This window comes from Methylocystis rosea SV97 (genome assembly GCF_000372845.1).
In the GTDB taxonomy this organism is placed as follows: Bacteria; Pseudomonadota; Alphaproteobacteria; order Rhizobiales; family Beijerinckiaceae; genus Methylocystis; species Methylocystis rosea.
Genome location: NZ_KB889963.1, coordinates 2,766,141 through 3,219,330, shown reverse-complemented (window position 1 = coordinate 3,219,330; position 453,190 = coordinate 2,766,141). Strand labels below are relative to the sequence as shown.

Genomic DNA, 453,190 nt, shown 5'->3' with positions numbered 1-453,190 from the left:
GCGCGTTACTACAAGAAGCCGATGGTGATCGCAGGGTTCGAGCCTCTCGACATTTTACAGTCGATCTGGATGTTGCTGAGGCAAATCGACGAGGGACGCTGCGAGATCGAAAATCAATATGCGCGCGTCGCGCCGGCAGGGGGCAACGCCGTCGCGTTGCAGGCGGTTGCGAAGGTGTATGAACTGCGCGAATTTTTCGAATGGCGCGGGCTCGGCTCCATCGATCACTCTGGCGTCAAAGTGCGCGACGCCTATGCGGGCTTTGACGCCGAGCGCAAATTCGCGGTGCCCAATGCAAAAATCGCCGATCCCAAGTCATGCCAGTGCGGCGAAGTCCTCAAGGGCGTCATCAAGCCCTGGCAGTGCAAAGTGTTCGGCCGCGCCTGCTCGCCTGAGACGCCGCTCGGCGCGTTGATGGTGTCGTCGGAAGGCGCTTGCGCGGCATACTACCAATATGGCGGCATAAAGCGGGGCCGCGACGACGAGGCGAGCGCCGCATGAACATGATTTCCATCCCACCCCGACGTTCGCGCGGCAAGGTGCATGTGCCGACCGTCACGCTAGCGCATGGCGGCGGCGGCAAGGCGATGAAGGATTTGATCGACGACGTCTTTGTCGCGGCCTTCGAAAATCCGATGCTGGCGCCGCTCGACGATCAGGCGCGGATCGATCTTCTGGATCTTGCGCAATATGGCGACCGGTTGGCGTTTACGACCGACTCATTCGTTGTCGACCCATTGGTCTTTCCCGGCGGCGACATCGGCAAGCTTGCGGTCTGCGGCACGGTGAACGACCTCGCGGTAGGCGGCGCGCTTCCCCTCTATCTCTCTTGCGCCGTCATCATCGAGGAGGGCGTCTCGATTGATTTTCTGCGGCAGATCGCAAGGTCTATGGCGGCGACGGCGCAGGAGGCCGGGGTGAAGATCGTCACCGGCGACACCAAGGTCGTAAACAAGGGCGCCTGCGACCAGATGTTCATCACCACGACCGGCGTTGGCGTCGTCGCCGCAGGCGTCGAGCTTGGCGCGCATCGCGCGAGACTGGGTGACGCCGTGCTCGTCAACGGGCTGCTCGGCGATCACGGCGCGGCAATTCTTGGGGCGCGCGGCGATATGGCGTTGCAGTCGCCGATCGAGAGCGACTGCGCGCCGCTGCAGGGCCTTATCGCAAGCCTGCTCGATGCGGCGCCGAACACGCGGTTCATGCGCGATCCGACGCGCGGCGGAGTGGCGACCGTGCTCAATGAAATCGCCGAAGCCGCACAGGTCGCCATCGACATTGACGAGGCCGTCACGCCGCTGCGCGATGAGGTTCGTGGCTTTTGTGAAATTCTCGGCCTCGATCCGCTCTATCTCGCCAATGAAGGCAAGATTGTCGCAATTGTCCCGCCCGACGAGGCCGAACAGGCGGTTGAGGCCATGCGGGCGCATCCGCTGGGGAGGCAGGCGGCCGTCATCGGCAGCGTCGTCGCGGGCGAGCCGGGTCGCGTCACCATGCGCACGATTTTCGGCGGCCGGCGCATCGTCGACATGCTGGTCGGCGAGCAATTGCCGCGCATCTGCTAAAGGAGCCGACGTGCACGAACTCTCGATTGTTTGCAGCATTGTCGAACTGGCGTCGCAGGCCGCGCAAGGGCGTAGCGTGCGCCGCGTGACGCTCGAGATCGGCAAATTGTCGGGCGTCGAGCCGCAGGCCGTCGCGTTCTGTTTTCCGGAAGTCGCCCGCGGCACGCCGGTTGAAGACGCGACGCTGGACATCCGCGAAGTCGACGCCGAGGCGCGTTGCGACGTTTGCGGCGCGGAGTTTCCCACGCCCGACATGCTTTCGGCGTGTCCCTGCGGCTCTCGTCAGTTCCAGCGTCTGCGCGGCGAAGAGCTGAACATCAAGAGCATCGAAGTCGAAGAGGCTGCATAATGTGCACGAGCTGCGGCTGCCAAGGGCAGGGGACTACATTGACCAATCTGCAGACCGGCGCGCGCGCGGAGATCGTGGCGGGGTCGGAGCAAGACGGGGCGGCCCATTCGCATGGGGACCATGGCCACGGTCATCTTCATGGCGAACATCAACATGCTCATGATCACCATCACGGGCACGAGCAGGGTCACGCGCACGGGCATGATCACAGCCACGCGCATTCGCACGATCACGGCGATCACGATCACGCTCACGAGGATTCCCACCGACGCGTCGAATTGGAGACGCGCATTCTCGCGAAGAACGACGCGATCGCCGCCAAATGCCGGGCATGGCTCGCGGGCCGCGAAATTGTGGCGCTCAATCTCGTCAGTTCGCCCGGCGCGGGAAAGACGACGCTGCTCGAGCGCGCCATCGCCGACCTCTCAGGCGAGCTGCCGCTGTTCGTCATCGAGGGCGATCAGGCGACGTCGAACGACGGCGAACGCATTCGCGCCGCGGGCGCGCCGGTGGTTCAGGTCAACACCGGGACCGGATGCCATCTCGACGCGGAAATGATCGCGCGCGCGCTTTCCGAACTCAAGCCGAGCGTCGGCGCGCTCGTCTTCATCGAAAATGTCGGCAATCTCGTCTGCCCGGCGCTGTTCGATCTCGGCGAGCACGCCAAGGCGGTGATCTTTTCGACGACGGAAGGCGAAGACAAGCCGCTCAAATATCCGCATATGTTCAGCGCCGCGAAGCTCGTCATCTTCAACAAGATCGATCTTCTGCCGCATCTCGATTTCTCGATGGAGCGGGCGCGAGAGAATATTCTCCGCGTCAATCCGGATGCTGAAATCGTTGAAGTCTCGGCCAAGACCGGCGCGGGCATGCAGATGCTTTACGACTGGATTCGCGCGCAGATGAGCGCGGCGAAGGAACCGGCGCTTGTGTAAAGACACCGGTAAAGGAGTTCTTCCTAAATCGCTGCTTCTTTCACGTCGACGCTGACATCCAAATCTTGATCGCCGGCGCCGATAATCACGCCGTCGATCGGCGAAACATCCGCATAGTCGCGTCCGATGGCGATGGCGATATGGTCGTTGCCAACGACGATCGCGTTCGTCGGATCAAGGTCGAAGAAGCCAAATTCCGGCCCGCACCACACGGACACCCATGCATGGGTCGAATCGGCGCCTTCCAGCCGGGCCTGGCCTGGAGCGGCGTAGGTTCGAAGATAGCCGCTGACATAGGACGCCGCCAATCCAATGCCGCGTAAAGCCGCGATCATGATATGCGCGAAATCCTGGCAGACGCCGCGACGGCGTTCGAACGCCTGGGCGATCGGCGTCGCAATATGCGTCGCATCCGGATCGTAGGCGAAGTCGGCGTGGATGCGCTGCGTTAGTTCGATTGCGCCTTCGAGAATGGGTCGACCCGGCGTAAAGCTTTTGCGCGCATAATGCGTCGCCGCGTCGAACAACGGCGCAAAGCGGCTTGCATAAATGTAATGGGCGGGAGAGGAGGCTGCGAGCGAGTCGGACGCGTAGGCGGCGTTCCTCACGATTTCCCATGCCGGCGTCAGCGCCGGCGCAGGAGGCGGCGCCCGTTCGACCGCGACGCGCGCGGCAAGGGCGATTTGCAGTCTCGTATGAGGCTTGAGAATGCGCGCTTCGCAGATCCGGTTTCCGTGAAAGTCGATTCTTTCATTGAGGATTTCCGCCGATGGCGACAGCTCAATACGATGAGACAGCACTGTTTGGCCGCGATCATTGCGCGGGATCAGGCGCATGGCGCAGCGCGCCGAAGCGACGGGCGCGTCATATTTGTAGATCGTGCGATGAGCGATATCGTAAATCACGCGATCCGTGACGGCTGAGAATTTGCGGCGCCATCGGCGCCATGCGTGAAATAACGCTCGGCGATTTTGTCGGCGAGAGACATCAGGCGTTGCTCAAACCCAAGAATGATCGCGGCGTCCAAGTGGCGCGCATCTTCCGACTCGAGCTCGGCGCGCAGCTTGACGGAGAGTCGCCGCGGCGGCTCCATGACTCCATCGTCTCGCAGATTCGGCAGCGCCGCGAGATGTTCGTCGATACGCATCGACTGGAAGAGGACGGATCGCGGATTGAACGGATCGAGCATGGCCATGTCGAGAACAGGCGCCAGTGCGGCGCCGGCGATGTAGCGGGAGCGATAGGTGATCTGCGAATCGAGTAGATCGAGCAGGGCGTCCAGCGTCTCGACGGTCGCGTCGTCGCCGGCAAATTGCCGGGCGAAGCGGCACGTCCCGATGGCGCGTTCGATTCTGCGCCCGAGATCAATAAAGCTCCAGCCGGCGACGCGATTGAAATTTTCGTCGATCAGTCCGGACAAAGCCGCCAGCGTATGGAGCGAACGCTCCACGATCTCGAGCGCCTCGGGCTCCGTTATCGCTCCGGCGCCCGCGCGCGTCAGGCGTGTCTCGATACGTCCGATGAGTTGCCAGACATCTTGGGACAAGCGCTCGCGCACGATCGAGGCTGCGCGTCTTGCATAGCGCACGACAGAAAGCGCTGAACCGTAATTGTCGGCGCCTGCGGCCGCCGCCCATGCGATCTGCGTCGGGTCCATGTCCGGCATGTCTTCGGGGGCGGCGCCCCAGGCGATCAGCAGTCGCGCAAGCCGTTCGATCGACTGGCGCCCTTGCAGATCGATGTGCTGGAGTTCGCCCAGCCGCGCCCCGAGCGACCGCACGACGCGCAATGTCGCCTCGGCGCGCTCGAGATAGCGTCCCATCCAGAAAAGATTATCGGCGGCGCGGCTCGGCAGATTGCCGAGCGCGCGCACAATCGGCGGATCCTCGTCGGACGGCAGCAGCGTCGACCATTCGATCGGATGGCTCGTCAACACCCAGACGTCGCTCGATTGCGCGCCGGCGTCCATCGACACGGCGCGCGCACTAAGCCGGTTGGAGACTCGGCAGAATCCGCCGGGCATCACCGTCCAACCGTCAGCCGTCGCGGCGGCGAACACACGCAAGGCGAAAGGTCTCGGCGTCAGCCTGCCCTCGGCCCAGGCTGGCGTCGTGGAGAGATTGACAGGTTCCTGAGCGACATAGTCGACGCCGCGCTGATTTATGGCGTCGATCAGACGCGCGCGCTCCTCGCTGGTGAGCGCATGACCGAACGCCTCACGACGTTCGCCAAATCCCGGGAGCCTGTCGCTGAACGCCCCGCTGATCGCGTAGTCGCTCAAGGCCTCGACAATTTGATCGCGTTCGCTTTCGCGTCCGCACCACCACGTCGCGACATTGGGCAGTTTGAGGCTCTCGCCGAGCAGGCGTTGCGACAGCTCCGGCAGGAAACTCATCAGCGCGCGCGATTCGATGAGACCGGCGCCGGGCATGTTCGCGACGACAACGGCGCCGCGACGGATGGCTTCGAACATCCCGGCGACCCCAAGACGCGACGCGGCGTTCTGCTCCAGCGGGTCGCACCAGTCAGCGTCGACGCGACGCCAAATCGCATCGGCGCGCTTCAAGCCGGCGATGGTGCGCACATGCAGCTTGCCATCGCTCATAACGAGATCTTCGCCTTCGACCAGCGTAAGGCCGAGATAGCGGGCGAGATTCACCTGTTCGGAATAGGTCTCGCTCCAAGGGCCGGGCGTCAGCAGGCAGATGCGCGGATCAACGCGTTGCGCCGCGCCGGAAATGCTCGCACGGAATTCTCGGAAAAACGGCGCGAGGCGTTCGACGTTCATGTCTCGATAGAGACTCGGCAGCGCGCGCGACAGGATCATCCGATTTTCTAAGGCGTAACCAGCTCCCGAAGGAGCCTGCGCGCGATCGCCGAGCACCCGCCAGGCGCCATCGGGCCCGCGCCCGATATCGGCGGCGTAAAAGCGAAGCCAGCGTCCGCCAGGCGGCGCGACTCCGCACATCGGTCGAATGAAGTCAGGCGATCCCGTGATGGCTGCGGCCGGCAGGGCGCCCTCCGCGACAAGCCGCGCCTCGCCGTAAACGTCATGCAGGATCTGATCGAGAAGTTCGGCGCGCTGTGCGACGCCAGTCGCAATATCGCGCCATTCTGATTCCGGGATCAGAAGCGGCAAACGCCCTAACGGCCAACTGCGCTCCTTGGTTTCTCCGTGGACCCGGTAGGAAATTCCCATGTCGTCGATGCGGCGGCCGGCCGCGGCGAAGCGTTGCTCAAGGCCGATATCGCCGAATGCGGCGAGCGATTCGAGGAACTGGAGCCAGTGCGCACGCGGACATCCATCACGATCGAGAAGCTCATCCGGCGCGTCGTGCATCGGCGCATATTGAGCGATCCAGGCGGCAACGCGTTGCGACGCCTTGTCCGTTTCAATCGGGCGCTCAGCGGACAATGCTCCTCCGAAGATCCAGCGTCAGCGGAAACTCTTGGCCTGGCTCCTCGCGCGGCGGATCGACAGGTCCGGGCGTGTGCCCGTGATCCTCAAATCGCGCCAAGCGCCGCGCTTCGGCTTCGTTACTGTTGACGGGGAAGGCGTCGTAATTACGGCCTCCAGGGTGCGTCGCGTGATACACGCAGCCGCCCAGCGAACGCCTGCTCCAGCAGTCGATCACGTCGAAGGTCAATGGCGCGTGGACCGGCAGCGTCGGATGCAGGCCGGAGGGCGGCTGCCAGGCCTTGAAGCGAACGCCCGCCACCGCCTCGCCGGGGACTCCGGTGCTGGTCATCGGGACCCGGCGTCCGTTGCAGGCGATCATGTGCCGGCCCGGAACGAGGCCCTTCGCTTTGACCTGCAGGCGCTCAAGCGACGAATCGACGTAGCGCACCGTGGCGCCGTTCGCGCCTTCTTCACCCATCACATGCCAGGGTTCGAGCGCGCCGCGGATCTCCAGATGAACGCCACCGTGCTCGACGCTTCCAGCGAGCGGAAAGCGGAATTCCCGCTGCGCCTCAAACCATTCCTCTTCGAAGGCGTAGCCGGCGCGGCGCAGATCATCGATAACGCCAAGAAAGTCCTGCCATACGAAATGCGGCAGCATGAATTTGTCGTGCAGCGCCGTTCCCCAGCGCACCAGATCGCCGTGCTGCGGCTCCCGCCAGAACCAGGCGACGAGCGCGCGAAGCAACAGCTGCTGCGCCAGACTCATTCGGGCGTCGGGAGGCATTTCGAAGGCGCGGAATTCGACGAGCCCGAGACGTCCGGTCGGTCCGTCGGGCGAATAGAGCTTGTCGATGCAGATTTCGGCGCGATGGGTGTTGCCGCCGACATCGACCAGCAGATTGCGGAACAAACGATCGACGAGCCACGGCGGCACATAGCCTTCGCCGGGAGACGGCACCTGCGCCAGTGCGATCTCCAGCTCATACAGCGAGTCGTGCCGCGCCTCGTCAACGCGGGGCGATTGGCTGGTGGGGCCGATGAAGAGTCCGGAGAACAGATAGGATAACGAGGGATGCCGCTGCCAATAAAGCACAAGGCTCTTCAAAAGGTCGGGGCGGCGCAGGAAGGGCGAGTCGGCTGGCGTTTTGCCCCCAAGCACGACATGATTGCCGCCGCCCGAGCCGATCTGCCGTCCGTCGATCATGAATTTGGCGGTTGTCAATCGCGCCCGCCGCGCGTCCTCATAGAGCGCGGTCGTCGTTTCGACCGCCTCCCGCCATGTGGCGGCCGGGTGAATATTGACCTCGATGACGCCAGGATCAGGCGTCACCTTGATCACTTCGAGGCGCGGGTCGTCGGGCGGCGGATAGCCTTCGATATAGAGCGGCAGCCCGGTCGCTTTGGCGCTCTCTTCGACCGCCTCGAGCAGTTCGAGATAATCCTCGAGCGTTTCGACGGGCGGCATGAACACGCAGAGATTGCCGTCTCGTGGTTCGATGGTGAAGGCGGTGCGCACGGCGCCCTCGACAAGGGACTGTTCGTGCACGTCTTGGCGCGCGTGACCCCCGGACGTCGCCCCGCCGCCTTGAATGCGGCGAAAATGTCCGGGCTCCGGCAGCGGCTCGCGGGGCGCGAAGGGATCCTGCGGATAGATGAACGGATATTCGCCTTCGGGAAGCTTGGGCAAGGATGCAACCGGGAGCCGCAGTCCGATAGGCGAATCGCCCGGCGCCAAGAACAGCTTTCCTCGACGCAGCGTCCACTTCTCCGAGGTCCAGCGCGACTGGGAGTCGGCGCGCGCATTCCAGCGCTGAATCGGCAGGACGAAACCCGTTGGCTTGCTCAGGCCGCGCTCGAACACCCGCATCATGCGAGAGCGCTCCTCCGCGTCGTCGATCTTGGGATCGGAGGGATCGACATTGATCGGGAGGACGCTCTCCTTGACCATCCAATGTGCGGGATCTTCGTAGGCCGGCAAAGCATGTTCGGCGCCCACCCCGAGACGCTCCGCAAGATCCTGCACAAAGACTTCCGCTGCTGCCGTGGTCGCGCCTTTCGGCTCGGCGATATCGGCGATCAGTTGCGGCTGCGACCAAATCGGCTTGCCGTCCCGGCGCCAGTAGAGCCCGAAGGCCCAGCGCGGCAGGCTTTCGCCCGGATACCATTTGCCCTGGCCGTAATGCAGAAACCCGTTTGGCGCAAAGCGCTCGCGCAGCCTGTGAATAAGATCGTCGGCCCGGGCGCGCTTGGTGGGGCCGGTCGCCGCCGTGTTCCACTCGGGAGACTCGAAGTCGTCGATCGAAACGAATGTCGGCTCGCCCCCCATGGTGAGGCGAACGTCGAGCGCTTTAAGGTCCGCGTCGACCCTTTCGCCCAAGGCGTCAAGTCGGCCCCATGCGTCATGGGAAAAGGGCGCGGTGATGCGCGGCGCCTCATTGATGCGATCGACGCGCATCTCGAAACCGAATTCGACTTGGGCGGGCTCTACGAGGCCCGACAGAGGCGCGGCGGAGCGATAGTGCGGCGCGCTGCATAGCGGCAGATGACCTTCGCCGCAAAACAGTCCCGAAGTCGCGTCGAGACCGATCCAACCAGCGCCGGGCAGAAAAACTTCCGCCCAAGCGTGCAGATCTGTGAAGTCGTGATCGGTTCCCTTCGGGCCTTCAATCGGATCGACATCGGCCTTTAACTGGATGAGGTAGCCGGAGACGAAACGCGCCGCGAGACCGAGCTTGCGCAAGACCTGCACGAGAAGCCAAGCGGAATCGCGGCACGAACCCGATCCCAGCGCGAGAGTCTCTTCCGGGGCCTGCACGCCGGGCTCCATCCGGATGACGTAGCGAATGTCGCGGTGCAGCCGCGCGTTGAGTTCGACGAGAAAATCAATTGTCCGCGTTTTTTGCCGCGGAAGGCTTCGGACGAAGTCTTCCGTCAGGGCGCCCACGTCCTCGGGGTCAAGATAGGCGGCAAGCTCAATTTTCTGTTCCTCGGGATAAGCGAACGAAAATTCTTCGGCATAAGGCTCGATGAAGAAATCGAATGGATTATAGACGGCGAGATCCGCCAGCAGATCGACCTCTATCTTGAATTCTCTCGCGCTATCGGGGAACACCAGTCGCGCCAGCCAATTTCCGTGCGGGTCCTGCTGCCAGTTGATGAAATTTTCCGAAGGCGCGATCTTGAGCGAGTAGCTCAAGATTTTCGTGCGGCAATGCGGAGCCGGGCGCAGACGGACGATTTGCGGACCGAGCACGACCGGGCGGTCATATTTGTAGTGGGTGATGTGGTGAAGGGCGATCTGGATCGACACGTTAATCAGCGTCTCGTTTCAGCGTCATTCTCTCAAGAACTGACGCAGGGCCACTGCCTGGAGTTTAGCGGGCCCGCGCCGCGCAGTGTCAATCTGAATAGCCGCCAAAATGACGGCTTTGTCCGAAATTACGGCAATAAGCCTAGCAGGTGAATACGGGCTGCGCATTCAATTGGCGCCGGTATAGGATGCTCCGGAAAAGACCAAGGCTCCCGAGCGACCACCGCTCTGTCTTGACCAGGAACATTCCGCCAGCGGCGCAGTTAAGGCCGCAAGCGCGGTTCGGAAAGATCCTCCATGAAAGCCTTTCGATGCCAGGTTTGCCGCCAGAGCATTCTTTTTGAGAACACCAAATGCGAAAGTTGCGGGCACACGCTCGGCTATTTGCCGACGCATGGCGAGATGACCGCTGTCGAACCCGTCGGTAACGGATGGCGCGCGCTCGCTGACGGAACCCGCGAATATCGTTTCTGCAAAAACTGGGAGCTGCACGGATGTAATTGGATGGTCGAGAAGGGCGGTCCCTCTGAGTATTGCCTCGCCTGCCAGCATAATCGAATCGTGCCTGACTTGTCGGACGACAAGCGCCACGCGGCGTGGCAGAAAATCGAAGCCGCCAAACGACGGCTATTTTACAGCCTGATCAGACTGAATCTTCCTGCGCCGACGGCGTCCGAGAACGACGGCGAGCCGCTCGTCTTTGATTTTTTGGCTGAGGAGCCATCGCAACGGCCGGTGCTGACCGGCCACGACTCCGGCTTGATTACGATCGCCTTGAAGGAAGCAGATGATCCGGCGCGAGAGAAGGCGCGCGACGAGATGGGGGAACCCTATCGTACATTGCTCGGGCATTTCAGGCATGAGATCGGCCATTATTATTGGGATCGCATCGTGCCGCACTCCGATCATCTTTGGCGGTTTCGAGAGCTCTTTGGAGACGAGCGGGAAGATTATTCCGCCGCCCTGCAGAGACATTATGAAGAAGGGCCACCAGCCGACTGGCGACAAAAGCACATAAGCGCATACGCCTCCTGTCACGCGTGGGAAGATTTTGCGGAAACCTTCGCGCATTATCTGCATATCGTCGACACGCTCGAAACGGGTCGCAGCGCAGGGCTCGTGGTGCGGCGGGATGACGGTTCTCCGGCGCGGGTCGATTTTGATCCCTACGGCTATCCCGACATTAATGAGATGGTCGATAGTTGGCTGGATATTTCGTTCGCGTTGAACAACATCAACCGATCGATGGGGCAGCCAGATATCTATCCCTTCGTGATTTCCCCGGTCGTGAAAGAAAAGCTGAGCTTTGTCCAAAGCCTTCTCATGGATCACGCCCATCGCCACGCCGTTGTCGCCGCGCCGCGCGCCGCGCGCCGCGTGTTGCTAATCCATCCATTTGCGATACAGGCAAGCTCGCAGGCGAAGCGCTCTTGAGCTGTGATGAAGCGGCAAGCGTCACGGCGATAGATCGGTTTGACGATGCGCCGCGCTCCTGCGATCAAAGCGGAAGGCGTGAAACCTCGACGCGCGCCTGTGCGTTCAGGCGTAGGCTCACGCTCATGCTCCAGCGCCCGACCAATCTTTGGAGAATCGAATGATTGTTTCGTCAGCTTCGGATTATCGAAAGGTCGCACAGCGCAAGCTGCCGCGCTTCCTCTTTGATTATATCGATGGCGGGGCGAACGCCGAAGACACGCTGCAGGCCAATGTCGCTGATTTGAGAGCCGTGAACCTCAGACAGCGCGTGTTGAAGAACGTTACCGGCCTCAGTCTCGCGACGGCGTGGTTCGGTCAGCCGTCCGAGCTTCCCGTGATCCTTGCCCCTGTCGGGCTGAGCGGGATGTTTGCTCGTCGGGGTGAGGTCCAGGCGGCCAATGCTGCGGCGAAGAAGGGCGTTCCTTACGTATTGTCGACGCTCTCGGTCTGTTCGCTCGAAGAAGTTACGTCGCAATGCAGCGAAGGAACCATCTGGTTCCAGCTCTACGTGCTCAAAGACCGCGGATTCATGCAATCGATGTTGGAGCGCGCCCAACGCGCAGGCATAAAAAAACTTGTCTTCACGGTAGACCTTCCCGTGCATGGATCGCGTTACCGCGACGCCCATTCCGGTCTGTCAGGGCCTATCGCCAAACCGCGGCGCTTGCTTCAGGCGATCGCGAAACCGGGCTGGTCCTTTGATGTGGGGATCAGGGGCCGACCGCACGATCTCGGCAACATCTCAAAATATCTCGGCAAAGCGACCGGACTGCAGGACTACATCGGCTGGCTTGGCAAAAACATTGATCCATCGATCAGCTGGTCGGACCTCGAATGGATCCGCGAATTCTGGAAGGGGCCTTTGATCCTCAAGGGCATATTGGATCCTGAGGACGCACGGGACGCCGTGCGGTTTGGAGCGAATGGGATCATCGTTTCCAATCACGGCGGACGGCAGCTCGATGGGGCGCTGTCGACAGCCAAAGCCTTGCCCCCGATTGCGGACGCCGTCGGAAGCGACCTTGAAGTATTTGTCGATTCAGGCGTGCGGTCCGGACTGGACGTGGTACGCATGCTGGCGCTCGGCGCCAAGGGCGTCCTGCTCGGGCGGGCCGCAGCCTATGCGCTGGCTGCGGCCGGACAGGGTGGCGTCGAGAATATGCTCGAGATCTTCGCCAAAGAAATGCGCGTGGCGATGACCCTCACGGGCGTCAATTCAATTGCGCAGATCGACAGGCGCATTCTTGCGTGATCAGCCTCACGCAAACAGGTCGACCCGACCGTCTGCAAGGCGATAAATTCCGCTCACGACTTTGACGCGCTTCTCATTGACAGCGGCGCTTAGCAACGGCGTTGCGGTCTCGAGCGTCCTCGCGCACATCCGGGCGTTCTCCACGGTCGCATTCTCCTGAAAATCGCCCTGCCGGCCCCTTACTGCTTCAACCGCGGGAGTTAGAGCGGCGACGAGCGACGGAAGGTGGCCAGGCAAAGTCGTATGATCCTGGATCGACGAAATTGCGGATTTAACAGCGCCGCAGGCTTCGTGACAGAGCACTAAGATGAGAGGTGTCTTCAACACCTCAACAGCATATTCCAAGCTTGCGATATTGTATGGATTGGCGACATTGCCCGCGACACGAACAACGAACAGATCGCCGCGCGAACTGTCAAATGCGTATTCCGGGGCGATACGCGAATCCGCGCAGCTGAGAATCGCTGCATAAGGATTTTGTCCGCCGACGAGGGCCTCGCGCTCGGCGAAGAAGTCGTGCCGTCTTGCGATGCCCTTCTGATATCGCCTATTGCCCTCCATCAGGCGCGCCAACGCGTCGTCCGGACTCATCACATTCTCAGGCTTGGGCGGCGCACTACTCGGCTTGGCTTTTTTCGGCTGGGATTTTCGGCCCTGGGCGGTCGCGCTTCCAACGACCGTCAGCGCTCCCGCCGTGGCGGCGCCGAACACAAAGGCTCTGCGGCGCATTTTGCTTCCATGAATGATATCGGTAAAGCCACACGCCTGACACATACGCGATCCTCCGAGAGAGAAAACAACGCTCTGCACTGGTGGCGCACACATAGCGCCATATCGATTGCTATTGAAAGCGCCTACTCGTGCTCAGCCTTTTTACCGCGGTCAGAAATCGCTTTGCCTTCAACGCTGACAAGGGCGCCATGCGCACAGCTACCGCTGCCGAAGACGGTAATGGCGGGCTGATTGATCAGGATGCGTTGTGTCTAATTTACCATGAATTTTACAAATCGCCTGTTGCGGGCCCGCCGGGGAGCGTCGCTCACATTATGGCCGCAACCTAAGTCGACGCTCTCACGTCCGCTGTGGACGAGTGGAGGCGTAACATGCGTCGGTCCCCTATGCATGACCGAAAGGTCGGCGATGACATCGGCGAATTGCTACGGCAAACCTACGACGATGTTCTTCATGAGCCGCTTCCCGATCGATTACGCGATCTGTTGGAGGGGCTGGAAACGGACAGGCCGCTCTTTTCAGCGGAAGCGCGAGCGTGTGAAGATAGCGACGCCGATCATGCGCTCATAGAGCGCTGACGTTGGTGGCGCCTGGGCGCCTGTCATGGGCTCAGGTCATGTCAGGAGACAGCGTCGCCATCGTGCGAACTTGCTTCGGTCTCTTCACGGACGCAGCACGAAATTTTAGGAGGACAACATGTCGGGAAGAATTTTGACCGCCAGTATATGCGTCGTTGGCGCTTTGATTTCGGTTGCCGCGTTCGCACAAACAACGCCAGCGGGCCCGGACTGCGCCGCCCAGGCGACGGAAAAGAAGCTGCATGGCGCAGCGCTGAAAAGTTTTATGAGAAGGTGCGACAGAGACGCCGCTGCGAGCGCCTGCGATGTGGCTGCGACTGAAAAGAAACTATCAGGCGCAGCTCGGACGAGCTTTACGAAAAAGTGTGTCAGGGACGCTGCGGCGAAGCCGAGCGTCCACTGATTGGTATAAAATCAGGAGCTTGCTTCGCGTTGCTCAGTCATCAGCAAGGGCAAAGCGATGAATGAGTCCCCCGATGACGGCGCCGGCGAGCGGCGCGACCCAGAACAGCCAAAGTTGTTCGAGGGCCCAGCCGCCGACGAAGAGCGCTTGGCTCGTCGAGCGCGCAGGGTTCACGGAAGCGTTGGTGATGGGGATGTCGACCAGATGGATCAGCGTCAGCGCCAATCCGATCGCGATTGGCGCGAAGGCGACCGGCGCGCGACCTTCCGTCGTGCCCAGAATGACAAGCAGGAAAAACGCCGTCAGCACGATTTCCGCAAGAAGGCCAGACTGCCATGTGTATCCAGCGGGGGAATGTTCGTCATAGCCGTTGGCGGCAAAGCCATTGGCGAGTGAAAAATCAATGTTGCCCTGAGCGATCTTGAGCAGCACGAAAGCCGCAAATGTCGCGCCGAGAAGCTGCACCACCCAGAAGGGTCCGACGTCCTTCCAGGAGAAGCGGCCGGCCGTCGCGACGCCGAGCGTCACCGCTGGATTGAAATGGCCGCCAGATACGGGGCCGAAGGCGTAAGCGCCCGTCAGCACCGTGAGTCCGAAGGCTAGCGCCACGCCGAGGAAGCCAATGCCGAGCTGTGGAAAGCCGGCGGAAATCACCGCGCTGCCGCAGCCGCCGAACACGAGCCAAAAAGTGCCAAGAAATTCAGCGAGAAGCCTGCGTGGAAGAGAATGCCGCATTGAAGATCTCCATCGGTCGGTGGACGAATGAATTCGTGAATCGAAGGAAAGCTTAGCGCAAAGCCATGGTTTGATCGAGTGCCGACATGCCGCGGCAAGGTCGGGCGAGGACCGGCTCGGGCTCCTAGATCCGAGTGTGAAAGAACAGAAAAGTCGCACGCGGATCGGTAGAACACCTTATCCGCGAATGGGACGCGGGACGCCGACATGTCCTAATGGACATTCGAGAGCTGCGCGGTCCCATCCGCCGGCGTCTGCGGCAGCGTCATATGTGCTCTGCAAAAAGCGAAGTAGCGTCGCATCCGGATGTTCGGCTTTTCGCACGATGTCATAGGGCAGGATGAATTCCTTGAGATCCTGGCTAAAAAATGCGCCCTCGGGTCCAGCCGGCGCGCGATCGAATCCCGGCGGCGCGGGATAGGCATAGGAATAGAAAGCAGGAAAATCGATCGAGCCGCCGCCAGGCCAAAAGCCCGCGCTGCTCACCTCATGCGAGTAAGCTTCGCGCACAACAACGTCCGCAAGATTTGGAACGCCCCCGGGATGGCGCGGCGCACGGCGACCAGAAAACCTGGTCACCGCCAAATCAAAACTGCCCCAAAAAAAATGCACAGGGCTGACCTTGCCGACGAAGCCCGTGCGAAAGGTTTTGAATACGCGATCGGCTTGCACAAGCAATCTCCAAAAGCAGTTTGCATAGACAGGATCGTAGTCGGCATGAATCCGGTCCGCGGTGAAGGGAAGCGCATCAGGTATCTCGTTGGGATGTTCGTTGATGCGCACAAAAATGCTCAACTCCTCGAGCCTGCTGAAAAGATGCGCGTAAAAGTCGGCGACAGTCTGAGATCGGAGCTGCATTTGGCGTTCGTCGCCATCGCTCGTCGTTATACGAAGCACGTGGTCTATAAAATCGAAATCAATCTGAAAGACGCTTGCGCCATATGCGATGGGCGACGTGGTGAGGCCACGCGTCGTCACATAAAGCGCGACGTGCCAGGAGTGGTTTTGCCAGGGAGTCAGCGACAACCGGATCTTGCCGAGGATCTGAGTCCAGAGATGCAGAGTCGTATAGGTCTCTCGCCAAGCCAAGTAAGGCAATGCTGGCCAAGCGTTTCGCTCTGCTTCGCTAACCTTGGTCGCAGTCATTTAACGCGTCCCGGCTGCGTCGCCCTCCGCTCAAGGCGCGACCAATTCATGTACGCTGAACAAGCTTAGGTCATCTTTCCATACGCGCAGAGGGGTCCACCCCGCCGCCTGCGCGATCAGATGGAACTCCTCGATCGTGTATTTGTAGGCGCTTTCGGTGTGAATCGTCTCCGCTTCGCGGAAGCGAATTTTTCTTCCCGCCACCCAGACGTCCTGATCCTTCAAACTGACGAGATGCATCTCAATGCGTCCTTCGAAGGGCTCGTAGGTCGCCGCATGGCGAAAGGCTTGAAGATCGAATGTCGCATCGAGTTCACGATTAATGCGCACAAGGAGATTGAGATTGAATGCGGCGGTGACGCCATTTGCATCATCGTAAGCTGCAACAAGCTGGCGGACGTCCTTTTTCAGATCGACGCCAATGATCAGCTTTCCGCGCGGCGAAAGCGTCTCTCGCATCGCGCGTAGCAACTGCGTCGCCTCCGCAGGGACGAAATTGCCGATCGTCGATCCAGGGAAAAATCCCAGCTTAGGCCGTTCCGCCAGCTCGGGAGGAAGCTCGATCGGGCGCGAAAAATCAGCCAATAGCAGCTGAATGTTGAGCCCGGAAAATCGCGCCGTCAGCCGGTCTCGAGCATCTGTGAGAGCGCTCTCAGAAATATCGACTGGAACATAGGCGTGTAGACGCCGCATATGTCCGAGCAGGATTTCCGTCTTGATGCTCGAACCCGAGCCGAACTCGACGAGAACCGTCTCTGCGACCGCTCCCTCGAGCATCTGCATCGCATTGGCTGTGAGAATCGCAACCTCGACTCTTGTTGGATAGTACTCGGGCTGGCGGGTAATGTCTTCGAAAAGCGCGCTACCTTTCGCGTCATAAAAGAAGCGACAGGGGAGACTCTTCTTCGGACGGGACAAGCCCTCCAGCACGCTAACGGCGAAGTCGTCCGCTTGCCGCACGAGCGGCGCTGAGCGTTCCGTCGCCTTTGACATCAGGCAACCTCCGAAGCGAGGCGTAGGCCCAGAAATTGCCAACGCTGATGCGGATAAAAGAAGTTGCGATAGCTCGTGCGGATGTGATCTTGCGGCGTTACGCAGGAGCCGCCGCGCAACACGTGCTGACCAACCATGAACTTGCCGTTGTATTCTCCGAGCGCTCCCTCAGGGGCGCGATAGCCCGGATAGGGCAGATAGGCGCTCTGGGTCCATTCCCAGACATCGCCGAACATCTGACGCGGCGATCCCTCGGGCTGGGCTTTGGCCGGCATCGGACGCAATGCCGCCGTTCCAAGGAAATTTCCCTGCTTGGGCGCTGTGGCCGCCGCGACCTCCCATTCAAATTCGGTCGGCAGCCGCTTGCCCGACCAGCGCGCAAAAGCGTCGGCTTCGTAGTAGCTCACATGCGCAACCGGCGCATCGAGGTTCAGCGGCTGTAGTCCTTCGAGCGACATCTCAAACCACTCTCCGTCGCGAGACTCCCAATAGAGTGGCGCATGCCAGTTTTCGCGACCGACCACGGCCCAGCCGTCGGACAGCCATAGGGTCGCCGTTTCGTAGCCGCCGTCGGCGACGAACGCCAACCACTCGCGATTTGTGATCAGGCGGTCAGCAAGCCGGAACGGGCGCAGTAGCACTTCGTGGCGGGGACCCTCATTATCCCAGGCAAAACCCTTTCCCCCGTGACCGATCGGAAAGACGCCGCCGGCAAAATCGATCCAGCGTAGCGGCTCACATGGCGCCGGAATGGAGCGGGGCTGGGTCGGGCGGTAGGCTGGCTTTAGGGGATTTGCAGCGAAAAGGGAGAGGATGTCTGTAAGCATCAGCTCCTGATGTTGCTGCTCGTGATTAATCCCGACCTCCAGCGTATGGATCAATGCTGACGGCGCATCGGTTTGCTCAGCAAGAAGCTGCGCCAATGCTATGTCAACATGCTGCCGATAGGCGAGAACGCGATCGAGCGACGGCCTGGTGAGAAGTCCGCGCTTCGGTCTTGGCTGCCGAGCGCCAAGGTGCTCATAATACGAATTGAAGCAATAATTGAACGCCTCATCGAAAAGCTGATAGCCGTTCAGATAGGGCGTCAAGACGAAGGTTTCGAAAAACCAAGTTGTGTGAGCGAGATGCCATTTTGTGGGGCTGGCGTCTTGCATCGCTTGGACGACCATGTCTTCGGCGCTGAGTGGAGCTGCAAGTTCATGGGAAAGTCTGCGGGTTTCGAAAAGACGGTCGCTCATGGCGCCGTGGTCGCTCGCCGAAAGCTGCGTATCGAGGATCAAGGCTAATCCACCCATCAACATCTCTCCAAGAAGCAAGCCGAACCCGAGCTGCGACGCCCGACAAGGTGAGCATATAGGGCGATCCGCCAATCTCAGGTCCGTGCAGGGATTGATCCCGCTGATCAGTCATCGAGTTCAGGATAGTGACGAAATATACCTTGCTCGTTGAATTTCACCCTGCGATCGCTCTTGAGGTATGCGCGAATGCGCGGGCGTTGCGCGACCATCACGCGAAGAGCGGCTACGCGCGGCGACGCGGCGAGAACTGCTTTTGTTGTGTTGGGGAACGCATAGAGCAAGCCTTCGACGGTTTGGAACAGGGAGAGGTCGGCGTAGCTTAAGGTATCGCCGACGAGGTGCGCGTCACCGTCGGGATTGCGGGCGAGGATCGTTTCGAACCAATCGAGATATTTTTGTATCCGTTCCTTGCGGAACCACTTCGCTCTGCGTGAGGCCGCAAGTTTCTGCTCCTCGTAGTACAAATCCCCGCCCAAAGGATGATGGGTGTCGTGAGCCTCGCCGACCAAGTCAGCGATCGTCAATTGAATTTGATGAACCCAAAGTCTGTGCGCCGCGTCGCTCGGCGCGAGATTGTGACGATCGCCGAGATAAAGCAGTATCGCGGCAGTCTGTCCGACGATCACCTGTCCGTCTTTCAAGAACGGCGGTGCGAATGACGGATGGGCGAGGTCGGCTCGTTCGAGAAAAGCCACAAGCGTCGCCTCGGCGTTTGGCTCGCGCGCCATGTCAATGTAGCTGGCGCCGGCTTCTTCCAGCACCAGCCTCACGAACTCTCCACGTCCTTGAATGCCGGGCCAATAATAGAGCTCATAGGGCATGATGGAACCTCCTGCGCCGGAGCCCGCCTCGAACATTGATCGCTTGATCGCGCTTATGCTGCAACATATTGCTTGAGCCGCACAGATCAAGGTCGCGCGGGTCTTGAGGCGAGAAGGCCGGACGTCGTCGCGCGGCTGCTCTATCTATCGCCTCGCGCGCGCTTAATTTGCGCCGCGTAAAAGCTCTTAAAGATTCGCAATGGTCAATCGCGAACGCGCAGCTTCCAAATCACTGGGCGCGTCGATGTCGGCATAGGCGCTTTCATCAAACAGGTGCGCCTGCTTTTGAGAATCCTCGCAGTTCTGCAGCAAATGCTTGGCGCCCGACGATCCAGAAAGCACCGCCAGCGAGGGGAAGAATCGTCGGGGCCACAAAACCGGGTTGCGCTGCTCGCCCTTGGACGTCGTTGGATAGGTGATCAAAGCTGCCCGGCTCTCCATAAAGAGGGCTGTCAGGTCTTTGATCAGATCTGATGTCAAAAAGGGCAGATCGCCCGGGACGACAAACGCCCCTTGTGTTTGCTGGCCGAGCGCCATTATGCCGACGGCGATCGACGATCCCATGCCGCTTTCCCAGTTTAAATTGTGTGCAATTCGCAGCGGCAAGCCTTCGAGAGCTTTTTCGATCTGCGGGCGATCGCAGCCGGTAACAACGACGATTTCAACGCCGCTGCAGACGACTGCTTCGGCCACCCTGCGTATGAGCGGCTTCCCGCCAAGGTCGGAAAGAAGTTTGTTGTCCTGCCCGAACCGCTTTGAGGCGCCAGCAGCCAAAAGCACAGCTGCGATATTCACATCTGCCTCGTTTCGCGCGCGACCTGCACAATCTCCGCGAGAATCGAGACGGCAATCTCGGCCGGTCCCTTCGCGCCAATCGGCAGTCCGACCGGGGCGCTGATGCGCGCCAGCTCCGTATCGTTGAAGCCTGCGGCGGTGAGACGCTGCAGGCGCTTGGCGTGTGTCCGTGCCGAGCCCAGGGCTCCAATATACAGGCAGTGCCAGCGCAGCGCCTCGGTGAGCGCTTCATCGTCAATCGCGGCGGCGTGGGTCAGAGTGACGACCGCCGTCCTTGGGTCGAGCCCCAGGGACTTCATCGAGTTTTCAGGCCAGTCGGTGAGACTTTTGAAATCGCCGAGGCGGTCGGCGCTTGCAAATGCGGCGCGCGGGTCGACGACGACGACGTCGTAACCAATACGGTTCGCCAAATCAGCAAGCACCTGGCCGACATGCGTCGCGCCGACAATGACCACGCGAACTGGCGGGGTGAGCGCGTGCAAGAAGACCGGCGCATCGCCGAGCGAGAGAAGCCGACTCTCACTCGAAAGGAGGCATTGGGCGATATCACTTGGCGTCGGCTCCCCAGCGTCAAACAGGCGTCGCGCGCCGGTCGCAAGCGTCGTGAGCACGGCAAGCGACAACCGCGCGCGGCGCGCTGAAAACACCCTCTCCAGAAAAGCTGAATCTCGCTCACGACGCAGCGGCTCGACATAGATGCTGATCGCGCCGCCGCAGGGAAGGCCAGCCCTCCACGCCAGTTCCTCTCCGACTCCGAACTCTAGCAACTTCGGTCTGTCGCGAGCCAGAACGTCCGCCGCTTCGGTAATCACTTCCGCTTCGACGCAACCGCCGGAGACAGAGCCCTCGAATTGTCCGTCTGGACCGATGGCCATTTGGCCGCCGACCGGTACGGGCGACGAGCCCCAGGTGGAGACGACGGTCGCCAACGCCGCCTGTCCGAATTCCTCCAGCCACCTGCGGGCGCTCGTCAGCGCGTCTCTCGGCCGGCCGGGGTCTGGGATATAATTCATTTACGCCGCGTGGTTGCTCGTGGGCTGCCTCAGCTCGAGCCGCTTATCGATGGTGATCGGAAGATCGCGGACGCGCACGCCGGTGGCGTGAAAGACTGCATTGGCGATCGCGGCGGCCGTGCCGACGATACCGATCTCGCCGACGCCCTTCACGCCGAGCGGGTTCAGCCGATGCTCCTGCTCGTCGACAAAAATAACGTCGATGGCGTGGACGTCGGCATGCACCGGCACGTGGTATTCGGCGAGATTGTGGTTCATGAACCGGCCGTATCGATGATCGATCACCGTCTCCTCGTGAAGCGCCATGCCGATGCCGCCGACCACGGCGCCAAGGATCTGACTCCTTGCCGTTTTGGGATTCAAAATGCGGCCCGCGGCGACCGCGCTGACCACGCGCGCGACGCGCAACATGCCAAGCTCCTCATCGAGCCGCACCTCGGCGAACACCGCCGAATGCGCGTAATGCGAGTACTCCTGCAAGACCTGCTCGTCTGGCGCCGACGACACTTCCGACGTAATGGGTCCGTTGAGGCCGAGTAGCGCTTCCGACAGCAGCATGGCGCGCGAGGGGTCGCTCGTCATCCGGATTTCGCCGTCGACCCACGTGAGATCGGCCAGATTGACGCCTCTGAGCGGCGCGTTGCTGACCGCGCCAGCGCGTTTGAGCAGTTCCTTGCGCAGGCCGTCACATGCCTCCATCACAGCGGAGCCCGCGGAGGCGGCTGTCCAGGATCCGCCTTCGACAGGCGCGCTCGGCAAATCTGAGTCGCCAATCTTCACGATCACCTTGTCGAGTGGAAGGCCGAGCATTTCAGCGGCAATCTGGGCTAGAATCGTGTAGGTCCCGGTGCCAATGTCAGCCGTCGCGCAGGCGATTTCCAATGTCCCGTCAGGCGCGAGAATCGCCCTCGCGCTCGTCGGCACGCGAAACGCCTCCCAGATCCCCGTCGCCATGCCGTAGCCGATCAGTTCGCGCCCCTCGCGCATCGAACGCGGCTCGGGCCGACGCTTGGACCAGCCGAAACGCTCGGCGCCCTGGAGATAACAGTCCCTCAACGCCTTGCTGGAGATTGGCTTGCCATAGTTCTGATCCCTCTCGGAATAGTTTTTGAGGCGAAGTTCCAAGGGATCGACGCCAACCGCATAGCTGAGCTCGTCCATAGCGCTTTCAAGCGCATACATGCCGACCGCGCCGCCGGGCGCCCGCATGTCGCAAGGCGTGAAGAGATCGAAACGCGCAAGCCTCGACGTGACCGTCGAATGATCGCATGGATAAAGCGCGCCAGACCAAACGACGGTGGGTTCCTGGTAGTCTTCAAACCGAGACGTATTGGCGATCGCATCGTGCTTCAAAGCGACCAACCGCCCATCGTTCTCGGCTCCCAGCGTTAGCGTCTGGAGTGTTTGCGGACGATAGCCAAGCGTGAACATCTGCTGGCGCGTCAGCGTGACTCGAACAGAGCGCTTGAGGCCGATGGCGGCGAGCGCCGCCATGAACAGCTGATAGTTGGGCCTGAGGCCTGCTCCGAAGGCGCCGCCGACATAGGGAGACAAGACCCGCACTTTGTCCTTGGCCAAGCCGAACACGCTACATAAATATTCGTGGCAATTGGGCGCGCCCTGCGTTTTATCGTAGACCGTGAGGCGGCCGTCGTTCTCCCAAACCGCCGTGCTCGCAAAGGTTTCCATCGGGTTGTGATGTTCGACGGGCGTGCGATATTCTGTTCGAATATTCGTGGGCGCTCGCGACAAGGCGCTGTCGACATCTCCGCGCGCGGGCGGATCCCACTCCGGCGCTCGTTTCTTCTCAGGCTCGAAAGCTTGGTCGATCCGCATATCGAGATCGGTGACCGTCGCTTCGGTTTCATATCTTATATCGACAAGACTCGCGGCAAAGCGCGCAATTTCGAGCTCCTCCGCAACGACGAGCGCCACGGGCTGTCCCGAAAACAGAATTTCGCCGTCGTAAAGCGGGCGGAAGGGTGATCCCGGCGCGGCGACTTGATCCGTATATTTTTCATGCGAAGAGGGGAGGGAAGGCCTGTTGTCGTGGGCAAACACTTCGATCACACCGGGCACAGCAAGCGCCGCGCTTCGATCTATGCTTTTAATTCGGCCTTTGGCGACCGCGCTTGAGACCACAAAGCCGTATGCGAGGTCGGGCGCGCTGAATTCGGCGGCGTATTTCGCCCGCCCCGTGACCTTTGCCGGGCCGTCAATTCGCGAGACCGGCTTTCCGATGCCGTTCGTTCCAACAGACATAGCGCGGACCTAAACGATCACTTTCACGGACTGGGACTGCGGCGTTCCGGCGGCCGCCTGCTCAAGGGCGCGGACGATCGCCCGCCGCGCAAGTTCGATTTTGAAGCGATTATGGGCAAAGCCTACAGCCCCCTGCAAGATGATATCGGCTGCTTGGACGAACGCCTTTCGATCAGGCTGCTTGCCCTCGAGACTCTGCTCGGCGTCAGGCGCGCGCCAGGGCTTGTGGGCGACCCCGCCCAATGCGAGGCGCGCGGACTTAATCGCGCCTGCTTCAATCTTCAGAGCAGCAGCGACGGAAACAAGTGCGAAAGCGTAGGACAACCGATCGCGGATCTTCAGATAGCTGTAATGTCGACGAAATTCCTCGGATGGCAGCTCGATCGCCGTTATGATTTCGTCACGAGCAAGATTTGTGTCGATTTCGGGCGTGTCGCCCGGCAGACGGTGAAAATCGGTGGATTTGATGGCGCGATCGCCTTTCGGGCCGGCGACATTGACAACGGCGTCAAGCGCAGAAAGCGCGACGCACATATCCGAGGGGTGAACGGCGATACAGGATTTGCTCCAACCCAATATCGCATTCATGCGGTTAAAGCCTTCTGCTGCCCCGCAGCCCGACCCTGGACGTCGCTTATTGCAGGGAGTCGCGGTGTCGTAAAAATAAAGACAACGCGTTCGCTGTAATAAATTGCCGCCGGTCGAGGCCATGTTGCGCAGTTGAGGCGAGGCTCCCGCAAGATTGGCGCTCGAGAGAAGGGGATAGCGCTTTGTGATGCGTTCGTCGTAAGCAAGATCGCTGTTGGGTACAAGGGCGCCGATCTTCAGCCCCCCTGTTTGCGTCTCATGAATTTCGTTAAGCGGCAGCCCTGTGATGTCGATCAATCGCGTCGGTTGTTCGACGTCCTCCTTCATCAGATCGATGAGATTGGTGCCGCCTGCAATGAACTTCGCAGCCTGGTGTTTCGTGATCTGGCTAAGAGCGTCGCCGACGTCGTTCGCCCGGACATAATCAAAATCGATCATGTCTGCGCTCCTTGCATGACCGCCTCGATCGCCGCCAGAATGTTGGGATAGCAGCCGCAGCGACAAATATTGCCGCTCATCAATTCTCTGATTTCATCGCTCGTCTTGGCGCGACCCTCGGCGATCAGTCCCACCGCCGAGCAAATTTGTCCGGGCGTGCAGTAGCCGCATTGAAAGCCGTCATGCGAAATGAAAGCGGTCTGAAGCGGATGCAGCTCGCCATTTTGCGCCAATCCCTCAATGGTGGTGATCTTGGCGCCGTCCTTCATGACGGCGAGCGTGAGACATGAAAGCACGCGCCGTCCGTTGATCAGCACCGTGCACGCGCCGCATTGGCCGTGGTCGCAACCCTTCTTGGTTCCGGTGAGGTCTAGATGTTCACGAAGGGCGTCGAGGAGGGTGGTCCACGGCCGCAGGACTACGCGGCGTTCCACGCCATTGACGTGCAAGCCCACCTCGAGCTTCGGCGGCAAGCTTCGCTCAGGAGGGCGCGATGTCGCCTGTGGTTTTCCCTGCATGGCTGATCCAAGAACGCGGAGCTAGAACCGCCAGCATTAGGATTGGTTCCCTTGCAGCTTCAGGAGAGCATCGCAAATCGAATCGAGCGGAGAGGAGCACGGTGGCTCGAAATGCTAGGTCATTTCTGTTCGACACACGCGCCGTTGATGGAGACCGTCATCTCATGGGAAGCGGCGTTCACGGCATATAATTCCACAGCGCCGTTGGAACGGTTGATGTTGCCTCCCTGATTTTTCTTATTTTTAAAGACGTAATAGGCGTCATTCTTCCGAATGAGGGAAAAATTGCCATCAAGGGCGCTGACGTTACTCAGCTTCACCGCAGCGCCTCTGATCTCAATGGAAAATGGCGCGGACTGGCTTGAATCGCTCTGTTGAGCCGAGACCTCGCATTGATATGTCACCGGCGCATCTTCAGCGAAGGCCCAACCCGAGCAGAACAATATGGTCGTCGCAATGGATAGTCGTGATTTCATTTCGCATGTCCTTTTCTATGGAAGTGTCGCCCTGCGCGCTGGGCGTCACCCGACCTCACTGGCAGGCAGCGCCGCTGTCGCGAGATCGGCGCCATCCCATGTCGGAGATCGCATTTGGTTCCAGTCCGTGCTGAGCGTCTTTGAACGGGTCCCTCGCGCCAGGGTTTCGTCGCCGGATCGCCCGTTTCGGGGCCAAAACAATTTTCGCACGCCGAGACAAACCGCGAGGTTCAGAGGCTGCGCGGCGCTCTTGCGATTCGGCTAGGGCCAAATCGGGGATTTGTCGAGAACCATTTCGTTGGTTTCTTCGAAAAATCACTTTAAAACAGCGAATTAGGATAGTGGTGGAGCCAGACGGAATCGAACCGACGACCTCTTCAATGCCATTGAAGCGCTCTCCCAACTGAGCTATGGCCCCGATCTATTCGGACGCCTCTTGGGGGAGGCCGGACGGCTTGACGTCGTCGCGCGCTGTATAGTTCAGCCGTGCGTCGCCTGCAAGCCCGCTCAAGAGGGCAGCCGCTCCGGCGGGCCGGACCATCGACGGGCTGGCGATGGAAGTCGTCTGCGCCCGACTCCAGACCGGACGCCGCGGCCGGGCCGATCAAGAGCCGACACGGTAACGGCAGCACGATGCGCGGCCCTTCGCGGGCAGATCGTTAACGAGGCGAACGCGCGCGCTCATGTGAAGACAGAGCTCTCAGCGCTTCTCTGCGAGAAAGGAATTCACCGTTTCCAAGAATTTCGCCACGGAAATGGGTTTCGACAAATAGGCTTCGCAGCCGCCCTGTAGGATCTTTTCCTCGTCGCCCTTCATCGCGAAGGCGGTGATCGCGATGACGGGAATGGCGCGCAGATCATCGTCCTCCTTGAGCATGCGGGTGACTTCCAGACCGCTGATCTCGGGCAGCTGGATGTCCATCAGGATCAGATCCGGCCGGTGGTTGCGCGCGAGGGATATCGCCTCGAAGCCGCTCTTTGTTTGCAGCGTCGCATGGCCGTTGGCTTCCAAGAGATCATTAAAGAGCTTCATATTGAGCTCGTTGTCCTCGACGATGAGGATGGTCTTGGTCATTTCCCTTCGGCCCGTGTTTCCGCGTGCGATCGATCTCACCTAGCATAGGCGGATTAATGAAAAGCGCCAGAAATCCGCGCATTTCTAATGGTTGCGCGATCGGGCCATGCTTGCGGGCAATTCGAGGCTCCTCTAAACGTTCGGACCATAGGGCGTAGCCCGGAGCAGGGTCCATGCTCCGCTTAGGCGAATAGCTGCAGGTTCAGCAGCGCTCTCGCTCGCGTTGGAGGCGCGAGTCCATGACGCTTCTCATGCCGAAGCCCGAGCCGGCGATTATGTCGCGGCGCAATGAACTCATTGCGCGCCTCGCGGCCATACTGCCGCGCGAAAGCCTGATCGTCGACGAGGTAGCGCGTCGCGCCTACGAATGCGACGCCTTCACCATGTATCGGGCGCTCCCGCTGGTCGTCACGCTGCCGGAGAGCGTTGAACAGGTGCGCGCGATCATGGCGCTCGCCGCCGAGATGAACGTCAAGGTCGTGCCCCGCGGCGCCGGCACGTCGCTGTCTGGCGGTTCGATGCCGCTCGAGGACGGCATTCTTCTCGGCATGTCCAAGTTCAATCGCATTCTCGAAATCGATTACGAAAACCGCTGCGCGCGCGTCCAGCCAGGCGTTCAAAATCTCGCGATCTCCAAAGCCGTTGAAGCGCAGGGCTTCTATTATGCGCCGGATCCGTCGTCGCAGATCGCCTGTTCGATCGGCGGCAATGTCGCCGAGAACGCCGGCGGCGTTCACTGTCTGAAATACGGACTGACGACCAATAACATTCTCGGACTCGACGTCGTGCTGATGGGCGGCGAGTTCATCCGGCTCGGCGGCAAGCATCTCGACACCGAGGGATATGATCTCATCGGCCTGATGACCGGCTCCGAAGGCTTGCTCGGCGTCGTCACCGAGGTGACGGTGCGGCTGCTGCAAAAGCCGCCCATGGCGCGGGGATTGCTGCTCGGCTTTGCGAGCGTGGCGGCGGGGGCGCGCTGCGTCGGCGCGATCATCGCGCGCGGCGTCATCCCCGCTGGCCTCGAAATGATGGACAAGGCGACGATCCATGCGGTCGAGCGCTTCCAACCCTGCGGCTATCCGCTCGACGCCGCAGCGCTGGTCATCGTCGAACTCGACGGGCCGCAGGCCGAAGTCGATCATCTCGTCGGCGTCGTGCAGGATATCGCGCGTGAAGAAGGGGCGACGACGATCCGGGCGTCGACGAGCGAGGCCGAGCGTCTGCAGTTCTGGGCAGGACGCAAGAACGCCTTTCCGGCGGTGAGCTGCATCGCGCCCGACTATCTTTGTATGGACGGCACGATCCCGCGGGCGCGGCTGCCGGAAGCGCTCGCCGGCATGGATCGGCTCGCCAAGGAGCAGGGGCTTAGCGTCGCCAATGTGTTTCACGCCGGCGACGGCAATCTCCACCCGCTCATTCTCTATGACGCGTCGAAAGAGGGCGACATTGAGCGCGCGGAAAAGCTCGGTTTCGACATCTTGCGCCTCTGCGTCTCGCTGGGCGGCGTTCTCACTGGCGAACATGGCGTCGGCGTCGAGAAGCGTGACCTCATGGGCGAGATGTTCACCGAAGTGGATCTCGCGCAGCAGATGCGGCTCAAATGCGCCTTTGACCCGGAGGGCCGGCTCAATCCGGGCAAGGTGTTTCCGACGCTGCATCGTTGCGCTGAACTCGGGATGATGCATGTCTCGGGCGGCAAAATGCCCTTTCCCAACCTGCCGAGATTTTAGCGATGCAATCCGCTTGCGCGACGCTCGAAATCCGCGACGAGGCGGACGCCGTTGACGCGATTTGCGCGGCAAAGGCGAAAGGCGACTGCTGCGCGATCGTCGGCGGCGGCTCCAAGTCGGGGCTCGGCCGCTACGCGCCGCAAACGCGGGCGCTCTCCACGGCCGCGCTGACAGGCGTGACGCTCTACGAGCCCGATGAACTCGTGCTCTCGGCGCGCGCCGGCGCCCGCCTGAGCGAGATTGAAGCGCTGCTGGACCAGCATGGGCAACAGCTCGCCTTCGAGCCAATGGATTACGGACTGCTGTTTGGCGCAGAAACGGGCGACGCCACGGTCGGGGGCGCCATCGCCGTGAACGCGTCCGGTCCGCGGCGGATCAAGGCGGGCGCAGCGCGCGATCATCTGCTGGGTTTCCGCTGCGTCACCGGCCGCGGCGAGCTGGTGAAATCCGGCGGCCGGGTGATGAAAAACGTCACCGGCTACGATCTCTCCAAGCTTGTCTGCGGCTCGTACGGCACGCTGGCGCTCCTCACCGAGCTGACGCTCAAGGTGCTTCCAAAGCCGCAGACCGAATGCACGCTGCTGGCGATAGGCGAGGAAGAGGCGGAGAGCCTCGCGCTGCTACGCCGCGCCTCCGCGACGCCCTGTGAGCCTTCGGCGCTCGCAATGCTGCCGGCTGGCGCCGCGCCCTTGGCGCTGAACGCCAATGCTGCCGCGACTCGCCTCGAGGGCCCCGCCATTTCCGTGACGGCGCGCCGCGACGATCTCGTCGCGCGATTGGCGCGCGGCGGACTCCGATTTGAGACGCTCGATGAATACGACTCGAAGGCGCTGTGGCGAGGCTTGCGCGACGCTGCGCCCGTCGCCGCCAAGGTCGGCCAAATCTGGCGCATTTCCGTTGCGCCGAGCGAAGGTTTCGCGGTCGTCGAGCGCATCCGCCGCGCGGGCGCGCCGGTCCTCGCGCATTTCTACGACTGGGCGGGCGGACTGATCTGGCTGCGCCTCGAGACCGCGCCTGACGCCTATGCCGGCGTTGTGCGCAGCGTGGTGGACGCCAGCGGCGGCCATGCGACGCTCATCCGGGCGAGCGCGGAGACTCGCGCGACAGTCGACGTTTTCCATCCGCAACCAGCGGCGCTTGCGGCGCTGACGCACCGCGTCAAGGCAAGCTTCGATCCCGCGCATATTTTGGAGCGCGGCCGCATGCGCGCGGAGTTCTAAAGCGATGCAGACGTTTTTCTCGCTGCAGGCGCTCGCCGATCCCGAAATGGCGGAAACGGAGAAGATTCTGCGCGCCTGCGTGCACTGCGGATTCTGCTCGGCGACATGTCCGACCTATCTTCTCACCGGCGACGAGCTCGACGGGCCGCGGGGCCGCATCTATCTCATAAAGGAGATGTTCGAGAAGGCTCGGCCAGCTGACGCGCGCACGGCGCTTCATATCGATCGTTGCCTGTCATGCCTCTCCTGCATGACGACATGTCCTTCGGGCGTGCATTTCATGCATCTCGTCGATCACGCCCGGGCGCATATCGAAAGGACATATGCGCGACCATTAACGGAGCGCGTCATGCGCGGAGCGCTCGCTTTCGTCTTGCCGCGTCCTTCTCTCGCGCGACCACTGTTTCGCGTCGCAGCCGCGATCCGCCCCTTGGCGCGCTGGCTGCCGCGCCGCTTCGCGGCGGCGCTTGCGCTCGCGCCATCGGAACTTCAACCTCGTTCAGCAGTCGACTCTCCGCAGGTCTTTGCCGCGCAAGGCGCGCGCAAGATGCGCGTCGCTCTACTCAATGGCTGCGTTCAGACGGTCGTCGACACATCAATCAACGAAGCGACGATACGGCTCCTGACGCGCCACGGCGCCGAGGTCGTCGTCGCGAAAGGCGCCGGCTGCTGTGGAGCGCTGCCGCATCATCTCGGCAAGGTTGACGATTCGCTGCGCTATGCGCGCGCGAACATCGACGCCTGGACGCGCGAAATCGACTCTGGCGGGCTCGACCGTATTGTCATCAACGCCTCAGGCTGCGGAACGAGCGTGAAGGACTATGGCCATATGTTCCGCAACGATCCGACTCTCGCGGAAAAAGCCGCGCACATCTCGGCGATGACGAAAGATGTGACGGAGCTGATGACTGAGCTTGGCTTTGCGCCGTCGGGAGACGCGCCGAAACTTCGGGTCGCCTACCATTCCGCCTGCTCTCTGCAACACGGGCAAAAGATATCGCAAGAGCCGATCGCGCTGCTGGCCGCAGCCGGCTTTGAAGTCGTCGCGGTTCCGGAGGGTCACATCTGCTGCGGTTCGGCGGGAACCTATAATGTGCTGCAACCGAAGCTGGCCGATGAGCTGCGGTCACGAAAAGTCGCAAATATCGAGAGCGTTGCGCCGGACATTGTGGCCGCGGGCAACATCGGCTGCATCGTGCAGATCAGGTCGGGAACGCCCGTCCCAGTCGTCCACACAGTGGAATTGCTCGACTGGGCGAGCGGGGGGCCGAAGCCTACGATGCTCGGCTAGCGCAAGAACCCCACGATGTCCTTCACCGCATTCATATTCTCGCGGGCGATGGCGCGGGCGCGTTCGGCGCCGTCGCGCAGCACGCCGTCGACATAGCTCTCATCCTCGCGAATGCGGCGCATTTTGTCGGTGATTGGCGCGAGCTTGGCGACGGCGAGATCGACAAGCGCGCTTTTGAAGCTCGAGAAATTGGCGCCCCCGAATTCAACGAGCACATCCGCCTTGCTGCGCCCCGAAAGCGCCGCGAAGATGCCGACGAGATTGTAGGCCTCCGGGCGCCCTTCGAGGCCCTTTTCCTCGGAAGGCAGCGCATCGGGGTCGGTCTTGGCCTTCCTCACCTTCTGCGCGATCTGATCTGCGTCGTCCGAGAGATTGATACGCGAATAGTCGGAAGCGTCTGACTTCGACATTTTCTTCGTGCCGTCGCGCAGGCTCATCACCCGCGTCGCCGGGCCGGAGATCAGCGGTTCGGGCAGGGGAAAGAAGGCCTCCCCAAAGCCATTGCGTGCGATCGACTCCGAGAAATCATTGTTGAACTTCTGCGCGATATCGCGCGCGAGCTCGAGATGCTGCTTCTGGTCGTCGCCGACCGGCACATGGGTCGCGCGGTAAATCAAAATATCTGCGGCCATCAGCACTGGATAATCGAGCAGGCCCATGGAGGCGTTCTCGCGATCCTTGCCCGCCTTGTCCTTGAACTGGGTCATGCGGTTGAGCCAGCCGATGCGCGCGACGCAATTCAACACCCAGGCGAGCTCGGCGTGTTCCGGCACCTGGCTCTGGTTGAAGACGATGTTGTTCTTCGGGTCGATGCCGCAGGCGATGAAGGCGGCGGCGATTTCCCGCGTGTTCGCTTTCAGCGCGATCGGGTCCTGCGGCACCGTGATCGCATGCAGGTCGACGACGCAATACATGCAGTCGAAGTTCTTCTGCAGCTCGACGAATTTAACGATCGCGCCGAGATAGTTGCCGAGATGCAGATTGCCGGTGGACTGCACGCCCGAGAAGACGCGCTGAGGAAATGTGGACATGTGATCGGCCAAGGGTTTTGGGTTTGGCCGGTCTTATGGCGAGAAGCGGGGGCTGAGGCAAGCGTGCTGTTTGGGAATAGAATTTGTCAAATGCCCCAGCCCCTCATCTCACTTCTCCCCGCAAGCGGGGAGAAGAGGCGTTAGGCGTTGCGCAGAAGACCCCTCTCCCCGCTTGCGGGGAGAGGTACGGTGAGGGGCTTGGGCGATGAGCGCTGGCTAGATTGCGTCACAGAATAAACCGGCTCAAATCCCTGTTTCTGGCCAGATCGCCGATGTGCTCCTCGACATAGGCGCCATCGATCACGATACTGTCGCCCGCGCGATCGGACGCCGAGAAGCTGATGTCGTCGAGCACGCGCTCCATCACCGTCTGCAGGCGCCGCGCGCCGATATTCTCAACGGAAGTGTTCACCTGCACGGCGACTTTGGCGATCGCGTCAACGGCGGACGGCGCAAATTCGAGCGTCATGCCTTCGGTGCCCAGCAGCGCTGAATATTGTTTCGTCAGGCAGGCTTCGGTTTCGGTTAGAATGCGGCGGAAGTCGTCTTCGTTGAGCGAAGCGAGTTCGACGCGAATCGGCAGGCGTCCCTGAAGTTCCGGCAGCAGATCGGAGGGCTTCGCCACATGAAACGCGCCGGAGGCGATGAACAGCACATGGTCGGTCTTCACCGTTCCATGTTTCGTCGCGACGGTGGTGCCTTCGATCAGCGGCAGTAGGTCACGCTGCACGCCTTCGCGCGAGACGTCGGCGCCGCCGCGTCCTTCGCGCGCGCAGATTTTGTCCATCTCGTCGATGAAAACGATGCCGTTGTTCTCGACCTCGTGGATCGCCTCGCGGACGCTCGCCTCCTGATCGATCAGCTTGTCGCTCTCTTCGGCGATCAGAGGTCCCTGCGCCTCTTTGACCGCGAGTTTGCGCGGCTTGCCGCGCTGCATCGCCTTGCCAAAAATATCGCCGAGCGAAAAGGCGGAGACGCTGGCCCCGGGCATATTCGGCAGTTCGAACATCGGCATCGATGAACCCGACTGCGTCAGTTCGACTTCGATTTCCTTGTCGTCGAGTTCGCCCGCGCGCAGGCGGCGGCGAAACGTTTCACGCGTGCCGGGTGACGCGGCGGGCCCCACCAGCGCATCGAGCGTGCGCTCTTCGGCCGCTTGCTGCGCGCGCGCCTGCACATCCTTACGGCGGCGCTCCTTGACCATCAGGATGGCGACCTCGACCAGATCGCGCACGATCTGTTCGACGTCGCGGCCGACATAGCCGACCTCGGTGAATTTCGTCGCTTCGACTTTGATGAAGGGCGCATTCGCGAGACGCGCCAGACGCCGCGCGATTTCGGTCTTGCCGCAGCCGGTCGGGCCGATCATCAGGATGTTCTTGGGCAGCACCTCTTCGCGCATCTGGCCTTCGAGCTGCAGCCGCCGCCAGCGGTTGCGCAGCGCGATCGCCACCGCGCGCTTGGCGTCGCTTTGTCCAACGATATAGCGATCAAGTTCGGAAACGATCTCGCGCGGCGAGAAGTCGGCCATGGTGAGTTCCTTCGGAACGGCAGTAGGCAGGGCGGTAGGCAGTAGACAGTCGGCTGCGGAATCTTCGTCATTGCCGACCAACGACTGCCGACCGCCTTAGATCTTTTCCACCACCACATTCTGGTTGGTATAGACGCAAATCTCGGAGGCGATCACCATTGCGCGGCGGGCGATGGTTTCGGCGTCGAGGGATGAATCGAGCAGGGCGCGCCCGGCGGCGAGCGCGAAGTTTCCGCCCGAGCCGATCGCAGCCACCGCGCCCTCGCCGGTGCCTTCCGGCTCAAGCACGTCGCCGGAGCCGGTCAGCACGAGGCCGACGCTCTTGTCAGCGACGAGCATCATCGCCTCCAGGCGCCGCAGATAGCGGTCCATGCGCCAGTCTTTGGCGAGTTCGACGCAGGCCCTCATCAATTGTCCGGGATATTGTTCGAGCTTCGATTCAAGCCGTTCGAAGAGCGTGAAGGCGTCGGCGGTGGCGCCGGCGAAACCGGCGATCACGTCGCCCTTGCCAAGACGGCGCACTTTCTTGGCGTTGCCCTTCATGATCGTCTGGCCGAGGCTGACCTGGCCGTCGCCGGCGATCACCGTTTCTCCGGCTTTCTTGACGAGGATGATCGTCGTCGCGTGCATGGCCGCAAAGCGGTGTTGTTCGCTATCCATTCGCCGTATCCAGCCTGAGATGTCCAGCCGATGTAAGGTTTGGCGGCGATTTGAGCAAGGGCGGAGCGGCGACGGGGCAGCCGCGCTATTCGCCGCTTGGGCTAGAGTTCACTGCAAGACTCACTCGCGCGGCGCGCCGGCGAGCGGCGCGGGAAAATCAAGAATCTCGCGCGTATAGGTCTCATGCACCTCGGAGAGAGGACGTTGATCGCGCGCATAGACTACGGCCGTGTGCTCGAAAAGGTCGTGCGGAATGGAGAGCGCGCCGCTTACCTTTTCAGACGAGGCCGTCGGGATGGCCGAGAGCTCCCAGCCCTCGGGCAAGGGCGACCAGCGCATCTTCATGTCCATGGTGCGACGGAACGGCTGCAGCGGCGCGATGGCCTTGCCGAAAGGCGTTTCCGTCGTCTCCAGCGTGCGGTTCATTTCGTCGGAAAGCCGCCCAGGCACGTACCAATTGTCGGCCTCAGAGAGCACGTGATCGCCGCAGGCGAGCTGCACGCGCCGGTATTTTACCGGCTCCGCGTCGCTGACGTCGAGCCGCCGGCGCGTCTCCGCGCTCGGCTGCTGTTCGATTCCGGCAACGCGGTGGGCGACGATCTTGGGCTCCGCGGACATCTTGTGATCGGCGCACCATTTTTCGAGCGTCGCCGTGGCGCTGCGGCTTGCGAGCAGGGAGGCGTTGAGCGTTTGCATGAGCGCCAGCGCTTCGATGCGCGGCACGAAGCCGTCCCGCCAAGGCTCGCTGGCGGCCGGCACAGACATTAAAGACGCCGCGAGCGGCGCCAAACCGAGCCAAAGTCGCATGTTTTAAGTCTCCTTGCGCCCCCGCGGCGCGGCAGATTTTCGCCAGGACTTCGCGATCTATCCGCCGCGAACGGCCGAAGTCGCCGCCGGTGCGGCATTTAGCGTCTTCTTGATACGTTGTCGCGAAGCTACAAGCGCCTGTCGGCGTCGGACATATTGCTGTGGTTGCGCTTGGGTGAGGAATCAGCGCGAACACATAGACCATTCTCTTGTTTGTTTAGACCGATTTGCCGACAAAGAAGAGTGAGTTGGCGCGCATCTCGCTTCTCCTTGACGCCCAAGCAGTTCGGGTGGCGAATCCAAGGCGGAGTTGCTACAAGCTGGCCGCTTGCGGCCAAAGTCGCCGGAAACGCCGGCAGGGCCCAAGAAAAGGCAGGAAATGCGCAGCGCGACGATCGAGCGCAACACCAAGGAAACCAAAATCTCGGTCACCGTCGACCTCGACGGGGACGGCCGCTCGGACATTTCGACCGGCGTGGGGTTTTTCGATCATATGCTCGACCAGATCGCCCGTCATGCGCCGCTGGATCTTACCGTGCGCGCTGAGGGCGATCTGCACATCGACGGTCATCACACGGTCGAGGACGTCGGCATCGCCGTGGGCCAGGCGGTGGATCGCGCGCTTGGAGATCGCAAGGGCATTTCCCGCTATGGCGACGCGCATGTGCCGCTCGACGAGGCCCTGACCCGCGTCGTCGTGGACGTCTCGGGCCGGCCCTTTCTCGTTTACGAAGTCGCATTTCCGGCGCAGCGGATCGGCGGCTTTGATACCGAGCTGATGCGCGAATTTTTTCAGGCCTTTGCGGTTCATGCCCGCGTCGGGCTGCACATCGAATGCCTGCGCGGCGTCAACAGCCACCATATCGCCGAGAGCGCCTTCAAGGGCTTCGCGCGCGCCTTCGGCAAGGCGGTGGCGATTGATCCGCGCCGCACGCAGGGGGAAGCGCCTTCCACCAAGGGAACGCTCACCGCCTGAAAACAGGCGTGTGACGCCGACGAGGGGACGGCCGATGGCGATATTCACTGTTCATTTTCCGCGCATGGCGCCGGGCCAGCTTCCCGCGCCGGACAAGATCGTCTTTTTGCGCGACGGCTTTTCCTGGCCGGCCTTTATTTTTGGTCCGTTCTGGCTGGCCTGGCGGCGCGCTTGGCTGGTCGCCGTCCTCTGGACGCTGCTTCTCGTCGCCTTGGCGCTTATCGCCTGGCAGCTGCGGGTGTCGCGCGACGCGATGTCCTGGCTGACGTTCGGGCTCGCTGTCTGGCTCGGTTTCGAGGGGGAGCGGCTCGTCGGCTGGAATTTGGCGCGTCGCGGCTATGTCGAGCAGGATCTCGTCATTGGCGATGACCTCGACGAGGCGGAGGCGGCCTACTTCCACCGCCATCGCCCTTCTGGGGAGCCCGCTCCTTGACGACCGCGATCATCGACTATGGGTCAGGCAATCTGCATTCCGCCTTGAAAGCCTTTGAGCGCGCCGCCCGCGAGTCGCGGGCGCGAGGCGACATTTGCGTCACCAGCGACCCCGACGTCGTGCGCGCCGCCGAGCGCGTCGTGCTGCCGGGCGTCGGCGCTTTCGCCGATTGTCGCCGCGGCCTGATGGCGATCGAGGGTCTTTACGCCGCCCTGCAGGAGGCGGTCATCGACCGCGGCCGGCCGTTCTTAGGGATTTGCGTCGGCATGCAGCTGATGGGCGCGCGCGGCCTTGAACATGGCGAAACGCCGGGCCTCGGCTGGATTCCGGGAGACGTCGCGGCGATCGAGCCTGCGGATCCTTCGCTGAAAATCCCGCATATGGGCTGGAATACGCTGACGCTGAGCCGGGAACATCCGCTCTTTGCCGGCGTGCCGACGGGAGAGCGTGGATTGCATGCCTATTTCGTCCATTCGTTTCAGCTGGCGCCGACGTCGCCGGCGCACATCCTGGCGAGGACCGATTATGGCGCGCCGCTCACTGCGGCCGTGGCGCGCGACAATATCGTCGGCGTGCAGTTTCATCCCGAAAAAAGCCAGAGGCTGGGCCTAGCGTTGATCGGCAATTTCCTGAGGTGGCGTCCGTGATTCTGTTTCCCGCAATCGATTTGAAGGAAGGTCAGTGCGTGCGCCTCGCGCAGGGCGATATGGACCGCGCGACCGTGTTCAACGACGATCCCGCCGAGCAGGCGCGCGCTTTTCAGCGAGTCGGATTTGAATATCTGCATGTCGTCGATCTCGACGGCGCGTTCGCCGGCGCGCCGCGCAACGCGCAGGCGGTCGAATCCATTCTCGCCGCGCTGACGATTCCCGTGCAGCTTGGCGGCGGCATTCGCGACATGCGCACGCTGTCCCGCTGGCTGGAAAAAGGCGTCGCGCGCGTCATCATCGGCACGGCGGCCGTAAAAGATCCGTCTTTCGTGCGCGAGGCGGCGCGCCTTCACCCGGGCCGCGTCGCCGTAGGGGTCGACGCCAAGAATGGTTTTGTCGCCGTCGACGGCTGGGCCCGCGCCACGCGCATGTCGGCGCTCGATCTTGGCAAGAGCTTCGAAGACGCGGGGGTGAGCGCCATCATCTACACCGACATCTCGCGCGACGGCGTTTTGACCGGGCTTAACATCGAGGCGACCCTGGCGCTCGCCGACGCCTTGACGATACCCGTCATCGCCTCCGGCGGCCTCGCGTCGCTCGCCGACGTGGAGCGGCTGCTGCAGCCCGACTGCCGCAAGCTCGCCGGCGCCATCACCGGACGGGCGCTCTATGACGGGCGGCTCGATCCGGCGCAGGCGTTGGCGATGATCCGCGCGCGCGCGGCGACCGAGAACGCGTGATGCTGAAAGCGCGCGTCATTCCCTGCCTGGACGTGAAAGGAGGACGCGTCGTCAAAGGCGTCAATTTCGTCGATCTGCGCGACGCCGGCGATCCGGTCGAATGCGCCATCGCCTATGACGCCGCCGGCGCCGACGAACTCTGCTTTCTCGACATCACCGCAAGCCATGAAGACCGCGGCATTCTGCTCGACGTCGTGCAGCGCACGGCCGAAGCCTGCTTCATGCCGCTGACCGTCGGCGGCGGCGTGCGCACGCTGGACGACATCCGCAATCTGCTGCTCGCCGGCGCTGACAAGGTCTCGATCAATTCTGCGGCCGTCGCCAGTCCCGCCTTCGTTCGCGAAGCATCGGAAAAATTTGGCGCGCAATGCATCGTCGTGGCCATTGACGCCAAGCGCGCAGCCGAGGGACGCTGGGAAATCTTCACCCATGGCGGGCGCCGTGCAACGGGGATCGACGCAGTGCAATTTGCGCGCGACGTCAGCGAACTCGGCGCAGGCGAAATTCTGCTGACCTCGATGGATCGCGACGGCACAAAGAGCGGCTTCGATATCGCGCTGACGCGGGCCGTCGCCGACGCGGTGCAGGTGCCGGTCATCGCTTCGGGCGGCGTTGGGACGCTCGACCATCTCGTCGCGGGCGTCAAGGAAGGCCATGCGAGCGCCGTGCTCGCCGCTTCGATTTTCCATTTCGGCGAATATTCGATCCCACAGGCGAAGCTTCACATGGCGGCTGCGGGGCTGCCGATGCGCCTCGATGGCCTGGAGGCGATGGGATGATGGCAAAATCCAGTTGCAGCGCGGGGGCGATGACCCCCTCCCTGTCCCTCCCCCGCATCGCTTCGCTCGCGGGAGAGGGGACGCTAACGATCGGCGTTAGCGAAATCCCGATGAAGCTCGGAATCTGCTCCCTCTCCCGCACAGCGGGGGAGGGTTGGGGAGGGGGGCTGTCATGAGTTTCACGCTCGACGATCTCGCCGCGCTCATCAAAGCACGGCGCAACGACAGCGCCTCGACCTCCTATACGAAAACCCTGCTCGACGCCGGAATGCCGCGCATCGCCAAGAAATTCGGCGAAGAGGCGGTCGAAACGGTGATCGCGGCGATAGAAGGCGACCGAAGCGCGCTCGTCAATGAAGCCGCGGACACTTTCTATCATCTGCTGGTCATGCTTGAAGCGCGGGATATTTCGCTGGACGACGTGTTGCACGAACTGGAGCGGCGCACGAAACAGTCCGGGCTCGCAGAGAAAGCCGCGCGCGGAGCAAAGGAATGACTGTGGCGGAGCTCGTCCCCAACAACGAGGCTCTTTCCCCCTACCGGCATTTTACGCGCGCCGAATGGGCGTCGCTGCGCGCCGATACGCCGCTGACGCTGACGCTCGATGATCTCGTCCGGCTGAAGTCCCTCAACGATCCGATCTCGCTCGAAGAGGTCATCGAGATCTATCTGCCGCTTTCGCGCCTGCTCGCGCTCTACGTTGCGGCGACGCAGGGCCTCTTCAAGGCGACGCAGCGCTTTCTCGGCGCCGAAGACGGCAAGGTTCCCTATATCATTGGGGTCGCGGGCTCCGTCGCTGTGGGGAAATCCACGACGGCGCGCGTGCTGCGCGCTCTGTTGTCGCGCTGGCCGAATACGCCGAAAGTGGAGCTCATCACCACCGACGGATTTCTTTTGCCCAACAGAATCCTTGAAGCCGAAAAGCTGATGGACAAGAAGGGCTTTCCGGAAAGCTACGACAACAAATCGCTGCTGCGATTCCTCTCCGATGTGAAGGCGGGACGGCGCAACGTCTGCGCGCCGGTCTATTCGCATATGACCTATGACGTCGTCGAGGGCGAAGCGAGCTGCGTCGACCGGCCAGACATTCTCATTGTCGAAGGCGTCAACGTCTTGCTTGCGCCGCGCATGCGCGACGGCCGCGAAATTCCCTTCGTCTCCGACTTCTTCGATTTCTCGGTCTATCTCGATGCGCCCGAAGGTGTGCTGGAGCGATGGTATGTGGAGCGCTTTCGGCGCCTTCAGCAGACGGCGTTCCGCGATCCGAAATCCTACTTCCGCGTCTATGCCGATCTGGATGCGGAGGAGACGACGCGCGTCGCGAAAGACATATGGACGCGCATCAACCTCGAGAATCTGCGCCAGAACATCGCCCCGACCCGCCCGCGCGCGAGTTTGATCCTCACCAAGGACGCCGATCACAGGATCGAGGAAGTGTCGCTGCGCAAATTATAAGCTTCGCTTCGAGCACGATGCGGAGTTCGCTTGCGCGAGGCGCGGCTTATAGGGTGGGCGCATGATCGCGGGTCTGCAAACGCTTGTCTTTCTTCTCGCGGCGGTGGCGTTCGTCGCCTTCATCGCGTCGCGCTCCGGCGCCGCCGCGCCAATCCTGCTCGTCGCGGCCGGCGTGCTGATCGCCGTCGCCCCGGGCGTGCCCGCCCTTGTGTTGGAGCCGCAATTCGTGCTGCTCCTCGTGCTGCCGCCGGTGATCTACATCTCCGCGGTCAATATGAGCTGGCGGGAGTTCAAATTTAATCTGCGGCCGATCCTTCTGCTCGCCGTCGGCTGCGTCGTCTTCACCACCATTTCCGTTTCACTCGCGACGAAATGGCTGCTCGGCTGGCCTTTGGCGGTCGGCTTCGTGCTCGGCGCGATCGTATCGCCGCCCGACGCCGTCGCGCCGCTCGCCATTGCAAGGCGTATGCAATTGCCGCGGCGCATCTCGGTCATCTTGGAGGGAGAGGGTCTCGCCAATGACGCCACCGCGCTTGTCCTTTATCGCTTCGCGGTGGCGGCGGTCAGCGTCGGTTCCTTTTCGCTGGCGCAAGGAGGCGAGACCTTCACGGCGATTATCGCCGGCGAAATCGTGTGGGGGATTGGCGTCGGCTGGACGATGCTGCGGTTGCGTCGCTTCATGCGCGATCCGCGCATTGAAATCACACTCTCGCTGATCACCCCGTTCTTGGCCTATTGGCCGCCTGAACATCTCGGCGGCTCGGGCGTCATCGCGACGGTCGCCACCGGCCTCTACATCAGCTGGAACGGCCCCAGGCTGATCAGCGCCGCGACGCGTCTGCAAGGCGTGTTCTTCTGGGATTTCTTCCTTTTTCTGATCGAAGGTCTGGTTTTTCTCTTCACCGGTCTACAGGCGCAGGCGCTATTTGCGCGAATCCAAGATCATTCCCTGTACGAACTGACGACGTCCGCCGCGATCGTTTCGCTTGTCGTCATCGCGGCGCGATTCGTGTGGACGTTTCCGATTACCTATCTGCCGCGATGGCTCATTCCGCCGTTGGCGCGACGCGATCCTTCGCCGCCCTGGCAATGGCCCTTCATCATTTCCTTCACCGGGGTGCGCGGGATTGTCTCGCTCGCCGCGGCGCTGGCGATCCCGCTCGCCACCGCGGACGGCGAGCCGTTTCCCTATCGTGACTCGATCTTTTTTCTCACCTTCTGCGTCGTGATGGTGACGCTCGTCTTCCAAGGGTCGGCATTGCCCTGGATCATTCGCAAACTCGGCCTCGTTAAAACCGGCATGAGGGAACGCGTCCTCGATCGCGCTGAAGAGCTGCGCGCCCGCCACGCCGCGATCGAGGCGTCGAGCGCAAAACTCGCGCGTTTTGGCGCGGAGAATGACGTCCCGGAAGAAGCGATGAACTCGCTTCTCGCGCAACAGGACTACTTTCTGTCGCGCGTCCGCATGAAATGCGAGTCAAGTGACGAGCGCCGCGCGCTGACGGCGCTGCACGACGAGATCGACCTGCAGCTCATCGCCGAGGAGCGCAATCTGATCAACGCCATGCTGCGGGAAGATAAACTCACCGACGAAGCGCGCCGCCGCATCGAACGCGAACTCGATCTGCGCGAAGCGGACACGCTAAACCGGAGGAAAGAGCGGCTGGGGTAGGCGGCGCGCCCGCATCAAGAACGCGGCGCTCGGGAAACGTCAAGAGCCCCCTCCCTGTCCCTCCCCCGCTTCGCGGGAGAGGGGACGCTCACGATCGCCGTTAGCGAAATCCCGACGAAGCGCGGAATCTGCTCCCTCTCCCGCGCAGCGGGGGAGGGTTGGGGAGGGGGTTACGCGTTCCCCACCGTGCGCAGCAGCGGCGGCGCGACATTTCGATGCGCCGCCTTGCCGTCGATGACGAGGCCCGAGGCGTCGGCCGACACTTCGACGCTCGCGCCGTCGATGATCTCGCCGGCCAGGATACGCTCGGCGAGCGTGTCCTGCAGCTCCTTCTGCATGACGCGCTTCAAGGGCCGCGCGCCATAGGTCGGGTCGTAGCCCCTGGCCGCCAGCCAATCGCGCGCCTTGGCGTCGAGGCGCAGCGTGATCTTGCGATCCTCGAGCAGCTTCTGCAGCCGCTTGACCTGGATGTCGACGATGGCGCCCATGTCCTCGCGCCGCAGGCGGTTGAACAGGATGATCTCGTCGACGCGGTTCAGGAACTCCGGCCTGAAATGCGCGCGCACGACCTGCATGACTTCGCTGTGCACGGCGGAGGAATCCTCGCCTTCCTTTTGCATGACGAGGAATTCCGAGCCGAGATTCGACGTCATGATGATCAGCGTGTTTTTGAAATCGACCGTGCGGCCCTGGCCGTCCGTCAGGCGCCCATCGTCGAGCACCTGCAGAAGCACGTTGAAGACATCCGGATGCGCCTTCTCGATCTCGTCGAAGAGCACGACCTGATACGGCCTGCGGCGGACGGCTTCGGTCAACGCGCCGCCTTCCTCATAGCCGACATAGCCGGGCGGCGCGCCGATGAGCCGCGCGACCGAGTGCTTTTCCATGTATTCGGACATGTCGAGCCGCACCATCGCCGTCTCGTCGTCGAAGAGAAACGCCGCGAGCGCCTTCGTCAGCTCGGTCTTGCCGACGCCCGTCGGGCCAAGGAAGATGAAGCTGCCGATCGGACGGTTCGGGTCCTGCAGTCCGGCGCGCGCGCGGCGCACCGCGGTCGACACGGCGACCACCGCGTCATGCTGGCCGACGACCCGCTTTGCGAGCTCGTCCTCCATGTGCAGCAATTTCTCGCGTTCGCCCTCGAGCATTTTGTCGACCGGCACGCCGGTCCAGCGCGAGACGACCTGCGCCACGTCATTGGCGGTGACTTCTTCGTCCACGAGCGTGTCGGCTTCGCCTTCCGTCTCGCCCAGCTTCTTTTCGAGATCGGGAATGACGCCATAGGTGAGTTCGCCGGCGCGCTGATATTCGCCGCGCCGCTGCGCCTGCGCGAGTTCGTTACGCGCCGCTTCAAGCTGCTCCTTGAGCTTCTGCGCCGCGCCGAGCTTGTCCTTCTCGGCGCGCCAGCGCGCGGTGAGCGCCCCTGATTTCTCTTCGAGGTCGGCAAGCTCGCCTTCGAGCTTCGCCAGGCGATCCTTTGACGCGGTGTCCGTTTCCTTCTTGAGCGCTTCCTGTTCGATCTTCAGCTGGATGATGCGCCGATCGAGTTCGTCGAGCTCCTCGGGCTTCGAGTCGATCTGCATGCGCAGGCGCGACGACGCCTCGTCGATGAGGTCGATCGCCTTGTCCGGCAGGAAGCGGTCGGAGATGTAGCGGTTCGACAGAGTCGCCGCGGCGACGATCGCGCTATCGGTGATGCGCACGCCGTGATGGAGTTCGTATTTCTCCTTCAGGCCGCGCAGGATCGAGATCGTATCCTCGACGGTCGGCTCGTCGACGAAGACCGGCTGGAAGCGCCGGGCGAGCGCCGCGTCCTTTTCGACATGTTTGCGGTATTCATTGAGCGTCGTCGCGCCGACGCAATGCAATTCGCCGCGCGCCAGCGCCGGTTTCAACAGATTGGAGGCGTCCATCGCCCCATCCGCCTTGCCGGCGCCGACGAGCGTGTGCATCTCGTCGATGAACAGGATGATATTGCCTTCGGCGGCGGTGACTTCGTTCAGCACCGCCTTCAGCCGCTCCTCGAATTCGCCGCGATATTTCGCGCCGGCGATCAACGCGCCCATGTCGAGCGCGAGCAGCTTCTTGTTCTCAAGCGACTCCGGCACGTCGCCATTGACGATGCGCAGCGCGAGACCCTCGACGATCGCGGTCTTGCCGACGCCCGGTTCGCCAATCAGCACCGGATTGTTCTTGGTGCGGCGCGACAGCACCTGAATCGTGCGGCGGATCTCCTCGTCGCGGCCGATCACCGGATCGAGCTTGCCCTCGCGCGCCGCCTCGGTGAGATCGCGGGCGTATTTCTTCAGCGCGTCATAGGCGTTTTCGGCGGAGGCCGAATCCGCCGTGCGGCCCTTGCGCAGATCCTCGATCGCGGCGTTGAGCGTCTGCGGCGTCACGCCGGCGGCGGCAAGAATTTTGGCGGCCTCGGAGTCCTTCTCCATCGCCAGCGCCAAGAGCAGCCGCTCGACGGTGACGTAGGAGTCGCCCGCCTTCTGCGCGATCTTCTCGGCGTTGTCGAAGAGGCGCGCGGTCGCGGGCGCGAGATAGAGCTGGCCGGCGCCGGAGCCCATCACTTTGGGCACTTTGGCGAGCGCGGCCTCGGTTTTCGCCAGCGCCTCGCGCGAGCGGCCGCCGGCGCGGTCGATTAGCCCGGCGGACAGGCCCTGGTCGTCATCGAGCAGGACTTTCAGGATGTGCTCGGGCGTAAACTGCTGGTGGCCCTCGCGCGTCGCCATCGACTGCGCCGACTGCACGAATCCGCGCGCGCGTTCGGTGTATTTCTCAAAGTTCATTTTTAGCCCCTCTGACCATGAGGCGGCCCTTTGTTTTAAGCGGCGCGCCTCGCGTCCAAAATTTCTCGTTCAAGGCCCCTTGCGGCTGCCCTCGTGGTCGATATGGGAAGGGCTGCACGAGGTTAAAGGGGGTGCGGCGCGAAAGCGCGGACTCGACCGCAAGCGAAGATGTATCGATCAACCGCGCCTGCCCGCCCGGACCGCGCGCCATCCCCCATAGAGCGCGAGGGCCACGAGCGACAGCGTCATCGCATAGACCAGTCCCGAGGCGATGAACCCAGCGATCGGGCTGCCGTACATCGCAGAAATGTCAGGAGGCCGCTGCTCGGCGGCGGGGCTCAGATGCGCGAACCAGAGCGCCACGGCGCCGAGAACGCCGATGACCCCCCAGAACCCCGCGCCGATCTTGCCGCGAAATAGAAAAACAGCGCGGCGCCCGTGAGCGCGTATTTCACCGAAAGAAAAGAGGCGACGATCGCCCATGCCCCTGGTTGCGAGAAATCGTCGCGCAACAGGTGGTCGAGATCATGCGCGGCGGAAAACGCCACTGCGGTCAGAACGAGGACTGTGAGCGTCTTGTCCGACATGGATGGCCCTCCTTGCGAAACGGCGGCGCTGTTTTCGTGATGGCTGGGGAGGTGTAGGCAATTCGCCTCGACTTGTCACCGAACAGGGACGTCCATGCGACTCGCCTCTCTCTACCGCTATCCCGTCAAGGGCCTCTCGCCGGAGCCGCTGGACGCCGCCGATCTGAAGACTGGCGATTATTTTCCGGGAGATCGGCTGTTCGCGCTGGAAAACGGTCCTTCAGGCTTCGATCCAGCGGCGCCCGAACATCAGCCCAAGATCAAATTTCTGATGCTGATGAGGAACGGCGGGCTCGCGGGTCTTGCGACGCGCTACAATGACTCGACAGGCGTATTGACGATCGCCAGGGCAGGGCGCGAGGTCGCGCGAGGAGAGTTGCGGTCCGCCGAAGGGCGCCAACCCATCGAGGCCTTCCTGACCGGCTTTCTTGGGCCCGAAATCCGTGGCCCCGTGCGGCTTCTGGCCGCGCCCGACGGCTTTCGCTTCACGGATTCAAAGTCGGGATTTGTCTCACTCGTCAATTTGGCGAGCGTTGCGGCGATTGCGCAGGCGCAAGGCGCCGCGATGGATCCGCTGCGGTTTCGCGCCAATCTCTATGTCGAAGACATGGGCGCATGGGCCGAGGCGGCGCTCTTGGGGCGAACGCTGTCGATCGGCGGCGCACGGCTCGAGGTGCTCAAAATGACCGATCGCTGCGCGGCAACAGGCGTCGAGCCGGGCACAGGGCGACGCGACATGGATCTCGTTCAAACGCTCCGCCAGAACTTCGGCCACATTGACTGCGGCGTTTACGCGCGGGTGATCGAGGGTGGCCGGATCAAGGCCGGCGACGCGATCAGCATCCTCGCCTGAAGCCCTAGAACCGATCGGGCTCCAGCGGAAGTTCGCCCACCTGCGGCGATTCCTCGTCCCGTGCGCCGCCGGCGACGTCATCCATCGGCGGGCGCGGGCGCCGGCGCCGGCGTGAACTCAAATGATAATTGACTCCGCCCTCGGTTTCACGCGGCGCATTCTCGCGCTCGAGAACGGGTTCCGCGCCCGCGCCCTCGCTGGGGACAGCGGCGCGCGCCACTGGCGCGGTGATGAATGAGGGAAGCGCCGTCCCTGGTTCGCTCTCGGCCGCGCTGGCCTCGGGGCGCGGCTGGAAGCGGCGGTCGCGGCCGCGCTCATATCCCTGGTGACGAGGACGTTCGCCGCCTTCGGCGTTGCGATCTCGGTTAAACGGCGGTCGCTCGGGCCGCTGCTGCCGTTCCGGACGCTCCACGCGCTCGCCGGCGCGCATCTCGCCGATCGGGCGCTCCTCAAAAGGCTGGGGCTGCGGCTGCGGCTGCGAGAAATGCGGCTGCGGCTGTGGTTGCGACGCGAAGGGCGGCGGCGGCGGCTGAAAGGCCGGCGGCGGCAGCCGTTCGGCAAGTGGCGCGAAACGATCCGGAAGCGGGGCGAAATCGTCGTCGTCCTCGGAGGTGTCGACTTCCGCTTCCAGCTGCGGGCGCCCATAGCCGTTGACTTGCTGTTGCTGCTGCGCGGCGGCGATCAGCCGGAAATAGTGCTCCGCATGCTGCAGCAGGCTCTCGGCCATGATCGTGTCGCCGGAGGACTGCGCGTCGCGCGCGAGCTGAAGATATTTTTCGGCGACATGCTGAGCCGTGCCGCGGATCTTCACGTCGGGGCCATTCGACTCATAGGACCGTGTTAGCGGATTGGGCCCTTTGCGGTTGTTGGGCCGTCCGCGCATTCTCTTGTTTTGCCCTGGTCTCATCAAACTCCCCGAAATCTTTGCTGCGCTCGGCCCCGCCTGCGCGGCGTTCCCAATAACGTCGCCGCTAAATTCCTTCGCCCGGCGCATGCGCGAACGGACAGGCGACAGCAATCCGTTTTCGGACCTCAAGCTTCGATAACGCTGTGCGCGAGTCGATTTTCCTCAAGTCGGCGCCAATCGGCGGCCCCACGTAGCTTTGCGCCAATTCCCCTCAGCGCAACGGCTTGACGTCCAACGCGATTGCATGCCTGCCTGCCGGATCGCAACGCCCCCGACAATCGAAGTGGTCTTCACTCCGGCGCTTTCATGTCGATTTCGACGTTGCTCCTGGCCGGTCGTTTCGGGCTTCCGTTCGCGAAGCGGGGCCAAAGCGTTCGAGTTGTTCTCGAAGTCGGCGATCGGCTGGACCTGGGATGACTATAGTGGAGGGGGTGGCCGGCAACAAGGCCGAGCGCGGCGAGACGGGCCAAAAAAGCGGGTACTGTCGCCAATATGTCACGGCCTTGGCGGGCCAAGCCGCGCCGCCACGACCCTCTCGTGGCCCCCAACATCGCGCGCCACACGCTCGATGTTGAAGCCGTGGGCCTCCAACAGCGCGGCGACGCCGCCAGCTTGATCGAAGCCGACCTCGAACAGGACGATCGTGTCCTCGTCAAGAAGCCGCCGCACGTCCCCGATGATCTCCCGATATCGCTCGAGCCCGTCGGAGCCGCCGTCGAGCGCCAGCGCCGGATCATGGAGCCGCACCTCGGGATCGAGCCCTGCGATGTCCTGCGTGCGCACATAGGGAGGATTGGACACGATAAGGTCGAAACGCGCCTGGAGCGCCTCCGCCCAGCGGCCGCGCACAATCGCCGCGCGGTCTGACAGGCCGCAACGGGCGAGATTTGCGGCGGTCGCCGCGCAGGCGTCCTCCGAGAGGTCGACGGCGACGGCGCGCGCCGCCGGAAGCTCGCTGAGAAGCGCGCAGGCGATGGCGCCCGAGCCGGCGCCGAGATCGAGAATCGAGAGCGGCGCGTCGCGCCTGTCCGCAACGAAGCGCAGCGCCGTCTCGACCAGCGTTTCTGTGTCGGGCCGCGGATCGAGCACTGACGGCGCGACGGCGAGGTCGAGCGTCCAGAATCCGCGCTCTCCAAGAATGCGCGACACCGGCTCACGGGCGGCGCGTCGCGCCGCGTAGCGGGAGAGGGCGCGCGCCTCCTCGTCCGAAAGCGGCGCGCGCGGCGTCATGGCGAGTTCGAGCCGCGTCAGCCCGGTGGCGGCGCGCAGCAGAGCGCGTGCGTCCTCCTGCGCGTCCTCAACTCCCCGGGCGCCGAGATAGTCCGCAACTGTCGCGATCGCCTGGGCGCGCGTCAGCGGATCGCTCGTTGCGGCTTTGCTCGCGCCCAGATTCATCTCTACCCCCGGCTGGCGAGAAGCGCCGTCAGCCTTTTTGCGAAAGCCGCTGCGTCGATGGGATGCTCGCCGTCGGCGACGCGGGCGAGATCGAGCAGGAGGAACTGGTCGTCACGCGCCGCTTCACGCCCTTTGGCGCGCAAGGCCGTCGCCAGCGCGACGATCGCTTCATGCCTCGGGTTGATCTCCAAAACCGGCTTTCCGAAGGCCGCCTGTTGTCCATGTTCGGCCAAAAGGCGGGACAATTGGCGATCCAACCCGCTGTCCGGAGCGACAAGGCAGACGGCGCTGTCCGTCAGCCGCGTCGAGGCGCGCACATCGTCGACATGATCCGTGAGCGTCTCCTTGAGGGCCGCCAGCAGGTCGGCCACGTCCGCCGGCGGCGTCGCCTCCGTCTTGGCTTCGTCGACGAGCGCGATCGAATCGATGTCGGCCTGACCCTGCGTGACGGATTTGAACGGCTTGCCCTCGTAGCCGAGCGCGCTCGTCACCCAGAAGGCGTCGACGGCGTCGTCGAGAAGCAGCACTTCGACGCCCCTCGCGCGGAATCCTTCAAGTTGCGGGCTGGCGCGCAGCCGCTTCATGTCGTCGCCGACAAGATAATAGATCGCGGTCTGATTTTCCCTCAGATCGGCGACGTAATTCTTGAGCGCGCGGGTGTGTTCCTCGGACTTCGTCGAGGCGAACCGCGCAATTTCGAACAAATCGTCGCGGCGGCTCGGGTCTTCATGCAGCCCTTCCTTGAGCACGGAGCCGAAGTTCTTCCACACTTCGGCGAATTTTTCGGGCTCGGCGTCGGCGAGCTTCTTGAGTTCCTGCAAAATGCGCGTTGCGATGGCCTTGCCGATCGCGCCGGCGATCGGGCTTTTCTGCACCATCTCGCGCGAAACATTGAGCGGAATGTCGGCGCTGTCGACGACGATGCGCATGAACCGCAGCCACGCGGGCAGCAGCTCCATGTCGCGCGAGATCAGCACGCGCCGCACATAAAGCTTGGATTTGCTCTTTCGCGCCGGATCGAAGAGATCGAACGGCCGCGCGCCCGGGACAAAGGCGAGCACCGTATATTCCGTGCGCCCTTCGGCGCGCCAATGGGCGATCAGCGCGGGCTCATCCAGCTGCCCTGACATTTGCCGGTAGAAGTCGACATATTGCTCATGTGTGATGTCCGACTTCGGCTTCGTCCACAGAGCGACGCCTTCGGCGATCCGCCGGGGCTCTTCGCCCGGCGCCGCGATGAGATCAATCGGCGCGGCGATCGCGCCCGAGTGCTCGCGCACGACGCTTTCAACCCGCCAGCCGTCGAGAAATTCATCGCTGTCGGCGTTGAGATGCAGCGTGACGCGGGCGCCGACGGCGGGCGCCGCCTCGAGCGGCAGAGCCGCAATCTGATAGGAGCCCTTGCCGTCTGAACTCCACAGCCATGCCTGATCCTGGCCGGCCCGCCGCGTCGCGACCTCGACGCGGTCGGCGACCATGAAGGCGGAGTAGAAGCCGACGCCGAACTGGCCGATGAAGCCGGCGTCCTTTTCCTTCCCGAGTTTGTCGAGAAAGGCGCGCGTGCCCGAATTGGCGATGGTGCCAAGGGCGCTGATCAGCTCCTCGCGGGACATGCCGACCCCATTGTCGGCGACGGTCAGCGTGCGCTTCTCCTGATCGAGTGAGATCGTGACGAGCGGCGCGGCGGCTTGCGCGGCGAGTTTTTCGTCGGAAAGCGCCTCGTAGCGCAACTTTTCGCAGGCGTCGGCGGCGTTCGAGACGAGTTCGCGCAGAAAGACGTCGCGCTCTGAATAGACGGAGTGCGTCATCAGCTCGAGCAGCCGTGCGACGTCGGCCTCAAAACCGAAATCGGCGGCGGTTTGCGGATCGGCGGCGGGAGCCGCGGCGGCGACGGATGCGGCGTCGTCGGTCATGTTCTCTCCGATGAAAAGAAAAAGAGAATGCACGTCGCGGTCGACGCGACGGCGGCTCTTGAGTTCGTCATTGTTGCGGAATTTGCAAGAGCCTCGGCGGCGGGGCGCCGCCGCGGGGCCGCTCAAGGCGGGTAGGCAGCCCGCTAAAGCTAGACGAGCCGGCGCGGGAGCGAAACTCCCGGCCGGCTCGACCATCGCCACGACCTCTAAATCTCTGAACCGCACGCTTCGGGGGGCTGGGGGGCTGACGAAACCGAAAACGCGTGGCCCCGAGCTGTCGAGGCAATGAACTTCATTTTGGGCGGCGCGTTTGGCTGGCAAGGGGCGCCAAGTCGGCGAAAGTATGATTCTTCCCAGCCAAATCTTATCGGAGCGCAGGGACGCGAAGATTCTGGTCACAAACCAGTCATTAAGTCTTGCCCGGCGCATCCTTGCGGGCCAACATGGTTAAGAGAGATCGAGGAGAGCGGACGCATGGCGGAGTCGGAGACGACGGAGCCCAGCCGGGCCCGACCCGCGCTCGTCGTTGTCGCGAGCGGGGCTTCGCCGGACGCGGCGTCGGGAGTTCCGGGAGACAAGCGCGGCGCGCCGGTTTCATTCAGCCGCCTAGAACTCAACGTCATCTTCAATCTTTATGGAGCGAAAGTCGCGCAGGGAGAATGGCGCGACTATGCGATCGACTTCACGCCGGCGAAGGCCGTGTTCTCGATTTTTCGGCGCGCGAGCGAAGCGCCGCTGTATCGAATCGAGAAGAACCCGGCGCTAGCGCGTCGGCAAGGCGCCTATTCCGTCATCGCGGCGACGGGGCTCGTGCTTCGGCGCGGACATGATCTCGCGCGCGTCGTGCGCGTCTTGGACCGCGCGCTCAAACTCGTCGGCGCCGAATAGAACAAAGGATCGTCGCAAGATCAGAATCGATCGGCCCGATAGGGCGCGGGATCGATGAAGGGCTGTTCGCCCGTCATCATATCCGCGAGGAGCCGGCCGGAAACCGGCCCAAGCGTCAGCCCATGATGCGCATGGCCGAAATCGAACCATAGGCCGCGATGACGCGGCGCAGGACCGATGATCGGCAGCATGTCCGGCAGGCAGGGCCGCGCGCCGCGCCAGGGTTCAGGGTCCAGCCGTTCGGCGAGCGGAAACAATCGGCGCGCCGTCGGTTCGCAAACCTCGATCTGCACCGGCGTCGGCGGCGCGTCGCGGCGGGCGAATTCGGCCCCGCTCGTCAGCCTGACGCCGCGGCGCATTGGCGCCAAGAGATAGCCGACGTCGGCGTCGAGGATAGGATGATTGAGCTTTGCGCCGTCCTTTGCGGCGTAATGCATATGGTAGCCGCGCTTCCAGCCGAGCGGAATGCGATAACCGAGCGGCCCGTAGATGGCGTCCGACCAGGGGCCGAGGGCTACAACCGCGGCGCCGGCGACGAGCGGCCCTTGCCCGGCCTCGACGCGCCAGCGCCCGTCCGGCTCTTGTGAAAGGCTGCGCGCGTCACCTGAGAGCAGATGGCCGCCACGCGAGACGAACAGATCGGCATAGGCTTTCGACAGAGCCGCGGGATCGATGATCGCGGCGGTGTCACGGTAATGGATACCGCCCATGATCGGGGCGAGATCTGGCTCCAGCGCCGCGACCCCGGCCGAGTCGAGCGTATCGATATGCAGATCATAGGCGCGCAGCCGCTCGGCGTCGGCAAGGCCGGCGGCGAGAGTCCGCTCGCTGCGATGCAGCTTGATCCACCCGGTCCTGCGCAACAGCTCGCCGGCGCCTGCCTGCTGGATCAGCGCCTCATGCTCGCTCAGGCTGTGTTCGATCAGCGGGCGTCGCGCCTCAATATTTCGCTGCACCCTCTCTGGCGCGCTCTCGCGCCAATAGCGCAAGAGCCAGGGCCCCACCGCCGGCATGGCCGAGACGTGATAACGCGCCTCCGGCAGAAGGTTCAGCGCATATTTGATAAGTTTCGCCGGATCGCGCGGGAACAGATAGGGGATGAGGGAAGAACGTTCGATCAGGCCGGCGTTGCCAAAGCTCGTCTCCTGTCCCACGGCGCCGACGCGATCGATGAGCGCGACGTCGCGGCCGCGCGCCTGCAGATGCAGCGCGGCGCTGACGCCGACGATTCCGGCGCCAAGAACGACGACATCCGTCGACTGCATGAATCCTCCAAGCTGGTCGCCCCATATATGGACTTTGATGCAACGCGCATGCTAGCGCCTCTCTTCTTCCACAAATTTTCAGGGCGCGCCGGATGATCCCCCGCTATTCCAGACCCGAGATGACCGTGATTTGGGAGCCGCAGACGCGGTTTCGCATCTGGTTCGAGATCGAGGCCTACGCCTGCGACGCGCTCGCCGAGATCGGCGTCATCCCGCGGGAGAGCGCCAAGGCGATCTGGGACAAAGCGGATTTCGTCACCTTCGACGTCGCGCGAATCGACGAGATCGAGCGTGTGACGAAACATGACGTAATCGCCTTTTTGACCCATCTCGCCGAATTCATCGGCGCCGAGTCGCGCTTTGTGCATCAGGGCATGACGTCTTCCGACGTGCTCGACACCTGTCTTGCCGTGCAATTGTCGCGCGCCGCGGATCTCTTGATCGCCGACGTCGACGGGCTGCTGTCCGCGCTCAAGACGCGCGCCTATGAGCATAAATACACGCCGACGATCGGCCGCTCGCACGGCATTCACGCCGAGCCGACGACGTTCGGGCTGAAACTGGCGCAGGCCTACGCCGAATTCACCCGCGCGCGCGAAAGGCTCGTCGAGGCGCGAAGGGAAATTTCGACCTGCGCGATTTCGGGCGCCGTCGGCACTTTCGCCAATATTGATCCGCGCGTCGAAGACTATGTGGCGCATAAGATGGGACTGACCGTCGAGCCGATCTCGACGCAGGTCATTCCGCGCGATCGCCACGCGGCGTTTTTTGCGACGCTCGCTGTCGTTGCGTCTTCCGTCGAACGGCTCTCCATCGAAATCCGTCATCTTCAGCGCACCGAGGTGCTCGAGGCGGAGGAATATTTCTCGGCAGGGCAGAAGGGCTCTTCCGCCATGCCGCACAAGCGCAATCCGGTGCTGACCGAGAATCTGACCGGACTTGCGCGGCTCGTGCGCGGCATGGCGATCCCCGCGATGGAAAACGTCGCGCTCTGGCACGAGCGTGATATTTCGCATTCGTCCGTCGAGCGCATGATCGGGCCTGACGCGACGGTCACTCTGGACTTCGCGCTGGCGCGCTTGACGAGCGTCATCGACAATCTCGTCGTCTACCCCGAAAATATGCGCAAGAATCTAGAGAAGCTCGGGGGACTCATTCATTCGCAGCGCGTGCTTCTGGCGCTGACGCAAAAAGGCGTCTCGCGCGAAGACGCCTACGCCATGGTGCAGCGTAACGCCATGCCGGTTTGGCATAGGGCGTTCGAGGGACGCCCGTCGCAAGAAAATAATTTGGAAGGGGATTTCCGCACGCTGCTCGGGCACGACAAGGATGTGAGCGCAAAGCTGTCGCCGGCGGAATTGGACGCGCTGTTCGACCTCTCGTACCACTTCAAACATGTGGATACGATTTTCGCGCGCGTCTTTGGAGAGGCTTAGCGCCGCCGCTAATCTCAATATATCCGAGCTGCAATTCTCTCGCGAAGGCGACCAGCGCGGCGGTGAACAGCGCCATCGCCAGGGCGAACAGCAATCCCGCGCCATACTCGTGGCGTACATGAAGGTAAGCCGCCCCGAAGCTGACGATGACGAGAACGCTCGTCACGATGCAGCTCGCGACGCCCCAGTAGATCGCGTAATGCATCAGCAAGCCGCGCTTTCTGAGGATTGGCAGTTCAGCTTTCAGATCGACTTGCGCCGCGCTGTCGCCGTCAGTCAGGACGATGGTTCTTGCACGATCGATGATGCGGTCCAATCGTGAGACGAGGACGGCCAAGAGCTGCGCCTCGGCTGCGAGCAGAAAGGCTGGGCCGGTGACCTGTGAGATCACACTGGAAAGTTGTTCGATCGAGGGCGTGTTGATGAGCATTTAGGGTCTCGGAGCATGAGGGTTCGCACGAGGATCCGGCGCAATTCCGATTAGGCGCGCCCGCCAGTCAAGCGTTACCGTGACGGCCAGCGCCACTTTGGCGACTCATGTTCGGGCGCGAGCGTCTCGCCCAAACGCTTCTCTAGCGCGATTTCGACGCAACCATCATCTTTTCTCAGTTCCGAGACCAGTTGGGCCGAGTGCGACACGACGAACAGCTGAGTCTCGTTGGAGACCTTGTGCATCAGGCGCGCCAGCGCGCCGATGAGATTGGGATGGAGGCTCGCTTCAGGTTCGTTGAACACCATCAGCAGCGGCGGGCGCGGCGTCAGCAGCGCAGCGACGAGCAGCAGATAGCGCAGCGTGCCTTCCGAGAGTTCCGCGGCGCGTAGCGGCCGAAGCAAACCGTGCTGGCGCATCAGCGTCTCCACGTAACCGTCCGATGCCGAAATATCGATCGTGCTGGACGGAAAGGCGTCCTCGATCGTCTCGTGCAGGCCGTCCGCGTCGCCAACTTCCAAAATGGTTGCGAGCGCCGCCGCGAGGTCTGCGCCGTCATCCGCGAGCGCGGGGGTGAAGGTGCCGATCTGCGGGCGTCGCGCCGGCGCCTCGCGGTCGGCGCGCAAATTGTCATAGAAGCGCCAGCTCCGCACCGTCTCACGCAAGATCGAGAGGTCATAGGCTTCGCGCAGGTCGGCGCAGTGCGTCATCATGCTGTCGACGCCGGCGAGTGAAGCCGCGGCCTGCCGCCATTCGCCTTTTTCCCCGCGAATGCGTGCGCTCGGTCCCCGTCGCTCGGCGAAAAGATTGGCATGGCCGAGATGTTCTCCGGTCCATTGCGCCTCGAGCTTGATCTGCGGATCGAGCGGGAAGGCCTCCGTCGCATTGGAAGTTGGGCCGAGGTCGATCGCATAACCATAGGTCTTCGAAGCGAAGCCGAGCTTCAGCGCCTTTCGCGACTGGCGCGCCAAGGGCTCTACCGGAGTCTCGCCCGCTTTCATGGCCCGGGAGAATTTCTCTGGCCCAGCCCATAGCGTCGAATTCAGTCCGCCCTCCCGGGCAAGGGACTGGACGATGCGTCCCTGCGCAACATCGGCGAGAAGACGCAGCGCGCGATAAAGGCTGGACTTGCCGGCGCCGTTGGCGCCAGTCACGATGGTGAGACGCCCCGGCGCAAGGACCAGATCGCGGATGGATCGATAGCCGGAAATTGCGAGCCGCGTAATCACGGAGCCTCCCTTGGCGCGAATATCCGATGGACGGGCGTGCAGGAGCAACGGCCGCCCTTCCAATAGGGAGCGCAAAGCCTTAAAGAGCGGGCATGATCTGGCTTATCTTCGCCTTGCTGACCGGCGCCGCGGTGATGGCGGTGCTGGCGCCGCTCGCCATGCGGAATGGGGCGCGGGATGAAAGCGCCGCAGACGTCGCCTTTTTCGAGGAGCAGATCGCCGAAATCGAGAGGGAACGCGCCGAAGGGCGTCTCGACGCGCCGGACGCTGACGCCGCGAAGACCGAGGCGGCGCGCCGACTGTTGCGCGCGGAAGCCGCGCCAAAGGCGAGGGTCGTCTCCTCGCGCAAACTCGCGCTCGGCGCGGCGCTCGCCGCCATCGTGGTCATCCCCGCCGTCGCGCTGACGCTTTATGCGCGGCTCGGCCATTCTGACATGCCGGATATGCCGCTGACGGCGCGGCTCGACTCCGCGCCGGACCGCAATGATCTCTCCGGCGCCGTCGCGCGCATCGAACAGCATTTGCGCGAGCATCCCGAAGACGGCCGCGGCTTCGAAGTCATCGCGCCATATCTGCTGCGCACGGGGCGCGGCGAAGACGCCGTCCACGCCTATTCGGAAGCGCTGCGACTTTTGGGCGCAACTGCGCCCCGACTTGCGGCGCTCGGAGAAGCGCGCGTCGTCGTCGCTCAAGGCGTGGTGACGCCGCAAGCAAGGAAGGATTTCGAGGCGGCGCTCGCGCTCGACGCGGCGGCGCCAGAGGCGCAGTATTACCTCGGCGTGGCGGCCGCGCAGGCCGGCGAGAAGGACAAGGCGATCGCAATCTTTGCCAAGATGGCTGCTGACGCGCCGGCCGACGCCGCTTATCTGAAGGCGGTCAACGCCCAGCTCGCCATTCTGCGCGGCGAAGCAAGCGCGCCGGTCGTCGCGCGCGGGCCGTCGAGCGAACAAGGCAAAGCGATTGCGGCGATGCCCGCCGATCAGCGTCAGGAGATGATCCGCGGCATGGTGGATCGTCTTGCCTCGCGCCTCGAATCCAAGGGCGACGACGTCGAAGGATGGCTGAAGCTCATTCGCGCCTATAGCGTCCTCGCGGAGACGGAAAAGGCGAAGAAGGCCGTGACCGAGGCGCGCAAGGCGCTCGCCAGCAAGCAAGATGATGTCGCCCGCATCGAGGCGCTGGCGAAGGAGCTGAATATCGGAGGCTAGACGTTTCGCCTTTTTGCGAGAGCGGCCATAGGTGGCCGCAAGGGAGCGTTTTGAACAATGACGCGTAAGGGAAAGCGGCTGACGTTGATCGCCGGCGCGATGGCCGTTCTCGGCGTCGCCGCCGGGCTTATGCTGTTCGCGCTGCGCGACAATATCGTATTCTTCTACACGCCCTCGGAGCTTGCGAAGAAGCAAACGGCCTCCGGCGCGCGGCTGCGCATCGGCGGTCTCGTGAAGGAAGGCACGGTGGTCAAGAATGGCCAAGATGTGCGCTTCACCGTCACCGATAAGACGAGCGATCTCACGGTGTCCTACACGGGCCTGCTGCCGGATCTCTTCCGCGAAGGGCAGGGCGTCGTCGTCGACGGCGTGCTGCAGCCCTCCGGCGGCTTTCGAGCCGACAGCGTGCTGGCCAAGCACGACGAACGCTACATGCCGCGCGACGTCGCCGACGCTTTGAAGAAGCAGGGCGTCTGGCAGGGAGAGACGAAGTGATGGGCGGCCATCGGGTTCATACCTCCCCCTTGTGGGGAGGTCGGTCGCCATCGCAGGCAAGTTTATGCAGGATGCGTAAACTTGGCTGCGAAGCGACCGGGTGGGGGGCGATCTCACAGTCCCTCTACGAGATCACCCCACCCCGAACCGCGTCGCGGTTCGACCCTCCCCGTCAAGGGGAGGGATATGCGCCCTTTCTTGCGATCCTCGGAAGGTCTGCATGATCGTTGAAACCGGACATTATGCGCTTGTTCTGGCGCTCGCCCTTGCGCTGGCGCAATTCGCCATTCCCTTCATCGGCGCTCGGCTGAACGACACGGCGCTGATGCGCGTCGCGCGCCCGGCGGCGATCACGCAATTCCTGTTCGTCGCGCTATCTTACGGGGCGCTGACCTACGCGCATGTCGTTTCCGACTTCTCGCTCGTGAACGTGATCGAGAATTCCCATTCGCTGAAGCCCTTCATCTATAAAATCTCGGGCGTGTGGGGGAATCACGAAGGCTCGATGCTCTTGTGGGTGCTCGTTCTCTCGCTGTGCGGCGCGCTGATCGCGATTTTCTCGAACGCGATGACCGACCGGCTGCGCGCCGACGCGCTCGCCGTGCAGGGGCTGCTCGGTCGCCGCGGCCTTTCTTCTTTTCATTCTGCTCACCTCAAATCCGTTCGCCCGCGTCGCGCCGGCGCCGTGGGAAGGCCGCGATCTCAATCCGATCCTGCAGGACCCGGGCCTCGCGATCCATCCGCCGCTGCTCTATCTCGGCTATGTCGGCTTTTCGATCGTGTTCTCTTTCGCCGCCGCCGCGCTCATTGGCGGACGCATCGACGCCGGCTGGGCGCGCGTCATTCGCCCCTGGACTCTCTTCGCCTGGATCGCGCTGACGCTCGGCATCGCCATGGGGTCGTACTGGGCCTATTACACGCTCGGCTGGGGCGGCTTCTGGTTCTGGGACCCGGTCGAGAACGCGTCGCTGATGCCCTGGATCGCCGGCACGGCGCTCGTGCACAGCGCCGCCGTGATGGAAAAGCGCGAGGCGCTGAAGGTCTGGACGATCTTTCTCGCGATCCTGGCCTTCTCGCTGTCGCTGCTCGGCACCTTCCTTGTGCGCTCCGGCGTGCTGACGTCCGTGCATGCCTTCGCCAGCGATCCCGACCGCGGCGTGTTCATTCTCGCCATTCTCGTCTTCTTCATCGGCGGCGCGCTCGCGCTCTTTGCGCTGCGGGCCGGCGCGCTGCCCGTCGGCGGACTGTTTTCGCCGATCTCGCGCGAAGGCGCGCTCGTCCTCAACAATCTGCTGCTTTCGGCGTGCTGCGCCACCGTCGTCGTCGGGACGCTCTATCCGCTGGCGCTCGAAGCGATCACCGGCGAGAAGATTTCCGTCGGCGCGCCTTTCTTCAACACCGTGCTGATCCCGATCGCGCTGCCGCTCGCCTTGTTGATGCCGATCGGCCAGATGCTTTCCTGGAAGCGCGGCGATCTGGCCGCCGCTTTGCAGCGGCTGCGCGTCGCCTTCTTTGTCGGGGTCGTCGCGACGGCGGCGTTCGGCGCCTGGTACGGAACGCCCTTCCTCTCCGTCGCTGCCGCCGGCATCGCGATCTATCTCGTCGTCGGCGCTTTGAGCGATCTCGCGCTGCGCGTGCGAGGGAGCTCGGGGCGCGCGAGCCTGAAGCGGCTCGCCGGCCTGCCGCTTTCGGCCTTCGGCACGTCGATCGCTCACGCCGGCATGGGGCTGACGCTTCTCGGCCTGGCCGCGACGGGTTGGGGCGTCGAAACCATCGTCGCGATGAAGCCTTCGAGCTTCTATGACGTCGGTCCCTATCAGATCGGCATCGAATCTGTTTCGCCGCGCCAGGGGCCGAATTATTCCGAAGTCTACGCCGTCATGGCGGTGCGCAAGGACGGCGCGACGCTCGCGACGATCGAACCGGCCAAGCGCTTCTATCAGGCGCGGCGCATGGCGCGCTCGGAGGCGGGCATCGTCACGCTGGCGCTCGGACAGGTTTACGCGGCGATCGGCGAGTCGCATGAGGATGGAACGATCGATGCGCGGCTGTACTGGAAGCCGCTCGTGACGCTGATCTGGATCGGCGCGCTGATTATGGCGTTCGGCGGCGCGCTGTCGCTGGCCGACCGGCGTTTGCGCATCGGCGTCGCCCGCCGCGCCGCCGCTCCAGCGCTGGAGCCGGCGGAATGAGCGTCGGAGCCCCCTCCCTGTCCCTCCCCCGCAGTCGCGGGAGAGGGGACCCTAACGATCGGCATTTGCCGGATGGCGAGAAATCGCCGGATCTTGCTCCCTCTCCCGTGAAGCGGGGGAGGGTTGGGGTGGGGGTCTTCATCGCGCTCCTTCTCCTCCCGCTCGCCGCTCACGCCGTCACACCCGGCGAAAGGCTTGCCGATCCGGCGCTCGAAGCGCGGGCGCGGGCGATCACCACCGAGCTGCGCTGCCTCGTCTGCCAGAACCAGTCGATCGACGATTCCGACGCCTCGCTCGCCAAGGATTTGCGCGTGCTCGTGCGCGAGAAGCTGAAGGAGGGGATGAGCGACGCGCAGGTGCGCGAATTCGTCCATGCCCGCTATGGCGATTTCGTGCTGCTGCGCCCGCCGGTGAAGCCAGGCACGCTGCTGCTCTGGGCCGCGCCGTTGATCGCGCTGCTCGCGGGCGCCGCCGCCATCTGGATGGCGGCGCGGCGACGGCGCGGCGTCGTGACGGCGCGGCCGGCGGAACTGACGGCCGAGGAGCAGGCGCGGCTCGAAGCGCTCGGCGTCGGGCGGCGGTCGGACGAGAGCTGACGAGCGTCTCGTTCGGGGTCCAAGTCGCCTGCATAGGTTGATCCGTGCGGTCTTCTATCCGGCCCGCTCGTGTTGTGTTATCTTATCAAACTAATTGAAGAATTTGTCCTCTTAAGGCGTAGCTCAAGCAATGAATCTGCGCCCACCGGCTAGCGGCCGCAGGTATAAAGCTTTTTTACAAGTCATTTGGGGAGAAGCATTTGTCCCAGAGATTGAACGAAGACTTGTTGCAGCCTGCTAGGGGTCCGACTGACATTTTTGGCGTCGCCTATCTGCAGCTGTGCCAAATTTCCTATGCCTTGCCGTCGGCCATTCCCGGGCTCGTCAACACCAAAATGCCTCCTCTTAGCGCCGGGGGCCGATGGGCGTGCGTCTGGGGACCGGTCGAAAGCGACGATCTTGCTAATCTCGTCTTCGTGGCCGCCTATTATGACGGCCCCAATCTTCCGCCGACTTTCGCCGCCGTCGTCACGCGTGGCGCCGACGCGGACGTCGATGACGTCTGGGGCGTCCTGCAGCAGGCTTTTGAGGATTTTTACGTTATTTTCCAGAGATCGCCGCCATGGTTGCCCTTTGGAAGCCCGGCGCTTGTGGCTGACGGAACGCTTTTCGCGTTGGAGACCATCCAGGGCTTTTCATCCGGCGGCGTCTCGCTTCTAGATTTCGTCGCGAACTTCCTTCAGGCGCCGGAAAACCAAAACCCGCTTCTCGTGTGCACGGGCCACAGCCTCGGCGGATGCGTGACCTCGGTGCTGGCGCCCTGGCTACAGTCCTCGCTTGCCCTCGTCGGCGTTTCGAACCCTATCGTGCCGGCGACATTCGCGGCTCCGGCGGCCGGCAACGCCGCCTTCGCGGACTATTACACGTCCACATTCAGTTATTGCCCGCGCTACTACAACACGCTGGATATCGCTCCCCTGACCTGGGGAAATCTCGACGCGTTCTCCACGCTCTATGATGGCTGCAACATCCCGATTCCGGACGCCGCCTGTCTGCTCCTCGTCGCCTGGGCGGACGCCATGTGGGTGGAGGGGGCGAACTATTCCCAGCAACAATCCAACGATGCGCCGCTGCCAGGAGCCTGCTTCGAACTCTATCCGGCGGACTGGTACACGCAGGCCTTCATGCAGCACCACACCGGCACGTATATGCGCCTTCTCGGCGGCGCCTCGATCGACATCGGACCAAGCATGTTGGCTCGGGGGCGCCGGCAGCGGCGGATCTCGCGCTTCCGGCTGCAGTCGCAAATCAGAAGTTCCGAAAATTTGCTGCTGAAGCTGACCAAGCGCTGAGGCTTGGTCGCAGGCGGGGGCGCCGGCGCGCGCCCTTGGCCCTATCCAATTCCTTCGCGCTCCAATATAGGGGGCCGGAGCAATCCCGAGCCGCAAACGCGGCGTCACCTGAAGAGCGGATCATGGCCCAGCATTACACGCCCCATTTCCACAATCAGCCCGGCGTCGCGCAGATCAGGATTGGCGCGAAGGAATTCATGTGCATCGGGGCGCTCCCGCCCTTCGACCATCCTCATGTCTATCTCGACATGGGCGCGTCGAACGAGGCCGTCTGCCCCTATTGCTCGACGCATTACGTCTACGACGCGACGCTGCGCGGCGGCGCCGACCCGGCCGAATGCGTCTATCGCATCTCTGAAGACACCGCCGCCTGACAATACGCGGGTGAACGCGCCGATCGTCATCGCCGGCGCAGGCATTGGCGGCCTCGCCGCAGCCCTGTCGCTGGCGCGCGCCGGCAAGCGCACGCTGGTCCTGGAGCGCGCTGCTCGGATCGACGAGGTCGGCGCGGGACTACAGATCGCCCCGAACGCCGGGCGCATCCTCGCCAAACTTGGGCTCGAGCCGGCGCTCGCCGCCGTCGCTCTGGAGCCCGAGGCCATCAACATCCGTCGCGGGCGGGACGGCGCCGTTCTGGCGCGCCTTGATCTTTACGCCGCAAGGACCCGCTGGGGCGCGCCGTTCCGGCTTTTCCACCGCGCCGATTTGCAGGGCGCGTTGCTGCAGGCGGCGCTGGACAATCCGCAGACGCATGTCCGCGCCGGCGCCCGCGTCGGCGATTTTGAGGCGACCGCCCGAGGCGTTCGCATGCGCGTGCACACCCAGGACGGCGTCGAGGAAATCGAGGCGGCGGGCCTGATCGGCGCCGACGGCGTGCGTTCGAGCGTGCGTGGCCATCTCGTCCCGTCCGAGCGCGACGCGCCCGCCTATTCCGGCTGCGTCGCCTGGCGCGCGACGCTGCCCGCCGAGAGCGTTCCGGCGGCGTTGCGCGTGCGCGAATCCAATCTCTGGCTGCTGCCGGGCGCTCATGTCGTGCACTATCCGCTGCGCGACGCGTCAATGATCAACGTCGTCGTCATCATTGAAGAGCCGCCGGAGGACGAGGACGCCGCGTCAAGCCTGTCGCTTAAAGGCGCGGCGCTCGCGCGCCGACTCGCGCCGCGTAAAATCGCGGCGGAACTGCGCGACTTGATCGAAGCGGGCGACTCCTGGCGGCATTGGCCGCTTTTCACGCGGCCGGCCCTGGAACACTGGACGCAGGGACCGGTGACGCTCCTCGGCGACGCCGCGCATCCGATGGTCCCCTTTCTGGCGCAGGGCGCGGCGCAGGCGATCGAGGACGCCGACGCCTTGGGGGACGCCTTCATGCGATTGGGCGCGACGGTCGAGGCCGCCTTCGCCGCCTATGAGGCCGCAAGGCTTCCCCGCGCCGATCGGGTCGTGGGCGCGTCTCGTCGCCAGGGCGGCTATTTCCATATGCGCGGACTGCCGGCCGCGGCGCGCAATCTTGCGATCCGCGCGCTCGGCGGAGGCGGCATGCTGGCGCGCAACGCCTGGCTTTACCGATAGACGCCCTCCTGGAGCTCGGCGTAAAGCTCTGTGACGAATTTGCGCTTCCACGAAGGCGCGCCGTCACACTCGCTAAAAGAATTTTCGCGCCGAGCGGGCGCGTTAACCGCCAGAACGGTCGCATATTAACCGGCGTTCCTCGAAGCTTAAGTGTGGGTGGCCGGAAGGGCCGAAAACGAGACGCCGGGCAGGAAGAAACTTGATGCAGTTCAGTGTGATAGGAGATCGCATCAAATTTTATGCATTCCCATAAGACGAAATTATACTTACCGACGACGCAGCAAAATCTAAACGCGTTCGCGTAAAATGCGGATGAAATACTTTCATCGACAGCAAAACAACAAAACTAACCTCGCCTCATGTCACGGAGGCGGGTTATGTTGGGCATCGTTAGCAAGGCGGTTGTGGCTCTCGGGATGGCGGGCGCGGCGCTTATCGCCGTCAATGCGAAAAGTTTCGCCGGACCCGAAACCGCGAGTTTCGCCTCGCTTGGCCCGGAAACGAGCGTGCCTTACGGCTGGGTGGACTTCTGCCAGCGCTACCGGGGCGAATGCCAGAACGAGGAAACCGCGCCGCAGGAGGTCGAACTCACCGCCGCCGTTTACCGCAAGATCGCGCGCATCAACGCCTGGGTGAATGAGAACATTGACCCGATCGCGGACGCCGATCATTGGGGCGCGGTCGACCAGTGGGATTATCCCAGCGACGGGAAGGGCGACTGCGAGGATTTCGCGCTTCTAAAGCGCCGCATGCTGATCGAGGAAGGCTTTCCGCGGCAGGCGCTGCTGCTCACGGTGGTGAAGGAGAAGAACGGCGACGGCCATTCTGTCCTGACGGTCAAGACCAACCGCGGCGAATTCGTGCTCGACAATCTGTCCAACGAGATGCGGCCCTGGACGCGCGCTCCCTATCGCTTCGTCAAGCGCCAGTCGCAGCAAAATCAGAACGCCTGGGTGGCGATTAGCCCGGCGACGAGCGCCCCGCTGTATGTGTCGCGGTAAGGGAGCTCAGCCGATCAGCGTCAGCCCGCTCGCGTAGCGTTGACCGTTCTCCACATAATGTTTCGCCGAGTCGAGATGGCGCTCGCGCGCCGCTTCGTCGAGCGTGCGGATCGCCTTGGCGGGCGAGCCGACGATCAGCGAATAGTCGGGAAATTCCTTGCCTTCGGTCACCAGCGCATTGGCGCCGACGAGGCAGTTCGCGCCGATCTTCGCCCCATTGAGGATTGTCGCCCCCATGCCGATCAACGTCGCTTCGCCGATGATGCAGCTATGCAGAATGACGCCATGGCCGATCGTGCAGTCCGGCCCGATGACGAGCGGGAAGCCCATGTCGGTGTGGAGAATGCTGTTTTCCTGAATATTGGTGCGGGCGCCGACCGTGATCCACTCATTGTCGCCCCGCAGCACGCAGCCGAACCACACATTGGCGTCCTCCTCCAGCGCGACGCGGCCGATGATGTGCGCGCCCGGAGCCACGAAGAACCGGCCGGGAGCCGGAAGGCGCGGCGCGATTCCGTCGATCGTGTAAACCGGCATGGGCGAAGCCTCCTAAAAAAGAGGCGCGACATTGGCATTTTCCCCCTTTCGCATGCAATGGCGTAGCGCCGAAGCCGCCGCGATCTCATTCGGAAGTCACGGAAATTTGGACTATAAGCGGACAGCGGGGTTTGATATTGCCCGCTGGCGCGACGCCGGTGGGGATCTATCGCGCGAGAGCCGCTATCGGAGGACGCCCACTGAGCGCCATCATGTTGCGGGATAGGGTTCGGCTGGCGAGCGTTTCCGCGGCGCGGGCGGCGGGCGCCTTCGCGCGAGGCGCCGCCGCGCCCTATCACCTCATGAAGTCAATGGCGATCGCGCCGCCGGAGCGGCTGCGTATCGCGCCTCCCGACATCAGAACCACCGATTCGACGGTCGCCGACCAGATCTACGCCGGCTATTTCTCCTTCGAGGGGAAAACCGTGCAGGCGCGGGGCGTATCGCCTTTTCTGGTCGCCGCGCCTTCCGATTGCTGGCGGCGCTCCCTTGCAGGCTTCTCCTGGCTGCGGCATTTGCAGGCCTCGGACAAGAGGGTGGCGCTGGCCACGGCGCAGGAGCTTGTCGCGGATTTTCTTTCGCTTCCGAAAATTCCGGCCGACGATCCGGCGATGGAGCCTGCCGTCGTCGCGCGGCGCCTCCTCTCGTTTCTGTCGCAATCGCCGACCCTGCTCGATGGCGCCGACGCCGATTTTTATGACGCCTTCATGCTGGCGCTCGCGCGCAACGCGCGGCTGCTCTGGCGGGCGCTGGCCGGCGACGGCGCACGCGGCGCCGATCGCGCCTTCTGCGCCATTGCGCTTGCCGAATTCGCCGTTTGCGCGGACACCGGCCGCAAAATCGCCCCGCATGTGTCGCGCGCGCTCAGCGCGGAGCTCGACCGCCAAATCCTCATCGACGGCGGCCATGTCAGCCGCAATCCGCAGGTCGCGGTCGACCTGCTGCTCGATTTGTTGCCGCTGCGGCAGGTGATTGCGGCGCGCGGCCTGCAAACGCCGTCCGCCGTCCTGCGCGCCATCGACCGGATGATGCCGATGCTGCGGATGCTGCAGCATGGCGACGGCTCGCTGGCGCTGTTCAACGGCATGGGCGCGACGGCGCTGGACCGGCTGGCGAGCGCGCTCGCCCATGAGGACACGCGCGGCGCGCCGCCCGTCAACGCGCCATACGCCGGCTATCAGCGCATGGAGGCTGGCGACGCGCTCGTCCTCGTCGACGCCGGCGGGCCGCCGCCTTTCGAATTTTCTCTATCGGCCCACGCCGGCTGCCTGTCTTTCGAATATTCGCTGGGAATCGAGCGGGTCGTCGTCAATTGCGGCGCTCCCTCGGCGCCGCATCTCGACGCTCGTGAACTGGCGCGCGCCACCGCCGCGCATTCGACGCTCGTCGTCGGCGATCGCTCCAGCGCCCGCATCGCGCCACAGAGCGCGCCGCGCCGGCGCGCCGGGCGCGTTCTCGGCGGCCCGCGCAACACGGCGGTCGAGCGCCGCCGTCTCGACGGCGAGACGACGCTCATTTTGTCGCATGACGGCTATGTGCGCGATTTCAGCCTTGTCCATCAGCGCGAACTGACTCTTCCGGCCGATGGCGCCGCGCTCCTGGGCATCGATCGGCTCATCGGCGCGGAGCGCGGCGGAAGACATGCCCAAGCGAGCGATTTCGCCCTGCGCTTTCACATTCATCCACGCGTGCGCATCGCGCCGAACGCCGACGGCGCAATCGAACTCACGCTCGCCGATGGCGAAATCCTCATCTTTGAAGCGCAAGACCTGACGCCCGAAATCGAAGATAGTATTTTCTTCGCCGCGCCCGGCGGCGCGCGCAAATGCGCGCAAATCATTGTGCGAGGGGCGGCAGCTGCAGGGGCCGAGATTGCTTGGAGCTTCCGGCGGCGCGCAGGCGCGCAGGTTCCTCCCGGTGGCAAGGTGTGATAAGCGCGGCGCGAGTTAGGAGTATGCGATGCCCGTCGATTTGCGCCACGTGTCGCGCGCGCTGATTTCCGTTTCCGACAAAACAGGCCTTGTCGAGTTCGCGCGCGTTCTGGCGACGCATGGCGTGGAGCTTGTCTCCACCGGCGGCACGCGCAAGGCGCTCGCCGAGGCGGGTCTTGCGGTTCGCGATGTGGCCGATCTCACGCAGTTTCCGGAGATGATGGACGGAAGGCTGAAGACTCTGCACCCCAAGGTGCATGGCGGCCTTCTGGCGATCCGCGAGAATCCCGAACATGAAGCGGCGATGCTCGCGCATGACATCCGGCCGATCGACCTGCTCGTCGTCAATCTCTACCCTTTCGAGGCGGCGCTTGCGAAAGGCGCGCCGTTCGAAGAATGCGTCGAAAACATTGATATCGGCGGGCCGGCGATGATCCGCGCCGCGTCGAAAAATCACGACGACGTCGCGGTCGTCGTCGATCCCGATGATTACGCCGCGCTCATCGAGGAACTCGCGGCGACGAATGGCGCAACGCGGCTCGCGACGCGTCGACGGCTCGCGCAGAAGGCGTTTGCGCGCACCGCCGCCTATGACGCTGCGATCTCCAACTGGCTCGCGCAGCAGATCGGCGAAGCCTCGCCGCCGCTGCGCGCCTTCGGCGGACGACTCGCCGAGCCGATGCGCTATGGCGAAAACCCGCATCAATCCGCAGGCTTCTATCTCACCGGCGAGAAGCGGCCGGGCGTCGCAACAGCGCGCCAGATTCAGGGCAAACAGCTCTCGTACAACAACGTCAATGATACCGATGCGGCCTTCGAATGCGTCGCGGAATTCGATCCGGCGCGGACCGCGGCCGTCGTCATCGTCAAACACGCTAATCCTTGCGGCGTCGCCGAAGGCGCGACTCTTGTCGAAGCCTACGCCAAGGCGTTGCGTTGCGATCCGGTGTCCGCCTTCGGAGGCATCGTCGCGCTCAATCGCAAGCTCGACGCCGACGCGGCGCGTGAGATCGTCAAGATTTTCACCGAGGTGATCATCGCGCCCGACGCCGACGAAGAATCGATCGCCATCATCGGCTCCAAGAAGAACCTGCGTCTGCTGTTGACCGGTGGCGTTCCAGATGCGCGCGCGGCCGGCATGACCTATCGCTCGGTTTCGGGCGGCTTTCTTGCGCAATCGCGCGATCGCGCCGTCGTCGACGAGATGAATCTGCAGGTCGTGACGAAGCGCCAGCCGACGGCCGAGGAGCTCGCGGATCTCAAATTCGCTTTCCGCGTCGTGAAGCACGTCAAGTCGAACGCTATCGTCTACGCGAAGGGCGCCGCCACGGTGGGAATCGGCGCCGGGCAAATGTCGCGCGTCGACTCATCGCGCACCGCCGCGCATAAGGCGCAGGAGGCCGCGCGCGCGGCGGGGTTAACGACAAGTCTCGCGAAAGGCGCCGTCGTCGCTTCCGACGCTTTCTTTCCCTTTGCGGACGGACTGTTGGCGGCGGCGGAGGCGGGCGTGACGGCCGTCATCCAGCCCGGCGGCTCCATGAATGATAAGGACGTGATCGCCGCGGCGGACGCACAGGGTCTCGCCATGGTATTCACTGGCGTGCGCCACTTCCGACACTAGCAATGCGTCGGGCGATCCGGCTAGAGTGGCCGCTTGACGCGAAACGGAGTTCAAAAAATGCGTAAGTCTTTGAAACTGGCGTTGGGCCTCGCGTTGGTTGGCGCGCTTGCTTCGAGCGACGCTCTCGCGAAATCGAAACAACGCGCGCCTGTCGCGACAGGACAGGTCACCGCGACGCAGGGCGATGATTTTTCGATTCCGCTGCCGCATAATCTGACGACGGGCAAGGACTGGCTCGACGACGGCGCGGCGCCGGACGCGGCGAAGGGAAATCTGCAGCCCAATCGTTACGCCAACGACAATTACTTCCTGGAGCAGCAGGATTTCTCGCTGCAAGATCCCCAGCGCTACAATGAAATCGGTCAGTATTTCGATTACGGCTGGTGAGCGGCGCCTCACAATGAAAAGGCCGGCGTGGGCCGGCCCCTTCCTGACGATGGGATCTTGGCCGCATTAGCACGTCGGCACGGCGCGGTAGCCGATGACATAACCATAGCGGCTATAAATCGGCTCGCGAACGTAACCGCAATCCGGCTCGCTCGCGGCGGCCGCCGCCACTGCGCCTAACGCGAGCGCGCCGCCCACGGCGAAAGGCGCCCAGCCATAGCCGTGATGGTGCCATTTGGACCACGCCAATGCCGGCGTGGCGCTCGCGACCGTCCCCAACATGACGCTGGCGGCGAGACTCGTAGAGACGATCTTTTTCAACGTAGACATGGGGTTCTCCTCGGCGTTCTCACTCGTCATTTGGCGAGTAGCCGCACTCTAGCGAGAGCCTGCCCCGACGTTCGTGCGTCGGCGCACAGGACGCATGCGCACGTCATTTCGGCGGGCGCGTCTACGCCTCGCTTTGCGAGAGGAGTTTTTGCTGATGATCGGTCGTCAGCGCGTCGAAGATCTCGTCGAACTCGCCTTCCATCACGCGGTCGAGCTTGTAGAGCGTGAGATTGATGCGGTGATCGGTGACGCGTCCCTGCGGAAAATTATAGGTGCGGATTCGCTCGGAGCGATCGCCTGAGCCGACCTGCTGCTTGCGATCCTCCGAACGTTCATTGTCGAGGCGCTGTCGTTCGGCGTCATAGAGACGCGAGCGAAGAACGTTCATCGCCTTGGCTCTGTTGCGATGTTGAGAGCGCTCCTCCTGCATCATCACCACGATGCCCGATGGAATATGGGTGATGCGGATGGCCGACTCGGTCTTGTTGACGTGCTGGCCCCCGGCGCCTTGCGCGCGCATCGTATCGATCTGCAAATCCTTCTCGTCGATGTCGACGTCGACGTCCTCGGCCTGCGGCAGCACGGCGACTGTCGCGGCCGACGTGTGGATGCGACCCTGCGTCTCGGTTGCCGGCACGCGCTGGACGCGATGCACGCCGGACTCGAATTTCAGCCGGCCATAGACGCTGCGACCGATGATCTCGGCGACGATTTCCTTGAATCCGCCAAGCGGGCCGGGGCTTTCGGACACGATCTCCATGCGCCAGCCCTTGAGCGCCGCATATCTCTGATAGGCGTGGAAGAGATCGCCGGCGAACAGCGCCGCTTCGTCGCCGCCCGTGCCGGCCCGCACTTCGAGAATGACGCCTTTCTCGTCTGCTTCATCCTTCGGCAGAAGCGCCAGTTTCAGCGCGCTTTCCGCCGCAGCAAGTCGTTCGTGCGCGGCCTCCGTCTCGCTTTCGGCCAGCCCGCGCATTTCGGCGTCGAGCGAGGCGTCAGCGAGCATGGCGGAAAGATCGTCGGATTCCTTTTGCGCCGCGCGATAGGCGCGAATCCTGTCGACGACCGCGTCGAGCGTCGCGCGTTCGCGCGAGAGCGCGACGAACGCCTGCCCGTCGGCGCCGGCCGCGAGCTTGTCGCCGATCTCGTCGTAGCGCCGCAGAATGAGGTCGAGCTTGTCTTGAGCGAACATGGGGAGGTGGCTTCCCGAGCAAAGGTGAGGGCGACGGCGTGAAGAAAGGGCGCTCGCTACAAGGGCACGCCGCGCGCGATCGCGTAATCGCGCAATTGCTCGCGCACCGAAGCGCTGCCGTCGTCGGACGCGAGCAGCGAGGCGAGATACATCTGCGTCTCTTCGAGATTGAGACTGAGGATCATCGACTTGACCGGACCGATGGCGGAGGCCGCCATCGACAGCGAGCGGTAACCGATGCCGAGCAGCGCCAGCGCCTCGAGCGGGCGGCCGCCCATCTCGCCGCAGAGCGTCACCGGCGCGTTGTGCCGCGCGCCGGCCGTGACGATGCGCTCGAGTGCGCGCAGGACCGGCCGCGAGAGATTGTCGTAGCGCTTCGAGACGCGCGTGTTGTCGCGGTCTGCCGCATACATGTATTGCACCAGATCGTTCGATCCGACCGACAGAAAATCCGCGCGCTCGGCGATAAGATCGATTTCCCACAAGAGCGACGGCACTTCCACCATCGCGCCGAGCTCCAGGCGCGTCGGCGGCGGATAGCGATGATGCGTGATGTGCTCGAGTTCCCGCAGCGCAATCGCCTTCGCCGCGTCAAATTCGGCGACATTGGCGATCATCGGAAACATGATGCGCAGATCGCGATGGGCGCCCGCCTTCAGCATCGCGCGCAGCTGCATGCGCAAAAGCCCCGGCCTGTCGAGGCCGATGCGGATGGCGCGCCAACCGAGCGCCGGGTTCTCCTCTTCGATCTTCGCCATATAGGGAAGGATCTTGTCGGAGCCGATGTCGAGCGTGCGAAACGTGATCGGCTTATCCGGCGCGGCGTCGAGCACCGCTTTGTAGAAGCGATATTGCTCGTCCATGCGCGGAAAGCGCGGCGCGAGCATGAATTGCAACTCTGTGCGGAATAGTCCGATCGAATTCGCGCCGGTCTCATGCAGATGCGGCATGTCGATCGCCAGGCCGGCGTTCATCTGCAGCCCGATTTCGACGCCGTCCTTGGTGACCGCCGGCACATCGCGCAGCTTGGCGTATTGCTCCTGACGCCGCGCCCGCAGCCGCGCTTTTTCGGCATAAGCGCTCTGCACGTCGGGCTGCGGCCGAACATGCACTTCGCCGGTCGTGCCGTCGACGATGATCGGATCGCCGGTTTCGACGATGTCGATCAGGCCGGCGACGAGCCCTACGGTGGCGATGCCAAGCGCGCGCGCGACAATGGCGACGTGGCTCGTCGGCCCGCCTTCCTCCAGCACCAAACCGCGCAGCCGCTTGCGGTCATAGTCGAGAAGCGCCGCCGGCCCCATGGTGCGCGCTACGATGATGGCGTTTTCCGGCACGCTGTCGCGATCGGCGACGTAGCTCTGACCCGTCAGCTGATGCAGCAGGCGGTTGGCGATATCGTCGAGATCGTGCAGGCGGTCGCGCAGATAGGGATCGGTCTGACGCTGCATGCGCGCGCGCGCGTCGTTCTGGACGCGCTCGACCGCGGCCTCCGCCGTCAGCCCGGTCATCACCGCTTCGCGCAGGCGGCGCACCCAGCCGCGGTCGTAAGCGACCATCCGCACGGTTTCGAGCACCTCGCGCGGCTCGCCGGCGGCGATACGGTCGCTATGTGCGACGAGCTCGTCGATCGACTGGCGCATCGCGTCGATCGCATGTTCGAGCCTCGCGAGTTCAGAGGGCATGTCCTCGGCGACGAGCTGCTTGATGACGACGCGCGGTTCGTGCAGCAGCACATGGCCGAGGCCGACGCCTTCCGCCATCGGCGCGCCTCTCAGCGACGCCGGGCGATAAAGCGCGAGATCGCGCGGATCTTCGATCGCCTGCAATTCGCCCGAGGCGATGAGCTCGGCGAGCAGCATCGCCGTCGTCTGCAGCGCCTCGATCTCTTCTTCCGAATAAACGCGGCGCACCTTGTTCTGCACGACGAGCACGCCGAGCGTGTTGCCGCCGCGCAGGATCGGCACGCCGAGGAAGGAGTGATAGGCGTCTTCGCCCGTCTCCGGCTTGTAGGAGAAGGAGGGATGCTCCTGCGCCTCCGAAAGGGCGAGAGGCTCGGCGCTTTTGGCGATCAGGCCGACAAGTCCTTCGCCCGCGTGCATCGTGGTGAGATGCACGGCCTCGCGGTTAAGGCCCTCCGTGGCGTAAAGCTCCAAGCGCTGGTCGGCGCGCAGCACATAAACGGAACAAACCTCGGCGACCATATTCGCGGCGATCTGCACGACGATCTTGTCGAGCCGCGCCTGTGCGCTCACCGGTTCCGCGCTGATTTCGCGGAGTCGGCGCAGCAGAAGGCGAGGGCCGCCGAGAGCGCTTCGCATCCAATCCGTTCCCGTTTTCCCAGAATTTCGCGGGTGGGCACACCGCAAAAAAACCGCCATGCGCCTGCAGATTGCGACGGTGGCCTTCAAGCAGCGTATATTGGCGCCGTCCGCGCTCCGCAAGCGCGGCCAAGAAGCGCAGCGACGCAAGGAACATACCGTTATTGCAAAGCTTGGCGAATCGGCTTGCCGGCAAGGCTCGAAGCCTCTACCACTTTCCGATCAGAGTCTGGCGAAGACAGCCCGCCCACGCGCTTCGCGCCCGGCATCGGCCGCGCCAGACGCGTTCTCCGAGCCTGCGGCATCGAGAAGAGAATTCGTGCGTCTGAAAAAATACCTAATTGCGCTCTTTCTGTTCATCCTCTCGGCTCAGGCCGTCGCCATGGAGTCGGTGCGGGTGCCGCAGGGCGCGCGGGCGATCGATCTCACCAATGTCATCGAGAAACATTCCTCGCAGGGCGACCGGCTGCAGGTCTCGACCGCGCCTGGCTCGGACGGCATCGTCCGCCGTATCGAAGTCGGCGCCAAGGAGGCCGGCAGCCAGCCCAACTGGATCGTTTTCGCGCTCACCAACGACACGGATGAGCAGATCGAGCGCCTGATCGTCGCTCCGCATTACCGCCTACAGGGCTCGGGCGTCATCTGGCCCGATCTCGGCTCGACGCGCATTTCGGCGATCACGGCCAGCCAGGGCTTTCCGCCCGAGGCCGAAGACGCCTCGGACGCCGACGTTTTCCGGCTGACGCTCGACCCCGGAACGACGGTCACCTATGTCGCGGAGCTGCGCACGCCGAATCTGCCGCAGCTCTATTTGTGGGAGCCAGCCGCCTATAAGGACAAGGTGACGAGCCTGACGCTCTACAAGGGCATCGTCATCGGCATCGCCGGCCTGCTCGCGCTGTTTCTGACCATCGTCTTCGTGGTGAAAGGCGCGGTCATCTTCCCGGCGGCGGCGGCGCTCGCCTGGGCGGTGCTGGCCTATGTGTGCATCGATTTCGGTTTTTGGGACAAGATTTTCGGCTTTGACGCCAACGCCAACCGCATCTGGCGCGCCGGCGCCGAAACGGTTCTCTCGGCGACGCTCGTCGTCTTCCTTTTCGCCTATCTGAACCTCAACCGCTGGCATGTGCGCGCCTGGCACGTCGCCGCCCTGTGGCTGCTGATTCTGTTGGACCTCGTCGGCCTCGCGGTGTTCGACGCGCCTGTCGCCGCTGGCGTTGCGCGCATCTCGCTGGCGACGGCCGCCGTCGTCGGCTTCGTGCTGATTCTCTATCTCGCGTCGCACGGCTTCGATCGGGCCATCATGCTGATCCCGACCTGGTTCCTGCTGGCCGTGTGGGTGGCGACGGCGGGATTTGCGGTCGCCGGCTGGATCACCAACGATCTCGTCTCTCCGGCGCTCGTCGGGGGCCTGGTGCTCATCGTGATGCTGATCGGATTCACGGTGATGCAAAACGCCTTCGCCGCCGGCGGGCTGTCGCACGGGGCCATCAGCGACGTCGAGCGCAAGGCCCTCGCGCTCACCGGCGCGAATGAGATCGTGTTCGACTGGGACGTTCCGTCGGACCACATCTATGTCAGCCCGGAGGCGGAAGCGGCGCTCGGACTCGACCGCGGCGGGCTCGAGGGCGCCGCCTCCTCCTGGCTCGATCTGCTGCATCCCTTCGAGCAGGACCGCTATCGCGCCTGTCTCGACGCCATTCTCGAGCAGCGGCGCGGCCGCATCAATCAGGACTTCCGCCTGCGCGCGGCGGACGGCCATTACCTCTGCTACCGGCTGCGGGCGCGGCCGGTGGTCGGCCCGGACGGCGAGGTGATCCGCGTCGTCGGCACGCTCAATGACGTGACCGACGAGCGCAACGCCCAGGAACGGCTGCTGCACGACGCCGTGCATGACAATCTGACGGGCCTGCCGAACCGCGAATTGTTCTTCGATCGGCTGGAGGCCGCGCTGATTCTCGCGCGCATGGAAAAGGACGTGCGCCCGACGATCCTCGTCATCGACATCGACCGCTTCAAGCAGATCAACGAGCAGGTCGGCATGGCCATGGGCGACAGCATTCTGCTCACCGTGGCGCATCGCCTGACGCGGCTGTTGCAGCCGCAAGACACGCTGGCGCGACTTTCCGGCGATACATTCGCGATCATCCTCGTTTCAGAGTCGCACGCCGACCACGTCATCTCCATCGCCGATTCGGTGCGCCGCGCGCTGTCTATTCCGGTGCGCTTCACCGATCAGGAGATCGCGCTGTTCGCCTCGATCGGCATCGCGCTCTACGATCAGCAGACGCATCCCGGCGCCGGCGACATGCTGGAAGACGCCCAGATCGCGATGCGCCACGCCAAGCGCTCAGGCGGCAACCGCATTGAAGTGTTCCGCCCGGCCATGCGCGCGCAGCGATCCGACCGGCTGACGCTCGAGGCCGATCTGCGGCGGGCGTTGGAGCGCAGCGAGATCAAGGTTTTCTTCCAGCCGATCGTCAGGCTCGAGGATCGCACCATTGCCGGTTTCGAGGCCTTGCTGCGGTGGGACCATCTGCGCCTGGGTCGGCTCGAGCCTTCCGAATTCCTTCCCATCGCCGAGCAGACGGGGCTGATCGTCGATCTCGGACTTCTGGCGCTGGAGCGCACGGCGCGCGAACTCGCGGCCTGGCAACGCGCGCTTGCGGTCGATCCGCCGATTTTCGCCTCCGTCAACGTCTCGTCGCGCCAGCTCTTGCGCCACGACCTCCTGCGCGACGTCAAAAGCGTGTTGATGCGCAATGACATCGCCAAAGGCAGCCTCAAACTCGAACTGACCGAGAGTCTGGTGATGGAGAATCCCGAATATGCCGCGCAGATGCTGGCGCGCATCAAGGAACTCGGCGCGGGGCTGTCGCTCGACGATTTCGGCGCCGGCTATTCTTCGCTCGCCTATTTGCAGCGCTTCCCCTTCGACACGATCAAGATCGATCGTTCCTTCATCAAGCAGTCCGGCAAGGGCGCGCGCCCTATCATTCTGCGCTCGATCATCGCGCTGGCGCAGGATCTCGGCATGGACGTCGTCGCCGAGGGCGCGGAGACCGAGCAGGACGCGATCGAGCTATATCAGCTCGGCTGCGGCTTCGCGCAGGGCTACGCCTTTGGGCGCCCGATCAGCGCGCGGGACGCGCGCCGCCTCGTCGGAGCCGCGCCGGAAGCGGCGTAGTTCCCACTCCCCATGGCCCGGCGAAACCGCTAGCTTCGGCAAGTTCGAACGTTTTGGGATGTTCCTTCGAGTGTACGAATTTCGGTCAATCTGTTCGGAGGGCCTGTCATTCCCGGCAGGCCGAAGGCCTGACCGGGAATCCAGAACCGACCCACGAACGCGGGGTTTGCTCTGGATTCCCGATCACGCGAGACGCGCGTCGGGAATGACAAGCGAGCGGTTCAGCCGGAAGTTGTATGTCGCGTCGAACCATTTCTCCGCATGACCAAGAAACCTTCTCGCGCCTACCCTGCTTCTGTCGAGGAACTGACGCCCATCGAAGCGCGCGCCGAACATGCACGGCTGCAGGAAGAGATCGCCGCGCATGATCGCCGCTATTACCAGGAAGACGCGCCGACGATTTCGGACGCCGACTATGACGCGCTGCGCCGTCGCTACGAGGAACTGGAAAGAGTTTTCCCGGAACTCGCGACGGCGGAGTCGCTGACGAAGAAAGTCGGCGCCAAGCCGTCGGAAAAATTCGCCAAAGTGAATCACGCCGTGCCGATGCTCTCGCTCGGCAACGTCTTCTCGGACGAAGAGGTCCTGGAATTCGTCGCGCGCGTGCGCCGCTTTCTCGGCCTGGGTGAAAGCCCGCTGCGCTTCACCTTCGAGCCGAAGATCGACGGGCTGTCCTGTTCGCTGCGCTACGAGAAGGGCCATCTCGTGCAGGCGGCGACGCGCGGCGACGGCTATGAGGGCGAAGACGTCACCGCCAATGTCCGAACGATCGACGAGATTCCGCAACGGCTGCGGGGCAATCATTCGGACGTTTTTGAAGTGCGCGGCGAAGTCTATATGACGCACAAGGACTTCGCTGCGCTCAATGCACGGCAGAAGGAACTAGGTAAGACTCTCTTCGCCAATCCTCGCAACGCCGCCGCAGGCTCTCTGCGGCAGCTCGATCCGAAGATCACTGCATCCCGTCCGCTGCATTTCTTCGCCTATGGGTGGGGCGAGACGAGCGCACTGCCTGCGAATACGCAACTGGGCGTGCTTGAGGCGCTGCGCCGTTACGGGTTGCCGGTCAATCCGCTGACGACGCTCTGCGAGAACGCGGAAGACATGCTGGCGCATTACCGGGCGATCGAAACGCAACGCGCGACGCTCGGCTATGACATCGACGGCGTTGTCTACAAGGTCGATGACATCGCGCTGGAGGAGCGGCTTGGATTTGTCTCGCGCGCGCCGCGCTGGGCCGTCGCGCGCAAGTTCCCCGCCGAACGCGCGACGACAATTTTGCGCGACATCGAAATTCAGGTCGGTCGCACGGGCGCCTTAACGCCGGTCGCGAGGCTCGAGCCGGTGACGGTCGGCGGCGTCGTCGTGCAGAACGCGACACTGCACAACGAAGACGAGATCGCGCGCAAAGATATTCGCATCGGCGATACGGTCGTCGTGCAGCGCGCCGGCGACGTCATTCCGCAGATCGTCGAGGTGGTGGCGGAGAAGCGCCCGAACGGCGCGAAGCCTTATCAATTTCCCCATGTCTGCCCGCGCTGCGGCTCGGCGGCGCTGCGCGAGATCGACGAGAAGACCGGCGAAGCGGATGTCGTGCGTCGTTGCACCGGATCGCTTGTCTGTCCGGCGCAGGCGATCGAGCGCCTAAAGCATTTCGCCTCGCGCAACGCCATGGACATTGAAGGTCTCGGCGACAAGCAGATCGAATTTTTCTACGATGAAGGGCTCATCAAAACCGCTTCCGACATTTTTGCGCTTGCCGAGCGCGAAGCGCAGATGTCGCCGCGACTCGCGGAACGCGAGGGCTATGGCGAGACCTCGGTGCGCAACCTCTTTGCGGCGATCGAGGCGCGCCGAAGCGTTCCAATCAATCGCTTCATCTTCGCGCTTGGCGTGCGCCACGTGGGCGAGACCAATGCGCGCCGGCTCGCCCGCCATTTCGGCGACTTCGAGTCGTTGCGCGAGACCGCGCGCGATGCTGCGACTGGCAGCGAGGCGCGCGCGCGGATCGATTCGATCGACGGCGTCGGGCCTGCTGTCGCCGAAGCGCTGCACGATTTTTTCGCCGAGCCGCATAATGAGCGCGAACTCGACGCGCTTCTCAAACAAATCACGCTGGAGCCGATGCCGGCGGTGGCGTCCACGTCGCCCGTCTCCGGCAAGACGGTGGTGTTCACCGGCGCGCTGGAGCGGCTCACGCGTGATGAAGCGAAGGCGCAGGCCGAGCGTTTCGGCGCGCATGTCGCGGCGTCGGTGTCGAAGAAAACCGATCTCGTGGTCGCTGGTCCCGGCGCTGGCTCGAAGCTCAAAAAGGCGGCGGAGCTCGGTATCGAGGTGATTACCGAAGACGAGTGGTTCAAGCGGACCGGGCAGGGGTAAAATTCAGCACTCGTCGCAGATAGGGCGTTTCCCTCCCCTCGACGGGGAGGGTGGCTTGCGAAGCAAGCCGGGTGGGGTGAATTCTATTACCCCCACCCGATCGCCTTCGGCGATCGACCTCCCCGCAAGGGGGAGGTAGTGCGCGCCCTCACACCGCGCGCGTGCCGGGCGTCTCGTCCTTGCGATAGGCCGTGCCGAACACATAGTCCCACCAGATCGCGTGAACGCCGAAGCCTTTCTCGGCGTCGCGGAAATGATGCAGCATGTGCAGGCGCTTCACCATGCGGGCGAATTCGGACTTCGGCTGCCCGTGATGCGTCCAGTAGTGCACGCAATCATAGATCACATAACCCGTGATGAAGCCGGCGAGCGCTGGCCACGCGAATGTCGCGCCAAAAATCAGGCGGGCGCAGACGAGCGCGATCAGCATGATCGGCGCCGAGAGCAGCGGCGGCATGACGAGCCGCAGCGGGTCGTTGGGATAGATGTGATGCACGCCGTGGATGAGGAATTGGAAGCGCGGTCCAAGCCCGAACGGCAGCGCGAACACGGTGTGAAAGAGATAGCGGTGGCCGAAATATTCGGTCAGCGTCCAGCCCAGATAGCCGACGACAAGACCCAATAAGACGAGCGTCAGACTGTTGAAGGTGAGCGAATAGAACACCAGGCCGAGAATGATCGGGCAATAGACGATCACCGGCGTCAAATGATGCACGCGCGACAGCTTGTCGAGAAGATCGCTCTCGAAGAGGCGGGGCGAAGCGTCGAGCGCTTCCGTTCTTACGTCCTGCGTCATGACTTACTCCGCCGGCGCGACGACAGGCGCTACGCGCTCCGCCGCCTGCGTGACATTTTCCGACCGCGTGCCGAGCGAATAGGTCGGATCGAAGATGAAGGTGACGAGCAGTGCGGTCCAGGAGCGATGGCATCGCAGATCATCATAGAACTCCGGCGCCATCGCCTTCAGCTGAGGCAAACGGTTCCACGGGATCTCGTGAAAGTCGTGGTGTTCGTTGTGATAGCCGATGTTGAGCGCGAGCGTGTTGAGCGGCCCGTAATAGTCGAACGTCCCCTGGTCGGGGCCGAAGGCGAAATGCTCCTGCAGCCAGCGCGCGCTCAGCGGATGCATGCCTCCAACCGAAAACCAGAAGGAAAAGAAAAGATAGAGCAGCGCGTTCGGCCCAAAGGCCCAGAGCACGAAAAGATCGAAGACGGCGATGACGGCGATATTGACGTAGGTCCAGGTTCCCCAGATCGGCACCGTGCCTTTCAGGCGCGACAGGCGCGCAAGCTGAATGACCGGGAAGAAGAAGATCCAAGCGGCCTTGCGCCAGCCGCTGTTGCCGACCCATTCGACCTCCCAGCGACTCGGAATGTCGGCGTCATAGTCATAGGCCGACAGATGCGAATGATGTTTGATGTGGTAGCAGCGAAAGCCCATCGCCGTCGGAAAGGCGTTGGGAAGATCGGCGAGGATCGCCGTCCACTTGTTGGCGAGCGGGCTCTCGAAGACGCAATTGTGAATCGCGTCGTGGATGATTACGAAATTGGCGTGATTGGCGAAGGCTCCGACGCAGATCGCCATCAAGAGCGACAGCCACCAGTAGGAAAGGCCGAGCGAACCCAAGATCGCGGCGATGACGAACTGCCCGACGAAAATCGCCGCCGTGATCTTGAAGGTCACCGGGTCCTTGCCGAAGAGTTCGCGCACTTGCGGATATTTTTCGAGGATCAGCTTGCGCCGCTCGACATGCGAGCGGTCGGCGCCATTGGCGGTGACGGATATGCCATTCATGACGTTGCATCCTGTAGCTGAGTTGCCGTGACGCCGTCACGCATACGCATGGCCTCGTCGCCGCCGCCGACCGTGAGGCGCTTTTCATAGATGCGATGAATCTTGTCGACCTTGCCGCCGAACATTTCGATCGGCCGGCGCATGTCGGCGTTGCTTTCCAACACCCATCCCGCTTCGAGATGCGGAACGCGGATTTTTGCGTGGCGCCGCCGCATCTCTTCGACCAGCGACAGGAAGATCGCGCCGCCGGTCGCGCTTCTTTGCAGCGTCTTTCGCGTGCCAAGCAGCAACAGCCGCGCCGATTTGAACTGATGCGAGCGGAATCGCTTAAACGCGCGCGCCCAGCCGAAGGGGAACAGGCGTCCGTTGAGATCGGCGAGAATCTCATTGAGATTGGGAAGCGCGATCGCAAAGGACTGCGGAACGCCGTCAAGCTCGACGACGATGCCGAAATCCTCCGGCACGAGATATTGCAGCGCGTCGGCGTCGGAGTCGAATTCTTCCTTGGTGAAGGGCACGAAACCCCAATTTCCGCTCCAGCCGTCGTTGAACAGCTCGGTCATCAGCGCGGTTTCGCCCTGCTTCAACGCCTTCATGTTCAACGGCCTGAGTTTCAAGCGATCGCGCCATTCGCGCCGCGTTGAAATGCGCGCGGGCTTGTCGCTCTCGTCGCTCGAAATGTCGAAGCGGTAGGACAGGAGGTCTTGCGCCTTCTCATAGCCCAGCGCCTCGAGATGGCGCGAGAGATAGGGCGGATGCCAGGGCATGAAGAACATCGGCGTCGCGTCGAAGCCATCGACAAGAAGTCCGCACTCCTTGTTGACCGACGGCGAGAACGGTCCGTTGATCCGCTCCGCGCCCTTGGCGCGCAGCCAGTCCTCGGCGGCCTGGGTCAGCGCGCGCACGACCTCGACGTCGTCGATTGCGTCGAGCGCGCCGAATTGCGCATTGGAGGCGCCGACCGGCGTGACGCCGGGCTTATAGATCTGCGCCATGACGCGACCGACCCATTGGCCATCACGGCGGGCGAGAAATTTCTGCTCCTCGACGAGCTTGTAATGCGGGTTGAGCTTATGCGCGAAGACGCTCCAGCGCTCGATGTCGAGCGGCGGCGCGAAGCCTTCGGCGCCGGCATAGAGCAGCCGTGGCAGCCTGCAGAAGGTCGCAAAGCGCAAAGGGCCGTCGACCGGAAGAATCTCGATCCGCGCCATATGCAAGTCCTAGCGGCCGCTGGCCTTAATCGAAAGCGTCAAAGTGACGCGGGAGTCAGCGCTAGCCGCCCGCCATCGCCGCGGCGACGATCTGATGCGCTTCTTCCGTCACCGGCGGCATGTCGCGCAGCATCTGGATGACGCCGCGGATTTCCGCTTCGCTGTGGTTCGCCGAGAAAAAGAAGCGCAGCCGCGGCCCGTCCTTTGGCACGCCGATGCGCACGACCGGCGGCACGTAATAGCCGTTCTCCAGCAGATGCTGGGACGCCCACATCGTCTCGACGTCGCTCGAGAAGAGGATCGGCACGACCCCGCGACCGATCGCCGGCCCGGTCGAGAATCCTGCCTCATGCGCGACCGTCCGGAAGAGCTCGGCGTTGTCCGCGAGTTTGGCGATGCGCCAGGTCTCTTCCTGCATCAGCCGCAGCGCAGTGCGCGCGGCGGCGAGAATGACGGGCGACAGGCCGACGCTGTAGACGAAGCCCGGCAGCGTATAGCGAAACCAGTCGATGACCTGCTTCTTGCCGCAGACATAGCCGCCGCAGGACGCGAGCGTCTTCGACATGGTGCCGACGATGAGGTCGATGCGCGCCGGATCGACGCCCTGATGTTCGGCGAGGCCGCGGCCCGTCGCGCCGAGCACGCCGAGCGAATGCGCCTCGTCGACAAGAAGCCAGACCTTGTATTTGTCCTTGATGGCGAGGAGCCGCGGCAGGTCGGCGGTGTCGCCGTCCATGCTGTAGACGCCCTCGACCACGATCAGGACGTTGCGGTATTCCTCGCGGTGGCGCGCGAGCAGATGGTCGAGATGATCCAAATCGTTGTGGCGGAATTTGACGACCTGCGCCGGCGCGCCGTCGGCGCCCGCGACGATGCTGTTATGCGCGAGTTCGTCGATGAAGATCGCGTCGCGCTTGCCGCTCATCAGCCAGGCGATCGTCGTGACATTGGAGAGATAGCCGGAGACGAGCGTCAGCGCGCTTTCCATGCCAAGGAATTCGGCGATCTCCGCCTCGAACGGCTTGTGCGTGGTGCGTTCGCCGCCGACAAGTCGCGAGGCCAGCGCGCCGATGCCGAGGCCGTCGATCTCGCGCTTTGCTTCCTCGCGGATCCGCGGGTGATTCGCGAGCCCGAGATAATCGTAATTGGCGAAGCTGACGAAGTGCTTGCCCTGCGCCTCGAATTCGGCTCGCAGCCTGTCGATCTGGGCGAAGAACGGATCGCTGAACTCCAGCAAGGCGTTGCCAGCAAAACGGAATCGTCTTGCCGCGTAATCCTCTAAGCTCTTATGCTTCGTCACTTACTGGGCAATCCCTGGATACGGGCGCGCCGCGCGCGATTAGCGAGAACTTGGGCCGCTGAGCGCCCAAGAAAGGGTCTGCGCTGCTTAGCATTCCCGTCCCGTCTGCGCCAGCGGGGCGGCCGGGGGCAGGGCGGGGCGCTTGAGGTGCGCGCGGACCGGGCCGTCAAGAACGGCTTGTCCGCTGTCTGGCGGAGTCGATCGCAAAGCTCTATGCGGAGCGCATGTCGATCGATGTCCCAGGGCCCGTTGAGCCGCCCGTTCCGCCGCCCGTCGATGGCGCTTTACGTCTTTGCGTCGATAATCTCGGCGTTTTGCGCGGGGGCCGGCGCGTGCTCGATCACCTGAGCTTTTCGCTTTCCGCCGGGCAGGCGCTCATCGTGACGGGTCCCAACGGCGCCGGGAAATCGACGCTGCTGCGGGCCTTGGCGGGACTGCTGCCGCGCGCGGGAGGCTCGATCGCTCTCGAAGGCGGGCCGCCCGACGTCGAACTGCCGCAGCAGGCGCATTACCTTGCCCATAGCGATGGGATGAAGGCGGCGCTAAGCGTCGAGGAGAACCTCGAATTCTGGTCGCGTTATTTGGCTCAGGAGCCTGACCGGCGCAGCCGCACGGTCGGCGCGGCGCTCGGGGTCGTCGGTCTCTCCCATGTCGCCGGCGCGTCGTTCGGCGTGCTGTCCGCCGGACAGAAACGGCGCGCCGCATTGGCGCGTCTTCTCGTCGCCTTTCGGCCGCTTTGGCTCCTCGACGAGCCGCTGACGGCGCTCGACCGCGCCTCGCGCGAAAAATTCGCGCTCGCCATGCGCGATCATTGCGCGCTCGGCGGATTGATCGTCGCCGCGACGCATGAGCCGCTGGGATTGAACGAAGCAAAGGAATTGGCGCTAGGGAGCGCGGGATAATGCTGCGTTTCTCTCTGCGGCTCCTTGCCCTCGCCCCTCACCTCACCTCTCCCCGCCAGCGGGGAGAGGGGTCATCAGCGCCGCGCTTGCCGCCCCCTCTCCCCGCGGGAGCGGGGAGAGGTGAGGTGAGGGGCCGGGGGATTGGCTCGAACGCCATAAAAGCCTGGAGTCTAGATTGAGTTCTCCGCTCGCCGCGCTTTTCCTGCGCGAATGGCGCGTCGCGCGCCGCATCGGCGGCTCCGGCGCGATGGGCGTCGTGTTCTTCCTGACGCTCGTCGCGATCGTGCCCTTCGCCGTCGGGCCCGACCCCAATCTTCTCGCCCGCATCGGACCGGCGATCCTGTGGATCGCGGCGCTGCTGGCGACGCTGCTTTGTCTCGACCGTCTGTTTCAGGCCGACGCCGAGGATGGCTCGCTGGATCTCTTCCATCTTTCCGAGACCCCGCTCGAATTGGCGGTGCTCGTCAAATGCGCGGCGCATTGGGCGGCGACCGGCCTGCCGCTCGTGATCGCCGCGCCGTTTCTGGCGTTGATGCTGCAGCAGGAGGCCATGGCGCTTCTCGGCGTCGTCGCGACGCTGCTTGTCGGCACGCCGGCGCTCACGCTGATCGGCGCCATTGGCGCGGCGGCGACCGTGACCGTGAGGCGGGGCGGCCTGCTCATGGCGCTGCTCGTCCTGCCGCTGACGATCCCGGTGCTGATCTTCGGCGTCTCCGCCGCGGAGGCGGCGAGCGGCGGCGCCGTGCCCTTCTACGCGCCCTTCGCGATTCTCTGCGCGATCACGCTCGCCGCTCTCGCGCTTTGCCCCTTCGCGGCCGCCGCGGCGCTGCGCTATCTCGGCGAATAGAAGAGCTTCAATCGATGCACACGCGTCCGCTGCTCGAGCGGCCGGTGAGGCTGTGCGTATGGTTGCCGCTGCCGCTCGTCACATGAACGAAGTTCTTCATCTGGCCACGGCGTCCAAACACGCAGCGCTTGGCGTTGCCGATCTTGAATGCGCCCGGGGTCGTGCAAAAAGCCGAGTCGCCGCGCCATTCCCTGCCGGCGCCATGGGCGTAAAAGAAGTAATTATGCGGATCGGACGTCTCGCTGCGCAAAACGACTCTTTCGCAGCCGCCGCAGGCGCGAAGCTTCCACCATCCCTCCGACGTGAATCCGCCGCTCGGACTCACCCAGGCGGACGCCACGGTGACTTGATCGGGCGTTCTGTTGCAGACGGTCAAATCCGCCTTCGCGGGCGGCGCAAAAGCGCAGGATGCGACGGCGAGCGCGATCGAAAGACGAAAAGCATTCATTTCACTCTCCAAAAAATTAGTTCTAAAAAACTCGCGATAAGTCATCGACGCCCGCCAAAGCAGCTGACGAGTATTTCGCGGCGGCGCTCGACGGTCAGCCTGCGCGCGCCGGGAAGGCGGCGAGCGTGAAGGCGATCGCGAGCGCAAGGAGCAGCGCCAGATGCAGGGCGCGATTGCGCAATCTGGACATTTTAGTCTTCCTTCAAAAATGACGCGCGCTGCGAAACAGGCTACGTGCGGCAAACATCATTTAAGATCGAAATAGCGTGCGGCGCCTCGTCCGGTTAGCTGAGAGAGGCGCAAGAAAGATCAGCGTCGCGGCGCAGCCGAGAGCTGCGCGCATGGCAAGTCGCCGCTCCCAACTCTACGAGCCTGCGGCTTTGCAAACTCGGTCGCTGGGTCAATCGCCATGAGCCGCGCGTTATCGGGAGTCGTTCAACTTTCGACCCATGTGGGCGCACGCTTCTCCAGAAAGGCCGCCACGCCCTCCTTGGCGTCTTCCGCCAGCATGTTCTCGACCATCACGGCGCTCGCCAGCTCATAGGCCTCACTGAGTGGCTTTTCACGCTGGGCGTAGAATGCCCTCTTGCCGAAGCGGATCGCCTGCGGGGATTTTTGCGCGATGAGACGCGCCAGCGCCAGCGCGCCGGTCCTTGCGCCATCGGTTGACATGCGGTTGACGAGGCCGATGCGCAGCGCCTCCTCGGCGCTGATGGGAACGCCCGTGAGCAGCATCTCCATCGCCTGCTTTGGCGCCACATTGCGCGAGAGCGCCACGGCCGGCGTCGAGCAGAAAAGACCGATGTTGACGCCCGGCGTGCAGAAGCGCGCGCGCGGGCCCGCAACGGCGAGATCGCAACTCGCGACGAGCTGGCAGCCGGCGGCCGTGGCCATCTCATCGACAGCCGCGACGACCGGCTGAGGCAGCGTCACGATTTTCTGCATCAACGCCGCGCAGGCGCGCATGGTCTTATCGAAGAAGGCGCGGCCTCGGTCGGGATCGTTGCGATGCGCCGTCAGCTCCTTGAGGTCGTGGCCGGCGCAGAAGGCGGGACCTTCCGCCTGCAGCACGACGACGCGAACGTCGTCGCTGCCGGCAAGCGCGTCGAGACTGCGCGCGAGGGCGTCGATCATCGCGAGCGAGAGAGCGTTGCGCGAGGCGGGGCTGTTCAGCGTCAGGGTCGCGACGCCAGCCGCGGTCTCCTGCGTCACGCGCGCGGTTGTTTCGGCGTCCAGGGTCATCGCTTCGAGCATATATGCCCCGGCGGCGGGAAACCAAAGGTCTCCGGCCGCCGTGCGCGATCTAGTAGAGGCCGCCGGTGCCGCTGCCGACCTGCTGATCCACGTCATGCGGCGTATCGAGCTGGCGCGGGCCGCCGCCGCCGGAGTACGAGTCGGGCGGCGCCGTCCCCGGCTTGAACGCTTCGAGAATCGTGCCGGCTCCCGACGAGCGCAGCCCGGAGTGCACATCGATGGAAATGAGCTTGATCCCCGGCGGCACGCGGAACGGCGTATCGGGCTTGTCCTTCAGAGCCACGGTCATGAAGTCGCGGAAGATCGGCGCGGCGAACTGCGCGGCCTGGGCGTGGCTGCCGAGCGAACGCGGCCGATCGTAGCCGATGAAGACGCCGACCGCGAGGTCAGGCGAGAAGCCGACGAACCAAAGATCTTTTGCGTCGTTTGTCGTGCCGGTCTTGCCGGCAAGGTGCTTGCCGACCGATCTGATCGAGACGCCGGTGCCGCGCTGGATCACGCCTTCCATGATCGAGGTGATCTGGTAGGCGGTGAGCGGATCGAGCACCTGTTCGCGCTTGTCGATGAGCTTCGGTTCGAGCTGATTCTCCCATTTGGCGGAGTCGCAGCCGATGCATTGACGCTCGTCATGTCGGTAGACCGTCTTGCCCCAGCGATCCTGAATGCGGTCGATCAGCGTGGGCTTAATGCGCTTGCCGCCATTCGCCAGCATCGAATAGCCGGTGACCATGCGGAGCAGCGTCGTTTCGCCGGCGCCGAGCGCCATGGAAAGATAGGGCGTCATCTCGTCATAGACGCCAAAGCGTTTGGCGTATTCGGCGATGAGCGGCATGCCGACGTCTTTCGCCAGACGCACCGTCATCATGTTTTTGGAATGCTCGATTCCGTAGCGCAGCGGATGCGCGCCGGTGCCGTGGCCGCCTTCGAAATTCTCTGGCGTCCAATAGGTGCCGTCCGCCTGCTGGATGGAAATCGGCTCGTCGAGGATGGACGACGACGGCGTATAGCCATTGTCGAGCGCCGTCGCATAGACAAAGGGCTTGAACGAGGACCCGGGCTGGCGCAACGCCTGAGTCGCGCGATTGAATGACGACTGGTCGAAGGAAAAGCCGCCGACCATGGAGAAGACGCGGCCCGTATGCGGGTCCATGGCCACCATCGCGCCGGAGATGTCGGGGATCTGGCGCAGACGATATTGGCCGGCGCGTCCCGCGAGCGGCTCGACGTAGATCACGTCGCCCGTCGTCAAGGCCGTTCGCGGCGTGCGGCCGCTCCAGCGCATGCCTTCGGCCGTGAGAAGGCCGGTCTCGCGTTCGCGCGCCACTTCGCCGAATTTCTCGCGTCCCGGCTGAAGGCCGATGCGCGCGGCGTCGCCGGTCACATCGAGCACGACGGCGAGGCGCCAGGGCTTGACGTCGCCAAGCGCCGGAATAGCGGCGAGCGTCACGCCCCAGTCGGAGGAGATGTCGATGTGGTTCATCGCGCCGCGGAAGCCATGCGCCTCGTCGTAGCGAACGAGACCGTCGGCCAGGGCCTTTCGCGTGAGGGCCTGCATCTTGGGGTCGAGCGTCGTGCGAACCGACAGCCCGCCCTCGTAGAGCTTCTTCTCGCTTTGTTGCTCCAGCAATTGACGGCGCACTTCTTCGGCGAAATAGCCGGCGACATAAGTGTTAGGCGAGAGAACGCGCGGATTGACGCCAAGCGGTTCGGCTTTCGCCTTCGCGCCTTCGTCGGCGGTCACATAGCCGTCGGCGATCAGTCGATCGATGACGTAGTTGCGACGCTCGAGGGCGCGCTCGCGATTCTGAAACGGATGATAATTGCTCGGCGCCTTGGGAAGCGCCGCGAGATAGGCCGCCTCGGCGAGCGTGAGCTCATTGACCGATTTGTTGAAATAATTGAGCGCCGCGGCTGCGACGCCGTAGTTTCCAAGGCCGAGATAGATCTCGTTGAGATAAAGCTCGAGAATCTTGTCCTTGGGATAGGCCGCTTCGATGCGGAAGGCGACGAGCGCTTCGCGAATCTTGCGTTCGATCGAGCGCTCGTTGCCGACGAGGAAGTTCTTGGCGACCTGCTGCGTGATGGTCGAGGCGCCTTGCACATGGCGACCGCCCTGGGCGAGCACCGTCACGGCGCGCATCACGCCTTCCGGATCGATGCCGACATGGTTGTAGAAATTCTTGTCTTCGGCGGAGATGAACGCCTGCTTCACCAGCTGCGGAATGGCGGAACTCGGCAGGAACAGGCGGCGTTCATGCGAATATTCGGCGAGGATCGAGCCGTCGCCGGCGTGCAGCCTTGTCGTCACTGGCGGCTCGTAGTCGCGCAACTGGGCTGTGTCGGGCAGATCCTTGGAAAAATAATAGATCAGCCCGGACCCGGCGATCGCTCCGATGAGGAAAACGATCGTCGCGGTCGCGAAGACGAAGCCCAAAAACCTTGCGAGCATTCGCATGAAAAATCACCCTTAGAGCGGCCGGCGGCTGGCGTCGGCTATTGTTTCAATGCCAAAGTCCGTGTCGCAACCGCGGGCGCCTGAGCCTGGTCGGCGCGCGACTCGTTCAGCTCAGATATAGTGAGCGATCGCACTTTTTGGGTCGCTTTCTTTCACAACGCCCGTTTGGATCATTCCACCGTTCGGCGAATTCCCGGCGCCGGCTCGCGGCGCCTTTGACTGCGAACGCCGCCGGTCACGAAATTGCCGCGACGCGAGAAGCGTTTATCCGCAAGTGTGTGACGCCGCGTCTGCGTTTCTCGTTCTTCGGCGGCTGCGACGCGCGGGCGATCGTGCGTCGCGACTGTCTCCATGTGCCGTGATTTTGTGTTTTATTGTGGGCGCGCCGCGCCCGAGGGCGCTTCGGCGGGGGCCCGCGCTTCACGGCTACGCGCGCTGATAAAGGCGTCAACAGCTTCGGCGGTTTTCTGCGCCGCGCGCTCGCGCCAGTCCTGGGACGTCAGCCGGGACAGATCCCTTTCGCTTGAAAGATATCCAAGTTCGAGCAGCACGGAGGGGACGTCAAAGGCTTTGAGCACAACGAAGCCCGCCGAACGGCTTGGATTTTTGTTGAGCGCCCCGACTTCCTTCCAGAATGAGATCAGCGAATGCGAAAACTGGCGACTGTAGCCGCGGGTCTCGCGCCGCGTGAGTTCGAACAATATGTCGCCAACCTCTTCGGCGTCCGCCTTGCTTTCAAGTCCGGCGGCCTGATCCGCGAGATTCTCCTTCTCGGCCATCCGCGCCGCTTCGGCGTCCGAGGCGCGCTCAGAGACCGTGTATACGGTCGCGCCCTCGACGCGAGATGCGGACAGCGTGTCCGCATGAACCGAGATAAACAGCGACGCGTTGTTTTCGCGACCGATTCGCACCCGCTCGCCGAGCGGGAGAAACATGTCGTGGTCGCGGGTTAAAAGCACGCGCGCGCGCCCGGTTTCCTGAATTTTGTCCTGCAGCGCGCGCGCGAACTCGAGCACGACGTCCTTTTCCATTTCGCCATGCTTGGAGGTTGCGCCCATATCGACCCCGCCATGGCCCGGGTCGATGACCACCATGGGCTTGTCCGTTGGCGCTTTGGCGGCCGTCGCTGGCAGTTTGGGCGGTTCTGCGGGCTGGAGGCGCGCCTGTTCGGCGACGGTCGAAGCGAAATGCCCGGCGCTGGTCGGGGCGAGTTCGATGACGAGCCGCGGTCCGCCGACGGCGACCTCGCTGTCCGCCTTGAGAATCTTGGCGGGCCCCGTGAGATCGATCACGACGCGCGAGCGTCCCGGCGCGAAGGTGCCATAACGATATGATTTTATGAGCTTGTCGCCGGGCGACAGGCCGGCGTTCGCCTCCATGCGGAAGAGCACTTCCGGCAAGTCGACGATGATGCGCGGCGGGTTCGACACGGGATGCGCGGTCACCGGCGGCAGGCCGGTGAGATCGAAGAGGAGGCGGGAACGATCGGGGAGCGCCTCGATACGCGCGGTCAGCGCAGAGATCTCCTTCCGTTGATCGTCGGCGGCGGCAGACCGCGTTAGCGGGCCCAGAGCCATGAGGAACGCGGCCGCCATTGCGATCAACGGTCGTGACGCCCCTGCGCGCAAAGCTGTCCTCCTCACCTGCGTCCCCAAATTCGCGCGGCGTTTCGATCCGGCGATTGGCATTGTGGCAAGAGCGCCGTTAACGCATCGTTAGCTTATCTGAAAGCCGTCCGTTGCGGGACCTTTCCCCATGAATTTTTCGGTGAATAGCCGAGCCGGCGCTTGCGCCGGCCTACTTCGACCGATATGTAAGGAGATAGCTGCGGAATTCTGCGGCGCGATATTTGCCGCAAAATGCGGCCGTCAAGTCGAGCCAACAGAATTTCGGACAGTTGCTTTCCGATACGCCGCCCCGTGCAGGTCGTGACGTTTGGTCGCCGCCACTTGGCGGTGCGAAAGGTTTTTTGACGATCTCATGGCCAGGACCGTGATAGGCGCGAGAGCAGTCGTTTCCTCCGTGTGGCTTGTCCGCGCGGGAGGGCGCAGCCTCGCAAAAAACATGTCCTCTTGGCTCGTTCGTCATTTCACGGGGACGAGGCGCGATGCGCTTTGTCCCGCCGGCTCGCAAGCCGGCAAGCGTATCGCAGGTCTCAGGCCTGTCTCCCTTATCCTCACAAGAAGCGTTCGCGCCGTCAGGATGCGCCAAAGAGCGGTCGCCGAGTCCCCTCGAGGACTCAGGCTTGCCCCGTCGGCGTTATTGCGCGCGACGCCGCAGAAGAGTCCCCCATGGCTAACAAGATGCTCATCGACGCCTCCCACCCGGAGGAGACCCGCGTAGTCGTTCTACGTGGAAGCCGCGTTCAGGAATTCGATTTCGAGGCTGCTGACAAAAAACCCCTGCGCGGCAACATTTATCTCGCGAAGGTCACGCGGGTTGAGCCGTCCCTTCAGGCCGCCTTCGTCGACTATGGGGGAAATCGTCACGGCTTTCTGGCCTTCGCCGAAATTCACCCTGACTACTATCAAATCCCCGTCGCCGACCGTCAGGCGCTGCTCGAGGAAGAGAGCCGCGCCCATCAGCAGGCCGACGAGGAAGAGCGCGTTCCGCATGGTCGCGGGCGTCGTTCGCGCCGCCGCCAACATGAGGGCGCCGAGAAGCGCGCGAGCGCCGACGAGGCTGTGACGAGCGAGCCCCTCGACGACGCGGGCGCTTCGCCGGTCGTCATTGAGGATCAGGCCGAAACAGCCTTCGCCGAATCGGGTGAGGAACGGTCTGAAGCCGCGCCGGATTTCGCGCGCCAAGCTGAGGCGCAAGAATATCTCGAAGCCCGGCCAGTGGCCGCGGAGACCGAATCGAGGGGTCAAGACGTCGAGGCGGAGGAGCCCGAGGCCGGGGACGCCGAATCCGCGGAGTTTCGGTCGGAGAGCACGGACGTTGAGGCCGAAGCGGGCGATCAGCCGATCGCTGCGGCGCAGCATGAGCAGATTTCCATCGATCCGGCCGGTTTCGGTTCGGTCGAGACCGGCGAAGCCGAGGAGTTTGCCCTCGAGGCGCCGGAGCCTGACCACGAACTGAAAGCGCGCCGCCAGGACGAGCGCGACGAGGCGCGTGAGCGCGCGCGCGAAGATGCTGAAGGCGAAACGGCTGAGGTCAGCGCCCGCGTCAACGCCCCGGCTGAGGAGCATGACGAGGAAGAGCACGACGACGAGGACGATCACGTCGAGCACATCGGCGGGGATGCGATGGACGAAGCGCCCTATCGCGCGCCGCGCTCCCGTCGCCAGTACAAGATTCAAGAGGTCATCAAGCGGCGGCAGGTGCTGCTCGTTCAGGTCGTCAAGGAAGAGCGCGGCAACAAGGGCGCCGCGCTCACGACCTATCTCTCGCTCGCCGGCCGTTATTCCGTGCTCATGCCCAACACCGCGCGCGGCGGGGGCATTTCGCGCAAGATCACGGACGGCGCGGATCGCAAGCGGTTGAAGGAGATCGTGCATGATCTCGAAGTGCCGGAGGGGATGGGCGTTATCCTGCGAACGGCGGGCGCGACGCGGACCAAGCAGGAGGTCAAGCGCGATTTCGAATATCTGCTGCGGCTGTGGGAGAGCGTGCGCGAATTGACCCTGCGCTCCGCGGCGCCGACCCTCGTCTATGAGGAAGGCTCGCTCATCAAGCGGGCGATTCGCGATCTTTATGGGCGCGACGTCGAGGAAGTGGTCGTTTCCGGCGAAGACGCTTATCGCGAGGCCAAAGACTTCATGCGCATGCTGATGCCGAGCCACGCCAAAAACGTGCGCCTGCATCGCGAGGCCTTTCCGATCTTCGCCGAAAGCGGCGTCGAGGCCCAACTCGACGCGATGTTCTCCAACCATGTCACGCTGAAATCCGGCGGCTATCTGGTCATCAACCAGACCGAGGCGCTGGTCGCGATTGACGTGAACTCGGGACGTTCGACGCGCGAGCACAATATCGAGGACACGGCGCTTCGCACCAATCTCGAAGCCGCGGACGAAGTGGCGCGGCAGTTGCGACTGCGCGATCTCGCCGGGCTGATCGTCGTCGACTTCATCGACATGGAGGAGAGTCGCAACAATCGCGCTGTTGAGCGACGCCTCAAGGACGCGCTGAAAAACGACCGCGCCCGCATTCAGGTCGGCCGCATCTCGCATTTCGGCTTGCTCGAAATGTCGCGCCAGCGCATCCGCGCGGGCGTCGTTGAAGGGTCGACAGTGCCATGTCCGCACTGCCTCGGCGCCGGTCATGTGCGCTCCACCGCTTCCGTCGCGCTGCACGTGCTGCGCGTGCTCGAAGAGGCGCTGGTCAAGAGCGCCGCGCATGACGTCACGCTGCGCACCCGCGCGGTGGTGGCGCTCTACATTCTCAACCAGAAGCGCACCCATTTGCAGGAGCTGGAGCGCCGCTTCGGCGTCCACATCACGGTGGCCGCCGACGATACGCTGACGGGCGCGACCTATCATGCGCTCGAGCGCGGAGAACTCGCGACCGGTCCGCGCGTTTCCCAGCGCGACGCGCCTCTGCGGGTCGATTCGCTGCGCGCCGAATCTCTTGAGGAGGAGGCGCCGGAAGACGTGATCGCTGGTGAAATCGTCGAGGTGGAAGAGGAAGCCGTCGAGTCGAACGGCGACCAGCGTGACGAGAACGGCGAACGATCGCGCTTCGGCGCGGAAGAAGACGCATCGCGCGGCCGTCGCCGTCGCCGTCGTCGAGGCCGTGGCGGCGGCGCACAGGGTGGCGAACCCTTGCCGCCCGGCGCCGAGCAGCCGTCCGACGAAGGTCTTGCGCTCATGGCGGCGATTGAGGGCGCGCCGGCGCCTGCCGAGGAGCGGCCTGACCGCCGCGGCGGCCGACGTGGCGGCAATCGCGGCCCGGATCGCGGTTCAGATCGCGGTCCTGGCCGTTGGCGGCGATCCGCGCCCTTGCCCGAGGAATTCAAAGACCCTTCCGCAGCCTTCGCGCTCGACGAGGGTGGTGGGGACGATCAGGCGCTGATTTCCCCGCCTGGGGCGCAGACGCCGGACTATCCGGAGACTTTGCCGGCGCCGCACCCGGTAAACGGCGCCGAGGTTGCGCCGCCCTCCCAGCCGCCCTTCCAAGAGCGCGCAAGCGAGCCGGTCGCCCCGATCGCTCCGCCTCAGGCGGCGGCGCCGACGCCCGAGCCCGCCCCACAGCCGGTCGCCTCGCGCGAGCCAACGGAAGTGGTCATTACCCAAGCGGACCCCGACCGCCCGAAGAAGGGCGGCTGGTGGCAGCGCGTGCGTACGCCTTTCGGAAGCTAGGACCGCAGCCAGGCTTCTAGGCGGGCGAGGCCTTCGCGCACGTCCGCCTCAGGCCCGGCGTAAGAGAGCCGCAGCTTTTTTGCGCCGCGGCTCGGATCAAAATCGAGGCCGGGGGTCGTCGCGACGCCGGCTTCGTGCAACATCCGCCGACAGAACCCGATCGAATCGTCGGTGAAGCGCGAAATGTCGGCGTAGATGTAGAAGGCGCCGTCGGGCGGCGCGAAATTGTCCAGTCCCACTTTGGGTAAGCGGTCTAGCAGAAGCGCCCGGTTTCGCGCATAGGCGGCGCGGTTCGCCTCGAGTTCGTCGCCCGCGTCGAAAGCGGCGAGCGCCGCCCGCTGCGACAGGGTCGGGGCGCAGATCGCCAGCGACTGCTGTAACCGCTCGAGCGGACGCATCAATTCGGGCGGCGCGACGAGCCACCCGAGCCGCCATCCGGTCATCGCGTAATATTTCGAGAAGGAATTGATGACGAGGGCGCGTTGCGAGAAGCGCAGCGCGGTCTCCGCGCGCATCTCATATTCGAGTCCGTGATAGATCTCGTCCGAGACGAAAACGATTTCGGCTTCGTCGCAGAAGGCGCAGATCCGCGCCAATTCATCGCGCGCGATCATCGCGCCGGTCGGATTGGCGGGACTCATAAAGAGCGCGCCGTGAAGCTTCCTGTCGCGATGGGCCGCTTCGAGCATCGCCGCCGTGGGCGCAAAGCGCGTCTCTTCACCGATGTCGACCAGGACCGGCTCCAGGCCAAGCGCGGAAAGTATGTTCGCGTAGGCCGGATAGCCAGGCGCGGTGACGGCGATCCTTGCTCCCGGATCGAACGCGGCGAGAAAGGCGAGCAGAAAGCCGCCGGATGAGCCTGTCGTGGCGATGACGCGGTCGGGCGTGACCTCGACGCCATAGCGTTCGCGATAGTGGCGCGCGATGCGGGCGCGCAGCGGCGCGTCGCCGAGCGCTTCGCCATAGCCGATCGAGCCGTGGGCAAGCGACTCGGCGGCGGCCTCGCGCACGCGGCGCGGCGCGGCGACTCCGGGTTCGCCAAGCTCCAAATGGATGATGCTGCGGCCGGCGCGCTCCAAGGCCTTCGCGTCACGCAGCACGTCCATCGCCATGAAGGGCGCGATATTGGAGCGGCGGGACGGGGGTAGGGGTACGTTCATGCAAGCCTTCTATTGCCAATCTCGACAGGGCGCACGCTTTTGGCGCCGCGCGCCATATTATCGGGGCGGGCATCGCCGCCGTTCACGGAGCAGAGATGGCCAGCAGCCATGATTTCCGGCGCATCGCACTGTCTCTCGAGGGAACGCGCGAAGCGCCGCATTTCGACAGAACCGCATTTAAAGTCGCGTGCATCTACGCCACTCTGGCGGCCGACGGACTGACGGCGAATGTGAAATTCACGCCCGAAGAACAGGCGTTCAAATCCATGATGGCGCCGCAAGCCTTTGCGCCGGTTCCCAACGCCTGGGGTCGGCAGGGATGGACGACGATTCTGCTCGAGGCGATTGATGTCTCGGAGCTGCGCGATGCGCTTGAAACGGCTTGGCGCCACGCCACAAAGACAACGACCACAAAGAAAAACAAATGTACGAATTAAGCGCCGCCGAGCTGATTCAGAGACTGTCGATCGCCCTGGCGATCGGCCTTCTCATCGGTCTCGAACGAGGCTGGACGTCACGCGACGAGTCGGAAGGCGAGCGCGCCGCCGGTCTTCGCACGCATGGTCTTGCCGGACTGCTCGGCGGCGTATGGGGCGCCATCGTTCAGCCTTATGGCGGCGTCGGCGTCGTCGCTTTGGCGATCGCGCTTGTCTTCATCGGCGCGTTGATCGGCGTCTATCGCTATCGCGAAAATGTCCATGATGAGACCTTTGGCGCGACGACCGTCGTCGCGGCGTCGCTTGCCTTTTCGCTCGGCGCCTTCGCCGTGATTGGCGACATACAGGCCGCGGCCGCGGCGGCGGTCGCGACGACGGCGATCCTGGCGCTCAAAGCTTTTCTCCACGGCCTCGTCAAGCGCATCACCTGGGACGAGCTGCGCTCCGGGCTGGCGTTGCTCGCGATGAGCTTCATCCTGCTGCCCGTTCTGCCCAATCGCGCCATTGACCCGTGGCAAGCGGTGAACCCTTTCGAATTGTGGCTGATGACCGTGCTGATTGGCGTGATTTCCTTCGCGGGCTACGTCGCCGTTCGAATCATCGGCTACCGCCGCGGCGTCGCCGTCGCCGGCATGGCGGGAGGATTGGCGTCATCGACGGCCGCGACGGCGGCGATGTCGCGGCTGGCGCGGGAACATCCCTCGCAGATTGGCGCTTCGGCGGCGGGCGCCATCTTCGCCAATGCGGTGATGGCGCCGCGAATCATCGCCGTCATCGCGGTCATCAATCCGACGCTCGCGTGGCGCTTGGCGCCGCCGGTCGTTGCGGGCGGCGTGCTCTTCGCGCTTGCCGGTGTCTTTCTCCTGCGACGAAGCGAGCGGCCTGCAGAATCGAGCGGCTTTTCTGTTGGCAATCCGCTGGATCTGATGGCGGTGCTGAAATTCGGCGCGCTCCTCGCGACCGTGATGATCCTCTCGCGGCTCGCGACTCATTTCGCCGGAAGCGCCGGCGCCTATGCGCTCGCGGCCATCTCCGGCATCGTCGACGTTGACGCGATCGGGCTGACCATGGCGCGGCTCGGCGCAACCGAGATCGGCGTAAAGGCCGCGGCGGGAGCGGTGCTGCTGGCGCTGCTGTCGAATACGGCGTCGAAAGTCGTGATGGGCTGGGTTATCGGCGGCGCCGTGATGGGCCAAAGACTCGCCGCGGCTTCCGCTCTCGCCGTCGCAGGGGCGATCGCGGCGTCGTGGCTGGCGGACGTCGCTGGCCTATAGACCGCGCTCGTCGAGAGCGACCGATTTCACCAGGGCGAATACGTCTGCGCCGACGGTCAGCCGCAACTCGTCGAGCGCGAGCCGCGTGATCGCGGAGACAAGACGGTCGCCGCCGATGAGCGTCAGCGTGACGAAGGCGAGGGCGCTCTCGGTCGCATCGATCTTCTCGATGCGTCCGCGCAAGATCGTGCGCACGCTGGTGTCGCGGGGTTCGGACATCGCAAGCGCAACGTCTGTCGCGCGCATGACGACGCGCGCCTCGCGCTGCGTCGCCAGACGCGCAGCGATCAAGATCTCGCCCGCCGGATGGGCGAGCCGCGTGACGCCGTAAGCGTCGTCGACGGCGACGACGCGCGCTTTGAGCGCGTTGACCACGCCGAATCGGCCGCCTTCGACAAGACGGCTCGCGCTCGGCAGCACGTCGAGCGGCGCGCCGCGCGCGACGACGCGACCGCGATCGAGCACGACGGCCTCGTCGGCGATGCGCGTGACTTCTTCCGGCGCATGGCTGACGTAGATGATCGGGATGTCGAGTTCGTCGCGCAGCCGTTCGAGATAGGGCAACACGTCGAGACGGCGCGCCACGTCGAGCGACGCCAGCGGCTCATCCATCAGCAGCAGTTGCGGACGCGTCAGCAGGGCGCGGGCGATCGCGACTCTCTGTCGCTCGCCGCCGGAAAGCGTATCCGGCCAGCGCTCCGCCAGAGCGGCGATGTCGAGCATTTCGCAGAGCGCCTCGCGGCCTGCGTCGGCCGCCGTGACGCGCGCGCGAGTCATTCCATAGTCGAGATTTCCTTTGACGGTGAGATGGGAAAACAGACTCGCATCTTGAAACACCATGCCGAGCGCGCGGCGATGCGTCGGCACGAAGACGCCATGCGCCTCGTCTTGCCAGACGTCGCCGCCGATCTTGAGAAGCCCGTCGGGGGCGCGCGCCAGCCCCGCCATGCAGCGCAGGGCGGTCGACTTGCCTGAGCCGGAAGGGCCAAAAAGCGCCGTGACGCCGCGTCCCGGCAGCTCGAGGTCAACGTCGAGCGCGAAGCCGGGATAGGCGAGGCGGAAACGCGCGGCGATGGCGCCGTCAGCCATTGCGGCCGTTCCGTCGGCGCCCATAGAGCGCGAGGAGAACGCAGAAACTGAACAGCAGCATACCCCCCGCGAGCCAATGTGCGCGCTCGTAGTTCATCGACTCGACCTGGTCATAGATCAGAACCGACACCACGCGCGTCTTGTCCGGAATGGCGCCGCCGATCATCAGAACGACGCCAAATTCACCGACCGTATGCGCAAAACCGAGGATCGCCGCGGTGACGAGACCGGGCCGCGCGAGCGGCAGCGCCACCGTGAAGAAAGCGTCCAGCGGGCTCGCGCGCAAGGTGGCGGCGGCCTCCAGCGGACGATCGCCCATCGCCTCGAAGGCGTTCTGAATCGGCTGCACCACGAAAGGCAGCGAATAAAAAAGCGACGCCACGACGAGGCCGGCGAAGGTGAAAGGCAAGGGCGCGACGCCGAGGAACGCCGTGAGCCTGCCCAGGGGTCCATGCGGGCCCATGGTCAGCAGCAGGTAGAAGCCCAGCACCGTCGGCGGCAGAACCAGCGGCAGCGCCACGACCGCGCCCAATGGACCCTTGATCCAGGAGTGCGTGCGCGCCAGCCACCACGCCAGTGGCGCGCCAATGAGGAGCAGCAGAAAGGTGACGATCGTCGCGAGCTTGAGCGTCAGCCAGATCGCCGCGAAATCTTCAGATGTCGGCATACAAGACCTGCCGCCGAGCGGCGGCGGTGAGGTTAAGACAGGCGGAGGACTGTCAACGTCCGCCTGTTCCACATTTTAGCGGATACGTGCACGGGCGAAACGGGCCTACCGCGCGGCCTGGCCGGGGGGCGCGAAGCCAAACTTTATCATGATCGCCTGCGACTGTCCGGTTTTGAGATAATCGAGAAAGGTTTTCGCCAAAGGTTTGTCGGCGCCCTGGCGCGTCACGACATAGGCCTGTTCGAGTCGTGAATGCAGCGTCTCTGGAATCAGAGAATAGCCGCCTCTGTCGGCGACCTCTTTGCTCAAAGCGATCGAAAGAGCGGTCATCGCGACATCGGCGGCGCCGGTCTCGGCGTATTGCGTCGCCTGCGAGATGTTCTCGCCGAACACAAGCTTGTCCTTCACCTTGTCCCAAAGGCCGGCGGCGCGCAGCACTTGTTCCGCGCATCTGCCGTAAGGCGCATGCGCCGGATTGGCGATCGCGATCTTGCCGATCTTGGGATCGGCGAGATCCTCCAGGCGCAATTTTGTCGCGTCCCGCGTCGCGCTCCACAAAACGATCCTGCCGACCGCGTAGGGCGTGGGCTCGGTCGCCGCGAAGCCGTCCTTGCGCAGCGCGCGCGCATAGGCGATGTCGGCCGAAAAGAAAATGTCGAAGGGCGCGCCCTCGCGGATCTGCGTCTGCAGCTTGCCGGAAGAGCCGTAAACAACGTCGACCTTGTCGCCCTTATGGGCGGATTGAAAGTTGGAGACGATTTCCTGCAACACGAATTTGAGATCGGATGCCGCCGCGATGGTGATTTCGCTGGCTGCCGCCGCGCGGAGCGGCGCGAGCGTCAAAACAATCAGGCAACAGACGGCGATAAAATCGTGTAGTCGGCGCATCTATGCAACTCCCGAGGTTTGATGGCTCGAGAGCATGCCTGTTGCGATGCGCCGGCCGCTGGACCCAACTGCAAGAATCGTTCACACGGCTGCAGCGATCCACCGCGACAATTCGCCCTTGGGCGCGGCGCCGACCTTTTGTGCGGCGGCCTTGCCGTCCTTGAACAGAATAAGCGTCGGAATCGATCGGATGCCGAGCTTGCTCGCCACGGCGGGGTTTTCGTCGATGTTGAGCTTGACGACTTTGATCTTGCCCTTCATCTCCGCGGCGATCTCCTCCAGCGCCGGGGCGATCATGCGGCAGGGACCGCACCATTCCGCCCAAAAATCGACAACAACCGGCTCGGCGGATTTGAGCACTTCCTGTTCGAAAGTGGCGTCAGTGATTTTCTGCGTGGTCATGGCCGGCCTTCCATTGGGCTTTTCGTTAGACGTGCGCGGAACGTAGGAAGCGCGTCATCGCCCGTCAAGGCGACGTCCCAAGCAGATCCAGTTCAGACCGATCGGAATCATTCTTCGACGATAGCGATTCATCAGGCGAATGTGTCGCGCGTCGATAAAAACACAAAGAGCGGGAATGGCGTCCCGCCGCTCCCCGCTCTTTGGTACCCCGTCCTTTACCAAACTGAAACGCCAAGCTCCGAAGTCTTAAGTCGCTCCGATAGCCCGTTCGCGCCGGCTCATCTTGCGAGCCCCGGCGAACTGCGTTCTGTTCGGCGTCCTCCCCGACTTGGACCGTAGCTGGGCCTAATTCCTGCGACGCATTCGACGCTTAGGCTTTTACCCCAACCAACCTGGCGAGCGAACACTAGGACAAAACGGGCGGACTGTCACTTGAAAAATGTGCAGTCTGACGAATTTTGTGATCGGGCGCCGCTGAATTAGGCGGATTACGCGGACCCAGCCTCAACGGCGCAACGCCATCACGTTTGCGACGGCGCCGCGCTCGCTATTGCGCCGCGTTACAAGGGAATGTTGTCGTGCTTCTTCCAAGGATTCTCCAATTCCTTGTGGCGAAGCAGCGCAAGCGCACGAGCGATTCGTTTGCGGGTCGAACGCGGCGTAATCACTTCGTCGATATAACCGCGCTCCGCCGCGACAAATGGCGACAAGAAGCGATCTTCATACTCCTTGGTGCGCTGAGCGATCTTCTCCGGATCGCCGAGATCGGCGCGGAAGATGATTTCGACGGCGCCCTTTGCGCCCATGACGGCGATCTGCGCCGACGGCCAGGCGTAGTTGACGTCGCCGCGAAGATGTTTTGACGCCATAACGTCATAGGCGCCGCCAAACGCCTTTCGCGTGATGACCGTCACTTTCGGCACCGTCGCTTCGGCATATGCGAACAGCAGTTTCGCGCCATGCTTGATCAGGCCGCCATATTCCTGCGCCGTGCCGGGTAGAAATCCCGGCACGTCGACAAAGGTGACGATCGGAATGTTGAAGCAGTCGCAAAAACGCACGAAACGCGCCGCCTTCTTGGAGGCGTCGATGTCGAGCACGCCGGCGAGCACGAGAGGCTGATTGGCGACGAAACCGACCGTGCGCCCTTCGATGCGGCCGAAGCCGATCACGATATTGCGCGCATGGGCATCTTGTATCTCGAAGAAGTCAGCCTCGTCGACAATCTTATGGATGAGCTCCTTGATGTCGTACGGCTTGTTCGGATTATCCGGAACAATTGTGTCGAGCGATTCGTCGAGCCGGTCCACCTCGTCGAAAGCGGGCCATTCCGGCGGCTCCTCCTGGTTGGAGGAGGGCAGGAAATCGATCAGCCTGCGCATCTGCAGGAGCGTTTCGACGTCGTTGTCGTATGCGCGATCGGCGATCGAGCTTTTGGTCGTATGCACCGAAGCGCCGCCGAGCTCTTCCGCCGTGACGGTCTCATTTGTCACCGTCTTCACGACATCGGGCCCGGTCACGAACATATAGCTCGTGTCGCGCACCATGAAGATGAAGTCGGTCATCGCCGGCGAGTACACGTCGCCGCCGGCGCAAGGGCCCATGATCACCGAGATTTGCGGAATGACGCCCGAGGCCATGACATTGCGCTGGAAGACTTCGCCATAGCCGCCGAGCGCCGCGACGCCTTCCTGAATGCGCGCGCCGCCTGCGTCGAACAGGCCGATGATCGGGGCGCGATTTTTCAGCGCCATATCCTGCAGCTTGGTGATCTTTTGCGCGTGAGTCTCCGACAGAGAGCCGCCGAAGACGGTGAAGTCCTTGGCGAAGACGAAGACGGCGCGGCCGTTGACCGTTCCCCAGCCGGTGACGACGCCGTCGCCGGAGATTTTCTCGCCCTGATCCATGCCGAAATCGGTGCAGCGATGCTGCACGAACATGTCGAATTCTTCGAACGAGCCGTGATCGAGCAGCAGTTCGATTCTCTCTCGCGCCGTGAGCTTGCCGCGGGCGTGCTGCGCTTCGATGCGCTTTTGGCCGCCGCCAAGCCTCGCGGACGCGCGCCGCCGTTCAAGCCCGTCGAAAATATGTTTCATGTGCTGCCCTGGTTGCTGATTATGGCTGTAATCCGGCGCGTCTAGAGCTTGCGCGACCCAAGCCGCCAACGAGCGATGTCGGCGCCGGTCAGCACGTAAAGCTTATCGGGCGACGTCCGCTCGGCGAGCTTCACGAGTTCGGTGCTCACGCCCATCATCGCCGCGTAGCGGGAAAGCGTCTGGAGCATGCCGCCATCGTCATAATTTCGCTCGCGCACGAGTCCGCCCTCGGCGATGTCGAAACTCGTCGAATAATTGAACATGCGGTGAATGCCGACGCTGCTCTGCGGCGGGATCACGCGCCTCCTGCCGCCCATCAGCGCATAGACGCAGGCCGAATAGCAGCGGCCCGATACGAGCGCCATCGTGCGAGATTGATCCGCCGCGGGACGGGCGACGATCACCGCCATCTCGAGCTTGCGGATGGCTTGGCCGAGCTCCATCGAGGCGACGACCTTTCCGCCAGGCGAGTCGAGCAGCACAATTCCGTGCAGATTGCCGCCGCGAGCATTTTCGCGCACGAAGGCGACGAAGGCGTCGGGCGTCTCTGGGCCGATTTCGCCTTGCGCCGCGATCACCTGTGGGCAGTTTGCGCCGCAGCCGCCGGAACTCACGCTGACGACGCGAAAGCTCATATCTTCGGCATGCGCGAAGGCGGGGACGAGGGCGGCGACGCAGAGCGCGATGAAAACGGTTTTGATCAATCTCATCCGGGCGGCCTTCTTTGTCCCAGCAAGCTAAAGCGAAATCCTGGGCTTTGGAACACCAATTCCCGTGGCGAGCCCTGTGCCGTCTCGAGGGCGCCAGTGGTGGGCGGTGACGGTCTCGAACCGCCGACCCTCTCGGTGTAAACGAGATGCTCTACCAACTGAGCTAACCGCCCTGACATGACTCGCGCCCGCCGGGTTTTAAGGGCGGGTGCGGCGGGAGGCAAGCCGGTTCAAAAACTACGGCCGCCGGAGCTCCGACGGCCGTCGTGCGAAGTTTCAAAAAGCGCCTGCGACGCCAGCGCCTCCGCGCCCTGAGCTACTTGGCTTTGTTGAGCGCGGTCTTCAGCGTCGCGCCGGGCTTGAAGCGGGCGCTCTTCGACGCGGGAATCTTGATTTCTTCGCCGGTCGCCGGATTGCGGCCTTTGCCGGCGGCGCGTTTCTTGACCGAAAAAGTGCCGAAGCCGACGAGGCGAACTTCGTCGCCCTTCTTGAGGGCCTTCGTGATGCCGTCGATGACGGCGTCGATGGCGGCGGCCGCCGCCGCTTTCGAGCTCTCCGTCTCGCTCGCGACGTGCTCAACGAGTTCCAATTTGTTCATGGCTTTTTCCTTCTCCTTCACTGCGAGCCGCCCGGCGTAAGAATGCGCGACCTCGAATCGGCATTGCGCAGCGATGGCGAGTGTTGGTCGCGAATCGCAGGAAAAGCAAGGCTTACCGGCCGCCAAAGGCCCGGAATCGCTGGTTTTCCGGGGGAAATGGCGGCTCCATCCAAAAATGCTCATACAATCTATGGGCTGCAGCGCGCACCAGCCGCCCAAAAGCAAAGAGCCCCGCTCTGGAGGAGCGGGGCTCTTGAGTGTGTTGTATGATCTGCGATCAGTGGGCGCGGACGCCGGTGCCGTCATCGTCGCCGACCGCGTGTTTAGCGATGGCGGCGGCGTCTTCCTGCCATTTGATCGGCGTCGGTTGGGAGATCAGCGCGTGCCGCAGCACATCTTCCATGCGCGCGACGGGCACGATTTCCAGGCGGTTCTTCACCGCGTCCGGGATTTCCGCCAAATCCTTGGCGTTCTCCTCTGGGATCAGCACTTTCTTCAAGCCGCCACGCAGCGCCGCGAGCAGCTTCTCCTTCAAGCCGCCGATCGGCAAGACGCGGCCGCGCAGCGTGATCTCGCCGGTCATGGCGATGTCGCGCCGGACGGGAATGCCGGTGATGATCGAGACGATGGCGGTCGCCATCGCCACGCCGGCCGACGGTCCGTCCTTGGGCGTCGCGCCTTCCGGCACGTGCACATGGAAGTCGCGTCGGTCGAAGACCGGCGGTTCGACGCCGAAGTCCACGGCGCGCGAGCGCACATAGGACGCCGCCGCGGAGATCGACTCCTTCATCACGTCGCGCAGATTGCCCGTCACGGTCATCTTGCCCTTGCCGGGCATCATGACGCCTTCGATCGTCAGCAGTTCGCCGCCGACCTCGGTCCAGGCCAGACCGGTCACGACGCCGACCTGATCTTCGAGTTCGGCCTCGCCATAGCGGAACTTCGGCACGCCAAGATAGTCGGCGAGATTCTCGCTCGTGACGACAATCTTCTCCTTCTTCTTGAGAAGGATTTCCTTTACCGCCTTGCGCGCGAGATTGGAGAGTTCGCGCTCCAGATTGCGCACGCCGGCTTCGCGCGTATAGCGGCGAATAAGGGTGAGCAGCCCGTCGTCGGCGATCATCCATTCGTCGGGCGAAAGGCCGTGCTTATGCACCGCACTGGGAATGAGATGCCTGCGCGCGATCTCGAGCTTCTCATCTTCCGTATAGCCGGCGATGCGAATGATCTCCATGCGGTCCATCAGCGGCGCCGGAATATTGAGCGTATTCGCCGTCGTCACGAACATGACATTCGAAAGGTCGTAGTCGACTTCGAGGTAATGGTCGTTGAACGACGCGTTCTGCTCCGGGTCCAGCACTTCGAGCAAGGCCGAGGACGGATCGCCGCGGAAGTCCATGCCCATCTTGTCAATCTCGTCCAAGAGAAAGAGCGGATTGGACGTCTTCGCCTTGCGCATCGACTGGATGATCTTGCCGGGCATCGAGCCGATGTAAGTGCGCCGATGACCGCGGATTTCCGCTTCGTCCCGCACGCCGCCCAGCGACATGCGCACGAAGTCGCGGCCCGTGGCCTTGGCGATGGACTTGCCGAGCGAGGTCTTGCCGACGCCGGGCGGGCCGACGAGGCACAGGATCGGTCCCGTCAGCTTGTTGGCGCGGCTCTGCACAGCGAGATATTCAAGGATGCGCTCCTTGACCTTCTCGAGGCCGAAGTGCTCGGCGTCGAGCACTTCCTCGGCCTGTCCGAGATCCCGCTTCACCTTGGAGCGCTTGCCCCACGGGATCGACAGGATCCAGTCAAGGTAGTTCCTCACGACGGTGGCTTCGGCGGACATCGGCGACATCTGCCGCAGCTTCTTGAACTCGGCCAAGGCCTTGTCGCGCGCTTCCTTTGAGAGCTTGGTGTTCTTGATGCGCTCCTCGAGCTCGGCGAGATCGTCCTTGCCGTCCTCGTCGCCCAGCTCCTTCTGGATCGCCTTCATCTGCTCGTTGAGATAATATTCGCGCTGCGTCTTCTCCATCTGGCGCTTGACGCGCGTGCGAATGCGCTTCTCGACCTGCAGGACCGAGATCTCGCTCTCCATCAGCGACAGACATTTTTCGAGGCGGCGCGCGACGCTGACCGTCTCAAGCACGTCCTGCTTCTCGGCGATCTTCACCGACAGGTGAGACGCGACCGTGTCGGCGAGCTTTGAATAGTCGTCGATCTGCGTCACCGCGCCGACGACCTCGGAAGAGACCCGCTTGTTGAGCTTTACATAGCTTTCGAATTCGGCGATCACCGACCGGCCGAGCGCTTCGACCTCGACCGGAGAGGCGAGATCGTCGGCGACGACTTCAGCGTCCGCTTCGTAATAATCGTCCGCGCGCGTGTATGTGCGAACGCTGGCGCGCGCCACGCCTTCGACCAGCACCTTCACCGTGCCGTCGGGCAGCTTCAGAAGCTGCAACACCGAGGCGAGCGTGCCGATCGGATAGATCGCGTCGGCCGAGGGATCGTCGTCGCCCGCATTCTTCTGCGTCGCGAGCAGAATGAGCCTGTCGGATTTCGTCACCTCTTCGAGCGCGCGAATGGATTTCTCCCGCGCGACGAAAAGAGGAACGATCATGTGCGGAAAGACGACAATGTCGCGCAGCGGCAGCACCGGATAGCTTTCGATGGTTCCGGGGGTGACGGCGTCTCGCTTTTCGTTCGACATTCTTTTTGTCCTGTCCTTGACGCGTCCCGCTAAAGCGGCGGCGCGAGACCGCAGGGCGATTTTTGGTTTCAGGCCGCGAATACGGTCGCCCGCCGATTTCGCGCCCATTAAAGACCGCCGGCGGATGCGCCCGACGGCCCCGTTAACGCAAATGGTTACGCGAATAATCGATTCAAGGCGCTGCGGCGCCCAAGCATAAACCTGCGCCCGGCGTCGCCGCCGCCTAGCCGCTTCGTCTTCGCGCGTCAGGCGCTCGTGCCGCTCTTTTCGCTGCGTTCGGCGTAAATATAGAGCGGCCGGGCTTTGCCCTCGACGACTTCTGGTCCGATCACAACCTGTTCGACTCCCTCCAGACCTGGCAGATCGAACATCGTGTCTAGCAAGATTCCTTCCATGATCGAGCGCAGGCCACGCGCGCCGGTATGGCGTTCGATCGCCTTGCGCGCGACGGACGAAAGAGCGTCGTCCTGGAAGGTGAGCTCGACGTTTTCCATCTCGAAGAGTCGCTGATACTGCTTGACCAGCGCGTTCTTGGGCTCGGTGAGGATCCGCTTGAGCGCGTCCTCGTCGAGATCCTCGAGCGTCGCAATGACCGGCAGACGGCCGACGAATTCGGGGATGAGCCCAAATTTCAGCAGGTCTTCCGGCTGCACTTGCCTAAAAATGTCGCCGGTGCGCCGTTCGTCGGGCGACTGCACGGTGGCGGCGAAGCCGATCGAGGTGTTGCGTCCGCGGGAGGAGATGATCTTTTCAAGCCCGGCGAAAGCGCCGCCACAGATGAACAGGATGTTCGTCGTGTCGACCTGCAGGAACTCCTGCTGCGGATGCTTGCGGCCGCCTTGGGGCGGCACGGAGGCGACGGTGCCCTCCATGATCTTCAACAGCGCCTGCTGCACGCCTTCGCCCGAAACGTCGCGGGTGATCGAAGGATTGTCGGACTTGCGCGAAATCTTGTCGATTTCGTCGACATAGACGATGCCGCGCTGGGCGCGCTCGACGTTGTAGTCCGACGCCTGGAGAAGCTTGAGAATGATGTTTTCGACGTCCTCGCCGACGTAGCCCGCTTCGGTCAGGGTCGTGGCGTCGGCCATGGTGAACGGAACATCCAGGATGCGCGCCAGAGTCTGCGCCAGCATGGTCTTGCCGACGCCGGTCGGTCCGATCAGCAGAATGTTGGACTTCGCCAGTTCCACGTCGCCATGCTTGGTCGCATGGTTGAGGCGCTTGTAATGGTTGTGGACCGCCACCGAGAGCACGCGCTTGGCTTGCGACTGGCCGATGACATAGTCGTCTAGAACCTTACAAATCTCGCGCGGGGTCGGAATGCCGTCGCGCTGCTTGACCAGCGAGGACTTGTTCTCCTCGCGGATGATGTCCATGCACAGTTCGACGCATTCATCGCAGATGAACACCGTCGGTCCGGCGATGAGCTTACGGACCTCGTGCTGGCTCTTGCCGCAAAAGGAGCAGTAAAGCGTGTTCTTGGAATCGCCGCCGCCGACTTTGCTCATATTGCTCTCCTATCGGGCCGGCCTGCCGGGCGAATCGGCCCGAACACCTGTGTAACCGGCGCCAAACTAACAAAAAGTGGAAGCGGCTGGCGTGCCCGTTCCCATCCAGTTTCGGTCGTCAGCGACGAGCGCCCGAGAACCATGACTAGTTAGTGTATTTTACACGACGGCCAAATTGCAACCTTCGCCGGAAACTCTGTCGAAGCAAGAAAGGCGCCCTCGCCGGCAGGCTCAGGCGGTAAGGATCTTGGGAACCCGATTCAGCCGCAGCCGATAGGCGTCCGGCATGCCGCTTCCTAGCAAGGGGCGCAGATACATCCGGAAGGCGTCGGTGACGTCCGTGCCGCAGGGGCTAATGTATTCGTCAGGCATGACTTTTGTCTTCGCGGCGATCTCTTCAAGTGGCGTCAACTGATAATCGACCGAATAAAAGCCGGTCCGGTGGATCGTCACCGAGCCGTCGCGATCGCCCCAAATGGCGTATTGCACGGCCTTTTCGCCGACCTCGCGGGCCTCGCGCTGGTCGACGTCGGAAACGCAGCCGACGAAGCTCCTTTGCACATAGCCGAACGTATCGGCCCGCACCCGCTTGAATCCGAGCCGGTCCTTCACGAGGCGGGTAAGTTCGTCGGCCAGCGCGCCGCCGCCAAGATGGACATTGCCGTGATCGTCGCGCTCCACCGCCTTGGCGAGCTTTTCGGCGATGGGGGTATGGTTTTCGTCGCAGACGCCTTCTGACACCGCGACGACGCAGCGGCCGTATTTCGTCATCGTCGCCTTAACGTCGGCGAGGAACTTGTCGATGATGAAGGCGCGCTCAGGGATGTAGATGAGATGCGGGCCGTCGTCGGGGAATTTCTTGCCGAGCGCCGAGGCGGCGGTCAAAAAGCCCGCGTGCCGGCCCATGACGATGGCGATATACACCCCGGGGAGAGCCCAATTGTCGAGATTGGCGCCGGCGAACGCCTGCGCCACCCAGCGCGCCGCCGAGGGAAAGCCCGGCGTGTGGTCATTGACCATCAGATCGTTGTCGATGGTTTTTGGAATGTGCACCGTCCGCAGCGGATAGCCGGCGCTTTGGGCCTCCTGCGAGACGATGCGCACCGTGTCCGAGGAATCATTGCCGCCGATATAGAAAAAGCAGCCGACCCCATGCGCGCGCAGGACGCGGAAGATTTCCTGACAATATTTGAGATCCGGCTTGTCGCGCGTCGAGCCGAGCGCCGAAGACGGCGTGCAGGCGACGAGCTCGAGATTATGAGTCGTCTCCTGCGTAAGGTCGACGAAATCCTCGTTGACGATGCCGCGAACGCCGTGGAAGGCGCCATAAACCCGCTCGACCTCGCGAAATTTGCGGGACTCCAGCACGGCGCCGACGAGCGACTGATTGATGACGGCGGTGGGGCCGCCGCCCTGAGCGACGAGCACTTTAGAAAAATCAATGGCGGTCACGACAAGCTCCTGGAAATCCGCGGCGCTTCAACCGCGCTGCGCTTATATTCTCAGGCGTGAGGCGGTTCAAATCGATCCGGCCGCTCATCCGAGGTCGTGCGCGCGCAGACTTTGGCGAAGAGTCCATCGTAATAGGGCGGCACCGGCGACCATTCGTCTTTCGGCGGATAGGGCTTGGTGATCTTTCCTTCGCCCATCTGACCCTGCCGCCAGCCGCCGCCCTCGGACCTGTATTTCCGATTGGCGCAATCGAGCGACACTTTCTCGATTTCCGACAGCCCCTTTTCGGCAAGGCCGAACGCCGCGGCTTTTGGCGAGGCGGCGTTGTAATCGGTGAGCGCGTCGACCGTGACGAACCCATCGGGCGACGTCCGTCGCGAGCCGGCGTCCATATAGACGGTCGAGAAATCGTCCTTGGAGACCTGCACCCACTCGGCGCGGGCCGATGCGGAAGACGCCAGCGTCGACAGGAGAGCCGAGACGCTGATCTTCCACATCGCTGTCCGCATCCTCGGCTTAGACAAGAGCGCCGTGGCAATGCTTGTATTTCTTACCCGAGCCGCAAGGGCAGGGCTCATTGCGGCCCACCTTGCCCCAAGTGGCGGGATTGTTCGCGTCGCGTGCAGCGGGCGCCTCGCTGACCGCGAGCCCGCGCGCCGAGAAATCGGCCCCCGCGAGACGCGTATTGAGATCATCGAGCGCAAGCTGCGCGCCGCCGCCGATCAGCGCCTCGGGATTTGGATGCGACATTTCCATCGGCGGCAGCTCCGGCGGCGCGGAAGGAGGCGCCTCGAAGGACACTTCGACGCGCATCAGTTGCGTGGTCACCGCTTCGTCCCAGCGCGTCATCAGGCCTTTGAAGAGCTCGAGCGCTTCGGACTTGTACTCGTTAAGCGGGTCGCGCTGCGCCAGGCCGCGCCAGCCGATCACCTGACGAAGGTGGTCGAGCGCGACGAGATGTTCGCGCCACAGCGTATCGAGAGACTGCAGGACGACCTGCTTCTCGATCATGCGCATCAGCGGCTCGGTGTTCTTTTCAACGCGCTCGGCGTAAGCGGCGTCGGCCGCCTCGAGCAGGCGCTCCTTGAGCTCCTCGTCGGCGATGCCTTCTTCCTTCGCCCAGTCGGCGACCGGCAGATCGAGATTGAGCTTCGTTTTGACGTCTTCCGCCAGCCCGTTAACGTCCCAGGCCTCGGCGTAGGCGTCATGCGGAATGTGCTGCGACACCATCGCGTCGACCACGTCGGCGCGCATGTCTGCGGTCTGCTCCTCGACGCTCTCCTCATCCATGATTTCGCGCCGGCGCTCGAAGATCACCTTGCGCTGGTCGTTCATGACGTTGTCGAACTTGAGGATGTTCTTGCGGATGTCGAAGTTGCGCGCCTCGACCTTATGCTGCGCCTTCTCGATCGCCTTGTTGATCCACGGATGGACGATGGCTTCGCCCTCCTGCAGGCCGAGCTTCACCAGCATCGAGTCCATGCGCTCGGAGCCGAAGATGCGCATGAGATCGTCCTGCAGCGACAGGAAGAATTTCGAGCGGCCGGGGTCGCCCTGACGTCCGGAACGGCCGCGCAGCTGATTGTCGATGCGCCGGCTCTCGTGGCGCTCGGTGCCGATGATGTAAAGGCCGCCGGCGGCGATCGCCTTCTCTTTAAAGTCCGCGACTTCCTCGCGAATCTCCGCTTCCTTCTTGGCGCGCTCGTCGCCCTCGAGGCCGGCGCATTCCTGCGTCACGCGCATCTCGACGTTGCCGCCCAGCTGAATGTCGGTGCCGCGGCCGGCCATATTGGTGGCGATGGTGATCGCGCCGGGCACGCCGGCTTCCGCGACGATATAAGCTTCCTGCTCGTGGAAGCGCGCATTGAGCACCGCGAAAAGCTTCGACGGCTTGCCGGAGCGCGCCGCCGCATAGAGTCCCGTCAGCCCCTTGGGATCGGCGAAGTCGATCATCTTGTAGCCCTGCGTCAGCAGGAATTCCGCAAGCTGCTCCGACTTCTCGATCGACGTGGTGCCGACCAGAAGCGGCTGCATCCGCCCGTTGGCGTCCTGGATCTCGGCGGCGATCGCGCCGAGCTTTTCCTTGGCGGTGCGATAGACCTCATCATCCTCGTCGAGACGGCAGACCGGGCGGTTGGTCGGAATTTCGACGACGTCCAGCTTGTAGATTTCGGCGAATTCATTCGCCTCGGTGGCCGCCGTGCCGGTCATGCCGGCGAGCTTGCCGTAGAGACGAAAGTAATTTTGGAAGGTGATCGACGCGAGTGTGACGTTTTCAGGCTGAACCTGAACGTGCTCCTTCGCCTCGAGGGCCTGATGCAGGCCTTCCGAATAGCGGCGGCCCGGCATCATGCGGCCGGTGAATTCGTCGATGATGACCACCTCGCCCTTGCGGACGATGTAATCCTTGTCCTTTTGGAAGAGCTTATGCGCGCGCAGCGCCTGATTGACGTGATGCACGAGCGTCACGTTGTGCGCTTCGTAAAGCGCGCCTTCGGTCAGCGCGCCGGCCTCGGTCAGCAACTCTTCCATATGCTCATTGCCGGCGTCGGTCAGATGAACCGTGCGCTGCTTCTCGTCGAGTTCGAAGTCGTCGGCGTTGAGCTTGGGGACCAGCTTGTCGATCGTGTTGTAAAGATCGGATTTGTCGTCGATGGCGCCCGAGATGATGAGCGGCGTGCGCGCCTCGTCGATCAGGATCGAGTCGACTTCGTCGACGATCGCGTAATTATGTCCGCGCTGAACCATCTGCGAGAACTCATATTTCATATTGTCGCGCAGATAGTCGAAGCCGAATTCGTTGTTGGTGCCGTAGGTGATGTCGCAAGCGTAGGCGGCGGCGCGATCCTCGTCCATGAGGTCATGCACCACGACCCCGACGCTCATGCCGAGGAATCTGTAGATCTGCCCCATCCATTCGGAGTCGCGCTTGGCGAGATAGTCGTTCACCGTGACGACATGGACGCCTTTGCCGGCGAGCGCGTTGAGATAGACGGCGAGCGTGGCGACGAGAGTCTTGCCTTCGCCCGTGCGCATCTCCGAAATCGCGCCTTCGTGCAGCACCATGCCGCCGATGAGCTGGACGTCGAAATGGCGTTGCCCGAGGGTGCGCTTGGCCGCCTCGCGCACCGTGGCGAAAGCGGGAACGAGCAGATCGTCGAGCGACTTGCCGGCGGCGTGCTCTTCGCGGAACTGGCGGGTGCGATCCCGTAGCTCATCATCGGTCAGCGCTTCGACGTCCGCCTCCAGGGCGTTGATCGCGTTGACCTTCGGCGCGTAGGTCTTAAGCCGGCGATCATTCGCCGTGCCGAAAATCTTCTTGGCGAGTGCGCCGATCATTCTTGCGAACCTTTCTCCCGCGCAGCGTCTGCCGCCTTCTCGGCGCGCCGGGGAATGGCGGCCGGCGGAACGTCACATAATGCATGAATAACATCCGCCTGCGCCATCGCGCCAACGGCGGGGCGCCAGGATCGACGCGGCATTTTCCGCCGGAGAGATAAGAGCCGCCGGAAACCTTGTCAATGTAAGGGATTTTCTCGCGACGCCATGTGGATCAGGGCTGACCCCCATCGCCTGAGGGTAAGCCAAACGGACGTTGACGGCGGTCAGCGCTGCGCCTAGCGTCGCTTGATCAATCGTTTTTATGGTCGCGCGTTCATATTCGGAACAGAATTAAGGAGGTCCCATTGGCACGTCCTCATTATACGTTTTTCGCCGCTCTTGGCGCCGCAATTTTTCTTGGCGGCGCGACGGCGGAGGCTCAGCGCCGAACCCCTCCTGAAGCCGGTGTGAGCCCGACGGAGCACTTCGGCGACAAGGCGCCTCCCAAGGAAGAAGCCGCGCCGCAGAGCAAGAAGCCCGTCTCCGGCGAGGAGGACGCCCGGCCGGGCGTCGGCGACGTTTCCAAAGAGCCGCAAGTTCCCACCAAGGCGCGGTCCATTCGCCGCGACCCTGCGGCCCAGCCCACGCCCAAGCCTTAACTCTTTTCAGTCGCGCCCGCGCATTTTCGCAGGGGAGGGGACCATGCGCAGATTTTTGATCTTATTGGCCACGCTCAGCATCGTCTGTGCACCCAGCGCCGCTCAGGCCTGGTTCAAGTTCCGCAACACCACCAAAGCCACGGTGTGGGTTTCATTTCTTTGGTATTCGCCGGGCTGTTCGGACGGCGGCGACTGGACGAAAAAGGGGTGGTGGAAATTGGAGCCGGGCCAGACGAAAACCGTCTTTGGCAAAGATCTGCAGAGCGTCAACACCTACTATTATTGGTACGCCGAGTCGAACGACGGCGCTGTGTGGAGCGGCCCTTTCAATACATGCGTGCCGCAGAGCGCCTACGAGTGGTGCATCAACACCTGTTGCTCGCCGACATGCCGGACGGTCGGCTTCCGCGAGAAATATATCGGCAGCTACAATAATTACACGATCAACCTCGTCAAATAGGGGCTCATGGAGCCTCATTGATGGGGCGTAGGGGCAACGGCATAACGCCCGTCTGCATCAGCCGCAAAAACAGCCTTAAGCCCACCGGCTCATTTCCGTTCGGGTGCACGAGCACGATCGAGCCGGGGCGGGGCCTTAGGCCGAGCGCCAGCCAGGAATCGGCGCCGAGCGCGACGAGATGCCGGCTGCGGACGTTCTCCAGCAGCGCGGCGTCGGCGACAAGACCCGGAAAGCGGAAAAAAACCGACGGCGTTTCGCCTTGGGCGATGATGAGCTTTTCGGTCTCGAAAATCTCGCTATCGACGTCCACGCCCGGCCGCAGGAAGTAATTCCGACCGTCAGGAAGGCGGCGAACATAGGGATGGCTGTAGGAGTGGTTGGCCCAGGCGATGTCGAGCGCGCCGCTGCGCGTCTTCTCGCGCAGCCAGGCGAAGTCGGCGCCGTGGCGGGCGATCCAGCCGCCGGAGACGGCGAGCATCACGGGCGTGCGCGGCCCCTGCGCGGCGAGTTCTTCGAAAAAGGCGCGGTCCAGCGGCTTGCGGCTCGGGCAGAGGTCGCCGGTTACAAAGGCGCCGTCGCCGGCGCCGTGAATGAGGCCGGCGTTGACGAGGGCCGGCGGACGCGTTGGATCATCTGGCGGATGCAGCGCCTTGAGATAGCGAGTCCCGGCTTGCGCCGCATCGGTCGTCTCCTCGCAGCGCCAGCATGCCGCCCGCTCCAGCGACGTCTGCAGCGATTGCGGGTCGACCGTCAGGATCAAGGGCGTCCCGTCGACGTTCATCTGTCGGATGGCCAGCCGCGACGCCCCCTCTTTGGCGCAGAGGTCGAAAATCGGCGCATAGGCGCGCACTCGCTCGCGAGTCGGCGGACCTCCGGGCGTGATCTCGACCGGAGCGCAGGCGCTGTCTTCGCCGCGCGCCGTTGCGGCGCCGGCGACGCACGCCCACAATAGCAAACCGAATACCCGTCTCACGGCGCGATCATGATCAAAAAGGAAGACATTGAGAAGATCGCCCTTTCGGTCGAGTCGGCGGAGTCGGGCGAGCTTGCGGCAATGCTCGGCGAGGAGATTGCGCGCCAGTTCGGCCCGCGCGACGAAACGCCCCTCTGCATCACGGCGCGTGACGCGCAGGAGACCCTCATCGCCGGGCTGAACGGCGTCTGCCACTGGCGCTGGCTTTACGTTCGTCATCTTTGGGTTGATGCGCCGCAACGTGGGCGCGGCTGGGGGCGCCGGCTGATGGCGGAGGCCGAGCGGCTGGCCAAAGACCGCGGCTGCGTCGGCATCTATGTCGACACATTCGATCCGCAGGCCGCCGCGTTCTATGAAGATATCGGATTTGCGCGCGCGGGCGAGATCGTCGGTTTTCCGCCTGGACATCAGCGGCTGTTTTTCAGGAAATCGCTGGAATGACAAATATGAGGGCGATGATCCTGGGGCGGCCGAACACGCCGCTGATCATGGAGGAGCGATCCCTCCCGCGCCCGGGAGCCGGAGACGTGCGGCTCAAGGTCGAGGCCTGCGGCGTTTGCCGCACTGATCTCCATGTCGTCGACGGCGAACTGACCCAGCCGAAGCTTCCGATCGTTCCGGGCCACGAAATTGTCGGGCGCGTTGACGCGATCGGTCCTGGCGTGACCGGTTTCTCGCTTGGACAGCGGGTCGGCGTTCCCTGGCTTGGCCACACCTGCGGGCATTGCCCCTACTGTCTGAGCGCCCGCGAAAATCTGTGCGACGATCCGCTCTTCACCGGCTACACGCGCGATGGCGGCTATGCGTCTCACGCCGTAGCCGATGCATCTTACTGCTTCCCGCTGCCGGAGACTGGCGATCCGGCGACGCTCGCGCCGCTGCTCTGCGCGGGCCTCATCGGCTGGCGCACGTTGAAGATGGCGGGTCCGGCGGAAGCGATCGGCATCTACGGCTTCGGCGCCGCCGCCCATATCATCGCCCAGGTCGCGATCGCCCAAGGCAAGCGCGTGCATGCATTCGTTCGGCCCGGCGATCAGGCGGCGGCCGATTTCGCACTGTCGCTTGGCGCCGCGACGGCGCAGGATTCCAACGCGCCCTCGCCGGAGCCGCTCGACGCCGCGCTGATCTTTGCGCCGGTCGGCGCGCTCGTCCCGCGCGCGCTCGCCGCCACGAAAAAAGGCGGCGCGGTCGTTTGCGGCGGCATTCACATGAGCGACATTCCGAGCTTTCCCTACGCACTGCTCTGGGAGGAGCGTCGACTGCTTTCGGTCGCCAATCTCACGCGCGAAGACGCGCGCGAGTTCCTTGCGCTGGCGCCGACGATTCCGCTGAACATGCATGCGACGCGCTATCCTCTGGCGCGGGCGAATGAAGCGCTCGCCGATCTGCGCGAAGGTCGACTGCAAGGAGCGGCGGTGCTCATTCCGTAAGCCGTGATCGCTTGCGCGCTCCACAATGATAGGCGTTTGCCGATTGTCATTCCCGGCAGGCCGAAGGCCTGACCGGGAATCCAGAGCAATGGCATGAGTGATGGGTTTCGTTCTGGATTCCCGATCGCGCGCTTGGCGCGCGTCGGGAATGACATCACAGTTTGGCGGCTTGCGACGACGACTTCAAAGCATTCTCGATCTCAGCGGCGAGGGTCGCCGCATTTTTCGACGCGTCGATCTTGAACCATTCGATTTCGCCGGTCGGCTTCTCCATCTGCGCTTCGAGCACGTCGCGGGTGGCGTCCGACACGTCGTTGACGCGCGCATCGACGCGCGCCGCGCGTTGGTCGAGATCGAGGTCGAGCCAGACGCCAAGAAACGGCGCGCGCGCAATCTCGGCCGCGGCTCTTATCGCTTCGCGATCTTGCGAGCGATCGAAGACGGCGTCGACGATGACGGGCCAGCCGCGCGCGGCCATTCGCGCCGCGACATCTAACATCTCGCCATAGACCTGCGCCGACACGGCGCTCGCGTAGGCCTCCTGCGGAAGACGCGCGGTCGGCGCGACGCCGAAGAGCCGTTTGCGAATGCGATCGCTGTTGATGACGCGCGCGCCGGGCGGACATCCGATGACGGGCGCAAGCGCCGCGGCGACGCTCGATTTTCCTGACCCGCTGAGACCTCCGATTGCAATGACGGCGGCTTTGGCCGGCGCGAGCAGCGTCATCGCGAGATCGAAGTAGAGGCGCGCGCGTTCGGCGTTGTGTTGCGACGCCTCGACATGCGCGCGGATGGCGGCGCGCAGCGACATGAAGAAGGGAAGCAGCGGCAGTCCGTCGGTTTCGTCGCGCGCGTCGAGATAGCGGTTCAACGCCAGATTGGCGCAGCCAAATGCGCCGACGCGCCAGAGATCCATCAGCAGGAAGCTGACGTCGTACAGCACGTCGATCGTTGCGATCTCGTCGTCGAACTCTAGGCAGTCGAAGAGCGTCGGCGCGCCTTCGAACAGACAGATATTGCGGAGCGTCAGATCGCCATGGCAGCGGCGCACCTTGCCCCGCGCCTTTCGAGCGTCGAGAAGCGCGCTTTGCGCGTCGAGCGCTCCGTTGAGGCGCGCGACAAGCACATCGATTTGCTCTGCGCTTGCTGGCGCCGCGTTGCGCAAGCTCAAAGCCGTATCGTCCAGAGTCCGGCGCATCGCCGCCGCGCCGCCCTTTTCATCGTTCGGCCTGGTTTCGTCGTGGGTCTTGGCGACTAGACGCGCAAGTGCCTCCACCATCGCTTGCGTCAGGCGGCGGTCTTTCGCAATCTGTTCGAAGAGGTCTTGGTCGGCGAAGCGCCGCATGACGACCACGGCGTCGATCATCTCGCCCGCGCCGTCGAGCGCCAGCCGCCCATCCGCCTCGCGGGTCACGCGATGTGCGCCGAGATAAAGTTCGGGCGCGAAGCTTGTATTGAGCGCCGCTTCACGCGCGCACATCTCCCATCGGCGGCTCGGCGTCGAGAAGTCGAGATAGGGGAAGCGCACCGCTTTCTTCAGCTTATAGGCGTGCGTTCCGCAGAGCGCGACGACCGAAATGTGAGTCGTGACGATTCTCTCCGCGCCGCCCTCGAGCGAGGCGAGAAAGCGCACGACTTCATCCTGCGCGCCAAAATCCATGTGGGGGTCTCGAACTTGCGTCCGCTGATGCCGCGCATGAGGCGAGCCCCAGCGGCCAGTCCTTTTTGCGAGTGACTGAGCCTATTCCATCCCGAGCGCGGAAAGATAGAGGTCGAGGATTTCTTCCTCTTCCTCCCGCTTGTGTTTATCCAGACGGCGCAGCGATACGATCTTGCGCATCACCTTGGGGTCGAACCCGGTCCCTTTCGCTTCCGCGTAGACGTCCTTGATGTCGTCGCTGATCGCACGCTTTTCCTCCTCGAGCTTCTCGATCCGCTCGATGAAGGCGCGCAAATGTCCGCCGTCGACGGCGTTGCTGGTCATGTGCAATTCCCGAGGCTGCTCCGGGCGGGCGGGGCGCGCGCCGGCTGGGCGAGCCTTGCGACAAACCGGCGGCGCTCGTCAAGGCGGCAGGGCCACTAATCCCCGAATTCCGCAGGCAGGGGTTCAATCTTGATCTGCGCTTTGCCGACATTATTGCCATAGGTGTGGCGTAGATTGCCGTCGGAGTTCTTCTGCCCGAACATCGCCGCAACCGGAATGAAGCCCGTGTAGGCGTCGTTGACATAGAGGAAGAGTTCGCCGTCCGCTGGCGACTTGAAGCGCACGGTCATGTTATTCCTCGGCGAGCCGTTGACGAAGGGAAAATACGGTTCTCCGGGAATAAGATCGAAGCCGCTTGGACCTACTTGCAGAATCGGCTTCATCCATGGCTCGCTCATCACGCGTTTGATCCCGAGCCCCATCAGAAAAAAACCAATTTTCTGGTCGAGTGAGAGGTCGTCGCGCTTGAGGCCGCCCAGATTGGCGGGAAGCGTCGCATCTTTCCAGTCTTGCTCGATCGTGAAAGTCGCGGCGTAATAGCGGCCCTTTTCCAGCATGCGGCCCGTGGCGGTGCAGGGTCGATCAACAAAAAAGTCCAAAGTCGCTTCTCTTGACAGGCCTTCGGTCGTCGGGGAGCCTTGACACACCTCGCCTTGAGAGGCGCGGTAATGGAAATAGAGGCGATCGAGGAGAAAGAGAGCGGCGAGAGCGACGACTGCGAATAAAGCGCTGGGCGCCGCGACATTGGAGGCGAAACGCCAAGCGCTGTTGGCGAGCCTCGAATTCAAAAGGACAGTGGCGATTGGATCCCAAAACCGACGGGCCAGCACGCCCTGCGACGCACGCGTTGTCATATGCCACGCAAAGCGGGAACGATCGGCGATCGTGCGTCTCAAACGCCCGCCCCACCAGAACGAAAGGCTAAACAGCAGAAGCAACAGGCCCGCGCCCAGCGGGTATTGTCGAAAAGCGTCGAGCCATGGCGACAGGAAACCGGGAAGGTAGCCGGCCACAAAGCCAACGATCCAGTCGAAAAACCTTGTAAAGGGATTGTTCAGGTCGGGCTCTCGTCGATCAAGCAAGGGCATCAATAAGAGTAGGATGAGCGACAAGATCGTGACCTGATAGGAAACGCGTCGCCAGAAGACCGCGCATTTGACGAGGTCGAGCGCCTCCTGTGTAGGCGGCTTCAATCTGTCCACAAGTTCCGCCAGCCCAGCCATTCTCGCATGTGTTCCGGCGTGTTCGCCATTCGCGAATCTGCCTTGGCGCGACCCCGCGTCCGCCGTGAAATCAATAAACGCCTTAGGGCGTCCCGTATTGTCGACGACATCGAACTGCTGCGGGAGCGCGATTGGCGCATAGCCTTCAAACCGCAGCGCCATTCTGTAGATCACACTCTCATGGATCAAAGGCCGCGGCGGGGGAACGGCAGCTATTGCCGCGGAGCCCTTCTGGCGTTTTCTTAGCGTAAGCTGACGGGCTTGCTTTAAAATCTCTGGTATATCCCGCGGCTTATACCTGTAGAGCGCATTTAGCCCGCTGCGCGAATCGTAACTCTGTCCAAAGGCGGTCGCTTTAGCGACCACGTCTTTCCTGAAGGCGTCGAGAAAAACCACGCCCTGCTTTTCCGCTTCGATCATGATCCAGCGCAGAGGGAGAATGGCTTGGCTATCGTCGGGGTATCCGCCTCCGACGTTTGCGTGAACGCCGGCGAACCAGATTTGCTGGCTGCGTTCGCAGACGTCCTGATGAGCCTTGTCTTCCGCTTGCTCTCGGCTCACTCCGCTTTCGACGAGCTTGTCGATGAGCTCACTGCGCTGACGCGCGGCTTCGTGACGCACGTCCGCATCGTCGAAAGGGATCGGAGTGAATGCGTCTCGCTCATCGTCGATTGAAAGGGCATGACGCGTGAAACGGACAATCGGCAGCAGATCATAACTGCTGAAGGTCAGAGGAAAGATGAATTTGTCGATGAAGACCCTCAGCTCTTCGACCGGCATGCCATAGGCGCCGACCGTATCCCATAAGCCTAGGAAGTCGATCGCGTCGACCTGACGGTTCTTGCCACGATCGTAGCGGTCCTCATTGCGGTCGAGAAAGGAGATCACGACTTTATCGCGAAACCAGCGCCAGATATTTTCGATTCTGAGAATGGTGTGAAAATGTTGTGCTCGGAACTGCTGATAGGCGCGCTCGGCCAGCCTATTGAGTTCCGCTTCCGAATCCGCGTTGACCGGGAGGCCTTCAGAAGCCACGAGGCCGATGAGCACGCGGATGGTGAAGGCGCCGCGGCTGAAGCCAAAACAGGCTATCTTAGGGGGATAGAGTTTTCCGCCAGACGTTTCGCTGGGCGGCAGATCCAGCGTCTGCATCGCGTCACGGTAATGACGCGTAAGAAATTTGTAGAGATCTAGCACATTGCGCTTCAGCCCGAAGCCGAAAGCGCCGGCGAGGGCGGCGAGCCAGCGATGCTGTGACGAGCCCACACCGTCGTCGTAATAGGCAATTTGACCTTTGTCGGGCGTCATGTCGAGCGCGGCATAGAGGCGAAAGACATTCGTCTTAAATGGCGACGCCGAGCTGTTACCCGTTCCGTCCGAAAAGAGGACGATCGTCTTAAACATATTCCACTCCAAAAGTTTTGCGAATTCAAGGAAGAAGCTACGCTCACGGCGCGAGGAGAGGCAAGCTCGTTTCGCGTGTTTCGCACGATATCCACCCCGAGCGGCGCACTTGAAACCGGCCTTAAGGTCGCCGATCTTTGGCGGGCCACCAGAAAGGCCGTAAATTGATGACCGAGCGGGATCCCTTTTCCAGTCGCGAGCGCCCGATGGCCCCAATCGGGGCGCGCGCCGCGCCTTACATTCCGCCACAGGCGCTCGAGGGCGTCCGCACGCGCCGCATCATCGCGGTCACGCTCGATTTGATTCTCGTCGCCAGCATGTCGGCGGCGCTGTTCGTCGCCCTCTTCATCCTCAGCGCCGGATTGTCTGCATTCATCCTGCCGCCTCTGTTCCCGATCGTCGCCTTTTTTTACAACGGTCTGACAGTGTCGGGACGGAGAATGGCGACGCCCGGCATGGCCTTCATGGACCTGGAGATGCGCACCATGGAAGGAGAGCCGGTGCCGTTTCTGCAGGCGGCCGTCCATGCCGTGCTGTTTTATGTCACCTGGCTATTCCCGCCGCTGCTGCTCGTTTCGCTTTTTGCAGGCGACAAGCGCTGCCTTCACGACATGCTCGCGGACGTTATCGTTTTACGGCGCTCGTCTTAAAATCCGCAACTTCGACGCCGCAAATCTCCGTTGGCGCACGCCACATGGGCGCTCTAGATTAGTTTTGAATCTGGGATCTTAGAGCGTGACGAAAGAGCCGCGCGACGCGCCGCAATTCTATCTGACCTCTCCGGCGCCGTGCCCCTATTTGCCGGGCCGCGAGGAGCGGAAGGTCTTTACGCATCTGATCGGGCTGCGCGCGCCCGCGCTCAACGACACGCTGACGCAATCCGGCTTCCGTCGCTCGCAGACCATCGCCTACCGCCCCGCTTGCGAGCAGTGCCGAGCCTGCGTCTCGGTGCGAGTCAAGATCGACGAATTCACGCCGTCGCGGGGCATGCGCCGCGTCCGCCGGCGTAACGCCGAGCTTGTCGCCGAAACACGGCCGGCGCGGGCGACGCATGAGCAATACGCCTTGTTTCGCCGCTACGTCAGCGCCCGCCATTCCGACGGCGGCATGGCCGACATGAGCATGATCGACTATCAGATGATGATCGAAGACAGCCACGTCGACACGCGGCTCGTCGAATATCGTCTCGCCCAAGGCAATGGCGAGATTGGCGCGCTGGTCGCCTGCTGCTTGACCGACCGGCTCTCGGACGGGCTGTCGATGGTCTATTCCTTCTATGAGCCTGAACTCGAGCACAGATCACTAGGGGCCTTCATGATTCTGGATCATGCGGAGCGCGCCCGCGCCTTTGGTCTGCCGCATGTGTACCTTGGCTATTGGGTCGAAGGTTCGCGCAAAATGGAATATAAGTCGCGCTTCCTGCCTCAAGAGCGCCTGGGCATGAGCGGCTGGGTCCGCGTGGGCTAGCCGGTAGGAGTGGGAGCCAAGGCTGGGCGGCGGCCGTTCGCCGCTCGCCGGCAGGCCACAAAATCGCCGGACTATTCGCGCCTTGTTAACGCCGAAGATGCACAACTCGATCGAAAGAGCCGGCGCGGTCCTCTAGGCGGCGTCGTCTTTCGGCTTGACCGCCGGAGCATGCTCCGGCGATGCGATTGGAGCGATCTGTGCGAGAATCCGCAATTATCCAGTTTGCCCGCGGCGCGGCGCTCGTCCTTGCCGCAGTGGCCCTCACGCCTGCCTCAGCCGCCTGGGACCAGGACGGACAGGCAGAGTGGGCGCAGCGCTATGACGCCGACGCCCGTCTGACCGTATCGCGCTCGACGACCCCTATCCTGTCCACTCATACGGTGGCCGCCACGGAAGCGGCGATCGAGCGTTTGCGCGAAATCGCGGCCAATGGCGGCTGGCCACAGGTGCCGGGCGGCCAACAGCTGCGGCTGGGGTCGAACAGTCCGGCGGTCTCGGCGTTACGCCGCAGGCTGATCGTCTCCGGCGACATTGGGGCCGAAACCGGCGCGAGCCCGGTGTTCGACTCCTATGTCGAAGCGGCGGTGCGCCGGTTCCAGGCGCGCCACGGCATCATATCGACCGGCGTCGTCAATCAGCAGACCGTTCAGGCGATGAATGTGCCGGCTGAGACCCGGCTGAAGCAGCTCGAGACCAATTTGGTGCGTCTGCGCAGTTTTTCGCACGACCTCGGCAACCGCTACGTCACCGCCAACATCCCCGCCGCTTCGGTGGAGACAGTCGAGAACGGCGAGGTCGTCACCCATCACATGGCCGGCGTCGGCAAGATCGACCGCCAGTCGCCGGTGATGCAGACCAAGGCGATCCAGGTCAATTTCAATCCGTTCTGGACCGTGCCGGCGTCGGTGATCCGCAAGGATTTGATCCCCAAGATGCAGGCGGATCCAAACTATCTCAACGCCAATCACATCCGCGTCTACAGTAAAGACAATCAGGAGCTGCAGCCCGAGCAGATCAATTGGCGCTCACTCGACGCGCTCAATTTCCGCTTCCGCCAGGACATTGGCGGCGACTTCAACTCGCTTGGAGTCGTGCGCATCGATATCGCTAATCCCTACGGCGTTTACATGCACGACACGCCCGCTAAAGGCGTTTTTGGCGATGACTTCCGCTTCGTCTCATCGGGCTGCATCCGGCTTCAGAACGTTCGCGACTATGTCGCCTGGCTCCTGAAGGAGACGCCCGGCTGGGACCGCGACCATATTGACCAGGTCATCGCCTCCGGCGAACGCGTGGACGTCAAGATCACGCCCGCCGTGCCGGTCTACTGGGTCTATATTACGGCATGGGCGGCGCCGGACGGCGTCACCCAGTTCCGCGATGACATCTACCAGCGCGACGGGCTCGGCGTGCGGTCCGCCGGGGCCGATTCGCCGGCGCCGACGGTGGTGCAGGCGGCGCGTCCGGTGCGCGGCGAAGGGTTGTTCCCGAGCGACGACGACAGCTACTTCGAGGAGCGTACCCGGTAAACTGCGGCCCTATTGCGCCGCCGCGGCGCTGCGCGAGGCGCGCCAGGTTCCGCCGCAAAGGTCGGTGGACGATGACCAAGGGCCGGCGCCCCTGCCGCCCCGCAGCGTTCCGTGGAAGCGCACGACCCGCTCGCCGTCGCCGGTGAATCGCGCGACGATTGTGCCTTCCTCGTCGACATAGCCCCAAAAAGAGGCGGCCGGCCCCGGCGCTGCGGCGATTTTATTGCCGACGATGTCGAAAGACGGCGGAATGAGACTGCGACACTCTCCGACGGTCGTCGTCGCTTCGATGTTCCATCTGCCGTTTGGATCGCCGACCGGGCCGGACAGGGCTCGTTCGTTGTCCGGCTGCGCCTTTTGGCCCCGCGGCTGCTTGGCGGACGCTCCCTGGGCCGCCACGCAGAGCGCAAGCGCTAACGCTAAAATTCTCATTTGGCCTCCGAAAGCGCGCGCCGCAGCGCGCCGTGCATGTCGCAACCCGCGTAGATAAACCCCGTCACGCCCGCATGGCGCAGACGCTCCTCGAGTTCGCCCGGCCGGCCGGCGAGATAAAGCCCAGCGCCTGCGCCCTTTAGCGCCAGCGCCGCCGTTTCCGCCGAGTCTCCGTAGATCCTGTCGGATGAACAGAGGCAAGCGAGTTTGGCGCCAGACTCCCGGTAGGCGTCGACCAATTCGGTCGTGGACTCGGTTTCGGGTCCAAAAACCGCTTCGACGCCGCCGGCCTCGAAAAAATTCTTGGCGAAATTCGCCCGCGCGGTGAATGCGGCGACGGGCCCGAGATTTGCGAGGAAAATCTTCGGGCGATCGCCCAACTGCGCGAGGCTGACGTCCGACTCTTCACGCAGCCGCTCGAAAGGCTCGGCGAGACGGCGCGGCGCGAGCGGAGCGCTCATTCGCGCGCCCGTTGGCGGCTCAACCGTTTCAGCCGCAGCGTCATAAGGCGCGAGCACGTCGAGCGCGCCCTCGTGAATGTCGGGAAACTGGTTCGCGCCGATGAGCTTATCCTTGGCGCGCCCGACGTTCTTCGCCCGCAACGCGGCGGCTTCGGCGACGCCCGCCTGAAAGACTCCCGTCTCCAATGCTGTGGGTAGGCCGCCGTCGGCCTCGATCTGCTGAAAAAGTCCCCACGCCCGCGCGCACAGCGCGTCGGTCAGCGCCTCGAAGCCGCCCGCGCCGCTCGTCGGATCGTCGACGGCGTCGATATGCGATTCGTCCTGCAGCACGAGCTGGGTGTCTCGCGCCAGCCGCCGCGCAAATTCGTCGGGGGCGCCGAGCGCCTGAGTGAAGGGGAGGACGGAGACGGCGTCGGCGCCGCCGATCGCCGCTGAGAACGCGGCGAGCGTCCCGCGCAGAATATTGTTCCACGGGTCACGCCGCGACATCATCCGCCACGCCGTCTCGGCGAAGACCAGCGCTGGCTTGGGAGAGAGGCCGCAGGCCTCTTCAACGCGCGCCCAAAGGCGCCGCGCGGCGCGGAATTTCGCGACTCCCAGCAGTTCGTCGGCGTCCGCGCAGAATCGGAACGCGATCAGGCCGCGCGCTGCGTCGAGGTCGACTCCGGCGTCCGCCAGCGCCCGCAAATAGGCGAGCGCTGACGAGAGCGCGAAAGCCAGCTCCTGCGACTCGGTCCCGCCCGCCGAATGCACGACGCGGGCGTCGGCGATCGCGGTCGCGTAGACGAAGCCGGCGCCGGCGGCCGCCTTCACGTCCCGCGCGAAGCCCTTGGAGACTTGCGCCCAGGGCTCCGCAGCGAATCCGTGCCGCGCCTGCGCGCCCAGCGGATCGAAGCCCATCGAGACGCGGGTGAGCGACGGTTCAATATGTTGGCGGTCGACGAAACGCATGAGCGCCTGCGCGGCGCCTGGCGCGCGCGGCGACGAGTCGAGCGTCAGCGGAATGCCATAGTCGAGGCGAACATTGGCGAGCGCGTGAGCGATCGCATCATCATCATCGCCGACGAGCCCCCCGCCATAGGCGCCGATCGAGCCGGCGAAGACGAGATGCAGTCCGTCGGCGCCGCCGTCGAGGTCCTGCAGCGCCAAGCGGTTGGCGGCGTCAGCGTTCGGCACGTCGACGCGCGCGAGAATCGCCCAGCGGCCGGGGTTTTTGCGCAGGACCGGGAATGGCGAACACGCGGCGCGGGCGTAGATGGGCTCGAGGGAAAGCCCGTCATAGCTCTTAGAGACGAGCGTTTCGAAGGACGCGCCTTTGAGCGCCCGCTCAACAAGGGCGCGCCACTGCGCGTCAGTGGCCTGCGGAAAGACCCCCGCCAGCGCCGTCTCCTGTCCCGTCATGTTCGCTGTCGCCCTCCGTTGTTTCGGGCGGCGTTTTCGCATGAAGCGCTCCGCCGGGCCACTGCAAATCCGCCGAGAGCGCGGCGGGCTTTATTTTCGAGGCCAAACGCCTTAACCAGTGCCGACTGCGCCCGAGGGCGGGAACGGGGCGCTGGAGCGGAAGAGCCAGAGGCGGGCGGTTCTGGCCACGCGCCCGAATAAGGCGTCGGATCGGCGCTGCCGCGTCAATGCGTCGCGAGCGCTGGTTGTCGTCGGCGGCGCAGAGCCTGAAACGGAGGGATTCGTGACTGATAATCCGCAGGACAAGAATCAGCTCGTCGACGAGATCATCGAAGTGATCGCGTCGGAAGGCATGGTCGACAAAAGCAAGATCACCCCCGACGCGTCAATCGAGAGCCTCGACCTCAAATCCGTCGACATCGTTATGATCCTCACGGCGCTCGAGGAGAAGTTCAACGTTTACATCCCCATGGACGGGTCGCTGCAGGAAGCCAAGGACGTCAAAAGTCTGATCGAGGCGATCGCGGACCACATCCAGAAAGAGCGCGAGAAGCAGTAAATGGCATTCTCGCGAGCGCGGGCCGAAGGGCGCCGCGTCGTTATTTCTGGAATGGGCGCGGTGTGCGCCTCTGGGGTCGGCGCGCAAAAGCTATGGGAAGCGGCGCGCGACGGCGTCGCCCAGATTCGTCCGCTCAAGACGGAGCGCCCTTATGATGGGCGCATCAAGATCGCGGCGCAGGTCCCCGACTTCAATCCCGCCGATTATATCGAACCCAATGTTCTTCCGTTCTGCGATCCCTTTACGCAGTTCTGCATCGTCGCCGCCGACGAAGCGGTGGCGCAGGCGGGTTTCGGACGCAAGGACGTCGCCGGGCCGAGAACGGCCGTCATCATCGGCTCCGGCATCGGCGGCATGACGACGATCGAGGACGGCATCTACCGCTATTATGTCGAAGGAACGCGGCCCGAGATGTTGAGCGTTCCCAAGCTCATCCCGAGCGCGGCGCCTGCGACCCTGGGGATGCGCTATTCCTGCCACGGCCCGACATTCTCGATCGGCAGCGCCTGCTCCTCGGCGTCGCAGTCGATCGGACTTGGCATGCAGATGATCCGACAGGGCCTCGTGGACAAAGCCATCGTCGGCGGCGCCGAGGCCTGCGTCATCAACGCGACGATCCGCGCGTGGGAAGGCCTTCGCGTGCTGAGCCCGAATTTGTGCCGTCCCTTCTCCAAGGGCCGCAACGGCATGTCGCTTGGCGAAGGCGCGGCGGTTTTCGTGCTGGAGACGGAGGAGGCGGCGCGGATGCGCGGCCACGCGCCCCTGTGCGAACTCGCCGGCTACGGCACGACGAGCGACGCCAAGGACCCCGTACGGCCGGATCTTGAAGGCGCGTCGAGCGCGATCGCCCTGGCGCTCGAAGACGCGGGAATGGCTCCGCAGGAGATTCATTACGTCAACGCGCATGGCACCGCGACCCACGCCAACGACATCACCGAAGCCGAAGCGATTCTGCGCGTGTTCGGCGACTATGGACGGGTCGTCCCGGTGTCGTCGACGAAGCCTATTCACGGCCACGCGCTGGGCGCCAGCGGCGGCTTGGAGCTCGCCATCACCATACATGCGCTTCGCGAACAGATTGCGCCGCCGACGATCAATTTCCTGGAGCCGGACCCAAAGTGCCCGCTCGATGTCGTGCCGAACGCGGCGCGCAAGCACAAGATCGACGCCGCCATGTCGAACTCCTTCGCCTTCGGAGGGATCAACGCCGTGTTGATCGTGCGTCATGCCGTCTGACCCGCCGCTTGCGCTGGGACCTTTTCGGTTGCGCGTCGATCCGGCGCGCGCCGCAGCCTATGCGCGCGAGACCGGCGGCGATGGCGCGAGCGTTCCGCTCGCCTATCCGGCGATCTGGCTCGCCGAGCCTTCGCTTTTTTCAGTTGTGCGCGACCTCTGCGCCCAGCGGGACGTCGTGCCGGTGCATGAGTCGCAGAGCTTCTCCTATGACGCGCCCCTCGTCGCCGGCGAAAGCTACGACTTGAGCGTCACCATGAGCAGCGAGGAAACGCCGCCGCGTCTGACGATGGTCGGGACAGTCGCAACGCCCCAAGGCGAGCCCTGCGCTCGGATCGAAACCATATTGCGGCTCGTGCCGCGCGCGGGATTTGGGAGCGCGTCATGAGCGATCCCATCAAAGTCGGCGACAAACTGCCGGAGAGCGTCATTGGCCCGTTCGACGCGCCTTCGCTTGAGCGCTACGCCGAGGTCTCGGGGGACGCAAATCCATTGCATCTCGACGACGCCGTGGCGGCGGCGATCGGGCTGGCCGCGCCGCCGGTACATGGCATGAAGCTTCTGGCCGCGTTTGAACCAATGCTGAGGGCGTGGCGCGGCGACCTCGTCATCGCTTCAATTGCCGGGAAGTTCGTGCAGCCAATCTTGCGCGGCGAGACCGTCAGGTTGTCGGGCCGCGTGCTGCGCGCGACCGAAAACGAGATTTTCGTCCGTCTGGTGGCCTATGGCGCGGCGCGGGCGCCCGGCATCGTCGGCGAAGCGACCTTGCGGCCGGGGCCGGCCACATGAATGATCGGCGGCGCCGTAGGGCAGGGCGCGTGTATGGCTAAGAGCGCTGTTCGGGTTCTTATCACCGGCGCCTCGAGCGGCATTGGGCGCGCATTGGCGCTCGCCTATGCGCACGAAGGCGCGAGCCTTGTCTTGCTTGGCCGCGACGCCGAGCGCCTCGAGGGCGCCGCGCGCGCCTGTCTCGCTGCCGGCGCAGAGGAGGCGGAGACTCACATTGCCGATGTGCGGGATCGCGAAGCCATGGCGCGCATCGTTCAATCTGCGTATGAAAAGCGCCCGATCGACATTCTTGTCGCCAACGCCGGCGTCGCGACGGGCCTTTCGCCCGGCCAGCTTCTCGAAACGCCCGAGGCGGTCCGAGCAATGCTCAAGATCAATGTCGAGGGCGTCTTCAACACGGTCGAACCCGCAATTCTGCCGATGTGCGCTCGAAAGAGCGGCAGGATCGCCATTGTCGGCTCGATGGCCGGCGTGCGCGCGCTCCCGCATTCGCCGGCCTATTGTGCGGCGAAGGCGTGCGTGCACATGTGGGCGGACAGCCTGCGCGCCCAGCTCGCAGCCCATGGCGTGCATGTCGCGCTGATCGTGCCGGGTTATGTGAAGACGCCCATGTCGGCGCGCACCATCGTGAAGACGCCCTTTTCAGCGCGCGCTCTCCTAAAGACGCCAGAGTCGGCGGGCGTCGAATCCTGGCAGCCCGGCGCCCTTTCCGACAAAGAAGCCGCGCGCATCATCAAGAACGGGCTGGACCGCCGCCGCAACGTCATCGCCTTTCCTCGTTACATGTATTGGGCGATGCGCCTCTTCTCCCTCTTGCCGGCGGCGCTCGTCGACGGCGTCATGCGCCAGTTTCCCGCCGAAGTCCCAGAGACGCCGGAACGGGAAATATCGTGACGGCCTACATCATCCTCGCGTGGGCCGCAGGCGCCTATTGGATGATCGCCGTCGTGTTGCTTGTCGTCTCTGTCGCGGCGACCATCGCGCAGCCCTGGCTCGCCGCGCGCCGCGCCACGCGACGAGACCGGCCGCCGGTCTCGGTCGTGCTTCCCGTCAAGATGCTCGAGGACCAGTTCGATCGCACGCAAGAGTCCGCGCTGACGCAGCACTACGGCGATTTCGACGTGACCGTCGCCGCAACCGACGTCGAGGGGCCGGCAGTCGAGCGCATGCGCGCCATTCTCGCGAGTCACCCGAATGTGCCTTCGCGCATTCTCCGCTCGACAGCGAAGTTCGCCGTAAGTCCGAAGGTCGACAATCTTTATGCGCCGTTCATGCAGGCGACGCACGACGTCATACTGATGAAGGACGCCAATGTGCTGCTCGAGCCGGACGCGCTGGAGCAGCACGTCAGGCAGCTGACGGACGAGGTCGGGCTCGTCTGCGCCATTCCCTATTGCGCGCGCCTTGAAAATTTCGCCGCGCAAGTCGAGGCAGCGATCATTAACGGTCCGCACGCCCGCATGCTGTTTCTCGCCTCGGCGCTGGGGCAGGGGCATGGCGTCGGCAAGATCATGTTGTTTCGACGTTCGGACTTCCTGCGCGCGGGAGGCTTTGACGCGATTTCCCATACGGTCGGCGAAGACAACGCCTTGGCCAAGGCGATGCGGCGGATCGGCAAACGGGCGGTCTTTTCCCACAGGCTTGTGCGCCAGGAACTCGGCGCGCGCGCGTTCGAAGATGTTTATCAGCGGCAATTGCGCTGGAGCGTCGTTCGCCGCAGCGATGAGCTCATCTCCTTCCTTGCCGAGCCAATATGCCAAGCGGTTCCAGCAGTTATCGCTTCAGCGCTCGCGGCGCCGCTCGTCGGGATCGCGCCACTTGCCGCCGCGTCGGCGACGCTTCTGCTGTGGTTTGCGCTTGAGACATTGCTTTCCGTGGCCAAAGGATGGCAGTTATCGTGGGCCGCGCCCGCGGTGTTTGTGGTTCGCGAGGCGACGATGCTGGCGGTCTGGTTGAACGCCTGGGTCACTGACCAGGTGGTTTGGGCGAAGGACAGCGTGAATGCGCGCGCCGGGGCGAAGCCCTCGCCGGTTCCGCACGAAGAAGGATAGGCCGTTTGCTGGGGCTTTTTCAATTCCTCGTCGACTCGGTCGCGATGGTCTGCGCTTCGATCCTGATGGCGATCGGAATCGGCTATCTGATCGTCATCGGCCGCTTCGGTTACGACCAGCTGCGCGGCGTGCGCGATCCGGAGGCGCCCGCAACGCCTGACTCGGATCTGCCGCGAGTCCTGTTGCAAATCCCCGTCTTCAACGAGCCGCTCGTCACCGAGCAGTCGTTGCGCTGCGTCGCGCTCCTCGATTGGCCTAAGGACAGGCTGCGCATACAGCTTCTCGACGATTCGACGGACGAGACAAGCGCTCGGGCCGACGCAGTGGCGGCGGAGCTTCGCATCGGCGGCGCCGTGATCGACCATGTGCGTCGCGCCGACCGCTCGGGTTTCAAGGCGGGCGCCTGCGCGCATGGCCTCACGCTGACCGACGAACCCTTCGTCGCAATGCTCGACGCCGACTTTCGTCCGCCGCCCAATTGGCTGAAGCGAACGGTGCCGCTTTTTCTGACCGACGATCGCATCGGCTTCGTGCAGTCGCGCTGCGAGTTCCAGAATTTCGAGAAAAACTGGCTGACGCGCGCCCAGGGCCTCGTGCAGGACGGCCATTATCTCGTCGAACAGCGCTCACGCGCGCATGCCGGCTGGCTCTTTCAATTCAACGGCACCGGCGGAATTTGGCGACGCGCGACGGTCGAGGACGCCGGCGGCTGGTCCGACTATTCGCTCTGCGAGGACCTCGACCTCACCGTGCGCGCGGCGCTCCAGGGATGGCATGGGCTATTTGTCTCGGAGCCGCCGATTCCCGGCCAGGTGCCGGAGGGAATCCGCGATTTCCGTCGCCAGCAAAGGCGATGGTCGAACGGGTTCGTGCAGGTCGCGCAAAAGACCGTCCTGCCGATTTGGCGTTCGCCATGGAGCCTGACGCGTCGGGTGATGGCGATCTCGCTGATCGCCCATCAGATTTTCTTCCCCACCGCCGCTATTGGACTCATCGCCTTCTTCCTTGGCGTGATTCTGCACGGATCGCTCGCGCCCTTCGCCGGGATGTTGGAGATCATCGGAATCATGACGGTCCTGGTGGCGCTCGGCATCACGCTGCCGCCCTATCTGGCGCTCAAGCGCGGAACCGTCGCCGACTATGTCAAAACGGTCGCGTCAATTCCGCCGCTGATGATCTATCTCGCCTTCGCTAACGGCGCGAAGATTCTCCAGACCTTGCGAGGGCGCAAATCGACGTTCAAGCGCACGCCCAAGCTCGACCATGAAGCTGCGACGCCCATCGACGCTGAGGTGGAGTAGGAGAAGGCGGTCGCGCTTACTCCAGCCGCGCCGGGGCCTCGAAAGCGCCGGCGTCGGTGACGATCGTTAACGTCGCGTCGGCGGCCTTGGCGGTTTCGCTTCCGGAAAAAAGCTTAAGCTCGAATCCCTCTCCCGCGCGCGTGCTTTCAATGAAGAACGGCTCAGGCGCTTCGGCGAAGACGTCCTCGGCTTTGCCGGGTCCAAGGTAGCGCAGCCGCCACGTCCCGTCCGCGTTATTCCGCGAAACCGCAAAGCGCTTTTTGGCCTCGGCCACGGTGAGCTTGCTTGGCACCAGCCGTTCGGCTTCGGCGATCGCCGCCGCATGAGGCGAAGCGCCGTTGCGCGGCAACTCCAAAGACAAATCGGCGCGCGCCGGCAGGCAGATCTTGCCGCAGGAGGCGTAGTCGAGCACGAGATTGAGCGTCACCGGCGCATTGGGATCGCGCGGCGTCACCTTCAAGGGCAGGACGACGCGCGCATCATAGCCAGCCACCATGGTTCCGGCCTCGTCGATATGTTTCGGCGCGGGAAAGGAGGGTTCGACTTTGGCCACATTGACCGATCTTGAAAAATCGAACGCGGGCGCCGAGCCCGCCTCGCCGGGCTGGCGCCAATAGGTGATGGTTTCCGGCGCGAGCGAGATCTCGACGGCGGCGCGGTAAGACCCGCCCTGCGGAGGGCCGGCGGACAAGAGCCGAGCGCTCGAGGCCGCGCCCTTTACGACGGCAGACGCGAAGGCCGTGTTCTCGGCGAGCGACGACGCCGGAAAGACCTGCGCCAGCGTGACGGCTAGCGGCGCGAATAGAAAGAATTTTGAGCGCATCGTGACCCTTCGGCGCCCCCGGTCCCCCAGTCAAGGCAGTCAGTTACGTGATTTGCGCCGCTTGTCCTGAGGACGCGGCGGGCGTAGCATGACCCTATGAGGCCGAGCGACAAGAAGCAAGAATTCGCGGAGAGGGTGAGCGAGCGCCGCAGCGGGCGTCCCGACGAGCGCCGCTTTCTTGATGGCCAATTGCTGATCGCGATGCCGAGCATGTTGGATCAGCGTTTCGCGCGCTCGGTGATCTATCTATGCGCCCATTCCGAAGAAGGCGCGATGGGCATCGTCGTCAACCAGGCGGCCCGGGTGCGCAATTTTCCCGATTTGCTCGTGCAGCTGCAAGTGATCGCCCCCCAGGAGCGCATCAGCCTGCCGAGCCGCGCCGAAGACATCCAGGTGCTGTCCGGGGGGCCGGTGCAGACCGACCGCGGTTTCGTGCTGCATACGCCGGACTTCTTCCTCGACAATTCCACCTTGCCGATCGACGACGGCGTCTCGCTCACGGCGACGATCGACATTCTGCGCGCCATCGCCGCAGGGCGCGGCCCGGACCGCGCGCTGCTCGCGCTCGGCTATGCGGGTTGGGATCCGGGTCAGCTCGAAGAAGAGATTCAGCGCAACGGTTGGCTGAACTGTCCGACCGATCCCGCCTTGCTGTTCGATCATGACCTCGAGACGAAATATGCGCGCGCGCTGCGCTCGATCGGCGTCGATCCACAACGGCTGTCGACACATGCGGGACACGCCTGAGCGTTAGAGCAGGTTCCGAAAAAGTTGACAGACTTTTCCGATGAGAACCTGCTCCAACATTTTGAGCGATTCCTTATCGATCAAATGAGTCCATGCGATCCGGAAGCTCTCTCGGCGCCAAGCTGAGAGGCGTCTCCGCGCGAAGACTCGCGCCTCCGGTCATGGCGCGGGGTTGCTGTGGAGATGGTGGATGGCGTCAATACGCCGCTCCATGTCAGGCGTGATCCTGAACGCCACCGACGCGAGATCGGCTTTGAGCTGCGCCATCGTCGTCGCGCCAATAATATTCGACGTCACGAAGGGCCGGGACGTCACGAAGGCGATGGCGAACTGCGCCGGATCGACTCCAAGATCTTGCGCGAGCGCCAGATAGGCGGCGATCGCTTTTTCGACTTCCGGCTTCTCATAACGCTGCGCGCGCTCGAACAGCGTCGTGCGGGCGCCGGGCGGCCGCGCGCCGCCCTGATATTTCCCGGTGAGATATCCTTGCGCGAGCGGCGAATAGGCGAGCAATCCGACGCGCTCGCGCTCAGCGAACTCAGCGAGCCCGATCTCGAAGGTACGGTTGACGAGGTTGTAGGCGTTTTGAATCGAGACGACGCGAGGCCCAAGGCCGAGTTCCGCAGCGCGCAGAAAGCGCGCCACGCCCCACGGCGTTTCATTGGACAGCCCGATGTGCCGAACCTTGCCGGCTTTGACGAGCCGCGTTAGCGCTTCCAGCGTCTCTTCGATGGGAGTTTCGTCGCGCTTCGTCGGGCGTCGATAGACCGTGCCGCCTGCGCCCCAAAGCGGTAGCGAACGATCCGGCCAATGCAATTGATAGAGATCGATGTAATCGGTCTGCAGCCGCTTGAGCGATCCCTCGATCGCAGCGTCGATATTCTTGGCGTCGAGAACCGTTCCCACGCGCCCCGGACGCAACCAATTGGCGTCGCCGCGGCCGGCGACCTTAGTGGCGATGATCGCCTTGTCACGGTTCTTACGTGCGGCGAGCCAACTTCCGATGATGCGCTCGGAGGAGCCTTGCGTTTCTCGCCTCGGCGGAATGGAATAGATTTCCGCCGTGTCGATGAAATTGACGCCGCAATCGAAGGCGTAATCTAGTTGCACATGGCCTTCGGCTTCGCTGTTCTGCTGTCCCCACGTCATTGAGCCGAGACAGATGGCGGAGACGGAGAGATCGCTGTTTCCGAGTCTGCGGTATTCCATGGCGCCCGTCCTTTAACGAAGCCATTCGCTCGACTGCAGCGCGAGCCGCAATTCGAAGCTTTGAAATTGGGTGAAGATTGGCGACAGCCATGCTTTGAGCGCCGCGCGAACCACGATGGACATTTCCGGCGGCGGCTCTCTCGTGAAGCGGGATAGCGACAGATCGACGTCGTCGAGCGCGCGCGCGATCGGCGCCTCAAGGCGCGGGATCACGAATTTGCCGCTCGCTGGATAGCGCGCAAGAATCGCCAAGGAGTCGCGGCCGAGTGGCGAGGCGCCGCGATTGTGGATGACGTTCATCATGAGATCCGGCCATGTGGTCTTGAGGACGAGCGCGCTGTTCGCCGCGCTCTCCGTGACGTCCGTTTGAAAGAGCACGATCGGCTCAACGCCGCGCCGCCGCGCTTCTTCGAGAAAGCCAATTTCGGCGATGGTCGCGAACAGACGCTCATAGGAGCGATGCCAGACGTCGACGATCTTTGGCGTCTCGTCGGCGACGAGGAGGCGGTCGAAGAGCGAAATCTGTCCCTTGATCTCGCTGAGGTCGACGATGCGCGTCGCTTCCGGAAAGAACACTGCATAAAGCGGCTCCCGGAAATCCGTGTCAAAGCCTTCCACGTCGACATTGCGCGACAAATAATATTCGGTCAGCAAACGCGCCGCTGTCGTCACGCCTGTTCGCGAGTGCGGCGAGCAAACGAAGAACGCAAGAGTGCGAGGCGCCATGTGGTCTTCGCGGAGACGATGCGCGCCGCCGCGACCCTCTATCGCCTCTTATCGCCAACAAGATCGAGAAGGCCGACCCGTTCGAACTCATCGGCGACGCGCGCCAGCCATGTGCGGACGTAGCCGCGCAACACGAACGAATGCTCCGCCGGGCGACCCTGCGCGTCCTGATTGCCGATGAATGTCGAAAACGGCGTCCCGGATAGCTCGACCTGCTCGTAGGCAAGTTCGCTGAGCTTGGGAATCGTGATCTCGCCCGATGTGACGACGTGCTCGAAATATTTAGCGTGCGTTTGTGGATCCCATTCGAAGAAGGTCGTGTCGTTGACGTGATTCTTCACCATGAAATAATTGGCGTCCGCGACATAAGGCGCAATTTCGGCGATCTCCTCCAGCGAAGCGATGGAGGGTCCGATCACATGCAGCAGCACGAAGCGGAATTCGCCGCCTTTCACCGCATCGAAGAAGCCGATTTCGTCGAGCGCCCCGAGCGCCGGGCTCAACCCGCCGGCGCGCACGTCGATGACGCTGACCTTGGCCTGCGACGTATTCAGCGTGTCGATGATCTTCATCTGGTCCGAGGGTTCGGTCAGATCGACGATCATCGTCTCGTCAGGGTGGAAGCGATGAAGCGTTCCGCGCGGCGTCTCGGTGTCGAACGCGCGCGTATGGATGTCATTGAGCGAAAGAAAGTCGAGGATGGCTCTGGCGATCGTGGTTTTGCCGACGCCGCCCTTGTCCGCGCCAACGACGATGACCGCCGGGCGAGCGGCGGCGTTCGCGGCGGCGGCCGGAGCCTCGACCTTACGCGGCCGGCTTTCCGGCTCCCGTTTCGCGGGCGCTTCCCTGGTGATTTTGACCGGCTTCTTAACCATGGGTGCTCCTATCGCATGTCGCGCTGGCGCCGCTGTTTATGAATGACAAGCGCTCAACAAACATGGTTTTTAGCGCTTGTCATGCTCTGTTTCAGCTAACTGCGGATGGCGCTCCAATTGTGACGCGCTTAAAACAACAGATAAAATATGTAATTAAACACAAGCACCGCAATATGATCGTGAATTGACATTCGTGCGGTTTGGAGGTTTATGCGTTCGAAATACAGAACGTCCGTGGCTGCTGGCTGGCGCGGACCAGGTCGGCGCGTCAAGGCATGAGCAATATCGAGAATATCGTCGCGCGGCGGCCCGCCGAATCGTCGCAGCAGAGTCTGCCGACCCTGCACGTCGAGGATCGCAACGGCGTTGTCCATGAACTCGAAGCCGTCGAAGGCTGGCGGCTGATGGAGATCTTGCGCGACCATGGCGTCGGCATGGACAACACCTGTGGCGGCGCTCTTGCATGTGCGGAATGCCATGTCGTCCTCGACGCGGAATCGGCCCGCCGCGTGCCGCCGCCGCGCGAAGAGGAAGTCGAAAAGCTCGATGAATTGCCAATGCTTTACGAAAATTCGCGTCTCTCCTGCCAGATCATCTGGTCCGATGAGATGAGCGGCCTTCGGCTAAAGCTGGCGCAGGAAACGTGATGCCCGTCTTCAAACATCCCCAGATCCTGATCGCCTCGAATTTGACGGACGGCGAAGTGGTGTTTCTCGGCTCCTCGGGCTGGGAGCGCGACCACCGCCGCGCGCGCGTCGCCCGGAAGGCCGAAGAGGCGACCGCACTGGAAGCCTTGGGCAAGCGCGACATTTCAGCCAATCACGTGGTCGACGTTTATCTCGCCGATGTCGAGATCGGGAGCGATGGCGCGCCGACGCCGTTACATTATCGAGAAAAGATGCGCGTGAAGGGACCGAGCGTTCGCCTTGATCTCGGCAAGCAGGCGGGCGAGGGCGCGTTATGACGGCGGTCGATCTGCGTGTGGCGCAGCGGCCCAATGCGCCGATGACCACCTATCGTTACGATGAATATGACGCGGCCTTTGTCAGCGAACGCGTGGCGGAGTTTCGTGAGCAGGTCAATCGGCGGCTTTCCGGCGCGCTGACCGAAGAGGAGTTCCGCCCCTTCCGGCTGATGAACGGGCTCTATCTGCAGCTTCACGCCTATATGCTGCGCGTCGCCATTCCCTATGGCACGCTGACGGCGCGGCAGATGCGCCGGCTCGCCGATATCGCCGATAAGTGGGACAAGGGCTACGGCCATTTCACGACGCGACAGAACCTCCAATACAATTGGCCCAAGCTCGTCGATACGCCGGACATTCTGGAATCGCTGGCGGACGTCGAGATGCACGCCATCCAGACGTCGGGCAACTGCATTCGCAATGTGACGGCCGATCATTTCGCCGGCGTCGCGCCGGACGAGATCGAAGATCCCCGACCGACGGCGGAGTTTCTCCGCCAATGGTCGAGCCTGCATTCGGAGTTCTCATTCCTGCCGCGCAAGTTCAAGATTGCGGTGACGGGCGCAGAGCATGATCGCGCCGCGATTCTGGTGCATGACATCGGCCTGCGCATCGTGAAGAATGATGAGGGCGAGATCGGCTATCAGGTCGTGGTAGGCGGCGGACTCGGCCGTTCGCCCTTTATCGGCAAGGTCGTCGGCGACTTCGTGCCGCGCGAGGATCTGCTCGCCTTTCTCGAGGCGATCCTGCGCGTCTATAACCGCTTCGGCAGGCGCGACAACAAATACAAGGCGCGAGTCAAAATTCTCGTCCACGAGAAGGGAATTGACGAAATCCGCGCGGCGGTCGAAGCCGAGTTCGCGGCGATGGACCGCTCGGTTTTCGCCCACGACCCAGAGGAATTCGAGCGCATCGCCGCCTTCTTCGCGCCGCCGCCTTACGAGTCGCTGCCGGCGACGTCCGCCTTGCTGCGCGCCGCGAAACTGGAGACGCCGGCTTTCGCCAATTTCGTCGACGTCAACGTCGGCGCGCACAAGATCCCCGGCTACGCCATCGTCACCGTTTCATTGAAGCCCATCGGCGGCGTCCCCGGCGACGCCACCTCCGATCAGATGCGCGTGCTGGCCGACGCCAGCGAGCGCTTCGGCTTCGGCGAACTGCGTGTCAGCCATGAGCAGAACATCATCCTGCCGCATGTGAGGCAGGACGATCTTTTCGCCCTGTGGAGCATGCTCGACGCAGCTAGTCTTGCGACGGCGAACGCGGGTCTCGTCTCCGACATCATCTCGTGCCCCGGCCTCGACTATTGCTCGCTCGCCACTGCGCGCTCGATCCCCATCGCGCAGGCGATCTCGAAGCGCTTCTCCGACATGTCGAGGCAGCGGCGCATCGGCAAGCTCGGCGTCAAGATCTCAGGCTGCATCAACGCCTGCGGACACCATCACGTGGGAGCGATCGGCATTCTCGGCTTGGAGAAGAAGGGCCAGGAATCCTATCAGATTACGCTTGGCGGCGATCCGACCTTCTCGGCGTCGATCGGCGAAATTCTGGGACCTGGCGTCACCGCCGAGCAGGTGCCCGACGTAGTCGAACATCTCGTCGACTACTATCTCGCTGAACGCGAGGAGGGCGAAGCTTTCATCGACACCTGGCGCCGTATCGGCCATGCGCGGTTCAAAGACGTTCTGCGTCGGGAGGGCGAAGATGGCGCTGATATCTGACGGCCGCTTCATCGAGGACGCATGGCGCCGACTTGCCGACGAGGAAGCGCTGCCGAAAAGCGGCAAGTTCATCGTGTCATTGCCGCGACTCGAACATGCCGTGGAGGTCCTCGGGCCGACGGCCACGTTCGGCGTGATCGTTCCGAACACGACGGAACCGTCGGCGCTCATCGCCGCCTTGCCGCGGCTCGACCTCATCTCGATCGCTTTCCCGGCTTTCGCTGACGGTCGCGGCTTCTCTTTGGCGCGCCTGTTGCGGCGGGCGCAGTTTAAAGGCGAGTTGCGCGCCAGCGGGCGTCTCGTCGCCGACCAATATCCTCACGCGATCGGTTGCGGCTTTGATACGATCGAAATTCCCGACGATCTCGCCGATCGTCAGGACGAAGAACAGTGGCGCGCCGCGCTCAACGCCTATTCGATGAGCTATCAGCGTGGCTACGCCGGGCGCGGCTCGATCCTGGAAGCGCGCCGAAAGGCGGTGCGTTCATGAAGCCTTCGATCCCCGAAACGCTGGCGCCGCGACTGGCGCCGCTCGATCTCGATCATCGTTTGCTGCTCGTGCGCGAGTTCATTCCCGGCCGGATCGTCTTCACCACGAGTTTTGGCGTCGAGGATCAGTTCATCGCGCATTCGATCTTCACGCAGGGTCTCGATATCGACGTCGCGACGATCGACACCGGCCGGCTCTTTCCCGAAACCTACGAGCTGTGGGAGCGCACCGAAGCGCGCTATGCGCGGCGCATACGCGCGGTTTACCCCCAGGCGGCGCCGCTCGAAGCGCTCATCGAGGAGCAGGGGATCAACGGCTTTTATAAGTCCGTGGACGCGCGCAAGGCCTGCTGTCATGTTCGCAAGGTTGAGCCGCTGTCGCGGTTGCTCGAGGGCGTTTCGGGCTGGGTGACGGGGCTTCGCGCGGACCAGTCTCAGGCGCGCGCCGAGGCGCCGCTCATCGCCTTCGATGAGACCCACAGGGTGCTCAAGCTCAATCCGCTCGCAGATTACACGCGCGACGCGGTCGTCGCCGCGGTCGAGGAGTTTTCAGTGCCGGTCAACGATCTCCACGCCAAGGGGTTTCTATCGATCGGCTGCGCGCCGTGCACGCGCGCGGTGCTGCCCGGCGAAGACGAACGCGCCGGACGCTGGTGGTGGGAAGAAGACAACAAGAAGGAATGCGGCCTTCATGTCGGCGACGACGGCGTGTTGCGGCGCGGCGCGCCGCAAGAGGCGAGCCTATGACGGCGCTTGCGACGCGGCCGCTCGGCCATCTCGATCGACTCGAGGCCGAGAGCATCCACATCATGCGCGAGACCGTCGCTGAGTGCGAACGGCCGGTGATGCTCTATTCGATCGGCAAGGATTCGGCGGCGATGCTGCACGTCGCCATGAAGGCGTTTTATCCCTCCAAGCCGCCGTTTCCGCTGCTCCATGTCAATACGACCTGGAAATTTCGCGAGATGATCGAGTTTCGCGACCGTCGCATGAAAGAGCTTGGCCTCGAACTTATCGAATATATCAATCCCAGAGGGATTGAGATGAACATCAGCCCCTTCGTTCATGGTTCGAAGCTTCACACCGAGATCATGAAGACCGAGGCGCTGAAGCAGGCGTTGGACAAGTATAAGTTCGACGCCGCTTTTGGCGGGGCGCGTCGCGACGAGGAAAAATCCCGCGCCAAGGAGCGCGTGCTGTCATTTCGCACGGCGCAGCACCGTTGGGACCCGAAGAATCAGCGCCCGGAATTCTGGCGTCTCTACAATACGCGAAAGGCGCCGGGCGAGAGTCTGCGCGTCTTCCCGATGTCGAATTGGACCGAGGCGGACATCTGGGATTACGTCGCGCGCGAGAACATCCCCGTCGTTCCCCTCTATTTCGCCAAAGAGCGGCCGGTCGTGCGCCGCGGCGGCACGCTCATCATGGTCGACGATGCGCGCATGGAGCTCGCGCCTGGAGAATCCATCGAACATAAGATGGTGCGCTTTCGTACGCTCGGCTGCTATCCGTTGACGGGGGGCATCGAAAGCGATGCGGCCAGTCTCGAAGAGATCATTGCGGAGATGCGCGAAAGCCGCTCCTCGGAGCGCCAAGGGCGGCTCATCGACCACGACGGCTCCAGCTCCATGGAGCAAAAGAAGCAGGAAGGATATTTCTAACATGCACGGCGCCGTCGCTGCCGCATCGCCGTCGCGCGCGCCAGCGCGCCTGGTCGGCGAAAAGCCGCTCTTGCGGTTCATCACCTGCGGCTCGGTCGACGACGGCAAGTCGACGCTGATCGGTCGTCTGCTGTACGACGCCGATCTTGCGCCGGACGACATCATCGCGGCGCTGGAAAGCGACTCGAAAAAGCACGGCACTCAGGGCGAAGAGCTGGATTTCGCCTTGCTCGTCGACGGGCTCGCGGCCGAGCGCGAACAAGGCATCACCATCGACGTCGCCTATCGCTATTTCGCGACCGACAAGCGCAAGTTCATCGTCGCTGACACGCCTGGCCACGAGCAATACACCCGCAACATGGCCGTCGGCGCCTCAACCGCGGAACTCGCCATTCTGCTTGTCGACGCGCGCAAGGGCATCCTGCCGCAAACGCGGCGTCACAGCGTCATCACCTCGATGTTCGGCGTCCGCCATGTCGTCGTCGCCGTCAACAAGATGGATCTTGTCGGCTACAGCGAAGAGGTGTTCCGCAAGATCGAAGCGGATTTTCACGCCTTCGCCGACCATCTTCGCTTTGCATCCATTTACGTCGCGCCGCTTGTCGCCAAGGACGGCGATAATCTTGTCCACCACAGCGCCAATATGCCTTGGCACGATGGGCCGCCGCTGCTCTCCTATCTTGAGGGCGTCGCGGTGGAGGACGCCACGCGGATCGCGCCCTTCCGCATGCCCGTGCAATGGGTGAATCGGCCCAATCTTGACTTCCGCGGGTTCTCTGGCTTCATCAGCGGCGGCAATATTCAGCCGGGCGACATCGTGCGCGTTCTGCCTTCGGGGCGCGACACGCGCGTCGCCAGGATCGTGACCTTCGACGGCGATCTCGATAGCGCCGTTTCGGGTCAGTCGGCGACCCTCACGCTCACCGAAGAGATAGACATTTCGCGCGGCGATCTCTTGTGTTCGCCGGTCTCGCCGGCGAAGACCGGGGATCGTCTCGAAGCGAAGCTGTTGTGGCTGGTGCGTGAGCCTCTTGTCGTCGGCAAGAGCTATCTCTTGAAGCTCGGGACGAAGACTGCGCCGGCCGCCGTGACCGCGGTCGATGCGCGCATCGACATCGAAACCGGCCTGCCGCAGCCGCTGCCCGATGGGTCGACGCTCGCCTTCAACGAGATCGGCGGCGCGCGCCTGTCGCTCCAGACCGTGATCGCCTGCGATCCCTATGGCGACAACCGCGAAACCGGCGGATTCATTCTCATCGACCGCATCACCAATGAAACGGTCGCGGTCGGCATGGTCAAAGCCGTCGCCGCATCGAATGGCCGCGTCGCGCCGCCGCTGACGGAGCTCAGCTACGCCTCGATGGAAGGACTGCCGCTGGCGCGGGAGTCGTTTCGACCGACCCCGACGCGCAGCCTGATGAAGGCGCTCACCTGGCTCCTGCCGGCGAGCATTTCGACCTTCCTGATCGTTTACGCTTTCGTTCAGAGCGCCGCACTCGCCGCCGAAATCACCGGCGTTGAAATGATCGCGATCTTCGCGCTCTATTATCTTCACGAGCGGTTCTGGTTGCGATTAAGCTTCGGGCTGGGGACCGAAGACGCGCCTGACCGAGATGACCCCGGCCTGTAATAAGAAATCCGTTCGAACTGCTCGGGTGTCATTCCCGACGCGCGCAACGCGCGCGATCGGGAAACCAGAGCGACGCCCAATATCCTTGTTGTGGCTCTAGATGCCCGGTCAGGCCTTCGGCCTGCCGGGAATGACACGGCCCGAGCGAACGGATCAGCCGGACACGCCGTCAGTGGGCTTCGTCCCAATTGACGGCGGCGCGCGCGTCGACTTTCAGCGGCACGGCGAGATGGACGGCGGGCGCGGGCGCCTGTTCCATGACGCGGCGGGCGAGTTCGATCGTCGCCTCGGCTTCATCGTTCGGCGCTTCGAACACAAGCTCGTCATGCACCTGCAGAAGCATCTGCGCCGAGAGACCGGCGCGAAAGAGCGCGTCATCCATCCGTATCATGGCGCGTCTGATGATGTCCGCGGCGGCGCCCTGGATCGGCGCGTTGATCGCCGCGCGCTCATAGAAGGCGCGGTCTGACGCATTGGCCGATGAGATGCCGGGGAAGTGGTAGATTCGGCCGAAAATCGTTGAGACTTCGCCCTTCTCGCGCACCGTCTTGCGCGTTGAATCCATGTAGTCGCGAATGCCGGGAAAGCGCTCGAAATAGCGCTTGATGTAGGCGCTCGCCTCTTCGCGCGGAATGCTCAGCTGATTGGCGAGGCCGAAGGCGGAAATGCCGTAGATGATGCCGAAGTTGATCGCCTTGGCGCGGCGGCGCGTTTCGGGCGGCATGTCCTTGATGGGCACATTGAACATTTCGCTCGCCGTCATCGCGTGAATGTCGAGATTTTCGGCGAAGGCGCGTCTGAGCTGAGGAATGTCTGCGATGTGGGCAAGCAGCCGCAACTCGATCTGCGAATAATCCGCAGAGATCAGCACATGGCCGGGCGCCGAGACAAAGGCCTTGCGGATTTTGCGGCCGGCCTCATTGCGTACGGGAATGTTCTGCAGATTGGGCTCGGATGAAGAGAGCCGCCCCGTCGTCGTGGCGGCGAGCGCATAGCTCGTGTGCACGCGACCGGTCTCGGCGTTGATATAGCCGGGCAGGGCGTCGGCGTAGGTGCTCTTGAGCTTGGAGAGCTGTCGCCAATCGAGAATGCGGCGCGAAAAATCATTGCCGGCGACGGCGAGGTCTTCGAGAACGCTTGCGGAAGTTGACCAGGCGCCGGTCGCCGTTTTCTTCGCGCCGGGCAACCCCATCTTGCCGAAAAGTATGTCGCCCAACTGCTTGGGTGAGCCAAGGTTGAAACTCTCGCCGGCAAGTTCGAAGATCTCGGCCTCGAGACGCGCCATGTCCTGCGCAAATTCGCCGGAGAGTCGCGACAAGGTCGCGCGCTCGACCATGACGCCCCTTCGCTCCATGCGCGCGAGCGTCGCGACCATCGGCCGCTCCAAGGTCTCGTAGACCGCAGTCATGCGCTCGGCCAAGAGCCGCGGCTTCAGCACGCGCCAAAGGCGCAGGGAAATGTCCGCCTGTTCCGCGGCGTATTCCGTCGCCGCCGTGAGTGCCGCCCGGGCAAAGCCGAGAAAATTGCGGCCCGCGCCGGCGACGGAGGCGAAGGTGAGAGCGTCATGGCCGCAATAATTGCGCGCCAGCTCTTCGAGACGATGATCGCCACGCCCCGAGTCCAGCGTGTAGGACATGAGCATGGCGTCGTCGATCGGCGCGACGTCGATTCCGTAGCGCGAAAGAACCAGCAGATCGTGCTTCATATTATGCGCGATCTTGAGGATCGCGGCGTCCTCAAACAACGGCTTTAATCGTGCGAGGGCCACGTCGAGCGGGATCTGCCCCTCGACCAAATCGGCGCCGGAAAAAAGGTCAGCCGCGTCGCCGGATCGATGCTGTAGCGGGATATAGCAGGCGCGTCCCGGCGCCGTCGCCAGCGAGACGCCGATGAGTTCGCAACGCATCGGATCCGGCAAGGTCGTTTCGACATTGATTGCGACCAGTCCTGCGCCAGCGGCTTCGGTGATCCAATCATCCAGACGCTCCGCCGAGAGCACCGTCTCATAGCTGGAGCGATCGATCTTGACCGACTTCGCTTCGGCGAGACGTGCGGCGACGAGGTTCGCGGGCGTGAGCGCGTCGCTCGTCGGCTTCTCGGCGCGGTTCGGCGCTTCAGAAGCGGGCGGCGCGACCTCGGACAATTCGCCGTTGCGCCCGCGCCAGCCGGCGGCGCCGAAAAAACCGGGATCGGGCTCGATATCCTGCGCATGGACCCCATACATCTCGGCGACGCGGCGGGTGATCGTCGTGAACTCCATCGCCTGCAGAAAAGCGATGAGCTTCGTCGCATCAGGTTGATGAAGGCCAAGGTCTTCGAGCGGAGTGTCCAGAGGGACGTCGCGCACGAGTTCGCAGAGCTTCTGCGAAAGAAGGATGCGCGCAACCGCATCCGGCTCGGTCAGCGCCTCGCGGCGCTTCGGCTGCTTGATGCCCGATGCTTGTGCGAGCAGCGTTTCGAGATCGCCATATTCGTTGATGAGCTGAGCGGCGGTCTTGACGCCGATGCCTTTGGCGCCCGGCACATTGTCAGTCGAATCGCCCGCGAGCGCCTGCACGTCGACGACCTTGTCCGGCGGAACGCCGAAATAGTCGACGACTTCGGCTTCGCCGATGAGGCGTTCTTCGCGCGCGCCTTTCGTTCCAGCCGTCCCCGAGGCGGGGTCGTACATTCTGACGCCGGGACCGACGAGCTGCATCAGATCCTTGTCGGCCGAGACGATCAGCACGTCCGCGCCCTTGGCCTGCGCCTGCGTCGCATAGGTGGCGATGAGATCGTCGGCCTCGTAGACGTCCTGTTCGATCGGGGTGAGGCCGAAAGCGCGCACGACGGCGCGCATCAGCGGGAATTGCGGAATCAGATCGTCCGGCGGCTCGGTGCGGTGCGCCTTGTAGTCGGGATAAAGGTCTTTTCGGAAGGAGTGCTCGCTCTTGTCGAAGATGATGGCGAGATGCGTCGGCATCACGCCGGCCGCGCCTTCGCGCACGAACTGCAACAGCTTCGTGCAGAACAGCCGCACGGCGCCGGTCGGCAGCCGGTCGGAGCGATAGTTATATTTCGCATCCTGTCGGATCGACTGGAAATAGGCGCGAAAGACGAAGGAGGAGCCGTCAACGAGGAAGATGTGGCTCCCGGGGCCGACGGGCTTATGTGTGAGGGTCATGCGCCTATCTTAGCGGCGCGCGCGCGCCGCGTCATGACGCGGACGCCTCAAACCGCCCGTTTGACCCTCGCCGGCGCCAAGCATAGAAGATCGCATGTCCCACAACAGTTTCGGCCATCTTTTCCGCGTCACCACCTTCGGCGAGAGCCACGGGCCGGCGCTCGGCGCGATCGTTGACGGCTGTCCGCCGAAAATTCCGCTCGAAGCGCAGGAGATCCAGGGCTTTCTGGACAAGCGCAAGCCGGGACAGTCGCGCTTCACCACGCAGCGGCGCGAAGCGGATGAGGTGAAAATTCTTTCCGGCGTTTTTGCCGACTGTGACGGCCGACAGGTGACGACCGGCGCGCCGGTCGCGCTCGTGATCGAAAATACCGACCAGCGCTCCAAGGACTATGGAGAGATCGCCGACAAATACCGGCCCGGCCATGCCGATTACGTCTACGATGCGAAATATGGCGTGCGGGACCATCGCGGCGGCGGGCGCTCCTCGGCGCGGGAAACCGCCGCGCGAGTCGCCGCCGGCGCTGTCGCGCGCAAGGTCATCGCCGGCGTGACGATTCGCGGCGCGCTGGTGCAGATTGGCCCGCATAAAATCGATCGCGCGAATTTCGATTGGGCGGAGGTGGAGCGCAATCCGCTGTTTTGTCCCGACGCGCGCGCGGCGGAACTATGGGCGGACTATCTCGACGACGTGCGCAAGGACGGCTCCTCCATCGGCGCGGTGATCGAGATTGTCGCGGAAGGCGTTCCGGTTGGTTGGGGCGCGCCGGTTTACGGCAAGCTCGACGCCGATCTCGCCGCTGCGATGATGTCGATCAATGCGGTGAAGGGCGTCGAGATCGGCGCCGGATTCGCCGCGGCCGAACTCACCGGCGAAGACAACGCCGACGAGATGCGCGCCGGACCAAACGGACCGGAGTTTTTGTCCAATAACGCTGGCGGCGTGCTCGGCGGCATTTCGACCGGTCAGCCAGTCGTCGTGCGCTTCGCGGTGAAGCCGACGTCGTCAATCCTGACGCCGCGCCGCACGATCGATCGCTTTGGCAAGGATACCGACATCGTCACCAAGGGCCGTCACGATCCCTGCGTCGGCATTCGCGCGGTTCCTGTCGGTGAAGCGATGATGGCCTGCGTGCTCGCCGATCATTTCCTGCGCCATCGCGGGCAGGTGGGGTGACGCGTGTTCGCGCGTCCGACTTGGCGAGTCGGCTTGGCGGAACATCTCAATCGCCCCTGGATGGCCGATCGAAGTTTGCGCCTCAGACGCAGCCGCTCACGCACAGTTACGGCAAAGCTGGACGTTGGAGACGGCCGCGCATGTGTTTGTCTGGCTTCAAGAATAGACGCGTCGCTTCGTCGCACAGCAGTTCTTCGTCACTTCGCTTGACCACGTTCAGGATTGAAACCTAAGTTCGATGCTTGGAACCCGAGAGGCGGCGGTGGATCCAATTTTCCAGCGGACACGTCAGCGCGCGCGCATTTTTGCGGGGCTCGTCGCCTTCCTTATGCTCGTGCAGACCACGAGCGCGGGCGCGGGCGCCGTTGCGCTGGGAGAAGGCGTCGCTTTCGGAACGATCTGTGCGCCGCAGGATGCGGTGAACGGCGAGCCGCCGCTTGTCCCGAATGAACGCCACCGCCATGGATTCTGTTGCGTTCTTCACAGTGGCGCGTTGGACGTTCCTCCTTCCAAGCCAGTTGTTTCGATCGCTCTGATTTTTCCCACCGAGGCTCATTCGCCTCGGCCGGACACTTCCAGTCAGGCGCCGCGCATCGAGCCACGGCGCGCGCCACAATCGCCACGAGCTCCTCCCCGACAGGGCTGACGTTTTTCTTGCGCTGAAATTCAACGCAGCCGCCATCCTTGCGATGGCGATGCCCGCGAGAGCGCGTTCGCGAAATCTTTCAAACGGATCCTGCCGCCACGGCTGCGAGAGCAGACGCGGCGACCGCCGAGCGCGCGCGCATCAAAACCATTCGAAGGGGCTTCATGCCCCGCATAACCAGTCTTTCGGAGATGACTTATGAGCATGACAAAAACAGAGGCCCGTTCCGCCGCCCGAAGCGCTGAACGAATTATCGACACCAGGCCCGTTCTTATCGGCGTTCCGGCCTTGATGTTGTTCGTGGCTATCCTGCGCCTCTACGAACAACTTTTCGCCTGGAGATTTGGTCTCGATTCCTTCTCCCCCGAGTTTCAGCTCTATTGGATGGGCCTGTTGCAGTTTGCGATTATGGCCTCGAGCTTTGCCGCGATCGGCCTTGTCGGCTTTCTGTGGCGCACGCGCGATCGCGATCTGGCGAAGTTAGGAGCCGCAGCCGAAATGCGACGGCTTGTTTATCTCGTCCAGTGGCTGCTCGTTTTCTCGCTCGCCCTGTTTTGGGGCTTAAGCTTCTTTTCGGAGCAGACGGCTGTCTGGCATATGACCGCCGTGCGCGACACGGATTTCACGCCGAGCAATATCATCACCTTCTATATTGCGTATCCGCTCTTTGCGATCATCGGCCTCGGCGCGTTCTTCTATGCGAAAACGCGTCTGCCGACTTTCGCGAAGGGATATTCTCTCGCCTTCGTGGTTCTTGTCGTTGGCGTCTTCATGACGATCCCGAATGTGGGATTCAATGAATGGGGTCACACATTCTGGGCGATGGACGAAGGCTTTGCAGGTCCGCTGCACTGGGGCTTCGTCTTTTTCGGCTGGATGTCGCTGGCGACTTTCGGCGTCGTGCTGCTGATCCTTGGCCGTCTTCGCGAACTCCTCGGCGCGGATGCGCTAGAGCAGCTCTATCGACGTTAAGTTCGCCCGGCGCTTCAGCCGCATAATTACGACGCCGGCGCCGCTCGTTGAAGCGGCGCCGGCTGCATTTTCAGGTTCGGCGTATGTGCGGAGGCCGACGCGTCCGTGCGGCGGACATCTTGCTCACGGCAATGCGTGCTGCATCAGAACGGCCGGGAATGAGACCTCCGAGTCGAGAGGGATATCCGCCCCCGCTACAGTTCTGAAGCCTAACGCCTTGTAAAAATTTTCGGCGGCGAACGTTGAGCAACAATGAAGTTCGCTTACGTCTCGAGCCTTGGCGTCCATGCGGCACCGATTCATAATCGAACGCCCGACGCCCAAGCGAGTCCAGTCGGGATGGGTGGCGAAATGGCGGATATGCGCTTCCCCTCGGACGATCTTTGCAGTGCCAGGATGCTCGAGCGACCAGCCGCCGCACGCGATGAGTTCGTCGTGGCTGCTCTGCGCGACGTAAAAGGCGCCAGAGGCGAGGAGTGTCGGATTGGCCTTTGTCATGAAAGGCAAGGCTCGCTCGAGCAGCGCCTTTTCGTAATGCGACGCCAACAGAGTTGAGTAGCTCGCCGCCAGAAGGGCGCTCACCGCTTCCGCGTCAGAGGGAGCGGAGAGCCTTACGATGTAGGTCACTGTCGCGGCCATTGCGCCAAGAGCGGCGGAGCGCCGCTACGCCGCGAGGTCGGCGACGACAGCATCGAGCACCGGGAATCCTTCCGAGCTGACGCGCAGCCTGTTGTCGCGGGTGAATTCGACCAGCCCGTCGCCGATAAGTTCGCTGATGCGCGACTGCGACAGGCGTTTGCCGGTCAGCAGAAAATAGCGCTGCGGATCGACGCCTTCGCGCAGCCGCAGCCCCATCAGCAGGAATTCGTCGCCTTCCTGCTCGGACGAGAGCAATTCGTCCTCGATGATGCCGTGGCCTTCGGTCTCGACGCAGGTCAGCCACATCTCGGGATGCCGCTCGGTAGACTGGGCGCGGCGTCCGCGCGGCGTGACCACCCGCCCATGCGCGCCGGGACCGACGCCGACATATTCGCCGTAGCGCCAATACACCAGATTGTGCCGACACTCGGCGCCGGGCCGCGCATGATTGGAGACTTCGTAAGCCGGCAGGCCGGCGCGAGCGGTGACTTCCTGCGTGACGTCCCAGAGCGCGCGCTGCGTTTCGACGTCGGGCAACGCCATCTTGCCGGTGTTGACCATGCGCTCGAACATCGTGTCCGGCTCGATCGTCAGCTGATAGAGCGAAACATGCTCGGGCGAACGGGTGAGCGCCAGCTCCAACTCTTTTCGCCAGGCGGCGGGGGTCTGGCCGGAACGGCCGTAGATCAGATCGAAGGACGTGCGCTCGAAGACCGAATTGGCGACGTCCAGCGCCATCAGGGCTTCCGCGACCGAGTGCTGCCGCCCGAGGGCGCGCAGGTCGATGTCGTTCAGAGCCTGCACGCCGAGCGAGACGCGGTTGACGCCTGCGGCTTTGAAGCCCTTGAAGCGCGAGGCCTCGACGCTCGTCGGATTGGCTTCGAGCGTGATTTCGCAGTCCTTGGCGAGGGGCCAGTGGCTCGAAATCTGGGAGAGAATGGCTTGAGCGGTCGAAGGCGCCATCAATGACGGCGTGCCGCCGCCAAAGAAGACCGACCGGACTTCGCGCCCGGGCGTCAGGGCGGCGCGATGCACAAGCTCCGCGCTGAAGGCCTCGACGAAGCGGTCCTCGTCGACGTCGCCGCGCCTCACGTGGCTGTTGAAGTCGCAATAGGGGCATTTCGACAGGCAAAACGGCCAATGGACATAAACGCCAAAGCCTGGGTCGAAAGCGTTGCGAATCGGTGTCGCCATGGTCCTTTATCGCACGGAATGGCGGGAAGGGCACGGCGATCTGGCCCCCGCTTTTAGGAGGCTACATGGCGTTTTGGGAGGTCTTGCGGTTCTGGCGGAGGACGTCGGCGGCTCAACAGCCGGACCCAGCGATGCTGGTGATCGGCGAGGCGATCTCCCGCAATCTCGCGGCCCTCGGCCTCTTCGTCGATTCGCGGCCATACGGCCGTAGCTTCTTTGAAATCAAAGCTTCGACCTCCTCGAAATTGATCACGACGCCGGACGGGACGGAGGCGTCCGGGATCGCGCTCCTGCTCGCCGGCGCGTATGAGCCGCCGTCACTGGTTTTCGAACAGATCAACTCTTTGCAGCGTGGCTTGGGGCGGGCGATGGTGGAGGCGGTCATCGCCGGGGTAAAGGAGCGTCCCGGCGCGTTCCGGCGGCTCAGGGTCAACGATCTCTCGCCGCGCTTGCAGGACGGCCGACGATGGTGGGAGCATGTCGCCGCGGCGCATCCCGAATTCGATTGGGTGATCACGCATGAGGAGCCGTTCGGAAGTGCGCCGGGGACGTGAGCGGCGGGGTTTTGACGCGCTGTCTTTTCTCCGCTCAAGGCTTGCCGCACGGCGCATGCCGCTCGCCGACCCGGCGCCCGCGCAGACCGTGAGCGAGATCGAAAACGCGCCCGATTTCTTAAGGAAGCGGCAAACGCTCGCGGCGCTCGTGGCGGAGTTCGGCTACGACGTCAGCAAAGTGACCCTCAATCCACAGCAAAAGACGTTCAACTATCTCGGCCAAAGCTTCACTTCGGAGGGACAGTCCTTTCCCGACGGCCGCATCGAAATCTTTTACGATCCGCAGATGAGCGACGCCCGGCTCGGATGCTGTCTCGCGCATGAGCTGCAGCATGTGCGTTATTTCGTTGTGCGCGACGCCTATCGCGCGGAGGCGGCGGGCGGCCCTCTCCATCGACGCTTCGCCAAATATGCGCCGGAACTGCTCGCCGCGCAGCGCGGCGTCTCCAACTATTCAAACGAACATTGGGACGCCTGGAAAGGCGATGCGTCGCCGAAGCTTTTCTCCTTTGAGCTGGAGGAGGGGGAAAGCGAGCCAATTAATGAGACGATCGCGGAGGTCGCCAAGGCGCTCTACAATTGGGGGCCGGACGTGCGCATCAATGCGTTGTGGAAAGAGCTGCACGACGCGATCAATGAAGAACATGCGGCGCTTCGATGCGCATAGAGCGCCCGTTCACGGCTTGCGTTCACGTTCGAGCAGCTCGCGTTTGCGCTCCACGCCCCAATAGTAGCCGGAAAGTGCGCCGTCGCTGCGCACGACGCGATGGCAGGGAACCGCGAGCGACACCGGATTGGCCGCGCAGGCGCCCGCGACGGCGCGCGTCGCCTTTGGCGCGCCGATGCGTTTCGCGATCTCGGCGTAGCTTGCCGTCTCTCCCGCGGGAATGTTGCGCAACGCGGCCCAGACGCGCTGCTGAAAGGCCGTGCCGCGCATGTCTAGCGGCAGATCGAAATTTGATTGCGGCCGCTCCACCATGCCCACCGCCGCGGCGACATAGCGTTCGAATGACTCATCGCCGCCGAGGAGGCTCGCGCGCGGAAATCGACGCTGCAGATCGCGCAGCAGCTCTTCAGCGTCGTCGCCCAGCGAAATGGCGCAGACGCCCTTCACGCTCGCCGCGACGAGGACCGCGCCCAGAGACGACTGGCCGATCGCGAAGCGGATCGTTTCGCGCGGCGCCCCGGCGCGATAGGCGCTTGGCGTCATGCCCAACGATTCATCGGCCGTCGCATAGAGGCGCGCGCTCGAGTTATAGCCCGCGCCATAGATTGCATCGGTCACGGTGCGGCTTTCCTTCAGTTCCTTGTGCAGACGCGTGCGCCGGTGCGCCTGAGCATAGGCTTTGGGCGTAACGCCGGCTATGCGCGAAAACAGTCGGTGGAAATGATAGGGGCTAAGCCCGACTGTGCGCGCCAGCTGCGCAAGCGTCGGCGAAACTTCGTCTGTTTCGATCATCCGGCAGGCGCGGGCGATCTTCTCCGCGTCCCGCTCTTGCTGAGATGGCCCCTCCGGGCGGCAGCGACGGCACGGACGAAACCCCGCCGCCTCCGCTTCGGCGGCTGTGGCGCAAAAGCGCACATTGGCGCGCTTCGCCGGCCGCGACGGGCAGGAGGGGCGGCAATAGACGCCAGTCGTTTCGACGCAATAGTAGAAATCGCCGTCGCGGCGCGCATCGCGCGCGACAACCGCCGCCCAGCGCGTCTCGTCGAGGTCGAGCGAATTTGCCTGCGTCGTGTCGTTCATCTGCATGTCGCGCATCATCCATCTTTTACGACGACCGCCGCAATGCGTTTCTTGCTGTCAAATTCAAATCCGGCTGACACGTCCGTTGGGCGATTCTATGGTGTGTGTTTGAAGCCACGGACCGGGGAAATGGCCGGAGAACGTCACGCCGCCAATCTTACGCGCCGAGCGGCGATCGCCGGCGCTGGCGCATGCCTCGCATTCGGCGCGCGAGCCGCGACAGCCTCGACCCTGCTCGTCACGCACCCTGCGGGGTTGGCGCACGACATGGGGCGGGCGCATGTTGAGCGGCCGGAACGCCTTCGCGCCATTCTGCGCGCTCTTGACGACGCGCGCTTCGCAGGCCTCATGCGCACCGAGGCGCCTTTAGCGGCGCAGGAGGCGTTGTTACGCGCGCATAGTCCCGAACATCTGTCGCATCTTGCGAAGTTGGCGCCCGCAGACGGCTATGCGCGGATTGGTCCGGACGTCGCCATGAACGGCGCCACGCATGAAGCGGCATTGCGCGCGGCGGGCGGCGCGCTGGCGGCTGTCGATGCGGTGATGCGCGGCGACGCTAAGAACGCCTTCGTCGCCATGCGGCCGCCGGGCCATCATGCGACGCGCGACTTGCCGATGGGCTTTTGCTTTTTCAACAACGCCGCCGTAGCGGCCTTGCATGCACGCGCAGCGCATGGCGCCTCGCGTGTCGCCATCGTCGATTTTGACGTGCACCACGGCAATGGCGTGCAGGAGATTTTTTGGAGCGATCGAAACGCGCTTTACGCGTCGACGCATCAGATGCCGCTCTATCCCGGCACGGGCGCAGTCAGCGAAATCGGCGCGCATGACACGATCGTCAACGCGCCACTCGCAAGGGGCGACGGCGGCGCGCAATTCCGCGAGGCGCTGGCGTCTCGCATTCTGCCGCGTGTCGACGCCTTCTCGCCCGATCTGATTATTCTTTGCGCCGGCTTCGACGCCCATCTCCACGATCCGCTCGGTGGACTAAGATTCGTCGCAGAAGATTTCAGGGACGTCACGCTGCGCGTGATGGAGATCGCCGCGCGCCGCTGCAAGGGACGCATCGTCTCGCTGCTCGAAGGCGGCTATCAACCAGAAGATCTCGCGCGCAGCGCTGCGGCGCATGTCGGCGCATTGATGGAAGCGTGAGTTAATCTGGGGCTTGTCATTCTCGGCGGACCGTAGGTCCGACCGGGAATCCAGAACGACTTCCAAAATGCTTATTGCGACTCTGGATTCCCGATCGCTTCGCTTTAAGCGAAGCGTCGGGAATGACATTCGGATTACCCAAGCCGCGCCGCCAGCCTGCTCCACAAGGCGTTCTCCGCCTGAAAGATATAATCGAGCCGCGCGCTGGTGACGCTTTTGGCGCCTCGGGCGATCAGCCAATCGGCGAGCGCCGCGACCATTTTCGCCGGGCAGGAAAACGTCGCTGACTCGTCGTCCATGTTGCGCAATCCGGCGCCGAAGTTCGCTTCCGCTTCTCGCAGGATATGTTCGCTCGGCGTTGGCAGACTTGCGCGCACGTCGCGCGTCGTGCGCGCCTCTTCTTCCGCAGCGATGCGGGAGAGAATGACGCGCGCCGCTTCGCGCGCCGCACTGTTCCACGGCGCCGTTAGCGAGGCGACGAGATTGGCCTGCGAGCGTAGAATGACGCCGTCCTCGACGATCTTCAGCGCATTCGCCGCGAGTGTCGCGCCTGTCGTCGTGATGTCGACGATGAGATCGGCGGAGCCTGCGGCGGGCGCGCCTTCGGTGGCGCCGGAGCTTTCCACAATGCGGTAGTCCGATACGTCATGAGTGGCAAAGAAGCGCCGCGTCGTATTGATGTATTTCGTCGCGACGCGCAGTCCGCGGCCGTGGCGCGCGCGAAATCCATCGGCGACGTCGGCGAGATCGCTCATATAGCGCACGTCGATCCAGGCTTGCGGAACCGCGACGACGACATTGGCGGCGCCGAAGCCCAGCGGGGCGAGAAGCTCCACTTTTTTGTCGGCGTCGGCGATCTCCTCGCGCACCAAATCTTCGCCGGTGACGCCGAGATGGGCTTCGCCCAAGGCCAGCCGGCGCGTAATCTCGGAAGCGGAGAGATAGGCGACTTCCGCGCCTTCGACTCCGGCGACGGCCCCGCGATAGTCCCGCGCGCCGCGGCCTTGCGTCAGCTCCAGGCCGGCGCGCGCGAAGAAGGCGGCGGCGTTCTCCTGCAGCCGGCCTTTTGACGGGGAGGCGATGATGAGTTTTTGCGCGGGGGCCATCATGCTTCTCTCGCGCTCGGGGAAAGACGGTCGATCCAGATCGCGGCGCCGACAGCCGGTATGTCCGACGCCGCGCCGAGCGTTTTGAGCAGTCGGTCGTAGCGTCCGCCGCCGATCACCGGCGCGCCGTCGCTGGAGTGGCGGGCCTCGAAAACGAAGCCCGTGTAATAGTCGAGATGCCGCGCAAAGCTTGCCGAAAAGCGGATCTCGTGAACGGTGAGGCCGCGCGCGCTAATGGCCTCGGCGCGCGCGTCAAACGCATCCAGCGTGGCGGAGAGGTCAAGCTGCGCGTCGGCGGCTAGCCGGCGCATGGCTGCGGAAGCTGACTCGGGCGCGCCTTCGATGCTGAAAAAAGTCTCCGCCAGCGCGCGCGTCTCGTTGGTAACGCCTGCGCCTTCGGCGAGCGTCGCCTGATCGAGAAAGCGTTCGGCGATTTCAGCCGCGCTGCGGCCGCCGACGGCGGTGATGCCGGCGATGGACAGCAAGTCCTCGACGAGACGGCGCGCATCCGACGGGTCGACTTTGGTCAGCGCCGCCAACACGCCCGACTGTTCCGATCCGCCATTGCGTTCGGGCGACGCAAAAATATCCGATAGCCTTTGGCCGCGCGCGTGGCCGGCCGCGAGACGCCGGCGCCAGACCGGCGGCATCTCGAGCCGTTCGAGGAAGGCGGCGACGAGCCCGGCGTCGCCGATCAGAACCTTGAGCGCCGTCGCGCCGGCCGCCGCCGCGGCGTCGAGGGAAGCGGCGAGAATTTCGGCGTCCGCGGCTTCGCGGTCCTGGCGGCCGAAGCTCTCCAGCCCCGCCTGAAGAAATTCGCCGTCGCCGGTCGCGCCATGTTCAGGCGCGCGAAAGATCGAGCCGCCATAAGCATATGCCGCCGGATCGCCCGCCCGGGCGGAGGCGAGATAATCGAGGCAGACCGGAATCGTATATTCCGGCCGCAGGCAAAATTCCGCGCCGGAGCCATCGCTCGTCAGATAGAGTCTTCCGCGGAAATCCTCTCCTGAACGATCCAGAAAAACATGCGCCGGCTGCAGGAGACGCGGCTCGCAGCGCGCGAAACCCTCGCGCGCGAAATGCGCAAGGATGGCCGCAAGGCTCGTAGCTTCTCGTTCAGCTGAAGTGGCGGTGACGGCGTTCAAGCGCAAATCCCTCAAAATTTGCGCTCTCTTTAGCAAGTGCGCCGCGCCGGCGCACCCCTACTCCGGGCGAAAGGTGAACGCCCCAAAGCAAAGGCCGCGGTCCGGAGCCTTGCATCCCGCGCGCTCGTCTGCCAAATAAGGGGCCGGGAGGTTGGCGGTGGACGCTTCACTCGCCAACCGGGTCAGGTCCGGAAGGAAGCAGCCCTAACGAGCTTGGGCGGGTCTTCGTTCAGCCTCCCACCTTCTTCGGCGAGCAGCGAATGGCGTGGCGCAATATTGCGCTGTTCGTCGCTCGTCTGCCGCCGGATGGATGCAGATGGACCACGAGCACGATCCGCCGAGGCCATCGCTGGCGCCCGATGACGGACCTTCGCTGTTTGGCGCCGATCAGGCGCCGCCGTCGGCCTATCGCGTGCTGGCGCGCAAATATCGACCGACCACCTTCGTAGACCTGATCGGCCAAGAGCCGATGGTGCGCACGCTCGAAAACGCATTCGATCTCAACCGAATTCACCAGGCCTATTTGCTGACGGGCGTGCGCGGCGTCGGCAAGACGACGACCGCGCGCATTCTCGCGCGCGCGTTCAACTATGAACTGCCGGCGGGAGACGGGCGGCCCGCGATCAATCAGCCGACGATTCATATGGAGGCGCTCGGCGTCCACTGTCAGGCGATTATCGACTCGCGCCATGTCGACGTGCTCGAAATGGACGCCGCTTCGCACACGGGCATCGACGACATCCGAGAGATCATCGACAACGCCCGTTACCGCCCGGTCATGGCGCGGACCAAAGTCTACATCATCGACGAAGTGCACATGCTCTCGAAGGCCGCGTTTAACGGTCTCTTAAAGACCCTCGAAGAGCCGCCTGAACATGTGAAGTTCATCTTCGCGACGACCGAGATCGACAAGGTGCCGGTGACGGTGCGTTCGCGCTGCCAGCGCTTTGATCTGCGCCGCATCGACGCGGGGTTACTCGCCAATCATCTGTTTGGCGTCTGCAAGGCCGAGGGCGTCGCCATCGAGCCGGATGCGCTCGCCATGATCGCGCGCGCCGCGGAAGGCTCGGCCCGCGATGCGCTGTCCTTGCTCGATCAGGCGATCGCCTATGGCGCGGCGCATTCTGCGGGCGGCGCGATCGCCGCCGAGGATCTGCGGCTGATGCTCGGCGTCGCCGACAAGGCGCGAATCATCGATCTTTTCGAAGCGGCGATGTCGGGCGATATCGCCAAGGCGATCGCCATTCTCGAAGATCAGTATAATGGCGGCGCCGATCCGGCGCAGGTGCTGCTCGAACTCGCCGAATTCACGCATCTCGCGACGCGCCTGAAGCTTGCGCCGGAGACCGCCCATTCGGCGGCGCTGACGCCCGAAGAGAAACGCCGTGGCGAAGACGCGGCGGCGCGCCTTTCCGTTCCCACGCTCACGCGCGCCTGGCAGATCTTGATGAAAGGCGTCGATGAATTGCGCGGCTCGCAGCGACCGTTGGCGGCCGCCGACATGGTGCTGGTCAGGCTCGCTTACGCCGCCGACATGCCGTCGCCGGCGGAGGCGCTGCGGCGCCTTGGTTTTGGCGAGAGCGCGCCGAGCGCCGACTCCGGGGCGCCCTCGGCGCGAAGCGCAGGGCCCGCCGGAGCTGGCGCTGCGCCGCAAGCTTTCGGCGGCGGCCAAAGATTCGCGCTGGCGCCGCGCTCCGCCGCGCCTCAGCCCTCTGCGGCGCCGGCGCCAAGATCTGCGGCGCCGGAGCCAGGAATCACCATTGAGAGCTTCGATGCGCTTGTCGCGCTTGCCGCGCAGAAACGTGACATGCGCCTCAAGATCGGGCTCGAATCCGAAGTGCGGTTGGTGCGGTTTGAACAGGGGCGGATCGAGTTTGAACTCGCGCCGGGCGGCGCGCGTGAACTGGCGTCGACTCTGATGCAGAGGCTTCAAGCTTGGACCGGCGAGCGCTGGATGGTGTCGGTCGTGGCCTCGGGCGGCGCGCCGACGCTCAAGGAACAGCGCGATGCCGAAGAGCGCCAACGCCGCTCCTCGCTTGAGTCGGATCCGCTGGTTGCGAGCGTGCTTGCGCGTTTTCCCGGCGCGCAGATCGTCGCCGTGCGGGGCAGGGACGAGGGCGCAGCGTCCGCCGAAACGCTCTATGATGAGGCGTCGCCAATCGAGGAAGACGACGGAGAAGCGCAATGATGGACTTCATGGGCCTGATGAAACAGGCGCAGCAGATGCAGGCCAAGATGGCCGAAGCGCAGCTGGAGCTCGAACAGACCGTCGTCGAAGGCGAGGCGGGCGGCGGCATGGTGAGGGTCGCGCTCACCGCGAAAGGTGGGATGAAAAGCATCTCCATCGACCCGAGTCTGCTGACGCCCGACGAGAAGGAAATTCTTCAAGACCTGATTCTCACGGCCCACATGCAGGCGCGCGCCAAAGCCGAGGAGGCCATGTCTGAAAAAATGAAAGCGCTCACCGGCGGGCTGCCGTTGCCGCCGGGCTTCAAACTGCCGTTTTGATGCGTATTGCTGCAATTCCCGCGTCATGGCCGGCCTTGAGCCGGCCATCCACCTGATGACGCCGCCCAAAGCTTCCAATGATACGTAGCATTCTGACGTGGATGCCCGCGACAAGCGCGGGCATGACGCGAAACCACATGAGGCGTTGATCCGGCTATGGCGGAAAAGGTGGCCGGTCCCGAGATCGAAAAACTCGTGCAGCTCCTGGCCAAATTGCCGGGGCTCGGCCCGCGGTCGGCGCGGCGCGCGGCGCTGCATCTCATCCGCAAACGCGAAGAACTGCTGGCGCCGCTCGCCGAAGCGATGCGCGTCGCGCAGGAGCGCATCGTCGTTTGCTCGGTCTGCGGAAATATCGATACGAGCGATCCGTGTACGATCTGCCGCGACGCGCGCCGCGACGGGTCGATCCTGGTTGTCGTCGAGACGGTCGCCGACCTATGGGCGCTGGAGCGGGCAGGGCTGCTCAACGCGCGCTATCACGTGCTCGGCGGCGTGCTGTCGCCGCTTGACGGCGTTGGCCCGGACGATCTCGCCATCGCCAGCCTCGTCGCGCGTGTGCGCGGAGAGGAGACTCGCGAAGTCGTGCTTGCGGTCAACGCAACGGTCGACGGACAGACGACTGCGCATTACATCGCTGATGTGCTGTCGCCGTCCGGCGTGAAGGTGACGCGGCTCGCCCACGGCGTGCCGGTCGGGGGCGAACTCGACTATCTCGATGAGGGAACGCTAGCGGCGGCGCTGGAGCGGCGCACCGCGTTCTAGAGGACGTTTTTGAGAGCCGTCATGGCTGGCTTGACGCCGCCATCCAGCGCGGGAAGCGATTATTTCGCTGCGGTTTTCGATGTGATGATCTTTTCCCAGTCCTCAACGCCGATCTCGCCGGTGTATTTGTCGCCATTGACGAAGAAGGTCGGCGTCGAGTTGACGCCAAATTTCTCGGCGGCGCGATTACGCACCTTATTGACGTTCTCGTAAAGCGTCTGATCCTTTAGGACGGCCTCGAACTTCTCCTGGCCGATCCCAGCCTGTTTCAAGACATTGGCCAAGCCGTCGAGCGGCTTGTCGGAAAAGGCCCAATTCTTCTGCTGCGAGAACAGAAGATCGACCGTCGCGTCACGCTTGTCGCCGAGTTCGCGCGCCAGCATGAAAGCGGCCGTCGCGAGCGGATCGAGCGGGAACTCACGCAAAATGAATTTCGCCTTGCCCGTGTCGATATAGTTCTTCTTCAGCTCCGGATACACGTCGTGATGGAACGCCGCGCAGTGGCTACACGTCATCGAAGCATATTCGACGATCGTCACGGGAGCGTCCGCCGCGCCTTCCACCACGTCCGGCAGAGCGTTCGGCGCCATCAGCTCGTCAATTGCGACCTTGCCCGAAGCAGACTTTTCGGCGAGGGCGGGCATTGCGGCGAGGAGCGCGCCGGCGGCGCCGATAAGAAAACCACGGCGGGGCATAATAAAAGCGAAGGGCATGTTCGGTCCGTAACTGTTGCGACGCCAAAGACCATATCGTCTTCGACAATTGTGGCAAATCAAATCTGGCGAGGAGAATGGGGAGCCGCTAACCGGGCGCTACAGCCCGTGTTTCGGCCGAATGAACCAGTAAAGCACGCCGATAAAAGCGAGCACGACGCCGAACCAGAAAACGACGTCGCCGAGCATCAGGTCCCTCATGGTGTAGCTTAGAACGCTGACCAGCAAGCCGCCGATCGCTATCCAGAGGGGACGCTGACCGCGTTCCTTCTCCGCCGGCCGCTTCTTCGATAGCCCGGACACGTGCCTCTCCTTCTGCGTTCCCTTAGCGCGGCCGCCTTTCAGCTTGCTTGCAAGTGATGACGGCGCTTTGGTGCGAGAGCAGGTTCCGAAAAAGTTGACAGACTTTTTCGATGAGAACCTGCTCCAACATTTTGATTTTGAGCGATTCCTTATCGACCCCGTGGATCCATGTGATCGGGAAGCGCTCCAGACTTTCCGATTGCGGTCCCACAGTCAAGAATGGGCATAAAAAAACAGCCGCTCGACGCGGCTGTCTTCTTCACATTGCTGCGCGTCGAGGTTAGCGCGAATAGAACTCGATGACGAGGTTCGGCTCCATCTGCACTGGATAGGGCACCTCCGTCGCATGCGGCACCCGGACGAGCTTCGCGGTCATCTTGGAGTGGTCGACGTCGTAATATTCCGGCGCGTCACGCTCGGCGAGCTGAACCGCCTCGAGCACGGTCACGGCCTGTTTCGAGGCTTCCTTCACCTCGATCACGTCGCCGACCTTCACCTGATAAGATGGAATGTTGACGCGCTTGCCGTTGACGCGGATGTGGCCGTGATTGACGAACTGGCGCGCGGCGAAAACCGTCGGAACGAATTTCGCGCGATAGACGATGGCGTCAAGGCGCCGCTCCAAAAGGCCGATCAGATTATCGCCCGAGTCGCCCTTCAAGCGGATCGCTTCCGCATAATATTTGCGAAACTGCTTCTCGGAAATATTGCCGTAATAGCCCTTGAGCTTCTGCTTGGCTTTGAGCTGCGTGCCATAGTCGGAGAGCTTGCCCTTGCGCCGCTGTCCGTGCTGTCCGGGGCCATATTCGCGGCGGTTAACGGGGCTCTTCGGGCGGCCCCAGATGTTCTGGCCCAGGCGGCGGTCGAGCTTATATTTTGCTTCTGCGCGCTTCGTCACTTTGACTCTCGTCCTCTCATGGTCGCGTTGTGGCGTGCGAGAGGCGAAAGACGAAATGCGTCCGGAGCGTTGCGCTCGGACGTCGTCCAGATTCGCGTCTCTCGCCGCCCCCGGCCAGCGCCGGGGCTTCAAGAACGCGCCCTCCTCTGCCGTCAACCGGCCGACAGGCGTTTGCAGCAAACGCCACGGGTGCTCGCCTGGCGCGAACGGGCCGCGTCAGGCTCGTGGGGAGCTAAAGGAAAGCGCTCCCTAAGTCAAGATTTCTGGAGAAAAGCCGACTTACGGCCACCAGAACGGAAAACCCTCATCATAAGGCACGATCATGCTCGCGTTGTAGGGCGGCCGCTGCGGAAGCGTCTCCTGCATATACCAGCTGCGCTGGTTGCGCTCGATGGGATCATGATTGAGGTAGGTCTGCTGGACCATGTAGCGGTTGGTGCTGCCGACCGGCACCTGGGTGCCGGGATCGAGCCAGCTGCGGCGCTGGATGTCGATCGGACCGCGGCCGCAACAAACATCGCTCGAGGCTACGCGATAGCGGGACTTGGCGAGCGCATCGCCCGCCGCGAACAACACCAGACAGGCGAGCCCCGCCGACAGCACTTTATTCCTGCGCATCACGATCCCCTTTCGGACTGAACGCTGTATCTCATAATAGCGGATCGTTTCGCAAAAGCGAATTAAAGCGAGATTTCCCGCCAGCAATCCGCCGTCAGGGTGAATGCGGAACGCCTAGCGCGTGATCTGTGCGCCTTGGCGCGATGTCCGCGCATGCGCGCGGCGTGCGCCCTGCGCCGGACGCGCGGCGTTCTTTTGCGCTGGGATGGTCGCGGTCAGGTCATCGCGCGAGATATTGCCGCAGCCAATGGCGCGCGTCGACGCCGCTTGCGCGAAGAAATCGTTCAGCGCCGGATTATCCGGACTCGCCGTGTAGTTGATGCGGTCCAACATGCAGCCGAGCGCGACCCGGTCGATCGGTTTCGCCGATTCGCCGCATGCCAGTCCGGCGATTTCGAGAGCGAGCTTGCCATCGATGAAACGCGCCGCGAGGCAGCTGCGCTCGCTCGCGGCGACGCCCTCGGATGCGGTTTGCGAGAGCCGTATTTCGGCCGTCTCAAACGCCCCGAATTTGGTGATGAGCGCGCTCGGCTGGCCGATCTTCGCGACGTTAAGGCCGGCCTGGGCGGCGTGTCGGGTCATGTCGAGGAAGAAATCGGACGTCTTTTCCTTGTCGACGATATCCTGATGAATATCGACGCGCATGAAGGGCGCGCCCATTGCGAATTGCCCGACGGCGATCGTGTCGATACGGCCGGAGCCGTTCTCGCTGTCGCGCACGGCGATCGTTTTTTTCTCCCGGTCGAATTCCGGCGCGGCGATGTCGAATGCGCTGAAGGGCTTCGCCATCAGCGCCGAGGCCTCGATGGCTTCGACGGAAACCTTGGTGGAAATCTTGCGCGAGGGCGCGACGGTGACGCGCGGTTGCTCGACGTTCGCCGCGACTTTCGGTTCTGGGATCTGAGCTCCGCGCGGAAGAAGGACGAGTGCGGCGAAGAGAATGATCGTTGGCCCGACGCCCATTCCGATGGCTGCCCGAACGCCCGCGGGGCGGGCGCGCAGCGGCTGCGCATAACGCCTGTAGTTGGGGTCGACTTCGGCAACGCTCATGGGACGCGACTCCGGCGGCCCGCGGCGGCCGCGGGCGGAAAACACGCCGACTTTGCCCAGTCGTTTCAGAAGTTAGCGTTAACGGCTCTGCGCGAATTGGAGTTTGGTGAATGAAAGGTTTACGCGAGGCGCAAAGAAAAGCCCGCGCCTTGCGGCGCGGGCCTGAAACGAGCGGTCGAGGAGATCTTACTCCTCTTCGTCCTTCTTGGCTTTCTTGGGCGTCTCTTCGCGGGCTTTGAGAGCCGCGCCAAGAATGTCGCCGAGCGAAGCGCCGGAGTCGGCCGAGCCATATTGCGCGATGGCCTCCTTCTCTTCAGCGACTTCAAGCGCCTTGATCGAGACGGAGACCTTGCGGGCCTTGCGGTCGAACAGCGTCACGCGGGCGTCGACCTTCTCGCCGACGGCGAACCGTTCAGGACGCTGATCGGCGCGGTCGCGAGCGAGTTCGCTGCGCTTGATGAAGGTGGAGAGATCGGTGCCGGCGATCTTTACGTCGATGCCGGAATCCTTCACCTCGGTCACCTCGCAGGTGATGACGAGGCCCTTTCTGAGCTCGCCGCCTTCTTCGGCGCTGACGGAAGCGAACGGATCACCTGCGAGCTGCTTGACGCCAAGCGAAATGCGCTCCTTCTCCACGTCGACATCGAGGACCTGGGCGTTGATCATGTCGCCCTTCTTATACTCCTCGATGACCTGCTCGCCGGGACGGTTCCAGTCGAGATCCGACAGATGGACCATGCCGTCCACGTCGCCATCGAGCCCGATGAAGAGCCCGAACTCGGTCTTGTTCTTCACTTCGCCCGAGACGGTCGAGCCGACCGGATGCTTCTCGGCGAAGGCCTCCCACGGATTCTGCAGGCACTGCTTGAGGCCCAGCGAGATTCGGCGTTTGACCGGATCGACCTCGAGCACCTGAACGTCGACTTCCTGGCTCGTCGAGACGATCTTGCCGGGATGGACGTTCTTTTTCGTCCAGCTCATTTCCGAGACGTGGACGAGGCCTTCGATGCCGGGCTCCAGTTCGACGAAAGCGCCGTAGTCGGTGATGTTGGTCACGCGGCCGTGGAACCTGGCGCTGATCGGATATTTCGCCTCGATGCCCTGCCAGGGATCTTCGAGGAGCTGCTTCATGCCGAGCGAGATGCGGTGCGTCTCGTGATTGATCTTGATGATCTTCACCTTGACGGTCTGACCGATGGTCAGCACCTCGGACGGATGATTGACGCGCCGCCAGGCGATGTCGGTGACATGCAGCAGGCCGTCGATGCCGCCGAGATCCACGAAGGCGCCGTAGTCGGTGATGTTCTTCACCACGCCGTCGATCACCTGTCCCTCTTCGAGGTTGGCGACGATCTCGTGGCGCTGCTCGGCGCGGCTCTCTTCGAGCACGGTGCGGCGCGAGACGACGATATTGCCGCGCCGGCGGTCCATCTTCAGGATGTGGAACGGCTGCGGCACGTTCATCAGCGGGCCGACGTCGCGGATCGGACGAATGTCGACCTGGCTGCGCGGCAGAAAGGCCACGGCGCCGTCGAGGTCGACGGTGAAGCCGCCCTTAACCTGATTGAAGATGACGCCCTCGACCTTTTCATTGGTCTCGAAGGCCTTTTCGAGCTTGACCCAGCTCTCTTCGCGGCGCGCCTTGTCGCGCGAAATGACCGCTTCGCCGAGCGCGTTCTCGACGCGCTCCAGGTAGACTTCGACCTCTTCGCCCACTTGGGGGGCGGGGTCCCGGCCATAGCCGGTGAATTCCTTGATGGCGACGCGGCCCTCGGTCTTGAGGCCAATGTCGATGACGGCGACATCCTTTTCGATGGCGACGACGCGGCCCTTGATGACGGAACCTTCGAAGGCCTCGTTCTGGCCATAGCTCTCATCAAGCAGAGCGGCGAAATCTTCGCGCGTAGGCGCGCGATCGGTCGTGGCGGACATTTGTTCTCCTGAGAGCCCAGAGAGGGCGGCGCCGGCAAGGGTTAGCGTTGCAGATCGGCTTTCGGCGATCGGACGTCCCCCGCGGCTAAAACGCGAGGCTGGACGAAAAGTTCGCTAAGCGAACTGCCGGCGCGGCCCGATGTCGAAAACCAAAGCGAATGCCCCGGCTTGGTTACCGAGGCGGGGCCTATCTACCAGCGGCGCGACGCCGTCGCAAGCGCGCCGAAAAGAAAAAGTTTAGCACGGCTTAGCCAAAGCCATGATATTGCGCTGCAAAAAGTTAACAATATACTGTTTTAATATAATAATCATAACACAATAAGGCTCGTTTGTTGGCGAATTTCTCGCTAGCGGAATCACAGCTGCGCGCATAGTCTGCGTCCTACTGCCAGGCCTCAGCGCGCCGCCAAGCATCAGCGGCGGCGCAGTAGCCGCCCCGAGCAGGCGGGCTGGGTCGCTTGGCCAAAGCCCAGTAGAACTTCGCATTCGCCGTTACACAGCGAGAGCGTCGACTTCCCGTCGTTGCGATAGGGATATAAAGAGGAGAAAGAGATGAAGACGAATATTATTTCAGGTTCGGCTCTCGCCGCCGCCGCCGTCGCCCTTGCTCTGAGCGGCGCGTCGGTTGCGCCCGCCTACGCGCATTCCGCGAAGTCGACCCACGCGAAGACGCATTGCGGCGCCAAGGGAACATGCCGCGGCATGGCCAAATGCCACCACAAGGCGCAGTGTCACCACCACAAGGGCCGCTGCAACATGAAGAGCCGCTGCCACAGCAAGTAATCGCCTTGCGCGGGGGCGGCTCCTACGTCGTCCCCGCCACGCTGATGCGGCTCCGGCATGAGCGGCGATGCCTGAGAGGGGAACACGTCATGGAAAAACCCGCGCCGCTTGGCTACGGCTTGGGTCTGCGGCCGATCTACTATGAAGAGATCCTGTCGTCGCGCCCGCCGATCGACTGGTTCGAAATCATTTCTGAAAACTATATGCTCGCCGGCGGCCGGCCTCTGGCGATGTTGGAGCGCATACGCGCCGATTACCCCATCGTCATGCATGGCGTCTCGATGTCGCTTGCGTCAACCGACCCGCTCAATTTCGACTATTTGCGACAGTTGAAGGCGCTCGCCGAACGCGTCGAGCCGGCATGGGTTTCAGATCACGTCGCCTGGACAGGCGTTCATGGCGTGACGCTCCACGATCTGCTGCCCATTCCCTACACGCGCGAATCGCTTGCGCATATCGTCGAGCGCATCCAGCGGGTGCAGGATTTTCTCAAGCGTCGGCTGGTCGTTGAAAACGCCTCAACCTACGTGTCCTTCGTCGATTCGGAGATGAGCGAACACGAGTTCGTCCGCGAAATGGCCGAGCGCGCCGATTGCCTGTTGCTGCTCGACGTCAACAATGTTTTCGTTTCGAGCTTCAACCACGGCTTCGATCCGGTCGCCTTCATCGATGGCGTTCCGGCCGAGCGCGTCGTGCAATTTCACATGGCGGGTCACACCGATCACGAGACGCATCGCGTCGACACTCACGACCAGCCGGTCTGCGATGAGGTCTGGGCGCTCTATGAGCACGCGCGTCGTCGCTGCGGCGACGTCTCCGCCATGATTGAGCGCGACGACAATTATCCGCCGCTCGCGGAGCTTCTCGACGAACTCCAGAATATGCGCGATATCGACGCCCGCATCTCAAAAGAGCGAGCGCTCAGCGCGGCATGAAGCTCGCCGATTTTCAGTCTCTGTTTCAGCAGCGTGTGCTGGCCGGCTCTGGAGAGGCGGACAAGCCGCTCCTGAAGAAACTAAGGCCGTCGCCGCGCGGCGCCGCGCCAGAGACGCTGCTGGACGTCTATCAGACGGGGTACCGCGTACGGCTGGCGGACTTTGTTGCGCAGGATCACCCGGGGCTGCGCGCGATTCTCGGAGACGAGGCGTTTGACGCGCTGGTCGACGACTACATCGACCAATGTCCGTCGCACGATCCGAACGCCCGCTGGTTCACCACCGGACTGCCGGACTTCATGCGCGAAAATGCGCGCTGGCGCGACGATGCTGCTGCCGTCTCCATGGCGCTGTTTGAGCGCGCCATGGTCGACGCCTTCGACACAGCTGACGAAACGCCGTTGACGGTGCAGGCGTTGGCGGGCTTTGCGCCCGACGATTGGGCGCGGCTCGCTTTCGAATTCGACCCGAGCCTCACGCTGCTCGAACTCGTCGCCGGCACGATCGAGGCTTACGGCGCGGCGATCAGCGAGGAGGCGCCGGCGAACGTCGATAAGCCCGCGGCGGGCGAACACATCGAATATGCCGCCGTATGGCGCGTCGACCATGAATCGGCCTACCGCCAGCTCGAGCCCGACGAATATGTCGCGCTTTCCGAAGCGCGCGCCGGGCACGCCTTCGGGGACATTTGTCAGATGACCGCCTTTCAGCAGGCGGGCGAGATTGCGCCAGAGCGGCTGGCGCAATCTCTGTCGAGCTGGTTCGAGGACGGCATGATTATCGGCGTGCGCGTCCGCGAGGACGATCAGGCTTCGAACACGCCCTCAAGCGCGTAGTGCTGGACGCTCTTGCGGTTGGCGATAAGCTCGTCGGCCGTCGGCTCGCCCTTCATGGCGCGAGAGATCGCGAGCTTCGTCGCTTCGTAATTGGTGCGATAGAGATCTTTCTTGTCGAGCTCTGCATGGGTGGCGCAACGCGGATCGAGCCAGACCATGATGATCATGCAGAGTTCGTTGAGCTGATCCTTGGGAAGAATCCCTTCGGCGATGCAGTCGACGATGGCGTCGCCGGTCGCCGCCTGCACGACTCCGCCGAGAAGCTCCACGTAATCTTCCGATTTAACCGTCATTTTCGTGGTCATCATGGTCGACGGCCGCACCTGCTGGTTGAGGTCGCGGATGACGAACATGCGTGGATGGCCGGCGACCTGACCCGCCATGCTGGCGAAGGCGTGCCCGACCGGACCCTTGACGTTGCCGATCATCACTTCCGGCATGGCGTCCGTGTATTGTCCGTCCGCGGCCAGAACCGTCGCTTCACCCGTCGCCAGCCAGATATGCTCGGTCATTTTCGTTCCTCTTGCGTTGATCGAGGGCTCGATAGCATCGCGCGCCGTTGCATGGAAGCCGCGATCCTCCGGCTGAGCGGCGTTGCCGGCGCATCGGCCGCACGTCATGATAGGTGGCGCGCGCCCTCAACGTGCACGCATCCGTGAAGGGGAACCTTGTGACAGACAATCCAACTCGGTCGTCTTTGCGGCTATGCGTCGCGATTGTTGCGGCTGCCTCCCTAGGAGCCGCAACCTTGGCGTATGCTGGTTGTCCGCGCGCGCGTTCGCAAAACAGCGACGTCGCGACGACGATCACCTTCGTCAATCATTCGGGTGAATATCGCGGCATCTATTGGAAGGACTTCTCCGGAAGCGACAAGAGTTATGGCGGTCTTAATCCTGGAGAGCGCAAAACGATCAGCACCTATCTGACCCATCCGTGGGAAATCACCAACGGACCGGGAGATTGTTTGCAGCTCGTATTTCCGCGTCCGGGCGGTTCAATCGTCCGCCTGACGGCGCGCAGTCGGCGTGCGCAGCATCCCCCACAGGGCGAGTAGCGATGGAGAATCGAGGGGAAACCCCGTCGAGCGTTTCATCCGGCGCTAAAATGATTTCGCCCTTTTGCCGATCCTTGCGGCCAGCGCCTCTCCGTCTCGCGCGAGCGTTTCCGCCAACCCGCGCTTGATGCGCGTGACCAGCCCTGGCCCTTCATAAACCAGCGCGGAATAAAGCTGCACCAGCGTCGCGCCGGCGTCGATTTTAGCGAGCGCCGCATCCGCGCTGTCGACGCCGCCGACGCCGATCAGCGGAAACTGCCCTTCCACGCGCAAAAATGTTTGCGCGAGCATGCGCGTCGAGAGGTCGAAGAGCGGCGCGCCGGAGAGGCCGCCGCTCTCCTTCGCCAATGGCGAGCGCAGCGTTAGGGGCCGCGAAATCGTCGTGTTCGAGACGATCATGCCGTCGATGCGCTGATCGCGCGCGACGCGCACGATCGCGTCGAGCTGCGTGAGCGTGAGGTCCGGCGCGATTTTGAGGAGCAGGGGCCGCCGAACCGGCGCCGCGTCACGCGCCTCGATGACGCGCGCGAGCAGCTCGGAAAGCGCTTCCGGCTCCTGAAGATCGCGCAGGCCCGGCGTATTCGGCGAACTCACATTGATCGTGAAATAGCTCGCGACGTCGGCGAAGGCGCTGACGCCCGCGACATAGTCGGCGACGCGATCGCCAGCGTCCTTGTTGGCGCCGATATTGACGCCGACGATTCCTCGCCGCGCGCGCTTCGACAGGCGCGTTAGCGCCGGCGCATGGCCCTCATTGTTGAAGCCGTAGCGATTGATGACGGCGCGATCATCCAGAAGGCGAAAGGCGCGCGGACGCGGATTGCCGAGCTGCGCGCGCGGCGTCAGCGTGCCGACTTCGACAAAGCCAAATCCGAAACCGAGCATCGCGTCAGCGACTTCGGCATTTTTGTCGAAGCCTGCCGCGAGGCCGATCGGATTGGGAAAGTCGAGCCCGAAGGCGCGGACCGCGAGACGCGGATCATTCGCCGGCGGCGCACGACGGGGCAGCACTTTCAGCGCCGCGATCGTCGCATGATGCGCCGTTTCAGCGTCGAGCAGACGCAAAAGCGGCGATGCGATCGCGAAGGCGTCCGTCATTTCAGGACGGCCGAAAAATCGTGCCGGCCGTCCGGGCCCAAGGGCAGCGGATCGACGCGCGCCACCGTCTCGAGCGAAAGCGGCGCATAAAGATGCGGGAAAGGCGCGCCGCCGCGCGAAACCTCCCATCTGAGCGCCTCGCCCAGCTTCGTGAAGTCCACGGCGACGAGCAACAGATCGGTTTGGCCGGCGAAATATCTCGCCGCCGTTTCCTCGACCTGCTCCGCGGTCGAGAAATGAATGTAGCCGTCAGCGAGATCGACGGCCGCGCCGTTAAAGAGGCCCGCCGCTTCCGCCGCACGCCACTCGGACTGCGAAATGATTTTGTAGATATGAGTCACGAACCCATCAGCCTTGTCTCAAGCCCGCCGAGTCACTCCGCAGCGCGCGGGGTTCTCTGCGCAGCGGCCGCCTGAGCGGCGCGGCGCGGCAGACGCGCGATCATGCCGATGAGCGCACGGTCGGAGAGCGCCACAAGCCGCTCGCCGCGGTTCAGCCAATTGACTGCGTCCTCAATTGTCTCGGCGTCGGCGATCTTGGTTTCCGCCAAGGCGCGGTCTGCGCTGATCTGCCCGCGCTGCCTCGGGCGTCGTGTCGGCAGCCAGCTTTCGTGCAGCGCGCGCAATTCCGGATCGGCGTGGAGCGCCAGCAGACCATTGACGTCATCTTCGGCGGCGCGCGCCAGCGCTTTTGAGAGCGCCTTTCCCCGCTTGGCGATGGGCGGCGTCGTGGTTTCTTCGGGAGTCGTCAGCACGCCGGCGCGACGAAAAACGAGGCCGAGCCAACGTTGACTCGTCGCCCAGGAAATCAGGATCGCGAGCACGAGGCCGGCGATCGTCGGCGACATCCAGGCGACGAGCGATGGCGAAATCATGAAGCCTGCGACGAGGCTTAAGACGCCCAGCGCCACGTGCCAGATGTGGCGGCGGACGATATCGGCAAACGGCACCGAGCCGTCGTCGCGTCGCTGCGGATCCCAACCGGTATCGAAGCCGAAAACGATGTGCAGCACATGGCCGGTCTGAATCAGCATCATGATCGGCGCGAGCAGGGCGGACAGCACGACTTCGAAAAGGGTCGAAATCAGCAGCATGATCACGCCGCCGGAGCCTTTGCGCGTTTCCGGCTCATTGATGGCGACGATCAGGCCCAACATCTTCGGAGCGAGCAGAATGCCCATCGTCAGTCCAAAGAGTTCGAGCGACCGTTCGGCGTCGAACCGCGGGAACGTCGGAAACAGCGCAAATTCGCCGGTAAAATATTCCGGTCGGAAATAGCTCGCCTGGAAGACGATGACGATACCGATGAGAAGCTGCAGCAGCCAGAGCGGCGACGTCAGATAGCCGAAGATGCCGGTGAGAAAATGCTGCCGCGACGCCCAGTGAAAGCCTTTGCCGAGCAGTACGCGCGCATGCTGCAGATTGCCCTGACACCAGCGGCGGTCGCGAATCGACAAATCGATCAGCGAAGGCGGGCTTTCTTCATAGGAGCCGCCGAGCGTCGGCGTCATGTAGACCGCATATCCGGCGCGGCGGATAAGCGCGGCTTCGACGAAGTCATGGCTCAGGATATGGCCGCCCCAGGGCGGGCGGCCGCGCAGGTCGGGCAGGCCGCAGTAGCGGGCGAAGGCCTCCGTGCGGATGATCGCGTTATGCCCCCAGTAATTGCCGTCGCGGCCCATCCAGGCCGTGAGCCCCATCGCGATGACGGGCCCATAGATGCGCGCGGCGAATTGCTGTACCCGGGCGAAGAGCGTGTTGCGGTTGATGATCAGCGGCAGGGTCTGAATGATGCCGCTGTCGGGGTCAGCCTCCATGGCGGCGGCGAGCTGCACGATGGTCGGGCCGCTCATCAGGCTGTCGGCATCGAGCACCACCATGTGCTTATAGGCGCCGCCCCAGCGCGAGACGAAATCTTCAATATTGCCCGCCTTGCGTCCTGTGTTCTTTTCACGCCGGCGGTAGAAGATTCGCGCCTGTGGGCCCAGCCGGCGGCGAATGCCGATGAAGGCGCGTTCTTCGGCGACCCAGATGTCGGGGTTGGTGGTGTCGGAGAGGAAGAACCAGTCGAAATGCGCGCCAAGGCCGGTCGCTTGCACGTCTTCGTAGATCGTCTGCAAGGCGGCGAAGACCCGGCTCGGCGCCTCATTGTAGATCGGCATAACGACGGCGGTGGTCTCGGCGAGCGCCGTCGGCAGAGCCGGGCGCCGGCGCTGGCGCATCAGCAGAGCGAAGCCGACGACGCAGCTCGTGAAGGACAGCGCGATCCAGGAGAAGTTCAGCACGAACAACCCCAGCAGCGCCCACTTCAATGTCGTCACGCCGCCGACGTCGACGACCTTATACATCTCGTGAGCGCCATAGGCCGTCAGCGCCAGACCGCCGCCAAAGGTGACAATCCTCGCAAGCCATGGCGTGCGCCACAGCCAAGGCGCTTCGGCTTTGCGCTGCTGCCGCTTGTCGAATTTAAAAAGGTTTTGCGCCGGCATCGACAGCCGATTCTCGATCGGGGTCGGCGGGGCGGCGGCGGGATCGGAGCTGGCGCCCCCCCATTCCATTGCCCGCGGCGGATCGTCTGAAGGAGCGAGGGTCACGACGTCCATCGATAAAGCCAGGTCTCGCTGATCGGTCGCTCGTCGGACTGCAAAACGAGCCGAAGCTCGCAGTAGTTCTCGCCGGCAGGGTCTACGTCGAAGGCGACGCGGCAGGACTTTGCCGACGGATTCAAATAGGTCCGAATATTCGTCGCCAATCCCGGAGAGGTCGTCAACGCCGCTTTCAGCTGCGTTGTGCGTTGAGGGTCCGCCAACACGTCGCCGGAAAACACGACAATAAAACGGCGGAGCTTGGCGCCCGGCGCACGGCCCGAGCGTGCGCGCGTGGCGATCGCCAGCGGCGGCCGCGTCGGTGGCTCCCAGCACCAGAACTGCCGATAGGCGAAGGACGTCTCCTTGCCGGCGACGAGAGCGGTCTTGGGCCGCCAATAGGCGACGATATTGGCGTTGATTTCGGATTCGGAGGGGATTTCGACGAGCTGCAGGGCGCCTTCGCCCCATTCGCCGAGCGGTTCGACCCACAGCGAGGGACGGCGTTCCCAGTGCTGCTGGTCGTCCTGATAGTCGTCAATGTCGCGCTGCCGGATCAGCGAGCCAAAGCCCTGCGGATTGTCGTCGACAAAGGAGGAGAACTGCAGACTTTCGCGGTTCGACACGGGTCGCCAGAGCCATTCGCCCTGGCCGCTGAGCATCTGAATGCCGTTGATGTCGGCGACCATCGGCCGCCAATCGTCGAGCCTGGGACGGTCGAGCGGCGTAAAGAGCGAAGCCCCGGCAAAACCGGCGATTCCCAAATGATCGACCGCCGTGCGCGGATAGAGCGTCAATTCGGTGTCGATGAGCGTCGCTTCGCCCGGCCGCAGCGTGAAGCGATAGACGCCGGCGACGCTTGGCGAATCGAGCAGAGCATGGATGACGAGCGCGTTGTCGCTGAGCGCGGGCTTTTCGATCCAGAAACTGCGGAACGCGGGGAATTCCTCGCCGCGCGGATCGGCTGTTCGAATGGAGAGGCCCCGCGCCGTGACGCCGAGATTTTGCCCGCGCGCGACGGCCCGATAAAAGCTCGCCCCCTGAAATATGGCCAGCTCCGCTTCCGCGCCTCCATTTTGAGCGTGAAGCACCCGAAAGCCCGAAAAGCTGAGGTTGGGAAGCGTCTCCGGGACATTGAGCGCCCCATAGTCGAAGCGGCTCGCCTCATAAGGCAGTCGCGCGGCGGCGCCGTTCTCCACGACGTAGATATCCACAGCAGCCGCAAAAATATGGCCGCGGTGAAGCGGCTCGATGCTGAAACCCGTATTGTCGTGACGCCAAATCGCCGCATCTGGCTTCGTCTTGATCCCGACGAATTGCTCATAGGAGAGATTGGCGAAGGGTTCGGGCAGGTCGGTTCGCGGTGGCGTATAAGGCTTCGCGGCCAGCGCGCGGGCAAGTTCGACGACCATGTCGCGCGAGAATGGCGTAGGCTTTTGAACAGTCGGGGGGGCTGCCTGACTGGCGGTCCCCGCGCTTGATGGCGGCGGAACGATTCCCGCCGCGATTGCGCCCAAGCCCGCTTTCAAAACATCTCGACGTTCAAACATGAGCTACCGAAGGAGGCCGATCCGCGCGGTCCATGAACGTGTGATTGAGCCATTTTGCGGCGCTGGGCTGGCGACAGCCCCTCTATACAAGAAAGCTAAGGAGACAAAATGGTTTTCTTGGCGGTTTTTGAGGGCTGCGCGCGAAAGCCGCGGCGGCTTGCGCTCCGCCGCTCGAATCTGCCAGAACCGCGGCCTGAGCGGCGTCGCGACGCCGGCTCCTTCGCCAACGTCTAGCCTGGGCGCCAGATGCCGACAGAAAGAAGCGCGCTCGCGATCATCCTTGCCGCCGGCGAAGGCACGCGGATGAAATCCGACCGGCCGAAGGCGCTGCACGAGGTCGCCGGGCGCTCGATGCTTGGCAATGTGCTCTCGAGCGCCATGTCGGCGGGCGTCGGCAGCGTCGCCGTGATCGTCGGGCCGGGTCGCGATGACGTCGGCGCGGAGGCGCGCCGCTTTATCCCTGAGGCGGAAATCTTCGTGCAGAGCGAAAGACGCGGCACGGCGCACGCCGTTCTCGCCGCGCGCCACGCCATCGCTAAAGGAGCTGACGACCTCCTTGTGCTCTTCGCCGACACGCCGCTCCTGACAGCGCCGACGATCGGCGCGTTGCGCGCCGCCCTTGCCGAGGGCGCCGCCGTCGCCGTTCTGGGCTTTCAGGCGTCCAACCCCTTCGGTTACGGACGGCTGCTGCGCGACGCCGCGGGGCGCCTGGTCGCCATCCGCGAGGAGAAAGACGCAAGCGACGAAGAACGCGCGGTCACGCTCTGCAACGGCGGTCTGATGGCGATCGACGGGGTAGAGGCGCTGCGCCTGCTCGAAAAGATCGACAACAAGAACGCCAAGGGCGAGTTCTATCTCACCGACGCCGTGGAGCTCGCGCGCGCAGAAGGACTCGAAACGAGAGTCGTCATCGCCGACGAAGCCGAAGTTCTCGGCGTCAACGACCGTATGCAGCTCGCGCAGGCTGAGGCCCTGGCGCAGACGCGTCTTCGCCGCGCCGCAATGGCGGGGGGCGCGACGATGATCGCGCCGGAAACCGTTTTTCTTGCGGCCGACGCCGTGATCGGCCGCGACGTGACGATTGAGCCGCATGTCGTCATCGGACCGGGCGTTGAAATCGCCGACGGCGCCGTGATCCACGCCTTCTCGCATCTTGAAGGCGCGCGCGTCGGCGCAGGCGCAAGCGTCGGACCCTTCGCGCGCTTGCGGCCCGGCGCGGCTCTTGCCGAAAAAGCCAAGGTGGGGAATTTCGTCGAGATCAAGAACGCCAATGTCGCGCGAGGCGCCAAGGTCAATCACCTGTCCTACATCGGCGACGCCGACATCGGCGCGAACGCCAATATCGGCGCCGGAACCATCACCTGCAATTACGACGGCTTCCTCAAATATCGCACGACGATCGGCGAAAACGCCTTCATTGGCTCAAACTCGTCGCTTGTCGCGCCGGTGACGATCGGGCAGGGCGCCTATGTCGGCTCCGGCTCCGTCATCACCAGGGACGTTGCGCCCGACGCGCTCGCCGTGGCGCGCGGTCGGCAGATGGAAAAGGCGGGGTGGGCGGTCTCGTTTCGTATGGCGCAGGCGGCGAAAAAGGCCGAGAAACGATAATGTGACGCCGTTGAGCATGTGCATGATCGTTTGACGTCGTTCTTTGCCCTCATCCGCTTTTGGCGGCTCTCTTGCTATTATGCTCTCGGAGGTCGTCATGTGCGGCATTGTGGGAATCATCGGAACAGGTCCGGTCGCCGGCAAGATCATCGAATCGCTGAAACGTCTCGAATATCGGGGCTATGATTCGGCCGGGATCGCCACTCTGGAGAACGGTCGGCTCACCCGTGTGCGGGCGAGCGGCAAACTCAAAAACCTCGAAGAGAAGCTCGCAGCCGCGCCTCTCTCCGGCGCCATCGGCATCGGCCACACGCGCTGGGCGACCCATGGCCGCCCCACCGAGAACAACGCCCACCCGCACGCCAACGACCGCGTCGCGGTGGTTCATAATGGCATCATCGAAAACTTCCGCGAGCTGCGCGCCGAGCTGACGGCGAAGGGCCATGTCTTTTCGAGCGAGACCGACTCGGAGGCCGTCGTCCATCTCGTCGCCGACCAGCTGCGCAACGGCGCGTCGCCTGAAGAAGCTGTCGCGGCGGCGCTGAAGCGGCTCAAGGGCGCCTTTGCGCTGGCCTTCCTATTCGAGGGCGAAAACGATCTTCTGATCGGCGCGCGGCGCGGTTCGCCGCTCGCCGTGGGTTGGAGCGACGAAGGCGCCTATCTCGGCTCCGACGCCTTGGCGCTCGCGCCATTCGCGACCTCCATCGCCTATCTGGACGAGGGCGACTGGGTGACGCTGACGCGCGAAAGCGCGCGTTTCCATGACGCCAATGACAATCTCGTAGAGAGGCGCTTCCAGCCGCTGCTGGCCGGTTCCTTCCAGGTCGACAAGGGCAACTATCGCCATTTCATGGCCAAGGAGATCCACGAGCAGCCGGAGGTCGTCGGCCGCACGCTCGCGCATTATCTCGATCTCGCCGAGGGCGTCGTGCGCCTGCCGTTCGAATTTAAATTCGACCCGCAGACGCTCTCGCGCGTGACCATTTCGGCCTGCGGCACGGCCTATTACGCTGGCCTCGTGGCGCGTTATTGGCTGGAGCGCTTCGCCCGTCTTTCGGTCGAAATCGATATCGCGTCGGAATTTCGCTACCGCGAGGCACCGCTGCCCGAGAATGGATTGACGATTCTGGTCTCGCAGTCGGGCGAAACGGCGGATACGCTCGCGGCGCTGCGCTACGCCCGCGAGCAGGGCCAGCACATTCTCTCGATCGTCAACGTCGAGACCTCCACGATCGCCCGCGAGAGCGACACGGTGGCGCAGACATTGGCGGGCCCCGAGATCGGGGTCGCCTCGACCAAGGCCTTCACCTGTCAGCTCGCGGTTTTCGCTTGTCTGGCGCTGGCGTTGGGCCGCGCGCGCGGCGTTCTGAGCAAGGAGCGCGAACGCGAACTGGTCGCCGAGCTCGTCGCCGCGCCGGGGCAGATGGCGCAGGCGCTCGCTCACGAGGCGCAGATCGAACCCGTGGCGCGTGACGTGGCGCGGGCTTCGAGCGTGCTCTATCTCGGGCGTGGAACCGCTTTTCCTTTGGCGCTCGAAGGCGCGCTGAAGCTCAAGGAGCTTTCCTATATCCACGCGGAGGGCTATGCCGCCGGCGAACTGAAGCACGGGCCGATCGCGCTGATCGACTACGCCATGCCGGTGATCGTGTTGGCGCCCCCCGATGCGAGCCTCGAGAAGACCGTGTCGAACCTGCAGGAGGTCGCCGCGCGCGGCGGTCACTTAATCTTGATTGGCTCGCCGCACGCTCGGGACGCCGCGGCCGCCGAGCTCGCCGGTTTCATCGAAATGCCCGAAAGCGTCGCGGGCCCGTTTGCGGTCATCGTCTACGCCGTTCCGGCGCAGCTCCTCGCCTATCACGTCGCGACTTTCATGGGCAAAGACGTGGATCAGCCGCGCAATCTCGCCAAGAGCGTGACGGTGGAATAGGGCGCCTCAGCCCTTTTTGATGACTTCGACGGCGCTCAGGGCCTCGACGATGGCGCTCTCGACCGCCGGCATGCCCTGTCCATCCGAATGGGCGAGCAGCACATTGCCGAAGCGCTTTGGCAAGGCGCGCATCGTGGCGACGATCCCCGGCGCGGCGATGAGGTGATGGTGGCCCCAGCGCGTCAGCCGCACCTCCGCGAGCCGCGCCCCGCCGAACGCCTCAGGCATGAAACGCCGCAATTCTTCGACGATCGGCGCGGCGAAGGCGGCGCGGTCGCCGGTGAGGAGGCGCGCCCGCCCCGCGCCAGGGTCACGGAACGGCGCGTAGACGGTCAGGACGCTGTGATCCTTGGGCCGCTCGGCGGCGGGCAGGATTGCCGTCGCGCTGATCGCGTCACTGAAGCTCTGGGCGCCCAGGGCCCAGCTGTCGTAGGGCAGCTCCTGCGGCGTCCCCTCGAAACAGCAATTGGCGACGAGGTAGCTACCCTGCCGCAACCGGGTCATTTGCGCCGTCGCGGCGGGATCGACCCCGCGCAGAATACGGCCGGCGAAAAAATAAGGCGCGGCGACGACCGCCCAGCGCGCCTCAAGACAGCGGGGCTCCCCAGGGTGTTGCGCGTCGAACCAGCCCACGCGGGCGTAGCCGCCTTCCGCCGGCTCGATTGCGTAAACCGCGGCGCCGGTGACGATGCGTCCTTCGCCGGCGCGCGACAGGCGCGCGGCCATAGCGCGGGCGATCGCGCCGTTGCCTCCGGGGAAGGCGTAGATCGGCGCGTTGATCTCCGAAAGAAAATTGACGCCCGCATAGGCGGAGATTTCGGCCGTAGGCGCGCCGAGCGCTGAGAGGCAGTAGGCGTCGAGCAGGCCGAAGAGTTCGGCGTCGATATGTTCGCGCCGGAGGAAGTCGAGGAGCGACAGCCTGTCGAGGGCAAGCGCCGGCGCCGACGCCTCGGCGATTGGGATCTTGGGAAAGTCCGGACTCTCGCCGAGGCGGCGCAGAAGTCCCTTTAGACGGTCATAGGCGCCGCGCCATTCCCCGTCCCTTGGATCCTCCGCGCCGGCCGCCCCCGACAGCGCTCTGTCGACCGGTTCGCTGACGGGGTGCGGCGCGAGGCCCAACGTCTCGTAGAGCGCCCTGAAAGGATCAGATAAGTCAACGATATAGGCTGATCCGAGCGCATAGTCGACATTGCGCCAGCGGCCCGATTTGGCGACGCCGCCGGGCTCCGACTCGCGCTCCAGGACCAGCACGTTGCGATCCCGTAGCAGCGCCGCGACGGCGAGGCCGGCGATTCCGCCGCCGATGACGACGACGTCGACGCGCTGCTCGGGGGCCGAAAGCGGCGCGCGCCAAAGCCCGTCGCGGATCGCGTGCATCGGCGCGAAACTGTCGCCCGTCCATTCGCCCAGCTGATAGGGCGGCGCTTGCGCCGCTTCGGCGCTCGGCAGGACCAACTGCGTCGCCAGCGCGCCCAGACCTGCGATGGTCGCACGACGCGTCACCATGGCCGCTTCCAAAGACGATAAGCTCGATAATGCATGCTGTTCCAGTGAGGGTGAGCGTCGCCATTGACAGGGGGCGGGCTGAACTGGTCTATGCGGGCGACGCCGCGCCCGGCGCGAGAAGGCTCGATCGGCGCATGATCCTGTCCCAGTGACGACTCGCGCTTTTCGAAATCATGGTCTGAACCTAAGGACGCGCCGACACTTGCTCGCCTCGATCCCTCCCGTCTATGTCGCGCCCTTCGAACGGGCTTGGCGCAACCGGGAGCTTATCCGCGCCGTTGTGCGGCGCGAGTTCATTTCCCGATTTCGAGGCTCGGCGCTCGGACCGCTCTGGGCGGTGCTCTCGCCGCTCTTCATGCTGCTCACATACACGGCGCTGTTCTCGATCACGGTTCCGCAGCTTTCCGCCGGCGTGAGCGTCACCGATTACGCAAGCTCGATTTTCATTGGGCTTATTGTCTTCAATCTGTTTAGCGAACTCGCTTATCGGGCGCCAATGCTTCTGCACGAGCATGTCAACTTCGTGAAGAAGTCGATTTTCCCCAGCGAGACCATCGCCTGGACGGCGACGATCCGGGCGTTCACATACGGCGGCGTGGGCTTCGCCGTTTATATCGTCTTCAGGTTGCTGACAGCCGGAACTATTCCCTTAACGATCGTGCTGACGCCGTTCCTGATCGCGCCCTTTTTCCTCTTCATCATCGGCGTAGTGTGGTTTTTGATGGCGCTCGGGGCGTTCACGCGCGACGTCGCCCATATCATGGCCTCGATCGTGCCGGTGCTCATGTTCGCGACGCCGATCTTCTATCGCCTGGACCAGATCGCCGCGATGTCGAAATCGGCCGCCTTCTGGCTGCGTTTCAACATCGTCGGGGATTACATCGAGATGCTGCGCTCCCTTGCTCTTGATGGAACAATTCCAAACGTCTTCGGCTATCTCGCGCTTGTCGCGGTCTCCTACGCCGTGTTCCTTGGCGGCTATCAGTTCTTCATGCGCTACAAATCGGTCATCGTCGATGTCATCTGAGCCCTCTATCCGCTGCGCGGGCGTCGGCAAGGCTTTCCAGCTCTATGCGCATCAGAACGACCAGCTCAAGCAGATCCTGTTTGGCCTATGGAAGAAATTCTATAAGGACAAATGGGTCCTGCATGACGTCAATTTCACGGTCGAGAGAGGCGAGCGCGTCGGCATCGTGGGACGCAATGGCGCCGGCAAGACAACGCTTCTGCAGATTCTGTGCGGCATCACTCAGCCGACAAAAGGCGATTTCAGGGTCAGCGGCCGTATCGCGCCGATCTTGGCGCTCGGTTCGGGCTTCGACGGGCTGCTGACGGGGCGCGAAAACGCCCGCATCGGCGCGGCGATCCTGGGACTGTCGCGCAAGGAGGTCGACGCCTGCATCGACGACATCGCCGCCTTCGCCGACATCGGGTCGTTTTTCGAGCAACCGATGCGCACCTATTCCATGGGCATGATCGCGCGCGTGGCTTTCGCGATCTGCGCCCACGCCAAAGCCGACGTGCTCATCGTCGATGAAGCGCTATCGGTCGGCGACGAAATCTTTCAGCGTAAGTGCGAGAAATACATCGCCGAATTTGCCAAAACCGGCACCATTTTGATGGTGTCGCACGATCTCAACTTTCTCGCCTCTCTGTGCAATCGCGTGCTCTGGCTCGAGGGCGGCGTCGTGCGCGAGATGGGCGATCCAGAGAAGGTGGTCGCGGAATACCGTAAGGCGATGCGCGCCGAAGAGGGTCAGGCGAGCGGCGTCGCGTAGACGTCCCGCGCGGATGAAGCGCGTGCGTCGAACAGGCGCTTGGGCTTGGGGCTGCGGTTAAGCCGGGCAAGGAGCCAAAGGGAAACGCCGACTTCGGCGAGCGCGAGCGCGGCAAGCAGCAAGACGAACAACCCACTGATGCGCAGAAGCGACTCAAGCGCGACGAGAAAGCCGATGTGCACGGCTGGAACCGCAATCGTGGCGAGGCCGCCCGCCGCTCCGCGCCGGCCAGTGATATTTCCGAATGTCAGGACGAGGGCCATAGCAAGGAGCGTATGGGCGATCGCGAGCGCCGGCACGCCGAAACGCTTCGCCGCCTCCGCCGTCCACTCTCCAAGCTGGCGCGGATCGCCCCGCGCGGCAGCGTAATTGGCGAGAAAGGCCCCGGCCGACAATTCATAGACGCCGCGCCAGCCCCGGTCGGGCAGCGATGCGCTGCCCTGCATCGGCAACGCCATGGCGTATTCATCGAAATTGGCGATGCGCACGTCGCCTGTCGTCAATGAGCGCGTCTGGATGCTACCATTGGAGAGCGCGACGATGACCCCGGATTCATTGCGCCGAAATTCGGCGCGCGCCGCCGTCACCGTCTCTTCCTGCAGCTTTTCGATCGAAAGCTGACGCACGAACAGATTGACCGCAAGGTCTGGCGTCTCCCAACGCTCGATGTAGAGCGTCTTCACGCCATTGTCGAAGGTGTAGAAACGCGCCGCGTCGAGCATGCGATGGTTGAGCGAATTGCGCACGACATTGAGCACGTCCTGCATGCCGCTCGAATAGTAGGGCGCCGCGAAATTGGCGAGCAGATAGCCGAGGACCACGACGCCGGCCGCCAAGACCAACGCCGGGCGGCAGATGGCCCAGACGGAAAGGCGCAGCGCGTAGAGAACGGCGATCATGCCTTCGCTCGCCATGCGGCCGAACTCGAGCGCGGTGGCGACGCCCACCGCCATCGGCAAAGTCACATAAGCCACCGTCGGCGTCACCCCGATCAAAGCGGGAATGACAAGGCCGCCGCGCACCGCAGCGGGCGGCAGTTGGTAAAGCAGATATGACAAGACGACGGGAATGGAGAGCGCGAACTGCACGATGAGCACGCCGAACCCGATGCGCTTGAACAGATAGCGGAACAACAGGCGCGGCATGGCGGGGCTCCGCTATCGCTCGGCGTCGCGCCGAGCGTCAAAAAAAAATCCGCATCGCGACGCCTAAGCGGCGGAGCGGCGCGCTGGCGCAAAGGCGCGCACGATGCGAAACGCCGCCGCGCGTCATTGCTTGAACCTCGCCCAGGCGGCTTGCGAATAGTGCGTCCACGCCTCATCGAACACGCCATTCTTCGGCAGCGCTGTCGCGCCGGCCCAATGCGCGAAATAGATCTCCTTGCCTTCGTAGTCGACGGGCTTGCCGTTCTTAAATTCGACGCCTGGCGCTTTGTAGAAGCTTTCGTGGGAGGCGCCCGCGATGACGTTCGGCAAAAGCTCGATTTTCAGGCCGCGGCGGTGCGTGACGAAATTGACGAGCGGCTGGGCGAAGAGCTGACCGCGCTTGCGCACGTCATGGAAAATTACGGCGTCGTCGCGGATTGTATCCATGAAATCGGACAGCTTCAGATATTGGTTCGAGGTGACCCAGAAGCCGTCATTGAAAAGGAGCGCGTCCTTCAAAAACGGATAGTGCTCGCGCCTGTCGTTGTAGACATATTCGAAGCTCGGAGAGGCGACGATGAACTCCGTCTTGCCTTTGTCCAAACGGCCGAACAGCGGTGTGAAGTCGCGAAACAGAATGACGTCCACGTCGACATAGACGACTTCATCGAGCGGCAGCGCGAGCGCTTGCAGCTTTCGCAGCCGACGGCGGTTGGTGTTGAAGATGCCGGGATAAAGTTCGTGCGAGAGCTTGTCGATCTCCGTCGGCTCTTCGTCGACGTAATGCGCCCCGTAAATCTCCGCCGCGCGGCGCGTCATGACGACATTGTCGTCGTAGGGAATGAGATAAAGCGGCAGGCCGGAATTGGTGTCTCGGTAGCTCTCGAGAAAAGGGAGCAGCCAATCGATGATCTTGTCATTGCCGACGATGGCGACGCCGTAGCGCTTGGCAGGGGCGGGGGTGGGCGCGGGGCTGCCGGCCGCGGCGCCCTCGGGCGATAAGACTGGATTTGGAACGCGAAGCCTCATATACGGGATGTATTTGAAAATGGCGGGCAAAAGCAAGGGGCGGCTCGGCATTGAGGGAAGATGTGGGTCGGGACGCGTCAGTATGAAACAGCAGCGAGTCGGCGCGCCTGAGATGCCGAGCGTGCGATTTTCCTAAGCTATTTGTGAATGATCGACCATGTTGCAGCACGATGTCTGATACGATGAGCCATATTTCGTCATCCGCGGCGCGCGGGGCGCAGACCGCAGGCCCGCAGGCGCGGCCTTTTGCCGGCAAAACCGTGGCCGTTGTTCATGCCGCCTGGCACAGTTGCGGCAGTTATCAGGTGAACGTCAGTCAGATCGCCGCCTATAAGGCGCTGGGCGCGCGCGTCGTGTCTGTCGCGATGATGGATGATCTCACGCGCCGCCCGCCGCACGGCGGGCGCTGGCCAGCCTATGTTGAATCATCGCGCGACATCGGCGCCGACCGCCGTTTTTATTCGGGCGCGCCGTTCTCCGCCTTGGCGTCCCGACTGCTCGTCGATGGCTGGTGGCGACTGATCCACGGCGATCAGGCGTCATGGCTCATCGAGCTCGCAAAACGCGCGCCCATGCCCGAAGGATTCGAGAGCGAGTCGATCGACTTCATTCACGCCAATCATTACTTCACGCTGCCCTTCGCGGAAAGGCTGATGCGCGGCCGTAAAGTTCCGGTCGTTCTGGAGACGCAGGACATTCAGGCGCGCCAATATGTGTTGCGTAACAAGGGCGGATTCTTCATTCCGCCTTATGCGACCTACGACGGCATGCTCGAGGTCGAACTCGCGTGGATGCGCCGCGCCGATCTTTGCGCGCATCTCAATGAGGAGGAGCATCGCGATTTTCAAAAGCTCCTTCCGGAGTTGCGACATGCGCTCATTTACCCGGCGGTGGCGTCGGCGCCCTTGGCGCGGGGCCGCGACATCATCATCGTGGCGAGCGACAATTACGCCAATTACATGAGCCTCCGCTGGTTGCTGCAGGAGGTCATGCCCTTTGCGGGCGGCGCCCGCGTCGCGATCTACGGCAATATCGACGGCGGCGTGAAAAGACGGGACGCAGCGCTCTATGAGTCGCATCGCGCCCTGTTCAAGGGCCGCGTCGACGATATCGGCGCGGTCTACGCCAACGCCGGCTGCGTGCTGCTCCCGACCGTTGAAGGCCACGGCCTGTCGATCAAGGCGGTCGAGGCGCTATCCTGCGGCGCGCCGCTCGTCGCGACCCCGCTGGCGTTTCGCGGCATGCAGGTCGATCCCGCCAGATTGCGAAATGTCGCTCTCGCCGAAAATGCCAGGCAATTTGCGGCCCTATGGGGCGAAGGCCAGGCGCGCGCCGTAAGCGGAGAACCCGCAGATCCGGAGCGAAGCGACACGCGCCGCCTGTACGAAGATGCGTTCAGCCCAGAGGCTTATGCGCGCGCTCTGGCGATGGCCGCCGCAGCGCTTTAAATCCGGCCCTAACAAGCTACACGGACGGACGCGCCACGAAGCGCCAATTCGCCACTTGCGCGATCGAGCATAGACCGTATTTCTTTGGTCGGCGCCCTGCCGCGCAAAGCCGTCATGTTGCAACAGTTGCGGGCTAAAGCGATTGTCGGGGCGGTCGAACTCTGCTTAGGCTGCAGCTCGCGCCAGCTGGAGGAACGGGTTGAGCGTTGCATCGAGTGATTGCTTGGCCTGCGCCCAGCGTCCGCTTCTTGGCCGCCGCGTCGCGCTGATCCACCCGGCTTGGCACTCCTGCGGCACGTATCGCGTCGTCCTTGGCCAGATCGCCGCCTATCACGCTTTGGGAGCCGAAGTTTTTCCGATCGCGATCAGTTCCGATCCAGGCTTCGTTCCGGGTCGGAACTGGATTTGGAAATCCTTCAACCAGGCGACCCCGGAACTTGATGACGGCGCGCGCTATTACGGCGGCGCGCCGTTCCACGCGATGCTCTCGCCGCAATTTTTACGTGACGTTCTGTGGCCTTATCTCCATGGCGATCAGGCGGTGGTTCGTCTTGGCATGGCGGAGCGCGCGCGGCTATCGCCGGCCATCGAGGGTGCGACTTTCGATCTCGTTCATTGCAACCACTTTTTTCTGATGCCGATCGCGCGCCGTCTTGCGGCCGGCGCGCCGATCCTGCTCGACACGCATGATTTGCAGGCGCGGCAGTTTGCGCTGATCAACGAGACAAAGCTCTGGCTTGCGCCGCGCTCTTCCTACGAATCGATGCTCGCGCAAGAACTTGACGCGATGCGCGGCGCCGATCTGCTGCTGCATCTTAATGCGCAGGAGGCCGAAGACTTTCGCGCTCTAATTCCTGAGAAGGCGCATGCGCTGCTCTATCCCGCAACGCCTGAGGCGCCGACCGGTCCTGGCGGTCCGGACATCATTCTTGTCGCGAGCAACAACGCCGCCAATGTCGAAAGCGTCGTCTGGTTTCTGCGCGAAGTTGCGCCGAAAGCGCCAGGCGTCACAGTGAAGATCGTCGGCAACGTCGACGCCGGGGTGCGTTCAAAAGCGCCGGAGCAATACGCCGCCTATAAGGACTGGTTCTTGGGCCGGGTCGAAGATCCCGGCGTCGTCTACGGGAACGCCCGCCTCGCGCTGCTTCCGACGATCAGCGGCACTGGACTTTCGATCAAGACAGTCGAAGCGCTGTCGAGCGGCCTGCCGCTGATCGCCACCACCCAGGCGATGCGTGGGATGGATGAGGAAGCGTTGCGCCTTCCTGGCGTCGTCATTGTCAGTTCGGCTGAAGAATTCGCCGATGCGCTGAACCGGGCGGCGGTCAGCGCGCCTTTGGACGAAGCGGGGCGGCGCGGCAGCCCGGCGCGCCGCTATTACGAGTCGCGGCTTTCGCTCGCGGCGTACAAGGCGAGCCTCGGCGTTCTCGCGGCCGCGCTGATCAGCGCCGGATCTGGGGAGTAGATTCCAGGAAATCAGCACGTTGTGGGGAGGTGTGTCTCATCGGCAACGGCGCCCGAAAAACGTCGTTACGACCCTTGGCGCTAATTACGTCTTAGGTTTGATGGTGATACTTTACCATTCGAAACTGCCGTTCGTCCCAGGAGGACGAGCTTATTGGAGGCGCCTCGAATGACTTTCAGAACTTTTATTTTCGGCGCCTTTGCGTCAGTCCTGGCGGTCAGCGCCGCTTCGGCGGCTGACCTTCCGAGCTACAAGGCTCCGCCGCCGCCTCCGCTTCCGCCGCCCTTCAGCTGGGAAGGCTTCCACATCGGCGTCAGCGGTTCCTATGCCGGCGGCGTCTCCAGCCAGTATTCGAACCTTTACGCGCTGCAGCCCGGGGCCTTCCTGGTGTTCCCGACGTCGAATTCGATCGGCACCAGCGGATACATGGTCGGCTATCAGAATGGTTATAACTGGGTGTTCGCCAACCGTATCGTGGTCGGCTACGAAAGCGAATACAACTACGCCAACGTTCGAGCGACGAATACGAGCGGCTATTTTACCGGCGTCGGCGCCAGCAGCCGTCTGCAGTGGTTCGGCGCGGAGCGTTTACGCTTCGGTTACGCCTTCGGCCGGATCCTCCCATACATCACCGGCGGCTTGGCGTATGGCAAGGTGAGTCCCTACGGCCAGCAATGGGCGAATGGATCGGTGTTCCCGTCCAGCCGGGCCGTATGGCAGGCGGGTTTCACGGTCGGCGCCGGCGTCGAATACGCCGTTCTCGACAACTGGACCGTCAAGGCGGAGTATCTCTTCACCCGCATGAAGGGTGCATCCGGCGCGAGCATCGGCTTCCCCTTCGCTTACCGCGTCACGACCGGCAACAACCTCGACACCCACATCGCGCGCATCGGCGTGAATTATCAGGTCAAGAGCTTCGGCGCGCTGATCGGCATGCCTGAACTCGGCCTCTAATCGACCGTCCTCCCCGACGTCGACAAAAGCCCGGCTTCGCAGCCGGGCTTTTTTTGTTGGCGCGCCGGTGCGATATTCTAGTCGAATGATCCGCAACGCCCCGCTTGCCCACCCTTCGGCTCTGAGCCTCGCGCAGCTCAGCGAGCGCTCCCGCGAAATCTTCAGGCACATCGTCGACAGCTATCTCGCCTCAGGCGATCCGGTGGGCTCTCGTAATCTTGCCCGGCTCCTGCCGATGACGCTGTCGCCCGCCTCGGTGCGCAATGTCATGCAGGATCTGGAGGAGCTCGGCCTTATCTATGCGCCGCATACCAGCGCCGGACGTCTTCCAACCGAGCTTGGCCTGCGCTTTTTCGTCGATTCCATGCTGCAGATCGGCGACGTTGAGGAGAATGAGCGCGCGCGCATCGCCGCCGAAGTTGAAGCGGCTTCCAAAGATCATGATTTTCCCGGCGTCCTTGCGGAAGCGACGAGTCTGCTGTCGGGACTGACGCGAGTCGCCGGCGTCGTCGTCGCGTCCAAGGGCAATGTGCGGTTGAAGCAGATCGATTTCGTGCGGCTCGAGCCCGAGCGGGCTCTGGTCATTCTCGTCGCGGACGACGGATCGGTCGAAAACCGCGTGATTCCCGTCGCGCGCGATCTTCCGGCGTCCGCGCTCACGGAAGCCGCCAATTATCTGAACGCGCGCGTCTCCGGACGCACGATCGCCGAAGCCCGCGAAAACATTGAAGGCTCGCGCCGGGCCGCGCAAATGGAGCTCGACGAACTCGCCGCGCGGATCGTCGAAGCTGGGCTGGCGACCTGGGCGGGCGCGATGGGCGAATCGCGCCAGCTGATCGTGCGCGGGCAGGCGCATCTTCTTGAGGACTTGACCGCCGCCGTCGACCTCGAACGCGTTCGGCTCCTGTTTGCCGATCTCGAAACAAAGACCGAGGTCATCGACCTTTTGGAGCGCGCCGAGCAGGGCGAAGGGGTGCGCATCTTCATCGGCTCGGAGAACAAGCTGTTCTCGCTCTCAGGCTCATCGATGATTGCTGCGCCGCTGCGCGACAGCGAACGCCGGATCATCGGCGCGCTCGGCGTCATCGGCCCGACCCGAATCAACTACGCTCGGATTGTTCCGATGGTCGACTATACGGCGAGGGTCGTGGCGCGCGTCATCGGCGGATAAAGCGTCGCGCCGGGTCCGTCCCTAATCGGCGAACAGCGATAGCTTTACGAGAAATTTTGCGGGTCGACGTCGACCTGCACGCGCACGCCGCCGCGCTCCTTCGGTCCGGCAGCGAGCATGTCGCGTAGAAAGGCCTGCATGTCGGCGCTGCGCGGTCCTTTGGCGAGCAAGCGGAATCGGTATCGCCCGCGGATGAGCGCGATGGGCGCTTCGGCGGGACCAAGCAGCGCGATTTCATTCTGCTCTGGCCAGGCGCCGGGCGCAGCGACTCTGTAACGGGGCGATGGCGGCAGTTCATGCGCCGCGCGCGCGAGTGCGCGCGCATGCGCTTCCGCCATGGCGGCGTCCTTGGCGGAAACGATCAGCGCGGCGAGACGGCCGAAGGGCGGCAGTCCCGCGCGCTCGCGTATGGCGATCTCCTGTTCGTAGAATTTTTCCGCGTCTCCCGAGAGAAGCGCCGCGATCACCGGATGCGAGGGGTGAAACGTCTGGATCAAAGCTTGGCCAGGCTTGTCGCCGCGCCCGGCGCGCCCTGTGACCTGATTGAGCAGCTGAAATGTGCGCTCGGCGGCGCGTGGATCGCCGCTGCCCAAGCCCAGATCCGCGTCGATGACGCCGACAAGCGTGAGAAAAGGAAAATTGTGGCCTTTGGCGACGAGTTGCGTGCCGATGACGATATCGAACGCGCCTTTGGCGATCTCCTCCAATTCGCGCCGCAGCCGGTCGGCGCCGCCAGGAAAATCCGATGAGAGAACGAGTATGCGCGCATCTGGAAAGAGCGTCGCCGCTTCTTCGGCGAGCCGCTCGACGCCCGGTCCGCAGGCCGCGAGCGAGTCCTCGGCGCCGCATTCAGGGCAAGCCTGCGGACGACGCTCGATATGGCCGCAATGATGGCACATCAGCGCACGCCGAAAGCGATGCTCGACGAGCCACGCGTCGCAATTTTCGCAGCGGAAGCGATGGCCGCATGTGCGGCAAACCGTTAGCGGCGCATAGCCCCGCCGATTGAGAAAGAGCAGCGCCTGCTCGCCGCGCGCGATCGTTTCGCCGACCGCCAACGCCAGCCGTGGCGCGATCCATCGGCCGCGCGGCGGGCCTTCCTTGCGCATGTCGATCGCTTCCAGCGTCGGCATCAGCCGCGCGCGCGCCCGCGAATCGAGTCGCAGATAACCGTAACGCCCGCGCATCGCGTTGACGCGGGTTTCGATGGAGGGCGTCGCCGAGGCGAGAACGATCGTCGCCTCCTCCATCCGCGCGCGCACGACCGCCATGTCGCGCGCGTGATAGCTCACGCCGTCGTCTTGTTTGTAGGCGCCTTCATGCTCCTCATCGACGACGATCAGCCGCAGATCCGAAAAGGGCAGGAACAGCGCCGAGCGCGCGCCGACGACCACGTGAACGTCGCCCGTCGCGCAGCCGCGCCAGATGCGCGCGCGTTTGCGCGCCCCGACGCCGGAATGCCACTCGGCGGGCCTTTCGCCGAAACGGTCCGCGAAACGCTCAAGAAATTGAGTCGTGAGCGCGATTTCCGGCATCATGACGAGCGCCTGTCCGCCTGCCTCAAGCGCCTGCGCGATCGCCTCGAAATAGACTTCGGTTTTGCCCGAGCCGGTGACGCCTTCCAGCAGAAAGGGCTTGAACGCCCGCGGTGAAAGCGACGCCTTCAGCGCGTCGGCGGCGTCCTGCTGCGCGGGCTCCAGCGCCGGCGCAGCGAACAGAGGGTCGAGCGGCGGCGAAATCAGCTCCGGCGGCGCGGCGATGGCCTCCAGGGCACCTTCGTCGACGAGCGCGTCGATGACGCCCGTCGAGCAGGCGGCGGCCTCGGCAAGCGCTTTCTTGGTGAAGGCGACGCCGCCTTCCGCGGCTTTGAGAACGCGGGCGCGCGTCGGCGTCAGTCGTTCCGGGAAATCGCCCGTCGCGCGATAGAGCATGCGCGGCGCCTCGGGCCCGGCGTCTTCAGCCGCGCGCGTTGCGAGCCGCAGCGCCATGCCGCGCGGCGTCAGCGTGTAGCGCGCCAGCCAGTCTATGAAGCTGCGCAGGTTTTGCGCGAGCGGCGGCCGGTCGAGACGGGCGCTGACCGTTTTGAGATTCCCGCCCGGGCCGGAGTCGCCGTCGATCGACCAGACGACGCCATAAGCCTCCCGGCGTCCAAGCGGCGCCGTGACGCTGTCGCCGGGGGAAAGCCGCATCGCCGCCGGGGCGAGGTAGGAATAGGTCGAATCGACCGCGACGGGCGCCAGGATCTCGACGACTCGCGCTCTTTCTTCCTCGTCTTGCGCCGCGCTCATGCCGACGGCTTAATCCAATTTCCGGTCCTCAGCGAAAAAATTTCTGGAACGAAGCGGCGTGCGACGGGGTTCGAGTATCTCAACGCCTCCACGGAGCCTTCGATGGATAAGTTGTCGCGCATCGGTCTGTCAGCCCTTGTGACGGGAAGCGTCGCAAGCGTCATCTCCACCGCAGCCCTCGCGGCGCTCGCGACGCTCGAAGGCAGGGGCGCGCTCGAGCCCACCAACGCCACCAGCCACTGGCTTTGGGGGCGCAAATCGCGTGGCCGGCGCGACGTCGACGCCGCCCACACCGGCGTGGGCTACGCGACGCATCACGCGTCGGCCGTCTTCTGGGCCTTACCCTTCGAGGCCTGGCTCGCGATGCAGCCGCCGCGCTCAACGTTCGAACTGATCGGCGATGCGGCGATGATGTCGGGAATCGCCGCCACCGTCGATTATGGCGTCGCGCCCAAGCGAATCACGCCCGGCTGGGAGTTCGCCTTATCAGACCGCTCGATGATCGCGGCCTTTGCCGCGTTGGCGGTCGGTCTGGCTTGCGGCGCGGCGGCGTCTCGCGCGCTTCTGGGTGGAGAAGAGCTAGAACTAAGGTAAGGACCCGGCCAACAGCGGGCGCTGGCTTAGCGCGTAATCAGTCGCGAGCCTCGATTGCCTGTCAGATAAGTCGCGATCCAGCTGATCGCGACCAAGATGCGGCTTCGCAAATTCACCAGAAAATAAATGTGCACCACGCTCCAGAAGAGCCAACCCGGAAAGCCGGTCAATTCCAGTCGGCCGAGTTTGACGATCGCCGAGTTGCGGCCGATGGTCGCTAGATTGCCGTAGTCCCGATAGCGGAAGGGTTTGCGCGGAGAGCGCCCTTTCAGACGGAGTCGGATCGCGCGTCCAGCGTATTTGCCCATTTGCTTGGCGGAAGCGGCGAGCGCCGGAACGGGCGCGCCATCTGGTCCGGTCAGGAGAGCGAGATCTCCAATGACGTAGACATCGGGAAGGCCGGGAACCGTCAGATCTTCGCCCACCGGAATGCGTCCCGTGCGATCGCCTTCGACGCCCAGCCAGTTCGCCGCGGGCGACGCCCGCACGCCAGCCGCCCAGAGAATCACGCCGGCGGGAATCTCCTTTTCTCCAGCGACAATTCTGTCCTCGAAGATCTGGTCGACGGGCGTATCCGTCAGCACTTTCACGCCCTTTGCTTCGAGCGAATTGCGCGCGTAGTGCGAAAGCCGTTCAGGAAAGCTTGCAAGAATGCGGGGCCCGGCCTCGAGCAAAATGATGCGCGCCTTCCGTGGATCGACGCGGCGAAACTCCGGCGGAAGCGTTCGCCGGGCGAGTTCGGAAATCGCGCCGGCGAGTTCGACTCCCGTCGGGCCGCCCCCGACAATGATGATGGTGATCAGTCTCTCGCGCTCGACGGGATCGACGCTGACCTCTGCGCGTTCGAATGCGAGAAGCAGCCGGCGGCGGATGAGCGTCGCGTCTGAGATGGATTTCAGCCCCGGAGCCAAGCTCGCCCAGTTGTGACCGAAGTAGGAGTGGGTGGCCCCTGTCGCGACGACGAGGAAGTCATAGCCGATCTCGCATTTGTCGGTCTTGACGACTTTGCGGGCGACGTCGACGCTCTCAACCGTGAGCATCAGGACGGTCACATCCTTCTGGCGCCGCACGATGTGGCGTATCGGCCAGGCGACATCGGGCGAAGCAAGCGCCGCCGTCGCGACCTGATAGAGCAGGGGCTGAAAGCAATGATGATTGTTGCTGTCGAGGATGAAGATGCGCGCTCCGGCGCCATCAAGCGCCTGCGCAGCCGCAATACCGGCGAAGCCGCCGCCGATAATGACGACGCGAGGTTGGCGTTCGGCGGCGCTGCTGTGCTGCATGAAGAACCATCCCTTGCAGGCGAAGGCGTCAATTGGGCAGCCCGCCCATCGCGACTCAAGATTTAAGCCGTCAAAGGCGCCAAGGTTCCAGCCTCGCCGACGACGCCGTCTCGCCGACATCCGAGGCAATCAGCAAACTCAGACAGTGCAGGGCAGAAGCGTACGCTTCAGCTTGGGAGAGCCGCGACGCGCAGCATGCGCATCGCGGCCCATCGCATTATTGATTTGCCGCCTTCAAATGAATGAGCGCGGTTTCGGCATGACGGACGCCCTTGTCAATCCGGCTGGCGTGGTGGGTGCGCTTGGCCGTCTTGAGCGCCTGACTGAGATGCTTCATCGCCGTCTTGATGTGGCCCTTGGGATCTTCCCCGCTGGCCGCCTTGGCGTGATCCCAGGCGTTATGCGCATGCTCGGCGAAGGAAGAGGCATTATGCTGCTTGCCTTCCTTGATCGCCTCATTGGTTTCCTCGATCGCCTGAGTCAGATGCTCGCTATCGCTTCGCGCCAACGCCATATGCGGCGTCACGAGAAAAGCGGTCGCGACGGCTAAAGCGGCGAAAATCGAACGACGTGACAGCATTAATATTCTCCCTTATCGAATTTCTCTTTGGTCTCGGCTCGCCGCCCATCAGCCTTAGCCAAGGCGAAGAACCAATTAAGAGATGGCGACTATTGCTTAGCTATCCAAGGCGACGTTTTGACGCCGTTGTTGCATTCCGTCGCGAGGGCGCCTATGCCTCAAGAGGCCAGTCGGCTGGACGGCCGCTGCCGAAAGGCAGAGGAAAGTCCGGGCTCCACGGAGACACGGCGCCGGATAAGGTCCGGCGGGGGCGACCCCAGGGATAGCGCCACAGAAAGCAAACCGCCGCGCAAGCGGTAAGGGTGAAAGGGTGCGGTAAGAGCGCACCGCCCGGACGGCGACGTTCGGGGCACGGCAAGCCCCGCCGGGAGCAAGACCGAATAGGGGCGACCGAAGGCCTTAAGCGCGAGCTTTTTGCCTTCAACCCGTCTCCGGGACTGTCGCCCGGGTTGGTTGCTAGAGGCGGGCGGCAACGTCCGTCCCAGAGGAATGGTCGTCACGTTCTGCAAAGAACGTACAGAACCCGGCTTACAGGCCGACTGGCGTTTAAATCAGAGGTATCTCGTAGAGGAGATAGCGGTCGAGATAGCTTTCGCGAAAAAGCGGCGTCGGCCGGATCAGGCGCTTTGCGTCATTCTTTTTGCGCGGCCTTGAGGCCGCCAAATTCGCACCACCGTAAACGCTCCCTTAACGATAAAAAAGCCTAATAAGGCCGGTTGCCGATCGGCGCGTGGCGACCAGCCTGCTTCCGACGCCTCGCGGTACCATGTCGATCAAAACCGCCCAGCCGCAATTGAGTCGTCTCGACGAGCCAGCGCTCATCGGGCGCAGAGGATCGCGCCGCCGACCCTCTCGCGTCGCGCGCCGCCTGGTGAGGAGCATGATAATGACGTCCGCTGGGACGCATATTCCGGTGCTGCGCGATGAGGCGATCGCCGGCCTCGGCATCCATCGCGGGGGCCGCTATATCGACGCCACCTTCGGCGCCGGCGGCTATACGCGCGCCATAATGGCGCAGCCGGAAACGCGCGTGCTCGCCTTCGACCGAGATCAGACGGCGGTGAAGGCCGGTCAGACGCTTGTCGACGAGATGAGCGGACGGTTGACGCTTATTGAAGCGCGCTTTTCTCAGCTCGAGGACATCGCGCAAGCGCAAGGCTTCGCCCCGCTCGACGGCGTCGTCTTCGATATTGGCGTCTCGTCGATGCAGTTCGACCAATCCGCGCGCGGGTTTTCCTTTCGCGCCGAAGGTCCGCTCGACATGCGCATGGAGGAGCGTGGGCGCAGCGCCGCCGACATCGTCAATGAAGCGGATGCGGAGACGCTCGCCGACATCCTGTATTTCTACGGCGAGGAGCGCGCCGCGCGGCGTATCGCGCGCGCCATCGTCCACGACCGTGAGATTGCGCCTTTCACAACGACAAGAGCGCTGGCCGAAATGATCGCGCGCGTCGCTCCCAACCGCGCCAGCGACATTCACCCGGCGACCAAAAGCTTTCAGGCGCTGCGCATCGCCGTCAACGACGAGCTTCAGGAATTGCTGAAGGGACTGCTTAGCGCGGAACGGCTTCTCGCCGAAGGCGGTCGTCTTGTCGTCGTGACGTTCCACTCGCTTGAGGATCGCATCGTCAAGCAGTTTCTCTCCGAGCGCTGTGGTCGCGGCGAAACCGGTTCCCGCCGTCTGCCGGGCGAACCCGCGCCGCCGCCGCCAAGCTTCGTTTGCGAAGGCCGCCAACCGGTGACGCCTGCGCCCGCCGAGACGGCGGCCAATCCGCGCGCGCGTTCGGCCAAACTGCGCTACGCGACGCGCACGGCGGCGGCGTCGTATCCGCTCGACGAAAGGCTCGCGCGTCTCGCTCGCCTGCCCGATCGCGACAAGGGAAAAGCCTAATGCTGCGGCTCCTCAATATCGTTGCGGTTCTCGTGCTCGTCGGTTCGGCGGTTTACGCCTATTCGATCAAATATCAGACGAGCTATCGCGCCGAGCAGATCGCAAAGACCAAGATCGAGATCAGGCAGGAGCGCGACGCGATTGCGGTGCTGCGCGCGGAATGGGCTTATATGACGCGGCCTGAGCGCATTCAGCAGCTCGCCGACGCTTATCTGCCCGGCATGAAACAGCTTGAAGCGACGCAGATCGTCGCCGCGCAATCGCTTCCCGAGAGATCGCCGCGCGTCGACTCCATCGGCAATAAGCTTGACGCGCTCGGCTTGAGCATGCCCGCGACGCCGCCCGTCCCCGGCAGCGCGCCGACGACCACGCCCAAAGCGCAGGGACAAAGCCAACAGCGACGCAAGCCATGACGCAGACAATGCTCGACACGCAACATTCGCCGCCGCCGAAAGGCAAGATACGCGCGATGCTGCGCGCGCTGTTTTCGACGAGTCTCGCGCTGAGCGCGTCGCGCATGCGGCTCGCGGCGCTGGCCTTTCTCGCGCTCTACGCGGTGATTTCGATCAAGCTCGTCTATCTCGCATTTAAGCCGGAGGCGGCGACGTCGCGGCGCGCCGCGGCGGAGGCGGTCGCGGCGTCCCGTCCGGACATTATCGATCGCAACGGCGAGGCGCTCGCAAGCGACGTCAAGGTGATGTCGGTGTTCGCCGAGCCGCGCCGCATCATCGACAAGGACGAAGCGACCGAGCTCTTGACCGCGGTTTTGCCTGGCCTCGACGCCCGCGATTTGCGCGAGCGGCTCGGCTCCAAGAAAGGCTTCGTTTGGGTGAAGCGCGAGGTGACGACGCATCAGCGCGACGAAGTCTTCCATCTCGGACTGCCGGGCGTCGGACTGATCGCCGAAAATAAGCGCGTTTATCCCAACGGACCGATCGGCGCGCATGTGCTCGGCTTCGCCAATGTGGACAATCAGGGCATCGCCGGCATCGAGAAATACATCGACGGGCAGGGCCTCGCCGATTTGCACGGCGCCGGCTTCGGCGTGACGCCAGAGGAACTCAAGCCCGTGTCGCTTTCGCTCGACATTCGGGTCACGCATGCGTTGCGCGACGAACTCGAAAAGGGCGTAACCCACTTTAAGGCGAAGGCAGGCGCCGCGGCGATCTTGGACGTCAACACCGGAGAGGTCATCGCGCTCGCATCGCTTCCCGACTACGATCCGAACAAGCCGACGGAAGCGCTCGATCCTGTCCAAATCAACCGCATGAGCGTCGGCGTTTATGAGATGGGCTCGACCTTCAAGGCGCTGACCATCGCGATGGCGCTCGACTCCGGCAAGGTCAATCTGAATTCACGGCTCGACGCGCGCGGCGTGCTTTCTTTCGGGCGCTTCAAGATCCATGACTATCACGCGCAAAATCGCGCGCTCACTCTGCCGGAGGTCTTCACCTATTCCTCCAATGTCGGCACCGCGCGCATGGCGATGGGGCAGGGCGTGGAGCGGCACAAGGCGTTTTTGCGCAAGATGGGGCAGCTTACGCGCATGCGCACTGAACTGCCGGAAAGCGCCGAACCCATCGTGCCGAAAAATTGGGGCGAGTTGAACACCATGACCATCGCTTTCGGTCATGGCCTTGCGGTGGCGCCGCTCCAGGCGATGATGGCCGTCGGCGCGCTGATGAATGGCGGCTACCTGATTACGCCGACCTTCATCAAGCGCAGTGAGGAGGAAGCGAAGGCGGGCGCCGAACGCGTCGTGAAGCCGGAAACGAGCGAGGCGATGCGCTATCTCATGCGTCTCAACGCCGAAATCGGCACGGCGCGGAAGGTGAACGTCCCTGGCTATTTCGTCGGCGGCAAAACCGGCACCGCGGAAAAGGTCGTTAACGGCCATTATTCGAAGAACCGGCTGTTTAACACTTTCATGGCCGTCGCGCCGTCCGACAAGCCAAAATATCTGTTCTTGACCATCATGGACGAACCGCAGGGCTTGCCGGAAACCGGCGGCTATGCGACGGCGGCCTATAACGCGGGACATGTCACGGGCGAGATCATCGAGCGCGTCGGTCCGATTCTCGGCCTTGCGCCGCGTTTCGAGCCGCCGCACCAGCCTTTCCCGCTCCTCGCCAAATTGGGTTATGGCTATGCCAATGTTCCGGCCCGCGGCGGCGGAGGACATTGATGCTGCTTTCGGAACTGCTTGCGACGCCAGACCTTGAGCCCGCCTTGCGCGGGCTCAGGATCGCCGGCCTGACGGCTGACAGTCGAATGACGCGCGACGGCTTCGTTTTTTTTGCCATCCCGGGCCACGCCGGGGACGGCATGTCCTATGTCGCCGACGCGACGTCGCGCGGCGCCTGCGTCGTCGTCGCGCAGCGGAGAGCTGACAGCCCGCTGCCGCTTGTCGTCGTCGATGACGTTCGGCGCGCCCTGGCCCTTGCCGCGGCGCGCTTCTTTTCTCGGCAGCCGTCGATGATCGCGGCGGTTACGGGAACGAGCGGCAAGACGTCGGTGGTGGCCTTCTTGCGCCAGATCTGGGCTGCCCTTGGACATGAGGCGGCGTCGCTCGGCACCGTTGGAATCGTCGATTCTCGCGGCGCGCATTATGGAGCGCTGACGACGCCCGGACCCGTCGAATTGCACAGAACGCTGGACGAACTGGCTGGACGCGGCGTGACGCATCTCGCCATGGAGGCGTCGTCGCTGGGGATCGATCAGCGGCGGCTCGACGGCATGCGCGTCGACGTCGCGGGCTTCACCAATTTCTCACGCGACCATCTCGACCATCACGCCGACATGGAGGAGTATTTCGCGGCGAAGATGCGGCTCTTCGACACGCTGCTGCACCCCGGCCAGACGGCGGTGATCGACGCCGACAGCGACGTTGCGTCCCGCGTCATCGAAATCTGCCGCGCGAGGAGCCTCACGATTTTGAGCGTCGGTTCGAAGGGAGAGACGATAAAGCTCCTTTCGGCGACGCCGTCCGCCTTAGCGACGTCGCTGCGGCTCCGCCATAAGGGCGCCGAATATGAAGTCAATCTGCCGCTTGCCGGCGCCTTCCAGGTCTCGAACGCGCTCGTCGCCGCGGGGTTGGCCATCGCAAGCGGCGATGACCCGGGGCAGGTCTTTGCGGCGCTCGACGCGCTCAAGGGCGCGCCGGGGCGGCTCGAACTCGTCGGTCAGCGTAACGGCGCGCCGATTTTCGTAGATTACGCGCATAAGCCCGACGCGCTGGAGAAAGTGCTCGCCACTTTACGGCCGCTGACAAAAAAACGCCTGATTGTCGTCTTCGGGTGCGGCGGCGATCGTGATCGTGGCAAGCGCCCGCTGATGGGGGACATCGTCGCCCGCTCGGCGGATGTCGCCATCGTCACGGACGACAATCCGCGCAGCGAGGACGCCGCCGCCATTCGCGCAGAAATTCTCGAAGGAACCCGTAGCGGCGCGGCGCACATCATCGAGATCGGAGACCGGCGCGCGGCGATCGCCAACGCCGTCGCGGGGCTTGAAGCGGGCGATGCGCTCGTCGTGGCTGGAAAGGGCCATGAAACCGGGCAGATCGTCGGCGACCGCGTTTTGCCTTTCTCCGATCATGAGGCGATTGCGCAGGCGCTCAAGGAGAATCATCCATGACCAAGAGGCCGTTATGGTCGGGATTGGCGCTGGTCGGCGCGCTGCGCGCGCGTGCGAGCGGCGGCCTTGCGCGCGAAGCCGCCGGCGTTTCCATCGATACCCGCACCCTTCAGCCCGGCGATCTGTTTATCGCCATTAAGGGCGAGACGCGCGATGGTCACGACTTCGTGCGGATGGCGTTTGAGAAAGGCGCGGCGGCCGCGGTCATCGACGAAGCGCATGCGACTGAGCTTTCCGGCGCCGGGCCGCTTTTCGTCGTCAGAGACGTGCAACAATCGCTCGAGTCGCTGGGTGCGCGGGCGCGCGAGCGAAGCGCCGCCTTTATCGCCGCCGTCACCGGCTCCGTCGGCAAGACCTCGACGAAAGACATGATCCGGCTGATGCTGTCGCGTTTCGGCGAAACGCATGCCTCGGCGGCGTCTTACAACAATCATTGGGGCGTGCCGTTGACGCTTGCGCGCATGCCGGTGGAGTCGCGCTTTGGCGTGTTCGAACTCGGCATGAATCACGCGGGCGAGATCGCCGCGCTCGTCGCTCAGGTGCGCCCCCACGTCGCCGTCGTGACTCGCATCGCGCCGGTTCATCTCGAATATTTCGGATCAATCGAGAAGATTGCGGACGCAAAGGCCGAAATCTTTTCCGCGCTCGATGGCGGCGTCGCGATCATCAACCGCGACGATGGATTTTACGAGCGCCTCGCCGCGGCGGCCGCCCCGACCGCCAGCCATGTCTTTGGTTTCGGCGAGACGGAAGGCGCGCATGCGCGGCTCCTGTCTTACGAGCCGGCCGGCGAAGGCGCGCTGGTCGAGGCGGAAATTCTCGAGCGGCGACTGCGCTTTCGCATCGGCGCCCCCGGCAAGCATATCGCCATGAACGCGCTCGCGGCGCTGCTCGTGGGCGTCGTTTTCGACGTGGATCTGGAGGAAGCTGCGGCGGCCTTCAGCGAATTCACGCCGCCCTCCGGACGTGGTCAGCGCGAGAAAATCGTGACGCCAGACGGCGCGTTTACGCTTATCGACGAAAGCTACAACGCCAACCCGACCTCCATGCGGGCGGCGTTGCAGCTGCTCGGCGGCGCGGCCACAGGACCTGGAGGCCGACGCATCGCCGTGTTCGGCGACATGCTGGAGCTCGGGCCGCAGGCGGCCGAACTGCACGCGGAGCTCGCTCAGGACCTCATTGGCGCGAACGTCGATCTGCTATTCACCTCGGGGCCATTGATGTCACGCTTGAGTTACGCTGTGCCTGATTCGATGCGCGCCGCGCATCGGGCGACGCCGCTGGAGCTGGAAGAGGCCGTTCTCGCAGCGGTTCGTCCCGGCGATGTGGTGATGGTGAAAGGCTCCAACGGTTCGCGGATGGCGCGGATTGTCTCGGCCTTGAAAAGCGCATTCGCCGCCGAGATGGCGAGCTGAGGAGAGACGATGCTGACGCTGCTTGCGGACTTATCTTATCTTTACAGTCCGCTAAACGTCTTCCGTTACATCACTTTTCGCGCCGCTATGGGGGCGGCGACGGCGCTGTTCTTCGTCTTCTTCTTCGGACCGGGCGTGATCGCCGCGTTGCGCATCAAGCAGGGCAAGGGCCAGCCGATCCGCGAGGACGGACCGGCGTCGCATCTCGTGACCAAAAAAGGCACGCCGACGATGGGCGGCCTGATGATCCTCTCGGGACTCGTCGCGGCGACGCTGCTCTGGGCGAATTTGCGCAACGCCTATGTGTGGATCGTGCTCTTCGTCACCGTCAGCTTTGGCCTCATCGGCTTTTATGACGACTATCTCAAGGTGACCAAGCAGTCGCACGCCGGCTTCTCGGGCAAGATGCGATTGGCGCTTGAGTTTATGATTGCCGGCCTGGCCTGCTACGCGCTGATGGAGACCGGCGGCGATAACATGACGAAGCTCGCCATCCCCATGGTGCGGGGCTATGTCGCGACGCTGGGTCCGCTCTTCATCCTTTTTGGCGCCTTCGTCATGGTCGCCGCAGGCAATTGCGTCAATCTCACCGATGGTCTCGACGGCCTCGCCATCGTGCCGTCGATGATCGCCGCCGGGGCCTTCGCGATTTTCGCCTATCTCGTCGGCAATTCGATCTTTTCGAATTATCTCGGCGTCAATTACGTGGCCGGCGTTGGCGAATTGACGATCGTCTGCTCGGCCTTCATCGGCGCCGGGCTCGGCTTTCTGTGGTTCAACGCGCCGCCGGCGCAAATTTTTATGGGCGACACCGGGTCTCTGGCGCTGGGCGGGCTCGTCGGCTCCGTGGCGGTGGCGGTGAAGCAGGAGTTCGTGCTCGTCATCGTCGGCGGCCTTTTTGTTATCGAAGGCGCGTCAGTCATCATCCAGGTGGTCTATTACAAGCTGACCGGCAAGCGCATCTTCCTGATGGCGCCGATCCATCACCATTTTGAACAGAAGGGGTGGAAGGAGCCGCAGATCGTCATCCGCTTCTGGATCATCGCCTTCGTCCTGGCCCTGATGGGCCTCTCGACCTTGAAGCTGAGGTGACGATGACGCCGGTCGAGACGTTCAAAGGCAAGCGCGTCGCGCTTTTCGGCCTCGGCGGTTCGGGCCTGTCAACGGCCCGCGCCCTGATCGCCGGCGGCGCGCAGGTCGCTGCCTGGGATGACGGCGAGGCTGGCCGCCTCAAGGCGGTCGCGCAAGGCATTGCGCTCGAGGATCTCGCGGCGGCGGATTGGAGCGGCTTCGATGCGCTCGTTCTCTCTCCCGGCGTGCCGCTGACCCATCCCGAGCCGCATTGGACGGTGCAGGCGGCGACGGCCGCCGGAGTCGAGATCATCGGCGACGTCGAACTGTTCTGCCGCGAACGCGAAGCGCGCGCCGGGGGATCGCCCTTCATCGCCATCACCGGCACGAACGGCAAATCGACGACCACGGCGCTGATCGCGCATATCTTGCGCGAGGCCGGCCGCGACGTTCAGCTCGGCGGCAACATCGGCGTGCCGATTCTCGACCTCGAGCCGCCGTCCGACGAGCGCATTCACGTTATCGAATGCTCGTCGTTCCAGATTGATCTCGCGCCCTCGCTGGCGCCGACGATCGGCGTGCTGATCAACATCACGCCGGACCATATCGATCGTCACGGGACAATCGAAAATTACGCAGCGATCAAGGAGCGGCTCGTCGCTGCGGCGGAAGTGGCTCTGGTCGGCGTCGACGACGCCTATTGCCATGCGATCGGCGCGCGCCTCGTCGAAGCCGAGTCCCCCGAGCGGCGCGTCGTGCCGGTCTCCGGGAAGCGCGCGCTCGACTGGGGGTTCTATGTCGAGGATCGAAGCGTCTATTTCCGCGAGCAGGGACATCCGCCCGAGGAGGCCGAGCTGATCGGTTCGCTCGAAGGCGCGCGCGCGCTTCGCGGCGCCCATAATGCGCAGAACGCCGCCTTCGCCGCCGCCGCCGCGTGGGAGTGCGGATTGGACGACGATGAGATCCTGCGCGGCCTGTTGAGCTTCCCCGGCCTGCCGCATCGGATGGAGGAAGTTCGGCGCATCGAGCGCACGATCTTTGTCAATGATTCCAAGGCGACCAACGCCGACGCGGCCGAAAAGGCTTTGGTGAGCTTTACCGATATCTACTGGATTCTCGGCGGCCGATCGAAAGAGGGCGGCGTCGAAGCGCTGCGTCCGCATTTCTCGCGCATCCGCAAAGCCTATCTGATCGGCGAGGCCGCCGACGATTTTGCGCGCACGCTGGAAGGCGCGCTGCCGTTCGAACATTGCGGAACGCTTGACGTCGCGACGACGCGCGCGGCGCTCGACGCGCTTGCCGAAGGCGCGCCGGAGCCGGTCGTGCTGCTGTCGCCGGCCTGCGCCTCCTATGACCAGTTCGCCAATTTCGAGGCGCGGGGCAATGCGTTTCGCGGCGTCGTTGAAGGGCTTCCCGCCGTGATCGCGGCGCGAAAAGGAGATGCGACATGATCTCGCGCGCGGAACGAACGCTATTCTCCGACTGGGCGTGGACAGTGGATCGCTGGCTGCTCGCGAGCCTCGCGCTGCTGATCGTCGCCGGCCTCGTCTTCGCCATGGCCGGCAGCCCGCCCGTCGCGGAGCGGCTGCATCTGCCGACCTTCCACTTCGTCAACCGGCAAGTGCTGTATCTTCTGCCGGCGCTCGTCTTGATGATTGCGACGTCCTTTCTTTCGCCGCGTCACGTGCGCCGACTGGCGCTCGTGATCTTCATCGTCTCTCTTGCGCTCGTCTTCGCCACCATCTTCTACGGTCAGGAAGTGAAGGGCGCGAAGCGATGGATCTTCGGCGTTCAGCCCTCTGAATTTTTGAAGCCCGCCTTCGTCGTGCTCGTCGCCTGGGCCTTCTCCGAAGGGGCGCGTCGCAAGGACGTTCCAGGCAATCTGATCGCGCTTCTGCTCCTGCCGGTCGCGATCGTGCCGCTGATGATGCAGCCGGACTACGGCCAGACGATGCTGATTTCGATTGTCTGGGCGGCGCTGTTTTTCATGGCTGGCTTGCACTGGATCTGGGTTGTCGGATTGGGCGGGCTTGGCGGCGTCTCGGCGCTGCTCGCCTATAAGTTCGTGCCGCATGTTCATGCGCGCGTCGATTCTTTCTTGGAGCCGCCGCCGCCGGTCGCGGGCGTGCCCGCGAATTTCCAGTCGGAGACGGCGCTGGAGAGCTTCATCGCCGGATCCTGGTTCGGCAAGGGGCCAGGCGAAGGGGTTATCAAGCGCATCCTGCCCGACTCCCACACGGATTTCATCTTCGCGGTCATCGGCGAGGAATTCGGCGTTCTTGTCTGCATCGCGCTTGCTGCGCTCTTCGCCTTCGTCGTGGTGCGGGGGTTGTTCTCGGCAGCCCACAACAGCGATCCCTTCTGTCGTTTTGCGACTGCGGGACTCGTGATGCTGTTTGGCCTGCAGAGCTGCATCAATATGGCGGTGAACGTGCATCTCATGCCCGCCAAGGGCATGACGCTGCCCTTCGTCTCCTATGGCGGCTCTTCGCTGATCTCACTGTCGCTCGGCATGGGTTTCCTGCTCGCCGTCACGCGTAAGCGGCCGCGGTCCCGTGTGCTGAGTGAGCTCGCCGCGACGGGCGCGCCCGCCGCCGCGTGATAAAAGCCTAGGATGATCGATTCGCCAATTCTCCTCGCCGCCGGCGGCACCGGCGGCCATCTTTTTCCGGCCGAGGCGCTTGCGCATGCGCTCGCCGCCCGCGGGCTGGCGGTGGAGCTCATCACCGAGGAGCGCGCCCTGCGCTACGGCGGCGCCTTTCCGGCGCGAGCCATGCATGTGATCCCTGCCGGCACGCCGCGGGGCGGCTCGCTGCTGGCCAAGGCTCAGGCGGTTGCGCGTCTCGCCCTCGGCACGGCGCAGGCGGCCGCGCTGCTGCGCCATGTCAAACCGGCCGCGGTGATCGGTTTCGGCGGCTACCCGACCGTCCCGCCCTTGCTTGCGGCGTCCTATCTCGGCGTGCCGAGCGCTTTGCACGAAGCGAATGGCGTCATGGGCAAGGCCAATCGCTTCCTCGCCGGCCGCGTCGACAGGATCGCCGCCGGTCTGCCGACTCTGGCCGTGCCCGCAGCCCTGCAAAGCAAGGTCATCGTCACCGGCAATCCGGTACGTCCCAATGTGCTCGAAGCCGCCAAGTCGCCCTATCCTTCGTTCGACGATGGAATGTTCCGGCTGCTCGTCGCCGGCGGCTCTCAGGGCGCCCGCGTCATGGCGGACATCGTGCCGGCCGCCGTCGCGGCGCTGCCCGACGCGCTGCGCGCGAAAATCTCCGTCATTCAACAGGCGCGTCCTGAAGATATCGCGCGGGTCGAGGCGATCTACGCCGGCGCTGGGGTCGGCGCCGAGATTGCGCCCTTTTTCGCTGATTTCCCCGCGCGGCTCGCGGCGGCGCATTTCGTCATCACCCGCGCCGGCGCGTCGACGGTCTCGGAGCTTGCGGTGATCGGGCGTCCGGCGATGCTGGTGCCGCTGCCGCATGCGCTCGACCAGGACCAGGCGGCGAACGCCGCTTTTCTCGAAGCGGCGGGCGGCGCCGAAACCGTGCGCCAGAGCGACTTCACGCCGAAATTTTTGACGCGGCGGCTTTGTGACCTCATCAATGCGCCGGCGCAGCTTTCCGCGCGCGCCGAAGCCGCAAAGAGCGTCGGCGTCGCCGACGCCGCCGATCGTCTCGCCGATCTGATCATCGACGTGGCGCGGATAGGCGCTACGAAACGGAGCTAGGAATGAAACTGCCGAAAGAGTTGGGCCCGATTCACTTCGTCGGCATCGGCGGCATCGGCATGTCTGGAATCGCCGAAGTGCTGCTCAATCTCGGCTACAAGGTGCAGGGATCTGACGCGGCCGAGAACGCCAACGTCAAGCGTCTCGTCGAAAAGGGCGCGACGATCAGCATCGGACATGACGCGAAAAACCTCGGCGAAGCTGCAGTGGTCGTCGTCTCGACCGCAATCAAGCGCGACAATCCCGAACTTGTCTTGGCGCGTGAAAAACGTCTGCCGGTCGTGCGTCGCGCCGAAATGCTGGCCGAGCTGATGCGCCTCAAGCAATGCGTCGCCATCGCCGGCACGCATGGCAAGACGACGACGACCTCGCTCGTTGCGACGCTGCTCGACGCCGGCGGCCTCGATCCGACCGTTATCAACGGCGGCATCATCAACGCCTATGGCACGAATGCGCGTCTTGGCGCCGGCGACTGGATGGTGGTGGAGGCCGACGAAAGCGACGGCACGTTTCTCAAACTGCCGGCGGACGTCGCCATCGTCACCAATATCGATCCCGAACATCTCGACCATTTCCATACATTCGACGCCATCAAGGAAGCCTTCCGCAACTTCGTCGAGAATATTCCCTTCTACGGCTTCGCGGTGATGTGCCTCGATCATCCGACCGTGCAGGAGCTCGTCGGCCGCATCGAGGACCGCCGCGTCATCACCTATGGCGAAAATCCGCAGGCCGACGTGCGTCTGCTCGACGTCGATCTCGAGGGCGGCGTGTCGAAGTTCAACGTGCTGCTGCGCGACCGCAAGACGTCGCAGGCGATCTATCTCGAAAATCTCGTCCTGCCGATGCCGGGCCATCACAATGCGTTGAACGCGACGGCGGCGATCGCCGTCGCCAATCAGCTCGGCCTTTCACCCGAACAAATCCGCAAGGCTCTTGCCGGCTTTGGCGGCGTGAAGCGGCGCTTCACCAAGACCGGCGAATGGAACGGCGTGCAGATTTTCGACGACTATGGCCATCACCCGGTCGAAATCGCCGCCGTGCTGCGCGCGGCGCGCGCCTCCACCAAGGGCAAGGTCGTCGCGCTGATGCAGCCGCATCGCTATTCGCGGCTGCAGTCGCTTTTTGATGCTTTCGCCACCTGTTTCAACGACGCCGATGTGGTCATCATCGCCGACGTCTATCCGGCGGGCGAACAGCCGATCGCGGGCGCGGATCGCGACGCGCTCGTGTCCGCCATCAAGGCGCACGGCCATCGCCGCGCGATGGGGCTGCCCTCTCCCGAAGTGCTGGCGGCGATGGTTCGCGAGATCGTCGCGCCTGGCGATTATGTCGTGTGTCTTGGCGCCGGCAATATCACGCAATGGGCCTATGCGCTGCCGGAGCAGCTCGCGGCGGGGCAGGGGTGATGGCGTTGGTTTCGCCCCCTCACTGTCCTTCCCCAGCTAACGCGGGAGAGGGGACCCTAACGAGCGGCGTTCGCGTGGCTTGGACGAAACGCATGGCTCGCTCCCTCTCCCGCGAAGCGGGGTAGGGTTGGGGTGGGGGCCTCTCGTGACCTTCCCTGACATTTCAAAACTGGATTTTCCTGGTACGACGTAGAGAGCACGAAAACCCATTACCGTTTATGAGTGTCGATCCATTTCTTGATTGACATCAGCCAATTCACGCAACATTCGCGCGTCAAATCCGTCACAGGGCGCGATCAAAACTTCGCTTCGCCATCGCCGTCGCGCCGCCGGAGCGGCTTTCGGCAGGGGCTTTCGAAGTCCCCTCATGCCGCTTATACTTATGAACTGCGCAAAGCAGGGAGACACCTCATGACGCGCTTGCTTGACGAGGCCGTGGCGAAGGCGCGACGCCTGCCGGACGCGGCGCAGGACGAGATCGCCCAAGTGCTCCTGCTGCTTGCGGGAGACGAGGCAGCCCCCATCCAACTGACCCCCGAGGAGGAGCGCGATCTTGCCGAGGCCTTGGCCGAGGCCGAGCGCGGCGAGTTCGCTTCGGATGAGTCCATACGCGCGCTTTGGGCGAAATATGCGTGATGCGGCTCCGCTATGCCAAGCGGGCCGCGGCGCAAATCGACGCGGCGCTTGCTTACGTCGCGGCGCGTTCGCCGCAGGGAGCGCGGCGCCTTCGCGCCCGCATCGAAACGATAACAGAGCTTTTGCAGGGACATCCGCTTGCGGGGCGCGATACAAGTAATCCGCTTGTGCGGCGCATCGTCGTGACCCCTTACCCCTATCTCATAGATTATCGCCTGACTGCCAGCGAAGTTATCATCCTGCGCTTTCGTCATGCGGCCCGGGCGCCCGTAAGCTGACGATATTGAACGCGAAGTCCCCTCGCCCCTTTCGGCCCGCTTATGCGTGAGATTTTCCGCTCGCATTCAACGGACTTGGCATGATTTTTAAGGTTTTCACATCTAGGAACGCGCAGGCGACGATTCTGTCCTTCCTCAAAGGACGCGCGCGAGAGGGCGCCAAATGGCCGCGGCGCGATCTCAACCAAGCTGCTGGGCGCACATGACCTTCCCCGATATCTCCGCTGATATAACGGCCGCGATGCCGCAATTGCGCGGGCGCATCACGGCGCATGAGCCGCTCGCGCCTTACACCTGGTTTCGCGTCGGCGGGCCGGCGCAGATCCTGTTCATGCCGGCCGACGAAGCCGATCTCGCCTATTTCCTCGCGCGATTGCCGCGAGAGATTCCCGTAACCGTCGTCGGCCTTGGCTCCAATCTGATCGTGCGCGACGGCGGCGTCGAAGGCGTGGTCATACGGCTTTCGGCCAAGGGCTTTGGCGAGATCGTCGTCGAGGACGGCTGCAGGCTGCGCGTCGGCGCCGCGGTTCCCGACGTGAAGGCCGCGCGCGCGGCGGCGGAAGCGGGCGTTGACGGACTCGCCTTCTATCGCGGCATTCCCGGCGCGATCGGCGGCGCGTTGCGCATGAACGCCGGCGCGCATGGCGGTGAGACCAAGGACGCGCTGATTGAAGCGCGCGGCGTCGACCGCGCCGGCGACGTCCGCGTCTTTGGCGTCGCCGACATGGGCTACGCCTATCGCCATTGTTCCGCTCCCGACGATGTGATCTTCACGCAGGCGCTTTACCAGGGACGGCCCGGCGATCCGGCGACGATCATCGCCGAGATGGATCGCATTACCGCGGCGCGGGAGGCCTCGCAGCCGATCAAGGAAAAGACCGGCGGCTCGACTTTCAAGAATCCTGATGGCGAAAAGGCGTGGCGGTTGATTGACGCCGCCGGCTGTCGCGGACTCGTCGTCGGCGATGCGCAGGTCAGCGAGATGCACTGCAATTTTCTCATCAATCGCGGCCGCGCGAGCGCCGCCGACATCGAGGCGCTTGGCGAAGAGGTGCGCCGGCGCGTGCGCGAGACGAGCGGCGTCGAACTCCATTGGGAAATCAAGCGTATAGGCGTCGCTTGAGATGAATGGCGCGAGAAGATTGCGTCGTCGCTGCTGAGATCTTAGCGTGGACGCTTGAGGAGATTCCCGCCGTGCCGCCTCGAATAAAATCGCACCGTTTCTCGGACGCCGCTGAAACGGCGGCGACGTCGAAAAGCGGCGACGAGCAGGGACCGAAGAAGAGTCCTTCGGTCGAAGATCGAGTTTCGCGAGCGTCAGGCGCGTTAAGCGACCCGCTCTGTCCTTTCGCCACATTCACCGAATGGGCTTCGGAAGCCGACGAAGCCGCCTATTCGGATCTTTAGTTGGCATTTTTCAAGTCGAGAGCACATGACCAAGCACGTCGCCGTTCTGATGGGCGGACTCTCCGCCGAACGCGAAATTTCCTTGCGCTCGGGCGAAGCCTGCGCGAAAGCCCTCGAAGAGCAGGGATTTCAAGTGTCCCGCGTCGATGCGGGGCATGACGTCGCAAACATTCTTGCAGCGCTCAAACCCGATGTCGCCTTCAACGCGCTCCATGGCAAGTTTGGCGAGGACGGCTGCATTCAGGGCGCGCTGGAGCTTCTGCGCATCCCCTATACGCACTCGGGCGTGCTCGCCTCTTCGGTGGCGATGAAAAAGGATATCGCGAAGACGGTGATGGCGGCCGCCGGCGTTCCGACGCCAAAAGGGCGCGTTCTGCACAGGCTGGACGCCGCCAAAGCGCACGCGCTGCCCCTTCCCTATGTCCTGAAGCCCGTCTCCGAAGGCTCCTCCTTCGGCGTCTTCATCGTCAGCGAGGGCCAAGAGCATCCCCCGCAGGAATTATGGCGCGAGGATTGGACTCATGGCGACATGATGCTCGCGGAGCAGTTCATCGCCGGGCGCGAACTCACATGCGCTGTCATGAACGACAAGGCGCTCGATGTGATCGAAATCCTCGCTGCTGACGGCGGCTGGTACGATTATCACGCGAAATACGCCAAGGGCGGCTCGAAACACGTCCTTCCGGCAAATCTTAAACAGAATATTTACCAAGAGGTCCAACATTTGGCCCTTGAGGCTCACCGAGCTCTCGGCTGTCGCGGCGTAAGCCGCGCGGACTTCCGATACGACGACCGCCCCGGAGGTACGGGCGAGCTCGTCGTATTGGAAGTGAACACGCAGCCGGGAATGACGGAGACCTCGCTCGTGCCAGAAATGGCGGCATACGCAGGTTTTTCATTCGGCGAGTTGGTCAGATGGATGGTGGAAGACGCATCCTGCGATCGTTGAGAGAGTCGTTTTCGGCTCGGCACTCGCTCGTCCCCATCGTTCCCGGAGAAGTCCCATACGCCTTGGCGGCGGCCGCCGTTGCGACCGCCCCGCCGCCGGCAGCCGTTCCCGCCGCCGCGGCGGTCGCTCCGCGCGCGACGGCGCGAAGAACCCGTGGCGAACGTCTCCTTTCGCGCCTCGCCTTGCTGGGCCGTCCCGGCGTCGGCGCTCTGGCGACGCTAGCGCTCTTCGCCGCCGTCGGCGCGGCGGGCTTCGTCGAGAACGGCGGCTACGCCGCGCTCGTCGCAAGTGAGGGCGAACTATATGATATAGCGGCGCGCGCCGCCGGGTTTCCGATTTCCGCCGTCACCATCACCGGGCAGTCGCGGTTGACCGAACGCGAACTTCTCGAGGCCGCAGGCGTCGGGCCGCGAAACTCCTTGCCCTTTCTCGATGCGACGGCGGTGCGCGACCGGCTGATGCAGGTCCCCCTCGTCAAATCCGCGCGGGTGATGAAGCTGTACCCCGATCGCCTGGTCGTCGCGATCGAAGAGCGGCAGCCAAGCGCCTTGTGGCAGCGCGACGGACGCGTCGCCGTCATTTCCGAAGACGGCGTGCCGATCGATGAGTTGCGCGACCAGCGCTATCTCGGTCTTCCGTTCGTCGTCGGCGAGGGCGCGCAGAAGCGGCTGCTCGAATTTCTCATGCTGATGACGAAGGCCGGCGACCTTGCGCATCGCATCAAGGCGGGCGTGCTCGTCGCGGGACGCCGCTGGAACTTCGAGGTGACGAATGGCGTCACGGTGAAACTGCCGGAGATCGATCCATCCGGCGCGCTGGAGACGCTCGCGCGGCTGCAGCGAGAGGCGCGGATCCTCGACAAGGACGTCATGTTCATCGACTTGCGCATTCCCGACCGCATCAGCGTCAGGCTGACGGAAGAGGCCGCTGAGGCGCGCGAAGCGCAGCTTGCGCCGCGCAAGTCGACCAAGAGTGGTGGTTAGCTGCATGATTTCCCCTGGTGTCCCACCGCGCATGAAGCCGCTCTCACCGCGTCGCTCCGCGACGTTCGCGGCGCTTGACGTCGGCACGTCGAAGATCGCCTGCCTGATCGCGCGGCTGACCCCGCTTGGCGCGGTCGCGCCCGGCGATTGGCGCACGCATCGCGTTCGCGTCGTTGGCATTGGCCATCAGCGCTCTCTGGGCGTGAAGAACGGCCTCGTGGTCGACATGGACGCCGCCGACGCCGCGATCCGGCAAACCGTGGACGCCGCCGAGCGCATGGCGGGCATGCAGGTCGAGCGCGTCATCGTCACGGCGTCGGGCGGCCGACTGTCCTCGCAGCATTTTCAGGCGAAACGCGTCATTGGCGGCCGTGAAGTCGCCGAACACGATATTCATCGGGTGCTCGAGGCTTCGGCCGCGCATCATCTCGCTCGCGGCCGCGTCGCCGTGCACTCGCTGCCTACAGGCTTTTCGCTCGACGGCGTGTCCGGCATCCGAGAGCCTAAAGACATGATCGGCGAAGAGCTCGCGGTCGATCTCCACGTCGCGACCTGCGATCAGGCCGCCGCCCGCAATCTTCTCGTCGCCGTCGAGCGCAGCCATCTCAGCGTCGAAGCCATGGCCGCCGCGCCTTACGTCGCCGGACTCTCCACGCTCGAGCCGGACGAGGCCGAGATGGGCGTCGTGGTCATCGACATGGGCGCCGGATCAACATCCGTAGCCGTCTTCGCCAGAGGCGAGATGATTCACCTTGACGCCGTCACGCTTGGCGGCGCCCACGTCACGATGGACATCGCGCGCGGACTCGATGCGCGGCTCTCCGACGCGGAGCGGCTGAAGACCTTTCACGGCTCGGCGATCGCTTCGACATCAGACGAGCGCGAAACCATTTCCTTCGATCACGTCGGTGAGAGCGATCACAAGGCGCATGCGCCTAAATCGCATCTCGTGCGCATCATCCGCCCGCGAATAGAGGAAACGCTGGAATTCCTGCGCGATCGCTTGGCGAAGGCTGGCCATCCGAGCGGTCCTGGCCGTCGTATCGTGCTGACGGGTGGCGCCAGCCAGCTCACAGGCGTCGCCGAGGCGGCGCGCCGCATTCTCGGCGGACAGGTTCGGGTCGGACGTCCGATCGGCGTCGAGGGCTTGCCGGATTCCTCCAAGAGCCCCGCCTTCGCGGCCGCGGCCGGGCTGCTCGTTTATCCGCAAGTCGCCGCGCACGAATATTTCGAGCCGCGCCGGATCGAGCGCGCGGCGACGGGAACTGACGGATACATCTCGCGCGTAGGGAGATGGTTAAGAGAAAGCTTCTAGTATCGCGTGAAAGTGATTCTTTCGACCCGGCGCGCGCTTCGACGCGCCGGGGATGATTGCCAAGGACGACGCGTTCGGCGACCGGGCGTCCAAGGGCGAAGGACAACGGGCGCCGAGTTGTGAACGCATTGGTGAGAGGCCTGGCAGATGACGATCAACCTTAAAGCTCCCGAACTCAGGGAATTGAAGCCCCGCATCATGGTTTGCGGCGTCGGCGGCGGCGGCTGCAACGCCGTCAATAATATGATCACCTCTGGTCTGTCGGGCGTCGATTTCCTTGTCGCCAATACTGACGCCCAGGCGCTTGCCTCGTCGCAGGCCGAGCGGATCATCCAAATGGGCCTGCAGGTGACGGAAGGACTGGGCGCCGGCGCTCAGCCAGAAGTCGGCCGCGCCGCCGCGGAAGAAGCGCGCGAAGAAATTCGCGAGCATCTCTCCGGCGCGCATATGTGCTTCGTCACCGCCGGCATGGGCGGCGGCACCGGCACGGGCGCCGCGCCGGTAATCGCGCAGATCGCGCGCGAAATGGGCATTCTCACCGTCGGCGTCGTCACCAAGCCGTTCCATTTTGAAGGTCAGCGTCGTCTGCGCATCGCCGAATCGGGCATCTCCGAACTGCAAAAATGCGTCGATACGCTGATCGTCATCCCGAATCAGAATCTCTTCCGCATCGCCACGGAGAAGACGACCTTCGCCGACGCCTTCGCCATGGCTGACCAGGTTCTCTATTCGGGAGTCGCGTCGGTTACGGATTTGATGGTCAAGGAAGGCCTCATCAATCTCGATTTTGCTGACGTCCGCTCGATCATGCGCGGCATGGGCAAGGCGATGATGGGCACCGGCGAAGCCACGGGCGAAAATCGCGCCAATCTTGCCGCGGAAGCCGCGATCGCCAATCCGCTGCTTGATGAAGTGTCGATGAAGGGCGCGCGCGGCCTGCTGATCTCGATCACCGGCGGCCACGATCTGACCCTCTACGAAGTCGACGAAGCGGCGAGCCGCATTCGTCAGGAGGTCGACGAAGACGCCAACATCATTCTGGGCGCGACATTCGACTCGTCGCTTGAGGGCGTGGTGCGCGTCTCCGTCGTCGCGACGGGCATCGACCTGACCGCCATCACGGCCGATGATCCGACGAGCGAATCGCGTCTCGCCGAGGCCGCCGAGCGCCTGCGCGCCCAATTGCAGCAGGCGCGCGCCCAACAGGCGCCGGCCGTCGAGGCCGCGCCGGTTCTGCGTCATCGCGAAGAGCCGCAGGCCCATGCCGGCTATTATTCTGAGCAGGCGCCGGCGCATGGCGTCTACCTCGAGCCGGCGGCGCCTCGTCTCGCCTACGGCGAGCCGAGGTACGAAGCCGAGCGCCATGAAGCGCCGGCCGTCGCCTATGTCCCCCCGGCGCCCGAGCAGCCGCGTGCGCCGCGCATGCCTCAGATCGAGGATTTTCCCCAGCCTATCCAGGAACAGCTGCGTCAGCAGATGGGCGCTGGCGATCCTCGACGCAAATCGATCTTCGAGCGCCTCGCCTCCTTCGGGGCGAGCCGTCAGGAAGATTCGATGCATGGCGGACCCGCGGCGCCGGCCCCGCGCCCGCAAATGGCTCCCACAGGCCAGCCTTCGGCGACGCACGCCGAATATGGCAAGCGACCGGCCGCGCCGGCGCCGGTCGGCGCCGGCGGACATGCTGCGCTCGATTCGCACGGTCGTCGCGCCCTGCAGCCGCGCCCGTCCGAGGAGGATCATCTGGAGATCCCGGCCTTCCTGCGTCGCCAGGCCAACCACTGAAACATTCTCGACAATCGGCAAAAGGCCCGCCTCGCGCGGGCCTTTTCATTTTGGCCGCCGCTTTTGTAACAAACTGTAAGAAAGCGTGACTGGAGCGTCGGCGCCCGGATTTGCTATCGTTCGTCCGGGCTTTAGGGGAGGGTTGCGCCATTCGTTCGGATTCACGCCGACCTGCGTTGCGCGCGCGCCGCGCTGCGCGTCCCGGGAGCGCGGCCGCGCCAGCGGTTCAGCAGACGCTCGCACGAAGCTTCACGTTAACCGGCCAGGGCGTGCATGGCGGTCGTCGCGCCAGCATGACGCTCGCGCCGGCCGGCGCTGACGTTGGGATCGTTTTCAGCGTCGCCGGAGCCGATATCGAAGCGCATTGGTCGCGCGTCGATGCATCGACATTGCGCACACAACTCGCCGGCGACGGCGCGAGCGTGTCCACGGTCGAGCATGTGATGGCCGCGCTTGCGGCGCTTCGCATCGACAATGCGCTGGTTTTGCTGGAAGGCGACGAGGTTCCAGCGATGGACGGCTCGGCCCGCGACTTCGTCTCGGCGATCGACGAGGCCGGCGTCGTGGCGCTTACTGCGCCTCGGCGCGTGTTGCGCGTCGTCACTCCGGCGCGCGTATCCGACGGGGCCGGCTGGGCGGAGCTGCGGCCGGCGGAATTCGGCCTTCATCTGGATGTGGAAATCGCCTTTCCCCGTCCAGTCGGCCGCCAACGCCTGGCGCTTGATCTGACGCCTGAGACGTTCCGGCGCGAACTGGCCGGCGCTCGCAGCTTCGGATTCCTGCGCGATGCCGAAAGGCTTTGGCGTGAAGGTCTGGCGCTTGGCGCCAATCTCGACAATACGCTCGTCTTTGACGCGGGCGCCGCGATCAATTCGCAGAGGGAGCGATTCGCCGACGAATGCGTGCGCCACAAGATGCTCGACGTCGTCGGCGATCTGGCGCTGGCCGGGGCGCCGATCATAGGCGCCTTCCGCTCCTATCGCGGCGGCCATAGCCTCAATCTCGCGCTTCTTGAAGCTGCGGCGCGCGCGGGCGCCCTGGCGCTCGAACTCGACAGCGGGCATAACGAAGGCGTGAGTGCGACAGGCCGAAGCCTATCGCCATAATCTCGCCAGATGAACGTTCTTCTTTCAGCCGACCGCAAAGTCGGGATGGGTGCGCCGCCGCGCGCCGTAAGGCAGGGCAGGGGGCGTCCTGCGACGCCATTTTGGCTGATTGAGCTTAGAGGGCGCCGGGACCGCGCGAGCGTCGCGCAGCGCCGCAATGGGGCAACATATGTCGGTTTTCGCTCGTTCAATCAAAGTGTTAGCTTTGGCGTCGGCCTTGTTGATCGGCGCCGCGCCGGCGCGCGCCGACCTCATGGACTCGATCACCAGCGGTTTCGGTCTCTTCGGCAGCGGCGGGACGAAATATCAGACGGAAGTCACGCCCGACATCCCGGCCGAGGATCTCTATAACGCCGGTCTGGCGCGGCTCAAGGCCAAGGACTACGAGGGCGCAGCCAAGAAATTTGGCGAATTGGAAAAGCAATATCCGTCATCGGACTGGTCCCGAAAAGGCTTGCTGATGACCACCTTCGCTCAATACGAGCACCCCAAATATGACGACGCCGTGCAATCGGCGATGCGCTATATCGGGCTTTATCCGAACTCCGCCGATACGCCCTATGTCTACTATCTCGCGGGCATGTCCTTCTATAATCAGGTGCCGGACGTCATGCGCGATCAGCAGTCGGCGGAGAAGGCGCTCGAGGTTTTCACCCAGCTCGTACAGAAATTTCCGAAGTCGGAATATGTGAACGACGCCAAATACAAAATGCAGGTGACGCGAGACCAGCTCGCCGCCAAGGAGATGAACGTCGGGCGCTTCTATCTGCTTCGCAAGAACTATCCCGCCGCGATCAACCGTTTCCATGACGTCCTCGGCAAATATCAGATGACGCGTCATACCGAAGAGGCGCTCTATCGTCTCACCGAAGCCTATCTCGCGATGGGCGTCACCAATGAAGCGCAGACCGCCGCCGCCATCCTGGGACATAATTACCCGGATTCGCAGTGGTATAAGGACGCCCACGCGCTGCTGAAAAGCGACGGTCTCGAGCCGCACGAATACACAGATTCATGGCTCTCGAAGATCGGAAAGTCGCTCCACGCGAATCTGGCCGTCCTCCAATAATCGCGCCTGGATGAATGCGCCGGCATGCGCGAGCGCGCGCCGGCCGTCCTCAAGCCTTGCATTCCATAAGTGCCACGCGTGGATCATGCGCGGCCAGATCTCCAGCGTGACCGAGACGTTGGCGGCGCCGGCCGCCGCGGCGAGTCGCGTCGAATCGGCGAGCAGCGTTTCGTTTGAGCCCACCTGAATCATGAGGGGCGGCAAGCCGCTCAGATCGCCAAACAGCGGCGAGACTCGGGGGTCACGGCGATCGACTCCCGCTGGGACATAGGCCTGCGCGAGTTCCTCGAGATAGGCCATATGCAGCAGCGGGTCGGCGTCGTCCTTCGTGATCAGCGTTTCGCCGGAGAGGGTGAGATCGGTCCAAGGCGAAACGAGCCAGGCGCAGGCAGGGAGCGCCTCCTTGAGGTCGCGCAGCCGCATCAGCAAGGCAAGCGTCAGGCCGCCGCCGGCGCTGTCGCCGCCGACCGCGATCTGGCGTGCGGCAAACCCCTGTTGCCGAAGAAATCGCCAGGCCGCGAGCGCATCCTCATAGGCGGCGGGAAACGGATGCTCGGGCGCGAGTCTGAATTCGACGGCGAGCGCGCGGGCGCCCGCGGCGCGTCCGGCTTCAGTGGCCATGCGGCGGTGGCTGACGATCGAGCCGGAGCAATAGCCGCCGCCATGGAAGAACAGCAGCGCGCGCGCCGGGTCGCTCGTTGGCGCGCAAGACCATTCGGCGGCCATGCCCTCGATTGACGCCGGCTCCAATGCGATATCCGGCGCGCTCGGCCAAGCGGCGCCGACTTCCTCGATGCGGGCGCGCCGCGCCGGCCAGCCGACGGGTCGCGGTTTTGCGCTCAGCAGCGCGCGAATGTCGTCGATGCCAAGATCAGCCATAAAATCTCCGTTTGGAAAAGGGCGCTGGCGACTATAATCGAGGGCCGTCCGCGCGTCGCCGATGCGCGGCTTCCGGCGCATGTGCGCGCCCAGGGCATTTGAGCAACGCCTCATGCTGGTCCGTCTTTCCATTCGCGACATCGTGCTGATCGACGCGCTCGACCTGGAATTCGCGCCGGGCCTGACGACGCTCACGGGAGAGACCGGGGCGGGAAAATCGATCTTGCTCGACGCCTTCGTGCTGGCGCTCGGGGGTCGGGGGGACGCGTCGCTCGTGCGCGCCGGTTGCGAACAGGGCCAGGTGACGGCGGCGTTCGATACGCCCGCGAATCATCCCGCGCATCTTGCGGCGCGCGAATTCGGACTGGCGAGCGAGGACGAGCTGGTGTTGCGCCGCGTGCAGGCGGCGGACGGGCGCACCCGCGCCTTTGTGAATGACCAGCCGGCGACGGCGCAGGCGCTGCGCGCGATTGGGCGCGAACTCGTCGAGATTCATTGTCAGCACGATGAACGCGCGCTCGTGGATCCGAATGCGCATCGCGCGCTTGTCGACGCGCATGGCGGCCTCGTCGCGCAAGCGAATGAAGTGCGCGCGCGCTACGGCGCCTGGCAGGCGGCGCGCCGCGCGCTTGTTGAAGAAGAGGCGCGCATCGCCAAGGCGCGCGCCGACGCCGACTACCTGCGCCATGCTCACGCCGAGCTTTCGGAGCTCGCGCCGCAGGAGGGCGAGGAAGAGACGCTCGCCGAACGGCGGCTCTTCATGCAGCGCGCCGAAAAGGTCGCTTCGGATATCTCCGACGCGCTCTCGGCGTTTTCAAATGACGGATCGCCGGCGCGGGAAATCGCTCAGGCGGCGCGGCGATTGGAGCGGCGTCTGACGCAGGCGCCGCAACTGCTGGACGCGCCTGCGCGCGCCTTGACGCAGGCTGTCGATGCCTTGGGCCTTGCCGAGGAGGCGCTGGAGCGGGCGCTCACTGAGACGAAATTCGATCCGGCGGAATTGGAGCGGGTCGAGGGGCGGCTGTTCGCGCTGCGCGGCGCCGCGCGCAAGCATCAGGTCGCGGTCGCCGACCTTGCGAAGCTTGAAGAAAAATTCGCCAATGACATCGCCGCGCTCGACGCGTCCGAAGCGCGACTGGTCGCGCTGGGGCGCGCGCTTGCGGACGCCAAGCAATCCTATGACGAAGCGGCCTTGGCCCTGTCCGCGGCGCGCCGCGCAGCGGCGAAGAAACTCGATGCGCTGGTCGACGCCGAGTTGAAGCCGCTGCGGTTGGAGGGCGCGCATTTTTCGACGCAGGTGACGAGCGACGCCGAGTCCGCAGGGCCGGAAGGAATCGACCGCGTCGAATTCTGGGTGCAGACCAATCCGGGCTCGCGCCCGGGTCCGCTGACCAAGGTCGCGTCGGGCGGCGAACTCGCGCGCTTCATGCTGGCCTTAAAGGTCGTGCTCGCCGATCGCGGCTCGGCGCCGACGCTGGTTTTCGACGAAATCGACACGGGCGTCGGCGGCGCCGTGGCCGACGCCATGGGTCAGCGGCTGGCGCGTCTCGCCGCGCGCGCGCAGGTGCTCGCCGTCACCCATGCGCCGCAGGTCGCCGCGCGCGCCGGCCAGCATCTGCGCATCAGCAAGGGCGCGCCGGCGAAGACCGGTAAGGACAAGCGCGTCGCGACCAGCGTCGCGGTGCTTGCCGAGGGCGAGCGGCGCGAGGAGATCGCCCGCATGCTGTCGGGGGCCGCCATCACCGAAGAAGCGCGCGCCGCCGCGGCGCGGTTGCTGGAAGGGGCGGGCTGAAAAGGAAGCGGCGCCGTCACAGATTTTGACGTGACAAAGATAATGGCCTGGAGTAACATGTTACGATAACCTGGATCGTTGGCATGTCCCGCCGGCCCAAGAACGACAAACCCGTGCCTCCGCGCACTCGGATGGCCAGCTACCGCCAAAGGATGCGCGCCGCCGGATTGCGGCCGGTGCAAATCTGGGCGCCGGATAGCCGCGCACCGGATTTTATTGAAAAGTGCCATCGGCAGGCCCGCGCTGTCGCCATTCATGATCCCGCTGGCGACGAGATCATGCAATTTGTGGCAAGCATGTATGAGTGGCCCGAGGACTAATGCGGCGTGGCGCATTCGTGGTTGTGGCGACCTCGGGAGACTATGGCAAGCCGCGCCCCGCTCTGGTCGTGCAAAGTGATCTCTTCGCGGAACTGCCGTCAGTCGTGATTTGCCCGTTGACCACTACTCTGCGTGGCGATGCAGACTTATTCCGCCTCGATGTCGAGCCTTCTGCTCGCAACGGGCTGCGACAAGCGTCTCAGATTGCCGTCGACAAGCTCACGGTCGTCCCGTCGTCAAAAATCGGAGAGGTGATTGGGGAGGCTGACGATGCGCTGCTGTTGCGGGTAAACAGGGCGCTCGCGCTTTTTCTTGGCATCGTTTGAACCCCGTCCCTTCGTTGCCTCCTGTCGCGCGCTGGCCTAAGAGAGTGCGCCATGCAGAATGCGCCTTTGCTCATGCCCGCCGCGGACACGCTTGCCGAATTGCGCGACGAGATCGACCGGATCGATCGCGACATGCATCGGCTGTTGATGGAGCGCGGCGAGATCATCGACCGGCTGATCGCCGTGAAGCGCGCGCAGGGCGTCGGCTGCGCCTTTCGACCCGATCGCGAGGCGCAAATGATGCGTGCGCTGGTCGAGCGTCATCAGGGGCTCCTGCCGCTCGACGCCGTCGAAGGCGTTTGGCGCGTCATCGTCTCGACCTTCACCTATGTTCAGGCGAATTATTCGGTGCATGCCGATGATTCCGGCGGCGACGCGCAGATGCGCGATTCGGCGCGCTTCCACTTCGGGTTCACCGTTCCCTATGTCGCGCATCACGGCGCCGGCGCGGTGATCGAAGCGGTCGCCGCGTCGACCGGCGATCTGGGGATCTTGCGCGCGACGGGCGGCCTGTCGGATGGCGCCTGGTGGATGCGCCTCGTTGGCGATGGCGCTCCCAAGATCATCGCGCGCCTGCCTTTCGTTGAGCGGCCGAATCATCCTGCGGGTCTGCCGATGTTCGTCGTCGCGCGGCTTCCGGCCGACGCAATGGCGCAAGGCGTGACGCTTTATGCGGTCGGCCTGGCGCGCTGGACGCACGCGCTGCCCGCCGCTTTTCAGACGCTCAAAGGCGAAATCCTCGCGAGCGCCCCCCATCCGGAAGGGCTCGCGCTGCTTGTCGCGGCCGCCGGCGACGCCGACGCCCAATCCTTCGCCAAAGCGTTGGCCGAAGCGGGGGTGGAGGGCGCGCGCGTCGACGTGATCGGCAGCCATGCGATGCGCTTCCAGCTTAACGACGCGCGCAGCGGCGTCTTCGCGCCAGGCGATTGATCATGACCAAGCCCACCCCCCGTTCAACCGTTCTCGCGATCGACGCTTACGTGCCCGGCAGGAGCGCCGCGCCGGGCGTCGCGCGCGTGTTCAAACTGTCGGCCAATGAGACCCCGCTCGGGCCATCTCCCCGCGCCATAGAGGCCCTGCGCGGAATGGCGGACCATATGGCGCTTTATCCCGAAGGCTCCTCGCGCGCCCTGCGCGAGGCGATCGGCGAGCGTTACGCGCTGAACCCAGACCGAATCATCGCCGGCGCCGGCTCGGACAATCTTCTGGAGCTGCTTGCGCTCGCCTACATCGGGCCCGGCGACGAGGGGGTCTACAGCCAGCATGGGTTCCTTGAGTACAAGATCGTCACTCTCGCCGCGGGGGGAACGCCGGTTGTCGCTCCGGAGAGGAACTACACAGCGGAAGTTGACGCGCTCCTTGCCTGTGTGGGCGAGAGAACAAAGATCGTTTTTCTCGCCAATCCGAACAATCCGACGGGAACGTTTTTGCCGGCGAATGAAGTCTCGCGGCTGGCGCGTTCGCTGCCCGCGCATGTGTTGCTCGTGCTCGACTCCGCCTATGCCGAATATGTCCTGCGCGAGGATTACGAAGCGGGCGTCGCGTTGGTCGATGCGTATGAAAATGTCGTGATGACCCGCACCTTCTCGAAAATCTACGGCCTCGCAGGCCTGCGCGTTGGATGGGCCTATGGACCCGCGCATGTGATCGACGCGCTGAACCGAATCCGCTCGCCCTTCAATGTTTCGAGCGCGGGTTCAGCAGCGGCGATCGCCGCTCTGTCGGATCGCGCGCATCTCGACGCGGCGATCGCGCATAATGACCGCTGGCTGCCGTGGCTCTCGCGAGAAATTTCCGCGCTCGGCCTCGACGTTCTGCCGAGCGTCGCCAATTTCGTCGCCATACGTTTCCTAGAAGCGCCGGGATTGACGGCGCTCGACGCCGACCGCTTCCTCATGTCGCGCGGCCTGGTGCTGCGCGCCATCGGCGCCTATGGCATGGGGGAATTCCTGCGGCTCACCGTCGGCGCGCAGGAGGCGAATGAACGCGTCGTCGAAGCGCTTGCTGAATTCATGCAGAGCGCCCGCGTGCGGCAAGACGCGCAAGCAGGCGTTCATGGCTGATCCTGCTTGTGAACGCCTGGCGCTGATCGGCGTCGGGCTCATCGGCTCGTCGATCGCGCGCGCGGCGCGCCAATTCGGCGCGGCGCGGCATGTCGCGGTGATGGATTCATCGCCTCAGGTCGTCAGCCGCGCCAGCGAACTCGGTCTCGCCGACGTTGCGACACAAGATTATGCGCAGGCGGTTGGTGGAGCCGATCTCGTCATCGTGTGCACGCCTGTCGGCGCTTGCGGCGACGTCGCGCAAAGCCTCGCGCCGCATCTGCAAAAGGGCGCCGTTCTTTCCGACGTCGGCTCGGTGAAAGGCGCCGTCGTCGCGCAGATGACGCCGCATCTTACCGAACCCGCGCGCTTCATTCCCGCCCATCCGATCGCCGGCACGGAGTTCTCCGGGCCGGACGCAGGATTCGCCATGCTGTTTCAAAATCGTTGGTGCATCCTCACGCCGCCCGAGAACGCCGACGCCGCAGCCGTGGAAAAGCTGACGAAATTCTGGATGCGTTTGGGGGCCAACGTCGAGACGATGAGCGTCGCGCATCATGACGCCGTGCTCGCGCTCACGAGCCATCTACCGCATCTCATCGCTTATAACATCGTCGGCACGGCGGATGATTTCGGCGACGAGACGCGTTCCGAGGTCATCAAATTCTCAGCGTCCGGCTTTCGCGATTTCACGCGCATCGCCGCCTCCGATCCCATCATGTGGCGAGACATCTTCCTCGCCAATAAGGACGCCGTCCTGCAGATGCTCGGACGCTTCAACGAGGATCTCAGCGTGCTGCAGCGGATGATCCGACGGGGCGACGGGGAAGGATTGCTGGAGTTCTTCTCGCGCACGCGCGACATCCGCCGCTCGATCATCGAGCAGGGCCAGGACACGGCTGCGCCCGACTTCGGACGGCGAGCGGAAGGGCGGTGAAAACCGTCTCTCCACGGCCGCGGTCTTTACGGGAATCAGATATGACCGAAGCGAATTTCGACGTGCTGCGCGCCGCTTTCGAAAATGCCGTTCCCGGCTATGACGCGCTGCGGCGCAAACTCATTCCGCATTTCGACGCCTTCTACGGGACCACGCTCGATCTTCTCGAAGAGGCCGTCGGTCAAAGGGAATTTCGATGCGTCGATCTTGGCGTCGGCACCGGTCTCTTGTCGGAAATGATTCTCAACCGGTTTCCCGGCGCGCAGGTCGAAGGTGTCGATCTCGCGCCGAAGATGCTCGATGCGGCGCGCGAACGGCTTGCGATTTACGGCGCCCGCCTGCGCCTGTCGCTCGCCGACTATGCAACCGCGCCGCTCCCTGGACCGGTCGACGCCGTCGTCTCAGCGCTCTCCATCCACCATCTCGAAGATGAGGCGAAGCGCCGCCTCTTCCGGCGGATTCATGATGCGCTGAGACCCGGCGGCGTGTTCCTCAACGCCGACCAGTCGCTCGGCGCGACGCACGAGATCGAGGACGCCTATCAGCGCCGCTGGGAAGCGGATGTCCAAGGCTCAGGAATCGCCGCCGATGATTTCGCGGCGGCGAGAAAGCGCGCGGAACTCGATCGTAGCGCGACCTTTGCAGATCAGATCGCCTGGCTCGAAGACGCGGGATTCCGTTACGCGGATATTGGCTGGAAACGCCATCGCTTTACGGTGTTTTACGCGCGGCGCTAGCGTCGTTTTTCGTCGCTTGGCCGATGCGCAAGGCATCGCCGGCGTTGCTCGAGATGAATTGCTGCAGCTTGCCGGAAATAGCCGCCAACACCCAGGGCAGCTGAACGTCAATGCGCAGCAAATCCTTCAGCACGGTGATCTGCGCCGTCGCCGTCTGACCGAGCGCCGTCACGCGAACCGTCCCGACGTCGCCGGCCCAGGTGACTTCGGAATGCGCGACCTTGTCCACATATTCGCGCTGCATTTTCGCCAGCTGTTCGGAGACGCGGGCTTTCGCCGCTTCGACGCCGAGATCGTGCGGCACTGTGACGGTGATGGCGTTCGACATTGGGTTCCTCCACTCGCCCCAATGTAGGCGCCCCTCTGCGGGATTAGAAGAATGGCGCGGCTAGAGGCGATGATGAGGACGACGATCTCTCGCGAGCTTGTACGCTGGACGGTCGAGGTTGCGCTCGCTCTGGCGTTGAGCGGTGTCGCAACTTCCGCTGGGGCGATCGACGCGCCGACGCCTCCACGGCGACCGGCATTTCAGACCGTCCCCTTACCCGAGGCGAAGCCTGAGGCAGGCGATAAGCCGCCGCGTGTGGAGACCGATTCCGCCGAGGATTGCATGGCGAATCTGCGCGCGGCTGGCGTCGCTTTCGAACCCGCCCAAGCGCCTGCCGGCGCGCTTGACGGGTGTGCGATCGAGGCGCCGGTCCGTCTTCTTTCAGTCACGGTCGGCAAACAGGGCGTCGCGCTCAAGGCAAAGCCGCTCCTGGGCTGCGCCTTCGCGCTGCAATTTTCCGATTACGTGAAAAATCTGCTGTCGCCGCTCGGCGCCGGGACGATGGGCGCGTCGCTCGTCGCGATTGACACAGGCTCGGGCTACGAATGCCGCGGCCGCAATCACGATAACGGGGCCAAGCTCAGCGCACACGCCAAAGGGCTCGCTCTCGACATCGCCGCATTCGACTTCTCGGACGGTCGAAAAGTCGGCATCGACGCTCAGCCGGATGCTCAATCGATCGCTTACGTCAAGGCGTTAAGAACGGCGGCGTGCGGCTGGTTCACCACTGTCCTTGGCCCTGGATCAGATCCCTATCACGCAAGCCATCTTCACTTCGACATCGAGCGCCACGGATCGAATGGCAGCTACCGCATTTGTCAGTGACCGGGCGCTCCTGGCCTTCGCCTGTGTCAGTTCGCCGATGCGAGTAGGCCGAGGCGCGTCAGCTCATGCTCGCGAATGTTGCGGGTGATCGGATAGTAGCCGCCTTTTTTCGCCTGGGTCTGGCCATCTCTCGAAAGCACATATGAGACGAATTCGCCGCTGAGCGCGTCGATCGGCTTCTTTGGGTCCTTCAGCAGGTAGATAAAGAGACCCCGCGCCAGCGGATATTTGCGCGAGTAGGTGTTGTCGAAGGAGGCGTCATAGCAGCTCTTGCCGGACGACAGCGGAACCGCGCGAACTCCGGTCGTCTTGTAGCCGATGCCGGAGTAGCCCATCGCGTATTTGTCCTTCGTCACTTCGCTGACGACGGCTTCAGAGCCAACCTGCATTTGTACGGTGTCTTTGAAGTCGGCGCCGGCCAGGGCGTGCTGTTTGAAATATTTATAGGTGCCGGACAAAGCATTTCGACTCTGCAGAGCAATGGGCTTAGCCGCCCATTCGCCAGTGAGGCCAAGTTCGCCCCAGGTAAGGATGCTCTTGCCGCCGCCGCTTTTCGGGTCGGCGGCGAAAACCCGCTCAAGTTGCTCCATGCTGATGCATTGGAGCGGGTTGTCCTTGTGGACATATATCGCCAAGGCGTCGATCGCGACCAGAACCGCCGTCGGCTTGTAGCCATATTTCGCCTGGAAGGCCCCGATTTCATCGGGGTTCATCTGCCGCGACATCGGCCCAAGCTGAGCTTCTCCCGAGAGCAGCGCCGGCGGCGCCGTGTTCGAACCCTTGCCGACAAGTTCGATCGACACATTCGGGTAGATCGATTGAAACCCTTCGGCCCAGAGCTCCATTTCGTGATGCATCGTGTCCGAGCCGACCGACTTCAATTTTCCCGACAGTCCGTTGACGACCTTGTAGGGGGAGAGCTCCAGATCGAGCGCAACAGCGCCGGCGGCCAAAACCACGAAAGCCGCGACGGCGGCGGAGAGGGCTCGCAGTTTCATGGCATTTCTCCGTTGCATCAAATCATTGCGGCCGAAACCACTTCGCCGCGGCAAGCGCGCGATCGACGTGGAGACGGCGTGGGATGGCCCGCGCGAATGTTGTGTGAGACGCTCTTGCTTTCGCCGCAATTTCGCTCGGCGAAATGACAGGCTCATGACGCCTATGCGACAGGACGGCCGCGCAACGTGCAGCTCGAAAAAAAGCGAAAAAAAACCGGAAGGCGAGTCGTCGCCTTCCGGTTTGACGTGATGTGGCCGCTGCGCGAAGGCGCGGCGGCCGCGTCTTTTCGTCAGTAGCTGTAATACATGTCGAATTCGACCGGATGCGGCGTCATCTCGAAGCGCATCACGTCCTGCATCTTGAGGTCGATGTAGGAGTTGATGAAGTCCTCGTTGAAGACGCCGCCGACCGTCAGATAGGCGTGGTCGGCTTTGAGATTATCGAGCGCTTCGCGCAAGCTGCCGCACACCGTCGGGATGGCCTTCAATTCTTCCGGCGGCAGATCGTAGAGATCCTTGTCGGCCGGTCCGCCCGGATCGATCTTGTTGGCGATGCCGTCGAGGCCCGCCATCAGCATGGCGGCGAAGGCCAGATAGGGATTCGCCGTCGGATCGGGGAAACGAACTTCGACGCGCTTCGCCTTCGGGTTGGAGCTGAAGGGGATGCGGCACGACGCCGAACGATTGCGCGACGAATAGGCGAGCAGCACCGGCGCCTCATAGCCCGGAACCAGACGCTTATACGAATTGGTCGACGGGTTGGTGAAGGCGTTCAGCGACTTCGCATGCTTGATGATGCCGCCGATGTACCACAGGCACTCCTGAGAGAGGCCGGCGTATTTGTCGCCCGCGAAGACCGGCTTGCCGTCCTTCCAGATCGACTGATGGACATGCATGCCCGAACCGTTGTCGCCAAAAACCGGCTTCGGCATGAAGGTCGCCGACTTGCCGTAGGAATGCGCCACCTGATGGATCGCATACTTGTAGATCTGCAGGTGGTCGGCGACCGTGACGAGCGTCTCGAACTTCAGACCGAGTTCGTGCTGGGCGGAGGCGACTTCGTGATGGTGCTTCTCGACTTTGACGCCCATGGCCGCCATGGCGGCGAGCATCTCGCCGCGCATGTCCTGTCCGGCGTCGACCGGCGGCACCGGGAAGTAGCCGCCTTTGGTGCGCACGCGGTGGCCGAGATTGCCGCCTTCATAGGCCGTGCCGCTATTGGAGGGCAGCTCGGTCGAATCCAGCGTGAAGCCCGTATCGTAGGGCTCGGCTGAAAAGCGCACGTCGTCAAAGACGAAGAATTCGGCCTCGGGACCAAAAAAGGCCGTGTCGCCGACGCCAGTCGATTTCAGATGCTCCATCGCCTTCTTGGCCATGCCGCGCGGGTCGCGGTTGTAGGGCTGGCCTGTCGCGGGCTCTACGACGTCGCAGACGACGGAGAGCGTCGACGCCGCGAAGAAGGGATCCACGGAGATGGAATCCAGATCCGGAAGGAGCGTCATGTCCGATTCATTGATCGCTTTCCAGCCGGCGATCGACGAGCCGTCGAACATGATGCCTTCGGTCAAAGCTTCTTCATCGACAATCGAAACGTCGAACGTCACATGCTGCCACTTGCCGCGCGGGTCGGTAAAACGGAAATCGACGTATTTAACGTCGTTATCCTTGATCTGCTTAAGAACGTCCTTGGCCGTTGTCATGTGGTTCGATGCCTCTCTTTGCTGATCTTGCTGTTGAGCTGTTTTCGAATTGGGCGCGGCGGAGCGTCGAAAGATGTTGGCGAGAAAGCTCATGGGGCGGGGGCTCGGTGCTAGATGGCGTCCGCGCCGGTCTCGCCGGTGCGAATTCGGATCGCGCCTTCGACGTTTGAAACAAAAATCTTGCCATCGCCGATTCGGCCCGTTTGCGCAGCCGTGCGAATGGCCTCGACGGCGCGTTCCACGGCGTCGTCCGCGAGAACGATTTCTATTTTAACTTTCGGAAGGAAATCAACGACATATTCAGCGCCGCGATAGAGCTCAGTGTGCCCTTTTTGACGGCCAAAACCCTTCGCCTCGGTGACCGTGATGCCCTGGAGGCCCGCCGCCTGCAGCGCTTCCTTCACTTCATCGAGCTTGAACGGCTTAATGATCGCCTCGACCTTTTTCATCAAATCCCCCGCGCGCTTAGCTTAAGCCCCGGCCCGCTAGCGACTTTGGCTCTGCTGAAGAGCCGCCGAGCTTCTAACATTGCCGCCTTGGCCGCGCCATGGCCAAAGTTCCGGCGCCCAACTTAGGCTAGGCGCCCACAAGTTATACTGTATGCTCTTAAGTTAATCGATAAGCCTATTTTCTAGGCGCAGCTGCGCTCGTCGATGACCGCGGGCAGGTCTTCCCGGGCGCCCCATTCCGACCAGGAGCCATCATACACCGTAGCCGGCGGTCGGCCCGCTGCAGCGAGCGCGAGGCTGACGATGCAAGCGGTGAGCCCGGAGCCGCAGGTGGCGATGACCGGCGCGTCGGGATTGACGCCCGCGGAGGAAAAGGCCGCTTCGAGCCCGAGCTTGTCTTTCAGACTTCCGCCTTCGAGGACATTGCCGAATGGAAGGTTCAGCGCGCCGGGCATGTGGCCGGAGCGCAGACCAGGGCGCGGCTCAGGGGCCCATCCGTGGAAACGCTCCGCGCCCCGCGCGTCGACCACTTGCGGCCCGCCGAGATCAAGCGCGCGCCGCACGGCCTGCGCGTCGGCGACCAGACTCGCGTCGAAGTGGGGCGTAAACGCCGCCGGCGCTCGCTTGCGCGCCTCGCCCTGTTGGAGCGGACGGCCTTCGGCCTCCCACGCGGGAAGGCCGCCCGCAAGGATCGAGACCCTTTCCACGCCGAAGACAGTAAAAGTCCACCAGAGACGCGGCGCGGAAAATATGCCGACGCTGTCGTAGACGACCGCCTGCATGCCGTCGCCGAATCCGAGCCGGCCCATCTCCGCCGCGAAGACTTCGGGCTTGGGCAACATGTGCGGCAGGTCGGTGGACGGATCGGCGACGGCGTCTATATCAAAGAATTGCGCGCCGGGAATATGCCCCGCAAGGAACTCGGCGTGCGCGTCGCGGCCGGTCGCCGGCATGTGCCACGACGCGTCGAAGACAACGAGATCGGGCGCGTCGAGACGTTCGGCGAGCCACGCGGCGGACACGAAAAGAGAGGCGGGGTCGATTATACGCGTCATGGCTCGGCTCGCTGATCCTGACGCTGCTTGCATCCGGCGGTACGGCGTTCACAATACGCCGATTCGATTCTCACGCCATCAGGCGCTTGACCGACATGCTCGACATTCCAGGCAAGGCCTGCGGCTCCTGCTACTTCTGCTGCAAGGTTCTTGAAATCGAAGAGTTCAAGAAGCCCGCAGGCAAGCTCTGCGAGCACTGCGCGCTGACGGGCGGCTGCGGCGTTTATGACACGCGTCCGGACGTGTGTCGCGACTACTACTGCCGATGGAAAGATGAGCGCAGCTTTACTTCCCAACTGCGGCCCGACAAGGTCGGCACGCTGCTGATGGACGACCCGGACAGCGACGAATACCACGCGGTCTGCGACCCGGAAAAGCCGTTTTCCTGGCGCAATCCTCTCATATTCAAGCATCTTGTCGCCGAGGCGAAGGCGGGACGGCTCGTGGTCGCAAAGGCGGGGTTGCGGGCATGGCGCATTTTCGAAGACGGACATTGGCAAGAATGGGCCTGAGCCTCACAGCCGCGCGCGCCATCAATTCGACCGAGAGGTCGAGTGCGGTAGAAGAATGGGCTGCAACAAGCGATACGCTCAGGCCATGAGAGCGACCACCCGACTTTCACGCCTTGCGGCGCGCGGCGGCTGCGCCGCCGCAGCGATGTCGTTTGCGCTCTGCACGCCCGCCGCCGCGGAGATGCTCAAGGCGCATTACGCCCTGAGCCTCATGGGGCTCTCCATCGGCAGCGCATCCGCTTCCGGCATCGTCGACGCGCAAAACTACCGCGTCGAGATCTCGATGCGGACGACGGGTCTCGCCAATCTCATCAACAACGCCAAGGGCGCCGCCAGCGCTAGCGGCGGCCTGACCGCCGGCGGTCCGTCGCCGGCAAATTACGCCAACACCACCTCGAATAGCGACGAGACGCGCACGGTGCGCATGTCGCTCGTCGGCAACGCGGTGCGCGCGGTGGAGGTGAGGCCCGCGCCCTGGGACGCCGAAGCGCGCGTGCCCGTGACGGAAAGCGCCAAGCGCCACATCGTGGATCCGGTCAGCGCGCTGATTATGCGCGTGCCGCCTGGAGAGGAGCTCACAGGGCCCTCGGCGTGCAACCGAACCATTTCCGTTTTTGACGGCGTGACGCGTTTCGACGTAGAGCTCGCCTATGCCGGCGCGCACACCGCGCAAACGCGCGGTTACGCCGGCCCCGTCACCGTGTGTTCGGCGCGCTATACCCCGATCGCCGGGCATCGTCCCGACAGCTCCGCGACACGCTACATGGCGAACAACAACGACATCAGCGTCTGGCTCGCGCCGCTTCCCGACGCGCATGTCGTGGTGCCGATTCACATCGCGATCGGCACCGCCGCCGGCAAGCTCGTCATCGATGCGTCGGAGTTCCAGATCGAGCAGCGCCGCGCCGATGTCAGGCGCTGACCGGCTTCGGCCGATTTCACTGGACGCGAACTTCCTTGGTCTTTTTCCGGTTCATGCGATCGGATTCATATTCGAGATATCTGACTTCCAGAGGGTCGGCGCCCTTGTTTGGGCGTAGACAGAATGAGGGGCGCGGCGAAAAGCCTCCGTCCTGCGCCTCGAAGCAATCCGAGAAGCGCACCTCGCATTGAAACATCGTTTCGCTTTTTGGCGCCGCCCGCGCCACCACGGCGCGCGCTTTCTCGATCGCCTGCTTGCAGACGTCGGGGTTGAAGCCCCATGCCTCGCAGTCGCTTTGCGTCGCCATATACTTGCCGTCGGCGGAACAGACGGGCGAGCGTCGGAACGCGTAATAGGCTGAAAATCCAGCGGCCGCGACAGCGACAGCGATGATGAAAAACTTGAACATCGGACTTCACGCTCGCGAGATGAACTGTTGCCGCGCTCCGATAGATAGTCGTCGGCGCGCCGGCGCGGCAAGCGCAAACTGAGCCTTTGTATGCGCTTTGATGCGGCGATGCAGCGCAGCGGCGGCCCTGTCGATCGCTTGACAGCGCTTTGCGTCTGCAATACTCCGAAACCACCGCATTTCGGAACCGCGGCCGAGAGCTGCGAGCATTATGGCTCTCCGGGCGCGGCTAGGGCCGAATAGCGATGCAGACGCGTTCCCGCCTAGGTGAGGTCAACGTTGAACCAAGACCGAGGTGGGCCGGCGTCGGCCAAGCTTTCCACTTGACCAATTCGACGAAGAAAGCAACGCCGCAATCGCGGATTGCAGCCTGAATCTCGGCTTGTGGCGAAACGGCAGTGTGTGTGACAGAAGGAGGAAACTATGGGCGCTATTCTTGAACTGACGAGCTATGCAGCGACCCCGGTCGGCATGATCGCGATCATCGTCATCGGCGCGGCCGCGTATTTCGCCGCCCGCTGGGTGTTCAACGACTAAACAAGCTTCACGAAGCATTCAACGCGGCGCGCTGGCCTAGGCCAGCGCGCCGTTTTTGTTTGTCAGTTCGCCAGCGCCGGCCCGCGCAAAGAGGCTTGCATCCGTGGGAGCCTGCGGTATTGTGACTTACGCCCCACCTCTAACGGGCAGGGTACGCCGACCCGCCGAGCCCTAGGATTGCGGAGCGTCTGAGGCCATAACGTGGTGATCTTGACCAATACGCTGCGCTCCGCGCGGCGGCGGAGGCTGAATGGCTCCTACCTCTTCGATTAGGGCCGCAAATGACCAGAGGGACGGTTCGCGCGCCGCTCGGCCCGATGGCGTCGATGGCGTCCGCAAGACGACAGAGGCGGATCGCATCGACGTCGCCATCGCCGATAAGAGCCCGCTGATTCTCGCCGGGCTCGACAAGCTGCTGTCGGACGACCGGCGATTCACGCTTGTGGCGAAGCTGACGGACGGCGAAGAGTTTCTCGAGGCGGCGCGTCAGCAGAAATTCACCATCGCCGTGATCGGCTGGCAATTGCCGACGCTGCACGCCCGCGACGTCTTGCGCGCGCTGTCGCGTCAAGTCGCGGCGCCCAAGATCGTCGTCTACAGCGGCACCAATGATCCTGCGGCGCCGGCCGAGACTCTGCAGCTCGGCGGCGCGGGCTTCGTTTCGAAGCGGGCGCCGCCGGAGCGGCTCCTCGACGTGCTTGCGGCGGTGGCGGCGGGCGACATGGTGTTTCCCTTCGTCGACATCCGCAAGATGCGCAGCGATCCGCTGGAAAATCTAACTCTGCGCGAGCGAAGCCTGCTGTCGGCGCTCGGCTCCGGGCACACCAACAGTCAGCTCGCCAAGGATTTCGGCGTCTCGATCAACACGATCAAATTCCATTTGCGCAATCTTTTCGAAAAGCTCGATGTGCGCAATCGGGCGCAGGCGATCGCGCTCTTTTTGGAGATGAAGCACGGCGCATATCCAGGCGGCGCCGGCGGGCGCAGCATGGAGCCCGCGGGCTCGTCGCGCGGACGCCGGCATCGCACGGACTGAGCGCGGCAGCGGCAGCTAAGGCGCGGGAAACAGCGCGTCGCTTTTTCCGGTTAGCCGATAGGCGACGAGTCCCGCCCACTCATGCGCGGCAAACTCCACCAGACCCAGCGCTTTCGTCGCAAAACGCGGGAATTCGAGTCTCGAGTCGCCGCTGGTGCGATAGTCGACCGGATAGGCGATCACATCGAAGCCCGCCTGACGGAACACGCCGAAGGCGCGCGGCATGTGAATCGCCGAGGTGACGAGCAGCCAGCGCGCGCCGGGCTTGGGGCGAAGCAATTCGCGCGTGAAGACGGCGTTCTCGTAAGTGTTGCGCGAGCGGCGCTCGTAGAGAACGTCGCCCTGATCGAGTCCGATCTCACGCCAGAAGCGCTGCACGGCGTCGGCTTCAGAGTAGGGCGACGCCTGCAGCGCGGCGGAGCCGCCGGTAAAGACGAGGCGCGCGCTCGGATATTTGCGCTTCAGCGCGATCGGCGCCGTCAGCCGCTCGGCCGCGTCCACCAACGCCGGGCGGTTCCGGCTGACGCTCAGCCGTTCGTCGATCGTGCCGCCGAGCACGATGATGCCGTCGGGCGCGGGCATGTCATCTGGCGACGGCGGAAACCGCGCCTCGAGCGGACCCGCAAGGAGACCGCCGAGCGGTCCAAAAGCCATCAGCAGCAACGCGAACGCGCTTAATGTCGAGAGCGCGCGTCCCCAAGTCTTCCAGCGCGTGAACAGCAGCGTTGCGCCGATGACGGCGAGGAAAATGAAAAAGTGGATCGGCGCCAGAACGAACGCGAAGATTTTCGAGGCGATGAAGAACATCGGTTCACGCAGATTCCCGGCGCGTCATCGCGCGTAACGACGCCTTCGCCGAGTCGGATCACATATTCGGATAGTTCGGTCCGCCGCCGCCCTCCGGCGGAACCCAGGTGATGTTCTGCGCCGGGTCCTTGATGTCGCACGTCTTGCAGTGAACGCAATTCTGCGCGTTGATCACAAAGCGCGGATCGCGGCGCGTCGCCTCATCGGCATAGACCACCTCATAGACGCCCGCCGGGCAATAAAGTCGCGCAGGCTCGCCGTAGATCGGGAGATTGCGCGTGATCGGAATCGCGGGATCGGCAAGCTTCAGATGAACCGGCTGATCCTCCTCGTGATTGGTGTTCGAGACGAACACCGACGACAGCTTGTCGAAGACGACATCGCTTGCGCGTTTCGGGTAGACGATCGGCGTGACTTCCGAGAGCGGCTTTAAGGTCTCGTAATCGGCCTTGCCGTGCTTGAGCGTGCCGAAGAAGGAAAAGCCGAACAGCTCATTCGTCCACATGTCGAGGCCAAAGAGCGGCGCGCCGACATAGGTGCCATATTTCGACCAGAGCGGCTTGACGTTGCGCACGGGCTTCAAATCGCGGCCGATCTCGGAGGCGCGCCAGGCGGCGTCATAGGCGTCGACCGCATCATGCGCGCGGCCTTCGCCGATCGCCGCCGCGACATGCTCGGCGCACAGAATGCCAGAAACAATGGCGTTGTGGGACCCTTTGATGCGCGGCACGTTCATGAAGCCTGCGGCGCAGCCGACCAGCGCGCCGCCCGGCATGACGAGCTTTGGCACGCTCTGCCACCCGCCTTCCGTCAGCGCGCGCGCGCCGTAGGAAAGACGTTCGCCGCCTTCGAGCGTCGGCGCGATCATCGGATGCGTCTTGAAGCGCTGAAACTCGTCGAAGGGAGAGAGCGTCGGATTGGAATAGTTGAGATGCACGACGAAACCGATCGACACGAGATCGTCGTCGAAATGATAGAGGAAAGAGCCGCCGCCGGTGTCGGCCGCAAGCGGCCATCCGAAGGAATGCTGCACAAGTCCGTCCTTGTGCTTCTCTTTCGGAATGCGCCAAAGCTCCTTGAAGCCGATGCCGAACTTCTGCGGCTCGCTGTTGGCGCAAAGGTCGTATTTCGCCAGCAGTTGCTTGGTGAGCGAACCGCGCGCGCCTTCGGCGAAGATCGTGTATTTGCCCTTCAGTTCCATCCCGCGGGTGAAACTGTCCGTGGGGTGGCCGTCGCGTCCCACGCCCATGTCGCCCGTGGCGACGCCGACGACTTCGCCCTTGTCGCCGTAAAGAACTTCGGCGCCGGCGAAACCAGGATAGATCTCGACGCCAAGGTTTTCCGCTTCCGACGCGAGAAAGCGAACGACATTGCTGAGCGAGCCGATGAAATTGCCATGATTGTTCATCAACCGCGGCATCAACATATTGGGAATGCGCAAGCCGGCCTTTTCCGAAAGCAACAGGAAATGGTCCTCATGCACTTTCGTCTTCAGCGGCGCGTCGTCGCGCGTGCGCCACTCGGGCAGAAGCCGGTCGAGACCGATCGGATCAATGACCGCGCCGGAGAGAATATGCGCGCCGGGCTCGGAGCCCTTCTCGATGACGACGACGGAGAGATCCGGCGCAACTTGCTTCAAGCGAATCGCCGCGGCGAGGCCGGCCGGGCCTGCGCCGACCACGACCACGTCATATTCCATAGATTCGCGTGGCGGCAGCTCCGTATCTTCAGCCATTTTCAATCCCTTTTGCCTTTTCTTGGAGGCATTCTAGCCTTTTTGCCGTCGCCGCGGCAAAAGGAGTTTCGCCTTCGGGAGGAGCTTTGTTGGAGGCGCCCTCGCGGCGAGGTTCGCCGCGCGGCGGGATGAGGTGCATAATCAGGCCATGCTCGATCCGCTCTACGCCTCCGCCACATGAAGCGGCTCGCGGTCTTCATCGCGCTGGCGCTTCTCGCCGTCGTCGTTTGGCGCGTCGCCTATCGTCCGGCGATTCCCGCCGATGTCTTTCTGGGCTATGTCGAAGGAGAGATGCTCTACATCGGCCCTTATGAAACCGAGAGAGTATCGAGCCTTGCAGTTTCGGCTGGCGCCCAGGTGAAAAAGGGCGATCCGCTGTTCACGATGTCGACGACGCTTCTCGACCGGGCGCGCGACGAGGCGAGCGCGCGTATCGCTCAACTCGAGGCGCAAGTCGAAAATGTGCAGGCCGCGATGAATCGGCCGGAGCAGATCGCCGTTCTACAAGCGGGGCTGGAGCGCGCCGAGGCGGCGCTCCAATTGTCCCGCGCGGATTACGATCGGCAGCGCAAGCTTTACGCCGAGGGCCATGTTGCGAAGGCGGCGCTCGATCGCGCTGAGATGGCCCGCGCGCGCGACGAGGCGAGCGTTAAGGAAGCGCGCCGGCAGGTCGAGGCGTCGCGTATGGCGAGCCGTTCGCAGGAGATCGAGGCTGCGGAAGCCAATTTGAAACAGGCGCGCGCGCAACTCGACGCGATGAATATCCGCATCAAGCGCCAAAGCGTGCTCGCGCCCGCCGACGGCGTCGTGCAGGACGTTTTTTTCCGGCCTGGCGAAATCGTCAACGCCGGCCAGCCCGTTGTCGCGCTGCTGCCGCCGGAGAATCGCAAAGTGCGCTTCTACGTCTCTGAGCCTGAGTTGCCGAAAATTTCCCTTGGCGAACGGATGCGCGTCACATGCGACGGCTGCGCCGACGACCTCTTTGGGCGCGTCAGCTATATCGCCAGCCGGCAGGAATATACGCCCCCCGTGATCTTCAGCGACAAGGAGCGCGCGAAACTCGTTTTTAAGGCCGAAGCGCGGCTGGAAGGGGCGGCGCGCGCGCTGCCCCTTGGCATGCCGGTCGCTGTCAGGCCGGCGCCCGAGCCGACGGGAACGGCGCAATGAGCGTCGACAGCGACATCGCGATCGACGTGCGCGGGCTGACCAAATTCTTCGGCGCCAAAAAGGTCGTCGACAATTTCACGCTGCAGGTGGCGCGCGGTCACATCCAGGGCTTTCTCGGCCCGAATGGCAGCGGCAAGACGACGACGATCCGCATGCTCTGCGGACTGCTGACGCCCGATTCGGGCGCGGGGAGGTGTCTTGGCTACGACATCCGCCGCCAGCAGGAGGAGATCAAGCGTGATGTCGGCTACATGACGCAGGGCTTTTCGCTCTATCGCGATCTCACTATTCGCGAAAATCTGGAATTTGTGGCGCGAGTCTACGGCCTCGAAGCGCCGGAGGACGCGGCTCAAGCGGCGCTGGAGCGCCTGGGGCTCGTCGCGCGCGCCGATCAGCTCGCCGGCGAACTGTCCGGCGGCTGGAAGCAGCGGCTGGCGCTTGGCGCATGCATCCTGCCGGGCCCGTCGCTGCTCCTCCTCGACGAACCGACCGCGGGCGTCGATCCGAAGGCGCGACGCGACTTCTGGGACGAGATCCATCATCTGGCGACGCAAGGCTTAACGGTGCTCGTCTCGACTCACTACATGGACGAAGCGGAGCGCTGTCACCGGATCGCCTATATCGCCAATGGGCGGCTGCTCGCTTCGGGCACGATTCCGGAGATCATCGCCAGCGCGAATCTCTCGACTTGGGTGGTGACGGGCGAGGGTCTCGATCCGCTCAGTAGCCAATTGAAACGTCAACCCGGCGTGGACATGGTTGCGCGCTTCGGCTCGGCGCTGCACGTCGGCGGGCGTGATGAAGCCGCGATGGAACGCGTCGCGGAGCGCTATAGCGCCGAAGGGCTTCATCATTGGAGACGCGACGAGCCGTCGCTCGAAGACGTGTTCATTGATTTGATGACTCGCGCTGGAGCCGACCAGTGAGCACGCAGGAAGGCCTGCCGAGCGTCGTTCCCCGTCCGGCGCGACGCGGCGCGATCGCCCAGTCCTGGCAGCGTTTCGTCGCAATGTTCGTCAAGGAATTCATTCAGCTTCGGCGCGACCGGCCGACCTTCGCGATGATCGTCGGCATCCGATCATTCAGCTGATGCTCTTTGGATATGCGATCAACACCGATCCCAAACATCTGCCGACGGCCGTGCTGACGGGCGATGATAGTCCGATCGCGCGCGCGCTGATCGGCGCCTTGCGCGCCACTGATTATTTCAACATCAAATATGTCGCGCGCGGCGAGGCCGACGCCGACAAATTGATCCTCTCGAACAAGGTGCAGTTCGTCATTCAAATTCCGCCCGATTTCTCTCGCCAGCTCGTCCGCGGCGAAAAGCCCGGACTGCTTCTCATCGCCGACGCCACGGACCCCACGGCGACCTCGGGCGCGGTCGCCGCCGCGCTCGGCGCCGCGAATCAGGCGCTCGACCGTGAACTGACCGGACCGCTGGCGTCGCTTGCGCAGAATGCGCCGCCTTACGAGATCCGCGTGCATCGGCGCTACAATCCCGCAGGAGAGACGCGCCGCAACATCGTGCCCGGACTGATCGGCACGATTTTGACCATGACGATGCTGATGTATACGGCGATGTCGGTCACGCGCGAAATCGAGCGCGGAACGATGGAGGCCTTGCTCGCCATGCCGGTGCGCCCGGTCGAGATCATGCTCGGCAAAATCGCTCCCTATGTCGTCGTCGGCGCCGTGCAGATGTCGACGATCCTCATCGTCGCTTCCTTGTTGTTTCAGGTGCCGGTGGTCGGTTCGCTCTTCACGCTCAGCGTGCTGACTCTGCTTTTTATCGTCGCCAATCTGTCGGTGGGCTACACTTTCTCGACGGTCGCGGTAAATCAGCTGCAGGCGATGCAGATGACCTTCTTCTTTTTTCTGCCGAGCATGCTTCTGTCGGGCTTCCTTTTTCCTTTCCACGGGATGCCGATGTGGGCGCAATATACGGGTGAGGCGCTGCCGCTCACCCATTATCTGCGCATTGTGCGCTCGGTGATGTTGAAGGGCTCTAACTTCGGCGATCTCGCCGTCGACGCCGGCGCGCTTGCGGCTTTCACGCTTGTTGCGATGAGCGTCGCGGTGATGCGGTTCCGGCAGACGCTGGACTGACGTTGACGACGCAATTTTCGGCGGCCTAACATTGGCGCGGAGACAAACAATGTCGGAAACCCAAGACGCGGAAACGCGATTCAACATCATCATGAAAATCGCCGCCGTCGCCGCGGTGGTGCTGACCGGCTATTACATTTGGTCCTTCTTCGTCAGCAGTCGCTATGAGGCGCTCTGCGGCGGCTCTTATTGGGAGCTCGACAAAAAACAAATCGACTCCTGTCTCGACAGGAAAAAGGAACTCGAAAAGTAGAGCAGTTCCGCATCGCGCGTCGCCCTACGCCCTCTAGAACAGATAGGCGAGGCTCTGCGCAAAAAAACCTGCGAACAACAGCAGACCGGCGTCGCGATTCGAGCGGAACAGGCGCAGAGCGGTGATCGGCGCCACATCTTGTCGGGTCTGCGCAGTTTGCCATGCGAGATGCGCCGCATAGGCGACGACCCCGACGTAGGCGAGCCATCCGCCGCCCGCCAGAAAAACGGCGAAGGCGGCGCATGCGGCGGACACGGCGTAGAGCGCGCCGACCGCCAATTGCACGCGCGGACCGAACAATCTCGCCGTGGAGCGCACGCCGACGATCGCGTCGTCACGCAAGTCCTGAAGCGCGTAAATCGTGTCGAAGCCGATTGTCCATGAGATCGCCGCCGCATAGAGAAATAGCGCCGGCGCGCCGAGTTCGCCCGTGCACGCCGTCCAGCCGAGCAGCGCGCCATAGGCGAAGGCTAATCCGAGGATCGCCTGCGGCCAGGACGTGAAGCGCTTGGCGAAGGGATAAATCAACACGATCAGCGGAGATATCAGTCCAAGAGCGATCGTCAGGCCGTTGAACGACAAAAGCACTGCGAGCCCGACGAGGCATTGGGCGACGAGGAATCGCACCGCCGCGGCAGACGTCGCGCGCCCGCTCGCGAGCGGTCTTAGTCGCGTGCGCTCGACTTTGGCGTCGATCTCGCGATCAACGTAATCATTATAGGTCGAGCCCGCGCCGCGCATGGCGACGGCGCCGATAAAGAAGAGCGCCAAGTGCCAGACGTTGGGGCCTTCGCGCATGGACGCAGAGGCGAGCGAGCTCGATTCCCAGCAGGGAAGCAGCAGCAGCCACCAGCCGATGGGCCGGTCGAGGCGCGCAAGCTGGATATAGGGCAGGAATGCTGGCGGCGCGCGGCGTAGTAACGGATGGTCCGCGATAGCGTCGGGCAGCGCTGTCGTCCCCGCCGAATCGCCGCTTGGCCTTATGCTCACAGCGGTCCGGCAGGCAACTTTGGCGGCGCCATCATGCCGCCGCCGCCCCCAGCCGCCGCTTGATCGCGCATCTCTTTCATCTTCGCTGCGGCCGCGCAGGCCTGCGAGGCGAAGCCCTGAGTCTTGGCGCGCGCTTCCTTGAAGCCGTCGGCGACATTGTCAGGAATGTTGCACCATTCCTTGTTCTTGGTGATGTAATTCATCATCTCGGTTTCGACGGCGACGAGACGTTTCGCTGCGGGGCAGGCGGCTTCGGGGTCCATCTTGCCCTTGCCAGCCTTTCCCAGATTGTTGAGCGCCTCGATTCCCGCCATGCGCTTCTCGGTCAGCTTCCGGAAGTCTTCCTGACAGGCTTGCTGCGCATGCGCGCCGGTAGAGGCGAGCAACATCGCAAACAGCGAAAGTCGCGCGACAGCGCGAGAAATATCGACAGCGCCGATGATCATGTGTCTTGGTCCGCTCATCAGGCTCGCAGCATTACCAGCAGGCTTGCCGGCGACGCAAGTTTTGGGGAACCTGCACGTAACAAAGCGGCGGCTTCATGGCGAGCGCGCCTTGCGCTCGCGTCTCCGCTTGGGAAACCATTGTGTCAGCTTACGATTTTTCTGCGCAGCGCTTGTTCGTTCGTGACGATCTCGCGCCGGATATCGAACTCGCGCCTTCAGCTGAGGCGGCGAACTATCTGCTCAATGTCCTGCGCATGCGGGAGGGCGCCGCGATTCATGTCTTCAATGGCCGCGACGGCGAATTTCGCGCGACGCTCGCGAATGTCTCGCGACGCTCCGCAAAATTACGCGTCGGCGAGCGACTACGCCCCCAGACCGAACGCGCCGACCTCGATTATTGTTTCGCTCCTCTAAAGCAGGCGCGGCTCGACTACATGGCGCAGAAGGCCACTGAGATGGGCGCCGGCCGTCTCCTGCCGGTGATAACGCGCCGAACGCAGGTCCGCCGACTCAACACAGGGCGGCTCGAGTCCAATGTCATCGAGGCCGCCGAGCAATGCGGCGTGCTGGCCGTGCCCGAAGTCGCAGCCGCCGTCGAACTCCCTGATTTTATAGCCCGTTGGCCGGCGCGGCGGCTCTTGGTTTTTTGTGACGAACGCGCCGCGCTCGCCAATCCGCTGGACGCGCTCGGCGGGCGTACGGCGCGAGAGGGCGTGAGCGTGCTCATCGGACCGGAAGGCGGCTTCGATGACGCCGAACGCGCCGCCATCGCCGGTCTGCCGAACGTCGCGCGGCTTTCGCTCGGACCGCGCGTGTTGCGCGCGGACACCGCCGCCGTCGCGGCTCTGGCGATCGTCCAGGCCGCAATCGGCGATTGGGTCGCGGACGGCCTCCGTCTAAACGAAAAATAAATAAATAGAAAATAAAGCGTAATTCTCACATGGCGCCGACAGTTTTCGCCAGTGAGCGTCCAAGACACGATCCTGCCACGATGTTTGGCTCTAGTTGGATTGCAGCGCCGGAATGCGCCGCTCGAAGGCGAGGAGGTTCTCGTCGCCGCCAGCGCATTTACGGCGTATCGAGACATTGTCGGGATCGCAAGGCTCCTGAAATCTCGCGCGACGCGCGCGAACTTTCGGAAATGAGGCCCAAACTCATGACCCTAGACAACATCAGCCGCAGTAACCGTCTTTTGCCGGCGGGCTTTTTCGGCGCCATCGCGCTCACGGCCATCGCCGTTGCGCCGGCGCATGCCGATAATGTCAGCCAATGTGCGCGATATGGCGCCGATTATGTCGCGGTCGCGGGGTCAAACGGTTGTGTTCGGCTCGGCGGTCATGTCCGCGTCTCTATGCCCCGCACCCCCGTCGCCCCATTGGGTTACACGGATATGCGTCGTGATGGCATGCAGCACGCCGCTGCGCGCTCCTCGCTGCCGCCGATGGCGCCCTTCGGGCTGCACGACCTCTTCCCACGCTAACCGTCGCGTCGGCGCCGGCTCCCAATATTATTGCGGAAGCACGCAATCGGTGAAGGCGGCGTCGATCGACTGTCCCCACCCGCCGTAATAGGCGTCCAAGCGGCGCTGGGCCAAAGTGCGTCCGTCTTCGATAATCGCTTCCAGGGGTGCGAGAAAAATGCTTTCGTCGCGCCCTTTGGCGTCGAGGCGGGCGCGTTGGCGCAAGCCGCCTTTCGCCAGCGCGAGAACGTCGCGCCCAACGTCGCGCAGGCTACGGCCCTCGATTCTCGCATCGAGCGCCAGACCGGGCACATCGGCGCGTAGCGCCTGACGCGCGGCGGCGCTCCACCCCTTCGTCAGTTCGCGCGCCTGATCGAGCGCGGCGGCGTCATAGAACAGACCGGCGCAAAGCGCGGGAAGGGCGGTGAAATGGGCGCGAGGGCCTGCGTCCGCGCCGCGCATTTCGAGATAGGTCTTTAACCTCACCTCCGGAAAGATCGTCGAGAGGTGATTGGCCCAGTCGGACATTGTGGCGCGCTCGCCAGGCAGCTGCTGAAGCCGGCCCTCCAGCAAGTCCCGAAAGCTCGCTCCAGCCACGTCGTGATAGACGTCGCCGCGTTTGACGAAATACATCGGCACGTCGAGCGCATAGTCGACGTAGCGCTCGAAGCCGAATCCCTTCTCGAAGGCGAAGGGCAGCATGCCGGTTCGGTCGGGATCGGTGTCGAGCCAAATATAGGACCGTTGCGACAGCCGGCCGGTCGGTTTGCCGTCGAGAAATGGCGAGTTGGCGAACATCGCGGTGATGAGCGGCTGTAAAGCGAGGCCGACACGCGTTTTTTCAACCATGTCGGCTTCGTCGACGAAGTCGATGTTGACCTGCACGGTCGCCGTGCGAAACATCATATCGAGCCCGAGCGCGCCAACTTTCGGCATGTAGGCTTGCATGATGGCGTAGCGCTGCTTGGGCATGGTCGGCGTCTCCGCGCGCGACCATTTGGGGCTTGCGCCCAGATCAAGGAAGCGCACGCCAAGCGCGCGGGCCACGGGCGCAAGGGCCGCGAAATGCGCGTCAAGCTCGTCATGCGTGGCGTGGACGTCGGCCAGCGGCGCCCCGGAGAGTTCGAATTGTCCGCCGGGCTCGAGCGAAATCGCGCCGCCGCCGTCGGACTGATAGAGGCCGATCAGCGCGTCCCGGTCGAGGATGGGCGCCCATCCGAGCGTGTCGCGCAAGCCCTCAAGCAGCGCGCGCACGCCGCCCCGGCCGCCGGCGCCCTCATAGGGGACCGGCGAATCGTCGGCCGCATAGAAGGGGATCTTCTCGTGCTCCGTGCCGATAAGCAGCGGCGCGCCGCCGGTCTTGGAGCCGGCTTCGAGCCATTCGACCAACATGTTGCGCGACGTGATCGGCGTCGTGTCGGATACGTCGCGGGCCATCTACGGGGAGTTTTCCGAGTTAGAGGAGACGCGCGATTGCGGCGCGGACGCGACTCGCGGGTGCAGGAATCGCGCCGATGGATTGCAGGAAAGCGGGCGTTGCGCAAGCCTGCGGCCGAGCCCGCGCGATCCGAAGGGCGTCAGGCGTTTAGAACTTGCGCGGGCTGATCCGAGCTTGGCCGGCCAGCCTCTTAGCGCTTGCCGAACATCTGGCCGAGAATGCTTTCGAAGTCCGAGCGCGCGCCGGTGTTTTCGCCGCCGCCGCCGCGTCCGATCTGCAGCGTCTTCTTGATCTCTTCAATCGCCTGCTGAATGGACGCCTGATCCATGTCCTCGGGCAGTCCTTGAGAGTGCCCAGCGCCTCGGTCGAGGTCAAGCGGGCCGCCCCGGCCCCGGCCGCCGGCGTCATTTGTGAGTCCGCCATAAGAATCCGGCGTGGTGCGGCGGCCGCCGCCGAGCAGGGAGCCCAGGATCGATCCCAAGAGGCCGCCCAGCAGGCCGCCGCCGCCTGTTGCGCCGCCTCGGGGCGTCGGCATCGGCGCGGGTTCGGGCTGCGGCGTGCGCGCGCCGCCGCCGAGCATCTGCTCCAAAATGGAGCCGAGCGCGCCTGAACTGACGAGCTGGCCGAGAACGCCGCCGAGGCCCCGGTTGCTCACATTTTTGAATAATCCGCCGATGAGCACCGAGACGAGCACCGGAAGCAGTTGCGAGAGAATGTCCGGACGCAGCCCCGACTCGCGAGAGGCGACCTGAACGACGCGCCCGGCAGCCGCCGGAGAGCCGAAGAGATCGGCGAGCAGCTGTCGCGACTGGGCCAGAGAGTCCACGTCCTGCGCGGCGCTGGGGTCTTCGAAGGCGGCCGCGCGCAGCGGGGACGCGATATCGCCCAAAACCTTTTCGAACAGCGCCGGCTGTTCGGCGGCGTTGCTCAGGCCGACTTCGAGCGCGGGAGCGAGGGCTTTGATGGCGCGGTCCATCTGTTCGTCGGAGAGGCCGTAGCGCTGAGCCAGATTGGAGACCAACTGGCCGCCTTGCGCGGACTGCAAAATCTCGTCGAGATAGGACATGCGCGCAGCTCCGTTCACGCGAGCCCGGACGCCGAGCCCGCCGTCATGGTGTCACAGTCCGGCGGTCGCGCCAATCGACTGCGGAGCAGGAAACTTGTTGCGGCGCACCGCCGTCAGCAACGCATTGTCCGCGTTCGCCGATGGGTCTCCCGCAGCAGATCCGCGCTGCGCCGGCGGCTTGACACCGTCGCACATGCGCGACATTGCTTGCCGGCATTCAGCCGGGTGATCCGGATGGCCGCGTTTGGCGCTTGAGCGGCTCGCCGCCTCGCGCCGCCTCTGCCAAAAGGCGCGAAGATGAACGTTCACCCCCGGCCGACCAAGCCGCCGCTTAAGATACTGCTTTGCTCGCCGCGCGGATTTTGCGCCGGCGTCGTGCGCGCAATCGACGCCGTCGAGCGGGCGCTGGCCAAGTTTGGGCCACCCGTTTATGTGCGCCATGAGATCGTTCACAATCGCTACGTCGTCGAATCGCTTAAGGCGAAGGGCGCGGTTTTCGTCGAGGAGCTCGACGAAATTCCGAACACGAACGCGCCGGTGATCTTCTCGGCGCATGGGGTCGCCAAAGCGGTTTCGGCCGCAGCGGCCGGACGCGGGCTCCTCGCCATCGACGCGACCTGCCCACTCGTCACCAAAGTGCATCGAGAGGCGGAAATTCACTGGCGGCGCGGCCGCCGGGTGTTGCTCGTTGGACATTCCGGCCATCCTGAGGTCGTGGGCACCATGGGACAGCTGCCGGAAGGGGCGGTGGTGCTGGTCGAATCCGTGGAGGACATTGGGCGGCTCAAACTCGATGACGAAACGAATCTGGCTTATGTGACGCAAACGACGCTCTCGCTCGACGACTCCCAGGAGATCGTCAGCGCGCTGATGCGGCGCTTTCCAAAAATCATTGGCCCGCACAAGGAAGACATCTGCTATGCGACGACGAACCGCCAGGCTGCGGTGAAGGAGGTCGCCCCGCATGTCGAGGCCGTGATCGTGGTTGGCTCGCCCAACTCGTCGAACTCGCAGCGGCTGCGCGAGGTGGCCGAGCGCGCCGGGGCGCCGGCGCAACTCGTGCAGGGCCGGGGCGAGATCGACTGGGAGATTTTTGGCAGGATATCGTCGCTCGGCATTACGGCCGGCGCGTCCGCGCCCGAAGTTCTGGTTGAAGAAATCATGGACGCATTCGCCGAACGCTACGACATTGTCGTCGAGACCATCTCCAGCGCCGACGAGAACGTGTCCTTCCCTCTGCCCAAGGAGCTGCGGGCGATCGCCTGAGGGCGGCCCGCAGTGAACGGTCGGCGCCCATGGCCGTCTACACGCAGGTTGACGACGAGGAGCTGATCGCTTTCCTCGCGACATATGATCTCGGGCCGCTGCTCTCCTGCAAAGGCATCGCCGAGGGGGTCGAAAACTCCAACTACTATCTCCACACCGGCGCCGGCAGCTTCATCCTCACGCTTTACGAAAAGCGCGTCGCTGAAGCCGATTTGCCATTCTTCCTGAACCTCATGGAACATCTCGCGGCGCGGGGCGTGACCTGCCCGCTGCCGGTAAAGAACCGCGCCGGGCTTGCGCTGGGGCGCCTCGCCGGCCGACCTGCGGTCATCGTCACTTTTCTGGACGGCTATTCGATCCACCATCCCGAAACCGCGCACTGCGCCGCGCTCGGCGCGACTCTCGCGCAACTGCACCTCGCCGGCGCCGATTTCGCGCAGCGGCGCCGCAACGCGCTTTCTATCGAGGGATGGCGGCCGCTTTTTTCGACGTGCGCATCGCGTGCGGAAGAGGTCGCGACGGGATTGCGCGCGCTCGTCGACGCGGAACTCGATCATCTGGAGCGCAACTGGCCGCGAGATTTGCCGAGCGGCGTCATTCACGCCGATCTCTTCCCCGACAATGTTTTCTTTCTCGGCGAGCGCATCTCGGGGCTGATCGACTTTTACTTCGCCTGCACCGACGCCTACGCATATGACCTGGCGATTTGCCTGAACGCCTGGTGCTTTGACGCCGAGCTTCGCTATCAACCGGACAAGGGCTTCGCGCTGCTCGACGCCTACCGGCGGCTCCGGCCGCTTTCAACCGCCGAGATCGCGGCCTTTCCGACGCTCGCTCGCGGCGCCGCGCTGCGTTTTCTGCTCACCCGCTACGTCGACTGGCTCAATGTGCCGGCAGGCGCGCTGGTGCGTCCCAAGGATCCGCGCGAATATCTCGCCAAGCTTCGATTTCACCAATCCGCCCCTGACGTGCGCGTCTATGGCCTCGGCTCATGACGCGCGGCGTCGAGATCTGGACGGATGGCGCCTGCTCGGGAAATCCGGGGCCGGGCGGCTGGGGCGCGATTCTCCGCTTTGGCGATCGCGAAAAAGAGATCAACGGCGGCGAGCCGCTCACCACCAATAATCGCATGGAGCTGATGGCGGCGATCATGGCGCTTGAGACTCTGACTCGTGCTTGCGCGGTGGATCTCCATACCGATTCGCAATATTTGCGCAGCGGAGTCACCTCATGGATCGCCGGCTGGAAAGCGCGCGGCTGGCGCACCGCCGACCGAAAGCCGGTTAAGAACGTCGATCTGTGGCAAAGGCTGGAAGCGGCGGCGGAGCGGCATGACGTCGGTTGGCATTGGGTCAAAGGCCATTCGGGCCATGACATGAACGAGCGCGCCGACGAATTGGCGCGCGCCGGCATGGCGCCTTTTCTCCCCGGCAGGCCGCCTGCAAGCGCACGCTTTTCATCAAAGTAGCCTTGTCGAAGAGCGGGCGAATCCTATTTCAGAGTCGACCAGGACTCTTCTTCGCCTTTGGGGAGCGCGGCGCAGCCGCGTTCCCCATTTTTGTTTGCCATCATATTGACACGTCGCCGCGCAAAAGGACCATGTGCGGTTGAGTTAAGCGCGTCTTTGCTGATTCTCTCTTCGATGGGGGGCAAGACGTCGATGCACCTTCCCAAAAAATGGTGGATTGGACTGCCGGTCCTTTTTGGACTGGCCTATTTTGCGCAGAGCGCGCTGACGCCTCGTATTGAGGACGATCTGCGCGCTGCGATCTTGTTGCGAGTCGCACAGTCGCCTGACGCGATCGACAGGCCGGAGGTCCGCGTCGCGGGCCGTGACGTCGTCCTTGCCGGCATTTCGCTGTCGCCTGACGTGAAAACTCAGCTTTTGACGGCGCTGGGTGTTGAAACGCCGGCGCGGCGCATGATCGATGCGACGCAGCCTCTCTCGCGCGCGACGCCCTTCGTCCTGCGACTCGAACGCCGCGGCGGCAAGGCCACAATCTCGGGCAACGTCCCGCCGACGGGCGCGCGCGAAAGGCTGCGCGCAGAGATCGCCGCCCTAGGGCTAGAAGTGTCGGACTCCGCCGCCTACGCCGACGGCGCGCCGCAATCCTTCCCCGAACTCGCGTCCTTCGCCGTGCGCCGCCTCGCCGAACTCGATCCCGCATCGACGACGATGACCGACGCGACTCTGGCTGTTTCCGGCGAAGCGCGCAGCGCGGCCGATTACGACAAGGCGCTCGCCGCGCTCAAGGCGTCGCCGTTCGGCGCGAGCGCGGTAAAGGTCGACGTGTCGCCGCCGCGTGTTTCTCCCTACGTGTTTTCAGCGGCGGCGCGCGACGGTGTCATCAGTCTCTCCGGCCATTTGCCGAGCAACGATCTGCGCAAACAGGTCGTCGCGATGGCGGCCTCCGTGGGCGCCGGCGCCGCGGTCAGCGATGCGATTCAGCTCGGCGCCGGCGCGCCGGCCGGAGACTTCGCCGGCGCGCTTGCATTCGCGGTCGGTGAACTCGGCAAGTTGTCGCAAGGCAAAGTCGCGGTATCCGATGGCAAGATCATCATCGAAGGGCAGGGGCGCCAGAACATATTGGGCGAGACGATCCGGGCCGACGCCAAAGCGCGGTTGCCTTCAGGATTTGAGATTGCGCGGCTCGACGTCATGGCGGGTCCGATGACGCCGTATGTTTTCAGCGCCCAGCGCGCCGGCGGAGACGTTACGCTCACTGGCTACGCGCCAGATGAGGCCGTCCGTAATCGCCTCGTCGAAACCGCGCGCAGGAATTTCTTCGACGCGAAAGTCGTCGATCGGCTCGTCATCGCGAAAGGGGCGCCGCAGAACTTCGCGGAAGCGACGAATCATTCGCTTGCCGCGTTGGCGCGGCTCGACGAAGGCAAGCTTGCGATCAGCGATTCGAATATCTCGCTCGCGGGCGTCGCGCGTCATCAGAGCGCGCGCGCCGAGATTGCGGCGAGCTTCGCCGATGCGCTTCCGCAGAGTTTCCGTGGCGAGGCGCAGCTGTCGACCCGCATCGTCGGCTCGCCGCTTGTTGCAAGCCAATGTGGCGCGGCGCTCTCCGAGCTTCTCGCCAAATCGCCAATCGTCTTTGCGTCCGACGATTCGGCGATCGCCGCGGAATCCGCGCCTCTCATCGATGCGATCGCCGCGACGGCGCTGCGCTGCCAGGGCGCTGCTCTCGAAATCGCGGCGCACACCGACAACATCGGCATCGCCGAAGTGAATCTGGGGCGCAGCAAGCGTCGCGCGCAGGCGGTCGTCGAACGCTTGGCGAAGGCCGGAGTCGACCCGTTCAGAATAAGCGCCGTCGGCTATGGCGGCGAGCGCCCAATCGCTTCCAATGACACTGACGAAAATCGCGCGCGCAATCGCCGCGTCGAAATCGTCGTCAAGTAGCGCCAGAGAAGGAGACGGCAGATGTCCTACTTGCTGACGCTTGGCTGGCCTTGGTTCGCCGCCGCCTGCGGGCTTGGCACGCTTGCCGGCTATGTGACGACCTCGCCGGCGAAGGACGCCCCTGCGGCGCCCGGCTGGAACGTTATCGCGATCGCCGTGACGCTCGGCGCGGGCGCAGCCACCTCATGGCTGGGGCTCCTTGACGGGCGCGCGGCGCTGACGATGGATGTGTTGCTGATCGCGGCGCTCGCTTATCTCGTCGGTCTGCCGGTTGGCGGCGCGCTCAAGACGACCCAGGCCGCGCCCGCTTACGCCGCGAAGCGGCCGATCGTTGTATTGCGCGGCGCGACGCGCGACGATTACGAATCGACTGTCGCGCCGTCGCCCGAACCGCAAGATGAGCAAGATGAGATCGTTACGACTGCGCAGCTAGAGACGGCGACGAGCGTTGAGCCGGCGCTAGAGGCGGCGGCTTCCGCCGCCAAGGCGCTGAATGAAAAAGCCGCGCAAATGCGCGCGCCGAGCGCCAAGATGGCGCCGGGCGCTCCGCCTGCCGCGCTTCCCGCGCCACGCAACGGCGCGGCGGACGATCTCGCAAAAATCAAGGGCGTCGGACCAAAGAGCGTCGAGAAGCTGCACGCGCTCGGCGTTTTCCATTATGATCAGATCGCCGGCTGGAGCGTCGACAACATCAAATGGATCGAGGCGTCCATCGGCGCGGCGGGGCGGGTGAAGCGCAATGGGTGGGTCGAGCAGGCGCAGGCGCTGAGCGCCGGCGCTTCGGCTGATCGCAACGCCGACGCGGCGTAAGCGCCGGCAGAAGGAAGAGTTCGTGCGTATGCGTCTGAGCTTCATCTTCGTCTGCGTCGCGTCATTGTCCGCTCAAGACCTCCGCGCGCAGGATATGCTGCAAGGCGTCGATCTTGCGCAGCCGGCTTATTCCAAGGCTGAATTGACGCGCGCCGACGTCGAAACGGCGCTGCTGCATCGCGAGAGCGGACATAAGATCGATCTTTCGGAAAAAAGCCTCAACGGCCTCGATCTTTCCGGCCTCGATCTGCACGGCGTTGATTTTCACGCGGCCCGCATGAACAAGACGTCGCTCGCCGGCGCGCGGCTCGACGACGCGATTCTCGATCAGGCCTGGCTGATCGAAGCCGACCTCACCGGCGCATCGCTGAAGGGGGCGCACGCCTTCGCTTCGCAGATGCAGCGTATAAAGGCCGACGGCGCAGACTTCGCGCATGCGCGTCTCGCCGGCGATCTGACCGGCGCATCGGCGCGCGGCGCCAATTTCAGCGAGGCGGATCTCTCCGCCGACATGAAGAACCAGTCGATGGGATTGATGCGCGCGGTGCTGCGCTCGGCCGTGCTCGAAGGCGCGCGTTTTCACAAGGCAAATCTCGCGAGCGCCGATCTGCGCTTCGCGCGCGCCGCGGGCGCGGATTTTTCCGAGGCGAATCTGAAGGGCGCCGACGCCGCTGGCGCGGATTTGACTGGCGCAAACTGGATCGGCGCCAGGACTGACGGTCTCGATCTCGATTCCGCGCAGATCGACGCCGCCGCCGGGGCCGCGCTCGCAGGCGCGCAGAACCTCGATCGCGCCCGCGTGAAATGACGCGCGACGTTATCCGCATCGGCGTTGATCTCGGCGGCACCAAAATCGAGGCGATCGCGCTCGACGCCGCCGGCGAGACGCTGGCGCGTCGCCGCGTCGCGACGCCGGCGGACGATTATGCGGCGATCATCGACGCCGTCGCGACTCTCGTGCGCGATATCGAGTCGAATGTCGGGCGGCGCGGCGTCGTGGGCGTCGGCGCACCCGGCGCGATCTCGACGCATACCGGCCTCGTGAAAAATTCCAACACGGTCGTCGTCAACGGCAAGCCGCTCGACGTCGATCTCGCGCGGGCGCTCGGACGCCCGGTGCGGGTCGCCAATGACGCCAATTGCTTCGCGCTGTCGGAGGCGATCGACGGCGCCGGCCGCGGCGCCGGCGTAGTGTTCGGCGTCATTCTTGGCACCGGCGTCGGCGGCGGCGTCATCGTCAATGGCAAGATTCTCGAGGGGCGCAATAGCGTCGCCGGCGAATGGGGCCATACGCCGCTGCCGTGGATGACTCCGGAGGAATATCCCGGGAGCCCCTGCTTTTGCGGGCACAGCGGCTGCGTCGAGACGTTTCTTTGCGGCGCCGGCCTGTCGCGCGACTATGAAAAGCGCTCCGGCGCGCGCCGACTCGCGAGTGATATCGCCGCGCTGGCGGAAGCCGGCGAGCCCGCCGCGCGCGCAAGCCTCGACTGCTATCAGGATCGTCTGGCGCGGGCGCTGGCGGTGGTCGTCGATCTCATCGATCCTGACGTCATCGTGCTCGGCGGCGGACTTTCCAACATCTCGCGCCTCTATGAGGGACTGGCCGCGCGCGTGGGGGAGAACGCCGTCACCGACGCTTTCGATACGAAAATCCTGCCGAACTCGCATGGCGACTCGGGCGGCGTGCGCGGCGCCGCATGGCTATGGGGCGCCGGCGAGGCCGAATGAGCTGGACATATTGAGGCCGCCGGAGCGGGGCTCGCACGGAGCTTGCGCCGGCGCCGTTCCCTCCGGGCTCGCGCCGGTGTATGCGGAAGGCATCGCGGCGGCTGCGGCGAGCGTGAGAGGGAGTTTGCGATGGGCGCCGCCGGAGATCAGCAGAATCACGGGAAGAAACCGTGCGCCCATTTGGCTTTTCTCGCGTCGGGCGCGCCGGAGGCGGAGGACTCGCGCCAGCGCCTGATTGAAAAATACGGCGACTGCCCGCCTGAGGAGGCCGATTGCATCGTCGCGCTCGGGGGCGACGGACTTATGCTTCGCACGCTGCATCGGTTCATGGACGCCGGCAAGCCGATCTACGGCATGAATCGCGGCTCCGTCGGCTTTCTGATGAACCAGTATCGCGAGACGGGGCTGCGCAAGCGCATCGCCGAGGCCAAGCCTTCGATCATTCACCCCTTGCTGATGCATGCCGTCAATGTGCGCGGCGACGAGTTCTCGGCGCACGCCATCAATGAGGTGTCGCTGTTGCGCCAGACCTCGCAGATCGCCAAGCTGCGCATTCTGGTCAACGGCCAGGAGCGGCTGCCGGAGCTCGTCACCGACGGCGTGCTGGTGTCGACGCCCGCGGGCTCGACCGCCTACAATCTTTCCGCCAATGGTCCGATCCTGCCGCTCGATGCGCCGCTGATGGCCTTGACGCCGATCTCCGCTTTCCGCCCGCGCCGCTGGCATGGCGCTCTGCTGCCCGATCTCGCCAAGGTGCGGATCGAGGTCCTCGAAGCGGCGAAGCGGCCGGTCTCCGTCGTCGCCGATCATGACGAATTCCGCGACCTTGCTTATGTGGACGTTGTGATGGACCACGCCACCAGTCTGGTCCTTCTCCACGACGCCGGCCATTCGCTGGAAGAGCGAATTTTGCGCGAGCAGTTCGGATACTAAACCCAATGACTGAATCAGCGATCAAGCCCTTCCGCCGCCACGTCTTCGTATGCGTCAACGCACGCGACGGCCGATCCGCCTGCGAGGACCACGGCGCAAAGGAGGCCCTGGCCAAGGTGAAGGAAGCGCTCAAGGCGCTGCCCTTCGCCAAACGCGACGGCGTGCGTCTGTCGCAGTCGGGCTGCCTCGGCCAGTGCGAGCACGGCCCCGTCGCGGTCGTCTATCCTGGCAGGAAATGGATCAGCTATTCGTCGGTCGACGAGCTGATCCGCTTCGTGCTGGAGGAGATCGAGGCCCCGGACTGATCAGCGGCCCCGCTGAGCGTGCTAAAAGGGATCGGAGGTCTCCCGAGAAAAGCCACTCAGCTCGCATGCGCTCCTGTTTGATCATTGAGTCCGACGCCAGCGATGAGGATGTCGCGGCGGCGCTCGTTTGCGGCGCCGATGCGATTTTGTTGCGGATTGGCCCCTGCGCGGAGGACGCGGCGCGACGCAGCGCCCGCGCGCGCGCCTGCGCGCTGATCAACGAGCGGCGAGGCAAGAGCGCGGCGCCGAATCTCTTCGTGGAAGTCGCCCCTCTCGAGAACGAACTCATCGAGGCCGACCTCGACGCGCTGTTCGGCCCGGGACCGGAGGGCATCTTTCTGCCATCCTGCGCCGGCGCCGCGAGCCTGCAGCGCATGTCGGTGAAGCTCGCCGTGCGCGAGGCGCAAGCCGGCCTCGCCGACGGCGCGACCAGGATCGGCGCTTTCGCCGGGGGCGATCCCGCCGCGGCGTTGGCGTTGCGTTCCCTCGCCGGCGCGTCGCCGCGTCTTGCGGCCCTGGCCTTCGACGAAGCCGGGCTGCGCGCGGCGCTGGGGCTTGCCGAGGGTAGCGGCGCCGCCGTCCAAATGGCGCGCGGGGCTCTCGTACTCGCGGCGGCCTCGGCCGGCGTTCCGGCGCTCGCTGCGCACGTCCCAACGGGGGAAAATGAGGCCTATGCGGCGGCGCGCCGCGACGGTTTTCAGGGGGCGATGGCGCTATTTCCCGGAGAGATCGCGGCCATCCACGAGGTCTTCCCGGCGGGCGAGAATCGACAAAGACCGCAATCCTCGGCATAGACAGGTCGATGAAAAAAGTCCGATTGGACGCGCTTGGCCGAGCCGCCGCGGCGGCGCTCGCCGGCGCAGCGCTTCTCCCCGAACCGGCGCAAGCGCAGCAACAGCCCCCGCGCCGTCCTCATCCGCCGCATAGCGCCGGCGAAGCGGCCGGACCTGCGGCGCCGCCGACCGAAAGACGAGCAGCGCTGAGGCTGAGCGCGACGCTTGCAGCCAATGACCAGCAGCAGGTCCACTCGGGCCTCGTCTGGCGTGTCTTTGAGGAGAGCGCCCAGCCGGACGGATCGCACAAGCTCGTTGCGCAGTCGGAAGAGGCGACCCCGACGCTGCCGCTGCCGGACGGCTCCTATATCGTCCACGCCGCCTATGGGCTTGCCGGCGTCACGCGCCGCGTCGCCATAGAGGGCGGCAATGTTTCCGAGCGGATCGTTCTGAACGCCGGCGGGCTGAAGCTCATCGATAAGCTGGGCGACGCGCAAATTCCCGCGCAGCGGCTTTCAATTTCGATCTATGTGCCGGAACGCGGCAATTCCGAAGCGAAGCTCATTCTCGCCAACGCCAACTCCGATCAAGTGATCTGCCTCCCCGAAGGCGCCTATCACGTCGTGTCCACTTTGCTCGACACGGGGCAGGGCGCTCAGGGCGGGACGAACCAGACTAACTCCGTGGTTACGGCGGATTTGAAGATCCCGGCCGGAAAGCTGATCGAGGCGACCCTGCGCCATCGCGCGGCGACCATGACCTTGAAGCTCGTCAAGCAGCCGGGTGGCGAGGCGCTCGCCAATACGAGCTTTTCGGTGCTCACGCCGGGCGGCGACGTCATCCGCGAGATGATCGGCGCTTTCCCTTCGCTCGTTTTGGCCGAAGGCGAATATGTCGCCATCGCGCGCCACGAGGGCAAAACATATCAGGGAACTTTCCGCGTGCAGTCGACCAAGGACTCGGACGTCGAAATTCTCATGCGCGATCAGCCGCGCACTCACGCAAACGACGAACCTCCACAATAAAAAAGCCGCCCGGCGGACCGGGCGGCTTGCTTCGGATGCTCTTGAAAAGAGCGTTTTAGAGGAGCGTGAAGGGAACGATCACGTCCATATTGAACATGCCCTGGTTTGAGCTCAGGCCGTTGCGGCTGAAGAACGGCGTGGTGCCATTGACGGTCGTGTCCCAACGCAGCTCCGGCCGGATGATCAGGCCGGTGACGAATGGCATCTTTGGCAGCTCCGGGGTGATCGTCATACCGAGAGTGAAGGCGAGATAGCTCGTGCCGGAATAGACCGGCCTGTTCGCATAAAGGCCCGTTCCCAGGTTCTGGCTGATGCAGGACGGACACCAGAAGCCGTGCGCCAGATTGACCGCGTCGTAATAGCCCGGATATGCGCTGACGAAGAAGTTGTTGTTGTCGCGATAGAATTCGGCGCGCCCGTTGAGCTTGAAGATATCGTTGATCTTATAGGAGAAATATTGCGCGATGCCGAAGGCGCGCGCGCCCATCGGATAGGCCGGCGCCGTGCCCCAGAAGGCGCCATTGCCGCCCAAGCCGCCGACGATGGCGTTGGCCGCGCCCCAAGCCTTTTGCGGCAGGCCGAACGAGCTATTGTTCCAGCCGCTTTCCAGCATGAAGCTGATGTCGGTGATGAACGTCAGATTCTCGGTCGCCTTCCAGGTCGTCGTGAGGTTGTTGAACGAACGGATCGCCGTGTTGACGTCGCAGGCGCAGAGGCCAGGGGCGCCGAAGCCGCCCTGGTTGACCGGCCAGCCCGCCGTCAGGACGTTTGGCCAACCGGTCGCTGTGAAGGGGAAGCCGTTGGCGAAACCGACGGGCCAGCCCACGCCGAGCGGATCGGTCTGCCTCTGGTTCTCGGGACCGGTATGGGTGATCGCCATAATGGTCAGATTGCCGTCGAGCAGGTTGAAGCCGAAGCCGCCGTGGAAGGACGCAGCGGCGTTGTTGTCCCCAGGCCACCCGAGGCTCGTGTTCACGCCGCTGGTCACGCCCGTATAAACGTCGAGCCAGGGCTTGACGTGGGTGGTGACCATCGCGCCGGTGTGAATAAACGGACCGAAGTTGAAGATGTAGGAGTGGCTGTAGAACAGATTGTCTTTCGCCGGGATCACTTCCGCGCCGTTGTAGGTGGCGAACATGCCCACCTTGAGGTCGACGCCGCCTTCGCTGATCGGGCTAATCCATGGAAAATGCGCCTGGACATTGGCCTCGATCGGTCCGATCTGCGTGCGCGAGGCGATCGCATAATCGAGAACGCCGAGGTAGTGGTTGTAGCGCATGTCCTCGCCGATCATGCCCTGAAACTTGAAGCCGAAGTCATAGCCTTCGGCCTTCGGATCGAGCGGACGCTGCACGGTCAGGAGGGCGCCGTTGAACGTCGGCCAGTTGGCGCGGTCCGTGTAGAGGTGGCCCCAGTTCAGCTTGTTGAACGGCTGATTGAAGTTGAGCGCGATGCCGCCTTCGACGTAGCCGTCGATGGTCAGCGTGTCGAGCCATCCCGGCGTCGGCGCCACGGCCGGACCCTTGACGATCCGGCCTTTTTTGACGGGCTTGGCCGCAGACGGAGGCGCGGGTTGATTCTCTTCGATGAGAGTCGGGTCGACCTCCATCAATTTCGACTGAGCATAAGCAGCGCTCGTGACGCTGGTTGCTAGCGAGAGTGCAGCGACGGTCGAAAGATAGGGCCACTTCATAGCTGGGAACTCCGTCTGGGAGGCGAGATCTGATTGATATCACTCGCGAGCGGAGTTCCGTTCAAGCCCAACGTCCGCGCACCTGCTTAATTGTTAAGCAAAAAACGCCATGACGAATAATTGTTCTAATTGGTGTGGCGGCAATGTCACAATTTTTGATGGTTCCAAGGCGGCCGATGCTGATTTCAGAGCGCCTCTCATCGTTAAAAAGGTGACAAATGTTCGTTTCTTGACGAATCACGATCGCTTCCATCCAGATCGAGGCTTGCCTCTCTTCAAGCGCCGCCCTCTTTAGTAAGCGTGGCAATAGGCGGGCGCGCAGGGCGCGACGGCGCGGAACAGGAGAGAGCGACATGAAGGAAGAGGGGCGCAATCAACCCGAGGGCCCCGACTTCACGCAGGGTGTCGCTCCCGCCGAGATTTCCGAAGGTCGCCCGTTGCTTGGTCATGTGGCCGGCGAGGACGCCGTGATGGCGCGACAGGGGGACGAGTTCTTCGTGATCGGCGCTCATTGCACGCATTATCATGGGCCCCTGGCCGAGGGCCTCGTGATCGGCGGCTCGATCCGGTGCCCCTGGCACCATGCCTGTTTCAGCCTGCGCAGCGGCCGCGCGTTGCGCGCGCCCGCCTTTGATCCGCTGCCGCGGTGGCGGGTCGAGCAGGCCGATGGAAAGGTGTTTGCGCGCGAAAGGCTGCCGGACCCCGCGCGCCCGGAGCGTAAGGGCGCGGCCGAGCCGCGCGGCGTCGTCATCGTCGGCGGCGGCGCGGCGGGCTTCGCCGCTGCGCAGATGCTCAGGGCGGAGGGTTATGACGGCATTCTGGAGCTGATCAGCGCCGATGAGGCCGAGCCCTACGATCGGCCCAATCTCTCGAAGGACTATTTGGCCGGAACCGCGCAGGCGGACTGGCTGCCGTTGCGCGACCCAGCCTGGTACCGAGACAACGGAGTCCAACTGCGTCTGGGGCAGCGCGTCGAGTCGCTCGATCCGGCGGGCAAGCGGCTGACGCTCGCTGACGGGGCGGCGCTGTCTTACGACGCGTTGCTGCTCTCGACGGGCGCTTTTCCCGTAAAGCTGCCGACACCGGGAGCCGAACGGAGCCACGTTCATTATCTGCGCTCGCTCGCCGACGCTGACCGCCTCATTGCGGCCTGCGCCGGGGTCCGCCGCGTGGCCGTGATCGGCGCGAGCTTCATCGGCCTTGAGGTGGCGGCGTCGCTGCGCGCTCGCGGTCTCGACGTGCGCGTGATTGCGCCCGAGGAGATACCGATGGCGCGCATTCTCGGCCCCGAAATCGGCGCGCATGTGAGAAAGCTCCACGAGAGCCACGGCGTCATCTTCCACCTCGGGGACACGGCGACGGAAATCGGCGAACGCACGCTCAAATTGAAAAGCGGCACAACCTTGGACGCCGATCTCGTGGTCATCGGCGTCGGCGTGAAGCCGGATCTCTCGCTCGCCCAATCCGCCGGGCTCGCGGTGGACCGCGGCGTGCTCGTCGACGAATATCTGCAGACGAGCGCGCCCGATATTTACGCCGCAGGCGACATCGCCAGCTGGCCCGACAAAATCACGGGCGAGCGGATTCGCGTCGAACATTGGGTGGTCGCGGAGCGTCAGGGCCAAACAGCCGCGCGCAACATTCTTGGTCGCAAGGAAAAGTTCGACGCCGCGCCCTTCTTCTGGAGCCAGCATTACGACCAGGCGATTTCCTATATCGGAAACGCCGCGTCGTGGGACCGGCTGGAGATGTCAGGCGATCCGGCCGCCGCCGACTGCGCCGTTTCCTACTTCAAGGGCGACAGGCTGCTGGCCGTCGCGACGATCGGTCGCGACCTCGACAATCTGCGCGCCGAAGTCGCTTTTGAAGCGCGCATCGGCGCCCAGCCGCCGGAATCGATCGAATAGGGTTCGAGCTATTCGAAGCGTCCGGAGGCGTGGCTGAGCATGGTGTAGACCTTGCCGGCGTCGCCCGTCAGCAGGTCGAGCGCTTTCGAGCCGTCGTGATCGCCGCGACTCGTCTCGATGAGCAGATCCTCGAAATGCTGGACGTAGCGATCGGCGGTCGCGCGAAACGCCTGATCGACGCGATAGCGGCGACGAATTTCCTCGAAGGTCTGATGGCCTTGCGCGGTGTAGAGACGGCGACCGAAAAGTCCGCCCTTTTCGCCGCGCTGATAGCGGCGCCATAGCTCCGCCACGGCGGCGTTGTCGACCATACGCGCAATGTCGAGCGTCAGGCTGTCGAGGGCGCCCGCCGTCGCCAAGGACCGCGCCTGGCGCGGCGGCTGCGGCGCGGCGTCGTCGAAGGAGGCGCGCGCAAGCAGGCTGCTCAGCCATCCGCCTTGCGGCTCGCGTGTCGGCTCCGCCGAGCGATTCTGCGCGACGCGTGGCGCTGCGTGCTCGGCGCGCGTCGCTTGATCCAGGGCCGGCTGACGGAGCGGAGGCGCGCTTTGTTCGGCGATGTCATAGACGCGGCCCGAACGCGCCACGATGTCGGTGAGTTCGTTCAGCGCCTTCACCTGATCGCCGACGACCCGCCGCAGCGCCGCCGCCTGCTCGGCGGTTTCGCGCGGAATTTCGGTCGCGCCGCGGCGCACCTCCTCGCGGGTCTCCTCGATCTCGCGGTGAATGTTGCGCGCGAGGCCGCGAATCTCGTCTGTCGCGGCGTCGAATTTCGAGCGCGCGTCGCCGAAGAGACGGGTGATCTCTTCATTGGTTTCCGAGAAGGCGGCGCGCAGCGCCTCCGACGTCTGCTCGCGTTCGCCTTCTGCAGCGGCGCGCACCGCTGCAAAGCGCGTCTCGATCAGATCGGCGGTTTGCCGGGAGGTTTCGCTCAGCTCTCCTCCAAGTTCTCGCGACCGCGTCTCGATCGAGCGGAAGGAACGGTCCATCAATTCGCTGAACTGTGTCATGGCGCCTTCAAATTCGGCGCGCCGGCCTTCGATGAGCGTCACCAGATCTTCGAGCGAACGGCGGCGGGCGGCCATCACGGCGTCGAGCGCCTCCTGGCTTTGCGCCAGTTTTTCCGCGCTCTGCGCTAGCGTGTGCTGTCGTTCGTCGAGCGCCGCGACGATGGCGTTGGCGTCTTGCATCGTTCCGCCAGCCACTGCGCTGATATGTTCAACTTGCGTCGAAGCCTCGTTGAGCGCGCCATGGAACTCGGCGAGCCGTCTGCCGAGTTCATGTTCGAGCGTGACCAGATTCCCGCCGGTCTTGTCGATGACCGCATGGAGCGAGGCATTTGTCTCGCCGAGCGTGTCGAGCAGGGTGGGCAGCTCGGTACGAATCTTTTCGTTTGTCTCCAGCAGCGCCGCAATCGAGGTCTGCGCGCTGGTCTCCAGCGTCAGCGCCAGCGCCTCGCGGGAGGCGTCCAGCGCGTTCGTCAGCTCGTCGCGCTTGACGCCAAGGCGCGAGACAAGGGCGGCGCTGCTATTTTCAACGGCGGTCGCCACGAGATCGCCGATCGTCGTCAATTCCTGGGCGACGGCTCCGCCGCGTGCGTCGAGCACGGTCTGCATTTGCGTGAGGCGCTCATCCAGCGCGTCGCTGATCTCCGCGACGCGTTCGGCGAGCGACTGGCCGAGATCGCCGGTGCGCGCATGAAGCGTCGTATCGAATTCGCGTCGCGCGACGGCGAGAACGTCTTTGATGTCCTGCAGACGGGCGCCGATCGTGTCCACGACCAGTCGGCCTCCCTCGTCGATCTCCGAAGAAACGGCGCCGAGCCGGCTGATCACATTGTTCTCGAGCAGCGCGATGCGCCCGTCGAGGGTCGTTTCCAGCTCCTTCGCGTGTCCGCCCAGCGCTTCGTTGATTTCCTCTGTTCTGGAGGCGATCGTATGGGCAAGTTCGCTCGAGCGCGAGAGCAGCACCCAGTCGACGTCTTTGATCTTTGCGTCGAGCGTTTGCATGACTTGGCGCCCGCCGTCTTCCATCACCCGCGCGACTTCAGCCGCGTGTTTGGAGAGCGCCTCCTGCAGCATCTGGCCGCCGACGCCCAGGCCCGCGTCAACGCGGCCGACCAGTTCGTCGATGCGGTCCGCCGCCTCCATTGTTCTGGCGTTGGCGACGTTCTCGAAGGCTTCGATCTTGTTCGACATCGTCGACGCGATGTCGATCGCGCGCGCGCCGAGCTTTTCGACCAGATGGCCGCCTTTGCTTTCGATCGCGCCGTCGATTTCGGCCAGTCTCGCGTCGATCTCGTCAGCGAAATGGCGAGAATTGTCGCCGATCCGGGCGTTGTAATGGTCGACTTGCGCCGAGAGCCTTTCGACAAGCGCGCCGCCCTGCATGCGGATGGTCTCGTCGAGCGACTGCAGCTGGTCGTCGATCCGATGCGTAATCTCTTGCGTTTGCGCGTCGAGTCGAGCGGCCGCGTCCATTGTCCGCGTCGTCAGATTGTCGACGAGCTGCGTTCCCTTGCCGCCGATCACGTCCTCCACGACAGCGAAGCGCTGAGTGAGTTCGGCGCTGAGGCGTTCGGCCTGCGCGCCGACCCGGTCGGCGAGCTCGCCGCCGTCGCGAAGCAGCGCATTCTCGAATTGCGTGAGCTGTTCGCCGAGCGTGACCGCGATGCGCTCGCCATGGTCCGCCAGCGAGGCCACGACGTCTTTGCTTTCTGACAGGACGGCGTTCTCGAAGGCGCCGAATCGATCGTTCACCAATTCATGCAGCCGCTCGCCCTGCGTGGCGATCGCCAGAACGGCGTCGCTCGCCGTATTGGCGAAGCGCTCATGCATCGTGGCGGCGTTTTCGGCGAGAGCCGAGGAGGCGTCCGCGACGCTCTGGCGTAGCTTGTCGCGCAACGCCGCGCCGTGCGTCTCGAATTCGTGCAGCGCGAGTTCGCGCGTCGTCTCCATGGTTTTGGCGACGAGCATTCCCGCCGTCTCGAGCGCGTTGAGCCGCTCGTCGAGCAATTGGTCGACGCGCGTCGCATGTTCGCCGACGACGGACGCCACGCTTTCACTGTGACGCTTAACGGCATCTTCGAAGGAGCCGAGCTTATCGGCGAGGTCGACTTCGGCGCTACCGGCGTGCTCCGCCAGGCGCTGCGCGATCTCGCCACCCTGGCGCACAAGCACGTTTTCGATCGCTTCAAGACTCTGAGCGACAGCGTCGCTGACCTGTCCGCTGTTGCGGGCGAGGCTGTCTTCGAAGGCGGCGAGTTTGTCGCCAAGTTCTGCGGCGGCGCGCTCGGTGCGGGCCGCGACCCGGGCCGCCAAATCTTCGCCCTGGCGCGCGACGACGTCTTCGAACGTCGTCAGGCCTTGCGAAAAGGCCACCGTGGCGCGTTCGCCGTGCTCGCTGACGCGCTGGGTGATTTCTTCGCTGTGACGCTCGACGGCTTCTCCGAAAGCGGCGAGCTGCGCCGAGAGGGTCGATGCGGCGCGTTCTCCCCGCTCGCCGACGCGCTCGGCAATCTCGTCGCCGTGGCGGCTGATGGAGTCCTCAAAGGCGGTGAGTTGCGACGAGAGCGTCGATGTTGCGCGTTCGCCTTGCTCGCCGACACGCTGCGCAATCTGTTCTCCATGACGCGCGACCGCGTCCTCAAACGAGGCCAGCTGAGCCGCGAGCGTCGTTGTCGCCAGCTCGCTCTGTTCGCTCACGCGAAGGGCGATGTCGTCGCTGTGGCGTACAACTGTCTCTTCGAAAGCGGCGAGCTGCGACGTCAGCGTCGACGTCGCCCTTTCGCCATGTTCGCTGACGCGCTGCGCGATTTCCTCGCTGTGGCGCGCAACCGTGTCCTCAAAGGCGGCGAGCTGGGTCGCAATGGTGGACGTCGCGCGTCCGCCATGTTCGGTTACGCGCGTCGCGACGTCGTCGCTGTGCTGCGTGACCGCTTCCTCGAATGCGGCGAGCTGAGCCGACAATGTCGCCGTCGCGCGCTCGCTCTGCTCGCTGACCCGTTCGGCGATTTCGCCGCTGCGGCTGTTGACCGACTCTTCGAATGCGGCGAGCTGCGTGGAGAGCGCCGACGTTGCGCGCTCGCTGTGTTCGCCGACGCTCTGCGCAAGTTCCTCGCTGCGCAGCGCAACCACCGTTTCGAATGCGGCGAGCTGCGTCGCGACGGTCGTCGCGGCCCTCTCGCTGTGTTCGGCGACGCGCGAGACGACGTCCTCGCCGTGGCGGGCGAATGTGTCTTCAAACGCGGTGAGACCGTCCGAAATGACGGAGCTGACACGATCGCCATGTTCAGCGACGCGCATGGCCGCTTCCGCGCTGTTGCGCACCACGGCGTCTTCGAAGGCGGCAAGCCGCTCGGCGAGAGTGGTCTCGATCTGCAGCCCTCGTTCGGCGATCCGTTCCGCCACTTCGCCGCCGCGGCCGAGCACGGTCTGTTCGAAGGCCTGGAAGTTGTCGGCGAGCGTTTCATTGACTCGGTCGCCATGCGTCCCGATCGCCGACACCGCATCGCTGGCGGCGGCGACAAAACGCGCCTGCACAGCGTCGACCTGTTCGACAAGCGCCGTTGAACTCTGGTTCAGGCTGCGCGAGATTGATTCATGAAGCGCTTGTCCGCGCAGCTCGAATTCATTCTGCGCCTTCTGATGCGTGTCTTCGAGCAGGCCGACGATTCGGGTTTCCGCCGTTTCGAGTGTCGCTTTGGCGTTTTCGACATGTTCGGCGACGCGCGTCGTGAGCCGTTCCTGGGTTTCAGCGAGCGAGCGCTCAAAGGCTCCGCCCTGCGTCTCGATTGTTTCGCGAAGCGCCCCGCCGGTCTCCGTGAGCTGCGCGACGATCCGCTCCCCCTGGCCGCCGATCGCCTCGGAAAAACTCGCGCCGAGTTCTTCGAATCGTTCGAGCACATCTTGGCCGCGCGCGCCGAAATCGCCGGCGATCGCTTCGCTCGCGGCTTCCAGCTTGCGGCCAACTTCCTCGACTCCGTCGGCGAAACGGCGGCTGACGTCCTCGCTCGCGCCGGTCACTTTCTGCGCGACTTCGTCGCCGGTCTGGGTGAGGGCGATGAGCACTCTTTCGCCGTGACTGGCCAAGGTCGATTCAAACGCGTCGCCTGCTTCGTCCAGCGCGAGCCGGATCTCTTCGCCCTTGGAGCCGAGCGAGGAGGTGACGCGCGCTCCGGCCTGGCTCACCGCTTCGGCGAGATGGACCGAGGTCGTGGCGAGTTCCTGAGACAGCGTCTCGCGCGCGCCAAAGAGCGCCGTACGGGCGTTGTCGGCGTTGACGACAATCGCTTCGCGTTCGCGCGTCAGCTCGTCGATGAGAAGCCGAATGCGCCGTTCATTCTCGGTGTAGGAGCGTTCGAGGTTGGTCACCTCGGTGCGCACGATCACTTCCAGTTCGCCGGCCCTTGCCAGCGCGCGTTCGATGCCGTCTCCCATGGAGGCGGCTTCGCGCCGGATCGCCTGAGAGAGCGAGACGACTTGCTCGGTGGCGACCGTTTCCGGCTCGATCAGCCGAATGGCCACTTCGGTCATGGAGTTGGCGATGAGCCGCATCTCATGCGCGCGGCGCGCCATCAGTCCCGTGAGGAAGAGAAAAACGAGAGGCGCGATCAGCGCTGCGAGCGTCAAAACCGGCTTCGGCGCGAGCGTCAACCCGCCGGAGTCGAGGATTTCGCCTTGATGGAAATAAACATACAGGGCCCAGCAGGCCGCCCACAGCCCCATGGAGGCGAAGGTGAGCGCCATGATCGAGCGGTTGGGCTTGATCTGCAGCGCCTGCCGCAATTCGCCGACCGTGCGGCGGTCGTCGTTCGCGGGCGCAAGGGCGGGCGCCATGGCTCCGGGCTGCGGTTGAGCGCGGTTCTGCTGCTCGCCGTAAGCCGAGGCCGGCTTTCGCTGGTCCCCCGCGTGCGCTTCCGCTCTCGGACTCTGGGGCGGGCCGGACCGGTTGTTCGCCTCATCCGCAGCGCCTGCGGCGTTCGGCGGCGCGCCGATATCCAGCGCCTCCTCGATCGCCGTCAGAGCGGCGGACGCCGCGTCCTGGATCTTTCCCGATGTCGCCATTCGCCCTCTCCAGCGGCGCAGACGCGTGTCGCCCGGCCGATTTCACGGCCCACCGCTCAGCGACCGCCATTGAATAAAGATTAACCAAACTTTACAGCCCAATCCGGGCAATTGAAACATGTGCGCGGGCCGTATCGGGAAACTTCGTTAACGCGCCCTTCAGGATCGACGCGGCAGTCTCGACGCTGGGCGAGGTTTTGACAGTCCTTTTCCGGCGGACTGCAAAACGGACCGCTTTGCGATAGATATCAAGGGGAACAGGAATGGGGATGGCGAAACTGGCGGACTCCACGTTTCTAAATTGCCAAGCTCAGCCGCAGCCGTTTTCCGTGGCCGACGGAGAGTCGCCGATCGACCTGGTCCATCTCTCCCGTCAGACCTTTGGCGATCATGATCTCGAACGCGAGCTGCTGGGACTTTTCGACGCACAGGCGGCGCAATTCGCGAAACGCTTGCGCTCGCCGGCCGCGCAGGGCGACGCCGACTGGCGCATCGCGCTTGCGCATACGATCAAAGGCTCAGCGCGGGCGGTCGGCGCAACTGAGGTGGGGCACGCGGCGGAGGCATATGAACAGGCGTTGCGCGGCGAGGATGCGAGCGTCGCCGAGAAGGCCGAGATGCTGGGCGCCGCCATCGGACGTGCGCGCGGCGCCATCGCTTTATTGCTGGGCGGCGCGGCTCAGAACGGCCCCACGGGGAAATATTTCAAATAAAGCTCGGCGAAAACGCCGCGCTGGGCAAGGCGGGAGAGCGCATAATCGAGCGCCCGGCGCAGCGGCGCATTGCCTTTTTTTACGGCGATGCCGACGCCCTCGCCGAAATATTTCGGATCGGTGAAGGGGCCATCCCGAAAGACGCAGCAGCCGGCTGCTTCGGCGCCGTTCAGCCAGTAGGAAAGGGCGATGGCGTCGCCGAAAACCGCCTGAACGCGGCCGTTCTTGAGCGCGTTGCGGGCGAGGGCCGGCGTTTCAAACGTCACCAAGGTCGAGCGCGGATAGAAGGCTTGCAGAAACGCCTCGTGCCGCGAGCCCGCGACCACCGCGATCGGGCGGTCGGCGAGGGCGGCGGGAGACGCCGACGTCAGGGTCGTGTCGGCCTGCATGGCGAACCGGCCGGGCGTCAGCATGTAAGGCCCAGAAAAATCGACCTGTTTTCGAGTTTCATCGTTGATCGCGAGCGAAGCGATGATGGCGTCGCCGCTATTGTCGTTGAGCGACGGAATGAGCAGATCCCACCGCCGCCGCTGGATCGTGCAGGCGGTGTCGAGTTCGACGCAGATCGCCTTGGCCAGATCGACGTTGAAGCCGGCGACCTGCCCATCCGATAGCAGAAAATTGAACGGCGGATAGTCGTCCTCGGTCAGAAAGCGGATCTGGCGCAGTCCGGAGACGTCCGACTTTTCCGGCGTGCGGTTGGGGTCCCAAAATGAGGGCGTATTCGCGGCCGGCGGCGTCGACGCGGGGGGCGCCGGCGCGGGCGGCGCGCCGTCAGCCGCCACCGCCGCGAAGCAGGACGTCAGGAACAGTGCGGCGAGCGCCGCACGTATTGAGGCGAGAGGACCGGTTCGGCGCGGCTGAGGGAGACGGCGCATAAAAGGATTGCTTGGCCCTTGTTGGAGGTCGATAGTCGCGCGCAGGCTGCTTGCGCTTGCCGGGTTTATTGCATGAACGTCGTGCCGATCGATAGTGTTGCTTCCTCTGCTTCGCAGATCAAGGACGAACTTCCTCCTCAGCCTTTCAGACGCCGGGCATTCGCTGACTCCTCGGCCATTCGCCGGACGTCGCCGTCGCGTGCGACCGCGTCGAGATCCATTCCTGTCGAAATCGCCTTTCTTTCGGCGTACGGCGTGCCGGAGCAAGTGCTGCAATTCGCCGCTGCGACGGCGCGCCGCCAGGGCGTTTGCGCCGACGAAGCGCTGCTCGCCGAGGGGCTCGTCTGCGAGGATGACTTCTATCAGGCGCTGGCGAAGCATCTCAACGTCGACTTCGTCGACAGTCCTGTCGACGTCGCCCCGTCAGGCGTTGCGACGGCCGAATGCGGCTACGCGCGGGTTCGGGATCCGTCGAGCGGGTTTCTTTGGCTGTTCGCGCCGAGCGGCAGCGGCGTCTTCCGGTTGATGAGCGCGCGACGCGCGGCAAGAGGCCGCCCGCTCTTCGCGATCACCACCCGAACGCGGTTCTTGGAGGCGGTGCGTCGCGCCGATCCGGCCAACGCCGCGCGCGACGCGGCCTTTCTCGTCGAGCGCGTCGACAGGGACCTATGCGCCCGCGGCGGCTTGCGGCGCGGACAGGTGGGACTGCTGCTCGTCGTGCTGATCGGACTGGCGGCGAGCCTTTACGCCCCCTTCTTCTTTCTACGCCTTGCATCGGCCTTGCTCCTTGCAAGCGCATTCTTTTGCGGGGCGTTTCTGAGGCTTTTCGCCTGCACGGCGAGCCTTCAACGCTGCGCCGACGCCGAACCGCTCGAAAGCGAGGCGCAACTGCCGATCTACACGATCGTGCTTGCGCTTTATCAAGAAGCCGCCGTTGCGCGCCAGCTCGCTCGGGCGATCGACCGCTTGGATTATCCGAGAGCCAAGCTCGATATAAAATTCGTTATCGAAGCCGATGATGAACCAACGGCTGCGGCGTTGCGCTCGCATCCGCCGCACGCGCCGCATGAGATCGTGGTTGCGCCCGAAGGCGCCCCGCGCACCAAGCCGCGCGCCCTCAACGTCGCCATGCCGCTCGCTCGCGGATCGCTCGTCGCGGTGTTCGACGCGGAGGATTTGCCCGAGCCACGCCAATTGCGCCGCGCCGCGACGCTCTTCGCCGCCTCGCCGCCGAGCGTCGCCTGCCTGCAGGCGAGCCTCGCCATCGACAATGGCGAGCTAAATTGGATGACGGCGATGTTCGCGCTTGAATATGCGGCGCTTTTTGACGTCTACAACAAGGGCCTCGCAGCGATGGGTATGCCGCTTTTCCTTGGCGGCACGTCGAACCATTTCCGCGGTATTAGGTAGCATGCGCACCTAGCGGAATCTGGCTGATTTCCGCCAGTTTTGCAACAATCGTCGGCATGTCCGACACGATCAAACTGGCGCGAACCGCCACCTATGAGCACACGATTTCCGGCTTGCTGACGAAGCGAGCGGACCTATTCAACGAAGCGCAGCGCATCCGCGACCGGCTGGCAGAGATCAGGAACGATATCGGAGCACTGGACCGCGTCCTTGGCACACTCGGCTATACCGGCGACCTAGACGCAGAAATGCCGCGCCAGAAGCGCCATGTCCTGTTCGGGCGCGGGGAGCTTACGCGGGCAATTCTTGACGTGCTCAGGGAGGCCACAGAACCCCTGCCAACGCGGGAGATCGCGCGCGCCATCTTGGCCGTGAATGAGCAAGACCCAAGAGACAGGCGGTTGCTGACCGAGCATACTCGGCGCGTTAGCAAGGCGCTGCGGGTTTTGAAACGAGAAGGCGTCGGGCGGCGTCCTGGGGACCGTGCCGGCAACCTCAAGTGGGAGATGGCTAGACCCGAGCGCAGGTATTTGACAGAAGCCGGATGAGAGGCAAGCGAAATGAAACGATGCACCGTCTCTTTAATACACATGCACTTCCGGGTCGTCTGCGCGCACTGACCCAACTATAGTAGTAATATCAACGCCCTGTCTGCGAGCCCAATCAGTAAGGTTTTTAGGCCTATAGCTTTCTGTAAGCCGAGCACGATCAAAAACCGACCTATCGATAGTCTCATTTAAATTAATTGTCTTAAGCGTTCCAGAAGTAACCGGACTCGTTCCAATTGATCTATAATGTCTACGCCCGAATGTTAAACCATAATACAAGCCATAGGACATCTCTTTGTAGGAATCAGTTATATTTCCACAACATGACTCATCTGAGTGATCTAAATTTGAAGCAAACTTCATTCCATGTGCTATTGCCTTTGACATAATCCATGTAAGAGGAATCTGTGCCAAAAGGTCACTATTATATCCGCCGCCCACGTTGGCATGAGCGCCAACGAACCATCTTTGTTCTACGTTTTCAATATTCCGTATTTTTGGCCTTTTTTCCTCCGGTAAATCTAGGTGTATGTTCTGTGTATATATTGTTGGTGAGAACGTTTTTCTGTGCTCATCGATTGCTAACGCATGATACGCGTTCTTTATCGGGAGGCGTAGGCCGGTTTCAAGAAAAGAATAATCGCCCCACAATGCTCCAACGGTATCCCATACTCCTATCATATTTATATCCGCTGGTCGTGAGTGCTTCAGCAACCATCTATCTAGCACAGACTGATTTTTTGATTCTCCATTACTCTCATCAATACGTAATTGATATATAGTTTCAGCCTTTTCATCTCTATATCTACCATATAGTTCACCGACTCCAATCGGCGAGCCTGGACTAATTATTCCGTTCTTTGCAATAAGCCCAGCAAGACTCCTCGCTGCATAGGCGCCACGGCTGAAGCCAAAGATAAAAATCTCATCCCCTGGATTATATCTAGGTATTAGCCATTCATAAGAATCTGTAATGAGATCGTTTATCCCGCTGCCCCATGCTCCTCCGGATAGTTTTGACCCGAATGTGGTGCCAAGTCCTCTTATATAATAAGAAACTTGCGTAACGTTGCTTGTCTCACCTCGCGCACACAACGAAAACAAACGCCAAACATTCGTATTGCTTTTAGTAACGTTCCAAGTTCCGTCGATAAAAAGGCAAAGACGCTTCTGTTTTTTTGTGGATGTCATGACATGACTCAAAAATGATGGAATTTGACATATGTTAGCCATGGTCGAAACGTGTGCTGCACTGGTTTTCTTTGTTGTGGCCTTGATTTGCCTTAACAAAGCAAAAAGCCCGGATGCCGGCAATATATGTATGGTAGCGGCTGTAGGCGGATTGGTCTGGTTGATCGTCCAATTAATATCGATTCTATGACGTCACACAATCGCTCTCTGCCAATACCCTTTCCACTGGCGCGACACCGGATGAGCAAGCGCGGCATTGGCAATCATCAGGTATTGCTCACCGTTGCTGACACGGCGGTGATCCTCGCGCCAAGCCATCTCGCGGGCATAGGCTTTGAGATATGGGCCAGCGATATGGTGATGCGTGCCGATTTCAGCGCGGCGAAGCCTGGAAAAGAAGCTCTCGGCTTTGTTCGTGCAAGCGCCTTCGTCTGAGTAGGCCCATTCGTGATTGATGCGCTTCGTCAGGAAACGAGCGTGTAGACGATCCCAATGCGTCGCTTCGTCGGCGTGAACGATGGCGCTGGCGTCGATACGCGCCTCAAGGGTAGGAAGCGACTCCGCTTCGCTCTTGAAAACGAAAGGCAGCGTGCGGCCGTCGCGCTCGCGCATGATAACGACGACGCTGCGCTTGCCGTTCTGATTGACGGCAAGGCGGCGGTCGCGGCGGTTTTCTTTGTAGTTGGCCGGCTTCACGTGACCGCCGAAATACGCGCCGTCGATTTCGACTTCGCCGCCGGCTTTCAGCGTCTCGACTTCCGCAGCCATCGCCTCGCGGATTTTGTGAGCCATGACGTAGGCCGTCTTATACTGGCAGTCGAGATCGCGAGAGAGTTGCAGCGCGCTATGTCCCTTCGCGCCATTGACGAAGATCGCGATGGCCAGAAGATAGGTCGAGATCGGGAGCTTGCGGCTGGCGAAGATAGTGCCGGACGTGACGCTGAATTGATGGTCACAAGCCTTGCACTTGAAAACCGGCCGGCTCTTGTAGGCATAGACGCCAAGGCAGCCGCAATGCGGGCAGACCGGCTCGCCTTCGGTAGATGCCCAGCGGATTTGTTTGAAGGCGTCGCGGGCTTCCTCTTCGGACATGCGGGCGACCCGAGCTAAGCTCAGGCTCCTTGCATGTTTTGAGAGAAGGAAGTGTTGCGACATGGCTTGCTGACTGTCCGCGTTTTCCGCTTATGTCAGCTTTTATAAATGACATCAGAGATGGTGTCAACTTAAAACAATGACCTTGACGTAAAAAGTTGTCATCGCTATTTTCAGTGCATGACTCCGGGACAGTGCCGCGCAGCGCGCGCATTTCTTCAAATTTCGCAAGACGAGCTGGCGAAAGCCGCGAACGTCGGCGTTTCGACGGTTCGCGACTTCGAAGTTGGGAAGCGGGCGCCAATAGCGGCAACTCAAGCTGCAATGAGGGCCGCGCTTGAGGCGAAAGGCGTTTGCTTTGTGGATCGTGAGGGCGACGGTGCATTGGGGATTTTTTATGCGGAGCCGCAGAAAGGCGCTGCCACGCAAGAGTAATTTTGTTAAGGAGTGAATGGTGGAGACGGGGGGAGTCGAACCCCAGGGGAATCCGTGGATAGGGGCTCCCTGGCACCGGCGCTAACCGTCCCCACACTTCACTTCAACTCCGGTTATACTATTAACCGTATAATTAGGAGTCAAGCACTTCAGCTTGAAAATATCATTTTAATGTGATAAGGCTCTTATGTCAGCTTGGTCGATTCTTGACTACGCCGAACTCACCGGTAAAAACAAAATCGTCGAATGGCTGGACGGTCTTCCGGCTGTCGACCAAGCCAAAATCGACAATCGGTTGCTAAAAATGGTGGGGAGCGCAGTATGGCCCGACAAATGGGTGTCAAGGTATAGAAGCCCGGGCAAGCTCCATGAATTCAGAATTTCTGGGATGAATGTCCAGTATAGACCACTGGGCGCGTATTGCGGCCCGAGAAGATACATAATTCTCGCAGGTGCGATAGAAAAAGGCGATAAAATACCAAAATCTGACGTTGACACGGCTCTAGAACGCGAAAAAAGGGTCCATAAGAATGAGAGGCATGCCGTTCCGCATCAGTTCTAAGCTTTCCAATATTTGGAAAAAAATGTCAAACAAAGAATATCGTGATGCGTTCTTTGCCGCAGACAATTCAAATACCATATCTGCTCAGATCGCGACAATGCGTCATAGCAGGAAGTGGACGCAGAAGGAGCTTGCCGATAGATGCGGCATGAAGCAGCCGCGGATTTCTTCTTTGGAAGATCCTGAATTCGATAACGTCGAGATAGCGACGCTTCAGCGAATTGCGTCGGCGTTCGACGTAGCCTTACTTGTCAGCTTTGTCAGATTTAGTGAACTCGCGCGTCGCGCCACCGACGCAAACCATTCCGACTTCAATGTCCCTGAGTTTGCATGCGACTCTTTAAAGCCGAATGCCCCGGCAGCGAAAGAAAATCATTATATGATTTCTGTCGGATTAGCTCCGTCTACTGCTCCCGTAATACGCTGTGATGAGTCTTTTTCGGCTGTCGCTCGCGGAGATGGAGACACCTTGACGTTACCCCCCATGTCGGCGGCGCCAAATTACGCGCAATCGCATCTCCATTGAGAAAGCACCATGCCAGAGAACAAACCTGTGAACCGCAAAGGGCCGGATTGGCGAACTGTCTATGCCAACGGTTTTGGTATCCAGTTTATGGGAATAGATGCAATTATTAATTTTTCTATTCTCGATGACATTTCTGATCCCGCCAAGGGGGTTGAGGACCAAGTTTCGGTGGTGTTGAATGTTCAAAATTTCAAGGCATTGGCCTTGGTTATGAGTGGACTAGTGGCCCATCATGAGAAAACGACCGGCCAAGTCGTCGAAATTAATCCTAGGGTTAAAAAAAACCTCGAAGATGCAATAGCTTCAGAAAAAAAAATAAGCTGAGCCTCATCGCGGCGTTTCTAGGTGCGTTTGCTACCTAATGCCGCATTTCCGCATCGAGGCTTTGCGCGATATCGGCTTCTGGGATGCGTTCAACGTCACCGAGGACGCGGATCTCGGCCTGCGGCTCGCCCGTGCGGGCTTTGAGGTGCGGACATTCGCCTCGCAAACCTTCGAAGAGGCGCCCGCGGTCTTCGGCGCGCTGGTGAAACAGCGCACGCGCTGGTTCAAAGGCTGGATGCAGACATTCATCGTGCATTGCCGCCGGCCGATGCGGCTTTTCGTCGATCTTGGTTCGCGGCGCGCGATCGCGGTGCTCGCCATGTTCGCCAGCGGATTGTTTGGTCCTTTGCTCGGCCCGTTCCTGGCGGCGCGCATGGCCTATGATGCGATCTTTGGGGCTCTGTTGGCGCCGGTCGCGCCGTTAGAAGTCGCCTTGAGCACGCTGTGGTGCTGTCTGGCGATCGCCGGAGCGATCTCCCTGATCTTGCCGCTCGCCATGGGAATGCGCCGGCGCGGCCTGACGCGGTTTCGCCGCGCGCTTCTCTATCTGCCGCTGTGGCTGATGATGCTGAGCATCGCCGCCTGGCGCGCGCTTTATGAACTCTGGCGGCGTCCCTTCCATTGGGAAAAGACCGAGCATGGGCTCACCATGCGCAGTGTTCTCGACGTGGAAATGGAAGTCGATCCATTCGTCTCAAGAGAAGAGCCACTGTTTGATCAGGAAGCCGGCGCTTAGCGCCTTGCCGTAATGCTCATGCAGCGCGACATGGCTCATGCCGGCGCGCGGCAGATCCGATTTCTTCAATCGCTTGAAGAAGGGAATGAGCACGTCCTCGAAGTTCGCCACCGTGTATTTTCCGCCATGTCGATCGGCGACGCGCTCGGCGACATTGGCGAACAGCAGCGCCAGCGCCTTGAACAAGGCCGGATGCGTGATCTGCTCATCGGCGTTGTGCAATCCGAGACCATGTCGGCAGGCGCGTAAGTAGGCGTTGAGCACCGCATAGACTTCCTCCGCTCGCGCGTCGACGAAGGCGCCCTTGATCGACCGAAGCGCGGCGTTGAAGGTGACGCGCGAAATCGTGCCCTTGCGCCGTTCCGCCGGACTGAGCAGGTCCTTGAGCGCGCTGTCGTCGCGTGTGTGAAAAAGATCGAAGACATCGTGGAGCAGCGCGTCGGCTTTCGTCTCGACTTCCGAGAGCCGACGGATGTCGAGCAACAGTTCATTGGGCACCGGCCGCTGCTTGGTGTTGATGTCCATGAACAGGCGGCATTCTTCCGAACGCTTCAGCTTGTTGTAGATCACCACCGGCACGTCGACGGCGCGCTTCGCCAGCTTAAAGCCGAAAATGCGATGTTGACCGTCGATGATCAGGAAGGCGCGGGGGTCCTGCCGGAATGTCAGCGTTCCGGCGGGGCGGTCATAATGCATATGCGCGCGCGACTGCGCCGACAGCACGACGGCGCCAGGAACGGTTCCGAATCCGGCGTCGATATATTTGGCGATGGACTTCGCGCGCTTTGGATCCAGCAGGCGCTGGAAGCCCTCTTCCGGATTCTCGACCCGCGGTTCGACCGTGCAGGTTTCGGCGAGCAGGCTGCTCGGCAGCACCAGCGCGTAAAAGCGGTGCGCGCCTTGAGAAACGAGTTGCGCCGGAACGCTGATCGACGTTTTGCTGGCCGCGGCGGAGGAACTGCGCAATTCGGCCCGTTCATCCGGCAAGGGGGCCGATTCGGCGATATCGCTGAGCGTGTCCCGATCCATGTTCTGATCCCTCGGAAGCGCGAACTTTCAGCGTTCACGACAGCTGACTCGACGAATCGACCGGCACTCGGACAAAACGCTAAGCGGGAAAAGGTTTGGGGGCAAGATGGGCCGAGGGCGCGAAAGCAGGGTTTTATCTTCCGAATGCCTATTCGACGCCGTTGCGGCCGCGGCTGCGATGCGCTTTTAGGCCGCGGAAAGGGAAACATTGCCGAAAGCAATGTTGTCGAATACTTGCTGTGCTGTAAGCTGAACAATCATGATTATCGGGAGCGCCACAGTGTCCGTGCCGATAGAGACAACCTCGCGTTTTGCGACAGGCGTTCCGGGGCTCGACAGGGTTCTTAACGGCGGACTTCCGCGCTGCGCTCTTACTCTCGTCGAAGGTCCGCCCGGCAGCGGCAAGACGACCATGGCGCTCCAGTTCCTGATCCAGGCGGTTCGCGCGGGTGAAAGCTGCCTCCTCGCGACGAGCGCCGAGTCGCCGCAACAGTTGCGGTCGATCGCCGCATCGCACGGATGGAGTCTCGAGGGGATCAGTATCACGGGCCTGTCGGAGCCACCCAGCGCGGAAGAGGGGCTCGATTACACGCTCTTCCCGGAAGCGGAGGTCGAGATCGGCGAGACATTCGACCATCTTTTTTCCGAAGTCGAACGGTTGAAACCAAAGCTGCTCGTGCTCGATACCATCTCGAGTCTGCGTGTTGTCGCGCCCACGGCGGCCTTCCATCGGCGCCAACTGAAACGTATTCGCGACTTCATGGCGGCGCGCGACTGCACGACGGTGATGCTGGACGAAGCGTCGACGACGGAAAAGGATCTGCGCAGCAAAACTATGTCTGACGGCATCATCGAATTGCGGCAAAAACAGTCTTCTTACGGGGCCGACCGGCGCGCATTGCGCGTGAGCAAACTGCGCGGCTGCAGCTATGTCAGCGGCTCACACGACGTAACGATCGCCACCGGAGGGCTGACCGTGCATCCTCGTCTCGTTGCACAGAGCTTTTCGAGCCTCGTGGGGGCTCCGGCGCTCGGCTCCGGCAACTCGGAGATTGACGCGCTTGTCGGAGGCGGGCTTCCCCGGGGTTCGAACACGCTTATAGCGGGGCCTGCAGGCGTCGGAAAATCAACCATATCATCGCTCTACGCAATGGCCGCGGCCAAGCGCGGCGAGAAATGCGCCCTTTTTCTATTCGACGAGAGCGAGGAGAGTTATATCGGTCGCAGCGAGGGATTGGGCCTAGACATGCGCGCTGAAATCGAAGCCGGCCGCATTGAACTCAGGCATCTCGATCCGGCCGAACTGAGCGTCGGCGAAATCGCCGCCCTGGTCATGGATCGAGTCGAGAAGCAGGGCGTGAAGCTCGTCGTGATCGACACGCTGAACGGCTATATGCAATCCGCGATGGAAGAACCGAGTGTTATTCTTCACATCAGGGAGTTGCTCTCCTTTCTGAGCCGTCGTCAGATTGTCACCATCATGACCCTGACCCAGCACGGAATTTTCGGAACGGAACTCTCTTCGCCGCTGGACTTCAGCTTCCTGGCCGACAATGTGTTCCTGCTTCGTTTTTTCGAGCTTAGCGGCGCGCTGCACAAGGCTTTGTCGATCGTCAAAAAGCGTAGCGGCCAGCATGAGCACACGATCCGGAGACTGACGATGAGAGCGGGGGGCGTCGACGTCAGCGAGCCGCTCACAGGCTTTACCGGCGTCCTGACGGGGACGCCTGTGTATCATCCTGAGTCCATCGTTCCGATTCCATGATGGCGGAGAGTAGCGCAGCGGAGGTCGTCCCGAGCGCCGAGGATAGCCTGCGCGTTCTGATTTTGACGCCAACGGGACGCGACGCCGCCCTCGCCGAAGGCTTGCTCAAGCAAAGCGGTCTTTCCTGCTACGTTTGCAGCAATCAAGAAGAACTGCGCCGAGAGATCGCGAAAGGCGCAGGCTGCGTTCTGATGGCGGAGGAGGCGTTGCCGCACAATCGCGCGGTGACCTGGGACGACTTGTTCGGTCCTGAACCAGCGTGGTCCCAGTTGCCCGTCGTGTTGCTTCTCGCCCGCGGCCACGCTCAAAAAGAATTGGCTCTACTCCGAACGATCGAAAAGCGCCCCAGTATAGGTTTTATCGAGCGCCCTACGCAAAAGCGCTCGCTGATCAGCGCGCTCAAGAACGCGATTGAAGCCCGTCGTCTACAATACGCCATCCGCGACGCATTGGACGCGCTGCAGACCGCCAATCGTCGCAAGGACGAGTTCCTCGCCGTGCTGGCCCACGAGCTGCGCAATCCCCTCGCTGTGATTTCCGCGGCGATTCACATCAAGAAGCGTCGCTCAGCCGACAGGGACGACGACATGCTATCGGCGATCGAGAGGCAAACTCAACAGCTCACGCGTATCGTCGACGACCTTCTGGAAGTCTCGCGCATCAGCCGCGGCAAGTTAGAGCTTCACAAGGAGCGCGTGGATCTTGTCGCGCTTGTGCGCGAAGTGTTCGAAAAAGGGGCCGACAAACTTCAGGGCGGGAAACATCGCAAGCAATTTTACGCGCCCTCGACAGAGCTTTTCATCGAGGGAGATCCCATTCGTCTCGGTCAGGTTTTTTCAAATCTTCTCAACAACGCGGCAAAATATACAGCAGACGTCGGCGCGATCGACGTCACGGTGACGCAGGACGGTCGTTCCGCGGTGGTCATCGTTAAGGATACGGGCGTCGGCATTCCGCCCGAAATGATCACCCGCATTTTCGACATCTTTACCCAGGTCGATCGCAATCTCGGAAGGGCTCAAGGCGGGATTGGCGTCGGTCTATCGCTCACCCGCAGTCTTGTAACGCTGCACGGAGGCACAATCGAAGCCCGAAGTGGTGGCGCGGATAAGGGCAGCGAGTTCATTGTTCGGCTTCCATTGAGCGAAGCGCCGGATGCGTCGAACGTTGAACCCGCGCAAGATACAAATGAGCGGCGCGCGTCCCAGACAAAGCTGTTGGTCGTGGACGACGACCACCTTGTCGGCAAACTCACTGGCGAGCTGATCGCCTCCTTTGGGATGGAGGTGCGGGTCGTCCCTGGCGGAGCCGAGGCGCTGGAAGTGATCCCGAATTTTCAGCCCCGCATTGTCTTTGTCGATCTCGGCATGCCCGGGATGGATGGTTACGAGACTGTCCGGAGGATCAGACAGCTTCCCGGCGGAGATTCTCTATTCATCGCAGCGTTGTCGGGTTGGGGCCAGGCCGAGGACTTTGAGCGAAGCGCCCAGGCTGGATTTGACCGGCATTTTGTTAAACCGATCAAGATCTCAGAATTGGAAAATTTGTTCGCCTCGGAGTTGCCAGCCTGAGCACATGAGTCGGGGCGTGTGCTTCACGTCGGCTGAGCGCCGTGCGCGTTCTTGTCGCCGGCCGCGCTGTCGTCAGCTACGGAGACCGGGCGCCTCCTGGCCCGTGCGCGCCACATATTCCGTGTAGCCGCCGCCGTAAACATGAACGCCGTCGGGCGTCAGCTCCAGCACCCGATTGGATAGCGCGGCCAGGAAGCGCCGGTCGTGCGAGACGAACAGCATGGCGCCCTCATATTGCGACAGCGCCGTGATGAGCATCTCCTTGGTCGCCAGATCCAGGTGGTTCGTGGGTTCGTCCAGCACGAGAAAGTTCGGCGGGTCGTAAAGCATTTTCGCCATGACGAGTCGCGCTTTTTCGCCGCCCGACAGCACCCGGCATTTCTTCTCAACATCGTCGCCGGAGAAGCCGAAGCAGCCGGCGAGCGTGCGCAGCGAACCCTGTCCTGCCTGAGGGAACGAGTCCTCCAGCGACTGGAACACGGTGCGCTCGCCGTCCAGCACCTCCATGGCGTGTTGCGCAAAATAGCCCATTTTCACGCTGCCGCCCTGGGCGACGGCGCCGTCGTCCGGCAGCGAGGAGCCCGCCACCAATTTCAGCAGCGTCGACTTGCCTGCGCCGTTGACGCCCATGACGCACCACCGCTCATTGCGGCGCACTTGAAAGTTCAGTCCCTCGTAAATTCTCCGCGCGCCGTAGCTCTTGTGCACGTTCTTCAGGGTGATCACGTCGTCGCCGGAGCGCGGCGCTGGCGGGAATTCGAACAAAACCGTCTGGCGGCGCTTGGGCGGCTCCACCCTGTCGATCTTCTCGAGCTTCTTCACGCGGCTCTGCACTTGCGCGGCGTGCGATGCGCGCGCCTTGAACCGCTCGATAAATTTGATTTCCTTGGCGAGCATTGCCTGCTGACGCTCAAACTGCGCCTGCGCCTGCTTCTCGTTCTGCGCGCGTTGTTGCTCGTAGAACACGTAATTGCCCGAATAGGTCGTCAACGCGCCGCCGTCGATTTCCACCACCTTGGTGACGATGCGGTTCATGAACTCGCGATCGTGCGACGTCATCAGCAGCACGCCCTCATAGGCTTTGAGGAATTCCTCCAGCCAGATGAGGCTCTCCAGGTCGAGATGGTTGCTCGGCTCGTCGAGAAGCATGGCGTCGGGGCGCATGATGAGGATGCGGGCGAGCGCCACGCGCATTTTCCAACCGCCCGACAGTGCGCCGACATCGCCGTCCATCATCTCCTGCGTGAAACTCAGGCCCGCGAGGATTTCGCGCGCGCGGCCTTCCAGGGCGTAGCCGTCGAGTTCCTCGAAGCGCCCCTGCACCTCGCCGTAACGCTCGATGATTTCTTCCATGTCGTCCGCCCGGTCAGGATCGACCATGGCGTCCTCCAGCTGCTTCAGCTCGGAGGCCACCGCGCTGACCGGACCCGCGCCGTCCATCACCTCGGACACGGCGCTGCGGCCAGACATCTCGCCGACGTCCTGATTGAAGTAGCCGATGGTCACGCCCCGATCGACGGCCACCTGGCCCTCGTCAGGGTGCTCCTGTCCCGTAATCATCCGGAAAAGCGTCGTCTTGCCGGCCCCATTGGGACCGACGAGGCCGACTCTCTCGCCCTTGAGGAGCGTCGCGGAGGCCTCGATGAAGAGGATCTGGTGACCGTTCTGTTTGCTGATGTTTTCGAGACGAATCATGTGTGCAGGGGACCCGGGAAGGAAAGTTTGGGTAGCCATTAGGCCATGCGGCGCGCCAGCGGAAGAGCATTCCCGAACCGCAAGCCGTCTCGCCTAAGCTTCGACGGAAACGTCTGCTCTGGGTCAAGATCGTCGACCAGGGGGCGATGACGGCGCTGCCTACTCGCGGCGCGATTTCAGTCGCTTGTGCGCGAGGACCAGGTCGCGTGCGAGACGCCGTCGAGGGCGGCGAGCGCGTCGACCACCGCGTCAAGCTGTCCGCCCGTCGCGCTCGACGTCGCGAGGGTCGCGACGATCTCGACGTCGTCTTCGCGTTCGTTCTCAGCAATATCCTGGATCGGATAAGAGGCGGCTTCGAGCCGCTCGATCAAAGTGTCCCGAATAGCGTCGCGTCGGGCGCCGCTCGCGGTGACGCGGACGTCATAGATCGCTTCCGTCGCGGTTTCGTCGATCGGCGTACGTTCGATCAGACGCACGAGCGGTCGAAGGAGAGTGTTGCCAGCGAGCACGAAGCCCGCGAGCAATAAGGCTTCCGCCGGACGGTCGGCGCCGGCGAAGCCGCCGGTCACCGCCGAGCACCAGACGGTCGCCGCCGTGCTCAGTCCGCGGATATTCATGCCTTCCTTGATGATGACGCCAGCGCCGAGAAAGCCGACGCCCGACGCCACATAGGCCAGCACCTGGGTCGCGCCTTGATTGCCCATGAGCCGCATGCCGAGATCGACGAAAGCGGACGCGCCGAGCGCGACGAGAGCGTTGATCCGCAACCCGGCGGTGCGCTGCCGATACTGGCGCTCCGCGCCGATCGCGGTCCCGAGAACGAACGCCACGAGCAGCGACACAAACGTATTGAGAATTTCCGCGCTGTCGAAATTTGCAATGGCGTTCATGGGCTAGATCCACCGGCGTTCCGCTGCTCGGCTTATAGAAGGCCGGACAAAGCTTGTCGCTGCCGATGCCGCGGTCTCGCGGAATGTTGACCCTGAGGCGACGCTCCTGTATGAAGACTGCGCTGCGTCGCAGCATGAGGCGCTCCAGCCGCGTAGGTTGACGTTTACGTCGACGAGCTGTCGAGCGCCCCCTTTTCCCACGCCGAGGCCCGTTACGCGGGGCCGACTCTTTTTTGGTCCTGAGCTGGCGCTCTCCTCGCCGGTCCTCGTGGCTCGAATCGACAAATGAAAGCAACAACTGAAGTGATGACATTCTCCGATCTCGGCTTGAACGAGATCCTGCTCCGCGCGCTTGAGCGCGAAGGCTACACCACGCCCACCCCGGTCCAGTCGCAGGCGATTCCTGCGCTTCTGCAAGGTCGCGACCTTCTCGGCGTGGCCCAGACCGGCACCGGCAAGACGGCGGCTTTCGCTCTGCCGATCCTGCACCGGCTGCTGGCCGACAAGCGGCGCCCGGCGCCCAACACGGCGCGCGCGCTGATTCTCGCGCCGACACGCGAACTCGCGGCGCAGATCGCCGACAGTTTCCGTTCTTACGGCCATTTCTTTCGTCCAAGCGTCGGCGTCATCGTCGGCGGCGTGTCGCATCGTCCGCAAAATGAAATGCTGGCGCGCGGCCTCGACGTTCTGGTGGCGACGCCCGGGCGTCTGCTCGACCATCTCGGCAGCGGCCGTTTGAAGCTCGGGACGACCGAAGTGCTCGTTCTCGACGAAGCCGACCATATGCTCGATCTCGGATTTATCGTTCCGATCCGCCAGATCGTCGCGAAATTGCCGAAGCAACGCCAGACGCTGCTGTTCTCGGCGACGATGCCGCGCGAGATCTCCGCGCTCGCGGACGACATGCTGCGCGATCCGACGAAAGTCTCGGTGACGCCGGCGGCGACCACCGCCGAGCGTGTCGCGCAACATGTCTATCTGGTCTCGGGCGGCGCCAAGCGCGACCTGCTGGTGGAACTGTTGAACGATCGCGAGATTTCGCGCGCGATCGTGTTTACGCGCACCAAGCGCGGCGCCGATCGCGTCGCGCAGCATCTGGAGAGCGCTGGCGTTGGCGCCGACGCGATCCACGGAAACAAGAGCCAGAGCCAGCGGCTGCGCGCCCTCGACGGTTTTCGCAAGGGCCGCACGCGGGTGCTTGTCGCGACCGATATCGCCGCGCGCGGCATCGACGTCGACGGCGTGACGCATGTCGTCAATTTCGAATTGCCGGAAGTTGCAGAAGCCTATGTGCATCGCATCGGCCGTACTGCGCGCGCCGGCGCGACCGGCCAGGCGATTTCGCTGTGCGACAATGGCGAGCGGCCGTTGCTGCGCGCGATCGAAAAGCTGACGCGTCAGACGCTTGAATTCACGGACCGGCGCGCCGAAGGCGCCCGCCAGGATGACGGCGACTCCGCATGCCCGGTGCCCAAGAGGCCGAATTCGCCGGCGCCGCATCGAAACGGCGCGCAGCATCCGCGTCGCGAGGGACAGCGTCCCGCCGCGAAGCGACCGGGCGCCTCTTTCAATGGACAGAAGCGCCCCGCAAATGGCGGCGCGCGTCATAAGCAGGCGAACCGCCCGCAGGTTTAACGCTATAGTCATGGCCGTTCCGAATTGAGGACGGCCATGATCTACGATCTTCTTATTGTCGGCGGCGGGATCAACGGCTGCGCCATCGCTCGCGACGCCGCCGGCCGCGGCCTCGCCGTCAGGCTCGTCGAGCAGGGCGATCTCGCGCAAGGCACGTCGTCCGCCTCGACGAAGCTCATCCATGGCGGTCTGCGCTATCTCGAGCTCTATGAATTTCGCCTCGTGCATGAAGCGCTCGCTGAACGCGAACTGTTGCTCGCCGCCGCGCCGCACATCATCTGGCCGTTAAAATTCGTTTTGCCCTATGAGAAGGGGCTGCGGCCCGTCTGGCTGCTGCGTCTCGGACTTTTCATTTACGATCACCTTGCGCGCCGCAAGCAGCTCGAAGCCTCCCACATGGTGACGCTTTCGCAGGATGCGCTTGGCGCGCCGTTACGCGACGCTTACCGCGTCGGCTTCACGTACGCCGATTGCTGGGTGGACGATTCGCGCCTCGTCGTGTTGAACGCGCGCGACGCGACGGAACGCGGCGCGACGATCAACGTCGGGTCAAGGCTCGTTCACGCCGAACGGCGCGGCGACGGCTGGCGGGCGACGCTCGCGGACGGCGAGACGATTCAAACGCGCGCGCTGGTCAACGCCGCCGGCCCCTGGGTGTCGCAGGTGATCGAAGACGCGCTGCGCATCCATTCGCGCAAACATGTGCGGCTCGTGAAGGGCTCGCATCTGGTTCTGCGCAAGCTTTTCGAAGGTCCGCAGGCCTATATCCTGCAAAACCCCGACGGCCGCATCGTCTTTGCGATCCCCTATGAGCGCGACTTCACGCTTGTCGGCACGACGGACGTCTCCTATGACGGCCCGCCCGGCGCCGTGGCGATCAGCGACGCAGAGACGGACTATCTCCTCAATTCGCTCAACCATTTCTTGCGCGTTCCAGCGACGCGCGACGACATCGCGTCGAGCTACGCCGGGCTTCGGCCGCTCTACGACGACGGGGCGCTGAAAGCTTCGGTCGTGACGCGCGACTATGCCTTCGATCTCGATGCGTCAGAAGACGCGGCGCCGTCGCTGTCGATCTTCGGCGGCAAGATCACCACGGCGCGCCGGCTCGCCGAACATGCGCTGAGTGAACTTTCGCGCTTTCTTCCCGCGCATGGCGAGGCCTGGACGGCCGACGCGATCTTTCCAGGCGGTGACTTGCCGCAAGGCTTCGACGGCTTTCTTGCCGATCTCAAACGCGACAAGCCCTTTTTAGGTGATGCGTTGGCGCTGCGCCTTGCGCGCGCCTATGGAACGCGAGTCTTCGAGATATTGAAGGATGCGCGGGAGTTGAGCGATCTTGGCCGTGATTTCGGCTGCGGCCTCACCGAGGCGGAGATCGCCTATCTGCGCGAAAAAGAATGGGCGCGGACCGCCGACGACATTCTCTGGCGCCGCTCAAAGCTCGGCCTCCATATGAGCGACGCGCAGCAGCGGGCGCTGCGGGAGTTCATCGGCGCCTGACAATTCCCGCGCGTCATGGCCGCGCTTGTCGCGGCCATCCACGCGTCGCCGTCACGGTCCTGTGACGATCGCTCCGCGATCTCCTGGCGTGGATGGCCGGCACAAGGCCGGCCATGACGTCGTTGGACTGCCTTCCGAATTCCCTCACTCCCCAAGCGCCGCATGCGACTCGTTCACCGAAGCGCCGCCGTCGATCACGGTCTTCGCCAATCCGGGCGCGGCGATCGCGATATTTTCGGCAAAGAAACGGGCGAGCGCGGCGTAGCGCGCCGCATTCGCATCGGCTTCGCGCTGGGCGCGCTTCGCGCCTTTGACGAGCAGCGTCGCGCCGCGCGCCAGCGCGAAGAGGCGCAGATAGGGCGTGGCGCCAGCGAGCGCGCCGGCAAGTTCGGCTTTCGTCAGAAACGCGCTCGCCTGCGCCAGCGCCTCGACGGTCTCGTGCAACGCCTCGCGCGCGACATCGGCTTCGCCGGCGATGGCGCGCATGTCGTCGATCTCGCTCGCGAGCGCCACGCCGTCGCCGCCGCGGATCTTGCGCGTCACGAGATCAATCGACTGAATGCCGTTCGTGCCTTCGTAAATGGCGCAGATACGCGCGTCGCGCATGAGCTGCGCAACCCCGGTCTCCTCGATGTAGCCCATGCCACCGAAGACCTGAATGGCGAGCGAGGTCGTTTCATTGGCGATATCGGTCGAAAACGCCTTGGCGACGGGCGTCAGGAGAGAGGCGCGCTCATGCGCCGCCGCCGCGCGCGCCGGATCGCCTTCGCGATGCGCGCGATCGATCGCGGCGGCCGTCTCGTAGCAGATCGCCCGCGCCGCCGCGGTTGAACTCGCCATGGTCAGCAACATGCGCGCGACGTCCGGATGCTCGATGATCGCGCTGGTCTCCTTGGCACCCGGCGTGCGCCCCTGCTTGCGCTCGCGCGCGTATCCGAGCGCCATTTGCGTTGCGCGGTCGGCCAGCGCCACGCCTTGCAGCCCTACGGAGAGGCGGGCGTTGTTCATCATGGTGAACATGCAGGCGAGGCCCTTGTTCTCCTCGCCAAGGAGATAGGCGACGGCGCCGTCCTCATCGCCATAGATCATGGTGCAGGTCGGCGAGCCATGGATTCCGAGCTTGTGTTCGATGCCGGCGCAGCGCACATCATTGCGCCGCGTGAAGGCGCCCGTTTCGTCGGGCAGGAATTTCGGCGCCAGGAACAGCGAAATGCCGCGCGTGCCGGGGGGAGCGTCGGGAAGGCGCGCCAGGACGAGATGCACGATGTTCGGCGCAAGATCGTGTTCGCCATAGGTGATGAAAATCTTCTGGCCGAAGAGACGATAGGAGCCGTCAGGCGCGCGTTCGGCGCGGGTGCGCATCAATCCGAGATCGGAGCCGGCGCCGGGCTCGGTCAGATTCATCGTCGCTGTCCATTCGCCACTGACGATCTTGCGCAGATAGACGTCCTTCAGCGCGTCGCTCGCATGCGCCTCCATCGCCTCGATCGCGCCATGGCCAAGCAGCGGGCAAACGGCGAACGCCATGTTGGCGGCGTTCCAGATCTCCGTGCAGCCGGCGTTGAGCAGGGCAGGGAGGTCCAGTCCGCCATAGTCCTCGCCGGCAGCGATGGTGTTCCAGCCGCCTTCTTTCCATTGCGCGTAGGCCTCTCGCCAGCCGGGAGGCGTCGTGACGGCGCCATTGGCGTAGGTCGCGCCCACCCGATCGCCGATCTGATCGAGCGGCAGCAGAACCTGTTCGGCGAATTTGGCCGCCTCGGCCAGCGTCTGTTCGGCGACGCCGTCGGCGAGGTCGCGGTAGACGCCGTCGGCCTCGATGGCGCCTTCGCCGGCCGCGAGGCGAAGCGCAAAAACAATGTCGTCGAGCGGCGCGCGGTAGGTCATCCGATTTTCTCCAATCCGAATCGTTGCACGGAATCTAGCGCGCCAGCGCGAACGCGCGGGCCATCTCCTCCATGTGCGTCAAAACGCATATTTCGCCTCATGGGTCGGGCATTCGCAGAAGTATGGGGAAGAAATGGAGCTTCAATTACGAGTAGCGGGCGGCGGCGGCGCGCGCGGCGCATCAGGAAATCGGCCGCACATTCGCGCGACTCAAGAATCGCAATGACGAGAAAGATCCTGCGACGATCGCCTGGAAGGCGGCGATCGCCCGCTTTCGTGACGCACTGCGCCTCGCCTATCCGGGTGATTTCAGAGAGGATCTCGAACGACTGAAAACAGGCGACGCGCGTGGACTCGAGGGCGTGATTCGCTTTCTTGAAGCCGATCCGATGTTTTTCGGCTCGGGCTACGCCAAGGCCGATCTCATACGTTTCATCAACCGCATGCCGCTGACCGAGCATCAGGCGAAGCGCCTGCGCGCGGTTGCTCTCGCGATCGTCGACCGGCGCGCGTCGCAGGAATTTCGGCGCTATTGCCGACTGGCTGCAAAGGTTAACCACCCAGGCTTGCAAGAGGAGCTGCGGATTCGAGCTGCGCGCGGCGATCCCGCCGTTGCGCGGCGGGCGCGCTGGATGCTCGCCTATGTCGAATCGCCGCCTTGCGCGAGGCGCGCCGGCCGGTAAAATCGGCGGATCGTCAATTCGGCGGATCCGAGGGACAAATGCCGCTTTTCGCCTATCGCTGCAGTGACTGCGCGCATCAGTTCGAGACTCTGTCGCGTTTCGACGAGACCCCCGAGTGCCCCGCGTGCGGCGGCGCCCATGTCGAGCGCCAGTTGTCGCTCATCGCGCGACCCGCCGCGGGCGGAGAGTCCGGGGAGAGCTGCGCCGCGATGGCGGGCGGCGCGCCCTGTCCGAGCTGCCCGGCGTTGGCGGGCCAGATGTGACGTCCGCGGCGGCGACTCTACTCGGGGCGCGCCGCATCGTCGTTCCGGCGAACGGAATTGAGTTCGAGGTTTTCGAGGCCGGCTCGGGCGATCGGCTCGCGCTGCTCTTGCACGGCTTTCCCCAGCACGCCGTCATGTGGCGTCATCTCATCGGCCCGCTCGCGGCCGCAGGATATCGCGTTTGGGCGGTCAATCAGCGCGGCTATGGCGCCACGACGCGCCCCGTGGAGAAAGACGCCTATTCCCTCGAGGCGCTGACAGCCGACGTCGCCGGATTGATCGACGCCGCCAATCCCGCCTCGGTCTCGCTTGTCGGCCACGACTGGGGCGGTTTCGTCGCCTGGGTCGTCGCCATTCGCAAGCTGCGGCCGATCGACGCTCTCGTCGCTCTGAATATTCCGCACCCCCTGTGCTTCCGGCGCGCGCTCGAACAGGAATGGAGACAGAAGCTGAAGTCCGCCTATGCGGCCTTCTTTCAGCTGCCCTGGCTGCCTGAACGACTGCTGTCCGCGCGGCGCGGCGCCGGCGCCGCGTGGCTGATGCAACGCGCCGCAGGCCGGGACGGCGTCTTCTCAAAAGAGGCGATGGACATCTACCGCGCCAATGTCGCGGCGCCGGGCGCCGCCAGCGCGATGCTCAATTGGTATCGCGCCGCCGGACGTGACATTCTGGCGGCGGAAGACCTCGATGCGCCGATAGATGCGCCGACGCTTGTGATCTGGGGGATGCAGGATGTGGCGCTTGGCGAGTCCTGTCTTGAAGGCACGGAATGCTATGTTCGCGATCTCCGGATCGAACGGCTGCCAGGCGTGTCGCATTGGACGCCCGAAGACGCGCCGGAAAAAGTTAACGAGCTGATTTTGGGCTTTGTTTAAAATATTCGACCTTCCTGTCGCAAAAAGCAGCGCGTCGGGGCCGGTAACGGTTGACTTGGCGCGCTGGCGTGGGAATCTGTTTAATGGTCCCGGACCCTGCGTCCGGCGGTCGCTGTTTTGCGCCTTTGGCTCAGCGGCCGGCTTTTGACCAAGAGAAGGAGTTGATCCATTCGCCGTCCAATGAAGAGCATCGCAGCCCCCCAGAAGGAAGGGCCGCGCATCAATCGGGAAATTCGCGCGCGAGAAGTGCAGCTAATCGATTCCGAGGGGAAAAATCACGGCGTCATCCAATTGCCGGACGCGCTGGGCATCGCCGAAGCGGCGGGACTCGATCTCGTCGAGATCGCGCCCAATTCCACGCCCCCCGTCTGCAAAATTCTTGATTACGGGCGTTTTCGCTTTGCCGAGCAAAAGAAGGCCGCCGAGGCGCGCAAAAAACAGAAAGTCGTCGAGGTTAAGGAGATTAAGCTTCGGCCCGGCATCGACGACCATGATTACGGCGTGAAAATGAAGGCGGTGCGCCGCTTCTTCGAAGAAGGCGACAAGGTTAAGGTCACCCTTCGCTTTCGCGGCCGCGAAATCGCGCATCAGGACATCGGCTATCGGCTTCTGTCCCGCGTGAAGGCTGAGACCGCCACGCTGGCCAAGGTCGAACTCGAACCGTCCATGGAAGGACGGCAGATGGTGATGGTGCTGGCGCCTCGATAGCGCGCGTCTCGCCGCAAGGGCAGGGCCGGGCTGCGGCCGAGGGGTGGCGATCGCTATGTTTCAATCTTGGTTTCGCACTCTAACTGCGCGTCACGCTTGCGTTCTCGGCGCGGTGGCGGTGATTGCTGTGGGCGTCGCGCCGGCCAGAGCGCAGCTTGTGCTCCCGGGGGCGGTCGCCCCGACTCCCGAAGGGACGGTCGCCAGTCCCGCAAAGAAAAGAAGCGTCGGCGGTGAGATGGGAGCGGCCGCGGGGCCGGCCATCATGCCGAAGGCGCCCGCCGAAGACGCGATCGTCGGAAAAATCATCAAACGCGACGGCGAGGGCAGCGCCATAGAATTCTCCCGAGCCGGAGCCGATCTGCAGGTCGCCAAGCTCACGCTCGTCGGCGATGATTTGCGGCGCTCCGGCGAAGCCTGCCGAGTCGAAGTGGCCGGAACGCCGTTGAAGCTCACGGCCCGCCAGAGCGAGACCGGATTGCGGCGCTATCAGATCGCATTTCCAGCCTGCGCCTTCACATTCGACGTTCTCGACGGCGCGATTCTCGTCACCAACGAGGGCAAGGCCTGTGAACTGAAGGACGCGGGTTGCCGCGCCGATCCCGAGGGTCTCTGGGGAATGAGCGCGGATGAAATCGACCCCAAGAAGGGCGAAGAGATGCTCGGCGCCCGCGCGCGCGTCGAGAAGACGTTACGAAGCACGTTCCGCGCGCTTTACGATCAGTACAAGAAGGAAAAAGCCATCCGCAACTTCATTGTGAAGGAGCAGGCGGGCTTCTCCTCCTGGCGCGAGGAAGTGTGCCGGTCATATGCGCGCGAGCCGGATTTCGGCTATTGCGCCTTGAGACTGACGGAAGCCCGCGCCATCGCGCTTGGCGCGCAGCTCGCCACTGGCGTCAAACTGCCGCCTGGGGTGGTCGAAGAGGTCGCGGCGGAGAACACGAAGAAGGACGAGAAGAAATAGTCGCGGCGCCGACGTCGCCAAACTAAATCATCGTTCAACCGCCCCTGCGCATCAACATGCCGCGCCCTGGATCATAAGCGAGTATGGCCGCCACCAGGAACGCGCTCGTGTAGCCGAAGACAATCGCGAGCGAGGTCCACTCGACTTTTTCATGGAAGGCGAAGCGGATCAGTTCGACCGCATGCGTGAACGGATTGACCTCGCACACGTAATAGAGCCAGGGGCTCGACTCCTTCACGCGCCACAGCGGATAGAGCGCGGAAGAGGCGAAGAACATCGGAAAGATCACGAAGTTCATCACGCCAGCGAAGTTTTCGAGCTGTTTGATCAGCGATGACAGCAGCATGCCGAGCGCGCCGAGCATCAGACCGCTGAGCGCGAGCGCCGGCAGCAGGGTCAGATAGCCCCATTTCGTTGGCGGCTCGATCTCCCAGAAATAGGCGATCACCAGGAAGGCGTAGACCTGCAGTATCGAGACGGCGACGCCGGCCAGAAGTTTGGAGCCGAGCAGAAACCAGCGCGGAAAGGGCGAGACGAGCAGCGTGCGCATACTGCCCATTTCGCGGTCGTAGACCATTGAGAGCGACGACTGCATGCCGTTGAAGAGCTGGATCATCGCCATCAGGCCCGGCGCGATATAGACCTCGTAGAGAACGTAAGTTTCATAAGGCGGGATGATCGAAACGCCGAGCACCTGCCGGAATCCCGCTGCGAAGATGAAGAGCCATACGAGCGGACGCACCAGCGCCGAGACGAAGCGCTCTCGCTGATGCAGAAAGCGCAAGCCCTCGCGCCAGACGACTCCCGAAAGGCAGATAAGATATTGGCGAAGGGTGAAGCCTCTCGGGGCAGCAATTTCGCTCATGCCGAAAGCTTCTCCTGACCGATCCCGGCGATGCGCGCGAACGCGTCGCCGATGGTCGCCGCGCCTTGCGCCGCGACGATCTCGGCGGCGCGTCCCTTCGCCAGAACCTTGCCCTGATGCAGAATGATCACCTGATCATCGTCGGCGATCTCGTCGACGAGATGCGTGGTCCACAAAACGCCGAGATGTTGATCGCGCACCAGACCGCGGACAAGCGCGAGGAGATCGGCGCGCGCCTTGATGTCGAGCCCGACCGTCGGCTCATCGAGAAGCAGCAGCCGCGGATCATGCAGCAGCGCGCGGGCAATTTCGACACGGCGCATCTGTCCGCCCGACAGGGCGCGGGCCTTGTCCTTGGCGCGGTCGGCGAGGCCCGCACGCGCCAGCGCCGCCTGTCCAAGGCGGCGGGCGTCGATGGGGCCGATGCCATGCAGCGCTGCGTGGTAGAGGAGATTCTGCATCACGCTGAGTTCGAGGTCGAGCGTGCGCGCCTGAAAGACGACGCCAAGCTGGCGCAGCGCTGCGCCGGGCTCGCGCATGACGTTATGGCCGAAGATGTCAATCTCGCCGTGGCGCGCGGCATAGAGCCGCGTGATCAGCGAGAATAGCGTGCTCTTGCCCGCGCCGTTCAATCCAAGCAGCACCGTGAAGCTGCCGGCCGGGACCGAAAAGCTGACGTCGTCGAGCGCCTTGCGCGCCCCATAGGCGTGGCTGACGTTTCTGATCGCGAGCGCATCGGTCATTGAGGCGCTCCGACAGGATTGTCATTCCCGGCATTCGCGACGCGAATGACCGGGAATCCAGAGCCACGGCCAACAGCGCCGATCGCGGCTCTGGATTCCCGATCGCGCTCCGCGCGTCGGGAATGACAGGCGTGAAGACCCACACTCATTGCGGCGCCACGACGACGCCCCAGGGGAAAGCGCCGACCGGGATCGACTTCACCACTTTGAGCGATGCGACGTCGATCACCGAGACGTCGTTCGAGACGCCATTGGCGGTGAGCAGATATTTTTCGTCTGGCGTGAAAGCGAGGTGCCAGACGCGCTGACCGACGAGCAGATATTTTTCGACTTTTTTTGTCTCGGCGTCGATCACCGCAACGCGATTGGCCGGCCCCAACGCGACGAAAGCGCGTTTTCCGTCGCGCGTGAATGAAATGCCGATCGGCTGGATCGCTTCTTTCGACATCGCCGGAATGTCGAAGCTGATCTTCTGCTTCAACTCGCGTTTCGCGGGATCGATGATTGCGACGGTGCCCCCGACTTCGGACGAAACCCAAAGCTCCGACCCGTCCTTCTTGAACTCGGCGAAACGTGGCCGGCCATCGACGAGAATATTCGCGACGATCTGTTTCGACTGCGTGTCGATCAGATGCGCCATATTGGTCGTTTCCGAAGTGTTGACGAGCAGCTTGCCGTCGGGACTGATCGCCATGCCCTCGGGTTCGACGCCGACGGGAATGTCGCCGATCATCTCTTTCTTCTTCACGTCGATCAGCGTGACGAGATTGTCGTTTTCATTCGAGACATAAATCACGTCGCCATCAGGACTGAGCGCCAGGAGCTCGGGATCCGGGCCCGAGGGCAGCTTTCCGGTGACCTTCAGCGTCTTCGTGTCGAGCACTTGAATGGCGTCGTCGTCGCCGGCGCAGATATAGAGTTCGGAGCCGTCCTTGTTGAGCGCAATGCCGCGCGGGCGTCGGCCGACCTTCACGGTCGCTGTCGCTTCCAGCTTCTCCGTATCGAGGACGGTGATGGAATTGCCCTTCTCGTTGCTGACGTAGACCTTGTAGGCGTGGGCGGGCGCGATCAAAGTTGCAAGCAGCGCCGCGACCAACAACCCCCTCCCTGTCCCTCCCCCGCTTCGCGGGAGAGGGGACGCTAACGATCGGCGTTTCGCGAAAAGGAGCGAGAGGCCGAATCTGCTCCCTCTCCCGCGGCAGCGGGGGAGGGGTGGGGAGGGGGCGTTCTTCACTTCAATTTGCATTTCGACTCCGGCTGATCGGCTCCAAGCGTGTCGAGTTCGCTCGTTTGATGGAGAAAGCCTTCCTGCGGCGAAACGGAGACGATCATCCGTCCGTCGGAAAGCAGTATCGGCTGGCGCAATTGCTGGTTCCAGGGCCTCAGCGTAAGCCGCACGCCTTTGAATGCGGCGATGGAGAAGTCGTTGCCGAGCAGGTAGGGGCGGAGCTTCTCGGGGTCGTTCGACCCGGTGCGCGTTGCGGCTTCGCCAATCATCCGCATGGCGAGCCACGCCGCATTGTCTCGCGCATTCATCAGGCGCCTGAACGTCTGGGTGAAACGGTTCTGCAGCTGAAGCGCCCCCCATTGCTCATGTGAGGCGTCCCAGCTTGTCGGCATCAGGCCGCCTGAGCCTGCCACAGGACGTGGGTCCCAGGTGCGGAAGGGAAGATAGCCCCCGAAGACCTCGTTCTCGTCCGCGGCGACCAGCACGTCATAGGCGGGCGCGTTCTGCGTCAGGACCGGGATCTGCCGCTGGGTCTGCACCGAACCGGAGTCGCTGCGGCGTCCGCCGCCGGTGTCTTCATAGACGCGTTCCTCGACGACCTTCGCGCCAAATTTCTTGGCGCTGTTGCGGAAGGCTTTCGCCAAAAGTTCGTCGTCGGGATGCGAGCCCTTGATGAGGAGCCAACGGCGCCATTGTTTCCAGATGAGATATTGCGCGAGACCATCCGCGAGCATCGAACGCGTCGGCGCGACATGAATGACATTGGCGCGGCAGTCATTTTCGCGAAGCCTGTCATCCGTCGCGGAGACATTAAAAAGCACGGCGCCTTTCGGCTTCGCGCGCTCGGAAGCGGCAAGCAGACGTTCCGCCGAAAGATCGGCGATGATGAACAGTGCGCCCTTGTCCAGGAGCGCGTCGAGGGCCGCCACGACGTCATCGCCGTCCTCGAGCCTGGCGTCGATAGCCTCGAACGTCTGGTTGGTGAATTTGCCTGTGGTGTTGTTGTCGGCTGCGCCCATCAGCGCCCCGGCGAGCGTATCGTCGGCGGCCGGAATATCGAGAATAGAGAGGGTTTCTCGGGCGTGCGTTTCGCGTAGGACGCCGACTTTGACGTTGACCGTTTCCGCCGCGACCGGCGCGGCGAAAAGCACCAAACAGAATGCGGCGACCAAGCTTCTCATGTTGCCTAGATGGCCGCTTTGGCGCGCAGGATCAAGTTTTTCAGAGCCCGCGCGCCTTCCTCGATTCACCGTGTCACGCGCAGCAGCGCCTTGCCCTTCTTGGACGCAAGCTCCTTGGCGTCGAGCGTGCCGTCATTGTCGGGATCGGCGTCCTTGAACAGGGAGGAGACCATCGTCAGATATTCGTCCTTTGAAAGCGTGCCGTCATTGTCAGGATCGGCTGTTTTGAAGTCCTTCTTTGAGACGCGGCCTTTCAGCTCCTTGATGTCGACAGTCCCGTCCGAGTCCGTCTCAAGACGCGTAAAAAGGTCCGTCGCAGACTTGTTGATTTCCTTCAGATCGACAGTCCCGTCATCGTCGGTGTCGAGCGCGGCGACGGGGCCGGCCGCCTTGGCGAGCGCGGACGTCGCCGACAGCGCCGTGACTCCAGCAAGCGCGAGCGCGCCGAATAGCAATGCTTTCTTCATGTGCGACTCCTTTGAGTAAGGCCATCGCACCCAATATAGCGCGGGCGCCGCCGCACCGGCTAGCGGCCCGCGCCATTCCTGCCCTCTGGCGTCAGTAGGTGATCTTCACGCCGCCATAGACGCCCAGCGGCGGCCCGATCGAGACCATGCGCGGATTGTTGAAGGCGAGGAAGGAGATGTCATTCGTGTCGAAAAACGTGCCGAAGCTGCGCGCTCGGGTGTTGGTGACATTTTCGAGCAGGCCGTAGACCTGGATGTTCGGGCCAAGCTGATACGACGTGCGAAAATTGAGAATGCCGTACGACGGCAGCCTTCCTGCGAGGTTGATTTCATCGCCGCGAATCCACGGTCCGGAGGAATACTGAAAGTCGGCGCCGACTTTCCACAGCGGGCTCACGGCGAAATCAATTCCGGTCTTGAATCGGTGACGCGGCACTGAGGTCAGATTTGCGCCGGGCGTCACCAGGATGGAGCCGCCGGTCCCAAAAGTCCCGGTCAGCGGATTATCGGGCGCGCCGAGCACGATCGTCGAGCGGAAAGTCGCATCCGTGTGCGTGTAGTTCAAAAAGGCGCTCACCCGTTCGGTGGTGTAGCGGAAGGACGATTCGAACCCCTGGCGGAGAGTCGTGCCAGCGTTGGTGAAATAGCCGCGGCCGTTGATCGCGCTCGGCACGCTCAGAATGTCATTGAAGCTATAGGTGCGGAAGACGCCAAGGCTCCAGTTGAAATTGCCGGGAAGGGCGTCGGCATAGGCGGGCAGGACCGTCGGAACGGCAATATCCCCCCGAAAGCCGGCCTCGATCGTTTGCGCCTCCACCTGTTTCAGCGGCGGATCGGCGACCAGGAAGTTGTCGATCAGACAGGGCCGGTTGGGATCGGCGCAGCCGAGCTCGAGCGGCGTTGGCGCGCGATTAGCCTCGGAGTAGCTGGCGTAGGCGGTGACGTTCGGCAATATTTTGTAGGTCAGGCCCGCGACGGGATTGATGCGGGTGAAAACGCCATTGCCGTTCAGCGTCGTGCCTCTCATGTCGTAGAGCGCGATGCCGGCGCGGTTGAAGCGCGCGCCCGCCGTAACCTTCAAATCATCGGTTAGATCGAGCGAGTCGAGGGCGTAGACGCCGAGATAATCGTTCGCCGCGCGCACAGAGACGCTGGAGATGCCGGTCGCCTGCTCTTCGACAATGTAGCCGAAGCCGCCGACGACGAGATTGGGCTGAATGATCCCCAGTTCCTCATTGGCGGAGAAGGCGGTCCAACCATGATCGTAGCTGACGCCAAAGGTGATCTTGTTGTGGAAGCCGAAATAGAGATCCTCGTTCGTGACCTGCACCGTGCCGCCGACGGTGCGCGACCGCGTCCAAGTTCTATCGATCGCCCCCAGAGCGACCTGCCCGTTGAAGAAATTGGGGATGTTTGTGTCGCCGGCGTCGCTCTCGCACAGCGACTCGTCGGCTTCGCATTCGAATTCCGTCGTATTGCCGTCGACTCTCGCCTGATCGAAGGCGCGGTAATGCATGTCGCCGAAGAGCTTCCAGGTCGGCGTCGCCTGAAACACACCATTGATGTCGAACATCGAGAGCGTGTTCTTGATCGTCTGCGGCGTTGTGAACACCGCGCTTTCGTCGAGATTGGTGAGATCGACCGGCGCGGGCCCTGAAACGCCGAATTTGTTATTGGCGAGCGTCACATTGGCGTGGATCTCGCCGCTCTCGCCGCGGTAGCCGACATCGCCATAGAAGCGCTTGATGTGCGCGCCGGAAAACTGGCGGTAGCCGTCATCGCCTAAGGCTTCCATCGCCATGTAGGTGGCGAACGGCCCAGAGATGAGACCGTGCTGCATCGATGCCTGGCGACGGCCGCGGCTGCCGAAACGCCCGTCGAGTTCGAAGCCCTGCCATGTGAAGCCGGTTTTCATGTCGAGCGTGACGGCGCCGCCGATGGCGTTGAGGCCGAACAGCGGGTTGCCGGTCACGAGCGTGAAGCGATCAATCGCAACGCTCGGAATCATGTCCCAGTAGACGTTATCGCCCCAGGCTTCGTTGATGCGAATGCCGTTCTGATAAACAGCGAGGCCTTGCGGCGTTCCGGCGATGGGCGAGGCGACGAAGCCGCGGAAATCGATTTCCGGCAGGAACGGTCCGCCCGCGACGTCGTTGACGGTGACGCCGGGCGCCTGCCGAACAAGGTTCTCCGGGAGATTGAACGCGCGCGTGTTCTGCAGCTCATTGCCAGTGATCGTATAGGTCGCCGCTGGCACGGCGTAACGCACGATGGGAGACGCCGGCAGAGCAGGCGTCGCAGGCGCTGACGTCACCGACGCCCGACCCGCCGGCGCGCGCTGGGTCGAGGGCGTCGTCTGAACAGGCGGCCGCGCGGTCGAACGCAGAGGCGCGCCTCCTACCTCGATCGTCGGCAGCGCTTGCTGCGCGCGGGCCGTTGTGGCGATGGAGGCGCAAAGCGCGATCAGCGAGACCTGTTTGACGTAGCGCATGAGGGACCTGGAATTCGAACTGTGTTTGAACGAGTTATATCGACGCGGCTCGCGGCCGGTAGTGGCCAGAGACGACAAACCGGCAATATTTCCCGTCTGTTGTACGACGGCTACACTTCTGAAAAATAACGGAAATCTGCGGATACATTCCCGTATGTGTCGGGAAGATATCCCGACACGCGGCGTCGAGGGCGAATGAACGTGCGCTGCAGCGTCAACAGCCGAATACCGGCGGGATAAATGTGTTTGTCCGGCGCAAAATTGCCGTCGAGCGCGTCGAACACTCTAGCTCGCACGCTGTTATCGGCTCGCGCAGATCAGGTTAAGTCGCCGCCGAAACGCCAGTGAATTTCCGCCGCAAGGGCAGGCTCGCGATCAGAACCGCGAGAATTCCCGTGACGAAAATGCCGTCGAACGTTCCTGCGCCGCCAAACGAGACGATCGGCGTACCGATGCCCTCTATCTTATCGAGATTGAGCAAGTCGGCGCCGATGAGCGTGCCGAGACTGCCGCTGACATAGGCGACCGGCGCGGCGAAATCGCGCGACAACAGAATCGCGAGAGCCGCCGACAACAGCGGCGGCGCCAGGATCGGCACGCTAATGCCGGCGCCAGGCACAATCCGTGCAAGGAAATGAACCACAACAGCGACGATCGCCGTCGCCAGCGCTGCGACGATCCAGATGCGATTGCGGGCGAGCAAATAGATCGAAAGCAACAGTGGAATAACGGCGCCGCCGACGTTGACGGCCAATATCATTCCTGGCCAGTCGACGACCTCTGGGACGACATAGCGCCCGCCAAAATCGTCGACCATTTCTTGAGGAACGACGCGTTCCTGGGTGAAATGCGCAACCGGAATGTTGACATAGCTTCCCAGAAGCGACGCCAGCAAGAGGAGCGTCGCATATTTCGAGCTCAGGCCGATGCGGCCGAAAGCATAGCGAAGCACGCCAAACTGGATCAGCAGGAACAGCGCGATAAGCGCGCCGACGAAGATCGCGTAGAGGATTGGCGGCAGCGGGAGATAGTCAAGATGTTGTGAGTGCACGCGCCACCCCGTTCATTGCGGTGCGTCGACCGTTAAGCCGCATATAGGGGCGAAGCGATGCGAGTCGAGTTGAGTTGAGTCTCAGTTAGGCGAAGGGCCGAGCCGAAGCGAGACGGTGCGCGCCCTTGGCTTGACTTCATCGCGGGTGTGCTGCGCCGTCGCCGACCACGCAAGCCGATGAGGCGCGCGACTGGATTGTCGCTCACTGACGCGCCGCGCCGCCCTTGCGCATCGGCAGCGACGCGGTTAGCCGCGCGCCGCCCTTTGCGTCGTTCGCAAGCGTGAGCGCGCCGCCGAGCGCGCCGACTCGTTCGCCCATGCCGCGCAAGCCGAGACCGCTCGACGACGCGGAACGAGTCGCTTGGAGACCCGCCCCATTGTCCCGCACGACAATATGCAATGCGCCCGTCGACCGCTTGACGACGACCTCGACCCGATTGGCGCCCGAATGTTTTAACGCATTGGCGAGCGCTTCCTGCACAATGCGATAGGCGGTGAGCGCGGTCGCTTCTTCGATGTCCCCTGAGGCGCCGTCCAGCGACAGCGCGATGGCGACCTTCGGATTGGCGTCGCGCCAGCCTTGCGCCAGCGCCTCTAACGCGTCGGCAAGTCCCATCTCCTCGAGGGCGGCGGGACGCAGCCGTCCCAGAATGCGTCTGTTGACCTGTTGCAGAGCGGCGATCTGTGCATCGATGCGGGCGCAATCTTCTGCGAGCCGGATCGGGTCTGCGCCCGGCGCGGTCGCCCGGCGCGCTAATGCGCCAACGCCGGCGCGCACGGTGAAAAGAAAAGGGCCGATCTCGTCATGCAGGTCGCGCGCGATGTCTTTGCGCTCTTCGTCCTGCACATGGATCATGCGCCGCACGAGCCTGCGATTTTCTTCGTCGAGCCGTTGCAGCGTCGCCGCCAACGCGTTGATCCGTTCGGCGATGATGACGAACTCTGGAGAGCCATCGGCGGGAACGCGCATCGAATGTTCGCCGCGCTCGAGACGCTGCAGGCCCTCCGCGAGCGTGGCGACCGGACGCAGCGTTCGCGACACGGCGAGTGAAACGAGCGCGAAGGCGGCGACGGCGATTCCCGCGCCGCCGATCGCGAGCCAAACGATCTCCTGCCAAATTTCGGCGATCTCATCCGCGGGATTGGAAGCGATCATGATCGCGGCCCCCCGGCCGGTTTCGATTCGGGTCACAGCGGCGTTCGGCAGCACGAGCCGGGTGAACCACTGCGGCGCACGGTCGACGTCCTCCCGCGCGTGCGTCTCCTCTCCGGCGAGCGTGACGCGAACATGGCGCAGCCGTCGCGCGTCGGCGAGAAGTCGCGCGATCTCCGCCTGCGGGTCTGGCGCCGCGTCAAGTCGCGTTAGCGTCGCTTCTACGAGTTCGCGCGCAAGGCGCGTCGCGCCGTCGGCTTCGGCGCGAACGCGCGCGCCCGCGTGCAAAACGAGCAGGCCGACGCCGAGCGCCAGTCCCAGCGCGAGCACAACGCCGAGCAGCAGCGACAGGCGAAGGCGCAGGGAGAGCCTTCGAAGCATAGGCAAATTCTCTAGAGAAGCGTGCGGCTTTACGAAAGGCCCCAAATGCCGGCAATGTTTTCCCGCCTGCCTTCGGGAGGCCCGGGATTCTTGGAGCCATGAGCGATTATGCGCGTTCTTATCGTTGACGACCATCCGATCATCGTTTCCGGCTGCGCGGCGATGCTCGCCGGTGAGGGCGACATCGACGTCGTCGACGCGAGAGACGCGGAGACGGGTCTGGCCGCTTTCGTGGCGCAGAAGCCCGATATAACGGTCGTCGACATCGGCCTGCCGGGGGTTTCCGGATTCGAGTTGACGCGGCGGATTCTTGAAGCCGATCCGCAGGCCCGCATCGTCGTCTTCAGCATGAACGACGACCCGATTTTTGCCGCGCGCGCGATTCAGATGGGCGCCAAAGGCTATGTGACGAAGAACGACGATCCCTATCTTCTGCTGACGGCGGTGCGCGAGGTCGCGTCCGGCGGCGTTTTTCTCATGCCCAAAATCGCCAATCGGCTCGCCTTCGAAAAGAGCGGCGCGGCGGCCAGTCCGCTCTCCGCGTTGACCGCGCGTGAATTGGAGATTTTGCGAATGCTCGGACGCGGGCTCGGGATGGCCGAGATCGCCGATGCGACCCAAGTCTCCTACAAGACGATCGCCAACAGCTGCTCGATCATGAAACGAAAGCTTGGCGCCCGCACGCCGATGGAGCTGATGCGCATCGCGCTCGAACACAAGCTGACGTGAGGCGCGCGCATTCACCCTCCCCTCGAGGGGGAGGGTCGGCGCGAAGCGCCGGGGTGGGGTGGAGCAGGGTCGCAAGTCCTCGCAGTTGAGTTCGGGAGGCGAGACGCATTCTTTTCTCAAATGATTTTTGCGTCGTCACCCCACCCCGCATTGCTTTGCAATGCGAGCCTCCCCCTCAAGGGGAGGGTGCGTCCACGCCTAATTTCCTTGCGCGTCCGGATAGGGCTCCGGCGCAGAATAATTCGGCGGAACCGGACCCGTCAGCGCGCCGAGAAAGGCGACAATGTCGGCCGCATCCTTCTCCGACAGATCCTGCCCGAGCTGCGTCTTGCCCATGATTTTCACGGCTTTGATCAGATCGTCGACCGACCCGTCGTGGAAATAGGGCGCCGTCTGCGTGACGTTGCGCAGACTCGCGACCTTGAAGACATAGAGGTCCGCATCATTCTTGGTGACGTCGGCGCGACCTTTGTCCGGCGTCGCGACTCCTGTTTCTTTCCAGTAGTCGCTCACAACGCCAAATTTTTGGAAGGAATTGCCGCCGACGCCCGCGCCATTGTGGCAAGAGGCGCAGCCCAGATCGATGAATTTGCGCAGCCCCATCGCCTCTTGATTCGTCAGCGCCGAGGCGTCGCCCGTAAGGAAGGCGTCGAATTTGGAGGGCGTCAGCAGCGTGCGCTCGAACGCGCCGACCGCCGCGCCCCAATTCTTCGAATTGATCGGGTCCTTATCGCCGGGGAACGCTTTGGCGAAGGCGTCGGCGTAGGCGGGAACCGCCTTCAGCTTGCTCATCGCCGTCGGTTGATCGGGATTACCAAAGCTCGCAGGGCCTAGCAGCGATTTTTCGGCCTGGTCTTCGAGCGACTCGCGATCGCCGCGCCAATGCTGTTTGAAATTCAGCGCGGCGTTGAAGATCGACGGCGCGTTGCGCGGATTTTCCTTGCCGAACACGCCAATCGCCTTCGGCAGCCCGTCGCTCGCCTGCTTGTCCGGCAAATGGCAATGCGCGCAACTGACGTTGCCGTCCATCGACACGCGGCTTTCGAAAAACAACCGGCGACCAAGCTCGATTCGCGCCGCCGTCACCGAATCATTGCCAGGGGGGGGAACGACGATCGGCTGGAAATTCTGTTTCGCGTCCTCAAGAAGCGCTTTCGCGTTCGGAGGCTCCGCGTGGGCGGTCGCAGCGATGAATAGGAGAGAGACGAGGGCGATGAAAAAAGAAGGCGCGCGCACGTCGACGCTCCTGTTCGTGGCCACTCGTTCGCCGACGTTGGCCAAAATGATTCGAGCCGGCGAAACGAAAAGCGCAACCGCTTTGCGAAGCGCTCTTCTTGCCGGCTCGATTTTTGGAATTCGTTGGCGGCTTCGGCAAGGCGAAGGCCGCGCCGAAATTAGATCTCGGCGGACTCGTAGCTGGTGATTTCCATGCCGACGCAGACTTCGACAATCACGGGAGTCGTCCAGGCCATTTTTTCCTCCGTATTAGGACTCTCTACGGCTCTGCCTGCTTATGTGGCGCGTCGCGCCCGCAGGTTTAAGCTCGGCGCAGCATTTAACATGATCGCCGCCGCTTCGCAAATGGGATGCGGCGCACAATATCGGCCGCTTGCGACGATAGCCGAACGCTTCTGTGGGGCCTCGAATGCAAATGACGCAGCCGAACGTCTCGACAGTCGCCGTGACGGCTGATAGGCATAAGCAAAACGCGGGAGGAGCCGCCCGGCTCGGCGAGTAGGCGCTAAAAAACAAATGGATAGCGCTCACTTCGCCGTTAAGCTTTCAAGCTTGGCCAGGGCAGGTCGCAAATCGGGGTAGGAATGGAGACAGCAACGCTCGACGGCAAGGCGATTGCGCTTGGCGACGCCTATCGACATGCCGCCAGAATTCTCAACGGGGCGGCCTTTCCGCTCATCGCCGGCCTTGGCGCCGACGTCGCCGGCGCGCGCGCCGCGATCCTCTTGGCCGAGCGGCTGAAGGGCGCCTTCGATCATCTCGCGTCGCGCGAAACGCTCGCCGATATCGACGTCAAGCGTTCCTTCGGCATGTTCACGACGACGGCGAACGAAGCGCGCCTTCGCGGCGACTGCGTCGTGCTGATCGGCCCGGGGCTGACTCAAGCCTGGCCTGGAATGCTGGAGCGCCTCGCGCTTGCCGAGCCGCCACGCCGCGGGGCGCAAGCGCAGCAGCCGCGCAAGGTGATTTGGGTCGGGCCGGACGGCGACGAAGCGAACGCCGTCCCAGGCGCAAACGTCATTCCGGCCTCTGTGCAGGAACTTTCCGGCGTGCTGGCGGCATGGCGCGCCCGCTTCGGCGGACGGCCGATGGCGCTGGACGCCGAAAAAGTCGCGCTCATTGACGGCCTCGTGGAGACGCTGCGAAACGCCCGCTTTGGCGTCTTCGTCTGGTCGGCGTCGACGCTCGATCCGCTGGCGATCGAAATGCTGCAGGCTTTGGTGATCGAGCTCAACGCCACGACCCGATTCACCGCCGTTCATATCGGCGGCCGCAGCGGCGCTTCGGGCGTGACCCAGACGGCGGGCTGGATGACGGGCTTTCCGCCGCGCACGGGTTTTGGCCGTGGTTATCCGGAGCACGACCCGTGGCGCTTCGAGTCCTCGCGGCTCGTCGACAGCGGCGAGGCCGATGCGGCGCTGTGGATTTCCGCCTTCGACGGCGAAAAACCCGCCTGGTCCCGCGCCGACATCCCGCTCATCACGCTCGCGCCGGCGCAAAGCTCGCCGTCTCGCGGGCTGTTCATTAAAGTCGGTCAGCCCGGCGTCACGCATGACGCGGTGCTGATGAGTCAGGAAACCGGCGGCATGACGCTGCGCAGGGCAAGCGCGCCGACGGACGCGCCGAGCGTGGCGCAGGCGATCGGCGCCATTATGGCGGAAGTTTCGGAGGGCGCATGGCGCTGACAGTTTTGCGCGGCGGCCATATCGTCGATCCGGCGACCGGCCAGGACGCGATCGGCGACGTGTGGTTCGAGGACGGCCGCATCGTCGAGCGCCCCGAAGGGCGCAGCGCCGACAACGAGATCGACGTCTCCGGCCATATCGTCATGGCCGGCGCGATCGACATCCATTCGCACATCGCCGGCGGCAATGTGAACACGGCGCGACTGCTGCTGCCGGAGCTGCATCGCGCGATTCGCGCGCGGCTCGCCGACACGCCGCTGTCGACGGCCAAATGGTCGAGCTACGAGACCGGCCGTCTCTACGCCCAGATGGGCTTCACCACGGTCGTCGAGCCGGCGATGGCGCCGCATCACGCGCTGCAGACCCATCTCGAATTCAACGACGTGCCGATCATCGACAAGGGCGCGCTCACCGTGCTCGGCAACGACGACTTTCTGCTCGGCATGTTGCGCGACGGCGAGACGGACGGCGCGATCAATGACTATGTCGCGCAGACCGTCGAGAACACCCGTTCGCTCGGACTGAAGTGCATCAATCCCGGCGGGGTCGAGGCCTTCAAGGAGAACATGCGCGCCTTCGGACTGGACGACGTCGTGCCGTTTTACGGGCTGACGTCGCGCCAGATTTTCCAGGCGCTGCAGAAGTCGACTCAGGCGGTGGGCATCGCGCATCCGCTGCATCTGCACATGAACAATCTCGGCCTTGCCGGCAATATCGACACGGCGCTCGCGACGATCGACGCGGCGCAGGGTCTGCCGCTCCATCTCGCGCATGTGCAGTTCTACGCCTATGGCAAGGAAGGCAAGAACGGCTTCTCGTCGGCCGGCGCGCTCTTCGCCGAGAAGATCAACGCGAATCCAAATGTTTCCGTCGACGTCGGCCAGGTGATGTTCTCGGACACGGTGACGATTTCGTCCGACGTTCTGAAACAGTTTAACAGCCTGCCCGGCGCGATCCCGAAGAAGGGCGCGATCTTCGACGGCGACGCCAATGGCGGCGGCATCGTGCCCTACGTCTATAAGATTTCAAATTACTACAACGCCATTCAATGGGCGGCGGGCCTCGAGCTCTTCCTGCTCATTGAAAATCCTGAGCAGGTGTTCTTCACCACCGACCATCCGAACGGCGGTCCGTTCACGACCTATCCGGAGCTCTTCGCGCTGCTGATGAGCGCCGATCTTCGCGCGCAGCATCTTGCGCGCCTTCCGGCCGAGGTGCTGGAGCACACGACGCTGCCGTCGATTTCGCGCGAATACACGCTTTACGAAATCGCCCAGATGAGCCGCTCCGGCGCCGCGAAGCTCTTTGGCTTTGTCGATCGCGGCCGGCTCGGTCCCGGCGCCGTCGCCGACATCGCCGTTTATAAGCCCGGACGCGACGTCGCCGGCATGTTCCGGCGCGCGGCCCTCGTGTTCAAGGATGGCGCTCTCGTCGTGCGCGATGGCCAAGTCTCGCATTACACGCGCGGCAAGACGCTGCATATTCGCCCGCGTTACGATCGGCAGATCACGAAGCGGCTCGATTCCTATTACGACGATCTTTACGGCCTGCCGCGCGGCATTTTCGACGTGCCCGACGCCGCGCTGCCGCACGAGGACGCCTTTGCGGAGGTCCCATGCCGGATATAATTCGCAACGGCGTGACGATAGACGACAATTTCGCCGAAGCCTTCCCCATGAGCGGGACGGGCATTCTGATCACCGCGCCGAACGCCAAATGGGCGCGGCAGGCGGCGCTGACGATGACGGGTTTTGCAACATCGGTCATCGGATGCGGCTGCGAGGCCGGAATCGATCGCGAAGTGCCGCCCGAAGAAACGCCGGACGGACGCCCGGGCGTGCGCGCGCTGCTTTTTGCGATGTCGTCGAAGGACGCGGAGAAGCAGCTCGTCAACCGACTCGGCCAATGTGTGCTGACCTGCCCGGGCTCCGCGGTCTATTCGACGGTCGCGGGCGAATTCGAGATCAAGGTCGGCGACGCGCTGCGCCAGTTCGGCGACAAGTGGCAGATGTCCAAGGTCGTCGACGATCGTCGCTACTGGCGCGTGCCGGTCATGGACGGAGAGTTTTTCTGCGAAGGCAAGGTCGGCCTGACGAAGAAATCCGTGGGCGGTGGCAACCTTTTGATCATGGGCGCGGACTGGGAAAAGACCATGCGCGCGACCGAGGCCGCCGTCTCGGCGATCGACGGCGTCGCCGACGCCATCGCGCCGTTCCCCGGCGGCATCGTGCGCTCGGGCTCAAAGGTCGGTTCGAAATACAAGGGCATGAGCGCATCGACCAATGACGCTTATTGTCCGACATTGCGGGGCGTCACCAAAAGCGAGCTCGACGCGGACATCGGCTGCGTGCTCGAAATTGTCATCGACGGCTTGACCGATAAGGCCGTGAGCGAGGCGATGCGCGCGGGGCTTCACGCCATCATCGAGATGGGGCCGGAGCAGGGCGCCAAGCGCGTCGGCGCCGGCAATTACGGCGGCAAGCTTGGGCCGTTTCATTATCATCTGAAGGAATTGCTGCCGTGAAGCCCTTTACCTTCACGCTTCGCCAGGAGCCGCCACAGCGCGTCGATCTCTCGGCGCTGACGCCCGACCGCCTGGCGGGAAAATCCGTCGCGCAGATCGAAGCGATCGAGATCGGCGTGACGCGCATTTCGACCAAAGTCGGCGACCTCTTCAAGGTTTCGGAAGGCGATCTGAAGACTGTTCGCTATGAGGGCGGCTCAGCGCGCTTCGATCTTCTCGGCGCGAAGCTTCTGCCTGGCTTTGAGATTCATGTCGAAGGCGACGTCGGCGCGCAGTGCGGCCGTCTGGCCAAGGGCGGCAGGATCACCGTCGCTGGGAACGCCGGCCCGCATGCCGCCTCGGGCAACCTTGGCGCCGAGGTGGAGATCAAAGGCGACGTCGGAGATTTCCTCGCCGGTCCGCTCGCGGGCGAACTCGCCGGCATGGCCGGCGGGCGCGTCATCGTGCGCGGTAAGGTGGGCGAACGCGCCGGCGACCGGCTGCGTCGCGGCATTCTCATCATCGAGGGCGACGCCGGCGAAGATCTCGGCGCGCGCGTCATCGCGGGCACGATCCTGGTTTTGGGCGAGGCCAAGGGGCGCGTCGGCTATCTCAACAAACGCGGCTCGATTGTGCTCGCTCGCGGCGGCTGCTTCGGTTCGACCTATGTCGACTGCGGCGCGCATGAGCTGACGTTCGCACGGCTTTTCGCACGTTCTCTGAGGGATCATAGCGCCTCGGCCGCCGATCTCCTGTCGCGCAAGCTGCGCCGCTATGGCGGCGACACGGCGGTCTATGGCAAGGGCGAGATATTGACCCCCGACTGACGGGCATTACCCTTGCTAAGAAGCGAAACGCCCTGGAGCGGGCGCTTAGCAAGGAGATTGCGATGAATTTCGTCGAACTCATCCTTACTGTCTGCACGCTGGCGCAGCCCGCCGCCTGCGACGAGCGCAAGCTCGTCTTCGAATCGACCACGGGCTCGACCAGCAATTGCATGATGCAGGCGATGCCATATATCGCTCAATGGTGCGGCGAACACCCGCAACTGACGGTTACGAAGTGGCGTTGCGCGCGGCCGGGAGCGGAAGGCGACAAGATCTGATCGAGGCCTGCGGGCGCGGTCGGTACCATGGCGAATGAATCGAAAACACGATCGGCCTGCGCCCTTTGCGGCGCCATACGCGCCTCCCGACGAGAGCTTCGCTGAAGCCTTCCTCGGTTCGCGCCCTAATCCCGCGACTCAACGACTCGTCGAAAAAGCTGCGCTGAGGCTCGTGCGCGGCATTCGCGCACAACGTGATCCGCTTGGCGGCGTCGAAGATTTCCTTCACGAATTCTCCCTCTCCTCGCGCGAGGGGCTGGCGGTGATGGCGCTTGCCGAAGCGCTGTTGCGCGTGCCCGACGACGCGACGGCCGACCAACTCCTGGCTGATAAGCTCGCCGAGGGCGATTTCTCCCATCACGAAACATCGAGCGACGCGCTGCTTATTCAGGCCTGCGCCTTCGCGCTGGGACTTTCGGCGCGTATCGTTGACGTCACGGAGCCGCGCGGGCTCATTGCCCACCTCGCCCGGCGTCTCGGCCTGCCGGGGCTGCGCGCCGCCGCGCGTCAGGCGATGCGGCTGATGGGCGCTCATTTCGTCTTTGGCGAAACCATCGAAGCGGCGATCAGACGGGAGCAGGGACGGCGCGAGCGCTTCTCTTACGACATGCTTGGCGAAGGGGCGCGGACGGCGGAAGACGCCGAGCGCTATTTTGAGGCCTACGCCCACGCCATTCGCGCCATCGGCGACTCGGCCGGAAGCTCCGAACTCCCTGTGCGCCCTGGAATTTCGATCAAGCTCTCGGCCCTGCATCCGCGCTATGAGGCGATTTCGCGCGAACGCGTCTTGCGGGAATTGCCGCCGCGGTTGCTCGACCTGGCGCGCCTCGCCAAAGAGCGCGATCTCGTTTTCACCATCGATGCGGAGGAGGCGGATCGACTCGAACTTTCGCTGGACGTGTTCGCACGCGTCGTCAAAGACCCGTCTCTTTCCGGCTGGGACGGATTCGGGCTCGCGGTGCAGGCCTATCTGAAGCGCGCGATGGCCGCGATCGACTATGTCGCTTCGCTCGCGGAAGCGAACCATCGGCGCTTCATGGTGCGTCTCGTCAAGGGCGCCTATTGGGACAGCGAAATCAAACGCGCCCAGGAGCGCGGTCTCGCCGATTATCCCGTGTTCACGCGCAAGGCGATGACCGATCTCAATTTCGACGCCTGCGCCGCTCGGCTCTTCGACCAACCGCGTCTCTTCCCGCAAATCGCCACGCATAACGCGCGCAGCGTCGCCGCCGTTCTGACGATGGCCGGCGCGCGGCGCGACTTCGAGTTTCAGCGCCTCCACGGCATGGGCGAGTCGCTCTATGAGTCGCTCGCGGAAATGAGCGACGTCCCCGTTCGAATCTATGCGCCGGTCGGTCCGCACCGTGATCTTCTCGCCTATCTCGTGCGGCGCTTGATCGAGAACGGCGCCAACTCCTCTTTCGTCGCGCGCGCCGCCGATCCCGAGACGCCGGAGACCGCGCTCGTTGCGGACCCTTATGAAACGCTTGGCGCGCCAAATCGTGCGCGTCATCCGCGCCTTCCGCTGCCGGCCGAGATTTACCTGCCGCAACGCGCCAATTCAAAAGGCGTGGAATTTGGCGATCGGACCGCGCTTGCGGCGCTGATTAACGAGGCGCGCGCGCCAGCTCCGCCGCCCGCCGCGCGACCGAGCGTCGAATCGCGGGCTGCGGCGCGCCCGGTCCTGTCGCCGATCGACGGCGCCGTCGTCGGTCACGTCGTCGAAGCGGATGAAGCTGCGGCGCGTGCTGCGGTCGCGACGGCGGCGCGCGCCTTCCCAGAGTGGTCCAGGACTCCATTCGAGGCGCGGGCGCGGATGATCGAACGCGCGGCCGATCTCATTGAGGCGCGGCGCGGCCCGTTGATCGCCTTGTTGCAAAGCGAGGGCGGCAAGACTCTCGACGATGCGCTCGCCGAGGTGCGCGAGGCGGCCGATCTTTGCCGATACTACGCCGGCCAGGCGCGAATTCTCTGCGCCGACATGCCGCTGCCGGGCCCGACGGGCGAAGCTAATGTCCTGCGAAGGCATGGACGCGGCGTCTTTATCTGCATTTCGCCCTGGAATTTCCCGCTCGCGATTTTCATCGGCCAGATCGCAGCGGCGCTCGTCGCGGGAAATTGCGTCGTCGCCAAGCCCGCCGAGCAGACGCCGCTCGTCGCCGCCATGGCGATCGCGCTCCTGCGCGAATCTGGCCTTCCGAAGGACGTGCTGCAATTTACGCCGGGCGATGGCGCGATCGGCGCTGCGCTCGTCGCCGATCCGCTGACCGCCGGCGTCGTCTTCACCGGCTCCGTCGAGGTTGCGCAGCGGATCAATCGCACGCTCGCCGAGCGAGATGGCGCGATCGCGCCGCTCATCGCCGAAACCGGCGGGATCAATGCGATGATTGTCGATTCGACGGCGCTGATCGAACAGGTCGTCGACGACGTCATGACGTCTGCGTTCCGATCGGCGGGCCAGCGGTGCTCAGCCTTGCGGCTCTTGTGCCTGCAAGAGGAGATCGCGCCCACCTGCCTCGAGACGCTGATTGGCGCTGCGCGCGAGTTGCGGGTCGGCGATCCGCGCGAGATCGGCGTGCATGTCGGCCCGGCGATCGACGCGCAGGCGAAGGACAAACTCGACGCCTATCTTTCGCGTCAGCGCGAAGCGGGGCGAATTCTCTACGCTGGCGTTGCGCCGACGACAGGAACTTTCGTCGCCCCGCACATCGTCAGACTTGATCGCGTCGAGGACTTGCAGGAGGAAATCTTCGGACCCGTCCTGCATGTCGCGACCTGGCGTTCGGATCGCCTGCCGCAACTGCTCACGGACATCGAAGCCAGTGGATATGGTCTCACGCTCGGCATGCATACGCGCATCGAACAGCGCATTCGCGCGTTGTCGCGCAAAGCGTCCGCCGGCAATATCTACGTCAATCGCAACATGATCGGCGCGGTCGTCGGCAGCCAGCCCTTCGGCGGGTTCGGCTTGAGCGGCACCGGCCCAAAGGCGGGCGGGCCGGATTATCTGCTGCGATTCCTTCATGAGACGACCCTGACGATCAACACCGCGTCCTCTGGGGGCGACGCAGGACTGTTGTCGCTCGGAGAATTCGACGAGTGATCGCGACAAATTGGCGCAAAATCGCTGCTTGAAGTCACATCTCTGACGCTCCACGTCCCTAACGTTTCCATGTCGATCGTCAGCGCCATCGTTGCTGAATTTTCGGTTGCTTGGCGATCGTCCGTTCATGAGGGAGATCAGCATGGCCGAACAAAGCAAGCTGCCGGCGTCGAGAGAGTCCGCGCAGGCATCCGGCGGATTCGATTGGCATCCACTCGAATCCTTCCGGCGTCAATTCGATCGTCTGTTCGACGAATTTCCATCGCGCAGAAGCCTTGCCGACTTCCAGCCGTTCGACCGGCTCATGTCGGCGGCGGCGCCGCCTGTCGATTTTGTTGAAAAGGACGGCGGATATGAAATCACCGCGGAACTGCCCGGGCTCGACGAAAAGAACGTCGATGTGAAGCTTTCAAACGGCGTGTTGTCGATCTCTGGCGAGAAGAAAGAAGAAAAGGAAGAGAAGCGGGAAGGATACTACTGCTCGGAGCGACGTTACGGCTCTTTCCGCCGCGCCTTTCGGGTTCCTGAAGGCGTAGACTCCGACAAGATCACCGCCGATTTCGAAAAGGGCGTGCTGAAAATCAAGCTGCCGAAGACGGCTGAATCCAAGAAGGAAGAAAAGAAGATCGAGATCGCGGCGAAATAGCGCCGCGATCAGCGGCGCTCGACCGTCGCTGCTCTAAGATCGCCAGCCGGCGCGCCTCTGGGAAGCGCCGGCGATTTCGGGCTTCTGCGCCGGCCGTCGCATCAGCCGCGGCAGCACGAGATGCGGCAACACGCCCTCGCGAATGACCGCGCGCCGCAACGGCCCGAGCGCCGCCATGGCGATGAAGCTCGCGCCGCGCAGCAAATCCACCGGCAGATAGGGAATGATGAGCGATCGGTTGAGCAGGTCGACGCCATGCGTCCTGAAGCCGATATCGGCGCGCCGGTGACGGTCATAGCGGGCGAGCGCCCGCGACAATTCGCGCGGATTCTTGAGATCGACGCTGGCGAGACAATCCTCGAGATCGGCGACGTCGCGCAGACTTAGGTTCAGTCCTTGCGCGCCGATCGGCGGAAAAATGTGACATGTCTCGCCGACGAGCGCGAGGCGGCCCGTGGCATGTTTCGACACCTGCATGCCGCCCATGCGGAACTGCCCGATGTCGCCTTCGATGCGCATCGCGCCGAGTTCCGACTTGGCGTAATCCTCGATTTCATATTCGAGCTCTTCGCGGGGCTTGGCGAGACGCCGCCGCGCGTCGGCGACGCTCATCAGCCAGACGAGGCTCGAACGATTCGGCGCGTCCTCTCGCGCGGGCAGCGGCACCAGCGTGAAGGGGCCCGAGCGCGTGTGATATTCCGTCGAGACATTTTCGTGCGGGAACTCGTGGCGCAGCATCATGGTGAGCGCGATCTGCGGATAGGTCCATTCCTTCACGTCGATGCCGGCGACCGTGCGGGCGCGGCTGTTGCGCCCATCCGCCGCAACGATGAAGTCCGCCTGGAGTCGCCGTCCGTCTGTGAGGACGGCGACGGCGCCGTCGCTGCTGAATTCGTAATCCGCGATATCGGCGTCGACGAACGCGATCTCAGGGCGGCCGCGACAAAGATCCAGCAGAATGGCGACGAGGTCGTCGTTCGACACATTGACGCCGAGCGCCGGCAGACCGATCTCGCGCGCCCGCAGGCTGAGTTCCGGCACGGGCAGAAACTGATCGGTGTCGTCGATCATGTGGATCGCTTCGACGGCGCAGCCGCGCGCTCTGACGCGCTCTAACGCGCCGAGTGCATCGAGAAATCGGACGGACGATTCGAACAAAGCGACGGTGCGGCCCGGCAGCGGCGGCGGAATGCGCCCGGCGAGCGTCGTCCTGAATCCCCCGCGCGCGAAGGCCAGCGCCGCTGCAAGGCCGGTCGCCCCGGCGCCGGCGACGAGAATGTCCGATCTGGTGTTTTCGTACGCCGCGTTCATCTCATTCGTCTCCTTTGCCTGTTATAGCGGGAGAGTCTTCGGAGCGCGAGCAGCACGGGCAAGCAGGATGGCTTTGGCTCGGCGCGAGGGTGGTGGTAGGCTGACGTCCCGCTTCTCCAGTCGCCGCGCCTCGTGACGTCTTCTCGCCTCATCGGCCTTTCTGTCCACCTCTTCACTGCGAGCGGCGCGGCGCTCGGCCTGATCGCTTTGTTCCTTGCGGCGGACGGCCGTTTTGCGGCGATGGTCGCCTGGCTCGGCGCGGCGCTCGTCGTGGACGCCGTCGACGGAACGCTGGCGCGGCATTTCAAGGTGACGGAAACGGCGCCCTTCATCGACGGGGTCGCGCTCGACCTCGTCGTCGACTTTCTCAACTATGTGGTTACGCCGCTTGTGGCGCTGTGGCGCTCCGGCCTCTTGGATCCGGCGCTCGTCGGCCCCATTTGCGCCGCGGTCTGCGCCTGTTCGGCGCTCTATTTCGCAGATCGGCGAATGAAGACGGCCGACTATTGGTTTCGCGGATTTCCGTCGCTGTGGAACATCGTGGTCTTCTATCTTCTCGTGCTGCGGCCGCCGGCCACCGCGAGTCTCATGCTGATTGTCGTGACGACGGCTTGCATGTTCGTTCCGGTCGCCTTTGTTCATCCGCTGCGCGTTCAGCGGCTGCGACCTGTGACGCTCGTCGTGACCGGCGTCTGGGGCGCGGCGGCGATCGCGGCGGTCGCACAGGATCTTGCGGCGGCCTCCTTCACCGTGAAGGCGGCTCTGGTCGTGACCGGGTGCTATTTTCTGGCTTTGCCGCTTTTTCGTGAGGGCGGCGCGATCGCGAAAGGTGAGGTCGATGGTTAAAGCGATTCGCGTGCATCAGCCGGGCGGGCCGGATGCGCTCGTTATGGAAGACGTTGATCTGCCGGCTCCGACCGCCGACGACGTGCAAATCCGCCACGGCGCCATTGGCGTCAATTTCATAGACGTCTACCGCCGTACCGGCGCTTATCCGGCCGAATATCCGTTTGTCCCCGGACATGAAGGCGCCGGCGAGGTGATCGCCGTCGGCGAGAATGTGAAGAACTTCAAGGTTGGGGATCGGGTCGCTTATGTCGGCGCGCTTGGCGGCTATTCGGAGGCGCGCAACATCGCCGCCGGCTCAGTCGTCCATCTGCCGAAATCCTTCAGCTATGAGCAGGGCGCGGTGATGATGCTGAAAGGGCTGACTGCGCAATATCTCCTGCGCAGGACGTTCAAGGTGGAGAAAGGCCATCGCGTTCTCGTCCATGCCGGCGCCGGCGGCGTTGGGCAGATCCTCTGCCAATGGGCGAATGCGCTCGGGGCGAAGGTCATCGCGACGGTTGGCTCCCCCGAGAAGGCCAAGATCGCAGAAGATGCAGGCGCCAAGCACACCATCCTTTATCGCGAGGAGAACTTCGTCGAGCGCGTGCGCGATTTCACCAAGGGCAAGCTGTGCGACGTGGTCTATGACGGCGTCGGACGCGCGACTTTTCCGGCTTCGCTCGATTGCCTGAAGCCGTTCGGCATGTTCGTCAGCTTCGGCTCAGCCTCTGGTCCGATCGCGGCCTTCGACCTTGGCCTTCTGGCGCTGAAAGGATCGCTCTATGCGACCCGCCCCTCGCTTTTCAGCCATATCGCGCGCCGGCGCGACTATGAGGAGATGATGGACGATCTCGTCCATGCTACGAAGCGAGGCTTTGTCAATATCGCCGAGCCGGCGCGTTTTCCGCTTGCCGACGCCGCCAAGGTGCACGCCGCGCTCGAATCGCGCGCCACCAGCGGGTCGATGGTCCTAATTCCCTGATTTCGCCATAAAGGGACCGGCGAAAGCAGGGCTCTGGCGACAAACTTGACATGTGTTGTAATTTGAGCACTGGGCCGATTGATGTGCTTCGCAACGCTTTGTTAACTTAGCCGAATCGGACGCCGGCGGCGCGCCTCTCGCGGCACGAATTCAGCAGTTTTTCCCCGCTTTTTGCACCGCCGACTGGCGTGTCGGCAATTTCGTCCTACGCTTTTGGCGCAAATCGATTATGCTTTTCATGTTCCGGCTTTGAGGTTCCTCCCGCCTCTCGATTAGCCCGAACCGCCTTCCAAAGCCCGGCGCTTGAGCCGGGCTTTTTTCTTAGCCCCCTCGGCAACCCCGCAGTTTCTATTGCAATTTTTCAGCAAGAGCCCCATCCTTGTGTGGCGGCGGGCTCTCTTCCGGGCTTTGGGCCGCGAAGCATGAGGGTTGCAACGCTGTCGACAGGTGTTCATCCGGGTGCGGCTCCTGGTCCGCTCCGACCGGAAATTGGCGCAAGCGCCCAATTGACCGGCTCAATCGTGCAAAAGGTTCTCGCCAGCCTGGACGAAACCAAGGCCGAGGACATTGTCTCCATCGATCTGCGTGGAAAAACGGCGCTCGCCGATGACATGATCATCGCGACGGGTCGTTCGACCGTGCATGTCGGCGCCATAGCCGACAGAGCGATCAAGGCCCTGAAGGCGGCGGGCGTCGTTGCCCCGCGGGTCGAAGGCCTGTCCCAGTGCGACTGGGTGCTGATCGACGCTGGCGACGTCATCGTCCACATCTTCCGGCCCGAGGTGCGCCAGTTCTACAATCTTGAAAAGATGTGGGGCGGCGACCGACCGCTGGAGATTCGCCTGGTCTGACGGGAGCGGACGCAAGCGCGCCCTTGGGATCGCTTGTACCCTCTGGTCGTGCTTGGCGTTGGATGAAACTGGGACTGATCTGCGTCGGCCGCCTGAAGGCGGGTCCCGAGCGAGAGCTTTTCTCGCGCTATGCCGAGCGCATCCGCGCCTTGCGGCGGCTGGGCCTCGAAGGTCTCGAACTTAAAGAGATCGATGAGAGCAAGGCCTCCTCCAGCGCCGAGCGGTCATCGCGCGAAGCGATGGAACTGCTTGCGGCGCTGCCTGCCGAATCGCGGCTGGCGGCGTTTGACGAGCGGGGCAGGGCGGAGACAAGCGCAGCCTTCGCGCAATTCATCGCCTCCGAACGCGACAGAGGCTGCAAGGCGCTGTGGTTTGCGATCGGCGGCGCCGAGGGGCTCGACGAGAGCGTGCGCGCGCGAGCGACGGCCGTCTTGTCCTTCGGCGCGATGACGCTGCCGCATCAGCTGGCGCGCATTCTCGCGGCGGAGCAGATTTATCGGGCGATGACGATCTTGTCGGGGCACCCCTATCATCGGCAATAAGATGGCTGCGGTATCCCCCCGCGAAGCGGTTACCCTATCGACTCCTCGACAACCGGCAGTCCTGACACGTCCCGCGCATGTTGCGACAAGTCGTAGCTCACAGTGGTGACCTCAGGGCATCGTTTGCACGCCGCCTCGCCCTCCTGAGCATGCCAGCGGCATTCCTTTCGGATAGCGCATGGCGGCAAACTGTCGACTGCAGTGGGCAGCATTTTCACGACTCGCGAAGCCAAGCGACAATCTGCGCCGTCGAAGTGCGGACATTTATGCTCAGCGCATGTCGCCGCGAGTCGAAATATTTCGGTCGGCTTTAAAGGGGCGGACAAGGCAAGGGTCTCGGGCGTCGCAGGAAGCCGCTCGTTCAGATATTGGACGACGGGACTCGGCCCGTCATGCTGAACGACGCCCAAGACCATCGCTCGATCCATGCCGGGCTGCGCGCTCGGACAAAGTTTCGACATGGGCTTAGATCCAGCTATTTTTGTTCAAGCTGAAGAATTTCAGGGGGAACGGGAATGCCGACAATGATGTGGCGACCAATGGAATAGACCGCGCCGCCCTGTTCGCCCGCGAACGCTCCCAGATGGCCTGCGATGTCGTTGGCAAGCGCCTGCGTCTCGCCAAGCGTCACTTGTGAAGCGATCGACTCTGGAACGGGAATGCCGCGAATTAAATAAGACACCGAAACGGCGTCAGGAACCTCCAGTTTGAATTTTGGATGTTTCGCGCTCGCGGCCTTCACGGCGGCCTGAACGGATTCAGTGAACTTGCTTATGGAGATGGAAACGGACTTTTTCATTCTGAAACCCCTGCTTACTGAAACTTATCGGGCAAATTCGACAAGGCAAAAAAGATCGCCCCTCGACAGCCAAGCTGTCAGCAATGCAATCTTCCGCGCCAAGCTAAACTGGCTGCACGCTAAATTGAATGTACCTTTGGATACATGCGCGCGCTTTTTCCGATATACGCGTGACGCTTCCCTCCGCTGTTTCGTTCACGTCGAGTTTCGCGAAAATTCTTATAGAGGCTCGCGCTCTAATGCACGGTGCGCCCGTGCATCTCGCAGCCGAGCCCGGCCGCGCGCGCCGCCTCCTGCACCTTGTTGTCGGCCTTTTTGACCTTGTCGAAGTCGCCGCGCAGCGCCTTGAGCGCGTTGCGCTCCTGACCGATTTCCTCGGCCGTTCGGAACGACAATCGACGCAGGAGCGGCAAGGGCGGGCACCAGCCCTGCAGCGCGTGCTGGAGCAGAAAGCCGCTGACGAGAACCGGCAGCGCCAGCCAGCGGCGATCTGACGTTAAGCCGAGCGCCAGTCCGACGAGCGCCACTGAGGAGGCGTTGGCTTCGAGCGCCCGCTCAATGTCCCACTCCCGATCAAGCTCTTCGAGACGTTCGTCGATCTTCTCCGGGTGTTTGGCGAAATAGGACAGCCGCGCCTGCGTTTCCTTGCGGATGGCGCGGTTGATGTCCTCATCGGTGTGGCTTGGGACTCGAGCGACCGTGGTCGGCATGCATTCTACCTCCCTTATTTGTTTCCAACCGAAAAGGCCGCTCGAAGTTCCTGATTTTCGGACCGTCGGCGGCCTTTACGCTCTCGGCGGCATGCGCTAAACCCCTGCGGTAACGAGCCCCGGCGTTACGCGCGGGGCTTTTTCTATTTGGAGATCGAGATACGGCCATGGCGAATGTGGCGGTGGTCGGCGCCCAGTGGGGCGACGAGGGCAAGGGCAAAATCGTCGACTGGCTGTCGCTGGAGGCTGACGTCGTCGTGCGCTTTCAGGGCGGCCATAACGCCGGGCACACGCTCGTCATCGACGGCGTGACCTATAAGCTTGCGCTGCTGCCCTCGGGCATCGTGCGGCCGGGCAAGCTTTCCGTCATCGGCAATGGCGTCGTCGTCGACCCGCATTTCCTCGTCGGCGAGATCGACCGGCTGCGGGAGCAGGGCGTCGCCATTTCGCCGATGAATCTCAAGATCGCCGAAAACGCGCCGCTGATCCTTTCGCTGCACCGAGAGCTTGACGCGCATCGCGAGGACGCGGGCGGCGGCGCCAAGATCGGCACGACGAAGCGCGGCATCGGACCCGCCTATGAGGACAAGGTCGGCCGCCGCTCGATTCGCCTCATGGATCTCGCCGAGCCGGATCTGCTCGACGACAAGATCTCGCGCGTGCTCGCGCATCACGATCCGCTGCGGCGTGGCCTGGGCCTGCCCGAGGTGGACCCCGCCGCGCTGCGCGAGGAGCTATTGTCCGTCGCGCCGCGCATCCTGCCGTTCATGGACGCGGTGTGGGAGCTGCTCGAGGACAATCGCCGCGCCGGAAAGCGCATCCTCTTCGAGGGCGCGCAGGGCGTGCTGCTCGACGTCGACCACGGCACCTATCCCTATGTGACATCGTCCAACACCGTCGCCGCGTCGGCGGCGAGCGGTTCGGGACTTGGTCCCGGCGCGATCGGCTATGTGCTCGGCATCGCCAAGGCCTATACGACGCGCGTCGGCGGCGGCCCGTTTCCGACCGAGCTTCATGACGAGATCGGCCAGTTGATCGGCGATCGCGGCCGCGAATTCGGCACCAACACCGGACGGCGGCGGCGCTGCGGCTGGTTCGACGCCGTGCTGACGCGCCAAGCGGTGAAGACGTCCGGCATCAACGGCGTCGCGCTGACGAAGCTCGATATTCTCGACGGTTTCGACGAGATCAAAATCTGCACGCATTACATGCTCGACGGAAGGCGCATCGAGCGCTTGCCGGCCTCGCAGGCGGCGCAGGCGCGGGTGCAGCCGGTCTATGAAAGCTTCCCCGGCTGGAAGGAATCGACGAGCGGCGCGCGTTCCTGGGCGCATCTGCCGGCGCAGGCGATCAAATATGTGCGTCGCGTCGAGGAGCTGATCGAGGCGCCGGTCGCTTTGCTCTCGACGAGCCCTGAACGCGACGACACCATCCTCGTGCACAATCCGTTTCAGGATTGAGCGCGGATTTACCTCCCCCTTGTGGGGAGGTCGATCGCCGAAGGCGATCGGCTGGGGGTTGCGCCAAAACCCCACCCGGCTCGCTTTGCTTGCCACCCTCCCCGTAAAGGGGAGGGATTACGCAGCGGAAAAACGTCTCCTGCTTTTTTCGGCGAGCGTTCGAATAGCGTTCCCGCGTCATGCCCGTGCGTGTCGCAAGCATCCACGCGTCGCCGTTGCGGCTACTTTGCACGTATCGCACAACGCCCCTGCGTCGTTGGCCCGGACAAGCCCCGCCAGTTTGGAAACGTGGAGCCGAGAAAATCCCATTAACTTAACTTGACGCCGCTCGTAGGGTTGCGCCCCCCCGCGCCCTTCGCCATATCGGGCGAAGGAGGAGAGGATATGGAACCACCCAATCGGCCTTGTGAGCTCGCCTTGCGTCTGCATGCGCTCGACAGCGAAGATCTTTCGCTCCTCTCGGCGCATCTGCAGGACGCCCTGGTGCGCGTCGGCGACATCGCCTTTCTTGCCGACAAGCGCCGGTTCGCCCTGGTGGGGTCGCGTTTCGACTGGGCCGCTGAACTTGACGGCCGACTGGAGCGCTGCCGCTGCGGCCTGCATTTCGAAGGCGTGCAGCGCGTGCGCTGCCAGCGTATCTGCCGCGACCAGCCCGACGCGATCCTCGAACTTCTGGCGGTCACCTTCGAGCCCCACCCCGAGCCCCCGTCGGGAGTCATCCGGCTCTTTTTCGCCGGCGGCGCGTCGATCGCGCTCGACGTCGAATGCGTCGAGGCGCAACTTTGCGACGTGGGACCGCGCTGGAAGGTCGCCGCCCGGCCGAGCCATGATTTCAGCGGCGAACTTGACGAGCACGCTCCCCGAGGGCCATGACAGCCGGACTTCCCGGCTGGAGAGGATCATGACCCTGCGTTTGGACGCTGCGGCGCCCGATTTCGAACAGCGTTTCGCGTCGCTGCTCGCCATGAAGCGTGAGGCGTCGCAGGATGTCGACGATACGGTCCGCGGCATCATCGAGGACGTCGTCGCGCGCGGAGACGCGGCGCTTGTCGACTATTCCAAGCGCTTCGACCGCATCGACCTTGAGGCGACTGGCATCGCCGTTTCCCGCGAGGAGGTCGCGGCGGCGGAGGCCAAATGCTCCGCCGAACAGCTCGCCGCCCTCGATCTCGCGCTCGAGCGGATCACCACCTTCCACGAGCGGCAGAAGCCGCAGGATCTGCGCTTTCGGGACGCCGCCGGCGTAGAGCTCGGCTGGCGCTGGACCCCGCTCGACTCGGTGGGCCTCTACGTGCCCGGCGGCACCGCCGCCTATCCGTCTTCCGTGCTGATGAATGTCGTGCCCGCGAAGGTCGCCGGCGTGAAACGCATCGTCATGGTGGTCCCGACACCCGGCGGCCATGTGGAGCCGCTGGTGCTCGCCGCCGCCAAGCGTTCCGGCATTGACGAGATCTACCGCGTCGGCGGCGCGCAAGCCGTGGCGGCGCTGGCCTATGGCACGAAGACGATCGCGCCCGTCGTCAAGATCGTCGGGCCGGGCAACGCCTGGGTGGCGGCGGCGAAGCGCCGCGTCTTCGGTCAGGTCGGCATCGACATGATCGCCGGCCCCTCTGAAGTGCTGATCCTTGCCGACGCGACCGCCAATCCAGACTGGATCGCGGCCGATCTTCTTGCGCAGGCCGAGCATGACGAATCCGCGCAGTCGATCCTGATCACCGACGACGCCTCGCTGGCCGACGCGGTCGTCGCCGCCGTCGAGAGGCATCTCTCGACGCTTTCGCGCAAGGAGATCGCCGGCGCCTCCTGGCGTGACTATGGCGCGACGATCATCGTGAAGACTCTCGCCGACGCGCTTCCGCTCGCCGACCGCATCGCCGCCGAACATCTTGAGATCATCAGTGAAGACGCCGAGGATCTCGCCACACGCGTTTCCAACGCCGGCGCCATCTTCATCGGCGCCTATACGCCCGAAGCCGTCGGCGATTATGTCGGCGGCTCCAACCATGTGCTGCCGACGGCGCGCTCGGCGCGCTTCTCGTCGGGTCTGAGCGTGCTCGACTTCGTCAAGCGCACGTCGATCCTGAAATGCGACGCGGACTCGCTGCGCGCTATCGGCGCCGCCGCCGTCACCCTCGGCGAGGCCGAAGGCTTGCAGGCCCATGCGCGTTCGGTGTCGATCCGCCTCAATCAGCTCGAGGCGTGAGGGTGGAGTCAAACGAGTCGAAGCGGCTGATCTCCGTCACGCTCGACGAAAACTCGATCGGCCGCGGCTCGGCGGATCAGGAGCATGAGCGCGCCATCGCGATCTACGATCTCATCGAGGAAAACAGTTTCGCGCTGATTGGCCATCATGGCGGACCTTATGAGCTGCTGATCTCGCTCGTTGACGCCAAACTCGTATTTAAGATTTGCGACGCGGAGGGCGTCTGCCTCGTCACGCACATTCTCTCGCTGACGCCTTTCAGGCGCATTCTCAAAGATTATTTCATGATTTGCGAAAGCTATTACGCGGCGATCCGCCATGCGACCCCGAGCAGGATCGAGGCGATCGACATGGGGCGTCGTGGCCTCCATAACGAAGGCGCGCAGCTTCTCCTCGAACGCTTGAAAGGCAAGATCGACACAGATCAGGATACGGCGCGCCGTATCTTCACGCTGATCACGGCGCTGCACTGGAAGGGCTGAGCGCCGCGCTCGGTCGCCACTGTCGAGAGCGCTGCGGCGCAAGGCTTAGCGCTGTCACATTGTCATCATGGAATAATCCGCATGGGCAAAAGTAATTCGGATCATTTAGCCGAGCTGCGGCTGTCGATGGAAGTTGAAGGCGGCGAACTGCTCCGCGCCTTCGTTCGCGAAGCGTCGCTGGTCGAGGGGGTTCCGCCGATGACCGCGAACCTGATCGCCGCCGACGCCGCGCAAACATGGCAGATTCTCTGCGGGTCGCGCACCAACGGAGAGCGCGCGGCGGTTCTTCTGTCCTCCTCCAAAGGCGAGGCGCGCGCACGGATTCTGCTCAACGGCCATTCCCGATTTTCCGCTGTCGTTGGTTCACTGAGCGCGCAGGTACGGCGAGATGCGGGATTATCCTACCGGGAACGCGGCGTCGACGGATGGGAGATCACGATCCATCGCGGTTTCGCCCCCTCTCGCGAAGCGGCGGAACGTCACGACGAGTCGATCGACGAAGCCGCAGAGACGACGGAAACGGTGCGGATCGACGTGCCTCGGCAGGACGACTCGGCGGCGATCGCGCGCTGCTTTCTGGCGGTCTACGGACATAATTACGTTCACCGGGAAGTCTTTTCTCCGCATCGCTATTGGCGGAAGGTCGAAAGCGGAGAGCTCATTCCGGTCGTGACCCGCGATGCGCGCGGCGAGGTCATCGGCCATGTCGCGCTCGAGCGCGAGCCCGGCGCGGCGATCGCCGAACGCGGCGAAGCGGTCGTGCTTCCGTCCTACCGGGGACGCCATCTCCTGGAGCGCATGACCGAGCGGCTGACGAACGAGGCCACGAAACTCGGGCTCGTCGGGATCTACGCCGAGCCGGTTACGACTCATACATTTTCACAGCGCAACGACGAGCGGGCCGGCATGCCGACATGCGCGATCCTGCTCGGCGCGGCGCCCGAAACCTCGCATTCGAAGGATCTGCCTGTTCCCACGGCCGGACAGCGCCAGAGTTTTCTGCTGACGTTCCGCTTCCTGGAAGCCGGGCGGGCATGCGAGATCGTCGCGCCTCCGGCGTATCGCGACGTCATGACGACGACATACGACCGTCTCGGGGTCGGCGTTTCTCTCCGCGAGAGCGGAACGCCAACAGAGACCCGGTCGATGACGAGCGTCATGGTCAACCCATGGGGCTATGGCAGGATTCGCTTCGAGATGATCGGATCGAACGCCAGCATCGAATTGAGCCAGGCGGTGAGCGACGTCAGCGGGCTCGGCGCGCGCGCCGTGCAGCTTTCCGCGCATGTCGACGACCCGGGCTTGCCGCTCCTGGTTGAGAGCGCGCGCCGTCAGGGATTTTTCTATTGCGGGCTGGCGCCGGACTTCTCCGACGGCCGAGATCTGCTGCTGATGCAGCATGTGAGCGAGCCGCTCGACATCAACGAACTGCAATTGTTCACGGACCAGACGAAGGAGCTTGCGGCGTTCATCGAACGAGACCGTCAGTCAGCGCAAAGCCAGCGATAAGAATGCGTGAGCAACGTGGCGCGTCCCCAATCCATTCTCTTCGCCTGCACGCTGAACACTGTCCGATCGCCGATGGCGGAGGCGATCGCGCGGTATTATTTCGGCCGCGAAACCTATTTCGCTTCCGCTGGTCTGAAGCGCGGGGCCCCTGACCCTTTCGCCATAGCCGCGATGGACGAGATCGGCGTCGACATTTCAGCGCATAAGCCGCACACGTTCGAAGATCTCGAAGATTCCAATTTCGATCTGATCGTGACGCTGTCGCCCGAGGCGCATCACAAGGCGCTGGAGTTTACGCGCACGATGGCCGTCGACGTCGTCTACTGGCCGACGCCCGACGCGACCGCCGCGCAGGGCTCGCGTGAGGCTATTCTCGACTCCTATCGCGACGTGCGCGAGCGGCTGACAGGGCGGATCAAGGATCTGCTCGGACACGGTCCGCCTCTGAGCGGATGATTATGTGTCTGGCGGCTCCGCTATGTCATTCCCGACGCGCGAAGCGCGATCGGGAATCCAGAGTTGCGACGCGGAGAGGATTTTGCTCTGGATTCCCGGTCAGGCCTTCGGCCCGCCGGAAATGACAACCCGGTTGCGTATAGAAAATACTCAAAGAGACGGCTTCATCTGCGCGCAGAAGCGCTGCGCAAGGCCGATCAGCGCGTGGTCCGAGCCGCGTCGGCCGATGAAAGAGAGCGCAACGGGCGCATCGCTTGTCGGAAGGGGAATGCTGATCTGCGGCAGGCCAAAGAAGCTTGCGATGAGAAACAGGCGCATCATCTGATAGCGCTTGGCGTCGAGCGTTTCCTCGCTTTCGGTGAGCAGCGGCGCGCGAAACGGCGCCGTCGGCGACACGAGGAAGCCTTGCGAACCGAGGAGCGCGTCGATTTTCTTGCGCGCCTCCTCGCGGAAACTTTCAGCGGCTTTCTTTTGGTCGGCCGTGACCTTCGCCGCATAGGCGAAACGCTGCTCGACGCCCTTGCCGAAAGTCGGGCTGTTCGCCGAAATCCACGCGCCATGCGAGGCCCAGGCCTCGAAGGCCTGCATGTTGCGGAAATGTCCGAGCGCCGTCGTGAAGAAGTCGTCGCCGAGCGTCGCTTCCCGCCAGGGGCCGGAAGCCTTCAGAGCGTCGACGGGATCCGCCGCCGCCGAAGCGAAATCCATCCCGACTCCCGAGAAGGCGTCGGTGAGCAGCACGGCTTCTTTGAGTTCGGCGTTCTCCGCGTTTTCCGGCAACAAAGCCTCGCCGACGGAGGCCATGACGCCGATGTCGCGGGCGAACCAGCCGATGGCGTCGAAGGACGGCGCAAGCGGAATGACTCCATCCATCGGCGCGGCGCCATGCGACGCGCGGAAGCCAAAAACCCCGCAAAAGGCCGCCGGCGCGCGACAGGAGCCGGCGGTGTCGGTGCCGATGGCGAAATTGACGAGGCCGGCGGCGACAGCGACCGCAGAGCCGGAAGACGAGCCGCCGGGGTGACGATTTTGCGCGGCCGGATTGATCGGCGTGCCGTAATGCGGATTGGCGCCGAGCAGGCTATAGGCCATCTCGTCCATTTGCGTCTTGCCGACGAGCCGCGCGCCCGCATCGAGCAATCGGGCGACGACGGGGGCGTCGCGCTCGGCAGGGGCGTGGGTCGCCGCCCATTTCGGATGGCCGTTGGCCGAGACGTTTCCCGCGACGTCGATGTTCTCCTTGACGACGAAGCTCGCGCCGGACAGTCGTCCCGGCGTTTCCGTGCTCCGGTTTAGAACGACGGACAGCGCGCCGAGATCGTCCTTCATCGGCATCCTTCCTTCCGGCGGGTCTATAGGCGGGCGCGGCGGGAATCCAAATAGCGCCCGGGCGCGACTATACTGAAGAATGTGGCGAGACAAAATGCAGACGCCGCGGGGAGACTGCTGTTGCGCCATTCGCAGGCTTACGCCAGATTGTCCGCTGCGGCGTGCGACCATTGGAGACGCAACATGGATGAGTTCGGCGGGGGCTTTATACGCAACGTCATGATTGGCTTTGCGCTGGCTTTGGCCTTTTCCATCATCTACGTCTGGTACACGCGATAGGGAAACCCTCGCGCGTCTGGGGACGGTCGCGCGGCGTCAGAAGATCAGCGGCTTGGCGATCATCAGCCATATGATCGTCATAACGGCGCCGAACGCCGGAAAGCCGAAAGCGAACCACCACCAGAAAAGTCGATGGTAGATCTGCGGTAGCGGCTGGTTCGCCGCCATCGCAGCTTGCGCGAGATCGCGGATGCGCATCTGCATCCACACGACAGGCAACCAGAACGCGCCGGTCAAAAGATACAGCGCGATTGAGAGCGCGATCCAGCCTTCGGTGAGCGAATAGCCGGCTAGCCATGTGAGCGCGACGCCGGTGATGGGCTGAACCACCACGGCCGAAGTGGTAAAGACGAAGTCCGCGATCACGACGATGCGCGCCACTCCGGCGATGACCGGCACGGAGCGGGAGAAATGCGCCATCAGCATGAAGAACGCGATTCCGGCGCCCGTGCCAAGCAATACTGCGGCGCCGATGACGTGAATGTATTTGAGGAGGAGATAAATCACCGGTCGTCGACAATCGCCAGAGAAACGACGTTGAGCACCATCACCGACCAGATCTTCAACATCGGCCCGAGCGGATCCCTCCAGAGTCGCGGCACGAGGATGGTTCCGAGGATGAGGTACACGAAGGATAGGACAAGCGCGGCGAGCAGCGCAACTTTCGATGTGCGGCGAAAGGCGATGGCGACGCCGATGATAAGATCGGATGTGGCGCCCGCGATCACGGCCAGCGGCGCGATTGGGCCTGACAGTCCGCCCTCGTACAAAAGCCCGAGCCCCATGTCCCATCCCGGTCCGTAAGAGACCAGCGCGGTCGAAATCCAGAACAGCGCCGTAACGGCGAAGATCAGCGGTTTGAGCGCGTAGATGCGCGCAAACCATTTTTCGCGCACGTCGGCGGGCTCGGCCATAAGCGCCGCTTCAAGCGACTGCGGTTTGATTCCCGTCATGTCTGTCCATTGCGTGGGATCGCCGATGGCGCCGCGGACCATTTCCTGTTTGGCGATGCTGCGGATCGGCGTGCGCCATCCCAGCCAAGCGAAGAAATCTCCGAGGCGATACATCCAGTCGATCAGCCGGTCAGGGACGTCAACGAGCAGGGCGGGGCGCGATCCGAGCCATTTGCGATAGTTCGCGACGACCTCGTTGAAGGTCAGGCGCTGCGGTCCGACGATCTCCAGCTCCACACGTGCGGGCGCCGAGGGCGCGAGAAAAAAAAGCACCGTCGCCACGACGTCGTCGAGCTGGACGATCTGCAGTTCCCCCGCGTTCCGGAAGCGGGGGAGGATTGGCAACGCCGCCAGTCCCCGAAACAGCGCGCTGCCGCCGTAAGCGCGGCGCCCGAAGACGACGGAAGGCCGCAGAATGACCCAGTCGAGTCCCGTGGCTTTTAGGGCGGCGTCGCCTTCCGCCTTGCTCTTCGAGAATTCGCTTGGCGTCTGCCGGTCGACGCCGATGGCGGAGAAATGAATGACGCGCTTGACGCCGGCCTGTTCGCAGGCCGCAAACAAGGTGGCTGGGCCATGGCTATGCGCGGCGTCAGTGGAATCGGACCCGCTTCCGCCAAGCACCCCCGCGCAATTGACGACGGCGTCGACGCCCTCGAGATAGGGCGTCCATTCTTGCGCGGAGTCGACGCTTCTCAGATCGATCGACACCCATTGCGCCTGAGGAAATTGCCGTCGGACGTTGGCGCGCCCGCGCGATACGGCGATCACCGCATGGCCGGCCGTGAGAAGTTTTGCGAGAATGCTTGAGCCGATGAGGCCGGTCGCACCAACCAGAAGGACTTTCATTGGCCCGCCTTGGCTCGTCTATCATAATGTTGATGGTGCGATGCGCGCGAGACGAAGCGGCCGTCACTGCCGCGCAAGCCATGGTAGAGTTTCATATAGCGCGCCTCCCGAACACGGCGTCTGCGTAAAGCGCGCCGAGTTCAACCGCCGCTTAGACAATCCGTGTTGGCAAGAGTAGCGCATAAGCCGACGCCGACCACGCCGGCCGCCTAGCGCAGCATTTTATAGATGATGCCAAACAGGCTGGCGTTGACCGTCGCCAATAGGAACAGGATCAGTGCCGTCTCTGCGAGCCGAGGCATGGCGCGCCTCATATATTGAGGTTGCGAACCGAAAGCTACCTAACGCGGCTGCGCGCACCGACAATGCGCATCCAGGCGATCTCGCGCAGGAAATTGAACGCCGCGCCGTCCCGATGCGCGTGCTCGAGAGCGGCCAGCGTAGAGCTTGCGTCGTGGCGTGCTTCGACCGTCGCGGGGCTTGCGTCGAGCCGCGCCGCCGGGGCGACCCCTTCCACTTAAGATGACGCGCCATTCTCGAAGCGCAGAGCGCGCAAACGCCGGCCTCATGACGGCGCCTCGTCCGCAAAGAGGTTGGGCGGACGTCCTTCCACGCCCGGCCGACAGCGAAAAATGCCGCCTGCATGAGGCTCCTGCTGCTTTGAAACGCCCTGCGATGCGGAGGTGACATAGAGCGAGCGATAATCTGCGTCTCCGAACGCGCACATCGTCGGTTGGCTGACCGGCAGACGAATTTCGCGGCTTATGGCGCCATATGGCGCGATGCGCACGATGCGCCCGCCGCCATACAGCGCGCACCAGTAGAAGCCTTCGCTGTCGACCGCGGCGCCGTCAGGCTTACCGTCAGATTGCTCGAAATCCGCAAAGACCCGCGGAGACGATAGGGCGCCGCTTTCAATGTCGAAATCAAAAGCCGTCACCGTGCGCGTGGGCGTATCCGCAAAATACATGATGCGATTGTCCGGACTCCAAGCCATGCCATTGGCGATCACCGCACTCGCGGCCGCCGGACGCAGCGCCTGTCCATGAGCAAGAAAATGAACCGGCGCCGCGCCGCTGAGAGGGCCGGCGGCGCTTGCGCTGCGCGCGCTCGGCAACGGATCATATTTCGCGCCAATCCAAAAGCGGCCGCGAGCGTCGCATTTGCCTTCATTGAATCGGTGTGTGAGCGGATTGTATGGAAGCGCATTGAGCGAGGCGAACCCGCCCTCAAAAAGGGAGATCCTTGCAAGTCCCAGCCGCAAGGCGGCGAGAATCTCGTCGCTGCGGCAGAGCGCAAAGGCGCCGATCTGGCACGGCATAATCCACCGCTGGTCTTCGCCGCTGCTGGGATCGAATCTGTGTAAAGCAGGCTCTTCGATGTCAATCCAATAGAGGCGCTGCTCGCGCTCGGACCATGTCGGGCTTTCGCCGGTGATCGCGCCCGCGTCATGCACGAGCTCCACCTGCTCAAAACGTTCAAAGCGCGGCGCCATGATATCACTCGAGCCCGATTGTCGAGCCGGCTTGGAAGTTAGGGCGGCGCCAATCAGTCACCCCGTGAGCATGGCCAAGGTTGAAGAAGCCTGAGTGAGGGGCGCATCTCGCCAGGCGCGCGCTCCCTCAAGACGACCCGTGATGTTTCTGCATCACTCCTGAGAAAAGTGCGCGCGAGATAATAGCGCGCCATTTCATCGACTTGCTGAAAAGCAAGTTTGACGCATACAGTCTGTGAGGTTCCCGCAGGGCGCGGTTAAGCCGGCTGACGGCGCGTTCGCGCCCAATCGACACGACCCTTCGCAGTGATGGCCCATGTTTGCTGCGGAGTCCTTGATGTCATCTCGTTCAGCCTTGGTCTGCTTTCTTAGCGCAGTCTTTGCGGCGCCGCCTTCGTTCACCGCACAGGCTCAAACCGCGCTTCCCACAATCCAAGTCGGGGGGCGTCGGACTGCTCCAGCAGCCCGTTCTCACGCGCCCGCGCCAGGACCCGTAGCGCGCGTTCGTCCGGCTTCGCAGCCGCCGCGCGCTTCGCCGGTCGTCGCTGCGGTCAGTCGACCACCGGCGGAGCCTTCTGGACCCCAGCCGCCGCCGATCACCGCCTCAAGCGAAAAGTTCTTCACCGGCAAGGAGGTCAACGCGCTTCCCTTCGCGCGCCCCGGCGACGCGCTGGAGATCGTGCCGGGACTGGTCGTCACGCAGCACAGCGGCGAAGGCAAGGCGAACCAGTATTTCCTGCGCGGATTCAATCTCGACCATGGCACCGATCTGGCGCTCTATCTCGACGGCATGCCGCTCAATATGCGCACCCATGGCCATGCCCAGGGCTACGCTGACAGCAATTTTCTGATCCCCGAACTCCTGTCCTACGTCCTTGCCCGCAAAGGGCCGTATGACGCGCAGGACGGCGACTTCTCGTCGGCGGGTTCGATCTACATGCAATACAAGGACAGGATCGACAAAGGCTTCTTCCTGCTCACCGGCGGCAGTTTCGGCTATGCGCGCGCGCTCGCCGTCGCGCCTTACCAGGATTTCGCCGGAGGCTCCGCCTATGGCGCGGTCGAAGCGCAATATTACAACGGACCCTGGGAGCGCGGCGACAATATGTGGCGCCTCAACAGCGTGTTGCGCTGGTCGCGCGGCACGCAGGAAGACGGCGCCTCCGTGACCTTCATGGGCTACGCCAACAAATGGTACGGAACGGACCAAATTCCGAGTCGCGCGGTCAGCGCCGGGTTGCTGTCGCTATGGGGCACGATGGACCCCACCGCCGGCGGCGCGACCTCGCGCTTCTCGCTCTCGTCGCGCTGGAGTCAGGTTGAAGGCGATCACGCCACGCGCGTCGAAGCCTATGTCGTCCATTCGACCTTGGACCTCTACAGCACTTACACCTATTTCCTGGCGCATCAGGATTTGGGCGACCAGATCCGTCAGTTCGACGATCGCACGCTCGTTGGCGTCAACGCGCAGCATGCGATCAGATGGGCCGACGTTAATGGCGCGCCGGTCGAAACGCGCGTCGGCTTTCAGGGACGCTACGACGACATTCGGCTTGGCCTGCAGGAGAGCGTGCGTCGACAGCTCTATGACACGCTCAGCAACAATGCGGTCGGCGAAGGCAGCATCGGCCTCTGGACCGATACGTCGGTGCGCTGGACGCCCTGGCTGAAGACCGTCGCCGGCGCGCGCTTCGACTATTACAACGCCGCCGTCAGCTCGCGCCAGACACTGTTGGACGCGCCGAAACTTGTGACGAGCGCCGGCCTGCCGGCGTTTCTTCTCACGGGAGCGTTCAACCAGGGCGTCAAGAACGCGTCGCTGTTCAGCCCGAAGCTCTCGATCATCGTCGGCCCCTTCTACAAGACGGAATTCTACGCCAATTACGGCGAAGGCTTCCACTCGACCGACGCACGGGGAACGGTGCTGCGAGTCTCCACAGCCGAACTTGCGGACAATGACGGTTTCGTTCAGGCGGCTTCAATTCCGCTGCTGGTGAAATCACGCGGCGCCGAGATTGGCGCCCGCGCCAAATTCATCGAGGGACTCGATTCCAGCATCAGCCTGTTCTGGCTCAATCTCGAATCGGAGAACCAGTTCGTCGGCGATAGCGGCACGACCATCTTCGGTCGCCCGAGTCGCAGATATGGCGTCGAACTCGCCAACAAATACGCGCCGAATTCCTGGATCAGATTTGACGGCGACGTGGCGCTCGTTCATGCGCGCTACCGCGGCGTCGACGTTGCGCAGAGCTTGGCGTGGCTCGATTTGATGACGCCTGACGCATTGTCTTATGGGACATTCTTGGGCAATGCGCCCGGCAATTATCTGTCGAACGCCATCGCGGTGACGGCGATGGGCGGATTGGAGCTCGGCGAGACGACCGGATGGTTCGGCGCGCTGAAATATCGCTATTTCGGGGCCAGGGCGCTCACTGAGGACGGTTATTTCAATTCCCCGGCCACCGGCACGTTGAACGCGCGACTGGGCTATCGATGGGCGGATGGCTGGCGGCTGCAGGTCGACGCCTTCAATGTTTTCAACTCGCGTTCCGACCAGATCACATTTGCCTATGGCTCGCTCCTGCCGAGCGACCCTCTTTATGCGCAGTGCGTCGTAAGCGTCGCTCCCGCCCAGGTTTGCGGCGTCGGCGTCATGGACCGCCATCTCAAGCCGCTTGAGCCCGCGGCTGTGCGCGTGACGGTGAGCGGGCCGCTCAATTTCGACGGTTCGCTCGTCGGTCTCCCCGATCGCGCGGCGCTTTTCTCGCGGCTGCCGAACTGATCGCCGCCCGAATGGTCGGAGTGGCGGGATTCGAACCCACGACCCCTTGTCCCCCAGACAAGTGCGCTAACCGGGCTGCGCTACACTCCGACTGGCGCCGTTATAGTGAGGCGGCGCGGCGCTGGCAACGCCTGGGTCGCTATCGCCTGGTCAGTTTGAGCAAGCGTTTGCATTCCTCGATCTCGGCCAGAACCTCGCGCAGGATTCGCGTTTGCGGCGCGGCAAGGGGGCGGGCTTCATTGCGTCCCGCAGTCGGCGCAAGTGGCTCGTCAAGTTCGACGGCGGGTGCCGCGTCCTGGGCTTCGATTCCGGAAAGATCGGGGTCTTGCGCGCGAAGAGCGGCCAGTTTGTCGGGCGAGAGGGCCGCGTCCGTCTCGTCTTCGTCACGCGTTGACCCGATTCGTCCCTCGCTCACGCCCGGACGGGAAGGGGAGGGAGTCCCGGGCAGATCCCCTTGGCGTCGCCCCGCGCCCGCGCCCGCCAGGACCGCCTCGACGCCAGCCTCCTTGAGGATGCGCTGCACGCCCCTGATCGTATAGCCTTCGTCGTAGAGCAGGCGGCGGATCGCGATCACGAGTTCAATGTCGCGCTCCCGGTAGAAGCGCCGCCCGCCGGCGCGCTTAAGCGGATTGATCTGCTTGAAACGGGTTTCCCAGAAGCGCAGCACATGCGCGGGAAGGTCGAGGCTCGCCGCGACCTCGCCGATCGTGCGCATCGCTTCATCGCTCTTGCCCGACACCTGATCCCTCGACTCAAGCCGCGCTATTCTAACATCCGCAGCGGCGCAGTTTTCAGCCAAATTGACCCGACTCGCCGGAGACGGCCGCTGGGTGTGGACAAGCGAGGGCCGCATCCCTTAACTGGCCGCCGTCATCCGCCTCCCAACCCTCGGCGTCTCATGGAAGATTGGCTGCATTTTCCCCAACCCGTTCCGGCGATCAGACACCATGCAACCGAGGCGAACGCCCGGGCGGTGCGCAACTGGCTGTGGATCGTCGCGGGGCTGGTCTTTTTGATGGTCATCGTCGGCGGCGCGACTAGGTTGACCGAATCGGGCCTATCGATCGTGCAATGGAAGCCCGTCACCGGCGTGCTGCCGCCGCTGTCCCAGCAGGAGTGGCAGGAGGCGTTCGAGGCATACAAGCAGATTCCGCAATATAGGGAACTGTTCCCGGACATGGATGTCGCCGGGTTCAAATACATTTACGCCTGGGAGTGGGCGCATCGTCTTCTCGGACGGGTGATCGGCGTCGTTTTCGCCGTTCCGCTCATATGGTTTTGGGCGACCGGCCGCCTGCCGCGTTCGGCGAAGCCGAAGCTTGTCGGCATTCTCGCGCTCGGGGCGCTGCAGGGCGCCGTCGGCTGGTGGATGGTCGCATCCGGCCTCGTCAACCGTATCGAGGTGGCGCAGGAGCGCCTCGCGATTCATTTGCTGCTCGCCGCGCTGATCTTCTCTGCCTGTTTATGGGTGGCTGGCGGCCTCGGACCGCGCGCCGTCTCTCTCGTGCATGGGGGCGCAGGTCGGCTGAAGGCGGTCGCGCTGACGATCCTGGCTTTTGTGTTTCTGCAGATTTTCGTCGGCGGCCTTGTCGCTGGACTGCGGGCGGGACTCGTCAATAACACTTGGCCGTTGATGGACGGCGTCTTCGTTCCTCCGGCCGATGTCTTGTGGCGATTGGAGCCGGTCTGGACCAATCTCGTCGACAATCCGGTCACCGTCCAATTCTTCCACCGCATGATCGCCTATCTGATCTTCGCTCTGGCGCTCGGGCATCTTCTGGACGCGTGGATGAACGCGGAAGGACGCGCGCGCCGCGGCGCCGTGATCCTGTTCGGCCATGTGCTCATGCAGATCGCGCTTGGCGTTGCGACGTTGGTGCTCGTCGAGCCGCCCTTCGCCGGCGACCCGCATCTCGCGCTGGCGCTGGCGCATCAGGCGATCGGCATGGCGGTGTTGGGCGTCGCCACGCTGCAGGCGCGACGGCTTGTGCAAGACGTGATCACAAACTGAGGCGGTTGGCGTGCAGAATATTGCGATCCTTAATCTTCCCGGGCCAGAATTCCTCAACGTCTTCGGCCTCGTCGTCATCCTCGTGCTGGCGACCACTTACCTTTGCATTCGGCTCGCGGATCGCACCGATCCCCGCCCGCCGCCGCCCGTGCCGCAGAGCCCCGACGCGATGGAGGTCGCCTTCCTGCAGGGCGGCGTCAATCAGGTCATCCGAACGCTGATCTATGATCTTGCGCAGCGGGGCTTCGTCGTCCTCGCCGCGGAGGATCACGTGATTCCTGCAGACAAGCAGCCGGAGCCGGGCGAACTCAACGCCATGGAGATGCGCCTGCTCGAAGCCGTGCAGGCGAAGCCGAAGGCGCATGCGCTGTTCGAAGATCGCCGCTTGCGGCGCTGGCTGCTGGAACAGCTCGCGCCGCTGCGCGCCAAGCTCGCCGCGGAGGAGTTGATCAAGCCCAAGTCCGTGAAGGTCTGGCGCCGGCGCGCGCAGATCGGCGGAACGCTGATCATCGTCGGGCTGGCGCTTGCCAAGATCTATGTCGAATGGACGGCGGGCGCCGTGAATGTCGCCTATCTGGTCTTTCTCGCAGCTGCGTCGGTCGCGTCGCTTTTTGCGCTTGCCTATGTGCTGACCAGAACCCACGCGAGCCGTCGCGGCCACGCCTATCTTGACGCGATGCGGCTTGCCTATGGCGGCCGTCTGAAGGAGGCCGTCGGTCACATCGGATCGCCCGGACCCGAAGCGCGCGCGTTCCACGGCGCCGCGTTGTTTCTCATCGGGCTCTATGGATTCGCGCCGCTCAAGGGCACGACGGAGGCGATGTTCGCCGAAGCCTTCAGTCGCGGCTCCGGAAGCGATGGCTCCGATTGCGGAACAAGCTGCGGCGGCAGTTGCGGCGACGGCGGAGCGAGCGATGGTGGCGTCCGCGATTGACGCGCCGGCCCTCGGGTCCGGACTTGGCTATCGTCCGCAGTTTCGCGCCGATCTCTTCACCCGACGGGATGATGTCGATTTTATCGAAATCATCGCTGATCATTATCTCGACGCATCGAAAGAAAAGCTCGCTGAACTCGAGCTTTTAGGAGCGCATTTTCCACTCGTCGCGCATGGTCTCGATCTCTCGATCGGAAGCGCGGACGGCGTCGACTCATGCTATTTCGATAAAGTCGCCGCACTGATCGAACGCATCGATCCGCCCTGGTGGAGCGAACATCTTTGCTTCACGCGCGCCGGCGGAATCAGCATCGGGCATCTTGCGTCGCTGCCCTTTACGCAGGAAGCGATCGACGTCGTCGCGCGCAATGTCGAAATGGTGCGCAGGCGCATCAAGACGCCGCTGATTTTGGAAAACATCACTTGCGTGGTGCGCATTCCAGGCGGCGAAATGGACGAGCCTGAATTTTTGTGGCGCACGCTCGAAGCGACCGGATGCGGTTGGCTGTGCGACGTCGCCAACATGCATGTGAATGTAACGAATTTCGGCGCCGATCTCGAACGCGACTTCGAGCGCTGGCCATGGGACAGGCTCGTGCAAATCCACTACGCCGGCGGACGCGAGCGAGACGGCCTGTTGATCGACAGCCATGACGCCGCGACAAGCGACGCGGTTTGGCGGCTCTATGAGCGCGTGATCGCCCGCGCGCCGGTCAAGGCCGTCATTCTTGAGCGCGACGAGAAAATGCCGCCGTTCGGCGAACTCATCGATGAAGTGGCGCGCGCGCGACGCGCGCTCGTGGAGAACGGGCGATGGCGTTAGCGCAGACGCAGGCGCTGCTCGCGCGCCTGTTAACCGACGATGATCTGCGGCGGGAATTCTTCGAAGCGCCGATCGCCGTGGCGATGCGTTTCGGCTTGAGCATGCATGACACGCAGCGCCTCGCCGGAATCGACAGGCGCGAAACGGAAGTCTTTGCTCAGAGCCTGATCGGCAAACGCGCGCTTTATGCGCGCAGGGCGCTGCCGCTCACAGCGCGTGCATTGGGCGATCGATTCGATGCGCTTTTCCGTCAGGCGATCCACGGCGCTGCGCGAGATGCAGCAAATCGCTCGGACGCTGTGGCGCTGATTGCATTTCTCGATACGCGTGTCGCAAAGTGCGAATTGGAGCCGCGCTGGGTCGCCGACCTCGCGCGTTTCGAATTAGCCTTCATCGATGCCGGGCGTTCCGGCGCGACGCTTTTTTTCCGAGCGTTTGATTTCGATGTCGCATCGGTCGCCCACGCTCTCGCCAAAGGCGAAGAGATCAGCGCCGTTCGCCGAAAAACGTTTGGCGTTTGGGTGCGCGCGCCTCGAGGCAGCCTGCGCTGGCGGCTATTTCAGCCTTAAACCCTGCGCAAAACTTCCGGCATTTCGGCGTGACGCCGCTCGGCGACGACATCGACCATGCGCTCGGCGCCGCGATCCCGCGCCTCCTGGCTTTGCGCCTTGGCGAAGTCTTCGCTGGCCTCTTTGAACTGCGCTTCGGCTTCTTCGAGTTGGCCGCGCAGTTCCGCGATCGACGCAAGGATGTTGTCGCGTCGGGTGCGCGCCGCCCGCGCATAAGTCGGATAGGCGAAATGATTGGGGTCGTCGATGTTTGCGCGCCGCTCTTCCTGACCAATTTCCCGGTCGAGCTCATTGGCCATGCGCGTGAATTCGCCGATCATTGCATTCAATTGGACGACGCGCCGGCGTTTTTCCTCGGCCTGGAACCGTTTGAGACGGACAAGCGTATCCCGCGACTTCATGCGACAAGCTCCATTACGCAACTTATGCGAAACAAATCCTTAACTCCGCGAGACAAGGCTCAATATGCCCTGTGGAAGTTGCTCGTTTGTTACCGAAATCGAATTTTTGAATTCTTCGCCGCTCTGTGTCTTCGGCGCACTATCTCAAGCCAGGGGCGCGCGTTGGAGGCGCAAGCTATGCGAAATCTCATTGCCATCGTTGCGAGCGCGGCCATAAGCCTCGCAGCCTCGACTGCCCTCGCGGAGGCTCCAGGCCCCGTCTTTTCGCAAGACAAACTCGAATGGAAGGCGGGTCCGCCGGAATTGCCGCGCGGCGCGGAAGTCGCGATGCTGTTCGGCGATCCTGCGGGAGGCGGACCTTACATCCTGCGCGTGCGAGCGCCGAAGGGTTATAAAATTGGACCTCATAAGCACAACGGGATGGAAACGATGACGGTGTTGTCGGGGGTCGTCCGTTACGGTCAGGGAGCCAAGGTCGATCCAAACGCCGAGAAGACGCTTGCCGCCGGCAGCTTTGCGGCGACGCCCGCGGAAGCGGGCCATTGGGTCAATTTCGAAGACGACACGGTGATACAAGTGACCGGCGTCGGCCCTTGGAACATCACCTATCTTGATCCGCGCGACGACCCTCGCGCGGCGCAGCGTTAAATCACGCCGGCTCCTTGGCGCGCGCCGTTGACGCCGCGGCGCCGCCATAGCGTCGGTAGATAAAGTCCGGGGCCGAGACGTGCGATTCGACTTCCGCGTAAGCGGCAAAGCGCGCATGGTCCGGCGAGAGGTGGCAGGCGGGGTCAGTCGCCGCGGCGTCGCCCGCGATCGCGAACGCCTGACAGCGGCACCCGCCGAAATCGATTTCGCGGCGCTCGCAAGAACGGCAGGGCTCCTTCATCCAATCCGTGCCGCGGAAAGCATTGAAGGCTGCGCCGTTTCGCCAGATGTCGCCAAGCGGCCTCTCGCGCACATTGTCGAAGGTGAGTCCCGGCAAGGTCTGCGCGGCGTGGCAGGGCAGGGTTTTGCCGGATGGCGTCACCGCTATGATCGATCGGCCCCAGCCGCCGGTGCAGGCCTTCGGCCGCGTCGCGTAATGATCGTGGATCACAAAATCGAAATTGAGCACGCCGGCGAGACGCTTCTTCGCCTCGTCGACGATGCCGACCGTTTCCATAAAGGCTTCGCGCGTCGGGATGAGCGCGGCGCGGTTCATCTGCGCCCAGGCGTAATATTGAATATGCGCGATCTCGATGCGCTGCGCATCGACCTCGACGGCGAAATCGATGATCTGCGGCAGATGCGCAATGTTCTGCCGGTGCATCGGCGCATTGATCGTCAACCCCATGCCGAATTCGCGCGTCCATCGCGCGACGTCGCGCTTCTTGGCGACGCCGCCCTGATAGCCCGAGATTCGGTCGGCGCTCTCGGGAACGACATCCTGAATGGAGACCTGCACATGATCGAGGCCGATCTCGGCGAGACGCTGCAACCGCTCGCGCGTCAGCATAACGGCGGAGGTGACGAGATTGGTGTAGAGCCCCGCGTCGACCGCCTGTGCGAGTATCTCTTCAAGATCGCGTCGCACGGTGGGTTCGCCGCCGGAAAGATGCAGCTGCAACGCGCCGATCGACGCCGCCTGACGGAAGGTCTCGCCCCATTCATCGGCGGTGAGTTCCGTATTCGAGCGCTCGAGCTCAAGCGGATTGGAGCAGTACGGACATTGCAGCGGGCAGCGATGGGTAAGCTCGGCGAGCAGCCCCGCGGGTCCGCCCGCGAATGGCGTGATCGACGCGGCGAAGGCGGATGGCGGCGGCGCCGCAAATTTGTCGGTTCCGTCGCGCAGCAGCCGCTTGTCGGCGAGCCCCTGCAGCAGTGCGGTAACGTCACGCGTGATGATGTCGAGGGGCGCGGAATATTGCTGCGCGAGGCGCGCGCACAGATCGGCGAGGCGTGTTGCGCCGTCGATCGCGCGCAGAACGATCAGCCCAATCGGATCGAGTTCATAGGCGCGCTCGGGCGCGAGAATAACCGTTCGGGATCGCGCGCGGTCTTCATGCATCCGGGCGTAGCGCGTGAAGGCCGGACGCGCGTCCGGGCCGATCACGAACCGTGCGGCATGCGCCTCAGACATTTGCTTCTCCTGGCCGCCATGCGCCGGGCGCGATCGGCCCGGGCGTGACGTAGGCGTGATGTAATGCGTCAAGCTGCGCCCACAAGACGTCGCATTTGAACCGCACGGCGCCGACGCAGGCTTCCTGTTCGGCGCGGGTTTTGGCGTTATCGAGCACATAGCTGAGCGCAAATTCGGAATCGCGCGGCGCCTGGGTCAGCCGGCGCTTGAAATAGGCCATCACCTGGTCGTCGACGAAGTCGTAACTTTCAAGCATTCCAACGATGCGTTCGCGATGGATCGACGGCGCGAAGAGTTCGGTCAGCGAAGACGCGACCGCAACGACGAGCGGCTGCTCGACGACAAAGCGCACATAGGCTTCGACGGCGAATTTTGTCGCGGGCAGCGCGCCGCGCCGAGAGGTCACGTAATCGCGCGAGAAGCCGAGCGCGTCCGTCAGCACCAGCCAGCGCTCGATGCCGCCGCCTTCTTCGCCGAGGCCGTCATGATCATGGATGCGATGTATCCACTCGCGGCGCAGCTCGCGATCATGGACGCGGCTCATGAAAGCGGCGTCCTTACGCGGCACCGCTTCCTGGTAGCAGTAGCGGTTCAGCGCCCAAGCGGCGACCTGATCCTTGTTGAGCTTGCCGCCGTGCAGCAGCTTATGAAACTCGTGCTTGTCGTGATAGCGCTCGGCGCCAACCGCACGGATCGCAGCTTCGAATTCGTCGCGGGCAAGGGGCGCGACGCCGCGCCAATCAATGGCTACGATCTCATTCACAGGTCGACCTCCATGCCATCCTCGCCGATTTCCCAGCCGGCCGCTTGGGCAGTCGCATATGCGTCCGAGAATTCGTTGAGCAGAGGATTGGAATTGTTGATGTGCACATAGATTTTGCGGTTCACGTCGAGTGGCGCGAACGCGGCGATGGAGCCGTCGGCGCCGCTGACATTGATATGGCCCATGCGCGAGCCGGTCTTGCCGAGCAGGCCTTGCTCGATCATCTCGTTTTCGTGGAAAAGCGTGCCATCGAAGAAGACAAGCTTGGCGCCCCGAAGCCGGCCGGCCAGGTCCGCGTCGACTTTGGCGCATCCCGGAATGTAAAAGAACGAGTCGCCAGTTTCGGCTTCGATGATTTCCAGCCCCAGCGTGTCGCCGGCGCTTGTTCCGAAGTTCGGCGCATTGGCGTTTTCGAGGTAGAGCGCGATCTTGCCCGGAACGGGGAAGGCGCGGATCGCGAGACCTAGATCAATGCCCGCTCCGGTGACAGGCACGGCTCCTTCTATGCGCAGCTCAATGCGGGGCACGAGTTGCGTCTGCAGGATCGTGAAAATCGGATTGGCGCCGAGCGCATCGAGAACGCGTCCTGCGGCGTAGAGGCTGAACGGCTGCGCTTCTCGCATGTTGAGAAGACCGGCGACGTGATCCACGTCGCCATTTGTCAGCGCCACCGCCTTGATCGGGCTCGCGCGCAAACCGTCGTCGGGGCCCGGAGCAAGCTCGGGCGTGGCGGCGATTTGCTCGCGCAGATCAGGCGAGGCGTTGAGCAGCAGCCAGTCGGCGCCATTGGCGCTCACCGCCAATGAGGACTGTGTGCGCGGCAAAAAACCGGGCGCGCCGGCGCGGACTGCCCGGCAATTCGCGCAGTTGCAATTCCATTGCGGGAAGCCGCCGCCGGCGCCCGACCCCAAGATTCTGATCCGCATTGGCTTTTCGACATAGCGGGCGCGCCGCCACGTCGGATCTCCCTGAATGTTATTTTCTTGGCACTATGCGCAGGCGACCCACATTCGCGCAAGTGCGACCGATTTGCGCGGGCTTCATGAAATGTCGAGATTTTTTCCCTACTGCGGCGGGCGTCTCGCCCCGCTTTGGTCGCTTTCTTTCGTCAGAAACGACGGTGGAGAGGCGAAGCGCCTCAGTCGAAGCGCGCCGCTGCGGATTCAGTTCCGAGCAGGCGCTGGATCGAGCCAATCAATTTGCGCACTCATGGAAAAGAAACGCTGACGCGCTTATGCGCGCTCTTGATCGCGGCGTCGCTTGGCGGCTGCGTGTCGGACGGCATGCGCATGGTCGACAGCCACGTCGGCAACGCCGTTTCTCTTGTCTCTGGAGCCCAGGGGGAGCCGTCGGACGTCGCCATTTTCGTCGCTTCGACGCGGCGTTCCGAAGGCGCGACAGACGACGGCCGCGCGCATTTTTCACTGACGTCGATTGGCGTCCCGCTCAACCATCGCGCTGGAAGCCTCGAGCGTCCAAGCTTCGGCGGCGCCGATCGGCGTCGGCATTTTACAGTGCTGTCGAAGCGCAACATGGATGAGCGCGAGTTCTACGGCGAAGTCGCCTCCCACGTCTCGGGTCGCATCGGCAATTCGCGCGACGTGCTGCTTTACGTGCACGGCTTCAACACCGGTGTCGAGGAGGCGCGCTTTCGGCTGGCGCAGATTGTCGCCGACGGACGTTTCTCCGGCGTTCCCGCGCTCTTTACCTGGAATTCCCGAGGCGGGCTGTTCAACTATGAGTCCGACAAGGAGGCGGCGACAGTCTCACGCGACGCGCTTGAGAAGTTCGTCGTCGAACTGTCGCGCACGCCGGGCGTCGGCCGCATTCATGTGCTCGCACATTCGATGGGCGCGTGGCTGACGATGGAGACGCTACGCGGCGTGGCGCAGTCCGGCCATCCGGATCTCGATGGCAAACTTGGCGAAGTCATGCTGGCCGCGCCCGACATCGATCTCAATGTTTTCCGCCAACAGGTCGCGCGCGTCGATCCTCGGCATGTGTCGATCTTCGTCGCCAACAATGATCGCGCGCTGTCGCTCGCGTCGCGCATCGCCGGCGACCGGCCGCGCCTCGGCGCGATGAATCCCACCAATCCTGAAGACAAGTCGGAGCTCGATCGATTGGGCGTCGCCGTGCACGATATTTCGTCGTTCTCGACGGACTTCGTCGGCCACGGCGCCTTCGCCGAAGCGCCCGACGTGGTGCGAAAGATCGGCGCGCAGCTGACAGCCCCGCGCCCTGGCGAGGCCGAGACGCAAGCGGTGATTGACGCGAGCGGCGGAACCGCCCCCGCCGGGCCGCCGCCGCTCAATCAGAAAGTCGAGGTCCAGCCCCTGGCGCCGCTCGCCGCCGCTCGATGAGCTTGATTTCGAACGGCCTATGTCAATTTCTGGCTCGATGAACGATCGACGATGGTCACGTATGAAAAACTCCGACGCCGCCACTCTCTCTGCGAAATTTCAGATCTCGATCCCAAAAGTGGTTTACGAGGCGTACAAATGGCAGCCCGGCCAGGAGTTCGCTTTCATCTCCAAAGGATCTGGCGTGCTGCTCGTTCCCGTGCCTGAGCGCGATCAACTGGCAGAAATCGCGAAGGAGGCAAAGGCGGAAAATTATCGTGATCGCAAAGATCGCTTTTGACGCCAGCGCTTATTGCTTACGGTCACGCCTCTTTCAGCGCCGCCGCTTTTTCCGCTTCCGCTTTCGCGAGCTTGTTGTAGCGCCTCACGCTAAGCGGAATAGCGGCGAGGAACGCGACGCTCAGCACGGCGAGCAGCTCCATCGGATAGATCGCCAGCAGTAGCGCCGTCACGCCCACGCCGAAAAGCACCGGAATGACGAGGTCGCGCGGTATTCGCCCGATGCGCTTGCCGGAGAAATGCGGAATGCGGCTCGCCATCAGGAAGGCGATGCCGAGCACATAGACGATGTAAAACGGCGTCATCGCCTTGGACGCCGGCAGCTCCAAGACGGAGAAATGCAGATAGAGCGGCAGCAACACCGTCACGGCGCCCGCGGGCGCCGGCATGCCGACGAAGAATTCGGCGTGCCAGGCGGGCTTCGTCGGATCGTCCATCGTCACATTGAAGCGGGCGAGCCGTAGTGCGCCGGCGATGGCGAAGACGAGCACGGCGAACCAGCCGAGGCCTTTGATCTCGTGCAGCGTCCACAGATACAGCAGCAGGCCAGGCGCGACGCCGAAATCGACGAAATCCGACAGCGAGTCGAGCTCCGCCCCGAAGCGCGACGTGCCTTTGATGGCGCGCGCCAGGCGGCCGTCCAGCCCGTCGAGCACCGCCGCGGCCATCACCGCCGTCACGGCCGTTTCAAATCGTCCTTCGATTCCATAGCGGATCGCCGTCAGCCCCATACACAGGGCGAGCAGCGTCACGAGATTGGGAAGAACGATGCGCAACGGAATGTTGCGAAATCGCAGCCGACGCTGTTCGGAGGGCGTCAGGGTTCCTTCTTGCGAATCGCGCCCGGAGAAGAAGGGATCGGCCATGACTTGTTCAACCCGCCTTGAATGACAGCGCAGGGGCGCCGGCGGTCATGTCAGCGAGGATCGTCTCGCCGGCGATGGCCCGGGACCCGATAGCCACCATGGGCCGTGCCGATGACGGCATATAGACGTCGACGCGCGAGCCAAAACGAATGAGGCCAAAACGGTCGCCGACGCCGATCTGCTCGCCTTCCTTGACGAATCCGACGATGCGCCGCGCGACGAGTCCTGCGATCTGCACGACCCCAAAGCGGCCCGACGGCGCTTCGATGACCATGCCGCTGCGTTCATTGTCGTCGCTGGCCTTGTCGAGGTCGGCGTTGAGGAACAGGCCCGGCTTATAAGCGATTCTCGAGATGCGGCCGGTGATCGGCGCACGGTTCACATGCACGTCAAAGACGCTCATGAACACGGAGATGCGCTGCATCGGCTCGGCTCCCAGGCCGAGTTCGGCCGGCGGCAGAAAGAAGCCGACCGCGCTGACGACGCCGTCCGCGGGCGAGATGACGAGCCCTTCGCGCAGCGGCGTCACCCGCGGCGGATTGCGGAAGAAATAAGCGCACCAGGCGGTGGCGATGAAGCCCATCCAGCCGAGCGTTGGCGACAGCCAATCCAGCAGGAAGGAGACGGCGGCGAAACCGGCGATGAAGACGTAGCCTTCCGGATGGATCGGGACGAGCGACTTACGGACGGAATCGATGATCGACATGCGGGCCTGCTTTCGTGGCGGGCTGATCAGCGCGCGCGTTTCCTTTGCCATGTTGCGGCGCCAAAGTCACGGATCCGCGGCGTCGGATCATGGCAGCCGAAGGATGCGGCAGGGGTCGCCCTTCGCCAGGGGCGGCGCGCCTGGCTCGCGGATCAGCAGCGCCTGCGATTGCGCCAGCTCGGTGAGCAGCGACGAGTCCTGCAGCGGCTGCGGCGTTGCGACGAGGCGGCCATTTTCGTCCAGGGCGAGCCGCGCGCGCATATAGTCGCGCCGCCCCTTATTGGCGGGAAGGTCGGCGCCAGTGATCGCCGTCTCGGTCCGATCGGCGCCGGCGTCTGGATCGCCCTGCAGCGCGCGCAGGAGCGGCGCGAGAAAGACCAGCGCGCAAATGAAGGACGCGACCGGATTGCCGGGAAGGCCGAGGATGCGCGCGTCGCCCAGCGCGCCATGGATCAGGGGCTTGCCCGGCCGCATCGCGATTTTCCAGAAGTCGAGCGACATCCCTTGGCGCGCCAGCGCTGGACGCAGCAGATCATGGTCGCCGACCGACGCGCCGCCGAGCGTCACCAGAACGTCGGCGCGCGCCTCGCGGGCGAGGCCGATGCCGCGTTCGAGTTCCGCGAGATCGTCGCGAAAGATGCCGAGGTCGACGACTTCGGCGCCGGCGTCTTCGGCGATGGCGGCGACCGCGAGATTGTTGCAGGAGATGATCTGGGAGGGGCCGGGCTCGGCGCCCGGCGGGACAAGTTCGTCGCCCGAAGCGATGATCGCCACGCGCGGCCGCCGCGCGACTGGAACTGCAGCGTGATTCATCGCCGCGGCGAGCGCGAGTTCGGACGGGCCGAGGCGCACGCCGGCGAAGAGCGCGACCGCGCCTTCGCGAAAGTCGAGGCCAGCTCCGCGAATATGCGGACCGGGCGGCGCGCCTGCCGTCAACGCGCCGTCGGCGACGACAGCGTCTTCTTGAAGCAATATCGCGTCGGCGCCCTCCGGGACTGGCGCGCCGGTGAAGATGCGGACGGCTTCGCCCGCCTGCAACGCCGCGCCATAGCCGTGGCCTGCGGCGCTTTCCCCGACGATGCGCAGCGGCCCGGCGGCGAGGTCAGCCGCGCGCAGCGCAAAGCCGTCCATGGCCGACACGGCGACCGGCGGCTGGTTGCGGCGGGCGACAAGGTCGGCGGCCAGCGTGCGGCCGCGCGCCCGCGCCAGCGGAGACAGTTCTTCGCCAAGCCGTGAAGCCCCAGCGAGCACCCGCGCAAGGGCGTCCGAAACGGAAAGAAGCTTATCCACGCGAAAACCTATCCCCGGTTCGCGACGCGGCGATAGATGAACGCCGCGAGGCTTTCGGCCGCAAGTGCGACGAGCACGATGACTGTCGCGAGGGCCGCGTCAATATCGACGCCGGGATAAGCGAAGGAAAAAGTTACGCCAAGAGCGATGGCCAGCAAAAAAACGGCGACGATCCGAGGGAGGGATAATTTCATTTGGGCGCTTCCCCGTCGCTCTTCTTGGCCTCGGCGAAGTGCGTAATGTCAGCGACCGCCGCGCTTACAGGCTGAACCCAGTCCGCCGCAGTCAAAAGAATATTTGCGACCTGCAGACTGAAATCGGCGAGTCGCGCGCCGTCCGAGAAGTCGGGGCGTTTCACCTGAGCGGCGTAGGCGGCGACGAACAGCGGAAAGGCGCGCGGACGCACATTCGTGAGATCGAGGAAGAGGAAAGGCGGCGGCAAAGGTGAAAGATCGCTGATCTTTGTCGCGTAGGTGAGGAGATAGGGGCCGCCGGAAAGATCGTTCTCGCAAAGCTGCGCAACCGCCGGCGCCGGCTTGTCGCACAAATGAAACAGCAGGCGCTGCGCCATGGCGAAATCATAGTTTTTGGTCAGGAAAGTTTTGACCACGGATTTTTCGACATCGGCAGGGAACGCGGCTTGGCCGCGCGAGCGCGCCTTAGTCGGTAGGTAGAGAATGTTGATCCGCTCCTTTGGCGACGCGACATCCGACGCCGCGGGAAAGCGGCCGATGAGCTCTCGGAGGAAGGCGACGGCGCGGTCGTTGGGCCGGGGCAGGATGACATAGGAATAGAGGCCGTAGCCTGCCGTCTCCGCGCCAGGAGCATAAAGATAGTCATAGGCCGTGCCCAGAATGCTCGGCCTCGTGACAGAGCCGCCGCCGCCGCTTGGCTCTGAAGGACCTGCAGCTTTCGGCGGACTGTAGGACGGAGGGGCGCGACGGTAGGCGCGCGGCGCATAACGGCCAAAGCCGGAGTGAGGTCTGTAGGCATACCCCATGCAGCGCTGAAAGCAGGCCGCGTCCTCGCCGCACTGGCGCCGACATTCGTTCGCCCGATCGGCGAGCGCTGGCGCGCTCAATAACAGCAGCGCAACGGCGAAAACGAAAGGCCGCATGACAGGCGCCTCCACCAATCATCAAATATATCGATCGTTACGATATAGAGCCTTGCCGCCGCAGTCGAACTATTCGCCGCGTCGCCAGTCGCCGGACTTGCCGCCCCGCTTTTCAATGAGTTCCACGCCTTCGATGCGCATGCCGCGATCGGCGGCCTTCAGCATGTCATAAATCGTCAGACAGGCGATTGAGACGGCCGTCAGCGCCTCCATCTCGACGCCGGTCCTGCCAGTGACCGACGCTTCGGCGAGGACGCGCAGGCCCGGCAACGACTCGTCGGCCGTGATCTCGACCGAGATGCTCGACAAGGGAAGCGGATGGCACAGCGGAATGAGGTCGCTCGTCTTCTTGGCCGCCATGATCCCCGCAACGCGGGCGACGCCGAACACATCGCCTTTCTTGGCCTGACCTTCGACGGCAAGACGCAGAGTTTCGCGCGCCATCACCACATGGCCGCGGGCAAGCGCCACGCGCGACGTCTCGGCTTTCGCCGACACGTCGACCATATGCGCTTCGCCTGACGCGCCGATGTGAGTCAGCGCGCTCATGTCATGCGCCGGCGGGGGACTTATGCGCGCCGGAGTTGTGATTGGCCGTTGCGCCTTGCAGGAGTTCGCGCGTAGCCGCTTCGACGTCGTGCTTGCGCATCAGGCTTTCGCCGACGAGAAAGGTGAAGATGTGCGATTTTTCGAGGCGCACGCAGTCATCATGCGTCGTGATTCCGCTTTCGGCGACAATGATCTTGTCGCGCGGAATCTTCTCGGCGAGCCTCTCGCTGACTTCGAGCGACACTTTGAAGTCGTGCAGATCGCGATTGTTCACGCCGATCAGACGCGTCTCCAGCGCCAGCGCGCGATCAAGCTCGCTCTCGTCATGCACTTCGACGAGCACGTCCATGCGCAGATCATGCGCGGCCGTGTTCAGCGCCTTCGCTTCGTCATCGTCGACGGCGGCCATGATGATGAGAATGCAATCGGCGCCGTAAGCCCGCGCCTCATAGACCTGATAGGGATCGAACATGAAATCCTTGCGCAGCGCCGGCAGATGGGTCGCCTTTCGCGCGGCTTCAAGGTCTTCGAGTCTGCCTTTGAACGAGGGCGTGTCGGTCAGCACTGAAAGACAGGCCGCGCCGCCGGCTTCATAGGCGCGCGCCAATTTCGGCGGATCGAAGTCTGGGCGAATGATTCCCTTGGACGGGCTCGCCTTCTTGATCTCGGCGATGAGCGCGATGCGACGCTCGTTCAGTTTCTGCTCGATCGCATGGACAAAGCCGCGCGGCGGATCATGATCGCGCACGTTGCGCTCGAGCGTCGCGAACGGCATGCGCACCTTTGCCTCGGAAATCTCGGTGCGCTTATAAGCTTCAATTTTTTTTAGAATGTCGGTCATTTTCTCGCCTACGGCGGGCGGGCCGCGACCGCCATCGCTCGAATTCGTTCCGCCGACAGCCGGCTGCTCATGAATAGCCGATAAATGGGCGCAATCCTATCCCGATCGAAGGGCGAAGGCCGATCAGGCGTCTCGAGTGGAGCAGCGGATCAGGGCGTCGAGCTTATCCCGCGCCGCGCCGCAATCGAGCGCCGTCTCAGCGAGCGCCGCGCCTTCGCGCACATTTGCGGCGCGCCCGGCGACGACCAGCGCCACGCCGGCGTTGAGGACCGCAATGTCGCGGTACGCGTTCTTCGCGCCCTCCAGAACGGCGCGCAGGGCTTTTGCGTTATGCGCCGCGTCGCCGCCGACAAGCGCCTGGATCGTCGCGCGGGGCAATCCGGCCTCCTCCGGCGAGAGGTCAAAGCTGCGGATCTCGCCGTCTTCGAGCGCGACGACATGGGTGACGGCCGTCGTCGTCGCTTCATCGAGCCCGTCGCCGCCATGCAGCAGCCAGACGCGCTTTGCGCCGAGTTCGCGAAGCGCATGCGCCAAAGGTTCGAGCCAGTCGCGGGAGAAGACTCCGATCATCTGCCGCTCGACCCGCGCGGGGTTACACAAAGGGCCAAGCAAATTGAAGATCGTGCGCACGCCCAGCTCGCTTCTCACCGGCGCGGCATGGCGCATGGCCGGGTGGTGCGTCGTCGCGGCCATGAAGCAGATTCCGGCATCTTGAAGCGATGCGGCGGCGGCGGCTGGTGAAATGCCGACCTTGACGCCGAGTTCACCAAGAACGTCGGAGGAACCCGACAGCGACGTGGCCGCCTTGCCGCCATGTTTGGCGACGATCGCGCCGGCCGCTGCGGCGATGATCGCGGCCAGAGTGGAAATATTGTAAGTGCCGGCGCCGTCGCCGCCTGTCCCGACGATGTCGATCGCGCCGGCCGGCGCTTCGACGGGGGTCATCGCGGCGCGCATCGCCTCCGCAGCCCCGATGATCTCGTCAATCGTCTCGCCGCGCAGCCGCAGACCCATGAGAAAGGCCCCAAGCTGCGCCGGCGTGGCGTCGCCACGAAAAATTAGAGAAAACGCCGCTTTCGCCTCGTCGCGGGCAAGGGGCGCGCCGGAGACCAGCGCGGCGATGTAGGATTTGAAATCCTCGCTCACTGTCGTTCAGCGCCGTTGCGCAAGGCCAGGGCCGCCGGCCGACGGGCGCAGGCGACCTTCGAAGCGGCCCTCACGCCGCCTTCTCACGCCGCCGCGGGCCTTCGTTCCATTCCCGCGCGAGATCGAGGAAATTTTGTAAAATCTTGTGGCCGTGCTGCGAGGTGATGCTCTCGGGATGGAACTGCACGCCATGCGTCGGCAGCGTCTTATGCGACAGCGCCATGATGAGTCCATCAGGCGTCTCGGCGGTCACCCGCAGGCAGTCGGGAAGGGTGTCGCGGCTGACGATCAGCGAATGATAGCGCGTCGCCTGGAACGGCCCCTCGATGCCGCGAAACACGGCGTCGCCGTGGTGGAGAATGGTGGCCATCTTGCCGTGGATCGGCAGCGGCGCCCGAATGACGTCGCCGCCAAAAACCTCGCCGATCGACTGATGGCCGAGGCAGACGCCGAAAATCGGCACCGTCTCGGCGGCGGCTGAGATCAGCTCCATGCAGATACCCGCCTCATGCGGCGTGCAGGGGCCGGGCGACAGGACGATCGCGTCGGGTCCGCCAGCCAGCACTTCCGCGACCGAAACGGCGTCGTTGCGGTGGACCGTGACGTTCGCGCCCAGCTGGCCGAAATAGTGAACCAGGTTGAAAGTGAAGCTGTCGTAGTTGTCGATAAGCGTGACGTTGGACATTGGGCTGCTGTCCAGCCTCCTGGCGCGAGTTTAACAGTGCAATAGGCCGGGCGGCGGGCTTAAGCAACCGTCGGACGGCGATCGTCTCGCGGCGAGAAGCGCCAGTCCGGCCGAACATCTTTGATCATCATGATCTCAGCCAGCGACTGGCGGGTCAGAAGACCCAAGAACCGACCCTCCTCGTCGGTTACGCCGACCGCCTCTCCGCTCGTGAGCATGGGCAGGGCGGCGTCGATGTTCTCGCGACCATCAATCGTCGCGGGCTCCTGGCGAACGAAGGGCGCGATCGGCGCGCCGGGTTCGGCAGCCCGCAACGCTTCGATGATGTTGGCGCGCGACAGGAAGCCGCTGAGCCGGCGCGAGGCGTCGACGACCGGGAATTCGTCCTGAGACGTGGCCAGTAGGATATCAACCGCTTCGCGCACGCTTGAGCTGCGTTCGATCACGGCGATGCGCGTCTCCATGGCGTCGGCGGCTTTCAGGCCACGCGCCGCCTCGGACATCGACGTCATCTGCGCTTCGCCCGCCGCCGCGATATAGACGAAAATCGCGATGAACAGCAGCAGCGGATTTCCGAACAGCCCCAGAAAACCGAGCAGGAAAGCGAAGCCCTGACCGATCTGCGCGGCGATGCGCGTCGCGCGGCCCTTGCCAATCCAGATCGACAGAGCCGCCCGCAGCACGCGGCCGCCATCCATCGGAAAGGCCGGGATCAAGTTGAACGCCGCAAGAAAGATATTCACGGCCGCCAGACGTTTTAATAGATTGACGGACGGGTCGCTGATCTGGATCCCGTCGGACACATCGACGGCGCCCAGAAACAGGATCAGCAAAGCCGCGATGACGAGATTGACCGCCGGACCCGCCAGCGCGATCAGCAGCTCCTGGCGGGGCTTGTCTGGCATTTTTTCCATGTCGGCCACGCCGCCGATCGGCAGCAGCGTGATCACCGGCGAGACGATGCCATAGCGCCGCGCCATCAAAATGTGGCCGAACTCGTGCAACACGACGCAGAAAAAGATCGCGACGATGAACAGGAGGCTGTCGCGCGCTGCGACCGCGCCGCCGCGCTGGTAGGCCGCAAAGCCGATCCAGCCCAAGAGCAGCAGGAACGTGACGTGAATGCGCACGGCGGTTCCCATGAAGGAGCCGATCGTGAGGGACCAACGCATTTGAGCTCCTGCGATCGTGGTTAACAGCCGGTAAGATAGGACTGAGCGGCGGCTTGCGCTAGAGCGGTTCCCTGGAACCCGCTCCAAGCGCGGGGATGCACGAAAAACGCCGGCGAAGCGGCCCTGGGGCGCTTGCCGGCGATAGAGAGACGACGGTTGAGAGACGAGAAGAAAGCGAGATCGCGTCAGAGGCGATAGCGGACCTGATCGGTCCAGAAGCGCTCCAGCCGTGAAAGCGACGTATTGAGGGTGCGAAACTCGTCGCAGGAAACGCCGCCGATCTGCTCGACCGTCAGCGCGTGCTTCTCATAAAGCTGTGCGACGATATCGTGAATTTGCTTGCCCTTCGGAGTCAGGCTGATGCGCACCGAACGGCGATCAAGGCGCGAGCGCGCATGATGCATATAGCCCATGTCGACGAGCTTCTTGACGTTATATGAAACATTGGAGCCGAGGTAATAGCCGCGCGTGCGCAATTCGCTCGCGGTCAACTCCTTGTCGCCGATGTTGTAAAGCAGCAGCGCCTGCACGGAATTGACGTCGCCAAGATCCCGGCGGTCGAATTCGTCCTTGATGACGTCGAGCAAACGGCGGTGAAGGCGTTCGACGAGCGTGAGCGCTTCGAGATAAACCGGTCGGATCTCGCTGGCGCGATCCTCGCGGGCAGGGGCTGTCTTGGTCATGGCGCTCATCGTCTTCTCCATCAGGGCGGATGCATCGCGCATCTCTTGATCGGCGTTCGATGAGATCAAATTAGATCGGCGCAGGTGAAAGGCGGTTTAAACAACAGCCTGAATCGCGCGTTTACCCCGATAGGGGCTGTTTGCGGTGAATGAGAGATGAACTTAAACGTTCGATTTACGCTAATGATTCCTCTAACAAACCTTGCGCATTAGGAAGCCTTTGGCGGTTTCCTGTCGAATTTGCGGCGACGGCGGCGTTCGCGCATGTGCTGCGCCTCGATATCGCGTCCGGCCTCGAAGGTCAGCCCGAAATACATGGCGATCAGCACGGCGTTGACGCCGATCAGCCAATAACCGCCGGTGAAGAATCCCGGCATGCTGAGCGTAAGAAAAATCTGCGCGCTTGCAACGAGAAGCCACAGCACGCCGCCCCAGGGCGTCGCCAGCCACAGGCCGACGCCGGCCATGAGATCGAGCACGGCGAAGAAAATAACGGCGGAGGCTGCGCTCTGCGGCATGGTTTCAAAGATCGAGCGTTCGGCAGCGAGAATGATCCGCCACTGCATCAAGCCTTGCACGAGCCAAAATAACGCGACAATGCGCATGAAGCGCGAGAGCAGCACGCCCCATTTTGCGGCGTCGCCGCCATTCGGTTCGCCGACGCGAATTGCGCGGTAGGGATCGTCGCCGTCGTCGTAGATCGTTGGGCCATCCATCAGATGCGCCGCCGCTTGTTTCGCTGTCCGTGCGCTTTGGCGGAAATGGCTACTGCCCCCGCCGCGCGCGCGTTGCGAAGCGAACCGCTTCCTCGGCGGCGCGGAAAAGCGCTTTCGCCTTGTTGACGCATTCGCGATGTTCATATTCCGGTTCGCTGTCGTAGACGACGCCGGCGCCTGCCTGCACATGCATCTTGCCGTCCTTCACGATCGCCGTGCGCAGCACGATGCAGGTGTCCATTTGGCCGCCGGCGCCGAAATAGCCGATGCAGCCGCCATAGATGCCGCGCTTGTCGGTCTCAAGCTCGTCAATGATCTCCATGGCGCGCACTTTCGGCGCGCCGGAGACGGTGCCGGCGGGAAACCCCGCGGCGAGCGCGTCGATGCAATCGTGGCGCGCATCGAGCTCGCCTTCAACATTGGAGACGATGTGCATCACGTGACTGTAGCGCTCGATCGTGAAACTGTCAGTGACGCGCACCGTGCCGGTCCTCGCGACGCGGCCGACGTCGTTGCGGCCGAGGTCGAGCAGCATGAGATGTTCGGCGCGCTCCTTTTCATCGGCGAGGAGATCCGCCGCCAGACGCTCGTCCTCCGCCTTCTCCTCGCTGCGCCAGCGCGTGCCGGCGATCGGGCGAATCGTCACCTTGGCGTCGGCGACGCGCACGAGGATCTCGGGACTCGAACAGACGATCTGGAATTCGCCGAAATCGAGAAAGCATAAAAAGGGCGCCGGATTCACGCGGCGCAATGCGCGATAGAGCGCAAAGGCGGGCAAAGCGAAAGGCGCGGTGAACCGCTGTGACAGCACGACCTGGAAGATGTCGCCGGCGCGGATATATTCCTTCGCGCGCTCGACCATCTCCAGAAAACGAGATGGCGGCGTATTCGAAACCGGCTCCTGAGCGAGGAGTTGCGCGTCGGTCCCGCCGTCGCGATGCTCCAGCGGCGCCTCCAGCGTTGCAACGACTCTGTCGAGGCGCGCGAGCGCCGCTTCATAGGCCGCTTTCGCCGCGACGCCGGCTTTTGGCCGAGCCGGCGTGACAATGGAGATTTCGTCGCGAACCGTGTCAAAGACGATCATGACCGTCGGACGCATGAAAAGCGCGTCAGGCGCGCCGATCCTGTCTTCCTTGGCCGGTCCGAGGCGCTCCATCTGGCGCACCATGTCATAGCCGAGGTAGCCGAAAACTCCCGCCGCCATCGGCGGCAGCCGCACGGCCTGCGGCACGGCGGATTCGGCGATGAGCTGACGCAAGGCGACGAGCGGCGCTCCCTCGCAAGGCGTGAAGACGCTCGCGTCGTCGAGCGCGGCGCGATTAATTTCCGCTCTGTCGCCGAGGACGCGAAAAATCACATCCGGGTCGAGGCCGATCATCGAGTAGCGGCCGCGGGCGGCGCCGCCTTCGACGGATTCGAGCAAAAAAGTAGCGCCGCGCCGATCGCGCGTGAGCTTGAGATAGGCGGAGACCGGCGTTTCGAGATCGGCGACCAACCGGGTCACGACCAGCTGCGGCCGATCAGCGTCGTATTCGGCGCCGAAGGCGTCGAAGTCGGGCTCGAACAGCGCGCCGCTCACTTGTCGCGTTCCGCTCCGGTCGCGGCTTCCAAGGCCTTCTGGTTGATATCGACGCCGAGCGCTTTCTCGAGGCCGCCGACATATTGCTCCAGCAGGTCGTTGTGAAATGCAGGCTTCAGCTGCTGGGCGATCGTCTTCGCTTCGATCGAACTCGGGTCGAAGACGGGAGTCGTCGAGTCGCGCACGAAAAACACCAGCCGCCCATTGTCGACGACGGCGGAGCCGGCGTTGCGCGGCGCGACATCGAAGAATCGAACGATGACGTTGGTGTTGAAGTCGGGCCGCGCTTCGCGCTTCACGTCATTGGCGCGTAGGGTCTGAACGCCCGCTTCCTTGGCGACGTCTTCGATTGACCGGCCCGCGTTCAGTTTGGCGACGATTTCATCGGCCTTGGCGGCGAGCGCCTTTTGCGCCGCGTCGCTGCGCATGGCGTCGACGACGGCCGCCTTCACCTCTTCGAATGTCTTCTGCCGCGCGGGCTCGATGCCGTTGACCTCGTACCAGACATAGCCGCCGTCACGCGTCGCGACGGTATCGTTATCGACGCCGATGTCCGATGCGAAGGCGGCCTTCACGAGGTCTGGACCGGAAGGAAGGCCGGCGATCGGCTTGCCGCTGCGGTCATTGCCTGCGTCGTCGACGCCGTCATAGACCTGCGTCTCCAGCCCCACGGCCTTTGCGGATTCGGCGAGAGTTTTGCCAGAGGCGCGCTGATCCTCGATGGCCTCATGGAGCCGGCGCACTTCAGGCATGGCGCCCTGCGCGGCGATTTCCGCGCGCAGTTCCGGCTCGGCCTGCTCGAAAGTCTTGTTGTAGACCGCCGGGGCGATGCTCCTGACCTGGGAGACGACGGCGCCGAAGGCGGTATGAACCGGCTCGGTGAGCCCCGGCCCGGGAAGCGCAAAAACCGCCGCTCCAACGTTGGGATCGCCGAAGTCGCGCTGCTCGACGAGGCCGAGGTTGACGTCCTTCGGATTGAGTTTGAGCTCGGCCGCCATCGCCTCGATGTCGGCGCCGGCTTTGAGCTTGGCGAGCGCAGCTTGGGCTTCCGTGTCGGTCTTGAACACGATCTGCCGCACGTCACGCTTTTCCGGCATGCCGTAGCGCTTCGATTTGACCTCGTCGTAAAGCTTGCGCACCTGCTCGGCAGGCACGCTCTCCGGCTTCCCGACCGTAGAAGGGCTGACGACCAGCGCCGTCAGCTTGCGGTATTCCTTGGCGCGGAAGGTCTGCTCGCGTTCGTCGAAGTATTTTTTCAGCTCTTCGTCGGATGGCGTCGCTGCGGCGCCGACCAGCGACGGCGGCAGAATGACGTAGTCGATCGTTCGCGATTCATTGCGGAAACGATAGATCGCCTCGACCATCAACTTGGGCGGCTCGACTCCGGCGACGGCGATGTCGGTAATCATCTTGCGCAGGTAAGCGTTCTTCTGATCCGCGACGAAACCCCGCTCGGTGAAGCCGGAGTCATTGGCGATCTGCTTGAAGCGCATGGCGTCGAATTTGCCGTCGGGCCCCTGAAACACCTTTTCAGACGCGAGCAGACGCTGGGTGGTCTCATCGCTTGCGGCGAGCCCGAGCTGCCGCGCCTTTTGGTCAAGCGCAACTTCCGTGACGAGGCGCTCGAGGATCTGGAGGTCCAGCCCCGCCTGATGCGCTTCTTCATTGGTGATCGCGCGCCGCATCCGCTGCTGAATGCGGCGGAGCTCATTTTGATACGCGCTGCGGTAGGTTTCGACCGTGACTTCGCCGCTGCCGACTCGGGCGAGCCGCTGGGCGGTCATGCCGCGAAACACGTCTCCGACCCCCCAGATCGAAAAACTGATGACGATGACGCCCATGACCAGCGCCATGATGGTGCGGCCGATCCAGTTCTGCGAGGCGACGCGCAGGCCTTCTAGCATGGGTATTGCTTCCTTGGGTGCGTTGGATCCGGCTTCCCGGTTTTGGCGGCGGACTATAGGGAGGGGGCGGGCGCGTGGCAATGCGCTCCGCACGGAACCGCCGACGCGTCGAAATGCGCTATTGCCCTGTGTTTCGAATGCCTGCAGTCTCCCCGACGAGAACCCCGCTGAACTGTTCCAATTCGGAGCGCGCGCCGGAGATGAGCCGATAATGGATGAACCCGTTAACGCCGTCGGGGAGACCGGCGTGGAGGCTATAGTGACCAAAGTCGCGGCTGAGCCCGCGAACGTCCAAGCGGCCGAGCCCGCGGCGCATCCCCACGCGCCACATCAGGACGTGCGTCGCTTGCGGGCTGACGCCGAGGCGGTCCGGAAGGCGTTCGAGTCAGGAGAATTTCCCTACAAGACCCGCCTGAGCGAGAAGGTCTACCTTCGGCACATGGAGCTCCTCCAGGTGGAGCTCCTCAAGGCGCAAAACTGGGTGAAGGAGACCGGTCAACGCATCGTCTTGCTGTTCGAGGGGCGCGACGCCGCCGGCAAGGGCGGCACCATCAAGCGCTTTATGGAACATCTCAATCCGCGCGGCGCGCGGGTCGTCGCCTTGGAAAAGCCGTCCGAGCGCGAGCGCAGCCAGTGGTATTTCCAGCGTTACATCCAGCACCTGCCGGCGGCCGGCGAGGTCGTTTTCTTCGACCGCTCCTGGTACAATCGCGCCGGCGTCGAGCGGGTGATGAATTTCTGCACCCCGAACGAATATCTCGACTTCATGCGCCAATGTCCCGATCTTGAGCGCATGTTCGTCAACTCCGGCGTTCGCCTCTACAAATACTGGTTCTCGGTGACGCGCGAGGAGCAGCAGCGCCGCTTCCGCTCGCGCATGAATGATCCCTTGAAGCAGTGGAAACTCTCGCCGATCGACCGCGCGTCGATGGACAAATGGGACGATTACACCGAGGCGAAGGAGGCGATGTTCTTCTTCTCCGACACGGCCGACGCGCCTTGGATCGTCATTAAATCGGACGACAAAAAGCGCGCGCGCCTTAATTGCATGCAGCACTTTTTATCGAGCCTCGATTATCCGAATAAAGATCATAGCGTCGTACACGGACCCGATCCGCTCATCGTCGGCGCCAGCGCACACGTCATCGGCCGCGACGAGCACATTCTGGGCAAGTCGCTTGCGATGGACGCCGAGAAGAAGCGCAAGCGCACCCGCTAGAGCTTTACGGTATGGGCGTGGACATCGCGCCCGGAGTGCCGCGCCAAAATCTCCTGCGCCTTGCGTTCGCGCTGAGAATCCCGCGTCCGCACCCACAGAAGGAGTCCGCCATGGCGAAGTTGTTCTTCAAGGTGTTTCGCGTGATGATCGCCGATCAGCCTGGCCAAAGCCGCGCCGAGCACGCCTGCGCTTCCTCCCGCGAGCAGCGCGCCCGCGATCACCGTCGCCAGGGCGCCGCCTGACGCGAATATGGCGCTGATCGCCGCGCCGGCGCCGACATACACCAGCCCGCCGATCACGCCGCCTTGCGCATCGCCGATCGATTCCACCGACACGTAATGCGTCCGCGGCGCGGCCTCCTCGTCTTCGAGCTCGGTGACCTTCTTGTATTTATGACCGAGCTTTTCGTCGACGGCCTCCTCGCTTGCGAGCAGACTGATCTCAGCGCGATCGAAGCCCGACGACATCAGATCGTCGATGGCCTCTTGGAGCGCGCCAGCGTCGTTGAACACGCCAACGACCTCGCGCGTCTGACTCTGTTCTTCTTCGATTGTCATTAACGCGTCTCCTTGAAAAGGGCTGTCCGGCGAGCGCAAACCACGCCGTATCTTTTGGATAAGGGGTGGGCTCGCGGAACTTCAAGCGCGCAGCTGGCCGATTGCGGCGAGCGTCGCCGTGGCGAATCGACGCCTCGCTGCTGGTGCGGTCGTCGCTACTTGTTGTCACGCCTTCTTGGTCTTGAGCTCACGGCCAACCATTTGAAACTCATGGCCGCCATTTGAGTTGAAACCACTGAGTTGGAGAAGGCAGCATGTCCGTTGACGAAAAGACGATCGGAGCGCTGCGAGAGGCGCTCGACGATGAGTACAAGGCTCACGCGACCTATCAAGGCGTGATCGACAGATTCGGGCCGGTCAGACCTTTCGTGAATATCATCGAAGCCGAAGAGCGCCACGCGAATGCGCTTCTCCGTCTTTTTGAACGCTTCGGCATCGAGCCGCCGAAGGACAGATGGGCGGGTCAGGTCCCGGCGCCCTCGAGTCTTGCCGAAGCGTGCAAAGCGGGAGTCGAGGCGGAGATCGAGAACGCCGCGATGTATGAGCGGCTTTTGGCGCAAGTCAGCGACGCGAGAGTTCGCGACGTCTTGACGCGGCTTCAACAGGCTTCGCAACAGCGCCACCTCCCGGCGTTCCGTCGCTGTGCGGAGCGTCGATCCGCGGTATGAGCGCTCTCTTCCTTGCAGTGCCGTTGCGCGGGGTCTTTGCCGCTATCGTCACGGCCTCGCCTGGATCATTAGCTCGCGTTCAACATGATCGTTGAGAGAGACAGCGGTCTCTCGCTCAACGCGCCAGCATCCAACCGCCGAGGCCAATGAGAACGACTCCCCCGATCAGGCGGCTGATGGCGGCATAGCGGGTATTGACAATTTTCTGCACGGCGAAGGCCGCCAATCCGAAGATGACAAGATCGTCCAGCATGAAAAAGGCGACATAGAGCTCGATGTAGGCATAGTGCAGAGCGATCGGCAGATCGGTCAACGCAAGCAGGTGCGTGTAGATCGCCGGCAATGCTGCAGAGCAGATGAATTCGATCGCGTTCACCGCGAAGGCCAGCGCAATCACCATGACGAGGCTGGCGATCCCTACGGGCGCGGCGACGATCTTGCGCCCCCACTGCATCGTGCGCTGGCGCTGCTCCATGTCGCCCACTTCGCAGACGACCTCTCCGCGCGCCGCGGCAACGCCGATGAGATGGTCGAGGCCGAAACCGATGGCCGTCAGCGCGATGAGTTGCGTGAGCGGACGAATATATCCAATGAAAAGAAAAGTGTTGAGCCATGCGGTCATGAACAGGAAGTACAGGACTCCTGAAGCGAGCACGAACGTGCCGACCAGCCACCAGATTTTTTGTCGATCCTGAATATTCACGATAAGAGAGATCAGGTAGATCAGCACCCACATCGCGCATGGATTGAACCCGTCCGACAAACCCATGAGCGCTGTCAGCGCGAGAAGGGAATGATGCGTCGGATCAACTTCGCCGATGAGCGGAATAGTAATTTTCGATTCGGCCGTGCGTCGCGCGACGGTTTCCTGGCCGGAAAGCAGCGCGAGAATTTCGCGCCCAGTGGTTTGCGCTGAGTCAAAGCCAATGACATAGCGCGAGCCGCGCACGAAGAGGGGAACGGCTGGGTCTTCTATGCCGTAGTGCTTCACGACTCTTCGAAAGAGCGCCTCGCTCGACGGCTTTGAAATGTCATGTAGCACGTAAGCGATCTTGGGCCGCTGTTTGAGAAACTCGATGGCTTCATGGCAGTGCGGACAGTCGGGCGAGAAAAATACATGCAGCTGGCCATCTTCGCGCCAGTCGATCTGCGCGGGCGGCGGGCTACCCGGCTCTGCAAACTGCAGCCACGCGAAAGCGAGTCCAAGAAGAGCGGCGAGCGCGACGCGAAATCGAGGCAGTTTCAACTTTCGCTCCTTAGCAAATGCGAGAAAATGAATTTAGCAGCTCTGGAGATCGATCCGCTGTGTCTGTTAGCGCCGAACGTCCCGCGCGCCCTGGATCTCGACGTATCGTTGGGCTGAAGGCGGTAGGGCGCATGGCCGTCCCGACAAGCGCCATCTTCAAAAAAAATTCACCATAAAGTTAAGGCACTGCTTGCACTGCAGATATCGCTTGTTTAGAAAAGGAACGCTGAAGCTGGAAGAGGCGCGAGTTGTAGCCCTTCCCCTTCCCGAGGGGCCCGAGACACGCGCTCGGTCGACTGAGCCCTGACAGCTGTGGGCGGCGCGGCCGCCCCTTACGAGCGCCCCAAAAGGAAATCCTATGCTGCGATCTCTTGGTCTTGCAGGAATGATGACGGCTGTACTTTTGACGGCGCCCGCCCAGGCTTTCGATGTTATGGCGCCTGACTACGGCGGACGCGTGGAGCAATATGAAGCCAGGCTTGCGAGGGCGCGGGCTCGGGGCGAGCCGATCCGTATCGGCCCGACTGAATGCGATTCCTCATGCACGCTCTATTTGGCGAATCCCCAGTCCTGTGTTTCCGAGGGCGCGGTTTTGGGCTTCCATGCGCCTTGGTTTGGCGGGCCCGAGGGGGGCGTCGTCGATCCGCGCATGACCGCGGTCTTCGCCGCACATTATAAGCCCGGGCTGCGTCAGGCCTTCATGGCTCACGTGCGACGCCACGCGCATCAGGCCCCCGGCCCGATGCTGCGCATCACCGGCCGCCAGCTCGCGGCGTATGGCTATCGCCTCTGCTGATTTAGGGTAGATCGATGTGCGCGGAGACTTGATCGGGAGATCGCAGCGCTCCGCGCTCATACCAGCCCTTGCTCCGATTGACGATCCAGACAACGCTCAGCATCACTGGAACTTCGATCAGGACGCCAACAACGGTGGCGAGCGCCGCGCCCGAGTCAAAGCCAAAGAGGCTGATGGCCGCCGCGACCGCCAGTTCGAAGAAATTGCTCGCCCCGATCAGCGCCGAAGGGCCGGCGACGCAATGCGCTTCTCCCGCCGCGCGATTGAGCAGATAGGCGAGTCCGGCGTTGAAATAGACCTGGATCAGTATCGGCGCCGCGAGCATGGCGATGATCGCGGGTTGCCGGATGATCTGTTCCCCCTGAAAACCAAAGAGCAGAACGAGCGTCGCGAGCAGCGCGATCAGCGACGCCGGGCCGATATGCGCGAGCGCCTTCGCGAGGCCTTTTTCACCGCCCGCCGCGAGCAACCGTTTGCGGGCGAGCTGCGCGACGATCACCGGAACGACGATGTAGAGAACCACCGAGAGAAACAGCGTGTCCCACGGCAAGACGATCGAGGACAGTCCAAGCAGCAACCCGACGATGGGCGCGAATGCGACGATCATGATTGCGTCGTTGAGCGCGACCTGGCTCAGCGTGAAATGCGGCTCGCCCTTGATGAGATTCGACCACACGAACACCATGGCGGTGCACGGCGCGGCTGCGAGCAGGATCAGGCCGGCGATATAAGAGTCGATCTGGTCCGCCGGCAGATAGGGTCGAAACAGATAGCCGATGAAAATCCATCCGAGCAGCGCCATGGAAAAGGGTTTTATCGCCCAGTTGACGGCGAGCGTGACGCCAATCCCGCGCCAGTGACGCCCGACTTCCGCAAGCGCGGCGAAGTCGATCTTCATCAGCATCGGCGTGATCATGAGCCAGATGAGCGCCGCGACGGGCAAATTGACCTTTGCGACCTCCATCGCGCCAATTGCGTGAAACACGCCCGGCAAAAAATGGCCCAGCGCGACGCCGGCGACGATGCAGAGCGCCACCCAGAGCGAGAGATAGCGTTCGAAAATAGTCATGGCTTACTCCGCGACCGCGTTCGGCGATGTTGCGCCTTCCATCTCGCCGATCTCGCGCAGGCGCTGGCTGAGCGCGAGCTTGTCGAGGCGATGCAGCGGAATTGCACAGAACTGATCGACGCGGTTGCGCAGATAGCGAAAGGCCGTGGCGAAGGCGCGCTGCTTTTCTATGTCGCTTCCTTCCACCGCCGCAGGGTCTTCGATGCCCCAATGCGCCGTCATTGGCTGACCGGGCCATGCCGGACAAGCTTCACCCGCTGCGCTGTCACAGACGGTGAAGACGAAATCCATGCGGGGCGCGTCAGGGCGGGCGAACTCGTCCCAGCTTTTGGACCGATAGCCTTCGGAAGAAAGGCCCATCGTCTCCAGCGTATAGAGCGCGTAGGCGTTCACCTCGCCCTTAGGATGGCTGCCGGCGGAAAAAACGTTGAACCGGCCGGCGCCGCGCTCGCGCAGCAGCGCTTCGGCCAAGATTGAACGCGCACTGTTGCCGGTGCAGAGGAACAGCACGTTATAGGTCCTGTCTGTCATTGGCGAGACTCACATTTGATGCGTGCAAGGGAGTCGGCGGGCGCGCATGGCGCGCCGCCGCAACAGTCTTCGGCAAGGAAGCGCGCCAGCGCATTCAGCCGCGAAAGATCCGCCCGATAGACGATGCTGCGGCCGGTGCGGGCGCTGATGACGAGCTTCGCCTGCGAAAGGACGTTGAGATGGGCGGAGAGCGTGTTTTGTGGAACGCAGAGCGCGCGGGCGACGTCGCCGGCCGGCAGACCCTCGGGCTCGTGCCGGACGAGCAAGCGGAAGGCCTCGAGCCGCGTCGGCTGCGAAAGCGCGGAAAGACAGGCGAGAGCCGCTTCTATTTCCATAAATCCAGATATATCGAAATATATGACGGCGCAATGACATTTCTGTAGGGCGCGCCCACATTGTTGCGTGCCTTTAGCTCTGTTACCGAGGCGTATTGTCAGGAGCATTTCACATGACCCGTCGCCCGCTCGTCGCCGGAAACTGGAAAATGAACGGGCTGCGCGCCTCGCTGGCCGAGATCGAGGCGATGGGCGCCGCCTATGACGATGCGCTGCGCGCGCGCGCCGAACTCATCGTCTGCCCGCCGGCCACCTTGATTGCGGTCGCGCGCGATAGCGCGGCGCGCGGAGGCTTGGGCCTTGGCGGGCAGGATTGCCATGCCGCTGCCAGCGGCGCTCACACGGGCGATATTTCCGCCGAGATGCTCAAGGACGCCGGAGCGTCCTATGTCATCGTCGGCCACAGCGAACGCCGTTCCGACCATGGCGAGACCGACGCCGAAGTTCAGGCGAAGGCCGCCGCCGCCCTGCGCGCCGGGCTTACGCCGATCATTTGCGTCGGCGAAACGCGCGCCGAGCGGGAGGCGGGCGACGCGCTGAGCATTGTCGGCGCGCAGATCGAGGGTTCTCTCCCCGCCGACGCGCCCCCTTACATTGTCGTCGCCTATGAGCCGGTGTGGGCCATCGGAACGGGGCTGACGCCGACAACCGAGGACGTCGCCGAAATGCATGCGTTCGCGCGCGAGCGGATCGAAGCCAGGCTCGGCGGCGGCAAGAGCGGCGATGTGCGCATTCTCTATGGCGGCTCGGTCAAGCCGTCGAACGCCCGCGAATTGATGCATGTCGCCAATGTCGACGGCGCGCTGGTTGGCGGCGCGAGTTTGACGGCCAAGGATTTTATCGGCGTCGCGAGCGCCTATCGCTGATCAGGCGAAGCTGGACAATCGGACGTGCTCGAATAAAGTCATCTCTTCAGAGGGTTTTTTTCAGCAATTGATTGAAAGGGCCGCGTCATGAGCCAGAATGATTTCGGCGTCATCGAACTGATCGATGAAGACCGCCTCTATCCCGGCTCGCGATTCAGCGAAGTGCGGGACGCGATGTTCGCCAATCCCTATCAAAAGGTCTGGGGCGCGCCCGGCGAGCCGCCGCTCCCCTTCGTGATGCCGACCTTTTTCGACATGTTGCGCGCGCTTTGGAGGGGCAGGCACTTTTTGACGCAAGCCGCAGAGCGATCGGTCGATGCGCGCAGCGACCTCAGATGGGGGCCTGACAAGAAAGGCTTCAGACGCATCGTGCATCCCTGGGGCGTCGTTCTGACGGGGCTCTGGGAAATCACGGAGGACAGCGGCTACACCGGCTATTTCCAAAAAGGCAGCAAGGCGCTTGTCGTCGCGCGCTATTCCAACGGCGGGGCGGTGAAGCGCGGCAAACCGCGCGGACAGGGCCTCGCCGGCAAGCTCTTCCCGACGACTGACCCAGACCATAAAGAGCCGCTGCAGACGGCGAACTTCTTCACAATCGACGATATCGTCGGCGCGTCGACGCGCTACATCAACGATGTCGATTTCGTCAATGCGCCGAACGTCACGCTCTCAAACGATTGGGCGACGTCGCCCATCGTCATGACGGCGGGCGTCGTGTTCGCGATCACCGATAAGGATCCGACCGAGCGGCAGCTCCATGAAGTCGCGGAACTCGGCAAACCTCGCGACCTTCCCACCCGCGCCCCCCGCTTCATGCGCTTAAAGCTTGCGCCGGGTCATCCGCGCATTGAAGGAGAGGACCTCGATTCACGCGACGAATTGCTCGCGATGATGTTCGACAAGGGCGATCCAACGCCGAAGCGCGAGATTGTTTTCACCATCGAGGTCACCGAGGATGGCGAAGTGACCGGCCGCACCGGCTTCAAGACAGGAACGTTCCGCAATTGGCGGCGGATCGGCGCGCTGACGTTCGACAACGCCGTCGTCTCCTACAACGGCGATCGCGTCCTGCATTTCCACCATCCGAATTGGCGCATCGATCGCAACGATCCGGCGACCAGGTTCCGGCCCTCCCCAGCGGGCAGCGAAGTGGAAAAGACCGAGGCGGTGTAGGCTTGCCGCTTCGGCAAGCGACCGATATAAGCGCGACGCCTACACCATGCTCCAACGACGAGGCGACGCGCTCCTATGGCGATCGAACGCACTTTTTCCATCCTCAAGCCCGACGCGACGAAGCGCAATCTCACAGGCAAGATCAACGCGCTGATCGAAGATGCGGGCCTGCGCATCGTCGCTCAGAAGCGTATCCACATGACGCGCGAACAGGCGGAAGCTTTTTACGCCGTGCATAAGGAGCGCCCCTTTTTCGGCGAGCTCGTCGACTTCATGATTTCCGAACCCGTCGTCGTGCAGGTCCTCGAAGGCGAGAACGCCATCGCGCGCTACCGCGAAGTCATGGGCGCGACCAATCCTGCCAACGCCGCGCCGGGAACGATCCGCAAGGAACATGCGCTGAGCGTCGGCGAGAATTCGGTGCATGGCTCCGACGCGCCGGAAACCGCGGCGGTGGAAATCGCGCAGTTTTTTTCCGGCAACGAGATCGTCGGCTAATCTGCGCGTCATTGAGTGAGTGGCCGGGCCAAGCCTGGCCATGACACTTGCTGCGCGGCCCCTGACTATGCCGGCGCATTCTCAGGAAAATACGCCTGCACGATTCTGTCGCGATAGGCGACGAGGTTGGCGTTCGCCAGCGCCGCGTCGCGAACGGCGCTCTCCGACATCGGCGATAAGACCGACGCCACAAAGGCGAAGACCGTAGCGTCGGCGCCGCAGGGCGCATCGCCGAAGAGATAGGGCTTGTCGCCGATCAGCGTCGCGAGCGCTTCAATGTCGCGCATGCCGAGCGCATCGATTTCCGATGGGCTGTGGCGACCCATGCCCTGCGCCCAAAGCGATTTGGCGATCCTGCGACGAATGAACCATTTCGCCAGCGGGCGCGCGATGGCTGGCACGCTTGAGAAAAAACGCGCGGGACCGCGTTCGAAATTAGCTTCGTCCATCCAGCGGGTATGGACGATGATCCAATAGAGATGTTCTTCGCACATCTTCTCGACGCACCAGCCGATCGCCTTTTGCGCGGCGCTCAAATGCGCGTCGAAGTCCACGCCGTATTTCTTTTCGACATGGAAACGGATGAAGGTCGAATCGGCGACGGTTTCGCCGTCTTCGTTGATGTAGGGCTGCTTGCCTTTCGGCGCTTTCGAAAAGCCGCTGCGGTCTTCGACATAGTCGAGGCCGGCCATCTTCAGAAGCACCATCGCTTTCGTCACGAAAGGCGATGCGTCCGGCAGCCCCGCGACAGGGCGGAAGCAGTAAAGCGTGATCGTCATGAAATTCCTTGGGTCCGCGTCATGGCGTCGGGAACGATGAGCGCCGCCTCGCGGGGCGCCGGCGCCGCGAGCACGCGATTGCCTTCGATCCGCACGGCGCCCGACGCGACCAGCCGCAGCGCCATCGGATAGATGACATGCTCCTGCGCAAGCACGCGGGCGCCGAGCGTCTGCGGCGTGTCGTCGTCGAGCACGGGCACTGCGGCCTGCGCGACGATCGGACCTTCGTCCATTTCCGGCACGACGAAATGCACGGTGGCGCCGTGAATCTTTACGCCGTCGGCGAGCGCACGCTCATGCGTGTCGAGTCCGCGATAGGAGGGCAGCAGGGCAGGGTGGATGTTGAGCATGCGCCCGCGCCAGAGGCCGACGAACCAGGGCGTGAACATGCGCAGGAAACCGGCGAGGCAAATGAATTGGATGCGGTAGGTTTCCAGGACCAATTGCAGCGAACGCTCGAATTCCTCGCGTCCCGCATAAATTTTGTGGTCGACCGCGGCCGTCGCGACGCCGGCGGCCTTGGCTTTGGCGAGGCCCGGCGCATCGGGACGATTGGAAAGCACGAGGGCGATTTCAGCCGGAAAGCTGGGGTCCCTGGCCGCTGCGATCAGCGCGTCCATGTTCGAGCCGCGACCCGAGATGAGAATCGCGGTGCGCAGCCGCGTCACAACGTCAGAGTCCCGTGCGTAACGACGCGCTCGGCGTCCGTCTCGATGACTTCGCCGATGCGCACGGGCTTCTCGCCGACAGCGCGCAAGGCCGACTCCACCTCGCTGGCGGCCGGCTCGGAGGCCACCACCACCATGCCGATTCCGCAGTTGAAGGTGCGCAGCATCTCGCTTGCCGCGATGCCTCCCGTCTCGGCGAGCCAACGGAAAACCGGCGGAGGCGCGAACGTCGACAGATCAAGCGCGACGCCGAGCCCGCTTGGCAGCACGCGCGGGAGATTGTCGGGAAAGCCGCCGCCGGTGATATGGGCGAGGGCGACGATATGCGGCGTCGCCTTCAAGGCCGCGAGCAGGGGCTTCACGTAGATGCGGGTCGGCGTCAACAGCGCCTTCGCCAGATTGAGGTCTCGCGCGAAAGGCGCGGTGGCGCTCCACGCGAGTCCGGCGTGCTTCACAACGCTGCGTACGAGCGAATAGCCGTTGGAATGGACGCCGGAAGAAGGGAGTCCAAAAAGGACGTCGCCGGCATGGACATCGCGGGGGAGAAGGCGATCACGCTCCGCGGCGCCGACCGCGAAGCCCGCGAGGTCATAGTCGCCGCGCGCATAGAGGCCGGGCATTTCGGCGGTCTCGCCGCCAAGCAGGGCGCAACCCGCCTCGACGCAACCGGCGGCGATGCCCTTCACCACCGACGTCGCGACGTTCGGGTCGAGTTTGGCCGCCGCGTAATAATCCAGGAAGAAAAGCGGCTCGGCGCCCTGAACGATCAGGTCGTTGACGCACATGGCGACGAGATCGATTCCGATCGTCTCATGCAGACCGGATTCAATCGCGATCTTCACCTTGGTGCCGACGCCGTCGTTTGCCGCGACGAGGACAGGATCGGAAAATCCGGCCGCCTTGAGATCGAACACGCCGCCAAAGCCGCCGATCTCGCCGTCGGCGCCGGAGCGCCGCGTCGAACGCACGGCGGGACGGATCATGTCGACGAACCGATTGCCTGCGTCGATGTCGACGCCGGCGCCAGCGTAGGTAAGGCCCGAATTTCTCTGTTGCATTTCATCCTTCGCGTCGTGGGCGCCGGCGTTAGATGGGCGCAAGCGGCGGCGGCTGTCAAATCCGCTCGGAACGGCTACGTTCTTGTGCGTTTGCACAAAGTTTTTTCCGTAGCGCGGCATATGAATGTCGCCGCAAAGGAGCAGCGCCATGAAGATTGGGTTCACTATTGACGATCTCGCGGCGGCCCGCGACGCCGGCGCGATTGACGCCGCGTCCTTCGAGCGGCTGTCACAGTTTCTTGCGTCGCGGCGCGCGGCCCTCGCGGAGGCGACGTCCCAAGCGCCGCGCTATGACGTCGTCAATCTGCTTTGGTACGCCGGCGCGCTGATCGTGCTTGGCGCCATGGGCATGTTTTCGACGACGGCCTTTGGCCTTTGGGGCGACAAAGCGCTGCTGGTCACCGCGATCGTCTACGCCGCCATGTTCGCCTTCGCCGGCGCTTATCTCTGGCATAGGCGCGGCTTGCACACGCCGGGCGGGCTGCTCATCGCCTGCGCAGTGGGGATGGCGCCGCTCGCGATCTTCGCGCTGCAGTCGATGTTCGACGTCAGTCCGGCGGGGGAGGCGCGGCCGTACCGGGACTTCTACATTTGGATTCAGTCGAGCTGGCTTCCCATGGAGCTTGGAACGATTGCGGCGGCTTCTGTCGCGCTGCTCGCCTTTCCCTTTCCGTTCCTCGTCATGATCATCGCCTTCGCGCTCTGGTTCATGTCGATGGATTTGACGCCCTGGCTGATGGGCGTTGCAGAATTTTCATGGGATCAGCGGGCGACGGTGAGCATGTATTTTGGACTCGCAGTGCTGGCCGTGGCCTGGCTCGTCGATCTCAAGCGGTGGCGGAACGGCGATTTCGCTTTCTGGCTGCATCTCTTCGGGCTGCTGGCCTTTTGGGGTGGGCTGACGGCTCAGCACAGCGGCGACGAATTGGGCAAGGCGCTCTATTGTGCCGTCAATGTGGGACTGATTTTTCTATCGCTCTTCCTGATGCGCCGTGTCTATGCGGTATTCGGCGCCGTCGGGGTCACGACCTATCTGGGCTATCTCGCCGGCAGCGTTTTCAAGGATTCGATCCTTTTCCCGTTCGCGTTGTCGGGCATCGGCGTTCTGCTCATCGTCTTCGGCCTGTTGTTTCACCGTTACGGCGCCGCCATCGGCGAAACGATCGGCGAATTGTTGCCGACGCATTTGCGCGGTTTACGCCCGGCGCACGCCCGCGAGCAGGACTCCGCATGAGCGCTGGCCGAGTTGGCGGCGCTTCAGCGGGAGTTTCCGGATTGATTGCGCTTTAGGCGGCGGCGGATTATATAGGCAAAATCCCAACATGGACGGTCGTTCTGTGGGTCGCTGGCGCCGGGCGGCGCGGCGCCAGACGTCGCCCCCATGCCTGATCAAGGAGTTTGCAGATGGGCAACGCCCCGCTGATGCCGAAGGCCACGGCCGTTTGGCTCGTCGAAAATACCTCGCTGACGTTCGATCAGATCGCCGATTTCTGCAAACTGCATCCGCTCGAGGTGAAGGGCATCGCCGACGGCGAGGTCGCGGCCGGCATTCGTGGCCATGATCCGATCACCTCCGGGCAGCTCACGCGCGAGGAGATCGAAAAGGCCGAGAAAAACTCGGGCCATCGCCTCCATCTCTCGGTCTCTAAGGTCGTCGTGCCGGAGGTCAAAAAGGCGCGCGGTCCGCGCTATACGCCGCTCTCGCGCCGTCAGGACCGTCCGAACGCGATTCTGTGGCTCGTGCGCAATCATCCGGAGCTGAAAGACGCCCAGATCATGCGTCTCGTCGGCACCACAAAGACGACCCTGAAGGCGATCCGCGAGCGCACCCACTGGAATTCCGCGGCGCTGACGCCGATGGACCCGGTGACGCTCGGACTTTGCTCGCAGATTGATCTCGACTTTGAAGTCAATCGCGCGGCGAAGGACAAGCCGGCGACCGTGGAGGATCATGGCCAGACGCTGGTTCCTGCAAGCGTCACCACCAGTCCGCGGCCCGAGCCGTCCACGACCGAGGACGTCTTCGGCAAGGCCAAGCCAGCGGCGCCGCAGGACGACGAAGACCATTTCGACGCCGATCGCGTGTTCGGGCGGCTCAAGGACATCGATTTCGGCGAGTGACGACGGCAGTCTCGCGCGAGCGCCGATTGATCAACCGGTAGCCCGCGCGTATCTTGCACATAGAGCTTAGCCGCGCGGACTGACGCACATCGCGCGGGCGAGCGTTGCTTTCGCCGTGTTCACATTCTCGCTCGCTGGCGAACCTTTGGACTCTCCGGATGACCAACTCGCCTTATGATCGCGACCTCGAACGAAATCCCGCCAATTTCCAGCCGCTGACTCCGATCACCTTTCTGGAGCGCGCCGCGGCCGTCTTTCCCGAACGCATCGCGATCGTGCACGGCCAGCTGCGGCGCAATTATCGCGATTTTTACGCCCGCAGCCTGCGGCTCGCGAACGCGCTGGAGAAGGCGGGGCTTGGTCGCGGCGACACCGTCTCCGTCATGCTCGCCAACACACCGGCGATGCTTGAATGCCACTACGCCGTCCCGATGATGGGCGCGGTGCTGAACACGCTGAATACGCGGCTTGACGCTTCGATCCTCGCCTTCACCCTCGACCATGCCGAGACGAAGGCGCTGATTGTCGATCGGGAGTTCTCAGACGTCATTCGCGACGCGCTTTCGCTCGCGAAGGCGAAGCCCGTGATCATTGACTACAGCGATCCGGAATATGACGGGCCCGGCGAGCGGTTGGGCTGTGTCGAATATGAGGACTTCCTGCGCTCGGGCGACGATGATTATCAATGGTCGCCGCCGGGGGACGAGTGGGACGCGATCTCGCTCAATTATACTTCCGGAACGACGGGCGATCCGAAGGGCGTCGTCTATCATCATCGCGGCGCCTATCTGACCGCGCTCGGCAACGTCCTTACCGGCGACATGGGCCGCCACCCGGTCTATCTGTGGACGCTGCCGATGTTCCATTGCAACGGCTGGTGCTTCCCCTGGTCGATTTCAGTCAACGCCGGAACCCATGTCTGTTTGCGACAGGTGCGCGCCGGCCAGATCTATGAATTGATGGCCGAGCACGGCGTCTCGCATCTGTGCGGCGCGCCCATCGTCATGTCGACACTTCTTAACGCGACCGAATCGGAAAAGAAGCCGCTGACGCGAACCGCGCGCTTCTTTACCGCCGCCGCGCCGCCGCCGCAGGCGGTTCTCGCCGGCATGAAGGCGGCCGGATTCGAAGTTACGCATCTTTATGGGCTGACCGAAACCTATGGCCCCGCCGCCGTCAATGAATGGCACGACGACTGGGATTCGCTGGACAGCGCCGCGCAGGCGCAGATGAAGGCGCGTCAAGGCGTGCGCTATCTCGTTCTCGAAAATCTCGACGTGATCGACCCGGACACCATGCAGCCGGTGCCGCGCGACGGCGCGACAATGGGCGAGGTTATGTTCCGCGGCAACGTCGTCATGAAGGGCTACCTGAAGAACAAGAGCGCCTCGGAAAAAGCCTTCCACGGCGGCTGGTTTCATTCAGGCGATCTGGGCGTGCGCCATCCCGACGGATATATTCAGCTGAAGGACCGTTCGAAGGACATCATCATTTCGGGCGGCGAAAATATTTCCTCGATCGAGGTCGAAGACGCGCTGTTTCGTCATCCCAAGGTGCGCGCCGCCGCGGTTGTCGCCGCACCTGACGACAAATGGGGCGAAACGCCTTGCGCCTTTGTCGAGCTGAAGGACGGCGAACAGGCGACGGCGCAGGAGCTGATTGATTGGACGCGTCAGCATTTGGCGCATTTCAAATGCCCGCGCCACGTCGTCTTTTGCGAGCTGCCGAAGACCTCGACAGGCAAGATTCGCAAATATGTTCTGCGCGAACGCGCGCGTGAAATCTGGCCGGCGAGCGCGACGGCGGCGTCCCTTTAGAGGATCCAAAAGAACGGCCTTAAAAAAGAGAGAAGCCAGCAGTCTTGACGACTGCCGGCTTCGCGTCGGGGGCGGAAGGCCGAGACTTTCCGCGCCCCGCAATGTCGCTTAATCTAGAAGAAGAGTCCCAGGCAGCCGCCAGCCAGAGCGCCGACGACAGCGGCCGCGATCGTGTTGGGGATGCCGCCGAGCGCGACGGAGGCGAGACCGCCGAGGATCACCGCGCCGATGCCAGCGAAGATGTAGGTGTTCGTGGTGATTTCGAGTTCTTTCTGAGCCATCGTTCTTCACTCCTCTTATTTCGTTCCCTGAGTCGCGCCTTGTCCGCCGGCGCATTCTCATTCCCATGGGCGCGTCATTTCGACGCAGGCTGGAGGTTAGCACAAGTTGGCGCTGAGTCAATTGCACATGCGACAGGATGTCGCGCATGTAACTAAATGATAAATAAGGATCATTCGGCGATTGATACGATTTTCGCCATTCGATAGTGAAAAAGAAATTTCGATTTCAATGCGCTTCTGCGGCGGTTTCGGTCGCGGAGCGCTCGCTTCAATTCGTTTTCGTCGAATACGGACGTTATACCCCCTGCCGATGACAAAAAAGAACGCTGACGTCGATTCCGTCGATCCCGTGGCGCGCAAACCGGATCGCGGTTTGAAAGCCACTCTCTCTCCGCTTCGGCCCTTGCTGCCCTATGCGCTGCGCTACAAGCGAACGATCGTTTTCGCTTTTGTCGCGCTCCTAGTGGCCGCGGGCGCGACGCTCACCTTGCCGCTCGCCGTGCGCGGCATGATCGACCACGGCTTTTCGGCTGACAGCGCTGGCGCGGTGAACGCCTATTTCGGCGCTATGATCGCGGTCGCCGCGACGCTCGCGATCGCATCTGGCACCCGCTACTATTTCGTCATGACGCTCGGCGAGCATGTGGTCGCCGACCTGCGCGCCGATCTCTTCAAACATCTCACAGTTCTCGACGCCGCCTTCTACGATACGGCGAAGACAGGCGAGCTTCTCTCGCGGCTGACCGCCGACACGACGCAGCTGAAGTCTGCCTTTGGCTCGTCGGCGTCGGTCGCGCTGCGCAATCTTTTCATGTTCTTTGGCGCGATCATCATGATGGTGGCGACGAGTCCCAAGCTTGCCGGTATGACGCTCGCGGCCATCCCGATCATCGTTCTGCCGCTCATCGCGTCAGGCCGGGCGGTGCGCCAGCGCTCCCGCTCCGCGCAGGACACGCTCGCGCAGGCTTCCGCTTATGCCGGGGAAAATCTCTCGGCCGTGCGCGCCATGCAGGCGAACGGCGCGCAGGCGTCGACGACGGCGCGATTCACGCGCGCGGTGGTGGCCGCCTATGACGCGGCGCAGGCCGCGACGCTGCTTCGCGCTATCGTGACCGCCGGAGCGATTCTTGTCGTCTTCACGAGCGTTGTCGGCGTGCTCTGGTTGGGAGCCCAGGACGTGCTCGCCGGACACATGACGTCGGGCGTTCTGTCCCAGTTCGTTCTCTACGCGGTGCTTGGCGCAAGCTCGCTCGGCGAACTCACTCAGACCTGGAGCGAACTCTCCGCTGCCGCCGGCGCCGCCGGCCGCATCGCCGAAATTCTTGCCATTCAACCGCGGATCGTGGCCCCGGCGCGGCCGACTCCGCCGCCGGCGCGCTGGCAGGGACGCATCGCCTTCGATCATGTGCGCTTCGCCTATGCGACGGCGCCGAATAAGCCCGCGCTGCAGGATTTCTCGCTCGTCGTTGCGCCGGGCGAGCGCGTCGCGCTGGTCGGGCCGTCCGGCGCGGGCAAATCGACAACCTTTGCGCTGCTCCTTCGCTTCTACGACGTGGATTCGGGTTCCATTACTCTCGACGGCGTCGACCTGCGCGATCTCGATCCCGTGGCGCTGCGCCGGGCGATCGCGCTCGCTCCGCAGGATCCGGTGATCTTCGGACTCTCCGTCGCTGAAAACATCGCCTATGGCCGCGACGACGCGTCGAGCGGGGAGATCGTCGCCGCGGCGAAGCGCGCCCAGGCGCACGACTTCATCATGGCGCTGCCGATGGGCTACGACACGCTGCTCGGCGAGCGCGGCGTCACGCTCTCCGGCGGGCAGCGCCAGCGTCTCGCCATTGCGCGCGCAATCCTCGCCGACGCGCCGGTGCTGCTCCTGGACGAAGCCACCTCGGCGCTCGACGCCGAGAACGAGGCTTTGGTGCAGGCGGCGCTGCATGACGTCATGCAGGGGCGCACGAGTCTCGTGATCGCCCATCGTCTCGCGACCGTGTTGGAAGCCGATCGAATCATCGTGGTCGACGAAGGCCGCATCGTCGAGCAGGGCACGCACGCGAGTCTGACCGCCGCCGGCGGCCTTTATGCGCGGCTCGCCAAACTGCAGTTCGACACCGACCGCGCCGGCGCCGCCGCCTGAGCGCGCGGACGACGCTTATTCGCTTGAACGGATGCGCTCGATCGTCGCCTTTAGCAGACTGATCGCCTCGTCCTTATCGGCTTTCAGGAGATCGACGTCGACGCGCAAACCCTCACGCTCCTCGTGAATGGCCTCCGTCATGGACGGCGCCTTTTTGCCAATCGCTCTATATGTGCGGATCGGGCCGCTGACGCCCTTCACATGAAGCGGAGATTGTTCTTCGACTTCGATCGCGTCGCTCACAAGCGTCATCGTCTCATGAGAGATGAGGATCGCGCCCGGCGCGGCCGACTGCTCAAGTCGCGCCGCCACATTCACCTGATGACCGACGATGGTGTAATCCATCCGCTCCTGGCTGCCGAAATCGCCGACGGTGCAATAGCCCGTGTTGACGCCGATGCGGATCTGGAATCTCTGGTCCAAGCCTTGTTCGCGCCATCGGCGCTCCAATTGTCGGGTCATCGCCTGCATGTCGAGCGCCATGAGAATGCACGCCACGGCGTCTTCCTTGACACCGCGCGTCTCCGAGTCGCCGAAGAAAATCATGACCGCGTCGCCGATATATTTGTCGATGGTGGCGCCATAGGCCAACGCGAGGTTCGCCATTTCATTCAGGAAATCATTCAGCATGCGGGTGATGTCTTCGGATTCCAGCCGCTCGGCCATTTCGCTAAAGCCGACGACATCGGAAAAAAAGATCGTCAGCTTCTTCCGTTTCGCTGAAATGGACGCGACAGTTTTATTCTTGAAGAGCGTGCCGTAGAGCTGGGGCGAAAGATATTTCGAGAGGCGCGCCGACAGTCTTTCGAGTTCCGTATTTCGCTCTTGAAGCGCCTGGGTTCGTTGCGTCACGAGCGCGTCGAGCGTCCGTTCGCGATCGAGAAAATCGAGCGCCATTTTCTTGAAGACGCGCGCCAATTGTCCCACTTCGTCGGTCCGTTCCTCGACATCCGACAATTCGCCGGCCGAAAACGCTCTGCGCTCGACATTATGCGCGGCTTTGGTGATCGCCACGACAGGGGCCGTCTGTTTTCGCGCGATCCAGACCGCCACGCCGCCGCCGAGCAGGGTTGCGGCCAAAGCGATCCCGAGCGCCGTTTCGATCTGCGAGGCGAGAACGCTGTTCAGTCGCGCCGTCGGCATTCTGATCAGAGCGGCGCCGATGGCGCCGCCGCCGTTATCCGCATTAATCGGCGAGATGACGCTGAGCTTGCCGACTCCATTCACCGACCTTGGCTTTCCGCTTGCGATAACGGTGCGGACGGGCGCCAGCTCCTCGTCCGTCAGCTGATCGCCGCCGTTGTTGAGACGTGCGGCCTTAGGGCTGGCGATCAGGTTCGAATCCTTGTTGAAAATGAAGATCGCGTCGATTTCGCCGCTGCCCAAAAGGTTATCGATGGCGCGCGGAAGGCCGATCTGCTCGTCGACGTCTTCAAGAATGCGCGCATTGTAGCCGACCTGCACGATCCGCGGCTTGTCTGCGCCGCGCACGCCGACATATTTGAACCGCTCATTGTCGATCTCGCGCTTCCTGGCGTCCTGGACGACCTTGTCAGTCTTGCCGCTCAGAAGCTTCCAAAATTCATGCGCCTGCGGCTGCTCCTCGGCGGACGCGCTGAATTGGAAGTCCGCGTTTTGGTTGCCGTGAACGTAGGCGTAGCCTTTTTCGTCGGTCACCCAGAATTCGTCGAGAACGGTTTTCTTGGTGATTGCGCTGAGCCGGTTTTTTATCTCGGTCGACGTCATGCCAGCCTTTTCCGCAGCGTCGATAAACTGCGCCAGAAGCTCGGCCGAGACGATCATGTGCTGCGAGAGCATCTGCTCGACTTCAAGCGGAAGTTCGCGCGCGAGGCTCGCGCTCCGGGCCAGAAGCCGCGCGACGCTCTCGCCTTCAACTTCGGCTTCGGCGAGCAAGGCGCGATAGTTGGACCAGGAGAGCAGTATCGAGGACATCAGCGTCGCGCCGACGCTGAGCGCAGCGACTAATGCGACCAGGCGTGAAGCAAAGCTAAGTTGAATAAGGCGCATAATCTTCTCGCGTTCGGATCATTACCGTAAAAGCATATCAAATTTTCTCGGCTGCCGACCCGCGCATACGCCCAACGTGCGCCAACGAGGCCAATGCAGCCTCAGGACTCGCAAACTGATTTCCTGTCATTTGCCTTCCTCCTGAATAATGCTATGAGCACGCGCCAACCCCAGACGGCGCAGGCCGTCAAAATTTCCATCCCGCGGCTGACGCTTGCATCGCCGCTCAGAGGAGTTGGCGCCAATGGCCATATCGCCCGTCACGTTGACCGAAGCATTGACCTTCGACGACGTGTTGCTGCGGCCCGGCCATTCGCGGGTGATGCCTTCCGCCGTCGATGTCACGACCCGGCTGACGCGCGAGATCACGCTCAATTTGCCAATCGTTTCGGCCGCGATGGACACCGTCACTGAGGCGCGTCTCGCGATCGCTATGGCGCAGGCGGGCGGCATCGGCGTCATCCACCAGAACCTGTCGCCCGCCGCGCAAGCCGCCGAAGTGCGCAAGGTCAAGCGCTACGAAAGCGGCATGGTGATCGACCCGATCACCATTTTCCCTGACGAAACCCTCGCCGACGCGCTTGCGCTGATGGCGGGCCACGGCATTTCGGGAATTCCGGTGGTCGAGCGCGCCAGCGACGGCGGCAGGGGCAAGCTCGTCGGCATCCTGACCAATCGCGACGTGCGCTTCGCCCAGGACCGCAGCCATCCCGTGGCCGAGTTGATGACGAAAAAGCTCGTCACGGTGCAAGAAGGCGTAGGGCAGGCGGAGGCGCAGCGGCTGCTTCACGCGCATCGCATCGAGAAACTGCTCGTCGTCGACGAGGATTACCGCTGCGTCGGCCTCGTCACCGTCAAGGACATTGAGAAGGCGACGCAACATCCTTACGCCTGCAAGGATCATGAAGGGCGGCTGCGCGTCGCTGCCGCCTCGACCGTCGGCGACCACGGCTTTGAGCGCGCGCTTCAACTCATCGACGCCGGCGTCGATTGCGTGGTGATCGACACCGCGCATGGTCATTCGCAGTCCGTGATCGACCAAGTGACGCGGGTCAAGAAGGCGTCGAACAAGGTCTCGATCATTGCCGGCAACATCGCCACCGCGGAAGCGGCCAAGGCGCTGATCGGCGCCGGCGCCGACGCGATCAAAGTCGGCATCGGCCCCGGCTCGATCTGCACGACGCGGATCGTTGCGGGCGTCGGCGTGCCGCAGCTCACCGCAATCATGGAGGCTGCGGACGAAGCGCGCAAAGCCGACGTGCCGGTGATCGGCGACGGCGGCGTCAAATATTCCGGCGACCTCGCCAAGGCGATCGCGGCGGGCGCCGACGTCGTCATGATCGGCTCGCTGTTCGCGGGAACCGAGGAGTCGCCCGGCGAGGTGTTTTTGTATCAGGGCCGTTCGTTCAAGGCCTATCGCGGCATGGGTTCAGTGGGCGCGATGACCGCAGGGTCGGCGACGCGCTATTTCCAGGGCGACGTGAAGGAACAGCTCAAACTTGTTCCAGAGGGCATCGAAGGACAGGTGCCCTATCGTGGCCCGATCGCGCCGATCCTCTACCAGCTCGCCGGCGGCCTGCGCGCGGCGATGGGCTATGTGGGCGCGCCGACGGTCAAGGAGTTCCAGGAGCGCGCGCAGTTCGTGCGCATCACCAACGCCGGATTGCGCGAGAGCCATGTGCATGACGTCGCGATCACCCGCGAGAGCCCGAACTATCCGACGGGCGTGTGAGACGCCAAAAAAATGGGGCCGCGCAACGGCCCCTAAAAGGTGGGAGAAAAGTCAAGGAGGAAACATCCTGGTAAAAGTATCACCTGAGAAGTAAGCGCCAGATAAGCGAACAATGAGAGCATTTGCGCCCGTCTAACTCCTTGCGCCCCTCACTGTTCATGAAAAAAACTACGACCAAAATCGCTTCTCCGCGTCATTCGAATTGATGATGACGGGGTTTTTTTTGAAGCGTGGCTCACGTATTCGCCGAGAGCAGGTTCCGAAAAGTTGACAGACTTTTTCGATGAGAACCCCCTCCAATATTTTGATTTTCGAGCGCTTCCTCCCGATCACATGGTCCATGGATCACATGGTCCATGCGGGAAGGAAGCGCCCTGATGGCGCGCACTTGAGCTGACGTGGGAAAGCAGAGGGCCTCGCGAAGGCCCTCCAAATTTGAATTAGAAAGTGCTGCTCGTAAAATCGCTCAAAAGGCAGGCTGAAAATTGAGCGCGTAGTATCGAACCCCGAGTTACTGAAGCGTCCGCGGCAATTTCGTCCGCCCCCCCGACGTTCGAGAAAACGTTAAGACGAAACAAAAGGGCCGGCATCATCCAAACGGATGAGGCCGGCCCTCAATTCCTTGAAATCAAATGTAGACGCTTATTCGCCTCTCGGCGCGTTGATTGGGGCGAGCCCGCCAAGGAGCGCGACCACTTCGGCTTGGCGGTTGCACCCGGTTTTTTCCATGACGCCGCGCAGATGCGTGCGCACAGTGTTGCGCGACACGGACTGCTCCGTGGCGATTTCTTCCAGCGTATTGCCCGCCACGAGGCCGCGCGCGACGCGCGCCTCGGCCGGCGTAAGGTCATAGAGCGACTGAACCAGCTCGATCGCCGGCGCCTGCTGCGAGCCGATCGGAGTCATCACCAGAATCGCCGCGCAACGCACGAAAATGTCGCGCGCCGGGCCGCGGATCGGCACCAGATTGGCGATCATCGGACTTTCGTCTTCGCCAGCCCGGGCGGCGAAGGATTTCGGCGCGCCGATGAGATCGTCGTCGAGCGTGTCCATGGCCTGACGCAGCAGCCCGTCGGCGGAGGCGTCGACGAGCGACACGCGGTCGTGGGCGCGCCAGCGGACATATTTGGTCAGCGCATTGCTCGGGTCGTTGGCGGAAATGACGCGCCCGTCTTCGTCAAGCACGAGCGCCGGGAGGCCGATGAGCGCGAAGGTTTCGCCCGCAACGCGGGCGCGCTCGAGTTGCAGACGCGTAGCGAGGAAGGCGGCGCGCGCAAGGTGCGGCCGCAATTCATCGAGCTTGCGGATGACGGACGGCTCGACCGGTCCGCGGTTATGCGAGCGTTCGAGGCAGATGATGCCGGTGTCGCCGGTGGGCAGCGAGATCGCGGTCGCCGCGCTGAACCCTGGCCCGCGTGGCCGCAGGAAGTCGCTGTAGTTGGTGTCGCGCTCAAGCTCCTCCGCCGTATAGACGTCGTCGTCGGTGAGGAATCCCGGATGGCGGCGACTGAACAGCCTGCCGCCGCGCGTGCAGTTGCTGAGCCAGTCGCCGCGCATGAAGTTCTCGACATGTTCGCAGATCGCCGGGGACGCCGTCCAGCGGGAGACTTTTTCGCGCGCCGCGAAGAGCACGCCGCCCTGCGCCTCGGCAAGATGTGAGAGTTCGTCGAGCACGTCGGGCCACATGTCCGGCGCGAAGGAGCATTCGTAAATACGATCGATGAGTTCCTGAACCATCTTCAAAATCTCTTGCTGGCGGTCGCGCTAAAGGCGCGTGCGCTTTGAAATAAACCGTATGCAAACGTGCGGCCGGCGAGATGGTTCCACCCGGCTGCGAATTTGGTCAGTGTTTGCCGGCGTCGATCGCGACTCCTTTGCGCTCCTTATGAATATAAGCGACGAGCGCCGTCATCTTCGGATCATCGGCCGGAAGCGCGGCTCCCTGCAGCGGGTTTCTGATGCACCAGTTCACCATTTCAAAGAGCTGCGCGACCTTTCCAAGCTGCTTTTGAAATTTCGGATAGGTCTCCGGGTGGGTGTTGGCGGCGTTGGGATGGCACTGCGCGCAGGCGACGCCGTTGGTGCCCACAGCTCCACTGGTCCAAAGCTCGCGGCCTTTCTTCGCCACTGAATCAAATTCGCTCTGCCAACGGTCGACGTCTGTCCCCGTGAATTCATCGGCGAGCGTTGCCGGCGAAAGCAGCACAGCGCCCAAAACAAGCGCAATCGTAAATTGGCGCATCGTCATTCTCCTCGACCTAGAGCATGTTCCGAAAAAGTTGACAGACTTTTCGGTGACAATCTGCTCCGACATTTTGGTTTTGAGCGATTCCTTATCGATCACATGATTCCATGTGATCGGGAAACGCTCTAGTAATGGAGTTGCGGCGCCTTGCGGACGATCGCCTCTTGATATTTCTTGTCGACGGGCTTCCCAAGCTTCGGATCGTAGCCGACGACGCGCTCGCCATTGTCCCACAGCTGATACCGAGCGGTGACGCGCCCGGAGTTGACGTCGATCATCTGCCAGCCAGTGGCGTCGCGTTCGAAGAACGGGTCAGCGCGGTTCATCGGAACCGTCAGCACAGGAACATGCGCGCCAGCCTGCGCATAAGTGTCGGGGTAGGGCCAGGGCCAGGCCGTCGCCATCACCGCATTGAAGGAGATGTTGCCGATCTGGTTGTACTGGATCTGGTGCACATGGCCGTAGATCACATTGACGGTCTTGAACGGCTGCAACAAGGCCTGCACCTGCTCGGCGTCGTCAGTCCAGAAATTCCAGCCTTTGTAGATCTTCTGCAGCGGCGAGTGCGAGAAGACGATGAGCGGCGTGTCCTTGGACACTTTGTCGAGATCATCCTTGAGCCAGGCGCGCTGCTTTTCGCCGACCATGAACGGCGAGCCGTTGGGATTATCGAGCCCGGCCATTTCGAGCATGCGCTGCTCGGCCGTCGGCCATCGATGAAACGTCCATTCATCGGTCGTGAGAATCGAATTCAAGACGACGAAATGGACGCCCTTGTGATCGAAGCTGTACCACTGCGGACCATAGAGCTTCGACCAATACTCGCCGAGGTCGAGATAATAGTCATGCTCGCCCATGACGCAGTGGAGCTTGCCCTTCACATGCGAAAGCATCTCGGCGCCGTGATCGAGCTCCTCCTTCTTGCCGAGCTGCGCGAGATCGCCGCCGAACATCACGAAATCGGCTTCCGGCGTAATGAGATTGGCCTCGGCGACGGCGCGCTTCAGGCCCATGTCCCAGTTGCGCACGAAGCTCGCGCCTTTGATCTGCTGAATGTGCGAATCGGAAATATAGGTGAAGCTGAAATCCTCGCGCGTTCCGCCGAAGGCGAGGCGCACCATGGAGATCGGCAGGGTCGTGAGCGTTCCGGCGGCGGCGCCGGCGGCGATGACGCTGCGTCGGGTGATGAGTCTGGTCATTTCTATCCTCCCTCGCGGCTTGGCGCTTTCGTGGCGACGCCGCTTGTTCGCTCCTGCGCTTTGGTCTTGCGGCTATTTTGTCTGCGCCGTCACATAAGCAGGACTCGTCAGCGTCTCCAGGAAAGCGACGAGATCGTCGATCTGCTGATCCTTCAAATCCAGCGGCCGAATGCCGCCGGAGAGATAGGGGTTGACCGGCGCCGGATCGCCGGGGCTCTTTCCGCCCTCGTTGTAATGCTTGACGACGTCTTTGAGCGTCTTGAGCGAACCGTCGTGCATATAAGGCGCGGTCACCGCGATATTGCGCAGAGTCGTGGTCTTGAACGCGCCGATTTCATCGAAGGAGTTCGTCACCGCAAACCGGCCGAGTTCGGAGACCTTCGGATCGGCGAGCACCGTCTTGTCGACGGACGCGCCCGCCGCTTTGGCCTTGAGGAATTCGGCGGCGAGGCGCGGCACGTCGCCTTGAATGCGGTTGATGCCAACGCCGATGTTGTGGAACCTGTTGTCGGTGAAGAGCGCCTGCGTCTGTTCGATGGCGTGGCAGGAGACGCAGCGTCCCTGGCCGACATAAAGGTCGAAGCCGCGCTTGGCCTGATCGCTGATGGCGTTGCGGTCGCCGCCGAAATACCACTTGTCGAAGGGCGAATCGCCCGAGATGACCGTGCGCTCGAAGCTTGCGATCGCCTTCTCGACGTCATCCATCGTCACGTCTCGGCCGCTCTTGCCGAACGCCTTCTTGAAGCCCTCGACATAGGCGGGATCTTCGCGAACGATCTTGAGCACCGGCTCGTGATCGGGCAGCCCCATCTCCACCGGGTTGACCATCGGGTGCTGCGACTGATCCTCCAGCGAGATCGAACGTCCGTCCCAGAACTGCGAGGTGTAATAGGCCGCGTTGATGACCGATGGGGCGTTGCGCGTGCCGGTCAGCTTATGGTGACCCTCGGAAACCCGCAGCGGACTGTCCGTGAAAGCTTTTTTGTCGTTGTGACAGGTCGAGCAGCTCACCGTGCCGTCGATCGAGAAGCGCGCGTCATGGAACAGCTTGTCGCCGAGCGCGATCTTTTCAGGCGACTGCGGATTATCCGCCGGAACCGGGACTTTTGGCAGGCCGAGCGGCTCGGCCATCGCCCAGCCGCCGGCGGCGAGCAGCGCCGCAAGCGGAAGCGCGACAAGCGTCGTCTCAACGGATTTCCAAGCATTAGCAACGCGCGCCATGAGCCCCTCCGCGACCGCTCGGCTTCTCGCCGGCTTTTGTTTTCACGTTAAGTTTGCTCTGCTTTTAGCGGCAGGGCAAGTCATGGCTGTGACGCTCGGCGCAGCTGTCAAAGAACTCGCCGGACGAATATTGCGTCATGGCGAGTAGTGATTGTGCATTGCGTTAGAGTGGCGCAATAAACCGCCCGATATGGTGCTTGGTCGGTGCTTCGCAATTCGTTCTGGCGCTGCGCTCTTCAGGTCGTGTTCATGCTACACTGGACTGTTTTTAAACAGCTCCCTCCCCAGGCGCCCTTCCGCCGCCCGCGCGGCTGTGGTAGCTGACGTCCGCAGAGAGGCCGTTCGTTGCGACGCGAAACAGCGCCTCCGCAAATCAACTGCAGGAGTAAGGGATGTATTTGACCAGGTTCGCCGCGCTCGCAGCGACTCTGCTGGCGCCGGCCATGGCCGTCGCGGGCGATTTGCGCGCCGACGCCAATGCGGTCTTCAAGCCGATCGACGCCGCGAGCGTCGCGAGCGTCGTCAAGAATAACGAGATCACGCCCGCCAAGATCGACCTCGGCAGCAAGCTCTTTTTCGATCCGCGACTTTCGAAGAGTCAGATCATCAGCTGCAACAGTTGTCACAATCTCGGAACCGGCGGCGTCGACGCCGGCCCGACGTCGATCGGCCACGGCTGGGCGAAGGGACCGCGCCGCGCGCCGACCGTGCTCAACGCCGTGTTCAACGTCGCGCAATTTTGGGACGGGCGCGCCGTCGACCTTAAGGCGCAAGCAAAAGGCCCGGTCCAGGCCGACGTCGAAATGAACAATACGCCGGCGCAGGTCGAAAAGATGCTGAATAGCATGCCGGCCTATGTCGCGGAGTTCAAGGCCGCCTTTCCGGCTGACCCGAAGCCGGTCAGTTTCGACAATATGGCGAAGGCCATCGAGGCTTTTGAGGCGACGCTGACGACGCCGAATGCGCCATTCGACAAGTTCCTGAAAGGCGACGTCAACGCGCTCAATGACGTTGAAAAAAGAGGCCTGCGTCTTTTCATCGACAAGGGCTGCGCCGCTTGTCACGGCGGCGTCAACATCGGCGGCAACGGCTATTTCCCCTTCGGCGTCGCTCAAAAGCCGGGCGTCGAGATCATGCCCGTCGCCGACAAGGGCCGCTCCAAGGTCACCAATGACGTAGCGGACGACTTCGTCTTCCGCTCTGCGCCGCTGCGCAATGTCGCTCTGCGGGCGCCTTACTTCCACACCGGCTCTGTCTGGACTCTGGAAGAGGCGGTCGACCTCATGGCCAAAGACCAGCTCGGGGAAAATCTCTCCGAGCCGGACGTCAAGGCGATCGTCGCATTTCTCGGGAGTCTGAATGGCGACCAGCCCAAGGCGGTCTATCCCGTGCTGCCGCCACGCACCAAGGACACGCCGCTTCCGCAGTAAGCGGGCTCGAGCGATCTGTCCGCATAAACAAAAAAAGCAGATGGCGCTGTCACAAATCGTGCTGTGTCGCCGATTAAATTCTCCGCGCGGCGCCGCGCCGCGCGGAGGTCGCCTGTCAATGAAAGCCGTCGGACGATTCGTAATTTCGCTCGCCATTTGTGCGACCGCGACCTGCGCGCGCGCTGGGGCGCAGGAACAAGAAAATCCTTTCGCCCGAATCGGCCATATCGTTGTCATCTTCACAGAGAATCGCAGCTTCGATCATGTGTTCGGGCTGTTTCCCGGCGCTGAAGGAATCAACTCGGCTCAGCACACGCCGCAAGTTGATTTCGACGGACGGCCGCTCGCGGCGCTGCCGCGTCCGCGCGCCGACGATCGCTTTCCGCGGCGCTTGCCGAACGCGCCGTTTCGCCTCGAGCCTTTCGTCGACATCGACGGCCACACCATGGATCCGGTGCACGACTTCTACCTCGAGCAGGAGCAGATCGACGGCGGAAAAATGGATCGCTTCGTCGAGGCGTCAAACGCCGGCGCGCTGGTCATGGGCTATTACGACGGTTCAGAGCTCAAGCAGTGGGCCCTCGCCAAGGAATTCACGCTCGCCGATCATTTTTTCCACGCGGCGTTCGGCGGCTCGATGCTCAATCATTTCTTCCTGATCTGCGGTTGCGCGCCGGTTTTCGACAATCCGCTGGAGGCGACCAGAAAGAAGTTTCTGCCAAAGCTCGCGACGATCAAGGATTCGCAGGGCGCGGAGCTCACGATTCGCGAGCGCGAGGAGGATTCACCGCCAAGCGTGCTCGACGGTCCGCCGCGGCATAAGCGGTTTGGCCGTCTGACGATGGACTTGGAGGCGATCGGCACGCTGCAGCCAGGGAATGCCGTCTCCAAGCATGACAAGACGGAAGCGCAGGAGCGGCTTCCGCCAGCGCATGCGCCAACCATTGGCGACCGGCTGACGGAGAAGAACGTAACTTGGGCTTGGTACGCCGGCGGCTGGCGCGATGTCATCGAAGGCCGACTGAAGCCTTACGAGGACAAGCCGGACGCCTTCCAAACCCACCATCAGCCGTTCGCCTATTTCGCCAATTACGCCGAAGGTCGAGAAGGCCGCGCGCATCTCAAGGACGCCGACGAGTTCTTCCGGGCGATCGAGAAGGGCGAACTGCCGCAGGTCAGCTTTTACAAGCCGCTGGGCGTCTTCAACGGGCATCCGGACTATTCGGATCTCGCGGCGGGCGACGCCCATGTCGCGGACGTCGTCGCGCGGCTGCGCAAGAGCCCGAACTGGGCCGACATGCTGATCATCATTACGGCCGATGAAAATGGCGGGTTCTGGGATCACGTCGCGCCGCCGCGACGCGATCAATTCGGCCCGGGGGTCCGCGTGCCGACGCTGATCATTTCTCCCTTCGCCAAGAAGGGCTTCGTCGACAAGACCGTCTATGACACGCTCTCGGTGCTGCGCACGATTGAACTCCGTTTCGGCGTCGCGCCGCTTTCGGAGCGCGACGCGAGGGCGGCGGATCTGCGCAATGCCCTGGTCGCGCCTTGAGTTCGATCGGATTCCGCAAGAGGCTCTGTCCAACTGGCGAGGAGACCGCCGTATACAGCCACGGTTATGCCAAAAAAATGCTGCGGATGGCGCCACACAACATAAGCAACTGATAATAAATATTATTATGCATAGGATGAGGAGCGCCTTCGTAGTCCGAACCAACCCATTCAGGTGGTTATGACACTATCCACTAGGGTTGCATTGGCTATTCGATAGATTGTTTTACTCTATACTAACGGGTATTGTGATTATCGGGGGTTATTGGAATGTTGCGGCACGCTGAGCTGGGTCTACGGTCTGCTCTTTCAAGGGGCGGATTTAGGATTTTGGCTTAGGCGGCGACGTCGGTTTTCGTCCGATAACAACAAGCAGCCGGGTTCTGGGGATTTTGGGGATTGCTCGCCTTTGGGCGGGGGGTTCCGGGGTTTTCGGGAAGGCTGCGGCAGACAAGGGCGGTTTTGCGTGTTTTTAGAAGAAGACGCGCTTTCGCTTTGCTTTACGAAACGAGGACGAAGCGGCTCCGTTGTGGGAGGCGGAGCGATACCGGTCACGCGCAATTCCCTGGGAGCACATTGGAGGAGAAGGGTATGAGCTCAACGACTGACACAGCAGCCCGCGCTGCTGCTGGCACGGAAGCTGTAGTAGACCTGAAGGGCATGTGGATCGGCTTGGCCGTTCTGAACGGGTTCTATCTGGTCGTCCGGATTTACGAGCAGGTTTTTGGCTGGCGCGCCGGCCTTGATTCGTTCGCTCCGGAGTTTCAGACATATTGGATGTCGATCCTTTGGACCGAGATTCCGCTTGAGCTGATCTCCGGCATTGGCCTTGCGGGCTTTCTTTGGAAGACGCGCACGCGCGACTTCTCGAACCTGGCGCCGCGCGAAGAGATGCGCCGCCTGGTTGTCGAAGTGCAATGGCTGGTTGTTTACGCCGCGGCCATCTACTGGGGCGCGTCGTTCTTCACCGAGCAGGACGGCACCTGGCACATGACGGTGATTCGCGACACGGACTTCACGCCGTCGCACATCATCGAGTTCTACATGAGCTACCCGATTTACTCGGTGATCGCGGTCGGCGGCTTCTTCTATGCGAAGACGCGTCTTCCGTATTTCTCCAAGGGCTATTCGGTCGCCTATCTGATCGTGGCGATTGGCCCGTTCATGATCATCCCGAACGTCGGCCTGAATGAGTGGGGCCACACGTTCTGGTTCATGGAAGAACTGTTCGTTGCGCCGCTGCATTGGGGCTTCGTGTTCTTCGGCTGGATGGCGCTCGGCGTGTTCGGCGTCGTGCTTCAGCTGCTGATGAACATTCAGCGCCTGATCGGCAAGGAAGGCGTCGCCCTCCTGACCGAGTAATCCGAGACTTCGCCGCCCGCTCTAAGGCGGGCGGCGACTGGCTCCGGGCTTTTCGCGAAAACCAGAGAGCTTTTGCCTGTCGCTTTGGCGAATGGGGTGGCTTGTTGCGGTCGAGAAGGGGTCTTCGGGCTCTGGGGGCGATCGGGCGCGAAGGGCTTTTAAGCGATGCGGCCGGCGGGATCTCCGCCGTCCGGGCGCCGGCGGCGGGAAGGCCTGCCGGAGGCCATAAGGAAAGAACTCGGGCTTTACGGGTTCGAGAAACACCAAGGAGAAGAGTGATGTCACAATCGAAAAGCGGGGGGGCGGTCGGTCCGTTCAACTCCGTCGCCGAGGCGGCGGGTTGCGTTCAGACGGTCGACTGGATGCTTCTTGTTCTTCTGTTCTTCGCCGTTCTTGGCGGCTACCACGTCCACTTCATGTTGACGGCGGGCGACTGGGACTTCTGGGTTGACTGGAAGGATCGTCGTATGTGGCCGACGGTCGTGCCGATTCTCGGCGTGACCTTCTGCGCCGCGGCGCAGGCGTTCTGGTGGGTGAACTTCCGTCTGCCGTTCGGCGCGGTGTTCGCGGCTCTTGGCCTGCTGATTGGCGAGTGGATCAACCGCTACGTCAACTTCTGGGGCTGGACCTACTTCCCGATCAGCCTTGTGTTCCCGTCTGCTCTGATCGTTCCGGCGATCTGGCTTGACGTGATCCTGCTTCTGTCGGGCTCCTATGTGATCACGGCGATTGTTGGTTCGCTCGGCTGGGGTCTGTTGTTCTACCCGAACAACTGGCCGGCGATTGCGGCGTTCCACCAGGCGACGGAGCAGCATGGTCAGCTGATGACGCTTGCGGATCTGATCGGCTTCCACTTCGTCCGCACCTCGATGCCGGAATATATCCGCATGGTCGAGCGCGGCACGCTGCGCACCTTCGGTAAGGACGTTGTGCCGGTTGCGGCGTTCTTCTCGGGCTTCGTCTCGATGATGGTGTACTTCCTGTGGTGGTTCATGGGTCGTTGGTATTCGACGACCAAGATCATCGACACGATCTAAGCCACGTCGCGTGCTGCGGCGCTGAACGGGCGCCGCGGCGGCCTGCAAGAAAGAAGAGCGGCGGACTGGAAGCTTTTTTAAGAGCGAAGGTCCGCTGCGAGAGACAAGACCGGTTGGCGCGCGAGGCGGCGGCCGGGAAGAGGAACCTGGGAGGTTTATCGATGAAAAAGTTCGTCAAGCTCGCCGCGATTGGCGCGGCGGCGGCTGTGGCGGCGACCCTGGGAGCTGTTGCTCCTGCGTCGGCGCACGGCGAAAAGTCTCAGCAGGCGTTTCTTCGGATGCGCACGTTGAACTGGTATGACGTTCAGTGGTCGAAGACGACGGTGAACGTCAATGAAGAGATGGTGCTGTCGGGCAAGATCCATGTGTTCTCCGCCTGGCCGCAGGCGGTCGCCAATCCGCGCGTGTCGTTCCTGAACGCCGGCGAGCCCGGTCCGGTTCTGGTTCGTACGGCGCAGTTCATCGGCGATCAGTTTGCGCCGCGTTCGGTGTCGCTTGTTCCTGGCAACGACTACGCCTTCTCCATCAACCTTCGCGGTCGTCGCGCGGGCCGTTGGCACGTTCATGCGCAGGTCAACGTCGAGGGCGGCGGTCCGATCATCGGCCCCGGCCAGTGGATCGAGATCAAGGGCGACATGAAGGACTTCACCGATCCGGTGACGTTGCTTGATGGCTCGACGGTCGACCTCGAGACCTACGGCATCAGCCGCGTTTACGCGTGGCATCTGCCGTGGCTTGCGGTTGGCGCGGCGTGGATCCTGTTCTGGTTCGTCCGTAAGGGCGTCATCGCTTCTTATCTCCGTGTCGCCACCGGCAAGGTTGATGAGCAGGTGACTGACGACGACAAGCGGATTGGCGCGATTGTCCTGGCGTTGACCATTCTGGCGACGATCGTCGGCTACGCTGTGACGAACTCGACCTTCCCGCGCACGATCCCGCTTCAGGCGGGCTTGCAGAAGCCTCTGACGCCGCTCGTTACGGACGGCACGGCGGGCGTCGGCAAGGAGCGCGTGACGGCCGATCTGAACGGCGGCGTCTACAAGGTTCCTGGCCGTGAGCTGACGATCAACGTCAAGGTCACGAACACGACCTCCGAGCCGCTTCGCCTTGGCGAATATACGGCGGCTGGCCTGCGCTTCCTGAACCCTGACGTGTTCACGACGAAGCCCGACTTCCCGGACTATCTGTTGGCCGACCGCGGTCTGTCGACGGACCCGACGCCGATCGCGCCGGGCGAGACGAAGGAAATCGCCGTGAAGGTGCAGGACGCGCGTTGGGACATCGAGCGTCTGTCTGACCTGGCTTACGACACCGACAGCCAGATCGGCGGCCTCTTGATGTTCTTCTCGCCGACGGGTCGCCGCTTCGCGGCCGAAATCGGCGGTCCGGTCATTCCGAAGTTCGTCGCGGGCGATATGCCCTAAGCGATACTGACGAATTGAAATAAAAAGCCCCCGGCCCATAAAGCCGGGGGTTTTCTTTTGTGGCGGCGCCGCCAAGCCTTGCGGTTCGCCGGATGCGCGGCGGTCGCGCCAGCAAAGCGCCCGCTGCGTAGCAAACGGCTGCGCGAAGGCGCTCGCTGATCGTCGAGAGTTGTTCGGTCGCCGCCAGGCGGAGAGCCGGCGCAAGGCGATCGCTAGAGCAGAGGCTTCATCCGGTTCGATTGCCACCAGAAGGCGGTGCGTCCTTTCGACGCAAATTGTTCCGCCGTTTTTACTCGCGTCAATTTCTGGCTTTTGTCAAAAGTAGCAAGAGCGTCCAGCCGCGCGGCGATGTGCTGGCAAGGGACAATAATCGAGCCGCGAACCAAAAATCCGCTATAGAAGATGCAGGGCTCAGCAACGTTCGCCGATAAGAGCGACAGCCCGGGAATCAATATGGATCGAGGGATGGAAATGAAGAATAGGCGTAGCGTTGCAGCCGCAGTTCTCGGCGCGCTTTTCTCGCTGGCTTTTCTGGCTCCCCTGCGAGCATCGGAGGGCGGCGCGGGCCCCGAAGCCATGTCGATGGGCAACATGTGCATGGTCATGTTCGGCTACGACATGATTCACATCACGGCCTATCAGCCCGGCAAATCGCGCAGCGAATATTGCGCCGAGATCCCGACCTCCGGACCAACCATTCTGGTGTTCGATATCGAAAATCCGACGTTTCGCGACATGCCGCTGGAACTGCGAATCATTCGCGATCCGCTGACGCCGATCACCAAGGGCACCGATCTTGAGGCGCTGACCGAAGTTCATCGTCCCGCGACCAAATACGTCAAGGGCACCTTCAATCTGGAGCACGATTTCAAGGAAAACGGCCATTATATCGGGCTCGTCACTCTGACCCGCCCCGACGGCACGCAGGAGACGTCCGAATTCAAATTCACGGTCGGCGAAACGCTGTGGGCCTGGGTGCCGCAGATTGCTGGGACCGTGCTCATCGCCGGCATCGTTTTCGTGTATTGGAAGCACACGCATCCCGCCGGCAAGAAGAAGGATGCCGCCGACGCCACTGCGTCTTGATTGCGGCGACATGCGTAAACATCTCAAAACAAAGAGGGGCTCAGGCCTCTGGGAGGACGCCTATGACTAACGCTGACAGAACTTCGCCGGCGCGCGTGCGCCGTCAGGGCGGGTTCGGCTTCTCCGGCGCCGCCGGGGCTTTCGCCATCGTCATAGTAGCCGCCTTTGGGACGAACTCGGCGCTCGCGCATTCGTTCCTTGTCGACGCTGCTCCTTCTTCAAAGGAGCATGTCGCGGCGCCGCCAAAGACCATCAAGTTGCGGTTCGGCGGCGGAGTCGAACCGCCTTACTCGAAGATCACCATAGAAACGCCCGACGGTAAGGTGCTCGCCCAAGGCAATAGCGCTGTTCCCGACAAGCCGCGCGAATTGTCGGCGAATGCGCCGGAACTCGCGCCCGGCAAATACATCGTGCGCTACCGCGTGCTCTCCACCGACGGTCACATCGTCGAGGGAAATTACGAATTCACCGTGGACGCGAAGTAAGCGCCCTGGGGCGAGTGACAGGCTCGCGGCTACGCTTGCGCGACACGCTGCTCGTTTCTCGCTTCTCGTGCGAGCTGAAGAGATGAGCGCCAGAGAACATCGGGCGAAACAAAAATGTATCTCTCTCTTGCAGCGATCCGCTTCCTTCTGAGCGTGCCCTCGGCCCTCGCGGTCGGGCTCCTGCTCCTGCCGCGTCTCATCGGCGAGGACGGAAAGCGCTTCAAGCCTGCCGTCGCGGCGCTGGCACTGGTGCGCGCCGTTTTCGGCTTCGCGCTGCTGTATGTCACCGCGCGTGCGATCTTTCCCGCCGATCGTCCAATCGAATTCGACACGCTTTGGGAGTTCACCGTCAACACGAGCGTCGGAAACGCCTGGATCTGGACGCAACTGATCGCGTTCCTCTTCGCGGCGCTCGCGGCGGCGCGCCTCTTCGTCGCTTCAGATTTGCTCGATCAGGCGACGTTGTGGGTCGGCGTCGTCCTTATCGCCGTTGTTTCAGTGACCGGCCACGCCATCGACGACGGTCTGCCGCGGTGGACACAGGCGAGTTTCCTTCTCCACACGGCCGCCGGCCTCACTTGGCTTGGCGGCTTGCTCGGCCTCGTCTGGTGGATGTTCACGGCGCGCGGCAAACCGCCGGAACTGGCGGCGCAGCTCGCCGAACGCTGGTCGTTCATCGCGAAGGTCGCCATGGCGCTCGTGGCCGTCTCGGGATTTGCGATTGCATGGGAGAACGTCGGAAGCATCCCCAATCTGCTCGCGACGCCTTATGGTCGGATGCTCACGCTGAAGCTCGTTCTGCTGTGCGCCGTCTTGCTCGCGGCGCTGGCGCTCGCGCGATACATCACGCGCCGGCCTGAAGGCGAATTCAACGTCGGCTGGTACAGCAAGGTCGGCGCGGGCGAGTCGGTCTTTGCGCTGGCTCTGCTTTCAATCGCCGGCTACATCGCGGTCATCACGCCAGCCTCGCATGAAACCAGTCTCTATTGGCCATTGCCATTTCGCCTGTCGTACATTGCGACGTGGGGACAGAACCCATCGATGTTCAGCCCGATCTGGTGGTGGGGCATTGCCGCCGTCGTACTCGCGATCATGGCGGCGCTGATCTGGTGGACGCCATCGACTCGCCAGTATCGTCTCTATGCGACGCCAGCCATCTCCGCCGCGGCGGTGATCTCGCTCGCCGTGTCATTTGCGACAGAAGCCTATACCGACACGTACGACGATCCGACGCAGGACTACACAGCGGAATCGGTGGCGCGCGGGCTGGCGCATTTTCAGGAGAACTGCGTCGGTTGCCACGGCGGACAGGGCGAAGGCAATGGTCCCCTCGCCAAAGACCTCAAGAATCAGCAAGGACTTCCCGTGCAACCCGCCGATTTGACTGCTCCGCATGTCGGCACTCATACGATCGGCGACATTTTCCACTGGCTGACTCATGGCGGACAAAGCGGCGTCATGCCGGCCTTCGGCGAGCAGCTCGACGTCGATGACCGCTGGGACGTGATCAACTTCCTGCTGATGATGTCCTATTCAAACCGCGCGCGCTTCATGAGCGCTCAGCCGATGATTCAATGGCTGATCGCGCCGGATTTCGCGCTGATCGATCCAGAGGAGAATGCAACGTCTCTCTTCAAGTTGCGCGGCGTTCCAACGCTGGTCTCCTTTGCGCGCTGCGGGTCTTCAAACGGCGATCCCACGGCGCGCGCGGCGAGCGTCAAGATTGCGCATGCCGCCGCCAAGGCAGCTGGCGTAAACCAGGTGACGATCTATGACGCGGCCTGCCCGCAGGATGCGAAAGGTCGAGAAGTCGTTCATCCAAAGGCGGTTGAGACCGCCTATTCGGTGATCAATCGCTACCCCAATGAAACGCCGTCCGAGGAGATCGAAGAGGCGCATTTCCTGGTGGATCGTTCCGGCTACATTCGGGCGCGTTTCCGCACATTCGCGCCCGACGAGGGGAACACTCAGAAACTGTCTGGCCTCGCCGCCGAACTCGCCCGGGAGCCCTTGATCGAGATCAGCCTGCACTCGCATTAGCGCGCGCCATATTGTCGCAAGCGCGAACGGAGCGCGAGGCTATCGGAGCGGCGCGTCCTTGGTCATGATGCCAAGCAGTCCGGCGAGAGAAAAGTCCGGGCAAAATGGGAGAAGCGAGATGCTAAAGCGGCGTGAATTTTTGCTGACCGGCGGAACTCTGCTCACCGGGACGGCGCTCGGGCTCTTCGCCGGGCGCGGTTCCGCGGCGGCGCATGAATACGACGTCGGCAGCCTGAAAGTGGAGCATCCTTGGCTTCGCGCCCCCGTTGACGGCGACAACAAGGCGCAGTTCTACGCAATGCTGCACAATAGTGGCGCGACGCCCGACAAGCTGATCGCCGTCAAGTCGGAAAAATTCGGGAATGCCGAGATCCACGGCGACGCGAAGAAGCTCGATCTGATCACGTCGATCGTCCTGCCGCCCAAGTCGAAAGTCACGCTCGCGCCTGGCGGCGTCTATGTGACGCTTATGGACATCAAGAAGCATCTTGAGGTGGGCTGGGGCCTGGAGATGACGCTCGTCTTCGAAAAGGCCGGGGAAGTGGTTATCGACGCTGCGATCGATGCGCCGGACGCGGCCCATGCGCATGACGCGGAAGCCATGGAGCGCTGGCAGAAGGCGCATGGCCAGGACGCCGCCGGGCCCAAGGAAGGCGGGGCGGCGCATCACGAGCACCATCACATGGATAAGAAGTAATTGCGGGGGGCTCGTTGGACTCGTCGACGTACAATCAGAAACCGGCCGCTTGAAAGGCAGCCGGTTTGTTCAGCGCGTTGAACGGCTAAAAAGATTGCGCGCGTCGTAAGACGCGCGCCGTGTTACCCGCGATCGAAATTTTGCAGAAGATTCAGCGATCGATCGTCACCAGTCGCCCGGCGAAAACGCCGCCGTCTGACGCAACGGGGGTGGCCTTCTGGGCAGGCGAGCCAATCGGCAGGGCGAAGCCGAGAACGAAAGCGGCCATCGCCATGGCGGCGACCAGCAGGAGCGAAACTCGAAACTGGCGACGCGCAGAGTCCCTATCAAAGCTGCGCGTGAAGGCTGGCTCCATCTGATCTTCAAATTTGTCAACGAGCGACATTTTCCCTAATCCTCTCGCATTCGCCCTTGTGTAACGCTTGACCTCTCCCCAAGGCCCGCGCGCGATTAACTCGCGTCGCTGCGTTCTCAAGACAGAAACGAGGATGGGGTGAAAAGGTTGCATCATTCTTCGGAAATTTTATAAATTTTTAAGAAGTGCGTGAGACGGGGTTAACACTTGGCAATACTGATTCGATCAAGTTGAGCCAAAGCTCAGTCACCGATTCGGGCCTTTTGGTCAAATCCTATTGTTTTTACTGCGAAAACACCGATACCCAGCATGGCTGACAATCGCGGCGGCGCGATGGCGCGGTCGAGCGGCTAGCGCTCGTACTCCGCGAGTGGTTGAAAGTCTTCGTCAACAATAGAGCCATGTGGACCTGCGAGCCTCGTGAAACTCGTTGCGACGCTACGCCGCGCAAATTATGGTGCGGCGCACTATCCCCTCCGCAGGACACTCCAATGACCTTCCTCGCCAACGCCCTGTCGCGCGTGAAGCCCTCGGCAACAATCGCGGTCACGCAGAAAGCCCGCGACTTGCGCGCACAGGGCCGGGAGGTGATCAGCCTCTCCGTCGGCGAACCCGATTTCGACACGCCGGCGCACATCTGCGCCGCTGCGAAAGCGGCGATTGATCGCGGCGAAACGCGTTATCCGCCGGTGCTTGGAATTCCGCCGCTGCGCGAGGCTGTCGCAAAAAAATTCAAGCGCGAAAACAGCTTGGACTACAAGGCGTCGGACACGATCGTCGCCACCGGCGGCAAGCACATCCTGTTCAACGCTTTTCTTGCGACGCTCAATCCCGGCGACGAAGTGATCGTTCCTGCGCCTTACTGGGTGAGCTACCCGGAGATGGTGGCGATCTGTGGCGGAACGACGGTCTTCGTCCAAACGCGGATGGAGGATGGCTTCAAGCTCCAGCCTGAGGCGCTCGAGCGCGTCATCACGCCCAAGACCAAATGGCTCGTGCTCAACTCTCCGTCGAACCCTTCGGGCGCGGCCTACACATTCAATGAAATGAAGAAGGTGACGGACGTTCTGCTGCGGCATCCGCAGGTGCATGTCCTCACCGACGACATCTACGAGCACCTCGTCTACGGCGACTTCAAATTCGTCACGCCGGCCCAGGTCGAGCCGGCGCTCATGGAGCGCACGCTCACCATGAACGGCGTCTCGAAGGCCTACGCCATGACCGGCTGGCGCATTGGCTACGCGGCAGGGCCCAGCGCCCTGATCAAGGCCATGGACATGCTCCAGGGCCAGCAGACGTCGGGCGCCTGTTCGATCGCGCAATGGGCGGCGGTCGAAGCTCTTGAAGGGCCGCAGGACCATCTCGCCGTCTTCCGTAAAGCTTTTGAGGAACGGCGCGACCTCGTCGTCTCGATGCTCAACCAGGCCAAATATTTGAAATGCCCGACTCCGGAAGGCGCTTTCTACGTGTTTCCCTCCTGCGCCGAGGCGATCGGACGTAAGACCCCCGACGGGAAGGTCATCGAAACCGACGAGGACTTCGTGACCGAACTCCTGGGAACGCAGGGCGTCGCCGTGGTGCAAGGCTCGGCGTTCGGCTTCGGTCCTAACTTCCGGGTGTCCTACGCCGCTTCGAACGCGTTGCTCCAAGACGCCTGTCGAAAGATCCAGGCTTTCTGCGGAAGCCTCGTCTAACCCCACAATGCATTGCGCATTGCGCCCGCCGCTCTAAACTGACGTCCAGCGCGTCAGGCGGCGGGCCGTGGGCGAGCGCTTCGCGAGAAGCGACATCTCTCGGCCCGGAGAGCGCGGAACGAAATTGCAAGTCCGCGGGCCGTTCGCTCGACGGACTCACGCTCTTGCGGAGACCTGCATAATGACGATGTTCGCTCTCGTTTTCCTGGCTCTCGTCAGCGCGCTGATCGCCTACATCTCCTTCTTGCCCGACAAATTCCGCATCGCCCGCTCGATCGTGATCGACGCGCCGCCGGAGGTGGTCTTTCGCCACATCAACGACTTTCACAACTGGGCCGACTGGTCGCCCTGGGCCAAGCTCGACCCGAATATGAAGGATGAATATGGAGGGACGCCGCAGGGCTATGGCGCGACCTATTCATGGTCCGGCGACAAGCAGGTCGGCGTCGGTCAGATGGAGATCGTCGAGAGCCGCCAGGGCGAGCGCGTCGGCATCAAGCTCGAATTCCAAAAGCCGTTCAAAGCCAAGAACGACGTGCAGTTCAATCTCAAGCCTTTGGGAGAGAACAGCACGGAAGTCACCTGGGCGATGTCCGGCCACCATGAATTTGTCGGCAAGGCCATGCATAAGTTTTTGAACATCGACAAGACGGTCGGGGCGCAATTCGATCGCGGCCTCGCGGACCTAAAGCGAGTCGTCGAGTCGCAGCCGAAAATCGCCGCTGATTGACCGCGCCGGGCGGACGATAGGCGCAGCGAAGGAAGCCGCTGATGCTTTTTGGCCTGCAGATCGCCGCGATCACGAGCGTCGCGCTATGCGTGATTCCGGCGGGCGCGCATTTTTTCGAACGCGCCAATAAGATGGCGTTTTCGCCGGCCGACTACATGAACGTTCAGCAGATCTACGCCGGCTGGGCCTATTTCGGGATCGCCGTCGTTCTCGCATTAGTGACGACGCTGGCGCATACGATCGCCGTTCGCCGTAACAGGATCGCTGCGGTGCTCTCGTTCGCGTCCTTCGTGACGCTCACTGGAACGCAGGCGATCTTCTGGACGTGGACCTATCCCGTGAACGTCGCGACGCAGAATTGGACCAGGATACCGCCGGCCTTCGAGGCGGCGCGACGTCAATGGGAAGATTCGCATGCTGTGGCCGCCGTGCTCGTCTTTGCGGCGCTTTTGCTGCTTGCCGCCTCGGCGCTTATTCACAACTCAAAAAATGCGCGGCGCACGAATTAGGCGCGCCGCGCGGAATGAAGTGAGGCTACGCCGCGTCGAACATTTCCTCTACATGTTCCCAATTGACGAGATGGTCGAGAAACGCCTTTAAATAGTCGGCGCGGCGATTGCGATAGTCGATGTAATAGGAGTGTTCCCAGACGTCGGCGACGAGGATCGGCGCGGCGCCATGGATGAGTGGATTTTCCGCGTTCGGCGTCTTGCGAATGGCGAGCTTTCCATCCTTCGCTTCGAGCCACACCCAGCCGGAGCCGAATTGGCCGAGGCCCTCCTTCTGGAATTCTTCGCGGAATTTGTCGACCGAGCCGAAGGACTCGATGATCGCCTTCTCGACCTTGCCGGGAATGGCGCCGCCGCCGTTCGGCTTCATCCACTTCCAATAGTGGTGATGGTTGAAATGCTGGGCGACGTTATTGAAGATCGGCGTGTTGCGATTGTAGGCGGTGACGATCACTTCCTCGATCGGCTTGCCTTCGTATTCCGTGCCTTTGACCAGATTATTGGCGTTCGTGACATAGGTCGCGTGGTGCTTGTCGTGGTGATATTCGAAGGACTCGCGGGAAAGATAAGGCTGCAGAGCGTCGTAGGGATAAGGCAAATCTTCCAGGGTGAAGGACATAATTCTCTCCTGAATACGTTAGACGAGCGTAGCCTGTCAGCCTCAGCTGCACGCGCTTAACTAGACCCGCGCGCCGCGTGCGGCAATATCGCGAGATCCCAACGCGCAGCTATGTTCGCTTTGTAGCGACAAAAAAGCATGGCTCGTCGGCGACCGAGCCATGCTGCAATCTTCGGGCCGCTTGCTTAGGCGATTGCGTCGCCCGCTTGCGTCTTCTTCTTTGCGCCGGCGCGCAGCATCCACCACATCAGGCCGAGAAGGGAGAAGAAGCCGACGGCGTAGAGGATATATTCAATCAGTCCCCAGAAGGTGTAGAGCCCCACCGAGAAGGGAAAGCGCGAGACCCATTCATTGCCGAGATCGTCGCGCACCGTGACGATTCCGACATAACGACCAGCGTCCTTGAAGTCGTGTTCGAAGGTCATGATGCCGTTGCGATAGACCTTCGGTTCGATATAGGCGATGGTGACTGCATTGAGGTTGGTCTTTTCCTTCTCTTCGCCGACATCCTTAACGATGCGGATGCCGATCGCCATGTCGCGCAGATCAGGCGAAACCGCGGTCAGCGCAATGACGGTCGGCCCGGTTTTGGCGATGTCCTCGCAAAACTCCGCTTCTTCTCCCGAGCGCTGATAGCCGATGAAATGCATGGTGTTCGGACCGATCCGCAGCACGCATTCGTCTTGCTCGAGCATCACGCCGCCATGCGCGAAGGCGGCTAATGGCGCGACGAAAAAAGCCGCGGCCGCAATCACTGCGCCGGCCAGCAGCCCGCGCACGCCAGTTAAACTTGCCATCTACGTTCTCCCCACGATTGCCGACGTCCGGCGGATTGCCGGCGCGCTCTTCCGCCGCGCGCGCGCCGGCGCTGTGACGATGACGTTTGTATTGATTGATCGAATTACGATGTGACACCATGCCGCATCTTATAAATACTATTAAATAATTGAAAGTAAAGGAGAAAAATATACTCCATCTCGGGCACGGCAGATAAACTTAACCACTACATATTGATGTTATATTGACTAACATACGCATATATTGATTCAAATTTTGTGTGGGTCCGGCGCGGTCCGCGTCCGCAAGTATTCGCCTGTCTACCGCGGATGTGTCGTTCCTATGGCGGGCGGCGCGGCTTGTGATAGGTTCCGGCCCGGACATTTACTGAAGGATGGCGATGAGACGATACGGCCTGGGCGTCATTTTTCTCGGGCTCGCGCTCGCGCTCTCCGGCGCCTATGGCATGTGGTCCGGGTGGGATTACATTCAGCTCGAGCGCGGTTGGAGCCTGTTCATCGGCGGCGCCACGGCGGTTTCTGGCGGCGTGGTGACGATCGCGATCGGACGCGCAATCGGCGTGCTGGGCCGCATCGCCGACAAAGTTCCGGCGACGCAGGCGAGCGCGGCAGATTTGATCAATGAAGCGCAGGCGCCGACGCAGCCTGTCGCCGTCACAGCGCCGCCGAATCCGCCGGTGGAAGTCGATCGATATATCGCCAGCGGATCCGTCTATGTGATGTTTTCCGACGGATCGGTTGAAGTGCAGACCGATGGCGCCGCGCGGCGCTATCCTTCGCTTGCGGCTTTGCGCGCCGACACTGGCGTCGGCGGCGGGTGACGCGCACTCAATTGCGCGCCGCGCTCCACATCAGGAAGAGCGCAGCGTCGCCCGGCAGACCTTCGGGGAAATCGACGATTTGCGCGGCGATACGAAAGCCGCGAGGGTGCAGTTCATTACGCCACCGATGAAAGACATCGGCTGGCTCGCCGCGCAGAGTCGCCGGCCAATCGGGGTCCGGCGCATTGATCGCGCGACCGCCGTCGGCGCAAAGCTGCGACGGAAACCGGATGAGCACATGTTCGGTGAGTCCGGCCGCCGCGCTGCGTCGCGCCTGCTCCAGCATCTCGCGCCATTGCGGGTCTGTCAGCCGCTTGCTCGCGAGATCACGAATGCGTTGTTCGCGCAGTTCGATCGCCACCCGGCGATGTTCGACGCGCTCGAGGTCGAGCTGACGCTCATGCGCCGCGACGAGTTCGCGAAATTCCTGCGCCGTCGCGACGGCGCAGCGGTCGCCGGTTTGCTGCGGAAGGGAGATCAGCGGACGGCGACGATGCGCCTCCAAAGCCATGGCCGTAAAGCCTCCCGCCATCGCCTCCATGACTTCTTTGCGCAGCACGAGGCCGATGATCTTGTGCCCCTCAACGACGGGGATGCGTTTGAGGCTATGGCTCTCCATAATTTGCGCGATGTCGGGAACTTTGGCGAAGTCGGAAATTGATATCGCCGGCGACGTCATCACTTCGCGCAACACGCGACCATTCGAGTGAAATACCGGCTTAGGCCTGTTGCGCAGCAGAAATCCCGGAATGGCGCCAAGGTCGGGCAGGGGTTGCGGGCGCGCTTGTTCGAGATTGCTGCGCGTCACCATTCCGATGGGCGTCAAATCGTCGTCGACGACCGGCACGGCGCCCAGCCCGCATTCAGCGAGAAGTTTCGCGACGTAATCGAGATCCGCATCCGCCGTCACATAAGGAAAGTCGCTGTTCATCAGATCGCGCGCGATCATGCCGCCGTCTCGCCTCCCGATCCCCGTTTGCGCTCAGTCCGATAGTTCGACCGTCACCGGCACATGGTCGGATGGGCGGGTCCAGCTGCGCGCGTCGCGCAGCACCTCTAGACGTTCCAGCCCGCCGCCAAGCGCCTCGCTCACCAGAATATGGTCAAGCCGGCGCCCCCGGTTCGACGCCTCCCAATCGGCGGCGCGATAGCTCCACCATGTATAAAGCTTTTCTTCCGCCGGCACGAAATGCCGCATGGCGTCGACCCAAGCGCCCGCCCGAAGCACGCCGGTAAGCTTCTCGACCTCGACCGGGGTGTGGCTCACGACTTTCAGTAGCGCCTTATGGCTCCAGACGTCATGTTCAAGCGGCGCGACATTTAGGTCTCCGACCAGCACCACGCGGCCGCGCGAGACCCCTTCGGTGACAATCCAGTCGCGCATTTCATCGAGAAAATCGAGCTTGTGCTGAAACTTCGGATTGATGTCGACGTCAGGCTCGTCGCCGCCGGCCGGCACATAGAAATTGTGCAGCGAGATCGGGCCGCTCCGGGCGTCGATTTCCACGCAAATATGACGCGCGTCGCCCTTTTCGCAGAAATCGCGCTTCTCGACGAAACGTAAAGGCCGCTTCGAAACGACGGCCACGCCGTGGTAGCCCTTCTGGCCATTGATCGCGATATGCTCATAGCCGAGCGCATGGAGATCCTTCATCGGGAATTCGGCGTCCCGACATTTTGTCTCCTGCAGGCAGAGCACGTCCGGCGCCCGGCTCTTGAGAAATTCGGCGACCAGCGGCATGCGCAGTCGCACGGAATTGATGTTCCAGGTGGTGATCTTCAGGCTTGCTGCTTTCAATGCGGATCAGCTCTTGGTCTTGTCGCCGAAGAGAAATGGCGCGACGTCCCTGACGCCCGGCTGCTTCTCGGCGATGAAGGGCGTCGGTCGGCAGACGGCCATGGCGGAAAGGCCGACTCGCGCGGTGAGAAGCCCATTCAATACGCCCTCGCCGAGCTTTGCGGAAATGCGTGCGGCGATGCCGTGGCCGAGCGCCTGCTGAAGTATAGAGTCCCCGACCGCCACGCCGCCGGTGATGGCGAGATGCGCGCCGACCGAGCGGGCCAGCTTTAAGAAACCGAGCAGCCCCGGCTTGCCGCCGTAAATCTCGGCGATTTTTCGCATCAGCACAATCGCCTGGCCGACGACGAAAAGCACGTCGAGGAGCGCGCGCGGGCTGATCGCCGTGACGACGGAGACGCGTTTGGCGGCGCCGGCGATTTCGCGCCGCGCTTCTTCGTCCAGAGGCGCGACGAGATTACGCTCGGCGAGGGTGATCAGATCGCGTCCGTCGATAATCCGCTTCAAATAGTCGTTGAGCAGCGCGCGCGCCCGGCCGGTGTCCGGACGATCTTCATAGAGCTTGCAAAGTTCGCCGACGCGCTCGCGCGCAGCCTTACCGTCATCGCTCGCATGCGCCTCGGCCAGCGCGGCATGCAGCTTGGCGATACGATTCTGCCGGCCGATGGCGCGAAACTCGCGCGTGAGGGAGATAATGGCCGCGACCGCGGCGAGGCCGGCAAGGACCAGGCCCAGTGTCCCTAGAATGGCGGAGTGGCGGAAGGAATCTTCGACAACCCCCCATATCCACATCGTCAGCGCCAGGGACAGAATCCCGCTGACCGCGGAAAGGAAGACTCCGCCCCATGAGAAAACGTAGCGGCGCAGCATGCCGTCGGCCTGCGCCGCTTCAACGGCCGCCTCATCCCCGGTCATGCCGTCCGCGAGCTGGGCAGCCTCAAGCGCGAAAGCGTCAAATTCGGCTTCGACAACCTCGATAGACGGCGTCCCGGCATCGTCTGTCGACGGCGTCGCCTTGGCGGTGACCGTCTGGTCGCCTTCGAGCCGAAAAGCCCGTGGGCGCGGCCTGCGTTGCTCAGTCATTCGATTCCTGATTTTGGCCTTCTTACCGCCTCGAGTTCGAAAACGCGACGCGCGCACATGTCGCCAGAGCTTCGAGGGAGCGATTTCAATTAAAAAAGGCGCCCACAAGGCCTCGACGGCCGCCCTGAAATATAGGCGGTCACCGCGACCGAAAACGCTTATTGCGGCGCGATAGCGCCTCCTTTAGCATCCTCAGGCCTTTCGCTGTCGAGAAGTATCGCGTTTTCACGGATGAACTCCATCATTTACGACATCGTCGCCCTTGCGATCGGCTATTTGCTGGGCTCCATTCCCTTCGGTCTACTGCTCACGCGCGTCGCGGGCACGACGGACCTGCGGGCGATCGGCTCCGGCAATATCGGCGCAACCAATGTGTTGCGCACCGGTCGAAAGGACCTCGCGGCGGCGACGCTGCTCCTCGATGCCCTGAAAGGCGCGGCGGCGGCGCTCATCGGCGCCTCGCTTTCGCCCGAAGGGGGCATGATCGCCGGCCTGGCCGCTTTCATCGGCCACATTGCGCCGGTCTGGCTCCAGTTTAAGGGCGGTAAGGGCGTTGCGACGTTTCTCGGCGTGCTCTTCGGGCTCAGCTGGCCGGCGGCGCTGATTTTCTGCGCCGTCTGGCTCTCGGCGGCGGCGCTGTGGCGTTATTCGTCGCTGGGCGCGCTGACCGCGAGCGCGACGGCGCCATTGGTCCTGTTCATGCTCGGCCATCGAGCCGAAGCCTTTGTCGTGGCGGCGATGGCCGCAATCGTCTTCTATAGACATCGCGAGAATATCGCCCGTCTGCGCGCCGGCACCGAAACGCGCATAGGACAGAAGGCGTGACCGAGGCGTCGCCAGGGCGGCTGAGCGAAGAGCAGCTTGTCGACTGGCTCAGGCTCATCCGCAGCGAAAATGTCGGGCCGCGCACCTTCAGACAGCTCATCAATCGCTTCGGCGGCGCCGGCGCGGCGTTGGACGCGCTGCCGTCTCTTGCGGCGCGGTCCCTGCGCGGCCGGGTTATCCGCATCGCCACTCGTGAGGAAGCGTTGCGCGAGATCGAGGCGGCGCGCGTGCTCGGCGTTCGCTTCGCCACCACGGGCGATCCGGACTATCCGTCGCTGCTGCGGGAAATCGCCGACGCGCCGCCGCTCATCGCGATGCGCGGCGTTTCCTGGACCGCGCAGCGCGACGGCGTCGCGATTGTTGGTTCGCGCAACGCTTCAGCCGCGGGTCTCGCCTTCGCCGAACGGCTCGCGCGCAGCCTCGCGCTCGAGAATTACGTCATTGTCTCTGGCCTCGCGCGCGGCATCGACGCCGTCGCGCATCGCGCCACGCTCGAAACCGGCACGATCGCCGTGCTCGCCGGCGGCCATGCGCGACCGTATCCCGCCGAACATGCGCGGCTTGTCGAAGAGATCGCCGAGAGGGGACTGATCGTCTCTGAAATGCCCATCGAATGGGAGCCGCGCGGCCGCGATTTTCCGCGCCGAAATCGCATCATCTCCGGGCTCAGCCGCGCGACCATCGTCGTCGAGGCGGCGCGGCGTTCCGGCTCGCTGATCACGGCGCGTTTCGCCAATGAGCAGGGGCGAGAGGTCTTCGCGGTTCCGGGATCGCCGCTCGATCCGCGCGCCGAAGGCGTCAATGATCTCATCCGCCAAGGCGCGACGTTGTGTGCGCGCCCCGAGGACGTGATTTCGGTGCTTGCCGAGAATGCGGGGACCCCGCCGCGCAAGAATCTCTTTGACGACGGCTCTCTCGAAGGACAGGACACGCTGATCGACGAATTGGATCTTTTCGCCGGCCTCGATGGCGCGGCGTTTGAGGAGAGGGCTGCGCCGAAGCGATTCTCGCCGCCAAGCCCGCCTGCAGATTGCGTCGCTGATCTCGAGGGGCGCCCGCGAGGCGACGAGTCGCCTCAGCGCGATGCGCATGAGGTTGTACTGTCCCTGCTCGGGCCGGCGCCTATCGCGATCGACGATCTCATCCGTGTCGCCGGGCTGACGGCCCGCGAAGTGCAGGGAGTCCTCGTCGAACTCGACATCGAGGGGCGCGTGCAGCGTCACGGCGCCAGCAGCGTTTCCCTCGCGATCAACTATAAGTTGTAATTTATGCCGAGCGGTCGATTGGATAGCCGCCAAGCTCGCGCGCCCGCATATCCGCCTCGGCGCGGGCAAGATTCAAGAAATAGCAGAGCATGGGCATGTCGCAGCGACTGGCGAGTTTAGCCATTTCGTCTGACATATCAGCAATATATGACGCGATGGACGCCGCTTCCTGATTGGCTTTGGCAGTCGTCTGCGCAGTCGTTCCGCGGGGTTCATTGAAATCTTTCTGAGAAGCATCTGGCCGGGGCATCGCTGTCAGTCTCCACGGACCACGAGGCAGGTTATGAATAAGGTAAGCATCGGAGTTTCTTGTATTTTTTTTCCATTACGCCTATCCCGTGTCAAGAACAAAATTCTATCAAAAGTTGTAATGCTGCGATGGAGGCCGCTACAGACGTTTCAAACGGTCGAGCGCGCCCTGCAGGATATAGGCGGCCGCCATCCGGTCGACGACTTCGGCCCGTTTGGCGCGCGAGGCGTTCTGCGCGATCAATTCGCGCGTTACCGCCGCGGTCGACAGGCGCTCGTCCCAGAAGGCGAAGGGCAGGGACGCGAGCTTGGAAAGGTTTCGCATGAAGGCGCGCGTCGCCTGCGCGCGCGGCCCTTCCGTGCCGTCCATGTTGAGAGGCAGCCCGACCACCAGCGCGCAAATATCGAAATCGGCCGCGCGTTTGAGCAACGCGGCGGCGTCTGGAGAAAACTTCGCTCGCGCGATCGTATCAAGTGGCGACGCGAGCCGCCGCTCAACGTCCGAAAGCGCCAATCCGATGGTTTTGGTCCCGAGATCCAATCCCATTAGCCGGCCCTTAGGCGGCAGAAGCGCCGCCAGTTCTTCAAGGGTCGTCGCGCGCATGGTCACCGCGATTTCGCTAACACGCCGCCGCATTTCCGCAAACTCAGCGGGCTCCGCGCTTCGGCTTTTTGCCTCTACGATTGGCTTCGCAACATTGCGCCGCGAAAGGCCAAGCGCTATAGCGCCCGTCGAGACCTTTCTTGCGGAGCCCTAGATGTCCGTTGATTCCGCGACCGTCCGCCGGATCGCCCATCTCTCGCGTATCGCCATCGAAGACAGCGAGGTCGAGCGCCTTCGCGGCGAACTCAACGCCATCCTGGCTTTCGTGGAGACGTTGAGCGAGGTCGATGTCGAGGGCGTTGAGCCGTTGACCTCTGCCTTGCCGATGCAAATGAAGAAGCGCGCCGACGTCGTGACCGACGGCGGCATCGCCGATGAGATTCTCGCCAACGCGCCTTTGCGGGAGGATCATTATTTCGTCGTGCCCAAGGTGATCGAATAGCGCTTGTCGCGCCGGCGCCGCGCATGCGGCGGCCTCAGATATAAAGGGACAAATGTCCGACCCCACGCATCTTTCATTGGCCGAGGCGCGCGACGCGCTCAAATCCAAACAGCTTTCCGCCGTTGAACTGGCGCAGGCGCATATCGACGCTATCAGCAAATCGCGCGCGCTCAACTGCTTCATCACGGAGACGCCGGAGTTCGCGCTGGCGCAGGCGCAAGAGAGCGACGCGCGCATTGCGCGCGGCGACGCGCGACCGCTTGAAGGTCTGCCGCTCGGCATAAAGGATCTCTATTGCTCCAAAGGCGTGCGCACGACGGCGGGAAGTCGAATTCTCGACGACTTCACGCCGACATATGAATCGACAGTCTCGGCAAATCTGCTGCGCGACGGCGCGGCCATGCTCGGCAAGCTCAATCTCGACGAATTCGCGATGGGGTCGTCGAACGAAACGAGCGCCTTCGGCCCCGTAGTGTCGCCGTGGCGACGCGCTGCGGATCCCGACGCCAAGATCGTGCCGGGCGGTTCTTCGGGCGGCTCGTCGTCGGCGGTCGCCGCGCGTCTTTGCCTTGGCGCCACGGCGACAGATACAGGCGGCTCGATCCGTCAGCCCGCCGCTTTCACGGGCACTGTCGGCATCAAGCCGACCTATGGCCGCTGCTCGCGCTGGGGCATCGTCGCCTTCGCGTCGTCGCTGGATCAGGCGGGTCCGATAACGCGCACCGTGCGCGACGCAGCGATCATGCTCAGGTCGATGGCCGGCCATGATCCGAAAGACACGACCAGCGTTGACGCGCCTGTGCCGGACTACGAAGCCGCTGTCGGCGCCTCCGTGAAGGGACGCCGCATCGGCGTGCCGAAGGAATATCGCATCGACGGAATGTCGGCGGAGATCGCCGCTTTATGGGATGAGGGCGTTGCTTGGCTGAAGGACGCGGGCGCGGAGATCGTCGAGATCTCCCTGCCGCATACACGCTATGCCTTGCCCACATATTATATTATCGCGCCGGCAGAAGCGTCCTCCAATCTCGCGCGCTACGACGGCGTGCGTTACGGGTGTCGTGAGCAGGGCCGCGACGTCAGCGAAATGTACGAGAAGACGCGCGCGGCGGGCTTTGGTCCGGAGGTGCGGCGGCGCATTATGATCGGCACTTATGTGCTCTCCGCCGGCTATTACGACGCTTATTATGTCCGCGCGCAGAAAGTCCGCAGCCTGATCAAGCGCGACTTTGACGAAGCCTTTGCGTCCGGCGTCGACGCCGTCCTGACGCCGGCGACGCCTTCGACCGCCTTCGCGCAGGGAGAGAAGGGCTCGGCCGATCCCGTAGAAATGTATCTCAACGACGTGTTCACCGTTACAGTGAACATGGCCGGTCTTCCCGGCGTCGCCGTTCCGGGCGGTCTCGCCGCGAACGGTTTGCCGCTCGGGTTGCAGCTCATCGGCAAAGCATTCGACGAAGAGACGCTATTCTCTCTCGCCGCGGCGATCGAACGCGCGGCGCCGAAGATCGAACTTCCGCAGCCATGGTGGCGCGAGGGCTGATGATGACGACGCCGGGCGCTGAAAAGGACATTGCGGAACGCCCGCAGCAAGCGCTGCAGGACGAAATGTCCGACGTGCGTCGCTTGATCGACGAGCTGGACGAGGAGCTTGTGACGCTGCTTGCAAAGCGGCAGCGTCAAATCGAGCGGGCCGCCAGGATCAAACCTGCGCTGGGACTCCCTGCCAACGTGCCCGAGCGCGTCGAGGAAGTGTTGGCGCATGTGCTTGGCGCCGCGCGGCGCGAGGGACTGTCGGTCGAGGTCGCGATGACCCTGTGGCGCACGTTGATCGACTGGTCGATCTGCTACGAAGAGCGGCTCATGGGCGCTCGCGCGCTAAAGGGCGACTCTCAAGGATCGGCGGACGGCGACCGCTCTTCCTGATCGCCGTTGGGGGCCTTTGTCTTGACGCGGACGAAACCGTTGCGGATTGACCAGCGCAGGACCTTTAGCGACCACCAATGGAAACGGCGCGACAGCCTCTGAGCGCCCGGCGAGTGCGGGGCGAGGATCGCAAGGCCCAAAGGGAACATCCACACCCCGAAGACGGGAAGCGGCGCAAGAATGGTTCCGCCGAGGATCAGGCCGACGCCCACAGGAATGCTCACATAGCGGGGCGCGCCGCGCATGCGGGCCATGAGGCCTTTTCGGCGGCTGTCCTCAGAATTCGGTTCCGTGGCCATCTCGCCCGTTTCCCTCTGCTGCGCGCCGGCCGTTCCGCTCTAGCGAAGCGTGGTTTATATGGAAGGCGCAAGTTTAGCGAGGCGGATATGACGATACAGGCGGTTCCCAACAAGCTCATCAGCGGCGCAACCGGCGACTGGGAAGTCGTGATCGGCATGGAGATTCATGCGCAGGTGACGAGCAACGCCAAGCTCTTCTCCGGCGCTTCCGCGGAGTATGGCGGCGCGCCGAACAATCACGTCTCCCTGGTCGATGCGGCCATGCCGGGCATGCTGCCGGTCATCAACGAGGAATGCGTCAAACAGGCGATCCGCACAGGTCTTGGCTTAGAGGCCAAGATCAACCTGCGTTCGGTTTTCGACCGCAAGAACTATTTCTATCCCGACCTGCCGCAGGGCTACCAGATCTCTCAGTACAAGCATCCGATCGTCGGCGAAGGCGCCGTGATCGTCGACGTATCGCCGAGCGAGCGCATCACCGTGGGCATCGAGCGTCTGCATCTCGAGCAGGACGCCGGCAAGTCGCTGCATGATCTTTCGGCGACCGAAAGCCACGTCGATCTCAACCGCAGCGGCGTGGCGCTCATGGAGATCGTCTCCAAGCCCGACCTGCGTTCGGCGGAAGAGGCGCGCGCCTATGTTTCGAAGCTGCGGACGATCTTGCGCTACATCGGCTCCTGTGATGGCAACATGGAGCAGGGTTCGCTGCGCGCCGACGTCAACGTCTCCGTGCGCCGTCCCGGCGCGCCGCTCGGCACGCGTTGCGAAATCAAGAACGTCAACTCCATCCGCTTCATCGGCCAGGCGATTGAGGTCGAGGCGCGCCGACAGATCGGCATTCTCGAAGACGGCGGCGCGATCGCCCAGGAGACGCGGCTCTTCGATCCGGGCAGGGGAGAGACGCGCTCGATGCGCTCCAAGGAGGAAGCGCATGATTACCGGTACTTTCCCGATCCGGATTTGCTGCCGCTTGAGTTCGACCAGCCATATGTCGACGCGCTAAGGGCGCAATTGCCGGAGCTGCCCGACGCGAAGCGCGCGCGCTTTATCGATCAATACGGCCTGCCGCCTTACGACGCCGGCGTGCTTGTGATGGAGCGCGCGGCCGCCGACTATTTCGAGGAGACGGCGAAGGGACGCGACGCCAAGCTTGCGGCCAACTGGGTGATCAACGAGTTGTTCGGCCGTTTGAACAAGGAGGGGCTCGACGTCACGCGCTCGCCGGTGTCGGCGCCAGCTCTGGGCGCGATCATCGACCTCATCTCGCAGAATGTTATTTCCGGCAAGCTCGCCAAGGATCTTTTCGAGATCGTCTGGACGGAAGGCGGCGACCCCAAGGAGATCGTCGAAGCGCGCGGCATGAAGCAGGTGACCGACACGGGCGCCATCGAAGCCGCCGTCGACGCCGTCATCGCCGCCAATCCCGATAAGGTAGAGCAGGCGAAGGCGAAGCCAACAATGCTCGGCTGGTTCGTCGGACAGGTGATGAAGCAGACGGGCGGCAAGGCGAATCCGCAGTCGGTGAACGAGCTGCTCAAGCGCAAGTTGGGCGTCTGACACACGCCCGATCGTCGAAAAAACGAATCAGTTCACGACACGCGCTGCGCGATTCTTCTCCCAGCGAAGCTGTCGCGCGTCATTTTTTTTTGATCCGACCGCGCTGATCACAATTTTTTTTTCTCTCCGAATGCGCGACCTCGCGCGCGCCACAGAGGCGCGCGCGGTCGGCGCCGCCCGACGTCCTCCGTCTCTCCGCCGGCGTCGAGTCGCGCGACCGGCACAGGCGCGTTCCGCGGTTTTTCATCGTGTTCCGATAGATCGCGTCACGGACGAACTCGGGCAGAGTGCGCGCGTCGCAACTGTTCGCGGATACGAAAGCAAATCAAGTAATTGAACAGCAGGCGCGACTTGCGCCAAAGCGCGTGTCCGCACGTCTAGCGGCCTTCTCGGAGTGGATGTCGCCAACCGAATCCGCGCGCGGATCGTCGTTAATAAAACGCATGGCGCAAACCTGTCGCGATAGTCTCGCCGAAGCGTTTGCAAAGCAGCTTCGCGATCATTTTGCTTGTCGCGCGACCGCGCTCAACATGCCTCGTCATGCGTTGCGTTGATCACTTCTGCCCGCGCAGCACTTGAACGACTGCTTAACCGCGTTACGCTATTTGCGCGTATTGTCGGTGGACCATAGTTCCGGCAATTCGGATCAAGGGGACTTATTATGGCGAGAGCTACAATGAAGCGTAAGCCGGCCAAGAAGGCTGCGGCGAAGAAAGGTGCGCGTAAAACCGCAAGGAAGGCAGCGACGAAGAAGTCAGCGGCCAAGAAGGGCGCCCGCAAGGCTACGCGAAAAACCGCTGCGAAAAAGACGGCCCGCAAGGGCGTCCGCAAGGTGGCGACGAAAAAGCGCGGCGCCGTGAAGAAGGCCGGCGCCAAGAAGAGCACGCGCAAGGCTACCGCGAAGAAGCGTACGCCGCGCAAGGCGAAAACGCCAACCCCGCCAGCTGCGCCAGCGACCGCGTAAGCCGAGCGCCTCGCATGCGCGATCGGTCTTTCGCGTCATTGCGGCAGCGCTTCACGCACTCATCGCCCGGGGTCGCGCGTCCAGTGAGACGCATCCCGGGCGATAGCATTCACAGCTCACTGCTTTTTCGGCGCGTGCGAAGCGTCCGGCGCGGGTCAGCGGTTGAACGCGCCTAGCGCGTCAGGCATTGCGTCGCGAAATCGCGCCACATCGGCAAACCATCTTTCGACTCGCGTTTCATCCTGTCCCACTCCTCGGCGCAGGCCCGCATCTTCTCGCGCGGCGCGCGGGGAAGAGTGGGCGGCGGCTGGCTCGTATCGACCGCAGGCGGCGCTTGCGGCGGCGAAAGCGCATCGCCGCCGGGCGGCCGCGGAGTTTGCGGAGTGGGCTTCGCGCTCGGCGTCGGCGATACGACCGTTGGAGGTCGCGTTGCGCGGGGCTGCCGCGCCGGCTCCTGTGGAGGCGAGGGGGTTCTTTGCTTTTGCTGCGCCGGGGCGGAGCGCGCTCGAACCGGCGGCGTTGGCGTCGCCGGCTTGATCTGTGCGAGTGAGGCGCTCGCAGCGAGAAGCGCGCCGGCGGCGATCGCCGAAGCGCGCGCCAAGCGGCTCAGAGAAGAGTTGCGCGAGCCGATTTTCAATGGTTTTTCCTCGCGCAAGCACAATGGCCGTCTATCCTCTATAGCCTGAAGTCCGTTCCCCTCGAAAGCGGATGACGGTGATGACCGGGGGGGACGCATGCAGCGAGCCCAGAGAGCGGAGGCGCCATGAACGATGCACGAAAGCCCGTCGAAGCAGCAGCGCGGCTGAACCTGCTACAGCGCCCGCGTCGGAATCGGAAGAGCGAATGGGCGCGCCGTCTCGTCAGGGAAAACGCGCTTGAGGTCTCGGACCTCATCTGGCCCCTCTTCTTGATCGACGGGTCGGATCGACGCGAACCCGTATCCTCGATGCCGGGCGTGTTCCGTTACTCGGTCGACGCGGCGGTTGAAGCAATCGCCGAGGCGGCCGCGCTGGGCGTGCCCGCCGTTGCGCTCTTCCCCTATACCAATCCCGACCTGCGCGACGAGATCGCGAGCGCGGCGCTCGATCCCGAGAATCTCGTCTGCCGCGCCTGCCAGGCGATCAAGGGCGCCGTACCCGACATCGGCCTCATTACCGATGTCGCGCTCGATCCTTACACGAGCCACGGGCATGACGGCCTTCTCGTCGGCGACGAGATTGTCAACGACGCGACCGTCGCCGTGCTGGCGCGGCAGGCGGTCACCCAAGCGCGCGCAGGCGCGGACATCATTGCGCCCTCGGACATGATGGATGGACGCGTGGAAGCGATCCGCAACGCGCTCGACGCCGAAGGTTTCGAGAATGTTCAGATCATGAGCTACGCCGCGAAATATGCGTCGGCGTTTTACGGGCCGTTCCGCGATGCGATCGGCACCAGCAAGACGCTGAGAGGGGACAAGCGCACCTATCAGATGGACCCCGCCAATTCGGACGAAGCGCTGCGCGAAGTGGGTCTCGACCTTGAGCAGGGCGCGGATATGGTGATGGTGAAGCCGGGAATGCCGTATCTCGACATCGTGCGACGCGTCGTCGACGTCTATCGCGCGCCAACATTCGCCTACCAGGTGTCGGGCGAATACGCGATGATTACCGCGGCTGCGCAAAACGGCTGGATCGATGGCGAACGCGCCATGCTCGAAAGTCTACTCGCGTTCAAACGCGCCGGCGCCTCAGGCGTTCTGACCTATTTCGCGCTCAGCGCGGCGCGGGCGCTGCAAGGAAGAAAGTGACGCGTGCGTCACTTCCTTCCGAAGTCATCATCACGCGGCGTCGCGCAGGCTGCGTACACGGTCGTGGTTCTCCTTCACGCCCTGATACTGGCGCTGGACCATCGATCTGATCTCGGGAGGCAGGGGCTGCGCAATGGCCTGCTGATAGGCATCCTTGGCGGCGTCTTCGCCGCGCTCGACCTCCTCCAGCACCGCCTGTTCCGAGCGGCTTGTCAGTGCGGCCTTCAGATTTGTCCAAGCCCGGTGCACGGCGCCGGTCATTGAGCCGCTCTTCGAAGGTTCGCCGCCCAAGCTGACGATCTTCGATTCGAGCTCCTTCGCGCCTTCAGCGCAGCGCGCGGCCGCCGTTCGAAACACAGTCTTTAGCGTCGGATTTTCGACGTCTTCAGCCGCGGCCAGAAACCCTTGCTCGCCGTCACGACTGATTTCGGCAAGTTCATTCAACGTGGTGATGACTTCAGACTTTTCCATTTTCCTGCCTCCCGAGGACGCAAGCGCGTACGGGTCCTAAACAATAGCCCGATTGCTTTGTTCCGGCGGATTGCAGGGCGGACGCGTCGGTGGGATGGACGGGCGCGGAGAGACTCCGAGGCCGCGGGGTGGACAAAGACTCGCAAGCATGGTTTGCAGGACCGCCCGCTGCGCCGCTTTCGCGCGCGTCAGCGAGCTATCTTCAGCCCCCTCCAGGCCTCGCTAAAGATATGATTCGACGCGCCGTTCTTGTTGCCGCTCTAACGTTTTGCGCCGCCGGGCCGACCCGAGCGGATTTTCGTCTGTGCAACAACACGAGCGCGCGCGTCAGCGTCGCCATCGCGTATACCGACGGGCGCAACTGGTTGTCGGAGGGTTGGTGGAACCTTCGGCCGAGCGTTTGCGAAACGCTTCTGCGCGGTCCGCTCGCCGCCCAATATTATTATATCTACGCGATGGACGAGCGCGGCGGCGAATGGAAGGGCAAAGCGTTCATGTGCACGCGTGATCGGGAATTCCGCATCGACGGCCGAGAGGACTGTTTCGCGCGCGGTTTTGATCGAACCGGATTTTTCGAAATCGACACGGGACGGGACGCAAAGAGCTGGACGGTTCAGCTCACTGACCCCAACGCCGCTCCCGCGCAATAACTCAATTCAGGAACGGCTTCATCATGAGAAGGTCGCGGCGCGTCAAAATTATCGCAACGCTTGGTCCGGCGACGGTCGACAAAGCGGTCATCGCGGGGCTCGTGCGCGCCGGCGCCGACGTCTTCCGCATCAACATGAGCCACACGGATCATGCCGGCCTCGCCAGCTATGTTCGGATCATCCGCGAAATTGAGAACGATATCTCGCGCGCGATCGCCGTGCTCGTGGATCTCCAGGGCCCGAAGCTGCGAATCGGCGCCTTCGAGGAAGGCTCCGTGCATCTGCGCAAGGGCGACGTCTTCGTCTTCGACAGCGATCCCAAACCCGGCGACGCCACGCGCGTGCGCTTGCCGCATCCCGAGATTTTAGCGGCGCTCAAGGTTAATGATTCGATCCTCATAGACGATGGCCGCGTGCGGCTGCATGTCGTGGAAACATCTCCGGAGCGGGCGCACGCCGTCGTCGACGTCGCTGGGCGCCTCTCGAACCGCAAGGGCGTCAGCCTGCCCGACACCGAAATTCCGATCACCTCGATGACCAACAAGGATCGCGCCGATCTCGACGCCGCGCTCAAAGAGCGCGTCGACTGGGTTGCGATCTCCTTCGTCCAGCGTCCCGAAGACGTCCTTGAAGTGAAGCAGATTACGCAAGGCCGGGTGATGGTCATGGCGAAGATCGAGAAGCCTCAAGCGATTTCGAGGCTAGAGGAAGTGATCGAGGTTTCTGACGCGCTGATGGTGGCGCGCGGCGACCTGGGCGTCGAAGTGCCGCTCGAGCGGGTGCCTGGACTTCAAAAACGCATCAACCGTTCGGCGCGACGACTGGGCAAGCCGGTCGTCATCGCGACGCAGATGCTCGAGTCGATGATCCTGTCGCCCTTGCCGACGCGCGCCGAGGTGTCCGACGTCGCCACCGCCGTCTTTGAAGGCGCGGACGCCGTCATGCTCTCCGCCGAAAGCGCCGCGGGGCAATATCCGCATGAAGCCGTCGCCACCATGAGCCGGATCGCGGAAGAGGTCGAGACCGACGCGATCTACCGCTCGATCATCAACGCCCAGCGCGGCGAATTGCCTAACCCGACCTCAGCCGACGCCATCGCCGTCGCCGCCCGCGACGTGGCGCAAACGCTTCATTCGAAGGCGATCATCGCGTGGACGTCATCCGGCTCGACGGCGCTGCGTATCGCGCGCGAAAGGCCGCAATCGCCGATTCTCGCGCTCACGCCCAAGCGCGACACCGCCCGTCGCCTGGCGCTCGTCTGGGGCGTGCACGCGCTTGAGACGCGCGACGCCGTCGACATTGAAGATATGGTGGGCCGCGCCTGCGAATATTCGGAGAGCGAGGGGTTCGGCGGCCCCGGCGACCGGGTCATCATCGTCGCCGGCATGCCTTTCGGCACGCCGGGAGCGACAAACATGATCCGCATCGCACATCTGGGCGAGCAGCGCCAAGGCGGCGAAGTCTAATCCTGCAGTTGCAGCTTATCGGCGGAGGACCTGCCGCTACGCTTGTCCACGACAAGTTCGTAGGAAACCTTCTGGCCTTCAGCGAGGCTGTCGAGGCCTGCGCGCTCGACGGCGCTGATGTGAACGAAGACGTCCTGGCCGCCGGCGTCCGGCTGAATGAAGCCGAAGCCCTTTTGTGCGTTGAACCACTTTACGGCGCCTGTCGGCATGGCTTTTCCTTTCAAAATAGCGGGAACGCTGCGGATCGCTGCGTTCTTCTCAGTCAATCGAAGCTTGGGAAAGGTCAGGCGCCGCGCGTCTTGAGACGAGAGAGCAAGATCGTTCGGCCGAAACTCGAATGCGCGAATAATATTATAGGAGCGAACGCCCGATGAAAACCCGGCAGGCGAGAATTGTTATGCTCCCTGCGGCCGCCATTCCATCATGACGGTTTCGCGACCGGACAATGTGTTCGCGCCGCGCCCGACGCGCGAAAATCCGTCATGTTCGTAAAAGCGGATGGCGCGAGCGTTGTCCGCATTGACGTCCAGCCGAATAAGCCGTGGCGAGACATTTCGCGCCGCCGACAGCAGCGACGCGCCGAAGCCTGCGCCGAATCGATCCGGAGCGACGCAAATCTGATCGAGCCAGCCGTCCGCCGGATTGATCACGACGAAGCCTGCAAGCGTCGACTGAGCGTCAAACAGGCAGAGCGTCACCGATCCAGTCGCTTCCAACTCCCGAATGCGGCGTCGGAGCCAGTCGCGGCGCTCCTCAAAGTCGATCTCGGGATAGGTGACCCGCCAGGCGGCGACCCAAAGGTCGAGAATGAAGGGCCAGTCGCCGTCAACGCGCAGACGCAGATTCAGCGAAGCCTGTGCGGTCGGGGCGTTCATGCCTTCCTCATCAGATCGAGCAGCTGGCGGTGAATCGCCTCATTGCCTGCACAGATCTCGCCCTTGCCAAGCATGTCTGCGCCGCCTGAAAAGTCGCTGACGAAGCCGCCGGCTTCACGCACGAGCACGATTCCCGCCGCCACGTCCCAGGAGCTGATGCCCCGCTCCCAATAGCCGTCGAAACGCCCACAGGCGACCATCGCGAGATCGAGCGCGGCGGCGCCTAAGCGGCGAATATTGGCGATTTTTCCCATGCCGGCTGCAAGCTCGCGCTTGAAGGATTCATGGTCGCGGATCCGCGCCAGCGGCGGTATTCCGCAGGCCACCATGGACTCGCCGAGCGACCGGCGCGCCGCGACGCGCATGCGGCGATTGTTGAAATAGGCGCCCTGGCCCAGCTCAGCGACGAACATGTCATCGGTGGCGGGATTATAGACGAGGCCGGCGACGAGACGATCCTCGCGCTCCAGGCCGATAGAGATCGCGAAGACTGGAACGCCATGGAGGAAATTCGACGTGCCGTCGAGCGGGTCGATAATCCAGCGGTGGCTCTTGTCGGAACCTTCGACGACGCCGCCTTCCTCGAGAACGAAGCCATAGCCGGGGCGCGCCTTCGACAGCTCGTCGAACAGAGTCTTCTCGGCGCGCTTGTCGGCCGCGCTAACGAAATCGCCCGGACCTTTCACCGAAACTTGGAGGTTTTCGACCTCCCCGAAATCGCGTTTAAGGCCACGTCCCGCTTTCAGAGCGGCGGCGGTCATCACATTCATCAAGGCGGAGCGAATCATTTAAGAAGAGCCTAGGGGGAGGGTTGTGGGAGGTTCAACGCTTTTCGAGCGCGGCGGGCGCCCGGTGACGCATGCGGAGGGTTGTTCAAATGCGCCAGTTTTCGCCCTGGAGCCAGTCCCTTTTTCGGCTTTGCCGCCGCTTCGTCTCCATTGGCCAAAAACGCTCGACACAAGGGCAGCTTGGCGCGCGTTAACCTTAAATTAACGATTATCATGCAGCTTGAATGTGTCCCTAGGTGGGACCTTCGAGTGGCTTCTTCTCCACTCGTCCTTGATGCCTCCCTGTCAAGAAGCCTTGAGAGCCGCCCTTGCGGCTCTCTTTTTGCGTCCGGCGCCCCCGCCGCCCGTTAAGGTTAAGGAAAGGCTAAGCGCGCGCCCCTCGGTGCTCTGCGTTACAGTTCATGCCATCAGAGACGCAGACGCGTCGCATTTGCGTGAACGTTCGTATGGCTCGAGTCAAAGGCAGCGTGGGGGAGAAGCAGCCGGTCTCTTTCATAGAGAGACTGGCGGGATCCGAGGGCTTTAGCGCTCTATTTCGCGAGGGAATGAGCCTCGTCGAGGAGGCGGCCTTCTATCTCGACGGCGACGGACGTCTCGACGCGAAGACGCTGCCGCGGACCGAAGCTCTTGCCTATGCGGCTGAGAGCATGCGGCTGACTACAAGGCTGATGCAGATTGCGTCCTGGCTGTTGCTGCAGCGCGCTGTGAATCAGGGAGAGCTGACGCGCCATCAGGCGGCAAGCAACCGGCATCGCGTTAAGCTTCGTGAGCAGGAGCTGGCCTCGGCCCCCGACCTCTTCCAGCGCCTGCCGCTCCGTCTGCGCGAGCTGTCGCTGCAGTCGCTGCGCCTGCAAGCGCGGATAATCCACCTTGACCGGCTGATCCATGCGCTCGAGCCAGCGCTCGCCGCGCCGGCGCCAACACCCAGTCCGGTCGAAGCGCAGATCGCGAGACTGCGCGCCGCTTTCGCCCAGTGAGATCCTTCAGGCGAACCAACTGAAGGCGGCGGCTTCAACCGCCGCCTTCTCTTTATTTCTTGCCGAAAGAAAGATTTCCGAAGCGGGAGTTGAAGCGCGACAGGCGTCCGCCGCGGTCGAGCAGTTGCGTCGATCCGCCCGTCCAGGCCGGGTGCGTCTTCGGATCGATGTCGAGCTGCATCGTGTCCCCCGCCTTACCCCAGGTGGAACGGGTCGTAAATTCCGTGCCGTCGGTCATCACGACCTTGATCATGTGATATCCGGGGTGGATGTCCTTTTTCATAACGATGCATCCTTTTTGCGATGGAAACGACTGAAGACCCACGCCGCGGCGGCGCGGGGTCGGCCGTTCGAAACAAGCGAATTTGCTGGCGCTGATAACGCACTGCGGGCAAATGGGCAAGTTGGCCCCTTACGGCCGGGCGCCACAGGCGAGGAATACAGATAATGACCGGATACCGAGCCGATCTGCCGCAGCTGAAGCCTGGTCTCTTCGTCAGCGACGGGGGCATGGAGACGACGCTTATCTTTCATGAAGGCGTCGAGTTGCCGCATTTCGCGTCGTTTGTCCTGCTCGACAGTGAGGAGGGCCGGGCGCGACTCCGCGCCTATTACGAGCGCTACCTCGCGATCGCGCGGCGCCACGGACGCGGCTTGATTCTGGACAGTCCGACCTGGCGGGCGAATCCCGACTGGGGCGCGAAGATTGGCTATGACGCGGCAGGGTTGAAGCGCATCAATGAAGCATCGATCGCGCTTCTCGACGAGCTCCGGCGGACTTGGCAGACGGCCCAAACGCCAATCGTCGTCGCCGGCGTGATCGGGCCTCGCGGAGACGGCTACGCCGAAGGGCGCATGAGCGCCGTGGAAGCGGAAGACTATCACGCGCCGCAGATCGCCTCCTTCGCGCAAACGACCGCCGACATGGTCGCGGCCTACACTCTGAATTATGTCGAGGAGGCGATCGGGATCGCCCGCGCCGCCCGCGCGCTCGCCATGCCGTGCTCAATTTCCTTCACGGTGGAGACCGACGGCAAACTTATCGGCGGGCGGAGCTTGCGCGACGCGGTCGAGACGGTGGATCGCGAAACCGACGCAGCGCCTGCCTATTACATGATCAACTGCGCCCATCCGACGCATTTCGAGCAGGCGCTCTCCGCGGACGCGCCTTGGATAAGTCGGCTGCTCGGCGTCAAGGCCAACGCATCGACAAAAAGCCACGCCGAGCTGGACGAATCGGAGACGCTCGACTCTGGCGATCCCGTCGATCTCGGCCGCAGATATCGGAAATTGCGCGAGGCATATCCCGGCTTACGCATCCTCGGCGGATGCTGCGGGACGGACGACCGCCATGTCGCCGCGATCTGCGAAGCCTGCGCCTAGAGCGCGCTGCGCGATCTGCATTGGGCGATAAAGCCCAGATGCAGCGGGATCTAAAGCGCTCAGGCCGCAAGCATTCTGTGCACCTCGGTGACCAAATCCCGCAGATGGAACGGCTTGGAAAGGATTTTCGCCTGTCGCGGCGCGTGACTGTCCGGGTTGAGCGCCACGGCGGCGAAGCCGGTGATGAACATGACCCTGATGTCGGGATCCAGCTCGGTCGCGCGGCGGGCGAGTTCGATTCCATCCATCTCGGGCATGACGATGTCGGTCAGCAGGAGTTCGAAGGGCTCGACCCGAAGCTGATCGTAGGCGGAAAGCCCGTTATCGAATGACGTGACGGAAAAACCGGCCTGCTGCAAAGCCTTGACCAGGAAGCGCCGCATGTCGTTGTCGTCTTCCGCAAGCAGAATTCTCGCGGTCGGTCTATCGTTCATCGCCATCCTCGCGGGTTTTTAGCCATATCGCCCGAGCTTCGTAAATTTCAGGTGAAACCGGGGTGGCGCCGCGTTAACTTAGCGCCCAGTATAGCGCGACGCACCGTCCTTTTTGAGCTGATCCGCCACGCCGGCGCTCGTCTGAAGAGGCCATCGCGGCGCGGAAACGAGAAAAACGAATGAACGACGGCATGCGCGAGTGGCGCGAAACCAGTTTGACGGCGACGCCCTGCTGCGAACCGGAGTTTGAACGCGCCTTCGACATCATCGAGCCGGATGCGCTTGTTTCGCCGCTGGTCTTTTCCTCACCGCATTCGGGGCGGATCTATCCTGCGCGCTTTCTCGCCGCGACGCCGCTCGACGCGGCGACGCTGCGCCGTTCGGAAGACGCCTATGTCGACGATCTCTTCGCTTCGGCCTCATCCCTGGGAGCGCCTCTGCTGCGCGCGCGCTTTCCTCGCGCCTATCTCGATCTCAATCGCGAACCCTACGAACTCGACCCCAAGCTCTTCAACGGCGCTTTGCCGTCCTTCGCCAATACGCGCTCTCTGCGCGTCGCGGCCGGACTTGGCACGATCCCGCGCGTGGTCGCCGACGCGCGCGAGATCTATGCAAGCCGTCTCACCCTCGAGGAGGGCTTGCGGCGCATCGACAGCCTCTACAAGCCCTACCATGCGGCCTTGCGCGGCCTGATGGAGCGCGCCGCGTTGCGTTTCGGCGTCGCCGTGCTGATCGACTGCCATTCGATGCCTTCGACCGGCGCGCGCGACCCCTTGCTTTCGACGCGGGGCGACAAGCGGCGCATCGACTTCGTCATTGGCGACCGCTACGGCGCCAGCGCCTCCACCGGACTCGTCGACGTCGTCGAGGATCGGTTGCGCAGCCGCGGCTATCACGTCATGCGCAATCGGCCCTACGCGGGCGGTTTTATCACAGAGCATTACGGCAAGCCCGTCGGGGGCTGGCACGCGCTGCAGATCGAAGTGTCGCGTGGTCTTTACATGGACGAGTCTACGCTCCAGAAGAACGAGCGCTTCGACGCCGTCGCCCGCGACCTTGCGGACGTCATGGCGATGGTGGCGCGCCATGAAGACTTGACCGAGATTTTGGGCGGCGAGCGGCGGGCGGCGGCCGAATAGCCGGGCGCTCGAAGCGCCCCGCCGGGAGCTGGCATGACCGCCGTTGATTTCGATAAATTCGTTGAGCGCCTCGCCGACGTTTCGGCGGAAGCCATCATGCCCTTCTTCAGGACCGCGCTCGCCGCCGACGACAAGGCGCATGGCGGCGCGTTCGATCCCGTCACGGAAGCCGACCGCGGCGCCGAACTCGCCATGCGGCGGCTGATCGAGGCGACCTTTCCCGACCACGGGGTCTATGGCGAAGAATTCGGACAATTGCGCGAAAAGGCCGAATATGTCTGGGTTCTCGATCCGATCGACGGCACCAAGAGCTTCATCTGCGGCCTGCCGCTGTGGGGCACGCTGATCGGCCTCACGCATCGCGGGCGCCCTTGCTACGGCCTGATGAGCCAGCCGTTTACCCGAGAGCGGTTCTTCGGCGACGGCGAGGCCGCCTATTGGCGTGGGCCGGCGCGCGGGCCGGAGGGCGCGCGCGGCGTTCTTGAGACGCGCAAGATTGCCTCGCGCCACTGTTCAGAGCTCGCGCAGGCGACGCTGATGACGACATCGCCGTTGCTGATCGACCCGGCGCTGCGCGAGCATTTTCACCGCGTTGAGCGCGGGGCGCGGCTTTCCCGCTACGGCGGCGACTGCTACGCCTATTGCGCGCTTGCGGCCGGCCATGTCGACCTCGTCATCGAGACGAATTTGCAGCCCTACGACATCGTCGCGCTGATTCCCATCATCGAGGGCGCCGGGGGCGTCGTCACCAACTGGAGCGGCGGTCCGGCGGCGCTGGGCGGCGCCATCGTTGCGGCGGGCGACCCCGCGCTGCACGAACAGGCGTTGAAGCTGCTTAACGCTTAGATCAGTCTGCACTGCAGCGTGATTGGTCTCAATGTTTAGAGCACGCTCTATGAGACGCGCGCTTCGCCCGGAATGAAAGCGTCGAAGCCGCGCCAGAACTGACTGCGAAACTCGTCGCGCTCCATCATGAGTTCATGCTTGGCGCCGGGGACCATCGCGAGAACGCCGCTGTCGAGATTTTGAGCGAAACGCTCGATGGCGGCATTGGCCACGATCATCTCGCGCCCGCAGCCGAACATCAGAATTGTGGCCCGGATTCTTCGGGCATAGTCGGGCGATTCGAAGCCCCTCATGAGACGGAAGGCGGCGTTGACCCAGCCGATCGTCGGATCGCCGATCGCGAGTTGCGGCGCCGCCCTGAGAATCGCCGCGTTTCGTTCGAAGCGAACCGGATCTGTGGTCAGGAGATTGCCGTTGAAGGGCTTTTCGATAAAGGAGGCGCCGGTTCCGCCCGGAATGTACATGCCGCCCAGTCCGCACATGTCGAGCGTGTCAGCGAGCCAGCGTGAGGCGCGCGGAAACCGGAGATTGGCGAGATCAATCATGGGAGCGGTCAGCACGAAACGCTGAAACGGCGTTTTTCCTGCATGCGCCGCGTCCAGCAGGATAGCCGCGCCCATCGAATGGGCGAGAGCGAACCAGGGCCGCGGGCGGTCGCTCAACACCTGGGAGATGAAAACCTCCAGATCGCGTTGATACTGCGAGAAGTCGTCGATATGGCCCTTGCGCGGGTCGGCGAGCTCGCGTTCCGAGCCGGCCTGGCCGCGCCAATCGAGCGCCACCACGTCGAGGCGGCGACTGCGCAACTCCTCGATCGTCTCGAAATATTTTTCGATGAATTCATTGTGGCCCTGAAACAGCGCCACGGTGCCGCGCGCACTTCCGCCGCAGGGAAATGCGGCGGCGCGCAATCGCCGGCCGTCCCGCGTCTTCAGGGAGTAAACGGCGGCGCCCTCGGGGATCGGGTTGCCGGGCGACGCGACAAGTTCTCGCATGGGATCTCCTCGGCGCTTCAGAGCCGAATCTTCGCGCCAAGATAATGCATTTTGGCGACAAGGCCGAACGGCGCCGTTTCAATCGGCGCAGAAGGCGGCGAGACGCTGGGGTTCCGCGAAGTTCATTCTGCCGTTGACGATCGCGTCGACCCGTCCGGAAGCGCCGATCAGATAGTGCAGCGGGGTGACCACGCCGCCGTCGGCCGTGGCGCCGTAGAACGCTCGCGCGCTCTTTGCTTTCGCGACATCGGTTTTCGTGGAATCGCCGACGCGAAAAATCTTCCAGGGCAGGCCGTAGGTTTTGAACTTCGCCAGATCCTTGGGGTAGTCGCTTGCGCGCGCCGAGACGAAGACGATGTTCCAGCGATCCGGGCAGGCGGCGGCGATCGACTTGAAGCCTTTCATTTCGGCGAGACAATTCGGACACCAATATGCCCAAAGGCTCACGAGCGTCGGCCGACCGTTCGCCATCAGCGCGCGCAGATCGAGCGGCGCGCCATTTGCGCCCACGAGATCGACGTCGCCCAGGGAGGCCTTCATCTCGTCCTCGGTGACCGCGCGCGGCGCGTTCGCGCCGATGATCTCGGCATGCGCCGATGCAAGCGAAGCGCAGAGCAGAACGGTCAACGGAAGATTTCGCCGCATCATAAGCGCCCGGACGAAAGGCGGCGCAATAGCGCGCCGCCTTTGAAAATAGAGCGTCCCGGTCAGAACCTCACGGTCAGCCCGGCATAAAAGTTCCGACCCATGCCGGGCACCTGACGCACGTTCGCAAGACCCGCATTGCGTCCGAAGAGGAACGCATTGCGCGAATAGTTCGTCAAGTCGAACCCGCCAAGCGGCAGCGAGTAAAGCGCATCGGTGACATTGTCGACGCCAAGGTCGATGCGCATGTTGCTCCAGTCATAGGCGGCGCGGAGATTGAGCAGCGCATATGCCGGGGTCGTGAACTCGCCCTTGTTCGCCGACACGTGATCCTTGGGCGCGACGAGTTGCGTTTCAGCGGCCATGCTCAACCCGCCGATTTGGTGCTCGAGCGCAATGCGTGCATTGGCCGGCATCAGGTTCCAAAGACCGTCGCCCTTTTTGATCAGGAAGGACGCGACGGAGCACAAGCCGTTGCCAGGCAGACAATACTGCGGATTGCCGATGTCGAGATTTCGTCCATAAACGAAACTGACGACGCCCACCGCCTGCAGCCTGCCGTATTCGGGCGATTCATGCAGCTTCACTCTGCCCGAGCCGTCGACGCCATAGAGCTCCGCATTGAAATTGCGGAACTGCATGATCTGGAAAATATAGGAATTCGCCACCGGAAACGTGTTGAAGGTCCCGCCGGTTCTCGCGCCGTCGATATAGTTCTCGACATAGGTGTAGAAGGGCGAAATCCGCGCTTCCCAGTTGTTTGCGCCGGACATGTCGCGCCAAGCGCCGGTGAACGCGACATTGTGCGCCACTTCCGGCTTCAGATTGAGGTTGCCGGTATAGCCGTTGCCGTCGCCGAACCAGTTGAACATCGCCGTGAACGGGCCGGCGACCGGCCAAGTATAGCGTTCATAGAGATTGGGCGAGCGCGTCTTGCGCGAATAGCCGAACTCGTAAAGGCTTCCGGGTTCCGGCTCATAGCGCGCCAGAGCGGTCATGTCGAAATTGATGTCGGTGCGCGCGCGATTTTGCGCGTTGAAGATATTGACGGCCAAATTATTGGCGCGTGCGATCAGGGGCGAGTTGGGGAAGATAAAGGGCGTGTAGCTCTGACCAGGACCAGTGTCCATCCAGACGATGTCGTTACGCACGCCGATCAGGCTTGACCACTGCGTCGTCCAGCGGCGCTCCCATTCGGCATAGGTGCCAAACCGGTTGCGCTGGCCGCCGTTGATGTTCACATTCGCGAAGGGCCGGCTCAAACTGCCGGGCGGCGTGGCGAACCCCTGCGTGAAACCGGTGGGATCGGAAGGCCAGTAGTCCTGCAGTCGATAGCCATGGAACTCATTGCCGATGCGGAAGAGATCCTGATCGCTGTAAGGAATTTCCGCTTTTACCGAATAGCCGAAGTCGCGACCGAGCGCGATCATCGGGTGATTGAGCCAGAATCGGTCCTCCAAGAATCCCATCTTGTGGAAGACCTGATGCCAGTAGGCGCGCGCCTCCAGCGTGCCCCATTCGAAGGCGCCCTTGTAGAGAGCGTCCAGCGAATAGGAGCGATTGCGCGTCATATCCATGCGCTGGTTCGGAAAGCCCTGGTAGGGGATGTTCTGATAGGCGCCGCGGAAGGTGAACAGATGCCCTTCGTTCTGGTAGCCGAGCGTGACGGCGTGGTTCTCGGACATGAAGTTCGTTGAGAGAACTTTGTCGCCGTTGCCGCCGGCGTGATAATTCGTCGCCCGCTGCCAGGACCCGTTGTAGAGCAGGCTCCAATGGTCGTTGGCCATGTTGATGTTTGCTGAAACGCCGACGCCGTTGTTGTTGCCGCGGAAGAACGCGGAAACTGTTCCCGTCGCCAGCACTTCATTGTTGGGACCAAAGCGCAGCGTCCCGGGAACCGGCAGCGGCAGATAGGGAACAGGCGGGTAGGGACTTGCGGCGACGATCGGCGACACCGGCGCGCCGCCCGGACCGACGACCCCCGGCGCGATGACGGGAGTCGCAAACACCGGCGATTTCGGAGTGACCAGAATAGAGCCGCCGATCGAATCGCCGCCTTTGCTGACGGACGAGACCGCGGTCACGACTTCAACGCGGCCGATCGTGTTCGGATCCGTGTAGCTCAACGGCGAATTCATGTGATTGGCGCAGGAGGACGTGGCCTGCACGCCGCCGACGACAATCTTCAGGCGATCGTCGGCGAGGCCACGGATCGCCGGGAGGCCGGAAACGCCGCCGCCTGTCTGAACGCTCACGCCCGGCTGATGCTCGAGAAGCTTCGCAGTATCCGTTTCGGGAGGTTTTTCCTCCACGATTTCTTTTTGTGTGACGACCGTCTCGTTGGCCTTATCCAGCGGCGGCCTGGTCGGCGTCCCCTGCGCGGCGCCGACGACGATTTGCGGAAGAGAGACTTGGGCCTTGGCGGTCGCAAGCGAGGCCAGGATCAACGCGCAAGCGCTTGCGCCGCGCAGTAGGGCGGGACGGTACATTGGATGAGTTCTCCTGATCCGCCGGCGAACGGCGGTTGAAACGGTGCGTGTTGTGTTTCGTCAGGAGAGCGCGGGAGGCGCGCGCGAGCGCGTATCGCCGGGCCGGCGTCGTTCTCGCGGTTCGAAAAGCCAGGAGTCGAAATAGACAAGCGGGGTTGGCGGCTGTTCGAGCCTTGCGATCGGCGGCTTTTCGGAAAGGATCGGCGCCGCGGCGATCTGGCAGGCGCCGCAGTGCGCATGCCAGCCGTGCGCCGGCGCGCCCCTCGGCGCCGTCTCGTCCGCGGCGGCGTGACTCGTGACGCAGAACTCTTGCGTCGCCGACAGGGCCGCATGCGGCGCGATCGTCGCCTGCAACAATGCTGAAACGACGAACAGCGTCGCAGCAACAAACGCGCGCAGGCCTTTCCGCCTTGCGTTCGTCTTTGCTCTCGTCATTGAAGCCGGAGTCGCCATGCCGCCGCGCCCATTCATTTTGTGCAACTTAGCCGCTACGTTTTTCTCCGTTTCCCCCCGATCGGGAGGGTGGCGCCCGGCGTTTGCGTAAATTCTTGTCCTTGTTGCAGTTGCGCAACACAGACGCTAAGCTGCGATTGATTGACGCCCTGGTTTTTCTACAGGTTCTCCTAGGGCTCCAGGGCAGTGTGACGTTTCGCTGCGCGGCAAGCGCCATCGCGAAGACCGGCTTTGCGAAGGTGTGGCGAGAGGTCGCACCGGGTGAAGACATGACCTTGACGAAAGATGCGGATGCGCGCGTCATCGTGGCGATCAAAGCCGCAGGCGCCGAAGCGCAGCACTGGCCCGATACGCTCGACGAGATTGCGCGTTTGCTGGATGCGCGCTTTGCAGCGCTGCTGTTCGAAGACCGTTGTTCGGCGCTGTTGGAGCTCAAGCATTCGACACGCGCCGAGAAAGCGTGGATCGTCGAATATCTCCGCAATCATCGCAAACTCGATCCGGTCAAGGCGCGCGTCCTGGCCGAGATTGGCGTCGGTCGGGCGTTCTCGTCGGAAGACTTCGTCTCCCTGGAAGAGCTTCATCAAAGCGGCGCCTACCAGCGCTGGATGGCGCCCTTCGGCCTGGCCGATATGATCGGCGGAGTCATTCACCGATCCGAGACGGGCGTCTGCCTATTCGTCGCCTTTCGTGATGAGGCCGCAGGTCTCGCCGACATCGAGGCGAAGAGGCGGCTTGACGCGCTTCTGCCGCATCTCGCGACGGCCATCGCCCGCCATAAGCCGGCGTCTGACACATCGGCTCTCGTCGAATTGTTCGCGGAGCTGACGTCGCCGGTGCTTGTCGTCGACAGCAGGATGCGCGTCGTCCATAGGAATCGCAGCGCCGACGAGATGCTCGGCGAAGGCGACGCGCTGGCGATCTTTGGCAATACGTTGACTGTGCGCGATCCGCACGCCAAGGAGGCTTTGGAGCGTGCGCTCGCCCAGATCGGCGGCGCCGACGCGGAAGCCTTCGCGATCATGGTGAAGCGCGGGGAGTCGCGCTGTTGCGTGATGCATGTGCTGCCGCTGTCAAAGGGACTGTCGGCATTGTTCATGCGCAGGCTCGCGCTCAATTCCAGCGAAAGTGGAGAGGTCGCCGCGGGCGTGTGCGGCCTCACCGCCCGCGAGAGTTCGGTGCTGCTCGCCATCGCCGAAGTGGGCGGCGTCCCGGCCACCGCGCGCGCGCTTGGTCTGAGCGAGGGAACTGTCAAAGGTTATCTGAAAAGCATTTTCCAGAAGACCGGCGCGACCCGCCAGGCGGATCTGGTCAAGCTCGTGCTTGCTCTGGAATCCCCCTTCCGCACGCCGGAGCGCCATGCGCTGCCGACGGAGGCGCTGTTATCCGCGTCGCCGGCGCCTCTTGAACGACGCCGCAGCGCTTCTTAAATCGTTGCCAGCGCGGGCCGTAACGGACGCGCTAAGAGGCGCGGCGCGATAACGCTAGCGCGCCGCATGTCGCTCAACTGGAGGATATGTCATGCGTCAGTTCGATCTCTCTCCGCTGTACCGCCAGACCGTCGGCTTCGACCGTCTGTTCAACCTGCTCGATCAGGCCAGCGGCTTCGAGACGTCCCAAAGCTACCCGCCTTACAATATCGAGCGCACGGGCGAGAACGCCTATCGCGTGACCCTCGCGGTCGCCGGCTTCTCGCGCGAGGAACTGTCCGTCGAGACCAAGGAAAACACCTTGGCCATCAAAGGCTCGAAAGAGCCGGCGCAGCCTGCGGAGGGCCGCGAGGTCCTGCATCAGGGCATCGCCGCGCGGGCGTTCGAGCGCAGGTTCCAGCTTGCCGACCATGTGGTCGTAACAGGCGCCAGCCTCGTCAACGGCTTGCTTCACGTCGATCTCGTGCGCGAGATTCCGGAGGCGCAGAAGCCACGCCGCATCGACATCGGCGTGACGACGCCGTCCGCGACGATCGTCGAGTCCAAGGCTGCGTAACGGCGAAAGTTCTGAAGTGAAAATGCGAGAGGCGCCCTTTTGGGCGCCTCTTTTGTTATCCGCCGGCTTTTGGCTTTGCGGCGCTGTCGGGCGTCTTCGCCGTCGCTGAACCCGTCGGGGCGGAAGCCGGCGGCGTGGACGCCGTCGGAGTTACGACAGTTGCGCCGCTCGCGCCTGACGGCGGGACGATCGCCCGGCGCGAGGAGCCTCCGGCGGCGCGGGCGGCCGCTGCGCGCTTCGCAGGCGCGGACACGCTAGCCGACGGGGCGGCTGGTTTTTCAGCCGTCTGCTCCGCTGGGGGCGCGGCGCTTGGCGCGTGAGCAGCCGAGACCGGCGCCGGCGGCGTCGGAGCGCTCTCAGGGCTTTGCGGCGACTGCTGCGTCGCTTGCGCTTGCGGCGCGCTGGCGGGATCAGCTTTCGGCTCCCCAGACGCCGCCTCCGCAGGCTTGCCGGCGGGCGTTTCCTTGGCGGCCTGCGCTGAAGGAGCCGCGCCAGAGTCCGGCGCCTTTTCAGCAGAGGTCGGAGCTGGCTTAGCTGAGCTTTCCCCAGTCGGCCGCGGCCCTTGTGTCGCTTGCGCCGGCGCAGGGACGCTGGCGTCGTCAGACCTCGGCTCTCTCGGAGCCGAAGTGGCCGGCTTGTCGCCAGCGGTCTTATCGGCTGTCGCCGCCGGAGGCGTAGCCGTTAAATCGGAACTCTTCTGTTCTGGGCTTGGCGCGGGCGGCGTCTCAGCGCCCGACGCAGACGGCGTCCTGGCGCTCTCAGCGTTGAACTGGGGCTCCTGCGACCGGGCTGCGGACGGCGCAGTCTTCGGCTCGGTCGACGTGGCCGCGGCCGGGGCCGGAGCAGGGGAGGCGGCTGGCGCGATCGTCATCGGCGCCTCGGAGGGCGCCTCGGGCTTCATCGTCGGGGCGATTGCGCGCGAACTCTTCGACGCCGCGCTTTTCTGAGCCGCCCGAGCGCGCTGGCTGTTCGGCGCCTTATCCGCCAAAGCTGCGACGCCGGGCTGCTGGCGTCCACGATCCGCGGCCGGGCCAGCGGCCCCGGAAACGCCGGCGCCCTGCGGCGGGTATGGAACTCCGCCCGTCGAGGGGGGCGTCCCATAAGCGTCGCCGCCGGAGGGGCCGTAATCGCCGCCGTAGCGCGGTCCCCGATCATACATCGGCGGAGGCCCGAGTCGCACTGCGCGCAAGATGCGCCCCTCGTAGGGGTCGATGATGAAGCGCATGTCGCCTTCCCGGCGACTGACGCCGGTCGCGACGATCTGCTCGCCGCGACGCCCGAGCGGCCCAACGAGTCGATAGCCCTCTCGTCCCAGAATCGAGGCGACGGCCCGACGAGAGGCGAAACCTGGCTCTTCCGGGGGAATTTGCTGGCGGTAGCTATAGACGAACGGCCGAAAGAAAAACTGCGCGAAGGCGTGCTGCGGAACGGCGGCGCTTGCCGCCAGCGCCAACGCGAACGGCAAAACCGCTTTCCCCTTGAATGACCGCATAGTTTCTTCCCTGTCCAGCCCTCTCGGCCGCGCGGATGCTCTGACAACAATGCGGCGAGCATTAGACCGGCAAGCGCCGAAAGCCCAAGCGATTGCTTGTCACTTCAACGCAAATCTGGCACTAAGTTAGCCCGCAGATATGTCAGCCTTGCTGACCTTAAGGCGGCGCTCGCTTTTGGAGAACTCTGTGTTCATTTGCATGGCCCGCCGCTCGACACGCGCCGTGGCCGACGTAAATGAGGGGGCTCGCAAAGCGGCGCGTCCCTTGCCTTGCGCCCGGACGTGAGACGAGGCGCGAGGGATTCGCAACCGACGTTGCGAATCTGCGTGCGGGGAATGCGAGAGTCGGCTGTGACGATTTCGGTCACGCCTATGACAGTTTTGTGGTTCGATGAGCGGGCGGGAGGGGCGCAGGAAAAGGCGCGCCGTCCTGTCGAGGAGACGCCAAATGACGAAAGCCGCCGAGCACTTCGCTGAAGCCGGACCGCAGCCGCTCGGCCGCGACCCCGCTCTTCCGCAGGCGCAAGGGCTTTATGACCCCGCCAAGGAGCACGATTCCTGCGGGGTGGGCTTCGTCGCCAACATGCGCAACGAGAAGTCGCATGCCATCGTCGAGATGGGCTTACAGATATTGCTCAATCTCGATCACCGGGGCGCCGTCGGCGCTGACCCAAAGCTCGGCGACGGTTGCGGCATCCTGCTTCAGATCCCCCATGAGTTCTTCAAAGCGGAGTGCGCGAAGCTCGGCATAGAACTTCCCGCCGCCGGCGATTACGCCATCGGGCAGTTTTTCTTACCGCGCGATCCCGAGACGCGCGCGCGCGCGCGCGGCATCATCGATAAGTCGATCGAAGAAGAGGGGCTCGTCGTTCTTGGCTGGCGCGATCTTCCCGTCGATTCGAGCGATCTCGGCGAGGCGGTGAAGGCCGTCGAGCCGCATCACGCGCAAATCTTCATCGGGCGCGGGCCGAACGTCGCTGACGCCGACATCTTTGAGCGGCGCATCTATCTTGCGCGCAAGGCGGCCTCAAACGAAATTTACCGGCTCGGCAACGGCGGACGGGAGTTTTACGCCGTCTCGGTTTCGTCGCGCACCATCGTCTACAAGGGCATGGTGCTCGTCTCGCAGCTCGGCGAATATTTCCTCGATCTCAAGGACGAGCGTTTTATTTCGGCGCTGGCGCTTGTGCATCAGCGCTTCGCGACGAACACCTTCCCCTCGTGGCGGCTTGCGCATCCCTATCGCTTTGTCGCGCATAACGGCGAAATCAACACGCTGCGCGGCAATCTGAACTGGATGGCGGCGCGCCAGGCGTCGGTCTCCTCGCCGCTGTTTGGCGACGGGATCAGCAAGCTGTGGCCGATCTCCTATGAGGGTCAATCCGACACGGCCTGTTTCGACAATGCGCTCGAATTCCTTGTGCGCGGCGGCTATTCGCTCGCGCATGCGGTGATGATGCTGATCCCGGAAGCTTGGGCCGGCAATCCGCTGATGGACGCCGACCGCAAGGCTTTCTACGAGCATCACGCGGCGCTCATGGAGCCGTGGGACGGTCCCGCCGCCATGGCCTTCACCGACGGACTCCAGATCGGCGCGACGCTCGATCGGAACGGACTGCGGCCTGCGCGCTATCTCGTCACCGACGACGGCCTCGTCGTCATGGCTTCGGAAATGGGCGTGTTGCCGATTCCCGAAGAGAAGATCGTGACCAAGTGGCGTCTCCAGCCTGGCAAGATGCTGCTTGTCGATCTGGAGCAGGGACGCATCATTTCCGACGACGAGATCAAGAAGGCGCTGTCAAACTCTCATCCTTACAAGGAGTGGCTGGCGCGCACGCAAATTCAGCTCGAGGATCTGAAGCCCGTCGATACGCGTCCTGCGCGATGGGACGTGTCGATGCTCGACCGTCAGCAGGCCTTCGGCTACACGCAGGAGGACCTCGATCTTTTGCTTTTCCCGATGGCCGTCACAGGCCAGGAGGCGATCGGCTCGATGGGCACGGACACGCCCGTGTCGGCGCTCTCCGACAAGGAGAAGCTGCTCTACACCTATTTCAAGCAGAACTTCGCGCAGGTGACCAATCCGCCGATCGATCCGATCCGCGAAGAGCTGGTCATGAGCCTTGTGTCCTTCATCGGGCCGCGGCCCAACATTCTCGACCACGAAGGCTCGGCGAACACAAAGCGCCTCGAAGTGCGCCAGCCGATCCTGACGAGCGAGGATCTCGAAAAGATCCGCTGGATCGGCACGGTCGAGGATAGTTTCGACACCAAGACGATCGACGTCACTTACGACGCCGCAAAGGGCGCCGAAGGCATGCACGCGGCGATCAAGCGGCTATGTCAACGCGCCGAGGAGGCGGTCAGCGGCCGCTACAACATCATTATCCTCTCGGACCGCATGGTCGGTCCGGACCGCATTCCCATCCCGGCGCTGCTCGCGACCGCGGCGGTGCATCATCACCTGATCCGCAGGGGATTGCGCACCTCCGTCGGCCTCGTCCTCGAGACCGGCGAGGCGCGCGAGGTGCATCATTTCTGCTGCCTCGCGGGCTACGGCGCCGAGGCGATCAACCCTTATCTCGCCTTTGAGACGCTCATCGCCTCCGCGGAGGAGTTTCCCTCCGACGTCGACGGTCCGACCGCCGTCAAGCGCTTCATCAAGGCGGTCGACAAGGGTATCCTCAAGGTGATGTCCAAGATGGGCATCTCCACGTATCAGTCGTATTGCGGCGCGCAGATCTTCGACGCCGTCGGTCTTGCGCAAAGCTTTATCGACGAATTCTTCACCGGCACGACGACGCGCATCGAAGGCGTCGGGCTCGAAGAAATCGCGCGCGAGACCGTGCGTCGCCACCGCCTCGCTTTCAGCGACGCGCCCGTCTACAAGGAGGCGCTCGACGTCGGCGGCGATTACGCCTACCGCATCAGAGGCGAAGCGCACAGCTGGACGCCGCAAACCGTGTCGCTGCTGCAGCATGCGGTGCGCGGCAATGCGCAAGACAAATATCGCGCTTTCGCCAAACTCCTGAATGAGCAGGACGAGAAGCTACTCAATCTGCGCGGTCTGTTCCGCGTCAAAGGCGCCGAGGAGGACGGTCGGAAGCCGATTCCGCTCGACGAGGTCGAGCCGGCAAACGAGATCGTCAAGCGCTTCTCGACGGGCGCCATGTCGTTTGGCTCCATCTCGCGCGAAGCGCATACGACGCTCGCCATCGCCATGAATCGCATCGGCGGCAGATCAAACACCGGCGAGGGCGGCGAAGAGGCGGATCGATTCAAGCCGTTGCCGAACGGCGACTCGATGCGCAGCGCCATCAAGCAGGTGGCGTCCGGCCGCTTCGGCGTGACGACGGAATATCTCGTCAACGCCGACATGATTCAGATCAAGATGGCGCAGGGCGCAAAGCCCGGCGAAGGCGGCCAGCTGCCCGGCGACAAGGTCGACGCCGTCATCGCCAAGGTGCGCCACTCGACGCCCGGCGTCGGCCTGATCTCGCCGCCGCCGCATCATGACATTTATTCGATCGAGGATTTGGCGCAGCTCATCTTCGACTTGAAGAACGCCAATCCGCGCGCCGCCGTGTCGGTGAAGCTCGTTTCGGAAGTCGGCGTCGGCACGGTCGCCGCCGGCGTCTCCAAGGGCCGCGCCGATCATGTGACGATCTCCGGTTTCGAGGGCGGCACCGGCGCTTCGCCGCTGACGTCGATCAAGCACGCGGGCTCGCCCTGGGAAATCGGGCTTGCCGAAACGCATCAGACGCTTGTGCTGAACAATCTGCGTTCGCGCATCGCCGTGCAGGTCGACGGCGGGTTGCGCACCGGCCGCGACGTCGTGATCGGGGCGCTGCTCGGCGCCGATGAGTTCGGCTTCGCGACGGCGCCGCTCATCGCGGCGGGCTGCATCATGATGCGCAAGTGCCATCTCAACACGTGCCCCGTCGGCGTCGCGACTCAGGACCCCGTTCTGCGCAAGCGCTTCGTCGGCTTGCCGGAACACGTGATCAACTTCTTCTTCTTCGTCGCCGAAGAAGCGCGCGAACTCATGGCCTCCATGGGTTATCGCAACTTCGACGAAATGATTGGGCAGATGCAAATGCTCGACAAGGAGAAGGCGATTGCGCACTGGAAGGCGCGCGGTCTCGATTTCTCCAAGCTGTTTTTCAAGCCGCAGGGAGAAGGCGGCGCGATCCGTCACAGCAAGACGCAGGATCACGGCCTGGATAAGGTCCTCGACAACAAGCTCATCGCCGAGGCGCGCGCGGCGCTCGATCGCGGCGCGAAGGTTTCCATCGAAACGCCGATCCGCAACGTCGATCGCGCCACGGGCGCAATGCTGTCCGGCGAGGTCGCGCGCATCTACGGCCATGCGGGACTGCCCGAGGACACGATCGACATACGCGCGACGGGCACGGCGGGTCAGAGCTTTGGGGCGTTTGTCGCGCGCGGCGTGACGCTGCGTCTGGAAGGCGAAGCCAACGACTATGTGGGCAAGGGCCTCTCGGGCGGCAAGCTGATCATCTATCCCTCGCGCGACGCCGCGCAGATCGATCCATCAAATTCGATCATTGTCGGCAACACCGTTCTCTATGGCGCCATCGCCGGCGAATGCTATTTCCGCGGCGTCGCCGGCGAACGCTTCGCCGTGAGAAATTCGGGCGCGCTCGCCGTCGTCGAGGGCGTTGGCGATCACGGCTGCGAATATATGACGGGCGGCGTCGTGGTGGTCCTTGGACATACCGGGCGCAACTTCGCGGCCGGCATGTCGGGCGGCATCGCCTATGTCCTCGACGAAGACGACGCGTTCTCGACGCGTTGCAATCTGGCGATGGTCGACCTGGAGCCGGTGCGCGACGAGGAGGCCGTCATGACCGAGACCTATCACCAGTCCGGCGATCTGGAAGGCCATGGCCGCGTCGACGTGATGAGCGACATGACGCGCTTTGACGCCGAGCGGCTTCGGCAGCTGATCGCCAATCACCTGCGCTACACTGGCTCGACGCGGGCGCGCGACATTCTGGCGGATTGGCCAAATTACATGGGCAAGTTCCGGAAGGTGATGCCGGTCGAGTATCGGCGCGCGCTCAATGAACTCAACGCGCGCAAAAACCAGCCGCAACAGCTGAAAGCTGCGGGCGAGTGATCCGGGCTACTGATGAGCGGAATGCTTGAGCGTAGCCTTTGCCTTTGTCGGCTGTGATTGTTAAAGAGAGGGAGTCGGGCTAACCTGTTTTAAACTCGGCGGTTTTTCCTTGACGGCGGCCAGGAAGCCTGATGCGAGACGACTCCAGAGTTTACAGCTTGCCGCGCTGGCCCGCGATGCGCTGGCTCGTCAACCCGGGACATGGCGCAACTTGCGACATCCAAGTGGCGTTGATTGGCGGGTTGTTCGGAACCCTGCCAGTCTTCTTTGGCGGCGTTATCAATACGATTGTCGTGTCGGGAGCGATTGCGGCGCGCGAACAGACGCTCCCTTTCGTCGCTTGGTTCGTCTTTGAAATCGTGCTCGGAGCCGTGCGTCTGGTCGTCCTGAGCGTCTCGCGTCGCGAGGCTCTCGCGCATCGCGAGACGCCGACCGACGTTTATCTCCTGCTTCAGCTTTTCTGGAGCAGCGGCGTCGGTTACGGCGCTTTTATAAGTCTCGCGAGCGGCGACTGGGTTTCCGCGACGCTGGCGTGCCTCTCCGGGTCCGCCATGGTCGGCGGCATCGGATTTCGCAATTTTGGCGCGCCGCGCCTCGCCGGCGCAATGATCCTGACGAGCCTCGGCCCCTTCCTGCCGGGCGCTGCCCTCTCTGGCGAGCCGTTGCTTTATCTCGTGTTTCTTCAAATTCCGTTCTATCTCGCCGCCATGATCGCCGCCGCCTACAGCCTGAATAAGATGCTCATTGCGACGATGCAGGCTGAACGCGTGAACGACCATCGCGCCAAGCATGATGCGCTCACCGGCCTGTCGAACCGCGTCGGGCTCGCAGCCGCGGTTGACGCGAATCTGAATGGCGCGCAAACGCACGGCGGCGATTTGGCCGTGCTTTTTCTTGATCTCGACAACTTCAAAGCGGTCAATGACACCTATGGACACGCCGCCGGAGACAGGCTGCTCAAATCGGTGGCGGAGCGCCTCCGCCAGTCTTTGCGCGCGACCGACGTGGCGGCGCGGATTGGCGGCGACGAATTCGTCGTGCTCGCCAGGAGTTTGACGAGCGAGCAGGCGGCGGAGCTGAGTCACCGGCTGACGAATTCCATATCTGCGCCGTATGACCTCGGCGACGGCGTTCACGCGACGATCGGAGTCAGCGTCGGCATAGCTCTGGTGCCGGAACAGGGGGCAGACGCCGAGGCGCTTCTCGCGGTGGCCGACGAAGCGCTTTACGAGGCGAAGGCTCAGCGGCAGGTAAAATTGTTGCACACCCTCGTCAAGGAGGATCAAGCTCGCCGCATCGCACCGGCGGCGCGCGGCACGAGCCCCAGCACTAGCACCCGATAGTGCCTGCTGCGACGGTCAGCTCACAACGCCGAAGCTTCGCGGCTTGACGGCGACCCCTCGAAAGCGTTTAGAAAACATCCAAGATTGCGGCAGCTCAGCGCGCTCCGGAAAGCCAATTCGCTTTTTTCGCGCCAGACGGCCGCGCCAATGAGAAATGTCGTTGCGGCCGCGACGCGCGGCGCGAGAGGTGCGCGATAAGATGGGTAAGGTGACCGGGTTTCTCGAGATCGACCGGCATGACCGCAAATACAAGCCGGCGGCCGACCGCATTCGCCATTATCGCGAATTCGTCATTCCCTTGTCGGACGAGACCACGCGCAGCCAGGCCTCGCGCTGCATGGATTGCGGCATTCCTTTTTGCCACAACGGCTGTCCGGTCAATAATCAGATTCCCGACTGGAATGACCTCGTGTACCATGGCGAGTGGCGGCGCGCGCTCGTCAATCTCCATTCCACCAACAACTTCCCGGAGTTCACGGGTCGCATCTGCCCGGCGCCCTGCGAAGCGTCGTGCACGCTGAACCTCCAAGACCAGCCGGTCACCATCAAGACCATCGAATGCGCGATCATAGATCGTGGGTTCGAGCAGGGCTGGGTGGTTCCCGAGCCGCCCAAGCGCAAAACAGGCAAGAAGATCGCCGTCGTCGGCTCCGGGCCCGCGGGACTTGCGGCGGCGCAACAACTGGCGCGCGCCGGCCATGACGTGCATGTCTACGAAAAGCAGGCAAAGGCCGGCGGCCTGCTGCGCTACGGCATTCCTGACTTCAAGATGGAGAAGCACCTCATCGACCGCCGCGTTCAGCAGATGGAGGCGGAAGGGGCGGTGTTTCACTGCGGCGTTCATGTCGGCGTCGATATGTCCGCCGATGCGCTGGTCACGGGCCATGACGCCGTTGTCCTCGCCGGCGGCGCCGAACAGCCGCGCGATCTGTCGATCCTCGGCCGCGAATTGCGCGGGGTTCACTTCGCGATGGATTTTCTGCCGCAGCAAAATCGCCGGGTCTCGGGCGAGCCGCTCTCGACCAATGAGCCGATCCTCGCCACCGGGAAACATGTCGTGGTCATCGGCGGCGGCGACACCGGCTCGGACTGCATCGGCACCTCGGTGCGCCAGGGGGCGCTTTCGGTCACCCAGCTCGAAATCATGCCACTTCCCCCCGAGAAGGAAAACAAGCTGCTGACGTGGCCCGACTGGCCGCTGAAGCTGCGGACGTCCTCCTCACACGACGAAGGTTCGTCGCGCGAATTTTCGGTGCTGACGCGCGAATTCGAAGGCGCGGAAGGCGCGGTGAAGGCGCTGCGCTGCGTGCGCGTCGACGGCAAAATGCAGGAGGAGCCCGGGAGCGACTTCAGGATTAAGGCCGATCTCGTGCTGCTTGCGATGGGCTTTGTGTCGCCGGTGCGCGAAGGCCTGCTCGAAACGCTCGGGGTTGATCTCGATTCGCGCGGCAATGTCGCGGCGGACACGCGCGCCTATCAGGCGTCTCGCGAGAAGATCTTCGCCTGTGGAGACATGCGGCGCGGACAATCGCTCGTCGTCTGGGCCATTCGCGAGGGACGCCAATGCGCCCACTCAGTGGACGAATTCCTGATGGGCGAAACCAATCTGCCAAGGTGAGAGTAAATGGACAGTGAAAAGCTTAATCTGTGGTATTGTGATACCTTCGTCAGCACGCCCTGGCAGTTTTACCTTCTCATCGTGCCGCTCTTGGGGGCCTTCTTCTACGGCCGCGGGAAATATAAGCTCGCCTGGTCGCTGATCGGCGGTTGGCTCGTCGTCCAATTGATCTTTTCGGCGCTCACCAATCTCGTGTTCACTTGCTCGCTCGAATAGGGCGCAAAAGAAAAGGCCCCGGCAAACCGGGGCCTTTCGTTTGACCGAGAGCCGGCTTACAGCACGACAACCGTGGCGCCCACCTTCACGCGGCTGAACAGATCGGTCACGTCGTTGTTCAGCATGCGGATGCAGCCCGACGAAACCGCCTGTCCGATCGTCCAGGGCTCGTTCGAGCCGTGGATGCGGAACATCGTGTCGCGATTGCCCGAGAAAAGATACATCGCGCGCGCGCCCAGCGGGTTGTCCTCGCCGCCAGTCATGTGGCGCGGAAGATCGGGACGGCGCTTCAACATCGCCGCCGGAGGCGTCCAATCCGGCCAGGCCTCCTTGCGGCCGATGTGCGTCCGGCCTTTCCAAGTGAAGCCCTGGCGGCCGACGCCGACGCCGTAGCGCACGGCCTGTCCATTCGGCATCGACAGATAGAGATAGCGGTTGTTTGTGTCGACGGTGATGGTGCCAGGCCGCTCATTGGTCGGGTCCTGCACGATCTCGCGCGTCGTGGTCGGATATTCGCGCGCGAGCCGCGCGTCTTCTTGATCTCCGTAATAGGCCTGCGGGTCCTGCGCGCCGTAATTGGCCTGCTGATCCTGACCGCCGTAATAGGCTTGCTGCTCACGCGCGTCATAGTAGGACGCGGTCATCTCCTGCGCGCCCGCCGACGGATCAAACAGCGCCATGAAGGAGTTTTCCTGAGCGCTGACGGCGGAAGACGAAAGTCCCGCAAAAGCGGTGACGGCGGCGACCTTCAGAAAGCGGCTGGCGTTGAATTCACGGCGGGACATGACGGCGGCTCCACAATTTCTCTCTGTCGTGCAGAGAGAATGCAGAACCACCGAAAAGCGTTCCGTGCGCGAACGCACAAATCGTTAGCGCGGCTGAGAAGGAGCGTTCGCCGCCGGGCGCCAGCTATAGTCGTCGGCGCGATTGCTGCGCGGATTCTGGTCCCCGCCCTCGACGAAAACATGTCGCGCGAGCGCCTGTGCGGGCGTGCCTGCATCCGCCGCCGCTTTAGCGGCCGGGGTTCTCCTGGCGAGTTCTGTCGCCGCTCCGGCGCCCGTCAGTTGCTGCGTCGGGCCGACGGCAGGTCGTTCGGGTAAGCTCGGCGCCGCCGACGGCCCGCCGACGGGCGAGCGGAATACGATCGGCTGACCGTCCGCTGGGGCCGCCGCCACGGGTTGCTGGGGCGGAGTCGCGCCCGCCTCAGGCTGGGGCGTCGCCGGCGCGCCAGCGACTGGCGCCTGCTGGCGAGAGGCGTCGTAATATTTCTTGATCTCGCCTTCGACGAAATGGGCGACGCTGCGCGCGCCGGCGTCGGTGAAGTGCACGCCGTCCGCAGAGCGCAGCTTAACGATCTGGCCGTTGATGTCCGGCCCGAAAGCGCTGTACTGCCCATGTTCGTCGGTCATCGCGTCCCAGAGATCGACATAGGGAATATTGGCGTGCGCCGCGCGCGCCTTGAAGATTTCATTGAGCTGCGCCATGTCGGCGGACAGCCGCTCGTTCTTCATGACCGGCAGACCGACCCAAATGACCGGGATATTCTTTTCCTTAAAAGCCGCAATCACCGCATCGACCCGCGCTGCGTAGATTTCGCGCCATCGCGGCGACAGCGGCTCGATTGACTCTTGACCCTGCTGGATCGCTTGACGATCATTGCTGCCGAGCATGACGACGGCGACATTGATCTTCTGCGGGGCGGCCGCGATCTCTTTCGCCGTCTTGGGCCAATCGTAGAAGTCTTCGCGCACGAGACCGCTGCTTTCCCGGCCTTTTCGAAGGATGGCGACGTCTGGGCGATCCGAAAACCCGTCTTTCAGGCCGTTTGCGAGAAGCAGTCCCAGAGTGTCGCCGATCGTCGCGACAACGAACGTCGGCTGGGTAACGGCCGTGTTCTGAGCCTGGTCGGGGGCGGGGCCGTCCGTACGCTTCGCCGCGCGTCGCGGATTGTCCGTCTGGCCGTGCCAGTATGTCGGCGCGCGATTCTCGCGGTGCGGCATGATCCGTCGCACTCTTGGCTCGCTGCGAGGTCCCCAGCCATGCTGCGGATGGCCGCCAAAGATGCCGCCAAAAAATTCCGTAAAGGGATCCTGCGCGAAGGACGCGCCGGGAGTCGCGCTCGTCAACAATGCGCCAAGAAAGAGCGCCATAACACGGCGCAGGGTCTGTACGCTCTTAGACATGAACGCGATTATAGCGCGTCCCGAACGCCTTGGCATCCTAATTGCGATTCTTCACTTAATTGTGTGGCGCATAGCCTTGACGCCTGGAGCGGTTTTGGCGTCAATCGTCAGCAACTGGGCGGGATATAGGAGAAGCGAGATGCGGCGCCGTAACCGGGGGTCTGGCGGAGTTTGGACGCGAGCCGCCGCGACCGCGCTTTTCGCGCTTGCTGCCGCCACGGCGGCCGCCCAGCCCGCACGCGAGGAAAACCCGCCGGCGGAATTTCGAATTCTGCCTTACTCCGGACTGACGCCCTACTGCATCGATCCGACGATTCTCAACGAAGTCGTCAAGGGTTTTGCTGCAAGAGAAGCCTGGTTCTGGAATTCGCCTCTGGTCATTGTGGCCTTTGACGGCGTCGAGGACATCGGCGCCCGCAACAACGGCCTGAGCTATATTCCCCGTCGCTATTGTCGCGCACTGGCGCTTTTTAACGACGGCGTAAGACGCGAGGTCGTCTACAATATCGGAGAATCCTTGGGCTTTATCGGCGCGGGACCTGGCGTGACATGGTGCGTCGTCGGGCTCGACCGTAATCATGCCTTCAGTCCTAATTGTCGAGCCGCAGGGCCTTAGCGTCCTTTTGCAGAGTCTTTTGAAATGAGAAGAGTTTTCGTTCGTTGCGCCGCATGGGCGCTCATTGTTGGCGCGGTGGCGTGGGGCGGATTTTTCGGCGCTATCGCGAAGGAAGGCGACTGCACGGGGAAGGATTGCGCCAATCGCGCGGCCTTGCGGTCGGGCGCGGCGCGTGACTTCGACTTCTACGTGCTGGCGCTCAGCTGGTCGCCCGGCTTCTGCGAAAGCGTCGAGGGCGCGCGTGACCAATGCGAGCCGGGAAAGGGACTCGGCTTCGTCGTTCACGGGCTCTGGCCGCAGTATGAAAGCGGCGTCCCCAGCGAATGTCCGGGCGCGCCTTCCCCATCGCGCGTCGCGCTCGAAAAAGCGGCAGGCTTGTTTCCCGACGAGCGGCTGGCGCGATACGAGTGGCGCAAGCATGGAGTCTGCAGCGGCAAAAGCCCGAGCGACTATTTCGCCGACGTGGCGCGCGCCCATGCCGCCGTGGCCATCCCGCCGCTTTTCGTCAAACCCACCCGCGACCAGACCTTTACGCCGATCGACGTCGAGCGCGCCTTCTACGACGCCAATCCACAGCTGCGGCCCGGCATGATGGCGGTGTCGTGCCGCCGGGGCGTTATGGACGGCGTGCGCATCTGCCTGTCCAAGGACCTGCGCGAGTTTCGCGCCTGTCCTGCCGTTGCGCAGCGTGGTTGCCACGTTCGAGAAATCAGCGCGCCCGCGCCGCTGTAGCACATATGAACTATCGCCACGGGTTTCACGCCGGCAATTTCGCCGACGTCTTCAAACATGCGCTGCTTGTGCGCCTCTTGGCCTATCTGAGACGCAAGGAAACGCCATTTCGCGTGATCGAGACGCACGCAGGAGAGGGCGCCTATGATCTTTCAGCGGAGGAGGCGCAGCGCACGCTTGAGTGGCGCGGCGGCGTTGGACGTCTCGCTGATCTCTCTGGCGCGAGTGCGGAAGTCCGCGCGCTGCTTGCGCCCTACATCGATTGTCTCGGGCCGCGCGACCACGAGGGAAAGCCCGCGCTCTATCCAGGTTCGCCGTCGATCGCGCAGAAATTGATGCGCCCGCAGGACCGCGCGATTTTCTGCGAGCTGCGGCCTGACGCCTTCGCGGCGCTGCGTCGCCGGTTCGCACGCGACGAGCGCGTTAAGGCGATTCATATCGACGGCTATGTGGGGCTTGGCGCTTATGTTCCGCCGAAGGAGCGGCGCGGGATCGCATTGATTGATCCGCCTTTCGAGCGGGAGGACGAATTCGAGGCCGCTTTTGACGCCTTCAATAAATCATATGCAAAGTGGAATTCTGGAATTTACGCCTTGTGGCATCCCGCAAAGAGCGATCGGGACGTTCGAAAATTCCAAAACAGATTGAGGGAAAGCGGCATACGGCGCATCCTGCAGCTTTCGTTGAGCATCGGCGGAGACGGAGAGGGACTGCGCAGCTGCGGAATGGCGGTCGTCAATCCGCCATTCGTGTTCGAAGCAGAAGCGCGAACGCTCCTTGCCTTCCTTGCCGCACGTATGGCGCAAGGTGAAGGCGCGGGCTGCGAGATTGCGTGGCTCGCTGGCGAATGAGCTGATCGAGTTCGCGAGCCGACTTTGCCGGCCCTGGAAGTAACTCGAACTCAGAAGCGTATTGCCGCGCTCACCAGCGGCGGCGCCAATGACGACGCCGAGCGCGCCGCCAGTATCGACGGCGGCGCCACCAGCTTTTTTCGATCGTTGCGTTCTCCATGTCTTCGGGCGTGGCGACGCCGAATTCGGGGCGCGCGGGAGCCACTCCTTCTTGCGGCGCCAGCCCGGGAAGCGCCTGCGCTTGCGACACGACGACAGTTGCGCCAAGGCCGGCGAGCAGCGCCGTAATGAATGTGCGTCGTTCCATCTTAACCTCTCCCTGCTAGCAGGACTCAAACTGCTGCGCCGCCATGCATGGTCGGTCTTTCGACATCTGGCCCAATATGCGCGCTTATCAAGTCCATCTCGCGGAGTCCCCAAGGTTGAAGGTCCCCATAACGCCGTTGTTGGTTTCGTAATCCGATGGTAGGAGCGGCCATGCTCATCTTGCGTTATTCTCCCGCTTCGCCCTACGCCAGGAAGATCCGTATCGCCGCCGAATTGCTCGGCTTGTCCGATAGGATCGAAATCGCCGCCGCCGATGCGGCCGATCCCGCCGACAGTCTGCGGTGTCAAAATCCGCTCGGTAAAATCCCGACCCTCATTTTGGAGGACGGCTCGGCGCTCTATGACAGTCGCGTCATCGCCGAATATCTGGATCATCTCGCCGGCGGCGGGCGGATCATTCCGACCGAGTCGACAGCCCGCTTCGCGGCCTTGCGGCTGCAAGCGCTCGGCGACGGGATCAACGACGCCGCTCTATTGATCCGCTACGAAACGTTCAATCGCCCGGAAGACTTACGCTACGATGAGGCGATCGCGCTTCAGCAAGGCAAAATCGATCGGGCGCTCGGCGCGCTCGACGCCGCCCCGCCGGCCGGTTCGGTCGACATTGGCCATATCGCGGTCGCCTGTGCGCTTGGCTATCTTGATTTGCGTTTCTCTGGCGCATGGCGAGAGAACCACCAGCGTCTCGTCTCGTGGCTTACGAAATTTGCGCGCGCCGTCCCTGCCTTCGACGCGACGAAGGTCTAATTCGGCCCTAGCGCATATGGCGCCTGTCCGGGAGATCTGCTCTGCCAAGAAGCGAAGCTGTCAGCCTATTTGCTGGCGATTTCGCTTGGAGGCTTCCACTCGCCCCCAGCCGAGGGACCAGTCTGTGCATCTGGGATGCGCAGGCGTTGACCCGGTTGGATTTTGTCGGGATCCGTCAGCATCGGCCGATTGGCCTCGAAGATCTCCATATATTTGGCGCCCTTGCCGGCGCCGTAATGCTCTTCGGCGATCTTCCACAGCGTGTCGCCTGGCTTCACGACGTAGAAGGTCTCTGTCGAGGACGACCCTGCGGCTGCGGGCTCCTTAGGGGCAGCCGCGGCCGTTTTCTTGAGCGCGTCTGGGGCAGGCCCCGGTTTGCCTTTTCCGGTCAGAAAATCCAAAAGTCCCATGCTGGAGTCTCCTTCGTAGGTCCGGCCATTCACGCCGGATGCGACTGATCTATTGTAGCGCTCCTCTATTGTAGCGCTCCGCTCGCAACTCGCGAGTGTAGGCGTGTCCGAAAAGCAGCGCCAGGGCGCGACTTCCGGGCAATCGTCGCCAGCGAGCGGCAGTTTGTGGCGGCGAAGGCGCGCGCCGTCTCGCGAAAGCGCGCAAAATCTCCTATACCCGTCGCCATGACAGATGCTCCCGTAACGACGGCGCGGACGGCTCTTTACCCCGGGAGTTTCGACCCGTTGACCTTTGGCCATCTCAACGTGATGGCGCAGGGCGGTGCGCTCTTTGACAGGATCGTCGTTGCGATCGGCGTGCACCACGGCAAGGAGCCGTGGCTCTCTTTCGACGAGCGCGCGGCGGTCATTCGCCAGGCCTGTGCCGGCTTGGGCGCGTCTTGCGGCTTCGAGGTCGCGGGCTTTGACGGACTTGTCGTCGAGGCGGCGCGCCAGCACGGCGCCTGCGCCATTCTCCGCGGTTTGCGCGATAGCGCCGACTTCGATTATGAGATGCAGATGGCGGGGATGAATGGGACGCTTGCGCCGGACATTCACACGGTTTTCATGCCTGCTTCGCCAGGGCTACGCCATGTCAGCGGAACCTTCGTGCGTCAGATCGCGGCGCTTGGCGGCGACGTATCGGCCTTTGCCCCGTCCGTCTCCGTCGCCGCACTCAAACGCGCCATAGAAAGGCGCGGCAATACATAGGGAGGCTTCATGAAACTCACCCGCCGTCTGCTTCTTGCCGCCGCGGCCGTCGCCGCGCTCAGCGCCGCGCCCGCTAGAGCGGCTGACGATCATCTCCTTTATCTCGACACGAAGGATGGCCGCGTCACCATCAAGCTGCGGCCTGATCTCGCGCCCAAGCATGTCGAGCGCATTGAGAAGCTGGCCAAGGAACATTTCTACGACGGTATTGTATTCCATCGCGTCATCGACGGCTTTATGGCGCAAGCTGGCGATCCAACCGGCACCGGAATGCAAGGTTCGCGCTATACGGATCTGAAGGCCGAGTTTACGGATACGCCGTTCAAGCGCGGCATAGTTGGAATGGCGCGCGAAGGCGGCGACGTCAATTCCGGCAATTCGCAGTTCTTCATCGTCTATGCAGACGCGCCGCAGCTCAACGGCAAATACACCGTATTCGGCGAGGTGGTCTCCGGCATGGACGTCGTCGACAAGATCAAGAAGGGTTCAAAGTCCAATAACGGCATGGTCGAGAATCCGGACAAGATCATCAAGATGCGCGTTGCTGGCGACGAGAGCTGAGATTCATATGCGTTATGCCCGCGCTTGTTGGGCGTAACGTAAGCCGTCCCCTCCGCAAACAGCCGGACCATGACCGGTTGCGGTGCGTGAAGGACCGGCTTTTCGACAAGTGGAGAGGGAACCAGAATGACCGAAGCCGCCGACACCATGACGCTTGAGACGACGAAGGGACCAGTCGTCATCAAATTTCGTTCAGACCTCGCGCCCAATCATGTCGCGCATATCAAGAAGCTCGTTTCGGAAGGATTCTACGACGGCATCGTCTTTCATCGCGTGATTGACGGCTTCATGGCTCAGACGGGCTGTCCGCGCGGCACCGGCACGGGCGGATCGCAATATCCAGACCTCAAGGCCGAGTTCAACAGCACGCCGCATGTGCGCGGAACCTGCTCGATGGCCCGCGCGCAAAGCCCCGACAGCGCCAATTCGCAGTTCTTCATCTGCTTCGATGATGCGCGCTTCCTCGACAACAAATATACGGTTTGGGGCGAAGTGGTCTCCGGCATGGAGAATGTCGATAAGATCAAGCGCGGCGAACCGGTGAAAGATCCCGACAAGATCGTCAAGGCGACGTTGGGTTGATCGACTGACGCGACAGGTCGAGCCTTTGGTCAAGCATGCGCCCCGGCCTTGGGCGCATGTGCAGTAAAGACCTGAGTTGGACGCGGGATTCGGAACTATCTCTCCAGACGCTGGTTGCAAAGTATCGCTCGCCGAGACGGGCGAGCGGAACAGTGGAGAGTATCCGATGAAATCGCTCAAGTTGTTGATCGCTACAGTAGCGGCGATCGCGCTTTCCGCCAGCGTGACAGCGAATGCAGCGCGCGATCGCACGGGCGCGAGCTCGAGCAAGAATCAGACTCAGTCTCGCAGCACTCAGCAGGAGAAGCCGGGCCAAGCAGCCAAGGATGCGGAGGATACGACATCTCGCAGCGGCTGGCGCGAGATGGGCCGCGATGACGACGCCGCGCCGACCTGGCGAGGCAGCGCCGCGCGCGAACGGATGCGCGATCAGGACAGCCAGCCGGGCATGGACCGCACCATGGATCGCACGGGCATGGATCGGCAGACGACGAGAGGACGGTCCGCAACTGAAATGCGCGAACTGGATCAGCTCGGCTCCGCCCGCGTGATTTTTTATAGGCTCGGACCTACCGACATGCGCATGTCGCAGCTGATCGGCAGCGATGTCCGCAATCTGCAGAATGACGACATCGGCGAGATCGAGGATGTCATCTTCGACAATAATAGGAATCTGCGTGCGGTCATCGTCAGCGTTGGCGGATTCCTCGGCATCGGCGAGCGCCATATCGCGATCGACCCCTCGTCAATGGTCGTTTCCCGGAACGAAGATGGCGACGTCGAAGCGGTTGTGAACACGACTCGCGACGATCTGCGGAGCGCTCCGGAGTTCCGGTTTGACGAGCGCCGCCGGCGCGTCGGCTCATACCAATAAGCTCTCGCGGCGGCGCCGGTTGGTCGATAATCGGCGCCGCCGACTTTTCTGGCTTGACCTGACGGAGCTTATGGTTTTTGCAAGCTCCGCATGCGCGTCGACCTTTTCGACTTCAACCTCCCGCAAGACAGGATCGCTCTTCGGCCCGCCGATCCCCGCGACAGCGCCCGTATGCTCGTCGCGCCGTGCGGCGGGCCTTTCGAGGATAGGATCGTCCGCGACCTGCCGAATTATCTTCGTCCCGGAGACGCGCTCGTCGTCAACGACTCGCGCGTCATTCACGCGCGGCTTTCCGGTCGGCGCTTTCGAGACGCGTTGAGCGCCAATGTTGAAGCGACGCTGATCGAACGGCTGGATGCTTCCCGCTGGCGCGCGCTGATGCGCCCGGCAAAGAAGCTCGCGATCGGAGATCGCATAAGCTTTATGGGCCATGGGGGCACAATCGACTCTCGCGTCGAAACGAAAGGCGACGAAGGAGAGATTACACTTGCTTTCGAGCTTCAAGGACCTGCTCTGGATATCGCAATAGAGCAGGCGGGCGTCATGCCCCTGCCGCCCTATATCGCAGGCAAGCGTTCGGCCGACGCGCGAGACGAAAGTGACTATCAGACGATCTTCGCGCGCGAAGCGGGCGCCGTCGCCGCGCCGACCGCCGGCCTCCACTTCACGCCGCAGCTGCTCGCAGCGATCGAAGCGCGCGGCGTTCGTCTTTACCGCGTGACGCTGCATGTAGGCGCCGGCACCTTTCTTCCCGTGAAGGCGGAGGACACGGACCTGCACAGGATGCACGAGGAGTTCGCGCGACTTGACGCCGAAACGGCGCAGGCGCTGAACGAGGTGCGAGCGGGAGGCGGACGCATCGTCGCGGTCGGCACGACCGCGCTGCGCGTGCTGGAAAGCTCGGCGGACGACGCCGGACGGCTTGCGCCTTATGCTGCGCGCACGCGGATCTTCATTACGCCCGGCTATCGTTTCCGCGCCGTGGACATGCTGCTTACCAATTTCCATCTCCCGCGCTCGACTCTGTTCATGCTGGTCGCCGCATTCGCCGGCCTCGAGCGCATGAAGGCCGCCTATGCGCATGCCATCGAAAGCGGCTATCGTTTTTATTCCTACGGCGACGCGTGTCTGCTTCAGCGCTCCGAAACGTGAGCGAGCCTCGCGACATGCGCATCCTTGCACTCTGGCGCGACGATCCGCGAGAGGCGCCGATGACCATTGACGCGCGGATCGACGGCGCGCGACTTGTTTCGACATGGGATCTTTTCGGCGCATTGGCGCTCGACGACGATAACGTGCGTCCATTCATTCTACGGCGCGACGGACGAATCGACTTCGGTCATGGAGAGAGCTGGCGATCTGACCTGCGCGAGGCGACGATAATGGTCGGGTCAGAGTTCTCCGTGTGGTTCAATGAAAGCGACAGCGGTCGCTATCGCATCGTGAAGCTCGCCATACTCGGCGCGAAGGACAACAAGTGACGCAGGCTTTTTCCTTTTCTGTCCTCGCGACCGACGACCTCGCGCGTCAAGGCGAAATCGTTATGCCGCGCGGAACAATCCGTACGCCCGCCTTCATGCCGGTCGGCACCGCGGCGACGGTGAAAGCGATGTTCGTTGAAGACGTGCGCGCCGCGGGCGCCGACATTCTGCTCGGCAATGTCTATCATCTCATGCTGCGGCCGGGCGCGGAGCGGATCGCGCGGTTGGGCGGACTGCATGAATTCATGCGCTGGCCCTATCCGATCTTGACGGATTCCGGCGGTTTTCAGGTGATGTCGCTTGCGAAGCTGCGCAAGCTCGATGAAAGCGGCGTGACCTTTCAGTCGCATATCGACGGTTCGCGCCATCATCTTTCGCCCGAGCGTTCGATGGAAATTCAGGATCTCCTCGGGTCGGACATTCAGATGCAGCTCGACGAATGCGTGCGCCTGCCATGTTCCGAAAGCGAGGCCGAACGCGCGATGCGTCTTTCGCTGCGTTGGGCCGAGCGTTCACGTAAGGCGTTTCGCGAACGCCCGGGCAGGGCGGTGTTCGGCATTGTGCAAGGCGGCGAATCGAAGCGGCTTCGGATCGAAAGCGCCCAAGCGCTCGCCGGCATGGATTTCCATGGGATCGCGGTCGGCGGTCTGGCCGTCGGCGAACCTCAGGACGTGATGCTCGACATGCTCGAGACGACCGCCCCGCATTTGCCCGAATCGAAACCTCGTTATCTGATGGGCGTGGGCGCGCCGGATGACATCGTTCAGGCTGTCGCGCGGGGAATCGACATGTTTGATTGCGTGATGCCGACTCGCGCCGGCCGCCACGGCCTCGCCTATACGCGCCACGGACGGGTGACGTTGCGCAATGCGCGCCACGCCGACGATCCGCGGCCGCTCGACGAGCAGTCATCCTGCCCCGCCGCGCGCGACTATTCGCGCGCCTATCTGCATCACCTCGTCAAAGCGGGGGAAATCCTCGGGATGATGCTGCTGACGCAGGCCAATGTCGCCTATTATCAGGAGCTGATGGCGGGCCTTCGCGCAGCCATCGGCGCCGGGCGTCTCGCCGACTTCATCGCCGAGACGCGCGCCAATTGGATCGAGGGCGAAAGCGCCTAAGTCACCTCAGCCGAGTTTACGGACCAGATAATATGGTTTACGAAAACAATATTCGGCGGGGGCGGAGCATGGGCCGCTACCATGAAGAGCTCACCAGAAGATTTTTGATCGGCGTTCGGCAGGAAGCGCCAGCAAATGCTCGTCGGCAGACGCATCTGCGACGCGAGAGCGTTCGCGCGCGCCCGTCAAAATCCAAACTGGCGTCGATGGAGAATGGGATGTCGCATCCTGGCGAAATTCTTGCCCGTCATCTGCAGGAGCTCGGATTGACGGCGTCGGATCTGGCGCGCGATATCGACGTGCCGGTCAATCGGGTCACCGCCATTATCAATGGCCAGCGGGGCGTCACCGCCGATACGGCGCTGCGACTTGGACACTGGTTCGGCGTTCAGCCCGAAGATTGGCTCGAGCTGCAGACGCAATATGAGCTTTCGCTCGCGCGCCGCGCGGCCGGAGCGAGGATCAAGTCATTGCCGAGCCTCGCCGATCGTCAGCGCGACTGAAGCATGGGCGCAGTTCAAAAGATCGCGGAAGCGGAATTTTTTCACCACCTGCTTTGGTCCGTAGAATTCGGCGCGGCGACTCGCGCCGTTGTCGCTGATGGCGTTCCTTATTACATCAACGCCTTTTGGACCGCCGGGCAAAGGCGCGCGCATCCGCTGCATGAGATCAGCTATCGCGCCTGTTTCAAGCCGCAGCTCCCGGCCTTTTTCATCGATCGGCTGACGCAGCCGGGAGACGTCGTGTGCGATCCTTTCATGGGCCGCGGCACGACCATCCTGCAGTCGGCGCTGATGGGGCGGAGACCCATCGGCTCCGACGCCAATCCTTTGTCGCTGCTGCTGACGCGCCCGCGGCTGCGGCCTCCGGCGCTTTGCGATATCGAGGCGCGGCTTGCGGCCGCGCCCTGGGGACGCGGCGAGGTTGATCGCGAAGACCTTCTCGCTTTTTACCACGCTGAGACGCTGCGGCAGATATGCGCGCTGCGCCGGTATCTGCTGATCCGAGCAAATGATGGCTGCCTCGACGCCGTGGATGGCTGGATCCGCATGGTGGCGCTCAATCGATTGACCGGCCACTCGCCGGGATTCTTTTCAGTCTACACGATGCCGCCGAATCAGGCCGTTTCCGTTAAGGCGCAACTGAAGATCAATGCGCGTCGGGAACAAACGCCGCCGCGGCGCGACATCGCCGAGCTGATTTTCAAGAAATCGCGCGCGCTTCTGGCGGAGGACGCGCCGACGGTCTGCGACGCGCAACTCGTCGTGGCGAATGCCGCCCGTTTGGAGCATATCGCCGATGCGACAGTCGATCTCGTCGTCACGTCGCCGCCTTTTCTCGACGTCGTCGACTATCGCGGCGACAATTGGCTGCGCAACTGGTTTGCGGGAATCGACGTCGAGAGCATCCGCCTCTCGCAGCTTCGCGCGCCGGAAGACTGGCGCGCGATGACTCGCGACGTCTTCGCGGAACTGGCGCGAGTCGTGAAGCCGGGCGGTCACGTTGCTTATGAGGTTGGCGAGGTCAGGGGCGGGGCGCTGCCGCTCGAACAACTGGTCTGGCGCGCGCTCGACGATCTTCCCTTTGAGCGGTTGGGCGTGCTCGTCAATGAGCAGAGCTTCACGAAGACCAGCAATTGCTGGGGCGTCGCGAATAATGTGAAGGGCGTCAACAGCAACCGAATCGTGATCGCGCGGCGCTTTTGACGTCGCATCAGCCGGCGCGCAGCAGGCGCACGGCGTCGTCCCGTTCGAAGAGGTAGAGCAGGGCGCGCAAGGCCTGTCCTCTGTCGCTCGCAAGCTCGGGATCGCGACGCAGAATCAATTCGGCGTCGTCGCGCGCCACGGCGAGGAGACGCGCGTGGGCGGAAAGGTCGGCGAGCCGAAAGCTCGGCAGACCGGCCTGCCGCACGCCGAGAATTTCGCCTTCGCCGCGCAGCCGCAGATCTTCTTCAGCGATGCGAAATCCGTCTTCCGTCTGGCGTATGATCATCAGCCGCGCTTTCGCCGCTTCGCTCAGCGGGCCCTTGTACAGAAGCAGGCATGAGGATTTTCCCGAGCCGCGACCAACGCGTCCGCGCAGCTGATGCAGCTGCGCAAGGCCGAAGCGCTCGGCGTGTTCGATGACCATGATCGTCGCTTCCGGAACGTCGACGCCAACTTCGATGACCGTGGTCGCCACCAGAATTTTGATCTCGCCGCGCTGAAAGGCTTCCATCACCGCATCCTTCTCGCCGCCTTTCATTCGGCCGTGAACGAGGCCGACCGCCGCTCCGAAAAGCTTCGACAGATCGGCGTGCCGCTCTTGCGCAGCGGAGAGGTCCAGCTCCTCATTCTCCTCAACAAGCGGACAGACCCAATAGGCGCGCGCGCCCTCCGCCAAGGCGCGGCGCAGCCCCGCAATCACCTCGTCGATTCTCTCGGCCGGAAGCGCGCGCGTTGAGATCGGCGTGCGGCCGGGCGGTTTTTCGTCGAGCGCCGAGCAGTCCATGTCGCCGAAGGCGGTCAGCGCCAGCGTGCGCGGAATGGGCGTCGCGGTCATCACCAGCACGTCGACGGCGTCGCCCTTGGCGCCGAGCGCCAGCCGCTGCTCGACGCCGAAGCGATGCTGCTCGTCGACGACGGCGAGGCCGAGGTCGTGAAAGGCGAGATCGCTTTGCACGAGAGCGTGCGTCCCGATGACGACGTCGATTTCGCCCGCTCCAATGGCGGCGCGGAGCGCTGCGCGTTCACTCGGTTTGGCGCGGCCTGTCAGCAGCGCGACGCGCAGTCCCGCGGACGCGAGCGTTGGCGTAAGCCTATCGTAGTGCTGACGCGCCAGGATCTCGGTCGGAGCCATCAAGGCGCTTTGCCGGCCGGTCTCGGCGACGCTCGCGATGGCGAGCGCCGCGACGACAGTTTTGCCGGATCCGACGTCGCCCTGGACGAGCCGCAGCATGCGCTGTTCCGACGCAAGATCGGCGCGGATTTCATCAAGCGTGCGCTGCTGCGCGCGCGTCAGGCGAAACGGCAGAGCGGATTCGATCGCTCGGGCGTAGCGGCCGTCGCCCTTGTGGGCGCGACCTGGAGGGCGGCGCATCTTGGCGCGAATGAGGCGCAGCGCGAGCTGGCTCGCGAGCAATTCATCGAGCGCGAGACGCTGACGGGCAGGATGCTGCGGCGAGAGCGCATCTGCGGCTTCGGGGCGGTGCGCCGCGCGCAGCGCCTCGGCGAATGCGGGAAGCTTATTGGCGGCGAGAACGCTGGCGTCCTGCCATTCTGGAAGGTTCGGCAGGCGCGTCAGCGCTTCTTCCGTCGCGCGCAAAACGTAACGCGCCTGCAGGCCCTCGGTGAGGCCATAGACGGCTTCAAATGCGGGGAGCTTCGCCAATCCGGCTTCGTCGAGCACGCGGTCGGGATGCACGATCTGGCGGCGCCCGTCATAAAGCTCGATGCGTCCCGAGATCCAGCGCGTCGCGCCAAGCGGCAGGCTGCGTTCGATCCAGTCGGGATTGGCGAGAAAGAACACGAGTTCGACGTCGCCGGTGTCATCCTCGACGAGCACGCGATAGGGCGATTTTGAATATCGGCCCTGAGGGCGACGATGCTCGGTGACGCACGCCTTCAACACGACCATCGTCTCGAGCGGCGCGGCGGCGATTGTGGGCCGCACGCTCCGGTCGATGACGGTCGACGGAAGATGAAAAAGCAGATCGACGAGGCGCGCTTCCGTCCCCGGCTTGGCGAGCAGCCGGTCGAACAGCCTGGCGGTTTTCGGCCCGACGCCGGGCAGTGCGGCGACGCGACCGAAAAAGGGGTCGAGCAGGGAGGGACGCATGAAGGTTCAGTTCAGTTCGCCGGCGCGGAACAGGTCACTTGATCTCGACGTCATAGCTCGGCGCCCCGTCCGCGCCTTTGTAAGTGAAATGCCACCATTCGCGCGGAAAATTTTCAAAGCCGTGGCGGCGCATCAGCGTCACGAGCGCGTCGCGATGCGCCCGCGCCATCTTCGAGGTTTTGGCTTTCGTCCATGAGCGCGTGTCGAAAAAATCGAACGGCGTGCCGAAATTCCAGCCTTTGACGCCGATATCGACGGCCAATCCCGTCGAATGGGTGGAATGTTCGGCGATATAGCCCTCGGGAAACAGCGCACTCTTGGCGAGGCGTGGATAATGTTCGGTCTTCGTCCGCTGGTCGGCGTTGCGCGACCAGTCGACGAATGCCGAAACGGCGCGCAGCGGTCGGTAGCAGTCGTAGACGACGAGCGAAATCCCGCGAGCGCGCGCATCCTTCTGCGCGGCGGCCAGCGCTTTGGCGGCCTCAGTGCGCAGCCAGCATTGCGGCGCGTCATAGCCGGGAACCGGGGCGCCGGTGAAATTATCGGCGCCGGCATAGCGCATCTCCTGAACGATGGTCGGCGCAACGTCAGCAAGGCGCGCGAAGCCTGCCGGCGGCTCGCCGGCGTGCGCATATGGCGCGGAAAGCGCCCCAATAAGAAAAAACATTAGCCTGCGCATGGCGGCTCCACGTGCGTTGGCGCAATTCGCTGCTTCCGAACCCCGACTATAGGTCTTTCCAACGCAATCGGGAGGCCTTTGATGTCCGAGAAACTCGCGCCCTTCGCCGGCCTCACTCTCGCCGCTCTCGCCGCCGCGATCGCATGGGGCGCGACGGCGCTCGCTGGCGATCGTTGCACGGCGACGGGCGCCATGGGCGCCTCGATCGCCATCCGCGATCAGCGCAAAAATGTCGTCGGCGGCATCGAAGACGGGAACGCAATTATCGTGCAGCGCTATGGCGAGGACGATCACGGCAGGCCCTGGGCCTATGTGGCGAGCCCCGGCGGCAAGCGGCTCGGTTGGCTCTATCGCGAATTCATTCGCTGCAGCTAAAAGCGCCCGCTTCTGTCGGCTATCCCTTCGCTTTGGCGAGGCCGCCATGCGCCGCCGACCAGGCGACGGGATCGGCGATGAAGGCTTCGACTTCATTGAGCGCGTCATCGGGAAAATATTTGTGCTCGCGGGCCACGGCGAGCACGTCGCGCCAGGTTGCGAGCGCATGCAGGCTGATGCCGAGCGCCGCCAACTCCTCGCGGGCGCCGGCGAATATATCGTAGAAGAAGAACACGAAGACGTGATCGCAGCGCTGCCCTGAGTCGCGCAGCGCCTGCACGAAATCCTTCTTCGAGCCGCCGTCGGTCGCCAAATCCTCGACCAGTAGGGCGCGGCCGCCCTCCATCACATCGCCTTCGATGCGGGCGTTGCGGCCGAAGCCCTTGGGCTTCTTGCGCACATATTGCATCGGCAGCATGAGGCTGTCGGCGATCCACGCCGCGAAGGGAATGCCGGCCGTCTCGCCGCCTGCGACGATGTCGAGCGATTCATAGCCGATGTCGCGTTCGATCGTCCGCGTCGCGAAATCGACGAGGCGCCGCCGCAGCCGCGGGAAGGCGATGATCTTGCGCATGTCGATGTAGACCGGCGACGCCCAGCCGGCGGTGGTTATGAAAGGCTTATCGACGTTCACGAGCACCGCTTGCACTTCGATCAGCGCCTTGGCGGTTTCGCGTGCGGCGGTTTGGCGGTCGTTCGACATGGATGCGGCGTGCCCTTCTTAGAAAAAACGCCGCGCAGCCATAGCCTATTTCGCGCCGCCGCGCTCGGTGGACTGACCGAAAAGTATTTCGCGCTCCAGCGCCGTAAAATCGAGACGCGACCGTTCATAGGGCGCGCCTGCCGCATAGGCGCGGATCACCGCCGGTCGGGAATGGATCGCCTCGAACCAGCGCTTGAGATGTGGGAAGTCGTGCAGATCCTGGCCCTGATCCTCATGCGGAACGATCCAGGGATAACAGGCAATGTCGGCGATCGAATACTCACCGGCGAGAAAAGGCGTCTTGGCGAGCTGTCCGTCCATCACGCCGTAGAGCCGGCCGGTCTCGTTACGGTAGCGCTCGATCGCGTAGGGAATTTTCGCCGGCGCGTATTTGGCGAAGTGGTGGTTTTGACCGGCCATCGGGCCAAGTCCGCCGACCTGCCAGAATAGCCACTGCAGCGTTCGCGCGCGGGCATGGAGGTCTGTGGGAAGAAGCCGCCCGGTCTTCTCGGCAAGGTAGACGAGGATCGCGCCCGATTCGAAGAGCGCGACCGGAGCGCCGCCATCCGCCGTCTCGCGGTCGACGATGGCCGGCATGCGATTGTTCGGAGAAATCGCGAGAAACTCGGGCTTGAATTGGTCCCCTTTGGTGATGTCGACGGGCTTGATCCGATAAGCGAGTCCCGCTTCCTCGAGAAAAATCGTGACTTTGTGGCCGTTGGGGGTCGGCCAATAATGAAGATCAATCATGGACGCAGTCCGACGGGAGACCAGACTCTGTTGTAAGCCCTCGCGTCGCAAGATCAATCGCTCAGGTCATGCTAGGCTAACGCCCGGGAGTGGATCGCCATGTTGATCAGATATTCGAAGATTTTGCTGACCGCTGCGCTCGGCGCGCTCATTCTGCTCGTCGCAATCAACAATGTGACCGACTACGCCACGAATTACCAGTTCGTCAGCCATGTGATGTCGATGGATCAGGTGCCGGCCGGCAGCCCGCTCGAGTGGCGCGCGGTCACGAGCGTGACGCTGCACCGTATGTTCTACGCATTTATTATCGCAATCGAATTCTCCGCCGCTGCGCTCGTTCTCGCCGGCGTGTTGCGGCTGTTGCTGAGGCGCAAGGCGGATGCGGCGCGATTCAACGCCGCAAAGGATGTCGCGATTGCGGGTCTTGCGCTCGCCGTTGGCCTCTACCTGTTCGGCTTCATGGCCGTTGGCGGGGAATGGTTCCAGATGTGGCGGTCCCTGCCAGACGCCGAGCAAGCCGCGTTCCGCTTCATCGGCTGCGCGGCGCTGGTGATGCTGTTTCTAGGTCAGCGCGACGACTAACGCGTCACAGCCGCTTCAGCATATTGTATCCGAGCAGACCGCCAAGTCCCGCCCCGACGACTGCGATGAGCGGGCCGCCGATCGCGACGCCGGTCAGACCGCCGAGGACGGCGCCGACGCCGCCGAAGAGATATTTGTTCTTTTTAACAGTGGGGTTTTCGTCGGTCAGTTTGTTCTCAACGATAGGATTTTTGTCATCCGCCATTGCAAAGTCCTCGTGAAAGAGCCGCAGTGGCGAATTAAGCAGGCCCGCGTTGTTTTCAAGAGCGGGGGCGCGTCAATAAGGCGAGTTGGAGCGCGCATGGATCGACTTCGCCTGGCCTCCTAGATATCCGGCGGAAGACTCTTGGCCCGCGTGGCGCGACGCGCCGAAGGGGATGCGCCATGAACGGGGGAACCGCCGCCAAAACCGCCTTTGTTCTGGCCGGCGGCGGCAGCCGCGGCGCGGTTCAGGTCGGCATGCTTCGAAGCCTTACGGCCGCCGGCGTGCGCCCCGACTTTATCGTCGGTTCGTCGGTCGGCGCGATGAACGCCTGCTATTTCGCCGGCCAGCCGGACGCAGGAGGCCGGTGGACACTGACGTTGCGATCAATCGCGCCGCGCCAAATTCTCCTCCGGCGTCGCCCCCAGCTCCAAGCTGATCCCTTGCATCTTGAGATGAGCCCAGTTCTTGAGGTCCTTTACGGTGAAGCCTTTCAAGAAGGGATTTCCATTGACGATTTTTTCGCGGGTTTTGCCCGGCTGTCCGTCGACGCTGGCGATCACCGTCGCCGCGTCCACCTCTTCTGGCGCCGACAGGATCGCCGCCGCGCCGCCCGGTCCGGCGAAATGCGCCAGATAGAGAGATCCGGGCGTGACCGGCAGACCCTTCTTCAACAGGATCGACGTGTTTTGCTCGACATAGCGCGCCGTCATTTCTCGAGAGAGATCAGGGTCCTTGCGCAAGTCGAGAATCTCTTTGTCGCTTAAATTGCCGGCGAGGTCAGGACGGTGCTTCTTGATCAACCCCATCCAGGTCGCGTTGATGAACTGGCCGAGTCCGGCCGCGGATGAAAACTTGTTTCGGGCGTCCGGATTTCCCTGTGACTCGGACATGGTGATCCGATCGACCAGAGCCTTAAGCGACGAGGCGGCCTGATCGGGAAATACTGGAAAATGAAAGTCGTGGAAGTGCAGTTTCAGTCCGAATCCAACGGCGAAGATCAACATTAGAGCGACTGGAGAAACGCGTGTGTTTGTTTCGTCGCTGGCATGCCTGCGCGTGGTGAAAGCCTCTTCCCGATAAGGCGCGGTTAGCCTGATATATTCAGCGGTCTGCGGTTGTATTTGCGCGTTTTTGAGAGAGGACAGAACGCTTTGCAGCGTCTGGTCGTCGAACCCCAGATTGATCCTGATCTCGATCTTTCTTCCTGCGTCTGAACTCTCGCTGTCAGAAACCAATGTCGCGTGTTCGCACGCCGAAATTTTTACTGCGGCTTCGGCTCCCCCACGAGTTGGCGGAGCTTTGTCCTCGCGCGCTCGCGTAACCGCTTCGTCGGAGGTCTCAGTTGAAGAGCTTGCCTCGTCCATCAGCTCACTCCTCGCTTGTGTGGCGAATATCCAGTGGCTGACGAGGGGAGCAGCATCCTGTTATCAAATTGTAAACGATGCTTCACAGAGCGAGCTTGCGCTTGTGTCGGAAAGGCGCCGCGCCTCGGCGCTTTGAAAATCGCCTTAATCTTCTGACGCCAGCTTCGAGCCTGTACGTGACTGAGGAAGATGGGCTTTCAAATTCGCGAGAGGGCCGGGAGCCCTCATGAAGAAGCTTTTATTCCCGAAGAACGAACGATTTCCCTGCGGATCAATTCTATTTCCCAAATCATGGTGTTTGAATTCTTGGCGTGGCGGCGGCGCAAGTCGCGCAGCCCGTTAATCCATTCTCAAGCAATCGGCGTGAAGCTCAAAATCTTGCGCCCCCCATTCGAAGCCTTGCCATGACCGAGCAAACGGGATTAGCCGCCCTCGACCTCAGCCCTGCCGCGGCTCCCGCGGCTGACGTTCCGGAGCTGAAGGTAGGGTCCGCGGACGCGGCGATCTCCGGAAATTTCTCCGCTGATTCTGAGACAAAAGTCGCGCAACGCCAGCTACCGGCGCTCAAGAGCGCATTCATCCACGGCTCTCGGCTTTTATGGGCGGCGCTGCTCTATGGCGCCGCCGCACTCGCCGGCTGGCTGATCGCCGAGGCCGCCTGGCCGACGGTCTCCGCCTTGCCGGACCTCGTCCGCACGATGGCGACGCAGGAAAACGCTGAGCGCGCCGCCTTTCTGCGCACGACGCAGAAGATGGAAGAGGAGATCCGCGCGCTCCGCACTGAGATGGAATCGATGAGGTCTTCGATTCAGGCGGCGACTCCGGCCGCCGACGCCGTCGACACTCTCGGCAAGCGCATCGACGCGATGAAGACGGAAACGAATTCCGCGATCGGCGCGCTGTCAGGTCAGGTCGAGGGACTGCGGCGCGAGGCAGCCGCCAAGCCTGCGCCGACAGGCGCGCCCTCGGAGCAAGCCGGCGCGCGTTCGCCGCGAAGCGAATACGTCATCCTCGAACAAGGCGCGTCGCGGCGGACGACCGTCTCTGCGACGGTGAAAGTCGGCGAGGGACTGCGGCGTCCCAAAATACGTCGCGGGGACGCGTTCGAGCCGGCAAGATATCCGGACGCGCCCGGCGCGCCGCGCCCGCTCGGCGCCTACGGGCGGTAGGACAAGGAGTCGACCGGATCGCTTACTATGGTGGCGCAGCTTGGGCGACCTGGAATTTGTAGCCGCACTAAATTGACGACGACTTATTCGCCCATGGCGAGGTAATGGCGACCGCGACAGACTGCCTCCGCAGCCGCTCGATTAATGACCCAGCGACAGGTGCGACATACGGAAGATGCTGGATACGAGTTTTATCACGATGCCAACGAGCCCTGAGCCGCCATAAAAATTGCCTTTGTTGAGTTGGATAAAAACATGGGCCGGCGCGTCAGATTCATTGGTCACTTCGCACACAAAGAATCCTTCACGGGCGCGCATCGATTCAAAGAGGATTTTCGTGGCGGCGGCGCACTCACGTAGTCGCGCGCGGATCGAACTATCGCGGCTCGTCTTTGCGGACGCCGAAATGATTGCATTCGCTCTTGAGCGATCCTGTGCGACTGCGGCGACCCTCATATCCTCAGGATGCGTCTGGCTGGTTGGTCGCAGTTTGGAAACGACGTTGGCGGTCGTCGCAATAACGTTTCCAAGCGCGTAGTCCCGACTCTCGCCGGGCTCGATCCGTTCGCACCAGATCATGGTTTTGCCGGCAAGACATAGGATCGCAGGCGTCGACGGATCGTCGAGAGGGCATGTCTTGTAGACATAAGGCGCTCGCGCCCAACTCATGGTCGATGCGTCACATGGGACGGATTCAATCGCGACATTGGAGGATGAACAAAGATAGGCAGGCTGGAGAAACAAAAGCGGAGGCGAATTGTCTCCTGCAAGTTTCGTCAGATCGATTTTCTCGACGACATTGCCTTCGCCAGCCGTCAGCAAAATCTCTCTTTGCTTCTCCGAAGTGGCGATCCGATTGAGCTTCACGTCTCCGCCGCCGCAGAACACGTAAAGGAATGTCGCGAACTCATTCGCGATCCAGGAGCGTTTTGGCGCCAAGTGAGGAGTTTGGCGCGGAATGGTCCGTGTTCCGGGCCATCGGCAAACAGACCTGCTTGGCCGATCGAAAAAGGACGTCTCGGGACCGAGCGTCACGACGAGTCCCTCGCGCGCGCCCAACAAGCGAAAGTCGCTTTCACCTTTCCGGAGCGAGATCTGTTCGGGACTGGAAAATGGGTTGCGCATGAATGTGCGAAACCCGAGGTCGATAAAGTCGATGGGCGTCATGTACATGCGCAAAATCCCTCAGCCGATTTACAAGCATCTTGGGGAGATCGTCGCCGCGACGGATCGAAAGCTTACGGTCGCGTTTGCTGAAGCGATCGTTTCTATAACGCAGCTTTCGAGCGTTCGTTCCGCGCTCGTCGCGAGGGAGCGAGGCCGGGCGAGGGCCGACAAATCGAATTGATAATAACTAGCTGATATTGAGGATGAACTGAAACTAAGTGGTGCCCCTGGCCGGAGTCGAACCAGCACTCCTTGCGGAACTCGATTTTGAGTCGAGCGCGTCTACCAATTCCGCCACAGGGGCCCGGCCGGCGGGAAGCCGGCGAAGCGGCGCGGATATTAGCCGCGCCCCGGCGCCCGTCAACCCGGGAAACTTCTTTCTTCAACGCTTACGTGCTATGCGCGGGCAGCGCGCCGCGCCAACCCCGGGAACAGATGAAAAAGCTCTACGACTGGACCATGTCGCTCGCCGCGAGCCGGCATGCGCCCCTGGCGCTCGGCGCAATCGCTTTTGCGGAGAGTTCCTTCTTCCCGGTGCCGCCCGACGTGATTCTCGTGCCGATGACGCTCGCCGAGCCGAAGAAGGCCTGGTATTTCGCAGGCATCTGCACGATCGCCTCGGTCGCGGGCGGGGCGCTCGGCTACGCGTTCGGCGCGCTGTTCTACGATACGATCGGCCAGTGGCTGATCAATCTCTATGGCTACGGCGAGAAGATGGAGGCGCTGCGCGCCTTCTACGCGCAATGGGGGGCGATCTTCATCCTGGTCAAGGGCTTCACGCCCATTCCGTATAAGCTCGTGACCATCGTCTCCGGGCTTCTCGCCTATAATTTCCCGCTGTTCATCGTGCTGTCGATGGTCACGCGCGGCGCGCGATTCTTCGTGCTGGCGGCGGCGATCAATCGTTTTGGCGATCCGATCCGCTCGAAGCTCGAAAGCCACTTCGGACTTTTCATCGCGTCGCTCGCGGTAATCGTCGTCGCCGGCTTCGCGCTCGCGGCGAAGATGTTTTAAAATCGTCAGGCTTCAGTTCGAGAATTGCAGAACTGAAGCGCCGAATTTTGCCGCTGCTGCTTTTCAAGAGGAGCTTTCAATGTCTGCACGACAAGAATTTCTGAATCTTGGCTATAATCCGACCATCATTGAGAGCGGTCGTTCAGTTAAGCCGGCTTTCTCCGGAACTCTTCCCACTTCTGCGACGGTCGATCCGCTTTATTTGCCCCCGCCGCAGGCCCAAGGCACGTCCAAGCATATCGGCAGCCCAGGCAGCTGCGCGGCCTGGGCGACGACCTATGGCCTCGCGACCTTTACGGCCGCGCAAAATTCGCAGACGCCGCCGAGCGATGCGTCACTGCAGGCGAGCCCGGCGCATATCTACATCGAGGTCATGAAGTGCTACGGCGCCACGCAATGCCAAGGCTCG

Annotated in this window: 429 protein-coding genes, 4 tRNA genes, 2 other RNA genes and 4 pseudogenes (2 of these 439 only partly in view); 243 read left to right on the top strand and 196 right to left on the bottom strand. The window is 63.2% G+C overall.

The window, feature by feature from the left end; genetic code table 11:
- The 4 genes in view from hypD to hypB are tightly spaced (at most 10 nt apart) and all read left to right on the top strand, a layout consistent with a single transcriptional unit that may run on beyond the window.
- Positions 1–501: the final stretch of a hydrogenase formation protein HypD gene (hypD, locus tag A3OO_RS0116930; RefSeq protein WP_018409039.1), read on the top strand. The gene continues 642 nt to the left of window position 1, outside the view; 501 of the gene's 1,143 nt are visible here — the last part of the coding sequence; the start codon falls outside the window, past its left edge; its stop codon occupies positions 499–501.
- On the top strand, positions 498–1,565 hold the full coding sequence (hypE, locus tag A3OO_RS0116925; RefSeq protein WP_018409038.1) for a hydrogenase expression/formation protein HypE: 1,068 nt from the start codon (positions 498–500) through the stop codon (positions 1,563–1,565). Before hypD ends, hypE begins: the two co-directional genes overlap by 4 nt.
- A gap of 10 nt (positions 1,566–1,575) precedes the next feature.
- The gene (locus A3OO_RS0116920; protein ID WP_018409037.1) at positions 1,576–1,914 is read left to right on the top strand and encodes a hydrogenase maturation nickel metallochaperone HypA/HybF; all 339 of its coding nucleotides are present in this window, start codon (positions 1,576–1,578) and stop codon (positions 1,912–1,914) included.
- Complete coding sequence (hypB, locus tag A3OO_RS0116915; protein ID WP_026223089.1) at positions 1,914–2,849, top strand: hydrogenase nickel incorporation protein HypB; 936 nt, start codon at positions 1,914–1,916, stop codon at positions 2,847–2,849. Before A3OO_RS0116920 ends, hypB begins: the two co-directional genes overlap by 1 nt.
- 23 nt (positions 2,850–2,872) lie before the next feature.
- Here the strand turns inward: hypB and A3OO_RS0116910 are convergent, their stop codons facing one another.
- From A3OO_RS0116910 to A3OO_RS0116900, 3 genes are read right to left on the bottom strand one after another with little or no spacing between them, the layout of a single operon-like run.
- Positions 2,873–3,754, bottom strand: a complete 882-nt coding sequence (locus tag A3OO_RS0116910; protein ID WP_018409035.1) for a transglutaminase family protein — start codon at positions 3,752–3,754, stop codon at positions 2,873–2,875.
- Positions 3,751–6,264, bottom strand: coding sequence for a circularly permuted type 2 ATP-grasp protein (locus A3OO_RS0116905; RefSeq protein ID WP_018409034.1), 2,514 nt, complete (start codon positions 6,262–6,264; stop codon positions 3,751–3,753). The genes A3OO_RS0116910 and A3OO_RS0116905 overlap by 4 nt, the downstream gene beginning before the upstream one ends.
- The gene (locus tag A3OO_RS0116900; protein WP_018409033.1) at positions 6,254–9,562 is read right to left on the bottom strand and encodes a transglutaminase family protein; all 3,309 of its coding nucleotides are present in this window, start codon (positions 9,560–9,562) and stop codon (positions 6,254–6,256) included. Before A3OO_RS0116900 ends, A3OO_RS0116905 begins: the two co-directional genes overlap by 11 nt.
- Before the next feature lie 297 nt (positions 9,563–9,859).
- Here A3OO_RS0116900 and A3OO_RS0116895 point away from each other — a divergent pair, with 297 nt between their 5' ends.
- On the top strand, positions 9,860–10,996 hold the full coding sequence (locus tag A3OO_RS0116895) for a zinc-binding metallopeptidase family protein (RefSeq protein ID WP_018409032.1): 1,137 nt from the start codon (positions 9,860–9,862) through the stop codon (positions 10,994–10,996).
- A gap of 160 nt (positions 10,997–11,156) precedes the next feature.
- Positions 11,157–12,290, top strand: coding sequence for an FMN-dependent L-lactate dehydrogenase LldD (gene lldD, locus A3OO_RS0116890; RefSeq protein ID WP_018409031.1), 1,134 nt, complete (start codon positions 11,157–11,159; stop codon positions 12,288–12,290).
- A 6-nt stretch (positions 12,291–12,296) separates the two neighbouring features.
- Here the strand turns inward: lldD and A3OO_RS0116885 are convergent, their stop codons facing one another.
- The gene (locus A3OO_RS0116885) at positions 12,297–13,064 is read right to left on the bottom strand and encodes a carbonic anhydrase (protein ID WP_018409030.1); all 768 of its coding nucleotides are present in this window, start codon (positions 13,062–13,064) and stop codon (positions 12,297–12,299) included.
- Positions 13,065–13,393: 329 nt separating this feature from the next.
- Between A3OO_RS0116885 and A3OO_RS0116875 the strand changes: the two genes are divergently transcribed.
- Together A3OO_RS0116875 and A3OO_RS24815 are read left to right on the top strand one after the other, a co-directional pair.
- Complete coding sequence (locus tag A3OO_RS0116875; RefSeq protein WP_156824852.1) at positions 13,394–13,600, top strand: NepR family anti-sigma factor; 207 nt, start codon at positions 13,394–13,396, stop codon at positions 13,598–13,600.
- 118 nt (positions 13,601–13,718) lie between these two features.
- The gene (locus A3OO_RS24815; RefSeq protein ID WP_018409027.1) at positions 13,719–14,003 is read left to right on the top strand and encodes a PsiF family protein; all 285 of its coding nucleotides are present in this window, start codon (positions 13,719–13,721) and stop codon (positions 14,001–14,003) included.
- 33 nt (positions 14,004–14,036) lie between these two features.
- Here A3OO_RS24815 and aqpZ read toward each other — a convergent pair whose 3' ends face one another.
- The 13 genes from aqpZ to A3OO_RS0116810 form a co-directional block, all read right to left on the bottom strand.
- Positions 14,037–14,738: an aquaporin Z gene (gene aqpZ / locus A3OO_RS0116870; RefSeq protein WP_018409026.1), complete on the bottom strand. Its 702-nt coding sequence runs from the start codon at positions 14,736–14,738 to the stop codon at positions 14,037–14,039.
- A 177-nt stretch (positions 14,739–14,915) separates the two neighbouring features.
- Positions 14,916–15,884: a DUF5996 family protein gene (locus tag A3OO_RS0116865; protein WP_026223088.1), complete on the bottom strand. Its 969-nt coding sequence runs from the start codon at positions 15,882–15,884 to the stop codon at positions 14,916–14,918.
- A gap of 30 nt (positions 15,885–15,914) precedes the next feature.
- Positions 15,915–16,877, bottom strand: coding sequence for an L-histidine N(alpha)-methyltransferase (gene egtD / locus A3OO_RS0116860; protein ID WP_018409024.1), 963 nt, complete (start codon positions 16,875–16,877; stop codon positions 15,915–15,917).
- Entirely contained in the window at positions 16,877–18,181 is a 1,305-nt protein-coding gene (gene egtB, locus A3OO_RS0116855) for an ergothioneine biosynthesis protein EgtB (protein ID WP_018409023.1), read from the bottom strand. The genes egtD and egtB overlap by 1 nt, the downstream gene beginning before the upstream one ends.
- 101 nt (positions 18,182–18,282) lie before the next feature.
- Positions 18,283–18,999 carry a glutathione S-transferase gene (locus A3OO_RS0116850; protein ID WP_026223086.1) on the bottom strand — a complete coding sequence of 239 codons (717 nt, stop codon included), beginning with the start codon at positions 18,997–18,999 and terminating at the stop codon, positions 18,283–18,285.
- 186 nt (positions 19,000–19,185) lie between these two features.
- On the bottom strand, positions 19,186–19,794 hold the full coding sequence (locus A3OO_RS0116845; RefSeq protein WP_018409021.1) for a nucleotidyltransferase family protein: 609 nt from the start codon (positions 19,792–19,794) through the stop codon (positions 19,186–19,188).
- Positions 19,791–20,807, bottom strand: coding sequence for an XdhC family protein (locus A3OO_RS0116840; protein ID WP_018409020.1), 1,017 nt, complete (start codon positions 20,805–20,807; stop codon positions 19,791–19,793). Before A3OO_RS0116840 ends, A3OO_RS0116845 begins: the two co-directional genes overlap by 4 nt.
- Positions 20,808–23,069 (bottom strand): xanthine dehydrogenase family protein molybdopterin-binding subunit, encoded by a 2,262-nt coding sequence (locus A3OO_RS0116835; RefSeq protein ID WP_018409019.1) that lies wholly within the window; start codon positions 23,067–23,069, stop codon positions 20,808–20,810.
- Positions 23,070–23,078: 9 nt separating this feature from the next.
- Positions 23,079–24,095, bottom strand: coding sequence for an FAD binding domain-containing protein (locus A3OO_RS0116830; RefSeq protein ID WP_018409018.1), 1,017 nt, complete (start codon positions 24,093–24,095; stop codon positions 23,079–23,081).
- Positions 24,092–24,613 (bottom strand): (2Fe-2S)-binding protein, encoded by a 522-nt coding sequence (locus A3OO_RS0116825; RefSeq protein ID WP_051080360.1) that lies wholly within the window; start codon positions 24,611–24,613, stop codon positions 24,092–24,094. The genes A3OO_RS0116830 and A3OO_RS0116825 overlap by 4 nt, the downstream gene beginning before the upstream one ends.
- A 119-nt stretch (positions 24,614–24,732) precedes the next feature.
- The gene (locus A3OO_RS0116820; protein ID WP_018409015.1) at positions 24,733–25,089 is read right to left on the bottom strand and encodes a hypothetical protein; all 357 of its coding nucleotides are present in this window, start codon (positions 25,087–25,089) and stop codon (positions 24,733–24,735) included.
- Positions 25,090–25,431: 342 nt separating this feature from the next.
- A tRNA-Ala gene (locus A3OO_RS0116815) sits at positions 25,432–25,507 on the bottom strand.
- 282 nt (positions 25,508–25,789) lie between these two features.
- Complete coding sequence (locus A3OO_RS0116810) at positions 25,790–26,164, bottom strand: response regulator (protein ID WP_018409014.1); 375 nt, start codon at positions 26,162–26,164, stop codon at positions 25,790–25,792.
- Between the two features lie 239 nt (positions 26,165–26,403).
- Between A3OO_RS0116810 and A3OO_RS0116805 the strand changes: the two genes are divergently transcribed.
- From A3OO_RS0116805 to glcF, 3 genes are read left to right on the top strand one after another with little or no spacing between them, the layout of a single operon-like run.
- Positions 26,404–27,897, top strand: coding sequence for an FAD-linked oxidase C-terminal domain-containing protein (locus tag A3OO_RS0116805; protein WP_018409013.1), 1,494 nt, complete (start codon positions 26,404–26,406; stop codon positions 27,895–27,897).
- Positions 27,898–27,899: 2 nt separating this feature from the next.
- The gene (gene glcE, locus A3OO_RS0116800; protein ID WP_018409012.1) at positions 27,900–29,117 is read left to right on the top strand and encodes a glycolate oxidase subunit GlcE; all 1,218 of its coding nucleotides are present in this window, start codon (positions 27,900–27,902) and stop codon (positions 29,115–29,117) included.
- 4 nt (positions 29,118–29,121) lie between these two features.
- Positions 29,122–30,408 carry a glycolate oxidase subunit GlcF gene (gene glcF / locus A3OO_RS0116795; protein WP_018409011.1) on the top strand — a complete coding sequence of 429 codons (1,287 nt, stop codon included), beginning with the start codon at positions 29,122–29,124 and terminating at the stop codon, positions 30,406–30,408.
- Here the strand turns inward: glcF and trpS are convergent.
- The 4 genes from trpS to A3OO_RS0116775 all read right to left on the bottom strand — a co-directional run bounded on the left by trpS (position 30,405) and on the right by A3OO_RS0116775 (position 34,437).
- The gene (trpS, locus tag A3OO_RS0116790) at positions 30,405–31,439 is read right to left on the bottom strand and encodes a tryptophan--tRNA ligase (RefSeq protein WP_018409010.1); all 1,035 of its coding nucleotides are present in this window, start codon (positions 31,437–31,439) and stop codon (positions 30,405–30,407) included. The genes glcF and trpS overlap by 4 nt on opposite strands.
- Before the next feature lie 226 nt (positions 31,440–31,665).
- Complete coding sequence (gene hslU / locus A3OO_RS0116785) at positions 31,666–32,970, bottom strand: ATP-dependent protease ATPase subunit HslU (protein ID WP_018409009.1); 1,305 nt, start codon at positions 32,968–32,970, stop codon at positions 31,666–31,668.
- A 96-nt stretch (positions 32,971–33,066) separates the two neighbouring features.
- A complete protein-coding gene (gene hslV / locus A3OO_RS0116780; protein WP_026223084.1) occupies positions 33,067–33,630 on the bottom strand; it encodes an ATP-dependent protease subunit HslV in 564 nt (187 codons plus the stop codon).
- Between the two features lie 120 nt (positions 33,631–33,750).
- Positions 33,751–34,437, bottom strand: coding sequence for a hypothetical protein (locus A3OO_RS0116775; protein WP_018409007.1), 687 nt, complete (start codon positions 34,435–34,437; stop codon positions 33,751–33,753).
- Positions 34,438–34,816: 379 nt separating this feature from the next.
- Between A3OO_RS0116775 and hisB the strand changes: the two genes are divergently transcribed.
- The 8 genes from hisB to A3OO_RS0116730 all read left to right on the top strand — a co-directional run bounded on the left by hisB (position 34,817) and on the right by A3OO_RS0116730 (position 41,142).
- On the top strand, positions 34,817–35,413 hold the full coding sequence (gene hisB / locus A3OO_RS0116770; RefSeq protein ID WP_018409006.1) for an imidazoleglycerol-phosphate dehydratase HisB: 597 nt from the start codon (positions 34,817–34,819) through the stop codon (positions 35,411–35,413).
- Between the two features lie 34 nt (positions 35,414–35,447).
- A complete protein-coding gene (locus tag A3OO_RS0116765; protein WP_018409005.1) occupies positions 35,448–35,846 on the top strand; it encodes a DUF2628 domain-containing protein in 399 nt (132 codons plus the stop codon).
- A complete protein-coding gene (gene hisH, locus A3OO_RS0116760; RefSeq protein WP_018409004.1) occupies positions 35,843–36,493 on the top strand; it encodes an imidazole glycerol phosphate synthase subunit HisH in 651 nt (216 codons plus the stop codon). Before A3OO_RS0116765 ends, hisH begins: the two co-directional genes overlap by 4 nt.
- Positions 36,490–37,236, top strand: coding sequence for a 1-(5-phosphoribosyl)-5-[(5-phosphoribosylamino)methylideneamino]imidazole-4-carboxamide isomerase (hisA, locus tag A3OO_RS0116755; protein ID WP_040573952.1), 747 nt, complete (start codon positions 36,490–36,492; stop codon positions 37,234–37,236). The genes hisH and hisA overlap by 4 nt, the downstream gene beginning before the upstream one ends.
- Entirely contained in the window at positions 37,236–38,015 is a 780-nt protein-coding gene (hisF, locus tag A3OO_RS0116750; protein ID WP_018409002.1) for an imidazole glycerol phosphate synthase subunit HisF, read from the top strand. Before hisA ends, hisF begins: the two co-directional genes overlap by 1 nt.
- Before the next feature lie 172 nt (positions 38,016–38,187).
- The gene (locus tag A3OO_RS0116740; protein ID WP_018409000.1) at positions 38,188–38,511 is read left to right on the top strand and encodes a phosphoribosyl-ATP diphosphatase; all 324 of its coding nucleotides are present in this window, start codon (positions 38,188–38,190) and stop codon (positions 38,509–38,511) included.
- Positions 38,508–39,470, top strand: a complete 963-nt coding sequence (coaA, locus tag A3OO_RS0116735; RefSeq protein WP_018408999.1) for a type I pantothenate kinase — start codon at positions 38,508–38,510, stop codon at positions 39,468–39,470. The genes A3OO_RS0116740 and coaA overlap by 4 nt, the downstream gene beginning before the upstream one ends.
- Positions 39,471–39,531: 61 nt before the next feature.
- Positions 39,532–41,142 (top strand): Na+/H+ antiporter, encoded by a 1,611-nt coding sequence (locus A3OO_RS0116730; protein WP_018408998.1) that lies wholly within the window; start codon positions 39,532–39,534, stop codon positions 41,140–41,142.
- A gap of 170 nt (positions 41,143–41,312) precedes the next feature.
- On the opposite strand, the gene clpB is transcribed toward A3OO_RS0116730, so the two are convergent.
- Both clpB and A3OO_RS0116715 read right to left on the bottom strand, forming a co-directional pair.
- The gene (gene clpB, locus A3OO_RS0116725; protein WP_018408997.1) at positions 41,313–43,937 is read right to left on the bottom strand and encodes an ATP-dependent chaperone ClpB; all 2,625 of its coding nucleotides are present in this window, start codon (positions 43,935–43,937) and stop codon (positions 41,313–41,315) included.
- 338 nt (positions 43,938–44,275) lie between these two features.
- A complete protein-coding gene (locus A3OO_RS0116715; RefSeq protein WP_018408995.1) occupies positions 44,276–44,524 on the bottom strand; it encodes a hypothetical protein in 249 nt (82 codons plus the stop codon).
- Between the two features lie 94 nt (positions 44,525–44,618).
- On the opposite strand from A3OO_RS0116715, the gene A3OO_RS0116710 reads away from it, so the two are divergent.
- Positions 44,619–45,377 (top strand): MOSC domain-containing protein, encoded by a 759-nt coding sequence (locus tag A3OO_RS0116710; RefSeq protein ID WP_018408994.1) that lies wholly within the window; start codon positions 44,619–44,621, stop codon positions 45,375–45,377.
- A gap of 4 nt (positions 45,378–45,381) precedes the next feature.
- On the opposite strand, the gene A3OO_RS0116705 is transcribed toward A3OO_RS0116710, so the two are convergent.
- From A3OO_RS0116705 to htpG, 3 genes are all read right to left on the bottom strand, one after another.
- Positions 45,382–46,284 (bottom strand): DUF4167 domain-containing protein, encoded by a 903-nt coding sequence (locus A3OO_RS0116705; protein ID WP_026223082.1) that lies wholly within the window; start codon positions 46,282–46,284, stop codon positions 45,382–45,384.
- Between the two features lie 495 nt (positions 46,285–46,779).
- Entirely contained in the window at positions 46,780–47,679 is a 900-nt protein-coding gene (prmC, locus tag A3OO_RS0116695; protein ID WP_018408990.1) for a peptide chain release factor N(5)-glutamine methyltransferase, read from the bottom strand.
- 2 nt (positions 47,680–47,681) lie between these two features.
- Positions 47,682–49,592, bottom strand: coding sequence for a molecular chaperone HtpG (htpG, locus tag A3OO_RS0116690; RefSeq protein WP_245257180.1), 1,911 nt, complete (start codon positions 49,590–49,592; stop codon positions 47,682–47,684).
- A gap of 474 nt (positions 49,593–50,066) precedes the next feature.
- Here htpG and A3OO_RS0116685 point away from each other — a divergent pair, with 474 nt between their 5' ends.
- Positions 50,067–50,480, top strand: coding sequence for a DUF2794 domain-containing protein (locus A3OO_RS0116685; protein ID WP_018408988.1), 414 nt, complete (start codon positions 50,067–50,069; stop codon positions 50,478–50,480).
- A 20-nt stretch (positions 50,481–50,500) separates the two neighbouring features.
- Here A3OO_RS0116685 and A3OO_RS0116680 read toward each other — a convergent pair whose 3' ends face one another.
- Entirely contained in the window at positions 50,501–51,745 is a 1,245-nt protein-coding gene (locus A3OO_RS0116680; protein ID WP_018408987.1) for an NAD(P)/FAD-dependent oxidoreductase, read from the bottom strand.
- A 92-nt stretch (positions 51,746–51,837) separates the two neighbouring features.
- Between A3OO_RS0116680 and purB the strand changes: the two genes are divergently transcribed.
- Positions 51,838–53,181: an adenylosuccinate lyase gene (purB, locus tag A3OO_RS0116675; RefSeq protein WP_026223081.1), complete on the top strand. Its 1,344-nt coding sequence runs from the start codon at positions 51,838–51,840 to the stop codon at positions 53,179–53,181.
- Here purB and A3OO_RS0116670 read toward each other — a convergent pair.
- Positions 53,135–53,611 (bottom strand): DUF2721 domain-containing protein, encoded by a 477-nt coding sequence (locus tag A3OO_RS0116670; RefSeq protein ID WP_018408985.1) that lies wholly within the window; start codon positions 53,609–53,611, stop codon positions 53,135–53,137. The two genes, purB and A3OO_RS0116670, sit on opposite strands and share 47 nt — an antisense overlap.
- A 74-nt stretch (positions 53,612–53,685) precedes the next feature.
- On the bottom strand, positions 53,686–54,840 hold the full coding sequence (locus tag A3OO_RS0116665) for an AAA family ATPase (RefSeq protein ID WP_026223080.1): 1,155 nt from the start codon (positions 54,838–54,840) through the stop codon (positions 53,686–53,688).
- 92 nt (positions 54,841–54,932) lie between these two features.
- On the opposite strand from A3OO_RS0116665, the gene ccmI reads away from it, so the two are divergent.
- The 8 genes and pseudogenes from ccmI to A3OO_RS0116625 all read left to right on the top strand — a co-directional run bounded on the left by ccmI (position 54,933) and on the right by A3OO_RS0116625 (position 63,193).
- The gene (gene ccmI / locus A3OO_RS0116660; RefSeq protein ID WP_018408983.1) at positions 54,933–56,048 is read left to right on the top strand and encodes a c-type cytochrome biogenesis protein CcmI; all 1,116 of its coding nucleotides are present in this window, start codon (positions 54,933–54,935) and stop codon (positions 56,046–56,048) included.
- Between the two features lie 57 nt (positions 56,049–56,105).
- On the top strand, positions 56,106–56,543 hold the full coding sequence (gene ccmE / locus A3OO_RS0116655; protein WP_018408982.1) for a cytochrome c maturation protein CcmE: 438 nt from the start codon (positions 56,106–56,108) through the stop codon (positions 56,541–56,543).
- Positions 56,544–56,763: 220 nt separating this feature from the next.
- Positions 56,764–58,735: pseudogene (locus A3OO_RS21815) on the top strand (heme lyase CcmF/NrfE family subunit).
- A gap of 128 nt (positions 58,736–58,863) precedes the next feature.
- Complete coding sequence (locus tag A3OO_RS0116645; protein WP_018408979.1) at positions 58,864–59,331, top strand: cytochrome c-type biogenesis protein; 468 nt, start codon at positions 58,864–58,866, stop codon at positions 59,329–59,331.
- A gap of 200 nt (positions 59,332–59,531) precedes the next feature.
- Positions 59,532–60,623 (top strand): lipase family protein, encoded by a 1,092-nt coding sequence (locus A3OO_RS0116640; protein WP_156824850.1) that lies wholly within the window; start codon positions 59,532–59,534, stop codon positions 60,621–60,623.
- Between the two features lie 122 nt (positions 60,624–60,745).
- The gene (locus A3OO_RS0116635) at positions 60,746–60,997 is read left to right on the top strand and encodes a zinc-finger domain-containing protein (protein WP_018408977.1); all 252 of its coding nucleotides are present in this window, start codon (positions 60,746–60,748) and stop codon (positions 60,995–60,997) included.
- 10 nt (positions 60,998–61,007) lie between these two features.
- The gene (locus A3OO_RS0116630; RefSeq protein ID WP_018408976.1) at positions 61,008–62,192 is read left to right on the top strand and encodes an FAD-dependent monooxygenase; all 1,185 of its coding nucleotides are present in this window, start codon (positions 61,008–61,010) and stop codon (positions 62,190–62,192) included.
- A gap of 377 nt (positions 62,193–62,569) precedes the next feature.
- A complete protein-coding gene (locus A3OO_RS0116625) occupies positions 62,570–63,193 on the top strand; it encodes a transglutaminase-like cysteine peptidase (protein ID WP_018408975.1) in 624 nt (207 codons plus the stop codon).
- Between the two features lie 6 nt (positions 63,194–63,199).
- On the opposite strand, the gene A3OO_RS0116620 is transcribed toward A3OO_RS0116625, so the two are convergent.
- Positions 63,200–63,730 (bottom strand): gamma carbonic anhydrase family protein, encoded by a 531-nt coding sequence (locus A3OO_RS0116620; protein WP_018408974.1) that lies wholly within the window; start codon positions 63,728–63,730, stop codon positions 63,200–63,202.
- Positions 63,731–63,942: 212 nt separating this feature from the next.
- Between A3OO_RS0116620 and A3OO_RS0116615 the strand changes: the two genes are divergently transcribed.
- Genes A3OO_RS0116615 through A3OO_RS0116605 form a run of 3 tightly spaced genes read left to right on the top strand, consistent with a single transcriptional unit; the run spans position 63,943 to position 67,669 of the window.
- A complete protein-coding gene (locus tag A3OO_RS0116615) occupies positions 63,943–65,661 on the top strand; it encodes a heparinase II/III family protein (RefSeq protein ID WP_018408973.1) in 1,719 nt (572 codons plus the stop codon).
- A gap of 28 nt (positions 65,662–65,689) precedes the next feature.
- Positions 65,690–67,282, top strand: a complete 1,593-nt coding sequence (purH, locus tag A3OO_RS0116610) for a bifunctional phosphoribosylaminoimidazolecarboxamide formyltransferase/IMP cyclohydrolase (RefSeq protein WP_018408972.1) — start codon at positions 65,690–65,692, stop codon at positions 67,280–67,282.
- 57 nt (positions 67,283–67,339) lie between these two features.
- Positions 67,340–67,669, top strand: coding sequence for a hypothetical protein (locus A3OO_RS0116605; protein WP_040573468.1), 330 nt, complete (start codon positions 67,340–67,342; stop codon positions 67,667–67,669).
- A gap of 66 nt (positions 67,670–67,735) precedes the next feature.
- Here A3OO_RS0116605 and A3OO_RS0116600 read toward each other — a convergent pair whose 3' ends face one another.
- The 3 genes from A3OO_RS0116600 to ptsP form a co-directional block, all read right to left on the bottom strand.
- The gene (locus tag A3OO_RS0116600) at positions 67,736–67,999 is read right to left on the bottom strand and encodes a hypothetical protein (protein ID WP_040573466.1); all 264 of its coding nucleotides are present in this window, start codon (positions 67,997–67,999) and stop codon (positions 67,736–67,738) included.
- Positions 68,000–68,120: 121 nt separating this feature from the next.
- Positions 68,121–69,191, bottom strand: a complete 1,071-nt coding sequence (prfA, locus tag A3OO_RS0116595) for a peptide chain release factor 1 (protein WP_018408969.1) — start codon at positions 69,189–69,191, stop codon at positions 68,121–68,123.
- Between the two features lie 56 nt (positions 69,192–69,247).
- A complete protein-coding gene (gene ptsP / locus A3OO_RS0116590) occupies positions 69,248–71,512 on the bottom strand; it encodes a phosphoenolpyruvate--protein phosphotransferase (protein WP_018408968.1) in 2,265 nt (754 codons plus the stop codon).
- Between the two features lie 319 nt (positions 71,513–71,831).
- On the opposite strand from ptsP, the gene A3OO_RS0116585 reads away from it, so the two are divergent.
- Both A3OO_RS0116585 and ligA read left to right on the top strand, forming a co-directional pair.
- Positions 71,832–74,699: an EAL domain-containing protein gene (locus tag A3OO_RS0116585; protein ID WP_026223079.1), complete on the top strand. Its 2,868-nt coding sequence runs from the start codon at positions 71,832–71,834 to the stop codon at positions 74,697–74,699.
- 261 nt (positions 74,700–74,960) lie between these two features.
- Positions 74,961–77,078, top strand: coding sequence for an NAD-dependent DNA ligase LigA (gene ligA, locus A3OO_RS0116580; RefSeq protein WP_018408966.1), 2,118 nt, complete (start codon positions 74,961–74,963; stop codon positions 77,076–77,078).
- A gap of 148 nt (positions 77,079–77,226) precedes the next feature.
- Here ligA and A3OO_RS0116575 read toward each other — a convergent pair whose 3' ends face one another.
- The 4 genes from A3OO_RS0116575 to A3OO_RS0116560 all read right to left on the bottom strand — a co-directional run bounded on the left by A3OO_RS0116575 (position 77,227) and on the right by A3OO_RS0116560 (position 81,384).
- Positions 77,227–77,874, bottom strand: a complete 648-nt coding sequence (locus A3OO_RS0116575) for a sterol desaturase family protein (RefSeq protein WP_018408965.1) — start codon at positions 77,872–77,874, stop codon at positions 77,227–77,229.
- A gap of 3 nt (positions 77,875–77,877) precedes the next feature.
- Positions 77,878–78,873, bottom strand: coding sequence for a fatty acid desaturase (locus tag A3OO_RS0116570; protein WP_018408964.1), 996 nt, complete (start codon positions 78,871–78,873; stop codon positions 77,878–77,880).
- Positions 78,870–80,084, bottom strand: a complete 1,215-nt coding sequence (locus A3OO_RS0116565; protein WP_018408963.1) for a hypothetical protein — start codon at positions 80,082–80,084, stop codon at positions 78,870–78,872. The genes A3OO_RS0116570 and A3OO_RS0116565 overlap by 4 nt, the downstream gene beginning before the upstream one ends.
- 61 nt (positions 80,085–80,145) lie before the next feature.
- Entirely contained in the window at positions 80,146–81,384 is a 1,239-nt protein-coding gene (locus A3OO_RS0116560) for an aminotransferase class I/II-fold pyridoxal phosphate-dependent enzyme (protein ID WP_018408962.1), read from the bottom strand.
- Between the two features lie 224 nt (positions 81,385–81,608).
- On the opposite strand from A3OO_RS0116560, the gene ccmA reads away from it, so the two are divergent.
- Positions 81,609–82,286, top strand: a complete 678-nt coding sequence (ccmA, locus tag A3OO_RS0116555; protein WP_018408961.1) for a heme ABC exporter ATP-binding protein CcmA — start codon at positions 81,609–81,611, stop codon at positions 82,284–82,286.
- 175 nt (positions 82,287–82,461) lie between these two features.
- Positions 82,462–83,133 (top strand): heme exporter protein CcmB, encoded by a 672-nt coding sequence (gene ccmB / locus A3OO_RS0116550; RefSeq protein WP_018408960.1) that lies wholly within the window; start codon positions 82,462–82,464, stop codon positions 83,131–83,133.
- A 7-nt stretch (positions 83,134–83,140) separates the two neighbouring features.
- On the opposite strand, the gene A3OO_RS0116545 is transcribed toward ccmB, so the two are convergent.
- The 4 genes from A3OO_RS0116545 to A3OO_RS0116520 form a co-directional block, all read right to left on the bottom strand.
- Positions 83,141–83,581: a DUF1036 domain-containing protein gene (locus tag A3OO_RS0116545; protein ID WP_018408959.1), complete on the bottom strand. Its 441-nt coding sequence runs from the start codon at positions 83,579–83,581 to the stop codon at positions 83,141–83,143.
- A gap of 435 nt (positions 83,582–84,016) precedes the next feature.
- Positions 84,017–84,823: an enoyl-CoA hydratase gene (locus tag A3OO_RS0116535; RefSeq protein ID WP_026223078.1), complete on the bottom strand. Its 807-nt coding sequence runs from the start codon at positions 84,821–84,823 to the stop codon at positions 84,017–84,019.
- Positions 84,824–84,884: 61 nt separating this feature from the next.
- The gene (locus A3OO_RS0116530) at positions 84,885–87,290 is read right to left on the bottom strand and encodes a penicillin-binding protein 1A (RefSeq protein WP_018408956.1); all 2,406 of its coding nucleotides are present in this window, start codon (positions 87,288–87,290) and stop codon (positions 84,885–84,887) included.
- A 371-nt stretch (positions 87,291–87,661) separates the two neighbouring features.
- Complete coding sequence (locus tag A3OO_RS0116520) at positions 87,662–88,867, bottom strand: N-acetylmuramoyl-L-alanine amidase (RefSeq protein WP_245257179.1); 1,206 nt, start codon at positions 88,865–88,867, stop codon at positions 87,662–87,664.
- Between the two features lie 714 nt (positions 88,868–89,581).
- Here A3OO_RS0116520 and A3OO_RS0116515 point away from each other — a divergent pair.
- The gene (locus A3OO_RS0116515; protein WP_018408953.1) at positions 89,582–92,590 is read left to right on the top strand and encodes an Rne/Rng family ribonuclease; all 3,009 of its coding nucleotides are present in this window, start codon (positions 89,582–89,584) and stop codon (positions 92,588–92,590) included.
- Here A3OO_RS0116515 and A3OO_RS0116510 read toward each other — a convergent pair.
- Positions 92,587–93,750, bottom strand: coding sequence for a pyridoxal phosphate-dependent aminotransferase (locus A3OO_RS0116510; RefSeq protein WP_026223077.1), 1,164 nt, complete (start codon positions 93,748–93,750; stop codon positions 92,587–92,589). The genes A3OO_RS0116515 and A3OO_RS0116510 overlap by 4 nt on opposite strands.
- Before the next feature lie 95 nt (positions 93,751–93,845).
- Here A3OO_RS0116510 and A3OO_RS0116505 point away from each other — a divergent pair, with 95 nt between their 5' ends.
- Both A3OO_RS0116505 and A3OO_RS0116500 read left to right on the top strand, forming a co-directional pair.
- The gene (locus A3OO_RS0116505; protein ID WP_018408951.1) at positions 93,846–94,187 is read left to right on the top strand and encodes an MmcQ/YjbR family DNA-binding protein; all 342 of its coding nucleotides are present in this window, start codon (positions 93,846–93,848) and stop codon (positions 94,185–94,187) included.
- A complete protein-coding gene (locus A3OO_RS0116500; RefSeq protein WP_018408950.1) occupies positions 94,175–95,461 on the top strand; it encodes an MgtC/SapB family protein in 1,287 nt (428 codons plus the stop codon). Before A3OO_RS0116505 ends, A3OO_RS0116500 begins: the two co-directional genes overlap by 13 nt.
- On the opposite strand, the gene modC is transcribed toward A3OO_RS0116500, so the two are convergent.
- The 13 genes from modC to secA all read right to left on the bottom strand — a co-directional run bounded on the left by modC (position 95,456) and on the right by secA (position 110,914).
- Entirely contained in the window at positions 95,456–96,550 is a 1,095-nt protein-coding gene (gene modC, locus A3OO_RS0116495; protein WP_156824849.1) for a molybdenum ABC transporter ATP-binding protein, read from the bottom strand. The two genes, A3OO_RS0116500 and modC, sit on opposite strands and share 6 nt — an antisense overlap.
- The gene (modB, locus tag A3OO_RS0116490) at positions 96,543–97,217 is read right to left on the bottom strand and encodes a molybdate ABC transporter permease subunit (RefSeq protein ID WP_018408948.1); all 675 of its coding nucleotides are present in this window, start codon (positions 97,215–97,217) and stop codon (positions 96,543–96,545) included. Before modB ends, modC begins: the two co-directional genes overlap by 8 nt.
- Before the next feature lie 105 nt (positions 97,218–97,322).
- A complete protein-coding gene (gene modA / locus A3OO_RS0116485; RefSeq protein ID WP_026223076.1) occupies positions 97,323–98,105 on the bottom strand; it encodes a molybdate ABC transporter substrate-binding protein in 783 nt (260 codons plus the stop codon).
- 81 nt (positions 98,106–98,186) lie between these two features.
- Positions 98,187–98,507, bottom strand: a complete 321-nt coding sequence (gene trxA / locus A3OO_RS0116480) for a thioredoxin (RefSeq protein WP_018408946.1) — start codon at positions 98,505–98,507, stop codon at positions 98,187–98,189.
- A 560-nt stretch (positions 98,508–99,067) separates the two neighbouring features.
- A complete protein-coding gene (locus tag A3OO_RS0116475; protein WP_026223075.1) occupies positions 99,068–100,603 on the bottom strand; it encodes an acyl-CoA carboxylase subunit beta in 1,536 nt (511 codons plus the stop codon).
- A gap of 41 nt (positions 100,604–100,644) precedes the next feature.
- A complete protein-coding gene (locus tag A3OO_RS0116470; protein WP_018408945.1) occupies positions 100,645–101,313 on the bottom strand; it encodes a COG3904 family protein in 669 nt (222 codons plus the stop codon).
- Positions 101,314–101,410: 97 nt separating this feature from the next.
- Positions 101,411–101,486: transfer RNA gene (locus tag A3OO_RS0116465), tRNA-Val, on the bottom strand.
- 143 nt (positions 101,487–101,629) lie between these two features.
- Complete coding sequence (locus tag A3OO_RS0116460) at positions 101,630–101,911, bottom strand: HU family DNA-binding protein (RefSeq protein ID WP_026223074.1); 282 nt, start codon at positions 101,909–101,911, stop codon at positions 101,630–101,632.
- Between the two features lie 277 nt (positions 101,912–102,188).
- On the bottom strand, positions 102,189–104,612 hold the full coding sequence (gene lon, locus A3OO_RS0116455; protein WP_026223073.1) for an endopeptidase La: 2,424 nt from the start codon (positions 104,610–104,612) through the stop codon (positions 102,189–102,191).
- 245 nt (positions 104,613–104,857) lie between these two features.
- Positions 104,858–106,123: an ATP-dependent Clp protease ATP-binding subunit ClpX gene (clpX, locus tag A3OO_RS0116450; protein WP_018408942.1), complete on the bottom strand. Its 1,266-nt coding sequence runs from the start codon at positions 106,121–106,123 to the stop codon at positions 104,858–104,860.
- Positions 106,124–106,354: 231 nt separating this feature from the next.
- Positions 106,355–107,575 (bottom strand): 6-phosphofructokinase, encoded by a 1,221-nt coding sequence (locus tag A3OO_RS0116445; protein ID WP_018408941.1) that lies wholly within the window; start codon positions 107,573–107,575, stop codon positions 106,355–106,357.
- Positions 107,576–107,625: 50 nt separating this feature from the next.
- Positions 107,626–108,072 carry a surface-adhesin E family protein gene (locus A3OO_RS0116440; protein WP_018408940.1) on the bottom strand — a complete coding sequence of 149 codons (447 nt, stop codon included), beginning with the start codon at positions 108,070–108,072 and terminating at the stop codon, positions 107,626–107,628.
- A 19-nt stretch (positions 108,073–108,091) separates the two neighbouring features.
- Positions 108,092–110,914, bottom strand: coding sequence for a preprotein translocase subunit SecA (gene secA, locus A3OO_RS0116435; protein ID WP_018408939.1), 2,823 nt, complete (start codon positions 110,912–110,914; stop codon positions 108,092–108,094).
- Between the two features lie 347 nt (positions 110,915–111,261).
- Here secA and A3OO_RS0116425 point away from each other — a divergent pair, with 347 nt between their 5' ends.
- Complete coding sequence (locus A3OO_RS0116425; protein ID WP_018408937.1) at positions 111,262–111,555, top strand: hypothetical protein; 294 nt, start codon at positions 111,262–111,264, stop codon at positions 111,553–111,555.
- A 43-nt stretch (positions 111,556–111,598) separates the two neighbouring features.
- The gene (locus tag A3OO_RS0116420; protein WP_018408936.1) at positions 111,599–112,015 is read left to right on the top strand and encodes a DUF1036 domain-containing protein; all 417 of its coding nucleotides are present in this window, start codon (positions 111,599–111,601) and stop codon (positions 112,013–112,015) included.
- 4 nt (positions 112,016–112,019) lie between these two features.
- On the opposite strand, the gene A3OO_RS0116415 is transcribed toward A3OO_RS0116420, so the two are convergent.
- On the bottom strand, positions 112,020–112,988 hold the full coding sequence (locus A3OO_RS0116415; RefSeq protein WP_245257178.1) for a polysaccharide deacetylase family protein: 969 nt from the start codon (positions 112,986–112,988) through the stop codon (positions 112,020–112,022).
- A gap of 9 nt (positions 112,989–112,997) precedes the next feature.
- Here A3OO_RS0116415 and A3OO_RS0116410 point away from each other — a divergent pair, with 9 nt between their 5' ends.
- Positions 112,998–113,429 carry a GNAT family N-acetyltransferase gene (locus A3OO_RS0116410; protein ID WP_018408934.1) on the top strand — a complete coding sequence of 144 codons (432 nt, stop codon included), beginning with the start codon at positions 112,998–113,000 and terminating at the stop codon, positions 113,427–113,429.
- A gap of 5 nt (positions 113,430–113,434) precedes the next feature.
- Entirely contained in the window at positions 113,435–114,418 is a 984-nt protein-coding gene (locus tag A3OO_RS0116405) for a zinc-dependent alcohol dehydrogenase family protein (protein WP_026223072.1), read from the top strand.
- Positions 114,419–114,572: 154 nt separating this feature from the next.
- Here the strand turns inward: A3OO_RS0116405 and A3OO_RS0116400 are convergent, their stop codons facing one another.
- The 3 genes from A3OO_RS0116400 to A3OO_RS0116390 form a co-directional block, all read right to left on the bottom strand.
- The gene (locus tag A3OO_RS0116400; protein ID WP_018408932.1) at positions 114,573–116,078 is read right to left on the bottom strand and encodes a bifunctional aminoglycoside phosphotransferase/ATP-binding protein; all 1,506 of its coding nucleotides are present in this window, start codon (positions 116,076–116,078) and stop codon (positions 114,573–114,575) included.
- Positions 116,079–116,159: 81 nt separating this feature from the next.
- Positions 116,160–116,402 carry a DUF2312 domain-containing protein gene (locus tag A3OO_RS0116395; RefSeq protein ID WP_026223071.1) on the bottom strand — a complete coding sequence of 81 codons (243 nt, stop codon included), beginning with the start codon at positions 116,400–116,402 and terminating at the stop codon, positions 116,160–116,162.
- A 95-nt stretch (positions 116,403–116,497) separates the two neighbouring features.
- Positions 116,498–119,029, bottom strand: coding sequence for a DUF2235 domain-containing protein (locus tag A3OO_RS0116390; RefSeq protein WP_018408930.1), 2,532 nt, complete (start codon positions 119,027–119,029; stop codon positions 116,498–116,500).
- Between the two features lie 206 nt (positions 119,030–119,235).
- Between A3OO_RS0116390 and A3OO_RS0116385 the strand changes: the two genes are divergently transcribed.
- The 3 genes from A3OO_RS0116385 (at position 119,236) to A3OO_RS0116375 (ending at position 122,025) form a co-directional block, all read left to right on the top strand.
- On the top strand, positions 119,236–119,679 hold the full coding sequence (locus tag A3OO_RS0116385) for an RDD family protein (RefSeq protein WP_026223070.1): 444 nt from the start codon (positions 119,236–119,238) through the stop codon (positions 119,677–119,679).
- Positions 119,680–119,764: 85 nt separating this feature from the next.
- Positions 119,765–120,496, top strand: a complete 732-nt coding sequence (locus tag A3OO_RS0116380; protein WP_018408928.1) for an arginyltransferase — start codon at positions 119,765–119,767, stop codon at positions 120,494–120,496.
- 179 nt (positions 120,497–120,675) lie between these two features.
- Positions 120,676–122,025, top strand: coding sequence for a L,D-transpeptidase family protein (locus A3OO_RS0116375; protein WP_026223069.1), 1,350 nt, complete (start codon positions 120,676–120,678; stop codon positions 122,023–122,025).
- Between the two features lie 9 nt (positions 122,026–122,034).
- On the opposite strand, the gene A3OO_RS0116370 is transcribed toward A3OO_RS0116375, so the two are convergent.
- Positions 122,035–122,457 (bottom strand): hypothetical protein, encoded by a 423-nt coding sequence (locus A3OO_RS0116370; RefSeq protein ID WP_018408926.1) that lies wholly within the window; start codon positions 122,455–122,457, stop codon positions 122,035–122,037.
- Positions 122,454–124,319, bottom strand: a complete 1,866-nt coding sequence (locus A3OO_RS0116365) for a methylmalonyl-CoA mutase family protein (RefSeq protein ID WP_018408925.1) — start codon at positions 124,317–124,319, stop codon at positions 122,454–122,456. Before A3OO_RS0116365 ends, A3OO_RS0116370 begins: the two co-directional genes overlap by 4 nt.
- A gap of 283 nt (positions 124,320–124,602) precedes the next feature.
- Between A3OO_RS0116365 and A3OO_RS0116360 the strand changes: the two genes are divergently transcribed.
- Genes A3OO_RS0116360 through A3OO_RS0116330 form a run of 7 tightly spaced genes read left to right on the top strand, consistent with a single transcriptional unit; the run spans position 124,603 to position 130,252 of the window.
- Positions 124,603–124,878, top strand: a complete 276-nt coding sequence (locus tag A3OO_RS0116360) for an acyl carrier protein (RefSeq protein WP_014890237.1) — start codon at positions 124,603–124,605, stop codon at positions 124,876–124,878.
- On the top strand, positions 124,879–126,114 hold the full coding sequence (locus A3OO_RS0116355; RefSeq protein ID WP_018408923.1) for a beta-ketoacyl-[acyl-carrier-protein] synthase family protein: 1,236 nt from the start codon (positions 124,879–124,881) through the stop codon (positions 126,112–126,114). It begins immediately after the preceding gene.
- Positions 126,104–126,499 carry a hypothetical protein gene (locus tag A3OO_RS0116350; protein WP_018408922.1) on the top strand — a complete coding sequence of 132 codons (396 nt, stop codon included), beginning with the start codon at positions 126,104–126,106 and terminating at the stop codon, positions 126,497–126,499. The genes A3OO_RS0116355 and A3OO_RS0116350 overlap by 11 nt, the downstream gene beginning before the upstream one ends.
- Positions 126,496–126,900: a MaoC family dehydratase gene (locus tag A3OO_RS0116345; RefSeq protein ID WP_018408921.1), complete on the top strand. Its 405-nt coding sequence runs from the start codon at positions 126,496–126,498 to the stop codon at positions 126,898–126,900. Before A3OO_RS0116350 ends, A3OO_RS0116345 begins: the two co-directional genes overlap by 4 nt.
- Positions 126,901–126,933: 33 nt before the next feature.
- A complete protein-coding gene (locus A3OO_RS0116340; protein ID WP_018408920.1) occupies positions 126,934–127,794 on the top strand; it encodes an SDR family NAD(P)-dependent oxidoreductase in 861 nt (286 codons plus the stop codon).
- Positions 127,791–128,951 carry a glycosyltransferase gene (locus A3OO_RS0116335; protein WP_018408919.1) on the top strand — a complete coding sequence of 387 codons (1,161 nt, stop codon included), beginning with the start codon at positions 127,791–127,793 and terminating at the stop codon, positions 128,949–128,951. Before A3OO_RS0116340 ends, A3OO_RS0116335 begins: the two co-directional genes overlap by 4 nt.
- A gap of 5 nt (positions 128,952–128,956) precedes the next feature.
- The gene (locus tag A3OO_RS0116330) at positions 128,957–130,252 is read left to right on the top strand and encodes a glycosyltransferase family 2 protein (RefSeq protein ID WP_018408918.1); all 1,296 of its coding nucleotides are present in this window, start codon (positions 128,957–128,959) and stop codon (positions 130,250–130,252) included.
- 16 nt (positions 130,253–130,268) lie between these two features.
- On the opposite strand, the gene A3OO_RS0116325 is transcribed toward A3OO_RS0116330, so the two are convergent.
- Complete coding sequence (locus A3OO_RS0116325; RefSeq protein ID WP_018408917.1) at positions 130,269–131,075, bottom strand: protein-disulfide reductase DsbD domain-containing protein; 807 nt, start codon at positions 131,073–131,075, stop codon at positions 130,269–130,271.
- Positions 131,076–131,171: 96 nt separating this feature from the next.
- Here A3OO_RS0116325 and A3OO_RS0116320 point away from each other — a divergent pair, with 96 nt between their 5' ends.
- Complete coding sequence (locus A3OO_RS0116320; protein ID WP_018408916.1) at positions 131,172–131,822, top strand: YqgE/AlgH family protein; 651 nt, start codon at positions 131,172–131,174, stop codon at positions 131,820–131,822.
- 159 nt (positions 131,823–131,981) lie between these two features.
- Here the strand turns inward: A3OO_RS0116320 and A3OO_RS0116310 are convergent, their stop codons facing one another.
- From A3OO_RS0116310 to A3OO_RS0116300, 3 genes are read right to left on the bottom strand one after another with little or no spacing between them, the layout of a single operon-like run.
- Positions 131,982–133,031, bottom strand: coding sequence for an aldo/keto reductase (locus tag A3OO_RS0116310; protein ID WP_018408915.1), 1,050 nt, complete (start codon positions 133,029–133,031; stop codon positions 131,982–131,984).
- A gap of 12 nt (positions 133,032–133,043) precedes the next feature.
- Entirely contained in the window at positions 133,044–133,757 is a 714-nt protein-coding gene (locus tag A3OO_RS0116305) for a hypothetical protein (RefSeq protein WP_018408914.1), read from the bottom strand.
- Between the two features lie 38 nt (positions 133,758–133,795).
- Positions 133,796–134,632, bottom strand: a complete 837-nt coding sequence (locus A3OO_RS0116300) for a P-loop NTPase family protein (protein WP_018408913.1) — start codon at positions 134,630–134,632, stop codon at positions 133,796–133,798.
- Positions 134,633–134,907: 275 nt separating this feature from the next.
- Here A3OO_RS0116300 and A3OO_RS0116295 point away from each other — a divergent pair, with 275 nt between their 5' ends.
- The 7 genes from A3OO_RS0116295 to cysN are packed head-to-tail and all read left to right on the top strand — an operon-like array spanning position 134,908 to position 141,097.
- Positions 134,908–135,279, top strand: coding sequence for a 2Fe-2S iron-sulfur cluster-binding protein (locus tag A3OO_RS0116295; protein ID WP_018408912.1), 372 nt, complete (start codon positions 134,908–134,910; stop codon positions 135,277–135,279).
- On the top strand, positions 135,279–135,596 hold the full coding sequence (locus tag A3OO_RS0116290) for a DUF2849 domain-containing protein (protein WP_018408911.1): 318 nt from the start codon (positions 135,279–135,281) through the stop codon (positions 135,594–135,596). The genes A3OO_RS0116295 and A3OO_RS0116290 overlap by 1 nt, the downstream gene beginning before the upstream one ends.
- Complete coding sequence (locus A3OO_RS0116285) at positions 135,593–137,317, top strand: nitrite/sulfite reductase (protein ID WP_018408910.1); 1,725 nt, start codon at positions 135,593–135,595, stop codon at positions 137,315–137,317. The genes A3OO_RS0116290 and A3OO_RS0116285 overlap by 4 nt, the downstream gene beginning before the upstream one ends.
- Complete coding sequence (locus tag A3OO_RS0116280) at positions 137,301–137,807, top strand: DUF934 domain-containing protein (RefSeq protein ID WP_018408909.1); 507 nt, start codon at positions 137,301–137,303, stop codon at positions 137,805–137,807. The genes A3OO_RS0116285 and A3OO_RS0116280 overlap by 17 nt, the downstream gene beginning before the upstream one ends.
- Positions 137,804–138,553 (top strand): phosphoadenylyl-sulfate reductase, encoded by a 750-nt coding sequence (locus tag A3OO_RS0116275; RefSeq protein ID WP_018408908.1) that lies wholly within the window; start codon positions 137,804–137,806, stop codon positions 138,551–138,553. Before A3OO_RS0116280 ends, A3OO_RS0116275 begins: the two co-directional genes overlap by 4 nt.
- The gene (gene cysD / locus A3OO_RS0116270) at positions 138,550–139,467 is read left to right on the top strand and encodes a sulfate adenylyltransferase subunit CysD (protein ID WP_018408907.1); all 918 of its coding nucleotides are present in this window, start codon (positions 138,550–138,552) and stop codon (positions 139,465–139,467) included. Before A3OO_RS0116275 ends, cysD begins: the two co-directional genes overlap by 4 nt.
- Position 139,468: 1 nt before the next feature.
- Positions 139,469–141,097 carry a sulfate adenylyltransferase subunit CysN gene (cysN, locus tag A3OO_RS0116265; protein WP_018408906.1) on the top strand — a complete coding sequence of 543 codons (1,629 nt, stop codon included), beginning with the start codon at positions 139,469–139,471 and terminating at the stop codon, positions 141,095–141,097.
- Between the two features lie 169 nt (positions 141,098–141,266).
- Here the strand turns inward: cysN and polA are convergent, their stop codons facing one another.
- Positions 141,267–144,260: a DNA polymerase I gene (gene polA, locus A3OO_RS0116260; RefSeq protein WP_018408905.1), complete on the bottom strand. Its 2,994-nt coding sequence runs from the start codon at positions 144,258–144,260 to the stop codon at positions 141,267–141,269.
- Positions 144,261–144,354: 94 nt separating this feature from the next.
- Between polA and aroC the strand changes: the two genes are divergently transcribed.
- The gene (gene aroC / locus A3OO_RS0116255) at positions 144,355–145,437 is read left to right on the top strand and encodes a chorismate synthase (protein WP_018408904.1); all 1,083 of its coding nucleotides are present in this window, start codon (positions 144,355–144,357) and stop codon (positions 145,435–145,437) included.
- A gap of 229 nt (positions 145,438–145,666) precedes the next feature.
- Here the strand turns inward: aroC and A3OO_RS23670 are convergent, their stop codons facing one another.
- On the bottom strand, positions 145,667–146,053 hold the full coding sequence (locus A3OO_RS23670; RefSeq protein WP_198008828.1) for a hypothetical protein: 387 nt from the start codon (positions 146,051–146,053) through the stop codon (positions 145,667–145,669).
- 228 nt (positions 146,054–146,281) lie between these two features.
- Between A3OO_RS23670 and A3OO_RS0116245 the strand changes: the two genes are divergently transcribed.
- Entirely contained in the window at positions 146,282–147,055 is a 774-nt protein-coding gene (locus A3OO_RS0116245; protein ID WP_026223065.1) for a methane monooxygenase/ammonia monooxygenase subunit C, read from the top strand.
- 123 nt (positions 147,056–147,178) lie between these two features.
- On the opposite strand, the gene A3OO_RS0116240 is transcribed toward A3OO_RS0116245, so the two are convergent.
- Together A3OO_RS0116240 and hemW are read right to left on the bottom strand one after the other, a co-directional pair.
- On the bottom strand, positions 147,179–147,682 hold the full coding sequence (locus tag A3OO_RS0116240; RefSeq protein ID WP_245257177.1) for a GNAT family N-acetyltransferase: 504 nt from the start codon (positions 147,680–147,682) through the stop codon (positions 147,179–147,181).
- A 36-nt stretch (positions 147,683–147,718) separates the two neighbouring features.
- A complete protein-coding gene (hemW, locus tag A3OO_RS0116235) occupies positions 147,719–148,888 on the bottom strand; it encodes a radical SAM family heme chaperone HemW (protein ID WP_018408899.1) in 1,170 nt (389 codons plus the stop codon).
- A 65-nt stretch (positions 148,889–148,953) separates the two neighbouring features.
- Between hemW and A3OO_RS0116230 the strand changes: the two genes are divergently transcribed.
- Positions 148,954–149,442: a hypothetical protein gene (locus tag A3OO_RS0116230; protein ID WP_018408898.1), complete on the top strand. Its 489-nt coding sequence runs from the start codon at positions 148,954–148,956 to the stop codon at positions 149,440–149,442.
- Between the two features lie 55 nt (positions 149,443–149,497).
- Complete coding sequence (locus A3OO_RS0116225) at positions 149,498–150,109, top strand: hypothetical protein (RefSeq protein ID WP_018408897.1); 612 nt, start codon at positions 149,498–149,500, stop codon at positions 150,107–150,109.
- 9 nt (positions 150,110–150,118) lie between these two features.
- On the opposite strand, the gene ada is transcribed toward A3OO_RS0116225, so the two are convergent.
- Positions 150,119–151,189, bottom strand: coding sequence for a bifunctional DNA-binding transcriptional regulator/O6-methylguanine-DNA methyltransferase Ada (gene ada, locus A3OO_RS0116220; protein ID WP_156824938.1), 1,071 nt, complete (start codon positions 151,187–151,189; stop codon positions 150,119–150,121).
- Positions 151,190–151,318: 129 nt separating this feature from the next.
- On the opposite strand from ada, the gene A3OO_RS0116215 reads away from it, so the two are divergent.
- Positions 151,319–152,341, top strand: coding sequence for a histone deacetylase family protein (locus tag A3OO_RS0116215; protein ID WP_018408895.1), 1,023 nt, complete (start codon positions 151,319–151,321; stop codon positions 152,339–152,341).
- Between the two features lie 134 nt (positions 152,342–152,475).
- Here the strand turns inward: A3OO_RS0116215 and hisG are convergent, their stop codons facing one another.
- Positions 152,476–153,447, bottom strand: a complete 972-nt coding sequence (hisG, locus tag A3OO_RS0116210) for an ATP phosphoribosyltransferase (RefSeq protein WP_018408894.1) — start codon at positions 153,445–153,447, stop codon at positions 152,476–152,478.
- Positions 153,447–154,598, bottom strand: a complete 1,152-nt coding sequence (locus A3OO_RS0116205) for an ATP phosphoribosyltransferase regulatory subunit (RefSeq protein ID WP_018408893.1) — start codon at positions 154,596–154,598, stop codon at positions 153,447–153,449. The genes hisG and A3OO_RS0116205 overlap by 1 nt, the downstream gene beginning before the upstream one ends.
- A gap of 139 nt (positions 154,599–154,737) precedes the next feature.
- Between A3OO_RS0116205 and ffs the strand changes: the two genes are divergently transcribed.
- From ffs to recR, 4 genes are all read left to right on the top strand, one after another.
- An RNA gene (gene ffs, locus A3OO_RS23040) (signal recognition particle sRNA small type) lies at positions 154,738–154,834 on the top strand.
- Positions 154,835–154,908: 74 nt separating this feature from the next.
- Positions 154,909–156,780, top strand: coding sequence for a DNA polymerase III subunit gamma/tau (locus A3OO_RS0116200; RefSeq protein WP_040573945.1), 1,872 nt, complete (start codon positions 154,909–154,911; stop codon positions 156,778–156,780).
- Positions 156,777–157,100, top strand: a complete 324-nt coding sequence (locus tag A3OO_RS0116195) for a YbaB/EbfC family nucleoid-associated protein (RefSeq protein ID WP_026223063.1) — start codon at positions 156,777–156,779, stop codon at positions 157,098–157,100. The genes A3OO_RS0116200 and A3OO_RS0116195 overlap by 4 nt, the downstream gene beginning before the upstream one ends.
- A gap of 156 nt (positions 157,101–157,256) precedes the next feature.
- Positions 157,257–157,862, top strand: coding sequence for a recombination mediator RecR (recR, locus tag A3OO_RS0116190; RefSeq protein WP_018408890.1), 606 nt, complete (start codon positions 157,257–157,259; stop codon positions 157,860–157,862).
- 59 nt (positions 157,863–157,921) lie between these two features.
- On the opposite strand, the gene A3OO_RS0116185 is transcribed toward recR, so the two are convergent.
- From A3OO_RS0116185 to rpsA, 6 genes are all read right to left on the bottom strand, one after another.
- Positions 157,922–158,575 (bottom strand): DsbA family protein, encoded by a 654-nt coding sequence (locus A3OO_RS0116185; RefSeq protein WP_018408889.1) that lies wholly within the window; start codon positions 158,573–158,575, stop codon positions 157,922–157,924.
- A gap of 99 nt (positions 158,576–158,674) precedes the next feature.
- A complete protein-coding gene (locus A3OO_RS0116180; protein WP_018408888.1) occupies positions 158,675–158,878 on the bottom strand; it encodes a hypothetical protein in 204 nt (67 codons plus the stop codon).
- 280 nt (positions 158,879–159,158) lie between these two features.
- Positions 159,159–159,776 carry a 30S ribosomal protein S4 gene (rpsD, locus tag A3OO_RS0116170; protein ID WP_026223062.1) on the bottom strand — a complete coding sequence of 206 codons (618 nt, stop codon included), beginning with the start codon at positions 159,774–159,776 and terminating at the stop codon, positions 159,159–159,161.
- Positions 159,777–160,055: 279 nt separating this feature from the next.
- Positions 160,056–160,394: a hypothetical protein gene (locus A3OO_RS21805; RefSeq protein ID WP_040573942.1), complete on the bottom strand. Its 339-nt coding sequence runs from the start codon at positions 160,392–160,394 to the stop codon at positions 160,056–160,058.
- A 114-nt stretch (positions 160,395–160,508) separates the two neighbouring features.
- Complete coding sequence (locus tag A3OO_RS0116160) at positions 160,509–161,444, bottom strand: hypothetical protein (RefSeq protein WP_018408884.1); 936 nt, start codon at positions 161,442–161,444, stop codon at positions 160,509–160,511.
- A 186-nt stretch (positions 161,445–161,630) separates the two neighbouring features.
- Positions 161,631–163,376: a 30S ribosomal protein S1 gene (gene rpsA, locus A3OO_RS0116155; RefSeq protein WP_018408883.1), complete on the bottom strand. Its 1,746-nt coding sequence runs from the start codon at positions 163,374–163,376 to the stop codon at positions 161,631–161,633.
- A gap of 552 nt (positions 163,377–163,928) precedes the next feature.
- On the opposite strand from rpsA, the gene A3OO_RS0116150 reads away from it, so the two are divergent.
- From A3OO_RS0116150 to A3OO_RS0116140, 3 genes are all read left to right on the top strand, one after another.
- Positions 163,929–164,159, top strand: a complete 231-nt coding sequence (locus tag A3OO_RS0116150; protein ID WP_018408882.1) for a hypothetical protein — start codon at positions 163,929–163,931, stop codon at positions 164,157–164,159.
- Between the two features lie 89 nt (positions 164,160–164,248).
- Positions 164,249–165,094 carry an MNIO family bufferin maturase gene (gene bufB / locus A3OO_RS0116145; protein WP_018408881.1) on the top strand — a complete coding sequence of 282 codons (846 nt, stop codon included), beginning with the start codon at positions 164,249–164,251 and terminating at the stop codon, positions 165,092–165,094.
- Positions 165,091–165,930, top strand: coding sequence for an HvfC/BufC N-terminal domain-containing protein (locus A3OO_RS0116140; RefSeq protein ID WP_018408880.1), 840 nt, complete (start codon positions 165,091–165,093; stop codon positions 165,928–165,930). The genes bufB and A3OO_RS0116140 overlap by 4 nt, the downstream gene beginning before the upstream one ends.
- Here the strand turns inward: A3OO_RS0116140 and fae are convergent.
- The gene (fae, locus tag A3OO_RS0116135) at positions 165,900–166,442 is read right to left on the bottom strand and encodes a formaldehyde-activating enzyme (protein WP_026223061.1); all 543 of its coding nucleotides are present in this window, start codon (positions 166,440–166,442) and stop codon (positions 165,900–165,902) included. The two genes, A3OO_RS0116140 and fae, sit on opposite strands and share 31 nt — an antisense overlap.
- A 236-nt stretch (positions 166,443–166,678) precedes the next feature.
- Between fae and A3OO_RS21800 the strand changes: the two genes are divergently transcribed.
- Positions 166,679–166,984 (top strand): VHL beta domain-containing protein, encoded by a 306-nt coding sequence (locus A3OO_RS21800; RefSeq protein ID WP_018408878.1) that lies wholly within the window; start codon positions 166,679–166,681, stop codon positions 166,982–166,984.
- 45 nt (positions 166,985–167,029) lie between these two features.
- Here A3OO_RS21800 and A3OO_RS0116125 read toward each other — a convergent pair whose 3' ends face one another.
- The 4 genes from A3OO_RS0116125 to A3OO_RS0116110 are packed head-to-tail and all read right to left on the bottom strand — an operon-like array spanning position 167,030 to position 172,216.
- The gene (locus A3OO_RS0116125) at positions 167,030–168,082 is read right to left on the bottom strand and encodes a quinone-dependent dihydroorotate dehydrogenase (protein ID WP_018408877.1); all 1,053 of its coding nucleotides are present in this window, start codon (positions 168,080–168,082) and stop codon (positions 167,030–167,032) included.
- Positions 168,079–168,423: a DUF952 domain-containing protein gene (locus A3OO_RS0116120; protein WP_018408876.1), complete on the bottom strand. Its 345-nt coding sequence runs from the start codon at positions 168,421–168,423 to the stop codon at positions 168,079–168,081. The genes A3OO_RS0116125 and A3OO_RS0116120 overlap by 4 nt, the downstream gene beginning before the upstream one ends.
- A gap of 32 nt (positions 168,424–168,455) precedes the next feature.
- The gene (mdoH, locus tag A3OO_RS0116115; protein ID WP_018408875.1) at positions 168,456–170,684 is read right to left on the bottom strand and encodes a glucans biosynthesis glucosyltransferase MdoH; all 2,229 of its coding nucleotides are present in this window, start codon (positions 170,682–170,684) and stop codon (positions 168,456–168,458) included.
- Entirely contained in the window at positions 170,672–172,216 is a 1,545-nt protein-coding gene (locus A3OO_RS0116110; RefSeq protein ID WP_026223059.1) for an OpgD/OpgG family glucan biosynthesis protein, read from the bottom strand. Before A3OO_RS0116110 ends, mdoH begins: the two co-directional genes overlap by 13 nt.
- Before the next feature lie 246 nt (positions 172,217–172,462).
- On the opposite strand from A3OO_RS0116110, the gene glmU reads away from it, so the two are divergent.
- Together glmU and glmS are read left to right on the top strand one after the other, a co-directional pair.
- A complete protein-coding gene (gene glmU, locus A3OO_RS0116100; protein ID WP_018408872.1) occupies positions 172,463–173,824 on the top strand; it encodes a bifunctional UDP-N-acetylglucosamine diphosphorylase/glucosamine-1-phosphate N-acetyltransferase GlmU in 1,362 nt (453 codons plus the stop codon).
- Positions 173,825–173,921: 97 nt separating this feature from the next.
- The gene (glmS, locus tag A3OO_RS0116095) at positions 173,922–175,751 is read left to right on the top strand and encodes a glutamine--fructose-6-phosphate transaminase (isomerizing) (RefSeq protein WP_026223058.1); all 1,830 of its coding nucleotides are present in this window, start codon (positions 173,922–173,924) and stop codon (positions 175,749–175,751) included.
- A 6-nt stretch (positions 175,752–175,757) separates the two neighbouring features.
- Here glmS and A3OO_RS0116090 read toward each other — a convergent pair whose 3' ends face one another.
- Positions 175,758–177,257, bottom strand: coding sequence for a flavin monoamine oxidase family protein (locus tag A3OO_RS0116090; protein ID WP_018408870.1), 1,500 nt, complete (start codon positions 177,255–177,257; stop codon positions 175,758–175,760).
- A gap of 202 nt (positions 177,258–177,459) precedes the next feature.
- Between A3OO_RS0116090 and A3OO_RS0116085 the strand changes: the two genes are divergently transcribed.
- Both A3OO_RS0116085 and A3OO_RS21795 read left to right on the top strand, forming a co-directional pair.
- Positions 177,460–178,284: an ABC transporter permease gene (locus A3OO_RS0116085; RefSeq protein WP_018408869.1), complete on the top strand. Its 825-nt coding sequence runs from the start codon at positions 177,460–177,462 to the stop codon at positions 178,282–178,284.
- Positions 178,274–179,035: an ABC transporter ATP-binding protein gene (locus tag A3OO_RS21795; RefSeq protein ID WP_018408868.1), complete on the top strand. Its 762-nt coding sequence runs from the start codon at positions 178,274–178,276 to the stop codon at positions 179,033–179,035. The genes A3OO_RS0116085 and A3OO_RS21795 overlap by 11 nt, the downstream gene beginning before the upstream one ends.
- On the opposite strand, the gene A3OO_RS0116075 is transcribed toward A3OO_RS21795, so the two are convergent.
- Together A3OO_RS0116075 and A3OO_RS0116065 are read right to left on the bottom strand one after the other, a co-directional pair.
- A complete protein-coding gene (locus A3OO_RS0116075; protein WP_018408867.1) occupies positions 179,014–180,180 on the bottom strand; it encodes an LptF/LptG family permease in 1,167 nt (388 codons plus the stop codon). The two genes, A3OO_RS21795 and A3OO_RS0116075, sit on opposite strands and share 22 nt — an antisense overlap.
- 123 nt (positions 180,181–180,303) lie before the next feature.
- A complete protein-coding gene (locus A3OO_RS0116065) occupies positions 180,304–181,260 on the bottom strand; it encodes a hypothetical protein (protein ID WP_018408865.1) in 957 nt (318 codons plus the stop codon).
- Positions 181,261–181,391: 131 nt separating this feature from the next.
- Between A3OO_RS0116065 and A3OO_RS0116060 the strand changes: the two genes are divergently transcribed.
- The 4 genes from A3OO_RS0116060 to hrcA all read left to right on the top strand — a co-directional run bounded on the left by A3OO_RS0116060 (position 181,392) and on the right by hrcA (position 186,247).
- Complete coding sequence (locus tag A3OO_RS0116060; RefSeq protein ID WP_018408864.1) at positions 181,392–182,657, top strand: glycosyltransferase; 1,266 nt, start codon at positions 181,392–181,394, stop codon at positions 182,655–182,657.
- Between the two features lie 223 nt (positions 182,658–182,880).
- A complete protein-coding gene (locus A3OO_RS0116050) occupies positions 182,881–184,122 on the top strand; it encodes a glycosyltransferase (protein ID WP_018408862.1) in 1,242 nt (413 codons plus the stop codon).
- 168 nt (positions 184,123–184,290) lie between these two features.
- A complete protein-coding gene (locus A3OO_RS0116045) occupies positions 184,291–185,076 on the top strand; it encodes an outer membrane protein (RefSeq protein WP_018408861.1) in 786 nt (261 codons plus the stop codon).
- Between the two features lie 85 nt (positions 185,077–185,161).
- Positions 185,162–186,247 (top strand): heat-inducible transcriptional repressor HrcA, encoded by a 1,086-nt coding sequence (gene hrcA, locus A3OO_RS0116040; protein ID WP_018408860.1) that lies wholly within the window; start codon positions 185,162–185,164, stop codon positions 186,245–186,247.
- A gap of 44 nt (positions 186,248–186,291) precedes the next feature.
- Here hrcA and A3OO_RS0116035 read toward each other — a convergent pair whose 3' ends face one another.
- Positions 186,292–188,535 (bottom strand): primosomal protein N', encoded by a 2,244-nt coding sequence (locus A3OO_RS0116035; RefSeq protein WP_018408859.1) that lies wholly within the window; start codon positions 188,533–188,535, stop codon positions 186,292–186,294.
- Between the two features lie 102 nt (positions 188,536–188,637).
- Between A3OO_RS0116035 and A3OO_RS0116030 the strand changes: the two genes are divergently transcribed.
- Positions 188,638–189,129, top strand: a complete 492-nt coding sequence (locus A3OO_RS0116030; RefSeq protein ID WP_040573940.1) for a hypothetical protein — start codon at positions 188,638–188,640, stop codon at positions 189,127–189,129.
- A gap of 26 nt (positions 189,130–189,155) precedes the next feature.
- Here the strand turns inward: A3OO_RS0116030 and A3OO_RS0116025 are convergent, their stop codons facing one another.
- Positions 189,156–190,412: an NAD(P)/FAD-dependent oxidoreductase gene (locus tag A3OO_RS0116025; RefSeq protein ID WP_018408857.1), complete on the bottom strand. Its 1,257-nt coding sequence runs from the start codon at positions 190,410–190,412 to the stop codon at positions 189,156–189,158.
- Positions 190,413–190,629: 217 nt separating this feature from the next.
- Positions 190,630–190,992, bottom strand: coding sequence for a small metal-binding protein SmbP (gene smbP, locus A3OO_RS0116020; protein WP_018408856.1), 363 nt, complete (start codon positions 190,990–190,992; stop codon positions 190,630–190,632).
- Between the two features lie 166 nt (positions 190,993–191,158).
- Here smbP and rnpB point away from each other — a divergent pair.
- The 21 genes from rnpB to A3OO_RS0115910 all read left to right on the top strand — a co-directional run bounded on the left by rnpB (position 191,159) and on the right by A3OO_RS0115910 (position 213,663).
- An RNA gene (gene rnpB / locus A3OO_RS22715) (RNase P RNA component class A) lies at positions 191,159–191,539 on the top strand.
- A 339-nt stretch (positions 191,540–191,878) separates the two neighbouring features.
- Complete coding sequence (gene rsmH, locus A3OO_RS0116010; protein WP_156824843.1) at positions 191,879–192,883, top strand: 16S rRNA (cytosine(1402)-N(4))-methyltransferase RsmH; 1,005 nt, start codon at positions 191,879–191,881, stop codon at positions 192,881–192,883.
- A complete protein-coding gene (ftsL, locus tag A3OO_RS0116005) occupies positions 192,883–193,296 on the top strand; it encodes a cell division protein FtsL (protein ID WP_018408853.1) in 414 nt (137 codons plus the stop codon). The genes rsmH and ftsL overlap by 1 nt, the downstream gene beginning before the upstream one ends.
- Positions 193,293–195,068, top strand: a complete 1,776-nt coding sequence (locus A3OO_RS0116000; protein WP_018408852.1) for a peptidoglycan D,D-transpeptidase FtsI family protein — start codon at positions 193,293–193,295, stop codon at positions 195,066–195,068. Before ftsL ends, A3OO_RS0116000 begins: the two co-directional genes overlap by 4 nt.
- Positions 195,068–196,519 carry a UDP-N-acetylmuramoyl-L-alanyl-D-glutamate--2,6-diaminopimelate ligase gene (locus A3OO_RS0115995; protein WP_018408851.1) on the top strand — a complete coding sequence of 484 codons (1,452 nt, stop codon included), beginning with the start codon at positions 195,068–195,070 and terminating at the stop codon, positions 196,517–196,519. The genes A3OO_RS0116000 and A3OO_RS0115995 overlap by 1 nt, the downstream gene beginning before the upstream one ends.
- Positions 196,516–197,934 (top strand): UDP-N-acetylmuramoylalanyl-D-glutamyl-2,6-diaminopimelate--D-alanyl-D-alanine ligase, encoded by a 1,419-nt coding sequence (locus tag A3OO_RS0115990; RefSeq protein ID WP_018408850.1) that lies wholly within the window; start codon positions 196,516–196,518, stop codon positions 197,932–197,934. Before A3OO_RS0115995 ends, A3OO_RS0115990 begins: the two co-directional genes overlap by 4 nt.
- 9 nt (positions 197,935–197,943) lie before the next feature.
- Complete coding sequence (gene mraY, locus A3OO_RS0115985; protein ID WP_018408849.1) at positions 197,944–199,026, top strand: phospho-N-acetylmuramoyl-pentapeptide-transferase; 1,083 nt, start codon at positions 197,944–197,946, stop codon at positions 199,024–199,026.
- 2 nt (positions 199,027–199,028) lie between these two features.
- Positions 199,029–200,456, top strand: a complete 1,428-nt coding sequence (gene murD / locus A3OO_RS0115980) for a UDP-N-acetylmuramoyl-L-alanine--D-glutamate ligase (RefSeq protein ID WP_026223055.1) — start codon at positions 199,029–199,031, stop codon at positions 200,454–200,456.
- Entirely contained in the window at positions 200,453–201,607 is a 1,155-nt protein-coding gene (locus A3OO_RS0115975) for an FtsW/RodA/SpoVE family cell cycle protein (RefSeq protein ID WP_018408847.1), read from the top strand. Before murD ends, A3OO_RS0115975 begins: the two co-directional genes overlap by 4 nt.
- Positions 201,608–201,619: 12 nt before the next feature.
- Entirely contained in the window at positions 201,620–202,729 is a 1,110-nt protein-coding gene (gene murG, locus A3OO_RS0115970) for an undecaprenyldiphospho-muramoylpentapeptide beta-N-acetylglucosaminyltransferase (protein ID WP_018408846.1), read from the top strand.
- Positions 202,730–202,731: 2 nt separating this feature from the next.
- Complete coding sequence (gene murC / locus A3OO_RS0115965; protein WP_018408845.1) at positions 202,732–204,138, top strand: UDP-N-acetylmuramate--L-alanine ligase; 1,407 nt, start codon at positions 202,732–202,734, stop codon at positions 204,136–204,138.
- A 411-nt stretch (positions 204,139–204,549) separates the two neighbouring features.
- Positions 204,550–204,774 (top strand): hypothetical protein, encoded by a 225-nt coding sequence (locus tag A3OO_RS0115960; protein WP_026223054.1) that lies wholly within the window; start codon positions 204,550–204,552, stop codon positions 204,772–204,774.
- Positions 204,774–205,052, top strand: coding sequence for a type II toxin-antitoxin system RelE/ParE family toxin (locus A3OO_RS0115955; RefSeq protein WP_018408843.1), 279 nt, complete (start codon positions 204,774–204,776; stop codon positions 205,050–205,052). Before A3OO_RS0115960 ends, A3OO_RS0115955 begins: the two co-directional genes overlap by 1 nt.
- 202 nt (positions 205,053–205,254) lie before the next feature.
- The gene (gene murB / locus A3OO_RS0115945) at positions 205,255–206,175 is read left to right on the top strand and encodes a UDP-N-acetylmuramate dehydrogenase (protein WP_018408842.1); all 921 of its coding nucleotides are present in this window, start codon (positions 205,255–205,257) and stop codon (positions 206,173–206,175) included.
- A 5-nt stretch (positions 206,176–206,180) separates the two neighbouring features.
- Positions 206,181–206,459 carry a hypothetical protein gene (locus tag A3OO_RS0115940; RefSeq protein WP_018408841.1) on the top strand — a complete coding sequence of 93 codons (279 nt, stop codon included), beginning with the start codon at positions 206,181–206,183 and terminating at the stop codon, positions 206,457–206,459.
- 25 nt (positions 206,460–206,484) lie between these two features.
- The gene (locus A3OO_RS0115935; RefSeq protein ID WP_018408840.1) at positions 206,485–207,408 is read left to right on the top strand and encodes a D-alanine--D-alanine ligase; all 924 of its coding nucleotides are present in this window, start codon (positions 206,485–206,487) and stop codon (positions 207,406–207,408) included.
- A gap of 62 nt (positions 207,409–207,470) precedes the next feature.
- Complete coding sequence (locus A3OO_RS0115930) at positions 207,471–208,391, top strand: cell division protein FtsQ/DivIB (protein WP_018408839.1); 921 nt, start codon at positions 207,471–207,473, stop codon at positions 208,389–208,391.
- Positions 208,392–208,422: 31 nt separating this feature from the next.
- Positions 208,423–209,706 (top strand): cell division protein FtsA, encoded by a 1,284-nt coding sequence (ftsA, locus tag A3OO_RS0115925; protein ID WP_018408838.1) that lies wholly within the window; start codon positions 208,423–208,425, stop codon positions 209,704–209,706.
- A gap of 147 nt (positions 209,707–209,853) precedes the next feature.
- Positions 209,854–211,488 (top strand): cell division protein FtsZ, encoded by a 1,635-nt coding sequence (gene ftsZ, locus A3OO_RS0115920; RefSeq protein WP_018408837.1) that lies wholly within the window; start codon positions 209,854–209,856, stop codon positions 211,486–211,488.
- A 176-nt stretch (positions 211,489–211,664) separates the two neighbouring features.
- Positions 211,665–212,594: a UDP-3-O-acyl-N-acetylglucosamine deacetylase gene (lpxC, locus tag A3OO_RS0115915; protein WP_018408836.1), complete on the top strand. Its 930-nt coding sequence runs from the start codon at positions 211,665–211,667 to the stop codon at positions 212,592–212,594.
- A gap of 169 nt (positions 212,595–212,763) precedes the next feature.
- A complete protein-coding gene (locus A3OO_RS0115910; protein ID WP_018408835.1) occupies positions 212,764–213,663 on the top strand; it encodes an outer membrane protein assembly factor BamD in 900 nt (299 codons plus the stop codon).
- Here A3OO_RS0115910 and A3OO_RS21790 read toward each other — a convergent pair.
- Positions 213,607–214,542, bottom strand: coding sequence for an alpha/beta hydrolase (locus tag A3OO_RS21790; protein WP_051080415.1), 936 nt, complete (start codon positions 214,540–214,542; stop codon positions 213,607–213,609). The genes A3OO_RS0115910 and A3OO_RS21790 overlap by 57 nt on opposite strands.
- A gap of 112 nt (positions 214,543–214,654) precedes the next feature.
- On the opposite strand from A3OO_RS21790, the gene recN reads away from it, so the two are divergent.
- The 7 genes from recN to A3OO_RS0115870 all read left to right on the top strand — a co-directional run bounded on the left by recN (position 214,655) and on the right by A3OO_RS0115870 (position 220,696).
- Complete coding sequence (gene recN, locus A3OO_RS0115900) at positions 214,655–216,334, top strand: DNA repair protein RecN (RefSeq protein ID WP_018408833.1); 1,680 nt, start codon at positions 214,655–214,657, stop codon at positions 216,332–216,334.
- A 131-nt stretch (positions 216,335–216,465) separates the two neighbouring features.
- A complete protein-coding gene (locus A3OO_RS0115895) occupies positions 216,466–216,654 on the top strand; it encodes an antitoxin MazE family protein (protein ID WP_026223051.1) in 189 nt (62 codons plus the stop codon).
- On the top strand, positions 216,654–216,980 hold the full coding sequence (locus tag A3OO_RS0115890) for a type II toxin-antitoxin system PemK/MazF family toxin (protein WP_026223050.1): 327 nt from the start codon (positions 216,654–216,656) through the stop codon (positions 216,978–216,980). Before A3OO_RS0115895 ends, A3OO_RS0115890 begins: the two co-directional genes overlap by 1 nt.
- A gap of 51 nt (positions 216,981–217,031) precedes the next feature.
- Positions 217,032–217,910 (top strand): chorismate mutase, encoded by an 879-nt coding sequence (locus A3OO_RS0115885; protein ID WP_018408830.1) that lies wholly within the window; start codon positions 217,032–217,034, stop codon positions 217,908–217,910.
- Positions 217,911–217,912: 2 nt separating this feature from the next.
- Entirely contained in the window at positions 217,913–219,043 is a 1,131-nt protein-coding gene (locus A3OO_RS0115880; protein WP_026223049.1) for a pyridoxal phosphate-dependent aminotransferase, read from the top strand.
- Positions 219,036–219,959, top strand: a complete 924-nt coding sequence (locus A3OO_RS0115875; RefSeq protein WP_018408828.1) for a prephenate/arogenate dehydrogenase family protein — start codon at positions 219,036–219,038, stop codon at positions 219,957–219,959. The genes A3OO_RS0115880 and A3OO_RS0115875 overlap by 8 nt, the downstream gene beginning before the upstream one ends.
- A 41-nt stretch (positions 219,960–220,000) precedes the next feature.
- A complete protein-coding gene (locus A3OO_RS0115870) occupies positions 220,001–220,696 on the top strand; it encodes a class I SAM-dependent methyltransferase (RefSeq protein WP_018408827.1) in 696 nt (231 codons plus the stop codon).
- Here the strand turns inward: A3OO_RS0115870 and A3OO_RS0115865 are convergent.
- Positions 220,671–221,024, bottom strand: coding sequence for a polyhydroxyalkanoic acid system family protein (locus tag A3OO_RS0115865; RefSeq protein ID WP_018408826.1), 354 nt, complete (start codon positions 221,022–221,024; stop codon positions 220,671–220,673). The two genes, A3OO_RS0115870 and A3OO_RS0115865, sit on opposite strands and share 26 nt — an antisense overlap.
- 51 nt (positions 221,025–221,075) lie before the next feature.
- On the opposite strand from A3OO_RS0115865, the gene A3OO_RS0115860 reads away from it, so the two are divergent.
- A complete protein-coding gene (locus A3OO_RS0115860; RefSeq protein ID WP_018408825.1) occupies positions 221,076–221,849 on the top strand; it encodes an extensin-like domain-containing protein in 774 nt (257 codons plus the stop codon).
- A 26-nt stretch (positions 221,850–221,875) separates the two neighbouring features.
- Here the strand turns inward: A3OO_RS0115860 and A3OO_RS0115855 are convergent, their stop codons facing one another.
- The 4 genes from A3OO_RS0115855 to sseA form a co-directional block, all read right to left on the bottom strand.
- Positions 221,876–222,847, bottom strand: coding sequence for a PstS family phosphate ABC transporter substrate-binding protein (locus A3OO_RS0115855; RefSeq protein ID WP_026223047.1), 972 nt, complete (start codon positions 222,845–222,847; stop codon positions 221,876–221,878).
- Between the two features lie 290 nt (positions 222,848–223,137).
- On the bottom strand, positions 223,138–224,547 hold the full coding sequence (gene glnA / locus A3OO_RS0115845) for a type I glutamate--ammonia ligase (protein ID WP_026223046.1): 1,410 nt from the start codon (positions 224,545–224,547) through the stop codon (positions 223,138–223,140).
- 110 nt (positions 224,548–224,657) lie between these two features.
- A complete protein-coding gene (locus tag A3OO_RS0115840; protein ID WP_014890136.1) occupies positions 224,658–224,996 on the bottom strand; it encodes a P-II family nitrogen regulator in 339 nt (112 codons plus the stop codon).
- A gap of 182 nt (positions 224,997–225,178) precedes the next feature.
- A complete protein-coding gene (gene sseA / locus A3OO_RS0115835) occupies positions 225,179–226,051 on the bottom strand; it encodes a 3-mercaptopyruvate sulfurtransferase (protein WP_018408821.1) in 873 nt (290 codons plus the stop codon).
- 95 nt (positions 226,052–226,146) lie between these two features.
- On the opposite strand from sseA, the gene A3OO_RS0115830 reads away from it, so the two are divergent.
- Together A3OO_RS0115830 and A3OO_RS0115825 are read left to right on the top strand one after the other, a co-directional pair.
- Positions 226,147–226,563, top strand: a complete 417-nt coding sequence (locus A3OO_RS0115830) for a hypothetical protein (RefSeq protein ID WP_018408820.1) — start codon at positions 226,147–226,149, stop codon at positions 226,561–226,563.
- A gap of 85 nt (positions 226,564–226,648) precedes the next feature.
- On the top strand, positions 226,649–227,485 hold the full coding sequence (locus A3OO_RS0115825; RefSeq protein ID WP_040573934.1) for a DUF3108 domain-containing protein: 837 nt from the start codon (positions 226,649–226,651) through the stop codon (positions 227,483–227,485).
- Between the two features lie 16 nt (positions 227,486–227,501).
- Here the strand turns inward: A3OO_RS0115825 and A3OO_RS0115820 are convergent, their stop codons facing one another.
- Positions 227,502–227,894 (bottom strand): DUF1190 domain-containing protein, encoded by a 393-nt coding sequence (locus A3OO_RS0115820; protein WP_018408818.1) that lies wholly within the window; start codon positions 227,892–227,894, stop codon positions 227,502–227,504.
- A gap of 787 nt (positions 227,895–228,681) precedes the next feature.
- Between A3OO_RS0115820 and A3OO_RS21785 the strand changes: the two genes are divergently transcribed.
- Positions 228,682–229,467 carry a response regulator transcription factor gene (locus tag A3OO_RS21785; protein WP_018408815.1) on the top strand — a complete coding sequence of 262 codons (786 nt, stop codon included), beginning with the start codon at positions 228,682–228,684 and terminating at the stop codon, positions 229,465–229,467.
- Between the two features lie 15 nt (positions 229,468–229,482).
- Here A3OO_RS21785 and A3OO_RS0115800 read toward each other — a convergent pair whose 3' ends face one another.
- Both A3OO_RS0115800 and A3OO_RS0115795 read right to left on the bottom strand, forming a co-directional pair.
- The gene (locus A3OO_RS0115800) at positions 229,483–230,274 is read right to left on the bottom strand and encodes a YdcF family protein (RefSeq protein ID WP_018408814.1); all 792 of its coding nucleotides are present in this window, start codon (positions 230,272–230,274) and stop codon (positions 229,483–229,485) included.
- A 58-nt stretch (positions 230,275–230,332) separates the two neighbouring features.
- Complete coding sequence (locus A3OO_RS0115795; protein WP_026223045.1) at positions 230,333–232,009, bottom strand: electron transfer flavoprotein-ubiquinone oxidoreductase; 1,677 nt, start codon at positions 232,007–232,009, stop codon at positions 230,333–230,335.
- A 177-nt stretch (positions 232,010–232,186) separates the two neighbouring features.
- On the opposite strand from A3OO_RS0115795, the gene A3OO_RS0115785 reads away from it, so the two are divergent.
- From A3OO_RS0115785 to A3OO_RS0115770, 4 genes and pseudogenes are all read left to right on the top strand, one after another.
- Positions 232,187–233,176, top strand: a complete 990-nt coding sequence (locus A3OO_RS0115785; RefSeq protein WP_018408811.1) for an HlyD family secretion protein — start codon at positions 232,187–232,189, stop codon at positions 233,174–233,176.
- Positions 233,173–234,102 (top strand): ABC transporter ATP-binding protein, encoded by a 930-nt coding sequence (locus A3OO_RS0115780; RefSeq protein ID WP_018408810.1) that lies wholly within the window; start codon positions 233,173–233,175, stop codon positions 234,100–234,102. Before A3OO_RS0115785 ends, A3OO_RS0115780 begins: the two co-directional genes overlap by 4 nt.
- A gap of 83 nt (positions 234,103–234,185) precedes the next feature.
- Positions 234,186–235,285: pseudogene (locus tag A3OO_RS21780) on the top strand (ABC transporter permease).
- A 49-nt stretch (positions 235,286–235,334) separates the two neighbouring features.
- Positions 235,335–235,538, top strand: coding sequence for a hypothetical protein (locus A3OO_RS0115770; protein ID WP_018408807.1), 204 nt, complete (start codon positions 235,335–235,337; stop codon positions 235,536–235,538).
- 33 nt (positions 235,539–235,571) lie between these two features.
- On the opposite strand, the gene ubiA is transcribed toward A3OO_RS0115770, so the two are convergent.
- Together ubiA and A3OO_RS0115760 are read right to left on the bottom strand one after the other, a co-directional pair.
- Positions 235,572–236,528, bottom strand: a complete 957-nt coding sequence (ubiA, locus tag A3OO_RS0115765; RefSeq protein ID WP_018408806.1) for a 4-hydroxybenzoate octaprenyltransferase — start codon at positions 236,526–236,528, stop codon at positions 235,572–235,574.
- Positions 236,525–236,974: a hypothetical protein gene (locus A3OO_RS0115760; protein WP_018408805.1), complete on the bottom strand. Its 450-nt coding sequence runs from the start codon at positions 236,972–236,974 to the stop codon at positions 236,525–236,527. Before A3OO_RS0115760 ends, ubiA begins: the two co-directional genes overlap by 4 nt.
- A 140-nt stretch (positions 236,975–237,114) precedes the next feature.
- Here A3OO_RS0115760 and A3OO_RS0115755 point away from each other — a divergent pair, with 140 nt between their 5' ends.
- Both A3OO_RS0115755 and A3OO_RS0115745 read left to right on the top strand, forming a co-directional pair.
- On the top strand, positions 237,115–237,885 hold the full coding sequence (locus tag A3OO_RS0115755; protein ID WP_040573932.1) for a 16S rRNA (uracil(1498)-N(3))-methyltransferase: 771 nt from the start codon (positions 237,115–237,117) through the stop codon (positions 237,883–237,885).
- Positions 237,886–238,130: 245 nt separating this feature from the next.
- Positions 238,131–238,454: a hypothetical protein gene (locus tag A3OO_RS0115745; RefSeq protein ID WP_029650222.1), complete on the top strand. Its 324-nt coding sequence runs from the start codon at positions 238,131–238,133 to the stop codon at positions 238,452–238,454.
- A 27-nt stretch (positions 238,455–238,481) separates the two neighbouring features.
- Here A3OO_RS0115745 and A3OO_RS0115740 read toward each other — a convergent pair whose 3' ends face one another.
- Together A3OO_RS0115740 and A3OO_RS0115735 are read right to left on the bottom strand one after the other, a co-directional pair.
- Positions 238,482–239,870 carry a glutamate--cysteine ligase gene (locus A3OO_RS0115740; protein WP_018408801.1) on the bottom strand — a complete coding sequence of 463 codons (1,389 nt, stop codon included), beginning with the start codon at positions 239,868–239,870 and terminating at the stop codon, positions 238,482–238,484.
- Positions 239,871–240,061: 191 nt separating this feature from the next.
- Positions 240,062–240,937: a DUF937 domain-containing protein gene (locus tag A3OO_RS0115735; RefSeq protein WP_018408800.1), complete on the bottom strand. Its 876-nt coding sequence runs from the start codon at positions 240,935–240,937 to the stop codon at positions 240,062–240,064.
- Positions 240,938–241,234: 297 nt separating this feature from the next.
- Here A3OO_RS0115735 and ispH point away from each other — a divergent pair, with 297 nt between their 5' ends.
- The 11 genes from ispH to A3OO_RS0115665 all read left to right on the top strand — a co-directional run bounded on the left by ispH (position 241,235) and on the right by A3OO_RS0115665 (position 251,189).
- Entirely contained in the window at positions 241,235–242,203 is a 969-nt protein-coding gene (gene ispH, locus A3OO_RS0115725; protein ID WP_018408798.1) for a 4-hydroxy-3-methylbut-2-enyl diphosphate reductase, read from the top strand.
- 29 nt (positions 242,204–242,232) lie between these two features.
- On the top strand, positions 242,233–243,198 hold the full coding sequence (thrB, locus tag A3OO_RS0115720; RefSeq protein WP_018408797.1) for a homoserine kinase: 966 nt from the start codon (positions 242,233–242,235) through the stop codon (positions 243,196–243,198).
- Complete coding sequence (gene rnhA / locus A3OO_RS0115715; protein ID WP_018408796.1) at positions 243,195–243,671, top strand: ribonuclease HI; 477 nt, start codon at positions 243,195–243,197, stop codon at positions 243,669–243,671. Before thrB ends, rnhA begins: the two co-directional genes overlap by 4 nt.
- A gap of 192 nt (positions 243,672–243,863) precedes the next feature.
- Positions 243,864–245,615, top strand: coding sequence for an OmpA family protein (locus A3OO_RS0115705; RefSeq protein WP_245257176.1), 1,752 nt, complete (start codon positions 243,864–243,866; stop codon positions 245,613–245,615).
- A gap of 21 nt (positions 245,616–245,636) precedes the next feature.
- Positions 245,637–246,425, top strand: coding sequence for a hypothetical protein (locus tag A3OO_RS0115700; RefSeq protein WP_018408794.1), 789 nt, complete (start codon positions 245,637–245,639; stop codon positions 246,423–246,425).
- 28 nt (positions 246,426–246,453) lie between these two features.
- Positions 246,454–247,233, top strand: coding sequence for a pentapeptide repeat-containing protein (locus tag A3OO_RS0115695; protein ID WP_018408793.1), 780 nt, complete (start codon positions 246,454–246,456; stop codon positions 247,231–247,233).
- Positions 247,230–248,153 (top strand): ROK family protein, encoded by a 924-nt coding sequence (locus A3OO_RS0115690; RefSeq protein ID WP_018408792.1) that lies wholly within the window; start codon positions 247,230–247,232, stop codon positions 248,151–248,153. The genes A3OO_RS0115695 and A3OO_RS0115690 overlap by 4 nt, the downstream gene beginning before the upstream one ends.
- A 129-nt stretch (positions 248,154–248,282) precedes the next feature.
- Positions 248,283–249,086 carry an NAD kinase gene (locus A3OO_RS0115680; RefSeq protein WP_026223043.1) on the top strand — a complete coding sequence of 268 codons (804 nt, stop codon included), beginning with the start codon at positions 248,283–248,285 and terminating at the stop codon, positions 249,084–249,086.
- Positions 249,087–249,091: 5 nt separating this feature from the next.
- A complete protein-coding gene (locus tag A3OO_RS0115675; protein ID WP_018408789.1) occupies positions 249,092–249,391 on the top strand; it encodes a (2Fe-2S) ferredoxin domain-containing protein in 300 nt (99 codons plus the stop codon).
- A 77-nt stretch (positions 249,392–249,468) separates the two neighbouring features.
- Entirely contained in the window at positions 249,469–250,185 is a 717-nt protein-coding gene (locus A3OO_RS0115670; protein ID WP_018408788.1) for an aldolase/citrate lyase family protein, read from the top strand.
- Positions 250,186–250,193: 8 nt separating this feature from the next.
- Positions 250,194–251,189, top strand: a complete 996-nt coding sequence (locus tag A3OO_RS0115665) for a hypothetical protein (RefSeq protein ID WP_018408787.1) — start codon at positions 250,194–250,196, stop codon at positions 251,187–251,189.
- A gap of 55 nt (positions 251,190–251,244) precedes the next feature.
- Here A3OO_RS0115665 and A3OO_RS0115660 read toward each other — a convergent pair whose 3' ends face one another.
- Positions 251,245–252,882 carry an outer membrane beta-barrel protein gene (locus A3OO_RS0115660; RefSeq protein WP_026223041.1) on the bottom strand — a complete coding sequence of 546 codons (1,638 nt, stop codon included), beginning with the start codon at positions 252,880–252,882 and terminating at the stop codon, positions 251,245–251,247.
- A 61-nt stretch (positions 252,883–252,943) separates the two neighbouring features.
- The gene (locus tag A3OO_RS23660; protein WP_156824839.1) at positions 252,944–253,237 is read right to left on the bottom strand and encodes a hypothetical protein; all 294 of its coding nucleotides are present in this window, start codon (positions 253,235–253,237) and stop codon (positions 252,944–252,946) included.
- Here A3OO_RS23660 and A3OO_RS0115655 point away from each other — a divergent pair.
- Positions 253,236–254,789, top strand: a complete 1,554-nt coding sequence (locus tag A3OO_RS0115655; RefSeq protein WP_018408785.1) for an FAD-dependent oxidoreductase — start codon at positions 253,236–253,238, stop codon at positions 254,787–254,789. The genes A3OO_RS23660 and A3OO_RS0115655 overlap by 2 nt on opposite strands.
- 8 nt (positions 254,790–254,797) lie before the next feature.
- Here A3OO_RS0115655 and A3OO_RS0115650 read toward each other — a convergent pair whose 3' ends face one another.
- Complete coding sequence (locus A3OO_RS0115650; RefSeq protein ID WP_018408784.1) at positions 254,798–260,851, bottom strand: apolipoprotein A-IV repeat region-like domain-containing protein; 6,054 nt, start codon at positions 260,849–260,851, stop codon at positions 254,798–254,800.
- 269 nt (positions 260,852–261,120) lie between these two features.
- Between A3OO_RS0115650 and A3OO_RS0115645 the strand changes: the two genes are divergently transcribed.
- Positions 261,121–261,564 carry an Hpt domain-containing protein gene (locus A3OO_RS0115645; RefSeq protein WP_018408783.1) on the top strand — a complete coding sequence of 148 codons (444 nt, stop codon included), beginning with the start codon at positions 261,121–261,123 and terminating at the stop codon, positions 261,562–261,564.
- Here A3OO_RS0115645 and A3OO_RS0115640 read toward each other — a convergent pair.
- Positions 261,531–262,442, bottom strand: a complete 912-nt coding sequence (locus tag A3OO_RS0115640) for an ABC transporter substrate-binding protein (protein WP_018408782.1) — start codon at positions 262,440–262,442, stop codon at positions 261,531–261,533. The two genes, A3OO_RS0115645 and A3OO_RS0115640, sit on opposite strands and share 34 nt — an antisense overlap.
- Positions 262,443–262,697: 255 nt before the next feature.
- On the opposite strand from A3OO_RS0115640, the gene A3OO_RS21775 reads away from it, so the two are divergent.
- A complete protein-coding gene (locus A3OO_RS21775; protein WP_245257175.1) occupies positions 262,698–263,852 on the top strand; it encodes a glycosyltransferase in 1,155 nt (384 codons plus the stop codon).
- A gap of 56 nt (positions 263,853–263,908) precedes the next feature.
- A complete protein-coding gene (locus A3OO_RS0115630) occupies positions 263,909–264,400 on the top strand; it encodes a hypothetical protein (RefSeq protein ID WP_018408780.1) in 492 nt (163 codons plus the stop codon).
- Between the two features lie 33 nt (positions 264,401–264,433).
- Here A3OO_RS0115630 and A3OO_RS23035 read toward each other — a convergent pair whose 3' ends face one another.
- Both A3OO_RS23035 and A3OO_RS0115625 read right to left on the bottom strand, forming a co-directional pair.
- Entirely contained in the window at positions 264,434–265,591 is a 1,158-nt protein-coding gene (locus A3OO_RS23035) for a DUF2235 domain-containing protein (protein ID WP_198008823.1), read from the bottom strand.
- Positions 265,592–265,783: 192 nt separating this feature from the next.
- A complete protein-coding gene (locus A3OO_RS0115625; protein WP_026223039.1) occupies positions 265,784–266,746 on the bottom strand; it encodes an IS1595 family transposase in 963 nt (320 codons plus the stop codon).
- Positions 266,747–266,863: 117 nt separating this feature from the next.
- Between A3OO_RS0115625 and A3OO_RS0115620 the strand changes: the two genes are divergently transcribed.
- From A3OO_RS0115620 to A3OO_RS0115605, 5 genes are all read left to right on the top strand, one after another.
- Complete coding sequence (locus A3OO_RS0115620; protein ID WP_018408778.1) at positions 266,864–267,118, top strand: helix-turn-helix domain-containing protein; 255 nt, start codon at positions 266,864–266,866, stop codon at positions 267,116–267,118.
- A gap of 187 nt (positions 267,119–267,305) precedes the next feature.
- On the top strand, positions 267,306–267,680 hold the full coding sequence (locus A3OO_RS24810; RefSeq protein ID WP_083909773.1) for a type II toxin-antitoxin system RelE/ParE family toxin: 375 nt from the start codon (positions 267,306–267,308) through the stop codon (positions 267,678–267,680).
- Positions 267,658–268,206: a helix-turn-helix domain-containing protein gene (locus A3OO_RS23025; protein ID WP_198008821.1), complete on the top strand. Its 549-nt coding sequence runs from the start codon at positions 267,658–267,660 to the stop codon at positions 268,204–268,206. The genes A3OO_RS24810 and A3OO_RS23025 overlap by 23 nt, the downstream gene beginning before the upstream one ends.
- 9 nt (positions 268,207–268,215) lie before the next feature.
- A complete protein-coding gene (locus A3OO_RS0115610) occupies positions 268,216–268,530 on the top strand; it encodes a hypothetical protein (protein ID WP_018408776.1) in 315 nt (104 codons plus the stop codon).
- 37 nt (positions 268,531–268,567) lie between these two features.
- Complete coding sequence (locus A3OO_RS0115605; RefSeq protein WP_018408775.1) at positions 268,568–269,266, top strand: glycosyltransferase family 2 protein; 699 nt, start codon at positions 268,568–268,570, stop codon at positions 269,264–269,266.
- Here A3OO_RS0115605 and A3OO_RS0115600 read toward each other — a convergent pair.
- Positions 269,225–270,295, bottom strand: a complete 1,071-nt coding sequence (locus A3OO_RS0115600) for a DGQHR domain-containing protein (RefSeq protein WP_018408774.1) — start codon at positions 270,293–270,295, stop codon at positions 269,225–269,227. The genes A3OO_RS0115605 and A3OO_RS0115600 overlap by 42 nt on opposite strands.
- 280 nt (positions 270,296–270,575) lie before the next feature.
- Between A3OO_RS0115600 and A3OO_RS0115595 the strand changes: the two genes are divergently transcribed.
- Complete coding sequence (locus A3OO_RS0115595; protein WP_245257174.1) at positions 270,576–272,060, top strand: DUF7125 family protein; 1,485 nt, start codon at positions 270,576–270,578, stop codon at positions 272,058–272,060.
- Positions 272,061–272,161: 101 nt separating this feature from the next.
- Positions 272,162–273,631, top strand: coding sequence for a hybrid sensor histidine kinase/response regulator (locus A3OO_RS0115590; protein WP_245257173.1), 1,470 nt, complete (start codon positions 272,162–272,164; stop codon positions 273,629–273,631).
- 72 nt (positions 273,632–273,703) lie between these two features.
- On the opposite strand, the gene A3OO_RS0115585 is transcribed toward A3OO_RS0115590, so the two are convergent.
- Positions 273,704–275,326: an ABC-F family ATP-binding cassette domain-containing protein gene (locus A3OO_RS0115585; RefSeq protein ID WP_018408771.1), complete on the bottom strand. Its 1,623-nt coding sequence runs from the start codon at positions 275,324–275,326 to the stop codon at positions 273,704–273,706.
- A 176-nt stretch (positions 275,327–275,502) separates the two neighbouring features.
- Positions 275,503–276,216 carry an MgtC/SapB family protein gene (locus tag A3OO_RS0115580; protein ID WP_018408770.1) on the bottom strand — a complete coding sequence of 238 codons (714 nt, stop codon included), beginning with the start codon at positions 276,214–276,216 and terminating at the stop codon, positions 275,503–275,505.
- 285 nt (positions 276,217–276,501) lie between these two features.
- Between A3OO_RS0115580 and A3OO_RS0115575 the strand changes: the two genes are divergently transcribed.
- Together A3OO_RS0115575 and glpD are read left to right on the top strand one after the other, a co-directional pair.
- Positions 276,502–277,851 (top strand): DEAD/DEAH box helicase, encoded by a 1,350-nt coding sequence (locus A3OO_RS0115575; RefSeq protein WP_018408769.1) that lies wholly within the window; start codon positions 276,502–276,504, stop codon positions 277,849–277,851.
- 36 nt (positions 277,852–277,887) lie between these two features.
- The gene (glpD, locus tag A3OO_RS0115570) at positions 277,888–279,354 is read left to right on the top strand and encodes a glycerol-3-phosphate dehydrogenase (protein WP_018408768.1); all 1,467 of its coding nucleotides are present in this window, start codon (positions 277,888–277,890) and stop codon (positions 279,352–279,354) included.
- Between the two features lie 144 nt (positions 279,355–279,498).
- Here glpD and A3OO_RS0115565 read toward each other — a convergent pair whose 3' ends face one another.
- Entirely contained in the window at positions 279,499–281,238 is a 1,740-nt protein-coding gene (locus A3OO_RS0115565; RefSeq protein WP_018408767.1) for an acyl-CoA dehydrogenase family protein, read from the bottom strand.
- Positions 281,239–281,600: 362 nt separating this feature from the next.
- Between A3OO_RS0115565 and A3OO_RS0115560 the strand changes: the two genes are divergently transcribed.
- From A3OO_RS0115560 to A3OO_RS0115540, 5 genes are all read left to right on the top strand, one after another.
- Positions 281,601–281,921, top strand: coding sequence for a hypothetical protein (locus tag A3OO_RS0115560; RefSeq protein WP_018408766.1), 321 nt, complete (start codon positions 281,601–281,603; stop codon positions 281,919–281,921).
- A gap of 38 nt (positions 281,922–281,959) precedes the next feature.
- Complete coding sequence (locus tag A3OO_RS0115555; RefSeq protein WP_026223037.1) at positions 281,960–282,184, top strand: FmdB family zinc ribbon protein; 225 nt, start codon at positions 281,960–281,962, stop codon at positions 282,182–282,184.
- Entirely contained in the window at positions 282,181–283,059 is an 879-nt protein-coding gene (locus tag A3OO_RS0115550) for an alpha/beta fold hydrolase (RefSeq protein WP_018408764.1), read from the top strand. Before A3OO_RS0115555 ends, A3OO_RS0115550 begins: the two co-directional genes overlap by 4 nt.
- 180 nt (positions 283,060–283,239) lie before the next feature.
- Positions 283,240–283,767, top strand: a complete 528-nt coding sequence (gene infC / locus A3OO_RS0115545; protein ID WP_018408763.1) for a translation initiation factor IF-3 — start codon at positions 283,240–283,242, stop codon at positions 283,765–283,767.
- 55 nt (positions 283,768–283,822) lie between these two features.
- Complete coding sequence (locus tag A3OO_RS0115540) at positions 283,823–284,728, top strand: hypothetical protein (RefSeq protein ID WP_026223035.1); 906 nt, start codon at positions 283,823–283,825, stop codon at positions 284,726–284,728.
- A 34-nt stretch (positions 284,729–284,762) separates the two neighbouring features.
- On the opposite strand, the gene A3OO_RS0115535 is transcribed toward A3OO_RS0115540, so the two are convergent.
- The 9 genes from A3OO_RS0115535 to A3OO_RS0115495 all read right to left on the bottom strand — a co-directional run bounded on the left by A3OO_RS0115535 (position 284,763) and on the right by A3OO_RS0115495 (position 294,288).
- Positions 284,763–285,593: an ABC transporter permease gene (locus tag A3OO_RS0115535; protein ID WP_018408761.1), complete on the bottom strand. Its 831-nt coding sequence runs from the start codon at positions 285,591–285,593 to the stop codon at positions 284,763–284,765.
- Entirely contained in the window at positions 285,590–286,336 is a 747-nt protein-coding gene (locus A3OO_RS0115530; RefSeq protein WP_018408760.1) for an ATP-binding cassette domain-containing protein, read from the bottom strand. The genes A3OO_RS0115535 and A3OO_RS0115530 overlap by 4 nt, the downstream gene beginning before the upstream one ends.
- 145 nt (positions 286,337–286,481) lie before the next feature.
- Entirely contained in the window at positions 286,482–287,432 is a 951-nt protein-coding gene (locus A3OO_RS0115525; protein WP_483414199.1) for a YVTN family beta-propeller repeat protein, read from the bottom strand.
- 134 nt (positions 287,433–287,566) lie between these two features.
- Positions 287,567–288,745 (bottom strand): ABC transporter substrate-binding protein, encoded by a 1,179-nt coding sequence (locus tag A3OO_RS0115520; RefSeq protein ID WP_026223034.1) that lies wholly within the window; start codon positions 288,743–288,745, stop codon positions 287,567–287,569.
- Positions 288,746–288,810: 65 nt separating this feature from the next.
- Positions 288,811–289,212: a lanmodulin LanM gene (lanM, locus tag A3OO_RS0115515; RefSeq protein ID WP_018408757.1), complete on the bottom strand. Its 402-nt coding sequence runs from the start codon at positions 289,210–289,212 to the stop codon at positions 288,811–288,813.
- A 91-nt stretch (positions 289,213–289,303) separates the two neighbouring features.
- Complete coding sequence (locus A3OO_RS0115510; RefSeq protein ID WP_018408756.1) at positions 289,304–291,703, bottom strand: TonB-dependent receptor; 2,400 nt, start codon at positions 291,701–291,703, stop codon at positions 289,304–289,306.
- Positions 291,704–291,813: 110 nt separating this feature from the next.
- A complete protein-coding gene (locus tag A3OO_RS23655; RefSeq protein WP_018408755.1) occupies positions 291,814–291,987 on the bottom strand; it encodes a hypothetical protein in 174 nt (57 codons plus the stop codon).
- A gap of 38 nt (positions 291,988–292,025) precedes the next feature.
- Positions 292,026–292,754 (bottom strand): DUF1614 domain-containing protein, encoded by a 729-nt coding sequence (locus tag A3OO_RS21770; RefSeq protein WP_018408754.1) that lies wholly within the window; start codon positions 292,752–292,754, stop codon positions 292,026–292,028.
- Between the two features lie 202 nt (positions 292,755–292,956).
- The gene (locus A3OO_RS0115495) at positions 292,957–294,288 is read right to left on the bottom strand and encodes an ATP-binding protein (protein ID WP_018408753.1); all 1,332 of its coding nucleotides are present in this window, start codon (positions 294,286–294,288) and stop codon (positions 292,957–292,959) included.
- A gap of 108 nt (positions 294,289–294,396) precedes the next feature.
- Between A3OO_RS0115495 and A3OO_RS0115490 the strand changes: the two genes are divergently transcribed.
- The gene (locus A3OO_RS0115490) at positions 294,397–295,017 is read left to right on the top strand and encodes a response regulator transcription factor (RefSeq protein WP_018408752.1); all 621 of its coding nucleotides are present in this window, start codon (positions 294,397–294,399) and stop codon (positions 295,015–295,017) included.
- Positions 295,018–295,215: 198 nt separating this feature from the next.
- Here A3OO_RS0115490 and A3OO_RS0115485 read toward each other — a convergent pair whose 3' ends face one another.
- Positions 295,216–296,253: a cytochrome-c peroxidase gene (locus A3OO_RS0115485; protein WP_040573926.1), complete on the bottom strand. Its 1,038-nt coding sequence runs from the start codon at positions 296,251–296,253 to the stop codon at positions 295,216–295,218.
- Positions 296,254–296,411: 158 nt separating this feature from the next.
- Complete coding sequence (pqqA, locus tag A3OO_RS24805) at positions 296,412–296,489, bottom strand: pyrroloquinoline quinone precursor peptide PqqA (RefSeq protein WP_083481414.1); 78 nt, start codon at positions 296,487–296,489, stop codon at positions 296,412–296,414.
- A 348-nt stretch (positions 296,490–296,837) separates the two neighbouring features.
- Here pqqA and A3OO_RS0115475 point away from each other — a divergent pair, with 348 nt between their 5' ends.
- From A3OO_RS0115475 to A3OO_RS0115445, 7 genes are all read left to right on the top strand, one after another.
- Positions 296,838–297,938, top strand: coding sequence for a molybdopterin-binding domain-containing protein (locus tag A3OO_RS0115475; RefSeq protein WP_018408749.1), 1,101 nt, complete (start codon positions 296,838–296,840; stop codon positions 297,936–297,938).
- Positions 297,929–299,566, top strand: a complete 1,638-nt coding sequence (locus tag A3OO_RS0115470) for a formylmethanofuran dehydrogenase subunit A (RefSeq protein ID WP_018408748.1) — start codon at positions 297,929–297,931, stop codon at positions 299,564–299,566. Before A3OO_RS0115475 ends, A3OO_RS0115470 begins: the two co-directional genes overlap by 10 nt.
- The gene (gene fhcD / locus A3OO_RS0115465) at positions 299,554–300,462 is read left to right on the top strand and encodes a formylmethanofuran--tetrahydromethanopterin N-formyltransferase (protein ID WP_018408747.1); all 909 of its coding nucleotides are present in this window, start codon (positions 299,554–299,556) and stop codon (positions 300,460–300,462) included. The genes A3OO_RS0115470 and fhcD overlap by 13 nt, the downstream gene beginning before the upstream one ends.
- Positions 300,459–301,268 (top strand): formylmethanofuran dehydrogenase subunit C, encoded by an 810-nt coding sequence (locus tag A3OO_RS0115460; RefSeq protein WP_018408746.1) that lies wholly within the window; start codon positions 300,459–300,461, stop codon positions 301,266–301,268. The genes fhcD and A3OO_RS0115460 overlap by 4 nt, the downstream gene beginning before the upstream one ends.
- A 62-nt stretch (positions 301,269–301,330) precedes the next feature.
- Positions 301,331–301,546, top strand: a complete 216-nt coding sequence (locus A3OO_RS0115455) for a hypothetical protein (protein WP_018408745.1) — start codon at positions 301,331–301,333, stop codon at positions 301,544–301,546.
- A 34-nt stretch (positions 301,547–301,580) separates the two neighbouring features.
- Entirely contained in the window at positions 301,581–304,649 is a 3,069-nt protein-coding gene (gene putA, locus A3OO_RS0115450) for a bifunctional proline dehydrogenase/L-glutamate gamma-semialdehyde dehydrogenase PutA (RefSeq protein WP_018408744.1), read from the top strand.
- 142 nt (positions 304,650–304,791) lie between these two features.
- Entirely contained in the window at positions 304,792–305,295 is a 504-nt protein-coding gene (locus A3OO_RS0115445) for an Hsp20/alpha crystallin family protein (protein WP_026223032.1), read from the top strand.
- A 33-nt stretch (positions 305,296–305,328) separates the two neighbouring features.
- Here the strand turns inward: A3OO_RS0115445 and A3OO_RS0115440 are convergent, their stop codons facing one another.
- Positions 305,329–306,606, bottom strand: coding sequence for an FAD-dependent monooxygenase (locus A3OO_RS0115440; protein ID WP_018408742.1), 1,278 nt, complete (start codon positions 306,604–306,606; stop codon positions 305,329–305,331).
- 132 nt (positions 306,607–306,738) lie between these two features.
- Between A3OO_RS0115440 and A3OO_RS0115435 the strand changes: the two genes are divergently transcribed.
- From A3OO_RS0115435 to rlmH, 4 genes are all read left to right on the top strand, one after another.
- The gene (locus A3OO_RS0115435; protein WP_018408741.1) at positions 306,739–307,452 is read left to right on the top strand and encodes a CDP-alcohol phosphatidyltransferase family protein; all 714 of its coding nucleotides are present in this window, start codon (positions 306,739–306,741) and stop codon (positions 307,450–307,452) included.
- Positions 307,445–308,416 carry a quinone oxidoreductase family protein gene (locus A3OO_RS0115430; protein ID WP_018408740.1) on the top strand — a complete coding sequence of 324 codons (972 nt, stop codon included), beginning with the start codon at positions 307,445–307,447 and terminating at the stop codon, positions 308,414–308,416. The genes A3OO_RS0115435 and A3OO_RS0115430 overlap by 8 nt, the downstream gene beginning before the upstream one ends.
- Positions 308,417–308,922: 506 nt before the next feature.
- The gene (gene rsfS, locus A3OO_RS0115425) at positions 308,923–309,267 is read left to right on the top strand and encodes a ribosome silencing factor (RefSeq protein ID WP_018408739.1); all 345 of its coding nucleotides are present in this window, start codon (positions 308,923–308,925) and stop codon (positions 309,265–309,267) included.
- A 62-nt stretch (positions 309,268–309,329) separates the two neighbouring features.
- Positions 309,330–309,809: a 23S rRNA (pseudouridine(1915)-N(3))-methyltransferase RlmH gene (rlmH, locus tag A3OO_RS0115420; RefSeq protein WP_018408738.1), complete on the top strand. Its 480-nt coding sequence runs from the start codon at positions 309,330–309,332 to the stop codon at positions 309,807–309,809.
- A gap of 475 nt (positions 309,810–310,284) precedes the next feature.
- Here the strand turns inward: rlmH and A3OO_RS0115410 are convergent, their stop codons facing one another.
- Complete coding sequence (locus A3OO_RS0115410) at positions 310,285–310,608, bottom strand: hypothetical protein (RefSeq protein ID WP_018408736.1); 324 nt, start codon at positions 310,606–310,608, stop codon at positions 310,285–310,287.
- 236 nt (positions 310,609–310,844) lie between these two features.
- Positions 310,845–311,318: a YgaP family membrane protein gene (locus A3OO_RS0115405; protein WP_018408735.1), complete on the bottom strand. Its 474-nt coding sequence runs from the start codon at positions 311,316–311,318 to the stop codon at positions 310,845–310,847.
- A gap of 167 nt (positions 311,319–311,485) precedes the next feature.
- Between A3OO_RS0115405 and A3OO_RS0115400 the strand changes: the two genes are divergently transcribed.
- The 6 genes from A3OO_RS0115400 (at position 311,486) to A3OO_RS0115375 (ending at position 317,428) form a co-directional block, all read left to right on the top strand.
- The gene (locus tag A3OO_RS0115400; protein WP_018408734.1) at positions 311,486–312,778 is read left to right on the top strand and encodes an adenylosuccinate synthase; all 1,293 of its coding nucleotides are present in this window, start codon (positions 311,486–311,488) and stop codon (positions 312,776–312,778) included.
- Between the two features lie 384 nt (positions 312,779–313,162).
- The gene (locus A3OO_RS0115395; RefSeq protein ID WP_018408733.1) at positions 313,163–313,651 is read left to right on the top strand and encodes a DUF2948 family protein; all 489 of its coding nucleotides are present in this window, start codon (positions 313,163–313,165) and stop codon (positions 313,649–313,651) included.
- Between the two features lie 28 nt (positions 313,652–313,679).
- Complete coding sequence (gene hisD, locus A3OO_RS0115390) at positions 313,680–314,981, top strand: histidinol dehydrogenase (protein ID WP_018408732.1); 1,302 nt, start codon at positions 313,680–313,682, stop codon at positions 314,979–314,981.
- A gap of 2 nt (positions 314,982–314,983) precedes the next feature.
- Positions 314,984–315,463 carry a UPF0262 family protein gene (locus tag A3OO_RS0115385; protein ID WP_018408731.1) on the top strand — a complete coding sequence of 160 codons (480 nt, stop codon included), beginning with the start codon at positions 314,984–314,986 and terminating at the stop codon, positions 315,461–315,463.
- 81 nt (positions 315,464–315,544) lie between these two features.
- Positions 315,545–316,972 carry a GNAT family N-acetyltransferase gene (locus A3OO_RS0115380; RefSeq protein ID WP_018408730.1) on the top strand — a complete coding sequence of 476 codons (1,428 nt, stop codon included), beginning with the start codon at positions 315,545–315,547 and terminating at the stop codon, positions 316,970–316,972.
- A gap of 6 nt (positions 316,973–316,978) precedes the next feature.
- The gene (locus A3OO_RS0115375) at positions 316,979–317,428 is read left to right on the top strand and encodes an arsenate-mycothiol transferase ArsC (protein ID WP_040573456.1); all 450 of its coding nucleotides are present in this window, start codon (positions 316,979–316,981) and stop codon (positions 317,426–317,428) included.
- Between the two features lie 150 nt (positions 317,429–317,578).
- On the opposite strand, the gene A3OO_RS0115370 is transcribed toward A3OO_RS0115375, so the two are convergent.
- The 5 genes from A3OO_RS0115370 to A3OO_RS0115340 all read right to left on the bottom strand — a co-directional run bounded on the left by A3OO_RS0115370 (position 317,579) and on the right by A3OO_RS0115340 (position 322,327).
- On the bottom strand, positions 317,579–318,754 hold the full coding sequence (locus A3OO_RS0115370) for an amidase (protein ID WP_040573924.1): 1,176 nt from the start codon (positions 318,752–318,754) through the stop codon (positions 317,579–317,581).
- 315 nt (positions 318,755–319,069) lie between these two features.
- Complete coding sequence (locus A3OO_RS0115360; protein WP_018408726.1) at positions 319,070–319,540, bottom strand: DUF2269 family protein; 471 nt, start codon at positions 319,538–319,540, stop codon at positions 319,070–319,072.
- Positions 319,537–320,832: an SDR family oxidoreductase gene (locus A3OO_RS0115355; RefSeq protein ID WP_018408725.1), complete on the bottom strand. Its 1,296-nt coding sequence runs from the start codon at positions 320,830–320,832 to the stop codon at positions 319,537–319,539. The genes A3OO_RS0115360 and A3OO_RS0115355 overlap by 4 nt, the downstream gene beginning before the upstream one ends.
- 337 nt (positions 320,833–321,169) lie before the next feature.
- The gene (locus A3OO_RS0115345; RefSeq protein ID WP_018408723.1) at positions 321,170–321,349 is read right to left on the bottom strand and encodes a hypothetical protein; all 180 of its coding nucleotides are present in this window, start codon (positions 321,347–321,349) and stop codon (positions 321,170–321,172) included.
- A gap of 48 nt (positions 321,350–321,397) precedes the next feature.
- On the bottom strand, positions 321,398–322,327 hold the full coding sequence (locus tag A3OO_RS0115340; protein ID WP_018408722.1) for an SMP-30/gluconolactonase/LRE family protein: 930 nt from the start codon (positions 322,325–322,327) through the stop codon (positions 321,398–321,400).
- A gap of 337 nt (positions 322,328–322,664) precedes the next feature.
- Between A3OO_RS0115340 and A3OO_RS0115335 the strand changes: the two genes are divergently transcribed.
- Positions 322,665–325,109, top strand: coding sequence for a TonB-dependent receptor (locus A3OO_RS0115335; protein ID WP_026223029.1), 2,445 nt, complete (start codon positions 322,665–322,667; stop codon positions 325,107–325,109).
- A gap of 12 nt (positions 325,110–325,121) precedes the next feature.
- Here A3OO_RS0115335 and A3OO_RS0115330 read toward each other — a convergent pair.
- Positions 325,122–325,199: transfer RNA gene (locus A3OO_RS0115330), tRNA-Pro, on the bottom strand.
- Between the two features lie 49 nt (positions 325,200–325,248).
- Positions 325,249–325,848: a MerR family transcriptional regulator gene (locus A3OO_RS0115325; RefSeq protein WP_018408719.1), complete on the bottom strand. Its 600-nt coding sequence runs from the start codon at positions 325,846–325,848 to the stop codon at positions 325,249–325,251.
- Positions 325,849–326,007: 159 nt separating this feature from the next.
- Here A3OO_RS0115325 and A3OO_RS0115320 point away from each other — a divergent pair, with 159 nt between their 5' ends.
- The 4 genes from A3OO_RS0115320 to A3OO_RS21765 are packed head-to-tail and all read left to right on the top strand — an operon-like array spanning position 326,008 to position 329,446.
- Positions 326,008–327,120, top strand: a complete 1,113-nt coding sequence (locus A3OO_RS0115320) for a COX15/CtaA family protein (RefSeq protein WP_018408718.1) — start codon at positions 326,008–326,010, stop codon at positions 327,118–327,120.
- A gap of 10 nt (positions 327,121–327,130) precedes the next feature.
- On the top strand, positions 327,131–328,054 hold the full coding sequence (locus tag A3OO_RS0115315) for a TIGR04222 domain-containing membrane protein (RefSeq protein WP_018408717.1): 924 nt from the start codon (positions 327,131–327,133) through the stop codon (positions 328,052–328,054).
- A complete protein-coding gene (locus A3OO_RS0115310; protein ID WP_018408716.1) occupies positions 328,035–328,877 on the top strand; it encodes an MbnB/TglH/ChrH family RiPP precursor modification enzyme in 843 nt (280 codons plus the stop codon). The genes A3OO_RS0115315 and A3OO_RS0115310 overlap by 20 nt, the downstream gene beginning before the upstream one ends.
- A complete protein-coding gene (locus tag A3OO_RS21765; RefSeq protein ID WP_018408715.1) occupies positions 328,868–329,446 on the top strand; it encodes an SCO6045 C-terminal-like domain-containing protein in 579 nt (192 codons plus the stop codon). The genes A3OO_RS0115310 and A3OO_RS21765 overlap by 10 nt, the downstream gene beginning before the upstream one ends.
- On the opposite strand, the gene A3OO_RS0115300 is transcribed toward A3OO_RS21765, so the two are convergent.
- The gene (locus A3OO_RS0115300) at positions 329,443–329,847 is read right to left on the bottom strand and encodes a flagellar export protein FliJ (protein ID WP_018408714.1); all 405 of its coding nucleotides are present in this window, start codon (positions 329,845–329,847) and stop codon (positions 329,443–329,445) included. The two genes, A3OO_RS21765 and A3OO_RS0115300, sit on opposite strands and share 4 nt — an antisense overlap.
- A gap of 177 nt (positions 329,848–330,024) precedes the next feature.
- Here A3OO_RS0115300 and A3OO_RS0115295 point away from each other — a divergent pair, with 177 nt between their 5' ends.
- Positions 330,025–330,495, top strand: a complete 471-nt coding sequence (locus A3OO_RS0115295; protein ID WP_018408713.1) for a cupin domain-containing protein — start codon at positions 330,025–330,027, stop codon at positions 330,493–330,495.
- A 1-nt stretch (position 330,496) separates the two neighbouring features.
- Here the strand turns inward: A3OO_RS0115295 and pqqE are convergent, their stop codons facing one another.
- From pqqE to pqqB, 3 genes are read right to left on the bottom strand one after another with little or no spacing between them, the layout of a single operon-like run.
- A complete protein-coding gene (pqqE, locus tag A3OO_RS0115290) occupies positions 330,497–331,969 on the bottom strand; it encodes a pyrroloquinoline quinone biosynthesis protein PqqE (protein ID WP_018408712.1) in 1,473 nt (490 codons plus the stop codon).
- Positions 331,962–332,732, bottom strand: coding sequence for a pyrroloquinoline-quinone synthase PqqC (gene pqqC, locus A3OO_RS0115285; RefSeq protein ID WP_018408711.1), 771 nt, complete (start codon positions 332,730–332,732; stop codon positions 331,962–331,964). Before pqqC ends, pqqE begins: the two co-directional genes overlap by 8 nt.
- Positions 332,729–333,658, bottom strand: coding sequence for a pyrroloquinoline quinone biosynthesis protein PqqB (gene pqqB, locus A3OO_RS0115280; protein WP_026223027.1), 930 nt, complete (start codon positions 333,656–333,658; stop codon positions 332,729–332,731). The genes pqqC and pqqB overlap by 4 nt, the downstream gene beginning before the upstream one ends.
- 273 nt (positions 333,659–333,931) lie before the next feature.
- Here pqqB and A3OO_RS0115275 point away from each other — a divergent pair, with 273 nt between their 5' ends.
- Entirely contained in the window at positions 333,932–335,095 is a 1,164-nt protein-coding gene (locus A3OO_RS0115275) for an alpha/beta hydrolase (protein ID WP_245257172.1), read from the top strand.
- Positions 335,096–335,156: 61 nt separating this feature from the next.
- Positions 335,157–335,375, top strand: coding sequence for an AbrB/MazE/SpoVT family DNA-binding domain-containing protein (locus tag A3OO_RS0115270; RefSeq protein WP_018408707.1), 219 nt, complete (start codon positions 335,157–335,159; stop codon positions 335,373–335,375).
- 22 nt (positions 335,376–335,397) lie between these two features.
- Here A3OO_RS0115270 and pssA read toward each other — a convergent pair whose 3' ends face one another.
- The 14 genes from pssA to A3OO_RS0115200 all read right to left on the bottom strand — a co-directional run bounded on the left by pssA (position 335,398) and on the right by A3OO_RS0115200 (position 348,628).
- Positions 335,398–336,240: a CDP-diacylglycerol--serine O-phosphatidyltransferase gene (gene pssA, locus A3OO_RS0115265; protein ID WP_018408706.1), complete on the bottom strand. Its 843-nt coding sequence runs from the start codon at positions 336,238–336,240 to the stop codon at positions 335,398–335,400.
- 7 nt (positions 336,241–336,247) lie between these two features.
- On the bottom strand, positions 336,248–336,997 hold the full coding sequence (locus A3OO_RS0115260) for a phosphatidylserine decarboxylase (RefSeq protein WP_018408705.1): 750 nt from the start codon (positions 336,995–336,997) through the stop codon (positions 336,248–336,250).
- Between the two features lie 36 nt (positions 336,998–337,033).
- Positions 337,034–338,236, bottom strand: a complete 1,203-nt coding sequence (locus tag A3OO_RS0115255; RefSeq protein WP_018408704.1) for a molybdopterin molybdotransferase MoeA — start codon at positions 338,234–338,236, stop codon at positions 337,034–337,036.
- An 8-nt stretch (positions 338,237–338,244) separates the two neighbouring features.
- The gene (locus tag A3OO_RS0115250) at positions 338,245–338,430 is read right to left on the bottom strand and encodes a hypothetical protein (protein WP_018408703.1); all 186 of its coding nucleotides are present in this window, start codon (positions 338,428–338,430) and stop codon (positions 338,245–338,247) included.
- Complete coding sequence (locus A3OO_RS0115245; protein WP_018408702.1) at positions 338,427–339,353, bottom strand: hypothetical protein; 927 nt, start codon at positions 339,351–339,353, stop codon at positions 338,427–338,429. The genes A3OO_RS0115250 and A3OO_RS0115245 overlap by 4 nt, the downstream gene beginning before the upstream one ends.
- A gap of 69 nt (positions 339,354–339,422) precedes the next feature.
- Positions 339,423–339,902 carry a cyclic pyranopterin monophosphate synthase MoaC gene (moaC, locus tag A3OO_RS0115240; protein WP_018408701.1) on the bottom strand — a complete coding sequence of 160 codons (480 nt, stop codon included), beginning with the start codon at positions 339,900–339,902 and terminating at the stop codon, positions 339,423–339,425.
- A 1-nt stretch (position 339,903) separates the two neighbouring features.
- A complete protein-coding gene (gene trpC, locus A3OO_RS0115235) occupies positions 339,904–340,743 on the bottom strand; it encodes an indole-3-glycerol phosphate synthase TrpC (protein ID WP_018408700.1) in 840 nt (279 codons plus the stop codon).
- 123 nt (positions 340,744–340,866) lie between these two features.
- The gene (gene trpD, locus A3OO_RS0115230; protein ID WP_018408699.1) at positions 340,867–341,889 is read right to left on the bottom strand and encodes an anthranilate phosphoribosyltransferase; all 1,023 of its coding nucleotides are present in this window, start codon (positions 341,887–341,889) and stop codon (positions 340,867–340,869) included.
- Positions 341,890–341,959: 70 nt separating this feature from the next.
- On the bottom strand, positions 341,960–342,574 hold the full coding sequence (locus tag A3OO_RS0115225) for an anthranilate synthase component II (protein ID WP_018408698.1): 615 nt from the start codon (positions 342,572–342,574) through the stop codon (positions 341,960–341,962).
- A 59-nt stretch (positions 342,575–342,633) separates the two neighbouring features.
- Positions 342,634–343,746, bottom strand: a complete 1,113-nt coding sequence (locus tag A3OO_RS0115220; protein WP_018408697.1) for a site-2 protease family protein — start codon at positions 343,744–343,746, stop codon at positions 342,634–342,636.
- 185 nt (positions 343,747–343,931) lie between these two features.
- Entirely contained in the window at positions 343,932–344,438 is a 507-nt protein-coding gene (ldtR, locus tag A3OO_RS0115215; protein ID WP_109026472.1) for a transcriptional regulator LdtR, read from the bottom strand.
- A 200-nt stretch (positions 344,439–344,638) separates the two neighbouring features.
- Positions 344,639–345,145, bottom strand: a complete 507-nt coding sequence (locus A3OO_RS0115210; RefSeq protein ID WP_018408695.1) for a DUF6163 family protein — start codon at positions 345,143–345,145, stop codon at positions 344,639–344,641.
- Between the two features lie 49 nt (positions 345,146–345,194).
- Positions 345,195–346,724, bottom strand: coding sequence for an anthranilate synthase component I (gene trpE / locus A3OO_RS0115205; RefSeq protein WP_018408694.1), 1,530 nt, complete (start codon positions 346,722–346,724; stop codon positions 345,195–345,197).
- Complete coding sequence (locus A3OO_RS0115200; RefSeq protein WP_018408693.1) at positions 346,721–348,628, bottom strand: peptidylprolyl isomerase; 1,908 nt, start codon at positions 348,626–348,628, stop codon at positions 346,721–346,723. The genes trpE and A3OO_RS0115200 overlap by 4 nt, the downstream gene beginning before the upstream one ends.
- A gap of 211 nt (positions 348,629–348,839) precedes the next feature.
- Between A3OO_RS0115200 and ppk2 the strand changes: the two genes are divergently transcribed.
- Positions 348,840–349,847, top strand: coding sequence for a polyphosphate kinase 2 (gene ppk2 / locus A3OO_RS0115195; protein WP_018408692.1), 1,008 nt, complete (start codon positions 348,840–348,842; stop codon positions 349,845–349,847).
- On the opposite strand, the gene A3OO_RS0115190 is transcribed toward ppk2, so the two are convergent.
- Positions 349,844–350,404, bottom strand: coding sequence for a hypothetical protein (locus A3OO_RS0115190; protein ID WP_018408691.1), 561 nt, complete (start codon positions 350,402–350,404; stop codon positions 349,844–349,846). The genes ppk2 and A3OO_RS0115190 overlap by 4 nt on opposite strands.
- Positions 350,405–350,658: 254 nt before the next feature.
- On the opposite strand from A3OO_RS0115190, the gene A3OO_RS0115185 reads away from it, so the two are divergent.
- On the top strand, positions 350,659–351,072 hold the full coding sequence (locus tag A3OO_RS0115185; RefSeq protein ID WP_018408690.1) for a ferritin-like domain-containing protein: 414 nt from the start codon (positions 350,659–350,661) through the stop codon (positions 351,070–351,072).
- 115 nt (positions 351,073–351,187) lie between these two features.
- Here A3OO_RS0115185 and A3OO_RS0115180 read toward each other — a convergent pair whose 3' ends face one another.
- Positions 351,188–352,318 (bottom strand): glutaredoxin family protein, encoded by a 1,131-nt coding sequence (locus A3OO_RS0115180; protein WP_018408689.1) that lies wholly within the window; start codon positions 352,316–352,318, stop codon positions 351,188–351,190.
- Positions 352,319–352,676: 358 nt separating this feature from the next.
- On the opposite strand from A3OO_RS0115180, the gene A3OO_RS0115175 reads away from it, so the two are divergent.
- Positions 352,677–353,114 carry a hypothetical protein gene (locus A3OO_RS0115175; RefSeq protein ID WP_124738559.1) on the top strand — a complete coding sequence of 146 codons (438 nt, stop codon included), beginning with the start codon at positions 352,677–352,679 and terminating at the stop codon, positions 353,112–353,114.
- A gap of 1 nt (position 353,115) precedes the next feature.
- Here the strand turns inward: A3OO_RS0115175 and arsB are convergent, their stop codons facing one another.
- The 3 genes from arsB to A3OO_RS0115160 are packed head-to-tail and all read right to left on the bottom strand — an operon-like array spanning position 353,116 to position 355,049.
- Complete coding sequence (gene arsB, locus A3OO_RS0115170; protein ID WP_018408687.1) at positions 353,116–354,183, bottom strand: ACR3 family arsenite efflux transporter; 1,068 nt, start codon at positions 354,181–354,183, stop codon at positions 353,116–353,118.
- Between the two features lie 3 nt (positions 354,184–354,186).
- Positions 354,187–354,714, bottom strand: coding sequence for an arsenate reductase ArsC (locus tag A3OO_RS0115165; RefSeq protein WP_026223021.1), 528 nt, complete (start codon positions 354,712–354,714; stop codon positions 354,187–354,189).
- On the bottom strand, positions 354,711–355,049 hold the full coding sequence (locus tag A3OO_RS0115160; protein ID WP_018408685.1) for an ArsR/SmtB family transcription factor: 339 nt from the start codon (positions 355,047–355,049) through the stop codon (positions 354,711–354,713). Before A3OO_RS0115160 ends, A3OO_RS0115165 begins: the two co-directional genes overlap by 4 nt.
- A 113-nt stretch (positions 355,050–355,162) precedes the next feature.
- On the opposite strand from A3OO_RS0115160, the gene tpiA reads away from it, so the two are divergent.
- From tpiA to ndk, 3 genes are all read left to right on the top strand, one after another.
- Positions 355,163–355,915 (top strand): triose-phosphate isomerase, encoded by a 753-nt coding sequence (gene tpiA / locus A3OO_RS0115155; protein ID WP_018408684.1) that lies wholly within the window; start codon positions 355,163–355,165, stop codon positions 355,913–355,915.
- 87 nt (positions 355,916–356,002) lie between these two features.
- A complete protein-coding gene (locus A3OO_RS0115150) occupies positions 356,003–357,088 on the top strand; it encodes a hypothetical protein (protein WP_018408683.1) in 1,086 nt (361 codons plus the stop codon).
- A 75-nt stretch (positions 357,089–357,163) separates the two neighbouring features.
- Positions 357,164–357,586 carry a nucleoside-diphosphate kinase gene (gene ndk / locus A3OO_RS0115145; RefSeq protein WP_018408682.1) on the top strand — a complete coding sequence of 141 codons (423 nt, stop codon included), beginning with the start codon at positions 357,164–357,166 and terminating at the stop codon, positions 357,584–357,586.
- A gap of 65 nt (positions 357,587–357,651) precedes the next feature.
- On the opposite strand, the gene A3OO_RS0115140 is transcribed toward ndk, so the two are convergent.
- From A3OO_RS0115140 to purM, 3 genes are read right to left on the bottom strand one after another with little or no spacing between them, the layout of a single operon-like run.
- The gene (locus A3OO_RS0115140) at positions 357,652–358,365 is read right to left on the bottom strand and encodes a glutathione S-transferase family protein (protein WP_018408681.1); all 714 of its coding nucleotides are present in this window, start codon (positions 358,363–358,365) and stop codon (positions 357,652–357,654) included.
- Entirely contained in the window at positions 358,362–359,033 is a 672-nt protein-coding gene (gene purN / locus A3OO_RS0115135) for a phosphoribosylglycinamide formyltransferase (RefSeq protein ID WP_018408680.1), read from the bottom strand. The genes A3OO_RS0115140 and purN overlap by 4 nt, the downstream gene beginning before the upstream one ends.
- Positions 359,030–360,091, bottom strand: coding sequence for a phosphoribosylformylglycinamidine cyclo-ligase (gene purM, locus A3OO_RS0115130; protein WP_198008819.1), 1,062 nt, complete (start codon positions 360,089–360,091; stop codon positions 359,030–359,032). Before purM ends, purN begins: the two co-directional genes overlap by 4 nt.
- Before the next feature lie 148 nt (positions 360,092–360,239).
- Here purM and A3OO_RS0115125 point away from each other — a divergent pair, with 148 nt between their 5' ends.
- The 3 genes from A3OO_RS0115125 (at position 360,240) to A3OO_RS0115115 (ending at position 364,029) form a co-directional block, all read left to right on the top strand.
- Positions 360,240–361,325: a hypothetical protein gene (locus tag A3OO_RS0115125; RefSeq protein WP_018408678.1), complete on the top strand. Its 1,086-nt coding sequence runs from the start codon at positions 360,240–360,242 to the stop codon at positions 361,323–361,325.
- 170 nt (positions 361,326–361,495) lie between these two features.
- Complete coding sequence (locus A3OO_RS0115120) at positions 361,496–362,212, top strand: DUF1013 domain-containing protein (protein WP_018408677.1); 717 nt, start codon at positions 361,496–361,498, stop codon at positions 362,210–362,212.
- Positions 362,213–362,370: 158 nt separating this feature from the next.
- Entirely contained in the window at positions 362,371–364,029 is a 1,659-nt protein-coding gene (locus tag A3OO_RS0115115) for an acyl-CoA synthetase (RefSeq protein ID WP_018408676.1), read from the top strand.
- A 113-nt stretch (positions 364,030–364,142) separates the two neighbouring features.
- Here the strand turns inward: A3OO_RS0115115 and A3OO_RS24035 are convergent, their stop codons facing one another.
- The gene (locus A3OO_RS24035) at positions 364,143–364,310 is read right to left on the bottom strand and encodes a hypothetical protein (RefSeq protein WP_018408675.1); all 168 of its coding nucleotides are present in this window, start codon (positions 364,308–364,310) and stop codon (positions 364,143–364,145) included.
- A gap of 310 nt (positions 364,311–364,620) precedes the next feature.
- Between A3OO_RS24035 and A3OO_RS0115100 the strand changes: the two genes are divergently transcribed.
- Positions 364,621–366,447: an ABC transporter transmembrane domain-containing protein gene (locus A3OO_RS0115100; RefSeq protein ID WP_018408674.1), complete on the top strand. Its 1,827-nt coding sequence runs from the start codon at positions 364,621–364,623 to the stop codon at positions 366,445–366,447.
- Between the two features lie 15 nt (positions 366,448–366,462).
- Here the strand turns inward: A3OO_RS0115100 and A3OO_RS0115095 are convergent, their stop codons facing one another.
- Positions 366,463–368,400, bottom strand: coding sequence for an adenylate/guanylate cyclase domain-containing protein (locus A3OO_RS0115095; protein WP_245257171.1), 1,938 nt, complete (start codon positions 368,398–368,400; stop codon positions 366,463–366,465).
- 319 nt (positions 368,401–368,719) lie between these two features.
- On the opposite strand from A3OO_RS0115095, the gene guaB reads away from it, so the two are divergent.
- Complete coding sequence (guaB, locus tag A3OO_RS0115090; RefSeq protein ID WP_018408672.1) at positions 368,720–370,207, top strand: IMP dehydrogenase; 1,488 nt, start codon at positions 368,720–368,722, stop codon at positions 370,205–370,207.
- A 642-nt stretch (positions 370,208–370,849) separates the two neighbouring features.
- Here the strand turns inward: guaB and A3OO_RS0115080 are convergent.
- The 4 genes from A3OO_RS0115080 to A3OO_RS0115065 form a co-directional block, all read right to left on the bottom strand.
- Positions 370,850–371,944: a helix-turn-helix transcriptional regulator gene (locus A3OO_RS0115080; protein ID WP_018408670.1), complete on the bottom strand. Its 1,095-nt coding sequence runs from the start codon at positions 371,942–371,944 to the stop codon at positions 370,850–370,852.
- 106 nt (positions 371,945–372,050) lie between these two features.
- On the bottom strand, positions 372,051–372,449 hold the full coding sequence (locus A3OO_RS0115075) for a c-type cytochrome (RefSeq protein WP_026223019.1): 399 nt from the start codon (positions 372,447–372,449) through the stop codon (positions 372,051–372,053).
- Between the two features lie 128 nt (positions 372,450–372,577).
- Positions 372,578–373,651 (bottom strand): metallophosphoesterase family protein, encoded by a 1,074-nt coding sequence (locus tag A3OO_RS0115070; protein ID WP_018408668.1) that lies wholly within the window; start codon positions 373,649–373,651, stop codon positions 372,578–372,580.
- A 72-nt stretch (positions 373,652–373,723) separates the two neighbouring features.
- The gene (locus A3OO_RS0115065; protein WP_018408667.1) at positions 373,724–374,872 is read right to left on the bottom strand and encodes a cytochrome-c peroxidase; all 1,149 of its coding nucleotides are present in this window, start codon (positions 374,870–374,872) and stop codon (positions 373,724–373,726) included.
- A 392-nt stretch (positions 374,873–375,264) separates the two neighbouring features.
- Here A3OO_RS0115065 and A3OO_RS0115060 point away from each other — a divergent pair, with 392 nt between their 5' ends.
- From A3OO_RS0115060 to A3OO_RS0115015, 9 genes are all read left to right on the top strand, one after another.
- Positions 375,265–376,302: a cytochrome-c peroxidase gene (locus tag A3OO_RS0115060; protein ID WP_018408666.1), complete on the top strand. Its 1,038-nt coding sequence runs from the start codon at positions 375,265–375,267 to the stop codon at positions 376,300–376,302.
- A gap of 118 nt (positions 376,303–376,420) precedes the next feature.
- Positions 376,421–377,857: an acid phosphatase gene (gene acpA, locus A3OO_RS0115055; RefSeq protein ID WP_040573919.1), complete on the top strand. Its 1,437-nt coding sequence runs from the start codon at positions 376,421–376,423 to the stop codon at positions 377,855–377,857.
- Between the two features lie 590 nt (positions 377,858–378,447).
- Positions 378,448–379,218 carry a bacterial ammonia monooxygenase, subunit AmoC gene (gene amoC / locus A3OO_RS0115050; protein WP_026222791.1) on the top strand — a complete coding sequence of 257 codons (771 nt, stop codon included), beginning with the start codon at positions 378,448–378,450 and terminating at the stop codon, positions 379,216–379,218.
- A 278-nt stretch (positions 379,219–379,496) separates the two neighbouring features.
- On the top strand, positions 379,497–380,255 hold the full coding sequence (gene amoA / locus A3OO_RS0115045) for a bacterial ammonia monooxygenase, subunit AmoA (RefSeq protein ID WP_014892304.1): 759 nt from the start codon (positions 379,497–379,499) through the stop codon (positions 380,253–380,255).
- A gap of 161 nt (positions 380,256–380,416) precedes the next feature.
- On the top strand, positions 380,417–381,679 hold the full coding sequence (gene amoB, locus A3OO_RS0115040) for a bacterial ammonia monooxygenase, subunit AmoB (protein ID WP_018408664.1): 1,263 nt from the start codon (positions 380,417–380,419) through the stop codon (positions 381,677–381,679).
- 471 nt (positions 381,680–382,150) lie between these two features.
- Positions 382,151–382,765 (top strand): hypothetical protein, encoded by a 615-nt coding sequence (locus tag A3OO_RS0115030; protein WP_040573918.1) that lies wholly within the window; start codon positions 382,151–382,153, stop codon positions 382,763–382,765.
- Positions 382,766–382,827: 62 nt separating this feature from the next.
- A complete protein-coding gene (locus A3OO_RS0115025; RefSeq protein ID WP_018408661.1) occupies positions 382,828–383,250 on the top strand; it encodes a copper resistance CopC family protein in 423 nt (140 codons plus the stop codon).
- Between the two features lie 114 nt (positions 383,251–383,364).
- Positions 383,365–385,290 carry a c-type cytochrome gene (locus tag A3OO_RS0115020; RefSeq protein ID WP_018408660.1) on the top strand — a complete coding sequence of 642 codons (1,926 nt, stop codon included), beginning with the start codon at positions 383,365–383,367 and terminating at the stop codon, positions 385,288–385,290.
- Positions 385,291–385,408: 118 nt separating this feature from the next.
- Positions 385,409–385,987, top strand: a complete 579-nt coding sequence (locus A3OO_RS0115015) for a copper chaperone PCu(A)C (RefSeq protein WP_018408659.1) — start codon at positions 385,409–385,411, stop codon at positions 385,985–385,987.
- A 151-nt stretch (positions 385,988–386,138) separates the two neighbouring features.
- Here A3OO_RS0115015 and A3OO_RS0115010 read toward each other — a convergent pair whose 3' ends face one another.
- Complete coding sequence (locus A3OO_RS0115010) at positions 386,139–386,372, bottom strand: hypothetical protein (protein ID WP_018408658.1); 234 nt, start codon at positions 386,370–386,372, stop codon at positions 386,139–386,141.
- Positions 386,373–386,833: 461 nt separating this feature from the next.
- Between A3OO_RS0115010 and A3OO_RS0115005 the strand changes: the two genes are divergently transcribed.
- The 3 genes from A3OO_RS0115005 to A3OO_RS0114995 all read left to right on the top strand — a co-directional run bounded on the left by A3OO_RS0115005 (position 386,834) and on the right by A3OO_RS0114995 (position 389,275).
- A complete protein-coding gene (locus A3OO_RS0115005) occupies positions 386,834–388,036 on the top strand; it encodes a pyridoxal phosphate-dependent aminotransferase (protein WP_018408657.1) in 1,203 nt (400 codons plus the stop codon).
- 181 nt (positions 388,037–388,217) lie between these two features.
- A complete protein-coding gene (locus A3OO_RS0115000; RefSeq protein WP_018408656.1) occupies positions 388,218–388,766 on the top strand; it encodes an SRPBCC family protein in 549 nt (182 codons plus the stop codon).
- A 41-nt stretch (positions 388,767–388,807) separates the two neighbouring features.
- On the top strand, positions 388,808–389,275 hold the full coding sequence (locus A3OO_RS0114995; RefSeq protein WP_018408655.1) for a hypothetical protein: 468 nt from the start codon (positions 388,808–388,810) through the stop codon (positions 389,273–389,275).
- Positions 389,276–389,300: 25 nt separating this feature from the next.
- Here the strand turns inward: A3OO_RS0114995 and A3OO_RS0114990 are convergent, their stop codons facing one another.
- Entirely contained in the window at positions 389,301–389,894 is a 594-nt protein-coding gene (locus tag A3OO_RS0114990; RefSeq protein ID WP_018408654.1) for a superoxide dismutase, read from the bottom strand.
- Positions 389,895–390,079: 185 nt separating this feature from the next.
- On the bottom strand, positions 390,080–390,691 hold the full coding sequence (locus tag A3OO_RS0114985) for a hypothetical protein (protein WP_026223018.1): 612 nt from the start codon (positions 390,689–390,691) through the stop codon (positions 390,080–390,082).
- A gap of 380 nt (positions 390,692–391,071) precedes the next feature.
- Between A3OO_RS0114985 and A3OO_RS0114980 the strand changes: the two genes are divergently transcribed.
- The gene (locus tag A3OO_RS0114980; RefSeq protein WP_156824837.1) at positions 391,072–391,512 is read left to right on the top strand and encodes a hypothetical protein; all 441 of its coding nucleotides are present in this window, start codon (positions 391,072–391,074) and stop codon (positions 391,510–391,512) included.
- 7 nt (positions 391,513–391,519) lie between these two features.
- Here A3OO_RS0114980 and A3OO_RS0114975 read toward each other — a convergent pair whose 3' ends face one another.
- Genes A3OO_RS0114975 through A3OO_RS0114965 form a run of 3 tightly spaced genes read right to left on the bottom strand, consistent with a single transcriptional unit; the run spans position 391,520 to position 394,393 of the window.
- Entirely contained in the window at positions 391,520–392,461 is a 942-nt protein-coding gene (locus tag A3OO_RS0114975; RefSeq protein ID WP_018408651.1) for a CBS domain-containing protein, read from the bottom strand.
- A gap of 33 nt (positions 392,462–392,494) precedes the next feature.
- Positions 392,495–393,310 (bottom strand): exodeoxyribonuclease III, encoded by an 816-nt coding sequence (locus A3OO_RS0114970; protein ID WP_018408650.1) that lies wholly within the window; start codon positions 393,308–393,310, stop codon positions 392,495–392,497.
- Between the two features lie 6 nt (positions 393,311–393,316).
- A complete protein-coding gene (locus A3OO_RS0114965; RefSeq protein WP_026223017.1) occupies positions 393,317–394,393 on the bottom strand; it encodes a YcjF family protein in 1,077 nt (358 codons plus the stop codon).
- A gap of 231 nt (positions 394,394–394,624) precedes the next feature.
- Between A3OO_RS0114965 and plsY the strand changes: the two genes are divergently transcribed.
- On the top strand, positions 394,625–395,218 hold the full coding sequence (plsY, locus tag A3OO_RS0114960) for a glycerol-3-phosphate 1-O-acyltransferase PlsY (RefSeq protein ID WP_018408648.1): 594 nt from the start codon (positions 394,625–394,627) through the stop codon (positions 395,216–395,218).
- A complete protein-coding gene (dprA, locus tag A3OO_RS0114955) occupies positions 395,215–396,483 on the top strand; it encodes a DNA-processing protein DprA (protein ID WP_018408647.1) in 1,269 nt (422 codons plus the stop codon). The genes plsY and dprA overlap by 4 nt, the downstream gene beginning before the upstream one ends.
- A 388-nt stretch (positions 396,484–396,871) precedes the next feature.
- Here dprA and ruvX read toward each other — a convergent pair whose 3' ends face one another.
- On the bottom strand, positions 396,872–397,336 hold the full coding sequence (gene ruvX / locus A3OO_RS0114945; RefSeq protein WP_018408645.1) for a Holliday junction resolvase RuvX: 465 nt from the start codon (positions 397,334–397,336) through the stop codon (positions 396,872–396,874).
- A gap of 154 nt (positions 397,337–397,490) precedes the next feature.
- Between ruvX and gatC the strand changes: the two genes are divergently transcribed.
- From gatC to A3OO_RS0114925, 3 genes are read left to right on the top strand one after another with little or no spacing between them, the layout of a single operon-like run.
- Entirely contained in the window at positions 397,491–397,778 is a 288-nt protein-coding gene (gatC, locus tag A3OO_RS0114935) for an Asp-tRNA(Asn)/Glu-tRNA(Gln) amidotransferase subunit GatC (RefSeq protein WP_018408643.1), read from the top strand.
- A 52-nt stretch (positions 397,779–397,830) separates the two neighbouring features.
- Positions 397,831–399,321 (top strand): Asp-tRNA(Asn)/Glu-tRNA(Gln) amidotransferase subunit GatA, encoded by a 1,491-nt coding sequence (gatA, locus tag A3OO_RS0114930; protein ID WP_018408642.1) that lies wholly within the window; start codon positions 397,831–397,833, stop codon positions 399,319–399,321.
- A complete protein-coding gene (locus tag A3OO_RS0114925; protein ID WP_245257170.1) occupies positions 399,321–399,704 on the top strand; it encodes a chorismate mutase in 384 nt (127 codons plus the stop codon). The genes gatA and A3OO_RS0114925 overlap by 1 nt, the downstream gene beginning before the upstream one ends.
- Here A3OO_RS0114925 and A3OO_RS0114920 read toward each other — a convergent pair.
- Entirely contained in the window at positions 399,671–400,003 is a 333-nt protein-coding gene (locus tag A3OO_RS0114920; RefSeq protein WP_018408640.1) for a hypothetical protein, read from the bottom strand. The genes A3OO_RS0114925 and A3OO_RS0114920 overlap by 34 nt on opposite strands.
- A gap of 87 nt (positions 400,004–400,090) precedes the next feature.
- Here A3OO_RS0114920 and gatB point away from each other — a divergent pair, with 87 nt between their 5' ends.
- Positions 400,091–401,560: an Asp-tRNA(Asn)/Glu-tRNA(Gln) amidotransferase subunit GatB gene (gatB, locus tag A3OO_RS0114915; protein WP_018408639.1), complete on the top strand. Its 1,470-nt coding sequence runs from the start codon at positions 400,091–400,093 to the stop codon at positions 401,558–401,560.
- A gap of 676 nt (positions 401,561–402,236) precedes the next feature.
- A complete protein-coding gene (locus A3OO_RS0114900) occupies positions 402,237–402,524 on the top strand; it encodes a hypothetical protein (protein WP_018408636.1) in 288 nt (95 codons plus the stop codon).
- A 172-nt stretch (positions 402,525–402,696) separates the two neighbouring features.
- Here the strand turns inward: A3OO_RS0114900 and A3OO_RS0114895 are convergent, their stop codons facing one another.
- Entirely contained in the window at positions 402,697–403,161 is a 465-nt protein-coding gene (locus A3OO_RS0114895) for a hypothetical protein (protein WP_018408635.1), read from the bottom strand.
- A 126-nt stretch (positions 403,162–403,287) separates the two neighbouring features.
- On the opposite strand from A3OO_RS0114895, the gene hemB reads away from it, so the two are divergent.
- Entirely contained in the window at positions 403,288–404,313 is a 1,026-nt protein-coding gene (gene hemB / locus A3OO_RS0114890; RefSeq protein WP_018408634.1) for a porphobilinogen synthase, read from the top strand.
- Between the two features lie 30 nt (positions 404,314–404,343).
- On the opposite strand, the gene A3OO_RS0114885 is transcribed toward hemB, so the two are convergent.
- Positions 404,344–404,784 carry a PA2169 family four-helix-bundle protein gene (locus A3OO_RS0114885; RefSeq protein ID WP_018408633.1) on the bottom strand — a complete coding sequence of 147 codons (441 nt, stop codon included), beginning with the start codon at positions 404,782–404,784 and terminating at the stop codon, positions 404,344–404,346.
- Between the two features lie 230 nt (positions 404,785–405,014).
- On the opposite strand from A3OO_RS0114885, the gene A3OO_RS0114880 reads away from it, so the two are divergent.
- Both A3OO_RS0114880 and pyk read left to right on the top strand, forming a co-directional pair.
- Positions 405,015–405,434: a DUF1036 domain-containing protein gene (locus A3OO_RS0114880; RefSeq protein ID WP_018408632.1), complete on the top strand. Its 420-nt coding sequence runs from the start codon at positions 405,015–405,017 to the stop codon at positions 405,432–405,434.
- Positions 405,435–405,457: 23 nt separating this feature from the next.
- Entirely contained in the window at positions 405,458–406,900 is a 1,443-nt protein-coding gene (gene pyk, locus A3OO_RS0114875) for a pyruvate kinase (protein WP_018408631.1), read from the top strand.
- On the opposite strand, the gene A3OO_RS0114870 is transcribed toward pyk, so the two are convergent.
- The 3 genes from A3OO_RS0114870 to A3OO_RS0114860 form a co-directional block, all read right to left on the bottom strand.
- Positions 406,897–407,109, bottom strand: a complete 213-nt coding sequence (locus A3OO_RS0114870; protein WP_014893040.1) for a cold-shock protein — start codon at positions 407,107–407,109, stop codon at positions 406,897–406,899. The two genes, pyk and A3OO_RS0114870, sit on opposite strands and share 4 nt — an antisense overlap.
- A gap of 186 nt (positions 407,110–407,295) precedes the next feature.
- Entirely contained in the window at positions 407,296–407,775 is a 480-nt protein-coding gene (locus tag A3OO_RS0114865) for a GNAT family N-acetyltransferase (protein ID WP_018408629.1), read from the bottom strand.
- The gene (locus tag A3OO_RS0114860; RefSeq protein ID WP_026223014.1) at positions 407,772–408,563 is read right to left on the bottom strand and encodes an inositol monophosphatase family protein; all 792 of its coding nucleotides are present in this window, start codon (positions 408,561–408,563) and stop codon (positions 407,772–407,774) included. The genes A3OO_RS0114865 and A3OO_RS0114860 overlap by 4 nt, the downstream gene beginning before the upstream one ends.
- A gap of 446 nt (positions 408,564–409,009) precedes the next feature.
- Here A3OO_RS0114860 and rcdA point away from each other — a divergent pair, with 446 nt between their 5' ends.
- Positions 409,010–409,540, top strand: coding sequence for a protease adaptor protein RcdA (gene rcdA, locus A3OO_RS0114855; RefSeq protein WP_026223013.1), 531 nt, complete (start codon positions 409,010–409,012; stop codon positions 409,538–409,540).
- A 52-nt stretch (positions 409,541–409,592) separates the two neighbouring features.
- On the opposite strand, the gene rpmE is transcribed toward rcdA, so the two are convergent.
- Complete coding sequence (rpmE, locus tag A3OO_RS0114850) at positions 409,593–409,823, bottom strand: 50S ribosomal protein L31 (RefSeq protein WP_018408626.1); 231 nt, start codon at positions 409,821–409,823, stop codon at positions 409,593–409,595.
- Positions 409,824–409,987: 164 nt separating this feature from the next.
- Between rpmE and A3OO_RS0114845 the strand changes: the two genes are divergently transcribed.
- Positions 409,988–410,923 carry a homocysteine S-methyltransferase family protein gene (locus A3OO_RS0114845; protein WP_018408625.1) on the top strand — a complete coding sequence of 312 codons (936 nt, stop codon included), beginning with the start codon at positions 409,988–409,990 and terminating at the stop codon, positions 410,921–410,923.
- A 59-nt stretch (positions 410,924–410,982) separates the two neighbouring features.
- On the opposite strand, the gene cpdR is transcribed toward A3OO_RS0114845, so the two are convergent.
- Positions 410,983–411,357, bottom strand: coding sequence for a cell cycle two-component system response regulator CpdR (cpdR, locus tag A3OO_RS0114840; RefSeq protein ID WP_026223012.1), 375 nt, complete (start codon positions 411,355–411,357; stop codon positions 410,983–410,985).
- Positions 411,358–411,536: 179 nt separating this feature from the next.
- Here cpdR and A3OO_RS0114835 point away from each other — a divergent pair, with 179 nt between their 5' ends.
- Positions 411,537–412,496: an N-formylglutamate amidohydrolase gene (locus A3OO_RS0114835; protein ID WP_018408623.1), complete on the top strand. Its 960-nt coding sequence runs from the start codon at positions 411,537–411,539 to the stop codon at positions 412,494–412,496.
- A gap of 33 nt (positions 412,497–412,529) precedes the next feature.
- Positions 412,530–413,342, top strand: coding sequence for a histidinol-phosphatase (gene hisN / locus A3OO_RS0114830; protein ID WP_018408622.1), 813 nt, complete (start codon positions 412,530–412,532; stop codon positions 413,340–413,342).
- Positions 413,343–413,389: 47 nt separating this feature from the next.
- On the opposite strand, the gene A3OO_RS0114825 is transcribed toward hisN, so the two are convergent.
- The 4 genes from A3OO_RS0114825 to A3OO_RS0114810 all read right to left on the bottom strand — a co-directional run bounded on the left by A3OO_RS0114825 (position 413,390) and on the right by A3OO_RS0114810 (position 417,906).
- Positions 413,390–414,337, bottom strand: a complete 948-nt coding sequence (locus A3OO_RS0114825) for an alpha/beta fold hydrolase (protein ID WP_018408621.1) — start codon at positions 414,335–414,337, stop codon at positions 413,390–413,392.
- A 78-nt stretch (positions 414,338–414,415) separates the two neighbouring features.
- Complete coding sequence (locus A3OO_RS0114820; protein WP_245257169.1) at positions 414,416–414,964, bottom strand: TlpA family protein disulfide reductase; 549 nt, start codon at positions 414,962–414,964, stop codon at positions 414,416–414,418.
- Between the two features lie 80 nt (positions 414,965–415,044).
- Positions 415,045–417,471: a TonB-dependent receptor gene (locus tag A3OO_RS0114815; protein ID WP_018408619.1), complete on the bottom strand. Its 2,427-nt coding sequence runs from the start codon at positions 417,469–417,471 to the stop codon at positions 415,045–415,047.
- A 60-nt stretch (positions 417,472–417,531) separates the two neighbouring features.
- Positions 417,532–417,906, bottom strand: a complete 375-nt coding sequence (locus tag A3OO_RS0114810) for a DUF2946 family protein (protein ID WP_245257168.1) — start codon at positions 417,904–417,906, stop codon at positions 417,532–417,534.
- 287 nt (positions 417,907–418,193) lie between these two features.
- Here A3OO_RS0114810 and A3OO_RS0114805 point away from each other — a divergent pair, with 287 nt between their 5' ends.
- From A3OO_RS0114805 to A3OO_RS0114775, 8 genes are all read left to right on the top strand, one after another.
- Positions 418,194–419,354 carry a helix-turn-helix transcriptional regulator gene (locus tag A3OO_RS0114805; RefSeq protein WP_018408617.1) on the top strand — a complete coding sequence of 387 codons (1,161 nt, stop codon included), beginning with the start codon at positions 418,194–418,196 and terminating at the stop codon, positions 419,352–419,354.
- Between the two features lie 91 nt (positions 419,355–419,445).
- Positions 419,446–419,910: an Hsp20 family protein gene (locus A3OO_RS0114800; RefSeq protein WP_018408616.1), complete on the top strand. Its 465-nt coding sequence runs from the start codon at positions 419,446–419,448 to the stop codon at positions 419,908–419,910.
- Between the two features lie 134 nt (positions 419,911–420,044).
- The gene (locus tag A3OO_RS23650; RefSeq protein WP_156824836.1) at positions 420,045–420,230 is read left to right on the top strand and encodes a hypothetical protein; all 186 of its coding nucleotides are present in this window, start codon (positions 420,045–420,047) and stop codon (positions 420,228–420,230) included.
- A 306-nt stretch (positions 420,231–420,536) separates the two neighbouring features.
- Positions 420,537–420,857, top strand: a complete 321-nt coding sequence (locus A3OO_RS23645; protein ID WP_156824835.1) for a hypothetical protein — start codon at positions 420,537–420,539, stop codon at positions 420,855–420,857.
- Positions 420,858–421,850: 993 nt separating this feature from the next.
- A complete protein-coding gene (gene gltB, locus A3OO_RS0114790) occupies positions 421,851–426,545 on the top strand; it encodes a glutamate synthase large subunit (RefSeq protein WP_018408615.1) in 4,695 nt (1,564 codons plus the stop codon).
- Between the two features lie 131 nt (positions 426,546–426,676).
- On the top strand, positions 426,677–427,888 hold the full coding sequence (locus tag A3OO_RS0114785) for a GGDEF domain-containing protein (protein ID WP_040573452.1): 1,212 nt from the start codon (positions 426,677–426,679) through the stop codon (positions 427,886–427,888).
- Positions 427,889–428,087: 199 nt separating this feature from the next.
- Positions 428,088–429,506 (top strand): glutamate synthase subunit beta, encoded by a 1,419-nt coding sequence (locus A3OO_RS0114780; protein ID WP_026223010.1) that lies wholly within the window; start codon positions 428,088–428,090, stop codon positions 429,504–429,506.
- 6 nt (positions 429,507–429,512) lie between these two features.
- On the top strand, positions 429,513–429,722 hold the full coding sequence (locus tag A3OO_RS0114775) for a hypothetical protein (RefSeq protein ID WP_018408612.1): 210 nt from the start codon (positions 429,513–429,515) through the stop codon (positions 429,720–429,722).
- Between the two features lie 56 nt (positions 429,723–429,778).
- Here the strand turns inward: A3OO_RS0114775 and A3OO_RS0114770 are convergent, their stop codons facing one another.
- Complete coding sequence (locus A3OO_RS0114770) at positions 429,779–430,507, bottom strand: L,D-transpeptidase (protein ID WP_018408611.1); 729 nt, start codon at positions 430,505–430,507, stop codon at positions 429,779–429,781.
- 84 nt (positions 430,508–430,591) lie between these two features.
- Positions 430,592–431,905: an SGNH/GDSL hydrolase family protein gene (locus A3OO_RS0114765; protein ID WP_026223009.1), complete on the bottom strand. Its 1,314-nt coding sequence runs from the start codon at positions 431,903–431,905 to the stop codon at positions 430,592–430,594.
- A gap of 139 nt (positions 431,906–432,044) precedes the next feature.
- Here A3OO_RS0114765 and A3OO_RS0114760 point away from each other — a divergent pair, with 139 nt between their 5' ends.
- From A3OO_RS0114760 to A3OO_RS0114750, 3 genes are read left to right on the top strand one after another with little or no spacing between them, the layout of a single operon-like run.
- Positions 432,045–432,521 (top strand): hypothetical protein, encoded by a 477-nt coding sequence (locus tag A3OO_RS0114760; protein ID WP_018408609.1) that lies wholly within the window; start codon positions 432,045–432,047, stop codon positions 432,519–432,521.
- A 24-nt stretch (positions 432,522–432,545) separates the two neighbouring features.
- Positions 432,546–433,253 carry a ribonuclease T2 family protein gene (locus tag A3OO_RS0114755; RefSeq protein ID WP_018408608.1) on the top strand — a complete coding sequence of 236 codons (708 nt, stop codon included), beginning with the start codon at positions 432,546–432,548 and terminating at the stop codon, positions 433,251–433,253.
- Between the two features lie 5 nt (positions 433,254–433,258).
- The gene (locus A3OO_RS0114750) at positions 433,259–434,104 is read left to right on the top strand and encodes a 23S rRNA (adenine(2030)-N(6))-methyltransferase RlmJ (RefSeq protein WP_018408607.1); all 846 of its coding nucleotides are present in this window, start codon (positions 433,259–433,261) and stop codon (positions 434,102–434,104) included.
- Positions 434,105–434,174: 70 nt separating this feature from the next.
- Here the strand turns inward: A3OO_RS0114750 and A3OO_RS0114745 are convergent, their stop codons facing one another.
- Positions 434,175–434,411, bottom strand: a complete 237-nt coding sequence (locus A3OO_RS0114745; protein ID WP_018408606.1) for a hypothetical protein — start codon at positions 434,409–434,411, stop codon at positions 434,175–434,177.
- A 170-nt stretch (positions 434,412–434,581) separates the two neighbouring features.
- On the opposite strand from A3OO_RS0114745, the gene A3OO_RS0114740 reads away from it, so the two are divergent.
- Positions 434,582–435,178, top strand: a complete 597-nt coding sequence (locus A3OO_RS0114740) for a glutathione S-transferase family protein (protein ID WP_018408605.1) — start codon at positions 434,582–434,584, stop codon at positions 435,176–435,178.
- Positions 435,179–435,243: 65 nt separating this feature from the next.
- Here A3OO_RS0114740 and A3OO_RS24295 read toward each other — a convergent pair.
- A pseudogene (locus A3OO_RS24295) lies at positions 435,244–435,465 on the bottom strand (LysM peptidoglycan-binding domain-containing protein); the annotation flags it as partial.
- 348 nt (positions 435,466–435,813) lie between these two features.
- Here A3OO_RS24295 and coaD point away from each other — a divergent pair.
- The 9 genes from coaD to A3OO_RS0114690 all read left to right on the top strand — a co-directional run bounded on the left by coaD (position 435,814) and on the right by A3OO_RS0114690 (position 442,663).
- The gene (coaD, locus tag A3OO_RS0114730; RefSeq protein ID WP_026223008.1) at positions 435,814–436,338 is read left to right on the top strand and encodes a pantetheine-phosphate adenylyltransferase; all 525 of its coding nucleotides are present in this window, start codon (positions 435,814–435,816) and stop codon (positions 436,336–436,338) included.
- A 9-nt stretch (positions 436,339–436,347) separates the two neighbouring features.
- Positions 436,348–436,899: a peptidylprolyl isomerase gene (locus A3OO_RS0114725; RefSeq protein ID WP_018408602.1), complete on the top strand. Its 552-nt coding sequence runs from the start codon at positions 436,348–436,350 to the stop codon at positions 436,897–436,899.
- Positions 436,900–437,025: 126 nt separating this feature from the next.
- The gene (locus A3OO_RS0114720; protein ID WP_018408601.1) at positions 437,026–437,481 is read left to right on the top strand and encodes a peptidylprolyl isomerase; all 456 of its coding nucleotides are present in this window, start codon (positions 437,026–437,028) and stop codon (positions 437,479–437,481) included.
- A gap of 166 nt (positions 437,482–437,647) precedes the next feature.
- Entirely contained in the window at positions 437,648–438,355 is a 708-nt protein-coding gene (locus tag A3OO_RS0114715) for a PRC-barrel domain-containing protein (protein WP_018408600.1), read from the top strand.
- Between the two features lie 90 nt (positions 438,356–438,445).
- Entirely contained in the window at positions 438,446–439,507 is a 1,062-nt protein-coding gene (gene queA / locus A3OO_RS0114710) for a tRNA preQ1(34) S-adenosylmethionine ribosyltransferase-isomerase QueA (RefSeq protein ID WP_018408599.1), read from the top strand.
- A 14-nt stretch (positions 439,508–439,521) separates the two neighbouring features.
- Entirely contained in the window at positions 439,522–439,836 is a 315-nt protein-coding gene (locus tag A3OO_RS0114705) for a hypothetical protein (RefSeq protein ID WP_245257167.1), read from the top strand.
- Complete coding sequence (gene tgt / locus A3OO_RS0114700; protein ID WP_018408597.1) at positions 439,833–440,957, top strand: tRNA guanosine(34) transglycosylase Tgt; 1,125 nt, start codon at positions 439,833–439,835, stop codon at positions 440,955–440,957. The genes A3OO_RS0114705 and tgt overlap by 4 nt, the downstream gene beginning before the upstream one ends.
- Before the next feature lie 218 nt (positions 440,958–441,175).
- Complete coding sequence (locus A3OO_RS21760; RefSeq protein WP_245257166.1) at positions 441,176–441,460, top strand: HigA family addiction module antitoxin; 285 nt, start codon at positions 441,176–441,178, stop codon at positions 441,458–441,460.
- Positions 441,461–441,463: 3 nt separating this feature from the next.
- Positions 441,464–442,663 carry a DNA methyltransferase gene (locus A3OO_RS0114690; RefSeq protein WP_018408595.1) on the top strand — a complete coding sequence of 400 codons (1,200 nt, stop codon included), beginning with the start codon at positions 441,464–441,466 and terminating at the stop codon, positions 442,661–442,663.
- 7 nt (positions 442,664–442,670) lie between these two features.
- On the opposite strand, the gene recG is transcribed toward A3OO_RS0114690, so the two are convergent.
- Positions 442,671–444,773: an ATP-dependent DNA helicase RecG gene (gene recG / locus A3OO_RS0114685; protein WP_018408594.1), complete on the bottom strand. Its 2,103-nt coding sequence runs from the start codon at positions 444,771–444,773 to the stop codon at positions 442,671–442,673.
- A 34-nt stretch (positions 444,774–444,807) separates the two neighbouring features.
- On the bottom strand, positions 444,808–445,440 hold the full coding sequence (locus tag A3OO_RS0114680; RefSeq protein WP_018408593.1) for a M15 family metallopeptidase: 633 nt from the start codon (positions 445,438–445,440) through the stop codon (positions 444,808–444,810).
- Between the two features lie 93 nt (positions 445,441–445,533).
- On the opposite strand from A3OO_RS0114680, the gene A3OO_RS0114675 reads away from it, so the two are divergent.
- Positions 445,534–445,827 (top strand): hypothetical protein, encoded by a 294-nt coding sequence (locus A3OO_RS0114675; protein ID WP_018408592.1) that lies wholly within the window; start codon positions 445,534–445,536, stop codon positions 445,825–445,827.
- 19 nt (positions 445,828–445,846) lie between these two features.
- Here A3OO_RS0114675 and A3OO_RS0114670 read toward each other — a convergent pair whose 3' ends face one another.
- On the bottom strand, positions 445,847–446,530 hold the full coding sequence (locus A3OO_RS0114670; RefSeq protein ID WP_018408591.1) for an orotate phosphoribosyltransferase: 684 nt from the start codon (positions 446,528–446,530) through the stop codon (positions 445,847–445,849).
- Positions 446,531–446,575: 45 nt separating this feature from the next.
- Positions 446,576–447,280, bottom strand: coding sequence for a glutathione S-transferase N-terminal domain-containing protein (locus tag A3OO_RS0114665; RefSeq protein WP_018408590.1), 705 nt, complete (start codon positions 447,278–447,280; stop codon positions 446,576–446,578).
- A gap of 99 nt (positions 447,281–447,379) precedes the next feature.
- Here A3OO_RS0114665 and A3OO_RS0114660 point away from each other — a divergent pair, with 99 nt between their 5' ends.
- Entirely contained in the window at positions 447,380–447,862 is a 483-nt protein-coding gene (locus A3OO_RS0114660) for a DUF2165 family protein (RefSeq protein ID WP_018408589.1), read from the top strand.
- A 4-nt stretch (positions 447,863–447,866) separates the two neighbouring features.
- Here the strand turns inward: A3OO_RS0114660 and A3OO_RS0114655 are convergent, their stop codons facing one another.
- Complete coding sequence (locus A3OO_RS0114655) at positions 447,867–448,067, bottom strand: hypothetical protein (protein ID WP_018408588.1); 201 nt, start codon at positions 448,065–448,067, stop codon at positions 447,867–447,869.
- Positions 448,068–448,246: 179 nt separating this feature from the next.
- Between A3OO_RS0114655 and A3OO_RS24590 the strand changes: the two are divergent.
- Positions 448,247–448,429 (top strand): annotated as a pseudogene (locus A3OO_RS24590) (patatin-like phospholipase family protein); the annotation flags it as partial.
- A gap of 21 nt (positions 448,430–448,450) precedes the next feature.
- On the opposite strand, the gene A3OO_RS24285 reads toward A3OO_RS24590, so the two are convergent.
- Positions 448,451–449,071 carry a transglycosylase SLT domain-containing protein gene (locus A3OO_RS24285; protein WP_245257222.1) on the bottom strand — a complete coding sequence of 207 codons (621 nt, stop codon included), beginning with the start codon at positions 449,069–449,071 and terminating at the stop codon, positions 448,451–448,453.
- A 549-nt stretch (positions 449,072–449,620) separates the two neighbouring features.
- Between A3OO_RS24285 and A3OO_RS22680 the strand changes: the two genes are divergently transcribed.
- Both A3OO_RS22680 and A3OO_RS0114640 read left to right on the top strand, forming a co-directional pair.
- On the top strand, positions 449,621–449,839 hold the full coding sequence (locus tag A3OO_RS22680; RefSeq protein WP_018408586.1) for a hypothetical protein: 219 nt from the start codon (positions 449,621–449,623) through the stop codon (positions 449,837–449,839).
- The gene (locus A3OO_RS0114640) at positions 449,836–450,600 is read left to right on the top strand and encodes a hypothetical protein (RefSeq protein WP_018408585.1); all 765 of its coding nucleotides are present in this window, start codon (positions 449,836–449,838) and stop codon (positions 450,598–450,600) included. The genes A3OO_RS22680 and A3OO_RS0114640 overlap by 4 nt, the downstream gene beginning before the upstream one ends.
- A gap of 141 nt (positions 450,601–450,741) precedes the next feature.
- Here A3OO_RS0114640 and A3OO_RS24280 read toward each other — a convergent pair whose 3' ends face one another.
- Together A3OO_RS24280 and A3OO_RS0114625 are read right to left on the bottom strand one after the other, a co-directional pair.
- Positions 450,742–451,179 (bottom strand): hypothetical protein, encoded by a 438-nt coding sequence (locus tag A3OO_RS24280; protein WP_245257165.1) that lies wholly within the window; start codon positions 451,177–451,179, stop codon positions 450,742–450,744.
- Positions 451,180–451,986: 807 nt separating this feature from the next.
- Positions 451,987–452,071, bottom strand: a tRNA-Leu gene (locus A3OO_RS0114625).
- Between the two features lie 131 nt (positions 452,072–452,202).
- On the opposite strand from A3OO_RS0114625, the gene A3OO_RS0114620 reads away from it, so the two are divergent.
- Together A3OO_RS0114620 and A3OO_RS0114615 are read left to right on the top strand one after the other, a co-directional pair.
- Entirely contained in the window at positions 452,203–452,781 is a 579-nt protein-coding gene (locus A3OO_RS0114620) for a YqaA family protein (RefSeq protein ID WP_018408582.1), read from the top strand.
- Positions 452,782–452,860: 79 nt separating this feature from the next.
- Positions 452,861–453,190, top strand: the 5' portion of a protein-coding gene (locus A3OO_RS0114615; protein ID WP_018408581.1) for a C1 family peptidase. 486 nt of this gene lie beyond the right edge of the window; the window shows 330 of its 816 coding nt (coding positions 1–330); it begins with the start codon at positions 452,861–452,863; its stop codon lies off the right edge, out of view.

Coding starts and splice junctions, on each gene's coding strand:
- sseA (WP_018408821.1), bottom strand. CDS start 226,051: ATGACGCGTATAATCGACCCCGCCTCTCTTTTCGTGTCCGCCGCGTGG.
- A3OO_RS0115115 (WP_018408676.1), top strand. CDS start 362,371: ATGACCAACTCGCCTTATGATCGCGACCTCGAACGAAATCCCGCCAAT.
- A3OO_RS0115430 (WP_018408740.1), top strand. CDS start 307,445: ATGGTTAAAGCGATTCGCGTGCATCAGCCGGGCGGGCCGGATGCGCTC.
- A3OO_RS0115995 (WP_018408851.1), top strand. CDS start 195,068: ATGCTGCTTTCGGAACTGCTTGCGACGCCAGACCTTGAGCCCGCCTTG.
- A3OO_RS0115100 (WP_018408674.1), top strand. CDS start 364,621: ATGACAAAAAAGAACGCTGACGTCGATTCCGTCGATCCCGTGGCGCGC.
- A3OO_RS0114810 (WP_245257168.1), bottom strand. CDS start 417,906: ATGACGAGAGCAAAGACGAACGCAAGGCGGAAAGGCCTGCGCGCGTTT.
- A3OO_RS0115020 (WP_018408660.1), top strand. CDS start 383,365: ATGTATCTCTCTCTTGCAGCGATCCGCTTCCTTCTGAGCGTGCCCTCG.
- A3OO_RS0116195 (WP_026223063.1), top strand. CDS start 156,777: ATGATGGACTTCATGGGCCTGATGAAACAGGCGCAGCAGATGCAGGCC.
- hypB (WP_026223089.1), top strand. CDS start 1,914: ATGTGCACGAGCTGCGGCTGCCAAGGGCAGGGGACTACATTGACCAAT.
- A3OO_RS0115065 (WP_018408667.1), bottom strand. CDS start 374,872: ATGGCGCGCGTTGCTAATGCTTGGAAATCCGTTGAGACGACGCTTGTC.
- pssA (WP_018408706.1), bottom strand. CDS start 336,240: ATGGCCGATCCCTTCTTCTCCGGGCGCGATTCGCAAGAAGGAACCCTG.
- A3OO_RS0114800 (WP_018408616.1), top strand. CDS start 419,446: ATGCGTCAGTTCGATCTCTCTCCGCTGTACCGCCAGACCGTCGGCTTC.
- hemW (WP_018408899.1), bottom strand. CDS start 148,888: ATGGCGACACCGATTCGCAACGCTTTCGACCCAGGCTTTGGCGTTTAT.
- A3OO_RS0115610 (WP_018408776.1), top strand. CDS start 268,216: ATGCCAGAGAACAAACCTGTGAACCGCAAAGGGCCGGATTGGCGAACT.
- A3OO_RS0116385 (WP_026223070.1), top strand. CDS start 119,236: ATGGCCCCAATCGGGGCGCGCGCCGCGCCTTACATTCCGCCACAGGCG.
- A3OO_RS0116440 (WP_018408940.1), bottom strand. CDS start 108,072: ATGTGGAAGATCAGCGTCTCGGCTCTCCTGTCGACGCTGGCGTCTTCC.
- ppk2 (WP_018408692.1), top strand. CDS start 348,840: ATGGATGAACCCGTTAACGCCGTCGGGGAGACCGGCGTGGAGGCTATA.
- A3OO_RS0115780 (WP_018408810.1), top strand. CDS start 233,173: ATGAGCGTCGACAGCGACATCGCGATCGACGTGCGCGGGCTGACCAAA.
- A3OO_RS0116565 (WP_018408963.1), bottom strand. CDS start 80,084: ATGGCGCGGATCGAGATTCTTCCGGTCGACGGCCCTTTGCGCTTTGCG.
- A3OO_RS0116470 (WP_018408945.1), bottom strand. CDS start 101,313: ATGAGATTGATCAAAACCGTTTTCATCGCGCTCTGCGTCGCCGCCCTC.
- amoA (WP_014892304.1), top strand. CDS start 379,497: ATGTCACAATCGAAAAGCGGGGGGGCGGTCGGTCCGTTCAACTCCGTC.
- A3OO_RS0114705 (WP_245257167.1), top strand. CDS start 439,522: ATGCGCATCCTTGCACTCTGGCGCGACGATCCGCGAGAGGCGCCGATG.
- A3OO_RS0116225 (WP_018408897.1), top strand. CDS start 149,498: ATGCCGCTCGCCGACCCGGCGCCCGCGCAGACCGTGAGCGAGATCGAA.
- A3OO_RS0114765 (WP_026223009.1), bottom strand. CDS start 431,905: ATGTCTAAGAGCGTACAGACCCTGCGCCGTGTTATGGCGCTCTTTCTT.
- A3OO_RS0116300 (WP_018408913.1), bottom strand. CDS start 134,632: ATGGTTAAGAAGCCGGTCAAAATCACCAGGGAAGCGCCCGCGAAACGG.
- A3OO_RS24815 (WP_018409027.1), top strand. CDS start 13,719: ATGTCGGGAAGAATTTTGACCGCCAGTATATGCGTCGTTGGCGCTTTG.
- A3OO_RS0116775 (WP_018409007.1), bottom strand. CDS start 34,437: ATGCGACTTTGGCTCGGTTTGGCGCCGCTCGCGGCGTCTTTAATGTCT.
- A3OO_RS24810 (WP_083909773.1), top strand. CDS start 267,306: ATGTCAGCTTGGTCGATTCTTGACTACGCCGAACTCACCGGTAAAAAC.
- A3OO_RS0116275 (WP_018408908.1), top strand. CDS start 137,804: ATGAAGCCTTCGATCCCCGAAACGCTGGCGCCGCGACTGGCGCCGCTC.
- A3OO_RS0116545 (WP_018408959.1), bottom strand. CDS start 83,581: ATGAATGCTTTTCGTCTTTCGATCGCGCTCGCCGTCGCATCCTGCGCT.
- A3OO_RS0116290 (WP_018408911.1), top strand. CDS start 135,279: ATGCCCGTCTTCAAACATCCCCAGATCCTGATCGCCTCGAATTTGACG.
- A3OO_RS0116530 (WP_018408956.1), bottom strand. CDS start 87,290: ATGCGAATGCTCGCAAGGTTTTTGGGCTTCGTCTTCGCGACCGCGACG.
- A3OO_RS0116685 (WP_018408988.1), top strand. CDS start 50,067: ATGGCGGAGTCGGAGACGACGGAGCCCAGCCGGGCCCGACCCGCGCTC.
- cysD (WP_018408907.1), top strand. CDS start 138,550: ATGACGGCGCTTGCGACGCGGCCGCTCGGCCATCTCGATCGACTCGAG.
- A3OO_RS0115490 (WP_018408752.1), top strand. CDS start 294,397: ATGCGCGTTCTTATCGTTGACGACCATCCGATCATCGTTTCCGGCTGC.
- A3OO_RS21785 (WP_018408815.1), top strand. CDS start 228,682: ATGGCTCCTACCTCTTCGATTAGGGCCGCAAATGACCAGAGGGACGGT.
- A3OO_RS0115005 (WP_018408657.1), top strand. CDS start 386,834: ATGACCTTCCTCGCCAACGCCCTGTCGCGCGTGAAGCCCTCGGCAACA.
- rlmH (WP_018408738.1), top strand. CDS start 309,330: ATGAAACTGGGACTGATCTGCGTCGGCCGCCTGAAGGCGGGTCCCGAG.
- A3OO_RS0114740 (WP_018408605.1), top strand. CDS start 434,582: ATGCTCATCTTGCGTTATTCTCCCGCTTCGCCCTACGCCAGGAAGATC.
- A3OO_RS0114860 (WP_026223014.1), bottom strand. CDS start 408,563: ATGATTCGCTCCGCCTTGATGAATGTGATGACCGCCGCCGCTCTGAAA.
- A3OO_RS0114715 (WP_018408600.1), top strand. CDS start 437,648: ATGAAATCGCTCAAGTTGTTGATCGCTACAGTAGCGGCGATCGCGCTT.
- A3OO_RS0115530 (WP_018408760.1), bottom strand. CDS start 286,336: ATGACCGATGCGCTCGCGATCAGAAACGTCAGCCACGCCTATGGGGCG.
- A3OO_RS0116615 (WP_018408973.1), top strand. CDS start 63,943: ATGTTGCGGGATAGGGTTCGGCTGGCGAGCGTTTCCGCGGCGCGGGCG.
- prmC (WP_018408990.1), bottom strand. CDS start 47,679: ATGAATCTGGGCGCGAGCAAAGCCGCAACGAGCGATCCGCTGACGCGC.
- A3OO_RS0116605 (WP_040573468.1), top strand. CDS start 67,340: ATGCGTAAGTCTTTGAAACTGGCGTTGGGCCTCGCGTTGGTTGGCGCG.
- queA (WP_018408599.1), top strand. CDS start 438,446: ATGCGCGTCGACCTTTTCGACTTCAACCTCCCGCAAGACAGGATCGCT.
- A3OO_RS0116625 (WP_018408975.1), top strand. CDS start 62,570: ATGTTGGGCATCGTTAGCAAGGCGGTTGTGGCTCTCGGGATGGCGGGC.
- A3OO_RS0115800 (WP_018408814.1), bottom strand. CDS start 230,274: ATGTTCTTCATCGCCTCGAAAATCTTCGCGTTCGTTCTGGCGCCGATC.
- A3OO_RS0114900 (WP_018408636.1), top strand. CDS start 402,237: ATGAAGCGTAAGCCGGCCAAGAAGGCTGCGGCGAAGAAAGGTGCGCGT.
- A3OO_RS0114975 (WP_018408651.1), bottom strand. CDS start 392,461: ATGATCGCGCGCGATCTGATGAACAGCGACTTTCCTTATGTGACGGCG.
- A3OO_RS0116245 (WP_026223065.1), top strand. CDS start 146,282: ATGAGCATGACAAAAACAGAGGCCCGTTCCGCCGCCCGAAGCGCTGAA.
- pyk (WP_018408631.1), top strand. CDS start 405,458: ATGAGAAGGTCGCGGCGCGTCAAAATTATCGCAACGCTTGGTCCGGCG.
- hisN (WP_018408622.1), top strand. CDS start 412,530: ATGACCGCCGTTGATTTCGATAAATTCGTTGAGCGCCTCGCCGACGTT.
- A3OO_RS0116820 (WP_018409015.1), bottom strand. CDS start 25,089: ATGAAATCACGACTATCCATTGCGACGACCATATTGTTCTGCTCGGGT.
- A3OO_RS0115080 (WP_018408670.1), bottom strand. CDS start 371,944: ATGGTTCAGGAACTCATCGATCGTATTTACGAATGCTCCTTCGCGCCG.
- ftsA (WP_018408838.1), top strand. CDS start 208,423: ATGAAGCCGCTCTCACCGCGTCGCTCCGCGACGTTCGCGGCGCTTGAC.
- A3OO_RS0115220 (WP_018408697.1), bottom strand. CDS start 343,746: ATGCGTTGGTCCCTCACGATCGGCTCCTTCATGGGAACCGCCGTGCGC.
- A3OO_RS0114965 (WP_026223017.1), bottom strand. CDS start 394,393: ATGACTGAGCAACGCAGGCCGCGCCCACGGGCTTTTCGGCTCGAAGGC.
- hisD (WP_018408732.1), top strand. CDS start 313,680: ATGACCCTGCGTTTGGACGCTGCGGCGCCCGATTTCGAACAGCGTTTC.
- A3OO_RS0116030 (WP_040573940.1), top strand. CDS start 188,638: ATGGATAAGTTGTCGCGCATCGGTCTGTCAGCCCTTGTGACGGGAAGC.
- A3OO_RS0115455 (WP_018408745.1), top strand. CDS start 301,331: ATGAATTTCGTCGAACTCATCCTTACTGTCTGCACGCTGGCGCAGCCC.
- A3OO_RS0115840 (WP_014890136.1), bottom strand. CDS start 224,996: ATGAAAAAGGTCGAGGCGATCATTAAGCCGTTCAAGCTCGATGAAGTG.
- ptsP (WP_018408968.1), bottom strand. CDS start 71,512: ATGCGAAGCGCTCTCGGCGGCCCTCGCCTTCTGCTGCGCCGACTCCGC.
- A3OO_RS0116375 (WP_026223069.1), top strand. CDS start 120,676: ATGCGATTGGAGCGATCTGTGCGAGAATCCGCAATTATCCAGTTTGCC.
- A3OO_RS0115825 (WP_040573934.1), top strand. CDS start 226,649: ATGAGAGCGACCACCCGACTTTCACGCCTTGCGGCGCGCGGCGGCTGC.
- A3OO_RS0115295 (WP_018408713.1), top strand. CDS start 330,025: ATGCGAAATCTCATTGCCATCGTTGCGAGCGCGGCCATAAGCCTCGCA.
- A3OO_RS0116740 (WP_018409000.1), top strand. CDS start 38,188: ATGAGTTTCACGCTCGACGATCTCGCCGCGCTCATCAAAGCACGGCGC.
- pqqE (WP_018408712.1), bottom strand. CDS start 331,969: ATGTCTGAGGCGCATGCCGCACGGTTCGTGATCGGCCCGGACGCGCGT.
- A3OO_RS0114885 (WP_018408633.1), bottom strand. CDS start 404,784: ATGGAAAAGTCTGAAGTCATCACCACGTTGAATGAACTTGCCGAAATC.
- hemB (WP_018408634.1), top strand. CDS start 403,288: ATGAACGATGCACGAAAGCCCGTCGAAGCAGCAGCGCGGCTGAACCTG.
- A3OO_RS0115355 (WP_018408725.1), bottom strand. CDS start 320,832: ATGAAAGTCCTTCTGGTTGGTGCGACCGGCCTCATCGGCTCAAGCATT.
- A3OO_RS0114750 (WP_018408607.1), top strand. CDS start 433,259: ATGAACTATCGCCACGGGTTTCACGCCGGCAATTTCGCCGACGTCTTC.
- A3OO_RS0115270 (WP_018408707.1), top strand. CDS start 335,157: ATGAAAAACTCCGACGCCGCCACTCTCTCTGCGAAATTTCAGATCTCG.
- A3OO_RS0115655 (WP_018408785.1), top strand. CDS start 253,236: ATGAAGGAAGAGGGGCGCAATCAACCCGAGGGCCCCGACTTCACGCAG.
- A3OO_RS0116340 (WP_018408920.1), top strand. CDS start 126,934: ATGGCTAAGAGCGCTGTTCGGGTTCTTATCACCGGCGCCTCGAGCGGC.
- A3OO_RS0114880 (WP_018408632.1), top strand. CDS start 405,015: ATGATTCGACGCGCCGTTCTTGTTGCCGCTCTAACGTTTTGCGCCGCC.
- A3OO_RS0115310 (WP_018408716.1), top strand. CDS start 328,035: ATGGTGGCGTCCGCGATTGACGCGCCGGCCCTCGGGTCCGGACTTGGC.
- smbP (WP_018408856.1), bottom strand. CDS start 190,992: ATGCTGTCACGTCGTTCGATTTTCGCCGCTTTAGCCGTCGCGACCGCT.
- amoB (WP_018408664.1), top strand. CDS start 380,417: ATGAAAAAGTTCGTCAAGCTCGCCGCGATTGGCGCGGCGGCGGCTGTG.
- A3OO_RS0115025 (WP_018408661.1), top strand. CDS start 382,828: ATGACTAACGCTGACAGAACTTCGCCGGCGCGCGTGCGCCGTCAGGGC.
- A3OO_RS0116830 (WP_018409018.1), bottom strand. CDS start 24,095: ATGATCGATTTTGATTATGTCCGGGCGAACGACGTCGGCGACGCTCTT.
- hypE (WP_018409038.1), top strand. CDS start 498: ATGAACATGATTTCCATCCCACCCCGACGTTCGCGCGGCAAGGTGCAT.
- A3OO_RS0115830 (WP_018408820.1), top strand. CDS start 226,147: ATGCTCGACATTCCAGGCAAGGCCTGCGGCTCCTGCTACTTCTGCTGC.
- ruvX (WP_018408645.1), bottom strand. CDS start 397,336: ATGCGCGCGACGACCCTTGAAGAACTGGCGGCGCTTCTGCCGCCTAAG.
- A3OO_RS0116305 (WP_018408914.1), bottom strand. CDS start 133,757: ATGGCGCCTCGCACTCTTGCGTTCTTCGTTTGCTCGCCGCACTCGCGA.
- A3OO_RS0115575 (WP_018408769.1), top strand. CDS start 276,502: ATGAAAGCAACAACTGAAGTGATGACATTCTCCGATCTCGGCTTGAAC.
- A3OO_RS0114825 (WP_018408621.1), bottom strand. CDS start 414,337: ATGCGAGAACTTGTCGCGTCGCCCGGCAACCCGATCCCCGAGGGCGCC.
- clpX (WP_018408942.1), bottom strand. CDS start 106,123: ATGAGCAAAGTCGGCGGCGGCGATTCCAAGAACACGCTTTACTGCTCC.
- fae (WP_026223061.1), bottom strand. CDS start 166,442: ATGACCGAGCATATCTGGCTGGCGACGGGTGAAGCGACGGTTCTGGCC.
- A3OO_RS22680 (WP_018408586.1), top strand. CDS start 449,621: ATGGGCTTTCAAATTCGCGAGAGGGCCGGGAGCCCTCATGAAGAAGCT.
- A3OO_RS0116185 (WP_018408889.1), bottom strand. CDS start 158,575: ATGCCCTTCGCTTTTATTATGCCCCGCCGTGGTTTTCTTATCGGCGCC.
- A3OO_RS0115395 (WP_018408733.1), top strand. CDS start 313,163: ATGGAACCACCCAATCGGCCTTGTGAGCTCGCCTTGCGTCTGCATGCG.
- A3OO_RS0115470 (WP_018408748.1), top strand. CDS start 297,929: ATGGCGCTGACAGTTTTGCGCGGCGGCCATATCGTCGATCCGGCGACC.
- A3OO_RS0115410 (WP_018408736.1), bottom strand. CDS start 310,608: ATGAAAAAGTCCGTTTCCATCTCCATAAGCAAGTTCACTGAATCCGTT.
- A3OO_RS0116215 (WP_018408895.1), top strand. CDS start 151,319: ATGGCCGGAGAACGTCACGCCGCCAATCTTACGCGCCGAGCGGCGATC.
- A3OO_RS0116370 (WP_018408926.1), bottom strand. CDS start 122,457: ATGAGAATTTTAGCGTTAGCGCTTGCGCTCTGCGTGGCGGCCCAGGGA.
- A3OO_RS0115885 (WP_018408830.1), top strand. CDS start 217,032: ATGCAGAATGCGCCTTTGCTCATGCCCGCCGCGGACACGCTTGCCGAA.
- hisG (WP_018408894.1), bottom strand. CDS start 153,447: ATGGCCCCCGCGCAAAAACTCATCATCGCCTCCCCGTCAAAAGGCCGG.
- A3OO_RS0116840 (WP_018409020.1), bottom strand. CDS start 20,807: ATGAATTATATCCCAGACCCCGGCCGGCCGAGAGACGCGCTGACGAGC.
- hslV (WP_026223084.1), bottom strand. CDS start 33,630: ATGGATAGCGAACAACACCGCTTTGCGGCCATGCACGCGACGACGATC.
- A3OO_RS0115680 (WP_026223043.1), top strand. CDS start 248,283: ATGGGCGCCGCCGGAGATCAGCAGAATCACGGGAAGAAACCGTGCGCC.
- A3OO_RS0115880 (WP_026223049.1), top strand. CDS start 217,913: ATGACCAAGCCCACCCCCCGTTCAACCGTTCTCGCGATCGACGCTTAC.
- A3OO_RS0114780 (WP_026223010.1), top strand. CDS start 428,088: ATGGGTAAGGTGACCGGGTTTCTCGAGATCGACCGGCATGACCGCAAA.
- ftsL (WP_018408853.1), top strand. CDS start 192,883: ATGCTGCGGCTCCTCAATATCGTTGCGGTTCTCGTGCTCGTCGGTTCG.
- A3OO_RS0116710 (WP_018408994.1), top strand. CDS start 44,619: ATGCGACTCGCCTCTCTCTACCGCTATCCCGTCAAGGGCCTCTCGCCG.
- A3OO_RS0116765 (WP_018409005.1), top strand. CDS start 35,448: ATGGCGATATTCACTGTTCATTTTCCGCGCATGGCGCCGGGCCAGCTT.
- A3OO_RS0115300 (WP_018408714.1), bottom strand. CDS start 329,847: ATGAAGTCGCGGGATACGCTTGTCCGTCTCAAACGGTTCCAGGCCGAG.
- A3OO_RS0115955 (WP_018408843.1), top strand. CDS start 204,774: ATGCGGCTCCGCTATGCCAAGCGGGCCGCGGCGCAAATCGACGCGGCG.
- A3OO_RS0116200 (WP_040573945.1), top strand. CDS start 154,909: ATGGACCACGAGCACGATCCGCCGAGGCCATCGCTGGCGCCCGATGAC.
- ada (WP_156824938.1), bottom strand. CDS start 151,189: ATGAACGACACGACGCAGGCAAATTCGCTCGACCTCGACGAGACGCGC.
- A3OO_RS0115125 (WP_018408678.1), top strand. CDS start 360,240: ATGAAGATTGGGTTCACTATTGACGATCTCGCGGCGGCCCGCGACGCC.
- trpS (WP_018409010.1), bottom strand. CDS start 31,439: ATGTCCACATTTCCTCAGCGCGTCTTCTCGGGCGTGCAGTCCACCGGC.
- A3OO_RS0115070 (WP_018408668.1), bottom strand. CDS start 373,651: ATGACCAGACTCATCACCCGACGCAGCGTCATCGCCGCCGGCGCCGCC.
- A3OO_RS0115990 (WP_018408850.1), top strand. CDS start 196,516: ATGACCAAGAGGCCGTTATGGTCGGGATTGGCGCTGGTCGGCGCGCTG.
- A3OO_RS0115700 (WP_018408794.1), top strand. CDS start 245,637: ATGTCCTACTTGCTGACGCTTGGCTGGCCTTGGTTCGCCGCCGCCTGC.
- A3OO_RS0114770 (WP_018408611.1), bottom strand. CDS start 430,507: ATGTCCCGCCGTGAATTCAACGCCAGCCGCTTTCTGAAGGTCGCCGCC.
- A3OO_RS0114640 (WP_018408585.1), top strand. CDS start 449,836: ATGACCGAGCAAACGGGATTAGCCGCCCTCGACCTCAGCCCTGCCGCG.
- modC (WP_156824849.1), bottom strand. CDS start 96,550: ATGGCTGACGGCGCCATCGCCGCGCGTTTCCGCCTCGCCTATCCCGGC.
- A3OO_RS0115540 (WP_026223035.1), top strand. CDS start 283,823: ATGTTTCAATCTTGGTTTCGCACTCTAACTGCGCGTCACGCTTGCGTT.
- A3OO_RS0115735 (WP_018408800.1), bottom strand. CDS start 240,937: ATGTCCTATCTCGACGAGATTTTGCAGTCCGCGCAAGGCGGCCAGTTG.
- A3OO_RS0115605 (WP_018408775.1), top strand. CDS start 268,568: ATGCCGCATTTCCGCATCGAGGCTTTGCGCGATATCGGCTTCTGGGAT.
- A3OO_RS0116835 (WP_018409019.1), bottom strand. CDS start 23,069: ATGTCTGTTGGAACGAACGGCATCGGAAAGCCGGTCTCGCGAATTGAC.
- glmS (WP_026223058.1), top strand. CDS start 173,922: ATGTGCGGCATTGTGGGAATCATCGGAACAGGTCCGGTCGCCGGCAAG.
- A3OO_RS0115580 (WP_018408770.1), bottom strand. CDS start 276,216: ATGAACGCCATTGCAAATTTCGACAGCGCGGAAATTCTCAATACGTTT.
- gatC (WP_018408643.1), top strand. CDS start 397,491: ATGTCCGTTGATTCCGCGACCGTCCGCCGGATCGCCCATCTCTCGCGT.
- A3OO_RS0116110 (WP_026223059.1), bottom strand. CDS start 172,216: ATGTTTGAACGTCGAGATGTTTTGAAAGCGGGCTTGGGCGCAATCGCG.
- ccmI (WP_018408983.1), top strand. CDS start 54,933: ATGATCTGGCTTATCTTCGCCTTGCTGACCGGCGCCGCGGTGATGGCG.
- A3OO_RS0116280 (WP_018408909.1), top strand. CDS start 137,301: ATGGCGCTGATATCTGACGGCCGCTTCATCGAGGACGCATGGCGCCGA.
- A3OO_RS0115245 (WP_018408702.1), bottom strand. CDS start 339,353: ATGCGGCCTTTCGTTTTCGCCGTTGCGCTGCTGTTATTGAGCGCGCCA.
- A3OO_RS0116460 (WP_026223074.1), bottom strand. CDS start 101,911: ATGAACAAATTGGAACTCGTTGAGCACGTCGCGAGCGAGACGGAGAGC.
- A3OO_RS0115630 (WP_018408780.1), top strand. CDS start 263,909: ATGTCCGACACGATCAAACTGGCGCGAACCGCCACCTATGAGCACACG.
- A3OO_RS0116475 (WP_026223075.1), bottom strand. CDS start 100,603: ATGAAACATATTTTCGACGGGCTTGAACGGCGGCGCGCGTCCGCGAGG.
- A3OO_RS0115320 (WP_018408718.1), top strand. CDS start 326,008: ATGGAAGATTGGCTGCATTTTCCCCAACCCGTTCCGGCGATCAGACAC.
- A3OO_RS21805 (WP_040573942.1), bottom strand. CDS start 160,394: ATGCGCAGGAATAAAGTGCTGTCGGCGGGGCTCGCCTGTCTGGTGTTG.
- A3OO_RS0115935 (WP_018408840.1), top strand. CDS start 206,485: ATGACCAAGCACGTCGCCGTTCTGATGGGCGGACTCTCCGCCGAACGC.
- A3OO_RS0116075 (WP_018408867.1), bottom strand. CDS start 180,180: ATGCCGCGCCTGTTGTTCCGCTATCTGTTCAAGCGCATCGGGTTCGGC.
- rpsA (WP_018408883.1), bottom strand. CDS start 163,376: ATGTCCGCCACGACCGATCGCGCGCCTACGCGCGAAGATTTCGCCGCT.
- A3OO_RS0115690 (WP_018408792.1), top strand. CDS start 247,230: ATGACGCGCGACGTTATCCGCATCGGCGTTGATCTCGGCGGCACCAAA.
- htpG (WP_245257180.1), bottom strand. CDS start 49,592: ATGACCGACGACGCCGCATCCGTCGCCGCCGCGGCTCCCGCCGCCGAT.
- clpB (WP_018408997.1), bottom strand. CDS start 43,937: ATGAACTTTGAGAAATACACCGAACGCGCGCGCGGATTCGTGCAGTCG.
- A3OO_RS23025 (WP_198008821.1), top strand. CDS start 267,658: ATGCCGTTCCGCATCAGTTCTAAGCTTTCCAATATTTGGAAAAAAATG.
- A3OO_RS0115075 (WP_026223019.1), bottom strand. CDS start 372,449: ATGCGCCAATTTACGATTGCGCTTGTTTTGGGCGCTGTGCTGCTTTCG.
- glcF (WP_018409011.1), top strand. CDS start 29,122: ATGCAGACGTTTTTCTCGCTGCAGGCGCTCGCCGATCCCGAAATGGCG.
- lon (WP_026223073.1), bottom strand. CDS start 104,612: ATGTCGAACGAAAAGCGAGACGCCGTCACCCCCGGAACCATCGAAAGC.
- A3OO_RS24280 (WP_245257165.1), bottom strand. CDS start 451,179: ATGATCTGGTGCGAACGGATCGAGCCCGGCGAGAGTCGGGACTACGCG.
- rcdA (WP_026223013.1), top strand. CDS start 409,010: ATGGCTCGAGTCAAAGGCAGCGTGGGGGAGAAGCAGCCGGTCTCTTTC.
- aqpZ (WP_018409026.1), bottom strand. CDS start 14,738: ATGCGGCATTCTCTTCCACGCAGGCTTCTCGCTGAATTTCTTGGCACT.
- A3OO_RS0114815 (WP_018408619.1), bottom strand. CDS start 417,471: ATGTACCGTCCCGCCCTACTGCGCGGCGCAAGCGCTTGCGCGTTGATC.
- ligA (WP_018408966.1), top strand. CDS start 74,961: ATGACCAAGAAACCTTCTCGCGCCTACCCTGCTTCTGTCGAGGAACTG.
- A3OO_RS0114675 (WP_018408592.1), top strand. CDS start 445,534: ATGTCCGAGAAACTCGCGCCCTTCGCCGGCCTCACTCTCGCCGCTCTC.
- A3OO_RS0115565 (WP_018408767.1), bottom strand. CDS start 281,238: ATGACCTACCGCGCGCCGCTCGACGACATTGTTTTTGCGCTTCGCCTC.
- A3OO_RS0115405 (WP_018408735.1), bottom strand. CDS start 311,318: ATGCCGACCACGGTCGCTCGAGTCCCAAGCCACACCGATGAGGACATC.
- amoC (WP_026222791.1), top strand. CDS start 378,448: ATGAGCTCAACGACTGACACAGCAGCCCGCGCTGCTGCTGGCACGGAA.
- murB (WP_018408842.1), top strand. CDS start 205,255: ATGACCTTCCCCGATATCTCCGCTGATATAACGGCCGCGATGCCGCAA.
- A3OO_RS0115650 (WP_018408784.1), bottom strand. CDS start 260,851: ATGGCGACATCGGGAAAGATCCAGGACGCGGCGTCCGCCGCTCTGACG.
- ccmE (WP_018408982.1), top strand. CDS start 56,106: ATGACGCGTAAGGGAAAGCGGCTGACGTTGATCGCCGGCGCGATGGCC.
- A3OO_RS0115620 (WP_018408778.1), top strand. CDS start 266,864: ATGACTCCGGGACAGTGCCGCGCAGCGCGCGCATTTCTTCAAATTTCG.
- A3OO_RS0116410 (WP_018408934.1), top strand. CDS start 112,998: ATGATCAAAAAGGAAGACATTGAGAAGATCGCCCTTTCGGTCGAGTCG.
- A3OO_RS0114720 (WP_018408601.1), top strand. CDS start 437,026: ATGACCGAAGCCGCCGACACCATGACGCTTGAGACGACGAAGGGACCA.
- A3OO_RS0116875 (WP_156824852.1), top strand. CDS start 13,394: ATGCGTCGGTCCCCTATGCATGACCGAAAGGTCGGCGATGACATCGGC.
- hisB (WP_018409006.1), top strand. CDS start 34,817: ATGCGCAGCGCGACGATCGAGCGCAACACCAAGGAAACCAAAATCTCG.
- A3OO_RS0115640 (WP_018408782.1), bottom strand. CDS start 262,442: ATGCGCCGTCTCCCTCAGCCGCGCCGAACCGGTCCTCTCGCCTCAATA.
- glnA (WP_026223046.1), bottom strand. CDS start 224,547: ATGACAACGGCCAAGGACGTTCTTAAGCAGATCAAGGATAACGACGTT.
- A3OO_RS0116505 (WP_018408951.1), top strand. CDS start 93,846: ATGGCCAGCAGCCATGATTTCCGGCGCATCGCACTGTCTCTCGAGGGA.
- recN (WP_018408833.1), top strand. CDS start 214,655: ATGCTGGTCCGTCTTTCCATTCGCGACATCGTGCTGATCGACGCGCTC.
- A3OO_RS0115095 (WP_245257171.1), bottom strand. CDS start 368,400: ATGTCCTCGATACTGCTCTCCTGGTCCAACTATCGCGCCTTGCTCGCC.
- A3OO_RS0114670 (WP_018408591.1), bottom strand. CDS start 446,530: ATGTCGAACGACCGCCAAACCGCCGCACGCGAAACCGCCAAGGCGCTG.
- A3OO_RS0115660 (WP_026223041.1), bottom strand. CDS start 252,882: ATGAAGTGGCCCTATCTTTCGACCGTCGCTGCACTCTCGCTAGCAACC.
- A3OO_RS0115060 (WP_018408666.1), top strand. CDS start 375,265: ATGTATTTGACCAGGTTCGCCGCGCTCGCAGCGACTCTGCTGGCGCCG.
- A3OO_RS0115175 (WP_124738559.1), top strand. CDS start 352,677: ATGCTGCGATCTCTTGGTCTTGCAGGAATGATGACGGCTGTACTTTTG.
- A3OO_RS0115740 (WP_018408801.1), bottom strand. CDS start 239,870: ATGGCCCGCGACGTATCCGACACGACGCCGATCACGTCGCGCAACATG.
- A3OO_RS0115520 (WP_026223034.1), bottom strand. CDS start 288,745: ATGAGAAGCTTGGTCGCCGCATTCTGTTTGGTGCTTTTCGCCGCGCCG.
- A3OO_RS0116730 (WP_018408998.1), top strand. CDS start 39,532: ATGATCGCGGGTCTGCAAACGCTTGTCTTTCTTCTCGCGGCGGTGGCG.
- egtD (WP_018409024.1), bottom strand. CDS start 16,877: ATGTCAAAGGCGACGGAACGCTCAGCGCCGCTCGTGCGGCAAGCGGAC.
- A3OO_RS0115200 (WP_018408693.1), bottom strand. CDS start 348,628: ATGCTAGAAGGCCTGCGCGTCGCCTCGCAGAACTGGATCGGCCGCACC.
- A3OO_RS0115675 (WP_018408789.1), top strand. CDS start 249,092: ATGACTGAATCAGCGATCAAGCCCTTCCGCCGCCACGTCTTCGTATGC.
- ndk (WP_018408682.1), top strand. CDS start 357,164: ATGGCGATCGAACGCACTTTTTCCATCCTCAAGCCCGACGCGACGAAG.
- A3OO_RS0114980 (WP_156824837.1), top strand. CDS start 391,072: ATGAGACGATACGGCCTGGGCGTCATTTTTCTCGGGCTCGCGCTCGCG.
- A3OO_RS24035 (WP_018408675.1), bottom strand. CDS start 364,310: ATGGCTCAGAAAGAACTCGAAATCACCACGAACACCTACATCTTCGCT.
- putA (WP_018408744.1), top strand. CDS start 301,581: ATGAATCGAAAACACGATCGGCCTGCGCCCTTTGCGGCGCCATACGCG.
- fhcD (WP_018408747.1), top strand. CDS start 299,554: ATGCCGGATATAATTCGCAACGGCGTGACGATAGACGACAATTTCGCC.
- trpC (WP_018408700.1), bottom strand. CDS start 340,743: ATGACCGACATTCTAAAAAAAATTGAAGCTTATAAGCGCACCGAGATT.
- A3OO_RS0115760 (WP_018408805.1), bottom strand. CDS start 236,974: ATGATCATCGGCGCTGTCGATATTTCTCGCGCTGTCGCGCGACTTTCG.
- A3OO_RS0115940 (WP_018408841.1), top strand. CDS start 206,181: ATGGCGCGAGAAGATTGCGTCGTCGCTGCTGAGATCTTAGCGTGGACG.
- A3OO_RS0116535 (WP_026223078.1), bottom strand. CDS start 84,823: ATGACCCTGGACGCCGAAACAACCGCGCGCGTGACGCAGGAGACCGCG.
- A3OO_RS0116825 (WP_051080360.1), bottom strand. CDS start 24,613: ATGCAGGGAAAACCACAGGCGACATCGCGCCCTCCTGAGCGAAGCTTG.
- A3OO_RS0115960 (WP_026223054.1), top strand. CDS start 204,550: ATGACGCGCTTGCTTGACGAGGCCGTGGCGAAGGCGCGACGCCTGCCG.
- A3OO_RS0114760 (WP_018408609.1), top strand. CDS start 432,045: ATGCGGCGCCGTAACCGGGGGTCTGGCGGAGTTTGGACGCGAGCCGCC.
- lldD (WP_018409031.1), top strand. CDS start 11,157: ATGATTGTTTCGTCAGCTTCGGATTATCGAAAGGTCGCACAGCGCAAG.
- A3OO_RS0115210 (WP_018408695.1), bottom strand. CDS start 345,145: ATGGATGGCCCAACGATCTACGACGACGGCGACGATCCCTACCGCGCA.
- coaD (WP_026223008.1), top strand. CDS start 435,814: ATGACAGATGCTCCCGTAACGACGGCGCGGACGGCTCTTTACCCCGGG.
- murD (WP_026223055.1), top strand. CDS start 199,029: ATGACGCCGGTCGAGACGTTCAAAGGCAAGCGCGTCGCGCTTTTCGGC.
- A3OO_RS0114985 (WP_026223018.1), bottom strand. CDS start 390,691: ATGGCAAGTTTAACTGGCGTGCGCGGGCTGCTGGCCGGCGCAGTGATT.
- A3OO_RS0116000 (WP_018408852.1), top strand. CDS start 193,293: ATGACGCAGACAATGCTCGACACGCAACATTCGCCGCCGCCGAAAGGC.
- hslU (WP_018409009.1), bottom strand. CDS start 32,970: ATGGCCGACTTCTCGCCGCGCGAGATCGTTTCCGAACTTGATCGCTAT.
- glmU (WP_018408872.1), top strand. CDS start 172,463: ATGCCGACAGAAAGAAGCGCGCTCGCGATCATCCTTGCCGCCGGCGAA.
- A3OO_RS0114785 (WP_040573452.1), top strand. CDS start 426,677: ATGCGAGACGACTCCAGAGTTTACAGCTTGCCGCGCTGGCCCGCGATG.
- A3OO_RS0115625 (WP_026223039.1), bottom strand. CDS start 266,746: ATGTCGCAACACTTCCTTCTCTCAAAACATGCAAGGAGCCTGAGCTTA.
- purH (WP_018408972.1), top strand. CDS start 65,690: ATGCCCGTCGATTTGCGCCACGTGTCGCGCGCGCTGATTTCCGTTTCC.
- A3OO_RS0115600 (WP_018408774.1), bottom strand. CDS start 270,295: ATGGATCGGGACACGCTCAGCGATATCGCCGAATCGGCCCCCTTGCCG.
- A3OO_RS0114660 (WP_018408589.1), top strand. CDS start 447,380: ATGTTGATCAGATATTCGAAGATTTTGCTGACCGCTGCGCTCGGCGCG.
- A3OO_RS0114845 (WP_018408625.1), top strand. CDS start 409,988: ATGACCGGATACCGAGCCGATCTGCCGCAGCTGAAGCCTGGTCTCTTC.
- A3OO_RS0114655 (WP_018408588.1), bottom strand. CDS start 448,067: ATGGCGGATGACAAAAATCCTATCGTTGAGAACAAACTGACCGACGAA.
- A3OO_RS0116680 (WP_018408987.1), bottom strand. CDS start 51,745: ATGCAGTCGACGGATGTCGTCGTTCTTGGCGCCGGAATCGTCGGCGTC.
- rpmE (WP_018408626.1), bottom strand. CDS start 409,823: ATGAAAAAGGACATCCACCCCGGATATCACATGATCAAGGTCGTGATG.
- rsmH (WP_156824843.1), top strand. CDS start 191,879: ATGACGTCCGCTGGGACGCATATTCCGGTGCTGCGCGATGAGGCGATC.
- A3OO_RS0115890 (WP_026223050.1), top strand. CDS start 216,654: ATGCGGCGTGGCGCATTCGTGGTTGTGGCGACCTCGGGAGACTATGGC.
- A3OO_RS0115785 (WP_018408811.1), top strand. CDS start 232,187: ATGAAGCGGCTCGCGGTCTTCATCGCGCTGGCGCTTCTCGCCGTCGTC.
- egtB (WP_018409023.1), bottom strand. CDS start 18,181: ATGTTGATGGGTGGATTAGCCTTGATCCTCGATACGCAGCTTTCGGCG.
- A3OO_RS0116390 (WP_018408930.1), bottom strand. CDS start 119,029: ATGTTTAAGACGATCGTCCTCTTTTCGGACGGAACGGGTAACAGCTCG.
- A3OO_RS0115975 (WP_018408847.1), top strand. CDS start 200,453: ATGATCTCGCGCGCGGAACGAACGCTATTCTCCGACTGGGCGTGGACA.
- plsY (WP_018408648.1), top strand. CDS start 394,625: ATGAACTCCATCATTTACGACATCGTCGCCCTTGCGATCGGCTATTTG.
- A3OO_RS0114865 (WP_018408629.1), bottom strand. CDS start 407,775: ATGAACGCCCCGACCGCACAGGCTTCGCTGAATCTGCGTCTGCGCGTT.
- modA (WP_026223076.1), bottom strand. CDS start 98,105: ATGCGCCGACTACACGATTTTATCGCCGTCTGTTGCCTGATTGTTTTG.
- A3OO_RS0115475 (WP_018408749.1), top strand. CDS start 296,838: ATGGAGACAGCAACGCTCGACGGCAAGGCGATTGCGCTTGGCGACGCC.
- A3OO_RS0116140 (WP_018408880.1), top strand. CDS start 165,091: ATGAAGCTCGCCGATTTTCAGTCTCTGTTTCAGCAGCGTGTGCTGGCC.
- A3OO_RS0115875 (WP_018408828.1), top strand. CDS start 219,036: ATGGCTGATCCTGCTTGTGAACGCCTGGCGCTGATCGGCGTCGGGCTC.
- murG (WP_018408846.1), top strand. CDS start 201,620: ATGATCGATTCGCCAATTCTCCTCGCCGCCGGCGGCACCGGCGGCCAT.
- polA (WP_018408905.1), bottom strand. CDS start 144,260: ATGACCCTCACACATAAGCCCGTCGGCCCCGGGAGCCACATCTTCCTC.
- acpA (WP_040573919.1), top strand. CDS start 376,421: ATGAAAGCCGTCGGACGATTCGTAATTTCGCTCGCCATTTGTGCGACC.
- A3OO_RS0116295 (WP_018408912.1), top strand. CDS start 134,908: ATGAGCAATATCGAGAATATCGTCGCGCGGCGGCCCGCCGAATCGTCG.
- glpD (WP_018408768.1), top strand. CDS start 277,888: ATGATCTACGATCTTCTTATTGTCGGCGGCGGGATCAACGGCTGCGCC.
- A3OO_RS0116715 (WP_018408995.1), bottom strand. CDS start 44,524: ATGTCGGACAAGACGCTCACAGTCCTCGTTCTGACCGCAGTGGCGTTT.
- gatB (WP_018408639.1), top strand. CDS start 400,091: ATGACGATACAGGCGGTTCCCAACAAGCTCATCAGCGGCGCAACCGGC.
- pqqA (WP_083481414.1), bottom strand. CDS start 296,489: ATGGCCTGGACGACTCCCGTGATTGTCGAAGTCTGCGTCGGCATGGAA.
- guaB (WP_018408672.1), top strand. CDS start 368,720: ATGGCCATATCGCCCGTCACGTTGACCGAAGCATTGACCTTCGACGAC.
- moaC (WP_018408701.1), bottom strand. CDS start 339,902: ATGAGCGCGCTGACTCACATCGGCGCGTCAGGCGAAGCGCATATGGTC.
- infC (WP_018408763.1), top strand. CDS start 283,240: ATGAAGAGCATCGCAGCCCCCCAGAAGGAAGGGCCGCGCATCAATCGG.
- gltB (WP_018408615.1), top strand. CDS start 421,851: ATGACGAAAGCCGCCGAGCACTTCGCTGAAGCCGGACCGCAGCCGCTC.
- A3OO_RS0115770 (WP_018408807.1), top strand. CDS start 235,335: ATGTCGGAAACCCAAGACGCGGAAACGCGATTCAACATCATCATGAAA.
- A3OO_RS0116500 (WP_018408950.1), top strand. CDS start 94,175: ATGTACGAATTAAGCGCCGCCGAGCTGATTCAGAGACTGTCGATCGCC.
- A3OO_RS0114690 (WP_018408595.1), top strand. CDS start 441,464: ATGGGCGCAGTTCAAAAGATCGCGGAAGCGGAATTTTTTCACCACCTG.
- A3OO_RS21760 (WP_245257166.1), top strand. CDS start 441,176: ATGTCGCATCCTGGCGAAATTCTTGCCCGTCATCTGCAGGAGCTCGGA.
- coaA (WP_018408999.1), top strand. CDS start 38,508: ATGACTGTGGCGGAGCTCGTCCCCAACAACGAGGCTCTTTCCCCCTAC.
- glcE (WP_018409012.1), top strand. CDS start 27,900: ATGCAATCCGCTTGCGCGACGCTCGAAATCCGCGACGAGGCGGACGCC.
- purM (WP_198008819.1), bottom strand. CDS start 360,091: ATGCAACAGAGAAATTCGGGCCTTACCTACGCTGGCGCCGGCGTCGAC.
- ccmA (WP_018408961.1), top strand. CDS start 81,609: ATGTCGATCGATGTCCCAGGGCCCGTTGAGCCGCCCGTTCCGCCGCCC.
- A3OO_RS0114755 (WP_018408608.1), top strand. CDS start 432,546: ATGAGAAGAGTTTTCGTTCGTTGCGCCGCATGGGCGCTCATTGTTGGC.
- pqqB (WP_026223027.1), bottom strand. CDS start 333,658: ATGCGGATCAGAATCTTGGGGTCGGGCGCCGGCGGCGGCTTCCCGCAA.
- A3OO_RS0115140 (WP_018408681.1), bottom strand. CDS start 358,365: ATGACGATCACGCTTTACTGCTTCCGCCCTGTCGCGGGGCTGCCGGAC.
- A3OO_RS0116350 (WP_018408922.1), top strand. CDS start 126,104: ATGCCGTCTGACCCGCCGCTTGCGCTGGGACCTTTTCGGTTGCGCGTC.
- A3OO_RS0116230 (WP_018408898.1), top strand. CDS start 148,954: ATGGCGTTTTGGGAGGTCTTGCGGTTCTGGCGGAGGACGTCGGCGGCT.
- rnhA (WP_018408796.1), top strand. CDS start 243,195: ATGACGCGCGGCGTCGAGATCTGGACGGATGGCGCCTGCTCGGGAAAT.
- A3OO_RS0116325 (WP_018408917.1), bottom strand. CDS start 131,075: ATGCGCTCAAAATTCTTTCTATTCGCGCCGCTAGCCGTCACGCTGGCG.
- A3OO_RS0114990 (WP_018408654.1), bottom strand. CDS start 389,894: ATGTCCTTCACCCTGGAAGATTTGCCTTATCCCTACGACGCTCTGCAG.
- A3OO_RS0116705 (WP_026223082.1), bottom strand. CDS start 46,284: ATGAGACCAGGGCAAAACAAGAGAATGCGCGGACGGCCCAACAACCGC.
- A3OO_RS0116895 (WP_018409032.1), top strand. CDS start 9,860: ATGAAAGCCTTTCGATGCCAGGTTTGCCGCCAGAGCATTCTTTTTGAG.
- A3OO_RS0115705 (WP_245257176.1), top strand. CDS start 243,864: ATGCACCTTCCCAAAAAATGGTGGATTGGACTGCCGGTCCTTTTTGGA.
- A3OO_RS0115860 (WP_018408825.1), top strand. CDS start 221,076: ATGGCGCGGCTAGAGGCGATGATGAGGACGACGATCTCTCGCGAGCTT.
- A3OO_RS0115010 (WP_018408658.1), bottom strand. CDS start 386,372: ATGTCGCTCGTTGACAAATTTGAAGATCAGATGGAGCCAGCCTTCACG.
- A3OO_RS0116575 (WP_018408965.1), bottom strand. CDS start 77,874: ATGACGCAGGACGTAAGAACGGAAGCGCTCGACGCTTCGCCCCGCCTC.
- cysN (WP_018408906.1), top strand. CDS start 139,469: ATGCACGGCGCCGTCGCTGCCGCATCGCCGTCGCGCGCGCCAGCGCGC.
- A3OO_RS0116160 (WP_018408884.1), bottom strand. CDS start 161,444: ATGAGCGTTGCCGAAGTCGACCCCAACTACAGGCGTTATGCGCAGCCG.
- A3OO_RS0114995 (WP_018408655.1), top strand. CDS start 388,808: ATGCTTTTTGGCCTGCAGATCGCCGCGATCACGAGCGTCGCGCTATGC.
- A3OO_RS0115260 (WP_018408705.1), bottom strand. CDS start 336,997: ATGGCAAAGGAAACGCGCGCGCTGATCAGCCCGCCACGAAAGCAGGCC.
- A3OO_RS24285 (WP_245257222.1), bottom strand. CDS start 449,071: ATGTTGATCTTCGCCGTTGGATTCGGACTGAAACTGCACTTCCACGAC.
- A3OO_RS0116405 (WP_026223072.1), top strand. CDS start 113,435: ATGAGGGCGATGATCCTGGGGCGGCCGAACACGCCGCTGATCATGGAG.
- A3OO_RS0114665 (WP_018408590.1), bottom strand. CDS start 447,280: ATGATTGATCTTCATTATTGGCCGACCCCCAACGGCCACAAAGTCACG.
- A3OO_RS0114745 (WP_018408606.1), bottom strand. CDS start 434,411: ATGGAACGACGCACATTCATTACGGCGCTGCTCGCCGGCCTTGGCGCA.
- A3OO_RS0115745 (WP_029650222.1), top strand. CDS start 238,131: ATGACCCTAGACAACATCAGCCGCAGTAACCGTCTTTTGCCGGCGGGC.
- A3OO_RS0116365 (WP_018408925.1), bottom strand. CDS start 124,319: ATGACGGGACAGGAGACGGCGCTGGCGGGGGTCTTTCCGCAGGCCACT.
- A3OO_RS0115440 (WP_018408742.1), bottom strand. CDS start 306,606: ATGAACGCGGCGTACGAAAACACCAGATCGGACATTCTCGTCGCCGGC.
- A3OO_RS0114925 (WP_245257170.1), top strand. CDS start 399,321: ATGATGACGACGCCGGGCGCTGAAAAGGACATTGCGGAACGCCCGCAG.
- A3OO_RS0115695 (WP_018408793.1), top strand. CDS start 246,454: ATGCGTCTGAGCTTCATCTTCGTCTGCGTCGCGTCATTGTCCGCTCAA.
- A3OO_RS0115380 (WP_018408730.1), top strand. CDS start 315,545: ATGGGCAAAAGTAATTCGGATCATTTAGCCGAGCTGCGGCTGTCGATG.
- A3OO_RS0115340 (WP_018408722.1), bottom strand. CDS start 322,327: ATGGCGCCGCGCTTTGAACGTTTTGAGCAGGTGGAGCTCGTGCATGAC.
- bufB (WP_018408881.1), top strand. CDS start 164,249: ATGGAAAAACCCGCGCCGCTTGGCTACGGCTTGGGTCTGCGGCCGATC.
- A3OO_RS0116865 (WP_026223088.1), bottom strand. CDS start 15,884: ATGACTGCGACCAAGGTTAGCGAAGCAGAGCGAAACGCTTGGCCAGCA.
- arsB (WP_018408687.1), bottom strand. CDS start 354,183: ATGACTATTTTCGAACGCTATCTCTCGCTCTGGGTGGCGCTCTGCATC.
- A3OO_RS0115165 (WP_026223021.1), bottom strand. CDS start 354,714: ATGACAGACAGGACCTATAACGTGCTGTTCCTCTGCACCGGCAACAGT.
- A3OO_RS0115645 (WP_018408783.1), top strand. CDS start 261,121: ATGGCGAAACTGGCGGACTCCACGTTTCTAAATTGCCAAGCTCAGCCG.
- A3OO_RS0115370 (WP_040573924.1), bottom strand. CDS start 318,754: ATGAAGGACGATCTCGGCGCGCTGTCCGTCGTTCTAAACCGGAGCACG.
- A3OO_RS0116060 (WP_018408864.1), top strand. CDS start 181,392: ATGAGCCATATTTCGTCATCCGCGGCGCGCGGGGCGCAGACCGCAGGC.
- A3OO_RS0115335 (WP_026223029.1), top strand. CDS start 322,665: ATGTCATCTCGTTCAGCCTTGGTCTGCTTTCTTAGCGCAGTCTTTGCG.
- A3OO_RS0115495 (WP_018408753.1), bottom strand. CDS start 294,288: ATGCTTCGAAGGCTCTCCCTGCGCCTTCGCCTGTCGCTGCTGCTCGGC.
- A3OO_RS0114870 (WP_014893040.1), bottom strand. CDS start 407,109: ATGCCGACAGGCGCCGTAAAGTGGTTCAACGCACAAAAGGGCTTCGGC.
- A3OO_RS0116805 (WP_018409013.1), top strand. CDS start 26,404: ATGACGCTTCTCATGCCGAAGCCCGAGCCGGCGATTATGTCGCGGCGC.
- A3OO_RS0116850 (WP_026223086.1), bottom strand. CDS start 18,999: ATGCCCTATGAGCTCTATTATTGGCCCGGCATTCAAGGACGTGGAGAG.
- ftsZ (WP_018408837.1), top strand. CDS start 209,854: ATGACGATCAACCTTAAAGCTCCCGAACTCAGGGAATTGAAGCCCCGC.
- A3OO_RS0114725 (WP_018408602.1), top strand. CDS start 436,348: ATGAAACTCACCCGCCGTCTGCTTCTTGCCGCCGCGGCCGTCGCCGCG.
- A3OO_RS0116520 (WP_245257179.1), bottom strand. CDS start 88,867: ATGGCTCTGGGCCCGCTAACGCGGTCTGCCGCCGCCGACGATCAACGG.
- A3OO_RS0114805 (WP_018408617.1), top strand. CDS start 418,194: ATGACCTTGACGAAAGATGCGGATGCGCGCGTCATCGTGGCGATCAAA.
- A3OO_RS0115445 (WP_026223032.1), top strand. CDS start 304,792: ATGGCCGAACAAAGCAAGCTGCCGGCGTCGAGAGAGTCCGCGCAGGCA.
- hisF (WP_018409002.1), top strand. CDS start 37,236: ATGCTGAAAGCGCGCGTCATTCCCTGCCTGGACGTGAAAGGAGGACGC.
- recR (WP_018408890.1), top strand. CDS start 157,257: ATGGCGGAAAAGGTGGCCGGTCCCGAGATCGAAAAACTCGTGCAGCTC.
- gatA (WP_018408642.1), top strand. CDS start 397,831: ATGTCCGACCCCACGCATCTTTCATTGGCCGAGGCGCGCGACGCGCTC.
- A3OO_RS23035 (WP_198008823.1), bottom strand. CDS start 265,591: ATGACATCCACAAAAAAACAGAAGCGTCTTTGCCTTTTTATCGACGGA.
- aroC (WP_018408904.1), top strand. CDS start 144,355: ATGTCCCACAACAGTTTCGGCCATCTTTTCCGCGTCACCACCTTCGGC.
- A3OO_RS0116670 (WP_018408985.1), bottom strand. CDS start 53,611: ATGCTCATCAACACGCCCTCGATCGAACAACTTTCCAGTGTGATCTCA.
- A3OO_RS0115820 (WP_018408818.1), bottom strand. CDS start 227,894: ATGTTCAAGTTTTTCATCATCGCTGTCGCTGTCGCGGCCGCTGGATTT.
- A3OO_RS0114680 (WP_018408593.1), bottom strand. CDS start 445,440: ATGTTTTTTCTTATTGGGGCGCTTTCCGCGCCATATGCGCACGCCGGC.
- A3OO_RS0115535 (WP_018408761.1), bottom strand. CDS start 285,593: ATGAGCGAAATTGCTGCCCCGAGAGGCTTCACCCTTCGCCAATATCTT.
- A3OO_RS0116025 (WP_018408857.1), bottom strand. CDS start 190,412: ATGCAGCACAGCAGCGCCGCCGAACGCCAACCTCGCGTCGTCATTATC.
- lanM (WP_018408757.1), bottom strand. CDS start 289,212: ATGAAGAAAGCATTGCTATTCGGCGCGCTCGCGCTTGCTGGAGTCACG.
- A3OO_RS0116570 (WP_018408964.1), bottom strand. CDS start 78,873: ATGAATGGCATATCCGTCACCGCCAATGGCGCCGACCGCTCGCATGTC.
- A3OO_RS0115855 (WP_026223047.1), bottom strand. CDS start 222,847: ATGAAACTGCGAGCCCTCTCCGCCGCCGTCGCGGCTTTCGTGGTTTTG.
- A3OO_RS0115555 (WP_026223037.1), top strand. CDS start 281,960: ATGCCGCTTTTCGCCTATCGCTGCAGTGACTGCGCGCATCAGTTCGAG.
- A3OO_RS0116150 (WP_018408882.1), top strand. CDS start 163,929: ATGAAGACGAATATTATTTCAGGTTCGGCTCTCGCCGCCGCCGCCGTC.
- cpdR (WP_026223012.1), bottom strand. CDS start 411,357: ATGAACGATAGACCGACCGCGAGAATTCTGCTTGCGGAAGACGACAAC.
- secA (WP_018408939.1), bottom strand. CDS start 110,914: ATGATCGGCGCACTCGCCAAGAAGATTTTCGGCACGGCGAATGATCGC.
- hrcA (WP_018408860.1), top strand. CDS start 185,162: ATGATCCGCAACGCCCCGCTTGCCCACCCTTCGGCTCTGAGCCTCGCG.
- A3OO_RS23660 (WP_156824839.1), bottom strand. CDS start 253,237: ATGTCGCTCTCTCCTGTTCCGCGCCGTCGCGCCCTGCGCGCCCGCCTA.
- A3OO_RS0115185 (WP_018408690.1), top strand. CDS start 350,659: ATGTCCGTTGACGAAAAGACGATCGGAGCGCTGCGAGAGGCGCTCGAC.
- A3OO_RS0116635 (WP_018408977.1), top strand. CDS start 60,746: ATGGCCCAGCATTACACGCCCCATTTCCACAATCAGCCCGGCGTCGCG.
- A3OO_RS0116345 (WP_018408921.1), top strand. CDS start 126,496: ATGAGCGATCCCATCAAAGTCGGCGACAAACTGCCGGAGAGCGTCATT.
- A3OO_RS0115870 (WP_018408827.1), top strand. CDS start 220,001: ATGACCGAAGCGAATTTCGACGTGCTGCGCGCCGCTTTCGAAAATGCC.
- A3OO_RS0115585 (WP_018408771.1), bottom strand. CDS start 275,326: ATGATTCGTCTCGAAAACATCAGCAAACAGAACGGTCACCAGATCCTC.
- murC (WP_018408845.1), top strand. CDS start 202,732: ATGAAACTGCCGAAAGAGTTGGGCCCGATTCACTTCGTCGGCATCGGC.
- A3OO_RS0115510 (WP_018408756.1), bottom strand. CDS start 291,703: ATGCGCTACGTCAAACAGGTCTCGCTGATCGCGCTTTGCGCCTCCATC.
- A3OO_RS0116420 (WP_018408936.1), top strand. CDS start 111,599: ATGCGCAGATTTTTGATCTTATTGGCCACGCTCAGCATCGTCTGTGCA.
- A3OO_RS0116320 (WP_018408916.1), top strand. CDS start 131,172: ATGAGGCCGAGCGACAAGAAGCAAGAATTCGCGGAGAGGGTGAGCGAG.
- A3OO_RS0114920 (WP_018408640.1), bottom strand. CDS start 400,003: ATGGCCACGGAACCGAATTCTGAGGACAGCCGCCGAAAAGGCCTCATG.
- A3OO_RS0115120 (WP_018408677.1), top strand. CDS start 361,496: ATGGGCAACGCCCCGCTGATGCCGAAGGCCACGGCCGTTTGGCTCGTC.
- A3OO_RS0116310 (WP_018408915.1), bottom strand. CDS start 133,031: ATGGAATACCGCAGACTCGGAAACAGCGATCTCTCCGTCTCCGCCATC.
- A3OO_RS0116065 (WP_018408865.1), bottom strand. CDS start 181,260: ATGCCGAGCCGCCCCTTGCTTTTGCCCGCCATTTTCAAATACATCCCG.
- A3OO_RS0116125 (WP_018408877.1), bottom strand. CDS start 168,082: ATGACGGACGCCTTCGCGATCGCATCGCCGCTTTTGCGTCTGCTCGAC.
- A3OO_RS0115150 (WP_018408683.1), top strand. CDS start 356,003: ATGAGCCAGAATGATTTCGGCGTCATCGAACTGATCGATGAAGACCGC.
- tpiA (WP_018408684.1), top strand. CDS start 355,163: ATGACCCGTCGCCCGCTCGTCGCCGGAAACTGGAAAATGAACGGGCTG.
- ispH (WP_018408798.1), top strand. CDS start 241,235: ATGAACGTTCACCCCCGGCCGACCAAGCCGCCGCTTAAGATACTGCTT.
- A3OO_RS0115225 (WP_018408698.1), bottom strand. CDS start 342,574: ATGTCCAACGTCACGCTTATCGACAACTACGACAGCTTCACTTTCAAC.
- A3OO_RS0115015 (WP_018408659.1), top strand. CDS start 385,409: ATGCTAAAGCGGCGTGAATTTTTGCTGACCGGCGGAACTCTGCTCACC.
- purB (WP_026223081.1), top strand. CDS start 51,838: ATGATCCCCCGCTATTCCAGACCCGAGATGACCGTGATTTGGGAGCCG.
- A3OO_RS0116810 (WP_018409014.1), bottom strand. CDS start 26,164: ATGACCAAGACCATCCTCATCGTCGAGGACAACGAGCTCAATATGAAG.
- A3OO_RS0115910 (WP_018408835.1), top strand. CDS start 212,764: ATGTCGGTTTTCGCTCGTTCAATCAAAGTGTTAGCTTTGGCGTCGGCC.
- A3OO_RS21795 (WP_018408868.1), top strand. CDS start 178,274: ATGTCATCTGAGCCCTCTATCCGCTGCGCGGGCGTCGGCAAGGCTTTC.
- A3OO_RS0116045 (WP_018408861.1), top strand. CDS start 184,291: ATGACTTTCAGAACTTTTATTTTCGGCGCCTTTGCGTCAGTCCTGGCG.
- A3OO_RS0116515 (WP_018408953.1), top strand. CDS start 89,582: ATGGCTAACAAGATGCTCATCGACGCCTCCCACCCGGAGGAGACCCGC.
- trxA (WP_018408946.1), bottom strand. CDS start 98,507: ATGACCACGCAGAAAATCACTGACGCCACTTTCGAACAGGAAGTGCTC.
- A3OO_RS0116355 (WP_018408923.1), top strand. CDS start 124,879: ATGGCATTCTCGCGAGCGCGGGCCGAAGGGCGCCGCGTCGTTATTTCT.
- A3OO_RS0116395 (WP_026223071.1), bottom strand. CDS start 116,402: ATGACCAGCAACGCCGTCGACGGCGGACATTTGCGCGCCTTCATCGAG.
- A3OO_RS0116090 (WP_018408870.1), bottom strand. CDS start 177,257: ATGGTGACGCGTCGTGCGACCATCGCAGGTCTGGGCGCGCTGGCGACG.
- A3OO_RS0114620 (WP_018408582.1), top strand. CDS start 452,203: ATGAAAAAGCTCTACGACTGGACCATGTCGCTCGCCGCGAGCCGGCAT.
- mraY (WP_018408849.1), top strand. CDS start 197,944: ATGCTGACGCTGCTTGCGGACTTATCTTATCTTTACAGTCCGCTAAAC.
- A3OO_RS21765 (WP_018408715.1), top strand. CDS start 328,868: ATGGCGTTAGCGCAGACGCAGGCGCTGCTCGCGCGCCTGTTAACCGAC.
- mdoH (WP_018408875.1), bottom strand. CDS start 170,684: ATGGACGTCGTGACCCTCGCTCCTTCAGACGATCCGCCGCGGGCAATG.
- A3OO_RS0115400 (WP_018408734.1), top strand. CDS start 311,486: ATGGCGAATGTGGCGGTGGTCGGCGCCCAGTGGGGCGACGAGGGCAAG.
- A3OO_RS0116620 (WP_018408974.1), bottom strand. CDS start 63,730: ATGCCGGTTTACACGATCGACGGAATCGCGCCGCGCCTTCCGGCTCCC.
- A3OO_RS0116035 (WP_018408859.1), bottom strand. CDS start 188,535: ATGAGCGCGGCGCAAGACGAGGAAGAAAGAGCGCGAGTCGTCGAGATC.
- A3OO_RS0115000 (WP_018408656.1), top strand. CDS start 388,218: ATGACGATGTTCGCTCTCGTTTTCCTGGCTCTCGTCAGCGCGCTGATC.
- A3OO_RS0116285 (WP_018408910.1), top strand. CDS start 135,593: ATGACGGCGGTCGATCTGCGTGTGGCGCAGCGGCCCAATGCGCCGATG.
- A3OO_RS0115030 (WP_040573918.1), top strand. CDS start 382,151: ATGAAGAATAGGCGTAGCGTTGCAGCCGCAGTTCTCGGCGCGCTTTTC.
- A3OO_RS0115895 (WP_026223051.1), top strand. CDS start 216,466: ATGGCCAGCTACCGCCAAAGGATGCGCGCCGCCGGATTGCGGCCGGTG.
- A3OO_RS0116510 (WP_026223077.1), bottom strand. CDS start 93,750: ATGAACGTACCCCTACCCCCGTCCCGCCGCTCCAATATCGCGCCCTTC.
- A3OO_RS0115250 (WP_018408703.1), bottom strand. CDS start 338,430: ATGAAATTATCCCTCCCTCGGATCGTCGCCGTTTTTTTGCTGGCCATC.
- thrB (WP_018408797.1), top strand. CDS start 242,233: ATGGCCGTCTACACGCAGGTTGACGACGAGGAGCTGATCGCTTTCCTC.
- A3OO_RS0115160 (WP_018408685.1), bottom strand. CDS start 355,049: ATGGAAATAGAAGCGGCTCTCGCCTGTCTTTCCGCGCTTTCGCAGCCG.
- A3OO_RS0116600 (WP_040573466.1), bottom strand. CDS start 67,999: ATGTCTACGTTGAAAAAGATCGTCTCTACGAGTCTCGCCGCCAGCGTC.
- A3OO_RS0116400 (WP_018408932.1), bottom strand. CDS start 116,078: ATGGATTTTGGCGCGCAGGATGAAGTCGTGCGCTTTCTCGCCTCGCTC.
- A3OO_RS0115665 (WP_018408787.1), top strand. CDS start 250,194: ATGAAAAAAGTCCGATTGGACGCGCTTGGCCGAGCCGCCGCGGCGGCG.
- recG (WP_018408594.1), bottom strand. CDS start 444,773: ATGCGTCCCTCCCTGCTCGACCCCTTTTTCGGTCGCGTCGCCGCACTG.
- A3OO_RS0114775 (WP_018408612.1), top strand. CDS start 429,513: ATGGACAGTGAAAAGCTTAATCTGTGGTATTGTGATACCTTCGTCAGC.
- A3OO_RS0115795 (WP_026223045.1), bottom strand. CDS start 232,009: ATGGCTGAAGATACGGAGCTGCCGCCACGCGAATCTATGGAATATGAC.
- A3OO_RS21790 (WP_051080415.1), bottom strand. CDS start 214,542: ATGGCTGATCTTGGCATCGACGACATTCGCGCGCTGCTGAGCGCAAAA.
- A3OO_RS0116885 (WP_018409030.1), bottom strand. CDS start 13,064: ATGTGTCAGGCGTGTGGCTTTACCGATATCATTCATGGAAGCAAAATG.
- A3OO_RS0115865 (WP_018408826.1), bottom strand. CDS start 221,024: ATGTCGAACGCCATCACCGTCACAGTGCCGCACGATCTCGGCGTCGAA.
- modB (WP_018408948.1), bottom strand. CDS start 97,217: ATGCCGACATCTGAAGATTTCGCGGCGATCTGGCTGACGCTCAAGCTC.
- ldtR (WP_109026472.1), bottom strand. CDS start 344,438: ATGAGCGCCATGACCAAGACAGCCCCTGCCCGCGAGGATCGCGCCAGC.
- A3OO_RS0114835 (WP_018408623.1), top strand. CDS start 411,537: ATGAACGACGGCATGCGCGAGTGGCGCGAAACCAGTTTGACGGCGACG.
- prfA (WP_018408969.1), bottom strand. CDS start 69,191: ATGTTCGCTCAAGACAAGCTCGACCTCATTCTGCGGCGCTACGACGAG.
- A3OO_RS0115190 (WP_018408691.1), bottom strand. CDS start 350,404: ATGACAATCGAAGAAGAACAGAGTCAGACGCGCGAGGTCGTTGGCGTG.